Raw genomic sequence first — 460305 nt, 5'->3', positions numbered from 1 at the left:
GAGGACGGGCTGGACTACAACCTGACGGGCATCCGCACCGGCAACACCGTGGACGCACACCAGCTGGTGCACCTGGGCGCGCGGGAAGGCTTGGCGGACAAGGTGATCGAGCGGCTGTACCGGGCGCACTTCACCGAGCAGCGGTCCCTGTTCGACCACGACTCGCTGGTCGCGCTGGCCGAGGAGGCGGGGCTGGACTCGCGGGAGGCCCGCCGGGTGCTCACCGAGGGCACCTACGCCCAGGCCGTGGCCGAGGACGGGCGGCAGGCCCAGCAGCTGGGTGCCACCGCCGTGCCGTTCTTCGTGATCGACGAGCGCTACGGGGTCTCCGGCGCGCAGCCCGCCGAGCTGTTCGGCAAGGCGCTGACCCAGGCCTGGCAGGAAACCCGAGGCTAGTGCGGTGTCCGGCAACCCTCGGACACCGCACTAGATCCAGCGCTCCTCGACGGCCTTCAACGCGAGCTGGAAGCGGCTCGTCGCTCCGGTGACCGCCATCAGCCGCTCGATCCTGCGGGTGACGGTCCGCCTGCTGATGCCGAGGTTGCGCGCGGCGATCTCGTCGGTGGCCCCGGCGGCGAGCAGCCTCAGCAGCTGCCGCTCGCCGGAGTGGATCCCGTGCGTCGAGCCGCCGGTTCCGGTCAGCGGGGTGGCCACCCGCCAGCACGCCTCGAACAGGGCGGCCAGCGCGGGCAGCAGGCTGCACCGGCGGACTAGCAGGGCGGTGCGGTTGTAGTCGGAATCGGCTGAGCTGAAGGAGACCAGCGCCACCCGGTCGTCGACGATCATCAGCTTCACCGGGACCGAGGCGACCACCCGCGCCTGCTCCCCGGCGGCGATGCACGGCTGGATGTTCTGCCGGTACCGCTGCGCGTCCTCCACCGAGGCCTGGGCGTAGACGACCCGGTGCACCACCCCGCGGGCCAGGTTGGCGATCTCGGCGGGGTTGTCGTAGCTGGGGGCCCCGTACGGCGCGGTGTCCAGCGCGCGCACCCGGTGCACGGCGCTCTGCTGCAACTCGATCACCGCGCGCTGCACGGTGTCGTCGGTGAGGACCTCGACCACCTCGGGTCCGGCCACCACCCCGGTGCCGCGGCGGTAGGTCTCGTAGCGGGCGATGGCGCTGTGCGCGGCGACGGCGAACTCGGCCTCGCGGCGACGGGCCAGCAACGCGAGCGCGGAGGCCGGGTCGAGCGGGGACACGGCCTGCTCCGGCGCGGGCAGGGTCGCCATGCCGAGTTCGGCCAGGTCCAGCACGGCCCCGCGGACCCCGTCGACCGGCCGGTCCAGCTCGGCGGCCAGCGCCTCCGGTGTGCGGGCCCCGCTGTGCAGCAGGTGGGCGTAGACCTCGGCGGCGAACTCGCCCAGCCCGAGGCTGTGCAACTGAAGCGGCAGGGGCTCCAGGGCGACCACGTCCCTTCGACATCCGTGGCGTGTCAGCGCCAGTGGCGCACAAGCGCCACCACCCGCCTCGCGCCGAGCGTATAACCATCACAGCGCACACATTCCCTGATTGCCAAGACGCATTCCCTGCACGACAGATTCCGATTCAGTGGGCCACCGTGCGCAGCCCTTCCCTGCACTGAAGGATGATCAATGTTCAAAACTGTTGTGGGCAAGGCCGTGCTCGCGGCCGCCATTTCGACAAGCCTCGTCGCCCTCGCTCCCACCGCATCCGCGGCTCCCGCGCCGCTGCACGGAATGGGGGCCAAGACCGGCCACTCGCATTCCCACCGGACGGCGCCCGCGGCCGCCCCGGCGCGCGCGGCGGCGCTGGCCGCCGCCTCGGCACCGGCCAGCTGGACCCTGGCGGACTACGCGCTGACCCCCGGCGACCAGGGCCAGGTCAACTCCTGTGTGTCCTGGGCCATCGCGCACAGCGCCATGGGCCTGCTGGAGAACGAGCAGGGCATCACGGGTGGCCCCAACGCGCCGATGTACAGCTACGCCCAGCTGGTGCGCGGCCAGAACGTCGGGACCTGGCCGGAGGACACCCTGGACATCGCCTACAACCAGGGCATCGACTCCGAGTCCGACTACTGGCAGGGCGACTACGACTACACGACCCAGCCAACGAGAGCTCAACGCGCGAACGCGTGGAACTGGCACATCTCCGGCTACAGCAACCTGCGTACCGGGAGCGGATTACGGACCGATGTCCAGAATGCCATTTCCCAGGGGAACCCGGTCATCTTCTCCTTCGACGTGTACCCCTCGTTCGACAAGCTGAAGGGCCAGGCCGCGCGGGATTACAGCTACCGGCCCGGCGCCAGCGAGAAATCGGTGGGCAGCCACGAGGTGACGATCATCGGCTACAACTCCCAGGGGGTTCGCGTGGAGAACTCCTGGGGCACCGGCTGGGGTGACGGCGGGTTCGTCAACCTGTCCTGGAGCTACCTCACCAGCGCAGTGCTGGACGCGCACAGCGTGGGCGCCCTCGTGACCTCCTGAGGCCGTGGCCGGTGGTGGGCCCGCCCGCCACCGGCCGACCGGGCTCAGTCGGTCCAGATCGGGGCGTGCCGGTCGGCCCAGCCGCACTGGGCCTCCAACTGGGCGCTGAGCGAGATCAGCGTGGCCTCGTCGGCGGGCCGCCCGGCGAGCATCACGCCGATGGGCAGGCCGTCCTCGGTCCAGTGCACCGGCAGCGAGATCGCGGGCTGACCGGTGACGTTCTGCGCCGGGGTGAAGGGCACGAACTGCTCGGCGCGGGCGAACTCCTCCGCGGGGTCGCCGGTCTCGGTGAACCAGCCAGCGGGCCGGGGTGGCAGGGCCAGGGTCGGGCAGAGCACCACGTCGTACTGCGCGGTCTGGTCGAGGATGGTCCGCGCGGCGGTCTGCACGGCACCGAGCGCGGCGGCGAACTGGGCAGCGGTCACGGACTTGCCGTGCTCGCGCAGGGTCCTGGTCACCGGCCGCAGCGCCTGCTCCGACTCGGGCGGCACCGGGACGCCGACGGCGAGCACCGCCCACAGCGTGAGGAACAGCCCGCTGAACTCCGGGCCCACCGGGTAGGTGATGTCCTCCACCACGTGCCCGGAGTCCGTGAGCAGGTCGGTGGCGATCTCGCAGGCCCGCACGCACTCGGGGTCGACCGGCACCCCGGTCGGCGCCGCGGTGAACCGGCCGATGCGCAGCCTGCCCGGCTCGCGCTCGGCGTAGGAGGCGAAGCTGTCGGCGGGCCGCGAGATCGGCACCAGCGCGCCGGGCGCGTAGTCGGCCAGCACGTCGAGCGTGGCAGCGGCGTCGCGCACGGTCCTGGTCAGCATGCCGCGCACCGACAACCGGCCCGCGTCGCCGGGCATCGGCCCGCCCGAGACCCGTCCCCAGGAGGGTTTCAGGCCGACCAGCCCGCACACGCTGGCCGGGATGCGGATCGAGCCGCCGCCGTCGCTGCCCTGGGCCACCGGCACGAACCCGGCCGCGACCGCCGCACCCGCTCCCCCGCTGGAGCCGCCCGCCGAGTGGTCCAGGTTCCACGGGGTGCGCGTTTCGATGCCCAGGTCCGTGGCGCTGTGCGGGGTGAGCCCGAACTCCGGGGTAGCCGTCTTGCCCAGGCTGATCATGCCCGCCCCGGCCAGCGCTTCCACCACGTGCGCGTCCACCGGGGGCACGAACTGGGCCATCGGCGCGCTGCCGAAGGCCGTGGGCACGCCCGCGGTGATGTCCAGGTCCTTGATCGCCGTGGGCACGCCGTGCAGCGGGGGCAGCTGCTCGGCGGGCGTGTCCAGCACCGCCTGCTCGGCCGCGCGGGCCTGCTCGCGCGCGGACTCGGCGGTGACCGTGACGAACGCGCCCACCTTGGCGTCCAGGCGGGCGATCCGGTCCAGGTGGTGCTCGACCAGCTCCACCGGGCTCACCTCGCGGGAACGCACCCGCGCGGCCTGCTCCAGTGCGGTCAACTCGTGCAGCTCTGCCATCAGCACATGTAAGCCGATGCACACACCGCGTGCAATAGTGCGTGCACAGATGCTCGCAATAGACTGCCCACATGCGGCACCGGTGGAGCAGGCAGACCATCCTCGACGCGGCCGTGGAGCTGGTGTCCAACGCGGGCGGCGTCGACTCGTTCAGCATGCGCAAGCTGGCCGCCGAGCTGGGCACCGACTCCTCCAGCCTGTACCGGCACTTCCGCAACCGCACCGAGCTGCTGCTCGCGGTCATCGACCACGTGCTGATCCAGGCCATGGCGGGCTACCAGCGGCGCGGGGACTGGCGCGAGCGGATCACCGAGGTGGCGCTGCGCGTGTGGGACGCACACGCCGCACTGCCCCAGCTCGCCGCGGACTTCAGCCGCTACCCCGCCAGCGGGCCGGGCACCCGGCTGGTGATCGAGGAGCTGTTGCAGGCCCTGCACGACGCCGGGGTGCCCGAGGAGCGCGTCCCCGAGTGGTACCAGCGGCTGGCGACGATGGCCGTGTCGCTGATCTCCGCGCACGCCGCCGCCCGCACCCGTGGCCCGCGCGAGGTCGAGCAGGGCCTGGAGACCTTCCGCGTGATCACCCTGGGCGCCGACCCGGTCGGTTTCCCCGCGCTGGCCCGCTACGGCCCGCGCATCGCCCCCGTCGGCTTCGACCGGGACGGTTTCCGCGCCACCGTCGAGGTGCTGCTGGACTCGGTGCCCGCGGGCCGTGGGTAGGCTCGGTGGCATGAGCATCCTGGACGTGGAGCTGCGCACCCTCGACGGGCAGACCACCACCCTGTCCGCGCTGGGCGGCAAGGCCCTGCTGATCGTCAACGTGGCCTCGAAGTGCGGGCTCACCCCGCAGTACGCCGGACTGGAGCGGTTGCAGGAGCGCTACGCCGAGCGCGGGCTGACCGTGGTCGGCTTCCCGTGCAACCAGTTCATGGGCCAGGAACCGGGCAGTTCCGAGGAGATCGCCACGTTCTGCTCCACCACCTACGGGGTCACCTTCCCGATGATGGAGAAGATCGAGGTCAACGGGACGGACCGGCACCCGCTCTACGCCGAGCTGACCGCCAGCGCCGACGCCGAGGGCACCGCCGGTGACGTGCAGTGGAACTTCGAGAAGTTCCTCGTCACCGCCGAGGGCTCGGTGGCCGCCCGCATCCGCCCCCGCACCGAGCCCGAGGACCCCGCCGTCATCGAGGCCATCGAGAAGGCCCTGGCGGGCTGAGGCCGTATGTCATGAAGGTGCCGTTCGCGGCGTTGAACGCCGCGAACGGCACCTTCATGACATGTCAGTACGGGTCGGTGCGGCTCAGCTCTCCGGGGTGGCGGCGCCGACCTTCGTCTCGTTGTTGACGAAGATCTGCTTGCCGTCCCAGCGGATCGAGAACAGCATCGGCTGCTTGACCTTGGAGTTGTCCTTCTTGGTGATGTGCGCGTCGGCCACCACCACGTAGACATCGCCACCCTTGGACTGCACATTGCTCAGGCTGATCGACTGCATCGAGCTGGCCAGGGTGGACTTCCAGGCGCTCTCGCTCCCCAGCTTGGCCTGGTAGTCCGGTGTGTACATGGCCCACGCAGCGGCCAGGTCACCCGAGGGGAGCTGCGAGTACAGGTCGCGCACGAGCTGCACGCTCTGCTCAGCCGTCGGATCGCTGGTCACCGGCTGGCGAGAGGGCAGCGTCGATGCGGTCGTGGACGGCCCGCTGGTGGCCGAGGTGCCGCCGCCCTGGGAACCGCCACCGGTACCGCCGTTGTTCTGCTGCTTCGAGTTGAGCATCTGCACCACGAGCACGCCGACCACGGCGGCGGCGACCACGGCCAGGGCCACGCCGATGGCGGCGCCGCGGTTGAGCTTCGAGGGCTCGGGCTCGCCCACCGGGCGCTGCTGCGGGGGACGCACCGGGGGCAGCGCGGCGGTGCTGGTGGCCCGCGAGGGCGGCTGCTGGCGCGGCGGCGGGGGCTGGTGCGGGCGCTGCTGGGCGGCGACCGTGGCGGGCGCGGGCTGGTGGGCGACGAAGCTGGGGGCGTGCTGGCCGCTGGCGACCGCGCCCATGGCCTCGCGCACGGCGTTCATGTCCACCCGCTCGGTGGGCTCGGCGGCGAGCAGCTCCATCAGCGGGGTGGTCAGCAGGCCGGCCTGCTGCGGCGGGGTGATCTGCCCGGAGGCCACCTTGTGCAGCAGCGCCAACGGGTTGTCGCTCAGGCCGAACGGCGGGACGCCCTCCACGGCGGCGTAGACCGTGGCGGCGAGGGAGAACACGTCGGAGGCCGGGGTCGGGTCGTGTCCCTTGGCGATCTCCGGCGCGAGGTAGGCCGGGGTGCCCGCGAGCATGCCGGTCGCGGTGACCGTGCCATCGCCAGCGGCGCGCGAGATGCCGAAGTCGGTGATCTTCACCGTGCCGTCCTCGCCCAGCAACACGTTGCCCGGCTTGACATCCCGGTGCACGATGCCCGCGGCGTGCGCGGCTGCCAGCGCGGAGGCCACGTGCATGCCGATGCGGGCGGCCTCCTGCGGTGGCAGGCTGCCGCGCTCGTCGAGCACCGCGGACAGGCTCTTGGAGGGCACGTACTCCATGACCAGCCACGGCATGCCGTCGCCCTCGTCGACCACGTCGAACACCGACACGGCGTTGGGGTGCTGGAGCCGCGCGGCGATCCGGCCCTCCCGCATGGCCCTGCGCTTGGCCTCGTCGGCCTCGGCCTCGCTCTGCCCCGGCTGGAGCAGCAACTGCTTGACCGCGACGGTCCGGTACAGCAGCTCGTCGTGCGCCTGCCACACCACACCCATCGCCCCACTGCCGATCCGTCGGCCCAAGCGGTAACGCCCAGCGACTACCCGGCCATCGACGGTCACGCCATCTCCTCGTTCCTGGTTGCGTGCTCCCCGAAAGGGCACCGCGGCAAGCGGCTGCGACGGCGCGAAGCCGGCAAGGGGCAGCCGCCGTAGAGGATACCCACGCCCGTGCGGGCGGAGGCATTGACACGGCGCGAACCGGGGGTCACCGTTGCGCGCACCGCGGAATACCCGCGAATGCACGAGGTGGGTTCGATGAGACGAAGATCTGTGCGCGCCCTGGCCGCACTGTCCCTGCTGGGCCTTTCGGCCTGTTCGGTCAGCGCCGCTGAGCCATCCGCACCAGCGGGCGCGCTGACCGTGTGGTTGATGGCCGACAGCGCCCCGCCCGGCGTGGTCGCCGAGGTGAACAAGCAGTTCCAGACCCTGCACCCCGGGGTGCGGGTCACCGTGCAGACCATCGCCTGGTCCGGCAGGGCCACCCGGTGGGAGGCGGGCATGGCCAGTGCCACCCCGCCGGACGTGGTGGAGATGGGCAACAGCGACGTGGTCGCCTACGCGGTGGGCGGCAAGCTGACCGACCTGAGCGGCCGGGACTTCGAGAACTCCGAGACCTGGCTGGCCGGCCTGCGCGAGGCGGGCACCTCCAGCGGCAAGCTCTACGGCGTGCCCTACTACGGCGGCGCCCGCGTGGTCATCTACCGCAAGGACCTCTGGCAGCGCGCCGGCCTCGGTCAGCCACCCGGCACCGTGGCCGAGCTGCGCGCCGACGCGCTCAGGCTGATGGCCGCCAACCCGGCCCCCGACTTCTCCGGGCTGTCGCTGCCCGGCCGCTACCAGTACGCCGGTCTGTCCTTCGTGTTCGACGCGGGCGGCTCCATCGCCACCCAGCGGGACGGCAAGTGGGTGGGAGCGCTCTCCACGGCCAAGTCCGTCACCGGGTTGCAGAACTGGCTGTCGCTGGCCACCGCCGTGTCCCGGGTGCCCGCCGACGCCGACGAGACCACCAACGTGGACCAGCTGGGCACCGGCAGGGCCGCCATGGTCATCGGCCAGGGCTCCACCGCGGCGCAGGTCGCGCAGAAGTACCCGCAGCTGGGCGAGCAGCTCGGCGTGTTCCCGCTGCCGGGTGTGAGCGGACCGGCCCCGGTGTTCCTCGGCGGCTCGAACCTGGTGGTGCCCAAGACGACCCAGCGCACCGCGCTGGCCGCCGAATGGATCAAGCTGATCACCGGGACGCAGTACGAGGGGCTGCTGGGGCAGAGCGGGCTGGTGCCCAACAGCAGCGCGCTGTCGACCATGGTTGGTGGCATCACCGCGGTGGAGCTGGCCGCGGCCCAGCACAGCTGGTTCACCCCGGCCTCACCCCGCTGGTCGGCGGTGGACAACGCGAACATCGTGCAGAACATGTTCCAGTCCATCCGCAGCGGCTGGGTCACTCCCGCCGCCGCTGCGGCCACCGCGGACGAGAAGATCACTCAGTTGCTGAACTCCACCGGGTGAGCCACCTTCACGCCCACTTGTTGAGGTGCAGCACCTCGTCCAGGGGTTGCCGGGGTGCGGGCTTGAAGCCGGTGCCGGTGTGGTGGGCGGTGGGGATCAGGGCGCCCTGGTGCACGTCGGCGGGCAGCCCGAGGATCTCGGCGACCTCGCGCTCGTGGGCCAGGTGCAGCGTGGTCCACGCGGTGGCCAGCCCGCGAGCGCGGGCGGCGAGCATGTAGCTCCAGGCGGCGGGCAGCAGCGAACCCCACAGGCCCGCCTGGTTGCCCTCGGGCAGCCCGCCGCCGGGCACCCGCAGGCACGGGATCACCAGCACGGGCACCCGGCCCATCACCTCGGCCAGGTGCGCCACGCTGGAGTGCACCCGCTGCTGCACGGCGCTGCGCTCGGGGTCCTGCTCGTGCAGCCGCCCGGCGGCCCCCGGTGAGTCCAGGTACTCCAGGCAGGCCCGCCGGTACACCTGGCCCACGGCGGCGCGCTGGTCCGGGTCGGTGAGCACGAGCCAGTGCCAGCGCTGGGCGTTGGACCCGCTGGGCGCCTGCAGGGCCACCTCCAGGCAGTCGCGCACCACGGCCAGGTCCACCGGCCGGTCCAGGTCCAGCCTGCGCCGCACGGATCGGGTTGTGGTCAGGACGGCCCGCGCCGACATCTCGCTCATACACCTAGGACTACCAGCGGAAATGCCACCGCGTCCAGGTACCTGAACTGCGTTCACCGTGAAGCGCCACTACACGTGTTCGTGGTTGAATACCCGCACCGCCGCGTCCTGTCGTGCACCGAGGAGGACGCATGAAGCTCGCAGCCGCGCTCACCGCGCTGGTCATGAGCAGCACGATCCTGGTGGGTACCGCCTCGGCGGAGCCGCACCAGTGCCCGGTGGTCGCGCCGATGCAGGCCGCCGACGCCTACTGGGTGGCCAACGGCCCCGACCAGGCGAGCAACTCCTGGCAGAACGCCACCTTCCATGTGGGCAACCTGGCGTTGGTGCGCACCAGCGGGGAGTCCAACCACAAGACCCTGCCCTGGGCCCAGGCCAACAAGTTCGGGTTGCAGACCGACCCGAAGCGGCCGTTCTTCCCCGACTTCGAGGCGGCCGGCGAGGCCTACCTGGACCTGTACACCTACTTCCACCCGGACCCGCCGAGCCTGGCCGCGCTGCGCCAGCGGGTCGCCGAGGAGGTGGCCAGCGTGAACCAGGGCCACACCTCGTACTGGAACTACGTGGACGCGTTGAACATGGCGATGCCCTCCTTCGCACGGCTTGGCGTGCTGGACAACAGTGAGGCCGACCTGGCCGCGATGCAGAAGCTGTTCCACTACACCGAGAAGCAGGCTGGCGGGCACGGCCTGTTCGACGAGCGCACCGGGTTCTGGTGGCGGGACGCGGGCTTCGTGGGCACCAACACGTACTGGTCGCGGGGCAACGGCTGGGCGATCTCCGCGCTGACCAAGGTGCTGCAGGCACTGCCCGCCACCGACCCGCGCCGCCCGGAGTACGTGCGGGTGTTCACCAAGATGGCGGCGGCGCTGAAGTCGGTGCAGCGCGCGGACGGGTTCTGGAACGTCAACCTGGGCAACCCGCAGGACCACCCGGGTCCGGAGACCAGCGGCACCGCCTTCTTCACCTACGGCCTGGCCTGGGGTGTGAACGCGGGCCTGCTGCCGGCGGCCACCTACAAGCCGGTGGTGGACAAGGCGTGGACCGCGCTGACCACCAAGGCGTTGCAGCCCAGCGGTCTGCTGGGCTACGTGCAGGGCGTGGGCGCCAAGCCCTCGGACCACCAGCCGGTGAGGGCCACCGACACCGCCGCCTACGGGGTGGGCGCGTTCCTGCTGGCGGGGCAACAGGTCGCGAAGTCGACCACGGGCTGCTGATCAACCTCTACCATGCGCGCCATGACCCGCCGCGCGCTGATCATCGCCGTCGACACCTACGACCACAGCGGTCTGCGGCAGCTCGGCTCCCCGGTGCACGACGTGCAGGCGCTCACCGGGGTGCTGGGCGATCCTCAGCTCGGCGCGTTCGAGGTGACCGTCAGCCACAACCAGCCCGCGCACGTCATCCGGGGTGAGGTGGCCGACTTCTTCGCCACGGCCGAGCGGGACGACGTGCTGCTGCTGCACTTCGCCTGCCACGGCCTCAAGAGCGCCAACGGCGAGTTGTACCTGGCCGGTGCGGACACCGAGCCGCACCGGCTCACCGCCACCGGGCTGCCCGCCCGGTTCGTCAACGAGGAGATGACCGGCAGCCGGGCGAACCGGATCGCGCTGCTGCTGGACTGCTGCTACGGCGGGGCCTTCGCCAAGGGCACGGTGGTGCGCGCCGCCGCGGACGCCGTGGACGTGCAGGAGTCCTTCCCACAGCCGCAGGACCGCGGCCGAGTGGTGATCACCTCCACCACGGCGACCCAGTACGCCTTCGAGGGCGAGGCACTGGCCGGGTCCGGGCAGCAGCCCTCGGTGTTCACCAGCGCCGTCGTGCGAGGCCTGGCCACCGGTGAGGCGGACGCCAACGGGGACGGCGAGGTCGACCTCACCGAACTGTTCGACTACGTGCTCTCCCAGGTGCGGCAACGGACTTCGGCGCAGACCCCGAGCAAGTGGGAGTCCGGGGTGCAGGGCCGGATCCGGGTGGCGTGGACCCCCGCGGCCAGTCGGATCACGGCGCGGCCCGTGCCCGAGCAGTTGGCCGCGCAGTCGGCCGCCCCGCTGGTGGACGACCGGCTCGGCGCCGTGTCGCAGCTGCGCGCGATCCTGTTGGGCGAGGACGTGTCCGCGGCGGCCGGGGCGCTGGAGGTGTTGCAGCGCATGACCTCCGACGACAGCATCAGCGTGCAGACCAGTGCCGCCAACGCGATCGCCGAGGCCCAGCTGCGGCCAACCGTGCCGGGGGTGGACCTCACCGAGGAGCCGCAGCAGGTGGTGCAGCTGGTCGGATCCGCGCTGTCAAGGCACTTCCGGGCAACGACCACCGATCCTTGGCTGCGCATCGAGCAGTCCGGCACGGCGTTGCGGGTCACCGTGGACCCCGGCGCGCTGCCCGAGGGGTACGGGGAGCTGCGCGGGTCGATCTCGATCACGACGAAGATCGGGCAGTTCAGCGTGCCGGTGCTGTGCCGCCCCGCGGCCCGCTGGTGGCCACGTGCCACGGTCGGCATGCCGGACCTGGGCTTCGCGCGGCGCTGGCAGGCCCTCGCCGCGATCTCGGTGGTGCTGTGCGCGACCACGCTGGGCATCACCGGGGACATGCTGCACGCCTCCAGCCTGCTCGGTCTGCTCTACAACGTGCTGCTGTTCGGCCTGCTCGCCACCGGGCTGGTGCTGATGGAGCGCGAGGGCTCCCAGCGGGTCGTCGGCCACGGGATCGTCACCGCGTACGCCGCGTTCTTCCTCGCCGACGGGGTGATCTCCCTGCACGGCAGGTCCTCCGCGGTGGCCTGGCTGGAGTTTCTCGCCGTGGTGGCGTTCCTGGCCGCGCTGGGCATCCGGCTCTGGCCGTTGCGCGAGGTGCCGCGCAGGTTGGACCTGGTGCCGCCCACGGTCCGCCCGCTGGCCTGGGTGCCCATCGGGGCCGCCGCTCTGCAACTGTTCCTGCTGTTCGTGGCGATCCCCTCGCAGGAGTACGGCAGCACGCTGGCCGACGCGACCGGGGTGCTCGGCGGGCTGCTGGCGGTGCTGCCGACCGCGGGGCTGTGCCTGTACGCCGTGCTGAGCCGTCGGCTGACCGCGGACCAGAACCTGTTCGTGCGCGCCGCGCTGGTCACGCTCGTGGCGCCCGAGTTGTTCCTCATGCTCAGCTCGCTGCTGATGGGTCCGGCGTTCACCTACCTGGGCAACGACGTGTGGGGCGCGGGGCTGTCCGCGGGCTGGTGGGTGCTGCTGCGGGCGATCGTGCTGGCCGCGCAGGCCGGGACGACCTGGGTGGTGCTGCGCGGCAGGCTACGGTGATCGAATGCGCGCGGTGGTGTACGAGCAGTTCGGGGCGATGCCCGAGGTGCGCGAGGTGGCCGATCCGGCGCCCGCGCGCGACGGGGTGGTGATCGGCGTGGAGGCCACCGGCCTGTGCCGCAGCGACTGGCACGGCTGGCAGGGCCACGACTCGGACATCCGCGTGCTGCCGCACGTGCCGGGGCACGAACTGGCCGGGGTGGTGCAGGCCGTGGGCGCCGAGGTCACGCAGTGGCGTGCCGGGGACCGGGTCACCGTGCCGTTCATCAGCGCCTGCGGGCGGTGTGCCTCGTGCGCGGCCGGTGACCAGCAGGTGTGCCAGCGGCAGACCCAGCCGGGCTTCACGCACTGGGGCTCGTTCGCCGAGTTCGTGGCAGTGGACCACGCCGAGGTCAACCTGGTGCGGCTGCCCGAGGACATGCGCTACTCCACCGCGGCGGCACTGGGGTGCCGGTTCGCCACGGCGTTCCGGGCCGTCGTCGCGCACGGCCGGGTGGAACCGGGTCAGTGGGTGGCCGTGCACGGCTGCGGCGGGGTGGGCCTGTCCGCGGTGATGATCGCGGCGGCGGCCGGGGCACGGGTGGTGGCGGTGGACCTCTCGCCGGGTGCGCTCGCGCTGGCCGCCGAGTTCGGCGCCGAGGTGTGCGTGGACGGCGGCGCCGTCGCGGACGTGCCCGCGGCGATCGTCTCGGCCACCGACGGCGGGGCGCACGTCTCGCTGGACGCGCTGGGCAGCCCGGCCACCTGTGCCGCCTCGATCCTGGGCCTGCGCAGGCGCGGGCGGCACGTGCAGGTCGGCCTGCTGCCCCCGGCCGCGGGCCCCGCCGTGCTGCCCATGGAGCGGGTCATCGGCTGGGAGTTGCAGGTGCTGGGCAGTCACGGCATGGCCGCGCACGCCTACCCGTCAATGATCGGCATGGTCGGCGCCGGCACGCTGCGCCCGGACCGGCTCATCGCGCGCACCATCGGCCTGGCCGAGGCGGGACCGGCGCTGGCCACCATGCACACGGCCCCGCCGACCGGCATGACGATGATCAGCCCGAGGGGTGCGGCGTGACCGGGGTGCTGGTCATCGGTGGCGGCATCGCGGGTACGGCCGCGGCGCTGGCCCTGCACAAGGCCGGGGCCGAGGTCACCGTGTTCGAGGCCCAGCCGGTGGCCGACGAGGACATCGGCGCGTTCCTGACCCTGGCCAGCAACGGCACCTGGGCGCTCACGCAGATCGACTGCGCCGAGCCGGTGCACCGGGTCGGCTTCCCGCTCACCGCGATGCGGCTGACCGGCCAGGACGGCGCCCAGTTGGCCGCGGCGCCCATGGGTGACCCCGCGAACCCCGTGCGCTGCCTGCGGCGTGCCGAGCTGGGTGCCGCGCTGCGCGAGGAGGCGGGCCGCCGCGGCATCGACCTGCGGCACGGCAAGCGGCTCACCGGGATCAGCCAGGACGAGCACGGGGTCACCGCGAGCTTCGCGGACGGCAGCACGGCCACCGGCTCGCTGCTCGTCGGCGCGGACGGGCTGAACTCCGTGGTGCGGGCCGGTGCGGGCCGTCCCCGCTACGCGGGCCAGCGGGTCTACTACGGCTACACCACCGAGGCCGCGCCGCCGCACGAGCCCGCACGGATCGAGATGATCCGCGGCAGCAGGTCCTCGATGGGCTACGCCGTGTCCCCCGCCGGGCAGACCTACTGGTTCCTCCGCGTGCCCGCCGAGCAGCTCTCCGGTGCCGAGATCGCCGCTGCCACGCCCGCGAGCCTGCGCGAGCACCTGCTGCCCCTGGTGAGCCTGGACCAGACCCCGGCCGCGGACATCGTCGCGGCCACCGGGGAGCAGTTGATGGTCACCAACGCCCGTGACCTGCCCGAGGGCCTGCGCTGGCGGGACGGCCGCGTGCTGCTGATCGGCGACGCCGCGCACGCCGCCTCCCCCGCCACCGGCCAGGGCGCCTCGATGGCCCTGGAGGACGCCGTGGTGCTCGGCAAGTCAATTCGAGACTTGGGTCTCAGTTCGGCGGCGCTGGCGGCCTACGAGCGGATCCGCCGCCCCCGCGTGGAGCAGAACATCGCCACCAGTGCCCGCATCACCGCCGCCCCGACCAACTCCCCCGCCACACCCGCCAGGCGCCCGCCCGTCGACCCCGAGGTGCTCGCCATGCTGGACTGGAACGCCCCGGTCAGCCCGTGAGCGGCACGCCGAACTCCGCGCGGCACGCGGCGTCCACGGCGGCGTGGAACTCGGCGATGTGCTTGCGCAGCCACGGGGTGCTGACCTCGCGAGTCCACGAGTCCGGGGCGAACACCGAGCCGAGCCGCCAGCCCTGACCACTGCGGCGGATACGGACGGCACCGTGCTCGATCATGCTGTCGTCGAGGTAGCCGAACTCCCCCTTGCCGTCCCAGGCGAGCAGCTGGCGGGCCAGCTCGGCCACCGTGAAGTAGGACTCGGCGTAGAGCACCCGCTCGCCGTCGGTCAGGGCGAAGTCGGCCTCGGCGTTGTAGTACAGGTCGGTCCGGTTCGCGATCGGGTGCCCGCCGCCGTTGTGCAGTCCGGTGAAGCTGAGCATCAGGGCTTGAACTCGCTGGCCCCGCCCAAGGCGTGCAGCTTGTTCAACTCCTCGGCGATCTTCTTGTACTCGGCGGCCCTGCGGGCGCTGTAGGCATCGTCCCCGCTTGGCTTGGTGCCCAGCGGCAGGATCGGGTCGGTGACCTCGTGCTCCACCCGGAACGCCAGCACCAGGTGCGCGGCCTTCACCCAGGGCTCGGGGTCGGGTCGCGGCATGGAGCCCACGGCGGCCTGCAACCACGGCGGCAGCGACTCCCCCGCGCCCACGTGCGCGGCCAGCCGCTGCTTGGTCACCAGGCTGATCCTGCCCCGGGCGGCGGTGATCTCGTCCTTGCTGGGCCCGGACGCCTGCTCGGCCTCCTCCAGCTTCTGCAGGTCGGCCTCGACCAGGCGCTGGGCCGCCTCCACGGTGGCCCACTTGGGCTGCACCTGCTTGGGGGTCAGGTTCACGTAGGACTCACCGCCGGGCCGCCGCGAACGGCCCTTGCCCAGCTGGCCCTGCACCTCCATGACGCGCCTGCGCAGCACCATGGCCTGCTCGGCGGTCAGCTGGCGGAGTTCGGCCTCGCGGGCCGCGGCCAGCACCTGCACGGCACCGGCCAGCTCCTCGTCCACCTCGTCCAGCGCGCGCTTGCGGTGCCCGCCCCGCTGCACCAGCGCGGTCAGCGCACTGACCTGCTCGCGCAGCTCGGCGATGCCCTCCTGCAACTCGGCGATGCTGGCCTCGGACACGGCCACCTCCTTCGGCTCCTGCTGCTGATCTTGCCGGAACCCGGCGGGCCGTGGGGCGTCAGTGAGCCGCCCATTCGGGGGAACGGGGTGTCGTGCGGGATGATGTGCGGGTCATGAGCAGGGACGCGACCGGGCTGCGGCGCGGCTGGACCACCGGGGCGTGCGCCACCGCCGCCACCAAGGCCGCCTACACGGCACTGCTGACCGGCTCGTTCCCCGACCCGGTCGGCATCGTGCTGCCCAAGGGCCACACCCCGGCCTTCGCGCTGGCCGTGGAGGAGCTCGGCGCGGACCACGCCACCGCGGGCGTGGTCAAGGACGCGGGCGACGACCCGGACGTCACGCACGGGGCGCTGATCCGGTCCACGGTGCGGCTGGGCGAGCCGGGGACCGGGGTGGTGTTCCGCGCCGGGCCGGGGGTGGGCACGGTGACCAAGCCGGGGCTGCCGCTCGCGGTCGGCGAGCCCGCGATCAACCCGGTGCCGCGGCAGCTGATGTGCGGGGTGGTGGCCGAGGTGGCCGCCGCCCACGGCGCCGCGGGCGACGTGGTCGTCGAGGTGTCGGTGGACGGCGGCGAGGAGATCGCCAGGCACACCTGGAACCCCCGGCTTGGCATCCTCGGCGGGCTGTCCATCCTGGGCACGACCGGGGTGGTGGTGCCCTACTCCTGCTCGGCCTGGATCGACAGCATCCGGCGCGGCATCGACGTGGCGCGCGCGGCCGGGCACCGGCACGTGGCGGGCTGCACCGGCAGCACCTCGGAGCGGGTGGTCACCGAGCTGTACGGGCTGCCCGAGGACGCGCTGCTGGACATGGGCGACTTCGTCGGGGCCATGCTCAAGCACCTGCGCGGCCACCCCGTGCCCGCGCTGAGCATCGCCGGCGGCATCGGCAAGCTGGCCAAGCTCGCCGACGGCCACCTGGACCTGCACTCCGGCCGCTCGCAGGTCAACCACGAGATGCTGGCCCAGGTGGTGCACGAGGCGGGCGGCACACCCGAACTGGTCACCGCCGTGCGGGCGGCCAACACCGCGCTCGGCGCGCTGACCCTGTGCCAGCGCGAGGGCCTGCCCCTGGGCGACCTCGTCGCGGCTCGCGCCAGGGACACCGCCCTCGGTGTGCTGCGCGGTGCCGACATCTCCGTGGAGGTGATCGTCATCGACCGCGCTGGCACGATCGTCGGCCGCCACGGCGAGTCCCGCTGACCCGCACGCGAATCCCGACCCTCAGCCGGTGGGTGCGCGCTCTGTCGCCAAAGGCTCGACCAGGCTGGTGAACAGCGCCCACAGCAGCCCGGCGATGATCAGGCCGCTGATCACGAAGACCGGGAACACCAGGTCGAACACGTCGGCACCGGTCGGCGCCGGCCCGGACGAGTCCACGGTCACCGCCACCCCCGCCATGCCGGTGTAGTGCATGCCGGTCACGGCCACGGCCAGCAACAGCCCCGACCCCGTCCTGGCCGCGGTCGACCGGACGCGCACGGTGCACCACAACGCCGCCGTCGCCGCGGCCACCGCGAGCACGACGGACACCGCCGCGAGCACCGGGTCGTAGGAGATCTCGCCCTGGAACTCGAGCGCGGCCATGCCGAGGTAGTGCATGAACGCGACCCCCACCCCGGCGATGACGCCCGCGAGGACCAGCCGCGGCACCCCGAACCGCCCGAACGTGATCATCGACAGTCCGATGCCGACGACCAGGACGGCGACCACCGCGGACAACGCGGTCAGCGGCACCGAGTACCGGACCGGGCTGTCGGTCACCGCGAACCCGAGCATCGCGATGAAGTGCATCAGCCAGATCGCCACGCCCCCGATGGCCAACGCGCCGAGCACCGTCCAGAGCACCTTCTTGCGCGGCGCCGGCTCCCGCCGGGCCCGGGACGCGCAGGACAGGCCCATCAGCGAACCGATGACCGAGGTGGCGTAGGCGACCGCGAGGGTCCACACGCCCATCGAGAAGTGCTGCATGTCGGTTTGGTTCACAGCGGCACCGATTCCTCGCTGGTGGTCTCGGCCCTGCGCTGCATCGCGTGCTGGACCAGTTCGACGAGTGCCTCACGCGCGGAGGCTCGGTCACGGGCGTCGCAGTCGACCACGGGTACCGACTGCGGGATGCGTAGCGCCTCGCGCACCTGGTCGTGGCTGTGCAGGCGTTTCCCGTCGAAGTGGTTGACCGCGATCACGAACGGCAGCCCGAGCCGTTCGAAGTAGTCGACGGCGGCGAAGCAGTCCCGCAGCCGCCTGGTGTCGACGAGCACGACCGCGCCGATCGCCCCGCGTGTGAGGTCGTTCCACATGAACCAGAACCTGTTCTGGCCAGGGGTCCCGAACAGGTAGAGCACCAGCGAGTCGTCCACGGTGATGCGGCCGAAGTCCATCGCCACGGTGGTGGTGTGCTTGTCCGGGGTCCCGGACAGGTCGTCGATCACCGCGCTCCGCTCGGTCATCACGGCCTCCGTCCGCAGCGGGGCCACCTCGGAGACGGTGCCGACGAAGGTCGTCTTGCCCACCCCGAAGCCACCGGCGATCACGATCTTGGCCGAGCCCATCGGCACCGGGCCACCGGTCATCTGTCCCTGGCTCACAGCACCGACTTCAGGCTGGCTCTGAGCTCGGGGGTCAGCAGCTTGCCGACCTTGCCCTGCAACGCGGCCATCTCGTAGGCCAGCACGCCGATATCGCTGTCAGGCGATGCGAGCACCGCGAGGCAGGAGCCCTCGCTGACCGTCATCAGCAGCAACAGACCCCGGCGCATCTCCACCACCGTCTGGTCCACCTCACCCCCCTCGAAGATCGTCGCCGCGCCCTTGGTCAGGCTCTGCAACCCCGACACGACGGCGGCCAACTGCTCGGCCCGATCCCGCGGGATCGAGTCCGAGGCGCTGAGCAGCAAGCCGTCACTGGACACCACCACGGTGTGCGCCGCTCCCGGGGTTTTCCTGGTGAACGAGGTGATGAGCCAGTCGAACTCGTCGGCCTTGGCCAGATCGGTCGATGTCACGAACCGTTCCTCCTGCTTGCGTTGTCCTGCGACGGGTGCTCGCCCCGCACACGTCTCATCCCCGATTGGTAGCTGGCCATCCGCCGCTTGAGCTCGGCGCCGTTGGGTGGCGGTGGCTGCGGCCGGTCCTCGTCCTCGGCGGCTCGCACGCTGCCCCGCACCAGCAGCGCGCCGCGAACCCGGCGCGGCAGCCCGGCCGCGGTGAACCCGTCGGCCACCGGGTCGTCCAGGCGGTCGCCCGCGTGCCAGATCTCGTCCATCGCCGGGGACCAGCCCGCGTCCTCGGCGCTCGCGCCCTGCGGCGGTTCGCGGAACCAGGCGGGAAAGATCCTGTCGAAGATCGGCGTGAGTTCAGCGGGCTCCTCGCGCGGCCAGAGCGGTTCGGGCGCCGTGGCGCTGGGCTCCTCGGGTTCCGGGCGACTGGGTGGCGCGGACTCCGGCGCCGGTTCGACCAGCGTCTGGGCCGGTGCGGTCGTGCCCCCGAGGCGCCAGCTCGCGCGCGGCGCGTCGGGCGGTCGTTGCGGCAGCTCCACCTTGTCCTCGGCGGCGGCCGCCTCCACCTGGTACCGCTTGCGGGCCGTCACGGCGGAGGCGCCGGTCAGGGCCCGCTGCGGCGACACGGCCGGTGGCGTGGACTCCGCGGGCCGCAGCACGTCACCGGGCAGCGTGACGTCGGCGATGATGCCCGAGCCGATGTTGTTGCGCAGTCGCACGGTGATGCCCCTGCGCGCGGCGAGCCTGCTCACCACGAACAGCCCCATCTTCTGCGACACGGCCGCCTCGATCGGCGCCGAGGTCGCCAGTTGCCGGTTCAGCTCCTCCAACTCGGCGGTGGACAGGCCCACTCCCTCGTCCGCAACGGCGATGCGCAGGTCGCCGCGGCGGTACTGGGTGCACACCACGGTGACCTGGGTCTGGGGCGGGGAGAACGTCGTGGCGTTGTCCAGCAGTTCGGCGAGCAGGTGAACGGCGTCGCTGACGGCGTCGCCCACCAGGACGAGTTCGGGCGCCGGTTTGAGCACGATCCGGGTGTACTGCTCGATCTCGGACACCGCGGCCTGCAACATCCCGGTGAGCGGGACCGGTCGGCGGGTGGACCTGCGCAGCGAGGCACCGGCCAGCACCAACAGGTTCTCGCTGTTGCGCCGCATCCGCGTCGCCAGGTGGTCCAGCTTGAACAGCCTGTCGAGCTGGTCGGGATCCAGCTCCTCGGCCTCCATGTCCTCGATCATCCGGAGCTGGTTGTCCACCAGTGACTGGGTGCGCCGGGACAGGCTCACGAAGATCTCGTTGACGCTGTGCCGCAACGCCGCCTGCTCGGCGGCCAGCCGCACCGCGGAGGTGTGCACCTCGTCGAAGGCGCGGGCCAGCTGGCCGATCTCCTCGGTGGTCGACACCTCGACCTGGGCGGGCAGGACCTGCGCCGAGACCTCGGGCGAGCGCGCGAAGTTCTCGATGACCTCCGGCAGCTCCCGCTTGGCCACGTCCAGCGCACGCCGCCGCAATATCCACAATGGACGGAGCAGGGTGGTGGCGAAGTACAGCGCCAGCACGAGACCGAGCAGCAGGGCGCCGATGACCAGCGCCGCGTCCTGCAACGAGCTGGCCTTCGAGGAGGTGCTGAGCTGGCTCACCGCCTGGCTGAGCGAGCCGGACAGCGCCGTCTCGAAGCGGGCCAACTGGTCGGCGACGGGCTGCGAGGCCTGTTGCCAGGCAACGATCTGCGCGGCGGGCCGGACCGCGGGCTGGTCCGGCGCGAGGATCTGGTCCGCGGCCTGCTCGCGCCGGTCGAGGGCCTTGCCCTCGACCGCGGCGCCGAACTCCTGCCCATCGGACAGGGTGGCGCGCAGGTCGGACAGTGCGTCGTCGAGGCGGGCCTCGGCCACGCGCAGCACGGCGAGAGCCTCGGCGGACAGCGCGCCGTTCGCCGTGGTGCCAGCCAGAACCGCCTGCTGGGACTGGATCTGCTCGATCGCCCGGCCGACGTCGACGAGCGCGCCCGCGGTGCGCCGCAGGTCCCCGTCGTCGGCCTGGCCCTCGATCGCCACCGCGAGCGCGAGCAGCGGGCTGATGATCGTGGAGTAGCTGCCGAACACGGTGAGCCGGCTGGTCGCGGGCCGGTCCGAGGCCGTTCGCGCCGAGGGCAGGTCGCGCAGTTGTGCCTGCGCCTGGGCGATCCGCGCGTCCTGGGCGGTGAGATCGGGGTGGCCGGCGAGCTCGGCGTTGAACGCCGCCACCGCCGCGTCGACCTGCTTGCGCTGCTCGGCGAGCCCGGCACCGCCGTTGCCGAGCGACAGATCCCGTTCGCGTTGCAGGCCGTGCGCCACGAGGACGGCCCGGTTCATGGCGGCCGCCTCGTCCTGCAACATCGCGGTCTGGCGGGCGAGCACGAGCTCCGCGTACACCCGGTCGGCGCCGAACACGACCGCGGCCAGCGCGGGGATCAGCAGCACCATCGCCAGCTTGGTGCGCAGCGGCCAGCCTTCGACCCGCCGCATCCGCAGCCAGGCAGCCCGGTTGGCCACTCTGTCATGACGTCCACTCGTGGTGGTCAGCCTGCTCACTCCTTGACGGGTGACAACGTTCCCTCTCGCGCAGCAGGTCCTTGACACGACCGTGGCAGCGAGCACCCCCGAGCGGCATTTCTAACCTAGCGTCACCAAATCCACTACCGATCCTCGTGACACACCACACTTATAGGTGACACTCCCGGCTGAACGTGTAACGAAAATCCTCGCCCTGGCCACCCGAACGGCACTGACCAACGGCAAACCCGATGTGACGCTGGGTAGCCGTCAGCGCGGTGTCAATCCGGCCTTCGTGGCACCGGCTCAGAAGGCCAACCGCAACTGCTCGCGCAGCCGCGGCACGGCCTCGGCCAGCGAGGGCCCGTACCAGGTGAGCAGCCGCCCGCTGACCAGCCGGACCTGCTGACCGGGGAAGGCCTCCGGCCCGTCCTCGGCGCCGAACACGTAGGGCTCGTCGGGCAGCACCACCAGGTCGGCGCCGGTGATCTCGGCGAGGTCCAGCTTCGGGTACCGGTCGGCGTGCTCGCCGAACACGTTGCGCACGCCCACCCTGGCGAGCAGGTCGGTGGCGAAGTTGCGGCTGCCCACGACCATCCACGGGTCACGCCACACGCAGACCACCCCGCTGGCCACCGGCTCGGGCACCGGCCCGCCGAGCTGCCCGCGGGCCCGCACCAGCCAGTCCGGTTCGGGCCTGCCCAGGGCCGCGGTGAACAGGCGGGTCAGCGACCGCAGGGCGCTGGGCACGTCCTCGACCAGGGTGACCCACACCGGGACCCCCGCGGCGGTGAGCCGCTCCACGTCGAGCTTGCGGTTCTCCTCCTTGTTGGTCACGACCAGATCCGGCGCCAGCTCGGCGATCCGCCGCACGTCGGGGTTCTTGGTGCCCCGCAGGCGTTCCACGTCCAGGTCGGCGGGGTGCGTGCACCAGTCGGTCGCGCCGACGAGCAGTCCGGGCGCGCTGTGCGCGATGGCCTCGGTCAGCGACGGGACCAGTGACACGACGCGGGTCACGCGCTCGGGCAGGACCAGTTCGCGGTCGAGGTCGTCACGTTCGATGCGGGGCACCGGCCCAGGCTATCGTCAGCCACCGTGAGGTCCACGGTGCTCGTGCTGGGCGGTACCGCCGAGGGCAGGCGGCTGGCCGACACCCTGGCCGCCCGCCCCGAACTGCGCGTGGTGTCGGCACTGGCGGGCCGGGTGAGCCAGCCGCGACTGCCCGCCGGCGAGGTGCGGATCGGCGGCTTCGACGGCCCGGACGGGCTCGCGGCCTGGCTGCGGGCCGAACGGGTGAGCGCCGTCGTGGACGCCACACACCCGTTCGCGGCCCGCATCACCGCCTCCGCCGTGCGCGCCGCGCGGGCCGTGGGCGTGCCGCTGCTGGTGCTGCACCGGCCCGGTTGGCGCGAGGTGGCCGGGGATCGCTGGCACTGGGCCGGTTCGCTGTCGGAGGCGGCCGAGCTCGTGCCGCCACTGGGCCGACGGGTGCTGCTGACGACGGGTCGCCAGGACCTGGGGCAGTTCGCGCAGGTGCGCGACGTGTGGTTCCTGGTGAGGTCCATCGAGCCGCCGACCGGGCCGTTGCCCGCGCGGCACGAGGTGCTGCTCGACCGAGGTCCGTTCACTGTGGACGGTGAGTGTGAGCTGTTGCGGCGCAACGGGATCGACCTGATCGTCAGCAAGGACAGCGGCGGGGATGACGCCAAGCTGGTGGCAGCGCGGCAACTCGGCGTCCCGGTTTTGCTCGTGCGCAGGCCCGCGCTGCCCACCGCCCATGTCGTGTCCACAGTGGAGGAAGCGGCCGACTGGGTCAGTCTGTCCACATCAGAGTGATCAGGTCCCGGCAGCGCCGCACCACGTCCACCCCGACCGGGACCGCGACCCCCAACAGCGCCAGGGCCATCTCGGTGTGCCGCAGGGCCAGTTCCTCCAGGGTCAGCGGGCCGTCCGGGGTGTACCAGTGCGCGACCCCGTTGCACATCTCCAGCAGCGCGAGCCGGGCCACCCTGGGGTGCGCGGGGCGGAACAGGCCGCTGCGGCAGCCCTCGTCGATCGCCTCCTGCCAGAGCAACTCGTACTCGTCCCGCAGCGCCACGATCTCGGCGGCGTGCTCGGTGGACAGCGAGCGCATCTCCCAGTCCACGACCCGGGTCTGCTCCGGCCGCACGGCGTGGGTCAGCACGTGCAGCTGCACCAGCGCACTGAGCCGCTCCTCGGTGCCCTGCGCGGGCTTGACCGCCGCCCTGGCCAGCTCCAGCAGCCGCAGCAGGCCGTCACGCATGATCGCCGCGAGCAGGTCCTCCTTGGTGCCCATGTAGTGGTACAGCGTGGCCGAGGACACCCCGGCCGCCTCGGCCAGCTCGCGGATGCCGCTGCCGTGGAAGCCGCGCTCCGCCCACAACCGGATCGCCGCCGCGCGGATCCGGGCCTCGGTGTCCGCCACGGCACCTCCCCCTCTGCGAAGCAACGACCCTATCGCCCCTTGACGAGCGGCTCGCACCGATCCTAGCGTGTCGATCGATCGATCGATCGGAACTGGGAGGCGCTGTGGCTGTCGAGTACGAGCTCCGGGACGGGGTGGCCCTGATCCACCTCAACCGGCCGCACCGGCTCAACGCCGTGGTGCCGGAGCTGACCGAGGGGCTGGTCGGCGCGCTGGAGCGGGCCACGGCCGAGTCCGCGCGGGTGGCGGTGCTGGCCGGGCGCGGGCGCGCGTTCTGCTCCGGGCACGACCTCAAGGAGCAACTGCCCGCACAGGACGTGTCGGGGCTGCACCGGCGGGTGGACCGGATCCAGGACGTCACCCGGCGCGTCCGCGCGTTCCCCGGCCCGGTGATCGCCGCCGTGCACGGCTACGCGCTGGGCGCGGGCTGCGAGTTCGCCCTGGGCTGCGACCTGGTCGTGGCCGCCGAGGACACCCAGTTCGGCTTTCCCGAGGTCGCCGTGGGCCTGAGTGTCACCGGGGGCATCTCCCGGCTGCTGCCGCTGCTGGTCGGCCCGATGCGCGCCAAGGAGTTGCTGCTGCTGGGCGAGCGGCTCGGCGCCGCGGAGGCGGCCCGGTTCGGGCTGGTCAACCGGGTCACGCCCGCCGAGGGGCACGAGCAGCTCGCCTGGGAACTGGCCTGCCAGCTGCGGGAGCGCCCCAGGGCCGCGCTGGCACTGGCCAAGCAGGCGCTGGACCGCGGGCTGGACCGCACGCTGGAGGAGTCCATGGCGGCCGAGGTGGACCACGCCGTGCTGACCTGCTTCACGGGGGAGTCGTGACCACCGACCTGGTCAGCATCCTGGACAGCGCCGCCGAGCGCTGGCCCGAGCGCGTGGCCTGGACCTTCGACCCCGGTGAGCGGCTGACCTTCGGCGAGGTCGGCACGCGGACCCTGCGCTACGCCAACGCCTTGCGCGAGCGCGGGGTGCGGCCCGGCGACCGGGTGGCCGTGATGCTGCGCAACACCGCCGAGTTCCCGCTCACCTGGCTGGCGCTGGCCCGGCTCGGCGCGGTCATGGTGCCGCTGAACGTGAAGTACCGCAGCGCCGACGCCGAGCACGTACTGCGCGAGTCCGAGGCCGCCGCGATCGTGACCACGCCGGAGTTCGACGAGTTGCTGGCCGGGATCGGGCCGCGCGTGCTGCACGTGGCCGACCTGGAGTCCGGCCTGCCGGAAACACTGGACCACAAGGCCCGGCCCACCGACACCGTCAACATCCAGTTCACCTCGGGAACCACCGGCCGCCCCAAGGGATGCGTGCTGTCACACCGGTACTGGACCGTGCTCGGCGGCAGCATGGTCGAGGAGTTCCCGCGCCTGACCGGGTCCGACGTACTGCTGACGGCCCAACCGTTCCACTACATCGATCCACAGTGGAACGTCGTGGCCGGGCTGCTGGCCGGTGCCGAACTCGTGGTGCTGGACGGCTTCCACCCAGCCAGCTTCTGGGCGAAGGTCCGCGAGCACCGGGTGACCTACTTCTACTGCCTGGGCGCCATGCCCACCCTGTTGCTGCGCATGCCACCCGACGAACTGGACCGCGCGCACTCGGTGCGGGCCGTGCAGTGCTCGGCGATCCCGCCCAAGCTGCACGCCGAGCTGGAGCAGCGCTGGGGTGTCGGCTGGTACGAGGCGTTCGGCATGACCGAGACCGGTGGGGACCTGCGCGTCACCGAACTCGACCACGACGAACTGGTCGGCACCGGCTGCCTCGGCGGGCCGACCCGCAACCGCGAGGTGCGCATCGTGGACGGGGAGATCCTGCTGCGCGGTCCCGGCATGATGACCGGCTACCTCAACCACGAGGCGGTGTTCCGCGAGGGCTGGTTCCACACCGGGGACCTGGGCCGCATGGACGAGCGGGGCCGCGTCTACCACACCGGGCGGCTCAAGGACATGATCCGGCGTTCCGGGGAGAACATCGCCGCCCGCGAGGTCGAGGAGGTGCTGCTGACCCACCCCGAGGTGCGGTTGGCGGCCGTGGTCGGCGTGGCCGACGAGCTGCGCGGCGAGGAGGTCAAGGCATACCTGGTCAGCGAGGCCGATCCGACCGAGCTGGCCGAGTTCTGCCTGCAACGCCTCGCCTCGTTCAAGGTCCCCCGGTACTGGCAGCGGCACGAGGACCTGCCGCGTACCGCCTCGCAGCGCGTGGCCAAGGCGGAACTGGCCGCACTGCACGGCCCGGTGTTCGACCGCACCACAGGACAGTGGAGCGCCACGTGAGTTTCTCCTGGCACAGCGAGGTTTTCTTCGACGAGCTGGATCTGAACGGCAACCTGCACAACGCGCGCTACGCCGTGCACGTGGAGCGAGCGCAGTCGGCGTTGTTCGAGCAGCTGGGCAAGTCGTGGCGGTCCTTCGCCGACCGGGACGCCGACCTGCACTACGCCGTGCGTGAACTGCACGTCGAGTTCCTGGCCGCGATGACCGCGCCGGGTCCGATGCGCGTGGAGCTGGTCGGCCAGCGCATCGGCACCACCAGTGCCGTCTACGGGTTCACCTGTGCTGATCCCAAAGCGGGCACTGTGTTCGCCCGTGGCTACCGGGCAATCGTCAAGGTGGACCGGGAAACCGGCCGACCCGCGCCGTGGAGTGACTGGTACCGCGAGGTTTTCGCGTCGTTGAGCGAGGGGGACGAGCGTGTTTGACCTGAAGCTGGTCAACGCCAACGTGGTGACCGTGGACGGCAGGCGCCCGCGTGCCCGTTCGGTGGCGATCTCGGGCAACCGGATCGCCGCACTGGACGCGGACGGCCCCGCGCACCGGGTGATCGACCTGGACGGCGCCACCGTCACACCTGGCTTCCACGACGCGCACAACCACATGGCCTGGTACGGACTCACACTGTCCGAAGTGGACCTGCGCTCCCCCGGCATCGGTTCGCTGGAACAGCTCTACCGCGCCATCGCCGACCGGTCCGGCGGCCCTGGCTGGGTCCTCGGCAGCGGCTACGACCAGAACAAGATCGGCGGCCACCCCGACCGCGACGCCCTGGACCGGGCCGCCCCCGGCCAGCGCGTCTGGCTCAAGCACACCAGCGGCCACATGTGCGTGGTCAACTCCCTTGTGCTGCAAGACCTCGGCATGGCCGACCGCGCCGTGGACGTGCCCGGCGGGCTCGTCGTGACCGACGCCGCGGGCCGCCCCACCGGTCTGCTCCAGGAACAGGCCCAGCAGCTGGTCAACGAGCTCGTGCTGCCCTACCCCGTCAGCACGCTCGTGGACGCCATCGACCTGGCCGGGCAGCAGTACCTGCGTGAGGGCATCACCAGCTGCGTGGAGGCCGGTATCGGTGGCGGCTGGATCGGCAAGAGCCCCGTGGAGCTGGCCGCCTACCAGTCCGCCCGCGAACAGCGCAGGCTGCGCGTGCGGGTCGAGCTGATGATCGCCGCCGACGCACTGCACCCGCTGGCCGCTCACGCCGAGGATGACATCACCCTCGGCCTGGACCTCGGCTTGCGCACCGGGTTCGGCGACGACTGGCTGCGGATCGGCCCCGTGAAGGTGTTCTCCGACGGCTCGCTGATCGGGCACACCGCCGCCATGTGCCACGACTTCGCCGACTCCCCCGGCGAACGCGGTTACCTTCAGGACGACGCCGACCGCTTGCGCGCCACCATTCTCGCCGCGCACCGCTCCGGCTGGCGCGTGGCCACCCACGCCATCGGCGACGCCGCCATCGACCTCGTGCTCGAGGCCTACGCCGAGGCCCTGGACCGGTTCCCGCGCTACAACCACCGGCACCGTATCGAGCACTTCGGCGTGTCCCGGCCCGACCAGGTCGCCCGTGCCGCCGAACTCGGCGTGATCCCCGTGCCGCAGGGCCGGTTCGCCCACGAGATCGGCGACGGCATGCTGCGCGCCCTCGGCCCCGAGCGCGTGCCCTGGGCGTACCGGCAACGGTCCCTGCTCGACGCGGGCATCATCGTGCCCGGCAGTTCCGACCGCCCCGTGGTGCACGGCGCCCCGCTGCTCGGCATGCACGACATGGTCAACCAGCTCACCTCGGCCGGTCGCCCGTTCAACCCCACCGAGGCCGTCAGCGCCGCCGAAGCCCTGCGTGCCTTCACCTACGGCTCCGCGTACGCCTCCGGCGAGGAGGACCGCAAGGGCACCGTCACGCCCGGCAAGCTCGCCGACCTCACCGTGCTGTCCGAGGACCCCACCGCTGTCGATCCCGGGCGGATCCGCGACATCCAGGTGCTCGCCACCTTCGTCGACGGCCGCCGTGCCTTCGGACTGGACGGGTAGGCCGTGCTCTCCCCCATCACCCCCGACCAGCACGACCGTGTCCGCCGCTGCTACGAGGAGGGCTTCGCCGCCCACCTGCGTGCCCCGTTCGCCGATCTCCTCGACCCCGCCGACGGCCAGCAGGCCCTCGTGCTCGCCGAGCGGGAACGCCCGCTCGGCCTCGCCGTCGTGCGTCCGCTCGGCGACACCGGCTGGACCTTCCTGCGCTACTTCGTCGTCGACTCCCAGGTCCGCAACCGCGGCCTCGGCTCACGGCTGTGGACCGCCCTCACCCGGCACCTCGACTCCACCATGCTGATCTTCGACGTCGAGGACCCCCAGGAACCCCACTGCTCGCCCCAGGAGAAGGAGATCCGCCTGCGCCGCATCGCCTTCTACGAACGCAACGGGGCCCTGCTGCTGCCCGTCACCGGCTACCGCACCCCGCACGGCGATACCTGGGGCCCCATGCAGCTCATGGCCGCACCCCTCGACCCCACCCTGCCCTGGACCGTGTCCCAGGTCGTGCTCGCCGTCTACCAGCACCGCTGGGGCCTGTCCCCCGACCACCCCACCGTGCTCGGCACTCAGTACTGACGCGCCGCCGCCGGGTCCCTCCTGCCCACCGTGAACCACAAGATGCTGCCCAGGAACGGCGCGCAGAACGCGAACACCAGCCACACCGCCTTCATGCCCGTCTCCAGCCCCGAGCGCAGCACGCCGACCAGTGCCCCCACGAACAGCAGGACGTATCCCAGCACCGCCAGTGCGGCCACCCCCATGACACCCCAGGCCATCCACTGCTGCTGATCCGCGAGCATCATGTCACTCCGTCCCTTCAGGCTTGCTGTCACCCAAGCCTGAGCCACCGTGCCCTCGGCGCGCGTCATCCCCGACGCTCGAACCCGGCCTACCGAAAGTCAGGGGTCACCCCGCTCTTCGCCTGACGAAGGCCGGTGCCGTGAACTCCGGCCGCCCGTTGACCATTCGCACCGTCCAGCCGCTGTGGTGGATCAGCCTGTGGTGCATTCCGCAGAGCAGCACCAGGTTGGCCAGCGCCGTGTCTCCTCCGTTCGCCCAGTGGACGATGTGGTGTGCGTGGCAGGTGCTGGGCCTTCGCCTGCACCCCGGGAACGCACAATGCCTGTCCCGGACGATGAGTGCTCGTCGGAGGTGGGGTGGCACGGTGTAGCTGATCCGCCCGATGTCGAGTGGTTCTGAGTTGCTGCCCAGTACTACTGGGAGGACCTTCGCGTCGCAGGCCAATCGGCGGACCGCCGATGGGGCCAGTTCGGTGGTTCCGAGCCCGTTCTGGAGTGTTGTTAGCGGGATGGTCACTGCGATGTGGGGGCGTTCTCCGCCTTCCGTCGGGGTGGTGCTGGTCTCCAGCAGTTCCGCGAACGCGTCCCCTTGCCGTTCGCTGAGGCTGCGTGTGTCGTGGGCGTTGTGTGGTTTGGCCAGCGGGCTGAGGACAGCTCCCAGCAGGGCGCCGGTCTCCGCGTCCAGGCACCCGGTGAATCGTACTGATCCGTCCCGCCGTGTGTCGTAGCGGAACTCTCGTCGGGGATGGGCGAGTTCGTCCTCGCTCGGTAGCGCCCCGTCGGGGTCCAGCCGGTTGACGATCTCCCGGCCCAGCGGCACCAGGCTGGAGGCGTCCAGTTGCTGGGCCGCTGCTGCCAGGACCTCCACCGCGTGTCCGCGCTCGGTCTGATCCACGTGTGGCGGCAGTTCTCTCAGTACCCGGTTGATCACCGACAACTGCTCCGGCTCCAACGCCACCCCCACCGGAACCCCCGCATGCGCAATCCGCTGCCTAGCTTCCTTCCTACTCACACAGAGCACGCCGCGCAGCAATTCACTCAGGCTCGGATACCCCACCCGCTCCGCCACACCCCGCGCACCCGCCTCCGCGACCAACCCCAACACCCGCGCATAGGCTCGCCGCAGAACCACTTCCGCGTCCTGCAACTCACCCAATAGCTCCGCATCACCCAACTGCCACAACCCTGCGGCAGGCTGAGTCTCCACGAATGCTGTCATACCAATCATTCTACTCCACCATTCGCACCAAAACCGTTGCACACCAATGCCTACCCATGTGGGTGACCACACCCAAAACCCAACCCGAGCCAGTCAACGAGACCCGCCCACCGGAGCCCGAGACTCACCCACCCCAACCCTGGACTCGCGCTCCCCGCAACGGGACTCATCCTCCCCACAACGGGACTCGCGCTCCGGTCAGCGGGACTCGCACTCCTCAGAGCGGGACTCGCGCTCCGGTCAGCGGGACACGCCGCACCCCAACCGCCAACACACCACCCCGCAACCACCAACACATCGCACCGGAACGCCGAACACGCTGCACCGCGACGTCCGACACACCGCACCAGAACGCCGAACACGCGGCACGGGAAAGTCCGACACACCGCCCCGCAACGCCGAACACGCGGTACGGGAACGTCCGACACGCGGTACCGCAATGCCCAACACACCGCACTGGAACGCCCAACACGCGGCACCGCCACGCCCGACACACCACCCCGCAAGCGCCGACACGCGCCGCAACCCCCACGTGCCACCCCACCAACCACCGCACGCCCCTCACCAACCCGGGGTTGGTTTTGTGCGGGTAGCGGCGGCCTTACGCTCGTCGGCGAATCGGGGCATCCTTCCATGCCCCGGAAACCCCGATCACAGGCCGCCGCGAGGGACCCGCACCAAACCAACCCACGTCACCAGCCCGGCAACCCCCCGCACACCACCCACCAACGCCCCTCCCCCACAACGGGACTCACCCCTCACCGGAACTCGCGCCCCCACACCGGATCTCACCCAACCCAGAACGGTACTCGCGCCCCTCAGCCCGGGACTCGCGCTCTGGAGACCGGGACTCACCCACCCGAGAACGGGACTCGCCCCCTCCAAACGGAACACGCCCCCAACCCCCAACACACCACCCCGCCACGCCCCCCAACACACGCCGACCCGCACTCCACACCCTCACCTCACACCTTCGCCAGGTGTGAGAAGTTCACCGCCTCACAGCTCGGGTAGACCAGTCCGTCCTCGTCCGCGTCGTGTCCGACCACCGTCCCGTCGTCGTACACCAGCCAGGCCACGACCTCGCGCTTCTCCACGCAGCCGTCGTCCATCCGGTACGACACGGTCCAGCCGTTGCCGGGCAGGGCCGTCACGACTCGGGCGCGCCGCACGTACCCGGCGAACCCGGTGAGCGAGTCGGCCCGCACGACACGCGCGCCGTCGACCACGTAGCCGACGAGTTCCTCGCCGACGGACGTCCACTGCACGACGTCAAGCCGCCGACCGGACTGGAGCTGAGCCTGCCAGTGCTGCTGCGGGTCCACGGGGTTCCTCCTGGGGGCGTGGGGAGATGCGGGCGGCCGCCCAGCGGATGGCGGGCGGGACGAGCAGCACGACGACGAACAGGCGCAGGCCCTGTGTGGTGGAGATCAGCGGCACCTGCGCGTCGAGCGAGGCGGCGGTGGCGAGCACGGCGTTGATGCCGCCGGGGGTCGTGGCCAGGTACAGGTCGGCGAAGGGCATGGCCAGCGCCAGGGACATCAGGGCGGCGAGTCCGGCGCAGGCCAGGCAGACCAGCGTGGTGGCGGCCAGCACGTGGTGGAAGCTGCGCCCGATGCGCCGGATCACGGCGGGCGTGAAGCGCAGGCCCACCTCCAGCCCGACGGCGACGAACGCCATGTCCTGCAACAGCCCGATCGGGGTGAAGCCCTGCACGGCGCCGGTGAACTGGGCGATGGCGGCCAGCAGCATCGGGCCGAGCAGTGTGGGCGCGGGCAGGCCGACGCGTTTGCCCGCGCCGACGCCGAGCACGCACAGGCCGAGCAGTGCGAGCAGGCCGCCGTCGAGGCGTTGCGCGGACACGAGGTCCAGTGACGGCAGCAGCGGGCTGCCGCTGGTGCCGCCCGAGGTGGTGATCATCGTCATGATCAGCGGGGCGGTCAGCGCGACCAGAGCGACCCTCAGGTACTGCATGAAGGCGACGAGCCTGCCGTCCGCGTCGAGGTCCTCGGCGCAGGCGATGATCGCGGCCGATCCGCCGGGCACCAGGCCAAGCACGGCATCGGCCCTGGGCAATCCGGCCCACCTGGACAGCAGCAGTGCGACGCCCACGCAGATCGCGACGGTCAGCACGGTGACCAGCACCAACGGGATGATCAGGTCGGCGACGGCGGACATGGCGGCCGGGTCGAGGTAGCTGCCCATCAGGGCGCCGACCACGGCTTGGGCGGCCCGGTTCGCGGGCACGGGGAGCTGGCGGCGGACCAGGCCGGTCAGCGCGGCGACCGCGCCGATCAGCAGGGGCACCAGCAGGTGGGCGGCGGGTACGCCGACCACCCTGGCGAAGTGGCCGAGTGCGCAGCACCCGAGCAGCAGGGCGGTCCAGCCCGCCACTGGTAGGGCGCGCTGGGACAGCGAGAGCAGTTTCATCGAAACGAGCACCCCAGAATCGGCGACGGATTTTCTGTCCCGACGTCATTGTCGACGGCTACGTTCATGGGCCGACATTAAAAGAACATTAAAGCGCAGTTGCCGCAGCGTAATGATCACGCACCCCCGAGGTTAGCCCTGACAAAATCCCAGGTCAAGAACTAGTCATGTGCGAGCAGTCACAGGCTGGACACTGTGAGCAACCTCATCGGGCGACTACCGCAACAGGGGGATGGCCAACCAGAGCACTCATAGCGGGCACAAAAGCGGCGCACAGGTTGTGCACAGGAAACGCCTCGACGGTGAATGCATGAGCGGACGCGAACGAGGGCTGAGCACCGTCACAGTGGTCACCGCCGCACTGGTCGCGGCGGGGATCGCGGGTACCGCCGCGGTCGCCGTGGCGGTGGCCTCGCCGAGCAGCGGCACGACAACCCAGGACAACCAACAGAGCAGCGGCACCGACACCTGGTCCGGCGGGCAACTGGACAGCGGCGGCGGCCAGCCGCACGCGCGCACGGGCGGCTCGTGATGACCGCCAGCGTGCAGTGGCCGGTGTGGAGCGCCACGGCGCGGCTCCTCGTCACCGAGCCCGCGGCACTGCCCGAGGCCCGCGTCCTCACCGAGCGACTGCTGGCCGCGATCGACTTGGCGTGCAGCAGGTTCCGGCCCGACTCGGAGCTGGCGCGCCACCCCGCCGGGGCACCCGCGCCGGTCAGCCCGCTGCTGGCCGAACTGGTCCGCACCGCGCTCAGCGCCGCCGAGGCCAGCGACGGGGCCGTGGACCCGACGGTCGGTGGGGCGATGGCCGCGCTGGGCTACGACCGCGACATCGCCGAGATCCGCGTGGACGACCGGGATCTGCCGGTGACAGTCGTACCGGGCTGGCAGCACGTCATGCTGACCGGTACCACGCTGACGATCCCGCACGGCATCACCCTGGACCTCGGCGCCACCGCCAAGGCGTACGCGGCGCACCGCTGCGCCACCGACATCGCGGTGAAGCTGCGCACCGGGGTCCTGGTCAACCTCGGCGGGGACATCGCCACGGCCGGACCGGCACCGCACGGCGGCTGGCAGATCCTCGTGCAGGACAAGGAAAACGACGAACCCTGCACGATCTCCCTGCCCGCGGGCGCAGCCATCACCACGTCAAGCACCGTGCGCCGCACCTGGCGCCGGGGCGGGCGGCTGCTGCACCACGTGCTGGACCCGGCGACCGGCCTGCCCGCAGCACGGACCTGGCGCAGTGTCAGCGTTGTCGCCGATCGATGCGTGGACGCCAACACCCTGTCCACGGCAACCCTGGTGCGCGGCCCGGCAATGGTGCGCGCACACGGGGTTCCGGCCCGGCTGGTCGCGGCCAACGGGTCGATCAGCACCCTGGGAGGCTGGCCGTGACGACGGATGCGTTGTGGTACTTGGGACGTGGCAGCGGCGTGGTCGCGCTGGCACTGGTGACGATCTCGGTCGCACGGGCATCGTGAACGGCTCGGGCCGTCAACTCGCGGGCCTGCCCCGGTTCGCGGTGGCCGCCGTGCACCGCAACGCCAGCATGCTGGCGGTCAGCTTCCTGTTGGTGCACATCGCAACCCTGTTGTTCGACCCCTACGCCCAGCTGCGGCTGGTGGACCTGGTCGTACCGTTCTTCGGCCAGTACCAACCACTCTGGCTCGGGCTGGGCACGCTCACCCTCGACCTGCTGCTGGCGATCACCGTCACCAGCCTGCTGCGGCAACGGATCGGCCTGCGCGCCTGGCGGTTCGTGCACTGGGCTGCCTACGCCACCTGGCCGATCGCCCTGATGCACGCGATCGGCACGGGCAGCGACACCAGCCAACTGTGGCTGTGGGCGGTCTTCGCCCTGTCGGCCGCGACCGTGGCGGCGGCACTCATCTGGCGTTGCGCCCCAAGACCTGTGGAGGTCCGATGACAACCACGACCAGCGTGGTCCGGCTGCTCGACCAGACCGAACCGGACGCCCCGTGGCCGGGCCGCGCCACCGACCTGATCAGCGCCGTGCGCACCGCGGGGCTGACCGGCCGGGGTGGCGGCGGCTTCCCCACCTGGCGCAAGCTCGCCGCCGTGGCGCGGACCCGCCGACCAGTGGTGATCGGCAACGCGGCGGAGGGCGAACCGGCCAGCCGCAAGGACCTGACCTTGTTGCAGCGCAGGCCACATCTCGTGCTGGACGGGTTGCTGCTGGCCGCACGGGCGGTCAACGCGAGCCGGTGCTACCTGTACGCCTCACCCGCGGCGGCGGCACACGCCCGCCGCGCGCTGGCCCAGCGACCGGGTGACCGTGTGTCCATTGTGGAGGCCCCTGACACGTTCCTCGCGGGCGAGGAGACCGCGGTGCTCAACGCCATCGCCGGGCGGCGTGCCGTGCCACGGGACCGGCAACAACCCTTGCCACAGCTGGGGTTCCTGGTGCAGAACGTGGAGACGCTCGCCCACCTGGCGCAGATCGCGCGCTACGGTGCGGACTGGTTCCGCGACGTCGGGAGCCGGGAGGCCCCGGGCACCTACTTGGCCACCGTGAGCGGAGCCGTTGCCACGCCTGGGGTTTACGAGGTGCCGACGGGCACGGCCGTGGACACCTTGCTCGCCATGGCGGGCGGCGTGCGGGGTCACGTGCTGGTCGGCGGCTACCACGGCACCTGGGACAGCGACCAGTCCCGTGGCGCCGGGGTGGTGATGGCCCTGCCGACCGGGGCGTGCGGCCTGGTGGAGACCGCGCGCGTCATGTCCTACCTGGCAAGGCAGAGCGCCGGTCAGTGCGGTCCGTGCCGCAACGGGCTGCCGCGCATCGCCGACCTGCTCGGTGCGCTGGCCCGCCGCCAGGCTACGCCGGACACCGTGCGAGCGCTGCACACCCTCGCCGGGCTGGTGACCGGCCGCGGCGCGTGCCACCACCCGGACGCCAGCGTGCGACTGCTGCGCAGCACCCTGATCACCTTCGAGCGCGAGGTCGACGCGCACCTGAGGGGCGGGTGCACACGATGACTCGACTGCACATCGACTGGACCGCGTGCGACGGACGCGGGCTGTGCGCGGAGCTGCTGCCCGAGGTACTGGCCACCGACCCGTGGGGCTATCCACTGCCCCGGGACGGCTCGCGCGAACCGGAAGTGCCCGCCGCGGTGGAACACCACGCACGCCAGGCGGCCGCCCTGTGCCCGAAGCTGGCGTTGCGGCTGAAGTGATCAGCCGGTGCCGGTGTTGGGTTCCCGCATGGCCTGCACCAGGTCGTCGCGGGCCCTGGCCACGCGCGAGCGGACCGTGCCGATCGGGCAGCCGCTGACCTCGGCGGCCTCCGCGTAGGGCAGGCCGAGCACCTGGGTGAGCACCAGCGCCTCGCGCCGGTCGGGGTCCAGGCCCTCCAGCAGCAGGTTCAGCTCCACCACGTCCTCGAACCCGGTGGCGCGGGGCGAGCCGCCCTCGGCGGCCTGCACCCAGTCCACCCCGGCGGCGGTGCGCGGGCGGGCCACCGCGGACCGGACCTGGTCGACCACCACGCGCCGCGCGATGGACAGCAGCCAGGTCCGCGCCGAGGACCGTCCCGCGAAGCGCGGCAGGCTGCCGATCGCGCGCAGGTAGGTGTCCTGGGCCAGGTCGTCGGCGCTGCCCACGTCGGCCAGGTGCGCCACGAACCGCCACACGTCGCGCTGGGTGGCGCGGATGAACTGCTCCAGCGCGCCCGCCTCGCCCCGGCCCGCGGCCAGGGCGAACTCGGTGACCTGCGCGTCCTGCGCCTCTGACCAGCTCACGGTCCAGGAGGGTAATCCACCGCCCCACGGGAACTGAGAGGCACTCCCGTACGACAATCTGGACGTGGAGTGTGCAACCTGTCGCGAGGCGCTGTCGGCCCGGCTGGACGCCGAGCAGGAACCGGTGCCCGCAGCCTGGACCGACGAGCACCTGGCCCAGTGCCCGGCGTGCCAGCAGTGGCAGGCCCGCGCCACCGCGCTGACCAGGGCCCTGCGCGTGCGGCCCGCGACGGCGACCCCGGACCTGGTCGGGCCGGTGCTGGAGACCGCCGTGCTGCCCGCGCCGAGCCGGGGCTGGTGGGCGAGGGCCGCGCTGGGCGCGGTGGCGGTGGCCCAGCTCACCCTGGGCATGGCCGAGGTGCTGGGCGTGGACCAGGGCATGCCGGACATGGCGGGCAGCGCGCACCTGTTCAACGAGAGCACCGCCTGGAACCTCGCGCTGGGCCTGGGCATGTTGTGGGCCGCCCTGCGCACGCGGGCGGCCTCGGGCATGTTGCCGCTGCTGGGCGGCTTCCTGCTGGTGCTCGGCGCCTTCTCCGTGCACGACCTGCTGGACGGCACGGCCACGCTGGGCCGGGTCGCCTCACACGGGCTGCTGGTGGTGGGCATGGGCCTGCTGTACGCGGTGCACCGCGGACACGCCGATGACCGTTCACCCACCCCTGGGCGCGGCGATGCCCTACCCTCCTCAACTGCGGACACGGCGACCGCCGCCGACGACTCCACCATCCGGCCCAGCGGGCGCCCCTCCGGTGGACGACCTCCACTGCGGCCGGCGGGCCATCACAGGGCGGCATAAATCCCACAGCAACCACCTACGGCCGTCTCAGCGTCTTCACAGGCAAGTCCGTGATCCTGGTCGTAGCACGGTGGGCCAGTGCCACCGTCGGGTTCGGGGAGGGGATCGGCGTGAACGATCTCGTACAGGGCACCACCGCCTGGGACGCGGCCAGCGGTCAGGGGCAGCGCAGGACCAACGCGGACGCGGTGGCCTGCCGCAGGGACCCCGACAGCGGGCAGTTCGTGTTCGCCGTGGCCGACGGCATCGGGGACACCGCGGGCTCGGCCGAGGCCGCGCGCAAGGCGGTCAAGGCCGCGGTGGCCACGCCCAGCGGGCACGGGGCCATCCAGGCCGTGCTCGCCGCGCAGCAGGTACTGCGCAACAGCCGGGACGACTGCGTGATCGTGGTGGCCGTGCCGTTCACCGACCGGGTCAGCACCGGGTACCGCATCGCCTGGGTCGGCGACTGCCGCGCCTACCTGTGGGACGACAACTCGGTCACCCAGCTCACCGTGGACCAGACCGTGGCCGCCTACCTGCGCTCGCAGCTGCGGCCGACCACCCCGCACATGGAGCACATCGTCACCAACACGGTGCGCACCACGACCACCGACCAGATCGGCTGGACCCAGGTGCGCACCGCGGGCTCGGGCCTGCTGCTGTCCACCGACGGGGTGCACAAGATCGTGCCCGCGGCCACCATGCACCGCGAGCTGGCGCACGCCGACCAGCCCGCGCGGGCGCTGACCGCGGCGGCCGAGACGCTCGGTGGCCGGGACAACGCCAGCGCGATCGTGATCGACTGGACCGGTCGGCGCCCCTCGGGTCAGGGCACGATGACCGACTTGATCAGCACGCTGCCCCGGGTCGGGTCCAGCTCCGTGGCCTGATCGGTGCCGGTGGGCGTGAGCACGTCCACCGCCTTGGGCACCGAACCCGGATCGACCCGGCAGACCGGCGCGGTACCGCCCGCGGCGCAGACCCCGAACTGGTAGCCGCTGGGGGCCGCGGTGAAGCCGCGCGCAAGGTCGGCGCTGTAGCCGTCCTGGCCGGTGAGCACCACCGCGAAGGTCCAGCCCTTGGCGGGGTCGCCGAACTGGGCCTTGGGCAGGGCCACGGTGATCGTGTGGCCTTCCGCCGAGGCCACGGCCGCGGTCGGGGTGCCCACCTGGTTGCCCGCCGCGTCCACCCATACCGGGGCCGCGAAGCCCTGCAACTCGACGCGCTGGCTCCAGGGCCCCACCGAGTAGTTCCGCGAGGGGTGCGGCGCCGCCGTGGAGGTCGCCTTGCCCGGCTGGCCCACGTAGATGTCCAGCAGCTGCGCGCCCATCGTGGACCCGAAGGTGGGCACCAGGTTGGCCAGCGTGGTCCGCAGGTACACCGTGTCCCCGGAGCTGATCACCTGGAACCTGGTCAGGTCGAAGGAACCCGAGGCGAAGTCGGCCGCCGTCGGGTACTGGTAGGTGCCCGGACCGTGGTCGTCCCCGGCCGGGTCGGCCTGGTCCAGGACGGAGGTGCCGCCGACGAGGTCACCGGTCACCGAGACCCGCGCGAACCCGGTCCGGTTGGCGGAGGCCGAGACGCCCACACTCAGCGCCGTGGCCCCGAAGGACACCGGGACCGCCACGGTGAACGAGCCGTCCGCACCGGCCGTCGTGCTGACCGTGGCCGCGTGACTGCCCACGTCGGTGCCCGCCGACTGCACGGTGACCGCCGCCCCGGCAACCGTGTGGCCGGTGACCGAGGTCGTGCCGCCGGAGACGGTGCTGCCCGCGGCCGGTGAGCTGATCGTGACCTCGGCCTTGCCCGGAGCGGGATTGCTGACGTACCGGCTCGTGGTCAGCTCGGGACGGTCCAGCACCTTGTTGGCGTTCAGGTCCGCGCGCAGCCGCAGGCGCTGTGCCTGCGCCCAGGTCAGCGGTGCGGCCGATCCCGCGGCCTTGCCGTTGGCGAACCCGATCGAGGCCGTGGCCGGGTCCGTGCCGTACGGGGAGGCCGCCAGGTCCGGGGACTCCCACGCCTGCTCGGGGACGAGCCCGACCCCGGACGCCGAGTTCACCATGCTGTCCAGCAGTTCCCTGGCACCGGACTGGTCGCCCAGCAGCAGCTTGGACTCGGCCCGCTCCCCGGACAGCACCGGCCACAGGTGGCCCGTACCGGTGTTATCGGTCGGCCACGGCTGGCCCACGACCTTGCAGGAGCTCTGGCTGGGCTGGTAGCACTCGCCGTAGCCGTCCGCGCTGCCCTGCGCCGCCGAGGTCCCGTACCGGTAGTAGCCGGTGCCGGTGGCCGTCCGCACCGCGATCTGCTTGTCCAGCACCGCAAGGGAGGCCAGGTGGTCCGGGTCGTTCGGCGCGAGCTCGCCCAGCCGCACCAGTTCCTGGAAGCCACCGTCCACAACGGACCGCTGGTCCACGGTCGGCCCGCCGTTGCCCAGGTTGTAGCGGACCGCCGAGTTCGGGTCGCCGTTCTTGGTCAGGCGGGTGAAGTACCTCGGCGCGTACGGCCCGCTGCTGGTCACCGTCCAGGACTTCACCGAGCGCTGGAACTCGTCGGCCGCCGCCTGGTACACCCGTGCGTCCGCGCCGTCGCCCTGCCGCTGGGCGACGGCCGCGGCGGCCGTCAGCCCCGCGATCTCCGCCGCGATGGTCGATGGCGAGTAGCCCGACTGCTCCTCCCAGCGCTCCACTCCGTAGAAAGGCCCGTGCGACACCAGGTAGTCCGCGGCGGGCTTGACGTGGTCAGTCCACAACGGACGGTCGTCCTGGAGGTTCGCCAAGTACGCCATCAGGATCGGGTACGCCGTCTCGTCCAGCTGGTCCCCGCCGGTGTCCGGCGCGACCTTGCCGTTCAGCAGGGAGTTGCGCGGGATCTCCCCGGTCGGCAGCTGCTGCTTGGTGAGCAGGAACCTGGCCACCGCACGCGCCGTGGACCGGTCCCCCGCCGCCAGGAAGCCCGTGAACGCCTCGTACGCGTCCCGGGCGAACACCTCCCGGTACGAGCCGAAGTACACCGGCTTGCCGCCCACGAGCGCGCCCGCGTTCACCGCCTGCCCCCACGGGCTGGCCAGCGAGGCGGCCACCGCACCGGGGAAGGTCTTGTCCACGCTGGCCTTCAGCACGTTCGCGTCCAGTGTGGACGTTCCAGGGGCCAGGCCGCTGTCGTAGTCCCGCCAACCGTCCTCGTAGTCCCCGCGCAGCTCCTCGAAGGGCTTCGCCAGCGAGGCCCGGCCGGTGTCCACCGCCTGCTGCTGCGTGCGCCCGAACCCGAGCGTGAGCGTGAACTCCTTGCCGCGCACCGGAGTGACCTCCTGCGAGGCCACGATGTGCCCATTGGCCGCCGCGCTCGCACCGGGCTGGCTGCCCGCGTAGCCGACCTTCGGTGCCTTGCCCGAGCTCGCCTGCATCGCCAGGTACGTCGGCACCGCGTAGTCCCGGTTGGCCGCCTGGCTCACCGTGCCCGTGTCGTACACGACGGCGGCGTTGCCGTCCACGATCCCGCTGTCCGCGCCGCCGTTGTCCTTGCCGCCGCCACCGTTGCCGTTCACGTGCGCGTCCAGCTGCGCGTAGACCCGCAGGTTCGGCGGGCCGTCCACCCGCGTGCGCATGACCACCGAGTCCCGCGCCGGGTCGGTCACATACGTGGTCACCAGCTGGTAGCCGTGACTGCGGCTGGTGGCCGTCACGGTGCAGGCCATGCCGGTCTTGTCCGCCGCCACGGTGTAGGTCGTGTCGCGCGTCTGCACGTCGGTGAACGTCCCGTCCGTCACCACGTACTGCAAGGTCCCCACATTGGTGTTGTCGATCGTCGGCTCGTAGACGTCCGACAGCACGCCGTTCGCCACCGTGTACCAGATCTTCGAGGTGTTGTTGCGCGCCGTGCCCAGGCAGTCCTTGCGCCCCAGGTCGAAGTACGAGTTCGTCCCCGGTCCCCCGGGCGCCGTGTCCGCCAGCGCCGGTGCCCCCGTTGCCGCCAACGCCACGGCCGTGAGCAGGGTCAGACCCCAACGCGACATCGCGCCTCCCCAGGTGACTCGATTCAGCCGCGCCACACTACGCGCGCCGTTCGCACCAGGTCCACCACTGGGCACGCTGTCGATTCGTCAGTTTCGATCCTCACTGAAGTCACAGCGCACTGGAATGCCATGAAAGTGCCGTTCATGGCGTTCAACGCAGTGAACGGCACTTTCATGGCACGCGGGTCGGGTCTGGTCACTTGCAGACAGCATTTTGCGCACCAGTGAACTGGGTGAATGGTCACGCATCCCGAGTGCGATCAGGAATTTGACCAGCGACTCGGCCGGAAAGGGCGCGTTCGGCCCGGAACGGGTTGCTCCTCCATTCCGAAGCAGTACCCTTCTGTCTTCACGGCCAGTTGATGACGAGCGCCGCCGGGGTGGTTGCCGCGGATGAAGGCACGACCGTTCATGATCCTGTGCGGTTCCGCCGCGCTCGTACTCGCCGTCTGCGTCTACGCCGTGTACCCCGGGGTACTGCCCCACTCGGGCGCGGTGGCCGTTGACGACGTGTTGCAGCTGGTGTGCAGCTTCCTGGCGGTGTTCGGCTACGCGTGGACCGCCCGCCGCGCACGCGGCAACGACCGGCGCTGGCGCGGTTGGATGCTGTGCAGCGCGATCAGCCTGACCATCGGCCTGCTGGCGTGGATCTCCAGCCAGGTGCTGGCCGGGGTGGCGCTGCCGGCGACCACGCTCGCCCCGCTCGGCTTCATCATGACCGCGGTGTTCCTGCTGCCCGCGGTGCTGACCATGGCCCGCGGCGAGCCCGATGCCGAGGAACCCCCGGCCGTGCAGCGCAACCGAGCGTTGCTGCTGCTGGACGGGCTGATCCTGGCCGGGTCGCTGGCGATCCTGGTGTCCATCACGCTGTCCGAGCAGATCGCCCGGTCCTGGGCCTCCTCCGGCCCGGGCTTCGTCACCGTGGTGGCGCACCCGGCCGTGTACCTGGTGGTCATGCTGATCATGGTCGTGCTGGCCCGCACCCGGCCCGCCGCACGGCAGACCGCGATGTGGGTGCTGTTCGGTGCCGCGCTGACCCAGTCCGGGTCCGCCTGGCTGTTCGCCTACCTGGTGGCCAACGGGGCCAACGCCATCCCTCCGCTGGCCGACGCGGGCTTCATGGCGGCGCCCCTGCTGTACGCGCTGGCCCCGTGGGCCCCGCCGCCGCGGTCCCGCGCCGCGGTCAGCGACGACCGGCTGCGCACGGGGGCGTACCTGCACCTGCTGGTGCCCTTCCTGCCGCTGGTGGTCACCGGGGTGTTCATCGGCGTGGGCACGGCCACCGGCATCGACCTGGGCCCCACCGAGGTGTACCTGGGGCTGGCAGTGGTGGCCCTGATGGCGCTGCGCCAGCTGCTGACCTCGGCGGACAACGTGCGCCTGCTGCGCAGCCTGGTCGACAGCCGGGCCGAGCTGGAGTACCAGGCCACGCACGACCCGGTCACCGGCCTGGCCAACCGCGCAGCCTTCCAGGACCGGCTGGACCGGGCCGACCACCCGTTGTCGCTGCTGTTCATCGACGTGGACGACTTCAAGGGGGTCAACGACCGGTACGGGCACGCCACCGGGGACGCCGTGCTGCGCGCGGTGGGTCAGCGGCTGGCCGGTTGCGTGCGGGAGGGCGACCTGGTGGCGAGGCTGGGCGGGGACGAGTTCGGGGTGCTGATCGACGGGCCCACGAACGAGCCGCACGAACTGGGCCGCCGGGTGCTCGCCTCGCTGAGCCAGCCCTACGCGATCGGCGGCACCCTGCTCGGCGTGCGGGTCAGCATCGGGCTGGTCACCCGGGACGAGCTGTCCCCGGAGACCACCGGGGACAGCCTGCTCAGCCAGGCCGACATCGCGATGTACGCGGCCAAGCGGGCGGGCAAGGGCACGCTGGTCATCGGCTGACCGGCAGCGCCTCCGACCGGGTCACGGGTTCGCCCGCGCCGACCCCGTGCAGCACCTGCGCGAGGACCTCGGCACCGCGGACCACGCGCGGGCCCGGCCGGTTGAAGTAGGCGGGGCCGTCGAGCACCCAGACCCGGCCGTCCCGGACCGCGGGCAGGTCCGTCCACTCAGGACGGTCAGTCAGCAGGTGCAACTCGGACAGCGTGCGCTTGGGCGGGAACCCGCAGGGCAGCACGAGCAGCACCTCGGGGCGGGACCGCACCACCTCGGCCCAGGCCACGGCTGAGGTGTGCTCACCTGGCGCGGCCAGCAGCGGTTGGCCGCCCGCGCAGTCGATCTGCTCGGGAACCCAGTGCCCGGCGGGCCACACCGGGTCCAGCCACTCGATGGCGGCCACCCTCGGACGGGGTCTACCGGCCACGGCCGCGCGTACGGCGTCCAGCCTGCCGTGCAGGCCGTCGAGCACGGGCTGGGCGTCGACTCCCAGCACGGCGGCGAGTTCGCGCACGCAGCCCAGCACGTCGGACAGGGTCCTGGGTTCCAGGCTGATCACCGTCGTGCCCGTGTCCATGACCCGTACGGCATCGGAGACGCGCCGGTAGGACACCGCGCAGACCTCGCACAGGTCCTGGGTCAACACCAGGTCGGGGGCCAGCTCGGCGAGCAGGTCCACGTCCAGGTGGTACAGCGAGGAACCGCCGTGCGCGGCCCCGCCCACCGCGGCGGAGATCTCCCGGCTGCCCATCGCCTGGTCGATGCCGCTGGCGGTGACCACCGGCACGCCCGCGACCTGCTCGGCGGGCCAGTCGCACTCGTGCGTGCGGCCCACCAGGTCCACGCCGCGGCCCAGCACCGCGACGAGGTCGGTGGCCGCCGGCAGCAGCGAGACGATGCGCACCGGGCAAGCGTAGTGCGGATCCGTTACCGGGACAGGGCTCGGCCGTGCAGCGCGGTGACGGCCGCGCGGGCGGACAGGATCGCGCCGTGCTGCCAGGCATCCACGTACGACAGCCAGTCCCCGGCGAAGAGCACCCGGCCCGTGGGCCGGGCCACCGGTTTCAGCACGGCGGCGTCGGGAGTGTCCTCCGGCAGGTCGTGCCAGGCGCCCTCGATGTACGGAGTGGTCATCCAGGACTGGGAGAACGCGGAGACCAGTTCGGTCCGGTACTTCGGCCCGTAGATCCGTTCACCGAGCATGACCGCCCGATCGACACGCTGCTGCGGGGTCATCGCGTCGTACTTCGCCGCGTTGCGCGCGAAGTTGTAGTAGCCGATGAGCACGCCTCGGTCCCCGTGGAAGCCCGAGGCGGGGTGCCAGATCTGCCGCAGGTCCAGGTCGGTCCAGGTGATCCCGCCGTAGATCCGGTGTTCGGTCTCCCACCACCTGCTGCGGTACTCCAGCCCGAGCTTGCTCGCCGGAGCGGGACTGACCGAGGTGAGCGCCCGCTGCACCTCGGGGCCGAGGTTGTGCGGCAACTGGGCCAGGATGTGCGGCGGCATGGCGCAGACGCAGTAGTCGGCGCGCAGTTCTCGCTGCTGTGCGGAGCTGTCGGTGTAGGTGACCAGGACCCCGTTGGCCTCCTGGCGGACCGAGGTGGCCGCACACCTGGTCCGGATCCGGTCGGCGCCGATGGCCCCTGCCAACGCCTGGGGGATCCGGTCCATGCCGCCGACCGGCTGGAACATGACCATGGCCTGGTCGAACTCGGACTCGAAGGAGAGGTACCTGCCCACGGCCGAACTGAAGACCGCGGAGACATCGGGAACCGGGTGCAGCGGCCGCCCCGGATCCCCGGCAGCACCTGGGTAGGCGCTGTACCCGCGCTGGCTGCCGCCCGTGTAGTCGTACTCGCCACCGATGCTGCCCCACTCCTCCAGGAAGGCCAGCAGCTGCTCGCGGTCCTCCCCGCTCAACTCCATGTCGAGGGCACCGCGCGCGGACGCCTTGGCCAGCAACTCACTGACGTAGCCGTGCACGTCGGACCGCACCGTGCGGAACCGGACCGGCTTTCCCGGCTCCATCCCGTCCCGCTCGTTGTAGATGTAGGCGTCCGCGTTGGTGTTGGGGAAGATCTCGATCGGTACGCGCAGTTCCCGGCAGTAGTCCAGGGTGACCATCCACTGTGCGAGGCGGGCCGGTCCGCAGTTCATGTACTGCCCGTCGGCGAAGCTCGCGGTCTGGGTGGTCCCCGAGAGGTCGGTCTGGGTGGTACCGGCCCGCGCGGTGAAGTTCCTGCCACCCACCCGGTCCCGGGGTTCGAGCACCGTGCAGCGGTACCCCGCCTTGCCCAGTTCGTAGGCGGCCACCAGGCCCGCGACGCCGCCACCGAGGACCACCACCGAGGCGGGCACGCGCCCGGACAGGCGGAAGTCGGCGGCCCGCGGCGGCTGGAAAGCCGGGGCGGCCCCGGCGGTCGGTGCGAGGCCGAGTGCCCCCATGGCGGCGAACATCACCCCCGCGCCACCGGTCATGCCGACGGAACGCAGGAAGTCCCGCCTGCTCGGCGCGGATCGCCTCGATTCCACTGCTGCCTCCAACTCGTAGTCCCCTCGATCATTCACACGCCGGTACAAGTCACGGGGTTCACGGTGCAACCCCCGGGCCGGCTTCGGCGTCAGGGACCCGTGCACGCGATGAACAAGGCAAACCGGTTCTGGGTGGCGGGCGCGGTCGGCGTCCTGTTCGGGCTCACCGCGGCTCCCGCGCTGGCCGACCCGCCCGCGAACGAGGACCCGGTCGCCAAGCTCAAGGCGGCCGGGCAGCAGGCAGAGGAGTTGCACGAGAAGTACGTCCTCGCACAGCACGACCTGGAGGCCCGCCAGGCCGAGGTGGAGCGGGCCAAGGCCGATGTCGGCAAGGCGCAGCGGGCCGGGCAGGCCGCGCGCACGGAGCAGGAGCGCTTCCGGGGCCAGGTGGACCAGTTCGCCGCGGCCTCCTTCAGCGGCACGCAGTTCACCAGCATGTCCGCGCTGCTCAGCGGCCAGTCCGCGCAGGATTTCCTGGACCGCAGCTGGCTGCTGGACGAGGTGAGCAGGCAGAACGGGCAGGTCCTGGACGGCATGAACTCGGCCGTGGACAAGGCGAACTCCGCCGACCAGCAGGCGCAGCAGGCCCAGCAGCGGGCCAGTGAGGCGGCGGCCCAGGCGCAGCGGGTCAAGGACGACCTCGGGCGGCGCGAGGCCGAGGCCACCCGCGCCAAGAACGAGGCGCAGACCGCGCTCGACCAGCTGTCCAGCTCGCAGCGGACCACGTTGCGCGGGGACCGCGGGGTGTCCTACGGCCCGATCAACGCCCCCGGCGCGGCCGGTGCCGCCGTGCGCGCGGCCCTGTCCCAGGTGGGCACCCCGTACAACCTGGGCGCCGAGAGCCCGGGCGTGGCCTTCGACTGCTCCGGGCTGGTGCAGTGGGCGTACCGCCAGGCCGGGGTCTCGATCACCCGGATCACCACCACCCAGTACGCCGAGGGCGCCCCCGTGTCCCGCGGCGACCTGCGACCCGGTGACCTCGTGTTCTTCGGGACCGCGGCGGACATCCACCACGTGGGCATGTTCATCGGTGAGGGCAAGGTCGTGCACGCCCCCGACTTCGGCCAGGTGGTCAAGGTGGTGCCGCTGGAGCAGGCGGGCCGCGACTACTACGGGGCGCGGCGGATCGTGGCCTAGGGCTGTCGTAGCAGGCGTGCGGGAAGATGATCGGGACGGCGCTTGACCATGCCGTGGCGGCACAGTGTCCGCTTGGTGCCTCAGCAGGTCCGGATTGCGCAGGAGGGGCAGACCATGCCGTGGAGCACTCGCGAGCTGGCCGAACTCGCCGGCACCAGCCTGCGCACGGTGCGTCACTACCACGATGTCGGTCTGCTGCCCGAGCCCGAGCGCCGCGCGAACGGCTACAAGTCCTACGGCGTGGGGCACCTGGTGCGCCTGCTGCGGATCAAGCGGTTCGCCGACCTCGGATTCTCGCTGGCCCAGATCACCGAGATGGACGACACCGACCAGACCTCCGACGACGCGCTGCGCGAGCTCGACGCCAAACTCGCCGCGGACATCGAACGCCTACAGCGCGCCCGCGACGAGATCGGCACGCTACTGCGGGACAAGGCCGCGGCCATGCTGCCGCCGGAGCTCGCGGCAGTACCCGAGGGCGTCGAGGTCTCCGAGGCCGAACGCTCGCTGTTGGTGGTCATCTCGCAGCTGCTCGGCCCCGGCGGACGAGAGCCCTTCGCGGAATGGATGCGCGGCTACGAGCGCACGCCGGAGGACATCGAGTTCGACGCCCTGCCCGCTGACGCCGATGAGCAGACCCGCGCCGACCTGGCCGCGCGCATGCTGCCGTACAGCGTGCAGCTCCGCGAGCAGCACCAGGGACGACTGCTGCGAGGCGAGGACGTACGCGGCGGCCCCCACTACGTGCAGCGCACGATCGGGGAGGCGCTGCGCGATATCTACAACCCGGCGCAGCTCGATGTCCTGGTCCGGCTGTCCGCACTGCTGCCGGACGACACGCGCTGACCGGCACGTCACGCGTGGTGAGACCCCGCACGGGTTGCGGGGTCTCACCAACGATCGATCAGTGGGCTTCTGCCGCGCAGGCCAGGTCGTGCGGTGGGCGTTGGCCAGTGGTCAGGAACGTCGTCACCGCGTTGTTGGCGCACTTGTTCTTGCCGACCAGGTAGACGCCGTGGCCGCCCTGGTCGGCCGTGACCATCCGGGCCCGGTCCCCGAACGCCTGCCGCAGTTGCCGGGCGCCGGGCAGCGGTGTCGGCACGTCGCGGAGGTTCTGCACCATGAGCACGTCCGACTGGCCCTGGTCACCGATGCGCACCTGTGGCTCGATCGGGTCCGGCCAGAACGCGCACGGCTGGATGTTGGCCGAAGCCGCACCGAACATCGGGTACCGGATCCGGTCTACGGCGACGTTGTGCTGGTAGGTCTGGACCGACTTGGGCCAGCGCGAGTCACCGCAGATCATGTAGTAGCGGCCGGAGATCAGGTTGTCCGGGTCCTGCTGGGGGCCGTCCGACCCGGGGCCCAGCGGTGGCAGCGGCTGGTTCGTGTCCAGCGCCCGCCAGAACTCGGCCAGCTTGGGCAGGCCCGGGTTGCCGAAGAGGAGGCCGAAGGTGGACATCCGGAACGTCGCACCGTCGACCCCTTGCACCGGCGTCCTGTCCAGCCGCGCGGCGAGCTCGAAGTACTTCGCGGTCACCTGCTCCGGAGTGCTGCCCAGGCGGTATTCGGCGTTGTTGGCGGCGGCGAACTTCGCGAAGTCCGGGAACCGGTCCTGAACACCTTGGCCCCACAGGCGTTCACCCGCGGCGTCCCAGCCGCCTGGGCCCAGGTTGCTGTCGAGCACGATCCGGTCGCTGTGTTGCGGGAACAGCGTCGTGTACACCGCGCCGAGGTAGGTGCCCCAGGAGTAGCCGTCGTAGGAGAGCTTCGGCTCGCCCAGCGCGGCCCGGATCCGGTCCATGTCGCGTGCGGTGTTGGCAGTGGTGACGTACGGCAGCATCCACGCCGTCTTCGAGGTGGCGCACTGCCGGGCGACGGTCTTCACCTCCTCGGCCCGCTTCGCGACGTCAGCCGCGGTGTTCGCGTAGGGCGGGATGTTGCCGTTCACCTCCTGTTCCGGCTTCAGATCACAGGTCACCGGCGTGCTGTGGCCGATGCCGCGCGGGTCGAACCCGATCACGTCGTAGCTGTCCAGCACGCTCTGGGGCAGATGCGCGGACATGAGATCGACCGGGAATTTCAGCCCGGGGGCGGGACCGCCCGGGTTGGTCAGCAGCACGCCGCGGCGCTGCGACGGGTTCTTGCTCGCCAGGCGGGAGATCGCGATCTCGATCTTCCGCCCGTCCGGGTTCCGGTAGTCCAGCGGCACTTCCAGAGTCGAGCACTCCAGGCCGGGCGACGCGACATCCGCCGGGCAAGGGCCCCAGTTCACGGTGCTCGGCGTCGCCGCCGCCGACACCGCCGGAACCGCGGCCGTCGCCAGTGCGGCGACCGCGAGTGCAATGGGCAAGGTTCTCCGCACCTGAATTCCCTCCAGACGGCGCACTCGGGCGCCGGAATCAATTGAGGCACTTCAGCCCCAGGTTCCCCGTGACGCTGACGCGCCGACCCATGCAGTTGAAACCATGCCGCTACGGCACGGTCAAGCCGATCGAGCACATCGGCGGTGCGCTCGGGCCGCCAAGCGGCGATCATGGTCGGCGAACCGTCCAAGGAGGCCTCATGTCCGCAACCCCGCAGGAGATCTTCGGGCGCTACCTCCATGCCGGAGCGCTGACCCGCGACGCCGACGCGCTCGCCGAACTGTTCACCGAGGACGGGGTGTTCGAGGCGCCACTCGTCCCGGCCGGCCACGTGTTCCCCAGTCGCCTGGCCGGACGGGAAGCGATCCGCGCCGGAATGGCCGCGTACTACCAGCGCACGGCCGGCGCGCCGCGGGGCCCGGCCGCCGGGGGCACGGTCGACGTGGCGAAGTCCGGCTACGTGCTGCACCACACCGCCGACCCCGAGGTGTTCATCGCCGAGATCGACACCGTCTTCGACGTGGCCGGGGAGACCGTGACCATGTCGCTGGTGCAGATCTTCCGGCTGCGTGACGGGAGGATCGCGCTGCTACGCGACTACTTCGCGCCGGACACAGTGTCCTGACGTGCGCGGGCCCGGCCCGGATCGAACGATCCCGGGCCGGGCCGGATTCGGCTGCCGATCAGTTGACCGCGGCGGCGAACATGCCGGGCTCGTAGGAGCCTCCACGCTGGTGCACGATGACGGCGAGCCGGTTGGCCGCGTTGATCAGGGCGACCAGGCAGACCAGCGCGGCGATCTGGTCCTCGTCGTAGTGCTTGCGCACCTGGGCCCAGGTCTGGTCGGACACGCCCTGGTGGGCGTCAGCGAGCCGGGTGCCCTCCTCGGCGAGCGCCAGCGCGGCCTGCTCGGCCTCGGTGAACACCGTGGACTCGCGCCAGGCGGCGACCAGGTTGAGCCGGACCGGGGTCTCACCGGCGGCCGCGGCCTCCTTGGTGTGCATGTCGATGCACCAACCGCAGCCGTTGATCTGGCTGGCGCGCAACGACACCAGTTCCTGCGTGGACTTCGGCAGCGGGGACTGCTGGATCACCAGGCTGGCGTTGGCGAACCGCTTGGCGAACTTGGCAGTGATCTCGTTGTCGAACATGGCGAATCGGGTGTCCATGACCTCGTCCTCACTCGTGGTGTCGCACTGAACGACCACGAGATGCCGTCGGGCCGACCCCTGTGACAGCGTGGCCGCGTGACGCGCGCCACAACAAGGATTGGCTACCTTCTCGGTGTCACACAGCGGCGGGGCCCGGCGTCTGGTGGGTGACACAGTCGAGAGTGAACAGGAGCCCCCCATGGTCGGCACGTCGCAGACCGCACCCGAGGACCGCGGCGGGAGCAGGAGCCCGGACGACCGCCCGGATCCCGCCACCGAGGCGTTCCTCGCCCACCGCAACCTGCTGTTCACCGTGGCCTACGAGATGCTCGGCTCGGCCGCCGACGCGGAGGACGTCCTCCAGGAGACCTGGCTGCGGTGGGCGGGCGTCGAGCTCGGCACCATCGAGAACCAGCGTGCGTACCTGGTCCGGATCACCACCCGCCAGGCACTCACCCGGCTGCGCACGCTTGGCCGCCGCAGGGAGTCCTACGTCGGCCCCTGGCTGCCCGAGCCGCTGCTCACCGCGCCCGACGTGGCCGAGGACGTAGAGCTGGCCGACAGCGTCTCGATGGCGATGCTGCTGGTGCTGGAGACGCTCACGCCGACCGAGCGGGCGGTGTTCGTGCTGCGCGAGGTGTTCGACCTGGCCTACGAGGAGATCGCCGAGGCCGTGGACAAGAGCCCGGCCGCGGTCCGCCAGATCGCGCACCGGGCACGGGCACACGTCGCGGCGCGCCGGCCGCGCGGGGTCGTGTCCGCGGGCGAGACCCGCTACGCACTCGAAGCGTTCCAGCGGGCGGCCGAAACAGGCGATCTGCAAAGCCTGCTCGACATCCTCGCGCCGGACGTCGTCTTCCTGGGTGACGGTGGCGGGATCAGGCAGGCCGTCCCGCGGCCCGTCGTGGGGGCAGACAAGGTGGCCCGCCTGCTGGCCACCGGGCTGGGCAGGATCGCCGCCATGGGTTCACTGCGGCCGGCGCAGGTCAATGGCTACCCGGCGCTGGTACTCCGGCAGGGCGGGGAGATCGACACCGTCGTGGCGGTGCGCATCGACGACGGCCTGGTCACCGGGCTCTACGCCGTGCGCAATCCCGAGAAGCTGTCGCACATGGAGCGGGAGACCACCCTGCGCCGCTGAGTCCGAAAATGCCCTGACAGCCTCAGTATGGTCGGAACCATGCGCTATTCGATCAACGTTCCGAACTTCGGCGACTTCGCCGACGCGCGTGCGCTCGCCTCGCTGGCCGCCACCGCGGAGCAGGCGGGCTGGGACGCGTTGTTCGTCTGGGACCACGTGGTGCACGTCAAGAGCCGCCGACAGACCTTCGCCGACCCGTGGCTGCTGCTGACCGCGGCCGCGCTGGCCACGAGCCGGATCAGGCTGGGCACGCTCGTCACCCCGGTCGGCAGGCGCAGGCCGCACCAGCTGGCCCGCCAGGTGTCCACTTTGGACCAGATCAGCGCCGGGCGGACGATCTTCGGCGCGGGGCTGGGCGCACCGGTCGAGGACGAGTACGGCAGTTTCGGCGAGCCCACCGACCCCGTGGTCATCGCCGAACTGCTGGACGAGGGACTGGAACTGCTGGACCGGTACTGGGCAGGCGAGACGGTGACGCACCAGGGCCGTCACCACCAGGTGCACGAGGTGAGCCTGCTGCCCACCCCGGTGCAGCGCCCGCGGGTACCGGTCTGGATCGCTGGGTACTGGCCGAACCGCCGCCCGATGCGCCGGGCCGCCCGCTGGGACGGGGTGGTGCCGCTGTTCGCCTCCGCGGGGCACGGGTGGACCCCGCCGGTCGAGGAGGTCCGCGAGTTGGCCGGCTACGTGCACTCGCACCGCGCCGAACAGTCGGACCGCCCGTTCGACGTGGTCGTCGGCGGCATCAGCCCGACCGATCCCGCGCAGGCCCGCGACCTGATCGGCCCGCTGGCCGAGGCGGGCGCCACCTGGTGGGACGAGCGGCGCCCGATCGACGAGCACATCGGCGAACTGGCACCGGTGCTGCGCCGCGTCGAACAGGGTCCGCCGAAGCTGTGACCACCAAGAGCCATGCCATGAAAGTGCCGTTCCTGGCGTCAGGTGCCAGGAACGGCACTTTCATGGCACCGCAAGGGCGGCGCGGGCCGCTGCGGGCGTGGTGGTCTGGGGGCGGTCGGGCACGCCTCGGAACAGGTGCTGCTTGAGGACGTGCCGGGTGGCGGGCAGCGTGCCGGACAGTACGGCGAGCTTGGCGCGGGGTGAGCGCGCGACGCGCACGGCAGCGCGCACGGCGGGGCGGATGGCGCGGTCCAGGGCGAGGGGCTGGTCGAAGTTGCCGAGTTGGCGCATCCAACGGGGCAGGGTGGCGATGGTGGCGGGGGCCATGAGGCGGCTCATGGCCCACAGCCGGGACTTGCCCTGGGCACGCGGGGTGCGCAGCAGGTAGTGCATACCCTCGTTGGCGCGTTCGGAGGTGCACAGGTTGGGCCGGACGGCGGCGAAGTACTCGCGGACCTGTTCGCGGGAACTGGGGACGTCGGCGGGTTTGCAGGTCTGCAACTCGGCGGCGATGACGCACTCCGCCCAGTAGCGCCGCTCCTGGGCTGGTGTGAGTCGGCCGGGACCGTAGACCTCGTAGCACTTGAGCACGGAATGCCAGCCGGTGACGTGGATCCACAGCTGCGAGGCGGGGTTGTTGGCGCTGTAACGCTTGCCGGTGACGGGGTCGATACCGGTGGCCTTGGCGTGCACTTTCATCAGGAACTCGGCGGCGGCCACAGCGGTGGCACCGTCGGCGACAGCGATGGTGAGGAAGTAGGCGAGGGTACGGTCGAGGCGGCCGATCGGGTCGGTGTAGATGCCGCGCTGGTCGGCGACGGCGGCGGTGAGCAGGGGGTCGAAGTGTTCCAGTACAACGGATCGCTGGAAGCCGATCAGCGCGGTCGGGCTGGTCCAGACCTGCCAGGTGGGTGAGTCGGGGCCGAAGAAGCCGTAGTCCTGTGCCATGGCCGACCCCCTCAGGGCTTCATCTCGTAGGCGCCGGACAGGGCGAGCACCTGCTGCCACACCGCGTCGAAGGCGGCGGCGTCGGTGACGGGCTTGCGCAGGGCGGACACGGCCCACTGCTGCTGGGCGGGCGTGGAGCTGCGCTTGCCGTGCAGTTCCACGGCGTGCCGGGAGAAGTCGCGGACGAGCACGTCGAACACGGCACCAACGAGGTGGGAGTCCACGCCGAGGATCTCGGCCTGTTCGAGGATGAGCTGGCCGTAGACGATCAGCGTGAACAGCTCGCCGAGGGTCAGCGTGAAGTCCATGTCGCCCTGCTGGGCGGCATCGGGCGCGGCGGTGCTGAGCAGCTCGGCGAAGGCGTTGGCCTGCTCGGTGAACAGGGCGACGTTGGGCAGGTGCGCGTGCCGGGCGTAGACCTCACGCCAGTCGTGGAAGCGGACCTTGCCCAGGCCGCGGGCGGGCCCCTGGCGGAACAGGAACTCGTCGTCGGCGGGGTCGGTGCGGGTGCCGACGGGCGGGTAGGCCTGCGGCTGGAACAGGTAGGCGGGCATGAACTTGCCGATCAGGGCGAGGTTGACGGCGACCGTGCCCTCCAGCTTCGGCAGGCCGTTGACGTCCATCTTGGCCAGCGGCAGGTAGTTGTCGGCCTCGAAGCCCTTGGCGGCGACGATGTCCCCGATCAGGGCGAGCACGGCCTCGGCCTCGGTGGTGACCTTCATCTTGGTGATCGGGTTGAACAGCAGGTAGCGGCGGTCCTCGGGGTTGGCGCTGCGGAAGTAGTCCACGGCCCGGTCGGAGAACAGCCGCATGCCGGTCAGCCGGGCGCAGGCGTCGACGAACTGGCGGCGCACGTGCGGGAAGTCGGTGACCGGGTTGCCGTACAGAATCCTGTTGTGCGCGTGGGTGATCGCCTCGTACAGGGCGTGCGTGGTCAGGCCGATGCCGCCGAAGCACAGGTTGAACTTGCCGATGTTGACGGTGTTCAGCGCGGCGGAGAACGCGGCCTCGCCGGTGTGCAGGATGTCCTCGGCGCGCACCGGGTAGTCCCGCAACCGGAACTCGGCCACGTACATCTGCGAGGGCACCACGTTCTTGACCACGTGGTAGTTGGGGTGCGTGGAGTCGGCGTAGAAGAACACGTACTGGTCGGGGCCCTCGACCCCGTGGACGCAGCCGAACACCGAGACGGTGGTGGCGCAGTTGCCGTTGCCGATGTAGTACTTGCCGCCGGTGGCGGTGTAGCCCCCGGAGCCGTCCGGGGTGAGCACCATGTCGGAGGCGTAGATGTCGGCCCCGTGCTCCTTCTCGGACAGGCCGAAGGCGCCGACCCCGCCGGCGTCCAGTGCCTTGGCGGCGCGCTGGCGGGCGGCGGCGTTCTCGCTCTGCCACACCGGCCCCAGGCCCAGCACGGTGACCTGCCAGGGGTACCAGTAGTTCAGCCCGTAGAAGGCGAGCACCTCGGACAGGGCGGCGATGCGCGCGGTGTCCCAGCGCTTGTCCGCGTTGGGGCCCGCGTCGCGAGCGGGGGTCAGGAAGGTGGCGAACAGGCCCTCGGCGGCGGCGAAGTCCAGGAAGTCCTGGTAGAAGACCTTCTCGTGGTAGTCGCGCACCAGGCGCTGCTTGCCGCGGGCCTCGAACCAGTCGATGGTGGCCCGCAGCAGCCGACGGGTCTCCGGGTCGAAGTGCGCCGGGTCGTACCGGTTCGGGTCCAGCAGCAGCGACCTGATCTCCACCTGTGCCTCCTCGAAATACTACCGTCGAGTAGCAATATGCTACGGTGGAGTAGCTTTGTCCAGTGGGAGGCCGAGTGAGCAAGCGCCGCGCCTACGCGCCGAGGGTCCCCGCCGAGCAGCGCCGGACCCAGGTACTCGACGCCGCGCTGCACCTGGTGGTGACCTCGGGGCACCAGGCGGTGACGATGGAGGCCGTGGCCGAGCAGGCCGGGGTCACCAAGCCGGTGGTCTACGGGGTGTTCGCCAGCCGTGCCGACCTGCTCCAGGCGCTGCTGCACCGTGAGCAGGAGCAGGCGCTGGCCCAACTGCTGGCGATCCTGCCCGCGCGGGCCGAGGAGCAGGACCCGAGCGAACTGGCCGCCCGCGTGCTGGCCGAGTTCCTGCACGCGGTGCGCCAGTCGCCGGACCGCTGGCACTGCATCGTCATGCCGATGGCCGACATGCCCGCCCAGTTCCACGCCGCCCGCGAACGGGCCCGCGCGGTGACACTCGCCCGCGCCGAGCAGATGGCCCAGGGGCTGCTGCGCGCCGTGGGCGCCCCGCCGGAGCTGGCCGCCGACATCGTCGCGCACACCGTGGTGAGCCTGTTCGAGATGGCGGCCCGGCTGGTACTCACCGATCCGGAGCACTTCGTCCCCGAGCGGTTCGTGGCCGCGATCCGGGCCGCGATCGGGTTGTCGCTCAGGGCACGATGACCTGGCGCACGGCCTCTCCCCCGGCCAACTGGTCGAAGCCCGCGTTGACCTCGTCCAGCCGCAACCGCCCGGACACGAGTTCCTGCACGGGAAGCAGACCGGCCTGGTACAGCTCGATGAAGCGCGGGATGTCCCGGCGGGGCACGCTGGAACCGAGGTAGCTGCCGCGCAGGGTGCGCTCCTCGGCGACCAGGCTCAGCGCGGGCAGCACGAGTTGCCGGTCCGGGTGCGGCAGGCCGACCGTGACGGTGGTGCCGCCGATCCGCGTGGCCCGGTAGGCCTGCGCGAGCACGTGCTCGCTGCCGGTGGTGTCGATGACCTTGTCGGCCCCGCCGCCGGTCAGCTCGCGGACCTGCTCCACGGCGTCCTCGCCCCCGGCGACGGCGTGTGCCGCCCCCAGCCGCAGCGCGAGATCCCGCTTACCGGGCACCAGGTCCACCGCCACGATCGAGCTGGCGCCGGCGGCCCTGGCGGCCAGCAGGGCGGCGAGCCCGACCCCGCCGAGCCCGAACACCGCGACCCGCTCCCCCGGCTTGACCTCGGCGCTGTGGAAGGCGGCCCCGGCACCGGTCAGCACGGCGCAGCCGAACAGCGCGGCGATCTCGTGTGGCAGGGTCGGGTCGACGCGCACGGCGGATTTGCCCGACACGACAGCGTATTCGGCGAAGGCCGACACTCCGAGGTGGTGGTGCGGGCGCTCACCGTCGGCGGCCAGCCAGCGCCGCTGGCCGGTGAGCAGGGTGCCGTTGCGGTTGGCCACCGCGCCCGGCTCGCACAGCGCGGGCCGCCCGGCCAGGCACATCCGGCACGCACCGCAGGCGGGCACGAAGGCGAGCACCACGTGGTCCCCCACCGCGAACTCCGCGTCCGGGCCGACCTCGACCACCTCGCCAGCGGCCTCGTGCCCGAGCACCATCGGCAGCGGGCGGGGCCGCGAGCCGTTGATCACCGACAGGTCGGAGTGGCAGAGCCCGGCGGCGCCGATGCGCACCAGCAGTTCCCCGCGTCCCGGCGGGTCCAGCTCCAGCTCGGTGACCTCCAGCGGCCGGTCCTGCGCGTAGGGCGTGGGCCCCCCGGTGCGGCGCAGCACCGCGGCGTTGACCTTCATGCGTTCACCAGCTTCGCGAGCTCGCCGCGCATCGGCTCGGCGATCGGGGTGGGTTTGCGGGTCAGCCGGTCCACGAACACGTGCACGAAGTGGCCCTCTGCGACCAGCGTGGACCGGTCGTGGTTGTACAGCCCGATCTCGTACTTGACGCTGCTGGTGCCCAGGTGGCCGACGCGCAGTCCCACCGAGATCGTCTCCGGGAAGCTCAGCGAGGCCTTGTAGACGCAGTGCGACTCCACGCACAGGCCGATCGGGCCGTCCCCGTCCAGGTCGAGCCCGGCCTGCCCGATCAACCAGGTGTTGATCACGGTGTCCATCACCGAGTAGTGCACCGCGTTGTTGACGTGCCCGTAGTGGTCGTTGTCCTTCCACCGGGTCGGGACGTCCTGCCAGTAGCCGTACTCGGTCATGCGCTGCCCTCCACGCCGCGGTCGACACCGGGCCACAAGCACGCACCGGCACCGAACTGTTCTACCGCGACTGGGGCACCGGCGCGCCCGTGGCGTTCGTCTCCCGTTGGGCGCCGAACCGGTCGACGAGCCGACTCAACTCTCCGGCTCAGGCGGCAGGCCCACCCGCAGCAGGGCGTGCACGTACCCGTCCACGCCGAGCTGCTCGGCAAGGCCCGCGCGGACCTCGTCCAGACGGATCAGCCTGCTCACCGGGCGCACCCACAGCCCCAGCGCCGCGGCGGCCAGCCGGGCGTTCTGCACCGCGGCACCGGCCAGCACGTGGTCGCGCGGGGTGTCGCCCCTGGTGCAGACCAGCAGCACCGGACCGGACACCAGCCGGGCCGCGATCGCGCACACGGCGTCGGCGTAGGGCTCCACCAGGGTGGCGACCGGCCGCTGCTCGGTGGTCGGCACCGGGCTCAGCGCGCTGGGCTGCGGGGTCAGCCAGGGCCGCAACTCGTCGGCACACCAGCGGTCACCGTCCAGCCTGCGCCCCGCGTGCAGCACCAGGCGGGCCGCCGCGGCGACCTCGGACCGGTCGCTGAGCAGCCGCAGGTCCGTGCCGGGGCACCAGTTCGAGGCCAGCAGCCGGTCCAGGGCAGTGGCCTCACCCGGCCAGGGGCTCGGCTCGGCCCAGTACGGGTCCATGCGCTCGACACGCCGGTGCAGCCACAGCTCGGCGGCGGTCGGCTCGGCCCGTGCGACCGCGCGGACCACCGCGACCAGGTCGGGCTCCATGCCGTCACCGGCGATCTCCATGGTCGCCCGCCAGCCCAGGCTGCGCACCGCGAGGAACAGGTTGGCCAGCGCCGTGCCGCAGTACACCAGCCGGTTGATCCCGGCCCGCTCGTGCCGCTGCGCGGCCCCCAGCTGGTACAGCGAGGCGGTCCGCTCCCCCAGTTGCAGCACGTAGGGCCGCTCCGGATGCAGCACCGGTGCGTGTCGCACGGCGTTGAGCAAGGTGGTGGTCTCGGTTTTGCTCCACTGGTCACCGGATTGGCGGTTCGGGCGCCGGGTCAACACAACGGTGTCCTCCGTCCTCGACGTCGAGGGTGTGCTCCTCGGTGTTGACGCCGTACAGCCACCGGTCGTTCACCTGGGCCACTGATGACTTTTGACCCTGCCACGCCGTGTACGCCGCTGGCTAGGGTGACGCGTGCCCACAAGCGTGTTCCTGGTAGACGATCACGAGATCGTCCGGCGTGGACTGGCCGACCTGCTGGAGGACGAGTCCGATCTGGAGGTGGTCGGCGAGGCGGCCTCGGTGGCCGAGGCGCTGGCCCGCGTGCCCGCGGCCCGGCCGGACGTGGCGGTGCTGGACGTGCGCCTGCCCGACGGCAACGGGGTGGAGCTGTGCCGGGAGCTGCGCTCGCGCGACCCCGGGCTGCACTGCCTGATGCTGACGTCCTTCTCCGACGACGAGGCCCTGTTCGACGCCATCATGGCCGGGGCGGCCGGGTTCGTGCTCAAGCAGGTGCTGGGCCACGACCTGCTGGCCGCCGTGCGCACCGTGGCCGCGGGCCAGTCGCTGCTGGACGCGCGCACGACCTCGGCGCTGCTGGGCCGCCTGCGCCGCGAGCGCGAGCACACCGATCCGCTGCGGGAGCTGTCCGAGCAGGAGCGGGCGGTGCTGGACCTGGTCGGTGAGGGGCTGACCAACCGGCAGATCGCCGAGCGCATGTTCCTGGCGGAGAAGACGGTGAAGAACTACGTGTCGCACATGCTGGCCAAGCTCGGCATGCAGCGCCGCACCCAGGCCGCCGTGCTGGCGACCGAACTCCGCCGCCGCTGAGGGCGCGTACCGCAAGTGCGAACACACCGTACGGGAGCGTCCGACACGCGGTACCGGAAGCGCCGACACGCGGGGTTGACCCCGCGTGTCGGCGCTTCCGGTACCGCGTGTCGGCGCTTGCGGTACGCCGTGTTTGCGCTTGAGGTCAGTTCGTGGTGAGCAGCGAGCGCAGGAAGAACGTCACGTTGGCCGGGCGCTCGGCGAGGCGGCGCATGAAGTAGCCGTACCACTGGTCGCCGTAGGGCACGTAGACGCGCATCGTGGTGCCGTTGGCCGCGATCTCGCGCTGGGCGTCGGGCCGCACGCCGTAGAGCATCTGGTGCTCGTAGCTGTCGGCGGTGCGCCCCGCGGCGGCGGCGACCTGCGCCGCGATGCGGACCAGCCGCGGGTCGTGCGAGGCGACCATCGGGTAGCCCTGGCCGTTCATGAGCACCTTCAGGCAGCGCACGTAGGACAGGTCCACCTCGTCCTTGCCCTGGTAGGCAACGGATTCCGGCTCCTTGTACGCGCCCTTGCACAGCCGCACGCGGGAACCGGCCCCGGACAGGTCCCGGCAGTCCTGCTCGGTGCGATGCAGGTAGGCCTGGAGCACGGCGCCCACCCACGGGAAGTCCACCCGCAGGTCGGCGAGGATGCCCAGGGTCGAGTCGGTGGTGGTGTGGTCCTCCATGTCCAGGGTGACCGTGGTGCCCACCGCCGAGGCGGCCTCACAGATGCGCCTGGCGTTGTCCAGGGCCAGCTTCTCGCCGTCGCGGGGCAGCGACTGCCCGACCGCCGACAGCTTCACCGACACCTCGGCGCCCGAGGCCAGCCCGGTGCGGCCCAGCTCGGCCAGCAGCCGCTCGTAGGCGTGCACGGTGGCGGCGGCCTGGGCCAGCTCGGTGGTGTCCTCACCGAGGTGGTCGAGGGTGACCTTGCGCCCGTCGGCGAGCAGGTCGCCGGTGACGCGGACGGCCTCCTCCAGGGTGTCGCCCGCCACGTAGCGGGAGACGACCGGCTTGGTCAGCGGGGTGCGCTCGACGAACGAGCGAGCCTGCGGCGAACGGGCCGCGGCCAACAGGGCGGAGCGCATCATGCTTCCTCGCTTGGGAATCAGGGGTTCCGCCGCCCCGCGCGGATGGCACGGGGCGGCGGGAACCGGGTCACCCCTGGTGGGGGTGGCGGGAGGTGGTCGGCGGAACGAAGGTTTCCTTGATGGAGCGCGGGCTGACCCAGCGCAGCAGGTTGTGCACCGAACCGGCCTTGTCGTTGGTGCCCGAGGCCCGGCCGCCGCCGAAGGGCTGCTGGCCGACCACGGCGCCGGTGGGCTTGTCGTTGACGTAGAAGTTGCCCGCGGTGAAGCGCAGGGCCTGCTGCACCTTGGTGATCACGGCGCGGTCGTTGGCGATGATCGAGCCGGTCAACGCGTACGGGGAGGCGCTGTCGACCAGGCCGAGCACCTTGTCGAAGTCGGCGTCCTCGTAGACGTGCACCGCGAGCACCGGGCCGAAGTACTCGGTGCTGAACACCTCGTGTGTCGGGTCCTGGCCGACCAGCACGGTCGGGCGCACGAAGTAGCCCTCGGCATCGTCGGCGGTGCCACCGGCGAGGACCTCCAGCGCGGAGTCGGACTGCGCGCGCCGCAGGACACCGGCCAGCTTGTCGTAGGAGCGGCGGTCGATCACCGCGCCCATGAAGTTGTCCAGGTTGGTGACGTCCCCCATGGACAGCGCCTCGACCTCGGCCGCGAGCGGGTCGCGCAGCTTGGTCCACAGCGAGCGCGGCACGTAGGCGCGGGAGGCCGCCGAGCACTTCTGGCCCTGGTACTCGAAGGCGCCGCGGACCAGCGCGGTGCGCAGCACGTCCAGGTCGGCGGAGGGGTGGGCCAGCACGAAGTCCTTGCCGCCGGTCTCGCCCACCAGGCGCGGGTAGCCGCGGTAGGTGCCGATGTTGGCGCCGACCGAGGCCCACAGGTGCTGGAAGGTCTTGGTGGAGCCGGTGAAGTGGATCCCGGCCAGGTCCGGGTCGGCCAGCGCGATGTCGGAGACCGCGATGCCGTCGCCGGTGACCAGGTTGATCACACCGGCGGGCAGACCGGCCTGCTCCAGCAGCTGCATGGTCAGGTGCGCGGCGAAGGTCTGCGTCGGGGAGGGCTTCCACACCACGGTGTTGCCCATCAACGCCGGGGCGGTGGGCAGGTTGGCCGCGATGGCGGTGAAGTTGAACGGGGTGATCGCGTAGACGAAGCCCTCCAGCGGGCGGTGGTCGGTGCGGTTCCACACCCCCGCCGAGCTCGCGGGCTGCTTGGCAAGCAGCTCGCGGGCGAAGGACACGTTGAAGCGCCAGAAGTCGGCCAGCTCGCAGGCGGAGTCGATCTCGGCCTGGATGGCGGTCTTGGACTGGCCGAGCATGGTGGCCGCGTTCAGGGTGGCCCGCCACGGGCCGGTCAGCAGGTCGGCGGCGCGCAGCAGCACGGCGGCCCGCTCGTCGAAGGGCAGCTCGCGCCAGGCCGGGGCGGCCTGCTTGGCGGCGCTCACCGCGTCGCGGGCGTCCTCGTGGGTGGCACCGCCGAAGGTGCCCAGCACGGCGCGGTGGTTGTGCGGCTGCACCACGTCCACGCGCTCGCCGCCGCCCATCCGGCGCTGGCCGCCGATGGTCATGGGCAGCTCGATCTGCTCCTTGGCCAGCTCCGACAGCTTCGCCTCCAGCTGGGCCCGCTCCGGGCTGCCGGGTGCGTACTGCAGCACCGGCTCGTTCACGGGCGTCGGGACCTGCGTCACGGCATCCACTGGCACTCCTCATCAACGACGTCGTCGCCACGAACACTAAGCAGCGACGAGCTCCCGGATTTTGTCCGGACGGATAAGCTTCTCGACACCAGTTTGTCCGAACTGACAAGGAGCTGCCATCACCGCCACGCCATCGACCGGGGCCAGCCTGCGCCAACTGCTGATCGCGCTCGGAGATCCGCTGGTGGAGGTGCTCGCCGCCCCGCGCGGGCTGGACGCGGAGATCCTGGACGTGGTGATCACCGACCCCGAGGACGTGCCGGACACCCGGCCCGGCGATCTGGCCCTGCTGATCGGGGCACGCGGGCGGGCCGCTGCGCCCGCGGTGCGCGAGGCCGCACGGCGGGGCGCCACGGCGGTGGCCGTCAAGGAGGCCGAGCCGCTGCGCGAGGTGGCCGTCACGGCGGGCATCACCCTGCTGGCGGTCCGCCCCGAGGTGCGCTGGGAGCACCTGGAGTCCCTGGCGCGCAACGTGGTCGCCACGGCCCGGGGCAGCGCGGACCTGGAGGCGGGCGAGTCACTGGGCGACCTGTTCTCCCTGGCGCAGACCATCGCGGCGCTGACCGGGGGCAGCATCAGCATCGAGGACATGGCCAGCCGGGTGCTGGCCTACTCGCGGGCCGGGGACGAGGTGGACGAGCTGCGCAGGCTGTCGATCCTGGGGCGGGAGGGCCCCGAACCGTACCTGGCGCTGCTGCGGGAGTGGGGGGTCTACGAGCGGCTGCGCTCCGGCGAGGAGGTCGTGCACATCGACGAGCGCCCCGAACTGGGCATCCGCCGACGAATCGCGGTGGGCGTGCACGCGGGCAGCCGCCAGCTGGGCACGGTCTGGGTGCAGGAGGGCAGCCAGCCGCTGACCGAGCACGCCGACCGGGCTCTGCTGGGCGCGGCCCGCCTCGCGGCGCTGCACCTGGTGCGGCGCCGTGACAGCGCCAGCGCGGGCCTGCGACTGCGGGAGAACCTGCTGGCGGGGATGCTGGACGGGCGGATCGCGGCGAGCGCGGTGGCCGGGCAGATCGGCGCCGACCCGGCCAAGCCCGCGGCCGTGGTGGTGTTCGCCCTGCGGGCGGCCGACCGCAGCCGGTCCGAGCTGGAGCTGCACCGCGAGGAGATGATCGGCATCATCTCGGTGCACGCGGCGGCCTACCGGCGCAGCGCGCTGGCGACCGCGTTGGGCGGCCGGGTCTACGTGCTGCTGCCCGAGCTGACCGACCCCGCCTCGGTGCTGGCCCTGACCAGGGAGGCGTTGGCCGCGACCCGGCGACACCTGGGCGTGCCCGCACAGGCCGCGGTCGGCTCCGTGGTGGCGGGCCTGGACGAGGTGGCGGCCTCGCGCCAGGAAGCGGACCGCGTGCTGGCGGCGATCGCGGACCAGCCCGAGGTGGACGTGGCCGCACTGGCCGACGTGCGCACGCGGGTACTGATCGGCGAGACCCTGGCCCTGCTGGCCGAGCACCCGCGCATTCGCGATCCCCAGCTTGCGGCGCTGGTCGGCACCGAACTGGGCCGCTCGCTGCTGGCCTACCTGGAGGCGTTCGGGGACGTGCGCGCGGCGGCCCACCGGCTGCACGTGCACCCCAACACGTTGCGCTACCGCGTGCGGCGGGCGTGCGAGCTGGGCGATCTGGAACTGGACGACCCGGACCAGCGGCTGTTCGCCCAGCTCCAACTGCGGCTGGAGCACTGATCACCCGCAGATTTGCATGATCATACGGCGACGTGCATAATTTCCAGCATGTCCAAGGTGCTTACCTCCTTGCCCGCCGGAGAGCGCGTCGGCATCGCCTTCTCGGGCGGCCTCGACACTTCGGTCGCGGTCGCGTGGATGCGCGACAAGGGTGCTCTCCCGTGCACCTACACCGCCGACATCGGCCAGTACGACGAGCCCGACATCGCCTCGGTGCCCGGCCGCGCCTCGACCTACGGTGCCGAGATCGCGCGCCTGGTCGACTGCCGCGCGGCACTGGTCGAGGAGGGCCTGGCCGCGCTGGCCTGCGGCGCGTTCCACATCCGCTCGGCGGGGCGCACCTACTTCAACACCACACCGCTGGGCCGCGCCGTCACGGGGACCCTGCTGGTCCGGGCGATGCTCGAGGACGACGTGCAGATCTGGGGCGACGGCTCCACGTTCAAGGGCAACGACATCGAGCGGTTCTACCGGTACGGCCTGCTCGCGAACCCGCACCTGCGCATCTACAAGCCCTGGCTCGACGCGGACTTCGTGTCCGAACTCGGCGGGCGCAAGGAGATGTCGGAGTGGCTGCTCGCGCACGGCCTGCCCTACCGCGACAGCACCGAGAAGGCCTACTCGACCGACGCCAACATCTGGGGCGCCACCCACGAGGCCAAGACCCTGGAGCACCTCGACACCGGCATCGAGACCGTGGACCCGATCATGGGCGTGCGGTTCTGGGATCCCGCGGTCGAGATCGCGGCCGAGGACGTGACGATCGGCTTCGACCAGGGCCGCCCGGTGACCATCAACGGCAAGGAGTTCGCCACCCCGGTCGACCTGGTGATGGAGGCGAACGCGATCGGTGGACGGCATGGCATGGGCATGTCCGACCAGATCGAGAACCGGGTGATCGAGGCCAAGAGCCGCGGCATCTACGAGGCGCCCGGCATGGCGTTGCTGTACGCGGCCTACGAGCGGCTGGTCAACGCGATCCACAACGAGGACACCCTGGCCAGCTACCACGACCAGGGGCGGCGGCTCGGTCGGCTGATGTACGAGGGCCGCTGGCTCGACCCGCAGGCGCTGATGCTGAGGGAGTCGTTGCAGCGCTGGGTCGGCACGGCGGTCATCGGCGAGGTGACGCTGCGGCTGCGGCGTGGTGAGGACTACTCGGTCCTGGACACCACCGGCCCGGCTTTCAGCTACCACCCGGACAAGCTGTCGATGGAGCGCACCGAGGACTCGGCGTTCGGCCCGGTGGACCGGATCGGCCAGCTCACCATGCGCAACCTGGACATCGCCGACTCGCGCGCCAAGCTCGAGCAGTACGCGGGGCTCGGCATGGTCGGCACCAACCACCCCGCGCTCATCGGTGCCGCCCAGGCGGCCTCGACCGGGCTGATCGGCGCGATGCCGCAGGGTGGCGCCGAGGCGATCGCCTCACGCGGCGAGGTCACCGGCGGGGACGAGATTCTCGACCGCGCCGCGATGGAAGCCGGAACCGACTGACCAGCTCGTCGAGTTCGCGGTCGTGGCCGGTGAGCTGAGCCACGATACGCATAAGGCCAGCCTAATTTAGGTTAGGCTGGCCTTATGTTGAGCTCTGACCGTGCACTGCGCGTCGCCGTCGTCGGGTCCGGACCCGCCGGCATCTACGCGGCCGACATCCTGGCCAAGTCGGACACCCCCGTGCAGGTCGACGTGCTCGAACGCCTGCCAGCCCCGTACGGCCTGATCCGCTACGGGGTCGCGCCGGACCACCCGCGCATCAAGCAGATCATCTCCGCCCTGCACCGCGTGCTGGACCGGCCCGACATCCGCTTCTTCGGCAACGTCGAGTTCGGCGTGGACTGCAAGCTGGAGGACCTGCGCCGGTACTACGACGCGGTGATCTTCGCGACCGGGGCCGACCGGGACCGCTCGCTGGACATCCCCGGCGTGGGACTGCCCGGCAGCTTCGGCGCCGCCGACTTCGTGTCCTGGTACGACGGGCACCCCGACGTGCCGCGCGACTGGGACCTGTCCGCCAGCAACGTGGCCGTGATCGGCGCGGGCAACGTGGCGCTCGACGTGGCACGGGTACTCGCCCGCCCCGCCGAGGAACTGCTCTACACGGAGATCCCGGACAACGTGTACCAGGGCCTGCGCGCGAGCCAGGTCACCGACGTGCACGTCTTCGGCCGCCGTGGTCCGGCCCAGGCCAAGTTCACCCCACTGGAGCTGCGCGAACTGGACCACTGCCCCGGGGTCGAGGTGGTCGTGCACCCGGAGGACATCGAGTTCGATGAGGAGAGCCTGCGGCAGGTCCGCACGCACAACCAGACCAAGACCATCGTGAAGACCTTGCAGGACTGGGCTTTGCGGGAACCCCGCGAGCGGGGGCGCCGACTGCACCTGCACTTCCTGCACGCCCCGGTGGAGATCACCGGCGAGGGCCGGGTCGAGGGCCTGCGCACCGAACGCATGGCGCTGACCGGGGACGGCACCGTGCGCGGCACCGGCGAGTTCCACGACTTCCCGGTGCAGGCGGTCTACCGGGCCGTCGGCTACCTGAGCACGGCGCTGCCCGGCCTGCCCTTCGACGAGTCGACCGGAACCGTGCCGCACCAGGCGGGCCGCGTGCTGGACCTGGACGGCACGCCGATGCCCGGGGTCTACGTCACCGGCTGGATCAAGCGCGGACCGGTCGGCCTGATCGGCCACACCAAGGGCGACGCGCTGGAGACGGTCACCAGCCTGCTCGGCGACCTGTCGGCGCTGGAGCCCTGCGCCGAGCCGGACCCCGCGGCGGCCCAGGAGTGGCTCGGCGAGCAGGTCACGACCTGGGCGGGCTGGCAGCGGCTGGACGCCTACGAGCTGGCGCTGGGCGCCGCACAGGACCGCGAACGGATCAAGGTGGTGCCGCGCGAGGAGATGATCGACATCTCCCGCTGACCCCACCCCGGCGAGTCCCGCTCTGCCGCACGCGAGTCCCGCCCAGCGGAGCGGGACTCAGCTGCCCCTGAGCGGGACTCGCCGGGTTAGGCGTCCAGGACCGTGACCTTGCGCTGGACCACCGGCGGCTGGGTGGACCAGGGGAAGTTGATCCACTGGTCGGTGTGCCGCCACACGTACTCGCACTTCACCTCGGAGCGCGGCTTCTCGTAGATCACCGCGCAGCGCACCTCGGCCACGTGCTCGGCGCAGAAGTCGCGCACCAGCTTGAGCGTGGCCCCGGTGTCGGCCACGTCGTCGGCGACCAGCACCTTCGCCCCGGTCAGGTCCACGGCGTTGGGCACCGGCGGCAGCATGACGGGCAGGTCCAGGCGCTGGTCCACCCCGGTGTAGAACTCGACGTTCATGACGTGCAGGTTCTTCACGTCCAGCGCGTAGCCCAGGGCGCCGGCCACGAACAGGCCGCCGCGGGCGATGGACAGCAGCAGGTCGGGCTCGAACCCGTCGTCAGCCACCTGGTGGGCCAGTTCGCGGCTGGCCGTGCCGAACAGATCCCAGGTGAGAACCTCACGCTCCTCGGTCATGCTGACATCGTAGGAGTTGCCCACGATTGCCGATGGTTAGGCTAGGCTTACTTCATGAACGACAAACGGCGTCGCGTGAGCCGGCTCGTGGTGCGCCGCACCGAACGAGTCGCTCCGCACATGATCCGGGTCGTGTTCGGCGGCGAGGACCTCGCGGTGGACAACGGCTTCACCGACCGGTACGTCAAGCTACTGTTCCCGCTACCCGGCGTGGACTACCCGCAGCCACTGGACATCGAGTCCGTGCGCGCCACCATGCCCCGCGAGTCCTGGCCGAAGACCCGCACCTACACGATCCGCTACCACGACCAGGCCACCGGGGACCTGGCGATCGACTTCGTCAGCCACGGGGACACCGGACTGGCCGGTCCGTGGGCGGCCGGGGCCAAGCCCGGCGACGAGTTGCAGTTCCTCGGCCCCGGTGGCGCCTACTCCCCCGACCCCGACGCGGACTGGCACCTGCTGGTCGGCGACGAGGCCGCACTGCCCGCGATCGGCGCCGCCCTGGATGCGGTTCCCCAGGGCGCCAAGGTGATCGCGCTGATCGAGGTCGCCAACGCGAGCGAGCGCCAGCAGCTGTCCACCCCCGGTGACGCCTCGATCACCTGGCTGCACCGCGAGGACGGGGCCGAGGCGCTACTCAAGGCGTTGCAGGACCTGGAGTTCCCACCCGGCCGGGTGCACGCCTTCGTGCACGGCGAGGCGGGTGCCGTCCGCGACCTGCGCCGCCACCTGCTCGACGAGCGCGGGCTGGGCCGCGAGCAGCTCTCGGTCTCCGGCTACTGGCGACAGGGCCGCGACGAGGACGGGTTCCAGGCGGACAAGGCCGCCGAGCGGGCCGCCGCGTCCTGAGCGGAGGTGGTGCCTGCCGTGTCGCGGCAGGCACCACCCGCGCCCGCCCGCAAAAGTGGTAATCGACCTTGTCGGTTTCGCTCGGCCGTGGTTACCGTCGAGCGGTGACCGCACAGACGCGCCTCCCCCAGCCACCGGCGACCGTGGGCGAACTGGTCGACCGCGCCGCGCAGGCCTACGGCTCGGCAACGGCGATCCGCGCCAAGCGCGGGGGCCAGTGGCAGGAGCTGTCCTACGTGGACCTCGCGGCCAGGGTGCACGAGGTGGCGGCGGGCCTGCGCGCGGCGGGGATCCGCCCCGGCGACCGGGTGGGGCTGCTGTCCGAGACGCGTCCTGAGTGGACGGTCGTGGACCTGGCGATCGCCCACTGCGGCGCGGTCTGCGTGCCGATCTACCCGACCAACTCCGCGGCGGAGTGCGAGTGGGTGCTGTCGGACTCCGGTGCCCGCGCGGTGGTCTACGAGGACGCGGCCCACCTCGCGAAGATCACCGAGGTGCGCGCGAACCTGCCCGAACTCGCGCTCGTGGTGTGCATCGAGGAACTGGACGGGCTTGCCGTGCCGGGTGCCCGGCGCGCGCCGGAACCAGTGCGGGTCAGCGAGCCCGCGACGATCGTCTACACCTCGGGCACCACCGGGCCGCCGAAGGGCTGCCTGCTCACCCACGCTAACTGGCGCGCGGCGCTGGACTCGATCAGCGGGGCCACCACGATGGGCCCCGGCGACGCGGTGTACCTCTACCTGCCGCTGGCGCACCTGTTCGCGCGCATGGTGCAGCTGACGACCTTCGAGTGCGGCGCGACCCTGTGCTACTTCGGCGGGGACGTGCGGCAGGTGGTCACCGAGCTGACCGAGATCAGGCCGACGCACCTGCCCTCGGTGCCCAGGCTGTTCGAGAAGGTCTACCGCATCGCCAGCGCCCAGTCCCTGCCGCCGGAGCAGCTGGCCGAGGCGGTGCGGGCGGCATTCGGCGGCAGGCTGCGGGAAGCGCTGACCGGGGCGGCGCCGATCGCCGTGGAGATCCTGGAGTTCTTCCGCGACTGCGGGATCCCGGTCTACGAGGCGTACGGCATGACCGAGTCCACCGCGCTGATCTCCGCCAACGTGCCGGGCGGGGTCAGGCTGGGCACGGTGGGCAGGCCGCTGCCCGGCATCGAGGTGCGCATCGCCGAGGACGGGGAGGTGCTCGCCAAGGGCGCCAACGTGTTCCCCGGTTATCACCACAACGAGTCGGCCACGGCCGAGGCGCTGGACGGGGGCTGGCTGCACACCGGGGACCTCGGCGCGCTGGACGAGGACGGGTTCCTGAGCATCACCGGGCGCAAGAAGGACATCATCATCACCTCCGGGGGCAAGAACCTGACCCCGGCCAACATCGAGAACGACCTGCGCCGCAGTCCGTGGATCTCGCACGCGGTACTGCACGGGGACCGCAGGCCCTTTGCGGTCGCACTGATCACGCTGGACAGCGAGGCCGTGCTGCCCTGGGCCAGGCAGCGGGGTCTGCCCGAGCAGATCCCCCTGTTGGCGCAGCACCCCGAAGTGCGCGAACTGATCGAGCAGGCCGTGCGACGGGCCAACGCCAACTACGCGCCACCCGAACGGATCAGGGGTTTTGCCGTGCTGTCAGCCGACTTCAGCGTGGCGGCCGGCGAACTCACGCCAACGGCGAAGATGCGACGTTCAGTGATCAATCGACGCTACGCCGAAGTGATCGACGCGCTCTACGCCCAGATGTGCTGAACTAGAACGCATGCCGTCAGTCCCGACCGCACTGCCCAGCCGCGACTACGCGGGCCAGTCCGCCGAACAGCGCCGTGCCGACCGCAGGGAACGCCTGATGCAGGCCGGTCTGGAGTTGTTCGGAACAGAGGGTTACCCGGCGACATCCATCGAGAAGTTGTGCGCACGGGCAAGTGTGTCCACACGCAACTTCTACCAGGAGTTCCCCGGCCGCGAGGACCTGCTGCTCGCGCTGCACTCGCGGATCACCGGCCAGGCGTTCGAGGCCGCGAGCTCCGCCCTGGCCGAACTGGACGACAGGTCGCTCGCCGAGCGCATCCGGGGCACGGTCCGCGCCTACATCTCCACCACCTCCAGCGACCCGCGCTGGGCCCGCATCGCCTACGTGGAGGTGGTCGGGGTCAGCCCGGCCGTGGAGCAGCACCGGATGGGCTGGCGCAGCAAGGCCAGCGAACTGGTCACCGCCGTGGCCGCGCGGGCCGTGGAGCGCGGCGAGGCCAGGCCCCGCGACTTCAGCCTGACCGCCGTGGCGTTCATCGGGGCCGTCAACGAACTGGTGCACGAGTGGTCCCTGGGCGGGCGCAAGGTGCCGATCGAGGACGTCTGCGCCGAACTGACCCGCGTCGGCGTCGCCCTGCTGACGGTCGACTAGCCCCGGGCAGCGCGTGTCGGCGCTTCCTGGACGGTGTGTCGGCGCTTCCAGGACGAAATCCCACAAACTGGGAAGCTGCGCCCCAAACGCAGACACACCGTACGGGAGACGCCGACACGCGGGGTTGTGCGCGTCACAGCTTGCGCAGCCCGCTGAGGATGCGCTCCATCAGGCCCATGTTCGGCGGGGCGTCGGCGTCCCCGGAGCCGGTGGCGTGCACCTGCACCAGGCCCAGCCCGGCCATGTCGCCGACCAGCACCTTGGCCACGCCGAGCGGGATCACCAGCAGGGCGGCGACCTCGGCCACGGAGCGGGTCTGCCGGCACAACTGGGCGATGGCCCGGTACTCGGCCTGCACGGGGTCGCCACCGGCCATGCCCAGCTCGCTGGTGCACACCAGGGTCTCGATCTGCAACGGGACCTCGGACCGGGTACGCCCACCGGTCCAGGCGTAGGCGCGCACGATGGCCGCCGACTCGTCGGTCTCCGCCTCGGCCTGCGGGACGGGGTCGGCGGGCTGGGTGATCTCGGCCGCCTGCTCCCGGTCGCGCCGCCTGGCCTCGGGCTCGCCCCGGCGACCTCGGCCGCTGCTCAGGGTGAAGCCGTTGAGCACGTCCGCGAACGTGCTCTCGGTGGGGTCTTCCCACTGGTGTCCGGAGTTGTTCATCGATCGCCTCAGACGGGTTGACTGTCCAGCGCCTGTTTGGCGACCTTCAGCTCAGCGCGCAGCTCGGGTGTCAGCATCGGCCCGACCTGGTCCACCAGGACTGTCATCTCGTAGGCGACCTGGCCCACGTCGCAGGACGGTGCCGCGAGCACGGCGAGGCAGGACCCGTCCTTGATGGTCATCAACAACAGGATGCCGCCCTCCATCTCCACGACCGTGCGGCGGACCTCGCCGCCGTCGAAGCAGCGCGAGGCGCCCGTGGTCAGGCTCACCGCGCCCGCGGCGATCGCCGCCACCTGCTCGGCGCGCTCACCTGGCAGCCTCGCCGAGGAGGTGAGCAACACCCCGTCGACCGAGACGACCACCGCGTGGGCCACTCCCGGTACGTGCTCGGCGAAGTTGTTCACCAACCACCCGAACTGGTTGACCTGCCGGGATTGGGGTGCGGTGGTCATCGCTTCTGCTGCCCCCGTTCGTTGTCGTCGTGCGTCACTGGCTGATCAGTGTGGCCCTGACGGATACCAGACTGGTAGCTGGCGAGGAATCCACGCGTACGGTTCGGGTCACGGCTGGCTGCGGCGTTCGGCCGCTGCCCGCCCCGACCGCCATCATCCCCGAAAACCCCGGACTTGGGCACGCGTTTGGGCAGGACAACGGGGGTGTGTCCGGTCGGGGGGCCCTCGTCCACCGAGGCGGTCGGCCACTGCGGGGTGTCGGACCGCGGGTCCTGCCAGACGGGTTCTGGCTCCGCCGGGTTCACCTGATCGGCTGACTGGACCGGCCCCTGCTCCGTCACCGGAACGTGGCCCTCTGTGCAGTCTTCCGGGGTATTGGCGTGCGCTGCGTCGGAGCGGAACCACGTGGACCGCGAGGCGGCGGCCTGCTCGGCGGTCGGCCAGCTCACCTCCTCGGCGGGCGGCTTGGCGGGCGCCTCGGGTGCGATGCGCGGGGCGGGCGGCTCCGGCTGGGCGACCGGTTCCGGGGCGTCCGGCACCACCGGGATCACCTCGGTGACCGCGAACTTGCGGTCACGGCTGCCGCGCACCACCAGCTCGGCGGGCACCGTCACCTCGGCCAGCAGCCCGACGGCGTCCTCGCGCGGGGTGAAGCGCACCTGGAAGCCGTGCCTGCTGGCCAGCCGGCCCACCACGAACAGGCCCATCTGCCGGGACACCGGCACGTCCACCGCAGACCCGGCGGTGACCCGGCTGTTGGCCTCGGCCAGCTCCGCCTCGCCCATGCCGATGCCGTGGTCGAGCACCCGCACCACCACGGAGTCCTCCGGGCCGGGCCCGCTGTCGACCACCACCTGCGTGTCCGGGCGGGAGAAGGCGGTGGCGTTGTCCAGCAGCTCCGCGATCAGCCGCACGAGGTCACCGGCGGCGTAGCCGACCACGGTGACCTCGGGGGCCGAGCGCACCACGGCCCGCTGGTAGTGCTCGATCTCGGAGACGGCGGCGCGCAGCACGTCGCCAAGCGGCAGCGGCTTGGTGAACCGGCGGGCCAGGTCCAGGCCGGAGAGCACCATCAGGTTCTCGTTGTTGCGCCGCATGCGCGTGGCCAGGTGGTCCAGCTTGAACAGGTTGGCCAGCTGCTCGGGGTTCTCCTCGTGCCGCTCCAGCTGCTCCATCAGCCGCAGCTGGCGCTCCACCAGGCCCTGGCTGCGCCGGGACAGGTTGACGAAGATGTTGCCCAGGTTGCTGCGCAGGCTTGCCTGTTCGGCCGCCGAGCGCACCGCCTGCCCGTGCACCTTGTCGAAGGCCCGGGCCACCTGGCCGAACTCCTCGCTGGTGTGCACGGGCACCGGCTCGATGCTCACCTGGTCGGCGCGGCCGTCGCGGATGGCGGCCACCGCCTCGGGCAGCGTGCGGTCGGCCACGTCCAGCGCGCTGCGCCGCAGGGTGCTCAGCGAGCGCAGCAGGTAGCGGCCCACGACCAGGCCCACCGCCCCGGCCACCAGCAGGGTGAGCACCAGCAGCACCGACTCGACCCCGGCCAGGTCGCTGGTGTCCTCCTGCAACTGCCGTGCGGTACCGGCGATCTCATCGCCCAGCCCGATGCGCACCCTGGTCATCAGGGTGGCGGTCGCCTCGGAGGTGCGGTTCCACTCGTCGGCGGCGATGTTCAGCGTGGGCACCGGCTTGGGCTTGCCGGTACCCGTGGCGGGCGCTTCGGCGGGCGCGCTCAGCGCGAACTGGAGCAGCTGCTTGCGGGTGCCCACGTCCACCCCGGCCACGACCTGCTGGTACTGCTGCTGCCACTGCGGGGCGGCGACCGCGTGGAAGTTGGCGATCCGGTCCTGGAAACGGGTTTCTGCGGCGGCCAGCATGCGCAGTTCGGAGTCGAGCAGGTGGCCGCGCCCGATGCCGACCAGCACCAGGGCCTGTTGCAGGCGCAACTGTTCCAGCGCGCCGCCCAGGTCCAGCAGGGCGGTGGCGGGACCGGCGAGCTCCTGGTCACCCAGTTGGAGCAGCAGCGACTGGTTCAGGTTCAGCGCGCTGGTGATCACCTCGGTGTAGCTGTTGACCGCGTCGGTGCCGTCGTCCCTGCCCTCCAGCACCGGGCGCCGGTACGAGGGCAGCAGGCCGAGCAGCTTCGTCAGGTCCTGCACGGCGGCCTGCGAGGCCGCGGACAGGCCCGGGGTGCGCTTGGCCTGGTCGAGCAGTTCCGCGCCGAGCCGGTCCACGGTCTCGCCCTGCCGCTGGTAGGCGGGGGTCGGCCGGGTGGGCTGCTGCACCGCCAGCGTGCGCTCCTGCTGCAACTGGGTGGTCAGCGGGCCGATCCGCTGCCCGAGCGCGATCACCTTCTGCACGGCCGTGTAGGCGTCCGCCTTGCGGATCTCGCCGCGCACCTGGACCAGACCGAGCGAGACGGCCACCAGCACCGGCACCACGAGCACCGCGGCCAGCTTGACCAGCACGGGCCAGTTGCGCCAGCGGACGGCACGGCGCCACCACGGTCCCGGGCTGGGCTGAACCACGGATCGTCCTTCCTGGGCGGAATTCGGCGGTCGGGCGGTCAGCGTTGGGCTGAGCGGCGCAACGGCACAGGGGTGGGTGGGGTGTACTCCAGTCGTCAAAGAGGTGTCAAGGCCGACACGGCAGAGCAGACTGGATCCCGACCCAACAACGCGTGCTGCTGCATTGCACTACACAATGCCAGCGGTGGGATCATCCGGCTACGAACCCGGCGTTGACCCGTTCGCCAGCACCGTTACTCTTGGCGCCGCACACCAGTCACGGGGGACCGTCGTGGAGGAACAGTGACTCGAACGACGCACGCCCCGCAACGCTCGGCCCCGCCGGACTTCGCGGCGATCCAGGACTCCCCGGAGTTCGCCGTGCTGCGGCGCAGACTGCGGCTGTTCGTGTTCCCGATGAGCCTGCTGTTCCTGTGCTGGTACCTCACCTTCGTGCTGCTGGCCGCCTACGCGCACGAGTTCATGGCCACCAAGGTGTTCGGGCTGGTCACCGTCGGCATGCTGCTCGGGCTCGCCCAGTTCGTCAGCACGGTGGCGATCACCCTGGGGTACAACAGGTACGCGCGGCGCAGGCTGGACCCCCAGGTGGAGCTGGTCCGCGAGCTGGCGGGTGAGCGGCCGTGACCCCAGGCGCCGCCGACCAGGTGGCCACCGGCAACCCGGCGATCAACATCGGGGTGTTCGTGCTGTTCGCGGCGATCACCCTGTACGTGGTGTACCGGGTCAGCAGCGGCAACAAGACCACCGACGACTACTACGCCGCGGGCAGCGCGTTCACCGGGGCGCAGAACGGAATCGCCCTGTCGGGTGACTTCCTGTCCGCCGCCTCGTTCCTGGGCATCGCGGGCGGCATCGCGGTGCACGGCTACGACGGGTTCGTGTACTCGGTGGGCTGGGTGGTCGCCTGGCTGGTCGGGCTGCTGCTGATCTCGGAGATGCTGCGCAACACCGGCCGGTTCACCATGGGCGACGTGGTGGCCTACCGGATGCGCCAGCGCCCGGTGCGCGCCGCCGCGGCCAACTCCACGCTGGTGATCTCGTTCTTCTACATGCTCGCGCAGATGGCGGGCGCGGGCGGCCTGGTCGCCCTGCTGCTCAACATCACCGACCGCGCCGGCCAGTCGATCGTGATCGCCGTTGTCGGCATCATCATGATCTTCTACGTGCTGGTCGGCGGCATGAAGGGCACCACCTGGGTGCAGATCATCAAGGCCGTGCTCCTGCTGCTGTGCGTGACCCTGATCAGCGTGTTCATGCTGGGCAAGTTCGGCTTCAACTTCTCCGCGATCCTGGAGCGGGCCACCGAGCACAACCGGCTCGGGGAGCGGATCCTCTCCCCCGGCGCGCAGTACGGCCGCAACGAACTGGACTTCGTGTCCCTGGCGCTGGCACTGGTGCTGGGCATCTGCAGCCTGCCACACGTGCTGATGCGGTTCTACACGGTGCCCAACGCCAAGCAGGCCCGTCGCTCGGTGGTGTGGGCGATCTGGACGATGGTCGTGTTCTACCTGTGCACGCTGGTCGTCGGCTACGGGGCCACCGCGCTGGTCGGCTCGGACGTCATCCTGCGCGCCCCCGGCGGGGAGAACTCCGCGGCCCCGCTGCTGGCCTTCCGCATCGGCGGGGCGGTGCTGCTCGGCGTGGTCTCGGCGGTCGCCTTCGCCACGATCCTGGCCGTGGTGGCCGGGCTGACCCTGGCGGCCTCGGCCTCCTTCGCGCACGACGTGTACGCCAACATCATCAAGCGGGGCAAGGCCGAACCGCGGCGTGAGGTGCGGGTCGCCCGCATCACCGCGGTCACCATCGGCCTGCTGGCCATCGTGGGCGGCATCCTGGCCAACGGGCAGAACGTGGCCTTCCTGGTGGCGCTCGCCCTGGCGCTCGCGGCATCGGCGAACCTGTCCACCATCCTGTACTCGCTGTTCTGGAAGCGGTTCAACACCGCGGGCACGCTGGCCAGCATCTACGGCGGGCTGGGCTCCTGCCTGCTGCTGATCGTGCTGTCCCCGGTCATGTCCGGGAACCGGAACGCGATCTTCCCGGACCTGGACTTCGCGGTGTTCCCGCTGAGCAACCCGGGCATCGTGTCGATCCCGTTCTCCTTCCTGTGCGGCTTCGTGGCCACGTTCCTGGGCAGGCGCGGAGAGGATCCCGGCAAGCAGGCGGAGATGGAGGTCCGCGCGCTCACCGGGATCGGCACGAACCTGCGCTGACGCAATTCCCGCACCGGCTTGACCAATCCTCGCCAGGGCGCGGTCGCTGGACGTCGCTCCGCCAATCGAACGGTGACGCGGCAAACACCCATCGGGTAGCTTGGCCATGATCGTCGGGCGTCACCGGCGGTCACGGAACGGCTCCGGGGGGCGACATGTCGGGTGTGAACAGGCGCGGGTTCCTGGCGGGCGTGGTGGGGGCGGTGGCCCTGACCGGCGTGGAACTGGGCCCGCTGGGGGCGACAGCCCAGGCACAGGAGTCCCGCTCAGGTGTGCCGGTGTCCCTGCGGCAGGGCACCAACATCGCGGGGCAGCTCTCCCCGGACGGCCACACCATCGCGATGGACCTGGTCGGCGTGCTGTGGCTGGTCCCGGCGGGCGGCGGCCCCGCGAAGCGGTTGACCGACGACCTGTTCGACATCGCGCAGCCCGACTGGTCCCCCGACTCCACCACGCTGGCGTTCCAGTCCTACCGTGACGGCAACTTCAACATCTGGACGATCCGGGCGGACGGCAGCCAGTTGCGCCAGCTCACGCACGGGCCGTTCGACCACCGCGAGCCCCGCTGGTCCCCCGACGGCACAAAAATCGCGTACTCCTCGGATTCCGGTGGCAGCTACGGCATCCACGTGCTGGACCTGGCAACCGGGGCGAGCACCCCGCTGACCGACACCGCGGCGGAGGAGTACGAGCCCGCCTGGTCCCCGGACGGCAGGCGGATCGCCTTCGTCACGGCCAACACCCGCATCGACGTGGTGACGGTGGCCGATGGCAGCCGCACCACGCTGGTCACCGGCGCGCCCACGGACGTGCTGCACGGCCCCACCTGGCTGCCGGACGGTTCGGACGTGGTCTACAGCAGGCTGACCGGCGGCGCGCCCACGGCCGCCGCGGGCACGGCCCAACTGGTGCTGGCGGGCAAGGCGCTGGTCACCGGCGAGGACGTGTACCCGTTCCGGGTCTCCTGGCAGGGCAGCGACTACCTCTACGCCGCCGACGGGGCGCTGCGCAGGCGCACGCTGGGCGGCTCGCAGCGGCAGGACATCCCGTTCACCGCGCCGATCGAGGTCAACCGGCCGGACTACGTCAAGCGCAGGCGGGACTTCGACTCCACCGGGCCCAAGCCGGTGGTCGGCATCGGCAGCCCCGTGCTGTCCCCGGACGGCGAGTCGGTGGCCTTCCGCGCGCTCAACGACATCTACACGATGCGCGTCGGGCAGCCCGCCCGGCCGCTGACCCGGGACCAGTGGTGGAAGTCCGACCCGGCCTGGTCCCCGGACGGCCGCTACCTGTCCTACTCCACCGACCGCGGCGGCAAGCTGGACATCTGGCTGCGCGAGCTGGCCACCGGCCAGGACCGGCAGCTCACCAACCTGCCCGAGGCCGCGGCCCTGTCCGGGTCCTGGTCGCGGGACGGCAGCCACCTGGCCTTCCTGGACCAGACCGGCGCCCTGTACACGGTGGAGGTCGCCAGCGGGGCCGTGCGCAAGGTGTTCGCGGCGACCTTCGAGCCCGGACGGCCCACCTGGTCCGCGGACGGCTCGGTCATCGCGCTGGCCGCGATCAAGCCGTACTCGGCGCGCTACCGCGAGGGCCTGAGCGAGATCCTGCTCGTCGACCGGGCGACCGGCAAGGGCACCTACGTGGCCCCGCTGCCCGACCGCGGCCTGCAGACCCGCGGCGACGACGGCCCGGTGTGGTCCCCGGACGGCAGGAAGATGGCGTTCGTGGTGGCCAGCACGCTGTGGGTGGTCGAGGTGCACCCGGACGGCACCTTCGCGGGCGAGCCAAGGCAGGTCACCACCGAGGTCACCGACGCGCCGAGCTGGCACGGGGACTCGCGGCACCTGCTGTACCTGAACAACGGGCGGCTGCGGCTGGTCCCCGTGGACGGCGGCCGGGCGCGGACCATCCCCACCGGGTTGAGCTGGACCAACCTGCGCAACCGCGGTCGGCTGGTGATCCGGGCGGGCCGCATGTGGGACGGCACGAGCCAGACGCTGCGGTCCACTGTGGACATCGTGGTGGAGGGCCACCGGGTGCGCTCGGTGGAGCCGAGCCACGACGGGCACGACGGCGAACTGGTGGACGCGCGCGAGGGCGTGGTGATGCCCGGCCTGGTGGACATGCACAACCACCGCGAGATGCAGGGCTACGCCTACGGGGCGCGCCAGGGCAGGCTGTGGCTCGCACTGGGTTTCACGACCACGCGGTCACCGGGCAGCCCGGCGTACCACATGGTGGAGGAGCGCGAGTCCATCCAGTCCGGGGCGCGGGTGGGGCCGCGCTACTTCGCGACCGGTGAGGCGATCGACGGCTCGCGGGTGTTCTACAACTTCATGCGGCCCACCTTCGACGACGAGCAGTTGCGGCTGGAGCTGGAACGGGCCGAGGCCCTGGACTACGACCTGATGAAGTGCTACGTGCGGCTCAAGCCGGAGTGGCAGCGCCAGGTCGTGCGGTGGGCGCACCGGCGTGGTGTGCTGACCACCTCGCACTACCACCACCCGGCCTTCGCCTTCGGCGGGGACGGCATGGAGCACATCGGGGCCACCAGCCGGTTCGGCTACTCCCGAACGGTGAGCGCGCTGGGCGTGGGCTACCAGGACGTCATCGACATCTTCAACGCCTCGGGAGCCGCGCGCACGCCCACGCTGTTCGTGTCCTCCGCACTGTTCCGCGAGGACACCAGCCTGGTCACCGACCACCGGGTGAGGACCCTCTACCCGCAGTGGGAGTACGCCAGCCTGCTGACGGCCGTCAAGACCGCGCAGAGCACCGACCAGAGCGCCAGCCTGGCCAACCTGCGCCACCAGGTGGGGCAGGTGGCCGCGATGATCCGCAGCGGCGGCACCGTGGTCACCGGCACCGACTCACCGATCGACCACACCGCCGTGAGCACGCACATGAACCTGCGCGCCATGGTGCTCAACGGCCTTACCCCGCACGAGGCGCTGACCACCGCCACGCGCAACGCCGGTCAGGTGCTGGGCGAGCCGCTGGGCCGGATCGAGCCGGGCATGTACGCCGACCTGCTCGTGCTCGGCGGGGACCCGCTGGCCGACATCAGGCAGGCGGCCAACGTGCGCAAGGTGGTGAGCAACGGCCGACTGTTCACTGTGGACGATCTGGTCAAGCCGTTCGAGTCCACCGGCGCGACCGTGGCGGCCAACCCGGTGCTGGCCGCCGTGCCCGAGCACCCGGCCAACCGGGACTTCTGGTGGCACGACCCGCACTATGTGGCGCACAGCAGGAACTCCTGCTGCCAGGGCTGATACGCGCGCCGGAGAAGGCGGGCCGAAGTCGAGGACCCCGCGCACACGAACCGCGCGGGGTCCTCGACTTCGGTGCCCGGTAAGGCTCAGCGCTCCAGCAGCCCGGCGGCCAGCCACAGCCGACGGCCCGGACCGTCGATCAGGTCCAGCTCCTCGAACAGGGCCACGGCCTTGCGCACCCACTGGATCTTGGTGGCCTGCCAGTGCGGGTTGTCCTTGGCCACCTGCCAGGCCACCCTCGGGTCCAGGCCGACCGTGGCGTAGGTCTTGGGGTGGATGAACTCCTGGGTCGCGGTGTAGGCCATCGCGGCCAGCCACAGCTTGAGGTTGGCCCGCTGGAACCGGCTCAGGCCAGCGCAGGCGCGGACCAGCTCGTCCTTGGCGTAGCTGATGTGCCGCGCCTCCTCGGTGACGTGGATGCGGGACACCATGCGGCTCAACGGTTGCAGCGTGTCGTCGCGCATGATCTCGCGCTGCATGCCGTCGGCCAACTCCTCCACGAACAGCGCGCCCGCGAAGATCAGCGTGGGTCCGGCCAGCGCGCCGAACACCCGGCCCGCACGGCGGGAGACGCGGCTCGGGCCGATGGGCTTGCCGTACATCTTGGCGATGGCCTTGCCGAACATGGTGGAGTGGCGGCACTCGTCGGCGATCTCGGTCAGCGCGTACTGGGCGTGCTCGCTGGTGGGGTCGCTGTTGTAGACGTGCCGGACCAGGCCCTGCATGAGGATCAGCTCGAACCAGATGCCCGAGGAGACCGAGGACACGACCTCCTGCTGGCTGAGCCGGATGCGCTCGGGCTCGGTGAGCTCCTCCCACATGCGCGTGCCGTAGAGCGAGCAGCGCTGCGGGGGCTTGGCGTAGCGGTCGGCCGGGATCGGGGCGGACCAGTCGATGTCCACCTCGGGGTCGTAGGAGTTGCGGGCCGAGGACCGCTGAAGCCGTTGGGCCACTCGTTCCCGGTCGGGTGCGGTGGTCATCGTGGTGCTCCGTTCGAGTGCGTGGTACGTGAGCCGTAGTCGGCGAACGGGTCGTCCCTGCGCCGCACAGCCTGGCGGAACCCGACGCTGGCCGCGGTGGCCACGAAGTCGCGTCCCTCCTGGGTGTGCCTGGCCACGCCGTCCAGCAGCGTGCCCAAGGTCCTTGTCGAGGACAGCCCCATGTTCTCGGCTGTCTGGTTGCACAACAGCTTGAGCATCTCCAGCTGGTTGCCTGGCAGCAGCGCCATCCGGCGGGCCAGCGCGGTGGCGTGGTCCAGCAACCGGTCGTCGGGGACGCACTCCAGGATCAGCCCGATCTCGGCGGCCTTGCGCGCCGGGATCTCGTCCCCGGTGAGCAGGTACCGCTTGGCCTGCTCGAAACCCAGGCGGTACACCCACATCGCGGTGGTCGGCGTGCCCCAGACCCGTGCGGGCGGGTAGCCGAAGGTCGCGCTCTCCCCCGCCACCACGATGTCAGCGCACAGCACCATGTCGGTGCCGCCCGCGATGCACCAGCCGTGCACGGCGGCGATCGTGGGTTTGGCCGCGTACCAGAGCTTCATGTAGACGTCCACGAAGCTGGACATCACCCGGTAGTCCGCGGCCGAATCCCAGACCCGCTCGGAGCTGTCCTCGGCCGCCTGCGACCGCGTGGACCAGTCCAGGCCGTAGCCCGCGCAGAACGCCGGTCCGTCGGCGCGCAGCAGGATCACCCGCACCTCGGGGTCGGCGTCGGCCTCCTCGATGGCCCGGCCCAGGGCGTCGCGCAGCTCGGGCGTGATCGTGTTGTACCGCTCCGGCCTGGCCAGCACGATGGAGCGCACGCCCGCCTCGGTCTCGGTGCGGATCATCGCGGTACCCCGGCGCGGGCGATGATCGCCGCGGTGTCCACGCCGGTGGGCAGCGTGCCGAAGGCCACGCCCCAGTCCTCCCCCAGCCGGGAGGCGCAGAACGCGTCGGCCACGGCGGGGTGGCCGTGGCGGACCAGCACGGCTCCCTGCAGCACCATGGCCATGCGCTCCACCAGCCGCCGCGCCCGGTACTCGATACCGTCCAGATCGGACAGTTCCTTGCGCACCAACGAGACCGCGCGGTCCAGCCGGGGATCGGCCCCGGCCGCCTCCTCGATCTCGGCGAAGAAGGCCGCCACCGAGCCGGGCTGGCGGGCCATCGCGCGCAGGGTGTCCAGCGCGGCCACGTTGCCCGAGCCCTCCCAGATCGAGGGCAGTGGGGCCTCCCGGTACAGCAGCGGCATGCCCGACTCCTCGACGTACCCGTTGCCGCCCAGGCACTCCAGCGCCTCGGCGGCGTGCGCGGGAGCCCGCTTGCACACCCAGTACTTGGTGACCGCCAGCGCGAGCCTGCGGAACTCGTGCTCGCCCCGGTCCGAGGCCCCGGCAAGGCGCATCGCCACGGCGGTCGCGGCCTCGGACTCCACGGCCAGGTCGGCCAGCACGTTGGTCATCAGCGGCTGGTCGATCAGCTTGGCGCCGAAGGCGGACCGGTGCTGGGCGTGGTGCACCGCCTGGCGCAGCCCGGCCTGCATGCCCGCGGCACTGCCCAGCACGCAGTCCAGCCGGGTGTTGTTGACCATCTCGATGATGGTCGGCACCCCGCGGCCCTCCTCGCCGACCAGCCAGCCCACCGCCCCGTCGTACTCCAGCTCGGCCGAGGCGTTGGACCTGTTGCCCAGCTTGTCCTTGAGCCGCTGGATGTGCAGCCGGTTGCGGGTGCCGTCGGGCAGCACCCTGGGCAGCAGGAAGCAGGACAGCCCGCCGGGGGCCTGCGCCAGCGTGAGGAACACGTCGGACATCGGCGCGGAGGTGAACCACTTGTGGCCGGTGATCGAGTAGGTGCCGTCCCCGGCGGGCGCGGCGCGCGTGGTGTTGGCGCGCACGTCGGAGCCGCCCTGCTTCTCGGTCATCGACATGCCCGCGATCAGGCCGCGCTTGGTGCTGGGCTCGCGCAGCCCGAAGTCGTACTCCGGCGAGGTGAGCAGCGGTTCGTAGCGCGCCGCCAGCTCCGCGTTGTGCCGCAGGGCGGGCACCGCCGCGTAGGTCATGGAGATCGGGCAGATGTGCCCGGCCTCCACCTGCCCCCACACGATCATCTTCGCGGCGCGGGCCACGTGCGCGCCCGGCCGGTCCTGCCGCCAGGGCGCGGCGTGCACCCCGTTGCGCACGGCCACGGTCATCAGCTCGTGCCAGTACGGATGGAACTCGACCTCGTCCACGCGGTGCCCGTACCGGTCGTGCGTGCGCAGCACCGGCGGGTGGGAGTTGACCACCCGCCCCCACTCCTGGGCCTGCTCGGTGCCGCCGAGCAGGCCCAGCTCGTGCAGTTCGGGCTCGGCCCACCCGGCACCCTGCTCGTGCAGGCCCTCCAACAGGACCGGGTGCTCGGCGAGGTCGTGACCGGCCAGCGGCGGGACCTGGTTGGTGACCTCATGCGTCGGTGGCATGGCGTTCTCCCAGTGCGCGCAACGTGAACTTGACCAGTGAGGGGATCGTGTCCGGGTGCGCCGCCCCCTCCGACAGCGGGCCGACGAGCACCTCGGCCACCGCGCCGACCAGTGCGGCGGCGGTGACCTGCGGGTCCTGCGGGGGCAGCTGGCCAGCCTCGACGGCCTCGGCCACGCGGACCGCGAAGGCGTCGCGGAACACCCGCCGGAACACCAGTCGCTCGGCCTCCACCAGCGCGTCCACCGGTTCGGCCAGCAGGGCGTAGGCCAGGCGCGGGGCCTTCATCGCCCGCCCGGCGAAGGTCTCCACCACGGCGACGGTCCGCTGCACGAGATCACCCGGCTGACCGGCGGCCTCCTCAACGGCGTCCACCTCGCGGCTGACCACCCGCCGGAAGAGCTCGGCCACCAGTTCGGCCTTGCCGGGGAAGTGCCGGTACACGCTGCCGGTGGCCACTCCCGCCCGCGCGGCGACCGCGGCCACCGAGCAGCCCGCGTAGCCCTGTTCGGCCAGCAGTTGCACGGCGGCCTCGAGCAGCGCCTCGCGCTGGGCGTCCAGGCGGGCCTGGACTTTCGGGGTGCGTCGGTAGGGCACACAAGAAGTGAACCAGTGATTCATGGCTTCAGCAAGACCCGGCCGTAGGCCGTTCGGCCGATGCGGCATGCTGGTGATCATCCGACTGGGAGGACCGTCCTTCATGCGCTCGGCGCTGATCGCCTGCCTTGCCACCTGCCTGACCGCCGTGCACGCCCAGGCCGCCCCGACCGGCCCGGCCCCGGTGCCCGCCGACTTCCTCTGGGGCGTGTCGACCTCCGGGTTCCAGTCCGAGGGTTCGGCCCCGGACAGCAACTGGCGCCGCTACGCCGCCCAGCAGGGCAACGAGCCGTACCAGAACGCGATCGACTTCCGGCACCGCTACGCCGAGGACATCCAGCGCGCGGCGGCCCTGGGCGTCAAGGTGTTCCGGTTCAGCGTGGAGTGGGCCAGGGTCCAGCCCGCGCCGGACCGCTGGGACGAGACCGAACTGGCCTACTACGACGACGTGCTGCGCAAGATCAAGGCGGCGGGTATGCGGCCGATGATCACCCTGGACCACTGGGTCTACCCCGGCTGGATCGCCGACCGGCACGGCTGGTCCGACCCGGGCACGGTCACCGCCTGGCTCGCCAACGCGCGCAAGGTGATCCAGCGCTACCGGGGCCAGGGCGCACTGTGGATCACCATCAACGAGCCGACGGTGTACCTCGCACAGGAGGTGGAGCACACCAAGGCGGACAAGTCGGTGGCCGCCGACCACCTCGTTCAGGCCCACCGCGGCGCCTACGACCTGGTGCACGAACTGGACCCGGGCGCGCTGGTGTCCAGCAACGTCGCGTTCATCGTCGGCGTCAACGAGATGGTGGACAAGGACTTCCTGGACCGGGTCGCCGACAAGCTGGACTACGTCGGGCTGGACTACTACTACGGGCTGAGTGTGGACAACACCAGCATCCTCGGCGCCGACCTCGTGCACGCGCCGTGGAAGGTCGACCCGCAGCCCGACGGCATCTACTACGCGCTGCGCCAGTACGCGCGGCGCTTCCCGAAGCTGCCGCTGTACGTGGTGGAGAACGGCATGGCGGGCCCGGACGGCTCCGCGCGGCCCGACGGCTACACCCGGGCCCAGCACCTGCGCGACCACGTGTACTGGGTGCAGCGGGCGATCGCCGACGGCATGCACGTGATCGGCTACAACTACTGGAGCCTGACCGACAACTACGAGTGGGGCAGCTACAAGCCGCGGTTCGGTCTGTACACAGTGGACAGCGGGGCGGACGGGACACTGAGCCGCAGGCCCACCGACGCCGTCACGGCGTACCGGGAGATCACCGCACGGCACGGGGTGCCCGCCGGGTACCGGCCCGCGCACCGGGATTCGACCTGTTCGCTGGTGGACGGCCTGACCAGTTGCCTGCGGCCGCACGGCTGAGCGCACCGGGCCCCCGCGAGGGCGGCGCTAGGATCGGCCGGTGCCGAGACTGACCCGCGCCGAGAGCCAGGCCCGCACGCGCGAACTGCTGCTGGAGACCGCGCGGCGCCTCTTCCTGGACGAGGGCTACAGCGCCACCTCGATCGCCAAGGTGGCCGACACCGCGGGGTTCTCCAGCGGGGCGGTCTACTCCAACTTCGAGAGCAAGGCCGAACTCGCGCTGGCCGTGTTGGAGCAGATCCAGGACGAGGTGGTCGGCCAGGTCACCACGATCATGGCGGGGACCGACGGCTTCGAGGACACGCTGGTGGCCATCGAGGTCTGGGGCGACGAGGTGATGGCCAGCGGTTGGCCGCGACTGGAACTGGAGTTCGCACTGGAGGCACGGCGCGACCCCGCGCTGGTGCGCGCGCTGGCCGACCGCGAGCGCTCCGTGGCCGACCTGATCGCCACCGCGCTGCACCGCCACCTCGTCACGCTGGGCCTGGCCGAGGTACTGCCCGCCAAGGCCCTGGCCCGTGCCGCGATCAGCCTGGCGATCGGCCTGGCCATCCAGCACCTGGTCGACCCGAGCGTCACCGCCCAGGGCCTCACCGAGCCGCTGCGCCGCCTGCTGGGGGTCACGGCAGCACGGTGACCGAGCGCACGGGGAAACCACGCCTGAACTGCGCTTTTTCAGCCAAACACGCCAGGTGGTGCCACACAACACCCGCTGGTGAGCCAACATGACTTGCCCATGTGCCATCGATGTGCCAAAGTGGTGCCATGGACTTGACCTCGTATGTGAACAACCTCGGACGTGAGTTCGCCACGCTTGCCGAAGCCGGTGGTGACGAGGCGCGTGCGTTGGTCGAGCGCCTGACCGGGTCGCTCGAGTCGGCGATCCGGATGACGCTGCTGGACGCGCTGTCGGCCGCCGCCGACGAGATCACCCGGGACCTGGCCCCGGGTTCGGTGGAGCTGCGCCTGCGCGGACGCGATCCGAAGTTCGTCGTGACCTCGCACCCCGACGAGCCGTTCGAGCTCGCGGCCAGGGACACCGCGACGACGGTCGACGGCGCGTCGGACGGCGGCCTGCTGTTCGCCGAGGACGGCCCCGCCGCGCGGATCAACGTGCGCCTGCCCGAGCAGCTCAAGGCCGCGATCGAGGAGGTCGCCGCCAAGGAGGGGCGCTCGGTCAACGCCTGGCTGGTCCGGGCGGCGGCCACCGCCTTGCAGCGGTCCGATCGCGAGCAGCGCCCCGAGCCACGCAGCGGCGGCAAACGAACCAAGCAGCACCTGACCGGCTGGGTGCGTTAACCGCACCGCTTTCCACACACACCACGTCCCCGACCTGCGGGGATTGCTCACCTACCCATGTTGAGGGGACAGCCATGCCACATTACGAGACGCCCGAACCGATTTCCGTCACGCTCGAACTCGGTGTCGGCGATGTGCGGATCACCGCGAGCGACCGGACCGACACCGTCGTCGAGGTCCGCCCGAGCGACGCGGCCGACGAGTCCGACGTGCAGGCCGCACAGCGGGTCCGCGTCGACTACACCAACGGCGTGCTCCAGGTCACCGGTCCGAAGGCGCGCGTTTTCGACTTCTCCCGCAAGACCAGGTCGGTCGACGTGGCCATCGAACTGCCCAGCGGTTCCCAGGTGTCCGCGGAGATGCAGGTGGGCGACTTCCACTGTGCGGGCCGGCTCGGGGAGTGCAGGTTCAAGACCTCCACCGGGAACGTCCGGGTCGAACGAACCGGCCCGCTGCGCCTGGACACCTCGACCGGTCACGTCACCGCCGAGGGCATCGCGGGCAACGCCGAGATCTACACCGGCTCCGGCAAGGTCCAGATCGGCGAGGTCGATGGCGCCGCGGTGGTGAAGAACTCCAACGGCGACACCACGATCGAGGCGGTCACCGGCGACGTGCGGGTGCGCGCGGCCAACGGCGACATCTCCGTGGACCGGGCCGGCGCTGGTGTCGAGGCGAAGACGTCCAACGGCAGCATCCGCATCGGCGAGGTGGTCCGCGGTTCGGTCACGCTCGGGACCGCGATGGGTGACCTGGAGGTCGGCATCGCCGAAGGTACCGCCGCGTGGCTACAGGTGAACACCGGATTCGGGCACGTGCACAACCTCCTGGAGGCCGCCAGCAGCCCCGGGGAGCCCGACGAGACCGTCGAGGTGCGCGGGCGCACCTCCTACGGCGACATCACGATCCGCCGTTCCTGAAGACCTTCCGGAGGGGAAAACCATGACCACCAGGCAATCGTCGGCGATCGCGGTGACCGGGCTACGCAAGTCCTTCGGTGACCAGGTCGTGCTCGACGGTCTCGATCTCACCGTGCGACGGGGAACGGTCTTCTCGCTGCTCGGCGCGAACGGCGCCGGGAAGACCACCACGGTCAAGATTCTGTCCACTTTGCTCAGTGCGGACGCCGGTGAGGTCCAGGTCGCCGGGCACGACCTCGCCCGCGAACCCGACGCGGTGCGCGCCGCGATCGGTGTCACCGGCCAGTTCTCGGCGGTGGACAACCTGCTCACCGGCGAGGAGAACCTGCTGCTGATGGCGGATCTGCACCACCTCGCCCGGGGCGAGGGCCGGCGCCGCGCAGCCCAGCTGCTCGAACAGTTCGACCTGGTCGAGGCGAGCAGGAAGCCGGCATCGACCTACTCCGGGGGCATGCGGCGGCGGCTCGACCTGGCGATGACCCTGGTCGGCAGCCCGCAGGTGATCTTCCTCGACGAGCCGACCACCGGACTGGACCCGCGCAGCCGCCGGAACATGTGGCAGATCATCCGGGACCTGGTGGCCGGCGGCGTCACCATCTTCCTGACCACGCAGTACCTGGAGGAAGCCGACGAGCTGGCCGACCGGATCGCGGTCCTCGACCACGGCCGGGTGGTCGCCGAGGGAACCGCGGAGGAACTGAAGCGCCGCATCCCCGGCGGGCACGTTCGGCTGCGGTTCGCCGCCCCGCAGGGCCTCGACGCGGCCATGGGCCTGCTGGGGCAGGCCTCGCGCGACAACGACGCGCTCGCGCTGCGGGTGCCCAGCGACGGCAGTCTGCGCTCGCTGAAGACCCTGATCGACCGGCTCGACGACCGGGCCATCGAGGTCGACGAACTGTCCGTGCACACCCCCGATCTCGACGACGTCTTCCTCGCCCTCACCGGCGACTCCACCAACGAGAAGGTGACCACTCGATGAGCACCCACACCCTCACCGGCCCGGCTCCGGCGGGCCTGCGTTTCCATCCGCTGCGCGACTCGGCGACGATGCTGCGCCGCAACCTCAAGCGCATGCTGCGGTACCCGTCGATGACCGTGATGCTCGTCGGGATGCCCGTCGTCTTCCTGCTGCTGTTCGTCTACGTGTTCGGCGGCACGTTGGGCGCCGGGCTCGGCGGGCCGGTGCACAGCGGGACGGTCGGCGGGCGCGCCGAGTACGCCAACTACGTGGCGCCCGCGATCATCCTGATGACCGTGACGTCCACGGTCCAGGGGACCGCGATCTCGATCGCCATGGACATGACCGAGGGCATCATCGCCCGGTTCCGCACCATGCACATCGCCCGCGTCTCGGTGCTGACCGGACACGTCCTTGGCAGCGTGATCCAGGCGGTGTTCAGCCTGGTGATCGTGATCGGCGTGGCCTTGCTGGTCGGTTTCCGGCCCGCCGCCGGGCTGGGCGGGTGGCTGGCCGCGGCCGGTTTCCTGGTGCTGGTGACCTTCGCGCTCGTGTGGCTCGCCGTCGCGCTCGGCCAGGTGAGCAAGAGCGTCGAGACCGCGAGCAACCTGCCCATGCCGCTGGTTCTGCTGCCCTTCCTCGGCAGCGGGTTCGTCCCCACCGACTCCATGCCGGCCGGGCTGCGCTGGTTCGCCGAGTACCAGCCGTTCACGCCGATCATCGAAACCCTGCGCGGCCTGCTGATGGACAAGCCGATCGGGAACAACGGGTGGATCGCGCTCGTCTGGTGCGCCGTCATCGCGCTGGGCGGCTACCTCTGGTCGAAGCGACTGTTCAACCGCGTGGGCTCTCGATAACGGCCCAAAACCCAACGAGACAAGCAAATCCCGCTAGCAGCCAACGACTTCCCCGAGTAGTCCGACCACACCGTCCCGGTCCGCGCCTGATCTCTGACCGCCTGGTCGGCCCCCGCCTCACCCCGCTCGCGAGTCAGCCCTCGCTTGAGCTTGTATCGCGCGGCCCCGCGCGCCCCTGATCACCTGCGCCGTGATGGCGAACCCGTGGCATCGCCATGCCCAAAACCGTTACTGAGAAAGGACAAAACGAATGAGCACCACTCAGGACTACCAGGCCGCGGAGCAGCTCCTCCGCCGACCCGCCCGCCCTGGTGAGCTCGTCATCGGCGACAAGATCAAGCCGCAGTGGCTCGACGGAGGAGCCCGCTTCTGGTACGGGGTGAGCAATGGGACCGGTAAGCGGTTCGTGCTGGTCGACCCGGCGGCGGGCACCCGCGAGCCGGCCTTCGACCACGCCCGGCTCGCCGCCGCGCTGGCCGCGGCCTCCGGGCAGCAGGTCGCCCCTGAGGCGTTACCGTTCCGGGCCATCGAGCTGGCCGGGAACGCCGTGGAGTTCTTCGCGTTCGACGAGTACTGGCGCTGCCACCTGGACAGCTACGCCTGCGAGCGGGCCAAGTTCACGCCGCCGGGCAACCCGCTGGACGTGCCGTCACCGGACAGGAGGTTCGCGGTGTCCCAGCGGGGGCACGACCTGTGGGCGCGCTCGCTGTCCGAGGGCCGCGAGTGGGCGCTGACCACCGACGGCGCGCCCGACTACCAGTACGGCTCCAGCCCGGAGTGCCTCGGCAACGGCACTCTGCTGCGCAAGTTCGGCCTGCCGCACCTGCCGCCCGCGGTGGCCTGGTCGCCCGACTCGACGAAGGTGCTGACGCATCGGACCGACGAGCGCGGTGTCCGGCAGACCCACCTGACGGAGGCCAGGCCCGCCGACGGCGGCGCCCCGCAGCCGCACACCCAGCGCTACCCCTACGCCGGGGACGAGACCATGCCGCTGGCCGAGCTCGTCGTGCTGGACCTCGCCGCGGGCACGGTGGTCCGCGCGCAGGTCGAGCCGCTGCCCATGCCGATGGTGTCGCCGATCATGCTCAAGTGGGCGTGGTGGGCGGCAGACGGCTCGGCGGTGTACTACCTCAGCCAGCCCCGCGACCGACGCACGCTCACCCTGCACCGGCTGGACCCGGCCACCGGCGAGGTCACCACCGTGCTCAGCGAGACCGGGGCCACCCGCGTGGAGCCCAACCAGTGGACGTACCAGCCGCCGATCGTGCGGGTGCTGGCCGACGAGGTGCTGTGGTACTCGCAGCGGGACGGCTGGGGCCACCTGTACCGCTACGACCTGCGCACCGGCGCGCTGCTCGGGCAGGTCACCTCCGGGCAGTGGGCGGTACGGCAGATCCTGTACGTCGACGAGACCGAGCAGGTGGTGTACTTCACCGCCTCCGGGCTGGTTGACGAGGATCCGTACCGGCGCACGGTGTGCCGGGTCGGTCTGGACGGCTCCGGCTTCGCCAGGGTCACCGACGACGAGCTGGACCACATCGTCACAATGCCGGACAGCATGGAGTACTTCATCGACTCCGCGTCCACAGTGGACACCCCACCGGTGTCCCGCGTCCGTGCCTGGACCGGTCGGGTGCTGGTCGAGCTGGAGCGCGCCGACATCAGCAAGCTCACCGCCACCGGCTGGACGCCGCCGGAACGGTTCCGCGTCAAGGCGGCCGACGGTGTGACGGACATCTACGGGGTGCTGTACCGGCCGCGCGGGTTCGACCCCGCCCTGCGCTACCCGGTGGTGGACACCATCTACCCCGGCCCGCAGGTCACCAGGGTCGACCCGTGCTTCGACCCCGGCGGGATGGGCTTCGACGCGGAACCCCTCGCGGCGCTGGGTTTTGTGGTGGTCGCGGTGGACGGGCGGGGCACCCCGGGGCGCGGCAAGGCCTTCCACGACGCCTCCTACGGCCACCTGGCCGACGCGGGCGGCCTGGACGACCACGTCGCGGCGCTGCGGCAGCTGGCCCAGACCCGGCCGTGGATGGACCTGGACCGGGTGGGTGCGTTCGGCCACTCCGGCGGCGGGTTCGCCACCGTCCGGGCGATGCTGGACTTCCCCGAGGTGTACCGGGCTGGCGTCGCCCTGTCCGGCTACCACGACGCCCGCTACTTCAGCCTGGACTTCGTGGAGGCCTACGACGGCGCGGACAACCCAGGGGCCTGGGCCCGCTCGTCCAATGTGGACATCGCGGACCGGTTGGCGGGCAAGCTGTTGCTCATCCACGGCGAGATGGACGACCGGGTCCACCCGGACCACACGCTGCGGCTGGCCGACCGGCTCATCGCCGCCGACAAGGACTTCGAGCTGCTCATCGTGCCTGGGGCCGAGCACGTGTTCATCGACTGCCTGGCCTACGTCCGCAAGCGCTGCTGGGACTTCCTGGTGCGCGAGCTGATGGGCACGCAGCCGCCGGCCTACCGCCCCGCTCCCATCCCCATCGACCCCGAGTTGCTCGGCGAACTCTTCGCCTGAACGCGACCACGCCGACGCGCGAAGATCAGGGCCACCGTTGCCGCGGCAGGTCCGGGATCTTCGCGCGTTCGGCCGTTTCCTGTTCGCGATCGTCCTTCTCAGCCTGGTGATCTCGGCGCGTAGCCGGGCTTCGACGCCTGGGGGCGCGCCGCCGGGAGCCGGCGCACGCCGCGCGGCAGGGTGTCCGCGTCGGCGAGGTGGCTGAGCAGGGTGTCCTGGAACGCGCGTGCCGCCGCCGTCGGAGCCGCGTCGGTGCGGTGCGCCAACGCGATCGTGCGGCTCAATCCGGGGCGCGCCAGCGGGGTCGCGCGCAGCAGCGGACGGGCCGCCAGCACCGTGCTCGGCACGATCGCCACCCCCAACCCGGCCTCCACGAACCGCAGCACCGCGTCCATCTCGCCGCCCTCCACCGCGAACCTCGGCTGGAACCCGGCGCGGTGGCAGGCCGCCAGCGTCACCTCCCGCAGGTCGTAGCCCTCCCGGAACATCACCACCGGGTGGTGTCGCAGCTCGCCGATCGGCAGCTCGGTGCGGTCGGCGAGCGGGTCGGCGGCCACCGGCGAGGCCACCACCAGGCTCTCCCGCAGGATCGGGGTCGTGGTCAGCGCGCTGTCCGCGTCCGCGGGCGACTCGATCACCAGCGCCAGGTCCAGCGCGCCGCGCACCAGCTCGCGCACCAGGTCGCGCGAGCCGCCCTCGGTCACCAGCAGCTGGATGCCCGGGTACCGGCGGTGGAACCGGGCCAGCACATCCGCGAACACGCTGCCGCACAGGCTCGGCGGCGCGCCCACCCGCACCCGACCACGCCGCAGCCCCGCCAGTTCCTGCACCTCCAGCCGCGCGGTGTCCACATCGGACATGATCCGGCGGGCCACCGGCAGCAGCGCCTCCCCGGCCGGGGACAGCGCGATGTTGCCGCGCGCCCGGGTGAACAGCTCCGCCCCCAGCTCCCGCTCCAGCACCCGGATCTGCTTGCTCAGCGAGGGCTGCGCCACGTGCACCAGCTCGGCGGCGCGGGTGAAATGCCGGGTGTCGGCCACCGCCAGGAAGTACAGCAGCTGCTGCAAGGTCATAGCCCCAGACTATCGACACGAGCGTGACGATGTATTGGACGACTGGTTCCGCTGGCTCCTAGCGTTGTTGTCGTGGTTGTCCTCAGTACCTCGAAACCGTTGCGGCTGTGGCGATCCACGGTCGGCAAGAAGGCCGTCATGGCGATCACCGGCGCGCTGCTGTTCCTGTACGTGGTGGCGCACGCGCTGGCCAACCTCAAGATCTTCTTCGGCCCCGACGCGCTGGACGGGTACGGCCACTGGCTGCGTACCCTCGCCCAACCCGCGTTCGGCTACGGCGGCCTGCTCTGGGTGGCGCGCGCCGTGCTGCTGGCCGCGCTCGTCCTGCACGTCACCGCCGCCGCGCAGCTCGCCCGCCGCGCGCGGAAGGCCCGCCCGGTCGGCTACGCGCACCGTGCCGCCGTGCAGGGCAGCTACCCGGCACGCACCATGCGGTGGGGCGGCGTGCTGCTGTTCCTGTTCGTCGTCTACCACGTCCTGGACATCACCACCGGCACGCTCAACCCGCACGGCGTACCCGGCGAGGACTACCGCAACGTCGTCGCCGACTTCCAGCGCTGGCCGGTCGTGGTCGCCTACACCGCCGCGATCCTCGCGCTCGGCCTGCACCTGTGGCACGGGGTGTGGAGCGCGCTCCAGTCGCTGGGCAGCACGCTCGCCGCGCGCCGCGCCGCCCGGATCGCGGCGCTGGCCGCCTCGGTGTCGATCTGCGCCGCGTTCCTGTCCGTTCCGTTCGCCGTGCTCACGGGGGTGCTGAGGTGACCGATTTCGTCGAGGGCGCGCCGATCCGGGACGAACGCGACCCAGGCGGCCCGATCCAGACGCGCTGGGACCGCCGCCGGTTCGCCGCGCGCCTGGTCAACCCGGCCAACCGGCGCAAGCTCACCGTCATCGTCCTCGGCACCGGGCTGGCCGGCGCGTCCGCCGCCGCCACCCTCGGCGAACTGGGCTACCGGGTGCGCGCGTTCTGCTACCAGGACAGCGCCCGCCGCGCGCACAGCATCGCCGCGCAGGGCGGGATCAACGCCGCCAAGAACTACCGCAACGACGGCGACAGCGTGCACCGGCTGTTCCACGACACCGTCAAGGGCGGCGACTTCCGCTCCCGCGAGGCCAACGTGCACCGGCTGGCGCAGATCAGCACCCAGATCATCGACCAGTGCGTCGCCCAGGGCGTGCCGTTCGCACGCGAGTACGGCGGTCTGCTGGACACCCGGTCCTTCGGTGGCGCACAGGTGTCCCGCACGTTCTACGCGCGCGGCCAGACCGGACAGCAACTGCTGCTCGGCGCGTACCAGGCGCTGTCCCGGCAGGTCGCCGCAGGCACGGTCGAACTGCACACCCGGCACGAGATGCTGGACCTGCTGGTCGTCGACGGGCGGGCGCGCGGTGTCGTGGTGCGCGACCTGGTCACCGGCACGGTCACCAGCCACGTCGCGGACGCCGTGGTGCTCGCCACCGGCGGCTACTCGAACGTCTTCCACCTGTCCACCAACGCCCTGGGCTGCAACGCCACCGCCATCTGGCGCGCGCACCGGCGCGGCGCGCTGTTCGCCAACCCCTGCTACACCCAGATCCACCCCACCTGCATCCCGGTCAGCGGCGACCACCAGTCGAAGCTGACCCTGATGAGCGAGTCGCTGCGCAACGACGGCCGGGTGTGGGCGCCGGTCCGCACCGGCGACACCCGCGCCCCCGGCGACATCCCGGAAGCCGAACGCGACTACTACCTGGAGCGCCGCTACCCCGCGTTCGGCAACCTGGTGCCGCGCGACATCGCGTCCCGTGCCGCCAAGGAGGTGTGCGACGAGGGCCGCGGCGTCGGCCCCGGCGGCCGCGGCGTGTACCTCGACTTCGCCGACGCGCTGCGCCGGCTCGGCCGGGACCTCGTGGCCGCCCGCTACGGCAACCTGTTCGAGATGTACCAGCGCATCACCGGCGAGGACCCGTACCGCCAGCCGATGCGCATCTACCCGGCCGTGCACTACACCATGGGCGGCCTGTGGGTGGACTACGACCTGCGCGCCACCATCCCCGGACTGTTCGTCATCGGCGAGGCCAACTTCTCCGATCACGGCGCGAACCGGCTTGGTGCCAGCGCACTCATGCAGGGCCTCGCCGACGGCTACTTCGTGCTGCCCGCCACGATCGGCGACTACCTCGCCGACGGCCCGTTCGACCCGGTGCCCGCCGACCACCACGTCCTCGCCGAGGCCGAATCCGAGGTACGCGGCCGGATCACCACCCTGCTGACGGCGCGCGGCGACCGCACCGCCGACCACTTCCACCGCGAACTCGGACGGCTGATGTGGCAGCACTGCGGCATGGCCCGCAACGAGACCGGACTGCGCACCGCGCTCGCCGCGATCCCCGCGCTGCGCGAGCAGTTCTGGCAGCGCGTCGCCGTGCGCGGCACCGGCGCGCACCTCAACCAGGCGCTGGAGCGCGCCGGCCGGGTCGCGGACTTCCTGGAACTCGCCGAGCTCATCGTCCGGGACGCGTTGCACCGCACCGAGTCCTGCGGCGGCCACTTTCGCGAGGAGAGCCAAACCCCGGACGGCCAGGCCCTGCGTGACGACCCGGACTTCAGCTACGTCGCCGCATGGGAGTTCACCGGCGTCGGCCAACCCCCGGTGCTGCACCGGGAAGCCCTGACCTTCGAGCACATCACCCCCAGCCAGCGGAGCTACGCGTGAAACTCACCCTGAAGGTGTGGCGCCAGCCCGGCCCCGACGCGCCCGGGCGGCTCGTCGGCTACCCGGTGGACGACCTCACCCCGGACATGTCGTTCCTGGAACTGCTCGACGTCCTCAACCAGCGCCTCATCCTCGCCGGTGAGGACCCGGTCGCGTTCGACCACGACTGCCGCGAGGGCATCTGCGGCGCCTGCGGCGTGGTCGTCAACGGCCGCCCGCACGGACCGCAACGCGCCACCACCGCCTGCCAACTGCACCTGCGCGCGTTCCGCGACGGCGACACCATCACCGTCGAACCGTGGCGGGCGGGCGCGTTCCCGATCGTGCGCGACCTCGTCGTGGACCGCGGCGCGCTGGACCGCATCGTGCAGGCCGGCGGCTACGTCACCGCCCCCACCGGCAGCGCACCTGACGCCCACGCCGTGCCGGTGCCCAAGGCCGACGCCGACACCGCGTTCGAGGCGGCGGCCTGCATCGGTTGCGGCGCCTGCGTGGCCGCCTGCCCGAACGGATCCGCCATGCTGTTCACGGCGGCGAAAGCCACCCACCTCGGCGTGCTGCCGCAGGGCCAACCGGAACGCGCCACCCGCGCGGAGTCCATGCTCGCCGCGCACGACGAGCTCGGTTTCGGCGGCTGCACCAACACCGGCGAGTGCACCGCCGCCTGCCCCAAGGGCATCCCGCTCACCACCATCGCCCGCCTCAACCACGACATCCTCCGCGCCTGAACGCGGCGCCGTTGGTGCGGTGGCGGTTTTGGGCAGCGGGCGCCGAGGTCAGGCCGCGAACCCCGAGCGCCGCCACAGCCTGCGCGAGGTCGGCGTGAGCAGACCCAGTTCCTCGTAGAACGGGCTGAGCCTGCGCACCGAGTCGCGCCTGCTGGCCAGCACGTGCTCGTTGCGCACCGCCTGGCGGACGGCCTCGCGCGGGTCCAGTCCGGCCTGGGCGTACATCCGGGGGTTGCGCAGTGCGCGGGCGATCAACCCCAGGCCCAGGCCGACCGAGATCGCCAGCGCCTCGCGCTCGGCCCTGCTCAGCCGGGGCACGACCCGGACCAGTTCCTCGCGGGCGAAGCGCATGTGCCGGGCTTCCTCGATGACGTGGATGCGGAACACCTGGCGGCTCAACGGCTGCACCGAATCGTCCTTGAGCCCCTCGCGCTGGAACATGTCGAAGATCTCCTCGACGAACAGCACCGCGACCCAGGCCAGCGGCTTGGTCGAGTAGCCGCGCAGCAGCGTGGTGAGCAGGTGGTCGAACCGGTTGGGCGGGTACGGGCCGCGCTCCAGCTTCGCCACGACCTGGCTGAACATCGTGGAGTGGCGGCACTCGTCGGCGATCTCGGTCAGCGCGTAGCGCAGGTGCGCCGAGGCGGGGTCGAAGGAGAACGAGTGGCGGATCAGCATCTGGATGAAGCTGGACTCCACCCACATGCCGAAGGACAGCGAGTTGGCCAGCTCGCAACGGGACAGTTCCACCCGCTGCCCGTGGCTCATGCCCTGCCACAGTTCGGTGCGGTACAGGCTCAGTTGGGGTGCGGGCAGGAACAGGGCGTCCGGCAGCAGCGGGGCCTGCCAGTCGATGTCGACGGCCGGGTCGTAGCTGTGCTGCACGGACGCCCTGAGCAGTCGCTGCGCGGTCACCTCACGGGACGGGATCGAGTCGGAACGTGCCATGAGCCACCTCCGCGACTATGACACCAGCCACTGTTACATCCGTCAATGACACATTCAGCGCTGCCGGTCCAACTGGCGCAGGGCCGTGTCCTGACCGATCCGCGCCAGCAGCCGCATCACCGGCGGCGCGAGGTGGGACAGCACGTAGGTGGCCCAGGCCCCGACGGTCACCGGCACCACCGGCCGGTTGCGCTGTACCGCGCGCAGGATCTGCCTGGCCACCACCTCCGGCCCCGGCGCGATGCGGCGGAACATGGCCGCGGCCTGGTCCCCGCGCTTGCGCTGTTCCTGCTCGTCCAGCCCGACGAACCGGGACGCCTGGTAGATGCCGGTGGAGATGAAGCCGGGGCAGATCGCGCTGACCCCGATGCGCTGACTGGCCAGGTCGGCGCGCAGGCACTCGCTGAGCATGACCACCGCGGCCTTGGTGGTGCAGTACGCGGGCAGCCCCCGACTGGGGGTGAAGCCCGCGGCCGAGGCGATGTTGACCAGGTGCCCGCCCCGGCCCCGCTCGGCCATCTGCGCGCCGAACAGGCGACAGCCGTGCACCACGCCGAGCAGGTTGATGTCGATGATCCGCCGCCAGTCCTCGGCGGAGTGCGCCAGGAACGGGCCGCCCATGCCGATGCCCGCGTTGTTCACCACCACGTCCGGCACGCCGTGCTCGGCGCGCACCCACTCCGCGAAGCGCTCCATCGCCGTCACGTCGGCCACGTCCAGTTGGTAGGCGACCCCGGTGCTGCCCGCGGTGGCCTGTGCCGTCTCCAGGTTGAGGTCCGCGCACACCACGGTCGCCCCGTGTGCCGCGAACGCCCGGGCCGTGGCCCGGCCGATCCCGGAGCCAGCCCCGGTCACCACCACGAGCCGCTTCGCCATGCCGAACCTCCTGGTTGCTCCTCACCCAATCGCGCCAGCCTAAAATGTCACATCGACGACTGTCACCATCCACACCGGTACACTCCGCAGCGATGACCGACTACCGGATCGACGAGCTGGCCAGGATCGCCGGGACCACGACCCGCAACGTGCGGGCCTACCAGGACCGCGGCCTGCTGCCGCCGCCCCGTCGACAGGGCAGGGTCGGCATCTACACCGACGCGCACCTGGCCCGGCTCAAGCTGGTCGGCTCGCTGCTGGAGCGCGGCTACGCCACCGCCCAGATCAGCGAGCTGCTCACCGCCTGGGAGACCGGCAAGGACATCGCCGACGTGCTGGGCCTGGAGCAGGCGCTGGGCAGCCGGTGGACCGACGAGATCCCGGCCCATCTCGCCGCCGAGGAGGTCGCCGACCTGTTCGCGGACGCGCCGGAGGATCTGGTGGGCAGGCTGGTGGCACTGGGGGTGCTGCGCCGCGAGGGCGAGCAGTACCGGGTGCCCAGCCCCCAACTGCTCAACGCGGTGCTGGAGCTGCTCGGCTACGGCTTTCCGCTGGGCAAGCTGGTCGACCTGTACGAGAACGTGCTGCCCGCGCTGGACGAGGTGGCCCGGCTGATGGCGGAGACCGGGGCCGCGCACATCATCGACACGCACGGCAGCGCCTGGCTGCCTGACGGCGCGGAGCTGAACGAATTCACGGGAATGCTGCAACGGCTGCGCCAGCTGGCCACTTCCTCGGTGCAGGGCATCCTCGGGCACGCCCTGGAACGCAACGTGCAGGCCCTGCTCGGCGAACACATCGCACGGGTCATCGCGAGCGATTCCGGCGGGGAGAGCGCTCCCGCGAACGCGGACCGGCCCTGACACCCAGTCGGGCGCCAGGGCCGGGGCAGGGGAATCGCGCCGACCGGGCTCAGGCCCCCGGTGGCATCACCTTGTGACCACCCACGGTTTCCAGAGAATCGGAATCGAGGATTCCGATTCGATACGCAATCGAGACCGCCTCGGCCCGGCCGTTGGCATCCAGCTTCCGGATGATGTTCTTGGCGTGAGTGCGCACGGTTTCCACAGAGACGAACAATCGCTCCGCCATCGCCCGGCTGCTCAACCCGTCCGCGATGAGCTCCAGGATTTCCGTCTCCCGGCTGGACAGCGGCCGCACCGGTCGTTCGACCTCACCGGCCCGCACCGCACCCTGGTAGGCGCCGCCGAACAGTTGCACCAAATAGGCCGCGGAGGCGGTGTTCAGCGCGACCTCGGAGGCGCCAGCGGCGAAGGCCGCCCGAGCCCGGTCCTGGGCGTCGGGCGTGCTCGCGATGAGCACCACCACCGGACAGGACAACCTGGTTTCCGTAAGGTTCCTTACCAGTTCGAATTCGGGGTCGACCGCCTGGTCGAGCACGACCAACCCGGTGGGGTTGCTGGTGGTGAAGCGAAGCGCGGCGGTCGGCGAGGAGGCAGCACGGACCGAGCCGACCTCAGGCACCTGGGCAGCGACCCGGGCGATTCCTATGCGAGTCAGCGGGGAGAATCCGACGATCAACACCTGACGCGCGTGGTTCGACATAAGCGGCTCCCCAGGGTGGAACAACAACTAGGCGGGACCCGTGCAAGGATGTCACACGAACTGCGAAATGCGCTAACAGACGTGACCCACCAGGCAAACCGGTAACACCTGGTAGCGGAACGCATTGTTCCGCATCACCTGATCAGATCATCGGGTCGTGACATTTCTACTGTCCGTACCGTTGGAATGGAAAACCTTTTCCAACCTCGGCCTCCGGCCCCTCGGACTCACCCCGATGACAAGGCCCTCGACAGCCCTGTCGGCACGGGTGCGCAACCGCCCACACTGAGCCGAGCAAACCTCGGATTCCGTGACCACCCAATTACGGCACGTACACGTCTCGGTAATACGCCCCGCGTTGACTGGGCGCTGCCCCGATCAGGGGCACTCCCTACACCGGAAGAAGGCACGTCATGGGGATCGTCGCCCAGCTGGACGCACTCGTCGCCTACCTGACCCACATCCTGCTCGGCGGGCTGTAGGCGCGAGGGGCGAGGGGGCCGCCAGCACCGGTCCCCTCGCCCGCTCACCGTCCGGTCCAGAACGCCCTCGTCACGACCTCCGCGCGCGGCAACCCCGGCCCGCGCCTGCCCCGCAGATACCGCCTCGCCCGGCGCACCGTCCTGACGTGGCCCGCCAGGTGGGCCACCGCCCCCACGGGCACGCGCTCCTCGCGCAGCCTCGCCAGCAGCGCCTCCCCCGGGCGGCCCGCGCTGGCCACCACCGTCACACCGGGCACCAGCAGGCTCGCGCCGTCCAGGTCCTCGGCGGGCACCTCGATCACCCCGCACACCTCGGCCGAGGCGGGCACCGACTCCGCCAGCGACTGGAACAGGCCCACCGCGCTCGCGTCGCCGACCAGGAAGTACGCCAGGCCACGGCGGCACCTGGACAGCCGGCGCGGTCCCAGCAGCGCCACCCGGTCCCCCGCCGCCAGCGAGCGCGCCCACCGGGTCCCCGGACCGTCGCCCCGGTGCAACTGGAACACGATGCCCAGCCTGGACCCGCCCCCAGCCACCTCAGCGACCGTGTAGTGCCGGGTCACCCGCCGACCGACGCGGATGCCGACCGCGCAGCCGGGGGTCCACGGCGTCCCGGACAGCGGTTCACCGGTGAAGGTGACCAGGCGCAGGCCGGGTGAGAGTTCCTCGACGGAGTCCACGGTGACCGGGCGGGCTCGCCGCCTTGCGAGCAGTGCGGGCGCTGAAGGCATTGGGCCACCAGCCTTTCCGAGCGAACCTCCACTGAACTACAGCCGAGGGGCGGCAGGCAAGCCCGGTGTCCGCAACCTTTGCCGCAATGCGCAACATCTGTGTCCGATGTGTACTGAGGAGGCGAAAACCCGGCCCTGCGGGCCTACCGTGGGCGTGCGGGCGGTCTTCCGGCACGGACTGGGGGTGCCGGAAGGCCGTCTGGCGGCCAGGGTCGACCGGCTCAGCCCGCAGACCAGGCGGGCGGCCATCGAGGTGATCACTCAGGCGGTGCGGCCCGGCGCCGACCTGCGGTGGGTGTTGCGCGGTGACCGGGCGGCACGGGGTGCGAGGCCAGCTGCGCCGCAGGGAGCGCCAGCGCAGGGCGAGGGCGACCGGGCGCGACCCACGAGCAGGCCGCGCGACGGTGCGGGAGTTCGGCGCCGGTGGCCGATCTGCTTGAGCAGTGCGGGTTCCGCCGACCGGCCGGTCACCAGATCGTCCACATCGGACAGTGCGGCCTCACTTCCAGCTGGGCAGCCAGAGTTCGGCCTGCCACTGCGCGGCACTGATCGGCACCCCGTTGAGCACCGGCCACAGCCAGACGAAGTTGGCCACCACCAGTCCCACGTAGATGGCGACCACGAGCAGGCCGGTGTTGCGCCGCTCGCTGCCCGCCCTGGCCCTGCCGATGATGTCCCCGCAGGCGAGCACAAGCCCGAGCACGAGGAAGGGGGCCATCGGCGTGGTGTAGAAGAAGAACATCTGCCGCGACATCGTGGTGAACCAGGGCAGCAGCCCGGCCATGTAGCCGACCATGACTGCGGCGTGCCGCCAGTCCAGGCGGGCGAAGGCGCGCCACAGCGACCAGCCGATCATCGGCAACGCCAGCCACCACATGGCCGGGGTGCCGATCAGCATCTGCGCGCTGACGCACTGGCTGGAGCCGCAGCCCGCCGCGTACGGGCTTGGGCTCTGCTCGATGTAGTAGAGCATCGGGCGCAGGCCCATCGGCCAGGTCCAGGGCTTGGACTCCCAGGGGTGTGTTCCGTAGTTCGCATTGGTGAGCGACTCGTGGAACGCCAGCACGTCCTGCTGGTAGACCAGCAGCGAGCTCAACGCGTTCGCGGCCACATGCCGGTCGAACCCGGTCTCGCTGCCGAACCAGGCCCACCACGAGCCGAAGTACACCAGCAGGGCGATGCCGACGATCGCCCACAACGCGAGCGCCACGTCCCGGACGGCCGTGCCGAGCCACGGTCGTTCCACCCCGGCGGCACGCCGTGCGGTGGCGTCCCACACCACGCTGAGCAGGCCGAACGCGGCGATGAAGTACAGGCCGTTCCACTTGACCGCGCACATCAGCCCCAGTGACACGCCCGCGGCCAGCCGCCACCAGCGAAAGCCCAGCCTCGGGCCCCACTGGGACTCCCCGCCCCAGCCCTCACTGGCCGCGGTGGCCAGGCGGGACCGGACCACGTCCCGGTCGACCAGCAGGCAGCCGAAGGCCGCGATGACGAACAGCTCGCCGAAGATGTCGAGCATGCCCATGCGGGCCTGCACGTGGCTGACCCCGTCGCAGATCAGCAGCACCCCGGCCAGCGCGCCGAGCATGGTGGAGCGGGTCAGCCGCCGCCCGATCCGCACGATCAGGAACACGCACAGGGTGCCCGCGACCGCGGGGGCGAACCGCCAGCCCCAGCCGTCGTAGCCGAACAGCCACTCCCCCGTGGCGATCAGGTACTTCCCGAGTGGCGGGTGCACCACGAGTTTGTAGCCCGGATCGTCCTCGTAGCCGCCGTTGCGCAGCATCTGCCAGGCCTGCGGCACGTAGTGCTTCTCGTCGAAGACCGGGGTGCCCTTGTCCGTGGGCCAGCCCAGGTTCCAGAACCGCACCAGGCCGCCGAGCACCGTGAGCGATAGGGTCACCAACCAGCCCCGCAGCCGGTCGGTCGGCGGGAACGGCCCCAGCCGCCGCACCGGGTCGGCCGAGGGCGGGGGCTCGGCCGGGGGCACCTCGCCCACGTCCACGACCAGGTCGGAGTCGGCCGGGGCGGCGGTCTGCACGGCGGTCACGGGAGCCGATGGTAAAGCAGGGCTTGGGGCGTTCAGGTGAAGAGCAGGGCGCGAGCCACCGCGCCGAGCCGCCCGGCGACGGCCGGGCCGCGCACCAGGTGCGGGGTCCGCGCCACGTCGGCGATCACGATCAGCGCGCCGCGTACCCGCAGGTGGGCGTCGCGCTGGGACAGCTCGGGCCGGTGCGCCCGCAGCAGCGAGACCCACTCGGTGATCAGCTCGCGTTGCGCCATGCGCACCTGGTTGCGCTCCGCGAGAGGCAGGTTGCCGATTTCGGTGACCAGGGCGCCCATGAGTTGCCGATGACGCAACGCGAAGCGCACGTGCCCGTCGACCAGCAGGTCCAGCGCGTGCCCGTGGCTGGTGGCCACCCGCAGGACCTCGTGCAGGTCGAGCCAGAGCGCCTCGGTGCCCCGGTTCAGCGCGGCGAGCAGGATCTCGGTCTTGCTGGCGAAGTGGTTGTAGACGCTGGGCCCGGCGATGGCCGCGGCGGCGCCGATCTCGGCCATGCTCACCGACTGGTAGCCGTGCTCACCGAACAGCCGGGTCGCCGCCGCGAGCAGCGCCTCCCGCCTGCTCACCGGGGCCAGCCCGGCCGTGTCTCCCGGGGGTGTAGCCGCCTCACCGGCGTCCGGCAGCCGCACCGCGCAGATCGCGCTGGTCATCGCCACCAGCACTGGGACGTCCAGCTCGACCGTGTGGTGCGCGGTGCTGCCCAGTGCGCAGAGCACGGCCCAGCCGAGCAAGTCGGCGTCGGCGGCCGAGAGCTCCGCGCGGTGCTCGCCGATCCCCTCGGCCAGCCGCTGGTTGACCTCGCGGAACCGCCTGCGCAGCACCTGCTGGTTGGCGGCGGGCAGGTGCCGGGCCTCCCGCTCCCAGAGCAGGCCCAGCTCGCGGCCGTGCACGGTGCCCTCGGCCAGCCGGGTCAGCATCGCGTCCAGCCCGCCACCGGCCGAGGTGACCGCGTACAGCCGCTCGAAGGAATCACTGACCGCACTGTCCAGAAGGGACTGCTTGTCCCGGAAGTGCCGGTACAGCGCGCCCGCCGTGATGCCGACCGCGCCAGCGATGTCGGCCATGCTCACGTTGTGGTAGCCCACCTCGTGGAAGCACACCGAGGCCGCGGACAGGATCTGCTGCTTGCGGTCCTTGGGGCGGCGGGCCCGGGTCAGTGCACCGATCGTTCCGCCTCGTTCCAGTAGACCTTGCGCAGTTCCCGCTTGAGGATCTTGCCCGCCCCGGACACCGGCAGCGCCTCGACGAACTCCACGCTGCGCGGTGCCTTGTACCCGGCGATGAACTGCTTGCAGTGCTCGCGCAGCTCCTCCTCGCCCGCCGAGGCCCCGGGCAGCAGCACGACCACGGCGTGCACCCGCTCGCCCCACTCCTTGTCGGGCACGCCGATCACCGCGCAGGAGGCCACCGAGGGGTGCTTGGCCAGCGCGTTCTCCACCTCGGCCGAGTACACGTTCTCCCCACCGGAGACGATCATGTCCTTGATCCGGTCCACGATGTACAGGTAGCCGCGCTCGTCCAGGTAACCGCCGTCCCCGGTGTGCATCCAGCCCCCGCGCAGCGCCTGCTCGGTCTCCTCTGGCTTGTTCCAGTAGCCCAGCATGACGTGCCCGCCGCGCACCACGACCTCGCCGACGGTGCCGGTGGGCACCTCGTTGTCCTCGGCGTCGACCACCCGCACCTGGGCGTGTGGCCCGGCGCGCCCCGCCGACCGGCGCAGCTGCGGGTCCTCGTGGTCCTCGGCCATCAGCATGGTGGCCACCGGCGACAGCTCGGTCATGCCGTACGCCTGGGTGAGCCGCACCTCGGGCAGCAGGGCGGCGGTCCGTTGCAGTACCGCGTCGGAGATGACCGAGGCCCCGTAGAGCAGTTGGCGCAGGCTGGACAGGTCCGCCTCGCGTGCGGCCGGGTGGTCCACCAGCAGCTGGATCATCGTCGGCACCAGCAGCACGTCGGTGACCCGGTGCCGCTGCACCGCCTCGATCACCTTGACCGGGTCGAACATCGGGATGATCACGTGTGTGCCGCCGAGCAGGTTGCGGCCCACCCAGGAGGCGAGGTCGGCCAGGTGGAACATGGGCGCGGCGTGCAGCAGCCGCCCGCCCGGCTGCACGAACCCGCAGGCCGCGCTGCCCAGTGCGGACACCATCAGGTTGGCGTGGCTGAGCATGACGCCCTTGGGGTGGCCGGTGGTGCCGCCGGTGTAGAAGACCCCGGCGAGATCGTCCCCGCTGCGGTAGGCGTCGGGCACCGGCTCGTGCGCCGCGACCAGTTCCTCGTAGGACAGGGCGCCCTCCGGGGTCGGCCCCTCGCCGCAGTGGATCACCGTGCGCAGCTGCGGGCACTGCTGGCGCAGCGCGGGCAGCATCGCGCTGAACACGTCGTCGACCAGCAGCACCTCGGTGCCCGAGTCCACCAGCGAGTAGGCGATCTCCGCCGGGCTCCAGCGGATGTTCACCGGGTTGACCACCGCCCCGGCCCAGGGCACCGCGAGGAGGTACTCGTGGTAGCGGTCGGAGTTCAGCGCCAGGATCGCCACCCGGTCGCCCACGCCGACGCCAAGCCCGTGCAGCGCACCCGCCAGCCGGGCCACCCGGTCCGCGCACTCCGCCCAGGTCCTGGTGCGCTCACCGAAGATCGTCGCGGGCAGGTCGGGATTGTGCTGGCAGGCCCTGTGCAGCGGCTGGGTCAGGTACACGGCTGTCCGCCTCCTCGCCATCGAGTGCAGATCAGGCTATTCCTCGTTCACTTAACACCACAAGACCGCGTCATGACGCGAGTGGCGGGCAGGATGACCGGAATGGCGGTTCACTTAGTGCGAGTTGTGACGAACCTGTTCGGGCCTGGTGACGGTCCCGTTCCCGCCGGGCCGCCGCGCCGCGAGCTGTCCATAATGGTCACGAGGAGGGGAGCCGCCCTTGTGCGCACAGGTCCTGGTCGCCGACGACGACACCAAGCAGGCCGAGCTGGTCCGCCGCTACCTGGAGCGGGAGGGCCACCGGGTGCTCGTGGTGCACGACGGGCGTGCGGCGTTGGAGCGCACTCGTGAGCTGCGGCCCGACCTGCTGGTGCTGGACGTGATGATGCCCAGGGTGGACGGGCTGGACGTCTGCCGGGTGCTGCGCGCCGAGCACAACCACGTGCCGGTGCTCATGCTGACGGCCCGCTCCACCGAGGACGACCTGCTGCTGGGCCTGGACCTGGGCGCCGACGACTACCTGACCAAGCCGTACAGCCCGCGCGAGCTGATGGCCAGGGTGCGTGCGCTGCTGCGCCGGGTGACCCGTGCCGAGGCCCGCGCCGAACGACCGCTGGTGGTCGGCGACCTGGTGGTGGACCCGGTGCGGCACGAACTGACCGTGGGCGGGCGGCTGATCGAGTGCACGCCCTCGGAGTTCCAGATCATGCTGGTGCTGGCCTCGCAGCCGGAGCGGGTCTTCACCCGCAGGCAGCTGCTGGAGCAGGCGCACGGGGTGGACGGCTACATCTCCGAGCGGACCATCGACGTGCGGGTGATGAACCTGCGCAAGAAGATCGAGCGCGATCCGCGCAACCCGGTCTACCTGACCACGGTGTACGGAGTGGGGTACCGGCTCAGTGACCGCCCGGCCTGACCTGCGGCGCAGGCTGCTGGTCCGCCTGCTGGCCAGCTCCGTGCTGATCGCCGTGTGCTCGATCGCCGCGACGGCCTGGCTCGCCGTGCGGTCCACCTCCGGGGCGATCCGCACCGAGCAGGGCAAGGCCCTGGCCACCGACGCGCACATCTACGACGTGCTGCTGGGTTACGCCGCCACGCACCCGCGCTGGGACGGCGTGTCCACTGTGGTCGATGACCTGGCCAGGCAGACCGGCCGGGTCGTCGTGCTGACCACGCCCGCGCGCACTCCCATCGCCCAGTCCGCGGCCGGGGTGAGCCTGCCGCAGACCGCGTCGGCGGCGCTCGACCCGCTGGCCGTGGACCCCGTGCTGATGCCCAACGCGCCCGCCGACCGCATCGACACCAGGGCGGTCGGCCCGTTCGCGCTGACCGACCAGGAACGGGCCAGGCTGCGCGGTGCCGCCGACGCGGAGGTCCAGTGCCTGCGCGGAGCGGGGTTCTCGGCGTTCGTCGCCGAGCAGCCCAACGGGCGCGCCAAGGTCGTCACGCCCGGCATTGACCAGCTCAAACCCACTGTGTCCTGTGTGGACACGCCGGTGGATTCGCCGATGCCCAGCGAGCAGAAGGCGCTGGGTGAGCTCAACCAGCTCGTCAACGACTGCCTGGCGCACAAGGGATACGCCCCGATCCGGCTGCGGCTGGACCTGACCTGGACGGCGAGCGAGCCGAGGGTGAACCCCAGTTCGGACCAGGAACCGGTCACCGAGTGCGTCACCAGCGGCCGTCGCCAGCAGCTGACGCCCTTCGTGAGCCCGGCCGCCCTGCTGTTCCTCAGCGACCCGCAGGGAAACCCCGCGCCGACAACAGGTCTGTCCACGGCGAACACGGTGGGCATCGGGGGCACGGTGGCCGTGGTGCTGCTGCTGACCGTGGGCGTCACGGTGCTGGTCGCGACCCGGCTGACCCGTCCGATCAGGGCGCTGACCGAGGCGGCACAACGGATGCGTGACGGGGACACCTCGGCACGGGTCCGGGTGCGCGGCAAGGACGAGATCGGGCAGTTGGCGGCGGCGTTCAACGAGCTGTCCGAGCACCGGGAATCCCTGGAACGCCAGCGCAAGAACATGGTCAGCGACGTCTCGCACGAGCTGCGCGCCCCACTGGGCAACATCCGCGGCTGGCTGGAGGCCGCACAGGACGGGGTCGCCGAGTTCGATCCCGCGCTGGTGGCCTCGCTGCTGGAGGAGAGCATCCTGCTGCAACGCCTCGTGGACGACCTACAGGACCTGGCCCTGGCCGACGCGGGCAAGCTGCGGCTGCACCCCGAGCCGGTGGCCGTGGCCGAGCTGGTGGAGCAGGTGATCACCGCGCACCGGGGGCAGGCCGAGGGCCGACAGGTCACCGCCGAGGTGATCGACTCGCCCGAGGTGGTGGCGGACCCGGTGCGGCTGCGGCAGGTCCTGGGCAACCTGGTCGGCAACGCCGTGCGCCATGGGGACGTCACCGTGCGGGCCGAGCAGGTCGGCGAGCAGGTCGTGATCAGCGTGCGGGACACCGGTCCCGGCATCGCGCCGGAGGACCTGCCGCACGTGTTCGACCGGTTCTGGCGCGCGGACCGCTCGCGCAGCAGGCAGACCGGCGGCAGCGGGCTCGGCCTGGCGATCGTGCGCAACCTGGTGCGGCTACACGGGGGAACCGTGACGGCCGAGAGCACCTTGGGCGAGGGCGCCACCTTCACCCTGCGGCTGCCCGCATCCAGCGGTCACTGAGCCCGAACAGGTTCATCACAAGCACCGATCACCCTGGACGACATGAGAATCGTCCTTGGCGCGGCAGTGCTCGCGGTCGCCGCGGTGACCGCCTGCGGCACACAACCAGCTCCCGACAAAAACGTCGCATCACTGTCCACAACGGACTCGACCAGTGCGGCGACGACCACGACCACGACCGCGCCCACCGAGGGCAGGCCGCAGCTACGTCTGGACATGACCGAGGACGAGTCGAACAAGGTCTGGCAGCCCTACTACCGGTGCTACGAACAGCACGGCGTGGCGCTCAGCCGGATGGGGCCCAACGGAGAGCTCCAGGTGCCGAGCAAACCCGATCCGGCGAAGGAGAAGGAGGCCGCACAGGCGTGCAAGGGCAAGCTGCCGTTGCAACCGCCCGAGCTGGACACGAAGGGCCCCAAGTACCGGGACAACTTCCACAAGTGGGTGCAGTGCATGAACGACAGGGGCTTGAAGATCGTCGAGGTGCCGGACACCAGCGTGGACCCGGACGGCATCGGCTGGACCTACGGTGAGGGCAACACGATCGGCGGCGAACAGGGCGCGAAGATCGAGCGCGAGTGCAAGCTGGCGGCCTTCAAGTGAGCAGGAAGTGGGTACTGACCGGGGTCGCGGTGCTCGCCGTCACGGCCACCGCGGGCGTGCTGGCCTACACCTGGACCGCGACCGGACCGCCCAGCGCCGGAGCGGGTCCGGCACCGGCGCAGACCGTGGCGATCGTGCGCGCCGACCTGTCCGACACCCGCGAGGTGGCCGGAACCCTGGGCTACGGGGCGGAAACCCCGCTCAAAGGGCACAAGGCGGGCACCATCACCTGGCTGCCCCAGGTGGGCGGCGAGATCGACCGGGGCAAGGTTCTGTACAAAGTGGACGAACAGCCGGTGCTCGCCCTGTTCGGCGACACACCGCTGTACCGCAAGCTCGACACGCCGGGCACCAAGGGCAAGGACGTCAAGGTGCTGGAGGCCAACCTCGCCGCGCTGGGCTACTCCCCCGGCACGGTGGACGAGGAGTTCACCGCGGCCACCAGCGCCGCGGTGAAGAAGTGGCAGCGCGCCAACGGGGTCAAGGAGACCGGCGCGGTCGACCCGGGCGATGTTGTCGTGCTCCAGGCGAAGTCCCGGATCTCGGCGGTCAAGGCCCAGCTCGGCGACCCCGCCGAGGGCGAACTGCTGTCGGTCACCGGCACGAGCACCGCGGTGACCGTGCCGCTGGACCCCGGCCAGGTCTCGCTGGCCGCCAAGGATGCCAAGGTCGGCGTCACCCTGCCGACCGGCAAGCAGGTGCTGGGCACGGTCGCGCAGGTCGGTACGAGCGTGCAGTCCGGCAAGGGCAGCGACCCGAACTCCAGCCCCAAGGTGACCGTGACGATCACCTTGGATGAGCCTGGGAACTTCGAGTCGGCGCCCGTGCGGGTGCAGTTCACCACCGAGACGCACAAGGGCGTGCTCGCCGTGCCGATCACCGCACTGGTGGCCCTGCGCGAGGGCGGCTACGCGGTGCAGGTCAGGGGCGGCGGCCTGGTCGCCGTCAAGACCGGGCTGTTCTCCCAGGGACGAGTGGAGATCACCGGCAGCGGGCTGGTCGAGGGCACGCAGGTGGTGATCGCGACGTGAGCCCGGTGCTGGCACTGCACGAGGTGAGCAGGCACTACCCCGGCGGGGTGCGCGCGCTGGACGGGGTGTCGCTGCGGATCGAGCGGGGTGAGCTGCTGGCGATCGTGGGCCCCTCCGGCTCGGGCAAGTCCACGCTGCTGCACCTGATGGGCACGCTCGACCGGCCCAGCGGCGGCACCGTCGAACTGTCCGGTCAGGACGTGGCCGGGCTGTCCGACCGCAGGCTGTCGACCCTGCGCGGGCGGTCGATCGGCTTCGTGTTCCAGCAGTTCCACCTCACCGAGGGGCTGACCGCGACCGAGAACGTGGCCACCGGCCTGCTCTACGCCGGGGTGCCGCGCAAGCTGCGCACCGGGCAGGCCCGTGAGGCGCTGGCACGCGTGGGGCTGGGCCACCGCACCGGGCACCGGCCGCACGAGCTGTCCGGCGGCGAGAAGCAGCGGGTGGCCATCGCACGCGCGCTGGTCAACCGCCCGGCGCTGGTGCTGGCCGACGAGCCGACCGGAGCGCTGGACAGCGCGAACGGACAGGCGGTGCTGGAGTTGTTGCGGCAGTTGAACTCCGAGGGCACGACCATCGCGATCATCACCCATGACCGGGAGATCGCGGCGAGCTGCCCGCGCCGGGTGGAGCTGCGCGACGGCCACGTGGTGTCCGATACCGGCACGGCGATCGGAGTCCGGCATGACGCTGACCGACCTGCTGCGCCTGGGACTGCTCAGGGTGCGCACCAAACCGCTGCGGGCCGCGCTGTCCGCGCTGGGCATCTCGATCGGCATCGCGACGATGATCGTGGTCGTCGGCATACCCGCGTCCAGCCAGCGCGCGCTGATGACCAGGCTGGAGGCCTTGGGCACCAACCTGTTGCGGGCCGAGGCGGGCAAGGACCCCAGCACGCAGCAGCTGGTCTCGCTGCCGACCGAGGCGGTGTCCATGGTGCGCCGGATCGGCCCGGTGAGCACCGCCACCGCGGTGGCCAACACGCACAGCACGATCAACCGCAGCAACCTGGTCACCCCGGAGCAGTCCTCCGGGCTCCCGGTGCTGGCGGCCGACCCGCGGTTGCTGGCCTCGGTCGGCGGCAGGGTGCACAGCGGGCGGTTCCTCGACCAGGTCAGCCAGGCCTTCCCCACCGTCGTGCTCGGCAGTGCCGCCGCCAGCCAGCTGGGCATCACCGAGGCGCACGGCGACCAGCAGGTGTGGATCGGCGACGGCTGGTTCACCGTGATCGGTGTGCTGGACCAGATCCCGCTGGCCCCCGACCTGGACCGCGTCGCGCTGGTGGGCTGGCAGGCCGCCCGCGAGCGGCTGGGCTTCGACGGGCACCCGACCGTGCTGTACCTGCGGGCCGAGCAGTCACGGGTGGAACAGGTCCGCGGGGTGCTCGCCGAGACGATCCTGCCTGGCCAGTCTGGGCTGGTGACGGTGGGCCGGCCCTCGGACGCGCTGGCCGCCAAGCAGGCCACCGAGAGCGCGTTCTCCGCCCTGCTGCTGGGTTTGGCCGCGGTGGCACTGTTGGTCGGCGGGGTGGGCGTGGCCAACACGATGATCGTGTCGGTGCTGGAGCGGCGCGGCGAGATCGGGCTGCGCCGGGCACTTGGCGCGCACCGGGGCCAGATCCGTGTCCAGTTCCTGACGGAATCGGTCGTACTGTGCGGATTGGGCGGTACTGTCGGAACTATACTGGGAGTAGCCGCCACGGCGTGTTACTCGGCCGGTCAGGGATGGCCCGCGGTGATTCCGCCGGCGGCCGTGGCGGGCGGGTTCGGGGCTGCGTTGCTGGTCGGCGCGGTGGCCGGGGTCTACCCGGCGGTAAGGGCAGCCCGGTTGCCCCCGACGGCAGCGCTGTCCGCCACGTAGACTGGTAACGGCGCCATCCATCTGGTCTACAGCAGGCAAAGGCGAAGATCTTCTACGTTCCAGCCATGCGGAGAAAACCCTTGTCCCACTGGGCCACCCTGGTTCTCGTCCGCGACACCACCCAGGCGCACACCTGGCACAGACCGCTGTCGCTGCGCAGGTCCGACGGCCGAGTGGACCAGTTCCGTTGCGCCGCAATGCCCTTCGAGGTGCAGAGGGACGCCGAGTTCGCCTGGCACCGGGCCCAGGAGGAACCGGGCGGGCGGTACAGCCCGTGGCAGCCGATCTGCCCGGTGCCGGTCGGGCCGCGCACCTGCGTGTTGTGCGCGGCCGAGGACGCGGCGGGCCGGCTGGAGGTCTTCCTGCCCTCGTTCGGGACGGTGCACCGGGTGACCCAGTGCGGGCAGGAATGGTCCAGTGCCAGCGACTTCGGCCTGGCGCCCGGCCCATACGGGGGCGGCGTGGCGGTGTTCACCACCCGTGACGGCCGACTCGCCGCCTTCGCCTCCAGCAAACGCCCAACGTCCTCAATGGACATGCGTGTGCAGCGGGAACCCGGCGGGGCCTGGGGTCCGGTGATCGGACTGGGCCGTGTGCCCTGGCCGAACAGCTACCTCGGAGAGCCACACTCCGTGACCGAGTTCGCCGACGGCAGACTGCGCGTGCTGGCCACGGAGTGGAACCGGGACCGGACCTGGGAGATCCGCCAACTGACCCCCGCTGGCGAATGGTCCACCTGGCGCCGCGCCTGACCCCACCCCCGGCGAGTCCCGCCCTGCGGAGCCCGAGTCCCGCCCTCAGGCGTGCGAGTCCCGCCCAGCGGTCAGCCTGGCGCTGACCCAGTCGTGGAATGCGCCGATGTGGTGCTCGCTGGGCACGAGCACCCCACCGCGCCGGTAGGCCCGCGAGCTCATCGTCGGCTGGCAGCGCTCGCACGCCGCGAAGTCCTGCTCGTTGACCCGGTGGAACAGCTCCACCGAGCGGGACACGTCCTTGCCCTCAGCCACCACCTCGGGCAGGTACAGCCAGTCGCACTCCACGACCGTGCGGTCCGGGGCGAGCGGGTACATCCTGTGCCAGATCACGTGGTCGGGCACCAGGTTGATGAACACCTGCGGCTTGACGGTGATCGCGTAGTAGCGGCGGTCCTGATCCTCGGTCACCGAGGGGATCCGGTCCAGACCAGTGCCGCCGTCCACGGTGAAGCCCTCGATGCCCTCGCCGAACTCCGCGCCGTGCCCCACGTAGTACTGGGCGGCGAAGCCCTCGGCGAACTCCGGCAGCACCTCGGTCAACTCGGGGTGGATCGTCGCGCAGTGGTAGCACTCCATGAAGTTCTCGATGATCAGCTTCCAGTTGGCCGCCACCTCGTAGGTGATGCGGCGGCCCACCTGGAGCTGGTCGATCTCGTAGTGCCCGATCGCCTCGGGGTCGCCCAGGCGCTCGGTGCACGCCGCGATCACGTCCTGCTCGAAGGACGGCGGCTGCTCGGCCAGGCACACCCACACGTAGCCCAGCCACTCGCGCACGTGCACGGTGACCAGCCCGAACTCGACCCGGTCGACGTCGGGCATCCTGGTCAGGTTCGGGGCCGCGATCAGCTTGCCGTCCAGGCCGTAGGTCCAGGCGTGGTACGGGCACTGGAAGGCGCGCTTGACCTCACCACTGTCCTCAGTGCACAGTTTCGCGCCGCGGTGGCGGCAGATGTTGAGGTAGGCGCGGACCGCCCCGTCGCGGGCACGGGTGACGATCACGCTCTCGCGTCCGATCTGGACGGTTCTGTACCGGCCCGGCCGACCCACCTCGGCGGATCTGGCCGTGCAGAACCACATCCGCTCGAAGATGCGCTCCTGCTCCAACTCGAACACATGCGGATCGGTGTAGCTGGCCCCGGGCAGGGTGGGGATCAGGCTGTCGGGCAGACCCGGTGCGGTTGTCATCGCGGTCACCTCGTCCTGGGTCAACGGCGGATGCGGGCCATCTCGGGGTCGAACAGCGGCTCTTCGCGGACCGTGGCCGGGATCTTCTCCCCGAAGTACTCGATGGCCACGGCGGTGCCCGGCACGGCGACCGCCGCGGGCAGCCACGCGTAGGCCACGGTGCGGCCGAGGCTGTACCCGTAGGCCGCGCTGGTGACGTAGCCGACCGCGGACCCGTTGGCGTGCACGGGTTCCTTGCCCAGCACCACCGAGTTCGGGTCGTCCACGGTGAGGCAGGTCAGCTTGCGCGCGGGCGTCTCGCGGCCCGCAAGCGCTTGCTTGCCCAGGAAGTCGTCCTTGTCCATGCGCACGGCGAACCCCAACCCCGCCTCGTACGGGTCGTGCTCGGGCGTCATGTCGGTGCCCCAGGCCCGGTAGCCCTTCTCCAGGCGCAGGCTGGTGAAGGCGCTGCGCCCGGCGGCCACCAGGCCGAGGTCGCGCCCTGCCGCCCAGAGCGTGTCCCACAGCTTGAGGCCCTGGTCCGCGCTGGTGTAGAGCTCCCAGCCGAGTTCGCCCACATAGGACAGTCGCATGGCGGTGACCGGCACGGTGCCCAGGTGTGCGCGCTTGGCCCGGAAGTAGCCGAACCCCTTGTGCGAGAAGTCCTGATCCACCAGGGGTTGCACGAGGTCGCGGGCCAGCGGCCCCCACACGCCAAGGCAGCAGGTGCCCGCGGTGATGTCGCGGACCGAGACCTCTGCGGGCGCGTGTCGCAGGAGCCAGTCCAGGTCCAGGTTGCCGTTGGCGCCGACCTGGAAGTGCTGCTCACCGAGCCGGGCCACGGTCAGGTCGCTGCGCACTCCCCCGAACTCGTCCAGCAGCAGCGTGTACGTCACCGCGCCGACTGACTTGGCCAGGTTGTTGGTGGTCATGCGTTGCAGGAACTCCAACGTCCCAGGGCCGCTGATCTCCAGCCGCTTCAACGCGGTCATGTCGTACAGGGCGACTCGCTCGCGAGTGGCTCGCGCCTCGGCGGCGGCGATCGGCGACCAGTAGCGGGCCGCCCACTCGTCGCGCGGTGGCAAGTCGATCCCTTTGCACAGCGGGGAGTTCGCCTCGTACCAGTGCGGGCGCTCCCAGCCGCTGGCCTCCAGGAAGACCGCGCCGAGCTCCTGCTGCCGTTGGTAGAACGGCGACACCCGCAGCGGGCGCGGGGACTCCATGGGCTGCAAGGGATGGATGATGTCGTAGACCTCGACGAAGTTCTGCTTGCCGCGCTCCAGCACGTACTGCGGGGCCAGCTGGAACTGCTCGAACCGGTTCAGGTCGCACTCGTGCACGTCGGTGCGCGGGCGGCCCTCCACCAGCCACTCGGCCATCGCCCTGGCGACTCCCGCGGAGTGCGTCACCCACACCGCCTCGGCCACCCAGAACCCGGCGGCCTCCCGGGACTCGCCCATGAGCGGGAACCCGTCCTGGGTAAAAGAGAAAACCCCGTTGAAGCCCTCGGTGACCTCGGTCTGGCCCAGTGCGGGCAGTAGCCGCACCGAGTGCTGCCACGCGGGCGCGAAGTCTTCCGGCGTGAACTCCAGCATGGACGGCATGACCGCCGCTTGACCGGGTAGCGGCAGGCCATCCACCGCCACCGGCATGGGGTCGTGCCCGTAGTAGCCGATGCCGATCCGGTCCCCGTGCTCGCGGTAGTACAGGTCGCGGTCCTGGTGGCGCAGGATCGGCGCCACGGCCTCCGCCTCGGCACCGGCCAGCGCGGGCACGGGACCGGTCTTGGCGTACTGGTGTGCCAGCGGGGTGAGCGGCACGGTGAGCCCGACCAGCCTGCCCACGGCCGGACCCCAGAAGCCCGCGCAGGACACGAGGATGTCGGCCGCGAAGGCGTCCTGCTCGGTGCGCACCCCGGTGACCCGCCCGCCGGACTGCGTGATCTCCACGACCCGCTGCCCGCCGAGGAAGCGTGCGCCACGCGCCATCGCCCGCCGGGCCTGCGCCTCACCGGCGCGCAGTGCGCTGGCGAGCCCGTCGCTGGGCACGTGGAACCCGCCGAGGATCTGCTCCGGGTCGAGTAGTGCGCACAGCGCAACACATTCCGCAGGGCTCAACAGCGACCCGGGCACGCCCCAGGAGGTGGCCAGCCCCTGCTTGCGTGCCAGGTCCGCCCAGCGCTGCGGGGTGGTGGCCACCTCAAGGCCGCCGACCTGGGTGAAGCAGGGACGGCCAGCCAACTCCAGGGAGCTGTACTTGTCCACGGTGTAGCGCGCGAACTCGGTCATCGTCTTGGAGGGGTTGGTCTGGAACACCAGGCCGGGCGCGTGCGAACTGGACCCGCCCGTGGCGAACAGGGGTCCCTGGTCCAGCACAGTCACGTCGGTCCAACCGCGCTCGGTCAACTCGTCGGCCAGCGCGCAGCCGACGATGCCTGCACCGATGAGCACCACCCGGGGCTGCGCAGACATGGCACCCTCCTCGACCCGTGTTCCGCGATGTGCAACGAGTTGTGCTACACGCAACAGAGTCCCGGTCGGTTCAGACCGGTGTCAAGAGCCATCAGCGGCATGCTCGGCGAGCACGCCTGTCTTGTGCCGCAACACGAACCAGTAGTAGGCGAAGCCACCGAGACCCACCACACCGACCACCAGGAAGGCACCCCACTGGAGGTACCAGTGGTAGGGCGGCGTGGGGTTGTAGACCTCCGACCTGGGCCACGCGAGGTTGAGCGCCATGCCCGCACCCCACAGCACGCCCAGGATGTTGACCGGCAACCCGAAGCGCCCCAGGGAGAACCCGCCGCTGGGCGCGCCCTCCCCCGGCCACCGGCCCCGCAGCCGGGCGATGAGCATGGGCACGGTCACCAGCAGGTACGCCACGTAGATCAGGATCACGCCGATGCTGGTCACCATCTGGAAGATCTGCGGCTGGCCGATGTTGACCACCAGCAGCAGCACCGCGATGAGGCCGACCACCACGGCGGGCACCACCGGGGTCTTCTGCTTGCCGTGCACCTTCGCCAGCAGCGAGCCCGCGGGCAGGTTGTTGTCCCGGGCCATCGCGAACATCATGCGGATCGCCGCGGTGTGCACCGCGAGGATGCACACGGTCACCGCGATCGCCACGGCCACCAGGAAAATCTTGCCCACCACGGGTCCCAGCACGTCCAGCACCACGTACTGCAGGCCGACCGAACTCAGCTCCGGGGCGTTGATGTTGCGCACGGACATCAGCGCGAACAGCAGGATCAGCCCACCGAGCACGAAGGAGGCGACCAGTGCGCGCAGGATCGCCTTGGGCGCGTTGCGCCGGGGATCCACGGTCTCCTCACCGAGCGAACTGGCCGTGTCGAAGCCGTACATGACGTAGGCCGAGGCCAGCGAGCCGACCAGGAACGCCCCGAAGTAGCCCAGGTCGTGCCCGCTGCCCTTGCCCGCGGTGTCCAGGACCACGCTGGGGCCCCGCACCGCGCTGACCGCGAGCAGCACGACCAGCAGCACGGCGGCGACCAGTTCGATGAACACGCCCGCACTGTTGATGCGCGCCATCAGCTTGGTGCTCCACGCGTTGACCAGCGTGCTGAACAGGATCAGCACGCTGCCCAGGATCACGGCGTTCACCGGGGCGTCGTACTCCCCGGTGCCATCACCGACGAACTGGAACACCGAGGAGATCTGCGGCAGGGTGATCTGGTACGCCAGGGCCACCGAGCCGACGGTGACGATCGAGGCGACCAGCATCATCCAGCCCGCTAGCCAGGCCACGTGTGGATTGCCCAGCCGCTTGGACCAGTTGTAGATCGAACCTGCGACCGGGTAGCGCGCGGACAGTTCGGCGAAGCTCAGTGCGACCATCAGCTGGCCGACGAACACCATCGGCCAGCTCCACCAGTTGGCCGGTCCGCCCATGCCGAAGCCGAAGTAGAACATCTGGAAGGTGCCGGTGAGGATGGAGATGTAGCTGATGCCCGCGGCGAAGGTGTGGAAGGTGCCGAGCGTGCGCTCGAACTCCTGCTTGTAGCCCAGTTCCCTTAAGCCGTGCCCGTCTTCACTCATGACCGCTCCTGCGCGCCGTGTCGGTAGAACGGAACCTGCTGCGCGGGCAGCGGGGTGCGTCCCAGGATCAGGTCGGCCGCCTTCTCGGCCATCATCATCACCGGGGCGTAGATGTTGCCGTTGGTGACGTAACGCATCGCCGAGGCGTCCACCACGCGCAGTCCCCGCAGGCCGTGCACCCGCATGTTCTGCGGGTCCACAACGGACAGTTCGTCCACACCCATGCGGCAGGTGCAGGACGGGTGCAGTGCGGTCTCGGCGTCCTTGGCCACCCAGTCCAGGATCTGCTGGTCGGTCCGCACCGAGGGGCCCGGGGAGATCTCGCCCCCGTTGTACGGGTCCATGGCGGGCTGGTCCAGGATGTTCCTGGCCACCCGCACGGCCTCCACCCACTCGCGGCGGTCCTGCTCGGTGGACAGGTAGTTGAACCGGATCGCCGGGTGCACCGAGGGGTCCTTGGAGGTGATCTTCACGTTGCCGCGCGCGTCGGAGTACATCGGGCCGACGTGCACCTGGTAGCCGTGGTCACCGGCGGGCAGCGAGCCGTCGTACCGGATGGCGATCGGCAGGAAGTGGAACATCAGGTTGGGGTAGGCCACGTCCTCGTTGCTGCGCACGAAGCCGCCGCCCTCGAAGTGGTTCGTGGCACCGGGTCCCTTGCGGAACAACCACTGCAAACCGACCCACGGCCGGTTGTACCACTTCAGCCAGGGCGCCATGGACACCGGCTGGGTGCAGGCGTACTGGATGTAGACCTCCAGGTGGTCCTGGAGGTTCTGGCCGACACCGGGCAGGTCGTGCACCACGTCCACGCCCAGCGCGGACAGTTCCGCCGCGTTGCCCACCCCGGACAGCTGCAACAGCTGCGGGGTGTTGATCGCGCCACCGCACAGCACGACCTCGCCCGCACGCACCGTACGCGTCGTGCCACCGCTGCGGTACTCGACGCAGACGGCCTGCTTGCCCTCGAAGAGGATTCGCGTCACGAAGGCACGACATCGCACCGTGAGGTTGGGCCGCTTGCGCACCGGGTGCAGGTAGGCGCGGGCAGCGCTGAGCCTGCGTCCACGGTGGACGTTGCGGTCGAAGGGGGCGAAGCCCTCCTGTTGGTAGCCGTTGACGTCCTTGGTCAGCGGGTAGCCCGCCTGTTCGGTGGCCGCGAAGAAGGCCTTGAACAGTGGCCCGTCGGCCGGGCCCCGCTCCAGCACCAGCGGGCCGTCACCGCCGCGGTACTCGTCGGCACCGGCCAGGCAGTTCTCCATCTTCTTGAAGTAAGGCAGGCAGTGTGCGTAGTCCCAAGTGGACATTCCATCGTCGGCGGCCCAGCGCTGGTAGTCCATCGGGTTGCCGCGCTGGAAGATCATCCCGTTGATGCTGCTGGACCCGCCGAGCAGCTTGCCGCGCGCGTGGTAGACCCTGCGGCCGCGCAGCTCCGGTTCCGGCTCGGACTCGTACTTCCAGTCGTAGAAGCGGTTGCCGATGGGGATGGTCAGCGCCGCGGGCATGTGCACGAACACGTCCCACGGGTAGTCCGAGCGGCCCGCCTCCAGCACCAGCACCCGGTTGCCGGGATCGGCCGAGAGCCGGTTGGCCAGCGCGCTGCCCGCGGACCCGCCACCGACGATGACGAAGTCGTACTGCTCCTGCGTCACGACGTCCTCCTTCAGCCAGCGAACAGCCCGAGCGGGCGGGGATCGGTGTTCTGGTAGACGTGCTTGGCCTCGCGGTACTCGTCCAGTCCGGCGGGCCCGAGCTCGCGCCCGATGCCCGACTGCTTGAAGCCGCCCCACTCCGCCTGCGGCAGGTACGGGTGGTAGTCGTTGATCCACACGGTGCCGTGCCGCAGCGCCGCGGCCACTCGCTGGGCCCGGTCCCCGTCACTGGTCCAGACCGCACCGGCCAGCCCGTAGTCGGTGTCGTTGCCCAGTTCCACGGCCTCCCGCTCGGTGTGGAAGCACTCCGCGGTCAGGATCGGGCCGAAGGTCTCCTCGCGCACGACTCGCATCGAGCGCCGGCAGTCGGCGAAAACCGTTGGGCGGTAGAAGAAGCCGTCGGCGAGTTCGGGCTCGGCCGGGCGACGCCCGCCCGCGAGCAGTCGCGCGCCCTCCGCCAGCGCGGAGGACACGTAGCCCTCGATCTTCTCCCGGTGCGCGGCGGAGATCAGCGGCCCGCTCTCGGTGCCCGCCACCAGCCCACTGCCCAGCCGGATCCGGTCGGCGCGCTCGGCGACGGCCGCCACGAACCCGTCGTACACCGTGTCCTGCACCAGCAGCCGGGCGCCGGCCGAGCAGACCTGCCCCGCGTGCAGGAACACCGCGTTGAGCGCCTGGTCCACCGCGGTCTCCAGGTCGGCGTCGGCGAAGACGATGTTGGGGTTCTTGCCGCCCAGTTCCAGCGCGACCTTCTTCACGTTGCCCGCGGCGGCGATCATGATCTGCCTGCCGGTGACCAGTCCGCCGGTGAAGGACACCAGGTCCACCAGCGGGCTGTCGGCCAGCGGCGCCCCGGCGACCGGACCGGCGCCCAGCACCAGGTTGACCACCCCCTCGGGCACGCCCGCCTCGGCGAGCAGGCCGACCAGCGCGATCGTGGTCAACGGGGTGAGCTCGCTGGGCTTGATCACCATGGTGTTGCCCGCGGCCAGTGCGGGTGCGAGCTTCCAGGAGGCCTGCAACAGCGGGTAGTTCCACGGGGTGATCAGCCCGCAGACCCCGACCGGCTCGTACACGATCCGGCTCACCGCCGTGGGCGAGCCGGTGTCCACGATGCGGCCCGGGTTCTTGTCGGCCAGTGCCGCGTAGTAGCGGAAGACTCGGATCACGTCGTCCACGTCCGCGCGGCTCTCGCCCAGCGTCTTGCCGGTGTCCAGTGTTTCGCTGTGCGCAAGCGTTTCCTTGTCGCGCAACAACAAGTCGGCCACCCGGTCGAGCAGGGCGCCGCGCTCGGCCGCCGGGGTCCTCGGCCAGGTCCCGTGGTCGAAGGCCCGCCGCGCCGCCTCGATCGCGCGCCGGGAGTCGGCCTCAGCGGCCTCCGCGACCTGGGCCAGCTCGCTGCCGTCGAACGGGTTGATCACCGCTCTGGTCTGGCCGTCCTCTGCTGACTCCCACTTGCCATCAATGAACAGCTGCGACACCGGCACCTCGCTTCGACCACTGTTGCTCTATCCGCAACACTGCGCTGATGCCGCAACAGCATCGTGTGTGCGGCGAACTGCGTCAAGTCGTGGGTAAGTGCCTGACCAGCTGACGCCGCCAGCGCCCGAACGCCTTCGCCCGGTTCATCGCCACCACCGCAACGGGTTCGCCCGCCCGCTCGTAGACAGCGAGGAAGGACCGCTCCTCGGGGTCCCCCTCCACCACGCGCACAGCGTCCCCAGGGGCGCGGTGCCCGGCGAACTGGATCCGCACCCCGTACTGGTCAGACCAGAAATAGGGCGCCGCGGTGTGCACGTGCCTGCCGCGCTCCCCGTCCAACAGGGTCGCCGCGGCGACGGTGGGCTGTTCCAGGGCGTTGGTCCAGTGCTCGACCCGCTCCCCGTGCACGGCCGCGCAGTCCCCGACCGCGACGACGTGGCCGAGGTTGGTCGCGCAGGAGGTGTCGGTGATCACCCCGTTGCCGAGTACGAGCCCCGAGCCGGCCAGCCACTCGGTGTTGGGCACGGCGCCGATGCCCACGACCACGACGTCCGCGGGCAGGACAGTGCCATCGACCAGGCGCACACCCTCCACCTTGCTGGCTCCCACGAGCTCGCGCACGCCGACACCGGTCAGCAGGCGCACACCGTTCTCCCCGTGCAGACGAGCGCACAACTGGCCCATCTCGAGGCCGAACTGGCGGGCCAGCGGTACCGGATCGGCCTCCACCACCGTCACGTCCAGACCGAGAAGCCTTGCCGTGGAAGCGACTTCGGCCCCGATGAAGCCCGCCCCGATGATCACCAGCCGAGCGCCTGGCAGCAGGTCCGCGCGCAGTGCCACGGCGTCGTCCAGGGTGCGCAGGCAGTGCACCCGATCGAGTCCCCCACCACCGGGCAGCGCACGTGCCCTCGCGCCGGTGGCCAGGACCACGCCGTCACAGCGGAGCGAGTCCTCAGTGGACAGCAGCACCGACCGGTCCGCCGCGTTGATCCGCACGGCGCGGGTGCCCAGCCGCCACTGGACCTCCAGCGCCTCGTCCTGGTCGCCGAGCAGGTCCAGTGAGCCCGCGGTTGCCTTGCCCGCCAGGAAGTCCTTGGACAGTGGCGGCCGGTCGTAGGGCTGGTGCCGCTCCTCGCCGACCACCACCAGGTGACCGTCGTAGCCCTGCGCGCGCAGCGCCCGCACCGCCGAGAGCCCGGCCAGCGAGGCGCCGACGACGACCACGGTGCGCACTACGCGACCTCGGCCGGGGCGTCCACCACCACGTAGAGGGTTCCGTCCTGCACTACCACCGGATAGGTCCGCACGGGTCTGGTCGCGGGTGGACCGCTGGGCAGGCCGGTGCGCAGGTCGAAGCAGGCCGCGTGCAGCGGGCACTCCACCGCGCAGCCCTCCAGCCAGCCCTCGGCCAGCGAGGCGTCCTGGTGTGTGCAGGTGTCGTCGATGGCGTAGTAGCCGCCGCCCGCGTCCTGCTCGACGTGGAACACCGCGATCGGGATGTCGGTGTGGACGATGCGGACGGACTCCCCGTGGGGGAGGTCGTCGACGTTGCACACGGGGACCATCGACGCCTCCGTTGCGTAATGCACAACAGGTTGTGTTACACGCAACAGAGTGGACACCGGCCGCGCCCGCCGTCAAGAGGGCAGCGACTCAACTAGAGTCTGCTCATGGTTAGCAGCGGTGACGCTCGTGCCGTCAATGGTCCGGCCGCACTCGTGCAATCCGTCGATCGGGCGGTGTCGGTGCTGGAACTGCTGGCCCAGCACGGCGAACTCGGCATCACCGAGCTGGCCGCCGAACTGGGTGTGCACAAGTCCACCGCCTTCCGCCTGGTCGCCGTCCTGGACGGCCGGGGCCTGGTCGAACAGACCACCGACCGGGGCAAGTACCGCCTCGGCTTCGGCATCGTGCGACTCGCCGGGGCGACAACCGCCCAGATGGACCTGTCCCGGGAGAGCCGCCCGGTGTGCGAGCAGCTGGCCGCGGCCGTCGGCGAGACGGTGAACGTGGCCATCCTCGACGGCGGGTTCGTGATCAACGTCAGCCAGAGCCGGGGCACCGCCGCGGTGGCCAGCCAGAACTGGATCGGGCAGCGCACCCCGTTGCACGCCACCTCCAGCGGCAAGGTGCTGCTGGCCTACCAGCCGCGCGAGGTGCGCGAGAACCTGCTCGCCCAGCCGCTGGCCGCCTACACCGACCTCACCATCACCGACCCGGCCCAGTTGCGGGTGGCGCTCAAGGACATCCAGCGGTCCGGCTGGGGCTACACCTCCGGCGAACTGGAGGTCGGGCTCAACGCGGTCGCGGCCCCGGTCCGCAGCGCGGACGGCGAGGTGGTCGCCGCGCTGAGCGTGTCCGGCCCGGCCTACCGGCTGGTGGACGACCGGTTCGCCGAGGTCGCCGCGGCCGCCGTGCGGGGCGCCGCGGAGGTCAGCGCCCGCCTGGGCTTCACCGGCTGAGCGGGACTCGGCCCCGGCTGAGCGGGACTCGCGCGCCGGAGAGCGGGACTCGCGGGGCTCAGCCGGTTGGGTGTTGTGCAGTGCGCAACACGGCGCTTAATCTGCAACAACCTGGCTGGCTCCGCCGAGAGGGGGCGCTGTGTCCGCCGTGCTGCCCGAGCACCCCGAGTTCCTGTGGCGCAACCCCGATCCCCGGCGCTCCTACGAGGTCGTGATCGTCGGCGGTGGCGGGCACGGTCTGGCCACCGCGTACTACCTGGCCCGCAACCACGGCATCACCAACGTGGCCGTGCTGGAGCGCGGGTGGCTCGCGGGCGGCAACATGGCCCGCAACACCACGATCATCCGCTCCAACTACCTGTGGGACGAGAGCGCGGCGATCTACGAGCATGCCCTCAAGCAGTGGGAGGCCCTGCCCGAGGAGCTGGACTACGACTTCCTGTTCAGCCAACGGGGAGTCCTCAACCTGGCGCACACCCCGCAGGACGTCCGCGAGGGCGTGCGCCGGGTGAACGCCAACCAGCTCAACGGGGTGGACGCCGAGTGGCTGAACCCCGACCAGGTCAAGGAGTTCTGCCCGATCGTCGACATCTCACCCGGGGTCCGCTACCCGGTGCTGGGCGCGACCCTGCAACCGCGCGCGGGCATCGCCAAGCACGACCACGTGGCCTGGGCCTTCGCCCGCACGGCCGACGAGCACGGCATCGACCTGATCCAGGACTGCGAGGTCACCGGCTTCCTGCGCGACGGGGACAAGATCCTCGGCGTGCAGACCACGCGCGGGCCGATCATGGCGGACCGGATCGGGCTCGCCGCCGCCGGGCACACCAGCGTGCTGGCCGGGCTCGCCGGGTTACGTCTTCCCCTACAGAGCCACCCCTTGCAGGCGCTGGTGTCCGAACTGCTGGAACCGGTGCACCCGTGCGTGGTCATGTCCAACCACGTGCACGTCTACGTCAGCCAGGCACACAAGGGCGAACTGGTGATGGGCGCCGGGGTGGACCCGTACAACTCCTACGCCCAGCGGGGTTCGGTGCACGTCATCGAGCGCCAGATGGCCGCCGCGCTGGAACTGTTCCCGATCTTCGCGCGGGCGCACGTGATCCGCACCTGGGGCGGCATCGTGGACGTCACCCCGGACGCCTCGCCGATCATCGGCGCGACCCCGCTGGCCAACCTGTTCGTCAACTGCGGCTGGGGAACCGGCGGGTTCAAGGCCACCCCGGCCTCGGGCTGGGTGTACGCGCACACCCTGGCCACCGGGCGAGCGCACCCGCTCAACGAGCCCTTCGCCCTGGAGCGGTTCACCACCGGCGCGCTGATCGACGAGCACGGCGCCGCCGCCGTCGCGCACTGAAGGAGGATCACCGGCGATGCTGCTCATCCCGTGCCCGTGGTGCGGCGACCGCGACGAGACCGAGTTCCACTACGGCGGCCAGGCGCACGTCGCGTACCCGCAGTCCCCGGACGCCCTGTCCGACGCCCAGTGGGCCGAGTACCTGTTCGTGCGGGACAACCCGAAGGGCGAGTTCGCCGAGCGCTGGTGCCACAACGCGGGCTGCCGACGGTGGTTCAACCTCGTGCGCGACACCGCCACGCACCAGATCGTGGTGCAGCGGTGACCGCGCACCGGCTGCCCAACGGGGGCCGGGTGGACCGAGCAGCACCGGTCCGGTTCACCTATGACGGCAAGCGGTACACCGGCTTGCGGGGTGACACCCTCGCCTCGGCGCTGATCGCCAACGGGGTGCTCGAAGTGGCGCCGAGCAGCTACCGCGGGCGGCCACGGGGCATCGTCACCGCAGGTGTGGACGAACCCAACGCGCTGGTGCTGGTGGACGGCTCGCTACTACCCGCGACCACACTCGAACTGCACGACGGACTGAGTGCCACCGGACGCAGCGGCGTGGGTCGGCTGACCGACTCGACCGACTCGACCGACTCGGTCCGCCACGACAAGCGATACGTGCACTGCGACGTGCTCGTGGTGGGCGGCGGACCGGCCGGGCTGGCGGCTGCGCAGGCGGCCGGACGGACCGGTGCGCGCACGATCCTCGCCGACGAGCGGACCGAACTCGGCGGCACCCTGTTGGCGACCAAGGGGTTCGACCTGTCCTGGCCCGGGCTCGCCGAGTTCCCGGAGACCCGGGTGCTGTCGCGGACCACCGCGGTGGGGTACTACGACCAGAACTACGTGGTGTTGGCGCAGCGGAACACGTTGTGGCACGTCCGGGCGAAACGTGTCGTGCTGGCAACGGGTGCGCACGAACGACCGCTGGTGTTCGCCGACAACGACCGCCCCGGGGTGATGCTGGCCTCCGCGGTCCGCGAGTACGTCAACCGGTACGCGGTGGCCCCCGGACAGAACATCGTGCTCGCCACCACCAACGACAGCGCCTACCAGGTCGCGCTGGACCTGATCGCGGCGGGCATCACCGTATCGGCCATTGTGGACAGTCGGCCGGAACCACCTGCGGCACTGGTGAACCAGGTCGGCGTCGAGGTGATCACCGGGTCAGCGGTCACCGGCACCGAGGGACGACACCGGGTCAGTGCCGTCCACATCGGACCTGACCGCAGCATCCCGTGCGATCTGCTCGCGGTGTCCGGGGGCTGGAACCCCGCCGTGCACCTGTTCTCCCAGGCACAGGGCAGGGTCCGCTACGAGGAGCGGATCGCCGCCTTCGTGCCGGACACCTGTCCGCAGGACCTGGAGGTCGTCGGCGCCGCGAACGCCACCTACGAGCTGGCCGCCTGCCTGGCCGAGGGGGCGGCGGCCGGTGCGCGTGCCGCACACCTCGCGGGGTTCGGCGGCGGGACCGCCCCGGAGCTGCCGCCAGTACCGACCGAGTCGGATTCGGCGCACCGTCCGGTGTGGATGGTGGAGGGCGACGAGACCTTACAGTTCATTGACCTGCAAAGGGACTCGACAGTCGCCGACATCCGGCGCGCCACCGGGGCAGGCCTGCGGTCGGTGGAGCACGTCAAGCGCTACACGACCGTCGGCACCGGTCTGGACCAGGGCCGTACGGGCGGGGTCCCAGCGATCGGGGTCATCGCCGAACTGCTCGGTGCGAGCAGCCCGGGCGAGGTCGGCACCACCACGTATCGCCCGCCGTACACGCCGGTTTCCTTCGCACTGCTGGCAGGCCGGGATCGGGGCGAGCTGCACGACCCGATCCGGCGCACGGCGATGCACTCCTGGCACGTGGCGCACGGCGCGGTGTTCGAGGACGTTGGGCAGTGGAAGCGCCCGCACCACTACCCCCGCGCCGGGGAGGACGCGCAGGCCGCGGTGCTGCGCGAGTGCACAGCCGCCCGCACCGGCGTGGCCATGATGGACGCCTCCACCCTGGGCAAGATCGAAGTGCAGGGGCCGGACGCGGGCGAGTTCCTGAACCGCATGTACACCAACGCCTTCGCGAAGCTGGCGATCGGCTCGTGCCGGTATGGCATGCTCTGCCGCGCGGACGGCATGGTGTTCGACGACGGCGTGGTGCTGCGGCTGGCTGAGGACCGGTACCTGACCACCACGACCACCGGCAACGCCGCCGCCGTGCTGGACTGGTTCGAGGAGTGGCAGCAGACCGAGTGGCCCGAACTGCGCGTGCGGTTCACCTCGGTCACCGAGCAGTGGGCGACGATCGCCGTGGTGGGGCCGGGATCCCGCGCGGCGTTGACCCCGCTGCTGCCGGACCTGGACCTGTCCGCGGCGGCGTTCGGGTTCATGACCTTCCGCGACACCGTGCTGTGCAACGGAGTCCCGGCCCGGGTCGCGCGCGTCTCGTTCTCCGGCGAGCTCGCGTTCGAGATCAACGTGGCCACCTGGCACGGCCTGAGCACCTGGGAACTGGTCGCCAACACGGGCGCCACGCCGTACGGCACCGAGACGATGCACGTGCTGCGCGCGGAGAAGGGCTTCGTGATCGTCGGGCAGGACACCGACGGCACGGTGACCCCACAGGACCTCGGCATGGACTGGATCGTGTCCAAGCGCAAGGACTTCGTTGGCAGGCGGTCGTTCTCCCGTCCCGACACGGCCCGTCCCGACCGCAGGCAACTGGTCGGCCTGCTGCCGGTGGACCCGGACGATCTGCTGCCCGAGGGCGCGCAACTGGTGGCCGGTGGCGTGCCGCTGACCCCGCCCGTGCCGATGCTGGGCCACGTGACCTCCAGCTACCGCAGCGCCGCCCTGGGCCGGACCTTCGCACTGGCGCTGGTCGCGGGCGGTCGTGACCTGATCGGCCGGGAACTGCTTGCCCCGCTTGGGAATCGCGTCATCACCGCCACCGTGACCGAGCCGATCTTCTACGACCCGGAGGGGACTCGCCGTGACGGTTGAGCCGCGCCGCAGCCCGCTCGACGGGCTGGACGTGCACCGCGAGGGCGTGCGGCTGCGCGAACTGCCGTTCCCGAGTCAGGTCGACCTGCGCCTGGATCCCGTTGGCACCGCGGCGAACCGGGTCGCGCAGTCGCTGGGCACCCCACTGCCGGTGGTGCCGAACACCGTGGTCGTGTCCGGCGACCGGCACACCTTGTGGCTCGGGCCCGACGAGTGGCTGGTGGTCGGCCCGGACGGGGACGCGCCGGTGGTCGTGCGGGCGCTGCGCGAGGCGTTGGGCACCGAACCTGGCTCCGTGGTCGACGTGTCCGCCAACCGGGTCGTGCTGGAGCTGTCCGGCGCGCGGGCTCGGGACGTGCTCGAACAGGGCTGCTCGATCGACCTGCACCCGCGTGCGTTCGGGCCCGAACGATGTGCGCAGACCCTGCTCGCCCGGGCCAATGTCCTGCTGTATCAGGTGAACGAAATGCCGACCTACTGGGTCATGGTCCGCCCCTCGTTCGCCGAGTACCTGGTCAGCTGGCTGCTCGACGCGGCACGGTGTCCGCGTGTGGGAGCTGACCGGTCAGGGCGTGGCACCGATCCGAGCTCGTAGCCCTTCGGCGAAGGTGCGCGCCGCCTCCAGATCGGTGGCGTTGGGCCGTCCCTTGTTGATACCGCCGACAAGCCTGAACGGGAGCCAGGTGTCGAACCCGCGACACGAGAAGGTGTCGTCCACTTCGAAGCCCTTGCGCTTGAGCAGCCGCGCCAGGGGCCGTGTGAAGGGCCGGATCCGCGATTCGGGCAATCCACTGGTGGCGAACACGAACGCCCTGCCTCGTTCCCCCTCCGGGAGCGACTGGGCGAACCGGCGCAGTCGTGGGTGGAACTTCCGCAAGAAGATCCCTGAACCGAATCCCACGAGGTCGTAGGTGGCGAGCTCGGCCGCATCGATCTGCTCCGGGGCGACAACGGCGGCCTCCAGGACCTGGGCCATGGCCTCGGCGATCCGCTTGGTGTTGCCATGGGATGCGGAGGCGCACACGATGACGGTCTTCATGGCGAAACTCCTTTCACATCGGGCTTCGTGGGCCGGTCGAGGGGGCGCGGCACCTCGGCGGTGCGCAGCTTGTCTGGGTTGCGGACCGCGTACAGCCCGGTGATGCGGTCCCCGGTCAGCTCGACCATGAGGACGGAGTCGAGGCGCCCTTCACCACCGGACCGGAACAGCACCGCGGGCAGCGCGTTGAAGCTGCCGAACTCGGCGTGCATGTCCGCCATGCTGCGCTGGGCGAGCCCGACCACGTACTTGGCGACCTGCTCGGCGCCGAAGATCGGGCGGCGAGCGGCGGCGACGTGCCCGCCGCCGTCGGAGATCTGGACGACGTCAGGAGCGAGCACGTCCATCAGGGCGTGGACGTCCCCGGTGCGGGCGGCCAGCAGGAACCGGTCGACCACCGCCCGGCTGGCGCCGGTGTCGGGCTGGAAGCGTTTGCGGCGGGCCTGAACGTGTTGGCGGGCCCGGTGCGCGATCTGGCGCACGCTGGTGTCGGTCTTGCCGATCATGTCGGCGATCTCGACGAGGCTGTGGCCGAACACCTCGGACAGTACGAACACGGCTCGCTCGGTCGGGCCGAGTGTTTCCAGCACGAGCAGCATGGCCATCGACACCGACTCGGCCAGGAGGATGTCGTGACTGGCGTCGTGCTCGGTGCGGATCGGTTCGGGCAGCCAGTTGCCCACGTAGTCCTCACGGCGGCGGCGTGCGGACCGCAACTGGTTGAGTGCCTGCCGCGTGACGATCTGCACCAGGTAGGCGCGCGGGTGCGTCACCGCGTCCGGGTGGATGTCGCGCCAGCGAAGATAGCTGTCCTGCACCACGTCTTCGGCGTCGGCCGCACTGCCCAGGATCTCGTAGGCGATCGTGAACAGCAGTGGCCGCAACTGGTCGAACGCGTCCCGCTCGCTCATCGGGCTGCGGTTGGGATCGGAGTGGGAAGCCACCGGTAGGCACGCGGGAACCGCATCGAGGTGACGGTGCAACGGCGAACTCGTTCTTCGACCACCGCCGCCACCCGCGGTCGCACGCCAGGACGCGGCAGACCACTCAACGTCCGCACCACGCCGACAACCAGCACCCGCGCCAACAGAACCACCTCCGGTCAGCTCGACCTCACACCTCGAGGACACCACTCGCACGGCGACCGTGACATCAGAGCAATGTGCTTGCGGTCACAGTAACTGTGCGACTGGCCGACGTGGTGATGAGCTCGGCGGGTTAGGGCGCTGGCAGTCCGAGGACGATGTGCCCGAAGCCAGCATCGATCGCCTCGCCGATCGGGTGGCTGGGTCGTGAGCCTGCGCCGATACCGAAGTCGAGCCGTCCCCCGGGGGACGATGTCGACGGTCGCGGCGAACTGGAGGACGGTCAGCGGCGCCGCAGTGACGGGTCGAGCAGGGCGGGCGGGGTGTCGTGCTTCTCGTGTGCGGCAAGGTCGACACCGGGAGCGACGATGGCGTCGATCGCGTCGAGTACGTCGGCGGAGAGCACCGTGTCGGCGGCGGCGAGTTGCGAGTGCAGGTGGTCCAGCGTGCGGGGGCCGATGATCGCGCTGGTCACGGCGGGATGCGCGGTCACGAATCCGAGCGCGAGCTGGATCATGGTCAGGTCGGCCTCGGCGGCGACCTTGGCCAACTGCTCGACGGCGTCGAGCCTGGCCCGGTTGGCGGGGATGGTGGTGTCGAAGCGTTGCGGCATGAACGTCGAGCGGCTGGTGGTGATCTCCCGGCCCTCGCGGATCGCGCCCGACAACCAGCCCGAGGCCAGCGGGCTCCACACCAACACACCGAGCCCGTACTGCTCGGTCACGGGCAGCACATGGGATTCGATGCCGCGTTGCAGGATCGAGTAGCTGGGCTGTTCGGTGACGTAGCGGCTCAGGTGGTGCTCGCGGGCGGCCCACTGGGCTTGCACGAGGCGGTACGCGGGGAAGGTCGAGGAGCCGAAATAGCGGATCTTTCCCGCGCGCTGGAGATCGGTCAGGGCCGACAGCGTCTCCTCGTCGCTGGTGGCCGGGTCCCACCGGTGGATCTGGTAGAGATCGACGTGGTCGACACCGAGGCGGCGCAGGCTGTCGTCCAACTCGGTGACCAACCAGCGGCGCGAGCTGCCCTGGTGGTTGCGCTCCTCGCCCATGGGCATGCCCGCCTTCGTGGCCAGCACGACCTCGTCGCGACGGCCGGCGATGGCTTTGCCGACCATCACTTCCGACTCGCCGCCGCTGTACATGTCGGCGGTGTCGATGACGTTGATCCCGCCCTCGAGAGCGGCGTGGACGACAGCTGTGGCCTCGTCCTGGGTGGTGCGCCCGAGCTTGCCGAAGTTCATCGCGCCGAGCGCGAGGGAGCTGACCTGCACACCGGTGCGGCCCAAGGTGCGGTACTGCATGACCGTGTTCCTCCATTGCGGGTGAGGCGTGGCGACGGCGCGCGGGTTGGCTGCCGGGCCCGCGCTCTGACATCATGAGCAAGCGGAACCTTGCTCCGGTAACAATACGGAACGCGGTTCCGCTTAGCAAGCTCGGCAGCGGAGGGAGCGCGGTGAACGGCAGCGACGAGGGCGCGGGGCACGCGGCCCGGTCCAAGCGGGCGGACGCCCGGCGTAACGAGGAGACCCTGCTCGACGCGGCCGCCGCGGTCTTCGTCACCTCAGGCGTGGAGGCGCCGGTGCGCGACATCGCGGCCAAGGCCGGGGTCGGGATGGGCACGATCTACCGCCACTTCCCGACTCGGGCGGATCTGATCATCGCCGTCTACCGGCACCAGGTCGAGGCCTGCGCCGAGGCCGGTCCCGCCCTGCTGGAGACCAGCGCGACCCCGCACGCCGCGCTCGGGCAATGGATCAACCTCTTCGTTGACTTCCTGGTCACCAAGCACGGACTCGCCGCCGTGCTCCAGTCCGACAACGCCGGCTTCGACACGCTGCACGCCTACTTCCTCGACCGCCTCGTGCCCGTGTGCACCCAACTGCTCGACGCCGCAGCCAGTTCCGGCGAGATTCGCTCCGACCTGGATGCCTACGAGCTCATGCGCGGCGTCGGGAACCTCTGCATAGGCGCCGAACACGATTCCCGCTACGACGCACGCCGACTGGTCGAGCTCCTCATCGCCGGACTACGCCGACCACACTGACTCGTTGGCTGGGCACAAGGCATTGTGCCTTGAGCACGGCGGTGCAGGACCGTATCGCGCTCGACCTCGGTGGGGCTGTGGGGTTCCAGCACCGAGGGCTCAGCGCCAACTGGGGAGCCAGAGCTCGGCTTGCCACTGGGCGGCGCTGATCGGTACCCCGTTGAGCACCGGCCACAGCCACACGAAGTTGGCCACCACCAGGCCGACGTAGCTGGCCACCACCAACAAGCCGGTACCGCGGCGTTCCGCGCCGGCCCGAGCGCGGCCGAGGATGTCACCGCAGGCCAACACCAGGCCGAGCACCAGGAACGGGGCCATCGGCGTGGTGTAGAAGAAGAACATCTGCCGGTCGATCTCGACGAACCAGGGCAGCAGGTCGGCCAGGTAGGCCACCAGCACGGCCGTGTACCGCCAGTCCAGGCGGGCGAAGGCACGCCACAGCGACCAGCCGATCATCGGCAACGCCAGCCACCACATGGCCGGGGTGCCGATCAGCATCTGCGCGCTGACGCACTGGCTGGAGCCGCAGCCCGCCGCGTACGGGCTGGGGGTCTGCTCGATGTAGTAGAGCATCGGCCGTAGACCCATCGGCCAGGTCCACGGCTTGGACTCCCACGGGTGGGTGCCGATCCCCTGCGCGCCGGTGATCAGCGTTTCGTGGAAGTGCAGCACGTTGCCCTCGTAGAACAGGAACGAGCGCAGTGCGTCGGGGATCCAGCTGATCGCCTGGACCTGGTTGCCGACCGCGTGCCGGTCCACCCCGCTCTCGCTGCCGAACCAGGCCCACCACGATCCGAGGTAGACCAGCACGGCGACGCCGACGATCGCCCACAACGCGGGCAGCACGTCCCGCACCAGCGCGCCGACCCAGGGCCGCTCGACCCCCGCCGCCCGGCGCGAGGTGGCGTCCCAGATCACCGTGAGCAGGCCGAACGCGGCGATGTAGTAGAGGCCGTTCCACTTCACCGCGCACATCAGGCCGAGCGAGACCCCGGCGGCGAACCGCCACCAGCGGAACCCGAGCCGAGGGCCGAAGACCGACTCGGCGACCCAGCCCTCGTGCAGCGCGGTGGCCAACCGGCCGCGCACCTGGTCCCGGTCGACCAGCAGGCAGCCGAAGGCGACCACCACGAACAGCGCGCCGAAGATGTCCAGCATGCCCATGCGCGACTGCACGTGGCTGACCCCGTCGCAGATCAGCAGCACCCCCGCCAGCGCGCCAAGCAGGGTGGACCGGGTCAGCCGACGGCCGATCCACACGACCAGGAAGACGCAGATCGTGCCAGCCAGCGCTGAGGCGAACCGCCAGCCGATCGCGTCGTAGCCGAACAGCCACTCGCCGATCGCGATCAGGTACTTGCCCAGCGGCGGGTGCACCACCACCTCGTAGCCGGGATTGTTCTCGTAGCCGCCGTTGCGCAGCATCTCCCACGCCTGCACCACGTAGTACTTCTCGTCGAACACCGGGGTGCCCCGGTCGGTCGGCCAGCCGAGGTTCCAGAACCGCACGATGGCGCCGAGCAGACTCACCGACAGGGTGACCAGCCAGCCGCGCAGCCGATCGGTCGGCATCGGCGGCCCCAACCGCAGCGCCGGGGCGACTGTGAGTGGCGGATCGATCGGTGGCGCTTCGCCGACATCGACCACACTGTCCCTGCGTTCGCTGGCCATCACCACCCGGCCGATCCTAGGAGTCGGGCGGGCAAGCTGTTGTCCATTCGCGGTGATCTTGTCGGGGTGGCCACGGCCTGCCCGTGAGACTTCGAGGCCCCACAGCGCAGGCGCGGGCACAGGTCATCCGCTCACGGCCTCGGTGAGCCGAAGACCTCGTGCAGGCTGAGCGGGACGGGCGGCGGCAAGGGCTTGGCCGGAACGGCGTGGACGGCTCGCAAACCGTCGAGCAGGTACGCGACGAGTCGTCGGGACGCGGCCGGGGCCGTTTCGGCGGTCGCGGCGATGATTCCGCAGTTGGCCATGAGCAGCAGCGTGAGGTCGTCCTGCGCGAAGTCGGCGCGCAGCCGCCCGTTCTCCTTGGCGCGCCTGGTCAACTCGGCGAAACCACGCAGGGCGCGGTCGCGTTCCTGTTCGACGTCGAACGCCCCGGGGAACGCGGCGACGACCGCCGCGCTGAAGCCCCGGTCGACGGCCTGCATGGCGCACACCCTCTCGATGACGGTGCAGAACCCTCGCCACGGGTCCGGATCGGCCAGCGCGTCGTCCACGACCGACACGCATGCCGCGAACTGGTCGGCGAACACCTCGGTGATCAGCGACTCCCTCGTGGGAAAGCGGCGGTAGAGGGTCGCGACGCCCACTCCGGCGTGCCGGGCGACAGCGGCCATCGGCACGTCGAGCCCGCGTTCGGCGAACAGCTTCCGGGCGACCTCGAGGATGCGGTTGCGGTTGCGCACCGCGTCGGCGCGCAATCCCGCCGCTTCATCGGGCTCGACTCCCGACCTGGTCCGCATGTGAGGTGCCTCAGCGCTCATCTCTCTCACTTTAGGTCAAACGGACGGGGTACTCCACTTGGGCTGCTACCGTCGATCATCACTGGAAATCCTGCCGCGATGGAGGTCTTGTGGGATATCGAGGACCGCTTCCCCAGCGGGCGGTCAGCCGTGTCAACGGCTGCGTGAGCGCTCTGCGCACCTCGCCCCGGTGGGGCCGACTGGTGAGCAGGCACATCACGATCGTCACCTACACGGGACGACGCTCGGGGCGCACCTTCAGCACGCCGGTGGCCTACCGGCACGCGGCCGACACCGTCACGATCGGCGTTCAACTCCCCGAGGCCAAGACATGGTGGCGCAACTTCGTGGGCGAGGGTGGCCCGATTTCGTTGCAGCTGAACGGAACCGACCGCACGGGACATGCGACCACCCGACGTGACGAGAAAGGCCGCGTCACCGTCACCGTGCACTTGAGCGACTGACCCGGTTCCGCACCGGTTCCGGCGCACTCTCGGCCGTTCAGCCGATGTGCCCCGGCCGCTCGGCTGATGTGATCAGTTCTCGCCCAACCGCACTCTGGCGCCATGCACAGCGCGAGACCTCGAGATCAGGTGTACCGGCTGGTCACGGTGTTGCTGGCGGTCCTGTTCCTGCCCGCGGCACTCGTGGTGACCAGGGGCAGGCGGGCGCACGAGCGGGCATCGGAGTGGGCGCTGGGGATCCGCTACCCAGCGGAGGACCTGACCGGACTGACGCCCGCGACGGGTGCGGCGTTCGCCAGGGCACGGTGCGCCGCGTTGTGGCAGAACGGTGTCCTCATCGGACTCACCTCGGGCCACCGGCCGCACGCCGAGCAGCTGGCGCTGTTCGAGCAGGCGGTCACCCGGCACGGGTCGGTGGCGGCGGCCCGCGCCTGGGTACTGCCGCCCGGGGAGTCGGCGCACGTGGCGGGCACGGCCCTGGACATCCGCCCCAGCGAGGGCGCGAAGTGGTTGGAGCGCAACGGAGACCGGTTCGGGCTGTACCGCACCTACGCCAACGAGTGGTGGCACTTCGAGCACTTCGGTGCGGGCCGTCGGCCGCGGCTGCGCGCGAATCCCGGCAGCACCGGGACCGAGTCGGCCCAGCAGGCTGGCGTGTAGTTCCGGCGGACCGCCCATTGTGTCCCGATAGGACAGTGGTGTGCCGCCATCCACCTCGCTGACCGGCAGCACGGTGCGAGCCGCCGGTCAGCGAGGCGAGAACACCTACACCGCGGTGAGCTTGAACGACTGGGCCGCGCCCCCGTCGCAGGCCAACTGGACCAGTTGCACGCTGTCCGCCGCCGAGGCGCCGGGCACGGCGAGACACTTGCCGCCGTTGCGGTTCACCAGGTGGTAGTAGCCGCCGCTCTCGGCGACGGGCTGCCACTGCTGGTTGGCCCCACCGGTGTGGGACCAGAGCTGGATCGGCGCGTTGTCCGCGGTGGACACGCCGGTCACGTCCAGGGACTGGGCGCTGTTGAGCCTGGTGTTGACCCGGTAGTAGCCGCCGCTGGTGGTCTGCAACTGGAACTGCTGGGCGTTGCTGGAGTTGCAGCCGTACTGCTGGATGGCCGTGCCGTTGGCGGAGGCCGCCGAGCGCGCGTCAACGCACTTGCCGTTGCCCTTGTTGGCCAGGCCGTACCAGGAGCCGGTGTTGATCGGGTCGGTCGGCGGGGTGGGGTTGCCGCTCGCCCCGCCCAGCCAGAGCAGGCCGTCGATGACGAACCGGTTCTGCACCTCGCTGGAGAAGGTGTGCGAGAGCGTGGTGTCGGTGGGGTAGTCCATGGCGTTGTGGCCGAAGTTGGCGTACAGCATCTTGTAGTTCTTGTTGGTCCACAGGATCGGGTAGTAGCCGCTGTACCAGGACTGGTTGGGGTCGGTGCCCAGCGGGAAGCTGGACGGGTCCACCGAGGCCAGGATCCTGATGTTCGGGTTGGTGCGCAGGTCGTTGCTCCAGCTGTACCACTCGCTGACCGCCGAGGTGAAGGTGCCGGGCAGGCGCTTGGTGGCCGGATGGGTCTGGTCCTCGACCCTGAGCACGGCCGTGGTCGGGCCCCAGGTGTTGGAGTGGAACAGGCCGCTGCCCAGGAACTGGTTGTGGTACCAGGGCCAGTCGTTGGCGTTGTCCGCGTAGGCGGCGACGTGGAAGCCGAACCAGCCGCCGCCGTTGCTCACGTAGCGCTGGAAGCCCGCCTGCTGGGCTGCGCCGTGCGGGGAGTCGTCCAGGAACAGCACCACCTGGTACTGGGCGGGGTCGATCGAGTTGAGCCGATCCCAGTTGTTGGTGGACTCGTAGGAGAAGTTGTACTGGGCCGCAGTCTGCGGGAACCACTGGTTGGCTTCCTTGACGAAGCTGATGTGTGCCTGGTCGTAGGTGCCGTTGTAGAAGGCCAGCACCTTGAACAACGGGGCAGCCTGGGTGCCGCCGACGGCAGAGGTCGCCGCCAGCAGCAGACAGGCGCACAGCAGGGTGAACAGCCGGGCGAGCCGCATCGCCACCGCCTCATTTCTCACCGGGGAGCATCACGGGTGGGCTCGCCGGGCGGCGGTGCGGTGGGCCCGTGGTGACGGAACCACGGGTCCACGACTTAGTTCAAGACGCTAATTAGGTGAACCGGCCAGCGGTTTGCGCCCCCAGGCGGAGATCATCGGCGAGGTGGCCAGGTCCAGTCCCCCACCGCGCACCGCGGCCAGGTGGCGGTCGATCTCGGCATCGGTGGCCAGCCCGGCGCCGACCAGGTGGACCCGGACCTGCTCCACGGTGGCGGCCTCCAGCACGGCACAGGCCGGGGAGGTGATCGGGAAGTACGCGTCGGCCTGGACCTGCTCCAGCCCGGCCTCACGCAGCAGCCTGGGCAGCTTGCGCCCGTAGGACAGGTCCGCGCCGCGACCGCTGAGCAGCTCGCGGAACCCGGCCCGCAGCCGGTTCGCCAGCCGCTGCGGCTCGCCGTGCTCGTCCGGGCAGATCAGCGGCTGCAACGCAGGGTCGGCGTCCTCCAGCAGCAGCCAGCCGCCCGGCCGCAGCGCGCGGACCATCGACCGCAGCGCCCGCGCGCGGTCCGGCACGTGCACCAGCACCAGTCGGGCGTGCACCAGGTCGAAGCCCTCCCCCGGCGGCTCCTCCGCGCCCACGTCGTGCCGCAGCACGCGCACCGCGGGGTCGGCCAGTCCCTCGGTCCAGGACAGGTCAAGATCGGTGACCAGCACCTGCCCGCCGGGGCCGACCCGCGCCGCCAGCCAGCGCGGCAGCACCGGTCCGCCCGCGCCGACCTCCCAACAGCGCCAGCCCTCGGCCAGCCCCAGGGCCTCCAGGTGCCGGTGCGTGCCGGGGTCGAACAGCTCCGCCAGTGCCTCGAACCGGGTGCCCGCCTGGACCTGCCGGTTGTCCAGCAAGTAACCGTCCTGGGTCATTCGCCCTGCCCTCCCGGGTGGTGGTCACGCGCCGATGCGCGCCGCATCGCGCAGCCTGTTCGTGCATTTCAGCAGGTCGAGGGCCATGTGACGAGGGCGGGGGAAAGTCAGTGACACGCAAAACCAAGTCTGTTCGAGACGTTTGGCCCCGGTAATGGCAGGATGGACGTCAGAGACCGGGGCTTCTCGGTGTGAGGGCCTGGCTCGGCTACAGGGAGTTAGTGGTATGGCGCAGGGCAACGTTAAGTGGTTCAACAGCGAAAAGGGCTTCGGGTTCATCGCCCAGGACGGTGGCGGTCCCGACGTCTTCGTGCACTACTCGGAGATCCAGGGCAACGGCTTCAAGACCCTGGACGAGGGGCAGCGCGTGGAGTTCGAGATCGGCCAGGGCCAGAAGGGCCCGCAGGCCCAGCAGGTCCGCGCCATCTGAGCCGGTAATGCGATCGAGGCCCGCACCCCCTCCCGGGGTGCGGGCCTCTTGCTGTTCGCGGGGCCGGCGCTACTCGGCCTTCGCGCGGTCGTAGCGCTCCTGCGCGGCGACCACCTCGGGCATGGCGCCCTCGACGAACTGGATCAGGTCGAACAGCTTGGCCGCGGTCTGCTCCCCCAGCGGGGTGAGCGTGTAGTCCACGCGGGGCGGGATCGTGGCCTGGGCCTCGCGGTGCACGAAGCCGTCGCGCTCCAGCGCGTGCAGGGTCTGGGCGAGCATCTTCTCGCTGACCCCGTCCACCCGCCGCCGCAGCGCGTTGAACCGCAGTGAACCGTCGCGCAGCGCCGTCAACGCCAGGATCCCCCAGCGCCCCGTCACGTGCTCCAGCGTGGCGCGCGAGGTGCACGCCCTGGCGAAGACGTCGAACGCGATGCGCCCGTGCTCGTCCACCCACTCGGCCGTTTCGGTCATGCCCTCAGCGTACTCCTCAGGGGTTGCACTATCAAAAAGTTAGTGCAATCTTGTAGGTAGTACGAGCTACGAACGAGGAGCGAGTGAGATGATCGTTGTCACCGGTGCCACCGGACAGCTGGGCCGCCTGGTCGTGGACGGCCTGCTGAAGCAGGTCCCGGCCGAGCAGGTCACCGTGGCCGTGCGGGACGAGGCCAAGGCCGCCGACCTGGCCGAGCGCGGGGTGCGGGTACGGGTCGCCGACTACAACGACCCGCAGTCCCTGGAGCGGGCGTTCCAGGGCGCGGACAAGCTGCTGCTGATCTCCGGCAGCGAGGTCGGCAAGCGTGTCGCGCAGCACACCGCGGCCGCGCAGGCCGCCAAGACCGCCGGGGTGCGGCACGTGGTCTACACCAGCGTCCTGCAGGCCGACACCAGCTCCGTGGGCCTTGCCGCCGAGCACCTGGCCAGCGAGCAGGCCATCCGCGGCACCGGCCTGCCGTTCACCTTCCTGCGCAACGGCTGGTACACCGAGAACTACGCGCAGACCATCGCGCAGGGTGCGGAGAGCGGCGCGTTCATCGGCAGCGCGGGCAAGGGCCGGGTGGCCTCGGCCGCCCGCGCCGACTACGCCGAGGCCGCCGTGGCCGTGCTGACCGGCACGGGCCACGAGGGCAAGGTGTACGAACTGTCCGGTGACACCACCTGGGACTTCGACGAACTGGCCACCGTGCTGACCGGGCTGACCGGGCGCGAGGTCGTCTACCAGGACCTGAGCCCCGAGCAGCACCGCGCCGCCCTGATCGGGGCCGGGCTGCCCGAGCAGATCGCCGACCTGCTGCTGGACTTCGACCGGACGGTGTCGGTTGGCGATCTGGGGGCCACCCCCGGCCACCTGCGCGAGCTGATCGGCCACGCCACCACCCCGCTGGACGAGACCGTGGCGGCCATCCTCAAGGGCTGAACCAGCCGCGGAGCGGGCGCCCGTCCCAACTGGCCCCGGGCCCACCCGGGGCCAGTTGTGCGAACAGCGGCGATCGGCTTCCCTTAGGCGCCGGGTTCCCGCCGCAGGGCCGTGTCCACCTGGGACCGCGCCATAGCGTGACCGCATGCACCCACCTGCCCACCTTCCCTGCTGAGGAGCCTGCCCGATGACCGCTGTGGACAAGATCACCATCACCGTCGGCAGGCACGTGCACGACGCGCTGGCCGCCGGGCCGGTCGACGGGGAGTTCGTGCTGCTGCTGCACGGCTGGCCGGAGTTCGCCGACTGCTGGACCGAACAGCTGCACGCCCTGGCCGAGGCGGGCTACCGCGCGGTCGCGGTGGACCAGCGGGGCTACTCGCCGGGCGCTCGCCCCGGCAAGATCACCGACTACGCGGTGCAGCACCTGGTGGACGACGCGCTGGCGTTCGCCGAATCCCAGGGCGCACACCGGTTCCACCTGATCGCGCACGACTGGGGCGGCATGGTGGCCTGGGCCCTGGCCTCCGCGCACCCGCAGCGGCTGCGCTCGCTCGCCGTGCTGGCGACCCCGCACCCCGTTGCGCTGCAACAGGCCTCGGCCGCCGACCAGGAGCAGTACCACCGCCTGGACTACGTGCGCTTCTTCCGCCAGCCCGGGGGTGTGGCGGAGGCATCGCTGCTCGGTGAGGGCGCCGCCCGGCTGCGCGCGGCCTACGGCGGCAAGGTGCCCGCCGAACTGGTCGAGCACAACGTGCGGCGCCTGTCGCAACCGGGTGCGCTGTCCGCAACGCTGAACTGGTACCGCGCCGTGGACGAGGACTTCACCGTACCCGCCGGTCAGATCACCGTTCCCACGCTGTACATCTGGGGTAGCGGGGACATGGCGCTGGGCCGGGACGCCGCGCACCGCACCGCCGGTTTCGTGGACGCCCCCTACCGGTTCGAGATCCTCGACGGCGCCAGCCACTGGCTGCCCGAGGAGGTGCCCGACCAGGTCATCCCGATGCTGCTGGAGCACCTGAAGTCGGTGTAGGCGCCCACCTCGCGGTGTCATGAAGGTGCCGTTCAGAACGTTGAACGTCCGCAACGGCACCTTCATGACAGGGCCGGTTCAGCGGGGCACGCCGTTCTCGCCCCGCCCGAACAACATGTGCACCACCGGGCGGGCGGCGGCCACGGGGTCCTCGCCCACCCGGGAGGGCAGGGCGCCGCTGATCCAGAGCGAGGCGAAGCCGTGCACCAGTGACCACGCGGCGATCCCCGCCATCTCGGTGTCCTGCCCGGCACCGACGGCCGCGCGGGCGCCGTGGTCGAGCACCTCCGAGGCGCGGGCGCTGGCGGCCAGCACCTCAGGGGCCTCGGCCCGGTACAACTCGGGCCGGAACATGACCTCGAAGTGCGCGCGGTGGTCCACGGCGAAGCGCAGGTAGGCCAGCCCCGCCTCGTGGAAGTCCTCGCCCGCCTCAGTCAGTGCCTGGCCGAGCAGCTCGAAGCCCTGGACCACCAGCGCGGTGAGCAGTCCCTGCTTGTCCCCGAAGTGGTGTGCGGGCGCGGCGTGCGAGACGCCTGCGCGCCGGGCGAGTTCGCGCAGGCTCAGCGCGGCGGGCCCGGACTCCTCGATCATCTCGACCGCCGCGTCCAGCAGCGCCCTGCGCAGGTCCCCGTGGTGGTAGGCCATGCACCCTCCCGCTCGGATCTAGTCATTGACAAGTTTACATCCGTCCCCCAATCTTGTCGGCGACAAGATGAGAGAGGGGACCCCGATGGCACCCGTGATCGCACTGGTCGGCGGCTTCGTGCTGCTCAGACTGACCGGCCTACTCGGCGTGGCCGCACTGGACGCCTGGCCACCGGCACTGCGCGGCGGCGTCGCGCTGATGTTCCTGCTCACCGGGGTCGCGCACTTCGTGCCCAAGATGCGCGCGGACATGATCGCGATGGTGCCGCCGCGACTGCCCAGTCCGGCCCTGCTGGTCACCGTGACCGGCGTGCTGGAACTGGCCGGGGCCCTGGGCGTGCTCGTCCCGGCGACCGCGGGGCTCGCGGCCTGGTGCCTGACCCTGTTGCTGCTGGTCATGTTCCCGGCCAACGTCTCGGCCGCGCGCCGCGGCCTGGAGTTCGGCGGGCGCCCGGCCACCCCGTTGGTGCCCCGCACACTGGAGCAGGCGCTGTTCCTCGCGGCGACGATCGCCGCCGCCGTCACCGCCCCGTGAGGACCTGCCGAGAGTGGGATGCACCAGGGCGGGATTCGCGGGCCAGTGGACGGGACTGGCACGCGCCAGAGCGGGACTCGCACACCAGTAGACGGGACTCGTGCACGCCAGAGCGGGACTCGCGCGCCGGTGGGCGGGACTCGCGGGGTTAGGCGCGGGCGAGGCAGGTGTGCAGGAGGCGTAGGCCCTCGGGGATCTGGTCCACCTCGATCGCGCCGTAGCCGAGGACGAGCCCGCGCTGGGCGGGCTGCTCACCGCAGTAGGCGGCGAGGTCCTCGGCGGCGACCCCGCGGCGCCGGGCCAGCTCGAAGTCCAGGCTCACCCCCTGGCGCAGGCGGGCGCACAGGTGCAGGCCGGCGGCCGAGGGCGTGAGGTCGAGCAGGTCGGCGAACTCGGTGTGCAGGGTGGTGACGATCAGCTCGTGTCGTGCCGCGTAGATCCGGCTCGCCCTGCGCACCTGCCTGCCGAGCAATCCGTCCGCGATGAACCTGGCCAGGGCGGCCTGGGCGGGCAGCTCACCGTGCCAGTCGGAGAGCTGTTTCGCAGTGCGCAACGCGGTGCGCAACGAGGCTGGTGCGATGACGAAGCCCAGCCGCAGCATCGGCAGCAGCGTCTTGGAGAAGGACCCGACGTAGAGCACCCGCCCCGCGGTGTCCAGGCTCTGCAACGGTTCCAGCGGGCGGTCGCCGAACCGGAACTCGCTGTCGTAGTCGTCCTCGACGATCACCGCGTCCCGCCTGCGCGCCCAGTCCAGCAGCGCCGTGCGCCGGGCCAGCGACATCGCGGTCCCAGTCGGGAACTGGTGCGACGGCGTGGTGTAGACCAGCCGGGCCGCGTCCGGGATCGCCGACACGTCAAGGCCTTCGCCGTCCACCGGCACACCGGCCACACGCGCGCCCAGCGACTGGAACAGCAGGCGGGCGGGCCAGTAGCCGGGTTCCTCCACCGCGACCACCTCACCGGGCTCGACCAGGACGCGGCCGATCAGGTCCAGTGCCTGCTGGGCGCCCTGGGTGACCAACACGTCCTCGGCACCGGACCGCACCGACCGCGAGACGCCGACGTGCCGGGCGATGGCCGCGCGCAGACCGGCATGTCCGGCCGGGTCCCCGTAGTTGAAGGCGTCCAGGGTGGTGTGCCGTAGCTCGCGGGCGAGCAGCCTGCGCCACACCTGCAACGGGAACAGCCGCGCGTCGGGTGTGCCCACGCGGAAGTCGTACCGGGGCGGTGCGTCCGAAGTGGACGACGGGGTGCGCAGGGTGCGCCACAGCTCGCGCGGGCGGATCCCGGTGCCGCTGGGCGCGGCGCGGGCCTCGGCCTGGCCGGGCGCGACGTCACCAACGAACGTGCCAGCGCCCACCCGTCCGACCAGGAAGCCCTCCGCGGTGAGCCGGTCGTAGGCCACGGTCACGGTGTTGCGCGACACCGCGAGGCGCTGGGCCAGCTCCCTGCTGGGCGGCAGGCGCTCGCCCGCGCGCAGCCGACCGTCCAGGATCGCCGCCAGCAGCTGGCGGTAGATCCGGTCCGCCAGGTCGCCGCGGCCGTCCAGGCTCACGTGGAAGTCGGTCACCGGACCTGGAGCCTACTCGACGGCCAGCTCGGCGCGGGCCCCCGCCAGCCATTCCAGATCGCCCTCGGCGCGCCGGATGGCGAACCGGACGGTGAGCGCGCGGCCGAGGTTGTCGGCCTCCTTGGCCAGCAGCGCCTGGCAGAAGGCCAGCCTCCGCTGGACCTCGCGCTCCCAGCTGTCCAATCGTCGGCTTCTTCGGTGCCGAGCAAGAGATGTGTGCCGCCTAACAGACGAAAGTACAACTGCCGCACGCCACCGCCGGTGTTAGTTTCCAAAAGTTCTTTTACTCACTGGTGGAGGTTTGTCACGCGTGCACTTCTTCTCACGACTGAGACACATTTCCTTGATATTCGGTCAAGTCCTGCTGCTGGCCGCGTGCTCGGGCGAGGTTGCGACCACCCCGGCCGAGCACCCGGCCAGCACACCGCCGGCGAGCACGACTCCCCCGGCGCCGAGCTCGACGACACGAACCGAGCAATCCTCACTTCCTTCTCCCCCACAACCCGTGGCCACGGCCGAGCACGCACGGGTCGAGCAGGCCCCCGGCGGCGCACGGCGGCTGGTGCTGGACGGCCCGTTCGAGCCGCGCGGTGAGCGGCTGCACGTGCTGCTCGGTGACCGCCTGGTCGGCTACGGCGAACTGGCCGAGGACCTGGCCACCGCCTCGGTGGAGCTGACCATTCAGGTGCCGCCGGGCACGGCGGTGGCCTACCGGTACGGCGAGACCGGGCGGATCGCGGGCAGGGGAACACTTCAGGAGGTCGGCAAGTGATCAGGTACAGACTGCTCGGCGCCGCGCTGGCCGCCGCCGTGATCGGGACCGCGCTCGCGGTGCCCGCCACGGCCGCCCCGCGCAACACCACCGCGCACGAGGTCGAGTCCGCGGACTACACGTTGGGCGACAACGCGTTCACCGTGCCGGGCTTCCGCAAGAAGATCGAGCTCACCGGGCGCGTGCACCACCCCAAGGATCTGGGCAACGGGCCGTACCCGCTGGTGCTGTTCCTGCACGGCCAGCACGCGACCTGCGAGGTCAACGGGCGCGCCAGCATGCACTGGCCCTGTCCTGGCAAACCGATCCCCAGCTACCAGGGTTACGACTACCTGGGCGAGGAGTTGGCCAGCCGGGGCTACGTGGTCGTCTCGATCAGCGCCAACGGGGTGAACAGCGGGGACAGCGGTCGCGAGGACAGCGGTATGCGGGCGCGCGGCGAGCTCGTGGACAGGCACGTGCAGCTGTGGCGGGAGCGGACCTCGCGGGAAGCCAAGTGGCACAACACAATCGACTTCACCAGTGTCGGCACCATGGGGCATTCGCGTGGCGGCGAGGGCGTGATCTACCACGCGCTCGGCAAACACGAGGGCTACCAGCTCAGGGCGGCGCTGCCGCTGGCGCCGGTGGACTTCAACCGGCGCGTGCTCACCGACGTGCCGACCGCGACCGTGCTTCCCTACTGTGACGGGGATGTCGCCGACCTACAGGGCGCGCACTACTACGACGACGCCCGCTACGCCCGAGCAGGGGACCAGGCGGGCAAGCACCTGGTGTCGGTGATGGGCGCGAACCACAACTTCTTCAACACGGTGTGGTCGCCCGGTTCCGGCAAGGTCGGCAGCAGGGACGACTGGGACGGCGACCCCAAGGCCGCGTGCTCCGACCCCGCGAACCGGCTCACCGAGCAGCAGCAGCGGCAGGCCGGGATCACCTACGTGGCCGGGTTCTTCCGCTACTACCTGGGCGGCGAACAGGCACTGAAGGGCCTGTGGCAGGGCGAGTCCAGTGACGCCAAGGCAATGGTGAGCTACCACGCGCCCGCCGCGCGGCGCCAGGACGTGAACCGGCTGGACGGCAAGGCGCGCAACAAGGTCAGCGGCCTGTCCTCAGCGACGGCCTGCTCCACCAGCTGCGTGCTGCGAAGGGGCGGCTGGGCACAGGAACCGCACGCGGGCCTGCACATGGTGAAGGCGAAGTGGACCAAGCCCGGTGGGCGGATCGACACCGAGCTGGACTCCCACGACCTCAACGGGTTTTCCACGCTACGACTGCGCGTGGCCCAGGACTTCACCGACGCCGCCAACAAGGCCGGTGCGGCGCAGGACCTCAGCGTGCGGTTCACCGACGGGGCCGGTCACGAGGCGAGCGTGCCGCTGACCAGGCAGTCCCACGCCCTGGCCTACCCGCCCCAAGGAGTCGGCGGCGACCTGTCCAGCGCGCACTTCCTGTTGCAGCAGGTGCGAATCCCGCTCGACGAGGTCTCGGGCATCGACCGGGCGGACGTCCGCACGGTGTCGCTGGTGTTCGACCGCACCGGCTCCGGCTCGGTCGGCCTGAGCGACCTGACCCTGACGAACTGAGCCGTGGCGGGGCGGCTGCACGGCCCGCCCCGCCACCTCACCTCAGGAGGTGCCGCAGAGGGCGTGCTCGATCAGGTCGAGGCTCACGTCGTGCTGCGGTGCGGGCGTGCCCTGCTTGGGCACCAGCGAGTCGCTGTTGATCGTGACCACCACGCTGCGCTTGCCGTCGGCGCTGACCCCGTTGCGGGTCTTGAAGCCGTGGATGTCCCCGCCGTGCGACCAGTAGCCGCCGCAGGAGGTGGGGATCCACATGATGCCCAGCCCGTACTGGACCCCGGGCCAGCCCTTGTCGAACAGGTGCGCTGGCACGGTCCTGCGCATCTCCGCGAGTTGCGCGGGACGCAACACCTTGCCGCTGGCCAGCGCGCGCAGGAACTTGTTGGCGTCGGCGGTGTCGCTGATGATCGCACCGGCCGCGTCGCCCCAGGACGGGTTGAGCACGGTCGCGTCGATGTCCTGGCCGTCCGGGCTGAACCGCTGGTAGCCCACCGCGTGCGGCTGCGGCACCCGGGGGTCGTTGTGCGGAGCCGAGGTGTTGTCCAGGTCGAGTGGCTCGATGATCCGCTCGCGCACCTCGTGCTGCCAGTCCTGCCCGGTGATCCGCTTGATGATCATCCCGGCCAGCACGAAGTTGGTGTTGGAGTAGGCCCAGCTGCTGCCCGGCGTGAAGTCCGGCGGGTAACGCAGGGCCATCGCCACCAGTTGCCGGTCGGTGAACCCGCGCAGCCGGTTGGCCTCGAAGCCCTCCTTGTTACCCAGGAAGTCCATCGCCCGGGTGTACTCCGGCAGGCCACTGGTGTGCTGCAACAGCTGCCGCACGGTGATCTTCGTGCCGTCGTTGCCGTTGCCGGTCACCAGGCCGGGCAGCCAGCGGTCGACGGTGTCCTCCAGGGACAACCTCCCCTCGCCGACCAGTTGCAGCACCACCGTGGCGGTGAACATCTTGGTGTAGCTGCCGATCCGGAAGTGCGTGTCCCAGGGCACCGGGGTCTTCGCCGCGGTGTTGCCGTACCCGCTGCGCACCTTGACGTTGCCGTTGGGCGTGTCCAGCTCCACCAGCGCGCCGGGTGCCCCGTAGTCCAGCAGCTTGTCGGTGTCGCGCTGCAACACGCTGGTGTCCGGCCGGTGCTGCGGTGCGGCCGCTGCCACCCCCGTCGACAGCGCGACCCCGGACAGCGCCACCAGCGCGATCCACGTTCGTCTCATCACTCCCCCATCTCCAGGTGTTCGAGTGCTGTCGAGGTTAGGCAGGTTGGCGGGTGCGGGGCATCCTCCGCAGTGGTCGATCGCGGCTACCCCGCTGGGGGTAGCCGCGGCTACGCCCACGGGTTGGTGACCGCGCACCACCGCTGCGGCTACCGTGGGCAGGTGCGGGTGATCCTCAGGTCGGTGCTGGCCGACGTGGTGCTGGCGGTGGTGCTGACCGGCCTGTCCCTGGCCACGCTCGGCACGATGTCCACCGCCCGCGCCGACTGGCTGGGCTACCTGCTGGCCGCGCTGAGCATCGCACCGGTCGCCCTGCGCCAGCGCGCCCCGCTGACGATCACGCTGGTGATGTGCGGCGCGCTGGTCGCCTACCTGGTGCTGGGCTACGGGGACTTCCCCAGCGGCGGGGTGGGCCTGCTGATCGGCCTGTTCTCGGTGGCCGTGGTCCGGCCGTGGCCGATGACCCTGCTCGCGCTGCTGTCCGGGCTGAGCGTGGTGGTGGTCAGCTACTCCTCGGCGGGCGGCCACGTCGTGTGGCCGCAGGTCTGCACGGCCGTGGTGCACTGCCTGGCCGCCTGCGTGCTCGGTGAGAGCACCAAGCGCTGGTCACGGCGGGTGGAGGGGCTCGCGGAGCAGGCGGCTCGGGCCGTGGTCGAGGAACGGGGGCGCATCGCCCACGAACTGCACGACGTGGTGGCCCACCACATGTCGGTGATCTCTTTGCAGGCCGGGCTCGCCGAGTACGTGATCGACTCCGACCCGCGCGTGGCCCGCGAGGCCCTGGCCACGGTGGGCACCACCAGCCGCGAGGCCCTGGCCGAGATGCGCCGCCTGCTCGACGTGCTGCGCGTGGACCAGGCGGGTACCCTCAGCCCGCAGCCCGGACTGTCCGAACTGGACGGTCTGCTGGATCGCCTGCGCGGCACCGGGTTGCGGGTGGACCTCGCGGTCACCGGCACGCGGCGCCCGCTGCCACCGGGACCGGACCTGTGCGCGTACCGGGTCGCGCAGGAGTCGCTGACCAACGTGCTCAAGCACGCCGGACCGGCCACCGCCCGGCTGGACCTCGACTACGGGGAGCACACGCTGACCGTGAAGATCACCGACGACGGGCGGGGCGATGCCGCGGCCCACTCCGCGACAGCGCCCCGCGGCATCGCCGGGATGCGCGAGCGCACCGAGTTGTACGGCGGGGTGCTCACCGCGGGCCCGCGCCCCGAGGGCGGGTTCGCCGTGGTGCTGCGGCTGCCCTACGCGGAGGTGTCGTGACCACCCGGGTGCTCGTGGCCGACGACCAGGTCCTCATCCGCACCGGCCTGATCGCGCTGTTCGGGGCCGCGCCCGGGATCGAGGTGGTCGGCGAGGCCGAGAACGGCGCCCGCGCCGTGGAACTGGCCGCCGCCACCCGCCCCGAGGTGATCGTCATGGACATCCGCATGCCGGTGCTGGACGGCATCGCGGCCACCCAGCAGATCCTGGCCGCGCCCACCGAGCCACCCCCGCGCATCCTCGTGCTGACCACCTTCGACCTGGACGAGTACGTGTACCGCGCGCTGGGCGCCGGTGCGGCCGGGTTTCTGCTCAAGGAGACCCCGCCGGACCGGATCGTGGCCGCCGTGCACGCCGTGGCCGCGGGCGACGTGCTGATCACCCCGTCCATCACCCACCGCCTGGTGGAGACCTACTCCTTGCACCACAAGGTGAACGCCGTGGACCGCACCGTGCTGTCCGCGCTGACCGCGCGCGAGACCGAGGTGCTGCGGCTGGTCGCCAACGGGCTGAGCAACGCGCAGATCGCCCAGCGGCTGGTGCTCAGCGAGTCCACGGTGAAGACGCACGTCAAGAACCTGATGGGCAAGCTGGGGCTGAGCAGCCGGGCGCAGGCCGTGGTCGCGGCCTACGAGAGCGGGCTGGTCGTGCCCGGCTCCACCGTGTCGAACAGCGGGTCCACCCGGTAGGCGATCTGCTCGGTCATCACGATCGCGGTGTTACTGCGCAGCACGCCGGGGCAGGCCAGCACGGCGTCGAGCACCTCGTGCAGGTGGCCCGTGCTGCGCGCGACCACCCGCACCAGCAGGTCACCGGCACCGGCGATGCCGTGCGCCTCCAGCACGAACGGCACGGTCTTGAGCCCGGCCACCGCGCTGTGCAGCCGCCCCTGGGCCACCTCCAGCGTGACGAAGGCGGTGACCTCGAAGCCCATGGCCGACACGTCCACCGCCCGGCCCCGGTGGCCCACCACCTGCTCGCGTTCCAGCCGGTTCGCGCGGGCGTGCGCGGTGTTGCGCGCGATGCCCAGCAGGCTGGCCAGTTCGGTGACGCCGATCCGGGGGCGGCGCACCAGTTCGCGCAGGACCCGCAGGTCCAGGGTGTTCAAGGTCACCGTTCTGCTCACTTCCGCGCCGCGTTGATCCGTGATCCTGAGCATAACGCTCAATCTGATCACCAGGATATTGCGCATCGAGTGCCTTCGGGGTTGAACTCTGACCAAGATGCTCAAGCTCTGGAGGTCCAGGTGTCCACCACCACCCCCCTCACGGCCCGCGAGGGCCGGGTCATGCTCAGCGGGGTCCAGGCGCTGGGCCGCCTGCTGCTCGACCAGCACCGCGCCGACACCGAACGCGGCTGGCGCACCGCCGGGCTGGTCTCCGGCTACCGGGGCTCCCCGCTGGGCGGCCTGGACCAGCTGCTGGCCCGCAACGCGAAGCTGCTGGCCGAGCACGACATCAAGTTCATCCCCGGGGTGAACGAGGAGCTGGGCGCGACCGTGGTCTACGGCTCGCAGCTGGCCCAGCAGCTGCCCGATCCGAGCTACGAGGGCGTGTTCGGCCTCTGGTACGGCAAGGCCCCCGGGGTGGACCGCTCCGCCGACGCCTTCAAGCACGGCAGCTGGATGGGCACCACCCGGCGCGGCGGGGTGCTGGTGGTCGCCGGGGACGACCCCGCCTGCAAGTCCTCCACCCTGCCCTCGAACTCCACGATGGCGCTGGCCGAGTCGTTCATGCCCGTGCTCGCACCGTCCACCGTGGCCGAGGTGCTGCGGCTGGGCAGGCTGGGCGTGGAGATGTCACGCTACTGCGGCTCGTGGGTCGGCTTCACCGTGCTGACCAGCGTGGCCGACGCCTACGAGGCGGTCGACCTGGGGCAGGTGCCCACCGTGCGCGAGCCCGAGTTCAGCTGGCAGGGCCGCCCGTGGCAGCCCACGCACAAGCCCGGGGTCACCATCCCCGACGCCATCGCGATGGAACGCGAGGTGCTGGACGGCAGGCTGGCCGCCGCCGTGGCCTTCGCCAGGGCCAACGGGGTCAACGAGGTGTCCGGCGCGACTGGGCCGGCCAGGCTGGGGTTGCTCGCGGTCGGCCGCGCCTGGGTCGAGCTGCGCGAGGCGCTGGACCGGCTGGGCCTGGACGAGGACTCCTTGCCACGGCACGGGATCCGCGTGATGAAGCTGGCGCTGGTGCACCCACTGGACACCGAGGGCGTGCGCGAGTTCGCCGAGGGCCTGGACGAGCTTGTCGTCGTGGAGGACAAGCGCGCGTTCGTCGAGACCCAGGTGCGCGACGCCCTGTACGACCTGCCTCGGCGCCCGCGCGTGCTCGGCAAGACCGACACCTCGGGCCGCGAGCTGATCCCGGTGCACGGCGAACTCGACGCCGACCGGCTGGTCAAGGCCCTGTCGGACCTGCTGGTGGACCGGATCGGCGCGGAGCACCTGGACCTGTCGCACCGCTCGCTGCGGCCCAAGCGGCTGGCGCTGTCGCTGAGCCCGGTCAGCCGCACCCCGTTCTTCTGCTCGGGCTGCCCGCACAACCGGTCCACCGTGGTGCCCGAGGGCTCGCTCGCGGGCGCGGGCATCGGCTGCCACGCGATGACCACCTTCATGGACCGCAGCCTTGGCATGACGCAGATGGGCGGGGAGGGCGTGACCTGGGTCGGCGCCGCCCCGTTCAGCGGCACCGGCCACATGTTCCAGAACCTCGGTGACGGCACGTTCTTCCACTCCGGCAGCCTGGCGATCCGGCAGGCCGTGGCGGCGGGCACGAACATCACCTTCAAGTTGCTCTACAACAGCGCGGTCGCGATGACCGGCGGCCAGGACGCCGACGGGGCCGTGGACCCGATCGGGGTCACGCACATGCTGCACGCCGAGGGCGTGGCGGGCATCGTCGTGGTGACCGACGAACCGGGCAAGTACCCGCGCGCGACCGCTTGGGCACCAGGGGTTCGCGTGCGGCACCGGGACGATCTCGAAGCGGTGCAACGGGAACTGCGCGAGCGGCCGGGCACCACGGTCATCCTGTACGACCAGGCGTGCGCGGCGGAGACCCGGCGCAAGCGCAAGCGGGGCAAGGCACCCGAGCCCGCCAAGCGCGTGCTGATCAACGAGGCGGTGTGCGAGGGCTGCGGGGACTGCGGGCGCAAGTCGAACTGCCTGAGCGTGGAGCCGGTGGACACCGAGTTCGGCCGCAAGACCCGCATCGACCAGACCTCCTGCAACAAGGACTTCTCCTGCCTGCTCGGCGACTGCCCGTCGTTCCTGACGGTGCTGCCGGGTGAGGTGGCGCGGGCCAGGGTCCGGGCGCCCCAGCTGCCCGCGGACCAGCCCGAGCCGACGGCCCGTCCAGTGGCGGCCAACGTGGTGCTGGTCGGCGTCGGTGGCACCGGGGTTGTCACCGCGAACCAGGTGCTGGCCACCGCGGCGCTGCTGGACGGGCTGGACGCCCGCTCGCTGGACCAGACCGGGCTGAGCCAGAAGGCCGGTGCCGTGGTCTCGCACCTGCGGGTCGGGCCCTCGCTGGGTGAGCGGCCCGGGTTCGTCGGCGAGGGCGGCGCCGACGCCTACCTCGCATTCGACGCGCTGGCCGCCACGGCACCGGCCAACCTGGCGCGGTGCTCGCCCGTGCGCAGCACCGCCGTGGTGTCCACCAGCGAGGTGCCCACCGGCCGCACCGTGACCGATCCGCACGCGGTGTTCCCCGAGGGCGGGTCGCTGCTGGCGGCGATCACCGAGCGGACCAGGGCCGAGCGCCTGCTCAGCTTCGACGCGCTGGCACTGGCCGAGCAGCTGTTCGGCGCCACCACCGCGGCCAACTTCCTGGTCATCGGCGCGGCCTACCAGGCCGGGCTGCTGCCCATCAGCGCCGCCGCCATCGAGCGAGCCATCGAGATCAACGGGGTGGGCGTGGCCACCACCACGCAGGCCTTCCGCGCGGGCCGCCAGCTCGTGATCGACCCGAGCTGGCCGTCCTCAGTGGACGAACAGCCCGCCGAGGTCACCGAGCTGGCCCGCGCCCAGCGCCACCTTGGCGCGGCAAGGGAACTGCTCGCCGCGCACGCCCTGCGCGGTGAGCTGCTGCGGATCACCGAGCTGCGGGTGGCCGACCTGATCGGCTACCAGGACGAGCGCTACGCCAGGCGGTACCTGGAAGTGGTGGCCTCGGTGGCCGCCGACTCCGTGCCGCTGGCCGAGGCGGTGGCCCGCAACCTGTACAAGCTGATGGCCTACAAGGACGAGTACGAGGTGGCCCGCCTGCACCTGGACCCGGAGCTGCACCGGCAGACCGAGCAGCGCTTCGGTCGCGGCGCACGGGCCAAGTACCTGCTGCACCCGCCGATCCTGCGCGCGCTGGGCATGCGGCGCAAGATCGCGCTGGGGCGCACCGCCCGCCCGGTGTTCACGGCGCTGCGGTCGATGCGCCGCCTGCGCGGCACCAGGCTCGACGTGTTCGGCTACGCGCACCTGCGCAGGGTGGAGCGCGAGCTGGTCGAGGAGTACCTCGGGGTGGTGCGGCGGCTGCGTGGTGCGGACGAGGCGCTGGCGTTGCGCATCGCGGAACTGCCGGACCTGGTCCGCGGCTACGAGGAGATCAAGCTGGACTCGGTGCGCCGCTACCGGTCCGAGCTGGCCGGGCTGCTGGCCGAGCTGGACCGCGCCCCGGTCGGCGCCAGGGGCTGATAGTCCTTGAGCCGCACCATGTTCGCCGTCTTGTCCATGCCACCGATGATCGCGTTGCGCCAGGGCATGTACGGCAGGGCCCGCATGAACAGCTCGCGGGCCGCGATGCCGAATCTGCTCGCGGGCAGGAAGGCCTTGGTGCCGCCCGGCATCGGCTTCTGCGCCTCGCGCACATAGTCGCGCATGATCTCGTCGTAGGCGGGGAACGCCACTCGGTGGTCCCCGCCCGCGGCGGCCAGCTCACCGGCGAGCACGTACGCCCCGACCATGGCCAGGCTGGTGCCCATGCCGATCGACCCGGCCGACGCGGCGTCGCCCAGCAGCGCGACCCGGCCCCGGCTGAAGCCGTCCAGCCGGACCCGTGCGGCGCGGGCGAAGTAGAAGTCCGGGTCGGCGTGCATGGCCCGCAGCATCGCGGGCACCTGCCAGCCCTCACCGGCGAACCGCTCGGCGATGATGCGCTTGCCCGCCGTCTCGTCACGGCGGTCGTAGCTGAGGTCGGGCTCGCTGAAGAAGAACATCGCGCGGGCGTCCCCGTTGTCCCCCACCGGGTACAGGGCGGCGGACCGGCCCAACTCGCCCTTGCGCCGCGCGGGCATGGCGTGGAACTGGTGCCAGCCGCCCAGGTCGATCTCCGAGCGCATGGCGAAGATCGCCACGTAGTGGCCGTCGTTGTCCAGGTAGCGCTCGTGCGGGCCGAACGCCAGCGAGCGCACGTTCGAGCGCACCCCGTCCGCGCCGACGACCAGGTCGAACACCCGAGGGGCCGCGTGCCGGAACTCCACGCGCACCCCGTCGGGCCGCTCGGTCAGCGCCGTGATCGTGTCGTCGAACAGGTACTCGGTGCGGTCCTTGCCCGCCCGGTACAGGATGTCCACCAGGTCGCTGCGCAGGATCTCGATCTCGGCGATGGGGCCACCGGAGTCGCCGTGCAGTTCGGTGCCCATCTCGGCCCGCCTGCGGCCGTCCCGGTCCACGTAGCACATGCCCCGCACCCCGGTGTGCCGCCCGCGGACCTCGGGCAGCACCCCCATGCGCTCGGCCACCTCGCGGGCGGTGCCGCGCAGGTCGATGGCCTGTCCCCCGGCACGCGGGGCGGGCGCCCGCTCGACCACGGTCGGTTCGAAGCCGTACTGGGCCAGCCAGTAGGCGAGCGCGGGTCCGGCGATGCTCGCCCCGGAGATCAACACTGTCTTCCGCATGAGGTCCTCCCCCGTCGGGTCTGTACGGTGTACATACTGCGCAATACACTGTTGAGCAGCAAGGAATTGGTGCCATGCACTAGTGCACCAAGATGCCACCTGCGCCGATGGACGGCGCCAGGCCAGTGCACTAGTGCACCGAGGGAGGACTCAGTGCCCGCAGCGGACTCGCCCTACGCCCGCATCGTCGCCGAACTGCGCCAGCGCATCGCCTCGGGCGAGCTGCGCCCCGGCGACCGGGTGCCCTCCACCCGGCAGATCACCCAGCGCTGGGGGGTCGCGATGGCCACCGCCAGCAAGGTGCTCGCCGAACTGCGCCAGCGCGGGCTCGTCCGGGTCGAGCCGGGCGTGGGCACCGTGGTCCTCGGCAGGCCCGGCCAGCGCGACCGCGCCCCCGGCCAGGAGGTGACCACCGAGCTCGTGGTGCACACCGCCATCCGCATCGCCGACGAGGAGGGGCTGGCCGCCCTGTCCATGCGCCGGATCGCCACCGAGCTGGGCGTGGCCACCATGTCGCTGTACCGCCACGTGCCCAGCAAGGACGAACTGGTCGTGCTGATGGTGAACACGGTCTTCGGCGAGATCGAGTACCCGAGGGTGCCGCCGCGCGGCTGGCGCCCCCGCCTCGAACTGGCCGCACGCGAGCAGTGGGCCGTGTACCGGCGGCACCCGTGGCTGGCCCCGGTCATGTCGATGAGCAGGCCGCTGGTCGCGCCGAACGCGATCGCGCAGACCGAGTGGGTCCTGGGCGCCCTGCGCAACCTGGGGCTGGGCACCGAGGACACCATGTACGTGACGATCATGCTGTTCAGCCACGTGCGGGGCACCGCGATCAACCTGGAGTTCGAGTCCGAGGCCGTGCGCGAGACCGGCATGACGGTGGACGACTACATCGACACCAAGCTGCCCGCCATGGGGGAACTGGCCGGTTCCGGGCGGTTCCCGCTGTTCGCCGAGCTGACCGGCAACGAGTTCGACTACGACCTGACCAGGCTGTTCGAGTTCGGCCTCACCCGGATGCTCGACGGGCTCGCCACCTGGCTGGACCAGCTGTGAGCCTCCCTCAGGCCGCTACCTTTGGCGGCTGGATTTTCAATCACGTTCGCGATTGACTGAGGGGCATGTCCTCGCGCCACGCCGTGCCCGTCGCCGTGCTCGTGACCGGTCTGCTGCTCACCGCCTGTGGCACCAGCACACCAGCCGCCGCACCCAGGACAGCCTCCGACCCCATGGTCACCGACGAGGTCGCGCACATCAGCCGCCAGGACCTGCGCCAGCGCATGGCCGACCACTCCATCACCGTGATCGACACGCTGCCCGCCGACATGCACCGCGGCTCGCACCTGCCCGGTTCGATCAACATCCCCGGCTTCCCGTACAACATCGCGGCCAAGTCCACCGACGACCTCGCCCCGAAGCTGGTGCCCGACAAGTCCACGCCGGTCGCCCTGTACTGCATCAACCCGCCCTGCCGCAACAGCGAGTTCGTCGGGCGGGAGATGGTGAAACTGGGCTATACCAAGGTCACCAAGTACGCCGAGGGCATCGACGACTGGGTCAAGGCCGGTCTCCCGCTGGAGGGCGAGTCCGCGGGGCACTGACCGGGGCCCTCACGGCAGCAGGTAACCGAGCACGCCTTCCTTGACGTTCTTGGGGCCCTCGCAGTCGGCACTGAGCGAGTCGAAGTGGTTGCCGCCCTGGTTGCACCGGTACAGCGGCACGCTGTGGGTGTCGGCGGGCGGCTGGGCGAAGGCGTAACCGAGCAGGCCGACCACCTGCTGGCCCTCGCACTTGCCGGTCTGGTCCACGGAGGTGAACCGCTCACCGGCGCCGACCTTGCAGGAGTAGACGGCCCTGGTGCCGGGCTCGGCGGTGGCGAGCAGCGCACCGAGCGGGCCTTCCGCGCTGAACCCGGCGGGGGTCGGCACGCGGCTCGTCCCGCTGAAGTGCCAGCCGCTGGCTTGGCTGCGGTACCGGGTCAGCACCGCCCGGGTGTGGGTCGGGGTCGTGCTGGGCGGGGCGACCACGGCCGAGGACCTCACCGTGCTGGTGGTCGTGGTAACGGCTGACGAGCTGGTTGGCGTTACCGGGCTGGCACTCGACGCCGAGGTGGTGGACACGACCTCACCCGCGGAGGCGATGCCCTGCTGGGGACTGGGCTGGAACAGGAACACCGCGGCCACGGCCACGCCGACGACCAGCGCGGCGGCACCACCGACGAGCAGCAGACGGCGGGGCGGGCGAGCGGGCGCGGGCTCGTCCTCGAACTGCCAGGGCGCACTGGGCCGGGTCGTGCCACCGGGCAACGCGAGCACCTGAACGGTCTGCTCACCGGCAGCGGACAGCAGCTGCCGCACCTGCGTGGCGGTGAGCCGCTGCTCGGGCGACTGGGTGAGCAGCCCCATGACCACGCTGGCCATCGGCCCGGAGCAGCGCTCCAGCCGGGGCTCCTCGTACATGATGGCGTGCATGGTGGCGGCGGTGGTGTCGCGCTGGAACGGCGCGCGCCCCTCCACGGCGTGGAACAGGGTGGCGCCCAGGGCCCACAGGTCGGCGGCGGGCGAGGGACCGGCCCCTCGGAACAGCTCGGGCGCCATGTAGCCGGGCGAGCCCATGATCGCGCCGCTGGCGGTCTGGTTCGGGTCGTCCAGCGCGCGGGCGATGCCGAAGTCGGCCAGCTTGACCCGGCCGTCCCCCAGCACCATCACGTTGCTGGGCTTGACATCGCGGTGCACGATCCCCGCGTTGTGCGCGGTCTGCAACGCGGCGAGCAGGCGCAGGCCGATGGCGGCCACCCGGTCCGCCGACAGCGCGCCCTCGGCGGCCATCACCTCGGCCAGGGTCGGCGCCCGCACCAGCTCCATCACCACGTAGGTGACGCCCTGGTCGACCAGCACGTCGTACACGGTGACCACGCCGGGGTCGTTCAGCCTGCCCGCGGTCCGCGCCTCGCGCAGCACCCGCTCGCTGCCACCGGAGGGCACGGCCAGCTCCTTGAGCGCGACCTCCCGGTCGATGACCTGGTCGTGCGCCCGCCACACCACGCCCATGCCGCCGCGGCCCAGCTCACCGAGCACCCGGTACCTGCCGGCAACCAGCCGTGTTGACCCGTGCACCGAGCGTCCCCCCATCCGGCGTACCCCAATCGCCGGGGCATCGTAGCGGGCTGTGACCGGCCTACCTGCGGGGATCTCCACAAGACCTTCACAGGTTCCGCCCGGCTCCTCCACGACCGCTGCCTAGAGTCGGCGTCATGCACGAGGGACAACGGCGGGTGTTGGTGGTCGAGGACGAGCTGACCATCGCCGAATCAGTGGCCGCCCGGCTGCGCGCCGAGGGCTTCGCCGTGGACCTGGCGCACGACGGCCCCGCGGCCGTGGCCGCCGCCGCGCGGCTGAGCCCGGACCTGGTCGTGCTCGACGTGATGCTGCCCGGGTTCGACGGGCTGGAGGTGTGCCGCCGCATCCAGGCCGAGCGCCCGGTGCCGGTGCTCATGCTGACCGCCCGCGACGACGAGATGGACCTGCTGGTCGGCCTGGCCGTCGGCGCCGACGACTACCTGACCAAGCCCTTCTCCATCCGCGAGCTGGCGGCCAGGGTGCACGCGCTGCTGCGCAGGGTGAGCCGGGCGGCGCCGCCCCCGCAGCGCATCGTGCTGGGCGAGCTGGAGATCGACCCGGTGGAGCGGCGGGTGACCCGCGCGGGCACCGAGGCGCACCTGACGCCGACCGAGTTCGAGCTGCTGGTGCACCTGGCGGGCAGGCCGCGCGCGGTGCAGGCCCGCGAGCGGCTGCTCACCGAGGTGTGGGGCTGGGCCGAGTCCTCCGGCACGCGCACGGTGGACAGCCACATCAAGGCGTTGCGGCGCAAGCTCGGCGCGGACCTGATCCGCACCGTGCACGGGGTCGGCTACGCCCTGGAGGTGCCCAGGTGACGCGGTTCGCCGACTGGCTGTCCGAGTGGCTGCCGCGCCCGCTGGACCCGGTGCGCTCGATCAAGATGAAGCTGGGCCTGACGGTGGTCGGCTCCGGCCTGGCGGCGCTGGCGTTCTTCTGGTGGCAGATCGGCTGGCTGCCGCCGACCACCTCGGTGATCGCCATCGCCATCGCGCTGGCCACCTCGCAGGTGCTGGCGCACGGCATGACCCGGCCGCTGCGCGCGATGACCACGGCCGCCCGCGCGCTGGCGCAGGGCGACTACCGGCGCCGGGTCCGGGCGACCGCACGGGACGAGGTGGGCGTGTTGGCCAAGGCGTTCAACCAGATGGCCGCCGACCTCGGCGACGCCGACCAGCAGCGGCGGGAGCTGATCGCCAACGTCTCGCACGAGCTGCGCACGCCGATCAGCGCGTTGCGGGCCGTGCTGGAGAACGTGGTCGACGGGGTGACCCCGGCCGACCCGGCGACCATGCGCACCGCGCTCGCCCAGACCGAACGGCTGGGCAGGCTGGTCACCGAACTGCTCGACCTGTCCCGGATGGAGGCGGGCGTGCTGCCGCTGCGGCGCGAGGAGTTCGCGCTGCGCCCGCTGCTGGACGAGGTGGTGGCCGAGGCGCGGGTGGCCGCACCCGCCTGCCGGTTCACCGTGCGGGTGGATCCGCCGCAGGCCACCGTGCACGCCGACCGGGGCAGGCTGCACCAGGTCGTGGTGAACCTGCTGGACAACGCCGCCCGGCACGGCCCGGCGGGCGGTGAGGTGCGGGTCCGCGCCGAGCAGGCCGAGGGCGGGCTGTCCATCGAGGTGCTCGACGAGGGGCCGGGCATCGCCCCGGCCGACCGGGCCCTGGTGTTCGAGCGGTTCACCCGCGGCGAGCGGGCCCAGGGCGGCGGCACCGGCCTGGGGCTGGCGATCGCGCGCTGGGCGGTGGACCTGCACGGGGGCACGATCGCCGTGGTGGAGCCCGAGAACTCCGGCTGCCGCATCCGGGTCACGCTCCCGAACTGACATTCACGTTCCTGCCACCGTCCCCGCCATTGGCGCGGATGGCGATGACGCACACCCTGGAGAGAGAAGTGACGATGGTGCACGTCCCCCGCTGGCAGCTCGTCCGGGCCAGACCCGAGGTGCTCGCCGCCGCGGCGCTCGCCGGAGTCGTGGCGGCGACCGCCCTGCGGCTGGACCGGCCCGGCATCGGCTGGCTGATCGCGATGACCGGCGTGGTGATCGCCGTGGCAGCGGTGGCCGTGCGGCAGGACCGGCCGCTGGACTGGCCCTGGGCGCTGGCCGCGGTGGCGCTGATGGGTGTCGGCACGGTCCGTGCGGCGGAGTGGCTGTTCGTGTTGTGCGCGCTGGCCTCCTGCGGATCGCTCTCGCTTGCGGTCACCCGGGTCCGCACCCTGCACGGGATCCTGCTCGGCGGCATGGCGATCCCGTTCGCCTCGCTGTCCGGCCTTGGCTGGGTCGGGCGGGGACTGGCCGCGCTCGGCAGGCGGTCGGGACATCGGGTGAACCCACGGCTGGTGGCCTCGGTGGCGGTGAGCCTCGGACTGCTGGTGGTGTTCGGCGCGCTGTTCGCCGGGGCCGACGCCGCGTTCGCCGAGTTGCTGCTCAGCGCCGTGCCGAAGGTCGACGGGGGCAACACCTTCCTGTGGCTGTTCCTGTTCCTGGCGGTCGGCCTGTCCACGGTCGGCGCCTGCTACCTGCTGGCCGTGCCGCTGCCTGCGGTCAACCAGTCCTCACCGGCGCGTAGTTCCCTGCGCCGCCTGGAGTGGGCGCTGCCGGTCGGCGCGCTGGTCCTGCTGTTCGCCGCCTTCGTCGCGGTGCAGATCGTCACCTTGTTCGGCGGCAGCCAGTACGTGCTGCGCACCGCGAACCTGTCCTATGCCGACTACGCGCGAGGCGGCTTCTGGCAGCTGGCCGCGATCACCGTGCTGACCCTGGTGGTGATCGCGGTCGTGGCCCGGCTGGCGCCTCGTGAGACCGAGAGGGACCGCCTGTGGCTGCGAATCCTGCCCGGTGCGCTCGCCGTGCTGACCCTCGTGGTCGTCGCCTCGGCGCTGACCCGCATGTGGGCCTACCAGGAGGCGTACGGCTTCACCGTGATGCGGCTGCTCGTGCAGACCTGCGAGCTGTGGCTGGGCGCGGTCTACCTGCTCGTGCTGGCGGCCGGGGTCCGGCTGCGTGGCCAGTGGCTCGCGCAGGCGGTTGTCGGCACGGCGGTCGCCGCCCTGCTCGGACTTGCCGCGATCAACCCGGAACGGCTCATCGCCGAGCAGAACATCGCGCGCTCAGTGCACAACCACGTGCTGGACTCGTACTACCTCGGCGGCCTGTCCACCGACGCCGCGCCCGCACTGGCCACTGTGGACGCCCCCTGGGCGCGGTGCCGCCTGCACGGCATGGCGCGCGACGTGCTGGAGGAGGACTGGCGCAGCTGGAACCTCAGCCGCTCGGCGGCCCGCGAGCAGGTGCTGGACGCGCGGTGCTGACTCAGAGGTAGCGGATCAGCAGCCCGCCCGCCAGCACGAAGAACACCAGGATCACCAGCGTGCTGCTGGACTCCCCGGAGGAGCTGGTGATCACCTGGTCCACCACCCCGGTCAGCCGCACCCCGCAGTCGGCGGTGATCGTGTGCCGTCCCGCCTGGATGCGGCTGAACTCCACGGGCGCGGTGAACCGGCCCGCGTCGTCGGCCACGGCGTTGCCGACCTGCTCGCCCTCGGCGGTCAGGATCACCGCATGCCCTGGCGTGCAACCGGTTCCGCTGGCCGACAGCGGCTGGCCGGGCTGCACGCTGCCGTGGTCGAGCACGAGCCCGCCGCCGGTCGGCTCGGGCACGTCGGTGATGGACGGTGGGGTCGAAGTGGACGGTGTCGTGCTGCTCGTCGTCGGCGGGGTCGTGATCGTTACGGGTGTTGTCGTGGTCGTCGCGGGCGGTTTCGTGGTGAGGACCGCGGTGGTGGTCGGCGGCGGGGTCGTCGTGGTCGTCGTCGGCGGCGGGGTGGTGCTGGTCGGCGTGCTGCCGGTGACGACGAAGCGCGAGCCGCTGGTTTCCTTGCCGCACACCGCACCCACCTCGTAGACCCCCGGCTTGGCATCCGCGGGCACGGTGGCGCCGACCGAACCGGCGGTACCCGGGCTGCCGTTCACCAGCGGTGCGCCCGCCCAGGTGAAGCTGATGACCCGGCACTGGGTGAACCCGCTCCAGCTGATGGTGAAAGCACTTCCCGCCGGGCCACTGGAAGGTTTCAGCCCCATCGTCGGCGCGGCCCAGGCCAGCGGTGCGGCACCGAGCCCGATGCCCACGCAGAGCAGTGCGACCGTCACCGTCCGGCGAACCATGCCCATCACCACATCCGTCGATCGAAGGAGACCGCGACTGGTTGTAGCATTCCCGACCAGTCGCGCCTGCCCAACCGGGGGTTTCCCATGGGACGTCTCATCGCCGCAGTGGTTGCCCTCGTCACGGTCCTCGGCCTGGCGGGTGCCGCACCCGCGCTCGCGGACGGCTCCGAGGAGCCGCCGCGACTGGGCGTCACGATCAACGGCCAGGACATCGCGGGCCGCACCGTGGCGATCAACCCCACGCAGTCCGCCGAGCTGATGATCACCGTGTCCAACGGCTCGGACGTGCCGCGCAAGGTGCGCAGCGTACGGCTGTCGGGAACGGCGCTGGCGCTGACCTTCTTCGCCTACGACACCCTGGTCCCCTTCGACGTGCCCGCGCACGGCCGGGTCACCAGGACCTTCAGCCTGGACATGGCCGACCTGGACGGGCAGGCGATCGGCCTGCTGCCCGGCACGGTGGAGGTGTTCGACGCCCAGCGCACCCTGCTGGCCAGCACCAGCACCACCACCGACGTGCAGGGCTCGATCCGTTCGGTGTACGGGGTTTTCGGCATCGCCGTGCTGGTGCTGACCATCGTCGCCTGGCTGACCGCACTGCTCGCGCTGGCCAGGCACCGGCTGCCCGCCAACCGCTGGCGGCGCGCGCTGCGCTTCCTGCCCGCCGGGGTCGGCACCGGGCTGGTCGCCGTGATCACCTTGTCGGTGCTGCGAATCGTGCCGCCCGCACCCCTGATCGAGCTGCCGGTGATCGGCGGTACCACCGCCGTGGGCCTGCTGCTCGGCTACCTGACCCCGCACCCCGTCGCCGATCCCGAGAGGCTGCCCGCATGACGGCTCCGGCCAACCTGATCGCAGCGCTGCCCCAGTACGCGCTGGGCGGCAAGATCGGCTCCGGCGGCATGGGCGTGGTCTACGCCGGGGTGCACCGCTCGCTGGGCCGCCAGGTCGCGGTCAAGCAGCTGCCCGGCGAGCTGGTGGACAAGCCGGGCATGGACGAGCGCTTCGACCGCGAGGCCAAGGTGCTGGCCAGCCTGGACCACCCGCACATCGTGCCGGTCTACGACTACGTGCGCACCGGGCACGACCGCCTGCTGGTGATGGAGAAGCTCGACGGGGCAACGGTGTTCGAGCGCTACCACGGCGGGGGCTTCACCCCGGAGCAGTCCTGCGCCATCGCGCTGGCCACCCTCGCCGGGCTGCACGCCGCGCACACCGCGGGGGTGCTGCACCTGGACGTGAAGCCGAAGAACCTGTTGTTCACCAGGCAGGGCGTGCTCAAGGTGGCCGACTTCGGCATCGCGCAGGTGATCAGCGAGGGCGCCACCCTGGTCACCCACGGCGGCGAGGTGCTCGGCACCCCGGCCTACATCTCCCCGGAGCAGGCCTCGGGCAACCCGCTGACCCCGGCCGCCGACGTGTACTCCACGGGCACGGTGCTGTACGAACTGCTGTCCGGCACGCTGCCCTTCGACAGCTCGCGCGGGGCGCTGAGCATGATGCGCCAGCACATCTTCGGCGAGCCGCAGCAGATCACCGGTGTGCCGGAACCGATCGCGCGCGTGGTGATGCGCAGCATCGCCCGCGAGACCCAGGACCGCTACCGCGACGCCGAGGCGTTCGCCGCCGACCTCGCGAGCGCGGCCACCACGGCGTTCGGGCCTGGCTGGCTGGAGCGCTCCGGTGTGCCCGTGCACCTGTCCGCCCGCGTGCTCGGCGGCCAGCGCAGCCCGGCACCGCCCAAGACCCTCGCCGGACCTCCGGTGCGGCTGGCCCGGCGCCGCCGCGCGCTGGTCCCGGCGTTGATCTCCGCCGCCGCACTGCTCGTGCTGGCCGTTGTCGCTTTCGCAGCGCCGAAGTCCTTGCCGCACAACGAGAGCAGCACGCTTTTGGTCAACGGCGCACCGGTGGGCCAGGGCGTCACCATCGACCTGAGCAGCCCGGTGGTGATCGACGGGGCGTTCACCCCGGGTGCGCCGGTGGAGGTGCGGCTGGCCCTGTCGGCCGCCGGGATCACCTTGAGCACGGCCGAGCCCCGCACCGTCACGCTGAGCCCGGACGGGCTGTTCGAGGCGAGCATCGAGCTCTCCCCCGCCGCCCGGTGGATCATCGGCGGCACGGTCACCGGGCAGATCTCCGTTGCCCGCCTTGGCGAACCGACCGTCACCCGCGCGTTCACCGCCACCGCCAAGCAGACCCCGATCGCCAGCGCGATGGGCGGCGGGGCCGTGCTGTTCGGCCTGTTCGCCCTGGCCTACGTGGAGTCCCTGCTGCGCGGGGTGCGCCGGGGCCGCCGCAGTGCGTCCACTGTGGTCGGTGCCGTGCCGCTGGGCGCGGTGTTCGGCGCGGCCGTGTGGCTGGTAGTCACCGTGCTGACCCAGCGCGAGCCCGCCGAGCTGTTCGGGCTCGGCTGCGCGGCGGCCGGGGTCCTCGCCGCCGTGTCCCTGGTGATCGCCACCCAGCGGGCGTCCAGTTAGGACAGCGGGAGCAGGAACTCCACCGTGCTGACCTGGACCGGGCTGAAGCCCAGGCTGGTCAGCGCCCGCGCGAGCTGCTCGTCCTCGGTGGCCGCGAAGGTCTCCGCGAACTGCACCTCGGAGTGCTCGGCCTTCAGCTTGGTCAGCACGGCGGAGACCAGCGCCGCCAGTTCCTCGGTCGTGCCCTCGCCATCGCGGTTGTGCACCAGGCTGGCGGTGTCGCCCTCGACCTCGACCCCGTACTCGGCGTACAGCTCGCCCTCGGCGTCGTTGAGCCCCAGGAAGAAGCTGAACTCCCCGCTGTCCTCGGGGATCGGCAGCTCCACCACGGCGCCGGAACCCTGCGGGGTCCACTCCGCGAGCAGGTCGGCCTGCCAGGTGCGGCCCAACTCCTCGCCCTGGGTGGCGCCCAGCTCGGCGAGCGCCTGCGCCGTGCCCTCGTCCTGCTCGGCGATCCAGCGCAGCACCGTGCCGCCCGCCTCCCGCGCCAGCCCCGCGGCCTCGCGCATCAGCGGCACCAGGTTGTCGGTCGTCACGTCCGGCACCGCGATGATCTTCAGCGCCGGGTCCTCGGCGCCCAGGTCGATCAGGATCACCGAGCCGGTGATCTGCTCCCCCTCGGTCTCCAGCACGGTCGCGACCGCGCCGTTGGGCCAGAGGTCCAGTTCGATGAGTTCTTCGGTGGACTCGCGGTGGATCTCGATGCTGGTGCTCACTGTCGCGATTGTGTCACACCCCGAGCACCAGACCGCTCGTCGGCACGCCGGTGCCCGCCGTCACCAGCACGTGCCGAACCCCGTTCACCTGATTGACCGAGTCACCGCGCACCTGTCGCACCGCCTCGGCGATGCCGTTCATGCCGTGGATGTAGGCCTCGCCGAGCTGCCCGCCGTGCGGGTTGACCGGCAGCCGCCCGTCCAGCCCGATGCCCTGCTCGGCGAGGAAGTGCCGCGCCTCACCCCGGCCGCAGAAGCCCAGTTCCTCCAACTGGATCAGCACGTACGGCGTGAAGTGGTCGTACAGCACGGCCACGTCCACATCGGACGGTTCGAGCCCGGACTGGCGCCACAGCTGCCTGCCGACCAGGTTCATCTCCGGCAGCGCGGCCAGGTCCTCGCGGTAGTAGCTGGCCATCACGTACTGGTCCGGACCGCTGCCCTGCGCGGCGGCGCGGACCAGCACGGGTGGCCGCGGCAGGTCGCGCGCACGGGAAGTGCTTGTCACCACAAGGGCCACGGCCCCGTCGCTCTCCTGGCAGCAGTCGAGCAGGTGCAGCGGCTCGGTGATCCAGCGCGAGTTCTGGTGCTCGGCCAGGGTGATCGGCCGCCCGTGGAACCAGGCGCGCGGGTTGCTCGCGGCGTGGGCGCGCATCGTGACCGCCACCCGGCCGAAGTCCTCGCTGGTGGCCCCGTACTCATGCATGTACCTGCGCGCGACCATCGCCACCGTGCCCGCGGGCGTGCCCAGCCCCATCGGGTAGGACCAGCTGTTCTCCACGGTCAGCGCGGCGGCGGTGGACACCCGGCCGAAGCGGTGCCCGGACCGCTCGTTGAAGGCCCGGTAGCAGAGCACCACCTCGGCGGCCCCGGTGGCCACGGCCATCGCCGCGTGCTGCACGGTCGCACAGGCCGCGCCGCCGCCGTAGTTGACCCGGCCGAAGAAGCGCAGCTCAGGCACGCCCAGTTCGCGGGCCAACGCGATCTCCGAGTTCGTGTCCATGGTGAAGGACACCATGCCGTCCACATCGGACGGTTTCAGTCCGGCGTCGGCCAGCGCGGACAACGCCGCCTCGGCCGCGAGCCGGAGTTCGCTGCGACCCGAGTCCTTGGAGAACTCGGTCGCGCCGATCCCGGCGATCGCCGCGCCCTTCACGGCAGCACCACCCGGACCGTGCCCGTGACGTGGTCGCCCATGCTGTTGCGGCCCACGACCTCCACTGTCGTCACACCGTCCGAAGTGGACACGGCGCGCCCGCTGAACACCAGCGTGTCGTAGGCGTAGCAGGGCACCCCGAGCCGAATGGACACGCCGCGCACCAGCGCGCCCGGCCCCGCCCAGTCGGTGACGAACCGCTGCACGAGTCCGGTCGTGGTCAGGATGTTCAGGAAGATGTCCTTGGAGCCGCGGGCGATCGCCCGGTCACGGTCGTGGTGCACGTCCTGGAAGTCCCTGGTGGCCAAGGCAGTGCTCACGATGAACGTCGGCGTCACCTCGACGCGCAGCTCGGGCAGCACGGTCATCGCGCCTCCCACACCGGCAGCACGAACTCGCCGACGGGCCGGAACCCGACCCGCACCGGCAACCCGACCCGCACCTCGTCCGGCGGCACACCAACGAGTTCGCCCAGCATGCGCACCCCTTCCGACAGTTCGACCAGCGCCACCACGTACGGCAGCTCGCGCCCCGGTACCGGCGGGTGGTGGTGCACGACGTAGCTGAACACCTCGCCGAGGCCGGTCGCCACGACGTAGCCCGGGTCCAGCGCGTTGCAGCGCGGGCACATCGGGCCGGGCGGGTGCCGCACTACACCGCAGGCCGAGCACCGCTGGACGCGCAGCTCACCGAGTTTCGTGCCCTGCCAGAAGAACTCCGTGTCCCGGCTCACGGTGGGCTGGAGGGCCGAAGCCGTGCTCTTGTTGCCCGGCTTGAACTTCAGGATGCGGAACAGCATCTCGGCGACCGGCTCGTCACCGACGAACCAGGTGCTGCGCGTGGTCACGAACCAGCCCTCACCCAGCGCCGTGCGCTTCGGGCCGACCACCGCGTCCAGGACGCTGCTGACCGACACGTGCTCGCCGGGACGCAGGTACCGGTGGTAGGTCTGCTCGCAGTTGGTGGCGACCACGGAGGTGTACCCGGCCTCGTCCAGGACCGCGCTCATCGCGGCGAGCGGGTCGTGCTCCTCGGCGGCGGGGTGCAGTCCGCGCATCGTCCACACCTGCACCATCGCGGGCGGGGCCAGCTCGGGGTAGGCGGAGTTGCCGTCCCCCAGCGCCTCCGTCCAGTTGTTGATCATGGCCGGGTTGACGGCGTCCCGCGCTGGCCGGCGCGGACTCGGCCCCAGCGCGGCGATGCGCTCCGCCTCGTCGGTGATCATCGGGGCACCCTGGGCAGGCCCAGACCGGCACTGGCGATCAGCTCGCGCTGGACCTCGTCCACCCCGCCGCCGAAGGTCAGCACCAGGTTGCGCTTGGCCTGCACGTCCAGCCAGTGCGCCAGCTCCGCGGTGTCCGGCTCACCGGGGTCGCCGTGCCTGCCGACCAGCTCCTCCAGCGCGGCGGTGATCACCTGCACCCGGTTGGCCGCGAACACCTTGGTGGCCGAGGCGTCGGCGATCCGCACGGTGTCGGTGGCGGCGACCTGCCAGTTCAGCAACTCGTTGACGTGCAGGCACGCGGCGGTCCTGGCCAGGGTGCGGCGCACGTCCGGCTCGGACAGCAGCTCGCGCTTGGCGGCCCAGTCGCGGACCCGGTCGTACAGCGCGGCGATGCGCCCGGCGGGCCCGAGCATGACCCGCTCGTGGTTGAGCTGCGTGGTGATCAGCCGCCAGCCCGCGTTCTCCTCGCCGACCAGGCGGCTCACCGGCACCCGCACGTCGCGGTAGTAGCTGGCGTTGACGTGGTGCGCCCCGTCGCAGGTGATGATCGGGGTCCACGCGTAACCGGGATCGGTCGTGTCCACGATCAGGATCGAGATGCCCTTGTGCTTGGCGGCGGCCGGATCGGTGCGGCAGGCCAGCCACACGAAGTCGGCGTCGTGCGCCCCCGTCGTGAAGACCTTCTGCCCGTTGACCACGTACTCCTCGCCCTGGCGCACCGCGCTGGTGCGCAGCGAGGCGAGGTCGGTGCCCGCCTCGGGCTCGGTGTAGCCGATCGCGAAGTGGATCTCACCGGCCAGGATCCCCGGCAGGAAGCGGGCCTTCTGCTCCTCGGTGCCGAACCGCTGCAACGTCGGGCCGACGGTCTGCAGGGTGACGTAGGGCAGCGGCACGTCGGCGCGGGCCGCCTCGTTGACGAAGAGCTGCTGCTCGACCTGGCCCAGCCCGCGACCGCCGTACTCCACCGGCCAGCCCACGCCGAGCCAGCCGTCCCGGCCCATCCTGGCCACGACCTCGCGGTACACCTCGCCGTGCCGTTGGGTCAGCAGGGCGGCCCGCTCCGCCGGGGAGAGCAGCCCGGCGAAGTAGGCCCGCAGCTCCTCGCGCAGGGCTCGCTGGGCACTGGTCAACTCGATGTGCACGACAGCACCTCCGCAAGGTGGTCGATCCGCTGGGCCGCGCCGCCGACGAACCGGGTGAGGTCCTTGGCCAGGGCGTAGTAGCGGTGCAGCGGGTAGGTGACGTCCAGCCCGAGGCCGCCGTGCAGGTGGTGACAGGTGCGCACGGCGGGCAGCAACTCCTCGGCGAGCCAGTGCGCGGCGACGGCGACCTGCACGCTGGCGTCCAGCCCCTCGTGCAGCCGCCAGCAGGCCGACCACGTGGCCAGGTGCAGGGTTCGCCAGGCGATGTACACATCGGCGATCTGCTGGGCCACGGCTTGAAAGGCGGCGAGCGGTCTGCCGAACTGGTGGCGGGTCGCCACGTGTCGCTTGGTGAGGTCCAGCGCACCGGCCAGCGCCCCGCTCGCCACCGCGCAGGCTCCCGCGAGTGCGAGCTCACCGAGTGCTGGTGCGCCCTGGTACACCGTATCCGGGCGGACTCGCTCCAGGTGCAGGCTGAACTCCGGCGCACCGGTCGAGGTGTGGCTCGGGCGCAGGGTCACACCGGGTGCGGCCGGGTCGACCAGGGCAACGGTGGTGTCGCCCGCTGGAACGAGGATGCGGTGTGCGGTGGCCGCGTAGGGCACGCCGACCGCGTGGCCGGTGAGCACACCACCGGTGAGGGTGACCGAGGTTTCGTGCGGGACGGCGGTCAGCACGACTCGGTCCGGGACCGGGATCCCGCTGTGCGCCAACGGGAGCACGCCCAGGGCGATCGTGGCCAGCGCGGGAACCCGCACAGCGGCGCGCCCGACTTCGGACAGCACCGCCATGCCGCTGAGCACGTCCAGTTCGGACGAGCACAGCCCGGCGGACAGAAGTCCGGGCCACACCTGGTCTTCGGGCCGCCGGAGCACGGTGGCCGCGAGCTCGGCGACGGCCTGCCGCTCGCGGTCGAGTGTGAAGTCCACGCCGACTCCTCACGTAGAACGTGTTTCAGTTTTAGCGCAGCGGCTACTGTCGGGGCAAGCCCAGCAGCTGTTCGGCGGCCAGGGTGAGCAGCACCTGGGTGGTGCCGCCCGCGATGCTCAGGCACCGAGTGAGCAGGAACTCGCGACTACACTCCCCCGCCACCGCACCAGCGGGCCCGAGCAGGTCCAATGCCGCTTCCGCAACGGATTGCCGATGCCGCACGCCGACCAGCTTGCGCACACTGGACCCGGCGCCGGGGTCGTGGCCGCCGAGCCGGTTCAGCGTGCCGCGCAGGTCCAGCAGGGAGACCGCCAGGCCCTGGGCCACGAGTGCGCCGATCCGCTCGGCATGTTCAGCGCCCGGCTCATGAGCCAGAACGCGTTCCACCTCCTCCCCCAAGGAACTCCCGCCGCCCATGGCGACCCGCTCGTTGGCCAGCGTGGTGCGGGCCAGCCGCCAGCCGCCGTTGACCTCGCCGACCACGCAGTCATCGGGCACGAAGACCTCGTCCAGGAAGACCTCGTTGAACACCGCGTCCCCGGTGATCTCCCGCAGCGGGCGCACCTGGATCCCCGGCGAACGCATGTCCACCAGGAAGTACGTGATGCCCTTGTGCTTGGCGACCCGCTCGTCGGTGCGAGCCAGGCAGATCGCCCAGTCGGCCTCGCGAGCCAGCGAGGTCCACACCTTCTGGCCGGTCAGCCGCCAGCCGCCAGGCGCCCGCACCGCCCGAGTGCGCAGCGAGGCCAGGTCCGAACCCGCCTCTGGCTCGCTGAACAGCTGGCACCACACCAGGTCCCCGCGCAGAGTCGGCCCGGCGAAGCGCTCGCGCTGGGCCTCGGTGCCGTGCGCGAGGATCGTGGGCACCGCCCACCAGCCGATGACCAGGTCCGGGCGGCCGATCCCGGCAGCTCGCAGCTCCTCCTCGATCACGAGCTGCTCGGCGGGCGCGGCGTCCAGCCCGTACGGCTTGGGCCAGTGCGGTGCCAGGTAGCCCGACTCGGCCAGCGCCACGCGCTGGTCGGCGGCCCCGGCGATCGAGGCCACCACGGCGCGGACCGGCTCGCGGTCGGCGGCGAGGTCGACGTGCAACGTCCTGCGCTGCCCCTGCCCGGCGAGCGAGGCGACCCGCCGCCGCCACCTCGCGCTGCCGCCCAGCAGTTGGCGCGAGGCCACCGCCCGCCGCAGGTAGCGGTGTGCGTCGTGCTCCCAGGTGAAGCCGATACCACCCAGCACCTGGATGCAGTCCTTGGCGTTGTCCACGGCGGCGTCCAGCGCGATCGCCGCGGCCACGGCGGCGGCCAGCGGCAGTTCTCCCGGCGACTGGTCGGCGGCGCAGGCGGCGTCCCAGGCCACGGCGGCGGCCTGCTCGGCACGGCAGAGCATCTCCACGCACAGGTGCTTGACCGCCTGGAAGGACCCGATCGGGCGGCCGAACTGGGTGCGCACCCGCGCGTACTCGACGGCGGTGCGCAGGCACCACTCGGCGATGCCGACGCCTTCGGCGGCCGCCAGCGTGGCGAGCAGGTCGGTGACGGGCGCGGTGCCGATCACCCGCTCGGCGGGGACCAGCTCCTCGTCCAGGTCCACTTCGGTCAGCGGGCGGCTGGGGTCCAGGGGCTCGCCACCGACCGGCGATCCGCCCTCGGCCAGCACCCACGTGCCCCCGGCCGACAGCAGCAGCGCACCGGGCTCGCCCAGCGCCAGGGCCCGCCCGCTGATCAGCAGGCCGCCGTCGGCGCGGGGCCTCGCGACCAGTTCGGACGGTCCACAGTGGACCGCGCACGGCCCGTCGTGGCGGCGGAGCACGAGCCCGGCCAGCGCGGTGGGCAGCACCGGGCCGGGCGCCAGCCGCTCGGCCGCGGCGGACAGGGCCACGGCCAGGTCCACGACCGGCCCGCCCAGCCCACCGGCCGGTTCGGGCAGGCACAGGGAGAACAGGCCCAGTTCGGTCAGCTCCGGCCAGCCGCTCCCGCAGGCGCGCACGGCTTCGGCGAGGTCGCGCTGGGTGTCCGTGATGGCGATCGGCATCAGCCAAGAGTAGAACGTGTTTCACTTCACGTCACGGCCCCCTGACGTACAATGCAATATGAAAATGAAACACGTTTCGATCGTGTAACGTACGCGGTCGACACGCGACACCACCGCAGGGGGATCGATGCCCGCGACGCCACGAGCGCGCTCCGGCCAGCTCACCGAGGAGGAACTGGGCTCGGCGGCTCAGCGCGACCGCCGCAAGCGCATCATCGAGGCGACGATCGCGCTGGCCTCCAAGGGCGGCTTCGACGCGGTGCAGATGCGCGCCGTTGCCGAGCGGGCCGACGTCGCCCTCGGCACCCTGTACCGCTACTTCCCGTCCAAGATCCACCTGCTGGTGTCCGGGCTGGCCACCCAGCTGGAGCACTCCCTGGAGCGGGCCGAGCGCGGGCCGATCCCCGGGGACAACGCGGCCGAACGGGTGCTGTCGGTGCTGGGCCGGATCACCAAGGGCATGCAGCGCGAGCCGCACCTGACCGAGGCGATGACCCGGGCCTTCATGTTCGCCGACACCTCCGCGGCGACCGAGGTGGACCAGGTGGCGCTGCTGATCGAGACCCTGTTCATCCGGGCCATGGGCCACACCGAGCCCACCGAGGAGGACAAGGCCATCGCCAGGGTGATCGGCGACGTGTGGCTGTCCAACCTGGTCGCCTGGGTCACCCGGCGCGCCTCGGCCAGCGACGTGACCAACCGCCTGGAACTGACCGTGCGCCTGCTGCTGCGCTGACCCTGATTCGCGCGCGGCCCCCGGTACAGGGCACGATCAGTGCCATCATGACGCTCACCGACCTGCTCCCCGACGCCGCCGATCCCGACACCCTGTTCGAGACCTTCTCGGCCTGGGCCGAGGACCAGGGCACGGCGCTGTACCCGCACCAGCAGGAAGCCCTGATCGAGGTGGTGTCCGGGGCGAACCTGATCCTGAGCACCCCGACCGGCTCCGGCAAGAGCCTGGTCGCCGCGGGGGCGCACTTCACCGCGCTGGCCCAGGGCGTGCGCAGCTTCTACACCGCGCCGATCAAGGCCCTGGTGTCGGAGAAGTTCTTCGCGCTGTGCGAGACCTTCGGCGCGGACAAGGTCGGCATGCTAACCGGGGACGCCAGCGTCAACGCCGAGGCGCCGATCATCTGCTGCACCGCGGAGATCCTGGCCAACCTGGCGCTGCGCGACGGGGCCGAGGCCGACGTGGGCCAGGTCGTCATGGACGAGTTCCACTTCTACTCCGAGCCCGACCGCGGCTGGGCCTGGCAGGTGCCGCTGCTGGAGCTGCCCAGAGCCCAGTTCGTGCTGATGTCGGCGACCCTCGGTGACGTCACCCGCTTCGAGACCGACCTCACCCGGCGCACCGGACGGCCCACCGCCGTGGTGCGCAACGCCGAACGGCCCGTGCCGCTGCTGTTCAACTACGTGCTGACCCCGCTGCACGAGACCCTGGAGGAACTGCTCTACACCAAGCAGGCCCCGGTCTACGTCGTGCACTTCACCCAGGCCGCGGCGATCGAGCGCGCGCAGTCGCTGATGAGCATCAACGTCAGCACCCGCGCGGAGAAGGACGCCATCGCGGAGATGATCGGCCGGTTCCGGTTCTCCTCCGGGTTCGGCAAGACCCTGTCCCGGCTGGTGCGCCACGGCATCGGCGTGCACCACGCTGGCATGCTGCCCAAGTACCGGCGGCTGGTGGAGCGGCTGGCCCAGGCCGGGCTGCTGAAGATCATCTGCGGTACGGACACGCTCGGCGTCGGCATCAACGTGCCGATCCGCACCGTGCTGTTCACCGCGCTGAGCAAGTACGACGGCACGCGCACCCGGCTGCTCAAGGCCCGCGAGTTCCACCAGATCGCCGGGCGGGCGGGCCGCGCGGGCTACGACACCGTGGGCATGGTCGTAGTGCAGGCCCCCGAGCACACCGTGGAGAACGAGAAGGCACTGGCCAAGGCCGGGGACGACCCGAAGAAGCGGCGCAAGGTGGTCCGCAAGAAGCCGCCGGAGGGCTTCGTGTCCTGGGGCGAGCCCACCTTCCAGCGGCTGGTCGAGGCCGAACCGGAGCCGCTGACCTCCAGCTTCGGGGTCAGCCACTCCATGCTGCTCAACGTGATCGGCAGGCCGGGCGACGCCTTCGCCGCGATGCGCCACCTGCTGGAGGACAACCACGAGGACCGCAAGTCCCAGCTGCGGCTGATCCGCCGCTCCATCGCGATCTACCGCGCACTGCTCGCGGCCGGGGTCGTGGAGAAGCTGCCCGAGCCCGACGAGCAGGGCCGCACCGTGCGCATCACCGGCGACCTGCAACTGGACTTCGCGCTCAACCAGCCGCTGTCCCCGTTCGCGCTGGCCGCCGTGGAACTGCTCGACCGGGACGCCCCCGGCTACGCGCTGGACGTGCTCTCGGTGATCGAGTCCATTCTGGACGATCCGCGCCAGGTGCTGTCCGCACAGGAGCACAAGGCCCGCGGCGAGGCCATCGGCGCGATGAAGTCCGAGGGCATCGAGTACGAGGAGCGCATGGCGCTGCTCGAGGACGTGACCTACCCCAAGCCGCTGGAGGAGTTGCTCACCGGGGCGTACGACACCTACCGGCGCGGGCATCCCTGGGTGGCCGACCACCGGCTGTCGCCCAAGTCCGTGGTGCGCGACATGTTCGAGCGGGCCATGACCTTCGGCGAGTACGTGCAGTACTACTCGCTGGCCCGGTCGGAGGGGCTCGTGCTGCGCTACCTGGCCGACGCGTACAAGGCGCTGCGGCAGACCGTGCCCGCCGAGGCCCGCACCGAGGAGCTGTCCGATCTCACCGAGTGGCTCGGCGAGCTGGTACGCCAGGTCGACTCCAGCCTGATCGACGAGTGGGAGAAGCTCACCAACCCCGAGGACGAGCCCACCACCCCCATCGACGACGGGCCGCCCGCCGTCACCCTGAACCTGCGGGCCTTCCGCGTGCTCGTGCGCAACGCCCTGTTCCGCCGCGTGGAGCTGGCCGCGCTGCGCAACTACTACGAACTCGGCGAGCTCGACGGCGAGTACGGCTGGGACGCCCAGGCCTGGCAGGAGGCGCTGTCGGGCTACTACGAGGAGTACGACCGGATCGGCACCGGCCCCGACGCGCGCGGGCCCGCCTTCCTGACCATCACCACCGAGCCCGAGCGCTGGCTCGTGCGCCAGGTGTTCGACGACCCCGAGGGCGACCACGACTGGGGGATCAGCGCCGAGGTCGACCTCGCCGGTTCCGACGAGTCCGGCACCGCCGCACTGGTCATCACCGACGTGGGCCCGCTCTGACCCGAATGTCGTGAAGGTGCCGTTCGCGGCGTTCAACGTCGTGAACGGCACCTTCCTGACACCGCCACGGCGCGCTGCGAAAGGACCGTTCGCTGCGTCCAGCGCAGTGAAAGCCACCTTCGCGGCGGTCGTGGCAGGCGCCCAGCGTCGCCAACGGCACGCGACACGCAGCCGGGCGGGACTCACGCTCCCCAGACCGGGACTCGCGCACCCCAGAGCGGGACTCGCCGTACCGGAACGTCCGACACGCCGTACCGGGAGCGCCGACACGCGCGGGCCCGGCGCGCAGCACGACGTCGCGGGCCCCCGCACGGTGGGGACCCACGACGTCGGTGCGGTCAGGAACCGGCCAGTGCCGTGTCGACCCGGCGTTCGATCAGCGCCGCGACCTGCTGGGGATCAAGTCCCGGCTGGATCGCGGCCAGTGCCTTGACCGCTTCGAGGGCGGCGGCGGCCATGGCCTCCGCGCGCCCGGCCCGCATCGACGCGCTGACCAGCCACTGCGGCAGCGAGTAGGTCTCCTGGCTGGTGGGATCGTCCGGGTCGTGCTCCGGGTTGACCAGCCGCCAACCGTTGAGCGCGCTGACAACGGTCGCCGGGACCGCCTGCACGGCGCGGTCCAGTCTCTCGACTGCGTGCGCCAGCTCCTCGTCCATCTCGCCCCTCCAGCGCACCCGCGTGTGTGACGGTCCCGGCCCGTCGTCCTTCCCCCGGGCAAGGATCATGCTCCTGGCCTGGCCATACACCGGACATCCGGGAAACCCCGTACATCGGTGAAAACAAAGTACGGAGGTAGGCTCACTTCTTGCTAGGCTGGGCGGCATGGACCACCCAGGGGGATACCGCGCGCCACGTGCGCGCATCAACCCGGACAGCAACCGCTCCTGGCTGCGCCGCGCGCTGCCGGTGGTGCTGGCACACCGCTGGATGTTCGGCTCGGCGCTGGCGCTGGCCTTCGTCGGGCTGGTGATCAGCGTGCAGATACCCAGCCTGCTGCAGGGCGCGATCGACAACGCCATCGTCACGCACCGGGACCAGCTGGGCCACTACCTCTGGTGGATCGGCGGCCTGGCCGCGGCCACCCTGGTCACCGGCTACCTGTCCCGGCTGCTGCTGTTCCGCACCGCGTACGAGATCGAGTACGACCTGCGCAACATCATGTACGAGCACCTGACCGGACTGTCCTTCCCGTTCTTCGACCGGGCGCAGACCGGCCAGCTGATCTCCCGGGCCAACTCCGACATCCGCTCGGTGCAGATGTACCTGACCTTCGCCCCGTTCATCCTGGTGCAGTGCGGCATCGCCGTGGTGGCATTCGGCTACATGCTGGCGATCAACGTGCCGCTGGCACTGGTGTCCATGCTGCCCATGCCGCTGGTGTTCCTGGCGGGCCGCCGCATGCAGAACACGATGTTCCCGGTGTCCTGGCTGATCCAGTCCCGGCTGGCCGAGGTCGCCACGGTGGTGGACGAGAACGTCAACGGGGTCCGCGTGGTGAAGTCCTTCGCCGCCGAGGGCCGCCAGTTGCAGGCCGCCCAGCGCGCGGCGAACAGGCTGCGCTGGGCCTACGTCAAGGACGCCGACCTGCGGGCCCACTGGACGCCCGCGGTGCAGAACCTGCCCAGGGTGGGCCTGGTGATCGTGCTGCTGCTGGGCGGCTACCTGGCCGTACAGGGTGAACTGGGGGTCGGCGCCATCCTGGCGTTCAACTCCTACCTGATGCTGATGCAGATGCCGTTCCAGATGGTCGGCATGCTGATCATGATGGGCCAGCGGGCCGCCGCCTCGGCGCAGCGGCTCTACGAGGTGCTCGACGAACAGCCCGAGATCGTGGACGCCCCGGACGCCCGCGAGCTGACCGGCTGCGCGGGCGAGGTGGAGTTCGACTCGGTGCGCTTCGGCTACGCCGAGGGCCCCGACGTGCTCCAGGACTTCTCCCTGCGCGTGCACCAGGGCGAGACGGTGGCGCTGGTGGGCCGCACCGCCAGCGGCAAGTCCACGGTGGCCAGGCTGCTCCCCCGCTTCTACGACGTGCGCTCCGGCGCGGTCCGGGTGGACGGGATCGACGTGCGCGCGCTGACCACGCACAGCCTGCGCGAGGCCGTGGGTGTGGTGCTGGACGAGCCCTTCCTGTTCAGCGAGTCGATCAGGGACAACATCGCCTACGGGCGGCCGGACGCCGACATCACCGACATCGAGCGGGCCGCGCGGGTGGCCGGGGCGCACGAGTTCATCACCGAACTGCCCGAGGGCTACGACACGGTGATCGGCGAGCGCGGCTACACCCTCTCCGGCGGCCAGCGCCAGCGCATCGCGATCGCGCGAACCCTGCTGGTGAACCCGCCGGTACTGGTGCTCGACGACGCCACCAGCGCCGTGGACGTGCAGACCGAGCAGCGGATCCACGCCGGGCTGGGTGAACTGCTGGCCGGGCGCACCACGCTGGTGATCGCGCACCGGCTGTCCACCATCAGCCTGGCCGACCGCGTGGTGCTGGTCGAGGGCGGCCGGGTGGTCGCCGAGGGCACGCACACCGAACTGCTGGCAACCACTCCGCTCTACTCCGAGGTGCTGGCCACCGCGGCGGACGACGACATGACAGGGGCGACGGCATGACCTGGCCAGGTGGTGGGGGCAACGCCTTCGCGGCGACCAGGGCGGGGGCCGGCGGCCTGCCCTTCGCGGGCATCCCCCCGGAGTTGCAGGACGGGGTGGACAAGCTGCTGGCCACCGAGCCGGAGCACCCCGAGCCGACGGCGCGGTTCGCGCACGCCCGCAAGGACCCGGACGGGGCGCGGCTGAGCCTGCGCAGGCTGGTGCGGCCGTACTGGGCGCTGGCCGCGCTGGCGGGCCTGCTCGTGGTGCTGGAGACGGCGGCTTACCAGGCGGGGCCCGCGCTGACCCAGATCGGCATCGACCAGGGCATCACCGGGCACAGCATGACCGCGCTGGTGGTGGTCGCCGTGCTGTACCTGCTGAGCGTGCTGGTCACCGGGCTGGCCTCGGCCGCGCGGGTGATGGTCACCGGCCGCATCGCCGCCTCGGTGATGAACGACCTGCGCGTGCGGGTGTTCACCCAGTTGCAGCGGCTGTCGCTGGACTTCTTCACCGAGGAGAAGGCCGGGGTGATCATGACCCGGATGACCAGCGACATCGAGAACCTGCAACAGCTCGTGCAGGACGGGCTGGTGCAGTTCGCCATCCAGGGCCTGACGATGGCCGTGGTGACCGTGGTGCTGTTCGCCTACGACGTGAAGCTGGCGCTGATCACCCTGCTGCTCGTGGTGCCCGCGCTGACCGCCGCCTCGCTGTGGTTCCACTCGGCCTCCAGCAAGGGCTACCTCAGGGTTCGCGACACCATCGCCGAGGTGCTGGCCAACCTGTCGGAGAGCCTTCAGGGCGTGCGGATCGTCACCGCGCACAACCGGCAGGGGCTCAACATCCGGCGGCACCGCCAGGTGACCGGCCGCTACCTGACGGCCAACGTCTACACCGCGCAGGTCAACTCGACCTACGGCCCCTCGACACAGGTGGTGGGCGTGGTCGGCCAGCTGGTGCTGCTCGTGTTGGGCGCTGGCATGGTCGCCGACGGCGAGCTGACCATCGGCGAGCTGATCGCGTTCCTGCTCTACCTGGGCGCGTTCTTCCAGCCGATCCAGCAGCTGGTGCAGCTCTACAACACCTACCAGCAGGGCCAGTCCTCCGTGGTCAAGCTGCGCGGCCTGCTGGGCACCGAGCCCAGCGTGCCGGAGGCCGCCGACGCGGTGGACCTGCCCCCGGTGCAGGGCGAGATCACCTTCGAGCGGGTGGGTTTCGGCTACCAGCCCGACCTGCCGGTGATCCGCGAGCTGGACCTGGAGATCGCCCGCGGGGAGACGGTGGCCTTCGTGGGACCGACCGGGGCGGGCAAGTCCACCCTGGCCAAGCTGGTGACCCGGTTCTACGACCCGACCCAGGGCCGGGTGCTGATCGACGGGCACGACCTGCGCGGGGTGGGCATCGAGTCGCTGCGCCGCCAGCTGGGCGTGGTGCCGCAGGAGCCGTTCCTGTTCGCGGGCACCCTGCGCGACAACGTGCGCTTCGCCCTGCCCGAGGCCGAGGAGGAGCAGGTCTGGCAGGCGCTGCGCGCGGTGGGCCTGGCCGAGGTCGTGGAGCGCATGCCCAACGGCCTGGACACCGTGGTGCAGGAGCGCGGGCAGTCGCTGTCCTCGGGCGAGCGGCAGCTGGTGGCCCTGGCGCGGGCGTTCCTGGCGCAGCCCCGCGTGCTGGTGCTGGACGAGGCCACGTCCAACCTCGACCGCAGCTCGGAGACCCGGATCGAGGCGGCGCTGGACGTGCTGTTGCAGGGCCGCACGGCACTGCTGATCGCGCACCGGCTGTCCACCGCGATGAAGGCCGACCGGATCGTGGTGGTGGACGGCGGACGGGTGGTCGAAACCGGTTCGCATGGCGAGTTGGTGGCCGCCGGAGGACGCTATGCGGAGATGTTCCAAACGTGGACTGACCAGTCAGAATCCACGAAAATGTGAGGCAGGTCACACATTTGCTCGGGCTTTGTGTGTCACCTGACACAGAGCCGCGCGCACTTCCCGGATAACTAACTCCTGGACGGGTGGCCATCGGGCGCCCCCGCGGGAGCGAGTCGAGAGGGCGATGACCGAACCGGTGCGCAAGGGCATCTCGGCGGCCGCCGCACGCCCGGGTGGCACCGCGGCCAAACTCGAACGGCGCAGCGAGGGGCTGGACAGCCTCGGCGTGGGCACCGTCGAGATCATCCCCGTACAGCGCGGCACCGCGCCGCAACGGCCCGCACCGCACACCTACCGGGTCAGCCCGCCGAAGATGGCCGGGTGGAGCTACCGGCTCGACGAACGCTCCCGCGAGGAGGTACGCGCCGTCTTCGTGCCCCCGGACGACTTCGAGGACACGGTGGCCTTCGCCAGACAGCACCCGCTGGTGGTGGTCCGGGTACCCACCGGGCACGGCAAGCACGTCACGGGATTCCGGCTGCTGGACCGCACCGGGGCCGAGGAGCTGCACTGCCTGAGCCACCCGCGGGACCTGCGCAGGCTCACCCGCGAACGGCTCGGCATGGGTGACGGCTACCTGCTCGTCGGCGGCGGGGCCAACCTGGCCCGGCTGCTGGACCGGCACGAGATCGCCCGGCTGGACACCGAACTGCGGCACGCCCGCGCCCGGCTGGTGGTCGTCGTGGACACCGACCTCGGCATCACCGACGGCGGCCTTGGCGAGCACCTCACCGAGATCCACGGCAGGCCGCGCGCGGAGACCGTGGTGCACCGGCACCTGCGGTGGCGGATGGCCGCGACGCCCAAGGCCGCCGAGGCCCTGCTGGCCCGCCAGGACGTGGCCGCGCTGATCGAGCAGGAGACCAGTCCGGACTCCTCGCCGCGGCGCGCGGCCGTGCTCGCCGGGCTGCTGGCCGACAGCGCCCGCGAGCCGGACTGCGCGGTGGACTCGGTGCGCACCAAGCTGTCCCAGCAGGCCATCGGCGAACTGGGCACCTGGTTCGCCGGGCTGCCCGATCAGCGGGCGCGCAGCCTGGCGATCGCGTTGGCCGTGCTCAACGGCCTGCCCTCGGACACCGTGGCCGAGGTGGGCAGGCTGCTCAACCGCAAGCTGGGCGCTCCGCACGGCCCGGTCGGCGGCACCGTGCTGACCGGGCTGCGCGCCCGCACCGGCAAGGCCACCGTGCGCACCGACCAGGGGCTCACCCCCGTGGAGGTCGTGGAGTACAGCGAGCCCGCGTACCCGAACCTGGTGCTGCGGCACGTCTGGCAGGAGCACCCGGAGGCGCACTGGGAGATCGTGGACTGGCTGCACGACCTGGGCGGCCACCCGATCGAGGAGGTGCGGGTCCGCGCGGGCACCGCGGCGGGCGCGCTGACCGCCGTGGACTTCGACTACCTGCAGCAACAGGTCTTGCTGCCCTGGGGATGCAGCAAGGACGCCCGCCACCGTGAGGCGGCAGCCATCGCGCTGGACGCCTCACACGCCGCGCCTTCGACGCGGGCCGCGGTGTGCGATCTGGTGGAGCGGTGGAGCTACGCCGACACCGCCGAACAGGTCGCCACCGCGGTGCGGGCGTACGGCGGCGGGGTCGGGGCCGACCGAGGGGACGCGGCGTTCCAGGCGTTCGACCGGCTCGCCGAGTGCGGGGACCCGGCCGTGGTCGAGGCGATCTGCGCGAGCCTGACCGAGCTGGTGGAGGCCGGTACCGGCAAGCTGGCGGGCCGGGTGCTGGCCACGCTCGCGCAGTGGACGGCCAGCCCGTCGGCGGCGCGCTCGGGCACGGGCACGCTGGCGTTCCTGCTGATGGCCGCCGACCTGGTGTGGGCCCCGCAGGAGCTGCCTGCCACCCGCTGGCCGCTGCTGCTGCGGCTGGCGGAACCGGAGCGGCACCGCGCGGTGATCACCGAGCTGTGGCGGACCGTGCTCGACTCGCCCGAGCACGCGTGCCTGTCCACCCAGGTGCTCGACGGCTGGGCGCACCTTGCCGAGCGCGACGAGCTGGCGCGGCGGGCCTTCGCGGCGCTGCTGCGTGAGGCGGCGACCACGCCCAGGGCCGAGGAGCGGGTACGCGCGCAGGCCCAGCGCTGGTCGCAGGAGCAGGACACCGTGCACGCCCCGCTGACGGCCCAGGCCGTGCTGGCCGCGACCGAGCTGGTCTGAGCGGTGCCGGAGGAGGTGTCGTTGATCCTGGCCGAGGAGCCGGTGCGCCGCATCCAGTTCAGCGGCCGTCCGGACACGCCGCGGGGTGTCGCAGTGGTCTGCGCCACCAAGGAGGGTCGGCTGGAGGAGGTCGGCAGGCTGGGCATCCTGGCCCGCTACCACCGCCGCTACGAGGTCGACCTCAGCGAGCACCACACCCGGCTGGCGGCCTTCGTGCCCGCCCAGCGCGACGGCCGCTTCGACTGCCGTGCCGAGCTGCGGTGGCAGGTCTGCGCCCCGGTGGAGGTGGTCCGCCACCGCGTGAGCGACGGCCGTGCGCTGTGCCACGACCGCCTGCTGGCCAAGCTGAGCCGGATCACCGAGCAGTTCCCCGCGGCCGAGTCGGCAGCCGCGGAGCGAGAGGTCAACAGCCGACTTGGTGCCGGTCCACTCGTCATGGACGAAGGCATCACCGTTCACCACTTTGCGGCGCGGCTGACCCCGGACGCCGGCTTGGACCAGCCGGCGTTCGGGGTCACACACCCCCGCGAGTCCCGCTGACCCGCACACGAGTCCCGCCCAGCGGAGCACGAGTCCCGCCCAGGACCGCGCGTGTCGGACGTTCCGGTGCCGCGTGTCGGCGCTTGCGGTACCGCGTGTCGGACGTTCCGGTACGCGGTGCGGGCGCCCCGGCCCAACCCGAGGCACCCTCGCGCGGCTCACTTCTTGGCGAACACCCCTGCGGGGAAGGCCCCGGCCTTCAGCGCGGTGACCGTGATCGGGTGGGCGAGTTCGCCCAGGCGGGCACACCTTTCCGCACCGAGGTGCGCCCACGGGGCCAGGTCCAGCCGGTCCGTGTGGTCCTCGACCTCGGCGCGCAGCGCGGTCCCGCGCTCGGTGGGCGCACCGTCCGCGTCCAGCAAGCCCTTGGCGCGCAACGACTCCTCGCCCGCGGCCCACTGCTCGTCGGACCAGCCGCGGGTGGACTTGGCCGCCTCGGGCAGGAAGCCGGTACCGGCCGCGGTGTGCGCGATCAGCGCCTCGATCCCGCTCAGCCCGGCCTGCACCAGCGCGGCGATGTGCCCGTCGCCGCGGAACTCGCGCAGCAGGGTGATGGCGTGCCAGTACACCAGGTGCGGCTCCTCGGGCCACTCCAGGTCGGCGTGCCCGGCGTAGAGCGCGCGGCCATCCGGGGTGCAGGCCTCGCTGGCGACGCGGGCCAGTTGCGCGGCCTCGGCCATCTCGGCGGAGGCGACCAGCTCGTCGCCCAGCAGCCTGCGCAGCGAGGCGTCAGCGGCCTTCCAGCGAGCCTCGACCACGGCCTTGGGTGTGGTCAGTGTCCACGCCCTGGGGATGTACTTGGCCACCGTCTCGGGGTTGAAGTTGTAGAACGTCGCGGCGACCGCACCCGGTCCGACCTCGCCCATCGGGGCGGCCCTGCCCGCGAAGTAGCACATGCGGCCCGGTCGCAGCCCCGCCGCGACGAAGTTCTCCTCGGCCTCCGGTGCGAAGTAGATCTGGGAGTGGATCGGCTCCAGCAGCTTGGCGAGCTTGTGGGTCGCTTTCAGGTCCATGGCGTTCACGCTAGCCCGATCACTGCCAAGGTGGACACATGGATGATCTGTTGGTCGAACTGGCCGCCGCGCACGGGGTCGCGACCTGGTACGAGGGCAGCCAACGGCGCAGGGTGGAGGTGGATGCCGAGGTCGTGGTGGCCGTGCTGGCCCAACTCGGAGTGACGGCCGACACACCGGAACAGGTTCGCGCCGAACTGGCGCGGGTGCGGGCCGAGGCCGCGGGCGAGGCGCTGCCGCCGACCGTCGTGCTGCGCGCGGGCGACACCCGCGCGCTGCCCGGCGACGGCCAGGTCCGCACCGAGGACGGTCAACTGTTGACAGTTGGCAGCGAGCTGCCCGCGGACCTGCCGCTGGGCTGGCACACCCTGCACGTCGGCGAGCAGACCGCCACGCTGGTGGTGGCGCCCGCGAAGCTGCCCGAGCCGCCGCGGGCGTGGGGCTGGATGGTGCAGCTCTACGCACTGCACTCCGCGCGCTCCTGGGGTGTCGGTGACCTGGCCGACCTGCGCGAGCTCGTCGGCTGGGCGGGCGGCACCGGGGCGGGTGTGGTGCTGCTCAACCCGCTGCACGCCGTGGCGCCGGTGCACCCGATCCAGCCCTCCCCGTACTCCCCGTCCAGCAGGCGGTTCACCAACCCGATCTACCTGCGGGTGGACGAGGTGCCGGAGTACGCGCTGGCCGATGAGTCCACGCGGGCCCGGGTCGACGCGCTGGCGGTGAGCCCGGACTGGGCGCGGATCGACTACGACGCGGTGTGGCGCGCGAAGATAGGCGCGCTGGAACTGCTCTGGCCGTACGCGGAGAAGTCCACTGAGGACAGTGACTTCGCGGTGTACTCGGCGCTGGCGGAACGGCACGGCGCCGACTGGCGCGACTGGCCGGAACCCTTGCGGCACCCCGAAAACCCCGCCGTCGCGGCGGCCAGGACCGAGCTGGCGGACCGGATCGCGTTCCACGGCTGGCTGCAACGGCTGTGCGACCGCCAACTGGCACAGGCGCAGCAGGCCGCCCGCGACAGCGGCATGGCCGTGGGCATCGTGCACGACCTGCCGGTGGGCGTGGACCCGGGCGGGGCCGACGCGTGGGCCCTGCAGGACGTGCTGGCCACCGGCGTCACCGTGGGCGCCCCGCCGGACGCGTTCAACCAGCAGGGCCAGAACTGGTCGCTGCCGCCGTGGCACCCGCGCGAGCTCGCCCGCGCCGGGTACCGGCCGTACCGGGACCTGGTCCGCGCGGTGTTCCGGCACTCCGACGGCATGCGCATCGACCACATCGCGGGGTTGTGGCGGCTGTGGTGGATCCCGCCGGGCGGGGACGCGCGCCGCGGCACGTACGTGCACTACGACGCCGAGGCCATGCTCGGCATCCTCGCGCTGGAGGCGCACCGCGCGGGCGCCGTGGTCGTCGGTGAGGACCTGGGCACGGTGGAGCCGGTGGTCACGCGGAGCCTGCACGAGCGGAACATGCTGTCCTCGGCGGTGTTGTGGTTCGAGCGGGACGTGGACGCGCCCGGCGAGCCGTTGCTGGAGCCGCAGCGGTGGCCGGAGTTGGCGACCGCCAGCGTGTCCACCCACGACCTGCCCACCGCGGCCGGGTTCCTGCGCGGGGAGCACGTGCGGGTCCGCGCCGAACTCGGTGTGCTGGCCGGGGACGTCGAGTCCGAACAGGACAACGCCGCCCGCGAACGCGAGGAGTTGCTCGCGCTGATGCGCCGTGCGGGCGTGCTCACCGAGGACGCCAGCGAGCAGGACACGATCGTGGCCATGCACGCCCTGCTGGCCCGCACCCCGTGCCGGTTCGTGCTCGCCTCGCCCTACGACGTGATCGGCGAGCCCCGCCAGCCCAACCTGCCCGGCACCGTGTCGGAGTACCCCAACTGGAAGATCCCGTTCCCGGTGCACCTGGCCGAGTTCACCGCCGACCCGCGCGTCCGGCGCGCGATCGAGGCCCTGCGGGCGCCCTGAATGTCATGAAAGTGCCTTGGGTTCAGGGGGTGGTTGCAACACCGCTTGTGATCGAGTGGAGTTGTGATGACTGGACGGGCCCAGCTACCCCGCGCTGTGCGGGTGAGGTTTTGGGAGGTGGTCCGGGCTGGTCATGCGGTCCGGCCCGCGTCGGGGATGGTCGGGGTCAGTCATGAGACCGGGCGGCGGTGGTTCCGGCAGGCTGGCGGGGTGATCGGTAACGCGCCCCGCCCACTGTCGAACCGGTTCCTGTCGTTGGTCGAGCGGGAGGCGATCTCCCGCGGGATCGCCGCGGGTGACTCGTTCGCCCGGATCGCGGCGGGTCTGGGGCGTCCGGCCTGCACGGTCAGTCGTGAGGTCGGCCGTAACGGTGGGCGGCGGGGGTATCGGGCGGTGGCCGCGGAGCGGGCCGCGAGGGCGCGGGCCCGGCGGCCCAAGGTCGCGCGGCTGGCCTCCGACCCGGTCCTGCGGGGCTGGGTCCAGGCCGGGCTGGAGCGGGGTTGGTCACCGGAGCAGGTCGCTGCCACGCTGGAGACGACCTTTCCCGACCGGCCGGAGATGCGGGTGTCGCACGAGACGATCTACCAGTCGATCTACGTCCAGGGCCGGGGCGCGTTGCGCCGTGAGCTGGCGGCGTGTCTGCGGACCGGGCGGGCGCTACGCCGCCCCCGCCGGGCCAGCGGTGCGCCCGTCTCGGGGGCGGGCCGGATCCCGGGCATGGTCAGTATCTCCGAACGTCCCGCCGAGGCCGCCGACCGGGCGGTGCCCGGGCATTGGGAGGGTGACCTGATCCTGGGGCGGGGTAACAGGTCCGCGATCGGGACCCTGGTCGAGCGTTCCACCCGGTACTGCCTGCTGCTGCACCTGCCCGACGGGCATGACGCGGCGCGGGTGCGGGACCGGATGATCGAGACCATCCGGTCCCTGCCCACGCACCTGTGGCGGTCGTTGACCTGGGACCAGGGCAAGGAGATGGCCCGGCATGCCGAGATCAGTCTGGCCACCGACCTGGCGATCTACTTCTGTGACCCGCACTCACCCTGGCAACGTGGCTCGAATGAGAACACCAACGGGCTGCTGCGCCAGTACTTCCCCAAGGGCACCGACCTGTCCGCGCACTCCGCGGAGGACCTCGCACGCGTCGCGGTCCTGCTCAACGGCAGGCCCCGCAAGACCCTGGGCTGGATCACCCCCGCCGAAGCACTCCAGCGGGTACTGTCCGGCAAACCCCCCATTGCAACCACCACATGAACCCACCTGCCGTATGAGACATCTGATGTCTCATACGGCACTTTCGAGTCACTTCACGCAGGGCACGTCCCCGCCCTGCATGGCCTCCATGGGCCCGCTGGGCGCGGTGGCCGGCGCGGGTGCGGCAGCGGCGGCGGGGCGCGAGGTGGTCGGCGCGGCGCTGGTGGTCGGGGTCAGCACGGCGGGCAGGGTGAAGTCGGTGCCCGCAACCACCCGAACGTGGTTGGCGGTGGTGTCGGGGTCGAGTTCGGCGCTCAGGCCCAGCAGGTCGGCCACCGCCCTGGCGGCCTCGTCGGCGCCCTTGCCGTAGTACAGCGCGGACTCGCCGAGCTGGTGCGGGTGGGTGTGGGTGCTGCCCTTGGTCATTCCCTTGCCCACCAACCCGTTCTGCACCTGCCCGGCGACGCCCTCGATGCCCGCGGCGTTGACCACGTCGACGATCGCGGGCGGCAGGGTGGTCGGTGCGGGCTTGCGGTCACCGATCAGCTCGCGCACCGTGGCGCGGACCAGCGCGAGGTCCACCAGGTTGACGTCCTCGCCGTTGATCCGGCCGAACCCCTTGATGGGCAGGGTGGTGAAGGTGATGCCGCCACCGGTCAGCCCCTGCGAGCGCTGCACGAAGTCCATCAGGTCCAGGCCCTCGTCGATGACGATGTTCTTCTTGGCGGCCTGCACGAGCCCGGCGAGCTTGCCGGGGTCGGCGAAGGTGCCCGCGCTCTTGAGCTGGTGCGAGGCGGAGGCGAGGAACGCCTGCTGACGGCGTTCCCGGTCCAGGTCGGTGAAGTTCAGCTCGGGGTGCACGTAGTCCCGCCGCTGCCGCACGAAGGCCAGCGCCTGGCCCGCGTCGAGCTGCTGCTGCCCCTTGACGAACCTCGCGCCGGAGTAGCTGTCCTGGGTGGGGCCCTGCAGGCACACGGTGATCGAGCCCAGCGCCTGGGCCAGGTCGTAGAAGCCGACCAGGGTGACCTCGACGAAGTGGTCGATCGGGATGCCGCCGAGGAAGGCTCGCACGCTGTCCACCGTCTGCTTGCGACCGGCCTCCCTGCCTTGGGCCTCAAGGGTTTTCCGGTCGGTGACGCCCTGGGCCGCCAACTGCTGCTCGCGGGCGTACTTGGCCAGCCCGTAGCCCTGCTTGATCTTGCCCTTGGCGTGGCCCGCCGGGCTGCCCGGCAGGGCGACGTAGTCGTCGCGCGGCACGGAGACCAGCGTGGCCCTGCTGCCGTCCTCGGGCACGTGCAGCACCATCAGCACGTTGGTGTTGTAGCCGCCGTTGGAGCTGTCCCCCGCGTGCAACTGGTCGTAGACGGCCTGCGGCAGCGGGTTGCCGTTCTGGTCCAGCCTGCTGTCCAAGCCCATGATCAGGATGTTGGTCGCACCGTCGGTGGACCGGGGTGTGCCGGAGCCCAGCGCCTGTGAGCGGGTCAGCCCCTCGGTGAACTCGGCGTAGTAGACCCACGCGTAGCCGGTGGCACCGAACACCAACAGTGCGGTGACGCCGAGTGCGACCTTGCCGACCAGCCAGGCCCAGCGCCCGGTACTCCCTTGTTCCACCAGGCAGACGGTACCGCTGGGCCAATGTGGGGCTTGATCGGGATCGTTGTTGACAGCTTCTCGCGCCACTTCTAGCGTAAATCGGCAGAAAGGCTTTTCTACACCCCCTGGGAGAGGCCGTGACACGCAGGACCGTGGGCATCGCCATGAACGGCGTCACCGGCCGGATGGGACACCGCCAGCACCTGCTCCGCTCCGTTCTCGCGCTGCGCGAGCAGGGCGGCATCCCGTTGGGAGACGGCACGGCGGTCCTGCCCGAACCCGTGCTGGTCGGTCGGTCGGAGCACAAACTGCGCCACCTGGCCGAGCAGCACGGCATCGCGCGCTGGACCACCCGGCTGGACGAGGCCCTGAACGAGCCCGACGTGCAGGTGTACTTCGACGCGCAGGTGACCCCCGCCCGCTACGACGCCGTGGTCGCCGCGATCAAGGCGGGCAAGCACGTCTACTGCGAGAAGCCCACCGCGAACAGCCTGCCCGAGGCGCTGGAACTGGCCAGGATGGCCGCCGAGCGGGGCGTGAAGACCGGCGTGGTGCAGGACAAGCTGTTCCTGCCGGGGCTGCGCAAGCTCAAGCGGCTGCTGGACGGTGGCTTCTTCGGCCGGGTGCTCTCGGTGCGCGGGGAGTTCGGCTACTGGGTGTTCGAGGGCGACTGGCAGCCCGCGCAGCGCCCGTCCTGGAACTACCGGGCGCAGGACGGCGGCGGCATCGTGCTGGACATGTTCTGCCACTGGCAGTACGTGCTGCGCGAGCTGTTCGGTCCGATCAGGACGGTGCAGGCGGTGACGGCCACGCACATCCCCGAGCGGGTGGACGAGCAGGGCCGCACCTACCCCGCCACCGCCGACGACGCCGCGTACGGGATCTTCGAACTGGACGGCGGGGTCGTCGCGCAGATCAACTCCTCCTGGGCAACCCGGGTGAACCGGGACGAGCTGGTGGAGTTCCAGGTGGACGGCACCGAGGGCAGCGCCGTCGCCGGGCTGCGGCGCTGCCGGGTGCAACACCGCTCCGTGACGCCGAAACCGGTGTGGGACCCGGACGTTCCCTCCACTGTGGACTTTCGCGCGCAGTGGCAGGAGGTGCCCGACAACCACGAGTTCGACAACGGGTTCAAGCACCAGTGGGAGCTGTTCCTGCGGCACGTCGTGCTGGACGAGCCCTGGCACTGGGACCTGCTCGCCGGGGCCCGCGGTGTGCAACTGGCCGAGCTGGGGCTGCGCTCGGCCGCCGAGGGCCGTCGGCTGGCGGTCCCGGAGCTGCGGCTGTGAACCGGGTCGTGTTCGCCGCGGCCCACGTGGCCGCGCACTCGCACACCGCCGTGGACTGGGAGAACACGTTGCGGTTCCGGCACTACCTGTGGTCGCTGGGGCTCGGCGTCGCGGAGGCGATGGACACCGCGCAGCGCGGCATGGGCCTGGACTGGGTGGGTGCCGCCGAGCTGATCCACCGCAGCGCCAAGGAAGCCGCCTCGGTGGGCGGGCGCATCGCGTGCGGGGTCGGCACCGACCAGCTCCACGCCGCCGACTCGGTGCAGACCGTGCTCGACGCGTACCGCGAGCAGCTCGACGTGGTGGAAGACGTTGGCGCGCAACCGGTCCTGATGGCCAGCAGGCAGCTCGCCGGGCTGGCCGCCCGCGCCGAGGACTACCACCACGTGTACGGCACGCTGCTGGGCCAGGTCAGCAGGCCCGCGATCCTGCACTGGCTCGGGCCGATGTTCGACCCCGCGCTGAGCGGCTACTGGGGCAGCACCGACCTGGACGCGGCGACCGCGGTGTTCCTGGACGTGGTGCGGGCCAACGCCGATCGCGTGGACGGGGTGAAGATCTCGCTGCTGGACGCGGACCGCGAGGTGGCGCTGCGGCGTGCCCTGCCGGCGGGCGTGCGCTGCTACACCGGTGACGACTTCCACTACCCGGAGCTGATCGCGGGCGACGAGCACGGGTACAGCGACGCGCTGCTCGGCGTGTTCGACCCGCTGGCGGCCGTGGCGGCCAGGGCGCTGACCGCGAGCAGCGCCGCGGAGTTCCGACAGGTCCTGGACCCGACCGTGGAGCTGGCCCGGCACGTGTTCGAGGCGCCGACCCGGTACTACAAGACCGGGGTGGTGTTCCTGGCCTGGCTGGCCGGGCACCAGGACCGCTTCGTGTTGCTGGAAGGCCTGGAGCGGGCCCGCACCCGCGAGCACCTGTTGCGCTGCCACGAACTGGCCGAGCAACTGGACCTGTTCGACGACCCGGACCTGGCCGCGGCGCGGGCGCGGACGCTGTGAACCGGCTCAGCGTCAACCAGCAGACGATCCGCCAGTGGTCGTTGGCGGAACTGGTTGCCGGCTGTTCGGACGCCGGAGTGGCCAATGTGGGTCTGTGGCGCGAACCCGTCACCGAGCACGGCCTGGCGAGGACCGCGAGGCTCGTGCGGTCGGCGGGCCTGTCGGTGACGAGCCTGTGCCGGGGCGGCTTCTTCACCGCCGCCGAGCCGGCCGCGCGGACCGCCGCGCTGGCGGACAACCGGGCCGCGATCGAGCAGGCCGCCGAGCTGGGCGCCCCGGTGCTGGTGCTGGTCAGCGGTGGTCTGGCGGACCGCCCGCACGACCTGGCCGGGGCACGACTGCGGGTGGCCGAGGCGCTGGCCGAGCTCGGGCCGTACGCGGGCGAGCGGGGCGTGCGGCTGGCGGTCGAGCCGCTGCACCCGATGTTCTGCTCGGACCGCTGCGTGGTGAACACCCTGCGGCAGGCCCGCGAACTGGTCGCGCCGCTGCCCGCCGAGCAGGTCGGCGTCGTGGTGGACACCTACCACTGCTGGTGGGACCCCCAGGTGTACGAGGAGATCGCCCTGCTGGGCGCGGCGGGCCGCATCGCGCTGTTCCAGGCCGCGGACTGGGTGACCCCGCTGCCCGAGGGCGTGCTGGTGGGGCGCGGGCAACTCGGCGACGGGCACGTGCCGCTGCGCGAGCTGCTGGCCGCGACCGACGCGGCGGGCTACCGCGGCCCGGTCGAGGTGGAGATCTTCAGCGAGGACCTGTGGCGCCGCCCGGGGGGTGAGGTTCTCCGCGAGCTGCTCGGCCGATACCGTGACCACCTGCTGGAAAGGCCGGAAAGGGATGGAACGGGGTAGTCGATGCCGGTGACGCTGGTCGAGGTAGCCGCACGGGCCGGGGTGTCGCCCGCGACGGTGTCCCGCGTGCTCAACGGCAACTATCCGGTGGCCGAGGCCACCCGGCAGCGCGTGGAGCAGGCGGTCCGCGAGCTGGACTACGTTGTCAACGCGCACGCCCGCGCCCTGTTGCACTCCACGAGCGGCATCGTGGGCGTGGTGCTCAACGACGCGGCCGACCCGTTCTTCGCGGGCATCGCGCGCGGCATCCAGACCGCGGCCGCGGGCACCCGGCGGCTGTCGATCATCTGCAACTCCGAGGGTGAGCCCAGCCAGGAGTTCGCCTTCCTCGACCTGCTGCGCGGGCACCGGGCCGATGCCGTGGTGCTGGTCGGCGCGGCCCCGGAGGACGAGGAGTTCCGCACCGAGTCCGCCGCGCGCGCCAAGGGCCTGCAGACCAACGGCACGCGGCTGGTGCTGTGCGGTCGGCCCGCGCCCAGTCCGTCCGCACCCGGTGACGTGGTCGCCATCGACAACGAGGGCGGGGCGCGGGCGATCACCCAGCACCTGCTCGACCTGGGCCACCGGGAGATCGCCTACCTGACCGGTCCCGCGGGCCGGACCACGACCACCGCGCGGTTCGTCGGGTTCCGCACCGCGCTGGAGCAGGCCGGGGTGCCGCTGGACCAGGGCCTGGTGCTCGGCGGGGACTTCAGCCGCCGGTCCGGGCAGCTGGCCGTGCAGAACCTGCTCGCCGCGGGCAAGCGGTTCACCGCCGTGGCCGCCGCCAACGACCTGATGGCCGCCGGTGCGGTCAGCGCCCTGCGCGAGGCCGGGCTGCGGGTGCCGCAGGACGTGTCGGTGGTCGGCTACGACGACCTGCCCACCGCCGTGGACGTGTGGCCCGCGCTGACCACCGTGCACGTGCCGCTGGAGGAGATCGGGCGGCTCGCCGTGGAGCTGGCCTTCGGCGGTTCGGGCATGCAGACCACCGTCACCGCCCCGACCCACCTCGTCGTGCGCGACTCCACCGCCGCGCGCTGACCCCTCAGCGAGTCCCGGCCGTCACGCACACCGCCGTGCGCCAAAACGGGACTCGTGTGCGCCAGCGCGGGAATCGCGCGCGGGAGAGCGGGACTCGTGCAACTCAGAGCGGGACTCGGCGTGGGGTCAGCGGCCCAGGGCGCTGCTGGCGGCCACCAGCGCGGCGAGCACCAGGCCGGTCGCGGGCACGGCCCAGCCGGTGAACGGGGTGAGCAGCACCAGTGGCACGGCCACCAGGTAGGCGGCGTTCATCAGCGGGGTCGAACAGGGCCGCACGTGCAGGGCCCACACCCCGGCCAGGTAGACCGCCACCGGCAGGGCGACGACCATGCCCGCGGCGAAACCGGACAGGTGCGCCTCGTGGGTCTGGTAGGCCAGGGCCACCTCGATGCCCGCGCCAACGGCCGCGGCCGAACCGAAGACGACCAGGTGGCTGTAGCCCCAGATGATCGAGGTGCGCAGGGTCGTCAGCAGGTGGTGGGCGGGCCGCTCGAAGTAGATCCACCACATCGAGAACACGATCAGCAGTCCGCCACCGGCCAGCACCAGCACCTCGGGCCCACCGTGCCCGGAGGCCAGCGCGGACTGGGTCGCGGTGGTCGCCGCGAGCACCGACTCACCCAGCACGATCAGGGTGAACAGCCCGTAGCGCTCGGCGATGTGGTGCGGGTGCCAGGTGGTCGGCGCGGCCCGCTCGGCCCAGATCGGCACCGACACCTCGGCGATGGCGAACACCACGAAGGCCACCGGCACCCAGCTCACGGGCAGCACCAGCCACAGCACCCACAGGAGCTGCACGGCCACGATGCCCCCGGCGTAGCGCAGCGCGCACCGCCTGCGCGGACCGTCGGCCCGTGCCGCGCGCAGCCACTGGCTGACCATCGCCAGCCGCATCACCAGGTAGCCGACCACCGCGATGCCGAAGTCGCCCTCGTCGAAGGCGCGCGGCACGCCCGCGGCGAAGATCAGCACACCGGCGATCTGCACCAGGGTGGTCAGCCGGTACACCCCGTCGTCGGTGTCGTAGGCCGAGGCGAACCAGGTGAAGTTCATCCACGCCCACCAGATGGCGAAGAACACCATGGCGTAGCGCAGCAGGGCCAGCCCGAAGTGCGCCTCGGCCAGCATGTGGTGCAGGCTGGACGCGGCCAGCGAGACGGCGACCACGAAGCACAGGTCGAAGAACAACTCCAACGGGGTCGCGACCCGGTGCTGCTCGTCCATGGACCGCGCGGACATGGGCCGGTACCAGGGCCTGGCGAAGCTCTTCACGCAGGCACCCTAGCCAAGCACCGGTCCCCCGGCCCGGTCGCCGCTCACCCGTGCGGGGGAAGTCCTACTCGATCTCCCGTGCGATGCGCCGGTCGATCTCCGCCTCGTCCGGGCACGGGTTGCCGTCCACCGGGCAGCGCAGCTCGGGGCCGCTCAACCAGTCGGGGCGCATGGCCGCGGCCTCCTCCATGCACATCGCGCAGACCTCCCGCGCGGCCGGGTTGATCTCCAGCCCCTCCTCGCCGCAGAACGTCCTGCGCCAGGACACGTCGCGGCAGCACACCAGGTGCGTGATCTCCTCGGGCCGGGCGACAAGCCGGAACCCCGCCTCAGTCCGCTGTTCCTGCCTGGTCTCGTTCACAGTCCTCCCCGGGCCACCAGCTGGCGGGCGATCACCGAGCGCTGGATCTCGTTGGTGCCCTCACCGACGATCATCAGCGGGGCGTCGCGGAAGTAGCGCTCCACATCGAACTCGGTGGAGTAGCCGTGTCCGCCGTGCACCCGGATCGCGTCCAGCGCGATCTGCACCGCGGCCTCGGAGGCGAACAGCTTGGCCATGCCCGCCTCCAGGTCGGCGCGCCGCCCGCTGTCGTAGGTCCGGGCGGCGTGCAGCACCAACTGGCGCGCCGCGGTCAGCTTGGTCGCCATGTCGGCGAGCAGGTTGCCCACCGACTGGTGCTGCCAGATCGGCTTGCCGAAGCTCTCCCGCTGCTGGGCGTAGCGCAGGGCGTCCTCGAAGGCGGCCCGCCCGACGCCGACCGCCCGCGCGGCCACCTGGATGCGGCCGATCTCCAGCCCGGACATCATCTGCGCGAACCCCGCGCCCTCCCGGTCGCCGAGCAGGGCCTCGGCGGGCACCCGGCAGTCGGTGAAGGACAGCTCGCAGCTCTCCACACCCCGGTAGCCCAGCCTGGGCAGGTCACGGGACACGGTCAGCCCCGGGCCGTGCTCCACCAGCAGCACGCTGATCCCGGTGTGCGCGGGCTCGGCGCGCGGGTCGGTGCGGCACAGCAGCGCGATCAGCCCCGCGCGGCGCGCGTTGGTGATCCAGGTCTTCGTGCCGTTGACCAGGTAGCCCCGCTCGTCCCGGACCGCCGTGGTGCGCAGCGCCTGGAGGTCCGAGCCGCCGTCGGGCTCGGTCAGCGCCATGGCGGCCCGCAGCTCGCCGGTGGCCATCCGGGGCAGGTAGCGCTCCCGTTGCCGCTCGGTGCCGAACCGGCCGATGAGTGTGGCCACCACGGTGTGCCCGCCCATGGCACCGGCCAGGCTCATCCAGCCGCGGGCCAGTTCCTCGGTGACCAGCGCGAAGCAGGGCGCCGACACCGGCACGCCGCCGTAGCGCTCCGCGATGGCCAGCCCGTACACCCCGAGCTGCTTCATGCGCTCGATCAGCGCCTCGGGGTAGCTGTCCGCGTGCTCCAACTCCCTGGCCACCGGCTGGACCTCGCGCCGCACGAAGTCCGCCACCGTGTCCAGGACCGCCTGCTCCTCGGTGCCGAGTTCGTGCACCGACGGCCCCCCTTCAGTTGTCGGCCAGCACCTTCACCAACCGCCGCACCCCCTCCCGCCAGTGTGCCCCCTGCTCCCCCTCCGACCACAGCTCCGCCAGCTCGGACTCGGCGGCCAGCACCCGCCGCAGGGCCCGCACCGCCAGCGGGCGCAGGTCCACCGGCAGGTCGGGCAGCGGCTCCTTGGGCCCGTAGATCGGGTCGGCCGGGTCACCCTGCGGGCACTGCGCGGCCACCAGCGCCGCGGCCGCCACCGCCCGCGCACCCTCGTCCCCGTCCAGGTGCTCCCGCTCCCCCGCCGCCGAGGACAGCGTCTCGCGCACGGCCTCGACCCGGTCGTCGGGGCCCAGCTCGTCCAGGTCCCCGCTGAAGTCGGCCGCCGCGTCGTTGTCGAACGCCCCGGTGTCCCACGCGCCCACTCGTGCTCCTTCCACCACGTGTCGACATCATGGCAGCGGGCACCGACAAGATCACCCGCACGCGGCGGGCGTCACCGCGACGGCCGACCCTCGTTCTCCCCAGTGGAGCCGAGATGGTCGATCACCTCATCCCCGCGCCCTACGTCGGCGCGATCACCAGGGGCGCGGTGCACGGCGGGCTGGAACTGGGGCCGCTGCTGCGCCGCGCGGGCGTGCCCGCCGACCCCGAGTCGGGGTTGAGCGCCGCTCAGTTCAGTGAGCTGGTGCTGGAACTGCGGCGGGTCACCGGCGACGAGTTCCTCGGCCTGCTGCCCGCGCGCGGCGCACCCGGCGCGTTCGGGCGGATGTGCGTGCAGGCGCTGCGCGAACAGGACCTCGGCCGGGCACTGCACCGGGCCTTCGCCCGTACCGAGGTCTTCCCCACCAGGGCGGTGCAGTGCGTGAGCGGGGACCATGCCGCCTCGGTGTCGATCCGGGCGGGCACGGTGCCGGACCCCGGCAACTTCGTAGCCGGGATCGTGCTGCTCGTCTGGCACCGCACCGCGTGCTGGGCGGTGGACCGGTACATCCCGTTGCGGCGCATCACCTTCCCTGGTGAGGCACCGCCGGGCAGCGGGGCGCTGTTCGGCTGCCCGGTGACGACCGGCCCCGAGGCGAGCGCCCAGTTCCCCGCGCACTACCTGCGCTGCCCGGTCCGCCGCGGCGGCACCGACCTGCGCGCGTTCCTGCACAGGGCGCCGCTGGTCTTCCTGGACCGGCCCGACCTCGGCGGCGCGATCAGCGCCCGGGTGCGGCACGCCCTGGCCCGTGGACTGCGCCGGGGCGTGCCGAGCCTGGAACAGGTGGCCACGCGGCTGGCGATGAGCGTGGCCACCCTGCGCCGCAGGCTGAGCGAGGACGGCGTGTCCTTCCGCGCGCTGCGTGAGGAGGTGCTGCGCGAGGAGGCCGTGGCCAGCCTGCGCGAGGGTCGCGAGCCGGTGCACGAACTGGCGCGGCGGCTGGGCTTCTCCGAGAGCAGCGCGTTCCGGCGTGCGTTCAAGCGCTGGACGGGGCTGTCCCCAGGCCAGGCTCAGACCTTGGCCGGGGCCAGTTCCTCGTTGTCCACACTGGGGATCTCCCTGCCGCGCAGCGAGGCCCCGTTGGTCTCCGGCACGAACCACAGCGCCACCGCGCCGACCACGCAGGCGCCCATCATGTAGTAGGCGGGCACCAGGCTGTCCCCGGTGGCACCGATCAGGCCCTGGTTGACGGCCGGGGCGGTGCCACCGAACAGCGAGGTGGACACGTTGTAGGCGATGGCGAAACCGGCGTAGCGCACGTGGGCCGGGAACATCGCCGGGAACATGGCCGAGATCGTGCTCAGCTGGGGGATGTAGAGCAGGCCAAGCAGCGCGAAGGCGATGATGGCCTGCGGATAGCCCTGGGCCATCAGCTTGTAGAGCGGGATCGCCAGCACGAACAGCCCGATGATGGACACCCACCACAGCGGCTTGCGGCCGACGCGGTCGGACAGGGAGCCGGAGAACGGCAGCAGCACCATCATGACCAACTGCCCGATGATGACCAGCTTGAGCGAATCCCCCGAGGACAGACCGAGTTCCGACTCCACATAGGTCGGCATGTAGGCCAGCAGCGTGTAGTTGGCCACGTTGAGCGTGACGACCAGGGCCATCAGCAGCACCAGCGGGCGCCAGTAGCTGAACAGGTCGCGGAACTGCGTACCGGTCTGCTCCTCCACCTGACCGGACTTGGACAGCTCGCGGAAGACCGGGGTGTCCTTGAGCTTGCTGCGCAGGTAGAGACCGACCAGTCCGAGCGGTGCCGCCACCAGGAACGGCAGGCGCCAACCCCAGGACTGCATCGCCTCGGTGCCCAGGACCGTCTCGGCGACCAGCACCAGCAGGGCACCGGAGGTCAGGCCGGCGAGCGTGCCGAACTCCAGGAAGCTGCCGCACAGCCCGCGCTTGCGATCGGGGGCGTACTCGGCCATGAACGTGGCCGCGCCGCCGTACTCCCCGCCGGTGGAGAAGCCCTGGACCATGCGCAGCAGGACGAGCCCGATCGGGGCGAGGATGCCCAGCGTGCCGTAGCCGGGCAGCAGTCCGACGCAGAACGTGGACGCGGCCATCAGCAGGATGGTCAGGGCGAGCACCTTCTGCCGTCCGGCGCGATCGCCCAGCGGTCCCCAGACCAGGCCGCCCAGCGGCCGGATCAGGAAGGAGGCCGCGAACACCAGCAGACTGCCCAAAGTGGACGCAGTCGGATCAGCACTGGGGAAGAACGCCTTGCCGATGTAGACGGCGGTGTAGGCGTAGACGCCGTAGTCGAACCACTCGGTGGCGTTGCCGATCGCGGAGGCCGCGATCGCGCGACGCAACGTGCGGCGTTCTTGTTGGCTGGACATCAGGGCTTTCCCTCACACTCGGCTGACCGGGCCGCCCCGATGCAGGCGAATCTCCCCCGTCAGGTCACAGAACTCTCCACTGTCCACAGTGGACTTACAAACTCCTCACACCCCCTCGGTTCGGGAGTTGCCAGAGCTTCACCCGTTTACACCAGATGTGACGGGGCTCACACTCTCAGCGGTAACGGGGCGCCTCGGCCCCGCGCGCGCCCGGCCCCGCGCCGCCGCGCGCGCCAGGGTTCCCACAGGTCAGTGCGGATATTTCCACCGATTCGCGCGCCCGCCGTTATCGAATAAACCAGAAAAGCTCAACTTCTCGTGAGCGATACCACACCCGGCGTCAAGACCGCGTCGGGAGCGACTGTCGACCCAGGGGCCGACCTGCTACGTTTCGGCAGCATGCTCGACATCCGGACGAAACACGTCGGTGGCATTCCAAACCCCGCCGGGACGGCGGTGATCGACCGACCCGAACTGAGCGACGGGCGCCTGTTGTGGCGGATCGCACGCGATTCTCAAGTACTCGACGTTAATTCACCCTACGCCTATCTGCTGTGGACCCGCGATTTCGCGGACACCACCGTGGTGGCCAGGGTCGGCACCGAGGTCGTGGGATTCGTCTCGGGCTACCTGCGCCCGGACGCTCCGGACACGCTGGTGGTCTGGCAGGTGGCCGTGGACTCCGCCCACCGGGGGCGCGGCCTGGCCCGCCAGATGCTGGATGAGCTGGTCACACGGGTGCGGCCGAAGGGAGCTCGATTCCTGGAGACGACGATCACGGCTGACAACGACGCCTCGAACCGGTTGTTCTCGGCATTCGCCCGTGCGCAGGGCGCGCACCACGCGCGCAGCACGCTCTTCACCTCCGACCTGTTTCCCGACGGTCACGACGCGGAGGAACTGCACCGCATCGGACCGTGGCCCGCCACCACAACCCAGTAGGGAACTGACCATGACCGTCTTCGAGACGCTGGAATCCGAAGTCCGCAGCTACTGCCGGTCGTGGCCGGTGGTTTTCGACAAGGCCGTCGGGAGCTGGCTGTACGACGAGAAGCAGAAACCGTACCTCGATTTCTTCGCGGGTGCGGGAGCGCTCAACTACGGGCACAACAACCCGTTGCTCAAGCAGCCACTGATCGACTACCTGTCCAGTGACCGCGTGGTGCACTCCCTGGACATGAGCACCGCCGCCAAGGGCGCCTTCCTGGAGACCTTCGCCGAGTTGGTGCTCAATCCACGCGAACTGGACTACAAGGTGCAGTTCCCCGGACCGACCGGCACCAACTCGGTGGAGTCTGCGCTCAAGCTGGCCCGCAAGATCACCGGTCGCGAGTCGGTGGTCAACTTCACCAACGCCTTCCACGGCATGACCCTGGGCGCGCTCTCGGTCAGCGGGGACTCGATGAAGCGCGGCGGCGCGGGCATTCCACTGGTGCACGCCACCCCGATGCCCTACGACAACTACTTCGACCGCCAGTACCCGGACTTCCTGTACTTCGAGCGCCTGCTCGAGGACGGCGGCAGCGGGCTGAACAAGCCCGCCGCGGTGATCGTGGAGACGGTGCAGGGCGAGGGCGGCATCAACGTGGCCCGGTTCGAGTGGCTGAAGGGCCTGGCCGAACTGTGCCGCAAGCACGAGATCCTGCTGATCGTGGACGACGTGCAGATGGGCTGCGGCCGCACCGGCCCGTTCTTCAGCTTCGAGCCCGCGGGCATCACCCCGGACATCGTGTGCCTGTCCAAGTCCATCGGCGGCTACGGTCTGCCCATGGCGCTCACGCTGTTGCGCCCGCACCTGGACGTGTGGAACCCCGGCGAGCACAACGGCACCTTCCGCGGCAACAACCCCGCCTTCGTCACCGCCAAGGCGGCCCTGGACAACTACTGGGCCGACGACGCGCTGGAGAAGGGCGTGCTGGCCAAGGGCGAGCAGATCGGCCGCGCCCTCCAGGAGATCACCGAGGTGGTGCCGGGCACCACCGCCAAGGGGCGTGGCCTGGCGCGCGGTCTGTCCTTTGCGGACAGCAAGCGGGCCGGTGCAGTGGCACGCGCCGCCTTCCACCGCGGCCTGCTGGTGGAGACCTCCGGCCCGGACAACGAGGTGGTCAAGCTCATGCCACCGCTGACCATCCGCGAGGAAGACCTGGCCCACGGGCTGCAACTGTTCGCCGACGCCGTGCGCGCCTGAGAGAGGACCTGACCATGATCGTGCGCTCCCTGGACGAGATCGACGGCACCGAGCGCGACGTCGTCACACCCAACTGGCGCAGCAAGCGCATCATCCTGGCCGGTGACGGTGTGGGCTTCTCGGTGCACGAGACCCTGCTCAAAGCGGGCACCGTCAACGACTTCTGGTACGCCAACCACGTCGAGGCGGTGTTCTGCGTCGAGGGCGAGGGCGAGCTGACCGACAAGGAGACGGGCCAGACCTACCAGCTGCGGCCCGGAACCCTGTACCTGCTCAACGGCCACGAGCGGCACCAGGTGCGCCCGAGGACCGACATCCGCACGGTGTGCGTGTTCAACCCGCCGGTCACCGGCCGCGAGGTGCACGACGAGAACGGCGTGTACCCGCTGATCGCAGAAGTCACCGGCAAGTGAGGAGTGGCAGCAGATGACCATCGCGGTTGAGGACCGCTACCCGACCCGCACCGCGGCACCGACCGCGCCGATTCCCCGCGCCGAGCCCGCGGTCTGGTCCGGATCGCCGCGCGGGCCGATCGACGACACGACGCTGGACTCCTACGACGCCAAGGGATTCCTCACCGTCGACCAACTGCTCGGCCCCAAGGAGGTGGCCGCCTTCCAGTCGGAGCTGGCCCGGCTGCGCTCCGACGAGTCCGTGCGGGCCGACGAGCGGACCGTGGTGGAGAAGCAGTCCCAGGACGTGCGCTCGATCTTCGACGTGCACCGCATCAGCGGGCTCATCGCGGAGCTGGCCGCCGACCCGCGCGTGCTGGACCGGGCCAGGCAGATCCTCGGGTCGGAGGTGTACGTACACCAGAGCCGGGTGAACTTCATGCCCGGCTTCACCGGCAAGGGCTTCTACTGGCACTCCGACTTCGAGACCTGGCACGCCGAGGACGGCATGCCGCTGATGCGCGCGGTGAGCATCTCCATCGCGCTGACCGACAACTACCCGTTCAACGGCGGGCTGATGCTGATGCCCGGGGCGCACCGCACCTTCGTACCCTGCACCGGGGCAACGCCGAGCGACCACTACAAGGAGTCGCTCAAGGAGCAGGAGATCGGCGTGCCCGCACAGGCCGCGCTGACCGATCTGGCCACCAGGCACGGCATCGAGCAGTTCACCGGCGAGGCCGGCTCGGCGCTGATGTTCGACAGCAACAGCATGCACGGCTCGGGCAGCAACATCACCCCGTTCCCGCGGTCGAACATCTTCATGGTGTTCAACAGCGTGGACAACGCGCTGACCGACCCGTTCGCCGCGGACAGCCCCCGCCCGGAGTTCATTGCCAGCAGGGACTTCACCCCGCTGGGCTGAACGCCCCGGCCGCAGTCAACTGTGAAGATCGTGTCGCGGACCACTACGCGGCATGATGATCCGGAGGCTGCGACTGGGGGTCGTGCATGGGGGCACTCGGGGAACTCGTGCGTGCCGGACGGCTGCGCGCGGGGTTGACCCAGCAGGAACTCGCGGACCGGGCCGGGGTCAGCGTGCGCTCGGTCCGTGCGATCGAGCGCGGGCAGGCCAGCCGCCCGCAACCCGACTCGCTGCACCGGATAGCGGTGGTGCTGGGCGTGCGCCTGCCCGACCAGCACCGCCCGTCCGGCGACGTGGAAATCCTGGTGCTCGGGCCGCTGGCACTGCGCAGGCACGGGGTGCAACTCCCGCTGGGCCCTCCGGCGCAACGCGCGTTGCTCGGTCTGCTCGCCTTGCGCCCCAACGAGGTCCTCAGCCGGGACGAGGTCGTGGACGTGCTGTGGGGGCATCGCCCGCCGACCTCCTGGGCCAACCTGGTGCACACCTACCTCGCCCGCATCCGCAAGCTGATCAGCGAGACCGAGCCGGTGATCCTGTCCCGGGGCACCGGGTACAGCCTGATCGCCGAGGAGCGGCACCTGGACCTGCTGCGCTTCGAGGTGCTGGCCACCAAGCACACCCGGCTGGGCGAGGCACTGGACTGCTGGCGCGGCCCGGTGCTCGCCGACCTGCCCGGGGTGCTGCGCAACCACCCGGCCGCGATCAGCGCGGGCAACCGGCGGCTCGACCTGGTGCTGGAACACTCCGAGGACCTGATCGGCTCCGGGCGTGGCGCCGAGGCCGTGCGGTACCTGGAGGCCCTGCTGCCCGAACAGCCGCTGCACGAGGGCGTGCACGCCCGCCTGGTGACGGCGCTGGCCGCCGCGGGCAAGCAGGCCGCCGCCCACCTGCTCTACACCACGATCCGCGAACGGCTCAGCGAAAACCTCGGTGTGGAGCCGGGTTCCGAGCTGCGCAGGGCGCACAGCCGACTGGTCACCGGCTCCGGGCACCTGCCGCCGGACGAGCTGCCACCGGACGCCGAGCACTTCACCGGACGGGCCGACCCCCTGCACCGGCTGGACATCGGCAGCGGGCTCACCGTGATCACCGGGCCCGGCGGGGTCGGCAAGAGCGCGCTGGCCGCGCACTGGGGGCACCGCGCGAGGGAGTCCTTCCCCGACGGCACGGTGTACCTGGACCTGCACGGGGACGGGCCGCAGTCCCCGCTGCCCGCCGCCGCGGCGCTCACCCAGCTGCTGCGCTCGCTCGGGGTCAGCGGCGAGCGGGTGCCCGGTTCGCCGACGCGACGGGCCGCCCGGTTCCAGTCCCTTGTGGACGGTCGGCGGCTGCTGCTCGTCCTGGACAACGCGAGCACCTCCGAGCAGATCCGCCCGCTACTGCCCGCGTCCCCGACCTGCCGGGTGATCGTCACCAGCCGGGAGCGCCTGCCGGAACTGACCGGAGCCGACCGGATCGAGCTGGACCTGTTGTCCGAGCAGGAATCCGTCCTGCTGCTCGGACGTGACCGCGCGGAGCTGGCGAGCCGCTGCCCCCGGCTCCCACTCACCCTGCGGCTGGCCGCCGTCACCCCGTTGCCCGGCTCGCGGCCGCTGTCCACGGCCGCCGTGCTCTCCCGCGCGTACCAGAACCTGACCCCGTTGCCCGCCAGGGCGTTCCGGCTGCTCGGCGCACACCGCGGACCGTCCTTCGACGTGCACGCCATCGCGGCACTGGCCGACACGGACCTGGACTCGGCCCACCAGCTGCTGTCCACATTGGTCAGTTCGCGACTCGTCGAGCCGTTCGGCGACAACCGTTTCCGCATGCACGACCTGGTGCGCCGCTTCGCGGGCGACCTGTCCGACGGCGAGGCCGGTGCCGCGCGACTGCGGTTGGCCGCCCACTACCGGCAGACCGCCATCGCGGCCACCGCCGAGTTCCCCTGGCGGGTGACGACCTCCGGCTCGCCTCGGTTCGCGGACAAGGAGGCGGCGCTGGCCTGGTTGGAGGCAGAGCGGGCCAACCTGGTGCTCACCCCGCAGCCTGACCCCGCCGAGTGGGCCACCGTGCTGTGGCGGTACCTGGCGGGCAGCGGCCACCACGAGGACGCCCGCGCCCTGTACAGCCAGGCGCTGAGCACCGCGCGCAACACCGGCGACCGGCTCGGCGAGGCCACCGTGCTGGGCAACCTCGGCCTGGACCACTGGCGGCTGGGCCGCTACCGCGAGGCACTGGAGGTCCTGCAACAGACCCTGGCCGTGTACCGGGAACTCGGCGAGCCCGCGCGGGAAGCCCGGACGCGGTGGGGCATCGGGCTGCTCATGACGCACCTCGGCCAGTACCGGGAAGCCCTTGCCCAGTCGCGGATCGCCCTGCAACTCGCCCGGCGGACAGGCAACAGGCCGGTCGCCGGGCTGGTGCTGTGCGCCATCAGCTCGCTGTGCCGCGCGCTGGACCGCGGCGCGGACTCGCTGAGCGCCGCCCGCGAGGCCGTCATCGCCGCGCAAGCCGCGGGCGACCGCATCGTCGAGGTGTACGCCCTGCGCTGCCTCGGGCTCGCCCAGTGGCAGTCCGGTCACCGCCAGGCCGCGGGCTCGGCACTGCGCCAGTCGCTCGCGCTGGCCGTGCGGGCCGGTGACCGGATCGCCGAGGGGTACGTCCGCTGGGCACTCGGGCTCGTACACTGGCTGGCGGGCCGGTTCACCGATGCGAGAGCGCACGCCCGCCGAGCGCTCGACCTCGCCGAACAGCTTGGCGTGCAAGCGCTTGCCGCCCACAGCCTGTGGGCGCTCGGCCTGATCGAGACCGATCCCAGTCTGGTCGCCCGCGCCCTGGACCGCGCACGGCGGACCGGGGACCGCGACGTGGAGGGCCACGCCCTGTGGGCCGCGGGCAAGGTCAGCTGGCGCCTGGGTCGCACCCGCGAGGCCACCGGCCGACTGGGTGAGGCCCTGGCCTTCGCGCGCTCAGCCGGAGCGGTCCGCCTGGAAGGCCAGGTGCTGGAGGCGCTGGCGGAGATCGGCTAGGGCCTTGCGTGGTGCTGCGCGGCGCAGCGTGTGGTGGGGGTTGGGGGGTGTGTCGGCGGTTGGCGTGCGGTGTGTCGGCGGTTCGAGGGTGGTGTGTTTGCGGTTGGTGTGCGGCGTGTCCCGGTCACCGGTTGGCGAGTCCCGGTCTCGGGAGGGCGAGTCCCGGGCTGGGGAGGATGAGTCCCGGTGTGGGGCGTGCGGGGTGCTGCCGGGTTGGTGACGCGGGTTGGTTTGGTGCGGGTCCCTCGCGGCGGCCTGTGATCGGGGTCCGGGGCATGGGGGGATGCCCCGATTCGCCGACGAGCGTAAGGCCGCCGCTACCCACACAAAACCAACCCCGGGTTGGTGGGCGTTGTGCGGGGGTTGCGGTGCGTGTCGGACGTTGCGAGGTGGTGTGTCGGCACTTGCGGTGCGGTGTGTTGGTGGTTGGGGTGCGGTGTGTCGGACGTTGGGGTGTCGCGTGTTCGGTGTTCTGGGGTGGTGTGTCGGACGTTGCGGTGCGGCGTGTTCGGCCTTCCGGTGCGGTGTGTCGGACGTTGCGGGATGGCGTGTCGGCGTGTCCGGGGCAGCGTGTTCGGCGTTCCGGTGCGGCGTGTTGGCGGTTGGGGTGCGGCATGTCCCGCTGACCGGAACGCGAGTCCGGGCTGAGGGGCGCGAGCCTCGGTCTGGGGTAGGTGAGTCCCGGTCTCTGGTGGGTGAGTCCCGCTGCCTGGAGGGTGAGTCCCGTTGTGGGGAGCGTGAGTCCCGCTCTGAGGAGGGCGAGTCCCGGGCTGGGGTGGGTGGGTCTCGAGGCCTGGCCGGGGTTGGGCTTTGGGCGTGGTAACCCACATGGGTAGTCGTTGGTGGGCAAAGGTTTTGTGGTGGATTTGGGAGTAGAATTGTTGGTATGAACGCATTCGTGGAGACTCCGCCCGCCGAAGGGTTGTGGCGGTTGGGGGATGCGGAGCTGTTGGGTGAGTTGCAGGACGCGGAAGTGGTTCTGCGGCAAGCGTATGCGCGGGTGTTGGGGTTGGTCGCGGAGGCGGGTGCGCGGGGTGTGGCGGAGCGGGTGGGGTATCCGAGCCTGGCAGAGTTGCTGCGCGGTGTGCTCTGCGTGAGTAAGAAGGAAGCCAGGCAGCGGATTGCGCACGCGGGCGTTCCGGTCGCAGTTCCACTGGAGCCGGAGCAGTTGTCGGTGATCAACCGGGTGCTGAGAGAGCTACCGCCACACATCGGTACAACCGACCGGGAGCAGGCTGTCGAGTTCCTGGCAGCGGCGGCCCAGTCGCTGGATGCCTCCAACCTGGTGCCGCTGGGCCGGGAGATCGTCAACCGGTTGGATCCCGACGGGGCGCTACCGGGTGAGGACGAACTCGCCCATCCGCGACGTGAGTTCCGGTACGACACACGGCGGGACGGGTCAGTGCGGTTCCATGGGTGCCTGGACGCGGAGACCGGCGCCCTGCTGGGGGCAGTGCTCAGTCCGCTGGCGAAACCACACGACGCAGGCGACACACGCACCCTGCCCGAACGGCAAGGGGACGCGTTCGCGGAACTACTGGAAACCAGCACCACGCCGACGGAGGGTGGGGAACGCCCCCACATCGCAGTGACCGTCTCCTACCAGACCCTGCGAACAGGGCTCGGCACCACCGAACTCGCCCCGTCAGCGATCCGCAGGCTCGCCTGTGATGCGAAGGTCCTCCCAGTGATACTGGGAAGCAACTCCGAACCGCTCGACGTCGGGCGGATCAGCTACACCGTGCCACCCCACCTCCGACGAGCACTCATCGTCCGGGACCAGCACTGTGCCTTCCCGGGATGCAGGCGAAGGCCAAGCAGCTGCCACGCGCACCACGTGATCCACTGGGCCAACGGCGGAGACACCGCACTGTCCAACCTGGTGCTGCTCTGCGGGATGCACCACCGACTCATCCACCACAGCGGCTGGACAGTGCGGATCACCAACGGGCGGCCGGAATTCACGCCGCCGAGCTTCGTCAGGCGAAGATCACCCGCACCAGGGAGTACTGCTGCAGGGTGAGGTCGAAGGTCGCGGCCGAACCGCTGGTCGTCCACGGCACGGGCTGCGGGGCGGGGGTGGGGTTGTCGGGCGAGCTGACGGTCACGGTGCCGATCTGCTTGCCGGTGGGCAGGTCGACGCGCACGGTGCAGGTGGTGGGCGCGGCCTTGAACTCGGTGGGCTTGTCGCCGAACTGGGTGAAGTTGACCAGTTGCAGGACGAGGTCGGAGCCGAGGCGGTTGACCTCGAGGTGGATGCGAGGGTCACCGGCGGCGAGGCCGACGGTGGGCGGGGTGGCGCGCAGGACGGGGCCGAGCAGGAGGTCGGCGCTGGCCTGGTCGGTCTTGGTGAGGTAGTTCAGGCCGAGCAGGTCCTTGTGGTACCAGCAGGTTCCGTTCTGCTTGCTGGCGGGCAGGGGGTCGGCGCGGCGCAGGCCGAGCACGTCGGACAGGGCGAACTCGGTGCGGGTGGTGCCGAACTGGTCGAGGCCGGTGGGGTTGGGGCCGGTGACGACGAGGGTACCGCCGCCCGCGACGAAGCCGCGCAGCACGGCGGCCTCCTCATCGGACACGGCCTGGAGGTTGGGCAGCAGCAGGGCCTTGAGGCCGACGAGGTCGGCGGGGGCGAGGCCGGGGCTGGTGACGGTGCGGAAGGGCACATGGGCGTACACGAGAGCCTTGACGACACCGCGGAAGTCGCCGAGCCAGGAGTGGTGGTCGGCGCCCTCCTCGCGGCTGCCGGTGGCCCACCAGTCCTTGACACCCTTGGGGGCGACGGTGTTGAGGTACATGCCGGTGCCCGCGCTGGGGTCGACGTAGTCGCGGGAGGCACTGGAGTGGTAGACGCCGACCTCGGCGGTGTTCACGCTGTCGTACAGGGCGTTCTGGTTGGCCGCGATGAAGCCGTACATGCGGGTGCGCATGGCGAGGTCGGTGCTGTCGGACTTGTACGGGCTTTTGACCTCGAACGGGTTGCAGCCCGCGGCGAGCAGTTCGGCCATGACCAGGGAGGCGTCGTCGGCCTTCCACCCGTAGCTGAAGGCCCAGGCGGGTTTGGCCCCGCTGGCGGCACGGGCGTACTTGTACATGGAGATCAGGCAGGTCCAGTCGGTGGCGGTGGCGTGCCGCATCCCGTCGTAGTTGCCGAGGATGTCGACCTCCCACACGTGGCTGACGCCCGGGGAGGTGCGCAGGTAGGCGCCGTCGAGGCCGACGAGGGTGCCGTACTGGTAGTCCATGCTGACGGTCTCGACGAAGGTCACCAGCTGGGGGTTCACCGACTGACCGGCGGCGGCGATGTCGCGCTGCCAGCCGAGCAGGGTGTGGTGCCGCCACTCCACGTACCGGCGGAACACGGGGCTGGTGAAGTCGGGCTTGGCGGGCAGGGCGAGCCCGGTGTCGGCGCGGAAGGCCGAGGCGGCCCAGGAGGATGCGTCACACCAGCTGAGGGCGCCGTCGAAGTAGATGGGCACATCGGGCCAGATGGCGTCGACCCCGGTGCCGGCCAGTTGCCTGATGCGGGCGAGGTAGAAGTCGCGGTAGGGCGAGTTGGGGCTGACCCAGCAGCTCTCGTCGTCGGGGTCGACCCACACGACAAGATCCCCGTAGAACACGTTGGGCTTGCCCTCGGGTGAACGCTGCACCCAGTCCTTGCCCGGGCCGTTCTTGTAGAACGACTGCCCGATGCGGCCACCGATGCTGATGACCTCCAGCGAGGGGTAGTACATGACCACCCGCATGCCCGCGGCGTGCGCGAGCTCGCAGAACTGCCTGACCTTGCCCATGTGCTCGGTGAACTGCTGGTCGGTGATCCAGTTGGACAGGATGGTGTCCAGCTCGATCACGCTGACGTTCTGCTTGCGCAGGGCGTCGATCTTCGGCTTCATGTCGCGGACCGGGTCGGCGTCCTCGTCGAAGGTGGTGTCGGCGATACGCGCGAACCGGCTCCACTCGGGGAAGACCTCGGTCAGCCGTGCCGTGCCGCCGTACGCGGGCAGGAACTGGGCGGCGACCGCCACCCCGCCCACGGCCAGACCGGCCCTGAGCAGTCCGCGTCTGCTGATCCGTGCAGGTGTTCGAGCCACAGCGATCCCCCAACAAGTCCTTGGCTGGTAAGCGTTTCCAGCCTATTGGGGTTCACAGCGGGTGTCAGCCGTACACCTTGAGGTTGCCCAGTTTGGTCGTACCGGTGACCCTGATGAGCGGACCGTCCGAACTGCCACCGCCATTCATCAGCGCCCGTTTGCCCAGCACCGCCGCTCCCTCGTCGATGACCTGGGCGCCCGGCGGCACCAGCAGCACCACCTTGCCGCAGAACGAGGATGCCTCGACCTCGATGCGTTCCCCCGGCCGGGCGGCGGCCAGGTTGAGCACCACGGCCCCGAACACGGCGCGCACGGTGATGCGCCTGCTCAGGTCGGGCACGCGCACGATCTTGCTGAACAGGGCGGCCACCTCGTGCTCGCCCTGATCGGGCAGCGCGGGCACCCCGCTCTGCCCGAGGTCGGACAGCACCGGGGCCAGTTCCTCGGCCATCCGGGCCGCGTAGACGGTCTCCACCCGCTCGGCGTGCTCGGTCCAGGTCAGCCGCCCGTCGGCGACCGCCCGGTTGAGCAGCTCCACGCAGCGTTCCCGGTCCTCGTTCGACAGCCGGACCACAACTCCCCCTCAGCCAAGCATCTTATTTGCCGAGATTCTCATCCATTCACTGGCTCGCGGTCAAGCACTACGCTGGAAGCCCAGGGAGGGAGCGGTCATGGGTGACAGGCGGTTGGCGGCGACGTTGTTCGCGAGCAGGGTGGTCGCCGGGATCTTCGGGGCGCTGGGCGATCCACTGGCCCGGCTGGTGCGGGACACGGGCAGCGCGGACCCGTACCCCATCTACGAGTCGATCAGGGCCAGGGGCGTGCTGGTGCCCAGCAGGCTCGGCCCGCTGATGACGGCCTCGCACCCGCTGGCCAACTCCGTGCTGCGCGACGCGCGCTTCGGGGTGATGCCCAACAGCGAGATGACCGGGCTGGACCTGGACCTTCGCGGGCACGGCCCGCTGCCCGTGGTGGACCCGATCGAGGGCTCGTTCCTCATGCGCAACCCACCGGACCACACCCGGCTGCGGCGGCTGGCCGCACCCTCGTTCAGCCCCAGGGCGCTGCGTGAGCAGACCGAGATCGTGGAGTCGGTGGTGGCGGGCTTCCTGGACGAACTGGCCGAGCGGCCCAGTTTCGACCTGGTGACCGACTTCGCCGCCCGGGTACCGATCAAGGTCATCTGCGGGCTGCTGGGCGCCTCGGACGCCGAGCACGCGCGCATGATGGACTGGGGCACCACCCTGGCCGGGGCCATCGACGGGGTGCGCACGATGCGGCAGGTGCACACGTTGCGGCGGACCCTCGTGGAGCTCAACGAGTTCCTGACCGAGGTCGCCGAGGACCACCGCGCGCGACCGCGGGAGGACGTGGTGAGCCATCTGCTGGCGGACCCGGACCTGTCCCGGGAGGACCTGCTGGCGACCTCGGGGCTGCTGCTGGCCGCCGGGTTCGAGACCACGGTCAACCTGATCGGCAACGGGGTGCTGGCCCTGCTGGCCAACCCCGAGGCGAAGCGGCGGCTGATCGAGGACCCGGACTGCGCGCCGAACGTGGTCGAGGAGGTGCTGCGGCTGGACCCGCCGGCGCAGTTCAGCGGGCGCACCGCGCTGGAGCCGGTGGAGCTGGCGGGCCGGGTGGTGCCCAAGGGCACGCCGGTGATCCTGTTACTGGCGGCGGCGAACCGGGATCCGGAGGTGTTCGCCGACCCACACCGGTTCGACATCGACCGGCCCAACGCCAAGGACCACCTGGCCTTCTCCTCGGGCATCCACTACTGCCTTGGCGCGAGCCTGGCCAGGATGGAGGGGGCCATCGCACTGCGGGCGCTGTTCACCCGGCTGCCGGGGCTGCGGCTGGTGGGCCCGGTGCGGCGCAGGCCATCCCGGGCGATCCGCGGCCCGCTGCGCATGCCGGTGACGGCCCGCACCCGGTCCACTGTGGCCTGAGCACAGAGACGGGGCTCACTTACCCGATCGGGTCACATCCCCACCACGGGCCGGCGGTGTGCGGCACTCTGGAGGTGGGTGTCCCGCCACACCGCCGCCGTGGCGGGACACCGTCACTCCTAGTCGATGCCCTGCATCTTGCGCTTGATGTACGGGGACAGGAAGAACAGCGCCACACCGACCAGCACGGTGATCCCGCCGATGATGCCGAAGTAGGGGATCTCGCTTTCCGGGCTGACCTTGTCCACGATCTGGCCGGAGATCGCCTGCGCCGCGGCGTCGGCGAGGAACCACAGGCTCATCATCTGCGAGCCGAAGGCCACCGGCGCCAGGCGGGTGGTCGCGGCCAGGCCCACCGGGGACAGGCACAGCTCGCCGAGGATCACGATCAGGAAGCTGCCCGCCAGCCACAGCGGGTGCACCGCCTTGAGCGACTGACCGTAGATCAGCGCGGGCAGGATCATCCACAGGTAGGACGCACCGGAGAACACCACGCCCAGCGCGAACTTCACCGGGGTGCTCGGCGCGCGGCGGCCCAGCTTGGTCCACAACAGGGCGAACAGCGGGGCCAGCACCACGATGAAGCCGGGGTTGAGTGACTGGAACCAGGAGGAGGGCATGGTGAAGCCGAACGCGCCGAGGTCCACCCGCGTGTCGGCGTAGGTGGCCAGCACGTTGGAGCCCTGCTCCTCGATCATCCAGAAGAACACCGTGCCGATGAACAGCGGGATGTAGGCGATCACCCTGGACCGCTCCACGGCGGAGACCTTCTTGCTGCGCAACATCATCACGAAGTACGAGGTGGGCAGCACGATGCCGAGCACGGTGATCACGTCGATCACCCGGTCCACGCTGAGCACCCCGGCCAACCCGGAGATCACGAAGGCCGCGGCAACCACCACCGCGCCGATCACGATGCGGGTGATCACCTTGCCGCGCTCGTCGGCGCCCACCGGGTTGACCGGCTTGTCCCCGACCAGCGCGAGCTTGCCCTTGCCCAGGATGTAGAACACCAGGGCCAGCGCCATGCCGAAGGCCGCCACGCTGAAGCCCAGGTGGTAGCTGATCTTCTGACCGATGGTGCCGACCACCAGCGGGGCCAGCAGGGCGCCGATGTTCACACTCATCACGAAGATGGTGAACCCGGCGTCGCGGCGGCGGTCCTCGGGCTCGTACAGGCCGCCGACCATGGTGGAGATGTTCGGCTTCAACAGACCGGTGCCCAGGGTGATGAACAGCATCGAGACGTACAGCGCCGCGACACCGCCCGGGAAGGACAGCGCGATGTGCCCGATCATGATCAGCACGCCGCCGTAGAGCACGGCGCGCCGGGCACCGAAGATCCGGTCGGCAAGCCAGCCGCCGATGACGCCGGACATGAAGACCGCGGCACCGTAGGAGGAGGCCAGCGAGTTGGCCAACCCCTTGTCCAGGCCCAGCCCGCCCTCGCTGAGCTGGCTGTACATGAAGTAGACCAGGATCGCCTTCATGCCGTAGTACGACAGGCGTTCCCAGAACTCGGTGAAGAAGAGCGGGCCGAGGCCTGCCGGCTGGCCGAAGAAACCCTTTTGGGGTGGCTTCACGCCCTCCGTCTCGGTGGCGGTCGCAGTCACGCGATCCTCCTGTGCATTCACGATTAACTCACGGGTAACCAGATATGTGGTGGAGCGCACCCTAGCGGTACGTTCGTTACGGGTTACATCCGTACCAGTGAGTTCGTGAGCTAGGACACCTCCACAAGTCTGCTGCTGTCCTGCCGACCGGGGGGAGTCCTGCGACGTCCCGTCAGCGCGGTGAGCCCCACCCCGACCAGCACAACACCCGCGCCCACCACGCGCAACACCGTCAGCTGCTCACCGAGTACCAGTGCGGTGGAGCTCATGCCGAACACCGGCACGAGCAGGGAGTACGGGGCGACGGCGGTCGCGCCGTAGCGGCGGATCAGGGTGGTCCAGACCCCGAAGCCGAACACGGTTGAGACCCAGGCCACATAGCCCAGCGCCACCAGCGAGGAAGGCTCGGGCGCGTGCAGAGCCGACAGGTCCTCGGTGAGCGCGGACAGGGCGAGCAGCGGCAGCGGCGGCACCACGCTGACCCACACCAGGAAGCGGAACGAGTCGGGCGGGGCGGCCTTGCGGGTCAGCACGTTGCCCATGGCCCAGCTCGCCGCGCTGGCCAGCACCAGCAGGAAGGCGGGCAGCGGGCCGGAGGCGCCGAAGTCGGTGGCCACGAGCACGATCCCGGCCAGCGCCACGCCCATGCCCAGCAGCTGGCCGCGGGTCGGCCGCTCGCCAAGCAGCACGGCCGAGAACAACGCGGTGAACAGGGCCTGGCTCTGCAACACCAGCGAGGACAGCCCGGCGGGCACCCCGGCCTTGATCGCCACGAAGAGCAGGCCGAACTGCAGGGCGCCGAGCACGAGGCCGACCGCGACCACCCAGCGCCAGGCCACCTGCGGGCGGCCCACGAACAACACCGCGGGCACGGCGGCCACCGCGAAGCGCAGTGCGGTGAACAGCAGCGGCGGGAAGCTGTCCAGGCCGTAGTCGATGGCCACGAAGTTGATGCCCCAGGCGGCGGCCACGGACACGGCGAGCAGCAGGTGCGCGGGTTTCACCAGGGCAGTCTCGGCGCACGGCTGGATTTAGCACCAGCACAATGTCCTTCATCGTACGGTTTAGCATCGCTACATGATTGATCTCGGTCGGCTGCGTGCGCTGCACGCCGTCGCGGTGCACGGCTCGATCAACGCCGCGGCGGCGGCGCTGGGCTACACCCCCTCGGCGGTCTCCCAGCAGATCGCCAAGCTGGAGCGGGAGACCCGCACCACGCTGCTGGAGCGCCGCGGCCGGGGCGTGGTGCTGACCGACGCCGCGCGGTCGCTGGCCGGGACCGCGCACAGCGTGCTGGCACTGGTGGAGCAGGCCGAGATCCGGCTGGAGCAGCTGCGGGGCGCGGCGGTCGGCCGGGTGCGGCTGGGCGCGTTCGCCACCGCCTGCCGGGGACTGCTGCCCCCGGCCGTCGCCGCGCTGGCCGCCGAGCAGGCGGAGCTGGACCTGCGCGTGCTGGAGGTGGACCCGCCCTCGGCGGTGGAGATGGTCTCGCGCGGGGAGCTGGACGTGGCGGTGGTGCACGACTGGACCAACACCCCGCTGGCCGTGGACGAGTCGCTGGCCCGTCACCCGCTGGGCGAGGACCACGCCGACGTGCTCGTGCCCGCCGGGCACCGGCTTGCTGAGCAAAGCTCGGTTCAGCCGGAGGACCTCGTGGGCGAGCGGTGGATCTGCCAGCCCGCGGGCTCGATCTGCCACGACTGGCTCGTGCGCACGATGCGCGAGGCCCGAGTGGAGCCGATCGTGGCGCACGAGATCACCGAGTACCAGACGCAGCTGGAGTTCCTGGCCCTCGGGCAGGGCATCGCGCTGCTGCCGAGGCTGGGCCGCGCCGCGCTGCCGCCGACCGTGCGCGCGCTGCGGCTGCGGCCGGTGCCGACCCGGCGACTGTTCGCGGTGTGGCGCGAGCGCGCCAGCAGGCGGCCCGCGATCGCCGTCACCGTCCAGGCGCTCGTCCGAACGTGGGACAAAGTGGTCCAGACCACTTGAGGAAACGGTTTCTTTCATCGTTGTTGTTGCCCTGTCTGCGTTACGCCGTCAGAGCGGATTTGTCACGACAACCACGAATGCGACCGTTGACCGATCACAGTGTCCGAATTTTTGCACGTCAGCTCGCTACTCTCCCCCGAACGCCAGATCGTGGAAGGGGTAACCGGGTGGCAGCACGACAGATCACGCTGGCCGAGGTCGCTCAGCACGCCGGGGTCTCGTTGGCCACCGCGTCCAGAGTCCTCAATGGAAGCAACCGCCAGGTGAGCGAGGAGCTGCGGGACCGGGTCATGGTCAGCGCGGAGTCACTGGGCTACCTGCCCAACGCCTCGGCACAGGCGTTGGCGCGCAACAGCAGTTCACTCGTCGGTCTGGTCGTGCACGACATCTCCGACCCGTACTTCTCCAGCATCGCCGCCGGGGTCACGCGGGTGGCCGAGGACGCGGGGCTGGTGGTGGTGCTGGGCACGACGGCACGGCACACCGAGCGCGAGCGCGAACTGCTGTGCGTGCTGCGGGCGCACCGGGCCAAGGCGGTGGTCATCATCGGCAGCCGCACCACCGACAAGGCGGCGACCGCGCGGCTGGCCGAGGAGATCGGGACCTTCATCGCCCAGGGCGGGCGGGTGGCCTGCGTGTCCCAGGCCAGGCTGCCCGCGGACACCGTGGTGCCCGCGAACAAGGCGGGTGCCCGCGCGCTGGCCCGGGAACTGGTCCGCTTGGGGCACCGGCGTTTCGCCGTGCTCGGCGGCCCCGAGGAGCTGCTGACCAGCCGGGACCGCATCGCCGGGTTCCGCGCCGGGCTGGCGGAGTCCGGAGTGGACCTGCCCGAGTCCTCGGTGCGGCACGGGGAGTTCGGCAGGGACGGCGGCTACCGCAGCGCCGCCGAACTGGTGGCCGATGGCTCCACGGCGACCTGCGTGTTCGCGGTGAACGACGTCATGGCCCTGGGCGCGATGGCGGCGCTGCGGGCCGCCGGGCGCCGAGTGCCCGAGGACGTGTCGGTGGCCGGGTTCGGGGACATCCCGACCCTGCGCGACGTGACGCCCACGCTGACCACGGTCCGCCTGCCGCTGGAGGAGATGGGCGTGCGCGCGGCGCACATGGCGCTGGGCGAGTACACCGGCCCGCAGCCGCGCACCGTGAAAATGGCCGCGGAGGTGGTGCTGCGGGAGAGCACACTGGGCGTGTGATCGTCTTTCGCAACGGCTCCGTCTGGGGCACCGGCAGCACCGCGCTGGCCGTGTCGGGCGGGCGCATCGTGGCCCTCGGCGAGCAGGCGCTCGCCCTGCGTGCGACCGAGGTCGTGGACCTGGCGGGCGGCGCGCTGCTGCCCGCCTTCGGCGACGCCCACGCGCACCCCCTGTTCGCCGGGCTGGAGTCACGCGGGCCGCGCGTCACCGAGCAGTCCACTGTGGACGGCATCGTGGCCGAGGTGCGCCGCTGGGCACTGGCCAACCCCGGGGCGGACTGGGTGGTCGGCGCGAGCTACGACCCCTCGCTGGCCGCCAACGGGGAGTTCGACGCGCGCTGGCTGGACGCGGCCGTGCCGGACCGCCCGGTGGTGCTGCGCTCGCGCGACTACCACGCGGTGTGGTGCAACACCGAGGCACTGCGCCGCGCCGGGGTCGACTCGCGCACCCCCGATCCGAGACTGGGCTGGATCACCCGCCGGGCCGACGGCAGCCCGCTGGGCACCCTGCTGGAGTGGCACGCCTGCGACCTGGTGCTCGACCTGGTGCCGCGCACGCCGCTGGCGGACCTGGTGGCCGCGCTGGAACACGCGGGCCGCCGCTACGCCCAGGTCGGTGTCACCTGGGCGCAGGACGCCTGGGTGGAACCGGAACTGGTGGCCCCGTACCTGGAGGCGGTGCGCCGCGGCGTGCTGGGCTTCCGCGCCGACCTGGCCCAGCGCGCCGACCCGGACCGCTGGCGGGCGCAGCGCGCGGAGTTCGCCGAGCAGCGCGAACTGGTCCGGCGGCACGGCGGCGGGCTGGTCACGGCGCGCACCGTGAAGTTCTTCGCCGACGGGGTGATCGAGGGCGGCACTGGTGCCCTGCTGGAGCCCTACGTTGACGCGCCACACTCGCACGGCATGGCGGTGTGGCCGCCCGAGGAACTGGCGCGTGCGGTGACGGCCTTCGACGCCGACGGGTTCCAGGTACACGTGCACGCCATCGGGGACGCCGCGGTGCGGTCCGCCCTGGACGCGGTGGCCGCCGCACGGGCCGCCAACCCCGCGTGGGACCGGCGGCCGGTGATCGCGCACGTGCAGCTCGTGCACCCCGCCGACCTGCCCCGCTTCGCCGAACTCGGGGTGATCGCCAACTTCGAGGCGCAGTGGGCCTGCCGGGACGCCACCATGACCGAGCTGACCATCCCCCGGCTGGGCGAGCAACGCGCGGCCAGGCAGTACCCGATGGGCACCCTGCACCGGCTGGGCACCCGGCTGTCCCTGGGCAGCGACTGGCCGGTGAGCCCGCCCGACCCGCTGCTGGGCATCGGCACGGCGGTCGCGCGGGACTGGCTGCCCACCGAACGGCTGGATCTGACCACCGCGCTCACGGCGCAGACCGCGGGCGCCGCCTGGCAGGCCGGGGCCGAGCACGAGTGGGGCCGCCTGGCCGTGGGGCACAGCGCCGACCTGGTGGCCCTGGACCGCGATCCCACGGCGGTCGAGGCGTGTGATTTGGGCACGATCCGGGTAACAGGTACGTGGCTTGCCGGCCGAAGGCTCCCGGACGCCTCTACACTGGACTGACCCATTTGAGCTGTTGAAGTTTCGAGGAGTGACACCTTCCGTGCCCGATGCGCGGTCACCTGGCAGGAGTAGTGGGCCGGGGGAAAGCCCCGGCTGCCATACCAACCCGGACACCCGCCTCACCGGAGGCCCGAGGTGACCGGACCCCTGATAGATGTGCTCGGCCTGCTCGCCGTGCTCGCGCTCACCGCGGGTACCGCGATCTTCGTGGCCGCCGAGTTCTCCCTGACCACCCTGGAACGCAGCCAGGTCGACAACCACGTCCGCCAGGTCGCCGACGCCCGCGCCAAGCGGGTGCAGCAGGCTCACCGGACCCTGTCGTTCCAGCTCTCCGGCGCCCAGCTGGGCATCACGCTGACCACCCTGGTCACCGGCTACCTGGCCGAACCGGCCATCGCCGGGCTGCTGTCCGGGCCGCTGACCGCGCTGGGCCTGCCGCAACCGGCGGCCGGGGCCGTCGCCGCGGCCGTGGCCCTGCTGCTGGCCACCAGCCTGTCGATGGTCTTCGGCGAGCTGGTGCCCAAGAACCTGGCCATCGCCAAGCCGCTGCCCACCGCACGCGCGGTCGCCGGCATCCAGTACCGGTTCTCCACCGCGCTGCGCTGGCTGATCACCGTGCTCAACGGCTCCGCGAACTGGGTGGTGCGCCGGTTCGGCGTGGAACCCGCCGAGGAGCTGCGCTCGGCGCGGTCCCCGCAGGAACTGGGCTCGCTGGTCCGCTCCAGTGCCGCGCACGGCACCCTGGACCAGGGCATGGCCACCCTGCTGGACCGCTCGCTGCGCTTCGGCGAACTGACCGCCGAGGAGCTGATGACCCCGCGCGTGCAGATCGAGGCGCTGCGCGGCGAGGCCACCGTGCTGGACCTGATCGACGTGGCGCGGCGCACCGGGTTCTCCCGGTTCCTGGTGCACGACGGGGACCTGGACGACGTGCGCGGGGTCGTGCACGTCAAGCAGTCCTTCGCGGTTCCGGCCGCGCAGCGGGCCAGCACCCCGGTGTCCGCGCTGACCCGGCCGGTGCAGACCGTGCCGGAGAGCCTGGAGGCCGACGCGCTGCTGGAACGGCTGCGCGGATCGGGACTACAGATCGCCATCGTGGTGGACGAGTACGGCGGCACGGCGGGCATGGTGACCCTGGAGGACCTGGTCGAGGAGATCGTCGGTGACGTGCGCGACGAGCACGACCGGCGGGAGCCCGCCCCGGTGCGCACCCTGGGCACCGCCAGCTGGATGGTCTCCGGCCTGCTGCGCGAGGACGAGGTGGCCGAGGCCACCGGGTTCCGCATGCCCGACGGGGACTACGAGACCCTGGCGGGCATGGTGCTCAGCAGCCTGGGCTACATCCCCGAGGTGGGCGACGAGGTCCGCCTGGACGGCTGGCGGGTCACCGTGATGGCCATGGACCGGCACCGGGTGGCCGAGTTGCGGGTCTCCAAGGCCGAACCGGCCCAGCCGCAGGAGGTGTCGGCATGAACGATGTGCTGCTGATCCTGCTGACGTTCGTGTTGCTGCTGTGCAACGGGTTCTTCGTGGGCGCCGAGTTCGCGATCATCACGGCCCGGCCGGACCGGCTGGAGCCGATGGCCCGCGCCGGGGTGGGCCGCGCGCGCACCGTGCTGCGCGCCGGGCAGGAACTGCCGCTGCTGATCGCCGGTGCCCAGCTGGGTGTCACGGTCTGCTCGCTGGTGCTGGGCGCGCTGGCCGAGCCGGTGGTGGCCGGGCTGTTGGAGCGCCCGCTCGCCCCGCTGGCCCTGCCCGCCGCGCTGGTGCACGGCATCGCGTTCACGATCGCGCTGGTCGTGGTGTCCTTCCTGCACACGGTGATCGGCGAGATGGTGCCGAAGAACCTGACCATCGCCGGTCCCGAACAGGCCGCGCTGTGGCTGGTGCCGGTGCACTTCGCCTTCTGCCGACTGGTCCGCCCGCTGCTCAGCGCGTTCACGGTGATCGCGCAGGGCGTGCTCAAGCTGATCAAGGTCACGCCCAAGGACGAGCTGGAGGGGGCCTACACCCCCGACGAGCTGGGTTCGCTGCTGGCCGAGTCCCGGCAGGAGGGCCTGCTGGAGGACTCCGAGCACCGCAGGCTGGCCAAGACCCTGTCCTCGGTGGCACGCACCGTCTCCGACGTGCTGGTCCCGCTGGAGCGGGTGACCGCCGTGCCCGCGGAGCCCACCGTGGGCGATGTGGAGGCGGCGGTGGCGGCCACCGGCTTCTCCCGGTTCCCGGTCCGCTCCGCCGAGGGCAAGCTGGTCGGCTACGTGCACATCAAGGACGTGCTGGGCCTGGCCGCCGAGCCACCGGCCACCCCGCTGCCGCGCACGCTGGTCCGCGGGCTGCCCGAGCTGCCCGCCGACGCGCGGCTGGACGAGGCCCTGTCGGCGCTGCGCCGCGCGCAGAGCCACCTGGCCAAGGCGGTCGGCACCGACGGGCAGCAGCTGGGCGTGGTCGCGCTGGAGGACCTGGTCGAGGAGTACGTGGGCACCGTGCGCGACGGAACCCACGTCGGCCGCGTCGGCTGAGCCGGATAGCCTGGAGCACATGGGTTTCACGGTGCTGGCCGAGCCGGAGTGGCGGGCCCGCCAGCAGGCTCACCTGGACCGGGTGAGCCGCTGGACGGGCCCGCACGCCCGGCGCAGGTCGCGCGGCGAGAAGCACCCGGTGGTCGACTTCCTGTTCACCTACTACAGCCACCGGCCCGCGCACCTGGAGCGCTGGCACCCCGGCCCCGGCGTGCTGCTGGCCGGGCCCGGTGCGCGGGAGCGGCTGTCCTGGCGGGGCTACCACGAGGTGGACGGCGGGGTGGCGCTGGACGTGGCGGAGTTCGGCGAACCCCGTCGGCGCAACGCCGCGTTCTCCCGCTCGCTGCTGACCGCCACGGCCGCCCGGCGGGCCCGGCTGGGCTGCTTCGGCCTGCACGAGTGGGCAATGGTGTACCGCACCCAGCCCGCACAGATCCGGCACGTGGGCTGGCCGCTGCGGCTGGGCCACGGCGGCACCGACCGCGTGGTGGAGTCCCAGCGCGTGCAGTGCAGCCACTACGACGCGTACCGGTTCTTCACCGAGCCCGCGCGCCCGCTCAACGCCGTGCGGCCCACCCGGCAGCGGCAGCTCGAGCTGGAACAGCCTGGTTGTCTGCACAACAACATGGATCTGTACCGGGCCGCGTACAAGCTGGACCCGTTCCTGCCCTCCGAACTGGTCGCGGACTGCTTCGAGCTGGCGGTGGACATCCGCGAGCTGGACATGCGGGCCAGCCCGTACGACCTGTCCGAGCTGGGCTACCAGCCGGTGCGCATCGAGACCGAGGAGGGCAGGGCCGAGTACGTCCGCGCCCAGGCGAGCTTCGCCGAGCGCGCCCGCCCGCTGCGGCAGGCCCTCATCGAGCACTGCGTCACACTGTTGGACTGGTCGGCATCCTGAGCAACTCACCTTGACCGAACCGTTTCACCTGTTAGGTTGACAAACCTCGATTCCTCCCCCATTCGGGGGACGGGTACTCGCCGTGCGGGGAAGGGACAGGATGGCTCGCCATCGCGCGCTCGTGACCAGGGTCCGACGCGGGGTCGCACGCTGGCCGCTCGCGATCGTCGCCCTGGTCGTGCTGCTCGGACTGGGCTGGCTGGGCTGGACCTGGCTGGGCGGGGTGCTGGAGCGCAGAGCCACCGCCGAGGCGGCGGGCTGCCCCAGCGGTGAGGTCAGCCTGCGGGTGGCCGTCACGCCCAGCGTGGCCGACCCGGTCCGGGACGGGGCACAGCGCTGGACCGACCAGCACCCGGTGGTCAACGACCACTGCGTGCGGGTCGAGGTGCAGTCGGTGGACTCCAAGACCATCCTCACCGGCCTGACCCAGAGCTGGGACGAGAGCAAGCTCGGCCCCAAGCCGGTGGCCTGGCTGCCCGACTCCACGCTGTGGGCCAACCGGCTGTCCGCGCAGAACACCGCGCTGGTCGGGGCCGCGGGCCAGTCCGTGGCCAGCAGCCCGGTGGTGCTGGCCACCCAGTCCCCCGCCTACGACGCGCTGACCACCGGCAACCTGCTGCGCTGGACCGACCTGCCCGAGCTGACCGCCGACCCGGCGGGCTGGGCGCGGTTCGGCAAGCCGCAGTGGGGCAAGTTCCGCATCGCCGTGCCGGACCCGGCCTACAGCCCGGCCAGCGCCATGGCCATCCAGTCCGCCCTGGCCGGTGCCACCGGGCAGGGGCTCGGGCCGGTCACCACCGACATGCTCGCCCAGCAGCCGGTGAAGGACCTGATCGGCAAGCTGGCCGCCGCGCGGGCGGCCAACGCGCCCGCCAGCGCCCAGGACGCGCTCGACGGGCTGTCCAGGGCCGGGGACATCGCCACCGCGAGCTACAGCGCGGTGCCGATCACCGAGGTGGACCTCTACCGGCGCAACCTGGGCCGGGACGGCGCGCCCGCACCGGGTACCCCGCTCTACGAGGTGCCGGTCGGCGGCGCGAGCCCGCAGGCGGACTTCCCGTTCGTGACCCTGGCGGGCAACTGGGTGAACACCGTGCAGGGCAAGGCGGCACAGCAGTTCCGCGAGTTCCTGCGCCAGCCCGCGCAGCAGAAGCTGTTCGCCGCGGCCGGTCTGCGCGTGGACGCCACCTCGGATCGGCCCAAGCAGGCGCCCGGCATGCGCTGGCCCGCCACCACCCAGCGCCTGGTCCCCGCCGACGCCACCACCACGCAGCAGATCTCCGCGGGCTGGGCGGCGGCGGCCTCCGGCGACCTGATCTCGGTGCTGGTGGACGGTTCGGCCGCGATGGGCCAGGACGGCGGGGACGGCCGCACCCGGTTGGACTGGGTCCGCGACGCGCTGGTCGGCCAGGTCGACCGGTCCGTGGCCGGGGCCTCGCTGGGGCTGTGGCAGTACTCGGCAAACCTGGACGGGGACAAGCCGTACCGGCAGCTCTCCCCCGTGGTGCAGACCGACCAGCACGCCGACCAGCTGCACTCCGCGCTGGGCAAGCTCGGCACCGGCCAGGGTGCGCAGCTCTACAGTTCGGTGCTCGGGGTGTACCAGTCGGTGCTGGCCAACTACCAGGCGGGCAAGCACAACCGGATCGTGGTCATCGTGGGCAGTGCCAACGAAGGCGGCACGGACCTGGCTCAGCTGCGCAGCCAGCTCGGTCAGCTCCGCGACGCCAAGCGACCGGTGCCGATCAGCTTCATCGCCCTGGGCGACGGCCCGCAGCGGGACCAGTTGGCGGGCATCGCCCAGGACGCCGGCGGCACGGTTTCCGCTGTGCAGAACGCCAAGGACGTCGCGGCGGCCCTGGGACAGCTGCTGTCGGTCGCGAGCTGATCGCGCATAGGGGTCCCGCTCGCACCGCGGACGCTCTAAGCTGAGTGCCGCCACGTCGCCAATCCCCCCTGGCGACCGGCACGCTGGAGCCCTTGCCTACCCCCCGGACGAGGGCTCCAGTCCCCCAACCACCGCGAGTCCCGCTCTGGGCAGCGCGAATCCCGCCCACCAGCAGGCGAATCCCGCTCTGCCGGTCGTCACTTCCGTGCCGTGTCAAGGAATTCGACGGCCAGCGACGCCAGCTCGACGGGCTGCTCGAAGACCATGCCGTGGTTGGCGTCGACCTCGACCACGGTCAGCAGCGGGTTGGCGGCGCGGGCCGCGTCGAGGTCGCGCAGCAACCCGCGTCGGTGTGCGGCCGTCAGCTCGGCGAAGGGCGCGGCCTGCGGCAGGGCCTTTCCCGCCAGCACAAGCAAAGCCGGGCATCGCAGCGCGGCGAGCACGGCCACGGTGTCGTCCTGGCGGAACGAGTCGGCGACCTGGGCGAGCAGGTCCGCGCCGGGCCGGGTGAGCGTGGCGGTCTGCGCGTCGAAAGCGGCCCGCAGGCGCGCCAGGTCGGCGAGGACCCGTTCGCGGGGCAGGCCCGCGTAGTGCTCCGGCGCGGTGGCCGCCGCCCGGTGCCCGTCGAAGCTGATCACGCCGGGGCACTCGGGGTGCCGCGCCGCCCAGTGGGCCGCGATCATGCCGCCCAGGGACATGCCCACCACCGCGGGGTTGTCCAGGCCGAGCAGCTCGATGTCGTCCAGCACGGCCCGCCAGCTCCACGGGCCGTCAGCGGAGCGCCCGTGGCCGCGCAGGTCGATCGCCACCACCCGGTGGGCGCGGGTCAGCTCGGCGGCGAACCGGTCCCAGTCCCGCGCCTGCCCGCCCAGGCCGTGCAGCAGCAGCACGTCCGGGCCGGTTCCGCCGTACTCCACCCGGTTGGTCATCGCGTCCCCCGCAGCCTGTCGCGCACCGAGTCGGTGCTCACCCCGCCCCCGGCGTGCCGGGTCAGCTTGCCCCTGTTGACCAGGTCGAACACCCCCTGCCTGGTGACCCCCAACATCGCCCCGGCCACCGGGAAGGAGACGTGCTCCCGGCCCGGGTAGCCGAAGCGCCGGGCCACCAGCCGTCCCAACGGGGTCTGCCACCACCGCACGGGCGGGTCGAACTCGTCCGCGGGGTGCAGGGCCGCCAGCAGGGTGGACAGCCGCTGCCAGGCCACGGCGTCCGTGCCGTCGAGCAGCTGGGCCGCCCACATCTCGGCCTCGTAGGACAGCCGCTCGGCCAGGGCGTCCACCGAGGCGGCGGGCCCGAGCAGGATCGACAGCGGGTCGAGCACGCGGATCCGCACCGCCTCGACCAGGTCGGCGACCAGCGCCACATGGTCCTCGCTGGTGGTCATGCCGGGCTCCCCTCTACTTGACGCTGAACGTAAAGTACTTGACGAAGTGCGTCAAGCGGTCCTGATCCGTAGGCTGTCGGCCAGCATCGATCCAGTTCTGGGGAGCAACGCCGTGGCCACCACCACCGAGCCGAAACGACCGGCACCGCACCGCCTGGGGCAGTGGCTGTTGCAGGGCCAGCACCCGCAGGTGCACAAGCGCCAGGGCAGCACCGAGGAGCCGGCCGCCACCCAGCACACCGAGCCCTGGTGGAAGGTCATGTGCCTGACCGGTGTGGACTACTACTCCACGCTGGGCTACCAGCCGGGCATCGCGGCGCTGGCCGCGGGCGTGCTCTCCCCCGTGGCCACCCTCGTGCTCGTGCTGCTCACCCTGGCCGGGGCGCTGCCGATCTACCGCAGGGTGGCCCGGGAGAGCCCGAACGGGCAGGGCTCCATCGCGATGCTGGAGAAGCTGCTGCCGCAGTGGAAGGGCAAGCTGCTCGTCCTGGTGCTGCTGGGCTTCGTGGCCACCGACTTCGTGATCACCATGACCCTGTCGGCCGCGGACGCCTCGGCGCACGCGCTGGAGAACCCGTTCATGCCGGAGTTCCTGCGCGACCACCAGGTGCTGCTCACCCTGGTGCTGCTCGCGGCGCTGGGCGCGGTGTTCCTCAAGGGCTTCACCGAGGCGATCGGCATCGCGGTGACCCTGGTCGGGGTGTACCTGGCGCTCAACGTGGTCGTGGTCGTGACGGCGATCCTGCACGTGGTCGGCAACCCCGAGGTCGTGCTCACCTGGCAGAACCTGTTGACCAGCCAGTACGGCAATCCCTGGCTGATGATCGGCGTTGCCCTGCTGGTGTTCCCCAAGCTGGCGCTTGGCCTGTCCGGGTTCGAGACCGGGGTGGCCGTCATGCCGCAGGTGCGCGGGGCGGCCGGGGACACCGCCACCAGGCCGGAGGGCCGCATCCGCAACACCCGCAGGCTGCTCACCACCGCGGCGCTGATCATGAGCGTGTTCCTGATCTGCTCCAGCTTCGTGACCACCGTGCTGATCCCGCAGAAGGAGTTCCAGTCGGGCGGTTCGGCCAGCGGGCGCGCACTGGCCTACCTCGCGCACTCCTACCTCGGCGACGCCTTCGGCACCGTGTACGACCTGAGCACGATCGGCATCCTGTGGTTCGCGGGCGCCTCGGCCATGGCCGGGCTGCTCAACATCGTGCCGCGCTACCTGCCCGGCTACGGCATGGCCCCGGACTGGGTGCGCTCCAGCCGCCCGCTGGTGCTGGTCTTCATGGTGATCGCCTTCGCCATCACGATCATCTTCGAGGCCAACGTGGACGCGCAGGGCGGGGCGTACGCCACGGGTGTGCTGGTGCTGATCTCCTCGGCGGCCCTGGCGGTGACCCTGTCGGCGGTACGCAGGCGGCAACGGCCCGCCACCATCGCCTTCGCCGTGATCACCGCGGTGTTCGCCTACACCACGGTGATGAACATCGTGGAGCGCCCGGACGGCGTGAAGATCGCCTCCTTCTTCATCCTGGCGATCATCGTGACCTCCTTCGTCTCCCGGGCGACCCGCTCGCTGGAACTGCGCTTCAGCGAGGTGCAGTTCGACGAGACGGCGCGGCGGCTGATCGCCGAGCACGCGGCCGAGGGCGAGATCCGGATCATCGCCAACGAGCCGGACGCCCGCGACGAGGCCGAGTACGTGGACAAGGAGCGCGAGCAGCGCGAGGACAACCACATCCCGGCCGGGGACCCGGTGCTGTTCCTGGAGATCACCATCGGCGACTCCTCGGACTTTACCGACGAACTGGACGTGTGCGGCGAGGAGCGGTTCGGCTACAAGATCCTGAAGGTGAACAGCCCCACGGTGCCCAACGCCATCGCCGCGATCCTGATGCGGATCCGCGAGGACACCGGCAAGGTGCCGCACGTGTACTTCGCCTGGGCGGAGGGCAATCCCTTCCAGTTCCTCTTCAAGTACATGTTCTCCGGCTCAGGTGACGTGCCGCCGGTGACCCGCGAGGTGCTGCGGCGCGCGGAACCCGACCCCGAGCGCAGGCCGATGGTGCACGTCGGCTGACCACAGTGGACGGTGAACGCCGCGAGGTCCCGGCCCTGCTACCGGGGCCTCGCGGCGCGTCTCCCTCTGCCGCGGTTCGGGACCTTCACGAACCGGGGCGTGCGAGTCGATGCGCCAGGATCGCGCCGCCCGCGATCACGGCCGCGACACCGGCGAGCCAGACCCACGGCGGCACACTGGCCTCGTCGGCGGAGGAGGCCCGAGCGACCGGCGCCGCGTGCTCCAGCGCCGCCACGGGGGTGCCCCGACCTGCCGTGGTCAACTGGAACCCGATCCGGCCGGACACCGGGTGCCCGTCGGCGGAGATGATGCGGTAGTCGACGGTGTAGCGCCCGGCAGGCCCCAGGGGCGACAACGGTGCCGAGACCACCCCTCCGCTGACCGTCGGCGGACCACCCTCCCAGTGCGAGCCGCCGTCGGGGCCGGTCACGACTAGCGTGGTCAGCCCGTGTTCGACCGGCAGGTCAAAACTGAGCTGCACTCGGTTTGGTCCGGCACTGATCGAGGCCCCGTCAGGCGGGTCGGAGGAAACGAGCACGTTGTGCGCGCTCGCGGGCGCGACACCGAGCACGAGGTTCAGGCCGATGAGTGCCGCGACGAGGCCGGTGCACGTGGTGACGCGGAATTCCCAGGGAAGTGACATGACACCCTCAGATCCTGGTGGAAGCCGGAGTCGCTGCTCCCCGCAGGTTAGGGCCGCGGGGATTGCGGCGGGTTTTCCGGAGATCACCTGATGCTTCCTCCTCGTTAACAGGCCCGCACAACGCAAATCCGGCACACCGCGACCAGAATGTTCACTCGAACGGTCCAGCAGGTGCACCCGACAACCGGCCCAACGCCTCAGAACAGGGGTTTCTGAACTGGCGACGTTGCCCTCACCACCCCGAAACCCGCACGGTGAGATCAGGTTTACCGCGTCGGCACGGTTCGGTCATCCTCGGCAATCGGGTTTGTGGTCGACTCCGTCACAGATCGATCGGAACGTGTTTTCCCCTCATATCGCGTATCCACAGACTCCTTTCTGTCGACGAAGTGGACGGAAGCGACACATGCCGGTACGACGTGAACAGGTGGTCGCCGCGAGCCTGGTCGGCTCAGTGGTGGTGGTCCTGGGTTTCGCATCCGGGCTCGGCGTGCACAACGCGGCCGATGGCGGTGGCACCAGCGCCCAGGCAGGTGGCCTGTCGACACCGTCATCAGCCAGCCCGCCGATGACCAGCGAGCCCGCACAGCCTGGCGGCACGCAGTCCTCTGACAGTCAGTACCCCGGTGACGCCCGTGGCCAGGCGAGCACCGGGCAACCGATCATGACCGAACTGCCGCTGCCACCGACCGGGCCCGTGGCCACCTGGCCCGCGCAGCCGCCGACCACAACACCGACGCCTTCGGTTACGCCGCAACCGGAAACCCCATGCCACCCCGGGCTGCTCGGCCCCTTGCTGGCCCCCGTGGTGCAGCCAGGGCTCCCCCTGGTCGGTGGACTGGTGGTCGGGGTGACCACGGCGCTGCCGCTCAACGGCCTGCTGTCACCACTTGTCGGCGCCTGCCCGACCACGTCGACCACCGTCCCCACAACGACTCCGACTCCGGGGCCGTGATGGCCATGGGCGAACTCCTTGCACAGCAAGCGTTTGCGGTTCCAGAGGCCCGGGCCTGGTACGTGATCGCCCGCGTCCTCGACTACACCGCGACCGCGTTGTTCCTGGGTGGCTCGGCGTTCGTGACACTGCTGTGGCCCGCCGGAGCCGGCGAGCGCCGAACACGGCGGCTGCTCACCGTCGGCTGGCTGTTCGGATTGCTGAGCACGGTGGCCGGAATCGGGTTGGAGGGCGTCTGGGCGACTCAGCGGCCGATCATCGACGCGGTGGACTGGCAACTCCTGCAACAGGTCCTGCACCTGGACTTCGGACGGGTGTGGGTGGCCAAGGCCCTGCTGTGGGTCCTCGCCGGAGTCGTCCTCGCCGATCTGCTGCACCGCGGTGAGGACGCGGCCCGATCGGTGGCCTGGCGCGTGGGGGCGCTGGCCATCGGCGTGGGCTTGCTGCGCACGACCGGGATGACAGGACACGCCTCCGATGCCGCCGAGGCCGGGATCACCCAGATCGCCGACCTGGTGCACCTGGCCGGGATGTGCCTGTGGGTGGGCGGTCTCGCGGTGCTGTTGATCGGTGTACTGCCGCGCCGCCGGGCCCAGGAACTCGCGGTCGTCGTGCCGCGCTACTCCACGCTGGCCCTGATCTCGGTGCTGGCGGTCCTCGCCGCCGGAGCAGTGCTGGCCTGGCAACTGGTCGGATCGGTGGACGCCGTGCTGCACAGCGGGTACGGCCAGATCCTGCTGACCAAGCTGGCGATCCTGCTCGTGCTCCTCGCTGCCGCTCAAGCCAGCAAGTCCTGGGTCAAGCGCCGACTGGACCTCGCCGTGGTGCTGCGCGGCGACGCGGCCACGGTCCGCCCGTTCGTCTACTCCGTGGCCGCCGAGACGGTCCTGGTCCTGATCGTCCTGCTCGCAGCGGCCTTCCTCGTCACGGCCAGTCCCGGCCGCTGAACTCCCGACCCAGAAAGGAACTCCACCATGCACAGCCCTGCACCCGCCGATGCCGAGAAGATCGCACCACCGACACGGCGCGGCCGTGGCGGCGTGCTGCTGCCCGCGATCGCACTGCTGGCCGTGGCCGGCTCGATCCTCGCGCTGACCACGATGCGCGGCAACGACCAGCAGACCACGGCACTGTCCGGTGTGGACTTGGCAGCACAGAGTGCGGCGCTGCCTGAGTCCGTGCTGAGCCAGCAGAAGGTGGCGGCGGTCCAGTACTCGCCGGAGCTGGAGGCGAAGTCCGCGGCCTCCGCCCCGATCGCGGTGGACATCAAGAACTACGCCTACGCCCCGACGGCGGTGACCGTGGCGGTGGGCGACACGGTCGTCTGGACCAACCGGGACACCGCCCCGCACACCGTGACCGTCAGCAGCGGTCCGGAGATGGTCAACTCACCCACCCTGCAACAGGGTCAGAGCTTCACCTTCACCTTCACCAAGCCGGGCAGCTACTCCTACTACTGCGCGGTGCACCCGGACATGAAGGCCACCCTCACCGTCACCGGCTCCACCCCGCCGCCGACCACCACGACCGCACCGCCCACGACGACCACGGGCACCACCACGACCTCGATGCCGATGCCTCCCCCGTCCTCCGGTGGCTGCGCGGTGAAGGCGGCGCTGGCGCCGTTCATCGCCCACCTCAAGGCAGCCCACCTGGAGGAGGGGGTGGGTCAGCAGGTCACCGACCTGCTCAACCTCGACCAGTACGTCAAGACGCACACCGTGCTGATCGAGAACATGCTCACCCCCGTCCTCAACGGCGATGCCGACCAGGCGGTCAAGGACGTGCTGACGCCGTTGCTGGCCCACCTCAAGGCAGCGCACCTGGAGGAGGGCCTTGGCCAGCAGGTCACCGACCTGCTCAACGTGGACCAGTACGTCAAGACCCACACCGTGTTGATCGAGAACATGCTCACCCCGGTGTTCAACCAGCTGACCTGCTGATCGGCCCACCACGCCCCGCTGGCACGGCAGCACCACCGTGCCAGCGGGCGGGTCGCATCGTCCGCCGGATCACCGCCGAGGAGACCGACCGATGACCCGTCGTACCGCCGGGCGAGCGCCCGCCCTGCTGCTCTTGCTGGCCCCCTGGTTCCTCGTGGGGCCAGCACACCCTGCTTTCGCCGCCGCACAACAGGTCTCGATGGCCCAGTACGCCTTCGGGCCCGCGGCACTGACGGTGCACGCCGGGGACACCATCACCTGGACCAACCAGGACAAGGCGCCCCACGACGTGACCACCACCAGCGCGCCCATCGCCCTCCACTCGCCCATGCTCTCCACCGGGCAGTCGTTCAGCTACACCTTCCGTCAGCCGGGCACGTACGCCTACTACTGCTCGATCCACCCGGACATGCGCGCACAGATCACCGTCCTGGCCGCACCGACCACCGCACCGCCCGTGGCCTCCAGGGCGCACCAGCCCGCCAGCACCGCAGCGCCCAGGTCTTCCTCCGCACCACCGATGGCCAGCACCGACAGCACACCGTCCGCGCAGCCGGAACCGCAGCACGCCGCCGGCGATCAGCCGCAGGCCGTCGCCGCCTCGACCCACGCCACCCTGGACCCGATGCTGCTCGTCGCGGGCCTGGTCGCCGGGGTGGCCACCCTGTGCCTGCTGCTGATCAGCTCACGAGCACAGGGCCAGGCGTGACAGCGAGACATGACAACGATGTCATCCGTGGCGGCGCAACCATCCTGCCGGGCACGCCGTCTCAGGAACAACAGCCATGCGGAGGGTTTCGCCGGATATCCTGGCGACCGAGCGTCGACGAGGACGTCGGCCCCACCCCGGACCAGCACGAGGACGAACCAGCCGATGACCACCGTCGCCCCGCGCCGCACGCGCGCCGCGCTCCTGCTCGCCCTCGCCGCGGTCGCGGTGCTGGGGGCGTGCGCGCAGCCCGGGCAGGTGGCGACGGCGATCGGTGCGCCGCCCACGCCGACCCCACAGGCGGGCGGCCTGCCCGCCACGCAGGGCGGCCCCTGCCCGACCTCCGAGGTGCCGACCGGGTTGAGCAGCCAGGGCGTGCTCTCCGGCGGGCAGCGCAGGCCGGTGCTGGTGTACCTGCCGCGCGGCCGCCGCGCGGGCAAGCCGATCCCGCTGGTGCTCGACCTGCACGGCAGCGGCAGCACCCCCAAGCAGCAGTTGGAGTCCACCGGCATCACCAGGACCGCCGACCGCAACGGATTCGCCGTGGTCGCGCCGCAGGGCGGGGTGCCGTTCACGCTCGGGCGCACCCACGGCTTCGCCTGGAACGTGCCGGGGGTGCCGCTGGTGGACGGCAAGCCGGTGCCGCGGGGCGCGCCCGACGACGTGCAGTACCTGCGCGACACCGTGGAGACAGTGACGAAGCTGGTGTGCGGGGACAGCCAGCGGGTCTACGTCACCGGCTTCTCCGGTGGCGCGCGCATGACCTCACAGCTGGGCTGTGAGCTGTCCACCCGCGTGGCGGCGATCGCCCCGGTGTCCGGGCTGCGGCTGCCCACCGGCTGCCGCCCCACCCGGCCGGTGCCGGTGGTGGCCTTCCACGGCACCGCCGACACGGTCAACCAGTACAACGGGGGCAAGTCCCCGACCTGGGACTACAGCGTGCCGGTCGCCGCGCAGCGCTGGGCCGGGGCCGACGGCTGCGCGCCGACCCCGGGCGCCCAGCAGGTGGAACCGCTGGTCACCGCGACCACGTACCAGGGCTGCGGTGGCGGGGCACAGGTGCGGCTCTACACGATCAGCGGGGGCAAGCACGCCTGGCCGGGCACCCCGGGCTCGATGGCCAAGGGCCTGACCCCGCCCAGGATCGACCCCAACGAGCTGATGTGGACCTTCTTCGCCGCGCACCCGCTGGGCTCAACCGCCTGAGCGGGGCCCGGGCAGTGCCATGAAAGTGCCGTTCACTGCGCTCAGCGCAGTGAACGGCACTTTCATGGCGGTAGGGCGCGGCCTCAGCCGCGCAGCTCCACGCAGCAGCCCCCGGCCCCCGGCACCAGCTCGGCGCGGACCGTACCGGCCGCCAGCCCCGCCAGCACCCCGCTCAGCAGCGCCTGGTTGAGCCCGCACACCAGCTCGGGTGCCCTGGCCACCACCGGGTGGAACGGGCAGCTGCGCAGCCGCACACAGGTGGGCGCGCTGCGCTCGGGCTCGAATCCGCAGCCCGCCAGCACCGACTCAGCCAGGGTCAGCGCGCGCTCGGTACCCAGCCTGCCCGGCCTGCTGCGCTCGCGCTCGGCGGCGCCCAGGGCATGTCCGCGCTCCGCGGCCACCCGCAGTCCGGCCTCGCGCGCGGTCTCCCCCGGTCGCTCGGCAAGCGCGGCGTCGACCAGCAACTCGGCGAGCAGGTCGTGGCGGCGCTGCGGGATGGACACGCACACGTCCTGAGCTGCGGGCTCGTAGACTGTGGGGCGCCGCCCGACGCGTCGCGCCCCGGCAGTGTCGGCGGGCCGCGCGCTCAGCAGGCCCGCGTCGACCAGCTTGTCCAGGTGGAAGGCGGCCAGCTTGCGCGAGATGCCCACCGAGCTCGCGGCCTCGTCCCTGGTCACGGGCCTGCCCGCGCGCCGGATGTACTCGTACATGCCGTGCCGCAGGTCGTCGTCCAGCGCGGCCACCGCCGCGATGCCAGGACGTACCGTCATGGGTCCATGATATCGCTCACAGCAATGGGTGATAATTGGGTACCCGCTGGCTGTTGACGGTGAGATGTCAATAAGTCCAAGCTTTGTTGGAGAAAGTACGAGGAGGCTGGCCGTGAGTCTGCATGTGGCGCCCGAGGTGGGTCAGCCCGATCTGGCCGCCGCCGAGCTGGCCGCCGGGCAGTTCCTGCGCGCACTGGGCATCAGCACCGAGTCGGAGAGCCTGCGCGACACCCCGCGCCGCATGGCCAAGGCCTACGCGGAGCTGTTCAGCCCGCGGCCCTTCGACCTGACGACCTTCCCCAACGACGAGGGCTACGACGAGCTGGTGCTGGCCCGCAGCATCCCGCTGCGCTCGGTGTGCGAGCACCACCTGCTGCCCTTCGTGGGCGTGGCGCACGTGGGCTACCTGCCGGGCAGCCGCATCCTGGGCCTGTCCAAGCTGGCCAGAGTGGTCGAGCACTTCGCGTGCCGACCCCAGGTCCAGGAGCGGCTGACCAAGCAGGTCGCCGACTGGCTGCACGCGCAGTTGCAGCCCAAGGGCGTGGGCGTGGTGATCGCGGCCGAGCACACCTGCATGACCCTGCGCGGGGTGCAGGCGGTTGGCTCCTCCACCGTCACCTCCACCCTGCTGGGCACGCTGCGCTCGGACGCCCGGTCCCGCCAGGAGTTCTTCGCCCTGACGGGCATCAACCCCTGAGCTACAGCCCGGCCAGCAGCACCAGTGGGCGCTCCACGCAGTCGGCCACGAAGCGCAGGAAGCCGCCAGCGGTGCCGCCGTCGCACACCCGGTGGTCGAAGGTGAAGGACAACTGGGTCACCTTGCGCACCGCGAGCTGCCCGTCCACCGCCCAGGGCTTGTCCACGATGCGCCCCACGCCCAGCAGGGCCGCCTCCGGGTGGTTGATGATCGGCGTGGAGCCGTCCACCCCGAACACCCCGTAGTTGTTCAGGGTGAACGTGCCGCCCGTCAGCTCCTCGGTGCGCAGCGAGCCCGCGCGCGCCGCCTCGGTCAACCTGGTCAGCTCGGCGGCCAGCTCGGTCGTGGTGAGCTGGTCGGCACCCCGCACCACCGGGACCACCAGCCCGCGGTCGGACTGCACCGCGAAGCCCAGGTTGATCCCCCGCAGGCGGAGGATCTCCTGCCGCTCGGTGTCCACTGTGGAGTTCAGCTCGGGGAACTTCCGCAGCCCCGCGACACAGATGCGGGCCATCAGCGGCAGCACCCCGACGCCCAGCACCTTCTTGGCGTCCATCAGCCCGGTGGCGTCCACGTCCACCCAGGTCGTGGCGTCCGGGATCTCGTGGCGGCTGCGGGAAAGCTTGTCGGCGATGGCCTTGCGCACGCCCTTGAGCGGCACGCGCTCGGCATCGGCCTGCGCCGCAACGGGTTGGGGCGCGGGCTTGGCGATCGCGGCTTCCACGTCCTTGCGCAGCACCACACCGGCCGGTCCGCTGGGCGTGAGCGTGGCGATGTCGATCCCGTTGTCCTTGGCCAGCTTGCGGACCACCGGCGAGAGGACCCTCGGCGCCACGGCCTGCGCGCTCGGCGCGATCTTCGGGCCGCGCCGCCGTCGGGACACCACTTCTTCCTTGGTGCCGTAGCCGATCAGCACGTTGCCCGAACCGGCCTTCTCCTCCTCGCGGTACCGCTCCGCGGCGGCGTCCCCGCCGGACACGGAGATCAGCGGGGCGCCGACCTCCACCACGGCGCCCGCGTCGGCGTGCAGGGTCAGCACGGTTCCCGCGTAGGGCACCGGCACCTCGACCGCGGCCTTGGCCGTCTCCACCTCGACCACCACCTGGTCGATGCTGACCGTGTCACCCACGGCGACCCGCCAGGTGAGCACCTCGGCCTCGGTCAGGCCCTCACCGAGGTCGGGCAGGCGGAAGAGCTGCTCCACGGTCATGCCCTCACCCCGGTCAGGTAGCGGCCGTCGGGCTCGTCACTGAACTGCAGGCGGTCCACCGCGTCCAGCACCCGGTCCACCCCGGGCAGGTGCGAGTGCTCCAGCATCGGCGGCGGGTAGGGGATGTCGAAGCCGCCGACGCGGATCACCGGCGCCGACAGCGAGTGGAAGCAGCGCTCCTGCACGCGGGCGGCGACCTCGGCCCCGAACCCTGCGAAGCCCTGTGCCTCCTGCACCACCACGCACCGGCCCGTGCGCCGCACCGAGGCGGTGACGGTCTCGTCGTCGAAGGGCACCAGCGAGCGCAGGTCCACGACCTCCAGGTCGAGCCCGTCCTCCGCGGCGACCTTGGCCGCCTGCATGGCAACCGGCACCGACGGACCGTACGCGATCAGCGTGGCGTCCTTGCCGCTGCGCCGGATCGCCGCGCGCCCCAACGGTTCCGAGTCGTAGCGCAGCTCTGTGTCCTCTTTGGACCAGTACAGCTTCTTCGGCTCCATGAACACGACCGGGTCCGGGTCGTCGATCGCCGCGCGCAGCAGGGTGTAGGCGTCCGCGGGCGTCGCGGGCGTGACGACCTTGAGCCCCGGCGTGGCCACGTAGTACGCCTCGCTGGAGTCACAGTGGTGCTCCACCCCGCCGATGCCGCCCGCGTAGGGCACGCGGATGACCATCGGGATGGACAGGGCGCCGCGCGTGCGGTTGCGGATCTTGGCCACGTGCGAGGCGATCTGCTCGAACGCCGGGTAGGCGAAGGCGTCGAACTGCATCTCGACCACCGGCAGGAAGCCGCCCATGGCCAGCCCCACCGCGTAGCCGACGATGCCCGCCTCGGCCAGCGGCGTGTCGAAGCAGCGCTGCTCCCCGAACTGCGCGGTCAGCCCGTCGGTGATGCGGAAGACCCCGCCGAGCTGGCCCACGTCCTCACCGAAGACCAGCACCCGCTCGTTCTCGCTCAGTGCGTCGCGCAGGGCGGCGTTGAGCGCCTGCGCCATGCTTGTCGCGGCCATGTCAGCCCTCCTGCGCCTTCAGCTCGGTGGCCAGCAGATCGCGCTGCTCGGCCAGTTGCGGGGTCGGCACCGCGTAGACGTGGTCGAACAGGCTCATCGGGTCCAGGTGCGGGTCGGCGTTCATCCGCTGCCGCAGGTCCGCCGCCAGCCGCTCGCCCTCCTCCTGGGCCGCCAGCACGTCCTCATCGGTCAGGGCGCCGACATCGCGCAGGTGCTTCTCCAGGCGCGGCAACGGGTCCGCCGCCAGCCAGCCCCGCACCTCCTCCTGGTCGCGGTACCGGGTCGCGTCGTCGGCGTTGGTGTGCGCCTCCAGCCGGTAGGTGTGCGCCTCCACCAGGAACGGGCCGCCACCGGAGCGCGCCCGGTCCATCGCCGTGCCCAGCACCGCGAGCATGGCGGCGGTGTCGTTGCCGTCGACCTGCTCGGAGCGAACCCCGTAGCCGATGCCCTTGTACGCAAGGGAGGGCGCCGCGCTCTGCTTGGACAGCGGCACCGAGATCGCGTACCCGTTGTTCTGCACCAGGAACACGACCGGGGCGTTGAAGACCGCCGCGAAGTTCAGCGCCTCGTGGAAGTCGCCCTCGCTGGTGGCCCCGTCGCCGATCAGCGCCAGCACGGCGGTGTTCTCGCCCTTGCGGCGCATCGCGCTGGCCAGGCCCGTGGCGTGCAGCACCTGCGTCGCCAGCGGGGTGCACTGCGGCGCCACGCGCACCGCCTTCGGGTCGTAGCCGCAGTGCCAGTCCCCGCGCAGCAGGGTCAGCACCTCGACCGGGTCCACTCCCCTGGCCACCAGCGCCACCGAGTCCCGGTAGGTCGGGAACAGCCAGTCGCCCGGGCCCAGCACCTCGGCCGCCGCGATCTGGCACGCCTCCTGGCCGTGGCTGGACGGGTACACCGCCAGCCTGCCCTGCTTGGTCAGGGCCGTGGCCTGGGCGTCGAACCGCCTGCCGATCACCATCTTGCGGTGTGCCGCGAGCAGTTGCGGCACGGTTGGCCGCTCGTAGCCGGTGGGGCAGCCCTCGACGGTCGTGCCGTCCTCGGCCAGCAGCCGCACCGGTGTCGGGGAGGGCAACAAGTCCTGGACGACGCTGTCGGACATGACGAACCCCTTCCGCTGACGTTTGACACGTGATACTCGACATTTTGAGCTACATGTTCAACACTGCGACCGAAGTAGCGATGGATTGTTGGAAATACGCGGACGGGAAGACAACATGTCCTTCGAGACCCACGCCACACCGACGGCCGGTGGACGATCGGCCGCCCAGTTGGACGAGATCGACCGGGCGATCCTGTCGGAACTGCACAAGGACGGCCGGGTCTCGATCCGCGTACTGGCCGAACGCGTGCACATCTCGCGCACGAACGCCTACGCACGGTTGGACCGGCTGCTGTCCGAGCATGTGATCACCGGGTTCACCGCCGAGGTGTCCCCGCACCGCGCCGGGCTCGGCACCAGCGCGTACGTGCTGCTGACCATCGAGCAGAACTCCTGGCGGACCGTGGCCGGGGCGCTGCGCAAGATCCGCTACATCGAGCACCTGGCCATGGTCGGCGGCGACTTCGACGTGCTCGCACTCGTGCGCGCCCCGGACAACGCCGCGCTGCGCGAGGTGGTGCTGGAGCAGATCCAGAGCGTGAAGGGCGTTCGCGGGACCCGGACCTGGCTGGTCTTCGACGAGGCCGAGGGCCGGGGCCCGGAGTGGGTCCCGGCCGGGAAGTAGCTCAGGCGTACCGCACAACACCGTCCACAGTGGATGAACGCAGCCTGCCAAGCCGCACCAGCACGTCCAGGTGCGCGGCCGTCTCACCGACGGCCAGGAACTTGTTGAACAGGTCCATGTCGGCGAGCTTGCGGTTGTGCCGGGTCCAGCCGATCCGCCCCGCGACCTCCAGCGCCGTGCTGGCGGTCTCGCCCACCGCGGCGCAGGTGAGGTCCAACCGCCGCTCGTGGTGGGCGAGCAACTCGTCCACCCGGGCGTGCGCGCTGGCGGTCACTGGCCCGTGCGCGGGCAGCAGCCGCATGTCCGGATAGGACCGCACGAGCCGCAGGGACTCCAGGTAGTCCGAGAGCGGGGATCCGGCACGGGCCAGTTCGAAGCCGATCGACGGGGTGATGTGCGGCAGCACGTGGTCGCCCGCGAACAGCAGTTCGGCCTCGGGGTCGAGGAACACGAGGTGCCCGTTGGTGTGGCCGGGGGTGGGCACGGCGCGCAGGATCCGCTCCGCCAGCGGCACGTCCACCGCGCCGGGGATCCAGTCGTCCGGGGGCTCGTACCCGTCGACGCCCTCGCGGTCGCCCGACCTGGCCTGCCGCAACGGTTCCACGAGTTCGCCCGCGCCCCAGCGGACCAGGTCCCGATACTGGCCCTCCACCCGGCCCGCGAGGATCGCCGCCATCGAGGGCTGCTCCCCCGCGCCGAGGCTGATCCTCGTGCCGAAGGTCCTGCGCAGGGTGACGCCGAGCGTGTAGTGGTCGCGATGCAGGTGGGTGACCAGGAACCGGTGCACGTCCTCGAACCCGTGGCCGAGTTGGTCCAGAGCCCGTTCCAACTGCTGGCGGGCCTCCGCCAGGGCCCAGCCGGAGTCGATCAGCACGAGCCCGTCGCCGTCACGCACCGCGTACACGTTGACCGCACGCAGCCCGTCGTTGGGCAGCGGCAGCGGGATCCGGTGCACCCCGGGCGCCACCTCGAACGCGCCGGGCTCCATCCACGCGGTGCGGGCGTCCGCCACATCAGTTGTCAAAGCCAACCTCCTGACCGGAGTCTGTCACGGCCAGGCCGAACTCACCTGTGGTCTGCGCCACTCAGCGCAGGACTCGCCCCTTCAGGACGACCCGGCTCGGGTGCGCCAGCACCGCGAGGTCCTCGGTCGGATCGGTGTCGTAGGCGAGCAGGTCCGCGAGCCCGCCGTCGACCAGTCCGGGCAGTCCCAGCCAGCAGCGGGCCGTCCACGAGGCGGCACCCAGCGCCTGCTCGGCGGGCACACCGGCCTGGGCCAGCCAGTTCACCTCGCCGGCGACCGTGCCGCAGGGGAAGCTGTCGGTACCGGCGAGCACCGTGACCCCGGCTTCGTGCGCCGCGCGGACGTTGGTCAGGAGCCCTTCCCAACCACTGAGCCACCAGTCCTTGCGCGGGCCGGGCTCCGAGGCGCGCTTGCGGTCCACGCTCGCCCCGAACACGCTCAGCGTGGGCACGAGCGCGGTGCCCTGGGCCGCCATCCGGTCGATCAGCTCAGGGTCCAGGTGCATGCCGTGCTCCAGGCTGTCCGCCCCGGCGAGCACGGCGTTGCGGCTGCCCTCGGCGGTCTGGCAGTGCACCGCGACCCGGCCGCCGACCGCGTGCACGGCCTCGACCGCGGCGGTGAGGATCTCCAGCGGCAGCGCGGGTTTGTCGTACCGCCAGTCGCCGATGACCTTGCACCAGCCCGATCCGGCCTGCGCCTCCTCGACGGCGGCCCGCACCACCTCGTCCTCGCCGATGTGCCGCCCGAGGCCCTCGATGAACCGCCCCGGGGTGGCCAGCCAGCGCCCCGCCGACCGCACCCTGGGCAGCTCGGGGTCCTCGTCCACCCAGCCCGGGATGCGCTGGTCGGAGCCCGGGGTCCGCACCAGCAGCACGCCCGCGTCCCGGTGGTCGACCAGGTGCTGGCGCAGCACGTCCTCACTGAAGGGCTGGTCGAGGTCCGCACGCCCGGGGTGGGTGTGCACGTCGACCAGTCCGGGCAGCAGCCAGCCGCCGTCCACGACGAACTCCCCGCCCGGCACGGGATCGGCACGCAGCAGCTCCCCGTCGATCCAGAAGGACCGCTCCTCGCGCTCCGGCAGCACGATTCCCCGCACCCGCAACACCATCAGGCCACGTTAGTCTCAGAACCGCTGGGCACGCAGTCGAATCACCTCGGCAGTCCGACGTCCTCCACGGTCAGCGGGCCGTAGACCGGACTGCCGATCACGGAGTCGAAGCTGACCGACAGTGAGGTGGCTCCGGCGGTGAGCGGCATGTCGAGCTTGATCGTGCCCTTGGCGGTCTGTCCGGACTGCACCAGGTACGGCCAGCCGGTCAGGATCGCCGCGGCGTGGTAGGTCGTGCCCCGGTCGTCCGTGGCGGTGAAGTTGCCCGGTGCGATCAGCATGACGGTGACCGGGCTGTTGTTGACCGCCTCCAGGTGCAGGGTCACCAAGCCGTTGGCGGCGTCCACCTGCGTCACGGCGAGCTTCACCGCCCCGAGGGAGCCCTCCCACCTGCCCCGCACCGACCTCGCGCCACCCGGGGAGACCGCCGAGGTGCGTGGCGGCGAGGAGGCTGCGGGCGGGGCGGCCTCCGGCGTCCCGGGCACCGAGCCCGTTGTCATGGCGGCAGGCAGGAATCCCGTGACCACAACGGCCATCCCGATCACGGTGAGCAGAACGCCAACGGCCACAGCACTTCTGGGCGTGCGAGCGGGCCGGTTCCCGTGGATCACCACGGAAACCGGCCCCCAGCCGAGCTTGCGCAGCACCCCGCCCTGCATGACGGCACCGCCGATCAGGACCAGTGCGGCACCGATGACGATCCGGACCAGCTGCGCATCCACGAGCCCAACATCGAGCCCTGCCGCGCCCGCGTTACGGGCTCAGATGTTGCGCCGGTACTGGCCGCCCACCTCGAAGAACGCCTCGGTGATCTGACCAAGGGTGCAGACCCTGGCCGCGTCCATCAGCACCGCGAACACGTTCTCGTCGGTGGCCGCGGCGGCGCGCAGGCGGGCCAGCGCCTGCTGGGCCTGCTCCCGGTGCTCCTGCTGGAACTGCCTGGTCCGCTCCACCTGGGAGGCCTTCTCCTGCTCGGTGGCGCGGGCCAGCTCGATCTCGAAGGCCTCGTCCTCCGCGTGCTCGGGCAGGAAGGTGTTCACGCCGACCAGCGGCAGCGAGCCGTCGTGCTTGCGCTGCTCGTAGAGCATCGACTCGTCCTGGATGCGGCCGCGCTGGTAGCCGGTTTCCATCGCACCCAGCACGCCACCGCGCTCGGAGAGCCGGTCGAACTCGGCCAGCACGGCCTCCTCGACCAGGTCGGTCAGCTCCTCGATCACGAACGAACCCTGCAACGGGTTCTCGTTCGCGGACAGGCCCCACTCCTTGTTGATGATCAGCTGGATGGCCATCGCGCGGCGCACCGAGCTCTCGGTCGGCGTGGTGATCGCCTCGTCGTAGGCGTTGGTGTGCAAGCTGTTGCAGTTGTCGTACAGCGCGCACAGCGCCTGCAAGGTGGTGCGGATGTCGTTGAAGTTCATCTCCTGCGCGTGCAGGGAACGGCCTGAGGTCTGCACGTGGTACTTGAACTTCTGCGAGCGCTCGTTGGCCCCGTAGCGCTCGCGCATGGCCACCGCCCAGATCCGCCGCGCCACCCGGCCGATCACGCTGTACTCGGCGTCCATGCCGTTGGAGAAGAAGAAGGACAGGTTGGCCGCGAAGTCGTCGATGTCCATGCCACGGGCCAGGTAGGACTCCACGTAGGTGAAGCCGTTGGCCAGCGTGAAGGCCAGCTGGCTGATCGGGTTCGCCCCGGCCTCGGCGATGTGGTAGCCCGAGATCGACACCGAGTAGAAGTTGCGCACCTTGTTGGCGATGAACCACTCCTGCACGTCGGCCATCATGCGCAGGCTGAACTCGGTGGAGAAGATGCAGGTGTTCTGGCCCTGGTCCTCCTTGAGGATGTCGGCCTGCACCGTGCCCCGCACGTTGGCCAGCGCCCATGCGCTCAGCTCGGCGTGCTCCTCGGCGCTGGGCTCGCGGCCGTGCTCGGCGCGGAAGGCGTCCACCCGCTGGTCGATCGCGGTGTTCAGGAAGTACGCCAGGATCGTGGGCGCCGGGCCGTTGATCGTCATCGACACCGAGGTGGTCGGCGAGGTCAGGTCGAACCCGTCGTAGAGGGCCTTCATGTCCGCCAGCGAGGCGATGGACACCCCGGAGGTGCCGATCTTGCCGTACACGTCCGGCGGGGTGTCGGGGTCGCGACCGTAGAGCGTCACCGAGTCGAAGGCCGTGGACAGCCGGGTGGCCGCCGACCCGCTGGACAGGTACTTGAAGCGCTTGTTGGTGCGGAACGCGTCGCCCTCACCGGCGAACATGCGGGCCGGGTCCTCGCCCTCCCGCTTGAACGGGAACACGCCCGCCGTGAACGGGAAGGCCCCGGGCAGGTTCTCCTTGCGCAGGAAGCGCAGCAGCGTGCCCTCGTCCTCGTAGCGCGGCAGCGAGACCCGGCGGACCTTGTTACCGGACAAGGTCTCCCGCGTCAGCTGGGTGCGGATCTCCTTGTCCCGCACCTTGAACACCAGTTCGTCACCGGAGTACTGCTCCACCGTGGCGGGCCACTGCGCGAGCAGGTCCTCGGTGTCCCGGTCCACCTTGCGCGCGGCACCGGCGACCAGTTCGTCCAAGTCCACAGTGGACTTTTCGGCCGCCTCGAGCGCCTTGGCCGCACCGGCGAGCTGACCGTGCCTGCGCACCGCGGCGACCTGCTCGTCGGTGTGGCGGTGGTAGCCGCGCACGGTGTCGGCGATGTCGGACAGGTAGCGGGCCCGCGCGGCGGGCACGATCGTCGCGGCCGAGGTGGACACCTTGCCCTGCACCGCGGGCAGCACGCCCTCGGCAAGGTCCAGGCCCTTCTCCGCCAGCTCGGACACCAGGTGCTGGTAGAGGGCGGTGACCCCGTCGTCGTTGAAGGTCGCCGCGCTGGTGCCGAACACCGGCATGTCCTGCCAGGTGGAGCCGAAGGCCTCGCGGTTGCGCACCAGCTGCCGCGCCACGTCGCGGCGGGCGTCCTCGGCCCCGCGCCGCTCGAACTTGTTGATCGCCACGGCGTCGGCGAAGTCCAGCATGTCGATCTTCTCGAGCTGGGAGGCCGCGCCGAACTCGGGGGTCATCACGTACAGCGAGATGTCCACGAACGGCACGATCGCCGCGTCGCCCTGGCCGATGCCGGGCGTCTCCACCACGACCAGGTCCGCGCCGGAGGCCTTGCAGGCGGCGATCGCCTCGGCCAGGCCGTCGGGCACCTCGGCCCCGGCCCGCCGGGTGGCCAGCGAGCGGAAGAACACGTGCTCGCCGTCCAGGCAGTTCATCCGGATCCGGTCGCCCAGCAGCGCCCCGCCGCCGCGGCGGCGGGTCGGGTCGATGGCCAGCACTGCGATGCGCAGCTTGTCCTGCTGGTCCTGGCGGAAGCGGCGGACCAGTTCGTCGGTCAGCGAGGACTTGCCGGAGCCACCGGTACCGGTGATGCCCAGCACGGGCACGTGGCGGCGGTCGGCGGCCTCGGTGATGCCCGCGCTCACGGCCGAGGGCAGCCTGCCCGCCTCGATCAGCGTGATCGCCCTGGCCAGCGCGTCCTGCGCCCCGGTGAACAGGCCGTCCCAGCTGGCGGGCACCTGCTCGGTGAGGTCGGTGTCGCAGGCCCGCACCATGGTGTTGATCATCTCGGCGAGGCCCATGTGCTGGCCGTCGGCGGGCGAGAAGATCCGCGCCACCCCACGGGAGTGCAGCAGTTCGATCTCCTGCGGCACGATCACGCCGCCACCGCCGCCGAACACCTGGATGTGCCCGGCGCCGCGCTCGCGCAGCAGCTCGACCAGGTAGCTGAAGTACTCGACGTGCCCGCCCTGGTAGGCGCTGATGGCCACGCCCTGGGCGTCCTCCTGGATCGCGGCGTTGACCACCTCGTTGACCGAGCGGTTGTGCCCGAGGTGGATCACCTCCGCGCCCTGGGACTGCAGGATGCGGCGCATGATGTTGATCGCCGCGTCGTGCCCGTCGAACAGGCTCGCGGCCGTGACGAAGCGAACCGGGTTCACCGGCCGGTGCAATGCGGCGCTCATGCGAACTCCTTGTGGGGGTAGGCCTGACCTAATAGTAGGCCTTCCTACTATCGGACGGACAAGTAACGTGGCGTGGGCCACGTCGCTGTAGAGTCCCGCCTGGTGCCGCCACACCGCATCGCATTGCTTGGGGACTCTAAGTGCCCGTTTCTGATCTACAGGGTCTGTGTCAATCGGCGGCTGGTGATGCGGATCATGGCCCAGCGGACCATCGCTTCGTGGTGGTGTGGAAGTCGTTCGTAGTCACGGACACAGCGGCGGTGACCGGTGATCCACGCCAGGCTCCGCTCCACCACCCAGCGGCGGGGCAGCACCGTGAAGTGGGGCAGGTCGGGGCGTTTGACGATCTCCACCACCACGCCGAGCGCTTGTCGCGCCCAGTCCAGCAAGGTGCCGGTGTAGCCGCCGTCGGCCCATACCAACCGGATCCGGTCGCCGACCGTGGCACCCAGTCGCAGCAGCAGTGCGCGGGCGGCGACCCGGTCCTGGATCGAGGCCGGGGTCACCAGCACCGCCAGCACGAACCCGACGGTGTCCACCACGATATGGCGCTTGCGGCCGTTGACCTTCTTGCCCGCGTCCCACCCGCGAGTGGCCCGTCCCACGGTCTCGGCCGCGCGGACCGACTGCGAGTCGATCACCGCCGCTGACGGCGCCGCCACCCGGCCCTCCGCCAGCCGGGCACGGTCCCGCAGCCCGTCCAGGATCCGCTGCGTCGCACCGGATTTCTCCCACAGGGCGAACCGTTTGTAGACCGTCGGCCAGGGCGGGAAGTCCGCCGGCAGCGCACGCCACTTGATGCCGTTGTCCACCAGGTACAAGATCGCGTCCACGATCACCCGGCGGCAGTGCCGCTCTCGACGGCCACCCCGGCCACCCAGCCAGGCCGGATCCGGCAGCAGTGGGTCCAACACCGCCCACTGCGCGTCGGTGACATCCGAGGGATACCGGTTGGCACGCCGTGTGGGCTGGTGGGTTGCGGCCAGCCGGCAGCACGAGGCACCCGCGGTGGCATCGCCCGCGGGCATCGGGCACGATAGCAATGGAACTCCTGGCGGAACGGCGCTTCGACAACGTCCGATCTACCAGGAGTTCCCCTGTCTCGTCACCCACCTTCACACCCGGCCCTCAGTTCGAAAACGGGCACTAAGGAGAGTGCTATGCGGGTGAGCGCAGTAGCGGTCGCGCTGCTTGCCGTGACCGGCCTGGGTCTGTCCACCGGTACGGCCGGGGCGGACACCGGATCGCTGCGGCTGTCCGAGGCCACGACCGTCGGCGTGCACAACACCTACGACAAGGGCGCCTACACCTACCTCGCCGACGCGCTGGACGCGGGCGCGGGCATGATCGAACTGGACGCCTGGTTCAACATCTTCACCAGGAAGTGGAACGTCAGCCACAGCAACCCGCTGGGCAGCGACAACAACTGCGTGCAGGCCAAGTCGCCCACCGCGAACCTGCACACCGGCAACCGCGACCAGAACCTCAACGACTGCCTGGACGACGTCAACGTCTGGCTGGCGCAGCACCCCGGTGCCGGACCGCTGACCGTCAAGCTGGAGCTCAAGGCCGGGTTCGACGCCACCATCGGCATGGGGCCCGCGCACCTGGACGACTACGTGCGCACCAGCCTGGGCTCACGGGTGTTCAAGCCCGCCGACCTGATGGGCGGCAAGTACGCCACCCTGGACGACGCCGCCAGGGCCAACAACTGGCCGTCCCGCTCGGCGCTGGCCGGCAAGGTCATCGTGGAGGTCATCCCCGGCACCGTCGAGGAGGGCAACCCCACCGACCACCTGTGGACCGACGTGGAGTACGCCCGCTACCTGCGCGACCTGGCCGCCGCCGGGCACGCCGACCAGGCGCAGATCTTCCCTGCGGTGCACAACTCCGCCGCGGGCGACCCGCGGACCCGCTACTCCGAGACGAACCTGCGGCCCTGGTTCGTGGTCTTCGACGGGGACGCGAGCTCGTACGTCGACGGCGGCATCGACACCTCGTTCTACGTCAACAACCACTACTACCTGGTCATGACTGACGCCCACAACGTCAAGCCGGCGATCGACGACACGAACCCGACCGAGCAGCAGGCCAAGGACCGGGTCGCCCTGCTGGCCGCCAAGGGCGCGAGCGTGGTCGGCACCGACTGGCGCAAGCTCACCGCCGTCCTGCCCGAGGTCCTCCCCCGCACCTGACCCGCCTCACCCCGCGTGTCGGCGCTTGCGGGCACGCGTGTCGGCGGTTCCAGGGCGGTGTGTCGGCGCTTCGCGGGCGGCGTGTCGGCGGTTGCGGACACGCGTGTCGGCGCTTCGCGGGCGGCGTGTCCCGCTCTCCGGAGCGCGAGTCCCGCTCTGGGGAGCACGAATCCCGGTGTGAGGCGCGCGAGTCCCGCCCTGGGGCAAGCGAGTCCCGCTGAGCGGTCGGCCCTGGGCCACTGCTCGGCGGGACTCGCCGGTTCAACGGGCGTGGCGGGCTCCGGCCCTGCGCACCGTGCGCCGCAACTGGAGGATGCGCGCCCCACCCGGTACGGCCACCAGCAGCACCCCGCAGATCGCCGCCAACAGCAGCGCGACCCCCAGCGGGAACTGTCCGCTCATGCCGAAGAACGCGATGTCCACCGGCTGGTTGTTCTGCAGGATGAACACCAGCAGGAGCAGCAGCACGACAGCCGCCAGGATCATGCCGATCCACAGCCCGCTGATCCGCGTCCTGCGCACTTTCACTGTCGGTGCTGGTGGTGGGGTCGTCTCCGGCTCGACCGTGGTGGCCGGTTCCTGCCTTGCACTGTCATGATCGATCATGACGTTCACCCTCTTCCACCGAGGAGCAGCTACTGGACGGATGCGCCAACCCGGTGAACCTCCACGGTAGACCCGGGGCCGCGACCTGGCAGAGTGACGTCACGTGGTCGGATCAGCGGCATGACACCAGGCGCGTCGTCTGTGAAGGTGCTCGGTTGACGGCGCGGGAGAAGTGATGCAGGTTTGCGGCGGGCTGTCGCATCGCCGCAGGTCAGGAAGCGTCCTCCCCGCGCGAGCGGGGGTGTTCCCTTCACCTATGTGTACGGCGGTGGTGCAAAGGCGTCGTCCCCGCGCGAGCGGGGTTCCGCACCAAATCCGACCTGTCACCGACCCGACCGCCGCCAGCGCGGGACTCGCCCACCGGCGAGCGGGACTCACACGCTCCAGAGCGGGACTCGCCGTACTGGAAGCGCCGACACACCATGCGCGAACCGCCGACACGCCGTACCGGAGGCGCCGACACGCGGGGCAGGAAGCGCCGACACGCGGTGGGGCTGGGTCAGGCGACGAGGGTGAGGGCGTTCGGGACACAGTCCAGGTGCAGGGGCAGTTCGCGCTGGCGTTCGCCGTCGGCGTAACCGACCCAGTCGTTGCCCTCGATCGTCAGCGACCTGGCCCGCAGCGTGGTGACGGCCGGGTGATCGGTGTGCCGGCCCGCCCGCAACTGGGGCAGGATGCGGACCAGTTGGCCGCGGCCGACCCGGCGGGCGATCGTCACGTCGAGCAGGCCGTCGGCGGGGTCGGCGTCGGGGCAGACGGGGATGCCGCCGCCGTAGTACGGGGTGTTGCCGACGGCGATCAACGTGGCGTCCAGTTCGAGCGACTCGTGCTCGGTGCGGACCACGAGCTGGTCCGCCCGCAGCTGGGCGATCTCGGCGAGCACGGCGAGGTCGTAGCGCCGCGGCCCACGGGGCCAGCGCAGCTGGTTGGCGCGTTCGTTGACGCGGGAGTCGAACCCGGCGCAGAGCACGGTGCCGAACCACGCCCCGCCGCGGACCCGGCCCAGGTCGACCTGGCGGCGACTGCCCTGGCGCAGCGCCTCGTCCACCCCGTCCAGGCTCAGCGAGAAGGCGCGGGCGAAGTCGTTGCCGGTACCGGCGGGGATGATCGCCAGCGCGGTCTGGGACCCGGCGCAGGCCTGCACGGCGGCGTGGGCGGCGCCGTCCCCACCGAGCACGGCCAGCACGTCGGCGCCGCCGGTCACCGCCTCGTGGGCGAAACGTGCGGTGCCCTCGGCGTCACGGGCCACGAAGGGCTGCACGTCGGGGCTGATCTGCCGCAGGCGCGCGGCCACGGTTCCCGCGACGCGCCCGGCGGCGCCCAGCCCCGAGGCCGGACAGACCAGTAGGGCGATCCTCATGTGGCGTCGTCGTAGCGCTGCTTGGCCTCGGCGGCCAGCTGCGACTCGGGCGTGGGCTGCTCGGGATGCGTGGACAGGTCCAGCGGGGAGGCCTCGTCGTCGGACAGCTCCGACCAGTCGTCCTCGGTCTTCTTCCTGCGGTCGTTGAGCCGGGAGAGCTGCACGGCCAGCTCGAACAGCACGGTCAGCGCACCGGCCAGCACGCACATGGAGATCGGGTCCTGGCCGGGGGTCGCCACCGCGGCGAAGCAGAACAGGCCGAAGATGATGCCGCGGCGCCACTTCTTGAGCTTGACGTAGGGCAGGATGCCGACCCGGTTGAGCATGACCACCAGCAGCGGCAGCTCGAAACTCACGCCGAACACCAGGATCAGCGCCAGCAGGAAGGACAGGTACTTGTCAGCGGTGAAGGCGTTGACGAACTCACCGGAACCGATACTGGCCAGCACCAGCAACGCCTCGGGCACCACGTAGTAGGCCAGCGCCGCGCCCGCGAGGAACAGCAGGGCGCCCGCGCCGACGAACACCCGCGCGAACTTCTTCTCCTTGGCGTACAGACCGGGCGTGATGAACGCCCACAGCTGGTACAGCCACATCGGGCTGAACACCACGGTGCCCGCGACCAGACCGACCTGCAACCGCACCATGAACTGCTCGAACGGCGCGGTGGCCAGCAGCTTGTCCTCGGTGCCCGGCAGCTTCAGGTTGTTCGGCAGGCTCGTGTACGGGGCGAGCAGCAGCCTGCCCAGCGAGGGCACCGGCCCGAGGCTGACCCCGAACCACACGAAGCCGAAGATCGCGCCGATACCGATGCCGATCAGTGCGAGGCCGAGCCGGTAGCGCAGCTCGTACAGGTGCTCGACGAGCGTCATGGTGCCGTCGGGGTTGTGCCGACGGCTGCGGCGACGCCGCTTGGCCTTGCGCTCCGTGCCCTTGCCTGACGGCTGCTCCGTCACCGTGTCGCCCCTGCCCGCTCGCCGCCGTCACGGCGACCCCAATGATTCCGCCTGCGTTCCGCGATCGCCACGCCCAGTGCGGCCACCCGCGCGCGCAACAAGCCGGAGCGGTCGCTGAACCTGGCACGTGCAAGCCTGCTTGCCGAGGACAGTCCGCGCAAGGACCTGAACACACGCAACAGGGCGAGCACCAGCAGGACAAGGCCCAGGATGATCAGCAACGCACTTGGCAGGTACGGCACGGGTACACGGTAACCGGATCACCCGTCGAGCTGGTCACCTGCCCTGCGCAACGCGTCCTGGGCCCGGTGCAGCACCCGCTCGGCCAACTCGGGCGGGCTGAGCACGACCGCCTGGCCACCGGTGCCCAGCACCAGCCGCACCACCCAGTCCGGGTCGGTGTAGCGCATCGTGATCCGGCAGCGGCCGCCGTCCAGCTCGGTGACCCGCTCCACCGCGTAGTACTCGGCGATCCACCGCCCGTCCGGCTCCAGCACCAGCTCGACGTTGCGGTGCCCCTCCTGGGGCCGGAACAGGCCCTCGGACACGTCGGTGGGCTCGGCGTAGGGCGGCGGGGCGGCGGGCTCGTCCAGCACCTCGATGGCGTCGATCCGGTCCAGCCGGAACAGCCGCACGCCCTGCGCGCTGCGGCACCACGCCTCCAGGTAGCTGCGGCCCTCCACCAGCAGCACGCGCATCGGGTCCACGGTGCGCTCGGTGATCTCGTCCCGGGAGGCGGTGTAGTACCGGATGTGCACGGCCCTGCGCCCCTGCACTGCCTGGGTGACGGCCGACCGCACCTCGGGCGTGGCCTCCGGCTCGCGGGTGGCCAGCCCGACCACGACCCCGGCGGGACGTGCCTCCCCGCCGGCGGCCTCCACCTTGGCCAGTGCGCGCTGCACGGCGTCGGCGTCGGCCACGCCGGGGGTCTCGGCCAGTGCGCGCAGGGCGACGACCAGTGCGGTGGCCTCGGCCCCGGTCAGCCGCAGCGGGCGGCGCATGCCCGCGTCAAAGCCCACCGTGATCGTCTCACCCTCGAAGGACAGGTCGATCAGGTCGCCGGGGCCGTAGCCGGGCAGCCCGCACATCCACAGCAGTTCCAGGTCGCGGCGCAACTGCCTGGGCGACACGCCGAAGTCGGCGGCGGCCTCGTCCACGCGGATGCCCGGCCGGGCGATCAGGTAGGGCACCAGCGCCAGCAACCTGGCCAGGCGCTCCGTCGCCGCCGTACTCATCCGCCGCACCTCGCTCCGCTCGGCGCGTGCATTCGCACTGGCCCTGCGCTGAATGGTTCGCTCGCAAGCTCGCTCACCCGGTCACCACCTTCCGCGCCGCCGCGACCGCACCGAGCAGCCGTTCGTACACGGCCTTGCGCAGCACCTCGGGTTCGAGCACCGCCACGTCCGCGCCGAACCCCGCGATCCAGCCCGCGGCCGATTCGGGCAGCCGCAGCTCGATCTCCAGCAGGTCGCCCGCCACCCCGTCCACGGTGCGCGTGCCGACCACCTTCGCGCGCCTGCGCAGGCCCTGGGCCTGGCCCCGGGCCACCCACAGCAGGGCGGTGGTGCCGGTGACCGGCTCGTCCCCGCTGCCGCGCACGAACTGCATCAGGTCCACCTCGCCCGGCGGCTGCACCACCCCCGGCCTGCCGACCGCCCGCGCGGTGCCGACGATGCGGGACAGCCGGAAGCAGCGCACGGCCTCGCGGTCCCGGTCGTGGCCGACCAGGTACCAGCGACCGCGCCAGGACACCACGCCCCAGGGCTCCACGGTCCTGGTCAGCACCTCAACCGGCGCGGGCTTGCGGTAGTCGAACCGCACCACACTGCCGGTCTGCACGGCGGCCAGCAGCGGGGCGAACGCGGGCTCGGAGGTGCGCACCCTCGGTTCGATCACGGCGGGGGTGGACTGGTCCACGTCGACCCCCGCGGCGCGCAGCTTGAGCAGCGCTCCCTCGGCGGCCCCGGTCAGCTCCGGGGAGTCCCACAGCCGCACCGCGAGCGCCACCGCGGCGGCCTCGTCCGGCTCCAGGTCGATGTCGCCCAGCTCGTAGTCCCGGCGCGCGATCCGGTAGCCCTCGGCCTGGTCGAAGGCGGTGTTGCGGCCGGTCTCCAGCGGGATGCCCAGGTCGCGCAGCTCGGCCTTGTCCCGCTCGAACATCCGGTAGAACGCCTCGGGTGTGGCGGCGTCGGTGTAGCCGGGCACGATCGTCCTGACGCGCTCAGCGGACAGGTACTGGCGCGTGGACAGCAGGCACAACACGAGGTTGACCAGACGCTCGGCACGGACTATGGACACGGTGGCACCCTAACGCCGTGCGGCCCCGGTGCGTCCGCGCGACCTCCCGGTGCTCGGGTGAAAGGCACATCTGGTCGGTTCTCGTAAGGTTGCTCCCCGTGGAGGGGCGAGCGGACAACAGCGTGTCCGGCACGGTGCACGGCACTGTCGTGCAGGGCAACCAGGTGCACATCACGCAGGTCACGCACACCGTGCCGGTGCCCTGCCAGCTGCCACCCGAACTGCCCGACTTCACCGGACGCGCGAGCGACCTGGCCGCGCTGGACGCGCTGCCCGCCGACCGGGGCACGGTGCTGATCACCGCGATCCACGGCATGGGCGGCGTTGGCAAGACCGCGCTGGCGGTGCACTGGGCGCACCGGGTCCGCGACCGGTTCCCGGACGGCCAACTGCACGTGAACCTGCGCGGCTACGACCCGGGACAGCCCGCCCGCCCCGACGAGGTGCTGGACGGCTTCCTGCGGGCGCTGGGCGTACCGGCCGAGCAGATCCCGGCCGGGCTGGACGCGCGCACCGCGCAGTTCCGCGCGCTGTGCCAGGGCCGCAGGCTGCTCGTGCTGCTGGACAACGCCAACAACGCCGAGCAGGTACGCCCGCTGCTGCCCGGCTCACCGGGCTGCCTGGTGCTGGTGACCTCGCGGGACAGCCTGCACGGGCTGGCCACCACCGAGGGCGCCGGTCGGCTGGCGGTGGACCTGCTGCCCGAGGCCGAGGCGCTGGCCCTGGTGCGGGGGATCATCGGCGAGCGCCGGGCCGAGGCCGAGCCGGCGGCGGTCGCCGAGATCGTGCGGCTGTGCGCCGGGCTGCCGCTGGCGCTGCGCATCGTGGCGCACCGGGTGGGCGGCCCGCTGGCGGTCGTCGCCGAGGAGTTGGCCGACGAGCGGGAGCGACTGGACGCGCTGAGCGCGGGCAGTGACGAGCGCAGCGCGGTGCGGGCGGTGTTCTCCTGGTCCTACCGGGCGCTGAGCGCCGAGCAGGCCGCCGCGTTCGACCTGCTCGGACTGGTACCGGCGCCCGAGGTGAGTGTGCACGCCATGGCCGCGCTCGCGAACACCTCGGTGGCCAGGGCACGGCGCACGCTGACCGCGCTGGCCGAGGCGCACCTGGTCGACCAGGTGGCGCCCGACCGGTACGGCTGCCACGACCTGCTGCGCTCCTACGCCCGCGAGCTGGCCGCCGAGCGCGATCACGACGTGGCACCGCACCGGCTGCTCGGCTTCGCCCTGCACACCGCCTCGGCCGCCGACCACCTGCTGTTCCCGGCCGCCAACGCCTGGTCCAGCGACGGGGCGCCGCCACCTGCCCACCCGCTGCCGCTGGCCGACCACGCCGCCGCGCTGGCCTGGTTCACCGCCGAGCGCCCCCTGCTGATCGCCCTGGTGCGGCAGGTCACCGGCATGGACCGGGCGGTGTGGCAGCTGACCGCCGCCATGTGGTCGTACTTCAAGCGGCAGATGGTGTTCGACGCGGTGTGGGTGGAGGTCTTCGAGCTGGGCCTGGCGGCGGCGCGGCGCTGCGGCGACCGGCTCGGGCAGGCACACCTGCACAACTGCCTGGCCGACGCGTACCGGATGGCCAGGCGGGCCGAGGACGCGGCGGCGGCGGCCAACCGCGCGCTGGCCCTGTGCCGGGACCTGGGTGATCGCAACGGCGAGGCCGCCGCGCTGAACAACCTCGGCACCTCCAGCCGGGACGCAGGCGAGCACGAGCAAGCGCTTGAGCATTACCGCAGGGCCCTGCGGCTACGGGAGCGCACCAAGGACCGGTACCGGCAGGCGATCACCCTGAACAACCTCGGCAGCACCTGCATCACCCTGCGCCGCTACGACCTGGCCCTGGAGTACCTGACCGAGGCGCTGGCGCTGCGTGAACGGCTGGATGACCCGAACGGGCTCAGCGTCTCGCTGAACAACCTGGGCAACCTGCACCGCTACGAGCGCCGCTACGAGCAGGCCATCGACTACTACCGGCGTGTGCTGGCCCTGCGCGTGGAGCTGGGCGACACCTTCGGGCTGGCGCTGACCACGAACTGCCTGGGCATGACCTACGCCTCGATGGGCCGCCCGCAGGAGGCGATCGAACAGTTCGAGCACGCGCTGCGGCTGCGCCGCGAGGCCGGGGACCGCGACGGCGAGGCGTTCACCCTGAGCAAGATCGGCTATGCCCTTGAGGTGCTCGGCCGGAGCGGGGAGCGGTCGCGCACTGGCGGGCCGCCCTGGCCGTCTTCGAGGAGACCGGCAACGCCCGCCGGGCCGAGGAGATGCGGGGGCTGCTGGCCAGGGGCGGCCCGGACCGGGCCGCCCCCTAGGTCACAGCGAGGCGATCAGCCGTTCCACCCGCTCGTCCACGGCACGGAACGGGTCCTTGCACAGCACGGTGCGCTGTGCCTGGTCGTTCAGCTTCAGGTGCACCCAGTCGACCGTGAAGTCCCGGCCCGCGGCCTGTGCCGCGGCGATGAAGTCACCGCGCAGCTTGGCCCTGGTCGTCTGCGGCGGGGTGTCCTTGGCGGCCTCGATCTCGCCGTCGTCGGTCACCCGGTGCACCAGGTCCTTGCGCTGCAACAGGTCGAAGATGCCCCGGCCACGGCGGATGTCGTGGTAGGCCAGGTCCAACTGGGCGATGCGCGGGCTGGACAGCTCCAGCCCGTGCTTGGACTGGTAGCGCTCGATCAGCCGGTGCTTGACCGCCCAGTCGATCTCCCGATCGATCTTGGACAGGTCCTGGGCCTCCACCGCGTCCAGGGTCTTGCCCCACAGCTCGACCACCCGCTGCGCGGTCGGGTCCGGCGCGCGCTGCGCGACGTGCTCCACCGCCTTGGCGTGGTACTCGCGCTGGATGTCCAGCGCGCTGGCCTCCCGGCCACCGGCCAGCCGCACCAGCCTGCGCCCGGTCAGGTCGTGGCTGATCTCGCGGATGGCCCGGATCGGGTTGTCCAGGCTGAAGTCGCGGAACTGCACGCCCTGCTCGATCATCTCCAGCACGAGGTTGGCGCTGCCCACCTTGAGCAGGGTCGTCACCTCGGACATGTTCGAGTCGCCCACGATCACGTGCAGCCTGCGGTAGCGCTCGGCGTCCGCGTGCGGCTCGTCCCGGGTGTTGATGATCGGCCTCGACCGGGTGGTGGCGCTGGACACGCCCTCCCAGATGTGCTCGGCCCGCTGGGACAGGCAGTACACGGCCCCGCGCGGGGTCTGCAACACCTTGCCCGCCCCGCAGATCAGCTGCCTGGTCACCAGGAACGGCAGCAGCACGTCGGCGATGCGGGAGAACTCCCCCGCCCTCGCGACCAGGTAGTTCTCGTGGCAGCCGTAGGAGTTGCCCGCCGAGTCCGTGTTGTTCTTGAACAGGAAGATGTCGCCGCCGATGCCCTCGTCGGCCAGCCTCCGCTCGGCGTCGACGAGCAGGTCCTCCAGGATCCGCTCACCGGCCTTGTCGTGGGTGACCAGCTGTGTGAGGTCGTCGCACTCCGCTGTCGCGTACTCGGGGTGCGAGCCGACGTCGAGATACAGGCGCGAACCGTTGCGCAGGAACACGTTCGAAGATCGTCCCCACGACACGACGCGCCGGAACAGGTACCGCGCCACCTCGTCGGGGGACAACCGACGCTGCCCGTGAAAGGTGCAGGTCACCCCGAACTCGGTCTCGATGCCGAAGATCCGCCGCTGCATCTCTCCACAGTAGGCGGTTGTCGGCCAACTGACCGTGCGCCGTTCGGGGAAGCGTGCGGATTTTCCACTACCTTCCCATAACGGTAGGTGTCGCCGACCCCCGATTGGACGCCTGTGAGCCCCCGGTTTCGCCCGGTCAACCGCCTGGACCACGCACTGATGCAACGCAGCGCCGCACTGCCCCGCTCGCGCGCCGACACCGTGCTCAAGGTCATCTCCGCGGCCGCCAACCACAGCCTGCTGTGGGGTGCGGTGGCCGCCGTGCTCGCCGCGCGCAAGGGGCCAACCCGGCGGGCCGCCCTGCGCGGCATCGCGGCGATCGCGGGCGCCAGCTTCACCGCGAACGCGGTCGGCAAGACCCTGCTGCCCCGCCGCCGCCCGGCCGCCGAACTGGTCGCCGAGCACCGCCGCCTGGTCAAGCGGCCGACCTCCTCCTCGTTCCCCTCCGGGCACGCCGCCTCCGCCGCCGCGTTCACCACCGCCGTGGCGCTGGAATCGCCCAAGGCGGCGGCCGTGGTCGCCCCGCTGGCGGCCGCGGTGGCGTACTCGCGGGTGCACACCGGGGTGCACTGGGGCTCCGACGTGGCCTGCGGGGCGCTGGTCGGGGTGGCCGCCGGGCTGCTCACGCGGCGCTGGTGGCCGGTGGTGGACGAGCAGGCGCCGCCGACCCGGCGCCGGGTCGAGGTCCCGGCCTTCGAGCAGGGCGAGGGCCTGCTGTTCGTGGTCAACCCCAACTCCGGTCCCGGTGAGGGCGACTTCTCCGAGCAGGTCCGCGAGAACTGGCCCTCGGCGACCGTCGTGCTGCTGGACCAGGACACCGACCTGGACGCCCTGGTCGGCGAGCACGGCCCCAAGGCGCTGGGTGTGGCCGGGGGCGACGGCACCGTGGCCGCCATGGCCGCACTGGCCACCGAACACGACCTGCCGCTGGTCGTGCTGCCCGCGGGCACCCTCAACCACTTCGCCCGCGACCTTGGCGTGGACGCCGTGCAGACCGCACGCGCCGCCGTGCGCGCCGGGGACGGGGCCGCCGTGGACCTGGGTGCGGTGACCGTGGGCGGGTCCGAGCCGCGGCTGTTCCTCAACACCGCGAGCCTGGGCGGCTACCCCGACCTGGTCCGGCTGCGCGACAAGCACGCCGACCGCTGGGGCAAGTGGCCCGCCGGGGCGTACGCGCTGATCCGCGTCCTGCACGAGGCCCGGCCACTGGACGTCACGATCAACGGTGAGCGGCTGCGGGTGTGGATGCTGTTCGTCGGCAACAACGTGTACCTGCCACGCGGTTTCGCCCCGCTGACCCGCGCGCGCCTGGACACCGGCCTGCTCGACGTGCGCTACCTGCGTGCCGACCTGCCCCTCTCGCGGACCCGGTTCATCCTCGCCGCCGTGCTGGGCGCCCTGCACCGCAGCCACGTGTACCGCCAGGCCGACCTGCCCCGGCTGCGCGTCACGGTGCACAGCGCCCCCGTGGCCATCGCCACCGACGGGGAGGTCGGCGAGCAGGCCACCCGGTTCGAGTTCACCGCCCGCAGGGCCGCGCTGGTGACCTACCTGCCCCAGCTGTCATGAAAGTGCCGTTCCTGGCGTTGAACGCCAGGAACGGCACTTTCATGACATCGGTGTCAGCGCAGGGCGAGGAACTGCTTGCCCGACTTGTCGGCCCCGCCGGCCCACAGGCCGCCACCGGGGACGGCGGTCAGCACGCCCACCCGCCGGGTCGGGGCCGTCGGGCCGGTGGCCGTCTGCCAGCCGGAACCGGTCCAGCTCAGCAGCCCGTTGGTGGTGTCGCCAGTGCCGCCGATCCCGGCGTACAGGGTGCCGCCGTCCTCGGCGAAGCCGGTGAGCCGGGTGTCACCGGTGTCCGGCACCGGCACGAGGCCGAAGCCCTGCGCGGTCCCGCGCAGCACGATCGCCTTGCCCGGGACGTACTTCGACTGGTAGCCGCCGGCCCACACCTCACCGTTGGCGCGCACCAGCACCGAGGTCAGCCTGACGTCCTCGGTGAACCCGGGCAGGGCGGCCCTGGTCCAGCTGGTGCCGTCCCAGTGCACCAGGTAGGGCTCCGACTTGGCGTTGGCCACGTCCGCGTTGATCGACCCCGCGGCCCACACGTCGGTGGCCGACACGGCGTGGACGGCGGTCAGCGAACCCGAGTAACCGGCGGGCACCGGGGTCCGGGTGACCGACCAGCTGCTGCCGTTCCAGTGGCCGACCTGCGGGTGGAAGTAGCCGTCGCCGCGATCGGAACCTGCCGCCCACAGGTCGCTGGCCGACCTGGACTGCGCGGCGAGCACCTCGAAGTCCTTCGAGCCCTGCTCGGTCCACCGCCCGCCGTTCCACCGGTATCCCGGGAACCTGGTGCTGCCACCGCTGTCATCGCGGCCGAAGACCCACTCGTCGGTGGCCGACACCCCGGTGACCGCGCTGGGCACGAGGGACTCGCTGGGCAGTGTCAGGGTGGTCCACTGCTGACGCCCCACTGCCAGACGCGCTTGTACGTGCGGTGGTTGCCGATGATCCAGTACTCGGTGCCGAGCGCGATGGCCGAGTCGTGGTTGAACGCGGTGATCTGGTCGGTGTACCAGCCGTCCATCGTGGTCGGCGGATTGTGCACCTGCCAACCGGGCTCGGCCGCGCCGGCCTGGGCACCGGTGCCGAGCACCAGCATCATTCCCGCTGCCGCGGCAGCCAAGAGTCTTCGCATGGGCGGGATGCTAAGGAACTCGTATATCGGGCGATTATCGCGTTGTGGCAAGAAAAGCTAGGCTCCGCCCGTGACGCGGTGGCGGGCACTGGGCTGGACCGCCCGCGGCGTCCTGACCGTATGCCAGCGGCGTGTGGACCGCCCTCGCCGTGATGACGAATTGGTTGCCGCAGAACGTCTTCGCCCTGTTCGTGTTCGTCACCGCCGTGCCGCTGAGCCGGGTACTGGCGCAGCACGGGCAGCGGCGAGTGCGGTGAACGCGCGGCGGCGCCACCCGCGACGAGCACGGGTGGCGCCGCGTGGGACCTCAGGTCACTGCTCGGGCTTGGGCTCCTCGGCCGCGGGCTCCGCCGCGGGCGCGGTGCTGGCCAGCAGGGTCTCCAGGGCAGCGCCCTGGATGCGCCGGAACGCCCTGCGCGGGCGCGAGCGGTCCAGCACGGCGACCTCCAGCGGGCGGGCCGCGCCGTTGGTGGCGGCGGAGCTGCCCGCGTCGAAGGCGGAGACCGCCACGCGCAGCGCGTCGGCGAGCTCGGCGCCCTCCTGGTAGGAGTTCTTCAGCGCGGTGGAGATCGCCTCGGCCTGCCCGCCCATCACCACGTACTGCGGCTCGTCGAAGATCGAGCCGTCGTAGGTGAGGCGGTAGAGCTGGTCCTGCCCGTACTCGGTGCCGACCTCGGCGACGCAGACCTCCACCTCGAACGGCTTGAGCTGCTCGGTGAAGATGCTGCCCAGCAGACCGGCGAAGGCGTTGGCCAGCGCGCGGGCGTTGACGTCCCGCCGGTCGTACTGGTAGCCGCGCAGGTCGGCGTGCCGCACACCGGCCACCCGCAGGCTCTCGAACTCGCTGTAGCGGCCCACGGCGGCGAAGCCGATGCGGTCGTAGATCTCCGACACCTTGTGCAGGGTGGAGGAGGGGTTCTCGGCGACGAACAGCACGCCGCCGGTGTAGGTCAGCACGACGACGCTGCGCCCCTTGGCTATGCCCTTGCGGGCGAGCTCGGAGCGGTCCCGCATCACCTGCTCGGCCGAGGCGTACAACGGCATGGTCACGATGCGGCTCCCAGGAGTGAGGTGGTCAACGAAAGGCTCCGGCTCAGCGCGCAGCGCGGGTTCGGTCGGCGACGACGGCCTCGGCCACGGCGGCGGTCCGCTCCTCGGGCAGCCGCACCGCGCCCTCGGCGGTCACCGTGATGACCACCGGGAAGATGCGGCGCACCAGGTCGGGACCGCTGGTTGCGGAGTCGTCGTCGGCGGCGTCGTAGAGCGCCTCGACGGCGGCCCGCACCGCGGCGTCGGCGTCCCCGTCCGGGTCGTGCAGCTTCTTGAGCGAGGACTTGGCGAACACCGAGCCCGAGCCGATCGAGTGGTACCCGGAGTGCTCGTCGAACCGGCCGCCGGTGACGTCGTAGGTGACGATGCGCCCGGCCCGGTCGGGGTCGGCCGCCTCCACGTCGTAGCCCACGAACAGCGGCAGCACGACCAGGCCGGCCATGGCCGCTTCCAGGTTGCCCTTGAGCATCGTGCCCAGCCGGTTGGCCTTGCCGTCCAGGGTGAGCGAGACACCCTCGATCTTCTCGTAGTGCTCCAGCTCCAGGGCGTAGAGCCGCACCATCTCCACGGCCAGGCCCGCGGTACCCGCGATGCCGACCGCCGAGTACTCGTCGGTGACGTAGACCTTCTCCATGTCCCGGTGGGCGATCACGTTGCCCTGGGTGGCCCTGCGGTCGCCCGCGATCAGCACACCGCCCTTGTAGGTCACCGCGACGATGGTGGTGCCGTGGGTGAACTCCACCGGGTGCGCGCCCGGTGCGACCCGGCTGACCGGGAGCAGTTCGGGGGCCTGCACACGCAGGAAGTCGACGAAGGAGGACGTGCCCGCGCTGAGATAAGCCGCGGGCAGCGCCGCACCCGAAGAGGACCTGTGGTTCACCGTGCTGTCTCTCCTCCCGTAGTGAAACCGGGCGCGGCCTTGTACCGCGAACGGCAACACACTCGACCGTTCACCGAAGAACTGCGCTGGCGGCTACTCGCCGCCCTTCTGCACGTAGGCCCGGACGAAGTCCTCGGCGTTCTCCTCGAGGACGTCGTCGATCTCGTCCAGGATCGCGTCAACGTCCTCGCCGAGCTTCTCGCGACGTTCCTGGCCTGCCGGGGCCGCGCCCTCGGCGGACTCGTCGCCGTCACCGCCGCCGTGCTTCTGGACCTGCTCCTGGGACATCTCGCCTCCCTGAACTCCTGGTGGCCCACCCGCAACGCGATGTGCCTGACAAGAACACTACCCAGCGACACCGACATTCGGTGCCAGCCACTCGGGTCGTGATCAACCTCTTACCCGGTTACGCCCTGGGCTTAACCCCGGGTCAGGGCGTCCACCAGCTCCTCGGCGGTGTTCGCGGCCTCCAGCAGCGCGCCCACGTGTGCCTTGGTGCCCCGCAGCGGCTCCAGGGTGGGGATGCGCACCAGGGAGTCCCTGCCGATGTCGAAGATGACCGAGTCCCAGGAGGCGGCGGCCACCGCGGCCGGGTAGCGCTCCAGGCAGCGGCCCCGGAAGTAGGCCCTGGTGTCCTCCGGCGGGGTCGTGACCGCCGCGCGGACCTCCTCCTCGCTGACCAGCCGCTTCATCGAGCCTCGGGTCACCAGCCGGTTGTACAGGCCCTTGTCCAGGCGCACGTCGGAGTACTGGAGGTCGACCAGCTGCAACCGCGGCGAGGCCCAGTTCAGGCCGTCCCGGGAGCGGTAGGCCTCCAGCAGCCGCAGCTTGGCGGGCCAGTCCAGCCGGTCCGCGCACTCCTGCGGGTCGCGGGACAGCGCGTCGAGGACCTCGCCCCAGGTGCTCAGCACGTGCTGGGACACCCGGTCCGCGCCCTCGTGCTCCAGGAACTCCCCCGCCCGCTCGTGGTAGGCGTACTGGAGGTCCAGGCCGGTGAACTTGCGCCCGCCGGTGACCTCCACGGTGGCCTTGAGCGTGGGGTCGTGGCTGATCGTGTGCACCGCGCGCACCGGGTCGGTCAGCCGCAGGTCGTCGAACCGTCGCCCGGCCTCGATCATGTCCAGCACCAGCGCGGTCGTGCCCACCTTGAGGTAGGTGGAGTACTCGGCGAGGTTGGCGTCACCGATGATCACGTGCAGCCTGCGGTACTTGTCCGCGTCGGCGTGCGGCTCGTCGCGGGTGTTGATGATGCCGCGCTTGAGCGTGGTCTCCAGGCCGACCTCGACCTCGATGTAGTCGGCGCGCTGGGAGAGCTGGAAACCCGCGTGGTCACCGGAGGGCCCCACGCCGACCCGGCCCGAGCCGCAGATCACCTGGCGGGAGGTGAAGAACGGGGTCAGGCCGCTGATCACCGAGGTGAACGGGGTGCTGCGGGACATCAGGTAGTTCTCGTGCGTGCCGTAGCTGGCGCCCTTGCCGTCCACGTTGTTCTTGTACAGCTGCAACCGGGGCTGGCCGGGCACGGTGGCCGCGCGCATCGCGGCCTCCTCCATGACCCGCTCCCCCGCCTTGTCCCAGATCACCGCGTCCCGCGCGTTGGTGACCTCGGGTGCGGAGTACTCGGGGTGCGCGTGGTCCACGTAGAGCCGGGCGCCGTTGGTCAGGATGACGTTGGCGGCGCCCAGGTCCTCCACGTCGGGGTCGGTGGGCGGCACGCCGGGGGCGCCCAGGTCGAAGCCGCGCGCGTCGCGCAGCGGGGACTCCACCTCGTAGTCCCAGCGGGCACGCCGGGCCCTGGGGATCTCGGCAGCCGCCGCGTAGGCCAGCACCACCTGGGTGGAGGTCAACACCGGGTTGGCCGTCGCATCGCCGGGCACGGCGATGCCGTACTCGACCTCGGTTCCCATGATCCGCCGCATGAGGGCAGCCTACGACCTCCGGGCGAGGGGGCCACCAGAAGTGGCCCCCGTGACCCAGCTCACCCGCTGGCCAGTCCCGCCGCCGGGCGTACCCTCGCCGCCAACCGGGCGGGGAACACCGAGGTCAACACGGCCAGCGCCACTACGACAGCACCGCCGACCAGCAGCGGGGCCAGTTGCGCCGAGGGCAGCACGTAGACGCCGACCCCGGCCATCAGCAGCTCCCCGTACTCCAGACCGAGCACCCCGCCGCCGACCAGACCGACCAGTGAGAGCAGCACCGCCTCCGCGATGATGCCCAGGAGTACACCCCCACGGGTGACACCAAGGGCACGGCGCAGCGCCAGTTCCTTGCGGCGCTCGCGGACCGAGATGGTCAGCGCGGTGCCGATGCCGGTGACCGCCACGGCCACGCTCAGGCTCAGCAGCACCATGAGCGCCACGGTGGCCAGGTCCATGTTGCGCTGCAACTCCGCGGAGTGGTCGGCGGCCGTCTTGACCTGCACGGTGGGCGCACCGGCCAGTGCGGCGGTCACCGCGTCCCGGTAGGCCGCCGGATCGGCATCGGGCCTGAGCGCGACGAGCACGGAGCTGGCCGGGGCCAGGTTCGGGTCGCCGAGCACCACCCCGTTGCCGCCGAGCAACTCGTTCGGCACGAGGGCGGCGACCGTCACCGTGCGGGAGCCGCCGGGCAGGCCGTCCAAGGTGATCCGGTCGCCCTCAGCGACGGGCAGCCAACTGGACACCAGCGCGCTGTCGGCGCCCGGTACGGGCTTGCCGAGGTAGTCCGCCAGCGCCGCCGGGTCGCCGCCCGCGACCGTCACCCGGTTCGGACCGCGCCGGCCACCGGGCATCGTGACCTCCTGCGTGACCTGCCCCAGCACCGCGCTGGCCCGGACCTGCGGCTGCCGCACGGCGTTGAGGACCTGTCCCGGCAGCGGGCGGTCCCCCGTGTCGCTGACCACCACGTCCGGCCGGGGGCGTGAGTCGGTCTTGATGGCGAAGTCGCGCATCGAACTGGTCGTCACCACGGTGAAGGCCACGATGGCGCTGGCCAGTACCAGCGGCATGGCCACGGCGGCGGCGCGGGCGGGCACCCTGCCCAGTTCGGCGCTGGCCAGCCGAGCGTGGGTGCCGAACAGCCTGCCCGCGACCGAACCGAAGACCCGTCCGAGCGCGGGCACCACGGTGGGGCCGAGGGAGCCGAACAACCCTGCGGTGCAGGCGATCGCGGAGAACAGGGCGAAGAACGGCGAGGCGACGGACCTTGTGGTGGCCAGCGCCCCGAGCGCGAGCACCCCGGCCACGCCCAGCAGCAGCAGACCGCGCACGACCCGGCGGCGGGCCAGCTTGGTGTCCGGGGTGGCGTGCTCGGCGGTGCGCAGGGCGGCCAGCGGGGAGACGCGGGCGGCGGCGATCGCGGGCCGCAGCGCGGCGGCCCCGCTGAGCACGCAGGCGACGATCACGCCCACGATGACATGGCCGGGGCTGGGCAGCAGGGCGGGCTCCAGCTGTACCGCGCCCATCATCGGGGACACTCCCGTGACGTCCAGGACCCAGCCCAGCAGCTGGGCGAACGGCCCGCCGAGCAGTGCGCCCGCCACACCCGCGAGCGCGCCGGTGAGCAACGCCTCGACCAGGTTGGCGGCCACCAGCGGGCCGCGGTCGGCGCCGACGCAGCGCAGCAGCGCGGTCTGCCGCTGGCGTTGCAGGTAGACGGCGCGGAAGGTGGCGCCCGCGACGAACACCGAGGTCGCCAGCGCGAGCAGGCTGAACAGCATCAGCAGGGTGCCCAGGGTGCCCGCGCCGCTGCGGTCCGCCTTGTGGTCGGCGCTGAACACGCGCAGCCCCGCGCCGACCACCGGCTGCACGGCGGCGGCCGTGGTGCCCGGGTCCACCTGGAGGTCCACCTCGGTGGTGGTGGCCTTCGGGTTCAGCTTGCCCGCCAGTTGCGGCCCGACGATCAGGAAGGACTCGCCGCCCATGGAACCGCGCTGGGTGATCCCGCTGACCGTGACCTCGAAGGGGTGCCCCGCGGCGTCGGCCATCGCGACCGTCGAACCCGGGTGCAGTCCGCGCTGGTACGCGGTGACCCGGTCGACCGCGATCTCCCCGTCAGCCGCGGGCGCCTTGCCCTGCGCCAGTGTGTAGCGGCGCAGCGAGTCGTCTCCGGGATCGATGGCCGCCTCGCTCCGCTGCTGCCCCGCGCGACCGTTCGCGTCGAGCAGGTCCACCTCCGTGGTGCGGACCGGCACCACGCGCCGCACGCCGGGGGTACCGCCCAGCTTCGCCGCCGCGGCGCCGAGATCGCCGGGCTGGTCGGCCCTCGTGTCGCGCTCCACGGTCAGCCCGATGAGCGCGGGTGTGCGCTCGGAGCCGTCGCTGACCGCGCGCACCATGGCGTCGCCGAGCACGAGGGAGGCCACCAGGCAGGCCACGCCGACCAGCAGCGCCAGCCCCGGCAGCAGCGCGCGGCCGGGGTGGCTGCGGTACTCGGACAGGCCGAGCCGGAGCACAGTCACAGGATTCACGGGGCAAAGCTATGGAGGTGGGCCGTCAGCCTGCGTCGGTCCGCAGGCTGACGGCCCAGTGATACCCCAGTCGCAGGCGACTACGACAGCAGTGCGGCCACCAGCTTCACGGCGTCGTAGCTGCCGAGCCCGGTCACCTGGTCGTAGCCGGGCACGGCCTGGAACGCGCCGTTGCTGCCGCCGACGATGTCGTGCAGGCCGCTGGAAGCCTTGGCGTACAGGGCGGGATTGGCGAAGCCCAGCGCGGGCTTGCCCTTCGAGGCCGCGATCTGGTTGTACAGCAAGACGAATCCCGCCCACTCCGGCGCCGCCGCGCTGGTGCCGCCGACCACGCCGAACTTGCCCTGGCTGAACACGGTCAGCCCGGAGGCCGGGTCGGCGTCGGCCGCGATGTCGGGCACCATGCGCTGCCCCTTGCCCTTGCCCGCCTGGTAGTCCGGCACGGTGAACAGCGCCGAGTTGCCGCCGCCCGCGCCGCTCCAGCCGGTCTCGCCCGCCCGGGTGTTGTCCGGGTTGACCGTCAGATGCGTGCCGCCGGTCCCGGTCACGAACGGGTCGCTGGCCGGGTAGTCCACCGCGAGGCCGCCGTTCTTCTCGTCGTCCGAGCCGTTGTCCCCGGAGGCCGCGAACAGGCTCTGCCCCTGGGCCGCCGCCTGCTTGTACAGGTTGTGCAGGGTGGTCACGTCGGACGGGGCCAGCTGCGGCTCGGGCAGGCCCCAGCTGATCGAGACCACCGGGATGCCGCTGTTCACGATCGCCGCGTAGGTGTCGATCAGGCCCTGACTGGTGTTGGGCCCCTCGAACACGACCTGCCGCGCGTTGGGCGCGATCGCGCGGATCGCCTCGATGTCCAGTTCCACCTCGACCTGGCCCTCGCCCAGCTTCGGCACCCCGCCGTCGACCTTGCGCACGATCGGCGCGGGCGAGCTGAGCCCGAACTGGCGGTCGTAGGCGTCGATGTTGGACTGCTCGAAGCCGTCGAACTCCAGCAGGGCGACCTGTTGGCCGTCACCGCGCACGCCGAGCCCGTTGACGTTGTAGGCGCCCTTGAGCTGAGCCGGGCTCATGCCGGGCACGTCGGCGCGCGGTCGCACCGGCGGGTGGTTCACCCGCGGGCGGTTGTCCAGCCCTGCCACGCCGGTGACCACCGTCGCGAGGGCGGTCGGCAGGGTGGGCGCGGAGTCGTTGGCGTAGTACTCACGGCCGGTGCCCGCCTCGCGCCGAGTGGACAGGTTCGTGGCGAAGGCCTGCTCCACGGCGGAGGCCGGCCCCGAGGCGTTGACCAGCAACCCGTTGGGGTTGACCGAGTCCACGGTCAGGCCCTGGCCACGCAGGTAGCCGGTGAGCTGGTCGATCTGCTCGGCGGTGGCACCGAACCGGTCGGCGAACTGGGCCGGGGACAGGTAGCGGCCGTGCTGTGCCGAGCGCGGGTCGCTGACCTGGGCGATGAAGCCGTCCAGTGCGGCGCCGTCACGCGGGGCGAGGCTGATCGACACGGCGGTGCGCTGCCCGGCGGGCACCGCACCGGTGCGCGGGGCGGCGGCGAGGTCGGCCACCCGGGAACCGGCCACGGCGGCACGGGGCTGGGGCTGGAGGGGGTCGGCGCTGGCGGACTGCCGGATCGCGGCGAGTCCGGCGAGGACGGCGAGCGGGGTGGCGACTGCGGCCACGACGCGGAGGCTCTTGGGCAACCTAAGCTCCTTGCAGGGGGTGGTGCTGTGCGCCAGGTCACTACGCCATCCGGGTGACATGGGTTCAGGGAGGATGAGCGGCGTGCTGGCTGGCGAGGAACTGGTCGCGGTCTACGACGCGGACGGGCAGGTGGTGGGCAGCGCCCCGCGCCGGCGCGTGCGGGCCGAGGGCCTGTGGCACGCCGCGACGATGGTGCTGGTGCGCTCGGTGGACGGCAGCCGCGTGTACGTGCACCGGCGCAGCCTGGTCAAGGACATCTACCCGGGCATGACCGACTGCTTCGCGGGCGGGGTCGTGGACGCCGGGGAGCACCCCGACGACGGGGCGGTACGCGAGGTGGCCGAGGAGCTGGGCATCACCGGGGCCCCGTTGACGGAGCTGTTCACGTTCCGGTTCGAGCAGCCCCCGTTGCGCTGCCACTACTTCGTGTACGAGGTGCGCTGGGACGGCCCGCTGGTGCACCAGCCGGAGGAGATCATCGACGGGGCGTGGGTGGAGCTGCCGGACCTGATCGCCGCGCTGGCCGACCCCGATTCGGACTACGTGCCCGACGGCAGGCAGATCGCCATCGAGTGGCTGAACCGCCTCACCCCCCACGGCGAGTCCCGCTGAGCCGCACACGAGTCCCGCCCTGGGGCGCGCGAATCCCGCTCAGCCGGGGCCGAGACCCGCGCAAGTGCAGCGCGTGTCGGCGCTTCCGGTACCGCGTGTTCGCCCTTGCGGCACGAATTCCCACGAGTTGGGAAATCGCCCGCCCAGCGCCAACACACCGCACGCGAAGCGCCGACACGCGAGGACCTTCTGGCGCTGGACGGATCCGCACAGCGCCATCACGGGTTCGTCACAGGTCTTGGCCAGCATCGACCCATGCGGATCACACGAGTTACCGGCCTCGCCCTCGCGCTGGCCCTGCTGGGCGGCGCACCCGCCGTGGCGTCCACCGGGCCCTCGGTACACGGCGGGGCGACCACTGCCGAGCAGCAGCAGGCCGTGGACGCGTACTGGACCCCGGACCGGATGCGGCTCGCGGGCGCGCTGGTCCCGGAGATCACGCCCATCCCGCCGGACGACACCACCCCGGACATGGACACCCCGCCAGCACCGAACACCGCGACCACCGGCGAGGTCTGGCGCTTCAAGGGCGCCGTGGACGGCACAGTCGGGCGGCTGTTCTTCACCTTCAGCGACGGCTACGACGGCAGCTGCACCGCCACGGTCGTCGGCCGCGACACGGTGGTCACCGCGGCGCACTGCCTGCGCGCGACCGGCGCGGACGAGTGGCGGCACAACGTCTACTTCGTGCCGGGCTACCGCAACGGCGGCAAGCCGCACGGCGGGTTCAGCGCGCGGACGATGATCACCTCCACCGACTGGGACACCGGCAGCTCCTCGCAGGACGTGGCGGCGGCCGGGCACGACGCGGCGTTCGCCGTGCTCAACCGGGCGGGCGGCAGGCCGGTGGCCGAGGTGGTGGGCAGCCAGCGGATCGGTTTCACCCCTCCGGCCAGCGGTCGGTTCGAGCACGCCTTCGGCTACCCGCACGTGCAGTCCGGGACGAAGTGGCTGGGCGCCCGCATGGTGCACTGCGCCGGTCCGGTCCAGCAGGCGCCGAAGACGCCCGCGCTGTGGGGGATGCGCTGCGACATGGCGCACGGCGCCAGCGGCGGACCGCACTTCGCCGAGTTCGACCCGGCCACCGGCCGGGGCCGGGTCGTGGGCGTCACGACCACCGGCACCGAGTTGGGCGGCGGCGCCGGCGAGTACTCGTACGCCACGCCGCTGGGGCCCGAGGCGGCTCTGCTCTACGCGTACGCGCTGACCCGCTGAGCGGAACTCGCGCTCCCCAGGCCGGGACTCGCCGGCAACTCGGCGTGTCCCGCTCAGCCGCGCGCGAGTCCCGCTCAGCCGTTGAGCTTGGCGGCGGCGATGGGCGTGACCTGGCCGAGCAGGTCACGGGCCTTGGCGTCACTGGTGGTGACGACCTGCACCCTGGCCACCAGCTCGCCCTTCGCCAGCAGCATCGAGCAGCTGTACGACTGGCCGTGCTCGCACCAGGAGGCGTGCGAGTCCACACCGGTGGGCTGCTTGGCCAGCTCGATCGGCGTGACCGTGCCGCCCGGGTAGGACCTGCACCCGTTCAGCGCCTGCTTGACCTTGGCCACGACCTGCGCGCCGGTGCTGCCCTGGTAGCTGCCCACGTACTCGGTCAGGGTCGTGACCGCGGAGGAGCCGACCAGCCCGATCTGGGCGCCGGACACCGGCTTGCCCAGCGGTACGGCACAGGTCTCCAACTGGGCCACGCTGGCCGCGTGTTCGGCTTCCTTCGGGTTGAACCCGATCTCGGCCACCGACTCGGCCGTCAGCACCGCGGCCACGGCCCTGAGCTGCGCTGCCTGCGGGTCCGCGGTGGGCTTGGCGCTGCTCGACGCCGCGGTCGTGCTCGCCGGGGCCTCGGCGGTCGTGGTCGGCTGCTCCTCGTCCTGGGCGTAGTGCCGCAGGTCGTTGGGCTTGCCGGAGCAGCCAGCCACCAGGACGGCGACTCCCACGCCGACCACCAACGCGCGACGCACCGCTGCACCTCCGGGATTGGTCTGATCTTCGCCCGAGGGTAGTGGTCGGCCTGGACGGGCCCGCGATCGGCTCAGTTCCAGGCCAGCGCGGACCGCTCCGCCCAGTAGCGCCGCGCGGGCACGGCCAGCGCCGCCAGCCGCTCGTACGGGGGCAACCGCACGTGCAGGGCGGCCAGGTTGGCCCGCACCTGGGCCGGGCTGGCGGCACCGAGCAGCACCGTGCCCGCCCAGGGCTGGGCCAGCGCGGCGGCCAGGGCCAGCGCGTCGCAGCCCACGCCCGCGTCCTCGGCCATGGCCAGCAGGTCGGCGGGCGGGTCCACCGCGAGCCGCCCGTTGGCCAGCGCCTCCTTGACCAGCACGTGCGCCCCGGCCTCGTAGGCCTCGGCCAGCGCGGGGCCCGCCGAGGGGTCGAGCAGGTTCCAGGTGGACTGCACCACGGAGAACAGCGGGCGGCCCTGCACGCGCAGCGCCATCGCCCGCCGGATCGTGTCGGCCTGCTGCGGGCCGCTGGTGCTGAACCCGACCCGCACGCCCTGCTCGATCAGCCCGGCCAGCGACTCCAGCAGCAGCGGGTCGTTGAACAGCGGACTGTCCAGGGTCAGCGAGTGCACCTGGTACACGGCCAGCCGGTCGCCGAGCAGTTCCTCGCTCTGCGCCCACTGCTGCTCGAACCGGTCCAGGCTGTGCTGCTTGACCTCGTGCACCTCGGCGTCGGGCCGCCAGTCGGCCACGTAGGCGTAGCCCCACTTGCTGGACACCACCACGTCCTCGTGGCCCCGGTCGGTCAGCCACCCGGCCAGGAACTCCTCGGCCCTGCCGTAGGAGCGGGCCGCGTCCACCCAGCGCACCCCCGCCGCGTAGGCCTCGTCCAGCACCTTCCAGCTGGCCGCCCGCATCGCGGGCACGGTGCGGACCTCGGGCAGCGCGCCCTGCCGCCCCAGGTTGATGTAGGCCGGTCTGCCCAGCGCCGCCAGCCCCAGTCCGATCCTGTCGAGCATCCCCGGTTCCTCCCCGTGCACTCCCCCAGCCGAACCTAATCGGCCGAGGACCCGCGCGCACGGCAAAACGGAGGCCCTGTCGCCACGACCTGGCGACAGGGCCTCCGCAGTGCTCACCTACAGGTACTGACCAGTGTTGTTGGCGGTGTCGATCGCGCGACCCGACTCCTGGTTCTTGCCGGTCACCAGGGTGCGGATGTAGACGATGCGCTCGCCCTTCTTGCCCGAGATCCTTGCCCAGTCGTCCGGGTTGGTCGTGTTGGGCAGGTCCTCGTTCTCGGCGAACTCGTCGATGATGGCGTCGACGAGGTGCTGCACGCGCAGGCCCGGCTCGCGGGTCTCCAGCACGGCCTTGATCGCGGCCTTCTTGGCCCGGTCCACGATGTTCTGGATCATCGCGCCGGAGTTGAAGTCCTTGAAGTACAGGACCTCCTTGTCACCGTTGGCGTAGGTGACCTCCAGGAACCGGTTGTCGTCGGACTCGTCGTACATCCGCTCGACGGTGTGCTGGATCATCGCCTCCATGCACCGCTTGGCATCGCCGGCGAACTCGGCGAGGTCGTCGGCGTGGATGGGCAGCGTCTCCGTGAGGTACTTGGAGAAGATGTCCTTGGCCGCCTCGGCGTCCGGACGCTCGATCTTGATCTTCACGTCCAGCCGGCCCGGGCGCAGGATGGCCGGGTCGATCATGTCCTCGCGGTTGGAGGCGCCGATGACGATGACGTTCTCCAGGCCCTCGACACCGTCGATCTCGGCCAGCAGCTGCGGCACGATCGTGGTCTCCACGTCGGAGGACACGCCGCTGCCACGGGTGCGGAAGATCGAGTCCATCTCGTCGAAGAACACGATCACCGGCGTGCCCTCGGAGGCCTTCTCCCTGGCCCGCTGGAAGATCAGCCGGATGTGCCGCTCGGTCTCGCCGACGAACTTGTTGAGCAGCTCGGGGCCCTTGATGTTGAGGAAGTAGGACTTGGCCTGCCCGTCGTCGTCACCACGGGCCGCCGCGACCTGCTTGGCCAGGGAGTTGGCCACCGCCTTGGCGATCAGCGTCTTGCCGCAGCCGGGAGGGCCGTAGAGCAGCACGCCCTTGGGCGGGCGCAGCTGGTACTCGTGGAACAGCTCGGCGTGCAGGAAGGGCATCTCCACGGCGTCGCGGATCTGCTCGATCTGCCGGAACAGGCCACCGATGTCGGCGTAGTCGACGTCGGGCACCTCCTCCAGCACGAGGTCCTCGACCTCCGCCTTGGGCACCCGCTCGTAGGCGTACCCCGCCTTGCTGTCCACCAGCAGGGAGTCGCCCGGCTTGAGCGGGGCGTCGACCAGCGGGTCGGCCAGCCAGACCACGCGCTCCTCGTCGGCGTGCCCGACCACCAGTGCCCTGGTCGCGCCCGACTCGAAGTCGGTGAGCAGCTCGCGCAGCGTGCACACCTCGCCGGTGCGCTCGAAGCCGCCGCCCTCGACCACGGTCAGCGCCTCGTTGAGCCGGACCGACTGGCCCAGGCGCAGCTCGGAGCCGTCGACCGCGGGCGAGACGGCCACCCTCATGCGCCGGCCCGCGGTGAACACGTCCACCGTGCCGTCCTCGTGGCCTGCCAGGTAGACGCCGTAGCCGCTGGGCGGCTGCGCGAGGCGGTCGACCTCCTCGCGCAGCGCGAGGAGCTGACTGCGTGCTTCCCGGAGGGTGTCCACCAGCTTCGTGTTGCGCTCGGTCAGCTGACTGACGCGCTCGGACGCCTCTGCCAGTCGCTGCTCGAGCAGCCGGACGTGTCGTGGGGATTCCGTCAGTTTGCGCCGCAACAGCGCGATCTCGTCCTCGAGGAACCTGACCTGCGCGGACAACTCAGCGGCCGTCATGCCACTGTTCAGCTCGCCACCCTCATCGGGCTGGCTGCCGGGACGGTCGGTCTGCATGTCGGCACCCTCCTCCCGTGTTACGTCTTCCCACGGTACCGGCGATCACCGACAACCGAGAGGCCCCCAGGCCGAGCCTGGGTTCCGAAACGGATACGAAACGCCCGCTCGGCCGGATGAACTACTCCAACTCGGTGTCAGGGGGAACCAGTCAGCCACTACGGTGCGTCTCAGGTGCTCGTCGTCCGAGGTCGTCCGGGCAGTGTCCCCAACGGCCACCGGCAGTGCTAGGAGAAAGTGATGACCGTCCCTTCACCCAATCGGCCCATAGCTGGCCGCGAGGGTGGTCATCCCCGGCAATCGGGTGGTTGCGCACAGCTACCCCGCCGGGCTCCGCAGACCTACCTGACCAGTGCAACACCCAGTTCGGGGGAGAGACTCCAGTGACCTACCCACCGCAGCAGCCCGGCCAGCCCGGACCCTACGGCCAGCCCGGCGGCTTCCCGCAACAGCCGCAGCAGCCCGGTGGGTACCCGCAGCAGCCCGCGGGCGGGTTCCCCCAGCAGCCCGGGTACCCGCAGCAGCCCACCGGCGGGTTCCCCCAGCAGCCGCAGCAGCCCAACCCGTACGGGCAGCCGCCCTCCGGCGGGTTCCCGCAGCAGCCCTCCGGTGGCTTCCCCCAGCAGCCCCAGTTCGGGCAGCAGTTCGGCCAGCCCGGCGGCTACCCCGGCGGGCCGGTGCCCGGCAAGAAGAGCCCGCTGCCGTGGATCCTCGGCGGGGTGGGCGTGCTCGTGGTCGTGGTCCTGATCGTGGTGTTCGTCTTCGTCAAGCCCTTCGGCGGCGGCACCAGCGGGTCCCCCGAGGACGCGGCCAAGTCGATCGTGGCGATGCTCAACAAGAAGGACAACGCGGGCATCCGCGACGTCACCTGCGCCAAGCTCAAGTCCGACGTGGACAACGCGATGAACAAGCTCGACCCGAGCAAGATGGGCGGCAGCCAGGCGGCCAGCGAGATGGCCGGGGTGACCGCGAGCTTCTCGGTGACCGGCACCTCCCAGACCAGCGACACCTCGGCGAAGGCACAGGTCACGATGCACTTCGAGAACGTGCCGAGCAAGTACCAGTCGTACATGAAGGACCTGAACGGGACGATGACCCTGGCCAAGGAGGACGGCAGCTGGAAGGTGTGCGGGTACAGCATGTCCAAGTCCTCCGGCGGTTCCACCAGCCCCAGCGGCTCCACCCGACCCAGTGGCTCGGGCGGCTACGGGGGTTACGGCAGCTCGGTGATCCCGACCTACCCGACCTATCCCAGCTACGGCAACTGAGGCACGGGCCGGCGCGGAGTCCAGCAACTCGCCGACAGAACGTGCACAGTCGGCTACTTTCAGAACACGGGATCAATCCGTGAGAGGGGACCAACTGTGCACCAGGTGATCAGGCTCGTGGCTGGACTGGCGGGAGCGGCAGCGTTCGCCGCCGTAGTACCGGTTGCAACCGTTGCCACAGCGCAGGCCAGCCCGACCCAGCCGATGGGTTTGTCGGCCTGCCTTCAGGAAGTGCACGACCGCGGCTACGACGTCGGCCCGAAGGTAACCGCGGCGTGCCACATCGCAGCCGACAACCCGCTTTCAGCGCCCCACCAAGCTGCTTGCACCCTCGCCCTGGTGGACATCGGAGTGGACAACGACACTGCGGGGGGCGCCTGCATCGCGGCCAGCTGGCCCGGAGTCAGCAAGCCGTAGTGAACGACGCACACCCGACGGCACGCCGATCCCCGCGATCGGCGTGCCGTCCGCGTTTCTCCCGCCCTTCCGGCACACGGCGGGGCGCGCGGGGCGCATAATCGACCGGCCGTGCGATCAGGAGGAGATGCAGCACCGTGACCTACCCACCGCAGCAGCCCGGCCAGCCCGACCCGTACGGGCAGCAGCCCCAGCAGTACGGGCAGCAGCCGTGGGGCCAGCAGCCCACCGGTTACCCGCAGTCCGGCGGCTTCCCGCAGCAGCAGCCCGGCGGTTACCCGCAACAGCCGGCGAACCCGCAGCAGCCCTACGGCCAGCCGCAGCCCCAGCAGTACGGCCAGCAGCCAGGCTGGGGTCAGCAGCCCGGTGAGCAGCAGCAGTTCGGGCAGCAGCCGTACGGCCAGCCGCAGCCGGGTGAGCAGCAGTTCGGGCAGAACCCGGGCTGGGCACAGCAGCAGCCGCAGTTCGGCCAGCCCTATGGCCAGCCGCCCGCCAAGCGCAAGCGCACCGGGCTGATCATCGGCGTGATCGCGGCGGTCGTGCTGGTACTCGGCGGCGGTGTGGGCGCCTACTTCCTGTTCTTCACCAAGAACGCACAGTCCGAACCGGAGCAGACCGGCCGCGCCGTCATCGACGCGCTCAACGCCAAGGACGAGCCCCGCGTGCTGGAGCTGACCTGCTCGTCCTACCAGGCCACGCTCAAGAAGCGGCTGGACCAGGCCGACTCGATCATCGGCTCGAACGCGCAGCTGAAGTTCAGCTTCCAGGGCATCAAGACCGAGGGCGACAAGTCCACCGTGTCCATGCACTACGAGGGCACCCTGGGCAACGACAAGGGCGCCAAGGACGACACCATCGCCCTGGTCCGCAGCGCGGACAGCGGCAAGTGGGAGATCTGCCCGTCCAAGAAGTAGTCAGGCACGAAGCAGCGAGCGGGAGCAACACGCGTGACCTACCAGCCCGGCGGCTACGGCCAGCCGCCGTTCGACTCCTCGACCGTCCGGTCCAGCAGCAAACGCAAGGACACCTGGGTGATCATCGGCACGATCGCCGGGGTGCTGGTGATGCTCGGGCTGGGCGCCGGGGCGATCTACCTGATCACCAAGAAGGACCCGGCCCCCACACCGCCCGCCGCGGCGCCGCAGACCGACCCGCTGGCGGCCGCCGCGGCCCAGCAGTTCGTGGACGCGGTGGCCGCCGACGACCCGCTACAGGCGATGCCCGCGATCTGCAGCTCGGAGAAGGCAAGCCTGCAAGGCACCAAGCCCAGCGGCAGCAAGCCGAGGACCAAGGTCAGCCAGCTTCAGGTCAACGGCGGCACCGGCACGTTCACCATGGAGCAGACGCCCGGCACCCCGACCAAGCTGACCCTGGTCAAGGAGGGCAACGACTGGAAGGTCTGCGGCTCAGGCGGCTGAGGTCGGCCTGCGCTGCGGACGGGGCGGCACCACGCCGTCGGCCAGCCTGCGCGTGGTGAGCAGGAAGGCGGTGTGCGCGATCATCCGGTGCTCGGGGCGCACCGCCAGGCCCACCACGTGCCAGGGGCGGATCAGCGACTCCCAGGACTCCGGCTCGGTCCAGCACTGCATCTCGCGCAGGGCCTCGGTGACCTTGGACAGCTGGGTCGTGGTCGCCACGTAGACCACCAGCACGCCGCCGGGGATCAGGCTGGCCTTCACCGTGTCCAGCACGTCCCAGGGCGCGAGCATGTCCAGCACGACCCGGTCCACCTCACCGCCCTCGGCGGCCGGGGGGTGCTGGGTGAGGTTGCCGACCGTCAGCGACCAGTTGTCCGGGGCCTTGCCGAAGAACTGCTCCACGTTGCGCACGGCGTGGTCGGCGTGGTCCTGGCGCACCTCGTAGGAGGTGACGCTGCCGTGCTCGCCGACGGCCCGCAGCAGCGAGCAGGTCAGCGCGCCGGACCCGGCACCGGCCTCCAGCACACGGGCGCCCGGGAAGATGTCGCCCCACATGACGATCTGCGCGGCGTCCTTGGGGTAGATGACCTGCGCCCCGCGCGGCATGGACAGCACGTAGTCCGGCAGCAGCGGGCGCAGCGCCAGGTAGGAGGTGTTGCCGGTGGAGGTCACCACCGAGCCCTCGGGCATGCCGATGAGCTGGTCGTGCTCCAGGGCGCCGCGGTGGGTGTGGTACTGCCGCCCGGGCTCCAGGACGATGGTGTAGTGCCGTCCCTTGGGATCGGTCAGCTGCACCCGGTCACCGGGCTGGAACGGGCCACTGGCGGTGCTCACCGCGAAGAACCTCCGTCGAAGATGGATCGGGAACGGCCCACGATCCTCGCAGAGGCCCTGCTCAGCCCTTGCGCCGCCCCGACAGAGCCGCCTTGAGGTCCTGCCTGCGCAGCACCGCGGCGGGACGGCCCTCGGCGTCCACGACCAGGAACTGCCACGCGGCGGTGGTGCGGACCCGCTCGATGATCTCCTCGCCGGGGTCGGAGTCCAGCAGCACGGTGTCCGGCCGGATCGGGTCGGCGGCCCGCTCGGCGGGGGTCAGCGGGGCGATCGCGGCCAGCCGCTGGGCCTCCTGCTCGTCGAGCAGGCCCGCGGCCACCCCGTCCGCGCGGACCAGCACCACTCCCCTGCCCTCGGCTGCGGCCAGCGCGTCGGCCACCGGGCTCTCCGCGGGCAGTTGCAGCACGGGACGGACCAGCTCGGCCAGGGTCAGGCCGGGCGGCCAGGTGCGCTGCTGCTCGGCGACCAGCTCCGCGCGCGCCCCCGCGATGACGAACCAGGCCGTCACCACGCACACGCCCAGCCAGAGCCAGCGGTCGGTGCTGCCCTGGACCTGGCGCAGCAGGGCCCACAGCAGCAGCAGGACCGCCACGACCCCGCCGCCGGCCACGGCGGTGCGGGTACCGGTGCTGCGCTGCCCGGTCAGCCCCCACACGGCGGCGCGCAGCATGCGGCCACCGTCCAGCGGCAGCCCGGGCAGCAGGTTGAACACGGCGACCGCGGCGTTGGCCAGCGTCACCTCCAGCAGCAACAGCCACAGCGCGCCGCCGTCGGGCACCAGGAACACCGCGGCGCCGAACACCGCGGCCAGCGCGATCGACACGATCGGGCCCGCCGCGGCGACCATGCCCTCCTGGGCGGGCTTGACCGGTGAGCGGCTGACCTCGGAGATGCCGCCGAGCAGGAACAGCCGCAGCCTGCGCACCGGCAGACCGTAGCGCAGCGCGACCACGCAGTGCCCCAGCTCGTGTAGCAGCACGGAGACGCCCAGCAGCAGGGCGAAACTCGCGGCCAGCGCGAACGCGCCCAGCCCGTCGACCCCGGGCAGCAGCTGGCCGACCATCGGCGTGTAGAGGACCGTGACCACGATGGAGCCGATCCACCAGGACGGGGCCAGCACCACGGGCACCGAGCGGATCCTGAACAGCAGCAGTCCGCCGTCAGGGTTGGTACGTCGCAGCCAGCTGGTGGTGGTCATCGCCGGCCAGCGTATTGCCTGGAGTGTTGTGCCGGGGTGACGAGGTGTCGATCACCAGCTTGTCAGGGGTCTGGCTTACTGTGCGTGGCATGTCCGAGCACGTAGTGCGCAGGCCGGCGCTGTCCCCCTCGCGGGCCAGCGACTTCAAGCAGTGCCCGCTGCTCTACCGGTTCCGCGCGGTCGACCGGCTGCCCGAGAAGCCGACCAGGGCGCAGGTGCGCGGCACCGTGGTGCACTCGGTGCTGGAACAGCTGTTCGCCCTGCCCGCGGACCAGCGGGTGCCCAGCACCGCACAGGACCTGCTGCACCCGTCCTGGAGCAGGCTGCTCGCCGAGCGCGCGGAGCTGGCCGAGCTGTTCAGCGGGGAGCAGGACCCGGAGTTCGGCCGGTGGCTCGAGGACGCGCAGAAGATGCTGACCGGCTACTTCGGCCTGGAGGACCCGCGCAGGCTGGAGCCGGAGGCCTGCGAGCTGCTGGTGGAGGCGGAGCTGCCCTCCGGGGTGCTGCTGCGCGGCTACATCGACCGGCTGGACGTGGCGCCGACCGGGGAGATCCGGGTGGTCGACTACAAGACCGGGGCGGCGCCGAGGGAGATCGGCGAGGCCAAGGCCATGTTCCAGATGAAGTTCTACGCGCTGGTGCTGTGGCGGCTGCGTGGGGTGGTGCCCCGGCAGCTGCGGCTGATGTACCTGGCCGACCGGCAGAACCTGGCCTACGCCCCGGACGAGGCCGAGCTGCGCCGGTTCGAGCGCACCCTGGAGGCGATCTGGGCCGCGATCCTGCGCGCGGGCCGGACCGGGGACTTCCGGCCCAACCCGAGCAGGCTGTGCGACTGGTGCGACCACAAGGCGCTGTGCCCGGAGTTCGGCGGCACCCCGCCGCCCTACCCTGGCTGGCCGGAGCCGGACCCGGGGGTGGAGACCGCACTGGACCGGTCCGACTAGGGTGGGGGTACCCGACCCGCACGCCGGTGCGCACGGAGTGCCCGGCGGAACGGAGCCCCTCATGCCCGCTGCCCCCTTCGACCACGGCGAGCTGATCGCACTGGACAGCGAATCGGTCGGTGACGCCGTGGTGGTGCACGTGACCGGTGAGCTCGACCTGCCGACGGCCGCGGCCGCCGACGCCGAGCTGGCCAGGGCGGTCGACAGCGGGGCGCGCGCCGTGGTGGTGGACCTGGACAAGGTGCACTTCCTGGGGTCCAGCGGGCTGCGCGTGCTGCTCACCGTGCGTGACAAGGCCGAGCAGGGCGGGGTGGACCTGCGGCTGGTCTGCCAGGAGCGGGTGGTGGTGCGCCCGCTGGAGGTCACCGGGCTGCTCTCGGCGTTCCAGATCCACCCCTCGGTGCGCGAGGCGGTCGACGCGGCGGCTCAGCGAGCGCGCTGAGCGTGCACAATGGCCCCCGTGGGGGAGCACAAGCAACGCATGCTGGCCGGGGAGCTCTACCGGGACAACGATCCCGAGCTGCTCGCCGAGCGCAAGCACTGCCAGCGCCTGCTGGACCGGTTCAACGCAACGACCGCCGACCAGGACGAGGAACGGTCGGCTCTGCTGGCCGAGTTGCTCGGCGGCATCGGCGAGGGCTCCTGGGTGATGCCCCGCTTCCAGTGCGACTACGGGTACCTGATCACCTTGGGCCGCAACAGTTTCCTCAACTACGACGCGATTCTCATGGACTGCGCGCCGATCACCATCGGCGATGACGTGTCCATCGGGCCGCGCGCGCAACTGCTCACGGCGCTGCACCCGGTCGCCGAGCACGACCTGCGCCGCGAGCGCTGGGAGTCGGCGGCACCGATCAGCATCGGCGACAACGTGTGGCTGGGTGGCGGCGTGATCGTCTGCCCGGGGGTGCGCATCGGCGCCGACACCGTGGTCGGCGCGGGCAGCGTGGTGACCAGGGACCTGCCCGAGCGGGTGCTGGCCGCGGGCAATCCGTGCCGCGTGATCCGACCCCTGTAGTGCGCTCCTACCTGGTGCTGCTCCGCCTGCCGGGCGCGGCGGGCTTCGTCGGCGCGGGCCTGGTCGCGCGGCTGCCGATCGCGATGCGCTCGGTGGGCTGCGTGCTGATGGTCTCCGCGCTGACCGGGTCCTACGCGCTGGCGGGCGCGGTGGCGGCCACGCTGGTGCTGTCCCAGGCGGCCGTCGCACCCGTGGTGGGCAGGCTGGTGGACCGCCGCGGACAGGCACCGATCATCTACGGGGCGCTGGCCGTCAACGTGGTGGGCACCCCGCTGCTCGTGGGCCTGGCCGTGGCGGGCGCCCCGCTGTGGACCTTGCCGCCCGCGGCGGTGCTGGCCGGGGTCTCGGCGCTGCCGATGGGCTCGCTGGCCCGCGCGCGGTGGAGTGCCGCCGCCGCGGGCACACCGCACGTGGCCAGCGCCTACGCCCTGGAGTCGGTGCTCGACGAGGTCATCTACGTGACGGGGCCGGTGCTGGTGACCGCGCTGGCCGTGGGGGTGTTCCCGGGCGCGGGCCTGCTCGGCGCGCTGGTGCTGTACGTGCTGGGCGGGATCGCGCTGGCGCTGCAACGCGGCACCGAGCCGCCCCGGCACGAGCCCGCGCGCAGTAGTGGCCGGATCGCCTCGCCCGGCCTGCTGCTGGTGCTCGTCCTGGGCCTGCTCACCGGGACGTACTTCGGCGACCTGGACGTGTCGATGATCGCCTTCGCCGGGGAACACGGTGGGCTGGGTCCCGCTGGTCTGCTGATGGCGATGATCGCCGCGGGCAGTCTCGTGTCCGGCCTGGTGTACGGGGCCGTGCGCTGGCGGGCGAGCACTGGCCGCCGCACGGTGATCGCGGCGCTGGGCCTGGCGGTGGGCACCGTGCCGCTGCTGCTGGCGGGCTCGGTCCCGGTGATGGCGGCCTGCGCGGCCCTGGCCGGGCTGGCGGCCTCCCCGTTGTTGATCTGCTCCTACACGCTGGTGCAGGAGCTGGTCCCCGCGCGGTCGCGCACCGAGGGCTTCGCCTGGCTGTCCAGTGCGATCACGCTGGGCATGGCACTGGGCTCGGCGGTCGCGGGCGGCCTGGTCGACCTCGACGGCAGCCCTGCCGCGCTGCTACTGGGCGTGGGCTGCACGGCGGCGGGCTTCCTCACCGCGCTGGCCCGTTCCGCGGGCCGTCATGAAGGTGCCCTTTGAGACGTTGGGCGTCTCGAAGGGCACCTTCATGACACGGGGCTCACAGGCGGCAGGAGCGGATGTCGGAGGCCAGGATCGCCTTGGCGCCCAGCGCGGACAGCTTGTCCATCACCGGGTTGGCCTCGCGCCGGGACACCATCGCGCGCACCGCGACCCAGTTCTCGTCGGCCAGCGGGGCCACCGTGGGCGACTCCAGGCCGGGGGTGGTCTTCAGCGCCACGTCCAGCAGGGCCTTGGGGCAGTCGTAGTCCAGCATCAGGTACTGCTGGGCCAGCACCACGCCCTTGAGTCGGTTGGTCAGCTGGGCCTTGGCCGCGCACTCCTCGGCGCCCTTGCGCTGCACCAGGATCGCCTCGGACCGGCAGATGACCTCGCCGAAGGCGACCAGGTTGTGCTGGCGCAGGGTGCGGCCGGAGCCCACCACGTCGGCGATGGCGTCGGCGACCCCGAGCTGCACCGAGATCTCCACCGCCCCGTCCAGGCGGATCACCTCGGCCTCGATGCCGTGCTTGGCCAGGTCCTCGCGGACCAGCCGGGGATAGGCGGTGGCCAGCCGCTTGCCGTGCAGGTCCTTGACCTCCCAGGTCTGACCCGCGGGCGCGGCGTAGCGGAACTGCGAGCCGCCGAAGCCCAGCTCCAGCCGCTCGTCCACGGTGGCCCCGGAGTCCCTGGCCAGGTCGCGGCCGGTGATGCCCAGGTCCAGTTCCCCGGAGCCCACGTAGATCGCGATGTCCTTGGGGCGCAGGAAGAAGAACTCGACCTCGTTGGGCTGGTCGAGCACCGTGAGGTCGCGCTGCTCATGGCGTCCCCGGTACCCCGCCTCGGCCAGCATCGCGGCGGCGGTCTCGGCAAGCGCGCCCTTGTTGGGCACGGCAACGCGCAGCATCTGTGCACTCCCGGTGGTGGTCATAGGTGGCGGTAGACGTCGTCCAGGCCCAGCCCCCGGCCCAGCATCAACACCTGAAGCCGGTACAGCAGCTGGGAGATCTCCTCGGCCAGCCGCTCGTCGGACTCGTGCTCGGCGGCGATCCACACCTCGCCGGCCTCCTCCAGGACCTTCTTGCCCTGGGCGTGCACCCCGGCGTCCAGCGCCGCCACGGTGCCCGAGCCCTCGGGCCTGCTCCGCTGGCGGTCGCTGAGCTCCGCGAACAGCTCGTCGAACGTCTTCACGGGACGTGATCCTCCCATCCTCCGTTCGGCGGCTTCCGCTCCGGGGTCCCTGCCTGTGACCAACGTGACTCCGCCAGGGGAAGCACCTGGCAGTCCGGGCCGTTGCACGGGTCGTGATCGGCACTCGTGAGGTGGACGCGCTGGTGGTCGGGGCCGGGCAGGCGGGCCTGTCCACCAGTTACCACCTGCGCAGGCTCGGCGTGCGCCACCTCGTGCTCGACGGCAACGACGGTCCCGGCGGGGCGTGGCGGCACAGGTGGCCCTCGCTGCGACTGGGCAAGGTGCACGGCATCCACGACCTGCCGGGACTCGCGCTGGGGCACGCCGATGACGACCGGCCCGCCTCGGAGGTCGTGGCCGACTACTTCGCCACCTACGAGCGGAGGTTCGACCTGCCGGTGCTGCGCCCGGTGCGGGTCCGCGCCGTGCGCGAGGGCGAGGGCGGCCGCCTGCTGGTGCGGACCGACCACGGGGACTGGGCGGCCCGCGCGCTGGTCAACGCCACCGGCACCTGGGACCGGCCGTTCTGGCCGCGCTACCCGGGCCAGGACACGTTCACCGGGCGCCAGCTGCACACCGCCGACTACCTGGGGCCCGAGGAGTTCGCGGGCAGGCACGTGGTGGTGGTCGGCGGCGGCGCGTCGGCCGTGCAGCAGCTGGCGGAGATCTCCGAGGTCACCAGCACGACCTGGGTGACGCGCCGGCCGCCGGTGTGGCACGAGCGGTTCGACCAGGAGGCGGGTCGTGCCGCCGTGGCACTGGTGGACCAGCGCGTGCGCGCCGGGCTGCCCCCGGCCAGCGTGGTGAGCGTGACCGGGCTGGGCCTGACCCCGCAGGTGCTGGCCGCGAGGGAGCGCGGGGTGCTGACCCGGCTGCCCGTCTTCGACCGGATCACCCCGGAGGGCGTCGCCTGGGACGACGGGCGGTTCGTGCGCGCGGAGGTGATCCTGTGGGCCACCGGCTTCCGCGCGGCCATCGACCACCTCGCCCCGCTGCACCTGCGCGGCCCCGGCGGCGGCATCGTCATGGACGGCACGCGGGTGGTGGCCGACGCCCGGCTGCACCTGGTCGGTTACGGCCCGTCAGCGAGCACGATCGGCGCGACGCGGGCCGGCCGGGAAGCGGCGCGCGCGATTGCGGCCCTTCTTCGGGACGAATCGGGTATACGAACGCCCGCATAACGATCCGCACGAGGGCGAAGATTCCAGGATTTGTGCCCGGATACAACTGGTCACGGGTGATCCCGCTCTCGCTCGAACGCCATTTTCGCAGCTCAGCGGGGTCATGAACCAAACGGAGCAGTTGCCATCGCGGGGTAGCGTCAACGCAGCGTGCCACTCTGCCAGGCCGCACTGGGAATTCTTCTCACCAACTGAGTCAGCCGGGGTTGCTTTGTGCCCTCGGCCGGTTTTGCGCGCCTAGGAGGAAGAGTGGACGCGGTTTTCCGCCGTGCCCGGCTCGAGGACATCGACCAGCTGTTGACGCTGTACCGCCACGTCTACGGCAAGGACTACAAGCTGCCACTGGGCACCGACCCGGTGGTGATGGCGGCCGAGATCACCCGCCCGACCACGACCTGGCTGGTGGCGGAGCAGCCGGGCAGCGGCCGGATCGTCGCCTCGATCATGGCCACGGTGGAGCCCGCCGACCGGCTGGGCAAGCTGCAGGGCCTGGTGGTGCACCGGGACTGCCGGGGCACCGGCATCGCGCACGAGGCGGTCCGCCAGCTCAGTGAGACCCTGCTCAGCGAGCAGCGGCACCAGGTGGACTCGGTGTACGCCACCGCGCGCACCACGGCCACCGCCCCGCAGCGGATCTGCCTGCGCAACGGCTTCCGGCCACTGGGCATGCTGCCGAACCTGCGCAAGGCGGCCCGTCAGGAGACGATGGTGCTGCTGGCCAAGCACCGCGAGGGGGTGCTGGAGCGGCGGCACCCCGTGCCCCGCATCCCCGCCGCACTGGCCAACCTGGTCAGTGCGCTGGACGGCCCGGACCGCCTGCCCGAACTGGTCGACGCCGTGCCCGCCCCGGCGCCGGGCCGTTCGGTGCCCGCCGAACTGGTCGACGCCCCGCAGTTCGTGCTGCGGCGGTTCCGCGAGGTGGTCACCGACCCGACGCGGCGGTTCTACCCGTTCCACTCCCCCAACGTGCTGGTGGCCGCCGAGGACGGGTCCTACGAGCTGTACGCGCACCTGAGCCGCTGCGACGGCTACTGCACGCTGATCGGGGCCGCGCCCAGCGCGCTGGCGCTGGCCGACCACCTGGAGAGCCTGATCGAGCAGTTGGCCGGGCTCGGCGCGGGCTACGTGGAGACCCTGCTGCCGCTGGACTGCCTTGAGGAGCTGAACCTGTTGCTGGCGCACGGGTTCCTGCCCGCGGCGGCCTATCCGGCGATGCGCCGTGACGGGGAGGGCTTCCGCGACTACGTGGTGATGGCCAGGACCATGCAGCCGCTGGACTTCCGCGGCCTGGCCATCGACGAGACGTTCCGGCCGTTCACCGAGCAGTACGTGGACCTGTGGAAGCGGCGGTACCTGGACACGGGGGCGGTGTACCGGTGAGCCGCTACCTCGACCCGGTGAGCGTGCCGGATCCTGTTGCGCTGTCCCAGGTCCAGGCATTGCTGGACGTGCCCGACCCGTACTGGTGGGGCGCCGGGGCCGATGAGCTGTTCCTGGCGGCCATGGCCCAGTCCAACGCCTGGCACGCACAGCGCTCGGAGTTCTTCGGCTCGCTGTGGCGGGCCAGCGGGGAACCGACCGAGTTGGCCGCTTTCCCTTACGTGCACGCCAACTTCTTCAAGCAGCACGAGGTCACCTCGCTGCCCGCCGAGCAGATCGCGCTGCACGTGACCTCCTCTGGCACGACCGGTCAGAAGTCTCAGATGTTCTTCGACGACTGGACCCTGCGCAGCGGTCAGCGCATGGTCGCCAGGACCTTCGACCACCACGGCTGGCTGGGTTCCGCGGAGCCGGTGAACTACCTGCTCTACAGCTACCAGCCGCGTCCCGGGCTGAACCTGGGCACCTCCTTCACCGACGACTACCTGTGCGACTTCGCCCCGGTGCGCTCGGTGGAGTACGGGCTGCCCAACACCGGTTCCGGGCACGAGTTCGACGTGTTCGGCTGCGTGCGCGCGCTGCTGCGCTTCGCCGAGGAGGGCGCCCCGGTGCGGATCTTCGGCTTCCCCGCGTTCCTGTCGTTCACCCTGGACCGGATGCGGGCGCTGGGCCTGCCCCCGGTGCGGCTGCACCCCGATTCGCTGGTGGTCTTCGGCGGCGGCTGGAAGGGCAACGCGGACAAGCAGGTGGCCAAGTCCGAGCTGTACCGGCGGATCCACGAGCAGCTGGGCATCCCCGACGCGCGCATCCGGGACGGGTTCGGCGCGGTGGAGCACGCCGTGCTGTACCTGGAGTGCGAGCGGCACAACCTGCACGTGCCCACCTGGGCCCGGGTGTTGATCCGCTCGGTGCGCGACCTGGAGCCGGTGCCGATGGGCGAACCCGGCTTCCTGCAACTGGTCTCGCCCTACATCACCTCGGTGCCCGCGCAGAGCGTGCTCATGGGCGACCTCGCCTCCCTGCACTCCCCGCAGGAGTGCGGCTGCGGGCTGCCCACCCCGTGGTTCACCGTGCACGGCAGGGCCGGGGTCAGCCGCAACCGCAGTTGCGCCGTGGCCGCGGCCGAACTCCTCAAGGGACGGTCATGACCGAGTCGCAGCAGCACTTCTGGCAGGGCGAGTGGATCGACGACGCCGAGGCCGACCGCAGGCTGGACCGGCTCGACGAGCTCGTGCAGCCCGCGCTGGCCCAGCGGCTGAGCCCGCTGGTGGTGGTCTCCGCCTGTGCGCTGCTCGCCGAGCTGCTGTCCGATGTGGACAGCCCGGTACGCGGTGAGCTGGCGGCACGGCTGCGCCGCACCGGCGTGTCCGAGGCCGAGGTGGAGCGCACCTTCGCCGACCTGGTTGAGGCCATGGGCCGGGAGTCCTTGGAGCGCAAGCTCACCCGCGAGCTGGGTGGGACCGATCCCGGCCGCCTGGCCAGGGCCGACTTCCGCGCCGAGGTCTTCGAGGCCTGGGTCCCGGTGGGCGTGCTGGCGCACGTGGCCCCGGGCAACGCTCCGGCGGCTGGGGCGATGAGCGTGGTGGAGGGCCTGCTCGCGGGCAACGTCAACGTGGTCAAGACCAGTGGTGAGGACCCACTGTTCACCCACCACCTGCTGGCGGCCCTCGCCGACCAGGACCCGACCGGGCGCATCGCGCGGCGGCTGGTGGTGCTGCGCTTCTCCTCGGCGCGGACCGACTGGCTGGCGCGGATGTGCGCGCCCGCCGACGCGGTGGCGGCCTGGGGCGGTGAGGAGGCGCTGGCCGGTGTCGCCGAGCACGTGCGGCCCGGCTGCCGGCTCGTGGACTGGGGGCCGAAGCTGTCGTTCGCCTACCTGACGGCCGACAGCTGGAGCCAGGACGAGCAGCTGCGGGGTGTGGCCGAGGACATCTGCCGCCTGGACCAGCAGGCCTGCTCCAGTCCGCAGGTGATCTACCTGGACACCGAGTCCCCGGAGGACCTGTTCGCGTTCAGCGAGCGGTTCGCCCGCGTGCTGGCGGCCACCGTCGTAGAGCCCGGCGAGCCGGGTGCCGCGGAGCGGGCGGAGATCACCAGCACCGTCCTGCTCGCCCGGCTGGAGGAGCACCTGGGGCTGACCCGGGTGCATGCCGCGCCGGACGGCAGCTGGCACGTGCTGGCCGACACCAGGCCCGCGCTGCGCGCCTCACCGCTGTACCGGACCGTGTGGGTCAAGCCCTTGCCCCGCAAGGACATCGTCCGCGTGCTGCGCCCGATGCGCCGCTACCTCCAGACGGTCGGCATCGGGGCGAGCCGCCCGGACCTCGCCGAGCTGACCCGCGCCGTGCTCACCGCGGGGGCCCAGCGCGTCACCGCGCTCGGCGGCATGCTGGGCAGCTACGACGGTGAGCCGCACGACGGCGTGTACGCCCTACAGCGCTACAGCCGCCGCGTGGACGTGCAACTGGACGAGCGGTTCGCCGAGGACGCGAGCCTGGACGACCTGCTGGCCGCCGAGCAGTTGCCCGCGCCGCGCGTGCCGATCACGCCGAAGGACCGGTTCGAGCAGCTGCAACGGGGTTCGGACCGCGCCGAGGTGTTCTTCCGCAGCGGGGGCAGTTCCGGTGCGCCCAAACTCTCGGCGTTCAGCTGGGACGACTACCACGAGCACATGCGCTTCGGCGCGGAGGGCCTGCTGGCGGCCGGGTTGCGGCCCGGTGCGGACCGCACGATGAACCTGTTCTTCGGCGGGCAGCTCTACGGCGGGTTCACCAGCTTCTTCTCGGTGTTGGAGACGATGGGCGCGGTGCAGCTGCCGATGGCCGCGCACGAGGACCACGCCGCCGTCGCCAAGTCCATTGTGGACAATCGAGTGAACACCCTGCTGGGTATGCCGAACTACCTGCTGCGCGTGTTCGCGGAAGGCGCCGAGCCGCTGCGCGCTTACCGGGGCGTGCGCAAGGTCTTCTTCGGCGGGGAGCAGATGCCCCGGCGGCAGCGGGACTGGCTGCGCGAGGAGTTCGGGGTCGAGGTGATCCGCTCGGCGGCCTACGGCAGCGCCGACGCCGGGCCGCTGGGCTACCAGTGCCCGCACTGCCCGGAGCGGGTGCACCACCTGTTCACCGGCATCCAGACGCTGGAGATCCTCGACGTGGCCGAGGACCGACCGGTGGCGGTGGGCCAGACGGGGCGGCTGGTGTTCACCGCGCACACCCGGCGCGGGCAGCGGCTGGACCGCTACGAGATCGGCGACCTGGGCCGCTGGGTGGACGGCGCCTGCGGCTGCGGGCGGCGCAGCCCCCGGTTCGAGCTGCTGGGCCGGTTCGGCGACGTGTTCCGCAGCGGCACGTACTTCCTCAACTACCGCCGGTTCACGAGCATCGCCGAGGACGCGCTGGACTACAGCGGGGCGGTGCAGGTCGTGCTGGAGGGCTCGCACGACGGGGAGACGCTGCGGGTGCGGCTGGAACGCGGCAAGGTCGACCCGGACGCCGCGACCGAGGCCCTGCTGGCGGGCTACCCCGACCTGAACGCGGCGGTGACCCAGGACCGCACGCTGGCACTGCGCGTGGAGCCGACCGAGCCGGAGGCGTTCGACCGGACCCCGGGCAGCGGCAAGCTGCTCGCCGTGATCGACAACCGCTGAACGGGACTCACACGCCCGTGAGCGGGACACGCCGAGAACCCGGCGTGTCCCGCTCTGAGGAGCGCGAGTCCCGCCCACACGAGCGCGAGTCCCGCTCAGCCGATGGCCCAGCCGGGTTGGTTGGCGGCGGGATTGGCCGTGCGGATCACGGTGCGGCGCAACACCGGCACGGTGGCCGCGAACCCGGCGGCGGCCAGCAGCACCGAGACCAGTGCCGCGACGGGCAGCGGCACGGTGAGCAGGCGCACGGCCCCGAGCCAGCCCGCCGACAGGAGCAGTTCCGTGCCCGCGGCGGGGATCAGCGCGGGCAGCAGCAGGTACAGGCCGCGCACCCCGTAGCGGTAGAAGCAGGCGCCGATCAGCATGCCGCTGCTGACGTGTCCCAGCAGCAGCACCGCGGTTTCCAGCAACACCAACGGGATCTGCCCGGTGGAGCTGAAGGTGTGCGGGGCGTCCAGCTTCATCCGGGCGCCCTGCACGGCGAAGACCAGGTGCTCCGCGCCGTAGCCGAGGGTGGCGACCGCGGCGAAGCCGAGCGCGGTCAGCACCAGGCCGCCGATGGCCCCGAGCGTGAAGGCCCGCCGGGTGCTGTCGTTGGTCACGTACACGCGCAGTTGCACCGGCACGGTCATGATCGCCAGGGCGAGCGGGAAGTACAGCGCCGCACCGACGGCGATCTTCTCCCAGATGCTGTGGTTGAGCGCCGCGGAAACGGTCGCGAGCACACCAACCAGTACCGCCACGGCCGCGGCCAGCGTCAGGAACCAGAACGGGAACCGTTGGCAGGAAAGGTAGACCAGCTTCGCGATGAGGCGGGCCTGTGCGTTCTGGGTCATCGCGGGCTCCCCTGCTCGCGGGTGAGGTGCACGAAGAGGTCCTGCACGGAGACCGGCCCCAGGTCCAGCCCCTCGGCGCGGGCCTGCCTGCGCCTGTCCTCGGCCAACTCGCCGTAGACGGTGACCGCCTTCGTACCGCCCAACCGCTTCTCCCCCACCACGGTCAGGCTCGCGACGAACCGGTCCACCGCCTCGGCCGGCCCGGTGACGGTCTGCCCGCGTGCGCGCAGCACGTCGGTGTCCTCGTGCAGCAGCAGCCGTCCCCCGTCGAGGATCAGCACCTGCTCGAACAGGGCGTCGACCTCCTCGATCAGGTGCGAGGAGAGCAGGACCGTGCGCGGGTGGCGGCCGTAGTCGGCGATCAGCTCCTCGTAGAAGGTGTACCGGGCGGGCGCGTCCATGCCGAGGTAGGACTCGTCGAAGATGGTCAGCGGCGCACGCGAGGCCGGGCCGATGGTCACGCCCAGCGCGGACTTCATGCCCCGCGACAGGGCGCCGACCCGCTTGTCCGGCGACAGACCGAAGCGAGCGGCCAGGGCTTGGGCGTAGGTGTGGTCCCAGGTGGGGCGAAACCGCCCCGCGAAGCGCAGGACCCGGTCCACTGTGGACGGAACCAGGTCGGGCTCGTCGCGGATGAAGCAGGTGCCCGCCGCGGTCCTCGGGTTCTCGAACGGGTCCTCGCCGTCCACGAGCACCGTGCCCGCCGAGGCCGGGCGGTAGGCCGCCAGAGTGGACAGCAGGCTCGTCTTACCCGAGCCGTTGCGGCCGATCAGCCCGTGGATCCTTCCCCCGGCCAGGGTGCAGGACAGGCCGTCCCACGGCGGTGGTGCCGCCGTGGCGCACCGTCAGCCCGGACAGCGTGATCTCGTAGGTCATCGCGGCTGCTCCCCCTCGGCGCGCCGCAGCCGATCGATGATCTCGCCGAGCGGGATGCCGATCATCCGCGCCTCGGCCACCATCGCGTCGACCACCTCGACGTAGAACAGTTCCTGGCGGCGCTCCCGCAGCCGCTGCCTCGCGTCCTGGCTGACGAACATGCCAATCCCCCGCTTTTTGTACAGCACACCTTCCTCGATCAACAGCGCGAAACCCTTGGCGGCCGTGGCCGGGTTGATCCGGTAGAAGGCCGCGTACTGGTTGGTGGACATGACCTGCTCGTCCGCGTGCAGCGTGCCGCGCAGGATCTCGGCTTTGATCTGGTCGGCGATCTGTTGGTAGATCGGGCTCCGGTCGTCGAACACGAAGAGCCCCCTCACTTCGTTGGTTCGTTACTCGACTAGTGAACCACAGAGGGCATGGGGTGTCCACGTACAGGTGAGCGGGAGTCGCGCGCGCCAGAGCGGGACTGGCGCGCGCCAGGACGAGACTCGCGGGTCAGGGCAGGGTGACGACCTGGCCCGCGAAGCTCAGGCCGGCACCGAAGCCGAGCAGCAGGGCCAGGTCCCCGGACTTGGCACGGCCCGAGTCGAGCAGGCTGTCCATGGCCAGCGGGATCGAGGCCGCCGAGGTGTTGCCCTGCTCCACGATGTCGCGGGCGACCACCACCGAGTCGGGCAGCCTGAGTGAGCGCACCAGCGCGTCGGTGATCCGGTCGTTGGCCTGGTGCGGGATGAACACGTCCAGGTCCTCGGGCGAGAGCCCGCTGGTCCGCAGGGTCCGCCTGGCCACCGCGCCCATGCTGACCGAGGCCCAGCGGAACACCGCCTGCCCCTTCATGCTCAGCACCGGGAACGGCGCGTCGGGGTCCTTGTCCAGCTCGTCGCGCCACTCCAGCCAGCTGCGGTCCTGGGTGATCGTGTCGGCCTGCTCCCCGTCGCTGCCCCACACCACCGGGCCGATGCCGGGCTCCGCCGAGGCGCCGACCACGGCGGCGCCCGCCCCGTCGGCGAACAGGAACGCGGTGCCTCGGTCCCTGGGGTCGATCATGTCGGTCATCCGCTCCACGCCGACGACCAGCACGGTGGAGGCGCTGCCGCCGCGCACGAAGTCCTTGGCCACGGCCAGCCCGTAGCAGAAGCCCGCGCAGGCGGCGGACACGTCGAAGGAGCCCGCGTTCACCGCGCCGATCCGGTGCGCGAGCACGCTGGCCGCGGCCGGGGTCTGCCGGAAGTGCGAGATGGTCGCCAGCACCACGCAGCCGATCTGCTCGGCGGGCACCCCACTGCGCTCCAGCGCCTGGCGGGCGGCGGCCTCGGCCATCTCCAGCACGCCCTCGTCAGCGCTGGCCCAGCGCCGGGACCGGATGCCCGAGCGGGTGCGGATCCACTCGTCGGTGGAGTCGATCAGCCCGGCGATCTCCTCGTTGCCCACGCCCATCCGGGGCCGGTAGGCGCCGATGCCGAGAATGCGAGCGTGGCGGGGCTCCGAACCCTGCTGGATGGACGCCCTCACCAGGTAACTCCCGAAAGACGTGAATTCCGGTCACGTCGCCGCCGGCGTCCCGCACCGCGGAACGAACACCATCACACTGCTTACCGGCGGGTAAATCAAACAGCGGCCCGCCGATAAACTACCCACGACCGTTCCGGAAATACCCAGGTCAGCTCACTGTGAGGTTGTGACCGACCTCACTATCGAAAGATACATCCCTGCCTCGGAATGTGCACCCACAACCAGAAAAGCGCCAGTTCATTACATGGTGCGACACGCGGATCGGCGTGGCGGGCTTGCGATTGACGTCGAAGCGCCCTACTCCAAAAAGCGGAGGATCAATGCAGGGCATTCGTCGCACCGCATTCCTCGCCGCCCCCACCGACCACGGCAGCATCGGTACCGGCCTGCCCTGCCTGTGCACAGCGGCGGGGGCGCCACGCCCGGCGCCCCCGCTCGCGTTCAGCGCTGGTCGACCAACCGCACCAGCTTGCCGGTGCGGGGGTTGACCTCCAGCTCACCGGTGGCCACCCGCTCCACCGCCAACGGGTGGATCAGCCCGGCGGCCACGTGCTCGGCGAACATCGGCCGCGTGTCGTCCAGCCGGGCGGCCAGCGCCTCCCGGTCCACCGGGTCACCGGCCAGCCGCAGCACCAGCTCGTCCTTGGCCTGCCTACGCCGCAGCACCACCTGCATACCGGTGACGCGCAGCCCCTCCGTGGCCGATTCCACGATCGTGCGCAGGTCCTCCAGGTACAGCGTGACCGGGCCGACCCTGGCGCCCTCCTCGGCGCGGCCCAGCAGCCGGAACGTGCGCTGCCGCACGTCCACCCACTCGGCCATGTCGCCCACCGGGTAGCGCAGCACCGGCATCAGCCGCCGGGTCAGGTCGGTGGCCACCACCCGGCCCGCCCGCCCCGGCACCTCGATCGGCTGGCCGGTCTCCTGGTCGAGGAGCTCCACCACCTTGTCCTCGGTGAACACCCGGTGCACCCGCACGTCGGGCTCACCGGCCACCGGGGCGCCCAGGATCCCGGCGTCCACGCTGGCGTACCCGATCGAGCGCACCTCGGCGTTGGGGAAGGCCGAGGCCAGCAGGGCGCGCTGGTCGGCGTAGAACGCCTCGCCGCTGAACAGCACCAGGTGCACGTCCGGCAGCTGCTGGCCGGTGTCGGACAGGTGCACCGCGAGGCGGCACAGCGAGGTCGGCGGCGCGGTGACCACGGTGGCCGAGAAGTCGCGCAGGGTCAGCGCCACGAAGTCCAGTGGGGCGCTGCCCGCGATCGGCAGCTGCACGTTGGGCACCGGGGTGTCCTGCAGGGTGTTCAGGGTGAACACGAAGCTGGAGTACAGCTCACCGGCGTAGAACAGGTTGGCGACCCGGTCCCCGGGCAGCAGTCCCGCCGCGGCCAGGCCGGTGCCGAAGGTGCGGCTCATCCGCGCCCACTCGGGCCGGGTGTAGACCGACACCTTGGGCGCGCTGGTCGTGCCCCCGGTCTTGAACACGATGCCGTCGGTGTGCGGCCCGGTGAGCACCCGGCTGTCCGGGAAGGAGTTGGCCGCCCAGAACGCGGTGTGCTCGACCAGCGGCAGCTCGGTCAGCGCGAGGGGGCCGTCGGGCAGACCGGCGTACAGCTCGCGGTAGAACGGCGAGTGCTCACGGGCGTGGGCGACGAGTTCGGCCAGGTCGTGGACCTGCACCACCGGGTACCTCCATCGGTGTCGTGGGCGCAAACCGTCCCACAGTAGCCGCCGAGGGCACCACGACCTGGCGCGAAGGTCCCCGAAACCCCGCCGGTCGTGGTGCCCGTTCCCGTCCCCGGTAGTACCGGCCAGCCTGGCAGCAGGCGCGGTGTTTTTCCACCCGAACTCTCAGGTGCTGAGCGAACTCTCAGGAGAGCAGGGAGCCGAGCAGGGCCACGTCCACCCCGACCAGGGACTCGCGCAGCACCCTGCGCTCCCCGCCGGGCACGTCCACGTCGCAGGGCACGACCAGCACCGTGCAGCCCGCGGCGACCGCGGCCTTGGTCCCGGTCGGCGAGTCCTCCACGGCCACGCAGGCCGCCGGGTCCACGCCCAGCAGGCGCGCCGCCTTCAGGTAAGGCTCGGGCAGCGGCTTGTTCAGGCCGTCCACCTCGTCACCGCACACCGTCACGTCGAAGAACTCGCGGCCGATGGTGTCCAGCGCCACCTCGGTGAGCGCGCGCTCGGTGGAGGTGACCAGCGCGGTGGGCACGCCAGCCTCGCGCACCGCGCGCAGCAGCTCGGCGGCGCCGGGCCGCCAGGGCAGACCCTCGTGGAACAGCTCCTCGGTGCGCTTGGCCAGGTACCGGCAGCCCTCCTCCATCGCGCAGACGTCCAGTTCCAGCCCCAGATCGGTGAACATCATCCGCATGGTGTTGTCCATGTTCGACCCGATCATGAGGTCCCGGGTCCTCGGGCTGAGCACGCCGCCGAGGCGGGTGGCCAGGTCGGCCAGGGACACGTCCCAGACCTTCTCGGAGTCGATCAAGGTGCCGTCCATGTCGAACAACACCGCCGCCGGCCTGGTCACGGATCTCCCTGGAGGTGGTGGGGACACTCGCGACCCACGGTAGCCCAGCGGCACCGGCTGCCGGGGGTCCTCGGCGCCCGGTGCGGCCAGCGCCACATCGGGCACGTTCGCCACGCGCACAACCCCATAGGGGTGCGCCGCACGTACTCCGCGGTGGACGGGCCGTAGGCTGACCCGGTGACCGATCCGGACTACAGCCCCGAGGACGCCTTGGCCGACCAGCGACAGCTGACCGACCCCGTGATGGTGGCTGCCTTCGAGGGGTGGAACGACGCTGGCGACGCCGCCAGCACCGCGATCGAGCACCTGGAACTCACCTGGGACGCCACCCCGCTGGCGGAACTGGACCCCGACGACTACTACGACTTCCAGGTGACCCGGCCGACCGTGAAGCGGGTCGACGGGATCACCAGGCGGATCGAGTGGCCGACCACTCGACTGTCGGTGTGTCGCCCGCCGGGTTCTTCGGTGGACGTGGTGCTCGTGCACGGCATCGAGCCGAACATGCGCTGGCGAAAATTCTGCGCGGAACTCATCGAGCACGTGGACCGGCTGGGGGTGACCACCGTGGTGACGCTCGGCGCGCTGCTCATGGACACCCCGCACACCCGGCCCGTGCCCGTCAACGGCATGGCCTACGACGCGGCCTCCGCGGCCAAGTTCGGGCTGGAGAACTCCCGTTACGAGGGGCCCACCGGCATCGTCGGGGTCTTCCAGGACGCCTGCGTGCAGGCCGGGGTCCCCGCGATCTCGTTCTGGGCCGCCGTGCCGCACTACGTCTCGCAGCCGCCCGCGCCCAAGGCCACGCTGGCCCTGCTGCACCGGGTCGAGGAGGCCCTGGACGTGGAGGTGCCGCTCGGCGCGCTGCCCGAGCAGGCCGAGGAGTGGGAGCAGACCGTCACGGAGATGGCGGAGGAGGACGAGGACGTCCGCAACTACGTGCGAGCCCTGGAGGAGCGCGGGGACGCCACCACGCAGCTCACCGAGACCAGCGGGGACGCCATCGCCGCGGAGTTCGAGCGCTACCTGCGCCGCCGCGGTCGCGGTGGCCCAGGCGGCCCGCGTGGTGAGGGCCCGCTGGGGCGCTGAGCTCACGCCGTGAAGGTGGCTTTCACTGCGCCCAACGCAGTGAAAGCCACCTTCATGGCATTCGGGTCAGAGCGCGATGCCCAGCAGGGCGTCCACGGCGGTGCGCACCAGGCCGGGGGCCGAGGTGTCCGAGCCGCCGTGGGTCAGTGCCTGCTCGGCCCACGCGTCCACGGCGGCCAGCGCGGCCGGGGTGTCCAGGTCGTCGGCGAGGTGGTCGCGCAGCCGCGCCACGGTGTCGGTGGCCTCGGGACCCGAGACCAGCGCGACGGCCTGCCGCCAGCGGGCCAGCCGGGCCTTGGCCTGCTCCAGCAGCGCGTCGGTCCACGCCCGGTCGCTGCGGTAGTGCCCGGCGAACAGGGCGAGCCGGATCGCGGCCGGGTCCACCTGGTCGGCACGCAGGCGCGAGACGAACACCAGGTTGCCCCGCGACTTGGACATCTTCTCGCCGTCCAGGCCGATCATGCCCGCGTGCGCGTAGTGCCGGGCGAAGGGGTGCCGCCCGGTCAGCGCCTCGGCGTGCGCCGCGCTGAACTCGTGGTGCGGGAACACCAGGTCCGAGCCGCCGCCCTGCAGGTCGAAGGCGTCGCCCAGCCGGTTGAGCGCGATGGCCGAGCACTCGATGTGCCAGCCGGGACGGCCCGCGCCCAGCTCGCTGTCCCAGGAGGGCTCGCCGGGCCGGGCCATCCGCCACAGCAGCGCGTCCAGCGGATGGCGCTTGCCCACCCGCTCCGGATCCCCGCCGCGCTCGGCGAAGAACCGGGTCATGGTCTGCTCGTCGTAGTTGGACTCGTAGCCGAAGTGGCCGGTCACCGAGCGGTCGAAGTACACGTCCGGGTACTCGGGGTCCTCGGCCCGGTAGGCGGCCCCGCTGGCCAGCAGCTTGCCGATGGCCTCCACGATCTCCGGGATGGCCTCGACCGCGCCCACGAACTCGCGCGGCGGAAGCACCCGCAGCGCCTCCATGTCCTCGCGGAACAGGGCCGTCTCGCGCATACCAAGGACCACCCAGTCGTCCTGGTCGCGCGCGGCCCGCTCCAGCAACGGGTCGTCGATGTCGGTGACGTTCTGCACGTAGTGCACCTCGTGGCCGTTGTCCAGCCACAGCCGGTGCACCAGGTCGAAGGCCAGGTAGGTGGCGGCGTGCCCGAGGTGGGTCGCGTCGTACGGGGTGATGCCGCACACGTACATGGTGGCCGTCGCGCCCGGCGCGGTGGGGCGGACCTCGCCGGCGGCGGTGTCGTGCAGCCGCAGGGGCCGGGGGGTGCCGGGAACCCGGGGTACCGGGGTGGATGACCAGGTCTGCATGAGTCCGACCCTAATCGGGTGATGCCGGGGTGGGCAGCCGGACCCAGCCAACTGGGTCAACCAGCCGCCCACGATGTGGTCGGCACGCCCCTGCGGGAATACTTCCGGCATGACCAGTCGCGTCGAAGAGGTGGGCGGTTTCGAGCTCCCGGTGTGGCTGCCCGCGGCGGGCCGCGGGCCGGGGCTCGTGCTGGTGCAGGAGATCTTCGGGCTGGACGCGTATCTGCGGTCGGTGGCTTCGGAACTGGCCGCGATGGGCTACGTGGTCGGGGTGCCGGACCTGTTCTGGCGCACCGATCCCGGCTGGAGCAGCGGGCACGACGAGCAGGGCGTGGCGGCGGCGATGGCCGTGGCGGGCCGGTTCGACCACGCCGACGGGGTCGCCGACCTGACCGCCGCGGTGGCCCACCTGCGCGCGCTGCCCGAGGTCACCGGCAAGGTCGGCGCGCTGGGCTTCTGCCTGGGCGGCTCGCTGGCCTTCGCACTGGCCGCGCACGCCGATCCGGACGTCGTGGTGTCCTGCTACGGCTCGACCGTGCCCGACCAGGTCGACCTGCTCGACCGGGTGCGCTGCCCGGTGCAGTTCCAGTTCGGCGGCAGCGACCCGTACATCCCGCGCGAGGCCGTGGCCCGCGTGGAGCGGGCCGTGGCTGGCCGGGAGGGCGTCGAGATCCACGTGGAGGAGCAGGCCGGGCACGCGTTCCTCAACCACGGTGCGCCACAGTTCTTCCAGCCCGAGCCCGCCGCACGCGCCTGGCCGCGCGCCGTGGACTTCCTCGCGCGGCACCTGGGCTAGAACGCCACCACGCCCTGCGAACTCGGTTGCAGAGAACCGATCTGCGCGGACTTGGCCACCAACTGGTAGTTCGTGGCCGGTTTGCCGTCCGTGCCGACCAGCGTCACCGGCAGGGTCGCCGCCCCACTGGGCGTGGTCAGTTGCAGACCGGTGGCCACGTAGGCGCTGGCGTCGGCCTTGTCGCCGACCTCCCATTTGACCCCGGCGAACGCCGTGGTGCCCGGCTTGAGCGGGATCGCGGGCCCCTCGCCGGGGATCTTCACGTTGCGCGAGGGCACCTGCAACGCCTTGCCGTTCGCACTGAGCCACGTCAGCCGCACCCAGCCCTGCACGGTCACCGGCTCGGTACCTGAGTTGGTCAGCGTCAGCAGGCCGAGCCCGGCTTGCTGGATGGTCAGTTCCGCCTTGTAGGACGGTTTCACGGCGGGCGCGCTGCTGCTGGTCGGCGCGGCCGAGCTCGTCGTGGTGCTGCTGGTCGGCGGAGTGGTGGTGCTCGTGCCGCTCGTGGCCGTGGCACCGCCGCCACCGCAGCCGCTGAGCAGGACCACCAGCGCCAGTGCCGTGACAGTCTTCACCCGCATGTGGGCCATCGTCGGGGCCGTACCGGGCCGCCGCCAGCCGAGCGGGGGTCTCGTTGGGGTGAACTACCGGCGGGACCTCCGGTTGCGCAGGTAGTCGCCGACCACGGCCGCGCCCAGCCCGTCCTCGTCCGGGGCGATCACCCGGCCGCCGCCACGGCGGGCGACCAGGTCCACGAAGGAGGCCAGCCTCGGGTCATCGCCGAGCCGGAACACCGTGATCGAGGCGCCCAGCTTGGCCAGCCCGTCCACCTCGGCCACGGTCTTGGCCAGGGTCCTGGGCAGCGGCGGGTAGTTGAACTCCGCTGAGCCGTCGGACTCCAGGTGCGCGGTCGGTTCCCCGTCGGTGACCACCAGCACCACCGGTTGGGCGTCGGGGTGCCTGCGCACGTGCCGCCCGGCCAGCAGCAGCGCGTGGTGCAGGTTCGTACCCTGCTCCCACACACCCTCCAGCGCGGTCAGCTCACCAATGTCCACAGTGGACGCATGTCGACCGAAGGTGATCAGCTCCAGCGCGTCGGTGCGGAACCGGGTGCGGATCAGCTGGTGCAGCGCCAGCGCCGTGCGCTTCATCGGCACCCAGCGCCCGTCCTGCACCATCGACCAGGACGTATCCACGCACAGCGCCACGGCCGCGCGCGCCCGCTGCTCGGTCTCCACCACCTCCACGTCCTCGACCTCCAGGCGCACCCGCCCGCCACCGGCCGAGGCGGTCCGCAGCACGGCGTTGCGCACCGTGCGCGAGACCTCCCACGGCTCGGTGTCGCCGAACTGCCAAGGCTTGCTCGCACCCGTGGGCTCGCCCGCCGCGCCGGACCGGTCGCTGTCGCGCTCACCACGTCCGCGCAACTGGTCCACGACCTGGCGCAGCGCCGTCTCCCCCAGGCGCCGCAAGGCCTTCGGCGTCAGCCGCAGTCCCCCGTCGGGCGCCCGCTCCAGCAGACCCTGTTGGCGCAGTTCGCGTTCCAGCTCCGCCAGCCTGCGGGCGTCCACACCGGACTCGTCACCGAGTTGGCGCACCAGCGACTCGATGTCGATGTCCTCCAGGCGCGCACCGGGGTAGGACTGCGCGAGTTGCTCGGCGAGCCCGTCCAACTCGGCCAGATCGGCCATGGCCTGCGCGCCCTCGCCCAGCCCCAACGGGTTCTTGCCCCGGAACCGCCCCGAGGAGGTCCAGTCCTCCCCCGGCCGCATGCCGCGCAGGTGCGCGTCGAGCAGATCCAGTTGCGCGGCCAGGTTCGGGTCGCCCAGCGCCTGCTGGGTGAGCTGCGCCAGCTCCGCGCGCTGCTCGGCGGTCATCGAGTTCAGCATGCGCTGGGCCGCGGCCGACCGTGCCGCGAGCGCGTCCACGAGTTCGTCGGTGTTCCGCGGGTTCTCCGGGAAGTACTGCCCGTGCTGGCGCATGAACTCCGCGAACCGCTCGCCGGTGTCCTCCCTCGCGGCGTGCGCCGACAACAGGGAGTTGAGGTCGGACAGCATCTGCTTGATCTGCTCGACGTCCTGCGGGGTGGCGTTCTGCAGCGCCTGCTTCATGCCCTGGAACCGTTGCTCCAGCAGCTCACCGCCGAGCAGGTCCTGGATCTGCCGGTAGGACTCGCGCCCCTGCTCGGACCGCCAGTCGTACTCAGCCAGCTCGGTCACCGCGGCGGCCGTGCCCGGCGGCAGCGCGTCCAGCTGCGCCTCACGGAACCGCGCGTCGTCGCTGGGGTCGGGGAACAGCTCGCGCCGCTCGGCCTCCAGTGCCTGGTCCAGTAGCCGCCGGACCTCCTGCAGGGTGCCGTCGAGCCGGTGCCGCCGTTGGATCTGCGAGCGCCGCTCCCACACGCGCCGGGTCAGCTCGTCCAGGCCACGGGTGCCCGGCATGCCCCTGCGCAGCAGTTCGCGCAGCGCCGACTGCGGTGAGGCGCCCTCCATGACCTCACGGCCCAGCTCGTCCAGCGCGGCGCGCAGGTCCGCGGGCGGCGCCAACGGGTCGGCGCCGCCGGACCAGCGGCCGTAGCGGTAGCGGGCCATCAGCCGTAGACCGCCCTGTCGTCCTCCTCGTCCTTGCCCAGCTGTCGGCTCAGATAGAGGAACTCCAGCGCGAACTCCACGGCCGAGGCGATCCAGCCCGCGGGCTGCCCGGGGCTGACGTCCAGCCGCTTGGCCACCTCGTGCAGCACCGGCAGTTCGGGCAGCGCGGCCAGCACCTCGGCCGCGGGCACCCGCTCGCCGGTGGCCACCGGGTGTCCGTCCACCACGGCCTCGGCCAGCGAGCGCAGGTCCAGACCGGCCAGCCTGCCGCGTGCCGTGTCGGCCACCGAACGGCGCAGCAGGTGGTGCAGGACCTCCTGCTCCCGCCCCTCCTCGCCGGACTCGAACTCCAGCTTGCCGCGCAGCACGGCCGGGATGGACTCCAGGTCCACCGGGCGGGCCACCGCGGGCGACTCCCCGGTCAGCGCGGAGCGGCGCAGCGCCGCGGCGGCCACGGTCTCGGCGGCGGCCACGGCGAACCGGGCGGACACACCGGAGCGCTGGTCGATGGAGTTGGACTCGCGCAGGTACCGCACGAAGCGCGCCACCACCTCCAGCAGGTGCTCACCCACCTCGGCGACGAGCTGGGCCTCCTGCTCGACCAGCGCGATCTCCTGGTCCAGCTCCAGCGGGTAGTGCGTGCGGATCTCCGCGCCGAACCGGTCCTTGAGCGGGGTGATGATCCGGCCGCGGTTGGTGTAGTCCTCGGGGTTGGCGGTGGCCACCAGCAGCACGTCCAGCGGCAGCCGCAGGGTGTAGCCGCGGACCTGGATGTCGCGCTCCTCCATGACGTTGAGCAGCGACACCTGGATGCGCTCGGCGAGGTCGGGCAGCTCGTTGATGGCGACCAGGCCGCGGTGCGCGCGGGGCACGAGTCCGAAGTGGATGGTCTCCGGGTCGCCCAGCGCGCGGCCCTCGGCCACCTTGACCGGGTCCACGTCCCCGATCAGGTCGCCGACGGAGGTGTCGGGGGTGGCCAGCTTCTCGGTGTAGCGCTGGGAGCGGTGCAGCCAGGTCACCGGCAGTTCGTCGCCCAGTTCGGCGGCGCGGCGCAGCGAGGCGGGCGTGATCGGCTCCAGCGGGTGCTCGGCCAGCTCGGCGCCCTCGATGACGGGGGTCCACTCGTCGAGCAGTCCGACCAGGGTGCGCAGCAGGCGGGTCTTGCCCTGTCCGCGCTCGCCGAGCAGGACCACGTCGTGCCCGGCCAGCAGCGCGCGCTCCAACTGGGGCAGCACGGTGCGGTCGAAGCCGACGATGCCCGGCCACGGGTCGGCGCCCGCGCGCAGGGCGGCGACGAGGTTGTCGCGCAGTTCGGCCTTGACCGGGCGGGGCAGGTGGCCCGCGGCCCGGAGCTCACCCGCGGTGCGCGGCAACGACGGTGCAGGTGTGGGGACGGCGTTCACCACCTCGACGCTAGTCAACAACGGGCCGCCGGTCGATGTGGAGCTGCTCCACCCGCGATACTCGTCAGCATGATCGATCTGGACGTACTGGCCGCGCGGATCGGCGGCGTGCGCGGCGTGATCGGCGTGGTGCTGGGCGGATCCCGAGCTCGGGGCACCGCCGACGAGCACTCCGACGCCGACCTCGGGGTGTACCGCCGAGGGGCCGAACTGGACCTGTCCGCTCTGCGCGAACTCGCCGCGGAGCACCCCGGTTCGGTGGTCGCCGAGCCCGGTGAGTGGGGGCCCTGGGTGGACGGCGGGGCCTGGCTGGCCACCCCCGGCGCCAAGACCGACCTGTTGTGGCGGGACCTGGACCGGGTCGAGCAGGTGCTCGCCGAGGTGCGGTCCGGGGTGGTGCGCTGCGAGCAGCAGAACGGCCACCCGCTCGGCTACTTCTCGCACGGCTACCTCGCCGAGCTGGCGACCGCGCAGGTGCTGCACGACCCCAGCGGCCAGCTCGCCGCCGTGCAGGCCCAGCTGAGGCCCTACCCCGTGGAGCTGGCCGAGGCCATTGAGCGGGTCTACGGCTGGGAGGCGGGGTTCAGCCTGGCCAACGCCGAGACCCCGGCCAAACGCGGGGACTGGTTGTTCGTCAGCGGCTGCGTGTTCCGTGCCCTCGGCTGCCTGGTGCAGGTCCTGCACGCCCGCGAACACGTGTGGCTGGCCACCGAGAAGGGCGCCGTGGCCTCAGCGGCCCGCCTGGCGCGGGCCCCACGGGGTTTCGCCGCACGCGTCGCCGAGGCCCTGCACCCCTCCGCCGCCGGCCTGGCCACCGCCCACGCCCTGCTCGCCGACTGCGCCCTGGCCTGACGTCGGCGAGTCCCGGCCGGGGGCGCGAGTCCCGCTCCGGGGTGCGCGAATCCCGCTCTGACGTCGGCGAATCCCGCCCTGGTGCACGCGAGTCCCGCCCTGGCGTCGGCGAATCCCTGCCACTGGCAAGCGAATCCCGCTCAGGCGAGCGTCGCGGCCAGCCGCTCGCGGACCTGGTCGGCGCGGGGGTCGTCCACCTCGTCCAGGATCTTCAGCGCGGCGCGCCACTGCTCACGGGCCTGCACCAGGTGGCCGCCGTTGTGCAGGGCGTCGGCGAGTTCGTGCAGCGACCAGCCCTCACCCGCGCGCCCGCCGAAGCGTCGGAACAGGCCCGCAGCCCTGCGGAAGCAGTCGGCGGCCGCGTCGTAGTGGTGGAACCGCACGTGCGCACGGCCCAGTTCCCGGTACGCCTTGAGCTGCGAGGCCTGGTCGGTCAGTTGCTCGAACAGCTCCAGCGCACGCTCGTAGTTGGCCACGGCCTGTTCGTGGTTCCCGCGTTCCCGCGCGTACCCGCCGAGGTTGCACAGGGCCATGCCCTCACCCCAGCGGTCGCCGCGAGCCCGGTACCCGGCCAGCGCGCGGGTGGTGTGGTCCAGGGCCTCGTCGATGCGGCCCATGCCGAAGTAGGCGGCGCCGAGCGCACCGAGCATGACGTCCTCGGCGGGCCGGTCGGGCAGCTGGTCGTGCGCGGACTTGGCCCGCAGCAGGCAGTCCAGCGCCTGCTGCGGACGGTGCAGCTCCTGGTAGGCGAAGCCCAGACCGATCAGCAGGACGGCTTCGCCGTAGTGGTCGCCACCGGCAGAGGCGGCGGCGATTCCCGTGCGGTGACTGGACATCCACTCCACCCACGGCGTACGGATGGCGAGGAACGCCCACATGGCACCGGGAATGCGGGTGGCGTGGAAAGTGTCGCCCAGCTGTGCGGCCTGTTCGACGGCGGCGACCAGGTTGGCCAGCTCCAGCTCACCCCAGGCCAGGGCCGCACCGGGGTTGTCGAACCGCTCGGGCACGCAGTCGGCGGGCACCTCGGGCAGCGGTGGGCGCCGCCGGAACGGGGCCAGCACGCGGTCCACGGCGTCCGCGCTGTGCAGGTAGTACTGGAGCATGCGGGTGGCGGACTCGGCGCGGGCCTGGTCGCCGTCGTGCTCCACGGCGACCTCGGCCGAGTACACCTTGAGCAGGTCGTGCAGCCGGTACCGGTCGCGGCCGACCTCCTCGATGAGGTGGCCCGCGGCCAGCACGTCGAGCAGTCGCCGGGTCCTGGCCAGCGGGGCGCCCGCGAGCGCCGCGGCGACCGGGGCGCTGAACTCGCCGCCCGCGTGCAGTCCGAGCTGGCGGAACAGTTGTGCCGCATCGGGTTTGAGGGCGTGGTAGGACCAGGACAGCACGGCGCGCACGGCAGTGGTCTCGTCGTCCACCGCGAGCACGTCCAGGCGGGCGCGCTCGTCCGCCAGCTCCTCGCGCAGGTCGGCGAGGGTCAGGTGCGGGCGGTCGGTCAGCTGTGCCGCCGCCACGCGCAGCGCCAGCGGCAGGTGCCCGCACAGCGCGGCGAGTTCGGCGGCGGCCTCGCGCTGGGCCCGCACCTGCGCGTCGCCGACCAGCCCGGCGAGCATGCACACCGATTCGGCCGGGCTGAGCACGTCCAGGGTGATCCGGTGCGCCCCGTCCCTGGCGACCAGCCCGCCCAGCCGGTTGCGGCTGGTCACCAGTACCGAGCAGGTCGGGCTGCCGGGCAGCAGCGGGCGCACCTGGTCGGTGCTCGCGGCGTTGTCCAGCAGCACCAGCATGCGCTTGCCCGCCAGCTGACTGCGGTAGAGCGCGGCCAACTCGTCGGCCTCGCCGGGGATCGTCGCGGCGTCCACGCCCAGCCCGCGCAGCAACTGCCCCAGCGCGGACGCGGGCTGCAACGGCGGCTGGCGCGGGTCGAAGCCGCGCAGGTTGACGTAGAGCTGGCCGTCCGGGAACCGCTCGGCGATGCGGTGCGCCGCGTGCACGGCGAGCGCGGTCTTGCCGATGCCCCCGGAGCCGTCGATCGCGGAGATCACCGCGACCGGGCGGTCGGTGGCCGCGAGCAGTTCGGTCAGCGCGGCCAGTTCCCGCTCGCGCCCGGTGAACCCCGGCACGTCGTGCGGCAGTTGGGCGGGCACGGGGGTCCTGGGCCTGACCGAGGGCGGAGCCGCCGAGGGCGCGTCGGACACCATCGAGGCGTGCAGGGTGCGCAGCTGCGGTCCCGGCTCGATGCCCAACTGCTCCACCGTGACGCGGCGGCCCTCCTCGTACAGCTCGAGCGCTTCGGCTTTGCGCCCGGAACGGTACAAAGCGGTCATCAACAGCGCACGCGGCCGTTCCCGCAACGGTTGCCTGCGGACGATCGGGTCCAATTCCGCAACAGCGTCATCAAATCGTTCGGCGGCCGACAGGGATTCGGACAGGGATTCCGTGGTGGCCAGCCGCAGTTCGTCGATCCGCGCGCGTTCACCGACCACGAACGGGCAACTGATCCCGTCGAAGGGCTGGCCGCGCCACAGCGCGAGGGCCTCGCGCCAGTGCTCGGCGGCGAGGTCGAACCCGCCCGCGTCGTGGGCCTGCCTGGCCCGCTCGCGGTGCGCCTCGGCACGGTGCAGGTCCACCGCGTCCTCGGGCAGTCGCAGCAGGTAGCCGGCCCCGGAACCGGCCGAGACCAGCACGCTGCCCGGCGCGCGGCTGGGCCGGTCGGGTTCCAGCACGCGGCGCAGCGCCGACAGATATGTGGACAGGCTGCCCTGAGCCGTGGCGGGCGGGTCCTCACCCCAGACGGCGTCAACCAGCTCGGCGCGCGAGGCGGCACGGTTGGGGCGCAGCGCCAGCAGCGCCACGACGGCGCGTTGCAACGGCGGCCCGAGCGGGAGTTCGTCACCGTCGAGCAGAACCCTGACGGGTCCGAGGATTTCCACCCGAATCGGTACGGGAACGCCCACGCCCACGTTCACCACCTGACTCCGCGGCACCGGCCCGTGAGCATACAGCGCGATCAAGAATGCGAATTCTGATCGCGTCTGACGGATCGGAGTAGGTCACGAATCGGCGCGGCGGGGTGGCTAACGATCACTCGGTTGGAGCAGACTGTCGCATCCTGTGTGTGACGCAGCTAACGGAGGACCCGTGTACGTCGAGTTCAGTTGGGAGCCGGAACCGGCGGATCGGCGGGACGCCCTGCGCGCCGTCGCGCCGGTCGTGCGGTGGGCTCCGTGGTTCGCAGCGGCGCTGGCCGCGATGTCCGCTGTGCTGCTGGTGGCGGGCAACGCGTCCTCCGGCGCGCTCGGCATGATCGCCGCGGCCGCCGTGCTGGTGATCGTGCCGTGGCAGGCGCGGCTGCTCTACCGCGACAACCTGCCCGCCAACCAGTTGGTGCTGGCCAGCGCCGACGAGTTCGCGCTGCGCATGAGCGGTCCCGCGAGCGCACCCAGCGAGCTGGCCTGGACGGCCCTGCGCGGCTGGCAGGAGACCGAGCACGGTATCGTCCTGCGCACCGGTTCCCGGCCCTACAGCCCGGTCTACTCGGTGCCGCACCGCGCCTTCGCCGCGCCCTCCGACGAGCACGGCTTCCGGGAGCTGCTGATCCGCCGCGTCGGACCTGTTGGCTGACAGCACCGCGACGGTGCTCCGGCCACCACAACTGTGGTGTCAGCACCGAAACCCGCGTGCCCCGCGTGTGCATCCGCCGCTGGGCCACGTAATGTCATCCGACGTGTCTTGTCCGAGCGCGACGCTGGTCGTCTGGACCTCAGCCTGGCTGCACGGCGCAGCCGCGGCCGACGACGTCCTGGACGCCCTGCAGGTCTGGGCCGAGTTGCACGAGGTCGTCGCTGATGACGACGGCACCGCAACCGCCCTCGACCTCCCTGGCCCCGATGAGTCCCCCGCCGCACCGGCGCTGCTGCTGGCCGCGCTGCGCAGGACACAGGCCGGTGACGGCCGCCTCGTCCTGCCGGTACCCGGCGACGTGCGAGGACTGGGTGGCAACGGCCCGCTCAACGCCTGCGCCCTGCGCGCGGGGCAGGCCGTGGTGCTGCCCGACGCCGGTGTGGGCATCGTGCCCCGGCTCGTGGCCGACCAGGTGATCCGCTGGACCGTGTTCGACCTGCCCTCGGCGACCCCGCCCGAGCACGTGCCGATCGGCGAGGCCGAGCACGGGCTGGCCGGGGCGATGCGGCAGGCCGCGACCACCCTGGTGGACCTGGACGTGGCCCGGCACCGGCCGAACGTGCGCAAGGAGATCGAGAACGCGGTCGCCGCCCAGCCGAGGCTGGCCTGGCCCACGGGCATGCCGCCCCGGTCGCTGCGCGTGCTCCAGCGGGCCACCGAGGTCGCCGCGATCCTGGAGGTCGCCGCCGGGGACGCACCCGGTGGCGCGGTCTCCGCCTCCGCCACCCGTGCCAGGGCCGAGGCGCTGCGCCCGCTGTCCGACGCCGTGCGCCGTGCCCGGTGTGCCGCCATCGACGAGGCGGTGCGTGTGCTGTCCGACCACGCCGGGAGGCACTGACCGTGCGGCCGTGGGTCTTCACCCTGCTGGGCGTGCTCGCCGTGCTGCTCGGCGGGCTGTGGACCCTGCAGGGGCTGGGGTACGTCACCGGCAGCTTCATGACCGGGTCCAAGCTGTGGCTGACCATCGGCCTGCTGCTGGCCCTGGCCGGGATCTGGTCGCTGGTCACCGGCATCCGGCGTTCCAGGGGCTGAGGGTGTGAACTCCGCTCGGGACGACATCGTCGAGACCTCCGACTACGTCTGGCAGCGGCTGAGTTCCCGGCTGGCCGGGCTCACCGAGGCGGAGTTCCACTGGCAGCCCGAGGTCACCACGTTGAAGTGGCGGCTCCGCCACATCGTCGACTTCCTCTCCATGGAGCGGAACTGGACCTGGCTCGGCCTGGAGCCCTCGGGCGTCACCATCGCCGAGCCGACCACCGCGGCCGGTGCCCTGTCCGCGCTCGATCAGGCTTACGCCGCCTGGAGTTCCGTGCTGGCCGCCAGCACCGACTCCTCGCTCCAGGAACTCATCGGCCCGCTCGGCGGTCCCTACGCCACCGCCACCCGCCGCGCGTTCGTCCTGCACATCCTGGACGAGCTGGTGCACCACGGCGCCGAAGCCGCCCTCATGCGCGACCTGTACGCGGCGCGACAGCGCGGCTAGCGAGCTGTCCCGCACCGGACTGGTCGAGTTGGCTGACCGGGGTGCGCCAGCCGGGTTGGTGGTCCCAGGTGGTGGTGTGCCCGCTGGGGTGGGTCTGTTCGGCGACCTGGTTGTCAGGGGTCAGGCGTAGCTTCGAGACACGACGACCGAGGGGGTCGTAGGTGTAGCGCCAGGAGATGTTGTCAGGGGTGGTGGTGCCGATAAGTCGATCATCACAATTCCATAGGTAGCGCCAGATCCGGGTCTGGCCGGACAAGGTCCGCACGTGCCGGGCGGCCAAGGTCGCGGCCGAAGTCCGCGAGCTGCCGCCCGAGCCGCGCAGGTGCCCAGGATTGGTGTGGATCTTGCTCGTGGGGCACGACCTCACAAACCGAGCGGTTCTCTCACGCCGGGCGCCGTCGGGCGGGCGGCTCGCAGCAGGCGGTGGCGCAGAACGTGCCGTTGGCGGTGCACCCGGCGGAGGGCAGCGCGGACAGCTTGCGCGCGGGCGCGTCGGCGACGTGTTCGCGGATCAGCTCGACGACGAGCTGGGCGAAGCGCGGGTCGGGGCCGGGGGTGGCGGCGCGGGCGAAGGCCATGCCGTGTTCCTCGGCGCGCTCACGGGCCTCGGTGTCCAGGTCCCAGACGACCTCGAGGTGGTCGCTGACGAAGCCGACCGGGCACACGAGGACCGCGCGGACCCCGTCGGCGTGCAGGGCGTCGATGTGGTCGACGATGTCGGGCTCCAGCCACGGCACCTGCGGCGGGCCGGAGCGGGACTGCCACACCACGTCGTACTCGGCGACACCGGCCGCGGCGGCGACGAGCCTGGCGGCCTCGGCGATCTGCCGTGAGTAGCGGTGCCCGCCCTCCTCGCGGGGACCGGCCGTGGCGTCGAAGGACACGGGGATGGAGTGCGCGGTGAACACGAGCCGGAACGGCACGTCCCGCGGCAGCTGCTCGCGGGCGGCGAGCACGGCGTCGGCGAAGGGCTCGACGAACAGCGGGTGGTCGAAGAACTGGCGCAGCTTCACCAGGTCCGGGGCGTTGTCGCCGACGCTGGCGCGGGCACGGGTGATGTCCTCGTCGTACTGGCGGCAGGCCGAGTAGCCACCATAGGCGCTGGTCGGGAACACCAACGCGGTCCGGACCCCGTCGGCGACCATCTTGCCCACGGTGTCCTCGACCATCGGGTGCCAGTTGCGGTTGCCGAAGTACACCGGCAGGTCGATGCCCTGCGCGGCCAGCTCGGCACGCACCGCCTCGATGATGTCCCGGTTGAGCTGGTTGATCGGCGACACACCACCGAAGTGCAGGTAGTGCTGGGCGACCTCGTCCAGTCGCTCCGGCGGCACACCTCGCCCCCGGGTGACGTTCTCCAGGAACGGACGGACGTCCGCCTCACCTTCCGGTCCGCCGAAGGACAGCAGCAACAACGCGTCGACACTCACCGCACCATCTTCACCCCACGCCGCGGGCAACGCCCGACGGGGTCGTCACTCGGGGATGATCGAGGGCTTCTTCTTGGGGCGCAGCCGCCGCACGAACGGCACGGCGATCGCGCCCGCGGCCATCACCGCGGCGATCACGAACACCCCCAGCGAGGTGTTGTTGCTCGAGGTGACCTGCGCGGCGGTGGGCACGGGCACCGGGGGCGGTGCCGTCGGCGAGGGCAGCGCCTCGTAGTTCACCAGCCCGGTGCGCTCCATCATGGTGATGTGGTCGAGCACGACCACCATGCAGCGGTTGGCGAAGTCCCTGATCATCGAGTTGCGGGTGCCCGCGCGAACCTGGGCCAGCAGCTGGTAGACCGCGCCGTGCTGGTCGCGCAGCACCCCGGCGAAGAACTTGTCGAAGGCCGTGCCGCTGGCGTTGGTCATCTCGGTGAGGAAGCCCTGCTGCTCGGGCAGCGGGGTGGTGGGGATCGGCACGTTCAGCTCGGCCGCGATCTTGGTGTCGGTGGCGTTGAGCTCGGTGTGCCCGTCGATGAGGTGGGTTCCGGCGTCGCGCACCGCCTGCGAGACGCCCTTCTTCAGCGCCATCTCCCCGGAGGGCAGCTCCCAGGCACCGGCCAGCCGCACCTTGACCAGCATCAGCCGGTCGGCGGGCCCGAGCGGGCCCCACTGGGTCTGCGTGACCTCGGTTCCCACGTCCAGCGGGTTGCCGGTGTTGGCGGTGTTGCTCACCTGAGTCGTGCCACTGGCACACCCGGCCAGGGGCGCGGACAGCACGCCCAGACCCACCACCAGCATCGCGGCCCTTCTCCGCATCGCCGCTGTGATCACCGGTCACCCACCTCTCGTCCAACGCAAACGCTGTCCTGGACTACGGGTGGGCACCGGTGATCCGCTCAGCCCCGAGTGGCCGCGTTATCCAATCGTTACCTGACTACTTCGGTGAAGGCCGCGGCCAGCACGTCCAGGCCCTCGGTGAGCACCGCGTGCGGGATCACCAGCGGCGGCAGCAGGCGCAGCACGTTGCCGTAGGTGCCCGCGGTGAGCACGACGACTCCCCTGGCGTGGCAGGCCTTCGCGATGCGGGCGGTCAGGTCGGCGTCCGGCTCGGTGGTGCCGGGCCGGACCAGTTCCGCGGCGATCATCGCGCCGCGGCCCCGCACCTCGCCGATCACCGGGAACCGCCCGGCCAGGTCGCGCAGCCGGGCCAGCGCGATCCGCTCGATCTCGGCGGCCTTGGCGCACAGGTCCTGTTCGCGCATCACCTCGATCGTGGCCAGCGCGGCGGCGCACGCGATCGGGTTGCCGCCGTAGGTGCCGCCCAGCCCGCCGCCGTGCACCGCGTCCATGATCTCGGCGCGGCCGGTGACGGCGGCCAGCGGCAGACCGCCCGCGATGCCCTTGGCGGTGGTGATCAGATCGGGCACCACGCCCTCGTGGCCGCAGGCGAACCAGGTGCCGGTGCGGCAGAAGCCGGTCTGGATCTCGTCGGCCACCAGCAGCACCCCGCGCTCGGCGCACCAGCGGGCGATCTCCGGCAGGAAACCGGGCGCGGGCACCACGAAGCCGCCCTCACCCTGGATCGGCTCGATCAGCACGCAGGCCAGGTTGTCCGCGCCGACCTGCTTGTCGATCATGTCGATGGCGCGCGCGGCGGCCTGCTGCCCGGTCAGGCCCTGCGGGTCCCGCAGCGGGTAGGACATCGGCACCCGGTAGACCTCCGGCGCGAACGGCCCGAACCGGTGCTTGTACGGCATGTTCTTGGCGGTCAACGCCATCGTGAGGTTGGTGCGCCCGTGATAGGCGTGGTCGAACACCACGACCGCCTGCCGCCCGGTGGCGTGCCGGGCGATCTTCACCGCGTTCTCCACCGCCTCGGCGCCGGAGTTGAACAGGGCGGAGCGCTTGGCGTGCGTGCCCGGGGTCAGCTCGGCCAGTTCCTCGCACACCCGCACGTAGCCCTCGTAGGGCGTGACCATGAAGCAGGTGTGCGTGAAGCGGGATGCCTGCTCCTGCACGGCGGAGACCACGGCGGGCGCGGCGGCGCCCACGCTGGTGACCGCGATTCCCGAGCCGAGGTCGATCAGGGTGTTGCCGTCCACGTCGTGCAGCAGGCCGGGACTGGCCGACTCCACGAACACGGGCAGCACGCTGCCCACGCCCTTGGCCACGGTATCGAGCCTGCGGCGCTGGGCGTCCAGCGAACGCGGTCCGGGGATCTCGGTGACGAGTCGGCGGGCGGTGGGCGCGGTGGGCGTTGCCACTACTGGTCCTTTCCTGGGGAGGTGGCGGTGAAAGCGGGCACTCGGGAACTCGTGCGGTGGCGCCACAGGCCGACGGCCACCACCACGGCGGCCACGACCAGGCTGAGGGCCATCTGCGGCCGGGCGTCGGCGTCGAAGAGCATGCCGACCAGCAGCGCCACCATCGCCAGAATGGCGATCCAGGTCAGGTAGGGGAAACCCCACATCTTCAGGGTCAACCGCTCGGGGGCCTCACGTTCCAGGCGGCGGCGCATCCGCAGCTGGGAGACGGCGATCGCCAGCCAGACGAACACCGCGATCGCACCGGAAGCGTTGGTGAGGAACAGGAACACCGTGTCCGGCGAGACGTAGTTGAAGAACACGGCGATGAAACCGACCACAGTGGACACCAGCACGGCCGCGACCGGCACACCGGAACGGGAGATGCGACCGAGCAGCGCGGGCGCGTCCCTGCGACCGGCCAGCGAGAACGCCATGCGCGAGGAGGTGTAGAGCCCGGAGTTCAGGCAGGACAGCACCGAGGTCAGCACGATCACGTCCATCACCGCGCCCGCACCGGGCAGGCCGATGCGCTCCAGCACCGCCACGTACGGGCTCTTGGCGATGCCCGCGTCGTCCCAGGGCAGCAGGGTCAGCACGATCGCGATGGAACCCAGGTAGAACACCAGGATCCGCCACACCACCGAGCGCACGGCCGAGCGGACCGCGTGCACCGGGTCGGCCGACTCGCCCGCGGCGACGGTGGCGATCTCCGCGCCGAAGAAGGAGAACACCACGACGAACATCGCGGCCACCACGGGCGGGAAGCCGTTGGGCAGGAAGCCGCCGTGCCCGGTGAGGTTGTGCAGGCCAGGTGAGGCGAAGCCCGGAACCAGTCCGAGCAGCGCGGCCACACCGACGAGCAGGAACACGGTGATCGCGGCGACCTTGATCGCGGCGAACCAGAACTCGAACTCACCATAGGAGCGGACCGAGAACAGGTTGGTGGCGGTCAGCAGGGCCATCAGCACCAGGGCCCAGGTCCACTGTGGCACGCCGGGCACCCAGCGGTGCACGATCGCCGCACCGGCCGAGGCCTCCACCGCGAGCACGATCACCCAGAAGAACCAGTACAGCCAGCCGATGGCGAAGCCCGCCCACGGGCCGATCGCGCGGTCGGCGTAGGCGGAGAACGAGCCGGTCTCCGGGGTGGCCGCCGACATCTCGCCGAGCATGCGCATCACCAGCACGACGAGCACGCCCGCGACCGCGTAGGAGATCAGCACGCCGGGACCGGCCTGCTTGATCGCCGCCCCGCTGCCGACGAACAACCCGGCCCCGATCACGCCCGCGATGGCGATCATGCTCAGGTGCCGTTTGGCCAGCGTGGCGGCGAGCTTGGGCGGTGGTGCGCTCATCAACCAGTCCTCCTGTCGGGTGCAGCCAGCGTGGTCGGCGTCACTGCCACCGGCCAAGTAGCCTGTTTGGACAAGTTGTCCTCCAGTCTTGGCCGGATTGTCCAGAGGTGCCGGGTGACCACCACGCTTGCCGCCCTGCTGCGGCGCCCCGAGCTGGGGCTCGTGGTGCGGGCCGGTGCGCGTGGGCTGGACCGGCCGGTGCACTGGGTGCACACCAGCGAGCTGATCGACCCGGTGGACTTCCTGGAGGGCGGCGAACTGCTGCTGACCACCGGGATCGGCGCGGGCAGGACCAGGTCCGCGCAGGTGGAGTACGTGCGGCGGCTACACGCGGCTGGGGTCGCGGGTCTCGGCGTGGGCACCGGGCTGACCTGGTCGCGGGTGCCCGCCGCGCTGGCCACCGAGGCGGAGGACCTGGGCCTGCCGGTGCTCGAGGTGCCCCGCGAGGTGCCGTTCATCGCGATCAGCAAGGCCGTGGCCGCGGCAGTGGCCGCCGAGCAGTACGCCGAGGTAACCCGTGCATACCAAGCACAGCGTGCGCTGACCTCGGCCGCGGTGCGTACCGATGGCGCGAACGCGGTCGTGCGTCAGCTCGCGAGGCGGCTGTCGGCCTGGGTGCTGTTGCTGGACCACCGAGGTGCCGTCCGCACCGGACGTGCCGAGCACGCCGAGGCCCTGCGCCCCGAACTGGCCAGACTACGTGCGGCGGCACCACCGTCCAGTTCGACCTTTTCCTTGGGCGGCAACGAGATCACCGTGCAGGCTTTGGGCGCGGGCCGCCGGGTGCGAGGCTTCCTCGCCGTCGGCAGGCAGCACCGCCTGTCGCCGACCGAGCAGCACGTGCTCACCACCGCGGCCGCCCTGTTGACCGTCGGCTTCGAACGGTCCAACGCCCTGGACGCCGCGCAGCGCACGCTGCGCACCGGCCTGCTCCGGCTCGCGCTCGGCGGGCAGCACGAGCTCGCGCTGTCCGTGGCGGGCGAGTTGTGGGGGGATCCGCCCGCGGCGCCGCTGCACGTGGCGGTGCTCGGCGGCACGGGCCGTGGCGCGGCGATCGACCTGCTCGAAGATCGGGGCGACGCCCTGTTCCACGCCGACCTGGACGGGGAGCTGGTCCTGCTGCTCGCCGAGGTCACGCCCCTGGCCGAGCTGCGTGAGGTGCACGTCGGTGTGTCGGAACCGACCGACTACGCGGATCTGGGCCGTGCCCACGAGCAGGCTCGTCGCGCGCTGGGCGCGGCACGGCGATCCGGCGCCGCGCTGGTGCACTTCGCCGAGTTGGCCGCGGGCGGGGTGCTGCACCTGGTGGACGAGTCCGCGGCGCGAGCCTTCGCGGAGTCACTGCTCGCGCCGCTGCTGGCGCACGACGCCACCGGCCGGGGTGAGCTGGTGACCTCGCTGCGCGCCTGGCTTGGGCAGCACGGGCAGTGGGACCCCGCGGCGGCCCGGTTGGGCGTGCACCGACACACGCTGCGGCACCGGATCGGGCGGGTGGAGCAGCTGCTCGGGCGCAGCCTGGACTCCGCAGACCTGCGTGCCGAGCTCTGGCTCGCCCTCCGCGCCCTGCCCTGAGGCCGATCCAAACGCGAGTCCCGTCCTGAGTAGCGCGAGTCCCGCCCAGCCGCGCACGAATCCCGGTCACAGGCGCGCGAGTCCCGTGCTGAGCCGCACGCCCCAAACCGGAGAGCGGGACTCACGCGCCACAGAGCGGGACTCGCGCGCCGCAGAACGGGACTCGCCGGGGGCGGGTCAGTGCCCGGCCATGTGTAGCGCCAGCTGGGTGCGGTCGCGCAGGCCTAGTTTGCGCAGGGTGCTGGACACGTGGTTCTTCACCGTGCCCTCGGTGATGAACAACCGTGCCGCGATCTCGCGGTTGGACGAGCCCCCGGCGACCAGCCTGGCCACCTCGGCCTCACGGGTGGACAGCACGGTGTGCGACACCGGCCCGGGTCCCTTGAGCTGGGCCACGACCCGGGCGGCGACCTGGCCGTCCAGCACGGTTTCCCCGGCTGCGGCCTTGGCGATCGCGGCGACCAGTTCCTCCGGGGAGGCGTCCTTGAGCAGGAAGCCGCGCGCCCCGGCACGCAGCGCGCCGAACACGTACTCGTCCTCGTCGAAGGTGGTGAGCACGATCGCGGCGACCTCGGGGTGGTCCCTGCTCAGCCGGGTGATCAGCTCCACCCCGTCCATCCTGGGCATCCGGGCGTCGACCAGCGCCACCTGCGGCCGGTGCCGGGCCACCTCGGCCAGGGCCTGCACCCCGTCGGCGGCCTCGGCGACGACCTCGACCCCGTCCTCGATCTCCAACAGCTTGCGCAGCCCGCTGCGCATCAGCACCTGGTCGTCCACCAGCAGCACGCGCACCGCGGTCATGCCCGGGCCACCGGCAGCTCGACCCGCAGCAGGAAGCCGCCCCGATCGGCGTTGTGCGCCACCAGGCCGCCGCCGAGGGACTCGGCGCGCTCGGCCAGCGAGGACAGGCCGAACCCGCGCTCGCAGTCCCCGGGGCCCGTGCCGCCACCGTCGTCGCTCACGGCCAGGCTCACCCGGTCCTCGGTGAAGTGCAGCACGGCCTCGGCCCGGCTCGCACCGGCATGGCGCAGCACGTTGGTCAGTCCTTCCTGCAACACCCGGTACAGCACCAGCTCAGTGTCGCCCAGTAGCGGCAGTTCGCGTCCCCGCACGGAGAATTCGACCCGGACCCCGGTGCCGTCGAAGGAGCGGGCCAGTTCGGCGAGCGCGGCGCTGCCCGAGGCGCCCTCCAGCCCCAGCGGGCGCATCGCGCGCACCCAGCGCCGGGTGTCGGCCAGCGCGAAGCCGGTCAGCTCCTTGGCCTGGCGCACCTCATCCCACGCCTGCTCGGGGCGCAGGGTGCGGAAGCGCTCCGCGTTGGTCAGCCCGACCTTGATCACGGTCAGGTAGTGCCCGATCGAGTCGTGCATCTCGCGGGACATCCTGGCCCGTTCCTCGGCGACGGCCAGGTCCCGCATCTGCTCGGCGTGCGCGCGCAGCTCGGCATGTGCCGCGGCGAGCTCCCCGAGCAGTCGCTGGCTCTCCTCGCGCCGGGCCCGCGCCTCGGTGACGGCGTGCACCAGGCCCACCACGAACACCGCCAGCGCGGGCACGACCAGCGCCTGGACCAGTGCGAAGACCAGGCTGTGCCCCGGGTAGACCAGCGAGCCGCCGAAGGAGACCAGCATGAGCGCCGTGCACAACGCCACGGCACCGCGCACCCCGAACAGGAACGTGCAGTTGGCCAGCGCCAGCAGCAACCACACCACGATCGTGTTGTAGGAGGTGACGAAGTTGAGCAGCAGCGCAACGGCGACGAACAGCGGGTGCATCGCCTTGCGCCACAGCGGGGCGGTCGGTTCCCACGGCAGCACCAACCACAGCGCCACGAGCGCGCACGAGCAGGCGAGCACGGGCCACAGGCCGTAGGGCTGCTCCAGGTTGAGGTAGTTCGCCGACACCGCAACGGGAAGCACCAGCACGGTGATCCAGAAGACCAGGCCGCAGAACAACGGCCGGGCAGGATCGATGGCCCGGTCGGCGAGCCACCGGACCCGACCGGGCCATGGAGACTCCGCTGGCGCTGGAGAGGTGGAGTCCACGCGACAGACAGTAACGGCCGGGCGCGCGGTGGGCATCGAGCCCGGGACACATGACTTTGGTCATGGCCGGGGCGGGCACACTGGTGCGCTGCGCCCGCCCCGGCCGGACGCGACTACATGCCGACGGCGTGCAGACCGCCGTCGACCCACACCATCGAGCCGGTGGTGGCCGGGAGCCAGTCCGACAGCAGGACGCACACGGACTTGGCCACCGGCTCGGGGTCGGTCGGGTCCCAGCCCAGCGGGGCGCGCTCGGCCCACATCTTGTCCAGGTCGGTGAACCCGGGGATGGACTTGGCGGCCATCGTGCGCACCGGGCCCGCCGCGACCAGGTTCACCCGGACCTTGCGCGGGCCCAGGTCGCGGGCCAGGTAGCGGGTCACCGACTCCAGCGCGGCCTTGGACACGCCCATCCAGTTGTAGGCGGGCCACGCGACGCGCGCGTCGAAGTCCATGCCCACCACGGAGCCGCCCTCGCTCATCAGCGGCAGCAGCGCGACGGCCAGCGACTTCAGCGAGTACGCCGAGACCTGCACCGCGGTGGCCACGTCCTCCCAGGGCGCGTCCAGGAAGTCCGCGCCCAGCGTGGAGGGCGGGCCGTAGGCGATGGAGTGCAGGACCCCGTCCACCCCGTCGAGGTGCTCGCGCACCTTGCCGGGCAGGGCCTCCAGGTGTTCCGGGTTGGTGACGTCCAGCTCGATCACCGGGGCCGGGTTGGGCAGCCGCTTGGCGATGCGCTCGACCAGGCTCATCCGGCCGAAGCCGGTCAGCACGACCTGGGCCCCCTGCTCCTGCGCCACCTTGGCGACGTGGAAGCCGAGCGAGGCATCAGTGATCACCCCCGTGATCACCAGCCGCTTTCCCTGGAGCAGTCCGCTCACATCCGGTCCTTTCGTACGTGTGGTGGAGGTCAGTGGCCCATGCCGAGGCCGCCGTCGACCGGCAGCACCGCGCCGGTGACGTAGCCCGCGGCGTCGGAGGCCAGGTAGGTGACCGCGGCGGCGACCTCGTCGGGCTCGGCGTAGCGCCCGGCCGGGATCGTGCCGAGGATCTGCTGCTTGCGCTCCTCGGGCAGCGCGTCGGTCATGTCGGTGCGCACGAAGCCGGGCGCGACCACGTTGGCGGTGATGTTGCGGGTGCCCAGCTCACGGCTGATCGAGCGGGCCATGCCGACCAGCCCGGCCTTGCTGGCCGCGTAGTTGACCTGACCGGGTGAACCGAGCAGGCCCACCACCGAGGAGATGTAGATGATCCGGCCCCAGCGGGCGCGCAGCATGGCGCGGGAGGCGCGCTTGGTGACCCGGTAGGCCCCGGTCAGGTTGGCGTCGAGCACCCGGGTGAACTGGTCCTCGGACATGCGCATGAGCAGCGTGTCGTCGGTGATGCCCGCGTTGGCCACGAGCACCTCGACCGCGCCCTGGTGCGCCTCGACCTCGGCGAAGGCCGTGTCGATCTGCTCGGCGTCGGTGACGTCGCACTTCACCCCGAACAGGCCCTCCGGAGCACCGGAGCCCCGGTGGGTGATCGCGACCTTGTCGCCCTGGGCCGCGAAGGCCCTGGCGATGGCCAGTCCGATGCCGCGGTTGCCGCCGGTGACCAGTACCGACCGTGCCACAGATGCTCCTCGACTCGCTGGGGGGTGTCTGCAGGGCAGGCTATCTGCACGGGCCTGCGGCCGACGCATCGGCGTGGCCAGAGAAGACGCGCGGATTTGGTAGGGATTGCACATGGCGACCGGGTTGATCTCGCGGCTACGTGCCGAGGTGGACGGGGACGTGCTGGCCGATGCCACCGCACGGGCGGTGTACGCCGCCGACGCCTCCAACTACCGGCACGTCCCGCAGGTGGTGGTGTGCCCGCGCACCCCGCAGGCCGTGCTGGCCGCGGTGGGTGTGGCGGCCGAGTTGGGCGTGCCGATCACCAACCGGGGTGCGGGCACCAGCATCGCGGGCAACTCCTGCGGCACGGGGCTCGTACTCGACTTCTCTCGACACTTGAACCAAGTGCTGAATGTTGATCCGGAGCGGCGCCTGGCCACCGTGCGGCCAGGTGTGGTGCTGGACACGCTCAACGCCGAAGCCGGTCGGCACGGGCTGACCTTCGGCCCCGACCCGTCCACGCACAGCCGCTGCACGCTCGGCGGCATGATCGGCAACAACGCGTGCGGGGCGCACTCGGTGGCCTTCGGCAGGACCGTGGACAACGTCGAGTCCCTGGACGTGCTGCTGCCGGACGGCACCCGGTTCACCGCGGGCACCGACGAGTCCCCCGTGCACGGGGCGCTGCGCGAGGTGATGAGCACCTCGGCGGAGGCGGTGCGGGCCGGGTTCCCGCGGCTCACCCGCCGGGTCTCCGGCTACAACCTGGACCAGCTGCTGCCCGAGAACGGCTTCCACCTTGGCCGTGCGCTGGTCGGCAGCGAGGGCACCTGCGTGACGTTGCTCGGCGCGACCCTGCGGCTGGTCGAACTGCCCCGCGAGCGCACCCTGGTCGTGCTGGGCTTCCCCGACGCCTACGCCGCCGCCGACCAGGTCGTGGCGCTGCTGTCCCTGGACGCGCTGGCCATCGAGGGCATCAACGGCGAACTGGTCGACGTGGTGCGTATGCGCAAACCGCACACCCCGGGCCTGGCCGCGCTGCCCGCGGGCCAGAGCTGGCTGTTCGTGGAGACCGCCAGCGCCGAGGCGGCACACCGCGTGGTGGCGGCGATGCCGGGTGCCACCGGCTCGGTGATCGTGTCCGATCCCGCTCGGGCCCGGGCCCTGTGGCGCATCCGCGAGGACGGCGCCGGGCTGGTCACCCGCACCGCCGACGGGGCCGAGGCGTGGTCGGGCTGGGAGGACGCGGCGGTGCCGCCCGAGCGGCTGGGCGCCTACCTGCGCGAGTTCGACGCCCTGCTGGGCAGGCACGGCAGGCGCGGCCCCACCTACGGGCACTACGGGGACGGCTGCCTGCACGTGCGCATCGACTTCGACCTGCGCGGACCGGGCTTTCGCCAGTTCATGGAAGAAGCCGCCGACCTGGTGGTCTCGCACGGCGGCTCGCTGTCGGGCGAGCACGGTGACGGGCAGGCCAGGTCGGAGCTGCTGCCGAGGATGTACCCGCCGGAGGTGATGGCGGCCTTCGCCCGGTTCAAGTCGGTGTTCGACCCGCGCGGGCTGATGAACCCGGGCCGCATCGTGGACCCGCTGCCGCTGGACGCCGACCTGCGCGTGGTCATCGCCCCGGCCAAGCTGCCGACCAGGACCTCGCTCGCACTGCACGCCGACGGCGGCGACCTGGCCGCCGCCACGCGGCGCTGCGTGGGCGTTGGCAAGTGCCTGGCCGCCGGCGGCGGGGTGATGTGCCCGAGCTACCGCGTGACGCGGCAGGAGCAGCACTCCACCCGTGGCCGTGCCCGGTTGTTGTTCGAGATGCTCGCGGGCGAGGTCGTGCCCGGCGGGTGGCGCTCGCGCGAGGTCCGTGACGCGCTGGACCTGTGCCTGTCCTGCAAGGGCTGCAAGCGGGACTGCCCGGTGGACGTGGACATGGCCGCGTACAAGGCGGAGTTCCTGCACCGGCACTACCGGGGCAGGCCGCGGCCCGCATCCCACTACTCCATGGGCTGGCTCCCGCTCTGGCTCGCGATCACGCCCGCGCGGCTGATCAACGCCGTCCGCGGCTCCGCACTGGTCAAGCGCCTCGGCGGCATCGCACCCGAACGCACCGTGCCCGCCGTCGCCCCGCGCAGCTTCCAGGCCCAAGTCGTGAACAAAGCCGTGTCCCAAGGGGTTGTGCTGTTCCCCGACACCTTCACCAACCGCTTCTCCCCCGAGGTCGGCGCCGACGCGCTCGCCGTGCTGGAACACCTCGGCTTCGCCGTCACCGTGCCCCGCCAGCGAGTGTGCTGCGGGCTGACCTGGATGTCCACCGGGCAGCTCGGCACGGCTCGCCGGGTGCTGCGCCGCACCGCCCGCCTGCTGGACGGCACCGATCCCGTGGTGGGTCTGGAACCCAGTTGCACGGCGTTCCTCCGCAACGACGCGCTGGAGCTGTTGCCCGAGGACCCCGCCGTGCGCCGCCTCGCCCGGCGGACCCGCACGCTCGCCGAGCAGCTCGCGCCCACTGTGGACGATTGGCCCGCACCCTCGTTGCCCCGCAAGGCTTTGATGCAGCCACATTGCCATCAGTACGCCGAACTCGGCGTGGACGCCGACCGCACGGTGCTGGCCGCCGCCGGGGTCGACGCCCAGGTGCTCGACGCCGGGTGCTGCGGGCTCGCGGGCAACTTCGGCTTCGAGCGCGGCCACTACGAGGTGTCCGTCGGCGCCGCCGAACTCGCCCTCGCCCCCGCCGTGCGCGCCGCCGCCCCCGACACCGCGATCCTCGCCGACGGCTTCAGCTGCCGCACCCAGCTCGCCCACACCACCGACCGCCCCGGCACCCACCTCGCCACCCTGCTCGCCGAGGCGTTCGACCTGCGCCGCTGAGCGGGTGGCGTGAGCGGCTCACGCCACCGCCCGAACGTCATGAAGGTGCCCTTTGAGACGTTGAACGTCCTGAACGGCACCTTCATGACAGGAACGACCTACGCTCCGCAAGATTTGATCGTCACTGAAGCCATAGCGGCCCACAACATCATGAAGGTGCCCTTCACGACACTGGGCGTCCCAAGGGGCCCCTTCATGGCGGTGGGGCGAGCGAGCCTCCGTGCCACCTTCACGGCGCGAGGAGCCGGGGCACCCGAGGCTTGACACCCGCGTATCGTTGACTCAGTCAATGGATCTGTTGAGGTGGTCAACGATGGGTGATCGGGTCAGCGAGGTGCGGGCCTTCAACCGCTTCTACACCGGCGTGGTCGGCGCCCTGGGCGAGGTGCACCTGGACACGCCCTACTCGCTGACCGAGTCACGGCTGATCTTCGAACTGGCGCAGCGGGAGTCGGTGCCGGTGCCGGAACTGCGGCGCGGGCTGGACCTGGACGCGGGCTACCTGAGCAGGCTGCTGGCCAGGTTCGAGGCGGACGGGCTGGTGGCCCGGCAGCGCGACGAGCAGGACGCGCGGCGGCAGGTGGTGCGGCTGCTGGGGCCGGGGCACGAGGCGCACGACCTGTTGGAGGAGCGCACGGTGGACCGGGTCGGCGCGCTGCTGGCGGACCTGTCGGAGGAGGAGCAGCGCGAACTGCTGGGCGCGATGGCCAGGATCCAGCGGCTGCTGGGCGGAGGCCACCGGGCAGCGGGCTACGTGCTGCGGGCGCCGAGGCCGGGGGACCTGGGCTGGGTGGTGCACCGGCACGGGGTGCGCTACGCGGAGGAGTACGGCTGGGACGAGCGGTTCGAGGCGATGGTCGCGCGGATCGCGGCGGACTACCTCACCGGGTTCGACCCGCGCAGGGACGCCGGGTGGATCGCGGAGGTGGACGGGCAGCGCGCGGGCTGCGTGTTCTGCGTGCACAAGGACGACATGACGGCGCAGCTGCGCATGTTGCTGGTGGAACCGGCGGCGCGGGGCATGGGGCTGGGGTCGCGCCTGGTCGAGGAGTGCGTCAGGTTCGCGAGGACGGCCGGGTACCGGGACATGGTGCTGTACACGGACAACTCGCTGTCGACGGCGCGGCACATCTACCAGCGCGCGGGTTTCACGCTGGTGGACGAGTACGAGCACGCGGACTACGGCAGCGGCCAGGTGGCTCAGAACTGGGCGATGACCTTGTGATCGGCCGCGTCGGGTTCGAGGAACCGTGACAGGCCAAGGGCTTCGCGCTCGACCTCGGCGGGTACCTTGGCGGTGAACGGGGTGAGGATGACGGTGGAGACCGGCCCCTCGCGCACGGCGGTCCAGGTGCCAGCGACGAGCCCGTCGACGAGGTAGCTGGCGAGGAACTGGCCGTTGACCTTGACGATCACGCGGCTGGCGTGCTCGGCGGGCAGGATGCGCGAGCGGTCCCTGTAGGACAGGATCGCGGCGTCCCACTTGGGCAGGAACCGAACGGGCACAACGATGTCCTCGGCCGGACGCGGGGCGCGGGGCAGGTCGAGCAGCTCGCGGCCGTCGGGATCGGTCAGCCGCACCAGGTCCGTGCCCAGCGCGGGGTCGAGTTGCTTGTAGCGCAGGTAGGTGAAGGCGGCGAGGTCCTCGCGGCTGGCCGGGCCGAACGCGGCGAGGTAGCGGCGCACCAGCAGGGCGGTGGCCGCGGGCTCGGGCGGCAGGGTGTGCTCGGGCCAGGCCACCAGGGAGAACTTGCCGTGCTGGCGCCAAGCTCCGGACGGGTACACGTGCCGCATCGGCACCAGTGCCCGCGCGCAGTTGAGCAGGTCGTTGGCGGCGATGACGTCCCCGCACAGCTCCCCCACCCGCTCGCGGATCTCGTCGGTGCTGCGGGGCACGGCGGTGAACTCGACCAGCGCGCGGTGCACCGCCTGCTCGTCCCACACGGCGTTGCGGTACTTGCCACGGAACTCGGCCCGAGCCTGCTGGTGGTAGGCCACGGCGAAGGACGGGTAGTCCGCGGCGGACACCAGGTGCAGGGTGCCGCGCATCAGCGTGGACTTGACCACGCTGCCCCGGCGCAGCGCACCCTCCAACTGTGCGGGCGAGAAGCCCGCGAGTCGTGAGAACAGTGCCACGTAAGGGGATGGCGAGTACTGGGCCTGTAGGGCGGCCAGCCTGCGCACCGCCGTGGCCACCGGCACCGACTGCCGCTCCAGCAGCATCTGCCTGGCCAGGGAGGCGACCGCCAACTCGCGGTGCGACACGCGCTTCACCGCCGCATCCTAGACCGGCCAGTACAGTGACGGCGTGTCCCGACCCCGCACCCTCAACCGCGAGCTCGGCGTCAGCCACAACCTGATCCACCAGCGCTTCGGCAGCAAGCAACAACTGTGGCGGGCCACGTGGACTGGGCCTTCGGCAGGCTGGCCGCCGAGGTGGGCTTCGAGGTGGACGAGTCTGCCGATCCGCTGGACCAGCTCCGCGAGGCGGTGCGCGGGTTCCTGCTGTTCTCCGCACGGCACCCCGACCTGTTGCGGCTGATGAACACCGAGGCCGGGCTGGACAGCGGGCGGCTGGACTACCTCTTCGAGACCTACGTGCGCGAGATCCCCGCCAGCACACTGTTCTTCCTGCTGGCGCACGGGGCCGCCGCCCCGTTCAGCAACGAGCCGCTGGCCAGGCGGTTCGGCGACACCGTGGACGCACAGCGGCACGCGGACCTGGTCGCCGACCTGCTGGTGGCGGGCCTGCGCACGTGAGACGTGCCGGTCGTCCCCTCCCCACGTGGACGACCGGCACGCATGAGCGGACTCAGTCCTTCGTGTCGAGCACCGAGTCCTTCGAGGTCTCCCGCATCGTCAGGTAGACGATCAGCGACACCAGGATGCAGCCCGCGACGTAGTAGAAGAAGACCGTCTCGTGCCCGGCCTGCTTGAGCCACAGCGCGATGTACTCCGCCGTACCGCCGAAGATCGCGACGGTCAGCGCGTAGGGCAGGCCGACCCCCAGTGCGCGGATCTTGGTCGGGAACAGCTCAGCCTTCACGATGGCGTTGATCGAGGTGTAGCCGGTGACGATCACCAGCGAGCCCAGCATGATCAGGAAGGCGATCACGGGCTGCTGGGTGCCGGAGAGCACGGTCAGCAGCGGCACGGTGAGCAGGGTGCCCGCGACACCGAAGAACAGCAGCAGCGGGCGTCGGCCGACGCGGTCGGAGAACCGGCCCGCGATGGGCTGGAGCACCACGAAGACCAGCAGGGCGAAGAAGTTGATCCAGCTCGCCGTGACCTCGTTGATCTTGCTGGTGTTCACCATGAACTTCTGCAGGTAGGTGGTGTAGGTGTAGAAGGCCACCGTGCCGCCCAGGGTCAGCCCGCAGACCAGCAGGCACTCCTTGGGGTACTGCAACAGGGTGCGCAGCGTACCCCGGTTGCCGCGTGCCGCGTCTTTGTTCAACTCGCGAAGATAGTTCTCCGACTCGTCCATGGTGGCCCGCAGGTACATCACCACGGCCGCGCCCAGCGCACCGATGACGAAGGCGATGCGCCAGCCCCAGGAGCCCATCTCCTCTTTGCTCAGGAGTTGTTGCAAGACGATCTGCACGCCGAGCGCGAGGAGCTGGCCGCCGGTCAGCGTCACGTACTGGAAGCTGGAGTAGTAACCGCGCTTGCCCTCGGTGGCCACCTCGGACAGGTACGTGGCGGAGGTGGCGTACTCACCGCCGACCGAGATGCCCTGCAACAGGCGGGCCAGCACCAGCACGACCGGGGCGGCCACGCCGATCGTGGCGTAGCCGGGCGTGAAGGCGATGATCAGCGAGCCCGCCGCCATCAGCGTGACCGAGAGGGTCAGCGCGGCGCGGCGGCCGAACCGGTCGGCGTAGCGGCCCATGAGCCAGCCGCCGATGGGGCGCATCAGGAAGCCGACCGCGAACACGCCCGCGGTGTTGAGCAACTGCGCGGTCTGGTCGCCAGCGGGGAAGAACACCTTGGCGAAGTAGATGGTGAACGCGGTGTAGGCGTACCAGTCGTACCACTCGATCAGGTTGCCCATCGACCCGCGCAGCACGTTGCCGATGACCCGGCGCTCCGACCGTTTGCCGCTCACGTCCGCGTTGACGTCCAGACTCATTGCCCTGCCCTCCCTGGTGACCGGGCTCACGATCACCGCTCACCGGCGGACGGGGCAAGGCGCGGGCTGGTTTGTTTACAGCCGCTTAGGGTTGGGCCACCCGGCTAGGCCGAACGGGGTCCCGTCCAGGTAGCCGCGGATGCCGCCCGCCGAGTACTCGATCAGCGGGGTGGGCAGCTCGCGCAGCTCGAACCAGCCCAGTTCCGAGCACTTCGCGGGCTCCCGGTTGACCGGCTCGCCCGCCCACCGGGTCGTGGCGAAGAACAGGCCCAGGCGCGGTTCCAGGCCGCTGGCGGTGACGTGCCGGGTGTGCACCAGGCTCAGGTCGGCCTGGTCGATGCGCACGCCGACCTCCTCCAGCGCCTCACGTGCCGCGGCGGCCAGCACCGACTCGCCCGCGTCGAGCTTGCCGGAGGGCAGGTGCCACTGGCCGTCGAAGGCCGGGATCGGGTCGCGGCGCCTGCTCAGCAGCACCTGCTCACCGCGGATCAGCAGCAGGTGCACGTCGATCAGGTGGCGGTCGGGCACGTGCCGGATGGTAGCGGCGGGGTGCCCGCCCGGCCGGGCGGGCACCCCCGGGTTCAGCCGCTGTTGCGGGGCAGGCCGAAGCAGTTGACCGGCACGGCGTGCGCCGGGTCCAGCGCGTTGAGGATGTCCTGGCCGACGACCGGGTCCACGGCCTCCAGGACGTGCTCGCTGAGGTCGGTCGGGCACTGGTCCTGCAACACCAGGTTGGTGATGTTCGGACCGGCCGGGGCGATGCCGCTGGTGTAGGGCACCACGGCCTCGTCGTACCTGGTGACGATGGTGGTGAAGTGCACCTGGTGCGGGAACGCCTCGCCGGAGTTGACCGAGTTGAGGAAGTCCGAGCCGGTCAGGAACTGCGGGCCGGACTCGGAGACCGCGCCGATGAGCGGGTCGACCACCGGGCGCAGCCCCAGCTTCTCCGCCAGCTGGTACAGGTTGGCCAGGCCCAGCACGTTGCTGCCCTGGTAGAGCGGGGTCATCGCCACGTACTTGTCCACCTTCTCCGCCCCGCCCAGGTAGCGCAGGTAGTAGCGCGGCATGACGGTGCCCTCGGAGTGGCCGACCAGGTCGACCTTGGCGGCCCCGGTGGCCGCGAGCACCTTGTCGATGAACGGGGCGAGGTCCTTGCTGGCACTGGTCTGCATGGCCGCCATGCCGCCGACCGGCACGCGCCCGTTGAGCCCGTAGGTCAGCGAGAACACGCAGTACCCGTTGTTGGCCAGCATCGGCGCGAACACGTGCCAGTTCAGCGCCTGGTTCGCGCCCGCGCCGTGCACCAGCACGACCGGGTTGGGGTGTTGGCTGCCCGGCTTGCAGGAGAAGTCGTTGCCGCCAGGAGGGGAGCTGGTCAGGTCCAGCGTGTGCTGGATGGCGCCGAGGCCACCGGCAAGTCCGTAGGTGACCTTGAACCGGACCTGGCTGGTCGCCGCGGCGGCGGGACCGGCCAGCAGGGAGACGAGCGCCGCGACCATGATCACGACGGGTCCAGCCCATCGCAGAGCGCGCATGGGTCGTTGTCCTCTCGACGGTGAGAAGGAGCCGATCACATAGGAAGTGATCGTTTCCTTACTGGACCACGCCCCGGCGGACACCGTCAATGACCATTTCGCTCGTTCGTCGGCGAGAATCCACAGCCATGACCCGACGCACCCAGCAGGAGCGCCGCGAGGCCACCGTGGCCAAGCTGGTGGACGCCACGATCAGCGCCATCGTGGAGCTGGGCTACCACCGCACCTCGGTGCAGGCGATCTGCGGGCGGGCCGGGCTCTCGGTCGGCGCGATGTTCCGCCAGTTCGACAGCAGGCTGGACCTGGTCGTGGCCGCCGTGGAGGAGGTCGTCGCGCGGCACCTGGCGCACTTCCGCGAACACCTGGCCGCGCTGGCCGCCGAGGAGGACGTGATCACGGCCTCGCTGCGCTTCCTGCGCCAGGCCACCGGGTCCCCGCTGACCCACGTGCTGCGCGAGGTGCTGATCGCCGCACGCACCGAGCAGGAACTGCGTTCCCGTGTCAGGCCGACGATCCACCGCTACTATTCGGCGATCTTCGCCGACGCGGAGCACGCCGGGGTGCTCGCGCCGCTACCGCCGGAGCACAGGGAGAACGTGGTGCACATGATGGTCCACCTGTTCTCCGGCGAGGCCCTGATCACCGGGGTGGACCCGCGCCCCGAGCAGGCCGAGGCACAGTTGCAGCTGGCCCGGCGCATGCTGCTGACCCTGGCGGGGACCGACTGATGCGGGTGCTGCTGGTCGAGGACGACGACGGGGTCGCGGGCGCGCTGGTCGACGCACTGGGTGCGGCGGGCCACCAGCCGACGCGGCTGCACCGGGGCGCCGACGCGCTGACCCGGCACCACAACGCCGACATCGTGCTGCTCGACCTCGGGCTGCCCGACGGGGACGGCCTGGACGTGCTGCGCAAGCTGCGCAAGGTCACCGACCTGCCGGTGCTGGTGCTGACCGCGCGCAGCGACGAGCGCTCGGTGGTGCGCGGACTCCGCCTGGGCGCCGACGACTACCTGGTCAAGCCGGTACGGCTGGCCGAGCTGCTGGCCAGGATCGAGGCCGTCACCCGGCGGGCCACCGCCCGGGGCGGTGCCGATCAGGGCACCGTGCAGGTCGGCGACGTGCGGATCGACCTGCACGCCAGGCAGGTGCACGTGGGCAGCGAGCTGATCGCGTTGACCTCCAAGGAGTTCGACGTGCTCGCCGCGCTGGCCAGCAGGCGCGGCACCGCGGTCAGCCGCCAGCAGCTGATGGACGAGGTGTGGGGCGATGCCTACCTGGCGATCTCCCGTTCCCTGGACGTGCACGTGGCCCAGTTGCGCGGCAAGCTGCGCCGCCCGGGGCTGCTCACCACCATCCGAGGCTTCGGCTACCGGTTGGACGGCTAGCGGTGCGCACCCGGCTGCTCGTGGTGCTGCTGGCCTTCTCCGCGACGGCCGTGGCCGCGTTCGCCTGGCCGCTGCTGATGGTGACCGCCAGCGAGCGCACCCAGCAGTTGCTGATCAGCCGCAACGCCGACCTGGACCGGTTCGCCGTGCTCGCCCAACAGGCCGACACCACGGGTGATTCGGGACAGCTGGTCGCGGAGGTGCTGCGCTACTCCTCCCTGTACGGCGAGCCGGTCGTGGTCGCCAATGCGGCGCGTAAGGCCGTGGTGGAATCCGGCGGCATGCACCTCGACGACCCCGCCGTCACCAACCTGATCGACGGCGCCCTGCGCAACGAGCCCGCGCCCCCGGTGCCGACCGTGCAGCCCTGGTCCACCGAGGACGTGCTGCTCGCCCGCCCCGTGGGCACCGGCACCCGGGTCGCGGGCGCCGTGGTGCTGCGCGCCTCCGTGCGGGCCGCCGCCGAGGACGTGGCCAAGGGCTGGTCGACCATCGTGGCCGGTGCGCTGACCGCCGCCGCGGGCTGCGTGCTGCTGGTGCTCGCGCTGTCCCGGTGGGTGCTGCGGCCGATGGCCGAGCTCGCCCGCGGTATGCGCGCCATGACCGAGGGCGAGCGCTGGGCGCACGTCACCGGCAAGGCCGGTCCTCGGGAGATGCGCTCGCTGGCCGAGCAGTTCAACCGGATGTCCGACGCCGTCAGTGAAGCCGCCGAGCAGCAGCGCAGGTTGATCAGCGACGCCTCGCACCAGCTGCGCAACCCCATGGCAGCACTGCGGTTGCGGGTGGACTCGCTGGCCCCGCGCGTGGACGAGCAGGGGCAGCGGTCCTACCGCAGTGCCGTGGCCGAGGTGGAACGCCTGGAGTCCCTTTTGGACGGTCTGCTGGCGATGGCCTCCGCGGAGAGCACGGCCACCAGGCTGGCCGCCGACGGGGACAGCGAGTCCTGCCTGGCCGACGAGGTCGTCGAGGCCGGGGTCTACGCGTGGACCCCCGCCGCGGAACAGGCCGGGGTCGAGCTGGTGACCGCGGAGATCACCGCCGACCTGGCCGTGCAGTGCTCGGAGAGCGATCTCGGTCAGGTGCTGGACGTGGCCGTGGACAACGCGATCAAGTACTCGGGGCGCGGCGCACGGATCGAGGTGTCCTGTGTGGACATAGACGGTTCGGTACGGATCACCGTGTCGGACAACGGTCCTGGTCTTCCCGCCGAGGAACTGGCCATGGCCACCGAGCGGTTCTGGCGCTCCACCAGCACCGCAGGGGCCCGCGGCACCGGGCTCGGCCTGCCGATCGCCCAGGCGCTGGTGACCGCGCGCGGGGGCACCCTGCGGCTGGAGAACCGCCAGCCGCAGGGGTTCGCCGTGGTCGTGGAGCTGCCGGAGGCGCGCGAATGAGACAGGTCGGCAGACGAACTGCCTTGGCAGCACTGGGAATCGGCCTGCTCAGCGCATGTACCACCGAGGGCTACCAGGGGTCGGAGCGCACCGTGGGCATCGCCGCCGGCGAACAAGGCGGGTTCTACCTCGCGTTCGGGCAGTTGCTGGCCCAGCAGTTGTCCGCAGCCCAGCCGCTGCTGCACGGCAAGGCGCTGGAGACCCCCGCCAGCCTGGCCAACATCGACCTGTTGCGCAGCGGCAAGGCCGACATGGCCCTGGCGCTCACCGACACCGCTCGTGCCGCCGTCAACGGGCAGGATCCGTTCCGGGGCAAGGTGGAGCTGTGCGCGCTGGGCCGCGTGTACGAGAACTACCTGCAACTGGTCGTGCGCAACGACTCCCCCGTGCGGACCGTGGCCGATCTCGCCGGGCGCACGATTTCGCTGGGCGCCAACGGTTCCGGCGCCTCACTCACCGGCGAGCGGATCCTGGACGTCGCCGGGATCCGGCTCGCCGTGCGCCACCTCGCGCTGGCCGATGCCGTTGCCGCGCTGGAATCGCGCGCCGTGGACGCCGTGCTGTGGTCCGGCGGTGTGCCCACGCCGAAACTGGCCGAACTGGACACCCGCGTCGGGATCCGCCTGCTGGCGCTGGACGGGGTGCTGCCCGGCATGCGTGCCCGCTTCGGCGCCGTGTACGAGCAGGTGCCCGTGCCCAGCGGCGGCTACCAGTTCGTCCACGAGGTGCCCACCATCGGCGTCGCGAACCTGTTGGTGTGCCTGCCATCCCTGCCCGACGAGGTCGCCGCCGCCGTGGTCGGCGTGCTGGTCAACCGCGCCGACCAGCTCGTGCCCCAGCAGGCGCTCGGCACCCAGTTCCTCGACGTGCGCACCCTCATCGGCACCGTGGACGTGCCACTGCACCCCGGAGCCGCGGCGGCGTACCGCGCCCTGCACGGCTGACCCCACCCCCGCGAGTCCCGCCCAGCCGCACGCGAGTCCCGCCCAGCCGCGGCCGAGTCCCGCTGAACCGTCAGCCGAGTCCCGCCGAGCCGGATACGCTGCCCGCATGGAGATCCTGGTGGACCGGGTCAGCGTGCACGCCGGTGACGACACGCACAGCCACGTGTGGACCCTCACCCTGCCCGATGACGCCACGCTCGGCGAGGCCGTGCGGCACGTGTGGGACGCCAGCTACCTGCCCCACTTCGTGAGCGGCCGCGGCGACTGGACCGTCCGCCCGTCGCGTGCGAGCGAACAGCGCTACGCCGAGGTCAACGAGCAGCGCGTCGAGTACCTGGTGGACCCGAACACCCGTTTGACCGAGCTGAGCAGCACGTTGTTCTGGGGCTGAGGGCCTCGCGTCTCGGCGCCGCGGGACCTGAGCGGGCGCCGAGCTTGGGCCGGTGTCACGAAGGTGCCCCTCATGACGCTGGGTGTCCCAAAAGGCACCTTCGTGGCATGTGGGGCGGGGCGAGGCGTGCGCCCCGTGCTGTCACGAAGGTGCCCTTCATGACGAAGCGGTGCGGATTCAGGGAAGTCGCTGGGTGAGCAGGAGGGCGGCGGCGACGGAGGCCAGGGCGGTGAGGGCGCCGAGAACGAGCCAGGAGCGGCTGGCGTCGGCCTGCTTGGTCTCGTAGCCGATCTGCTCGGCGAGCGTGCCGTAGACCTGCTGCAACTGACCGGCGTCCTGGGCGCGGTAGAAATCGCCGCCGGACAGGGCGGCGATCTGGCGCATGGACACCTCGTCGACGGGCACGGGGGTGGACTGGCCGTCCTGGGTGATGCTGCCGCCACTGGTGCCGAAGGAGATGGCGGACACGGGCATCTGCGCGGCCTTGGCGGCACGGGCCTGGGTGAACGCCCCGCGCTCGGCGTTGAGGTCGGCGGGGGTGTTCTCCTTGCCGTCACTCATCAGCACGATCCGGGCGGGCGGCGGGCCGTCGACCCCGCTGATCAGCTTGCCGAAGGACTGCACGGCCTGCACGGCGGCGGCGATGGCCTCGCCGGTGGCGGTGCCCTGGGAGAGCTTGAGCGCGTCGATGCCCTGGCGTACCTGCTCGCGGTCGTTGGTGGGCGAGACGAGCACGGTGGCGGACCCGGCGAAGGAGACGAGTCCGAGGTTGACCCCGGGCGTCAACTTGTCCACAAAGGACTTGGCGGCCTGCTGGGCGGCGGCCAGCCGCGAGGGCGCGACGTCCGTGGCGGCCATGGACTCGGACACGTCCACGGTGAGCATGACGGTCGCCCGGTTGCGCGGCACCTTGAGTTCAGCGGTGGGACCTGCCAGTGCGACGGTGAGCAACACCAGTGCCACCAACAACAACGCGGGCGGCACGTGCCGCTGCCAGCCGGGGCGCACGGGGGCGACACGGTCCAACATGGACAGATCGGTGTAGCGGGCCGTGTCGCGGCGACGGCGCCGCAGCATCCACAGGTAGCCAAGGCCCAGCGCGGCGACGAGGATCAGCAACAGGAACCAAAGCGGGTCGGCGAACCCGGTAAGACTCATGCTGCCGCCTCGCTGACGCTCGGCGGCGGCATTCGCCGAAGCCCTGTGCTCAATGGTGAGCTCGCAAGCTCGCTCACGCCACCCCTCCGGACCACCTGCGCTTGCGAGCGACCACGAACCGCACCACGTCGGCGATCCAGTCGGAGTCGGTGCGCAGCACCAGGTGCGCGCACCCGGCCTGGCGCAGCCCGGCGGCCACCGAGGAGCGGTGGTGGGCCGCGGCGGCGGCGAACTCCCTGCGCAGCAACGGGGAGACGTGCACCTCGCGCTGCCTGCCGCTCTCCGGGTCGGCGAGCACGACCGTGCCCACCTCGGGCAGGTCCACGTCGCGCGGGTCGACCACCTCGACGGCGACCAGGTCGTGCCGGGCGGACAGCCCGCGCAGCGGTCGCTGCCAGTCCAGCTCGCCGAGGAAGTCGGAGACGACAACGACCAGGCCCCGGCGGCGCGGCGGCCGACGCAGTTGCTCCAGCAGCACGGCCAGATCGCCACGAACGCCCTCGGGGGCGCGCGGGGTCTGCGCGACGCGGCGCACCAGGCCCCTGGCGTGGGCGAGACCGCCCCGCGCGGGGACGCGGTCGATCCGCTCCCCGGTGGACAGCACGGCGCCGATCCGGTTGCCGCCGCCCCCGGTCAGGTGGGTGAAGGCGGCCACGGCGGCCACGGCCAGGTCGCGCTTCTCGCAGGCGGCCGTGCCGAAGTCCAGGCTCGCCGACAGGTCGACGGCGAGCCAGGTCTCCAGCTCACGATCGGCCACGGTCTCGCGGATGTGCGGCACCGTCGTGCGTGCGGTGACGGCCCAGTCCATCCGGCGCACGTCGTCACCGGGCTGGTAGGTGCGCGCCTCACCCGGTTCGGTACCCGGACCGGGCACCAGGCCGAGGTGGTTGCCCTGCAACAGCCCGTCCAGGCGGCGGCGCACGTCCATCTCCAACGTGCGCAGCGCCGGTTCGAGCCGGTTCTCGTCCAGTGCGGGCGGGGCCCAACGGGGACGCGGGTCGGTCATGGCCTGCCGATCACACCGGCGGGCGGCGGGGGCAGCGGGGCGCCGGGCACGGGCTGCTGCGGGGCGGCCTGGCCGTTGCCGGGCCGGGCGGTGACCTGCGGCAGCGGCACGGTCTGCAGCACGCGGGCCACGATGTGGTCCAGCGGCACGCCGTCGGCCAGGGCGTCGTAGGACAGCACCAGGCGGTGGCGCAGCACGTCGGGCACCACGTCGACCACGTCCTGGGGCAGCACGTAGTCCCGGCCGCGCACCAGGGCCAGCGCCCGCGCGGCGGCGACGATGCCCAGGCTGGCGCGCGGGGAGGCGCCGTAGGCGACCCACCCGGCGACGTCGGTCAGCCCGTGGTCGGCGGGCGAGCGGGTGGCCACCACCAGGCGCACCACGTAGTCCACCAGCGCGTGGTGCACGAACACCCGGGAGGCCACGTCCTGGAGGCGGACCAGCTCGTCGGGGCCGAGCACCTGCTGCGGCTCCGGCGCGGTCACGCCCATCCGGTAGACGATCTCCCGCTCCTCCTCGGCCGTGGGGTACTCCACGACGATCTTGAACAGGAAGCGGTCACGCTGGGCCTCGGGCAGCGGGTAGACGCCCTCGTTCTCGATCGGGTTCTGCGTGGCCAGCACCAGGAACGGGCTGGGCATGGGGAAGGTCTGGCCGCCGATGGACACGTGCCGCTCGGCCATCACCTCCAGCATCGCCGACTGGACCTTGGCGGGCGCCCGGTTGATCTCGTCGGCGAGCACGAAGTTGGCCACGACCGGGCCCAGCTCCACGTCGAAGGTCTCGGTGCCCTGGCGGTAGATGCGGGTGCCGAGGATGTCGGCGGGCACCAGGTCGGGGGTGAACTGCACGCGGCTGAAGGTGCCGCCGACCACCTTGGCGAAGGTCTCCACCGCGAGGGTCTTGGCCACACCGGGCACGCCCTCCAGCAGCAGGTGCCCCTTGGACAGCAGACCCACCAGCATGCGCTCGACCAGCCGGTCCTGACCGACGATCACGCGCTTGACCTCGAACACGGTGCGTTCGAGCAGCTGAGCGTCGCGCGCCGGGGTGCTCGGCGCCGTGGCGCCCTCGGCGTTCTCAGCTTCGGCCACTGGCGATCCTCCTACTAAGGCAGGGCAGGTGACGGCGTGATCCGCCAACGCTAGGTAACCCGACCGGCGGTAGGAACACTGTAAAGCCCGTCACGGCGCGTCGCGGTGCCGCTCCAGGTCCTCGATCGTGTCCACATCGGAGGACTCGCCCGGTTCGGCGGCGACCCGCGCCAGCGCGAGCCCGCCGAGCACCGAACGCAGCGGGCGGCCGGCCGGGTCGGCGGGCAGTGCGGCGCGCAGGGAGCCGGTCCGCCAGCAGCCGATGAGCCACTGGGGGTGCCCCTGCTCGTCGACCAGCACGGCGCCGTCCACCTGCGGGGACAGGGCGGCGCGCAGTCGCGCCACGGTGTTGGGGCGGATCCCGGCCAGGTCGGCGGCCAGCACCGCGACGAACTCGGCGGCACCGACCAGCGCCAGCCCGGCGGCCAACCCGGCCACCGGCCCGCCACCGGGTGGGTCCTCCCTGGCCCAGGTCACCGGCATGCCGGTGGGCGTGCGCGGGCCGACGACCACGAGCGGGTCGGCCCCGGGCACGGCGTGCAGCGCGCGGTCGAGCAGGGTCCGGCCGCCGACCAGCAGCCCGGGCTTGTGCACCCCGCCGAGACGACGGCCGCCACCACCGGCGAGCACCACGGCGGCGAGGGTCATGTCGCTTCGAGGTACTTCTTGACCAGGGTCTTCGGCGCGCGGCACAGCCAGGCCTCGGTGATCAGCTCGGTCAGCTCGGCCTCGCCGATCCGCTCCAGCAGCACCAGTACGGCCGGGTAACCCTCGAAGTGCGGGATGGTGAAGTAGACCGCCGGGTCGTCGGCGATCAGCGCCTCCTTGACGCCGAGGTCGGCGACGCGGGCACCGAGGATGGGGCCTTGCGGCGCGTCCTCGCCGAGGGCCTTCAGGTCCGACTGGCGCAGCGGACGTTCCCACACGACGCCCTTGTCGCGCACGCGCCAGTGCGCCTGACCTCGTGAGGTCGTCTCGCTCGTCTCGGGCAGCGCCGAGACGATCCGGCGCACGTCCGCCCAGGTGGCCACGGCCGGAGCCTAGAGCATGCGGGTGGCGTACGGCATGATCTCGCCCCAGCGCACCGGCACGACCCGCACCACCCCGCCGGAGTACGGGGCCTCGATCATCTGCCCGCCGCCCACGTACATGGTCACGTGGTGGATGTTGCTGGGGTTGCCGTAGAACAGCATGTCCCCCGGGGCCATCTGGGACAGCGGCACGTGCTGCCCGGCGTAGTACTGGTAGCCGCTGTAGTGCGGCAGGTAGATGCCGACCCCGGCGAAGGCGTAGACCATCAGGCCCGAGCAGTCGAACCCGATCCGGTTGTAGTCACCGAAGTAGTCGGCATCGCCGCCCCCGTCGGAGATGCCGCGACTGGGGCCGCTCGGCGTGCCACCGCCCCACGCGTAGGTGATGCCGAGCTGGGCCATCGCCCGCTGCACCACGATGTTCGCCCGGCTGCCGGACGGGGCGGCCACCGGCCTCGGCGCCGGGGCGCCACCACCGCCGCCCCCGCTCGGGCGCGCGGCGGCGGCCTGCGCGGCGGCCTGTGCCGCAGCCTCGTCCTCGCGGCGCTTCTGCTCCTGCCAGTCCTGGTAGCGCTGGCGCTGCGCCTGCAGGTCGCTGACCTTGTCCTGGGCGGCGGCGAGCTGGTTCTCCACCTCGGTCTTGGCTGACTGCAACTGCTTGGTCTGCTCGGCCTGGCTCTGCCGCGCGGCTACGGCGGCGGCCATCGCGGAGTCGACCCGCTTCTTGGCGATGGCCGCCTCGTCCTGCTTCTGCTTGGCCAGGTCCAGGGCCTTGCGGCTGGCCGACTCCTTGTTGGCCTTGTCCACGTTGGCGCGCTGCATGACGTCCATGGCGCGCAGCTGGGACCGGCTGATGTCGCTGAGCAGCTGGGCCCGGTCGATCAGGTCCTTCGGGTCGTTGGCGTCGATCAGCGCGGAGACCGAGCCGACCGCGGAGCCCTGCTGGAGACTGGCCGCCGCGAACTCGTCGAGCTGGTGCCGGGCCAGGTCCACGGCGTCCCCGGCGGCGGTGGCCTCCACCTTGGCGGCGCTGGCCGCGTCCTGGGCCTTGCGCGCGGCCTCCTGGGCGGCCTGGAGGTCGACCAGCGCCTTGTTGACCTCTTCCATCTTCTGCTCGACCTGGCTCTGCAACTGGGTGAGCCGGGCGTCGGCGGCGGCGAGCTGGTTGGTCAGGTCCCCGACCTGCGCGGCCTTGTCCTTGACCTGGGACTGGCCCGCGCTGATGTCGGAGTCGGAGGGGTTGCCCGGCGGGGGCGGCACGGCCAGGCCCATGCCCACCGTGCTCAGCGCGAGTACCAGCGCCAACCCGCTCGCCACCAGCCCGCGAAGCACCGTTGCTCGGTTCATCTCCAGCCACCTCCGGGCCCGCGCGCGCTAGACCGTTCGGCTCAATCAGTCGTAATCCGAACGGCGTCAACCGGGCGTGGTTCGACTGTGCCACTCCCGTCCCGTTGCCGCCAGGCGTCACGGGAAAAACTCACCCACCGTCAACCACATGTGTCACAAATGCCACTCCGAGTAGCAGGAGTCCCGCCCAGCCACTGCGGCCGAGCGGGACTCGTGGTCCTGCGAGCGGGACTCGCGGGTCAGTTGACCTGGCGGTCGCGGCCCTCCCAGTAGGTCTGGCGCAGCTTGTACTTCTGGATCTTGCCGGTGGCCGTGCGCGGGATCGCCTCCCGGAACTCCACGCTGGTCGGCGCCTTGTACCCGGCCAGCCGCGCCTTGCAGTGCGCGATCAACTCGGCCTCCCCGGCCCGCGCGCCCTCAGCCAGCACGACCAGGGCCTTGATCGTCTCGCCCCACTTCTCGTGTGGCACGCCGATCACCGCGACCTCGGCCACCGCGGGATGGCTGAACAGGCAGTCCTCCACCTCGATCGAGGACACGTTCTCCCCGCCGGTGATGATCACGTCCTTCTTCCGGTCGGAGATCACCAGGTGGCCCTCGGAGTCCAGCCAGCCGCCGTCCCCGGTGTGGAACCAGCCCTCGGCCAGCGCCTCCCCACTGGCCTCCGGATTGGTCCAGTACCCGTCCATGACCACGTTGGAGCGGGCCAGCACCTCCCCCGACTCCGCGATGCGCAGCCGCGCGCCCAGCGCTGGTCCGCCCGCCCGCGACAGCTTGCGGGCCCGCTCCTCGGCGGGCAGGTCCACGTCCTGCGGGCGGGTCCGGTTGAACGTCAGCAGCGGGGAGGTCTCGGTCAGGCCGTAGATCTGCTGGAACTCCCAGCCCAGCTCGTCCTGCATGCGGGCGATCGTCCTGGTCGGCGGCGGGGCGCCCGCGCACACGACCCGGACCCGGTCGCGGCCGGGGATCTCCCCGGTCCAGGACTGGGCGGCGTCCAGCACGGCGTTCCACACCGCGGGCGCCCCGCACATCAGCGTCACCCCGTGCTGCTCGACCCGGCGCAGGATCTCGGTGCCGTCCACCTTGCGCAGCACCACGTGCTTGACGCCCAGGCCCGCCAACCCGAAGGGCATGCCCCAGCCGTTGCAGTGGAACATCGGCAGGGTGTGCATATAGACGTCGCGCTCCCAGGCCCTGGTGTGCATGGCGAAGGTGACGGCGTTGATCCAGATGTTGCGGTGGGTCAACTGCACGCCCTTGGGCCGCGCGGTGGTGCCCGAGGTGTAGTTGATGGTCGCCGTGGCGTCCTCGTCGGGCTCGCGCCAGGGCCTGGGCTCGGTGTCGAAGCGCAGCAGCGCCTCGCTGTCCGCGCCGAGCACGACCCGGTGCCGCGCGCCGATCCCGGCCAGGGCCTCGTCCAGCTCCGGGTCCACCAGCAGCAGGGAGGCCCCGCTGTGCTCGACGATGTAGCGGACCTCCTCGGGCTTGAGCCGGAAGTTGACCGGCACGCAGACCCGCCCGCTGGCGGGCACGGCGTGCAGCAGCTCCATCAGCCGGGCCGAGTTGTGACTGACCACGGCCACCCGCTCGCCCTCGGCGAGGCCCAGTTCGTCCAGTCCGGCCTGCCAGGCGCGGACCCGGCGGCCGAACTCGCGGTAGGTGGTGGTCTGGACGGGCGCTGCCGGTTGCACCGGCTCGTCGACGACGGCGGTGCCGTCCGGGAAGACCGTCTCGGCACGGTCCAGGAAATCCGCAACGGTGAGGGGTACCCGCATCCCCAGACCCTAGCCGCGTTCACCAGGTTGAGGGATCGCCCCAAGTGCTGAATCGTCCCAGTGGGCGGGTCGAGCGGGCCGCGACCAGTTCCGGCAGCGCCTCGCCAAGCGGCTCGCGGACCACCGCGTCGGCCACCTCGTCGTACGGGGTGGGCTCGGCGTTGCAGATGACCACGGCGGCGCCCGCCTTCGCCGCGAGCCCCACCAGCCCCGCCGCCGGCTCCACACTCAGCGAGGACCCGGCCGCCAGCAGCAGGTCGCAGTCCAGGGCCGCCTGCCTGGCCCTGCGCAGCACCACCGGGTCCAGCGCCTGTCCGAACGAGATGGTCGCCGCCTTGAGGATGCCGCCGCAGACCAGGCACGGCGGATCGGGTTCACCCGCACGGACCCGGTCCAGCGCCTCGGCCATCGACCCGCGCGCGTCGCAGTCCATGCACTGCGTGCCGTACAGGGATCCGTGCAGTTCCACCACGAGCCCGGGATCCGAGCCCGCCCGCTGGTGCAGCCCGTCGATGTTCTGGGTCAGCAACGCGCGCAGCCGCTCGGACCGCTCCAACTCGACCAGCGCGCGGTGCGCCGCGTTGGGCTGGGCGGCCCACGCCGGGTTCTCCGCACGGTTGAGCCAGCTCCGCCTGCGCACGTCCGGATCGGACAGGTAGGCGCTGAGCGTGAACATCCGCTCGGCCTCCGGGTCCCTGGTCCACACCCCGTTGGGCCCCCGGAAGTCGGGGATGCCCGAATCGGTGGAGACCCCGGCGCCGGTCAGCACGCACACCCGCCGCGCGGCACCGACCAGCTCCAGGGCCTGTTGGCTCGTCATCCCCCTTGGCTACGCCACCCGCGCCGTCGTGTCCAGTTCAGACCGCGACGCCGACGGATCGCTCCGCCGGCGTCGTGGCCCCCTCCCCCTGCACACCTGGCCGACCGGCACCCCGACACCGGTGGCCAGGTGGTCGTGTGCGGTCAGACAGCTACCTCGTCACGGCCCGGGATCCGCTTGCGCACCGGGAAGATCTGCTCGATCGTGTGGTCCCTCGTCCACTCGACCGGCTCGGTGGGGCGCTGCTCCTCGCTCGCGGCGAGCCTGCTGTGCTCGCGCACCTCCTGCCAGCCCGACAGCGCGGCGAGCACGGCGCCGCTGATCACCGCGGCGAGCGCGACGGCCACCACCCCGTCCACGTGGAGCTGGGTCAGCAGTACCACGATGGCCCACAGTTGCACTGCGGAGAACAGCGCGGTCCACACGACCCTGGCGAAGACCCGGCCGTAGGACTTCGACGCCGGGCGGAAGTTCTGGCTGCTCATCTTCGGTCCCCTCCTCGTACCGCCTTGTGTTGGCGGTACTGAAGTTGTATCCCCGACGCGGTTGTGCTACTGCGTCAGGTGACACACCTCGGGGAACTCAGCGCCCCATGGCGCGCAGATCAGCCAATCGGTGGATGACGATCCACCTGCGCCCGGTCGTGATCAGGCCCTTCGCGCGCAGCGAACGCAGCACCCTGGCCATGGACTCCCGCGAGGTGGACGCGGTCTCCGCCAACTTCTGTTGTGTGGCAGGGGTGTCGATGCGGACGCCGTCGGCAACCTGCTGCCCCCAGCGCTCGGCAAGGTCCAGCAGCAGCGCGACAACCCGTTGGGTGGAAGTACCTCCGCTGTACTCGGCGCGCTGCTGGTCGGTGTCGCGCAGGCGGCGCACCACCACCTGGAGCAGTGACCAGGCGATGCGCGGGTAGGCGTCGCACAGGCTCGGCAGCCGCGCGTCCGGGATGAGCAGCACGTCCACGGTGTCCACGGCCTGCAGGGTGGCGGAGCGGGGCCGGCCGTCGATGGCGGAGAGCTCACCGAGGATCTCGCCCGGTCCGCACACCGCGAGCACCACCTCGCGGCCGTGCGCGGACCCCGCCATGACCCGGATCTGCCCGTGCAGCACCACGTAGAACTGCTTGGAATCCTCGCCCTGGCCCGTGATCATCGCGTTGGGCGCGAACTGCCGTCTGGTCGCGGCGGCCCGCACCGCCGCCTGCTCGGTAGGCGACAGTCGTGCCCAGAACGTGCTCGATGCGGCGCTCAGCTCGATCTCCTCCCCGAAGTTGACCGATGCCGGCCGCAGTCGACAATACGGAGCGGCGCAAGGACGAATCCACGGAAGTGGTGAAGAATGGGGCACGATCACGCGGCGCACCGGGGCATCCTGGTGGTGGACGTGGAGGGGTTCAGCGGTCCGGATCGCAGCGAGGACCACCGGAAAGTGGTACGGGACCGGTTGCGGGCCATCCTGCGCGAGTCGCTGTCCGAGATCGGTGTGGACCTGGATCGGTGCTTCGTCAACGACACCGGGGACGGCACGCTGGTGCTGCTGGGCCCCGAGGTGCCCGAGCAGTCGCTGGTGCACCCGCTGCCCACGGCGATGGAGGCCAGGCTGCGCCTGCACAACAGCAGGCACGCCGACGGGGCCCGGATCCGGTTGCGGGTGGCGCTGCACCACGGGCAGGTGCACTTCGACGGGGCCGGGGCCACCAGCGCCGCCGTGATCCACGCGTTCCGGCTGTTGGACTGCGCGCCGCTCAAGCAGGGGCTGCGCCAGGCCAGCGGCCCCCTGGCACTGGTCACCTCCGAGCAGTTCTACGCCGAGGTGGTGCTCGGTGTGCCCGCCGCCGCGCCGGAGAACTACCTGCGCGTGTCGGTGTCGGAGAAGGAGACCACCGGCACGGCGTGGATGTTCGTGCCCGGTGGGCTGCCCAGTGGGGCGCTCACGCCCTCGCTGCCGGTGTGGCTGGGCGAGGACGTGCCCGTGCCCGGTGGTGAGCGCCTCGCCGGGCAGCTGGTGCTCGCGATCCGCCAGTCCCCCGCCCTGCTCGACGCCGCGCGCGAGCACTGGTCCCCCGGCGGGCGGATCGCCGTTGCCGACGCCGTGCACGCCCTCACCGACGCGCTGCTGCTCGTCCCCGCGATGGGCGAGGACGCCAGCCGCCGTGTGGTCCTCGCGGAACTGCCCGTGCAGATCCGCACCTCGATCGCCCGCAGCCCCGTGCCGCGCCGTGACGTGCTGGAGATCGTCCGCACCTGCCTGAACCGCAACGGCGGCCTGGGCGCCCTGCTGGCCGCGGTCGCCCGCACCGAGGGCGACACCCTGGACCTGGCCGACCTGCACGTGGCCGTGGTGCGCGTGCTCGGGGCGCTGGTCGGCGACTGACCGGCTCCGCCGACGTGTCATGAAGGTGCCGTTCGGGACGTTGGGTGTCGCGAACGGCACCTTCATGGCGTCTCGGCGCGCAGGAACCGCACCACCTCGCGGTAGAACTGGCGCTTGACGTTCACGCTGTGGCCGATCCTCGGGTACAGGACGAGGCGGCCACGGGGCAGGAGCCGAGCGGTCTCGGCGAACATGTCGGGGGTCCAGAAGTAGTCGCGGGCACCGGCGATGACCAGCGTGGGGGTCGTGACGGTGGGCAGGCGGTCGTGGACGTCGAACGCGTCCTCAGCGAGCAGCATGCGGATGAGGTCGGTGGCGTCACGGGGCTTGGTGAGCGAGCCGACGGCCCACATCGCGGCGGTGAGCAGTGGGCGCAGCACGGGGTTGCGGGTGATGCCGGGGGCGAGCAGGTGGTAGCCGGGCCGGTTGGCGCGCAGGCGGTGTGCCCAGCCCAGTTGGGCCCGCTTGGCGACGGGTCCGAGCCGGTAGGCGGCGCTGGCGACGACGGCGCGGTCGATGACCTCGGGGTGGTCGGCCAGCAGTTGCAGCACAAGGGATCCGCCGCTGGAGTGGCCGAGCACGTGCACGGGACGCCCGAACCGCTCGCGGATGGCGGTGGCGTAGTCGGTGGCGGCGTCGGCCATGGCGTAGCCCTCGGGTACCCCGGGTCGGCGGTTGACCAGGTGCACGGCGAACCCGGCGTCAGCGAAGGGCTTGAGGGTGCTGATGGCGATGCGGCGGGCGAGTCCGGTGGGGTTGCGGTGTTCGACCGCGGTGCCGGGCACGTACACCAGCGGGGTACCGGAGCCAACGGTCAGGCAGGGCAGGCCGCCGGGCAACGAGTCCTCGCGGATCATGCCTGGAGCACCAGTACACCGGTGGCGGCGACCAGGCAGGCCAGCGCCGTGACGGCTCCGGTGCCGAGGAAGCGTCGCCAGTTGACCGACACCCCGGCGGACTGGCAGCGCTCGTACCAGAGCAGGGTGGCCAGCGAGGCCCAGGGCACCACGATCGGGCCCACGTTGGTGCCGATGAGCAGCCCGAGCAGCTGCTCGTGGTTGGCCAAGGGCACGACGGCCTCGCCGGCGGCGTAGGCGGGCAGGTTGTTGAGCAGGTTCGACAGGCCCGCACCGGCACCGGCGGCGCGGAAGACCCCGGGCCCGCCGGGGTCCGAGCCGATCACGGCGTGCACGATCCCGGCGAGCCCGTGGTCGCTGATGGTCTGCACGACCAGGAACAGCCCGGTGACGAACACCAGCAGCCGCCAGGGCAGCAGGCCCCAGCGCAGCGAGGACCGGGACCGCAGCAGGAACACCAGTGCGACCACGGCGGCGCAGACCGGGGAGACGATCTCCAGCGGCACTCCGGTGACCACACCGCCGACGAACACCACGCAGGCCGCCGAGCACACCCCGAACAGCACGCGGTCCCGCGGCCGGGCGGGCGCGGGTGGCTCGTAGCGGTCCATGCCGCGGCGCTTGCGGCGCCAGTAGAACAGCCACAGGCACCCGGCGGTGGCGGCGACCGAGGCCAGTTCCGGCAGCGCCATCCGGGCGGCGAACTCCGGGGCGCTCAGCGCGACCCGGTTCATGGCAAGCAGGTTGGTCAGGTTGGACACCGGCAGCAGCAGGCTCGCGGTGTTGGCCAGCCACACCGTGGTCATCGCCAGCGGCATACCGGGGATCGCCAGCTTACGGGCCACCGCGAGCATGACGGGGGTCAGCAGCACGGCGGTGGTGTCCAGGTTGAGCGTGGCGGTGGTGATCGCCGCGAACAGCACGCACAACACGAACAGGGCGCCGAAGCTGCCGCCCGCCAGGATGGTCAGCCGCACCGCGATGACGTCGAACACCCCGGCCTCGGCGGTCAGCTCGGCCAGCACGATCACCGCGCCGAGGAACACCAGGATCGGCGCGATCCTGGCCACGGTGGCCTGCGCCTGCCCGACCGGCAGCAGCCCGGTGGCCAGGAACACCAGTCCCAGCAGGAAAAGCCCGATCGCGATCCAGTCGAGCACTGACAGACGCCGCACTTCTCACCTGACCGTCATCCGGGACACGGGGTCCCACAACAGGAAGTCGCCGTCATCACTGGCACTGGCCACCATCGGCTGGCCGTCCACCAGCACCCCGGTCAACGCGCGAACAGTACCCGCGTGCGCGTGGAAGGATCCGGCCAACCTGCCCTCCCGCACGTCCCAGAACTGCACCACACCACCGAAGCCCCCGCTGGCCAGCAGCAGCCTGCCGCCCACGCGGACCGGGGCCATCGCCCCGACGTACCCGGTCCCGCCGTCGAGCAGGCGGACCGAGCCGTCCGGGTCGCACAGCGCGATCGTGCCGTCCTGGCAGCCCGCGGCGAGCCGCTCCTGCACCACGGTCAGCGCCACCACACCCGCCAGTTCGGACCCGAGCCTGCGGTGCACCTCACCGCTGACCGGGTCCCACATCAGCACCCGGCCGTCGCTGTCCGCGCTGACCAGCAGCGCACCGGCCAGCCCCTCGAAGGCCACCAGCGAGGCGATCTCGGCGTTGGGCCCGCGCAGCACGGTGGTCGGCCCAGAGCGGTCCACCGGCCAGACCCGGATCGTGCCGTCGGCGCTGCCGCTGGACAGGTGCCGCTCCCCCGCGATCAGCAGCGGGGCGACCGTCCACACCTCGCCGGTGTGCTCGGCCCTGGTGGACAGGTGCTCACCGGTGTCGGCGTCCCACACCCGCACGGTGCCGTCCGCGGAGCCGGTGGCCAGCAGCACCGGGCCGGGGCCGGGCACGGCCGCCAGCGCGCGGATCGTGCTGCGGTGCCCGGTGAGCGTGCGCTCCTCGGCGTAGCTGGACAGCTCGTGCAGGTGCACCGCCCCGTCCAGCGCGCCGCTGGCCAGCAGGGTGCGGTCGGGCAGTTGCACCGAGGCCAGCGCCCACACCGCGCTGGAGCGCACCGACTGGAGCTCGTCGGTCTGGAAGGTCACCGGGTCGGCCAGCCGGATCGTGCCGTCCACGCCCCCGCTGGCCAGGTGCACCCGGCCACCGACCTCGACCGGGGCCATCGCCCAGACCTCGCCGGTGTGGTGGCCGAACCGGTGCTGCACCCCGTCGTTGCCGGTGTGCGGGTTCCACAGCCGCACGGTGCTGTCCGCGCTGCCGCTGGCCAGCAGCTCGCCCTCGGGGGTGGGCACGACCGCCAGCGTGCGGATCGTGCTGACGTGGCCGACGAAGGAGTTCACCAGCGCCCCGGAGCGCGGGTTCCACAGGTGGATCATGCCGTCGGCCCCGCCGCTTGCCAGCAGGGTCTGCCCGGCCACGGTGATCGTGGCCAGCGCCCAGACCGTGCTGCGGTGTGCCTGGATGGTGCGCAGCACGACACTGGTGTCGGTGTCCCACAACCGGATCGTGCCGTCCGCGCTGCCGCTGGCCAGCAGCTCGCGCTCGCCGAAGGGCACCGCCGCCAGTGCCCAGACCCGGCCGCCCCGCCGGGTCAGCGTGCGCAGCCGCTGCCCGGACTCGGGGTCCCACAACTGGATCGTGCTGCCCGCGCCCGTGCCCGCCAGGTAGGTGCGGTCCCCGGAGCGCACGGCGACCAGCGCCCACACCTCGCCCTCCAGGAACCGGGTCTCCTTGAGCAGCACGCCAGTGGCCAGTTCCCAGGTGCGCACGATGCCGTCCACGCCACCGCTGGCGATCAGCGTGTGCTCCTCGCCCGGCCGCGCCGCGATGGTCGCCAGCACGCGCACCGGCCCGGTGTGCCCCGCCAGGGTGCGCACGGTCTGCCCGGTGGGCACGTCGATCAGCCGCACGGCCCCGTCCGCCCCGCCGCGCGCCAGCAGGGCCCGCTCCGCGGAGCGCACCTCGGCCAGCACCCACACCGGGCCCTGCGCCCCGGGTCCGGCCAGGTGCGTGTCGTCACCGGGGTAGGGCGGAGGGGGCAGCCGCAGCAGTTCCGGCGGTCCCTGGTGGGCGGGTCGCGCACCGGCCCGACGCAGACAGTCCACAATGGACGACAGCGCGGTGCGGGCGTCGCGGTCCTCGAAGGTGGCCCCGTCGATGCGCTCCACCATCTCCTGCAACAACAAGCCCGCGTGCACGGTGCAGGCCAGCACGCGCAGCCCGCTGCCCGGGGAGTCCAACAGGGCCTGCAACCAGGCCTCGCCGGCATAGGGCAGCGCCACGGTCCCCGCCGAGATCACCGACACGACGAAACGCCCGTGCTCCAAGGCTTCCGCGGCGAGCCTGCGCAGACCGTCCGGACTGGACACCTCGGCCAGCGGGCGGATCACCACGGCGTAGCCGAGCCGGTCCAGCTCCCAGCGCAGCCACTCGGCCCAGGGCAGGTCCCTGGGGTGGTAGCTCAGGCAGACCTCGGTGGGCACCGGCACGGTGGCGGGTGCCTCCTCCAGTGGCTCCTCGCCCTCCACCGCGTCCAACGGGGTCAGCTCCACCGAGGGACTGTGCTCCGCACCGTCCTCGGCGGGCAGCAGTTCGCTCCACCGCCGGGCGGCCTGCGCGTAGGGCGGCCCGAGCGCCTCCAGCACGCTGTGCACGACACTGGCGAAGGGCCGGCTGCCCGCGCCGATCAGCGGCCCGCCATGGCCGAACGGGTCGGCCAGCATCGCCGCGAAGTCCAGTGGCTGCCCCATTCTGGCGGCCACGTACTCGGAGACCATGCCGAACACGCGCAGCGCCTCGGTGCGGCGCAGGGTGCCCAGCAGGGTCTCCCGCACCCCGGGGTGGAAGTCGTACTCCACCTCGTCGGGGTGCTCACCGGCCCGCTCGGGACCGATGCGCTGCAACAGTTGTCCCAGGAAGACCTCGGCCAGGTGCGCGGGCCGCGAGTCGGGCAGCATCGTCTGCTGCACCAGGCGCATCACGGGCAGGCTCAGCGGGGCGGCGGACAGGTAGGCGGCCAGCGAGAAGGCCACCGGCGATGCCGAGGAACGGAACGCCTGCACGCGTTCCAGCGGGGTCGAGGGCGCGACATCGGGCTGCCGCAAGGGTTCCTCGGTGTGACGGTCCCCGGCGAGCATGACGACCCCGTTGACCCAGCCCCGGTTGTCCCCGGACACGAGGCCGGCCCACTGGGAGATCCAGCGCGCGTCCAGCTCCATCACCGGCACCGGGGTACCGGACAGCTCCTCGGCACCGAAGCCCTGGTTGCGCGCCTGGTACCGCAGCTTCGGGTACGCCAGCCCGGACTGGACCGCCTGCAACCGCACCGGGACCGGCACGATTCCCGTGCGGTGCCACAGCCGCTGTGGCAGCGGCTGCACGATCGCCACCGGCCCGTGGGCGCTCCAGGTGGTCAGCAGCTCACTCATCGCCCCGGACCGCCAGCCCGCGGCCACGCAGTCGCTGAACAGCAGCACCAGTCGGCGCCCGCCGGGGTCGAGCAGTTCGCGCGGGCTGCGCGCGGGCGCACCGGACGGGGCGCTCGCCTTGCGCAGCACCGGTTGCGCCGCACCGGTGTCCATCTCCCACACCCGCACGTCGCGGAACGCGCCCATGCGCTCCAGCAGCACGCGCAGTTCCCCGGCGGCACGGCGCCAGATCCGCATCGAGGCGCCGGCGTCCACCACCAGTGCCACGTCCAGCCAGCGCGTCATCTCCGGTGTGCGCTCGGGCAGCCACACCCCGTGTCGGCGATGCGCGCGGCGGTGGCGTCCTCGTCCACGACCAGCGACCGCGCGTCGGGCACCCGGCGCTTGAGCGGTCGCAGCGCCCTGGACAGCCCCAGCTTCTCCGGTACGGCCGGGGCGGCCGGGCTGAGCAGCCGAAGGCCGCTGACCCGGTCACCGGCTTCCCTGCCGGGCAGGTGCACGGCGGCCGATGAGCCGGGGACCTGCGAGGCGCCCGGCGCGGGACGGCCCGCACCACTGCCGGTGGGCTCGCGCCGACCGGCACCGGTACCCGGTTCGGCCTCGGACTCGGCGGGCTGCTCGGGCCGCGGCTCCTGCTGCCGCGCCGGAGGCTCGCCGGGGCCGGCGGGCTCGGACCGGTCGAGGTGACCGGCCAGCCACAGCGCGTCGGCCAGTTCCTCACCGCTGAGCTGCACGCGGGCGGCGGCCAGTGCGGCGACCAGCTCGCCGAGCATCACGAGCCTTGCTGGTTGAGCGGCCGCAGCAGCGCGTCGAGCAGACGGCCGCGGGTCTCCTCCTGCGGGCGGCCCCCGGAGGTGGCCAGGTAGATGGCGTTGAGCAGCTGGTCGTTGGCCAGGTCCCCGGTGCGCCGGTCGTCCAGGAAGCGGTCGATCACCTCGGCGCACTCGGCGACGGTGTGCTCGCCAAGGTGTGCGGCCACGATCTCGGTGAGCTGCTCGCGGTTGGGCGTGCGGATGTCGATGCGCAGACAACGGCGCAGGAAGGCCGGTGGGAAGTCGCGCTCGCCGTTGCTGGTGAGCACCACCACCGGGAAGGCGTTGCAGCGGACCCGGCCGCGGTGCACCGCGACCTGGTCGGTGCCGTCGGCGATCATCACCTCGACCACCGACTGGTCGTCGGGCAGGCGGGTCAGCTCGGGGATCTCGAACTCGCCCTCCTCGAACACGTTCAGCAGATCGTTGGGCAGGTCCACATCGGACTTGTCGATCTCGTCGATGAGCAGCACCCTGGGCCTGCGCTGGGGCAGCATCGCGGTGCCCAGCTTGCCCAGCCGCACGTAGCGCCCGATCGAGGGCGGGCTGGCGTCCCCGCCGCCGACCTGGCGCAGGATCGTGCGCGCCCCGTTCTGCCGCAGGCTGGCGTCCTGCAACCTGCCGATCGCGTCGTAGCGGTACAGTCCCTGCTCCAGGGTGGACCGGCTGGTGATCGGCCAGCGCAGCACGGGACCCAGGCCCAGTTCGTGCGCGATGCTGTAGGCCAGCGTGGACTTCCCGGTGCCGGGCTTGCCCGTCACCAGCAGCGGCCTGCGCAGGTACAGCGCCGCGTTGACGATCTCCACCACCTCGGGGTCGGCCCGGTAGCTGGCGGCCCGCTCCCGCTCGCCCAGCCGGCGACCGCCCGAGCTGTCCGCGCCCAGCACCGGGTCCACCAGCGGGCCGCCGCCGAACTCCCGCCAGCGCGGTGGGGGCGGCAGCCGCTTGATCCCGTCGTGCGGCTCGCCGGTACCCCGGTAGATGAGCCAGTCCTGGTCCCCAGTCACGGCGTGGATCCTCCGCTCGCGGTCGGTGCGGACAGCCCGAGGTCGGGCTCGGGCAGACGGGACGGGTCGTCCCAGAGCAGGCTCAGGTGGTGGCCGCAGTGGTCCGCGCCGCCGAGACCCGCTTCCTGGCGGGCGCGCAGCGCGTGGTCGGGCAGCCGCAGCAGGGAGCCGCCGGTGAGCAGCTCCACCGCCTGCTCGTGGCCGCCCGCGCCGTGGTCCTCGCGGCACCACAGCGCCACCGGGGTGCCCGCGAAGATCGCGGCGCCGAGCACCGAGTCGGCGCTCTGGTGCTCCGGTGTCGGGGTCCGGTCCCAGGCCAGGCAGACCGGCTGTTCCCCGGCCAGTTCGCGGAACAAGCGCGCTGGGTCGGCGCCTTCCTCTTCGCCGACCCAGCGCACGCCTTCCCCCGGTCGCTGCCCGCTCTGCTCCTGCAACCAGCGCCACTTCGCCCGCCACTGGGCGCGCAGCGAGAGCGAGCGGTTGCGCAGCCGCTCCAGGCTGCGCACCACGACCGGGAAGTCCACACCGACCTCGCGGCGGAACGGGCTGTCCGAACTGATCAACCAGTTGTCCACCGGGGCCACCAGCAGCCGGTGCGGCAGGATGAACTCCACGGTGAGGTCCGCCTCGGCGGCGGGCAGCCGCTCCCCGCAGTCCAGCAGCAGGCGGTCGATCACGTCCGGGATCTCGGACAGCTCGTAGGTGCGGTCCTCGCGGAACAGGCTCTCGCAGGCGGTGTGGTCGAACCACAGCCAGACCGAGAGCTGGTACCGGTCGGGGTCCAGGCCGTCCTCCTCGACCTGCACCAGCAGCGCGGGACGGCCCGGCGGCTTCTCCACCCGCGAGTGGGCGCCCTCACGGGCCACCGCGAGCAGTTGCGGGGGCAGTTCGCAGCGGTGTGCCACGTCGGAGTTCCACTGGCGCAGGGCGGCCGCGGTGTAGCCGCCACCGTCCACGGCGCAGGCCACGTGCTCGACGAACACGAACAGCGGCGGCAGCTGACCCGGCGGGCACATGGTGTTGGCCAGCTCGTCGAGCACGGCCAGCAGGTCGGTGGGCGGCACGGTCAGCGGCGGTCCGATCGGGCCGACCGCGGCGCGGTGCAGCGCCAGCACGTCCACCTCGACGGTCAGCCCGGTGAGCAGGCGGCGCAATGCGGTGCGCTCGGCGGGCAGCAGCAGTTCCAGCGGCACGTGCAGCGCGATCAGGTCGGCGATCTCGTCCAGCAGATAGTGGCCGGGGCTCAGCGCGCGCACGGCCTCCAGCAGCTTGCGCAGCCCGCCGGGGTGCTCCTGGCACTGGTCGAGCAGCGCCAGCACGTAGCGGCGCACCGCGCTGTGGCTGGGCACGTAGAACTCCGGGCTGAGCCGTTCGCGCAGGTCGGACTCCAGCAGCGCGCGGACGTTGTCCTCCCACAACTCGTCCACACCCAACAGCAGATCGACCAGTTCGTCGCGCACCGGGATCGGCAGCCTCGGACGGCCGGCTCCGGTCACGCCCCCTCCTCCCCGCGCGCCCCCGTTGCGGCCAATGGCCACGCGCGCGTGCATGTCGCAAAAGGCTAACCGCAAGGCTTCCATTCGTGTGTGTCATATGACACATACGCCGGGGTCGTGCTGCGAACTTCGGGTGACAAATCGGGAATTGCGTGGACAGCCACGCTACGTTCCCAACCCGGCACAACGCGTTAACAGCGCCGCCCGAGCCGGCGCGCGGGTCACCTGGTGAAGGGGAAGCGGTGACCCGCGCGCCAACCAGCGGTTCACAGGCCGCGTGCGGTCGACCAATCCGCGTAGAACAGACCGAGGCCGAACAGGCAGCAGGTCGCCGACAACAACCAGAAGCGGATGATGACCGTGGTTTCCGGCCAGCCGCCGAGTTCGAAGTGGTGGTGGAATGGCGCCATTCGGAACAATCGTCGCCGACTCGTGCGGAACACCACGACCTGCAGGCCAACCGACAGGACCTCGACCACGAACAGGCCGCCGATGATGACCATCAGCAGCTCGGTGCGGCTGACCACGGACAACCCGGCGACCAGTCCGCCCAGCGCCAGCGAGCCCGTGTCGCCCATGAAGATCTTGGCCGGGGCCGCGTTCCACCACAGGAAGCCGACGCACCCCGCCATGGCCGCCGCGGCCACCACCGCCACGTCCAGCGGGTCGCGCACCTCGTAGCAGCCCGGCACCGACTTCAGGCAGGTGTTGTGGAACTGCCAGAACGAGATGATCACGTACGTGGCCAGCACCATCGCCGAGGTGCCCCCGGCCAGCCCGTCCAGGCCGTCGGTCAGGTTCACCGCGTTCGACCAGGCGCCGACCACGAGGTAGCAGAAGACCACGAAGCCGACCAGGCCGAAGGAGATCGTGCCCAGGTCGCGGATGAACGACAGGTCCAGCGAGGCCGGGGTCAGCCCGCGGTCGTCGGCGAAGCGCACCGCCAGCACCGCGAAGACCACCGCCGAGAGCAGCTGCCCGACCAGCTTCGCCGTCTTGTTCAGGCCCAGGTTGCGCTGCTTGCGGATCTTGATGAAGTCGTCCAGGAAGCCGACCAGCCCCAGCGAGGTGGTCAGCAGCAACAGCAGCAGCCCGGAGACCGTCGGCGGCTCGGCCGAGTCCGCCAGCAGCATCACCAGGTGCGCCGCCAGGTAGCCCGCCCACATCGCCACCAGGATCGCCACGCCGCCCATCGTGGGCGTGCCACGCTTGGACTTGTGGCTGCTCGGGCCCTCCTCGCGGATCTCCTGGCCAAAGCCCTGCCGCGAGAAGACCCTGATCAGGTAGGGCGTCAGCAGCACCGACACCACCAGTGCCACGACCGCGGCCACAGAAGCCAGCCCCGCCGCCACGAAGACGTTGTTCATCGCCGGTGATCGTACTGAGCGGGCTCGGGCGACGGTGCGGTGTCGTGAAAGTGCCGTTTGCGACACTAGATGTCTTGAACGGCACTTTCACGACACCGCCCAGCGCCTGGGCAGGGGCCGGGCGCTGGGCGATCAGCCCGCCAGGACCAGCGGCCTGCGGGGGTACGGAATGGGCAGATCGGGTTCCTGCGGGCACGGACGTGGGTCGTGCTTCGACCTGGTCACGGGTGCCTCCCCTGTCGTGGACGACTGACCTCTTCCCCTACTCGTAATGTCGGAATCCCACGGGGCCACCTTGTGCGCGTGTACGCGAAGGGAGCAGCACGATCACCCGTCTCCAGCAACCCACCCGCCTGGCGGCCTCCTTCGGGTGGGCCGAACGGCGGCACGGCCCGTCGCGGCGGCGGCCAATCAGGTAGTCCGTGACCGGTCACGGACGGGTTCGGTCACCCGCGCCGGCGGCCCAGCCAGTGGCAGGCGCCCAGCGCGAGGAGCAGGACCGCCAGCGCGACGGCGCCCTGGCCAAGCAGGAACAGCGTGGCCGGGGGCCGGGTGGGGTCGAACAGCAGCTTGGCGGTGGGCCCGACGGGCGGCACGTCGTTGCTGACGATCAGCACCAGGCAGGCGCCCAGCACGGCGAGCAGGGACCAGCCGGTGGTGGGGATCAGCGGCCGGGAGCAGACCAGGCCCAGCGCCAGCCCGACGCACAGGCTGATCAGGTGCGCGACCAGGGCGACGGCCAGGTCCTCGAGCTGGTACGGGTGGTGGAAGTTGATCAGCGGTGGTACGGCGACGGCGAGCAGCACGAGCACGCCACCGCTCACGGCGCCCGCGCCGAGCAGGCCACCGAGCATGCGTGGCCAACCGCCCACGGCGGCGACGGTGATGCGCCGCTGCACGGGGTCCTCGTTGTTGGCCACGATCACGGTGAGCCAGGCGCACAGCGGGAACACCAGCAGCGTGGATACCCCATACACCGGCCGGGCGTTGCCGGGGTCCCCGCCGTAGAGCACCCCGATACACGCCGCGAACAGCACGAACGGCGGCACGAAGCGCTGGGAGCGCAGCAGGTCGGCAAGCAGGTAGCGGATCACGGCGTCACCGGCCGCACCGCGTGTACCCCGGGCAGCCTGCCCAACCGGTCGGCGGCCTCGGGTGTGCAGCGCACCAGCAGTTCCACCAGGTCCGCACCGTCCTCGGGCCACAGCAGGCCCGCACGCATCCGCAGCACGTGTGCCCCGGGCAGGGCGGCGGCCAGCCCGGTGTGGTCGGTCACCAGCGCGGTCGCCCCGTCGGCCACCGCCTCGGTCACCAGCTCGCCCAGCACCGCGCGGGCCGCCACGTCCAACCCGGCCCAGGGTTCGTCCAGCACGAGCAGTGAGCCGCGGACGAGCAGGGCGGTGGCGATGCCGAGCTTCTGGGCGTTGCCCTTGGACAGCTCCGAGGCGGGCGCGTCCAGGTCGCCGACGAATCCCAGGCGGTCCAGGACCTGCTCCTGGCCGCCGTGTGGCGCGCCTCTCATCCGCGCGAAGTGGCGCAGGTAGGCCCTTGGCGAGAGGCGGAGCTGATCGGGGAAGCGCTCGGGCAGGAAGGCCACCGAACGGGGCCGCCCGCGCACGGTCCCCCGGGTGGGCGACACGATGCCCGCGACCACCCTCAACAGGGTGGACTTGCCGCAGCCGTTCTCGCCGAGCAGCACCGTGAGCCGTCCCGGCGGCAGTTCGAGATCGATACCGCGCAGCACCTCTGGACCGCGCCCGTAGCGCTGGACCAGCCCGCTCACCGTGATCAAGGACACCCCTCCCCCGCGACCCATACTGCCAGAGCGCGGGACCCCACTTGAACCCGTATACAGGACAAGCGTACTGTTAAAGCAGCACGGGGCCCCGGCGGCGCACCCCACCAAGGTGCGCGACACTCGGACCCTGACATCCCGAACTGACCAGCGCCGTCGCACGATGGAGTTTGACGTGACTGCACCTGCGAGCAAGGACAGCTTCGGCGCCCGTGGCACGCTCACCGTTGGGGACGCCTCGTACGAGGTGTTCCGGCTGAGCGCAGTCGAGGGCGCGGAGCGCCTGCCGTACAGCCTGAAGATCCTGCTGGAGAACCTGCTGCGCACCGAGGACGGTGCGAACATCACCGCCGACCACGTGCGCGCACTGGCCAACTGGGACCCCTCGGCGGACCCGTCCACCGAGATCCAGTTCACCCCGGCCCGCGTGATCATGCAGGACTTCACCGGGGTGCCCTGCGTGGTCGACCTGGCCACCATGCGCGAGGCCGTCACCAGCCTCGGTGGCGACCCGTCCAAGGTCAACCCGCTGGCCCCCGCCGAGCTGGTCATCGACCACTCGGTGATCGCCGACATCTTCGGCCGCCCCGACGCCTTCGAGCGCAACGTGGACCTGGAGTACGAGCGCAACAAGGAGCGCTACCAGTTCCTGCGCTGGGGCCAGACCGCCTTCGACGAGTTCAAGGTGGTGCCGCCCGGCACCGGCATCGTGCACCAGGTCAACATCGAGCACCTGGCCCGCGTGGTGATGGTCCGCAACGGCCAGGCCTACCCGGACACCGTGGTCGGCACCGACAGCCACACCACGATGGTCAACGGCATCGGCGTGCTGGGCTGGGGCGTGGGCGGCATCGAGGCCGAGGCCGCCATGCTGGGCCAGCCGGTGTCCATGCTCATCCCGCGCGTGGTCGGCTTCAAGCTGCACGGCGAACTGCCCGCCGGGGCCACCGCCACCGACCTGGTGCTGACCATCACCGAGATGCTGCGCAAGCACGGCGTGGTCGGCAAGTTCGTGGAGTTCTACGGCTCGGGCGTGTCCGCGGTGCCGCTGGCCAACCGCGCCACCATCGGCAACATGAGCCCGGAGTTCGGCTCCACGGTCGGCATCTTCCCGATCGACGGCGAGACCGTCGACTACCTGAAGCTGACCGGCCGCAGCGCCGAGCAGGTCGCACTGGTCGAGGCGTACGCCAAGGAGCAGGGCCTGTGGCACGACCCCTCCGCCGAGGCGGTCTACTCCGAGAACCTGGAGCTGGACCTGTCCACGGTGGTGCCCTCCATCGCCGGGCCCAAGCGCCCGCAGGACCGCATCTCGCTGTCGGAGGCCAAGGAGCGCTTCCACCTCAACGTGCGTGACTACGTCAAGTACGACGAGGTGGACGAGGAGCTCAAGGAGTCCTTCCCGGCCAGCGACGCGCCCTCGCACAACTCCCGCGCCAACGGGGCCCGCCCGCACAAGCTCGTGCCGGTGACCCTGGAGGACGGCACGGAGACGACGCTGGACCACGGCCACGTGGGCATCGCGGCGATCACCTCCTGCACCAACACCTCCAACCCGTCCGTGATGATCGGCGCGGCCCTGCTGGCCAAGAACGCAGTGGAGCGCGGCCTGAACCGCAAGCCCTGGGTGAAGACCACCATGGCGCCCGGTTCCAAGGTCGTCATGGACTACTACGAGAAGGCCGGGCTGATCCCGTACCTGGAGAAGCTGGGCTTCCACCTGGTCGGCTACGGCTGCACCACCTGCATCGGCAACTCCGGCCCGCTGCCCGAGGAGATCTCGGCCGCGGTGCAGGACAACGACCTGACCATCGTGTCGGTGCTGTCGGGCAACCGGAACTTCGAGGGCCGGATCAACCCCGACGTCAAGATGAACTACCTGGCCAGCCCGCCGCTGGTGGTGGCCTACGCCCTCGCCGGCACGATGGACCTGGACCTGACCACCGAGCCCATCGGCACCGACACCGAGGGCAAGGACGTCTACCTGGCCGACATCTGGCCGTCCCCGCAGGACGTGGCCGAGGTCATCGCCACCGCGGTGACCGCCGAGATGTTCACCAAGGACTACGCCGACGTGTTCGCCGGTGACGAGCGCTGGCAGTCGCTGCCCACCCCCACCGGCAAGACCTTCGAGTGGGCCGCCGACTCCACCTATGTGCGCAAGCCCCCGTACTTCGAGGGCATGGGCCTGCGGCCGGAGCCGGTCACCGAGATCAGCGGTGCCCGCGTGCTGGCCCTGCTTGGCGACTCGGTCACCACCGACCACATCTCCCCGGCGGGCTCCATCAAGGCCGACTCGCCCGCGGGCAAGTACCTCACCGAGCACGGCATCGAGCGCAGGGACTTCAACTCCTACGGCTCGCGCCGCGGCAACCACGAGGTCATGATCCGCGGCACCTTCGCCAACATCCGGCTGAAGAACCTGCTGCTGGACGGCGTGGAGGGCGGGTTCACCCGCAACTTCCTGGCCGATGGCGAGCAGACCACCATCTTCGACGCCTCGGCGGCCTACCTCGCCGCCGGTGTGCCGCTGGTGGTGCTGGCGGGCAAGGAGTACGGCTCGGGTTCCTCCCGGGACTGGGCGGCCAAGGGCACCAGCCTGCTGGGCGTGCGCGCGGTGATCGCCGAGTCCTTCGAGCGCATCCACCGCTCCAACCTGATCGGCATGGGCGTGCTGCCGCTGCAGTTCCCGGCCGGTGAGAGCGCCAAGTCCCTGGGCCTGACCGGCACCGAGACCTTCGACTTCAGCGGCGTCACCGAGCTGAACGAGGGCCGCACCCCCGGCACCGTGAAGGTGACCGCCACCGGCACCGACGGCAAGGTCGTCGAGTTCGACGCCGTGGTGCGCATCGACACCCCCGGCGAGGCGGACTACTACCGCAACGGCGGCATCATGCAGTACGTGCTGCGCAAGATGGTCAACGGCTGAGTTCCACCAGGCCGCGTGAGCGGGGCCGTCCCGGCAGTGCCGGGGCGGCCCCGCCGTCTTTTCCAGGGACCTAGGTCACAACAACGGGATGAGTGCGTTGCTCCATTGTGAGCACTGTGAAAACAAGTCCGGGAAGTCACCGCTTCGGCGCACGCAAGGACTTGACCGGGCTCGATAGGCTGGCAATACGCAACACGAATCCCACAAACATGTCCTAGGAGTCTCTCGTGCAGTCCACGATCTCGGAGTTGATCGTCCACCTGCGGACCGAACACGGCCTGACACAGTACGAGCTGGCTGTTCAGTTGGCCGGTGTGTCAGACAACGACGCGATCACCCGCGAGGAGGTGTCGCGCTGGGAGCGGGGAAAGCGAATTCCCGGCCCGTACTGGCGGGGCTGGCTCAGCGAGGTGCTGGGCTACCCGAAGGACAAGTGGGAGTCGGCCGCCGTGAACGCACGTCGTTCTCGTCACATCGTGCCAAGGCAGCGTTCACACGACAGCGGGGCATGATTCGCGAAACAATTCAGAAACATAGCTCGAACGAATTGTCACCCAGCACACAGGTCCGGGCGTAACACAACGCCCCGCCACTCCGAACAGTCCCGGTGGCTGTGAGGAGTCGACATGAGACGTGCCGTTCTCGTCGGTATCGACGAGTACGAGATGGCGGCGCTGCGCCCAGTGACCAGGACGCTGGTGCGGGCCAAGCTGACCCAACTGTTCGCCAACGCACGGGACGCCGACCACCTTGGCAAGGTCACCGCGCCGAGCCTGTACCGCGAGGCGCCCCTGACCCCGCTCGGCCGCTACTTCTGGTCGCTGGCAAGCAAAAGGGCGCTGTGAGGGCCCGCTGGATCTCGTTCGGCCTCGTGCTCGCGGTGCTGGCCGCCCTCTCCTGGGTCAGCATGGCGGCGGCACCCCCGGTCGACCGGGACAACGCGATCGCCCCTGCCGCCCTGCTGGCCACCGACCAGGACGTGGCCGGTCTGCTGCCGGTGGCCGACCAGCCCGCACCGCACAGCCCGGACCAGTTGGGCAGCGACCCCGCGCGCGGCTACCGCTGCGAGGACGCCATGCGCACCTGGAACGACGGCAACCCGGACCACCGCTTCACGGTCCGCGTCGAGCGCTGCAACCCCTTCGGGCTGGCGGCACTGCACCAGCTCAACGTCAGCAACGAGTTCGCGGCACGGCACTTCAGGGTCGAACAACTGCCCGGCATCCCGTACGGGGTGGTCGGCAGCGGTCAGGTCAACGGCACCTGGCTGTCCCAGATCCTGTTCCGCAGGGGCGAGTTCACGGTCCAGGTCACCGTGGCCTCCTCGCAGCGAGCGGGCGCACCGCCCTCGCCCACCCTGCGCAGCCTGGCGCTGCTCCAGTGGCAGCGCACGCCGGGAACCCCTGGCAGGCCGGTGAAACCGGTCGACTCCACCGCCCAGCTCACCGAGTTCAGCACCGCCAGCTCGCTGCTGGCCTTCGGGCTGATCCTGTTCGTGCAACTGGTCGGCGTGCTGCGCAACCGCCGCCGAGGGCTGCGGGCCACCTCGGCCGCCCCGGCTGATCGCGAGGAGCTGGTCTGGCAGGACACCGGGCCGCGCGCGCGAAAACTGGCCCGTGACGCCAGGATCCGCTTCTGGACAACGATGATCGCGTTCCTGGTGGTGTTCGCGGTGCCGCTGGACCCGGTGGTCAAGGGGCTCGCCTTCGCCTTCCTGGCCTACCGGCTGGTGCTCGGCCGCCGGTACCAGCCGGGCAGCAGGCGGCTCTGGGGCAGGCACGCCGCCTCGCAGGTGAGCACCGGGCGCAACCGGCGGGCCGCCGCGCTCTGGTACTGCGCCGCCGTCGGGCTGCTCGTGCTGGCGATCATGGACGTGTTCTGTGTCGGGGTCGTGCTCCGGCTCATCGGCACCGACGCCATCGGCCCGGACCTGCGCTGGGACCCCACCGTGGTCGCCGACTCCACGGTGCTGCGCCCGCTGCGGCTCATGTCGGTTCCCGTGCTGGTCGCGGACCTGACCGTGGCCGCCGTGCTGCTCGCGCTGGCGATGAGCGCCTGCTACCGCCACGCACGACGGCTCGCGGCCCTGGACACCCGCGAGCGGCTGCGCACCGACAGCCGCGCGCCGATCATCTACCTGCGCAACTTCGCCGACGACGAGGTGACGGTCCGCACCAGCCCGCTGACCCGCAAGTCCGCGCTGGACAAGGTCGGCCTCCAGCAGTTCGAGCCCTTCGAGGAGGTGCTGGTCCGCTACCTGACCAGCTTCGGGCCGGTCACCGCGGTGAACAACCCCGAGCAGTCCCGGTCGCCGCTGGGCGCGGCACGGGAGTCGCTGTCACACGAGGACTGGCAGGACACGGTCAAGGAGCGGATCAGGGCCAGCGCCCTGATCGTGGTCAGCGCCGCACCGGCCACGATCACCGAGGGCCTGTCCTGGGAGTTGGAGACGATCGTCTCCTGCGCGGCGCTGGACCGCACGGTCTTCGTGCTGCCACCGCACCCCGGTGCCGAACTCCCCGCCCGGTGGGCGAACTTCCGCGCGATGGCCGCCCACCTGGACGTGCCGGAGGCGGCCGAGGAACACGTGGACCGACTCCTGCTGCTGCGCACCGACGGCAGCGGCCGGTGGACCGCCTGGCACGCCGACACCCGCGGCGACTGGGCCTACGCCGTGGGGCTCAGCGCCGCCGCCGAGCAGATCATGGCTTGACCGCCTGCAGGGTGTAGCTGGCGGCCAGCCGCTCTGGCCGGTCGGTCAGCCGCCACTCCCCCGCCTCGTCCACGCTCATCTGCCCGGGCAGGGCCTGCCAGGGCACGCTGTCGTGCTCCACCAAGCCCGTCAGCCGCAGGCCCGCCGCCAGCAGCGCGGTGATGATCTCGCCGAGCCCGTGGTTCCAGCTGTGCGTCACGGAGTTCGCCAGCGGCCGCTCGGTGTCCACATAGGTCTGCGGCTCGTCGAAGACCAGCGGCTCGGCGTGCTCGTAGTACGGGTAGCCCAGGGTCGGCTGCGGCTGGGTCTCGTCGATCGCCCACAGCACGGGGTGCCCCTCACGCAGGAACAACCGCCCGCCCGGTCGCAGCAGGTCGGCCACCACCCGCGCCCAGGGGTTGATCTCCGGCAACCAGCACAGCGCCCCGATGCCGGTGTAGACCAGGTCGAACCCGCCCGCCCCGAGGACCTCGACCGCCTGGTACAGCTCGCCTTCCCGGTAGTCGATCTCCGTGCCGGTGGCCGCGGCCAGCTCGCGCGCCCTGGCCAGGGCCGCACCGGAGCAGTCCAGGCCGCTCATGTGCGCGCCCAGCCTCGCCAGCGAGAGCGTGTCCGTGCCGATGTGGCACTGCAGGTGCACGCCCCGCAGGCCGCGCAGCTCACCGAGCCGGGGCCGGTCGAAGCGGACCACGTCGCTCAGGTGGTGCGGATCGGCCACGAAACGGGCGAACCCGTACCCCGCCGAGGCCGCGTGCAGGTCCGCCCGCTCGTCCCAGTTCGCCCTGTTGACAGCCACGTAGTCGCCCACCCGCACAGCCTCGCACGCCCCCGCCACCGATTTTCCCCGCGAGTCCCGCCCACGTGCACGCGAGTCCCGGCCTGGGGAGGGCGAGTCCCGGCCTGGGGAGGGCGAGTCCCGGCCCGGCGAACGCGAGTCCCGGTCTGGGGCCAGCGAGTCCCGCCCTCAGAAGCACGAGTCCCGCCCTGGGGGAGCACGAGTCCCGGCCTCAGAAGCGCGAGTCCCGGTCTGGGGCCTGCGAGTCCCGCTCTGGGAAGCGCGAACCCCGCCCTGGAACCAGCGAGTTCCGCCCTCAGACCTGCGAGCCCCGCCCCGGTGGAGGCGCTGCCCCCGCCACGCGCCAATGGGCGGGGTTCCTGGGATCGGTAGGCGGTTCGGCGGCCCCAGTCTGGTCGCGCGATGACCGAGACGCAGCGAGGAGCGAGCCGTGTACCGAACGCAGAAACCGTCCATCCGCCGCCGCGCCGGGCTGTCGCTGCTACTCCTCCCGCCACTGCTGTTCTGCTTCCTGTTCTTCGGCCTGTCCTACCTCGTCGCGCCCGAGCCTGACATCACCGTCCAGACCGGCATCGGATCAGCCACAGTGGACGGACGCGATCTCGTGCTGGTGCCCTACGAGCGGCATGGCCCGCGCGGCATGTTCCAGTTGATGACCGAGGACATGTTCCAGGTAAGGCTGGCCGCCACGGATCCGGCCACCGGCAAGGTGCGCTGGGACACCCAGTTGTCCGACCGACTGGTCTGGGAGGCGACGGTGTTGGCCGCGGGACAGCGCTACGCCTACCTCGCCACCGACTCCGGACTGGCCATTGTGGACATTCGTGACGGGTCGATCGCCGCCAGGGGCGACGGGGTGGCGGGCCTGGGCGGTTCCTTCGTTGCCAAGCGCTCGGCCTACGGGTACGACGCGCGGCGCCACCGGGTGGTGGCGATGAACGCCGACGGCACCATCCTGGCCATCCCGCTGGACACCTTGGTGGCGAAGCCGACCGAGGAGGACGCCACCACCTGGGCGAGCGCCCTGGCCCCCGACCGTGCGCGGATCACCTCGCCGGGGGCCACGGCCTCGCAGGCAACCCTGGGCTCCGGCGAACGCGTCGAGGTGCGGGCACGGCCAGCAGGCGCGCCCGGGCGCGTGCTGGTCCGCGTCACGGCTGACGGCCGGGCGATCCCGATCGGTGGCGCCGTGTTCCAGCAGGCGGCTGTCGTGGTCGACGGGCCGCGGGCGGTCGGAGACGGCGCCGGGAGCGTGCTGGTCGCGCACAACCGTTCCGTGAACGACACCGGTGCCGCGCTCAGCGCCGTCTCACTCGCGACCGGGGCGGTGACCGGCTCGCTCACCGTGGATTCCGCGCCCGCCAAGGCAATCGCGCTGCCCGGGGGAGGAACAGTGTTGGCAACGCGGGAAACCCTGGTCGTGCTCGGCGCTGACGGCCACCTCACGGCCTCGCGCATCGGGGCGACGGACTTCTTCGGCAACCCCACCTGAGGCTCGGGGTCTTGGCACCGGCGTGTGCACCCCAGGTCCGGGCTGACCGCTGGCACGAGTTCGTGTTGACCTTCGCGGGCTGATCAGCCTGCCAGCGCGGCCCGTACCCGCTCGACCGTATTGAAATCCCCGGCCCCGAACCGGTTCTTGGTGACGGCGAAGGTCCGGCCCGTCGCGGGGTCGAACTCGGCGTGGCTGCCGTTGGCGCCCGACCAGCCCAGGGCGCCGCCGATCACCGCGTAGCCGAGCGCGAGCCGCGCCGGGTTGCCGAAGACCTGGTCGGTGCCCTCGATGGCGACGGCACTGACCAGGTCCAGGGTCTCCGGCGTGAGTAGCCGCACGCCGTCCACCTCGCCCAGCAGCGCGGCGTACATGCGCGCGATGCCCCGCGCGGTGACGGTGCCGCCCGCGGGCACGTTGGCGGAGAGGAAGTCGGTGCGGTTGTACAGTTCCGCGCTCGGTTGCAGCGCGGGCGGCGCCGCCTTGAACAGCAGCGGCATGGCCTCGGTCAGCTGCCGGATCGTCGCCTCGTCCATCGGCGGACCGCCCGGCACCAGCCTGGCCAGGCGGGCCTGCTCGGCCGGTGGCACGGCGAAGTACAGCTCCTGGGACAGCCCGAGCGGGGCGGCGACCTCCTCCAGCAGCACCTGGTCGATCGGCTTGCCCGTGCCGCGCCGCACCAGCTCGCCCGCCAGGTAGCCGAAGGTGATGGCGTGGTAGCCCGTCCGGGTGCCGGGCTCCCACCACGGCTCCGCGTCGGCGAGGACCTCGCACATTCGCGCCCAGTCGGCCAGGTCCTCGGGCGTGGTGTCCGCGGGCAGCCCGGGAACGCCCACCGCGTGGGTGAGCACGTGCCGCACGGTCGCGGCCTGCTTGCCGTGCGCGCCGAACTCCGGCCACAGCTCGGTGACCGGCGTGTCGTAGCCGAAGACCCCGCGCTGCACCAGGATGTGCAGCACGGTGGCGGTCATGCCCTTGCCCGTCGAGGTGCTGAAGATCGGGGTGTCCGGGGTCATCGCCCGCCCGGTGGCCGGGTCGGCCAGACCGGCCACCGCGTCGACCACCAGCTCGCCGTGCTCGTAGACGGCCACCTGCACGCCGGTCTCCACGCCCTCGGCGACCAACTCGTCGATCGTGTCCTGAACGCTCATGTCAGGTCAGACCCGCGCGGCCACCGGAACTCATCGTTCAGGCCGTGGCGTTGGAGGTGCGCAGGAAGCGGACCAGGTCCTCGGTGCCGTAGCCGAGCAGCCGCGCGCGGTAGGAGGCCATCAGCAGGAGCTGGCCGACTATGGTGGCGCCGAACCCGTCCCGTCCGTCGGTGGACCACTCCCAGAGCTTCTCGATGCCCAGGTCGGTCATGGTGATGCCGTGCTCGTCGAGCACCTCCTTGCAGACCTCGGCCACGGCGTCCAGCAGGGTGTCGGCGGTCCGGGTGCAGCGCAGCCCGAACAGGCCGTCGCAGTCGAAGGGCTCGCAACCCGGCGGGGGCGCGGCCTTGATCGGTTCGAAGCGTGGGTCGGTGAACCTGGGCTCCGGCCGGTCGTAGGTGACCGCCAGCACCATGAACTCGTGTTGTCCCGCCACGGCCTGCTCCCTGCTGTCTGCCAGCGAGCATGGCACAAGCGGCGCGGAGGCGCGGGACGGTGGCGCCTCCGCGCCAGAGCGGGACTCGCGGCCCCCTGGGCGGGACTCACGGGCCCCAGAGCGGGACTCGCGGGTGGGTTAGCGGGGTTCGAGCAGGAAGACGCGGATCGTGCGGTGGCTGGCCCGGTCGGCGTAGGCGTCGTAGGCGGGCCAGTACTCGGCCACCTGCTGCCAGACCCGCTCACGCTCGGCTCCTGCCAGCAGCCGCCCGCGCACCGGCACCGCCCGGCCGCCGACCGAGGCCTCCGCCTCCGGCTTGGCCAGCAGGTTCGCCGACCACGCCGGGTGCTTCTCCCCGCCCCAGTTGGAGCCGATCACCACGTAGCCCCCGCCGTGCTCCACGTAGAGCAGCGGGACCTGGCGCGGCTGGCCGCTGCTGCGACCGGTGGTGGTCAGCAGCAGGGTGCGCAGACCCACGGCGTTGCCCACGCCGAACCGGCCACCGCTCAGCCGCAGCAGCGCGCGGTCCAGCGGCACCACGACCTTGCCGAACACGGCGAAGCCCTTGGTCTTGCCCACACCCGAGAACAGTCCTCGCAAGCCAGCCATGCCCGCAGCCTACCGAGCAGTAGCCAGGGACACGGCGAAGCGCCCCTCGGTGTCGGTCCACCAGTGCGCGAGCTCGAAACCGGCCTCGGCCAGCTCCTGCTCCACCCGCTCGCGGCGGAACTTCGCGGAGACCTCGGTGCGCAGCTCCTCACCGGCGGCGAACCGCACCTCCACCCCGGCACCGGGCAGCCCGACCGTCATGGCGCGGGTGGCCCGCAGCCGCATCTCGATCCACTCCTGCTCGGCGTCCCACACCGCCACGTGCTCGAACGCCTCGGGCTCGAAGTCGGCGTCCAGCTCGCGGTTGACCACCCGCAGCACGTTGCGGTTGAACTCCGCGGTCACGCCCTGCGCGTCGTCGTAGGCCTCGACCAGCACCTGCCGGTCCTTGACCAGGTCGGTGCCCAGCAGCAGCCACTCCCCCGGCCCCAGCAGCTCACGCACCGCGCCGAAGAACTTGCCGCGCTCGCCGGGCAGCAGGTTGCCGATCGTGCCGCCGAGGAAGGCCACCAGCCGGGGCTCGTCCCCGGGCAGCAGCGAGAGGTGCTCGGTGAAGTCCCCGGCCACCCCGTGCACCAGCAGCCCGGGGTACTGCTCGACGATGGACCGCGCGGCGGCGCTCAGCGCGCTGATCGACACGTCCATGGGCACGAACTTCTTCAGCGTGCCGCCCGCGAGCAGCGCGTCCAGCAGCGCGCGGGTCTTCTCCGAGGAGCCCGAGCCCAGTTCCACCAGGGTCGCCGCCCCGGTGACCGCGGCGATCTCCGGGGCCCTGGCCAGCAGCACCTCGCGCTCGGCCCGCGTCGGGTAGTACTCGGGCAGCTCCGTGATGCGCTCGAACAGCTCGCTGCCGGTGGCGTCGTAGAACCACTTGGGCGGCAGGGTCTTGCGGGGCCCCGACAGCCCGGCCCTGACGTCGGCGCGCAGGGCACGCGCCATGTGGTCGGCGCTGAGGTGGTTGTCCAGCACGGGATTGGTCATCAGTCCTGCCGTCCTGTGTCCGGTGCGTCCAGTGGCCTTATGTCCACAGTGGACGTCGTGGCGATCACGATGCTGCGGTCGGGAACGGCGACCCAGGTGGGGTCGTCATCGGTGGGTTCGGAGGCGACGGTGACCGCCCCCGCCGAAGGCCGCACCGACAGCGCGTGCGACCAGGTCGTGGCGACGAGCAGTTCCTCGTTGCCCAGCAACAGGTTCAGCCGTGATCCGGGGGCGGCTGCGGCCACCTCCAGCAGCACGGCGGCAATGGCGTCCACCGGGCCCTGCCCGGCGCGCAGCCGGTGGCGCACCAGCGCCCAGAGCAGGGCCGCGTCGGTGGGCGCGTCCAGGGTGAGCAGGTCGGCCACCGGCAGCCGCTGCGCGAGCAGCTCCACCGAGGTCGGCCAGCCGCGGACCACCCCGTTGTGGCTGAACAGCCAGCGGCCCTCGGTGAACGGGGCGCAGGCCGTCTCCACCACCGGCATGCCGACGGTGGCCGAGCGCACGGCGGCGACCACGGCGGTGGCCGACACCGCCCCCGCCAGGCTGGCGAAGGCCGTGTCGGACCACATCGTGGCCGCGGACCGGTAGCGGACCGGCTCACCACTGTCCCCGGTGAACCAGCCCGCCCCGAACCCGTCGGCGTTGATCGTCCCGCCGCGGCGCATGTCCCGAGGAGCCCACGACTGGCGCAGCAGCGAGTGCGGCGGGTCGAGCAGCAGCTCGGACAAGGGCACGGCGGGGCCCAGGTAACCCAGGTGGCGGCACACCGGGACTAGTGCCCCAGCCCCGGGTCGGCGTCACGGGCACACCGGAACCCGGCGAAGATCTGCCGCCGGATCGGGTGGTCCCAGTTGCGGAAGGTGCCGCGCACCGCCGCCTCGTCGGTGCCGAAGGAGCCACCGCGCAGCATCTTGTAGTCCCCGCCGAAGAACACCTCCGAGTACTCCCGGTACGGGAACGCCCGGAAACCCGGGTACGGCCGGAAGTCGGAGCTGGTCCACTCCCAGACGTCCCCGATCAGCTGGCGCACCCCCAGCGGGGAGGCGCCCAGCGGGTACGCGCCGACCGGGGCCGGGCGCAGGTGGCGCTGGCCGAGGTTGGCGTGCTCCGGGGTCGGGTCCTCGTCACCCCACGGGAAGCGCCGGGACCGGCCGGTGGCCGGGTCGAAGCGGGCCGCCTTCTCCCACTCCGCCTCGGTGGGCAGCCGCTTGCCCGCCCAGGCCGCGAACGCCGCCGCCTCGTGGTAGCAGACGTGCACCACCGGCTCGTCCACCGGGACCGGCTCCACCACCCCGAACCGGGTGCGCAGCCAGCCGCCGTCGCTGTCGCGGTGCCAGAAGCGCGGCGCGACCAGGCCCGCGCCCTGCCGGTGGGACCAGCCGATCTCGCTCCACAGCTCCGGGCGCTCGTAGCCGCCGTCGGCGATGAACGCCAGGTACGCCCCGTTGCTGACCGGGGTCGTGTCGATGTGGAACGCCTCGACCAGCACCTGGTGGGAGGGCCGCTCGTTGTCCAGCGCCCAGGGCTCGGCGTCGGTGCCCATGGTGAACGGGCCGCCGGGCACCAGCACCTCGGCGGGCAGCCGGTCACCGGGCGCGGCCGGTGGCGGTGGTGCGTGCAGCACCGGCGAGCCCACCCGCAGCTGGTGGGTGGCCAGCATCGTCTCGTCGTGCTGCTGCTCGTGCTGGGCGATCATGCCGAAGGCGAACCCGTTGTCCAGCAACGGCCTGCCCTCCAGCGGGGTGCGCTCCAGCACGTCGAGCACCTTGTCGCGGACCTCGCGCACGTAGCCGCGGGCCTGCGCCGGGTCGAGCAGCGGCAGTGCGGGGCGGTCGGCCCTGGCGTGTTGGAAGGCGTCGTAGAGCTCGTCGATGTCGCAGCGCACCGGCTCCCGGCCGCCGACGTCGCGCACCAGCCAGAGCTCCTCCTGGTTGCCGATGTGGGCCAGGTCCCACACCAGCGGGGACATCAGCTTGGAGTGCTGGCGCACCAGGTCCTCGTCGTCCACCGAGTCGGTCAGCAGCACGCTGCGGGCCCGGGAGCGTTCCAGCGCCTGCGCGATGTGCTCGCGCAGCTTCTCCTCGGTGGTCAGGTCGAACGTCGTCACCGCAGGTCACCTCCGTGCGGGGCAGGGACGGCAGCCAGTCGCCGGTCCAGGCTGCGGGTCACCTCGTCGTGCAAGTCAGTGGGCAGGCCGAGCCGGGGCAACGACCGCAGCCCCAGGTCCAGCACCGCACGGGCGGCCCCGGCGACCCTCGGGTCGGCCGTGCCGACCCGGGCCGCGTGCAGCCAGCGCCCGACGGCGGGCTGCGCGGCGGCCAGCGCCTCGTCCACCACCCGCTCGTCCTCGAACAGGGCGATGAGCAGCGCCACCGGGGCCATCCAGTCCTGGGGCGGCTGCGAGTCCAGGTAGCGGACCTCGAAGTAGCCCCGTGGCCGGATCGGGGTGAACATCGTGCTCAGGTGGTAGTCCATGTCCTCGGTGGTCGGCACGCCCGGCAGCGCGCCGCCGATCCACTCCGCGAAGGTCACCCTGGGCGGGGCGGTCCAGTCCGGGCCGCCGTGGCGCCAGCAGATCAGCGGGGTGTCCAGCACCCTGGCGGCCCACTCGGCCGCCGGGTCCCCGCTGACCGCCCCGCGCCGGGTGCGCGCGGGCTCGGTGCCCAGGACCGCACGCGTGCGCGCGGACACCCACGGGGTGGACCGCCCGCCCAGTCGCGCGGAGTTGGCGAACACCGCCAGCAGCACCGGCCCCAGTGCGTGCAGCGCCGCCCACCGGGTGGCCACCCGGTCGCGCTCGCCCATGTCCAGGCAGACCTGGAGCCCGGCGGTGCTGCACATCATGGTGATGCCGTCGCTGCCGAACCGGTCGAACCTGGCCTGCATCGCCGCGTAGCGCGGGGTGTTCAGCACCCTGCGCGGCGGGCGGTGCGCGTCGGTGCCGCCCGGGCCCAGTTCCAGGCCGGCGGCGGTGAGCAGTTCGGTGAGGTGGGAGATGTCGGAGGAGGTGGAGACGAGCAGGTCGGTCGCGTTGGACCGCGGTGGACTGGAGATCTCCACCTGGCCACCTGGCTCAACGGTGACAGGGGAACCACCGCGAAGCGGCAGGTTCGGGCTGTCTTGTCGGAGCGTGGCCGGGGCGTGTGGCCCCAATGCAGTTGTCAGGATCTCGGCCGTGATGGGCCGACATCGGTCATCACTGTGGTGCACCGTCCACTCGATCTCGGTGCCGACAGCTCTCGGTGGCCCGTGCTTGAAGCACACCGAGGCCACGTACGCCTCGGCGCTGGCACGGTCCCGGAGTAAGTCGGGAGCCGGATCGGTGGCGGTCGCCTCACTCAGTGTGGTCACTTTCGCCACCCCTTGTAGTCGAATCGCCGTGCGACCGACGCTACACGCGGGGTCTGACAAGTGCACCGCGAAGAACGGGTGACGAACCGCTTACGAACGCTTCCCTGACGACTCGACGGCGTACCGCAGCAGGACGACGCCGTTGCCGAAGACCCGGGTGCCGAGCAGCCGGAGGTCCGTCCTGTCCGCACCTGGTCGGAACAGCGGCCTGCCGCGGCCGAGCAGGACGGGGTGCACGTAGACCCGGTACTCGTCGACCAGGCCGTGCGCGCGGAAGGACGCACCGAGATCCGCCCCGCCGACCACCATGTCACCGCCCGGCAGCGCCTTGAGTTCCTGGACCTGTGCCACGTCGAGCTCGCGCAGGATCGTGGTGTTCCAGTCGGCGTGCCGCAGGGTCCGCGAGTACACGTACTTGGGCATGTTCCGCCAGATGCGCGCGAACTCCGCCTCCGGAGCGCTTGCCGCCGGGTCCTCGTCGGCGGTCGGCCAGTACGCGGCCATCAGCTCGTGGGTGACCCGCCCGTCCAGGAAGGCGCTCATCGCGGCGAGTTCCTCGTTGAAGTGGCCGTGCAGCTCCTCGTCGACCAGGTGCCAGTCCAGTTCGCGGTCCGGCCCCTCGAAGAAGCCGTCCAGCGAGACCGAGCTCATCACGATGACGCGCCGCATCCCCGCAGGCTAGCCCTAACCGACCCCGAGCACCCGTTCGAAGGCCGCGATCGCCTCCTCGGAGGTGCCGACGAACTGCGCCTTCATCGAACGGCCACCGATGTTGACGATCAGCTCACCGGTCCCGTCCTGACCGGGGGGCAACAGGTAGGCGCTGTCGGTGCCGGGGATCTGCGTCTGCTGGATGCCCGGGATGTCCGAACCGATGTCGACCGCCGGGATGACGCCCACCAGCAACTGCCACTGCCCCTTCAGGTAGACGCACACCACCGAGCCCGGCATCTTCTTCTCCAGCAACGGTTCTCTGCCGTCGAAGGTGCCGAAGAACGGGTCGGTGGGGCAGTCTGCCGGGAGCACGCCCTTGCGCTGGCCAGCGGTTGTGGTGGCGGTTGTGCTGGCGGTCTGCGGGGTTGTCGTCGACCGCGTCGGCAGCGCCCCGGACTGGCTCGCGGGCTTGAGGCTGGTGACGGCGAAGAACCCGCCGAGCAGCACACCCGCCGCGACCAGGCCCGCGACGGCGAGCTTGGCGCCGAGCCCGAACCCCGCCTTGGCCGCCGTCGTGGCGGGAACGGCGGGGGTACCCGTGACGGGCGCCTGGCTCGCGGCGCTGGCCGTGCCGCTGACCTGGACCGTGCCGAGGTGGCCGAGCAGCGAGGCGGTCTGCTGGGCCAGCGCGGCCTGCGCGGTGTTGCCCAGCTCGGTCCAGAGCGCGACCGCCGTCGCGATGGCCGCCGCCGCGACGACCCGCTTGCCGGTGACCAGCGCGTGCACCCCGCCCTCGTGGGTCAGGTAGGCCAGGGTCGCGCGGTCCCCGGCCAGCTCCGCGGCGGCCCGGCCCCGGTCGAGGATCTGCTCCCAGGCGCCCAGCCGCGCGGAGCAGGCCGCGACCGGGGCGAGGGCCCTGGCCAGCAGCGCGCCGAGATCGGGGCGGCCCAGCCGGACCGAGGCGTCGATGCAGCCGGTGATCAGCGTGGCGTTCGCGGCGATCAGCGCGGGCGGCAGTTGGCGGCAGCACTCGCGCAGCCGCCCGACGATCCACTCCAGCTGGCCGATGCCGCCCACCAGGTCCGCACGCACACCGGGCGCGAGCCCCCAGCCCCGCTCGGACACGAGGACCACGCCGTGCGCGGTCACCTCGCCGAGCGTGGCGTTGAGCAGACCCGGGTCGCTGACGAGCCAGGGCACCAGCGCCTCCGACACAGGCGCGTCGGCCAGTGCCAGCACCGACACGAGTTCGCGGGCCGGTGCGGTCAACCCAGCGAGCACTCGCGGCAGGAGCTCCGCCAACTCGGCGGCCAGGGGCAGCACGAGTGCGCCGTCCGGACCTGGTCGGGCGCTCGCGGCGGCGCGGAGCAGCAGCAACGGCGAGCCGTCCGCGGCACGCCACAACTGAGCGAGGTCAAGCAGTTCGTGCTCGGCGAGCGAGCGGTTCAGCACGGCGCCCAGCAGTGCGCAGGCCGGTTCCCAAGCCAGGCCGGACAGTTCCTGCGCGTACCCGTCCGTCCACAGTGCACGCCGTACCGAGGTGAAGGCCACTGCCGCGTCGGGGATCCCGTCGAGCAGTTCCTCGCGCTGCTCGGCCGTCAGCTCCAGGTCGTCGACCAGCACCAGGACGTCCACACCGGACATGAGCCGCCGCAACTCCACAGTGGACGGTTGGTAGCCCGCGGTGTCGTAGCACGCCTCGAACACGTCCTGGAGCAGGTCCGGCACACCCCGGTGGGCCGCCGACAGGAACACCACGGACCGGCCTAATCCAGCGATGTCCCCTGCGGCGTAACGGAAAAGCGTGCTCTTGCCCACGCCGGGCGGGCCGTGCAACTGCACCAGCCGAGCTGCCTGCAACGCCCCGCGCAGCGCATCCAGGTCCTGTTCCCGGCCGATCGGCCGCGCGGGATGGCGTGGCAGCAAGCTGATCGCCGGGCGGCGCACCGGCTGTGGGCGCTGCGCGGGCAGTGTCAGGCTGACCACCGACTGCTCCGCCCACACCGTGATGTTGTGGTCCCCCACCACGAGTTGGCCGACCACGTCCCCGCCGACGTGCACGTCCACCGGGATCAGCCGAGCCTGCGGGTGAACTCGGCGGCCAACTGCTCCCCGCCCGCCGCGACCAGCTTGGCCACCACCGGCCCCAGCACGACCTTGTTCAGCGCGCCGAGGAACTGCGGGAGCCTGCGCCGGAACCAGCCCTGCACGTGTTCCACGGTGGGCAGGTCCACCTCGCCCCCGGTGAGGGCCTCGTCGAGTTCGTCGATCTTCTGCGCGGCCGCGGGGACCAGTGCCCGCAGCTCGGCCAGTTCGGTACGCAGCCGGGCGAGGTCCTGCTCGGTCACCGGCTCCGAGGAGCGGACCTGGACGTTGTTGTCACCAACGCTGACCTGACCGCTCACGTCCCCGCCGATGTGCACGTGGTACCCGCCGTGCCCGTGGGTCATCTTCGCTCCTGTGGCAGCACAGCCGGAGATTTGTCCCCCACAGGTTCGGGGCCGCATTTGTCCCCGTTAGCCGGGTGCGTCGAGGTCCACCCGTCCGGACCAGTGCGGGGCGGCCGATCGGGCCCGGCCGCCCCGCGTTCCGGTCAGCCCGCCGAGGCGTTGGACTTGGCGGTCAGCCTGGTGCTGGTGGTGGACGCGCCCTTGATGGCGCTCTCGATCTGCGCCATGGTCGAGCTCGCGCTCAGACCGGGCACCGTGGCGGTGTTCAGCGCGTACAGGGTGAAGCTGTACGGGTGCGAGGAACCGCCGGGACACGGGCCGAAGAACTTCTGCGCGTCGGCCCCGCTGCCCATGGCCTTCTGCTTGGCCCCGCCGCCACCGGGCACGGAGTAGCCCGCGCCGAGCCCCTCGGGCAGCGAGCCGGTGGCCGCCGGGATGTCCCAGATCGCCCAGTGCAGCTTGTTGCCGTTGTTCGCGGTGTCGGCGAACACGATGGCGTAGCCCTTGGCACCGGCCGAGGCGCCCCAGGTCAGCGGCGGCGAGGTGTCCTGCCCGGCCTTGCCGTCACCGGCGCAGGTGTACTTGGCGGGCACGGTGGCCCCCTCGCCGAACGCGGGGCTGCTCAGCTTGAACGCACCGGGCGTGTTGCCGCCGGGGAACTTCAGCCGCACGATCACGTTGTCCAGGGTGCTCGGGCTGCCGCCGTTCTTGTCGTCGTTGGTGGAGGACAGCCACAGGCCGCCGTCCGGGGTCCTCACCACCGTGCGCAGGCGGCCCCACTTGCCCGCGAACACCGACTTGGGCGTGTCCGTGCCGGTACCCGAGGAGTTGATCTTCGCCACGTACAGCCGCTCACCGGTCACCGCGGCCACGTAGATCCAGTCGTTGACGATCTCGATGGCGCTGGGCCCGCCCTGCGAGGTGGACCAGGTCTGCTTGGGCGCCACGTAGCCAGCGCAGTTGCCCTGCGTGCCCTCGCAGCTGGGCCAGCCGAAGTTGCCGCCCTTCTGGATCAGGTTCAGCTCGTCCTGGCTGTTCTCGCCGAACTCGGTCTCCCACAGCTGGCCCCGGGAGTCCCAGGCCAGTCCCTGCGGGTTGCGGTGGCCCATGCTCCACACGTACCGGGCGTTGCCCCCGCTGGAGTAGAACGGGTTGTCGGTGGGCGCGGAGCCGTCCGGGTTGAGCCGCAGCACCTTGCCGTTGAGCGAGTTCTTGTTCTGCGCGTTGGCGCTGTTCTTGGCGTCACCTGCGGTGGCGTAGAGCTTGCCGTCCGGCCCGAAGCGCAGCCGCCCGCCGTTGTGGTACCGGTTCTTGGCGATGCCGGTGAGCACCGGCGTGCTGGTGGTGGACAGCTTGCCGTTGTCGTAGGTCATCTTCACGATGCGGTTGTCATCGGCGGCGGTGTGGTCGACGTAGATGGTGTGGTCGGTGGCGAAGTGCGGGGAGACCGCCAGCCCCATCACGCCGCCCTCGCCGTTGGTGGTCACCGCCCCGGGCACCTTGCCCAGCACGGTCTTCTGCCCGTCCGCGGTGACCCGCACGATCTCGAACCGGTCCCGCTCGGCCACCAGCGCCGAGCCGTCCGGCAGGAAGTCGATGCCCCAGGGCAGGTCCAGCTTGGTGATGTCCCTGTCGTACTCGGGAATGCCGCCCGCGCCGGTGCCGCCGCCGGTGGTCTTCACCGTGACCGCGTTGCTGGCGGCGGAGTTGTTGCCGTTGGGGTCGCGGGCCTTGACCGTGAAGGTGTAGTCGGTGCTGGGCGCCAGGTCGGTCACGGTGGTGTCGGTGGAGCTGGTCGACGCCACCTTGCCGCTGCCCTGGTACACGTCGTAGCCCGCGATCACGCCGCCGTCGTCGGTGGAGGCGTTCCACGCCAACGACACGCTGTTGGCCGTGACCCCGGTGCTGCGCAGGTCGCCCGGGGCGCTGGGCGGGGTCTTGTCGTTGCTGGGCGGGGTGGTGAACTGCACGACGTTGCTCTGCTGCGAGGCGTTGCCCGCGGCGTCGAAGGCGCCCACCGAGATGTCGTAGGCGGTGTTGGGCGTCAGCGTGGTGACGGTGGTGGTCAGCGTGGCGCCGTCCACGGTCTTGAGCACGTTGCCGCCGCGGTTGACCTCGTAGCGCACGACCCCGGTGTCGTCGGTGGCCGCCTGCCAGGTGAAGGTCGCGGAGTTGGGGCCGATGTCACTGACGACGAGGTTGCGCGGGGCGGTCGGCGGGGTGCTGTCCCCGGAGCCGGTGGTGACGGTGAGCTTGTCCAGGTTCGGCCCGCCCTCGGCCCCGGTGGCCGCGGCACGCACCTTGTTGGCGCCCGCCTTGAGGTTGACGGTGGTGGTGGCGACCTGCCAGTTCGTCCAGTCACCCGTTCCGGGGAAGGCCAGGTTGCTGGTGGCGGTGGTGCCGTTCACGGTGACGTCCACCGGGCGGTTGGCCCCGGTGCCGTTGGCGAAGCGGAAGTCCAGCCGGGCGCTGCCGGCCTGCGCGGAGTTCACGGTGAACTCGACGTAGCTACCGGCCACGTTGTCGTAGTTGACGAACCCGGTCCCGGAGTAGCCGGCGTGGTTGGACTCCACCACTCCCTTCGAGATCGTCGCGTTCTCTGCCTCGTACTCGGCACTGGCCGCGTGTGCGGCGGGCGCCACGGCGAAGGCCGTCGCCGCGCTGATCGCGCAGGCCAGGGCCACTCGCCATCGGGGTGGTACGGGGGATGCCACGATGCCTCCCAGCTGGGTCGCAGGGTGCGGCGGCGGAGGGATTAGGGAACTTTCCTAACCGTACGAGGAATCAGAGCATTGCCCTGGTTGCGCCGTCAAGCCCGGAAAGGCCTTGCTTTCAGTCGTCACTGAAGTCACAGTATATGATGTCCACCACGTGAGGTATGCAATCCGTACGTACGGATTGCCAGTCCACGCCCTGAGCTGCGAGGATTGTCTGATGCCCCGCGTCAGCCAGGACCACCTCGACGCCCGCCGCAGACAGATCCTCGACGGCGCGCGTTCGTGCTTCGCACGCCACGGCTACGAGGGTGCCACGGTGCGGCGACTGGAAGAAGCCACGGGCCTGTCCCGGGGCGCGATCTTCCACCACTTCCGCGACAAGGAGTCGCTGTTCCTCGCGCTGGCCGAGGACGACGCGGTGCGCATGGCCGAGGTGGTCGCCGAGCAGGGCCTGGTGCAGGTCATGCGCGACCTGCTCGGCGGACGGGGCGAGGGCGAGGAGCACCCCGCCGACTGGCTGGGCACCCGGCTGGAGGTCTCCCGGCGGCTGCGCACCGACCCGGACTTCCGGGCCCGCTGGGCCGAGCGCTCCCAGCAGCTGACCGAGGCCACCAAGGAGCGGCTGCGCCGCCAGCGGGAGGCTGGCAAGCTGCGCGACGACGTCGAGGTGGAGGTCCTGGCCGACTTCCTGGAACTGGTCCTGGAGGGCCTGGTGTCCCACCTGGCCATGGGCCTGCCCGCCGACGACCTGGAGCCGGTGCTGGACCTGGTCGAGGAGACCGTGCGCCGCCACCGCAGGACGAGCTGATCGGTCACGGCGGTCAGGCCGTGACCCCGAAGGCGCCCAGCAAGGACCTGTTGCCCTCGTCCGGGTTCCTGATCTCGCACTGGCCGGGCTCCTGGCCGAGGAGGCCGGGCTGGCGGCCAGCGACCCCGAACTCAGGATCGCGGCCGCGCAGCTCGTGCTGGACCACCTGCGGTCCCGCCCCAAGTCCAGGCAGCTCGCTGCGCATGGTCGACGAGGGAATCGGCGACTACGCGCGCCGCCAGCTGTGATCAGCACATCGTCGTGAAGGAATCATGCCACGTCACGTACTGCTGGCTGCTCCAGCCACTCACACCGGTGCTGTTGTCCGTGAGGTACACCCACAGGTCGCCACCACCCGGGCGGCTGTAGCAGTGCACCGTGACTGAGTGGTTCTGCTAGCCAAGCCCCAGCGAGGCGCACGAGGTCGAGTCCCCACTGCGAATGTTCACGCCATCACCCTGGAACCAGGCGCTGAGGCGCGCGTCGTTGGCGGGCTGCCAGCCACAGTTCGCGGGCGTGGCCGTACCGTGCGGCTGGGCAGCGGTGGCCAAGGCCTGACCACCCAGAACAGTCAGTACCGCGGTCATGATGACAAGAACTGAGAAACGCTTGGCGCGCATCAGGATCTCCCCCACTGAAGTCGAACCTCTCGTTCGTGACCTCGTGAGGAGCAAGCGCCGCAGATGGCGCGGTGGTACCACAAAAAGGTTTCTCGCACGGTGCTGTGCCCCCCTGGAGGGCACAGTCCACACCTAACGCGGTTCCATGCGCAGCACGGCGGTGGTGTCGGCGTGCTGGGCGATGACCTCCACCGGGGAGCCGGAGGGGAACGGCCAGTGCGCCGACTCGCGGCCAAGCTTGGCCAGGTAGGTGGCGATGACCCGGGCGCCCTCCTGGGCACCGGCCAGTTCCGTGCGGTACTCGCCCTCCCCCTCCACGGTGCAGCCGCCCGCGGCGAGCACGTTGCGCACCCAGTCGCGGGTCCGCACCGGGGCGCACAGGTAGCGGGCCCCGTCCAACTGGGTGATCGCGAGCGGGAAGGGCCGGGGCTCGCCGGTGACCCGGCCGGGCACGCTGAGCACCCGCAGCACGTAGGTGCCCTCGGTGTAGGGGGCCAGGTCCGCACCGCGGATCTTCGCCATCATCATGGTGTTGATCTCCTGCGGTGACATGCTCGCCAGCACACTCGGATCCGGCCTGGTCATGACGCTCCCCTCTACCAGAGTCGCCACCTGCCCGCATCGCTAACGGGAACAAAGTGCAGACCCTGGGCGTGACTTGGTGAGACCCTGTTCGACAGACACTAGCGTGGACCGGGTGACGGTGCTGTGGGGAATCTCCTTCGACGCGACGCCGATCTCCGGCCTGGTCGTGGAGTTCATCAAGACCGCCAAGGTGTTCCACGAGCGCGGCCACCAGGTGCACCTGGACCTCGGCTACGAGGTCAAGGCCGACAAGGGCGCCTTCTTCCGCCCCTACCGCGACGAGGCCGACCTGCTGCCGGACTGGGTGCACCTGGACCGGATCGAGGGCGTGGACCGGATCCCCGGCTACACGCCCGAGTTCGTCACCGAGGTGCTCGCCCAGGTGGTCCAACGCGGGGACGAACGGCTGCTCCCCGCCGTGCAAGCGCTTTCCAGCCGGTTGGCCGCTTGCATCCTGCGCACCTGGCAGCGGCTCGGCGTGACCGCGGTGCTGGTGGAGAACGGCACGCTGCCGGAGAACATCACCTACACCAAGGCGCTCTACCAGGCGATCGAGCAGTACGGGCGGTGGGCCGGGCTGGGCAGGTTCGTGCTGTGGCGCGACCACGACCTGATGTGGCAGAGCGAGCCGGGTACCGGCAAGTACGGCGAGTTCCCGTACCCGCACACCGTCACACCGATCAACTCCCCGCACATCCAGTACGTGGCGCTGCACGAGCAGGCCCGTCGGCGGACCGAGCAGTGGGCCGGGCCGCTGGACAACATCGTGGTGGCGCCCAACACCTTCAGCCACAGCGCGGACGCCCGGCCCGGGTTCCGGCGGCACTACGGCATTCCCGAGCACGTGCCGCTGATCGCGCGCTGCACGAGGGTGATCCAGCAGAAGCGGATCGACCGGGACCTGCACCTGGTGGCCGCACTGGCCGACCGCTGCGAGGCGCACCTGTTCGTCGCGGGCGACACGGCCGAGTCCCCCGTGGAGCGCGACCGACTCACCGCGCTGGCCCAGGAACTGGGTGTGGCCGACCGGGTGGTGTTCGGCGGCTGGCTCGCCCCGCACGAGGTGCGGGCGCAGGGCTACTCGGTGCGCGACCTGCTGGCCACGGCCGACCTCGTGTCCTTCCTGACCTCCTACGACTACGAGAGCTACGGCAACCCGATCGGCGAGGCCATCGCGGCGCGGGTGCCGTACCTGGCCACGCGCTACGAGCTGTACGAGACGGTGTACGGGCACAGGGGTTTCCAGGCGGTGCTGATGGACCTGGCGCACGGGGACCTGCCCACACCGTCCTTTGTGGACGAAGTGGCCGAACTGCTGCTGGACGAAGGGAAGCGGGCGAGCATGGCGGAGTTCAACCACCGGCTGGGGACCGAGCACTTCGGCCGGGGCAGGGCCGAGGAACTGGCCAGGGCGGTGCTACCCGCGCGCACCCGCATGAGCGTGGTGCTGCCGGTCTACAACGAGGCGGAGAACCTGCCCACCGTGCTGCGCTCGCTCTACGAGCAGCACGGGGAGAACGGGCCGCTGGACCACGGGCTGTACGAGGTGGTGTTGGTGGACAACAACTCCACCGACGACACGGTGGCCATCGCGCGCGATTTCGCCGAGCGCAACCCGGATCTGGCCATCCACGTGGTGTCCGAGCCGGAGCAGGGCGTGGCCTGCGCGCGCAAGGCGGGCATGGACTTCGCCGCGGCCCGCGCGCCGGTCGACCCGGGCCGCCGGTTCTACCTGGTGTCGGCCGACGCGGACTGCCAGGTGGACCGCAAGTGGCTGTGGGAACTGTTCAGCACGATGGAGGCGAACAAGGCCGCCATCGGGGTGTGCGACTACTACTACGAGGCCGCGCACTTCACCAAGCGCCCCAGGCTGTGGGAAATGATCCAGCGCACGTTGCGCTGCCGGGCGGTGACCTTCGCCCTGTTCGGCGGTTTCCCCGACGGCAAGGGTTTCGCCGTGGACCGGGAGGCCTACCAGAAGGTCGGCGGGGTGGAGATCTTCTACCAGTTGCAGGGCGGGCGGTTCGTCAACCACCTGTCCGACGACTGGGACTTCGGCATCCGGGTGCGCGGCAGCGGGGAGGACATCGTGTACTCACCGCGCTCCCGGGTGGAGATCAACCCCAGGCGGGTGGACCACGCCATCGAGGAGGTGATCACCGGCCGGGCCTACGGCAGCGACGGCATCATCGTGATGCGCGACATCCGGCCGCGGGCCGCCGCGGGGCGGGACGTGGACCTGACCCCGGAACAGGCCCAGCAGGCCTGGGAGTTCTCCATCAAGGACTTCACGCCCAAGAACACGATCCTGCCGGTGCTGCTGACCCCCTCGCTGCTCGACGACGCGGCGGTGATCGAGTTCTTCACACCCTCGCTGGCGCAGCGGCTGGGCGCGCGCATCGCGGAGATCAAGGAGGAGATGCGGGTCCTGGACTTCACCCCGATCCACTCCTACAAGACCCCGTCCTACCGGCTGTACTTCGAGTTCGCCGAGGAGATCTTCGCCCGGCTGCGGGCCACCGTTGGCGAGGACATCGGCTACCCGCCCCCGCTGCCGCCCGCCTTCGACGAGGTGCCAGCGGAGCGGTTCACCGAGTTCGTCCGCTACTACTGCGAGGACCGCGAGTCCGGCGAGGCGCACAACTACTTCGGCAACGGGGGAGTGTTCTGATGCTCGAACTCGATCCGGCCCACCCGGAACCGGCAGTGCTGGCCGCACTGTCCAATCCGGACAACAAGCACCTGCTGGACTACGTCACCGAGGACCCGTTCGGCGCACACGTGTTCCCCGGCAACATCCCGGGCTACTCCGGTGAGCAGTTCCTGTCCGATCTGGACGACCAACTCGCCGACACCGCCCCGATCCACCTGTGGTCCTACATCCCGACCTGCGCCTACCGCTGCCGGTTCTGCCAGTACCCGGTGGTGCTCACCCGCGAGGACAAGGCGGGTTCGTGGGTGGACTGGAACATCCGCGAGGCCAAGCTGTGGCTGGAGCGGGTGCCGAACCTGCGCACCGCGCCGATCGGGGAGTTCAACGTGTTCGGCGGCACGCCCTCGCTGCTGCCACCGGACGCGATCCGCCAGCTGATCGAGTTCTACCGGGAGAACTTCGCCTTCGGCCCGGACACGGCGATCCGCTTCGAGGGCGACCCGAGCACGTTCACCCCCGAGAAGCTGGAACTGTTGGCGTCACTGGGCTGCACGAAGCTGTCCTGCGGGGTGCAGTCCTTCGAGGACCCGGTGCTGGAGCAGTGCGGGCGCCAGCACACGGCGCAGATGTGCACCGCGTTCGTGCGCAACGCGCAGGCCACCGGGTTCGAGTGGATCAGCATCGACCTGATGTACGGGCTGCTGGACCAGACGGTGGACAGCGTGCGCCGCGACCTGGACGTGGTGCTGGAGCACGAGTTGACGGCGGTGGTGTGTACCAAGCTGCACCTGAAGTCCTACGCGGAGACGCGGACCGGTGTGGCCGGAGAGAAGCCCGCGGCCTGGCAGGTGCCCGCGTACCGGGACCGCATGGTGCGCGACGGGCACCGCTGGCCGACCCTGGGCGAGCAGTACCAGATGCGCGAGGTGCTCACGGAGGGCCTGCGCGGCAACGGGTACACCGAGCACCCCACGATGTACTTCGCCCGCGAGGGGCACGGGCCTGAGGTGTGGAAGTCCATCATGGTGGACCAGCACCGGCAGGAGGCGGAGGTAGCCATCGGACTGGGCGGCAGTTCCAGTTGCCGCCGCTCCGAGGCGATCACCGACGTGAACTGGAAGCTGTACGTCGAGGCCGTCGAAGCGGGCCGCGTGCCGCTGGGCTCGGCGACCAGGTTCTCCGCGCAGGCCCAGGAGTCGCGGGCCGTGAAGATGGCGCTGTCCACCTTGCAGCCGCTGCGCGATGACCTGCACCGGGCGCGCTTTGCCGGACGGTCCCTGTTCGACCCGCACTGGCTGGCGAAGTTCGAGTCCCTGCAACAACGGGAACTCCTCGTTGTCAACAGGGAAGGCGGAACGGTCACGCTGACCCCGAACGGCGAGGTGCTGGTGGAGGCGATCATCAACACCGAGTTGTAGCCGCTATCATCCGCCACCATGACCGAGCAGGACTTACGCACCAAGGAGATCGCGGCCAAACGGCCCAGCTACCTCGCCGATCTGGCGCAGGGCACGGACCGGTTCTTCGAGCCGCGGGCGGACATGTGCCCGTGGTGCGGGTCCACGCTGCTGCGGGTCCGGCTGCGCACGACGGATCTGATCCAGCACAAGCCGGGCCGGTTCGTGCTGGAGCAGTGCCGGGACTGCCGCCACGTCTTCCAGAACCCCCGGTTGACCCCGGCGGGGCTGGAGTTCTACTACCGGGACTGCTACGACGGGCTCGGCGAGCAGGGCATGAGTTCCACCTTCGAGGGCCGTGCCGGGTCGTACCGCAAGCGGGCGGACATGGTGGCGGCGCTGACCGAGCCCAAACGCTGGCTGGACGTGGGCACCGGGCACGGGCACTTCTGCCGTGACGCCGCACAAGCGCTGCCGGGCACCGAGTTCGACGGGCTGGACCTCAGCGAGGGCGTGCACCTGGCTCGCGAGCAGGGCTGGATCGACACCGCGCACCAGGGCGAATTCGTGGCGCTGGCGCCGGAACTGGCCGGGCGCTACGACGTGATCAGCATGTACCACTACCTGGAGCACACCACCGACCCGAAGGCGGAGCTGGCCGCGGCGGCCGAGGCGTTGCCCGGGGGCGGCTACCTGGCGATCGAGCTGCCCGACCCGGAGTGCCGCTGGAACCGGGTGCTGGGCCGCTGGTGGCTGCCCTGGCTGCAACCGCAGCACCTGAACCTGATGCCGATCGGCAATCTGCGCGCCGCGCTGTCCGAGGCGGGTTTCACCGTCGTGGCCGAGCAGCGGGCGCAGGCGCACGAGGCGATCGACGCGCGGGTCGCCGGTGTGCTGCTGGTCAACGCGCTGACCATCGAGGGCGAGGACATGCCCTGGCGCGCGCGGAAGCCGAGCCAGGCCAAGGCCGTGCTGCGCAAACTGGCGTTCCTCGCGGCGCTGCCGATGCTGGTGCTGGGTGTGCTCGCCGACAAGCTCGGCAACGCGCTGGGGCCGCGCCCCGGTTGGTCCAACGCGTACCGGGTGGTGGCGCGCAAGTCACTCTGAACGGCACTTGTGAAGTTCCCTCCCCTTTGTTTAGGTTAGCCTTACTTAGGTCAGGCTAACCAAAGGGGCCGCTGTGCACCGGATCGCCGCACTCGGGGTGTCGGCGCTGGTGCTCGTGGCAGGCTGCTCGGTGGGCGCTTCGGGGTCGCCCACCGAGCCAGCCGCGACCGCGGACCGCCCACCGCTGAGCCAGGTGCGGGCCGAGGCCGATCCCCGTGCGCACGAGGGGCCGTCCACCGCGCTGCTGGCCGAGGACATCACCCCGGCGGCCCACCCCTCCCCCGCACTGCCCGTGACGCGCTGGCCCGCGCGCCGTACGCGCCGGGCACCTCGTGAACGCCCGCGTGCCGGTCCTGTTCGGCGGGCTGGCGGTGGCGGTGGTCGGCGTGGGCCTGCTGTCAGCTTCCCTTGGCCAGTACGGGATCCCGGTGAACGAGGTGTTCGGCACGCTGTGGAACGTGCGCTTCCCACGGGTCGCACTGTCCTTTGTAGTCGGTGCTGTACTTGGGGTCGCCGGGGCGGTGATGCAGGGGATCTTCGGCAACCCGTTGGCGGAGCCCGGGGTCGTGGGCGTGTCCCCGGCGGCCGCGGTCGGCGCCGCCGCCTGCGTCCTCGGCTGACGGGCCACGACGTCCCGGTCAGCTGGGCCGACTGAGACCACACTGGTAACACCCGGTAGGGGTCAGTCCGCCGACGGCCCCTACCGGTCGCCGGGCGCTATCATGGGGCCCGGTGCCCACCTCACGCGAACTGATGATCCAGAGCGCCGCGGTGCTGTTCCGCGAGCGCGGTGTCGCCGCGACCGCCCTGTCCGAGGTGATCGAGCACAGCGGGGCGCCGCGCGGCTCGATCTACCACCACTTCCCCGGCGGCAAGGCGCAACTGGTCGAGGAGACCACCCGGTACGCCGGTGAGGTGGTCAGCGCCGCGATGACGGACTTCGCCCGGCAGCACGATCCGCTGGCTGCGGTGGCGGCGTTCGTCGCGCTGTGGCAGGAGATCCTGGAGTCCAACGACTGCCGGGCCGGGTGCCCGGTGCTGGCCGCCGCGCTGGACGGGGACGGGGAGCAGGCCGCCGCGAAGGTCTTCGCGCAGTGGGAATCCCTGTGCGCGGGCATGTTCCGCACACACGGGGTACCCGCCCGCAGGGCCAGGTCCCTCGCCACCACGGTGGTCGCCGCCATCGAGGGCGCCGTGGTGCTCAGCCGCGCCCAGCGCAGCACCCTGCCCCTGCAGCGCGTGGGCCGCGAACTGGGCGTGCTGCTGCGCGGGGCGAGCGGCGGGCGCGTGCGGTCTAGCCCTTCTTCTGGTTGAACCGCAACAGGTTGCCCGAGGGGTCGCGGAACGCGCAGTCGCGCACCCCGTAGGGCTGGTCGATCGGCTCCTGCAACACCTCGGCCCCGGCCGCGCGCAGCCGCTCGAAGGTCGCGTCGCAGTCGGCGGTGGCGAACACGACCCCGCGCATCATGCCCTTGGCCATCAGCTCGGCGATGGCCTGCCGGTCGGCGGGCGAGGCGTTCGGGTTGGCGCACGGCGGTTCCAGCACGATGTCCACGTCGGGCTGCTCCGGCGAGCCCACCGTCAGCCAGCGCATGTTCTCGAACTTGACGTCGTTGCGCACTTCCAGGCCGAGCACCTCGTGGTAGAAGGCGTAGGCCTCCTCGTGGTTGTCCACCTGGATGAAGCAGTGCGAGAGCGTGATGTCCATGCCGCTCACACTATGACCGGGCGGCCGATCCCGCTTCTCCGTTCCTGACCGGCCTGGTCATGATCTTGGCGAAGCAGGCCGGGATGGCCGCGCCCGGCTCGTGGTCGCGGGCCCGGTAGGCGCTCGGGCTCTCCCCGACCAGCTCGGTGAACCGCGAACTGAACGAGCCCAGCGAGGTGCAGCCCACCGCGAAGCAGACCTCGGTCACCGACAGGTCCCCGCGCCGCAGCAGCGCCTTGGCCCGCTCGATCCGGCGCGTCATCAGGTAGCTGTACGGGGTCTCCCCGAAGGCCGCCCGGAAGCTCCGCGCGAAGTGGCCCGTGGACATCAGCGCCGTCCGGGCCAGCGCGGGCACGTCCAGCGGCTGCGCGTAGTCCCGGTCCATCTGGTCACGCGCTTTGCGCAGCCGCACGAGGTCGGACAGGTCCACCTGGCCAGTGTCCCACACGGCGCGCCCCGTACGGCCGCCGCGAAGGTGGCTTTCACTGCGCCCAGCGCAGCGAAAGCCACCTTCACGCCACGTCTCGGCGGCGCGGCCAGGTGTGCACCCCGTGCACATTCCTCGGCGAACGTCGGCCCGGAATTTGTCTGATTCACGGCTTGTCGGCAGATCCGAAGGAGCGGGACGATCCAGACACGGGGAATTTAACGGACAGTGACGGGGAGGGCCAAGTGAGTGTCCACCAGCGCGAGAGCAGCACCTGGCGATTGATGCTGCGAACAGACCTGCCCGCGTCGTTCGTGGTGTTCCTGGTGGCGCTCCCGCTGTCGCTGGGCATCGCGGCGGCCTCGAACGCCCCGCTGATCGCCGGGCTGATCGCGGCGGTCGTCGGCGGCATCGTGGGCGGCGCACTGGGCGGAGCGCCGTTGCAGGTGAGCGGTCCCGCCGCGGGCCTGACGGTGATCGTGGCCGGGCTGGTGGGCCAGTTCGGCTGGCCGGCCACCGCGGCCATCACCGCGGCGGCCGGAGTGGTGCAGTTGCTGCTGGGGGCGAGCAAGGTCGGCAGGCTCGCGCTGTCCCTGTCGCCCGCGGTGGTGCACGGCATGCTCGCCGGAATCGGCGTGGTCATCGCGGTGGGGCAGCTGAACGTGGTGCTGGGCGGACGGAGCCTGAGCTCCGCGCTGGCGAACCTCGCCGCGCTGCCGGCGCAGTTGTTCGCCGGGCACTGGGCCTCGCTGCTGGTCGGCGCCGTGACCCTGGCGGTCCTGCTGCTGTGGCCCAAGCTGCCCAAGGTCCCCGCGGTGCTCGCCTCGCTGGTGGCGGTCGCGGTGGGCACGGCGGTGGCCGCCGTGTTCCGGCTGGAGGTCGCCAGGGTCGACCTGCCCGCCGACCTGGTCCGGGAACTGGCACTGCCCCAACTGCCCACGGGTTCGGTGCTCGCGGTGCTCGGTGCGGTGCTGACCGTCGCGCTGGTGGCCGGCGTCGAGTCGCTGCTGTCCGCGGTGGCGGTGGACAAGCTGCACGACGGCCCGCGGGCGGACTTCGACCGCGAGCTGATCGCCCAGGGTGCGGCGAACCTGCTGTCCGGCGCGTGCGGGGGCCTGCCGGTGACCGGGGTGATCGTGCGCAGCTCGACCAACGTCAGCGCGGGCGCCCGGAGCAGGGCCTCCACGGTGCTGCACGGGGTGTGGATCCTGCTCGCGGTGCTGACCATCGGCGGTGTGCTGGAGATGATCCCGCTGGCCGCGCTCGCCGCCGTGCTGGTGGTCATCGGGGTGCGGCTGGTCAGCGTCGGGCACGTGCGCCGACTGTGGCGGCACCGCGAGGTCCTCGTCTACGCGGCCACGCTCGGCGGCGTGATCGTGGTGGGCCTGGTGGAAGGGGTGCTGATCGGTCTGGCCGCCGCCGTGCTCAGCGCGCTCTACCGGTTGGTGCACAGCAGGGTGCGGGTGGTCGAGCGGGACGGGGAGTGGCTGGTCGGCGTGCAGGGCTCGCTGATCTTCCTCAGCGTGGGCCGCCTGGTGCGCGAACTGCGGGCGATCCCGGCGGGCAGCCCGGTCGTGCTGGACCTGCACGTGGACTTCATGGACCACGCGGTGTTCGAGGCGATCAACGACTGGAAGACCGGCCACGAGCGCACCGGTGGACGGGTGCGGGTGGACGAGACGCCGGACAGCTGGTTCCACCAGTCGATCAGGTCCCGGCCGAGGCTGCGCAGGACCCTGCACGCCCCTCGGGGTTAGTTTAGGGTGCAGGCGAGGAAAGGGCGTGGTCATGGGCACCATCGCGGTTCACGAGTTCATCACCCTGGACGGGGTGTTCGAGGACCCGAAGTGGACCTTCGAGTACGGCTTCGACCCGAGGATGGGCGAAACCCTCGCGGCGATCACTGGAGCGTCCCGGGCGATCCTGCTGGGGCGCACGACCTTCGAGATGTTCGCACCGGCCTGGTCCACCCGCACGGTGGCGGACGACCCGGGCGCACCGTTCTTCAACGACACGCCGAAGTACGTCGTCGGCTCGCAGGAGCCCGCGGTGCGGTGGGCCAACTCGACACGCCTGGGCCCCTACGACCCCGGCACGATCGGCAAGCTCAGGGACGAGACCGAGGGCACCATCTACATCTCGGGCAGCGGCACGCTCGTGCGCGCGCTGCTCCGCGACGGCCTGGTCGACGACCTGCACCTGTTCGTCTACCCGGTCGCGCTCGGCAGCGGCAAGCGGTTCTGGGCCGAGGGCGTCGACCCGACCAAGCTCGTGCTCAAGGAGCAGCAGGCCTACGACAACGGGGTCCTCCACCTGGGCTACGGCCCGGCCAGGCCCTAGCCCTCGATCAGCCCGCTGCGCACGGCGTGCAGGGCCGCCTGGGTGCGGTCCTGCACGCCGAGCTTGGCGAGAATGGCGCTGACGTGGGTCTTCACCGTCTTCTCCGCGAGCAGCAGCGCCTTGGCGATCTCGCGGTTGGAGCGGCCGTGTGCCAGCTCGGCGAGCACCTCGCGCTCGCGGGGCGTGAGGTGCACGCCCTGGGGCGCGGGATCCCCCGCGGCGAGCAGGCTGGCCACGTCGGGGTTGAGCAGGACGTGCCCGGCGTGCACGGCGCGGATCGCGGCGGCCAGCGCGGGCGGGTCCACGTCCTTGTAGACGAACCCGGCGGCACCGGCCCGGACCGCGGGCAGCACGGCGGCGGGGTCGGCGAAACTGGTGATCACCAGCACCCTCGTGGTGCTGCCCGCGGCACGAAGTCCCCGCAGGGCCTCGACTCCTCCCCCGCCGGGCATCTTCAGGTCGAGCAGCACCACGTCGGGGGCCAGCTCGGCGGCCAGGTCCACACAGGACTGCCCGTCCGGGGCCTCGCCGACCACGGTGATGTCCTCCTGCACGTCGAGGAACGTGCGAAGTCCTTGGCGCACAACGGGATGGTCGTCCACGACCAGCACCCGGATCGGCTCAGCCACCGGTGGGCACCTCCAGCCTGACCAGCGTGCCGCCTCCGGGCTCGGAGCGCACGGTGAGCCGACCGCCCACCGACCGGGCCCGTTCCCGCATGGAGCTCAGGCCGAGCTTGCGCGCGGCGGAGGCGGAGTGGTCCGGGTCGAACCCGGTGCCGTCGTCGGACACCTGGAGCACGGCGGTGCCCGAGGCCGCCGACAGGCTGATCTCGATGCGACGCGGGCTGGCGTGCCGCAGCGCGTTGTGCAGCGCCTCCTGGGCCACGCGGTAGGCGGCCTCCTGGCGGCTCGCGCTGAGCACCGGCACCTGCTCGGCGCGGAACACCACCTCGGCCTCGTGCACGCGGTCGAGCAACTCGGCCTGCTTGCGCAGCGCCAGGTCCAGGCCGTCGCCGTCCAGGTCGGCGGGGCGCAGGCCGACCACCACGGCACGCAGTTCGGCGGCGGCCTCGCTGGCCAGTCGGCGCACGGTGCCCAGTTCGGCTGCGGCACGGGCCGGGTCGCGCTCGATCAGGGCCGCGGCGGCGTCGGCGGTCAGCCGCAGGGAGAACAGCTTCTGCGTGACCGCGTCGTGCAGCTCGCGGGCGATCCGGTTGCGTTCGGCCACAATGGACAGCTCCCGGCTGCGCTCGTACAGGCGGGCGTTGACGATGGCGATGGCCGCGTGTCCGGCGAGCAGCCGCAGCAGCTCCTCGTCGGAGGAGGTGAAGCCGCCGGGGGTGTTCTTGTTGGCCAGGAACAGCTCGCCCAGGATCTCCTCACCGTCGGTGATCGGCATGCCGAGGAAGTCGGTGAGCACCGGGTGCGCCTTGGGCCACCAGCCGAACTGCGGGTGCTCGCGGATGTCGTGCAGTCGCACGGGGTTGGGGTCGCGCAACATCACGCCGAGCAGCCCGTGCTGGCGCGGCACCGGGCCGATGTCGCGCCACTGCTGCTCGCTGATGCCGTCGGCAAGGAACTCGGCGAAGGACCCGGCCTCGTCGGGCACGCCGAGCGCGGCGTAGCGGGCGTCGAGCAGCTTGCGGGCCGAGGTGAGGATCGTCTGCAACACCTCGCGCACCGACAGCCGCGAGGTGACCGCCAGCACCGCGGCACTGACCTCGCGCAGTTCCTCACGATCGCAACCCGACACGCCAGCACCGTACCCCGTCGCGGGTGCGGGCGGATCGGGCCGAGGTCCTAGGTCCAAGGACCGAGACCCCGCGGACCGGCGGCCCGATGGCCCGCGTGGCGCGCGCTCCTAGCGTCGAGGGCACAGGAGATCGACGAGGACGGAGGTGGCGGCATGGCCGTCGCGATCATCACGGGGGCCTCGCGGGGTCTGGGCCTGGCGCTGGCACGCGGGCTGTCCGAGGCGGGGTGGGAGCTGGTCGTCGACGCCAGGGGGGCCGACGAACTGCGCACCGCCCGCGAACAGCTGCCGGGACCGGTCACGGCGCTGCCCGGGGACGTCACCGACCCGGCGCACCGCGCGGAACTGGTGGCCGCGGCCGACCGGCTGGGCGGGGTGGACCTGCTGGTGAACAACGCCGGGGTGCTGGGGCCCAGCCCGCAGCCCGTGCTGGCCCGCTACCCGCTCGAGGTGCTGCGCCAGGTGTACGAGGTCAACGTGCTGGCGCCGCTTGCGCTGACCCAGCTCGCGCTGACCTCCTTGCGGCGCAACGGGGGCGCGGTCGCGAACATCACCTCGGACGCGGCGGTGCGGCCATACGAGGGCTGGGGCGGCTACGGCTCGGCCAAGGCGGCGGTGGAGCAGCTGAGCCGGATCCTGGCCGCGGAGGAGCCGGGGCTGCGGGTCTGGGCGGTGGATCCCGGTGACCTGCGCACGCGCATGCACCAGGAGGCGTTCCCCGGTGAGGACATCAGCGACCGGCCGCTGCCGGAGACGGTGCTGCCCGCGTTCCTGCGGCTGCTGGCGGACAGGCCGGAGTCGGGCCGGGTGAAGCTGTGAGGGCCAGCGCGCTGTGGCTGCCGTGGCAGGTCGAGGACCTGGACGCGGCGACGGAGTACTACACCGACCACATAGGACTGTCCGAAGTAGACCGCTTTGAGGACGGGGTCGTGCTGCGCGCGGCCGAGGTGACCTACCTGGAGCTGACCACACCGGGACCCGCACGCCCCGCGCCGATGGCCTTCGAGCTGGCCAGTCCGCACGCGGTGGACGAGGAGTTCCGCCTGTGGCAGCCCGATCCCGCCGACCTGCTGCGCCCGCCGGGGCACTACCCGCGCGGCCACTACGGCTTCGAGCTGCGCGGCCCCGGCGGTGCGACGATCATGATCTGGAGCGAGCGATGACGAGCACTGTGGAGTTCACCCTGCCCGCCGAACTGGAGGCGCACGAGCCGCCGGAGGCCAGGGGGCTGGACCGGGACGGGGTGCGGCTGCTCGTCAGCCGTTGCGGCTCCGGGGAGCAGAGCCACCACCGGTTCACCGAGCTGCCGGACCTGCTGGCGCCCGGGGACGTGCTGGTGGTGAACAACTCCGGCACGATGCCCGCGGCGGTGCCGGTGGCCGGGACCGAGGCCGCCGTGCACTTCTCCACCGAACAGTCCGACGGCACCTGGCTGGTGGAGGTGCGCCGGTCCATCGGGCGGACCGGGCAGCGGCTGCCGCTGGTCGGCGGGGGCTCGGTGCGGCTGCTGGAACCGTACTCACAGGGGCGGTTGTGGGTGTCCGATGTGGACACCGCGGGACTGCCGACGGTCAGCGCGTACCTGATGCGGCACGGGCAGCCGATCCGCTACGACTACGTGCCGCGCCCCTGGGCCCTGCCCTACTACCAGACGGTGTTCGCCACGCACCCCGGCAGCGCGGAGATGCCCAGCGCGGCAAGGCCGTTCACCGACCACCTGGTGACCCGGCTGGTGTCCGCCGGCGTGCTGGTGGTGCCGATCACCCTGCACACCGGCGTGGCCTCGGCCGAGGCGCACGAGCGGCCCTACCCGGAGCGGTACCAGGTCGGGGCGAGCACGGCGCGGGTCGTCAACGCGGCCAAGGAATCGGGCAACTGGGTGATCGGCGTGGGCACCACGGCGGTGCGGGCGCTGGAGAGCGCGGTGGGGTCCTGCGGGCTGGTGCACCCGGCCCGGGGCTGGACGGACCTGGTGATCACGCCGGAACGCGGGGTGCGGGTGGTGGACGGCCTGCTCACCGGGTTCCACGAGCCCAGGGCCTCGCACCTGGACCTGCTGGCGGCGGTCGCGGGCCGGGAGTCGCTGGCGGCCGGTTACGCCGAGGCGGTGCGCGAGCGCTACCTGTGGCACGAGTTCGGGGACGTCAACCTGCTGCTGCCCTGACCCGTCGTGCCGGGCCGGTGATCGGGCCGCAGACTGGGGACATGGCGAAGTTCGTGGCCACCAGTGCCCTGCCCCAGCCGGTGGCCGAGGTGTTCGACTGGCACACCCGGCCGGGCGCGATGCGGCGGCTGACCCCGCCCTGGGAGCCGGTGCGGATCCGGCAGGAGGCCGCCGACCTCACCGAGGGCTCGCGGGCGGTGCTGGAACTGGACGTGCCCGGCCCGCTGGCGCCGCGCTGGGTGGCCAGGCACACGGGCTACCGGCCGCCGTACGAGTTCGTGGACGTGCAGGAGCACGGGCCGTTCCGCAGGTGGGAGCACCACCACAGGTTCGAGCCCGGACCGGGCGGCGGCACCACGATGATCGACGAGGTGGAGTACGACCTGCCGCTGCTCGGCCTGGTCAAGCCGCTGGTGGAGGCCCGCCTGCACCGGATGTTCCGCTACCGGCACGAGCAGGTGCGCGCCGACCTGGCCGCGCACGACAGGCTGGGGCCGTACTCCCCGCTGCGGGTGGCCGTCACCGGGCCCGAGGAACCGATCGGCCTGGCGCTCAAGGCGTTGCTGAGCACCGCGGGCCACCAGGTCGTCACGGACCGGGCCGATGCGGTGATCGACCTGGACGCGTGCACCGTGACCCGCGGCGAGCGGACCGTGCGCCTGCGGTACCCGCGCGGCGAACCCGTCCGGCGCAGGCTCGCCGTGTTCGCCGCGGGCACCGACCCGGTCGAGTGGGTCACGCTGGAGGACCTGATCGGGCTCTACCACTTCGCGCTGATCCGCTCGGAGGTCAGCGGCGAGGTGCGGGCCACCGCGCCGCAGACCGTGCCGCTGCGCGAGTTCACCCGGCTCGCGGGCGCCCCGCGCGCGACCCCGCCCTGCGGTGGACCCGCGCCCCGCGGCGACTACGTGTTCCGGTACAACGCGCTGGTTCCGGCCCTGCACCAGCTCACCGGCCACCAGTAGGCTGGCCGGGTGCAGATCACCAGCGAGGGCACGGGCGCGGTGCGGATCGCCGTGCGGGGCGAGGTCGACCTGGGCACGGCTCCCGAACTGGAACGGGCCGTGCAGGCGGTGCTGGACCGGCCCGGGGTGGGCTCGGTGGTGGTGGACCTGTCCGGGGTGGACTTCATGGACTCCACGGGCCTGCGCGTGCTGATCTCCGGCCTGCAGGCCGCCCAGCGGCGCGACATCGCCTACACCGTGGCCAATCCCAGCCCGCACCTGCTCAAGGTCATCCGGGTGACCGGCATCGAGGAACTGCTCGGGCTGGCCTAGCGCACCTGCTCGGGGATGTGGTCGAGCGCGTCGAGCACCAGGGCCGCGAGTTCGGCCATGGTCCCGCCCTTGGCTGGACGCGCCTTGGCCTCGGTGAGAGCTGTCTGCACGGTGGTGCGGCGCTGTTCGTAGTTCTGACTCATCGCACGTCCTCGGCTGGACCGGGCGGCACGAAACTCCCGGTACGTCGAACCCTACGCCGAATCCATCACCGCAGGACGGTCCGCGGCGGACGAAGGTGGCGTAACGTTGCCGGTACCGAGCGCGCTCCCCGTGGGGGCTGCCGGGCCACCGCCGCTCTCGGCGATCGGCCACACCGGTCGCCAGGCGACCGGGGACGAGAGCTGCGCCATGACGTCTTTCCCGCCCGTGCAGGCCGTGCCCGACCAGGACGCGACCCACCCGCTGCGCCTGCGGCTGCGGTCGGCGGACTCGCACACAGGGCCGCTGGACGGCGCGTGGTGGCCGCGCAGCAGGGAGCTGACCGTGGAGCTGCCCGCACTGGGTGCGGCGCTGGCGGAGCGGCTGGGCCAGTTGCGGCGGGTGTCCTACTCGCTGGCGGGCTGGGACAGCACCACGCGGAGCGCGCTGGTCTCCGGCCACATCGTGCGACTGGAGGGGTTCCCCACCCAGGACAGCGCGGTCGTGCACCTGCTGGGCGCGGACCGGCTGCGGGTGAGCCTGCTCGTGGTGCCCGTGCACGCGGGCAAGACGGCGGGCCGGCTCGCGCTGGACAGAGCCTGCGCGCCGGACAACACCGACAGCCCGCAGCGGATACTGGCCGCCGCGGGCATCCTGTCGGGTGGGCCGGTGCTGCGCGGCAAGGACTGAGCTACAGCAGCGGTTCCCCGGCGAACACGCCCAGGTCCTCGCGGTAGAACTCCAGGCCGATCCCGTTGGGGTCGCGCACGTACAGGCTGTCCTCCACCCCACGGTCCGGCCCGAGGTAGTCCACGCCCTCGGCGTCCAGCTTCGCCTTGATCTCGGCGAAGTGCTCGGCCGACACCGACAGCGCCAGGTGCTGCACCCCGCCGATCGTCTCGGTGAAGTCCGGGTGGTCGTGCCCGGGGAAGTCGAAGAACCCCAACAGGTTGCGGTTGCCGAGGTCGAAGAAGAAGTGGCTCGACCCGGCGTAGTCGCGGTTCTCCACCAGCTCCACCAGCGGGAAGCCGAGGAACTCCTGGTAGAAGCGCACGGTCTGCTCCACGTCCCGGCAGATCAGCGCGAGGTGGTGCACACCGGCGGTGGGCGTGGCCGGGCGCTGCCCGGGGGCACGCAGGTACTTGTCCTTGATCTGCTCGCGACGGGCCCGCACGGCCTCCAGCGCGGCACCTTCAGGCTGCGGCATGTCCTTGTCCTCTCAGACGTCGAGTCGAGCGTGCATCTCCCAGACCAGGACCTCGGCGGGCTCGGTCGCGGTGACCCGCTGCCCCTGCGCCCCGGTGATCCTGGCCGCGTCCCCGGTGCCGAGCGCACCGGCCCCCTCCAGCTCCACCGAGCCCTGCGCCACGTACAGGTGCACGTAGGGCGCGGTCGGCAGGCTCACCACCTCGCCCGCCGCCATCCTGGCCGCGTGCAGTGCCGCGTCGGACTGCTTGATGCGGATCGCGGCGTGGTCGGCGTGCCGGGCCATGCCCGATGCCACCGGCACCAGCCCGCCGCGCAGCAGTTCGTCCCCGATCTCCAGCTGCTCGTAGCCGGGGTCAATCCCGGCCTCGTCCGGCACCACCCACATCTGCACGAAGTGCACGGGCTCGCTGTGCTCGGGCTGCCCGGTGAGCCGCCAGGAGTCGTTCTTCTCCGAGTGCAGGATGCCGGTGCCGGCGCTCATCCGCTGCGCGAGCCCGGGGTAGATCACCCCGCTGTGCCCCTCGGAGTCCTGGTGCACCAGGTTGCCGCGCAGCACCCAGGTGACGATCTCCATGTCCTGGTGCGGGTGGGTGTCGAACCCGGTGCCCGGCTTGACCACGTCGTCGTTGGACACCAGCAGCAGTCCGAAGTGGGTGTTGCGCGGGTCGTAGTGGTGGCCGAAGGAGAAGGAGTGCCTGGAATCCAGCCAGGACGCCCTGCTGCGGTACCGGTCACCCGCTCGGTGGATCCGCACTCCCGGCGTGAGCAACGCCGGAGGACTGGTCACTGCGAAGGCCATCGTCTCGCTCCTGTCGGCTCGGGGTGCTGAATCCAGCATAGTTGAGCGCTCAACAAAATGCCACTCGGTACGCTCCTCCGGTGGATCCGCTGCGCGTGTTGCTCGTCGAGGACGACGAGGGCGACGCCGTTCTGGTCGGTGCCCTGCTCGACGAGGTGAACGCCCCGGTGCGGCTCACCCACGTGCGGACGGTGTCCCAGGCGGTACAGGCCCTGTCGCAGGCCGACTGCGTGCTGCTCGACCTCGGCCTGCCCGACGCGAGCGGCCTGGACGGGCTGCGCAGGGTGCTCGACCACGCCGGGCAGGCGGCCGTGCTGGTGCTCACCGGGCACAGCGACGAGGACCGGGGCACCGAGGCCGTCGCCGTGGGCGCGCAGGACTACCTGGTCAAGGGGCAGGTGGACGGATCGCTGCTGCTGCGCGGGATCCGCTACGCGGTGGAGCGCCGCAGGGCCGAGGACGCCCACCGGCAGCTGCGCGAGGAGCGGCTGCTGTCCCAGGAAAGCGCCCGCCTGGAGCGCGGGCTGCTGCCGACCCCGCTGCTGGCCGACTGCTCGCCAGCACTGGCCGCGCGGTACAGACCGGGGCGCCAGCGCATGCAGCTGGGTGGGGACTTCTACGACGCGGTGGCCACCGCCGACGGCTCGCTGCACGTGGTGATCGGGGACGTGTGCGGGCACGGCCCGGACGAGGCGGCGCTGGGCGTGTGCCTGCGCATCGCCTGGCGTGCGCTGATCCTGTCCGGGCAGGCCGAGGAGCAGGTGCTGGACACCCTCCAGCAGCTGCTGATCCACGAGCGGCACCGCGAGGGCATCTTCACCACCTTGTGCATGGCCAGCATCGCCGCCGACCAGAGCGCGGCCCAGGTGTACCTGGCCGGGCACCCCTCCCCCATCCTGATCGAGGACGGCGGTCCGCGCCCCGTGCCGCGCGAGCGCGCCGGGCTGCCCCTGGGTGTGCTGCCCGACGCCAAGTGGACCGCGCTCACCCTGCCGCTGCGGCCCGGCTGGGCGATGCTGCTCTACACCGACGGCCTGATCGAGGGGCGCATCGGCGCGGGCGCCGAACGGCTGGGCACCGAGCGGCTGGTCGACCTGATCGCCGCGCACCGCGCCCAGGACTCGCTGCTGGACCACCTGGTGTCCACGGTGGTCGGGCTCAACGAAGGCGATCTGGAGGACGACTTGGCCCTGCTCCTGCTGACGGAGCGCCGATGACCCGCGGCTGGTCCCTGCGCCGCTGGTACCTCGTCGTGGTCGGTGTGATGGTGGCCGCCGTGCTGGGCGCGGTGGTGGTCGGGGCCCTGGCGCTCAACCGGCTCGGCGAGGCCCGCGCGCTGGTGGTCGACCAGCTCGACCCGGCCTCCCGGCAGGCGCTGGTGCTGTCCAACGCGCTGGTCAACGAGGAGACCGGGATCCGCGGCTACGTGCTCGCGCGCGACCAGGACTTCCTCCAGCCCTACCTGGACGGCAAGCGGCAGGAGGCCGCCGCGGCCGACAGCCTGCGCACGCTGTTCGTGGGCGAGCTGGCCGGTTCGGCGACCGGGCTGGCGGAGGTCGAGGACAGCGCCCAGGCCTGGCGTTCCCAGTACGCGCAGCCCGTGGTGGAGGGCACCGGTTCCGGCGCGCCCGAACTGGGCAAGGCGCTGTTCGACCAGGTGCGCGCGAAACTTGCCATGCAGGAGGCCGACCTCGCCGGGGCGCGCACCTCGGCGCGGGCGGAACTCGCCACGGCCGGGGACCAGATCGTGACGGTCGGGCTGGTGCTGGCCGGGGTGCTGATCGCGCTGGTGGTGCTGCTGGCCGTGCTCTCGCACCTGGGCGTGATCCGGCCGGTGTCCCGGCTGGTCACCGAGGTGCGCCAGGTGGCCGACGGCCGGTTCAAGCACCAGGTCCTTGGCTCGGGGCCGCGCGAGATCGTGCGGCTGGCCTCGGACGTGGACGCGATGCGCCTGCGCATCCTGGACGAGTTGGACGCCTACCAGCAGCTGCACCAGGAACTGACCCGGTCCAACTCCGAGCTGGAGCAGTTCGCCTACGTGGCCTCGCACGACCTCCAGGAGCCGCTGCGCAAGGTGGCCAGCTTCTGCCAACTGCTGGAGCGGCGCTACAAGGGGCAGCTGGACGAGCGCGCCGACCAGTACATCGGCTTCGCCGTGGACGGGGCCAAGCGCATGCAGGGCCTGATCAACGACCTGCTCGCGTTCTCCCGGGTCGGCCGGGTCACCAGGGAACAGGTCGTCATCGAGGCCGAGGCCGTGCTGGCCGCCGCCAAGGCCAACCTGGAGACCGCCATCGAGGAGTCCGGGGCCGAGATCACCGCGGGCCCGCTGCCGCGGGTGCGCGGTGAGGTCTCGCTGCTGACCGCGGTGTTCCAGAACCTGATCGGCAACGCCATCAAGTTCCGCGGCCAGGACCCGCCCCGCGTCAGCCTCACCGCCGAGCGCACCGGGGAGTTCTGGACCTTCACCTGTGCGGACTCGGGAATGGGCATCGAGGCGGAGTACGCTGAGCGGATCTTTGTGATCTTCCAGCGGTTGCACCCCAAGGACGCCTACCCGGGAACCGGGATCGGACTGGCCATGTGCCGCAAGATCGTCGAATACCACGGCGGCCGGATCTGGCTGGACGCCACCGAGGGGCCGGGCAGCACGTTCCGGTTCACCCTGCCCGCGATCGAGGAGAACAGTGAACCAGAGGCTTGACGTGATCGACGTGCTGCTCGTCGAGGACGACCCGGGCGACGCGCTGATGACCCGCGAGGCGTTCGAGCACCACAAGATCCGCAACACCCTGCACGTGGTCGCCGACGGGGTGCAGGCGTTGCAGTTCCTGCGCCGCGAGGAGCCCTACGCCGACGCCCCACGCCCCGGCATGGTGCTGCTGGACCTGAACCTGCCGCGCAAGGACGGCCGCGAGGTGCTCGCCGAGATCAAGTCCGACGAGACCCTGCGCAGCATCCCCGTGGTCGTGCTGACCACCTCCGAGGCGGAGGAGGACATCCTGCGCAGCTACAACCTGCACGCCAACGCCTACGTCACCAAGCCGGTGGACTTCGACCGGTTCATCGAGGTGATCCGGCAGATCGACGACTTCTTCGTGACCGTGGTCAAGCTGCCGCACTGAGGCACGATCGGGCTAATCGACCGGCGTACCGGTCCTGGTCTCAGTAGGTTTGGCCAGGACACCGGCACTGCCTGTTGAGGAACCTTCATGCCCAGTGCGGATCGGCGCTTCCACCTCGCCCCCACCTCCGACCTCGAGGCGCTGGAGGCCGCCGCCTCGGCCTCCTGCGGGACACAGCGCGTGGTGCCCGGCGAGCCGAGCCGGACACTGTGCGAGTTGCGGGCCGTCACCGTGGGCGGCCTCCAGGTGGTCAACGTGGTGGCGCCCCCGCTGCTGGTCCAGCGCACCCGCCGGTTCATCGACCAGGACGACCGCGACACGTACAAGGTGGTGCTGATGGTCGGCGGGGAGGTGACCCTGGACCAGCAGCGCCGCTGGGGCGCGGTGGCTCCCGGGCAGTTCGTGCTCTACGACACCTCGACCCCGTACGAGATCAACTTCCGGACCGCGCTGCGCCAGGTCATCGTGGCCATCCCCAAGTCCCGGCTGTGCCTGCCCGCCGAGGCGCTGCGCGACCGGCTGGCCGTGCCGATCACGGCCACCAGCGGGCTGCGGCGGCTGGTCGGCGGCTTCCTCAACGGGCTGGCCGAGGAACTGGACGACGCCGAGCAGGACGGCGGCCAGCACCTGGCCGACGCGCTGATCGGCATGCTGGGCATGACGGTGGCCAGCGCCCAGGTGGACAGTCCCAGCGGCAGCACGATGCTGGAGCGGGTGCTGGCCTACCTGGAGATGAACCTGGGCGACCCGGAACTGTCGGTGGAGTCGGTGGCCCGCGCGCACCACGTGTCCGTGCGCCACCTGCACCGGCTGTTCGCCGAGCGCGAGGACACCCCCAGCGCCTACATCCGGCAGCGGCGGCTGGAGCGGATGCGCTCCGACCTGGCCAACCCCCAGCTCAACGAGCACACCGTGCTGGCCATCGCGGCCCGGTGGGGCCTGACCGACCCGGCGCACGTGAGCCGGCTCTTCCGTGCCGCGTACGGGATTCCGCCGAAGGTCTACCGCAAGCTGGTGCAGTCCCAGCAGGTGCGCACCATCGCCTGATCAGCCCAGCGCCGCGGCCTCGGCGGCGATCGTGGTGGACGGCCCGTGGCCGGTGTGCACCACGGTCTCCCCGGGCAGGGTGAGCAGCCTGGTGCGGATCGAGGCCAGGATCGTGTCGTGGTCGCTGAAGGAGCGGCCGGTGGCCCCGGGCCCGCCCTGGAACAGCGTGTCCCCGGTGAACACCACGCCCAGCGCGGGCACGTGGAAGCAGCACGCCCCCGGCGCGTGGCCCGGGGTGTGCAGCACGTGCACGGCAAGCCCCGCGATCTCCAGCACCTGACCGTCGCGCAGCTCCCCGTCCGGCTCGCGCTCGGGGTGGGTCAGCCGCCACACGGGCAGGTCGTCCGGGTGCAGCAGCACGGGCGCGTCGGTGGCGGCGGCCAGCTCCGGGGCCACCCGCACGTGGTCGTCGTGGGCGTGCGTGGCCAGCACGGCGACGACCCGCCTGCCGCCGATCAGCTTGGTGATCACGTCGACGTCGTGCGGTGCGTCGATGACAGCGCACTCCGCGTCGTCACCGAGCAGCCACACGTTGTTGTCCACGTCGAAGGTCTGGCCGTCCAGCGAGAAGGTGCCGGAGGTGGTGGTGTGCTCGATGCGTACGGTCACCGATCCACCGTACCCGGACGGCGGTCCCGCACGCCGTGCGCGGCGTCTGTCATGGACGCCATGAACACCGTGAAACTCCTGCTGCTGCGCGACACCAAGCACGGCGGCGAGGCCGACCAACCGCACCGCGTGGCCAAGGCGCTGGCCGAGTTCATCTCGGCGGCGAAGACCAGCGTGGCACTGGCCATCTACGACTTCCGGCTCGGCGAGGCGCTGGCCAAACCCGTGGTGGACGCGCTGGTGCACGCCGCGAGCACCGGGGTGTCCGTGCGAATCGCCTACGACGCCAGCAAACCCGAGGACGGCACGCTCGCCTTCGCCGCGCTGGGTGCCGACCCCGCCCCGGTGGGCACGGCGGCCTGGCTGCGCGAGCAGCTCGGCGACAGCGAGGTGGTGCTCAAGCCGATCACCACCCCGTCCGGCAAGCTCATGCACGACAAGTACGTCGTGGTGGACGGCAAGTCCGTGTGGACCGGGTCGACGAACTTCACCGACGACGCGTGGACCCGCCAGGAGAACAACGTCTTACAGGTCAACGACTCCCAGGTTGCCGCCGCGTTCCTCACCGACTTCGAGCAGCTGTGGCTGGCCGGGGACATCCGCGGCACCGGGCACGGCGACCGCGGCGCGCACAAGGGCATCGCCTGGTCCTTCGCACCGGGCGAGGGCAAGGCCATCGACGCGGACCTGGTCTCGTTGATCGGCAGCGCGCGGCAGCGGCTGCTGATCGCCTCCATGGTGATCACCTCGCACACCGTGCTCGCGGCACTGGTGGCCGCCATCGACCGGGGCGTGCACCTGACCGGGATCTACGACAGCGGCCAGATGGGGCCGATCTCGCGGGCCTGGGCCAAGAGCGAGCACAGCGCGGACACCCTGCGCGACTGGAAGACCGTGTCCGGGCAGCTGGCCGACAAGCGGTCCGAGCCCTACTCCCCCACCGGCGTGCACAACTTCATGCACCTCAAGGTGCTGGTCAGCGACGACACCGTGGCCACCGGCAGCTACAACTTCAGCGCCAACGCCGAGGGCAACGCGGAGAACCAGCTGCGCATCACCTCGCCCGCGATCGCCGACCAGTACGCCCAGTTCGTCCAGGAGCTGGTGGCCACGTACAAATAGCGGATGGATCAGCTCGTCCGCGCGGCCGGGGTGTTCGTCGGCACCAACCTCGACGACCTCGTGCTGCTCACCGCGCTGTGGCTGGGCCTACGCGGACGGGTCATCTGGCTCGGCCAGTACCTGGGCTTCACGGCGCTGGTGGCGGTCAGCCTGGTCGCCGCCGCCGGGCTGGTGGTCGTGCCGGAGGACTACCTCGGCCTGCTCGGGCTCGTCCCACTCGGACTGGGCCTGTACGGCCTGGTGCGGGCCTGGCGGGACACCGAGCGGACCCCGGTCGCCGCCTCCGGGGTGCTGTCGGTGGCCGGGCTGACCATCGCCAACGGGGCCGACAACATCGGGGTCTACACCCCGTTGTTCCGCGCCAGCCCGCCCGCGCAGACCGCCGGCACGATCGCGGTGTTCCTGGTGCTGGTCGCCGTGTGGGTGTACGGCGCCCGCCTGCTCGGCAGGCACCCCACCGTGGTCAGGCTGCTGGAACGGGTCGCACACTGGCTGGTACCCGCGGTGTTCGTCGTGATCGGTCTGGTGATCCTGCTCGGGTAGCGCCGGTGTCGCGGCCATGCTTCGTGTCACGAAGGTGCCGTTCGAGACGTTGAATGTCCGCAACGGCACCTTCATGGCGTGTGGCCGCGGGCCCGGCACGGCGCCGCGCCCCGCTGGCCCCGCCCCGTGCCCCGTGTCCCGAAGGTGCCGTTCACGGCATTGGGTGTCCGCAATGGCACCTTCGCGACGCCGCTGGTGGGCTCACGCCGCTGGTGGGCTCGGCAGCCGCACCACCGCCACCACCGGGTTCGGCGACACCGCCACGACCCGCGTCCCCGGCTCCTCGCTCAGCAGCGCCACGTCGAAGGGCCCCAGCCGCTCGCCGCCCACCGACACCTCGCCGTCCAGCACCACCACTGCCACCGTGCCGCCGCCCAGTTCGGCCGGGACGCCCACCGACACCGCCGCCCCGTCCCGGCTCATCACGTTCAGGTTCACCACCGGCCCCGCCAGCAGCCTGCACCCCGTCCGGCTCCCGCCCGCGAACCGGAACGGCTCGTGCGGCCGCACCACGTGCCGCTGCCCGTCGACCGTCAACTCCATGCCGGCCCCGCGCACCACCGTGATGATCCGCTCGTGGCCCTCGAACACCGAGAACGGCCCGTCCCGTTCGACCTCGGCCAGGCTCAGCCGCCAGTCGAAGTCCGTGCCCGCACCCCGCACCGCGATCTCGCGCGTCCTGCCGCCCCCGTTGCGCCACGGCACGCTCCGGTGCTCACCCGCCCGCATCACGATCACCCGCCCGATCCTGCCACGACCGGAAGGTGGCTTTCACTGCGCTCAACGCGGCGAACGGCACTTTCGCAGCACGTCCCGGCGGTGCCAGGAAGGTGCCGTTCACGACGTTCAACGTCCGCAACGGCACCTTCGTGGCGCGGCTGCGGGCCCGGCGACCGCTCCCGTGACGTCATGAAGGTGCCCTTTGGGACACCCAGCGTCCCAAAGGGCACCTTCATGACCGTCGTGGTCTGATCGGGCGAAGTTCGGCGCGGGGTCGGCGGGCGGCGCGGCAACCCGATATGACGTAGCGGTGGCGCAACACCGGGGGTTCCGCGCGATGGTGACGGTCCAGGACTGGGACCGCCTGCTGGCGGCCGGGCAGGTGCGCCGGTTCGGCCAGGGTGAGGAACTGCTGCGGCAGGGCGCGGTGGGCGATCACGTGCTGGTGCTGACGGTGGGCCGGGTGAAGGTGTTGCGGGCGCACGAGAACGGGTCGCAGTTGCTGGTGGCGTTGCGGGCGGCGGGCGACCTGGTGGGCGAGATGGCCTCGCGGGGCAGGGGGGTGCGCTCGGCGACGGTGGTGGCGCTGGAGCCGTGCACGGCGCACGTGGTGCCCGCAGCGGAGTTCACCCCGCTGCTGACCAGGCACAACCTGTACAGCCCGTTCACCGACTACCTGACGAGCAAGTTGTACGAGTCGGTGCCCTACGGCGTACACCTGGTGCACTTCCGGCCCGCGCAGCAGCTGGCGAGGCTGCTCAGCGAGGTGGTGGCGCTGGCGGGCAACGAGGTGGCGGACCCGCTGCGCATCCCGTTCTCCCAGGAGGCACTGGCCTCGGCGCTGGGCATGGCGCGCAGCACGGTGAGCGAGGCGATCGCGGCGTTGCGCAGGGACGGGGTGCTGACGCCGGGGCCCGCGCTGTCGGTGGCGGACCCGGACCGGCTCGCGGAGCACACCAGTCACACAATGTGACCCAGATCACTCTCAGGTTGTCCGGCGGCGGACAGTGCGGGTCCCCCGCGCACGCGAGGCTCGGGCCATGACCAGGAAGCACACGACCGAGCGGGCGATGATCCTCACCGCCCCGGAGCACCCGGTGCTGCTGCACGACGCGTTGCAGCGCATCGGGTGCGGGGAGCTGTGGTCGACCGGGCCAGGCGTGGACCTGCGCCCGGAGCTGCTGCCCGCGCTGCTGAGCCCACTGCTGCACGGCCTGCAGCAGGAACTGGCCTACAAGCACCGGCTCGGCCGGGGACCCGCCGTCCGGCTGAGGGTGGGCGTGCACGTGGGACCGCCCGCTAGCCGTGCGGCGGTGCACCGGCTGCTGGAGGCCGAACCGGTGCGCGAACTGCTGGACCGGTCCAACCCCGAGGTGACCTTCGTGGTCGCGGCGATCACGCCCAGCGCCCGCGCCCTGCTGGGCGAGCGGGCGCCCGAGCTGGTGACCGCCGAGACCGGCAAGGGCCTGGTGCACCTGCACGTGCCGCAGCCCTCCGGGCGCCTGCTGGCGCTCAGAGCGGGGAGGTGAGGGGCATGCCCACGTAGTTCTCGGCGAGGCTGGTCGCCGCGGCCGTGCTGCTGGCGGTGTAGCGCAGCTGGGCCAGTTGCAGCTGCCGCTCGAACGGGGTGGCGCCGGGCTGGCGGTGCAGCATCGAGGTCATCGTCCAGGAGAAGTGCTCGGCACGCCACACCCGGCGCAACGCGGTGTCCGAATAGGACTCGACCAGCGCACTGTTGTTGTGCAGCAACAGCTCCGACAGCGCGGAGGCGAGCAGCCACACATCGGCGACCGCGAGGTTCATGCCCTTGGCACCGGTCGGCGGCACGATGTGGGCGGCATCTCCGGCCAGGAACAGTCTGCCGTGGCGCAGCGGGGAGGCCACGAAGCTGCGCATGGCGGTGATGCCCTTCTCCAGCACCGGCCCCTCGGCGAGCGCGGGCAGCCGGGTGTGCAGCTCGGACCAGATCCGCTCGTCGGGCCACTGCTCGATGCGCTCCTCGGGGTCCACCTGGAGGTAGAGCCGGGTGATCTCGGGCGATCGCATGCTGTACAGCGCGAAGCCGCGCTCGTGGTTGGCGTACACCAGTTCGTCGCGCACGGGCGCCGCCTTGGCGAGGATTCCCAACCAGGCGAAGGGATAGGTGTGGTCGTACACGGTGAGTTCGTTCTGGGGCAGGGACTTGCGGCTCACCCCGTGGAAGCCGTCGCAGCCCGCGACCACCTCGCAGACCAGCTCCTGGGGACGGCCCTCGGCGTCGGTGAAGGTGATCCGGGGCCGGTCGGAGCCGGTCTCGTGCACGGCGGTGTCGCGCACCTCGAACAGCAGCTGCCCGTGGGCGCGCCTGCGGGCGTCGATGAGGTCCTTGACCACTTCCTGCTGGCCGTACACGGTGATCGTCCTGCCGACCAGCCGCTCGAAGTCCACGTAGTGGTCCTCGCCGTCGAAGTGCAGGGAGATCCCCTTGTGCACCAAGCCTTCGCGGTCCATGCGCGCGCCGAGACCGACCTCGCGCAGCAGGTCCGCGGTGGTGCTCTCCAGCACGCCCGCGCGCACCCTGCGCCGCACGTACTGCTCCTCGCGCTCCTCCAGCACCACCGAGTCGATGCCGCGCAGGTGCAGCAGGTGCGACAGCAGCAGGCCAGCCGGCCCCGCCCCGATGATCCCGACCTGTGTGCGCACCGACCGCCTCCGCTCGCTCGCTGGTTGCCGGTGCCCAGGATGACGTCCATACTCGGCGACGGGAGCCGGTCTTCCGTTGAACGGAAGAGGAGGTGGGCACGGTGCCACGCAGGACCGCGCCGATCGTCAGCGTTGGCGCGCGGCTCCAGGCGATCCTGGAGGCGTTCACCGAGACCAGCCCGCTGCTGACCCTGTCGGAGCTCAGCAGGCGCACGGGCCTGCCGCTGACCACCACGCACCGGCTGGTGGGCGAGCTGCTCGCCGGTGGGCTGCTGGAGCGCGACGAGCTGGGCCGCTACCGGGTCGGCCTGCGGATGTGGGAGATCGGTTCGCTGGCCCCGCGCGGGCTGGGGCTGCGGGCCAGCGCGCTGCCCTTCCTCGGCGACCTGTTCGACGCGACCCGCAACCACGTGCAGTTGGCGGTGCGCGAGGGGAACGAGGTGGTCTACCTGGAGCGGATCTCCGCGCGGGACGCGGTGCACGTGGTGTCGCGGGTCGGCGGGCGGCTGCCGTTGCACGCCACGGCCGTCGGGCTGGTGCTGCTGGCGCACGCCGAACACGAGGTGCGCGAACAGGTGCTGGCGGCTCCGCTGCGCCGGTTCACCGAGCGCACGCTAGGCACGGCGGCGCAGCTGCGCAGGGCGCTGGCTGACGTGCGCAGGGACGGGTACGCGGTGTGCAACGGGGCGGTGGAGCTGGTGTCCCTGTCGGTGGCGGCCCCGGTACGGGACCAGGAGGACAACGTGGTGGCGGCGCTGTCGGTGGTGGTGCCGGCCAAGGGGGCCAACCCGAGGGCGCTGATCCCGGTGGTGCGGGCCGCGGCGCGCGGCATCTCGCGGGCGCTGGGCGCACCGAGCGGGCTGCGGCTGCCGGTGGCGGCACGGCACGAGACGCACGTGCTGCCCGAGCACGGCTGAACCGGGATTTGCCGGACTCCAGTGGTTCTGCCACCATCCAGCCACATCCAGTCGGCTTTCGGGAGTCCCGCTCGCATGTCCAGTGCCTACCTGCTGCCGATCAAGACAGCGGTGTTCGTGTTCCCACTGCTCGCCCTGTTCCTGCTCGTGCCGGTGGCGATCGTGCTGTACCGGCGGCACGGGATCATGTCGAGCTGGCGGACCCTGTCCTTCTACAGCTTCCTGTTCTACGCGCTGACGGCGTTCTGCATGACGATCGTGCCGCTGCCCGGACCCTCGGTGGACGTCTGCGCGAAGTACCCGGAGCTGGCGCACCCGCAGCTGACGCTGGGCAACACCTTCAACGACATCTGGAAGGAGGCCAAGGGCGAGGCCAGCCTGAACGCGCTGGTGCTGCACAACCCGGCGGTGATCGAGACCGGGCTGAACCTGTTGCTGCTGCTGCCGTTGGGCGTGTACCTGCGCTACCACTTCCGCCGTGGCTTCCTGGCCAGCTCGCTGATCGGCTTCGGCACCGCCGCGTTCTTCGAGCTGACCCAGCTGACCGGAGTGTGGGGCCTGTACGAGTGCCCGTACCGACTGTTCGATGTGGACGACCTGGCCGTGAACACCGCGGGCGCCATGCTGGGCTGGGCGGTGGCCGGTCCGCTGACCCGCTGGCTGCCCACCCTGGACACCCTCGACGACGCGGCGCTGGCCCGCCGTCCGGTGCCGGTGGGCAGGCGGTTGCTCGCCCTGCTGCTGGACTTCACCGGGCTGCCGTTCCTGATGGGCTTCCTGTCGTTGGTCTGCGCGGTACTGCTGGGCAAGAACTGGTTCCTGTTCGGCCCCGTGTTGGCCGTCGCGGTGTGGTTCGTGCTGCTGCCCTGGTGGACCGGTGCCACCCCGGGCAAGTGGGTCCTGCTGCTGCGCCTGGTCGGACCGGACGGCGGTCGGCCCGCCCCCTGGCGGCTGGCGGTGCGCGTGCTGGTGCTGTCGGTGCCGTTCCTGCCGATCCCGATCGGGCTGGGCGTGGTGCTCGCCGCGGCCATCTCGATCTCCTACGCGGCGGCGGGCGGCCTGCTGGACCGGATCGCGGACAATCCGGGTGTGCTGCTCGAACTGGTCGGCGAGCACCTGCCCAGTGTGCTCGCGGTGCTCGCCCTGCTGGGGGTGACCTTCGGCCTGTTCGTGGCCTTCGCGGTGGCCCTGCTGTGGCACCCGCGACGACTCGGACTGCACGAACTGATCTCCGGCGTGCACAACGTGGCTCTGCCCCACAAGCGTGCGCGCCGACCGGAGGCCACCCCCGAACCGGCCACCGAACCGGTCGCGGTGGCCGACTGAGTCCCGCTCAGGGCAGGGACCGGGTGGCGAAGAAGTCCCACATGATCGAGGAGATGTTCGGGCCCATCGGGTCGGCGTAGCGGCCCTTGCCGCCGCCGGGCCACTTGTGGGCCAGCCCCGCCACCAGGTACTTCTCGATCAGCGGGGCGCCGCCGCCGCGCGCGGTGAAACTGGTGTGCGTGTACGGGTGCTCCCCCGGGTTGGCCACGTGCTCGGTCGCGTCGGGCACGTCGTCCACGTCACCGTTGAGCTGACCGTCCACGGCCAGGTCGTCGAGGGCAGCCCACTGGGAGACCAGGCGGTCGGCCATGACCGGCGGCACCGTCGTGTCGGCGTCACCCTGCTCGACCAGCATCGGCACCTGGCGGGCGCGCGGCCCCATCTCGGCGTAGGCCAGCTTCGCGGTGTCCACCGGGGTCACCCTGTCCGGGTCCTTCGGATCGACCTTGTCGAAGGCGTACTCCCCGCCGGCCAGCGAGGCCGCCGAGGCGTACACGTCGGGGTAGGTCACCGCCATGATCACCGCCATCCCGGCCCCCGAGGAGGCGCCGACAACGTGCACCCGCTTGGGGTCGGCGTGGTAGTCGCACACCACGTCCTGGGTGGCCCCGGCCACCAGTGAGGGCTCCCCGCTGCCCCGGTGCTCGTGCTCCGGCTTGGTCGCGTTCCAGCAGCCCGCCAGATTGCGCAGCGGGTCCTGGGTCGGGTAGACGACGATGAACCCCTTGGCGTCGGCCACCTCGTTGAACCGGCTGGTGTCCCGCATCGAGTTGGACAGGTAGCCGCTCATCAGGCAGCCGTGCAGGGCCACCACCACCGGCAGCTGCCGCCCCGGCTGGTAGGCCGGCGGCAGGTGCACCTCGTACTTCACGTGCCCTGAGGCGTTGACGAACTCGCCGTGCTCGTCACGGCCCTGGGCCGCGGTGGCCGTGCCGGCCAGCAGCGGCAGCGCGACCCCCACGGCAGCGGCCACGGCCAGCGCACGCTTGGTCTTGTTCCCCATCACAGGTCCCCTCGCCGGAGTGAACTCCCCTCACACATCCTGGGCAATCAACCTCGTTGCTGACTATCGGCACGGGTCCAAGGCTGGTAGACGGTTCTTGTGACCGATCACAAGGCACACCTGACGATCAACGGGACCGTGCTGTACCGCTGGCTGCTCACCGAGCGGCGCAGGCTCGCCCAGCGGCTGGTGCGCCAGTTCGGCAGGGAGATCCCGGCCTACCAGCGACTCCCCGATTCCGAGCTGATCAACATCTCCCGCGCGACCGAGACGAACCTCCAGGTGTTCGCGCAGTCCCTGCGGGACCGGACCAGCCCGGACCTCGCCGACCTGGCGGGGCCGATCACCACCTCGGCCGCCCAGCGCGCGGGTGAGGGCTTCCCGCTGGACGCCGTGATGGCCGCGTACAGCACGGGCATGCTGGAGACCTGGCGCGCGATGGTCACCGACGCGCGGCCCGAGGACTTCGCGGATGTGCTGGCCTGCACCGAACTCGTGCTGGGCTACATCCAGCGGGCCTGCACCGCGGTGGCGGCGGCCTACCTGGAGGAGCGCCGCCGCATGGACAGCGACGAGCAGCACCGCCGGTACACCCTGTTCTCCGCGCTGGTGCGGGGTGAACCGCCCGAGGGACCGGCCGCCCGCGCCGGGATCCAACTACCCGAGCGCTACCTGGTGCTGAGCCTGACCTTCGAGCAGCACACCGACGAGCGGGTCGCCGGGGTGGGCGCCGCGATGGCCGCGCAGCGCAAGGTGTACCGGGCCACCGAGGTGCTGCGCCGGTCGGCGGGCGACGGGGTGCTGTCCCTGCTCGACCCCACCGGCGGCACGGTGCTGCTGCCGGTGACCGGCACGGACTGGTCGGCGCTGGTGGCCGAGGTGGGCGCGGCCACCGGGGTACCGGTCCGCGCCGCCGGGGTCCTGGCCGAACCGGCCCAGGTCGCCCCGGCCACCCAGCAGACCGCCGAGATGCTGGAACTCGTTGTGGCGCTGGGCAGACCGCCCGGCCTGTACCAGCTCGCCGACGTGCTGCTGGAGTACCAGCTGACCAGACCGAGCGCGGCCCGTGACGAGCTGGGCAGGCTGCTGGCCCCGCTGGAGCAGCACCCGGACCTGCTGTCCACAGTGGAGACCTACCTGCGACTGGGCCTGGACCGGCGGCGCACCGCGACAACCCTGCACCTGCACCCGAACACGATCGACTACCGGGTGCGCCGCGCCGTGGCGCTGACCGGGCTCGACCCGGCCGATCCCCAGCAGCTGCAACAGATCGGCGCCGCGCTGGTGATCCGCAGGCTCGGTCAGCGGGCGCGGGCCGCGCGCAGGTAGCCCAGCACCAGCGCCTCCAGGGTCGGCTGCTCCCCCGCCCAGCCCTCGGGCACCGATTCCCCGCGCACCAACAGGGTTGCCTGCCGCTCGGTGCTGCTGGCCTGCACGACCCCGTCCACCGAGGCTGCCCGTGAGGCAGGACCCACCAGCACACGGTGTTCGGCGAGCAGGTCCTCGATCGGCCCGGTGAGCCGGACCGCCCCGCCGATCAGCAGCACCAGGTGGTCGCAGACGTCGTGCAGGTCGCTGAGCAGGTGCGAGGACATCACCAGGGTCATGCCCCGGTCGGCGACCTCGCCCATCAGCAGCCGCAGCGTCTCGTCGCGGGCCAGCGGGTCCAGGGCCGAGAGCGGCTCGTCCAGCAGCAGCAGATCCGGCTCGCGGCCCAGCGCGAGCGCGATGCCCACCTGGGTGCGCGCCCCCTCGGACAACGTGTGCACGCGGGCGTCCAGTGGGACCTCGGCCTGGTCCAGCACCTGCACGGCACGCCGCTGGGCCCAGCGCTGGTTGAACGCGCGCCCCAGCCGCAGGGTCTCGGCCACGGTGAGCCTGCCGTACAGCGGCCGGTTCTGCGCGAGGTAGCCGACCCGCGGGTGGGTGCGCCCGGTGGGCGGCTCGCCGAACACGCGCAGCTCGCCGCCGCTCGGCTTGAGCAGCCCGGCCGCCAGCGCGAGCAGGGTGGACTTGCCCGCACCGTTCGGCCCGACCAGGGCCGTCACCGCCCCCTCCGGCACGGCGAACTCGCAGCCGTCCAGGGCCCGTTTGCCCCGGTAGGACTTGACCAGCCGGTGTGCGCTCAGCGCACTGTCCATCAGAACTGCCCTTCGCCGGTGGGATAGCGCTCCTCGCGCACGTCCCCGTACAGCGCGTCCACGTCCTCGCGGCTCAGCCCCGCGTGGTGCGCGCGGTCCATCCACGCCGCCAGCTCCAGGCGCAGCGGTGAGCCGGGCGCGGTCTGCGCGGTCGCCAGCGACCTGCGCACGAACGTGCCCAGCCCGCGCTTGGCCTCCACCAGGCCCTCCCGCTCCAGCTCCCGGTACGCCTTGAGCACGGTGTTGGGGTTGACCGCCGTGGCCTCCACCACCTCGCGGGCGGTGGGCAGCCGGTCACCCGGCACCAGCAGGCCGAGCCGGAGCGCCTGCCTGGTCTGCTGGATGATCTGCATGTAGGTGGCCACCCCGGACCGTTTGTCGATCCGGTACTCGATCACCCACCCAGCATAGGCATTCACTAGGGATTTGACACAAGTCAGCGCACCCGCTCGCGCAGCCACCACACCGCGGCCGCCAGCAGGGCCGCGGCCAGGCAGAGGTAGAGCGCCGACTCCAGCCCCTGCAACGGCCAGAAATCCCCCGCCACGCGGTACTCCGCCCACTGTCCGGCGACCCCGGCCTTCTGGTAGCAGGCCTCCAGCGCGGTACCGGTCTCCGTGCAGTCGCGGATCTTCAGCGAGTCCACGGTGATGGGCTGGCCCGCCGAGTTGAGGAAGCCGGCGCCGGCCACCCGTTCGCCCGCGGCGAGCTGCTGCCCCACGCCGCCGGTGACCCGGTGGAACGGCACGAGGACCGGTCGCAGCGCGGCCAGCACGAGGCGGACCACCAGGAAGAGGCCGAGGGCCAGCGCCATGGCGGGCACGGTGCGCCGCACGAGCAGTCCGACCAGCACGCCCAGGGTCACCGCGAACACGGCGTAGGCCACCGAGACGAACCCGCTGGTGTCGTAGTTGAGCCACTGGAAGGCGCCCTGCCCGTCCACACCGAGCTGACCGGCCGAGCCGATCCAGCCCCGCAGCAGCCCCAGCAGCGCCGCCACCAGGACGATCATCGGCAGCAGGCTGACCGCGACCTTGGTCAGCAGCCAGCGGGTCCGTCCGACGGACTGGGTGAAGGCCAGCACGTAGGTGCCCTGCTCCAGTTCGCGGGCCACCAGCGGGGCGCCCATGAAGGCCCCGGCCAGCGCGGGCAGCACCAGGCAGGCCACCTGCGCGCACTTCATCAGGTCGTAGTAGCGCCCCTGGTAGTCCTGCACCCCCTTGCGGCACTGCGCCTGGTGCGCGTCGGCCACGCAGGGCCCGAGCCCGTTCTGCTCGATCACGCCCTGGCTGCCCGTCCACAGCCAGGCCAGCACCGCGCCGCCGACCACCAGCGTCACCGCCATCACCAGCAGCTGCGCCCGCTGCTGCCGCCACGCCGCCCAGATCACGCCGCCACTCCCTCGCCGTTGGACCTCATGTACGCCAGCACCACGTCCTCCAGACTCGGCGCGCTCGCCCGCCAGCCCTCCGGCACCTGGGACACGGCGGCCCGGACCAGCGCGGCCGTACCCCGTGCGGAGCTCTGCACGTCGACAACCGGTGCCGGGCCGCGCGGCTGCTGCCCCGGCGGGCCGACCAGCCAGCGGTGGGCGGCCAGCAGGTGGGCGACCTCCCCGTCGAGCTGGACGCTGCCGCGGTTGAGCAGCACCAGGTGGTCGCACACCCCCTGCAACTCCGCCAGCACGTGCGAGGACAGCACCACCGTGATCCCCGTCTGCCCCGCCTCCTGCACCAGGGTGTGCAGGGTCTGCTGACGCGCCAACGGGTCCAGGTCCGCCAGCGGCTCGTCCAGCAGCACCAGCTCGGGCCGCTTGCCCAGGGCCAGCGCGAGCGCCACGCGGGTGCGTTGGCCGCCGGAGAGCGTGCCGACCTTCGCCGTCAGCGGCACCTGCGCGCGCTCCACCAGCGACCGCGCGTAGTGCTGGTCCCAGGTCGGGTTCATCCGCCCGCCCAGGTGCAGGGTCTCCGCCACCGTCAGCTGCGGGTAGAGCGGCTTGTGCTGACCGAGGAACGCCAGCTTCGGGTGCACGCCACGCCCACCCGGCCGTTCACCGAACACCTCGATCGAGCCCGCCGTGGCACTGGTCATGCCGGTGGCCAGGCCCATCAGCGTGCTCTTGCCCGCACCGTTCGGCCCGACCAGCGCGACCACCCGGTGAGCCGGAACGCTCAGCGTGCAGTCGCGCAGCGCCCACCCACGCAGGTACTTCTTGCCCAACCCCGCCGCCGCCAGCGGCACAGACTGGTCCACCCGACACCTCCCTGACTACCCCGTACGAACCAACCTTACCAGATATCACTACTTAAGTAGTGAAAGAGTGGTTGAGGGGCGTGAGGGGGCAGACGGGGTGCTGCGGGGTTCGGGCGTGGGGGCGGTGGGCGAGGTTGGCGGGCGGCCCGCGGAGATGCGGCGCGTGTCGGCGGTTGCGGGGCGGCGTGTCGGCGCTAGCGGGACGGTGTGTCGGCGCTAGCGGGGCGGTGTGTCGGCGCTTGCGGGGCGGTGTGTTGGTGGTTCGCGTACGGCGTGTTGGTGATTGCGGGGTGGCGTGTTGGGCGGTCGTGGGCGGCGTGTCCCGCTGTCCGGAGCGCGAGTCCCGTTCAGAGGGGCGCGAGTCCCGGTGTCCGGAGGGCGAGTCCCGGTCTGGGGAGGGCGAGTCCCGGCGTGAGGGGTGCGAGTCCCGTTGTGGGGAGGGTGAGTCCCGTTGCCTGGTGCGCGTGTCCCGTTGTGGGTGTGAGTCCCGGCTTCTGGTGGGTGTTGGCGTTTGCGGGGTGTACACGGGGTGTGTCGGGGTTGGGGGTGTGGGGTTGGTTTGGTGTGGGTCCCTCGCGGCGGCCTGTGATCGGGGTTTCCGGGGCATGGGGGATGCCCCGATTCGCCGACGAGCGTAAGGCCGCCGCTACCCGCACAAAACCAACCCCGGGTTGGTGGGGGGTGTGTGGGGGTTGGTGCGGTGCGTGTCGGACGTTGCGGGGTGGTGTGTCGGCGGTTGGGGTGCGGTGTGCCGGACGTTGGGGTGTCGCGTGTTCGGTGTTCTGGGGTGGTGTGTCGGACGTTCCGGTGCGGCGTGTTCGGTGTTCTGGTGTGGTGTGTCGGTGGTTGGGGTGCGGCGTGTCCGGCTGGCCGGAGCGCGAGTCCCGGGCTGGGGGGCGAGTCCCATTCTCGGGCAAGCGAGTCCCGGGCTGGGGGGCGCGAGTCCCGTTCTGGGGTAGGTGAGTCCCGGGCTCCGGTGGGTGAGTCTCGCTGACTGGAGGGTGAGTTCCGTTGTGGGGTGGGCGGGTCTCGCTGACTGGCCCGGCTTGGGTTGTGGTGTGGTCACCCACATGGGTAGTCGTTGGTGGGCAACGGTTTTGTGGTGGATTGGGGAGTAGAATTGTTGGTATGACAGCATTCGTGGAGACTCGGCCTGCCGCAGGGTTGTGGCGGTTGGGGGATGCGGAGCTGTTGGGTGAGTTGCAGGACGCGGAAGTGGTTCTGCGGCAAGCGTATGCGAAGGTTCTTGGGTTGGTTGCGGAAGCGGATGCGCGGGGTGTGGCGGAGCGGGTGGGGTATCCGAGCCTGGCGGAGTTGCTGCGCGGTGTGCTCTGCGTGAGCAAGAAGGAAGCCAGGCAGCGGATCGCGCACGCGGGGGTTCCGGTCGCAACTCCGCTTGAGCCTGAACAACTTTCAGTGATCAACCGGGTGCTACGGGAGCTGCCGCCACACGTCGGTGCCGCCGACCGGGAGCAGGCTGTCGAGGTCCTGGCAGCAGCGGCCCAGTCGCTGGACGCCTCCAACCTGGTGCCGCTGGGCCGGGAGATCGTCAACCGGCTGGATCCCGACGGGGCGCTACCCAGCGAGGACGAACTCGCCCATCCGCGACGTGAGTTCCGTTACGACACACGGCGGGACGGGTCAGTGCGGTTCCAGGGGTGCCTGGACGCGGAGACCGGCGCCCTGCTGGAGGCCGTGCTCAGCCCGCTGGCGAAACCACACGACGCCCACGACACACGCAGCCTCACGGAACGGCAAGGAGACGCGTTCGCGGAACTACTGGAAACCAGCACCACCCCCACCGAAGGCGGAGAACGCCCCCACATCGCAGTAACAGTGCCATACCAGACCCTGCGAACAGGGCTCGGCACCACCGAACTCGCCCCATCAGCGATCCGCCGACTCGCCTGCGACGCGAAGGTCCTCCCAGTAGTACTGGGCAGCAACTCCGAACCACTCGACATCGGGCGCATCAGCTACACCGTGCCACCCCACCTCCGACGAGCACTCATCGTCAGGGACAAACACTGCGCCTTCCCAGGATGCAAAAGACGCCCCAGCACCTGCCACGCACACCACATCGTCCACTGGGCGAACGGAGGAGACACCGCACTGTCCAATCTGGTGCTGCTGTGCGGAATGCACCACCGACTCATCCACCACAGCGGCTGGACAGCGCGAATGGCCAACGGGCGGCCGGAGTTCACGCCGCCGAGCTGGCTCAGCAGGAGACGGCAGTAGGCTGCGGTCCATGTTGAGCCTGCATCATGAAGCGCGGACGCCAGTGCACGCGGTGCCGGCGGGGCTCAAGTTGTTGGTGCTGTTCGTGGTGGGCACCGGCAGCTTCTTCGTGCGGTCGATCCCGGTGCTGGGCGGGGCGCTGGTCGCGGTGGCGGGGTGCTACGCGCTGGCGAGGATCCCGTGGCGGATGGCGGTGCGGCAGTGGTTGGTGGTGCTGCCGTTCGTGGCGGTGATCTTCGTGGTGCAGGGGCTGCTGGTGGACTGGGGCAGCGCGGTGCTGGTGGCGGAGCGCATCGTGGTGCTGGTGGCGCTGGCCGCGCTGGTGACGTTGACCACGAGGACGGCGGCGATGGTGGCGGCGGTGGAGAGGTTGCTGGGGCCGTTGCGGCGGCTGGGGGTGCGGCCGGAGCGGGTGGGGCTGGTGGTGGCGATGACGATCAGGTTCGTCCCGGTACTCAAGGAGCAGGCGGACCAGGTGCGGGCGGCGCAGCGGGCACGGGGCGTGGAGTACAGCGCGAGGTTCCTGACCCCGCTGCTGGTGAAGACCCTGCGGCTGGCGGACGGGCTCGGGGAGGCCCTGGAGGCGCGTGGCGTGGACGAGGACGACAGCCGCCTATGATGTGGCGGTGCGGACCAAGGATCTCGCCCATGTGGCGCTGTTCGCGGCAATCATGGTGGTGCTGGGCCTCTTCCCGCTCATCGAACTGCCGCTGGTGCCCGCCCCGGTCACCGCGCAGACACTGGGAGTGATGCTGGCGGGCTCGATCGTCGGGGCACGCCGGGGCAGCCTGGCGATCCTGGTGTTCGTGGTGATGGTGGCGGTCGGTCTGCCGGTGCTGCCGGGCGGACGGGGCGGCCTGGGCGTGATACTGGGGCCGACAGGCGGTTTCATCCTGGCCTACCCGGTGGGGGCGCTGGTGGTGGGCCTGCTCACGGAGCGGCTGTGGCGGCGCTACAACCTGGGCTGGGCGCTGCTGTGCAACGCGGTGGGCGGGGCGCTGGTGATCTACCTGATCGGCATCCCCTACATGGCGGTGGCGGCGGGCCTGCCCCTGGACAAGGCGGTGCTGGGCTCGGTGGTGTTCCTGCCGGGCGACCTGGTCAAGACCGTGATCGGCTCGCTGGCAGCGGTGGCCGTGCGCAAGTCGTACCCGATGATCGAGGTGCCGCGTGATCGAGCTTGACGGGGTCAGCCACTGGTACGGCCAGCGGCAGGTGCTCGCGGACCTCACGCTGAGCCTGGGCGAGCGGCGGGTCGGCGTGGTCGGCTCGAACGGCTCGGGCAAGAGCACCTTCGCGAGGCTGCTCAACGGGCTGCTGGTGCCCGGTGAGGGCCAGGTCAGGGTGGACGGGCTGGACACCCGCAAGCAGGGCAAGGCGGTGCGCCGCAAGGTCGGCTTCGTGTTCCAGGACCCGGACGTGCAGATCGTGATGCCCACGGTGGGCGAGGACCTGGCGTTCGGGCTCAAGCACCGGGGCCAGGACAAGGCGGAGATCGCACGGCGAGTGGACGCCGCGCTGGCCCAGTACGGGCTGGCGGAGCTGCGCGAGCACCCGGCGCACCTGCTCAGCGGGGGCCAGAAGCAGCTGCTGGCGATCGCGGCGGTGCTGATCACCGAGCCGACACACGTGATCTTCGACGAGCCGACGACCCTGCTGGACCTGGGCAACCGGCGGCGCATCGCGCGGCTGATCCGGGACATGGACCAGCAGGTGGTGGTGGTCTCGCACGACCTGGACCTGCTGGCGGACTTCGACCGGGTGCTGGTGTTCGACAGGGGACGGGTGGTCGCGGACGGCAAGCCGGACGGGTGCATCGCCACCTACCAGGCAATGCACCCGCCGCTGTAGCTACCGCAGGTCGTAGACGGTGCTGCCGCCGACGGTTTTCGCGGTGTAGTGGGCGGCGACCCAGCTGGCGATCTCGCTGGAGCCCCGGTCCCGGCCGCCGGACACGTAGTAGCTGATCTTGTCCTCGGCCACCCACCGCTGGAACTGGGCGAGGGTCGGCGCGGGGTCGCTGCCGTCCCAGCCGCCGATGGCGATGACGGCCTTGCCGCTGCTGAGCTCCAGTTCGGCGGCCGAGTTGTCACCGGTGGTGGCGGCGGCCCAGGTGCTGGTGGTGGCCTTGAGCACGGCGGTCAGCTCCGCGCTGCTGCGCATGCCCATGCCGCCGGAGCTACTGGGGCCGGAGGTGGGGATGGACCCGCTGTGCGGCACCGCGGCGGTGGCGATGCCGAACCCGGAGGTCCCGGCGAGTGCGCAGGCCAGCACCACGGCGATGGCGGCCCGCCTGAGCAGGTCGGCGCGCAGGGCGATCAGCGCGGCGGCGATCACGCAGGTCACCAGCACGGCCCAGCGCAGCGCGGGCAGCCAGGACAAATCCCTTGCCAGCAGGGCGAAGTCCCAGAGCCCGGTGACCAGAACCGTTGCGGCCAAGGTGATCCGGACCGGGGTGTGCGCGCGGCCCCGCCACAGGGCACGGCCGCCGATCGCGACCAGCGCGGCGATCGAGGGCGCCAGGGCCACCGTGTAGTACGGGTGGATGGTGCCGCTCATGAAGCTGAACACCAGCCCGGTGACGAGCAGCCAGCCGCCCCACAGCAGCAGCGCGGCACGCGTGGGGTCGGTGCGCGGCGCACGGCGGCTGAACCACAGTCCGGCCACCAGCACGATCAGCGCGGCGGGCAGCAGCCAGGACACCTCGGTGCCCATGCTGGCGCCGAACAACCGGGTGATGCCGGTGGCGCCGCCGAACGCGGTGTTGCCGCCACCGCCCGGGCCCGCACCGCCGAAGATCCGGCCCAACCCGTTGTAGCCCAAGGCGAGCTGCCACAGGCTGTTGTTCGTGGAGCCGCCGATGTAGGGCCGCGAGGAGGCGGGCCACAGCTCCACCAGCAGCACGAACCAGCCGATCGAGACGACCAGCGCGGCTACGGCACCGGCGAGGTGGATCAGCCTGCGGCGCAAGGAGGTGGGCGCGGCGAGGAGGTAAGCAAGGCCGAAACCGGGCAGCACCAGGAAGGCCTGCATCATCTTGGTGAGGAAGGCGAAGCCGATGGCGACCCCGGCCAGCGCGAGCCATCGGCCGCTGGCGGTCTCCGTGGCGCGCTGCACGCAGTACGCGCCCGCCACGAGCAGCAGCACGAGCAGCGCGTCGGGGTTGTCGAAGCGGAACATCAGCACCGCCACCGGAGTCAGCGCCAGCACGGCCCCGGCGACCAGTCCGGCACCGGCACCGAACCGGCGCCGCACCGTGGCGTACAACAGGGCGACCGCGGCCACTCCCTCCAGGGCCTGTGGCACGAGCAAACTCCAACTGGACAGGCCGAACAACCGCACGGACAGGCCCATAACCCACAGCGAGGCCGGTGGCTTGTCCACGGTGATCGCGTTGCCCGAGTCCAGGGAGCCGAACAGCCAGGCCGTCCAGTCCTGGCTGCCCGCCTGCGCGGCGGCGGCGTAGAAGCTGTTGGCGTAGCCCGAGGAACCCAGGTCCCACAGGTACAGCACGGCGGTGCCCAGTAGCAGCGCGAGCAGGGCCGGTCTCGCCCACCGCGGGTGGTCAGCTGTGCGTGTGTCGTTCAGTACCGCCGTCATGGCAACCAGCCTCGGGCGGGCCGCTGTGCCGACCTTGTGGCGATGCTATACGTGAGCTGTGAGGCGGACGGTGAACACCGTGCGGCCCGGCTCGCTGTCGACCGAAACCGTGCCGTGGTGCGCGGACACGATCGCCGAGACGATCGCCAACCCCAGTCCGGTACTGCCCGCGGTGCGCGAACGCGAGGTGTCCCCACGCGCGAACCGCTCGAACACCTCGGCCTGCAACGGTTCGGGGATGCCCGGCCCGTCGTCGGCCACGGTGATCACGACCTCGCCGCCGGTCCGCGCGATGCCCGCGGTCACGGTGCTGCCCGGCGGGGTGTGCGTGCGCGCGTTGCCGAGCAGGTTGGCCACCACCTGGTGCAGGGCGGCCTGGTCCCCGGTGACCGTCACGGGCTCGGCGGGCACCTCCAGCCGCCAGGTGTGGTCGGGGCTGGCCACGTGGGCGTCGCTGACGGCGTCCACGAGCAGCCGGGACAGATCCACCTCGGCGGTGCTCAGCGGACGGCCCGAGTCCAGCCTGGCCAGCAGCAGCAGGTCCTCGACCAGCGTGGTCATCCGGGCCGACTCGGACTGGATGCGGCTCATCGCGTGCGAGACGTCCGGGGGCACCGACTCGCGGTGGCGGGCGGCCAGCTCGGCGTAGCCCCGGATGGCGGCCAGCGGGGTGCGCAGCTCGTGGCTGGCGTCGGCCACGAACTGGCGGACCCGGGTCTCGCTCTCGTGCCGGGCGGCCAGCGCGTCGGCCACGTGCCCCAGCAGGCGGTTGAGCGCGGTGCCGACCTGGCCGACCTCGGTGCGCCGGTCCGTGCCGGGCACCCGCTCGGACAGCGCCACCTCGCCGCGGTCCAGGCGCAGCTCGGCCACCCGGGTTGCGGTGGCCGCCACGCGCCGCAGCGGGCGCAGCGCGACGCCGACGATCAGCGCCCCGCCGAGCCCGGTGGCCACCAGCCCGAGCACGGCCACCACGGTCATGACGATCGCGACGTTGGCCAGCGTGTCCTGCACCTCGCGCAGCGGCACCCCGATCAGCTGCACCTGTCCGTCCGGGGACTGCGCGGTGACGAAGCGGTAGTCGCCCAGCCCGGGCAGGTCGGTGGTGTGCCCGTGACCGTCGACCTGCACGGTGACCAGCTTGCGCTGGGCGGCACCGGTGAGCGGCACCCCGCAGCCGCTGCTGTCCTGGATCTGCGCGCTGACCCCGTTGGAGCTGAGCTGGGCGATGATCGTGCCGGTGCCCTGCCCCGGGGGGAACGCCGCGCAGGAGGAGCCGGGCGGGTGCCGGTCCGCTGGCGGCCGGTCGTGCGCCTTCTGGTTGACCTGCGTCAACTGGTCGTCGACCCGGCCGATCAGGTAGCCGCGCAGCGCCAGCTCGGCGGTCACGCCGATGCCCACGCAGACCACGGCGAGCAGCAGCACGAGTTCCACCAGGAGCCTGGTGCGCAGCGTCCACGGGCGGGTCACGGCTGGTATCCAACCACCGATCGCTGTGCCCCCGCTGTGCGAGCGCTTGACCTCCACCTAGCTCGAAGTCCTAACCTCGGTGACGCGGTACCTACTGGAGGGAGCAGCACGATGGCAGTCGAGCTCAACCACACGATCGTCGCGGCGCGCGACAAGGTGGCCTCGGCCGAGTTCCTGACCGGGATCCTGGGACTGCCCGCGCCCACCACGTTCGGCCCCTTCTCGGTGGTGCGGGTGAGCAACGCGGTGAGCCTGGACTACCTGCAGACCGAGGACGAGATCCCCCCGCAGCACCTGGCGTTCAAGGTGGGCGACGAGGAGTTCGGGCCGATCTTCGACCGGATCCGCGCCAGCGGCGTGCAGTACTGGGCCGACCCGCACCACCAGCGGCCCGGCGAGATCAACACCGCGGACGGGGGCCAGGGCGTCTACTTCACCGACGCCGACGGCCACAACCTGGAAGTGCTGACCCGCGACTACGGCAGCGGCAGCTGAGATGAACTCGGGGATTCACCCTGCGCCCTCAGGGTGAATCCCCGTCCCGTCACCAAATCGCAATCCACACGGGGCGAAACGTTCTCCCCCTCCTGGCGACGTGTCTGGTCGACAACAACAGGAGGGTCGTGGCTCGTGCAACCAGTCCTAGCGGTGGACTTCGGCACGTCGACGTCCTCGGCGGCCCTGGTCGCCGGTGCGGACGTGTGGCTGGTCCAGGAACCCGGGCAGAACTCGTGGACCTGGCCCTCAGCGGTGTACCTCAACGGGGAACGGCTGCTGGTTGGCCGCGAGGCCGAGCACATGAAGCGCCTGCAACCGATGAACTTCCGCACCGAGTTCAAGCGGGTGCTTGGCCAGTCCACACCGGTCTGGCTGGGACAGCGCGCCTTCGCCCCGCGCGACCTGGTGGCCGCCGTGCTCAGTGCACTGCGGGCACAGGCCCTGCGCGAGCTGCGCGGTGCCGCGCTGGACCGGCTCGTGCTGACGGTGCCCGCCAGCTACGGGGAGGTGGACCCGCGGCGCACGCTGATGATCGAGGCGGGCGAGCAGGCCGGGTTCGCCGACGTGGAGCTGCTGCCCGAGCCGGTGGCGGCGGCCTTCGCGCCGATCGCGGGCGCCCCGCTCGCCTCGGGGGCGCTGGTGCTCGTGTACGACTTCGGTGGCGGCACCTTCGACACGGCCGTGCTGCGCGTGCTGCCGGACGGCACGTACGAGGTGCTGGGCTGCGCGGCACTGGAGGACTGCGGCGGCAGCGACATCGACGCCGCGATGTACCAGTGGCTGCGCGAGCGGTTCCGGTCGAAGCTGGGCGGGCAGCCCGCCGACGCGGACGCGATCTCGTTGGCGATGGACCTCAACGAGCTGCTGCGCGAGGCCAAGCACCAGCTCACCGAGGTGCCGACCGCGCCGACCTACTTCGAGCCGCTGCACGAGCAGCTGACCCTGGACCGGGCCCAGCTGGAGCAGATCATCACGCCGATGCTGCGCGACACGGTGCGGTGCTGCCGCGACCTGCTCGCGAGCACCGGCGTGCTGGTGGAGCAGATCGCCGCGGTGTTGTTGGTCGGCGGCAGTTCGCGCATCCCGCTGGTGTCCCAGGTGTTGCGCGCCGAACTGCGGCGTCCGCTGCGGCTGACGCAGGACCCGTCGGTGGCCGTGGTGCACGGGGCGGCCCGCTGGGCGGCGGCCGGGGTGCGGACCGTGCCGCCGCGCGGGCTGGCCGACGGGGCCCGGGCGCTGCGCTGGAAGCTGCCCGGGGACACCGCGACGATCGTGCGCTGGCTGGTGGCCCCGGGCCAGAACTTCGAGCCCGGTGCGCCGTTGGCGGTGCTGCGGCTGGGCAACGGCTCGCTGTGGCGCATGTTGGCCGGGCACGACTCGGGGCAACTGGTCAGCGTGCACGCCGATCCCGGGGACGAGGTCACCTCGGCGGACTGGCTGGTGACGGTGCGCCCGGCGGTGGGAGGCCGGGCGTGAGCGAACGACCGGAGCTGGTGGTCGATCTCGGCACCGCGACCAGCTCGGCCGCGCTGGTGGTCGGGGACTCGGCGCGGCTGCTCCAGGAGGGCGCGAGCGACTCGTGGGCCTGGCCCTCGGCGGTGTGCGCGGGCGAGGACGGGCTGCTGGTCGGCACGGCGGCGGTCATCCTGGGGCGGGGCAACGCCGAGGCGTTCCGCTCGGGGCTGACCCAGGACCTGGGCGAGCCGCGGGTGCTGCTGGCGGGCGAACCGCACGCCCCGCAGGACCTGATCGCCCACCTGCTGCGCGCACTGCGGACGCGGGCACAGCAGGTGCTGGGGTCGGCCGACCTGGACCGCCTGGTGCTGGTCTCCCCCACCGAGTTCCGGCCGGGGGACCCGAGGCTGCGGCTGCTGGTCGACGCCGGGGAGCTGGCCGGGTTCGAGGAGGTCGAACTGCTGGACGAGGCGGTGGCCGCCGCCTCGGCGAAGTACGAGGGCGAGGAGCTCGTACCCGGGGACCTGGTGCTGGTGCACGACATCGGCGCGGGGTTCACCGCGAGCCTGGTGCGGCTGAGCGCCGACGGGGGGCACGAGGTGCTGGCCGTGGCGCACCGCCCGGACCTCGGCGGGGACCAGGTGGACCGGCTGCTGTTCGCGCACCTGGCGGCCGGGCTGGGCGACACCCACGAGGTGGGCCGGGAGCTGATGGAGTTCACCCGCGGCCTCAAGCACCGGGTGGCGGGGGCGGACAGCCCGCAGGACTACTTCCGGCCGCTCAAGCGATTGGTTGGTCTGGACCGGGCGGAACTGGAGCGGTTGACCGCGCCGTTGCAGGAGAAGATGGCCGCCGTGGTGGGCGAGCTGCTCGCGGCACACGTGTCGCGCAGTTCCCCGTTGCGGGCGGCCCTGGTGGTCGGCGGTGGCCACCGCCTGCCGTGGTTCGCCGAGCGGCTGCGGGCGAAGCTGCGCGTGCCGGTGCTGGCCACCGCCGACCCCGCCAGCGCGGTCGTGCTGGGTGCCGCCCGCTCGGTGGCCACCGCGAGCGAGCGGGGCGGCGGTCCGCGCGAGGAGTCCGGGCAGCTGCCGGTGGGCTGGCAACTGCCCGGCGAGGTGGCCACGGTGACCCGGCTGGCGGTGCGGGCCGGTCAGGACTACGCCCCCGACCAGGTGTTGCTGGTGGCCCGGCTGCCCCGCGGTGGGCTGCGCTACCTGCGGGCCGGTGACCAGCCCGGTTCGGTGGCGGCCTGGCACGTGCGGCCGGGCGACACGATCGTCAGCGACCAGTGGCTGCTCACCAGCGGCCCGCTGCTGGGCAACCCGCCCGAGACCGGCGAGCAGCCGACCGCGCCCGGCGGCTTCGCGGCACACGCGCCCGAGGAACCGAGCAGGCGCCGGTTCCCGCCGGTGGTGGCGACGGCGCTGGCGGTGGCCGCGATCGCGGTGCCGATCGCGCTGTTCGTGCACTTCCGCGACAACACCGGCTCGGGCGGCTCCTCGAGCTCCAGCTCCTCGCCGACCACGAGCGACAGCAGTTCCAGTGCCAGCTCCAGTTCCAGCTACAGCTCGAGCTACAACTACAGCTATTCGCCGACGTACACCTCCACGACGACCACGACCACGACGTCCAGCAGCAGTCCCAGTTCCTCCGCGCGGAGTTCGCTGTTCGGCTCGCTCAGCAACGACTCCGGGGTGCAGTGGAGCACCTGCTACCAGTTCAGCCTGCTCAACGCCTCCGCCGCCGACTACTCGATCGCCTGCGGCAGCCAGTCCCCCTCGCTGGGCACGCAGATCGGCTTCGCCAAGTTCTCCTCCAGCTCGGAGTTCAGCGACTACTTCACCGCCCACAAAGGACACGTCGGCAGTTCCGCGGACAGCTGCACGGGGCAGGACTTCTCCGGCACCTGGAACCACAGCAACGCCACCATCGGCCCCAAGGTCTGCTACTCGACCGGCAGCACCTACCGGATCACCTGGGGCAACACCAGCACGAGGACCATCGCGGTGATCGAGGGCAGCAGCAACAACGCGGTGGACTGGTGGAAGTCCCACGCCGCGGTGGTCATCCCGTGATGAGCCGCTCGTAGCTGCGTACCAGCACCTGCGCGGCCTGCCGGGTGGCCCGGGAGTAGGCGGGGTCGACCGCCCGCGCCGACCAGTGCGCGATGCGGTCGGCGGCGCGGGTCCGCACCAGCTGCGGCGGCGATCCCTCGGGCAGGCCGAGCCGGGCCGCCGTGCTGGTGCCGTGTTCGCCGGTGACCCGGGCCAGCTCGGCGCTGTCGGCGGGGTCGAAGCGCAGTTCCCCGTTGTAGTGCTGGCGCAGCACCCGCAGCTCGGCGAACCCGTGCTCGTCCAACTCCGCCTGGCGCAGGTGCGCGACGGCCTGTTCCACGGTGAACCGCTGCACCGGGCCGAGGTCCAGCCGTGCGGGCAGGGCCAGGGCCTGGTCCACGGCCTGCCGCAACTTGATCAGGTCCGCGCGGTTGCCGAAGTGCCCGGTGAGCAGCCGCCGGAACTCCGTCATGCCGCTGCGGTCCAGCAGCAGCTTCCGCAACTGTGGCAAGCGATCCACGCCCTCAGCACGGATCAGCCCGCAGGCCAGGTGCACCCCGTAGCGGTCCAGCCTGCGCAACAGTTGTGCCCGCCGCCGCGCCGGTACCGGCAGGTCCTCGTACGGCCTGCTGGCGAAGAACGGGCCTCGGGCAAGCCTGCGGTCCAGCAGCGCGGGATCGCCCGCGGCCAGCGCGAGCAGGTCGGCGAACTCCTGCTCGGTCAGGGTCGCCGCGCCCTCGGCCACCTTGCTGGCCACAGGCCGCAGGTCGTACACCATGCGCCGCGCGCCGGAGACGGTCATCATGCGCTCGGCGATGCGATAGCCCTCGCCCAGTGGGTCGGGGTACTGCGGCCACAGCAGTTCCACCTTGGTCAGCGCGCCGACGGCCGTGACCGGGGTCGCCGCGCCGAAGGCCGCGCCCTGGAACTCGGCCATCAGCTCCTCGTCGCCCGCGGCCAGCCCACGGCAGAAGACCAGCACCACGGCGTGCGCCCGCGCGGCGTGCGAGATCGTCGCCCTGCGCACGTCGGAGGCGGTCAACCGCAAGGTGCGCAAGGTGTTCTCCTGATCGGCGCCCAGGTGCGAGTCCAGCCCCGGGGTGTCCACCAGGTCGTACGCGGCGAGTTCGGCGTTGTCCAGCAACACCTCCAGGTAGTCGATGCTGGTGAGCACCTCGTTGTTCCCGCTGAGCACCGCCAGCTCCGCCAGCGGCCACTCCTGGCTGCCGCCACCCCGCAGGTGCACCACCAGCCGCTCCCGCCCGCCCCGCTCGACCTGCCGCAGCCAGCTCACGTTGTAGGTCAGCTCGCGGGCCCCGGTCGCCACGACCTCGTTGCCCAGCAAGGCATTGGCGAGTGTGGACTTGCCGGAACTGATCCGCCCCACCAGGGCAAGGCGCATCGGCTGGGTCACCTGCCTGGCGGCGTCGCGCACGCTCAGCCGTGCGTCCTCCAGTGCGGGCGAGCCGCCGAGCTGGCGCAGCGCCCGCTCGAAGGCCTCGGCGGTGCGCCGCCGTAACGCCTCGTCACTCACCGGTCCGCCCGTACTCGGCGGCCCGGTCGGCGATCGTGGCGCGGCGGTGCAGCAACGGCGCGAGTTCCTGCTCCAGCACGGCAAGTCGCTCGGCCGCCTCGCGCTGACTGGCCCGCTCGGCGTTGCGGACCCGCTCGGACTCCTCCTGCGCGCTCTGCTGTGCGGCCCTGACCCGGCTGTGCAGTTCCGCGGTCAGCGCTTGGCCGAACTCCGCGAGCACGGCGTCGACCACCTCCTGCACGTGCCGGTACTGGCTGCGCCGCAACGGTTCCAGCTCGTGGCGCAACGCCAGGGCGCGCTGCCTGCGCTGCTGCTCGCGGCTGGCCTCCATCGAGGTCCGGTACCCGTTGCGGGCGCCGAACAGCGTGCCCAGCGCGCTGCCCAGCACCCCGCCGATGGCCGCGCCGATGCCGGGCAGCAGGGAACCCAGTGCCGCGCCGAGCACCCCGCCCAGCGCGCCGCCCGCACTGGTGCCCGCGATCATGCTCTCGGTGGCACGGATGCCCTCGGCGCCGCGGTCCGTTCGCTGCTGGCCGCCGGTGACCTCCAGGCTGGGCACCGGCGGCGGGGGCAGGCCACCCAGCCGCTGCTGGGCCAGCGGCAGCTCGCTGGCCAGCACCAGCTCGCGCTGCACCGCCGCGGTGCGCCGCACGGCCAACTCGTTGACCGTGCCGATGACGGCCGCCGCGTCGGAGACCAGCTTGTCCACCAGCTGCTGCGGGTGGTCCAGGTAGCGGTCCAGCAGCAGGTGGTACGAGTCCACGTCACCCCACAGGCCGTCCAGCTCCTCGCCCGCCCTGGCCAGCAGCTCGCGGCGCACGCCGGTCAGCGCGGTGGTCAGCCGGTCGTGCCAGCTGCCCGCCTCGGCCAGCCGGTCCAGTTCCCGCCTGCGGGCCCGCAACTGCTCGCGCAGGTCCTGCTGGGCCTGTTCGGCCGAGCCGCGCAGTGCGGCCCGCTCGCCCTGCAACGGGGTGATCAGCGCGGTCACCGCGGTGTCCAGTTCGGACAGTGCGTCGCCGAGCAGCACCGTGGTGCGCCTGCGCGACAGCGCCGACCAGATGACCCGCTCCAGCTCCTCGAAGTTGCTCAGCTCCAGGTCCTCGGGATCACCGTGGGCCAGGTACGCGAGCTTGGCGTGCGCGGACACCGCCACCACGCGCAGCCGCTCCCGAGGGCGGCCGGTGACCTCCGCCAACTTGGTCCGCGCGTCCTCGGCCAGCTCGGTGCAGTCGCCGACATCGGCCTTGGTCAGCACGAACAGCAGGCCGTCCTCGTCCCCGGTGACCCGGGCCGAACGGCTGGCCCTACGCAGGAACTCCAGCTCGCTCTCGGTCAGCGGCTGGGTCAGGTCCACCACGAACAGCAGCGCGTCGGCCCCGGGCAGGAACCCGGTGGTCACGGTGGTGTGCTCGGCGTGCACCCCGCCGACCCCGGGAGTGTCCACCAGGGTCAGTCCCGAGCGCAGCCGGGGATTGGGCGTGCGCACGGTGATCATGCGGGCCCGCTTGGTGTTGTGCGGGTTGCCGCTCTCGGTGGCGTAGCCCGCGATCTCGGCGCGGTCGATCCGCCTGCGCAGCACCGAGCCGTCGGCCTGCTCCAGGGTCACCTCCACCTCCTCGCGCTCGGCGTAGGAGGCGGCGATGACCAGGCTGGTCGCGTACACGGTGTCCACCGGGAACAGGTCCGGCTCGGCGAGCAGGGCATTGAGCAATGTGGACTTGCCCCGCTTGAACTCACCACAGATCACCGCCGTGAGCCTGCCCGCGGACAGCCGGTGCCGGGCCGCGGCCAGTCGGCGCCGGGACTCCACCGCCCGCCTGCGGGCCAGCAGCGGGTCCAGCTCGTCCACCCAGTCCAGCAGTTCGAGGCGCTGTTGCTCGAACCCGCTCACCGCCGCACCTCGCTGGCGCTCGGCGCAGCGCTTCGCGCAGGCACTGTGCCTGATGATTCGCTCGCAAGCTCGCTCATGGGGCCTCCGCTCGGTAGGCTTCCCCCCACTCATCGCCGCGCGAGCCGATTCGTAACCCCGGTCTTCTCGATCTTGACCAGCCCTGTGACGAGCGGCCGGACGGGGGTTGGCAAGATACCCGTCTTGGCGGAAGGTTTTACAGCTCGTACAGGCCGCGCACGCGGGAAGGATCTCGGTGAACGCCCAGACCGCTCAGATGGACGACCTACAGCTCATCGCGCTGCCCACCGCGGTGAGCTGCACCGAGATGTTCGTCCGGTTCGCACTGTCCGAGTGGAACCTCCGCGCGATGCTGGAGCCCGCCGTCTACGTGGGCAGGGAACTGGTCGGGTCCATGGTGGCCACCGCGGCCCTGCACACCCCCGGGCTGATCACGGTGCGGCTGCGGCTGCGCGGGGACAGCCTGGTGGTCGAGGTGGAGGACATGCTGGTCGCCTTCCCGCCCACCGTTCCGGTGACCCTGTCCGGCTACCACGCCGGGGTGGTCTCGCTGGCGGGGCGCGGCAACCTGCTGTGGTGCGAGCTCGCGCTGCCCACCGGCCTGGACGCCGCCTCGGTACGCCTGCCCCGCCGGGAGCAGCGCCGCTCACCAGCGGCGGAACAGCTCGGCGAGGAGCGCAGCGAGGTGGACCCGCAGGTGATCCAGCGCATCTTCACCGCGCTGAGCCAGCCCCCGCAGGGCGGTTCTGAGTGGCATCGCTAGACAATTGTCAATAGCTTTGCGAATTCTCACACAGCACTTGACATCGCACTGCGTCATCGCAGTTGAACGTTTGATCACCGGGTAGGCGGTACCGCTCACGGAGTAACGACTTGTAGCGTCCGGACGAACTTTTCCCACGGCATTCCGGAGCTGGCATGACGTCGACCGAACCTTCGTTGCGCCGACTCGCGAACGACCAGGTGCGCGCCCTGGCCTCGGCGGTCGGGCTGGGGACTCCGCAGGTCGCGGAAGAACTGGTCACGGAATTACTCGGCGTGGCGGGCACCCATCCGCTGTGCACGCCACCGCATTGGCAGTCGGACATCTCCGACGACCAAACTCCAGTGGAATTCTCCATAGCTTTCGACACCGCTGGCAATCCGACGCTGAGAATGCTCGGCGCCCCGGTGGCCAGACCGGGCGACGGACAGGTGGCCGCCGCGCTGCGCCTGCTCGCGACCTGGGCCGACCGGTACCAGCTGTCCCTGGACCGGTTCGAGGCCGTGCGGGAACTGTTCCTGCCCCCGAACGCCCAGGGCTTCGGTCTGTGGTTCTCGGTGATCTTCCGCCCGGAGCCCGAGTTCAAGGTCTACCTCGACCCCAACGCGCGCGGCGGGGCCCAGGCACCCGCGCTGGTCGCCCACGCGCTGCGCGTGCTCGGCCTCGCGCCGGCCCACCCGGTGATCGCCCACCACGCGCTGGCCCGCCCGCAGGACCGGTTCGCCTTCTTCGCGCTGGACCTGCACGCCGGGGCGCAGGCCCGGGTCAAGGTCTACGTGGCACACCACGAGGCGGGGGCCGAGGTCGCCGAGCGCGCCTGCCTGGCGGTACCCGGTGTGGACCCGGAGCAGGTCAGCGCGTTCTGCCGGACAGTGGGCGGCCCGCTGCCGTTCACCACCCGCCCGTTGATCTCCAGCTACTCGTTCAGCGACCCCGGATCGGCGGTACCGGACAACTACTCGCTCTACGTGCCCGTGCGCGAGGCGGTGGCCGACGACGAGGTGACCCTGAACCGCCTGCGCACCGTGCTGCGCGAGCAGGGCCTGCGCCCCGACGTGCTCGAACAGGCCCTGCGCGGCATCGCCCGCCGCCCGCTCGCCGAGGGTGTCGGCATGATCCCGCACGTCTCCCTGCGCACCGGCAGCACCCGCCAGGGCCTCACCGTGTACCTGTCCACCGAGGCCTTCCACACCACCCCCGCCCGCTCCCGAACCGGCCACCACAGCCACGCCTGACCCCGCGAGTCCCGCCCACAGCGCGACCGCCCACCCCGTACCGGAAGCGCCGACCCCCGCAGCCCCGACCCTAGGGAGCACCCCATGCCGCTGATGGAGCCGTACCGGATCAAGGTCGTCGAGCCGATCCCGATCCTGACCGCACAGCAGCGGGCCGAGGCGCTCGCGCGGGCCGGGTACAACCCGTTCAACCTGCGCGCCGACGAGGTCACGATCGACCTGCTGTCGGACTCGGGCACCGGCGCGTTCTCCGCCGCCCAGCAGGCCGCCGCAGCGCTGGGTGACGAGTCCTACGCCGGCGCCCGCTCCTGGTTCCGGTTCCACGAGGTGGTCAGCGACCTGACGGGCTTCCCGCACATCTACCCCGTGCACCAGGGACGTGGGGCGGAGCGGATCCTGTTCGGCGCGCTGCTCAGGCCGGGGCAGGTCTCGCTGAGCAACACGCACTTCGACACGACCCGCGCCAACGTGGAGCTGCTCGGCTGCCAGGCGCGCGACCTGCCGTGCCCGCAGGCCAAGGACCTGGACAGCCAGTACCCGTTCAAGGGGGATCTGGACCTGGACGCGGCGCGCGCCGCACTGGCCGAGGAGCCCGGCCGGGTCGGCATGGTGATCGTGACGATCACCAACAACGGGGGCGGCGGGCAGCCGGTGTCCATGGCGAACCTCCGCGCGGCCCGCGAGCTGTGCCGGGAGTTCGGGGTGCCGCTGGTGCTCGACGCCGCGCGCTTCGCGGAGAACGCGTGGCTGGTGACCCAGCGCGAACCGGGCTACGAGTCGCACAGCCCCACCGAGGTCGCCAAGGAAGCGTTCGGCCTGGCCGACGCGGCCGTGGCGAGCCTGAAGAAGGACGGCATCTCGCCGATGGGCGCGTTCCTCGCCGTGCGCGACCGGGAGCTGGCCGACCGCTGTGAGCTGGTGCTGATCGCCACGGAGGGGTTCCGCACCTACGGCGGGCTGGCCGGGCACGAGCTGGACCGGCTCGCGCAGGGCCTGCGCGAGGTGCTGGAGCCGGACTACCTGCGCTCGCGCGCGGCCACCACCGCGTACCTGGCCCAGTTGGCCAACGACGGCGGGGTGGACGTGGTGCAACCGCCCGGCATCCACGCCCTGTACCTCAACGCGGGCAGGCTGCTGCCGCACATCCCGCCGGGCCGGTTCCCCGGTCACGCGCTGGCCAGCCAGCTCTACCTGGAGGGCGGGATCCGCTGCGCCGAACTGGGTTCGCTCTACCTGGGCACCCTGGACGAGCACCACGAGCTGGTGACCCCCGCCCCGTACGAGCTCGTGCGGCTCGCGCTACCGCGCCGGGTCTACACCCAGAGCCACTACGAGTACGTGGCCGAGGTGCTCGCCGGGATCGCCAAGCGCCCCGAGAGCGTCCCCGGCTACCGCCTCACCCACTCCCCCGCCCTGCTGCGCCACTTCAACTGCCGACTGGAACCGGTGTCATGACACCTTCGGCTCGGCGGCGGGCAGCCGGCTCATCGCGTGCTCCAGCAGCTTGATCAACGCGAGCTTGCTGGAGTCCTTCTTGCGCGCGTCGCACGCCACGACCGGGATGGAGTCGTTGATCGCCAGCGCCTTGCGCACCTCGTCGGCCTCGTAGTCGTAGGAGCCCTCGAAGTGGTTGACCGCGACCACGAACGGGATGCGCCTGCGCTCGAAGAAGTCGATGGCGGCGAAGCTGGCCTCCAGCCGCCGGGTGTCGATCAGCACGATCGCCCCGGCGGCCCCGTAGGCCAGTTCGTCCCACATGAACCAGAACCGGTCCTGGCCAGGCGTGCCGAACAGGTACAGCACGATGCGCGGACTGACCGTGATGCGGCCGAAGTCCAGCGCCACCGTGGTGGTGGTCTTGCCCTCGACCCCGGCCAGGTCGTCCACCCCGGAGCTGGCTTCGGTGAGCAGCTCCTCGGTGCTCAGCGGGGGTATCTCGCTGACCGAGCCGACCAGCGTGGTCTTGCCCACGCCGAAACCGCCCGCCACCAGTACCTTCACCGAGGCCGGGATGATCTGCTCAGAGTGCACGGACACCATCGAGTACCGCCTGGAGGAGATCCCGGCCGGGCGCGCTGGCGACCTGCTCGGGGGCACGGACAACAACATCACCGCGTTCGATCAGGTCGCTGAGCAGCACCTTGGCCACCACCAGCGGCAGGTCCACGTACGCGGCCAGCTCGGCGATCGACAGCGGTTGGCGGCACAACCGCAGGATCGCCTGGTGCTCGGGACCCAGCCCGAGCGGGTCGCCGCCGGAGTCGACGGCCATCACCTGGGTGGCCACGTCCAGCCAGCCGGTGGCCGGTCTGGTGCGCCCCCGCGTCATGGCATAGGGACGGACCAGCGGCCCGGCCTCCTCGTCGAACCAGTGGTCCGGCGGCTGCGCCACGTTCAGGCTCCCTGCTCCGCCGCACTGCGCGGGGCGGCGGTCAGATAGGCACCGACCTGCTTGACCAGCAGGTTCATCTCGTACGCGATCTGGCCCACGTCGGCGGTCTCCTCGGCGAGCACCGCCAGGCAGGCGCCCCGGCCCGCCGCGGTGACGAACAGGAACGCGTGCTCCATCTCCACGATCGTCTGACGCACCTGGCCGCCGCCGAAGTGCCGCCCGGTGCCCTTGGCCAGGCTCTGGAAGGCCGAGGCCATCGCCGAGAGCTGGTCGGAGTCGTCCCGGGACAGCCCCCGCGACTTGCCGATCAACAGGCCGTCCGCGGAGAGCACCACCGCGTGCCTGGCGTCCACCACCCGCTCCACCAGGTTGTCCAGCAACCAGTTGAGGTCGGTCTCGGAGTGCGCCTTGTCGTTCATCAGTCCTGACTTTCCCTATTCCCACGTGTTGTCCGCGCCGACCACGGGAACGCCCTGGTCCGCGCGCCCCAGCCGGGTGCCGCGCTGGAAGGCCGCCATCGTGTCGCGGACCTCCTCCGGTGAGCGCTCAGCGGGCTCACCGTCCACTTCGGACTCGTCGTTGAGGTCCCCGCGCAGCTGCGGGGCGAGGCTGGACTGCGGTTGGCGCTGCGGCAGCTGGGGCTTGGCGCCCTCGGGCCGTCCCTGCGGTATGGCCAGCGAGTCGGTGTGCGGGCCCTCGTCGCGGGCGGGCTCGTGCTCGGGCCACTGCGGGGCGAGTACCGGTTCCACCACCGGCGGCGGGGTGGTGCGCACCGACTCGGCCAGCCGCGAGCGGGACAGCGCCCAGAACTCGTCCAGTTCGGTGCCCGACAGCGAGTCGGCCACCTGCTCCTGCTCGGGCTGGGCGGGCACCTCGCGCTCGTGCACGGACTCGAGATCCTGCCTGCGCGCCAGCACCTGCGTGGGGATCAGCACGATGGCACGGGTCCCGCCGTACGGGGACACCCGGAACTCGACGTTGATCTCCAGCTTGTGCGCCAGCCGCGCGATCACGAACAGGCCCAGCCGGGAGTCGGCCTTGAGCGCCATGGCGTCGAACTCGGGCGGGTCGGCCATCATCGCGTTGGCCCGGTCCCGGTCCCCCTCGCTCATACCCAGGCCCTGGTCCTCCACCTCCACCACCACGCCCTTGGCCACCAGCACGCTGCTGACCAGCACCTGGGAACGCGGCGGGGAGAAGGTGGTGGCGTTGTCCACCAGCTCGGCGATCAGGTGGATCGTGTCGGCCACGGCGGCGCCGACCACGGCCACGTCCGGCCCGTGCTGGACCTGGACCCGGTGGTACAGCTCGGTTTCCGAGACCGCGGCGCGCAGCACGTCGACCAGCTGCACGGCCTTGCGCCAGCGCCTGCCCGGCTGCTCGCCACCGAGGATGATCAGGTTCTCCGCGTTGCGGCGGGCACGGGTGGCCAGGTGGTCGAGCTGGAACAGCCGCTCCAGGCGCTGCGGGTCCTCCTCGCCGCGCTCCATCGCGTCCAGGATCTTCAGCTGGCGGTGTACCAGGCCCTGGTTGCGGTGGGCGATGCCGAGGAACACGTTGTGCACGCCGTCGCGGGCCTGCGCCTCGGTGACGGCCGCGGACACCGCGGTGTACTGGGCGGCGTTGAAGGCCACGGCCAACTGGCCGATCTCGTCGCGGCCGTAGTTCAGGTCGGGCATCTCCTCGCGCACGTCGACCGTCTCACCGGCGCGCAGGCGGCGCACGATGTCGGGCAGCCGGTGGGTGGCCAGCTCCAGTGCCTCGGCGCGCAGCCGCGCCAGGCGGGTGACCAGCGCCTTGTCCACCAGAGTGCTGGAGACCCGCATGGCCACGATGATCGCCACGATGGCGGCCAGCAGGGCCAGGATGCTGCCGACCAGCACGCCGACCAGCTTGCCGTTGCCGTCGGACAGCGCCTGGGCGGAGACCTCGTCGGCCTGCGTGACGGTCATCGCGATCAGGTCGTTGGAGACCTGGTTGGTGATCCGGTCCCAGTCCGACTCGGAGATCGGCAGCCCGCTGGTGGTGCCCTTGGGCCAGGCCCCGCGCTCGATCAGCCCGTTCTCCGCGTCGACCAGCTTGTGCCAGGAGTCGGTCGCGGTCAGCTTGCGGTACTTCTCGGCCACCGCCTCGCGCAGGAAGGGGGCGGTCTTGTCCAGCTCGGCGTGGTAGGAGCCGACCAGGGAGGTGAAGTCCAGGTGGTCGGCGGTGCTGAGCTGGCTGGTGCTGAAGGCCCCGGAGATCACCGAACTGGCCCGGGACATCAGGTCGGAGGCGCGGAAGACCGAGGTGGCCGCGATGCCGCCCTGGGTGGCGGTCACGTCGGGCACGATGCGGGCCTGGGTGTCGAACAGGCTGGTCGCCGCGTCCAACAGGGTGTTGTAGAAGGCGTACACCTGGGTGCGGTCGATGCCGCCGGTGTCCACCGCGGAGCGAATCCTGGGCAGCTGGTCGAGGCTGGTGTTCAGCGTGCGGACCCGCTGCACGACCTCGTCGGGCGCGTTGTCCAGGATCGCGGTGATCGCGGTCTTCATCGAGGTCAGCGCCTGGTCGGTCTGCTGCTGCTGGTCGTGCAGTGCGCGCAGGCCGATCGCGGGCCGCCCCAGGTAGGCGACGCTGAGCTGGCGCTCCTTCTGCGCCGAACCCAGGGCGGTGACGGCCGGGATCGACACGTCGCGCACGCCGGAGGCGACCTGACGTGCGTAGAAACCGTCGAAAACCAGGTACGACGCGGCGGCCACCCACATCACGATGAGCGTGATGCTGGGGATCAGAACAACACCGGCCAGCCGCGTTCTGATCGAACCGTGCTCGGCGGTGGTTTCACTCTTGTTCTTCACGGCTCTCCACGAAGTGCGGAATCAACGCTGCGATTCGGGCGACCACCGCTGGCGTGTTGATCTTCCGATTGCGGTGGCGAATCTAGCACGCGGCACTTTGCCTGCAAACGGGTGATCAGGCGAACACCAGGTGCCGTAGATCACTGCCGCGATGAACGCGCAGCGTACAGCGACGAACGGTCGCAACCGACCGTCCGACTGTTCACATTCACAGTTGATCAAGTGGTGTGAACGCCCGTTCCGGGGCCTTCACCCTTTTGGCGGTTCGTTCGGCGTGATCTGTCTGAGATAGGTCTCGGGTGCCCGGTTCCAGTGCGTTCCACCAGTTGCGCCGACTCGCCGCTGACCACCGCGCCGCCGAACGACTGGGCATGCCCGTCACGGAGTTCCGCGAGACCCGGCGGGCGGGCGCACTCAGCCGCCGCGAACTGCTGCGCCTGGGTGCTGCCGCCGGCGGCGGCCTGCTGCTCGCGAGCTCCGCGCCCGCCGCCGCGGCACCCCTGCGCGACAGCGCCCCGCGGGTCGCCGTGATCGGCGCGGGCATCTCCGGCCTGAGCACGGCGCTCACCCTGCGCGACGCCGGACTGCCCTGCACCGTGTACGAGGCCGGGGACCGCGTCGGCGGGCGCATGTACAGCGAGCGCCGCTACTGGGCGGGCGGGCAGACCTCCGAGTACGGCGGGGAGCTGATCGACTCCGAGCACAAGTCGATCCGGGCGCTGTGCGAGCGGTTCGGGCTGCCGCTGGTCGACGTCGCGGCGGCTCGTCCCGCGGGCAGCCGCGACGTGCTGCACTTCGGCGGCGCGTACTACGGCCAGGACCAGTTGGTCGCCGATTTCGGCCCGGTCTACCGGGCGGTCCGGGCCGACCTGCGCGCCGCGGGCGAGATGCCCACCTGGCGCGGGGCCACCGCGGCCGGGGTCGAGCTGAGCACGATGAGCGTGGCGGAGTGGATCGAGACCCGGGTCCCCGGCGGGCGCAACTCGGTGATCGGCCGGTTCATCGACGACGCCTATGACGTGGAGTACGGGGCGGAGACCGTGGACCAGACCGCGGTCAACCTCGTCTACCTGCTGTCCGGGCAGGACGACCTGAACGACCCCTCGGTCTGGGGTCAGTCCGACGAGCGCTTCCACATCGCGGGCGGCAACCAGCGCCTGCCCGAGGTGATCGCGGGCAGCCTGCCCCCGGGCACCGTGGAGTTGGGCTGGCGGCTGACCGCGCTGGCCGCCAACCCCGACGGCACGCAGACCCTGACCTTCAGCTGTGACGGCCGCACCCGCACCGTGCGGGCCGACCACACGGTGCTGACCGTGCCGCTGGCCGTGCTCAAGCGGCTGGACCTGGGCCGTGCCGGGTTCGACCCGCGCATGCGTGGCGCCATCGCCGCGATGCGCATGGGGTACTGCACCAAGTTGAACGTGCAGCTGCGGTCGCGCGTGTACGAGGGCCGCGGCCCGTGGCCGGGGGTCGCGAGCGGGCGGGCCTTCTCCGACCTGGGTTTCCAGCAGACCTGGGACGCCACCTGGGGTCAGCCGGGGCAGCAGGGCATCCTCATCCAGTACGGCGGGGGCAACGGCGCGTGGCGCTTCCAGCCCGCCGGGCCGTTCCTGCGGGCCGAGGACCGCACCGTGCGGCAGGCCGCCGAGCAGGTCCTGGACAACGTGGACCTGGCCCTGCCCGGGGTGCGTCGCGCCTGGACGGGCCGCGCCACGCTGTCCGCCTGGCACCTGGACCCCAACACGCTCGGCGCCTACAGCTGCTACCCGATCGGGTACTGCCACCGCTACGCGGGTTACGAGGGCACCCGGCAGGGCAACGTGCACCTGGCCGGTGAGCACACCAGCTTCGAGTCCCAGGGCTTCATGAACGGCGGGGTCGAGTCCGGCCAGCGCGCCGCCCGGGAGATCATCGGCTCGGTGTGAGCACGGCTGAGCGGGACTCGCGGGCTTCAGGAGCAGTGCTGGGCCTTGGCGAACGCGCTGTCCAGGGCCTTGTTCTTGCGCAGTTGGGCGGTCGGGTCACCGGCGTCGCCCAGCTGCGCCATGCTGTCGCGCATCGCGGCCACGGCCTTCTCGTAGCTGGCGGTGTCGGTGATCGAGGCGCCGCTCAGCGTGGTCTTGGCCTTGGCGAGGCTCTGTTGGGCCGAGGTCAGTGCGCCCAGCGCCTTGTCCACGGCCTCCTGCCCGCCCTCCACCGGGGCGGGACCGGCCTTCTTGATGCCCTCGGCCAGGGACTGCACGGCGCCGGACACGGTGTCCAGGTAGCCGACCAGGCTGGCTCTGGCCTGCTGCGGGTTGGCCGGGTCCACCGTCGGGGCCTGCGCCAGCTTGGGCGACTCCGACTTGGCCGACTGGCAGATCTGGTCCACCCAGGCCACCGCGGGCGCGTCCGGGTCGGGTGGGGGCGCCGCCGCGGTGCCACAGCCGCCGAGGGCCAGCACGGCGAGCACGGCACCGGCGAGGAGGCGAGGATTCATGGCAGCAAGGTATGACCCGCAACACGGTGGAACAAGAGCCGTAACACCGATTGTCATCAACGCTCCGAGACCGCTCGGCGTTTTTGTGGGATGAGCACAGTTATCAGGATCGCACAAAACTGTCGTACGGTTTCATCACATACAACAAACACGAGAAACTGTCACGAAAAATTCGCCTTTGACAGCTGACGTAGATCGAACTTATGATCGCGGTCACAAATTACCGACCAGTAGCCAAGAGCGCGGCAGCCCGTTTTGTGCGAGCGACTAGGGGATGATCATGCCGACGGAATTGGGCACTCGAGTCCCGACGGCGCGTCGTAGCGCCGAGGTCCTCGGGGAGGGCAACGCACGCGGCAGAGCGATCCAGCTCTGGATCTCGCTGCCCCCTGACCTGGTGCAACGGTTCCGGCCACACGTGCAGCCGCTGGCCAGGGACATGATCCGCGAGATCCAACTGGCGGTGCCCGCCTATGCGCTGCCACTGCGCGGTGAGTTCGGCAAGGTGATGACCAGCAGTATCGAACAGGCGATTCTGCGCTGTATGGACACCGCCGAGACCCAGGCCCGGCATGACGAGCAGTGGGCGGGTGTGTTCCGCCATCTGGGACGAATCGAATTCACCGAGGGCCGCAACCTGGACCACCTACAGACCGCGTACCGGGTCGGCGGGCGGGTGGCCTGGCGGCACGTGGCCGCGTTCGGCCAGCAGCAGCGGCTGCCCGCCGAGGTGTTCAGCGTGGCCGCCGAGGCCATCTTCGCCTACGTGGACGAGTTGTCCGCGCTGTCCATCGAGGGCTACACCGCGGCACAGGCCGAGGCGGTGGGCTCCACCGAGCGCCGCCGCCGCAGGTTGCTGGAGCTGATCCTGTCCGAGCCGCCCGCCTCCCCGCAGGCCATCGCCGAGGCGGCCAAGCTGGCCCGCTGGCGGCTGCCCGAGCGGGTCACGGTGATCGCCCTGGAGCAGCGCGCCGACCAGCACCGCATCCCCGCGCCCGCGTTGCAGGTCGACGGGCTGGTGGACCTGGAGGGCGACCGGCCCTGCGTGCTGACCGCCGCCCCGCCGCGCGCCCTGCACCAGCTCGCCAGGTCCCTGCAGGGCTGGCGGGCCTGCGTGGGCCCGACGGTGTCCCTGGGCGAGGCGGCCGTCTCACTGCGACTGGCCCGGCGGGCGATCACCCTGGTGCAGCGCGGGATCATCCCGGACCGTCCGGTGACCTGGTGCGAGGAGAACCTGTCCCAGCTGTGGTTGCTGGCCGACGAGTTCCTGGTGTCCAAGCTGGTGGAGCGCACGCTGGCCCCGCTGGCCGGGCTGACCACCAAGCAGCGCGACCGGATCGCGGAAACCCTGTTGGCCTGGCTGGAAACCCGGGGCGGCGCCCCGGAGGTGGCCGAGCGCCTGCGCATCCACCCGCAGACCGTGCGCTACCGCATGCGGCAGGTGGAGAAGCTGTTCGGCCCCAGCCTCGCCGACCCCGACGCCCGGCTGGACCTGGAGATCGCGCTGCGCGCCCAGCACCTGCTGTGGTCGGCTCGGTGACCCGAGCGACCGCGTCGGCGCTGCCCGGGCTGTGGTCGGCGCTGCCCCCGCAGTTGGCCGCGCTGCTGGGGCCCCGCGTGCGCGAGGTGGCCGTGCAGATCGAGGCCGAGGTGCAGCACTGCGTCCCGGAGCTGTACCGGCCGGGCAACCCGCAGTTCGGCGCCGACCTGACCGCGGCCATCGAGTCGGCCGTGGCGCAGTTCGTGGACCGGCTGGCCGACCCGGACGCCCCGCAGGCCGACCGGGCCAAGGTGTTCCGCGACCTGGGCCTGGTCGGTCCGAGCCTGGACGCGCTGCAGACCGCCTACCGGGTCGGCGCCCGCGCCGCGTGGCGGGAGGTGTCGCGGCTGTGCCGGGACGCCCGGGTGCCGATCCGCACCCAGTGCCTGATCGCCGAGGCGATCTTCGCCTACATCGACGAGCTGTCCGCGCTGTCGGTGGAGGGGCACGCACTGGCGAGGGCGGCCCAGGCAGGTTCGGTGGAACGCAGGCGCCGACAGCTGCTGGAGCTGATCCTGTCCGGAGTGGACAGTGCGTCCCCCGCGCTGACCGGGCTGGCCGAGGCGGTGCACTGGCCGGTGCCCGAGCGGGTGCTGGTCGTGGCGCTGGAGGGCACCGAGCCCGCGCTGAACCAGCAGGTGGACCCGCGGGTGCTGGTCGACCTGGAGGGCGAGCAGCCGTGCATGGTGGTGTCCGATCAGGACCGTGACCTGGTGGCGCGGGTGGCCGAGGGCCTGCCGCGCAGCTGGCGTGCGGCGGCCGGACCCGGAGTGCCGCTTGGCGAGGCGCAGCGTTCACTGGTCTGGGCGCACCGCACGCTGGGACTTCTCCGCCGCGGGCTGCTCGCCGAGCAGCGGCTGACCTGGTTCGACAACCACATGTCCCAGCTGTGGCTGCTGCTGGACCCGTTCATGGTGCGGCAGATGTCCGAGCGGGCGCTGGCCCCGCTGGCCGAGCTGACCGGCAAGCAGCACACCAAGTTGAGCGAAACCCTGTTGGCCTGGCTGGAAACCCGGGGCAGCGCCGAGGAGCTGGCCCAGCGGCTGGACATCCACCCGCAGACCGTGCGCTATCGCATGCGGCAGTTGGAGAAGCTGTTCGGTGACCAGTTGGCCGCGCCCGGCGCGCGGTTCGACCTGGAGGTCTCCCTGCGGGCCAGGCGCAGCCTGGAGCTGGTGGGCGAACTGGACCGGTGACGGCTCACCGTCACCGGTCCCCAGCTCAGCCCCGTGCCCGGCGCCGCTGCACCAGCAGCAGCCCGATGCCCGTCAACAGCAACAGCGCGCCGAGGCCGATCGGCCACGCCACCGAGGCCCCGGTGTAGGCCAACCCGGTCGGCGTGGTCGGCGTGCTGCCGTCCACCGGCGGCACCACGGGCGCGGTGCTCGTCGTGGTCGGCAGCGGCTCGCTGGTCGGCGTGCCGATCGTGGACGTGGCCGAACCCGAGGTCGTTGACGTCGTGGTCGGTGCCGTGGTTGTCGTGGTCGGCGGCGCGGTCGTCGTGGTGGTCGGCTTGGTCGTCGTGGTGGTGGTCGGTGCCGTGGTCGTGGTGGGCGCCGTCGTGGTGGTGGTCGGTGCCGTGGTGGTCGTGGTCGGCGGCGCGGTGGTCGTCGTGGTCGTGGTGGGCGCCGTCGTGGTCGTGGTCGTGGTCGTGGTCGTCGTGGTGGGCGCCGTGGTTGTCGTGGTCGTGGTCGTGGTCGGCGGCACCGTGGTTGTTGTCGTGGTCGGCGCCGTGGTGGTCGTGGTCGGCGGGGTGGTCGTGGTGGTGGTCGTCGGCGCCGTGGTCGTGGTGGTCGGCACGGTCGTGGTGGTGGTGCTGGTCGGCGGGGCGTCGGCCACGGTGAAGCTGATCAGCTGGGCGTCCTGCCCGGCGTCCAGGGTGCAGGCCGAGGTGAAGGTGCCCAGCCCGGTCGCGGTGCCGTCGGGGCGCTTGGGGGTCAGCGTGGTGGCGAAGTTGCCCACCGTCACCGTGGAGGTGCCCGGCTTCGGGATGACCGCGGTCGGCACCGAGCCGGAGGCCACCGTCTCGAAGGACCCGGAGGCGGGCACCGGGGTCTTCGGAATGGACAGCCCCGGAATCTTGATGTCCAGCGGGGAACCGGCCACGGAGAGCGTCACCCCGGCCTCGGCGGTGCCTTCCACCGTGCTCGCGCCGACCAGGCTCAGCCCCTGGGTCGCGGTCGGCGGCACGGTGGCCGTCGCGGAGAAATCAGTGGTCCTCAACTCCCCGCCCACGGTGGCCGGGGTGTCGATGGTCGCCCTGATCCGCACGGACAGCACCTGGTTGCCGATCAGCGGGAACGGGCAGGTGAAGGTCAGGGTCTTGTCCACCTTGACCGGGGCCGCGCTGCTCAGCCCGGCACCGACTCCGACACCGAGCAACACCACCCCCGCCGCTGTCCCGGCTAACAGTCGAGCATTCCGCACACGCATTCTCATATCTCCCTAATCGAGGAGGGGAGAGCCCAGGTTACCCATCAGTAAAAATGCGCAGAAAACTACAGGAATGCGCGCGAGAAATTAGAGGACAGCATAGTTGTCAGCTATCGTCAAAACTCCGATCGCGAACTGTCGACAGGGAACAAGAACCGATTCAGCGCCGGGGGTGGTGTTACTGTGCCAGCCCGGAGCGGAACCGGAGGTGGCGAGCATGACGGCTGACCTCAGCACAGCGCCGAGCAGCGCACCGGCCGAGCTGTGGGCGCAGCTGCCCAGGGGCCTGGTCGGGCAGTTGGCGCCCTGCGCGGGTCGACTGGCCAAGGAGATCCTCAGTGAGATCCAACAGCAGGTACCGGTCTACGCGGTACCGCTGAGCGGCCGCTTCGGGCAGTACCTGGTGCAGATCGTGGAGCGGGCGATCCGGCGCTGCTTCGAGAGCGTGGCCGACCCGCGGGCCTCGGGCGAGGACTGGAACGCCATGCTGCGCGAGGCGGGGCGGCTGGAGTACCTGGCCGGGCGCAACATGGACGCGTTGCAGACCGCGGTGCGGGTGGGCGCGCGGGTGGCGTGGCGGCGGGTGGCCGAGGTGGGCCGCACCGAGCACATACCCACGCAGACCCTGCTGGTACTGGCCGAGGCGATCTTCGCCTACGTGGACGAACTGTCCACTGTGGCCATCGAGGGCTACACCCAGGCGCAGACCCAGGCCAGCGGGGCCGTGGAGCGCAGGCGCCGGGAACTGCTCAAGCTGCTGCTGGCCCAGCCGCAGGCCCCGCGCAGGGCCATCGAGGAGCTGGCGCTGGCCGCGAACTGGACGCTGCCCGAGCAGATCAGCGTGCTGGTGCTGGAGTACCGCGAGGAGTACTTCGAACCGCCGATCTCCGTGCTGGGCAACGACGTGCTGGTCGACTTCGAGAGCGAGGAGCCCTGCCTGCTCGCGCCCGGCACCGGGGAGCGGCTGATCGCGCTGAGCGAGTGGCTGGGCGACCGGCGGGCCGCGGTGGGGCCCACCGTGCCGGTGGCCGAAGCGGCGGCCGCACTGGACTGCGCGCGGCGCACGCTGGCCCTGTGCCAGCGCGGGATCATCGACTCGGCCGGGCTGGTGTTCAGCGAGCAGCACCTGTCCACCCTGGTGCTGCTGTCCGACGAGTTCCTCGCCGAGCACCTGGCCCAGCGCGGGCTCGCCGCGTTCGCCGGGCTGACCGACAAGCAGCGCTCGCGGCTGACCGCCACCCTGCTCGCCTGGCTGGAGACCCGGGGCGGCATCAACGAGATCGCGGCCCGGCTGGAGATCCACCCGCAGACCGTGCGGTACCGCATGCACCAGATCGAGGACCTGGTCGGCGACAAGCTGGCCGACCCGCACCAGCGGCTGGAACTGGAGCTGGGCCTGCGCGCGCTGCGGCTGACCCGGCCGGAGGTCACCGGGGACGAGCCCGAGGATCACCAGTTCGAGTAGCGCGCTGGGACGGCGGTCGCCGCTGACCGCTGTCAGGATGGCGCCATGTCGATCGCCACCGCCGCCACCACCGACCGCGCCTGGGCCGAACGGCTGCGGTCGTGGATACCCGAGGACTCGGCCGACGTGCTGGCGCTGGGCGGCTCGCTGTCCGCGGCGCTGACCGCGCGCGGGCACCGGGTCAGCGACATCCCCGTGCAGCGCGGCGGTTACGACGTGGTGCTGAGCAGGCACGTGCTCACCGCGCAGCCGGACCCGCTGCTCGCGCTGCGCCGGTGGATCCGCCTGCTGCGGCCCGGCGGGCGGCTCGTACTGGTGGAGATGATCCCACCCGCCGCGCTGGAGGCCGCGGTGCGCCCGCTGGTCAGCGGGGTGCTGCTGGAGCCGCTGACCGACCCCGCCCTGCACGAGCCCTACGCCCTGCTGGCCCACGTCTGACCCCGGGCGGTCTGCGCGATGGCCTCGTCCACCGACCGCGGGCTCGTCGGCTCGATGAACAGCTCGTCCAGCAGCAGGCCGTCCAGGTGCTTCATGGCCAGGCCCGGCTCGTTGCCCGCGAGGCGGTTCACCGCGCCGCCGAGCCGCAGCAGTGCCCGGACCACACCTGCGGGCGCCCTGCGGACCACTCGCGGCCTGCCCACTGCCTCGGCGATGCGGCCGAACATGTCGTGCCAGGTCAGGTTCTCCTGCACCACGGGAAGGTCCTCGCCGCTGGCACGCTCCAGCGCCTCGGCCGCGGCGGCACCGACCGCCGCCGCGCTGGTGGCCGGGCTGCCCCCGGGCGGGGCGTACAGCGGGGACCGCGAGCGCGCCCACTTGAACAGCGGCACCGACCACATCGGCACCCGGCCCGGCGCGCTGCCGAACACGTACGGCACCTCCAGCACCGCCACGGGCAGGTCCGGACCCGCGGCGGCACGCCCCAAGCGCGCCTGCTCGATGCGGCTGCGGACGTACGGGTGCTTCGCGGCCAGCTGCCAGTCGGGGCGGGTCCGCGCGAAGTAGGTGTAGTACGAGCCGAGCACGACCGCCCGCGTGCAGCCCACCTCACCGGCCGCGCGCAGCAACGCCACCGCCGGCACCACGTTGCCCGCGTGCAGTGCCGGGGCCACGGGACGCTTGTGGCCGACGCGGTCGTCCATGCCCCCGGCGAACACCAGCCCGTCATGGCCCGCCAGCAGGTCGCGCAGCCGCTCGGCACCGGCCGAGGACACGTCCACAGCGCGGTCGATGCCGTCACGAGCTGTGCGGGCCACGGCCGTGACCTCGTGCCCGCGCTGGAGGAGTTGCGCACGGACGTGGTGCCCGAGCAGGCCGCTCGCGCCCACCACCAAGATCCTCATACCGCCGATCCTCGCCGAAGTGGCAAGTGGGGTCCAGCAGGTGGGCCACGTCGACGCACCCGGCCACAAGTGGTTGCATCGGGCCATGGCCACCCTTCCCGTGATCGACCTGACCCGCCCGCACAGCGGTGAGCTGCTGGAAGCCGCGCACGACATCGGGTTCTTCTACGTCGCGGGCCACGGCGTACCCGAGGAACTGGTCACCGGGATCTTCGAGCAGTCCCGGCGGTTGTTCGCCCTGCCGCCCGATCGGTTGCGGGCCATCGAGAACCTGCGCTCCGCCCAGTTCCGCGGCTACACCCGGGTGGGCACCGAGCACACCGGCGGCAGCGCGGACTGGCGCGAGCAGCTCGACGTGGGCCCTGAGCGCGAAGCGCTGCGGCTGGGCCCGCAGGACCCGCGGTACCTCGGGCTGATCGGCCCGAACCAGTGGCCCACCGAACTGCCCGAGCTGCGCACGACCACCCTGGCCTGGCAGGCCGAGGCGCAGCGGGTGAGCCTGGCCGTGCTGCGCTCACTGGCCCTCGCGCTCGGGCAGTCCCCGGACTACTTCGACGGCTGGTTCGACGAGGAGGCCGCCGTGCACCTGAAGCTGGTGCACTACCCCGGTCGGCAGTCCACCGAGGGCGAACAGGGCGTCGGCGCGCACAAGGACTACGGCTACCTCGCGCTGTTGCAGCAGGACGAGGTCGGCGGCCTCCAGGTGCAGACCCCGGACGGACGGTGGATCGACGCGACCCCGCTGCCCGGCACGTTCGTGGTGAACATCGGCGAGATGCTGGAGATCGCCACCGAGGGCTACCTCAAGGCCACCAACCACCGGGTGGTCAGCCCGCCCGCGGGCGTGGACCGCTACTCGGCGGCGTTCTTCCTGGCCCCGCGCCTGGACGCCGTGGTCCGGCCGCTGAACCTGCCGCCCGAACTGGCCGCCCAGTCCACCGGGGTCACCGAGGACCCGGACAACCCGCTGCTCGCCGCGTACGGGGAGAACGCGCTGCTGGGCTGGCTGCGCTCGCACCCCGCGGTGGCCCAGCGCTGGTGGCGTTAGCTCGCGGGCCAGCGCTGCACGATCAGCGCGGCCTGCACGCGGTTGCGCACCCCGAGCTTGGTCAACAACGTGGACACGTAGCTCTTCACGGTGGCCTCGGTCAGGCCCAGCTCGCGGGCGATCGCGCTGTTGGACCGGCCGTCGGCCAGCAGGTCCAGCACCTGCCGCTCCCGCACGCTCAGCGCGCGCAGCGCCCGGGTCTCGGCCAGCTGGGCGCCCGCGGAACGCAGGCGGGGCATGATGCGCGCGGCCACCCTCGGGTCCAGCACCACCCCGCCCGCCGCCAGGTCCAGCACCGCGCGCACCAGGCTCTCCGGCTCGGCGTCGGACAGCAGGAAGCCGTGCGCCCCCGCCTCCAGCGCGGCGGCCACCACCTCGTCCACGTCGGCGTCGCCGAGCACCGCGACCACCGGCGGCTCGGGCAGCCCGCGCAGCGACCGCACGGAGATCAGGCCCTCGGTGCTCAGCAGCACCACCGCGGGCCGGTGCGCGCGGACGGCGGGCAGCAGGTCGGCGCCGGTACCGGACTCGGCGACCACCTCGATCCGGCCACCGGCCTCCAGCAGTACGCGCAGGCCCAGGCGCAGCGGCACCTCGTCCGCGGCGAGCACCAGGCGGACCGCATCACCCGAGCTGTCGACCACTGCGCCCCCAGTCAGTTCTTGCGCGGCTTCTTCTCCCTGACCCGCACCGACACCTGGATCGGCGTGCCCACGAACCCGAACTGCTCACGCAGCTTGCGCTCGATGAACCGGCGGTACCCGGCCTCCAGGAAGCCGCTGGTGAACAGCACGATCGTCGGCGGCCGGGTCTGCGCCTGGGTGGCGAACAGGACCTTGGGCTGCTTGCCACCGCGCACCGGCGGCGGGGTCGCCGCGATCAGGTCGGACAGCCAGGAGTTGAGGATGCCGGTGGGGATGCGCGAGTCCCAGGAGGTCAGCGCGGTGCGCAGGGCCGGGGCCAGCTTGCGCACGGCACGCCCGGTGAGCGCGGAGATGTTCACCCGCTCCGCCCAGGGCACCCGCACCAGCCCGCGCTCCAGCTCCTTCTCCAGCTGGCCGCGCCGGTCCTCGTCGACCAGGTCCCACTTGTTCATCGCCAGCACGCAGGCCTTGCCCGCGTCCACCACCATGGACAGCACGCGCAGGTCCTGCTCGCTGATCGGCTCGCTGGCGTCCAGCAGCACGATGGCCACCTCGGCCGCCTCGATCGCCGCCTTGGTGCGCAGCGAGGCGTAGTACTCCATGCCGCTGGCGAAGTTGACCCGCTTGCGCAGCCCCGCGGTGTCCACGAAGCGCCACACCTCGTCGTCCAGCTCGACCAGCGAGTCGACCGGGTCCACCGTGGTGCCCGCCACCGAGTCGACCACCGAGCGCTGCTCGCCGGTCAGCTTGTTGAGCAGGCTCGACTTGCCCACGTTGGGCCGCCCCACCAGCGCCACCCGGCGCGGGCCGCCCACCGGCTCGCCGATCAGGTCGCGCGGGGTCTCCGGCAGCGCGGCGAGGATCGCGTCCAGCAGGTCGCCCGAGCCACGCCCGTGCAGACCGCTGACCGGGTGCGGTTCGCCCAGCCCCAGCGACCACAGCGCGGCCGTGTCGGCCAGCAGCCGGTCGTCGTCCACCTTGTTGGCCACCAGCAGCACCGGCCGCTTGGACCGGCGCAGCACCTTGGCAACGGCCTCGTCGGTGCTGGTGGCGCCCACCGTGGCGTCCACCACGACCAGCACGGCGTCGGCGCTGTTCATGGCCACCTCGGCCTGCGCGGCCACCGAGGCCTGCAACCCCGTCGCGTCGGGCTCCCAGCCGCCGGTGTCCACCACGGTGAACCGGCGGCCGTTCCACAGCGCGTCGTAGCTGATCCGGTCCCGGGTCACGCCCGGCACGTCCTGCACGACCGCCTCGCGGCGGCCCAGGATGCGGTTCACCAGGGTGGACTTGCCCACGTTGGGCCGCCCGACCACGGCGAGCACCGGCTGCGGCGTGACCGCCTCACCGGACTCACCGTCCAGGGCACCCTCGTCGAGGACCGCCCACTCGGCCTCGTCGCTCCAGGTGCCGTCCAACTCAGTCACGAGATCTCCTTGCTAGCGCCGATGCCGGGACCACTGTCCCGCCGGCGGTCGAGTTCGGCGACCAGAGCCGCCAGTTCGCCGCGGACCCGCTCGGTGGCGGCGGTCAACGCGGCGCGGCCCTTGTCGGCCGGAAGTTCGAAGGGGTCGCCGACCAGCACGTCCACCACGGGGCGGAAGCGCCGCTTGGCGCCGTCGGGGCGCAGCGTGCCGCGGCAGGCCACCGGCACGACCACCGCGCCGGAGCTGCGCGCCAGCCAGGCCGCGCCGTTGTGCGCGCTGTCCACGTCACCGGCACCGCGCGTGCCCTCGGGGAAGATGCCCACCAGTCCGCCCGAGCGCAGCACGCGCACGGCCGTCATCAGCGGTCCGCGGTCCGGGGCGTCCCGGCGCAGTGCGATCTGGCCGATCCGGCGCAGGCCCTTGCCGAGCAGGCCCTTGAACATCTCCTGCTTGATCAGGAAGACCGGCCGCCTCGGCAGCACCGCGAACAGGATCGGGCCCTCCAGCATCGTGCTGTGGTTGGCCACCACCAGGACCGGGCCGGTGCGCGGCACGTTCTCCGCGCCCCGCACGCGCAGCCGGTAGAACGGGGTGAAGATCCAGGTGCCCAGCCAGCGGGCGAGGCCGTGCAGCCGGGGCCAGGAGCCCTCGGGCAGCTCACCGCTCACGGCCGCTCCCGGTCGGCACCTTGAGCATGTCGCGCTCGGACACCATCGCCAGCAGCTCGGCCTGCACCCCGGCCAGGTCCAACTCGGTGGTGTCCAGCTCCACCGCGTCCTCGGCGGGCCGCAGCGGTGAGGTGGCCCGGGACGAGTCGTAGGCGTCGCGGCGCTGCACGGAGGCCAGCGTGGCGCTCAGGTCCGTGCTGTCCTGGCGACTGCGCCGCTGGGCCCTGGCCTCGGCGGAGGCGGTGAGGTAGACCTTCAGCGCCGCGTCGGGCGCCACGGTGGTGCCGATGTCGCGGCCCTCGACCACGATGCCGCCCACGGTGTCCAGAGCCTCGGTGATGATCCGCCGCTGCTCGGCGACCAACTGGGCCCGCACCTGCGGCACCGCCGACACCGGGGACACGGCCGTGGTGACCTCCTGGCCGCGGATCTCCGCCGACACGTCCGCACCGTCCACTGTGGTGGCCTGCGCCCCCGGGTCGGTGGACAGCCCGATCCGCGCCCGCTGGACGACCTCGGTCACCGCCGCGGCGTCGGTCGGGTCCACCTGGGCGCGCAGCACCGCCAGCGTGGCCGCCCGGTACATCGCGCCCGTGTCCAGGTAGGCCGCGCCCAGCGAGCCGGCCAGCCGACGTGCGACGGTGGACTTGCCGGTGCCCGACGGCCCGTCCAGGGCCACCACACCCAGCAACTCTCCGTGTTCCACCGCGCGCCTCCCAGGCAGTGCAGGACCGTGTCCCCACCATTCTGCCTGGTGACCACCTGACCGGCCGAATCCGGTTCCCGGGTCAGTGTGGCAGGTCGGTGCGCAGGGCCGCCGCGCCCCGCAGGTAGGCGTGCTTGATCTCGGCGCGGGTCAGGTCCGTCTCCACGTGCGCCAGCAGCCGGATCACCCTCGGCATCGCCCCCGGCACGTCGATCTCCGTCGCGGAGAGCAGCGGCACGTCCGCCAGCCCCGCCATGCGCGCGGCGTAGGCCGGGAACTCACTGGTCACGTCCGGTGTGGCGGTCAGCACAACGCTGATCAGGTCATCGGCCGTCAGCCCGTTGCGGCCGAGCACCTCGGCCACCAGCTCGGCCGTCGCCGCCAGCACCTGCTCCCGCTCGTCGGCCTCGATCTGGGTCGCGCCGCGCACCGCTCGCACTGCCATGCCCCGACCCTAGCCCGTGCAACCTCGCCGCGTACTTCGGCGTAGAGCAGGCAGTACCACTTTGGTTGTTGGGGAGTTGACGTGGCAGGACGCTCGGTCGCCGCTCTGGTCGGCAAGATCGCGCTGGCAATGGTCTCCGTGCTCGTGCTCGGCGCCACCGGGCTGGCCTGGGGCACCTTCCGGGAGTTGCAGGGGCTCGGCACCTCGCAGGCGATCTCCGGGGAGAGCAGCCCGCCCGGCAGCACGCAGAACATCCTCGTGCTGGGGCTGACCACCCGGAAGGGCATGAACGGGGAGGACCTGCCCAAGGAGGTGCTCGACAACCTGCACGCCGGGGACTCCAGCGTCGGGGGCTACAACACCAACACCATGATCGTGCTGCACGTGCCCGGCGACGGCAGCAAGGCTCAGGCTGTGTCCGTGCCCCGTGACGACTACGTCACCTTCGTGGACGGCCCGCTGCTCGGCAGCACCAAGGGCAAGCTCAAGGAGGCGTACGGCAAGGCCAAGGAACAGGAGCAGGAGCGGATCTACGCCCAGGGCGAGCGCGACCCCGCCACCCTCGAGCAGAAGGCCCGCGAGGCCGGGCGGGTGTCCGTGCGCAAGAACGTGGAGGCCCTGCTCAACATCCACATCGACCACCTCGCCGAGATCAGCCTCGCCGGGTTCTACGACCTCGCCACCCAACTCGACGGCATCGACGTCTGCCTCAAGCACGCCACCAGCGACACCAACGCCGGGGCCAACTTCAAGCAGGGCCGCCAACACCTCAACGGCGCCCAGGCGCTGGCCTTCGTGCGGCAGCGCGACAACCTGCCCAACAACGACCTCGACCGCACCCACCGGCAGCAGGCCTTCCTCGCTTCCATCACCACCAAGCTCAAGGAGCAGGGCGTCTTCGGCAACCTCGGCAAGCTCCAGGGCATGATCGACGTCGCCACCAAGGACGTGGTCATCGACAAGGGCTGGGACCTGCTGTCCTTCGCCCAGCAGGCGCAGAACCTGACCGGCGGCAACATCGAGTTCCACACCCTGCCGATCAAGGGCTACGCCAAGGACCCCAACGACCCCAGCTCCGACATCAACCTCATCGACATCCCCTACGTCCAGGCCCTCGTGCAGACCCTGTTCAACCCCGCGCCCGCCGCCGCGCCGACCGCCCCCACGACCACGACCCCCGCCCCTCCTCCCATCAAGGGCGGCGGCTCCACTGTGGACGTGCGCAACGGCATCGGCGAGGACGGTCTCGCCGCCAAACTCGCCAACGCCCTGTCCGGCTACGGCTTCACCAAGGGCGAGGCCACCTCCGTCGCCCCCCAGGCCTCCTCGCAGATCTTCTACGGCACCGGCGCCAAGGAGGACGCCCTCAAGCTCGCCCAGTTCTTCGGCGGCATCAAGGCCACCGCCAGCACCTCCGCCGCCCCCGGCCACGTCGCACTCTGGATCGGCAAGGGCTTCACCACCCCCACCGCCCTCGCCGGTGCCACCGCTGCCGCGCCCACCACCACCGTGCCGGTGCCCACCGAGGGTCCGCAGGGCGGCGCCGTGGACGGCGGCGGAATCCCTTGCGTGGACTAGTCTCTTCGCTTGACGAAGCTCGGCGGGGTGAATTCCGGCTGCCCGTTGGTGATTCGTACTGTCCAGCCGCTGTGGTGGATGAGTCGATGGTGCATTCCGCAGAGCAGCACCAGGTTGGTCAGTGCGGTGTCTCCTCCGTTGGCCCAGTGGGTGATGTGGTGTGCGTGGCAGGTGCTGGGTCGTCTTCTGCATCCTGGGAAGGCGCAGTGTTTGTCCCTGACGATGAGTGCTCGTCGGAGGTGGGGCGGCACGGTGTAGCTGATCCGCCCGATGTCGAGTGGTTCGGAGTTGCTGCCCAGTACTACTGGGATCACCTTCGCGTCGCAGGCGAGTCGGCGGATCGCTGATGGGGCGAGTTCGGCGGTACCGAGCCCGTTCTGGAGTGTTGTCAGCGGGATTGTCACCGCGATGTGCGGGCGTTCCCCACCCTCCGTCGGCGTGGTGCTGGTTTCCAGTAGTTCCGCGAACGCGTCCCCTTGCCGTTCGGGCAGGGTGCGTGTGTCGTGGGCGTCGTGTGGCTTCGCCAGCGGGCTGAGCACGGCCCCCAGCAGGGCGCCGGTCTCCGCGTCCAGGCACCCCTGGAACCGTACTGACCCGTCCCGCCGTGTGTCGTACCGGAACTCGCGTCGCGGATGGGCAAGTTCGTCCTCACCCGGTAGCGCCCCGTCGGGGTCCAACCGGTTGACGATCTCCCGGCCCAGCGGCACCAGGCTGGAGGCGTCCAGTTGCTGGGCCGCTGCTGCCAGGACCTCCACGGCGTGTCCGCGCTCGGTCTGATCCACGTGTGGCGGCAGTTCTCTCAGTACCCGGTTGATCACCGACAACTGCTCCGGCTCCAACGCCACCCCCACCGGAACCCCCGCGTGCGCGATCCGCTGCCTGGCTTCCTTCTTGCTCACGCAGAGCACACCACGCAGCAGTTCACTCAGGCTCGGATACCCCACCCGCTCCGCCACACCCCGCGCATCCGCCTCCGCAACCAACCCAAGAACCTTCGCATACGCTTGCCGCAGAACCACTTCCGCGTCCTGCAACTCACCCAACAGCTCCGCATCCCCCAACCGCCACAACCCTGCGGCAGGCGGTGTTTCCGCGAATGCTGTCATACCAACAATTCTACTCCCCAATCCACCACAAAACCGTTGCCCACCAACGACTACCCATGTGGGTGACCAACCCGGGGTTGGTTTTGTGCGGGTAGCGGCGGCCTTACGCTGGCTGGCGAAATCGGGGCTGCCTGCACGCCCCGACTACCCCGATTAGGGCCGCCGCGAGGGACCCACACCAAACCAACCCCACACCCCCAACCCCGACACACCCCGTGTACACCCCGCAAACACCAACACCCACCAGATAACGGGACCACCCACCCCGGAACGGGACACGCGCACCAGGCAACGGGACTCACCCTCCCCACAACGGGACTCGCACCCCTCACGCCGGGACACGCCGCCCGCAACCGCCAACACACCACACCAGAACACCGAACACGCCGCACCGGAACGTCCGACACACCATCCCGGAACGTCCAACACGCACCGCACCAACCCCCACACACCGCCCACCAACTCCCACGTGCCCCCACCAACCAACGACACAACCGCACAGCCACACCCCGCACGCCCCACACCGGAACTCGCCCTCCCCAGAGCGGGACTCGCCCTCCCCACAACGGGACTCGCACTGAGCTGGTGTGCGCGGACCCAGCCGCCAGCCACTACCCGCTCACAGGTCGGCCAGCAACAGTCCGCTGTGCGGCTTCGGGGTGAAGTAGGTGGCCTTCCTGGGCATGCGCTGGCCCTCGGCGTGCACGGCGAGCACGTCGGCGTACGGCACCGGCGCGAGCAGCAGCACGGCGTCCACCCCGGGGCCCGGCAGGCGGCCAGCGGGTAACGGGCGCAGGGCGGGCCCGTCCGGGTCCACCCCGAGTGCCTCGCGGACCAGCAACTGCTCGACCAGCCCGTGGTCGATGCGCGGTTCCGGCTCCAGGGCACCGAGATCGGGCAGGGTGACGCGCAACACGGTGTCCCCGGCGAGCACCACGACCACGCCGGGCACCAGCGGTGGCGCGGGGTCGGACACCTGGCTGACGGCCAGTCCGGCGGCGCGCCACCGGCGGGCCAGTTCCGCGGCGTCGAGCCCGGTGCCGACCAGCGCGCGGTGAATCGCGCCGACCCGCAGCCTCGGTCCGCCGGTGATCAGCGCGAGCAGGGCGCCCCGTCCCGCAGCGGTGGCGGCGGCGACCCGGTGGTTGCCGTCGGCCACCAGCAGGGACTGGTCCTGCGCCCAGGCGATCAACTCGTCCTGGCGCGGGCCGGGTCCCTGCAACCACAGCTGGTGGCGCCGCCCGCCGGAGTCCACGATGGACACAGCGGGGTCGCCGAGGTCCGCGCAGGTCTGGTCGACCAGCTGGGTCAGCACCGGACCGCCCTCGACCGGCACGAGCAGCGCGGCACTGGTGGCGCAGCCCAGCCCGGCGAGCATGGCGGCGCGCTCGGCTACCACGTTCGGGTAGACCTCCTCGGTGTGCCGCACCCGGCTGAGCCCGTCCGGGCCCACCGCCTCCGGGTCGACCACGCACAGCAGGCCGTGCGCCGTGCCGTCCGGACCGTCCACTCGGTACGGCGCGACCACCTGGTGCACGCGCCGGTAGTGGTTGGCGCGCAGGTGCGCCAGTGCGGTGCGGGCGATCGGCAGCGCATCGGCCAGGCCGAAACCGCTGGCCAGCGCGGTGGGCGTGCGGTGCGGGTGCTGCACGGCCAGCAGGGAGCCGCGCTCGGCCCCCGCCGCGGCCAGTGCGGCGATCACCCGGTCCGGCTCGGCGAACTCGTCAACGTCGGGCCCGGGGACCCCGCCCCGCGCCACCCATCCGTCCCGCACGGGACGCACCCAGCCGCTCATCCCCACATCATGAGCCCCCTTGCTATCGGACGGGCATCAGTGAAGCGCTCCAGTTAGGGTGTGGGCGTGAACGTCGAGGTGACCCCGCTGCCAGGTATCGGCACTCGTCAGGATTTCCAGACCAGATCAGGCAAGCGGGTGGGCGTGATCACACACCGGGACGGCCGGTTCGAGCTGATCGTCTCCCGCAACGACGACCCGGACGCCTGCTCCGCGTCGATCCCACTGACCGCTGAGGAGACGGCCACGCTGTCCAGCCTGCTCGGCGCCCCGCAGCTGGTCTCACACCTGGGCCGCAACACCGGCATCGAGACCCGGCAGCTGCCCATCGCGCCCGGCTCGCCCTTCGCGGCGGCGACACTGGGCGACACCGCCCTGCGCACCAGGACCGGTGCCTCGGTGGTGGCGGTGGTGCGCGCGGGCACGGTGCACCCCTCCCCCGGACCCGAGTTCGGTTTCGCCGCGGGCGACCTGGTGGTCGTGGTCGGCACCGAGGACGGGCTGACAGCCGCCGCCGCGATCCTCGCCGAGGGCTGAGCGGCATGCACGACACCGCGGTCTCCCTGGTCGAGCTCGGCGCCGTGTTCTTCGGACTGGGCATCCTCGGGCGGTTCGCCTGGCGGATCGGGGTCTCCCCGATCCCGCTCTACCTGATCGGTGGGCTGGCCTTCGGGCAGGGTGGGCTGATCCCCTTGCAGGGCATCGGGGACTTCACCGAGCTGGCCGGCGAGATCGGGGTCGTGCTGCTGTTGTTGCTGCTGGGCCTGGAGTACTCGGCCCAGGAGCTGGTCACCGGGCTGCGCCGGTCCTGGCTGGCCGGGCTGGTGGACCTGGCGCTCAACGCGACCCCGGGCGCGCTGGTGGCGGTGTTGCTGGGCTGGGGCCCGATCGGCGCGCTGGCCATGGCCGGGGTCACCTACATCTCCTCCTCCGGCATCGTCGCCAAGGTCCTCGGCGACCTGGGCCGCCTGGGCAACCGGGAAACCCCGGTGATCCTCGCGATCCTGGTGTTCGAGGACCTGGCGATGGCCGTCTACCTACCGATCCTGACCGCGGTGCTGGCCGGGGTGACCCTGCTGGGCGGGCTGTCCGCGGTGGGCGTCTCGCTGCTGGCGATCACCGTGGTGCTGGTCATCGCGCTGAAGTTCGGCCGCTACGTCTCGGCGGTGGTGGACAGCCCCGATCCCGAGGTGTTCCTGCTGCGCGTGCTGGGCGCCGCACTGCTCGTCGCCGGGCTGGCCTCGCAGTTGCAGGTCTCCGCCGCGGTCGGCGCCTTCCTGCTGGGCATCGCGATCTCCGGCTCCACCGCGGAGAACGCCACCAAGCTGCTGGAGCCGCTGCGGGATCTGTTCGCCGCGCTGTTCTTCGTGGTGTTCGGCCTGAACACCGACCCCAAGTCGATCCCGCCGGTGCTCGGCGCCGCGATCGGGCTCGCCCTGGTCACCACACTGACCAAGGTGGCCACCGGTTGGTTCGCCGCGTCCCGGGTGGGCGTGGCCAGGATGGGTCGGCTGCGCGCCGGGGCGGCGCTGGTGGCCCGCGGCGAGTTCTCGATCGTGATCGCCGGGCTGGCGGTGGCCTCCGGCGCGGTCGACGGTGAGCTGGCCGCGCTGGCCACGGCCTACGTGCTGTTGATGGCGGTGATCGGTCCGGTGGCGGCACGTGTCGTGGAGCCGCTCACCCGGCTCGCGCAGCGCAAGCTGTCCCCGCGGTAACACGGCGACAGCGGACGCAAGTTCTTGCAAGAATTTTGCGTACGTTGTCGTATGCTTGCGGCCATGACCCGACGACTTGCCGAAGTCGCCCAGAAGGTCGGCGTGAGCGAGGCCACCGTGAGCCGCGTGCTCAACGGCAAGCCCGGCGTGTCCGACGCGACCAGGGCCGCCGTGCTGACCGCGCTGGACGTGCTGGGCTACGAGCGGCCCACCCAGTTGCGCGGCCAGCGCTCCCGGCTGGTCGGCCTGGTGCTGCCCGAGCTGCAGAACCCGATCTTCCCGGCCTTCGCCGACGTGGTGGGCAACGGGCTGGCCCAGCGCGGTTTCACCCCGGTGCTGTGCACCAGGACCGCGGGCGGGGTCAGCGAGGCCGACTACGTGGAACTGCTGCTGCAACAGCACGTGTCCGGGGTGGTGTTCGCGGGCGGCCTGTTCGCCCAGGCCGACGCCTCGCACGAGCACTACCGGCGGCTGACCGAGCGCGGGCTGCCCGCGGTGCTGGTCAACGCCGCCGTGTCCGACCTGCGCTTCCCCAAGGTCTCCTGCGACGACGCGGTGGCCGCCGAGCAGGCGCTGGGCCACCTGCTCTCGCTGGGCCACGAGCGGGTGGGCATGGTGCTGGGCCCGCACGACCACGTGCCCTCCCAGCGCAAGCTCGCCGCGTTCCTGACCGGGGCGGCGCGGGCCGGGGTGGTGGTGCCCGAGCACGCCGTGGAGCACGTGATGTTCTCCCTGGAGGGCGGGCAGGCCGCGGCGACCAGGCTGCTGCGCAACGAGATCACCGGCATCGTCTGCGCGAGCGACCCGCTGGCGCTTGGCGCCATCCGCGCGGTGCGCAGGGCCGGGCTGCGCGTGCCCGAGGACGTGTCGGTGGTCGGCTTCGACGACTCGGCCTTCATGAACTGCACCGACCCGCCGCTGACCACGGTGCGTCAGCCCATCGAGGCGATGGGCCGCGCGGCGGTCGACCTGCTGGTGAGCCAGATCGACGGCGGACCGGCCTCCACCGAGGAGCTGCTGTTCGAGCCGGAGCTGGTGGTGCGCGGGTCCACGGCGCCCGCTTCCCGCCTCTAGTCGAAAAGTTGCGAAATCCCGTCGACATCTTGCGGCAATTCGTTCGTCGTGTTTATGGTGTGCGCCACACTCCACCCTCGCAGTCGGAGAGCGCCCATGAGAACGAAGTCCTTGACAGTCGCCGGGTCCTCGGTGCTGGTGGCCGCGCTCGGCCTCAGCCTGGCCGCCTGCCGCGGCTCGTCCGATGACGGGGCCGCGGGCGGCACCGTGACGATCTCGATCAACGGCCAGCCCCCGCAGACCCAGGCGTTCGAGCGCAAGAACTTCGACGCCGACGTGGCCGAGTTCCAGAAGTCGCACCCGAACATCAGGCTGGAGACGCACGAGGGCTTCATGGACCCGAAGACGTTCTCCGCCAAGCTGGCCGGCGGCCAGCTGGAGGACGTGTTCTACACCTACTTCACCGACCCGGCGCAGCTGATCGCCAGGCACCAGGCCGCCGACATCACCGACTACGTCAAGGACGTGCCGCACGTCTCGGAGCTGCAACCACAACTGCTCGACGTGTACCGGGACGACAAGGGCAGGCTCTACGGGCTGCCCACGGCCAACTACACGATGGGCCTGCTCTACAACCGGGACCTGTTCACCAAGGCGGGGCTGAACCCCAACCAGCCTCCGAAGACCTGGGACGAGGTCCGCGAGGACGCCAAGAAGATCAGCGCGCTGGGCAACGGCGTGGTCGGCTACGCCGACTACAGCGCCAACAACCAGGGCGGCTGGCACCTGACCAGCTGGCTGTACTCCGAGGGCGGCCAGGTCGCCCGCAAGGACGGCGCCACCTGGAAGGCCGACTTCAACAACGACAAGGGCAAGGCCGCACTGCGAACCCTGCACGACATGCGCTGGACCGACAACACCATGGGCAGCAAGCAGTTGCTGCAAATCGAGGACGTGCAGCGGCTGATGGGCGGCGGGCAGTTGGGCATGTACCTGGCGGCCCCGGACAACGTGCCCACGGTGGTCAACCTGTTCAAGGGCGACTACGCCACCTACGGCCTCGCTCCGATGCCCGGCGGTAAGGGCACGCTGATCGGCGGTGAGGGGTACATGATCAATCCCAAGGCCACCCCCGCCAAGATCAAGGCCGCGCTGACCTGGTTGCAGTGGAAGTACCTCAACCCCGAGCGCATCGACGCCAAGCTGGCCAGCTACAAGGAACAGGCGCAGCCGATCGGCCTGCCGGTGCCGCCGGTGCCCGACATCTGGACCGGGGCGGCGCGCACCCAGCAGGAGCAGGTCAAGGCCAAGTACGCCACCGTGCCGCTGAAGAACTTCCAGCCCTACGTGGACGGGGCGAGCAGCCTCAAGGGCCACCTGGAACCGCCCAACGCCCAGCAGGTCTACACGGTTCTCGACGGGGTCATGCAGGCGGTGCTGACCGACCGCGACGCCGACGCCGCCAAGCTGCTCGCCGACGCCGAGCAGAAGGTCAACTCCGTGCTGGCGACCATCCGGTGAGCACCGCGGCGCTGCGGCGCAGGATCACCGAGAACCTGACCGCGTACGGGATGTTGTGCGCCGCGCTGGTGTGCTTCGCGGTCTTCTCCTGGTACCCGATCGTGCGGGGCGTGCTGCTCAGCTTCCAGCAGGTCAACTTCGTGACCGCGCCGGACTGGGTGGGCCTGGAGAACTTCCGGCGGCTGCTGGCCGACCCGCTGTTCTGGACGGCCTGGCGCAACACGGCGCTGTTCACCGGGCTCGCCCTGGTGTTCGGCTTCGCCCTGCCCTTCGCCGTCGCGGTGCTGCTCAACGAACTCCGGCACGGCAGGGCGTACTTCCGCCTGGTCGTCTACCTCCCGGTGATGCTGCCGCCCGTGGTCGTCGCGCTGCTGTGGAAGTGGTTCTACGACCCGGGTCCCGGCCTGTTCAACACCGCGCTGCACGCGGTCGGGCTGCCGGGGCTGAGCTGGCTGGACTCCTCGGGCACCGCGATGATCTCGCTGGTGCTGGTGTCCACCTGGGCCAACATGGGCTCGGCCACCCTGATCTACCTGGCCGCGTTGCAGACCATTCCCGGTGACCTGTACGAGGCCGCGGAGCTGGACGGGGCCGGGCTGTGGCGGCGGCTGTGGCACGTCACCGTGCCGCGGACCCGGTTCGCCCTGCTGGTGATGCTGCTGCTCCAGATCGTGGCCACGATGCAGGTGTTCACCGAGCCGTACGTCATGACCGGCGGCGGCCCCGAGGACTCGACGGTGACCGTGTTGCTGCTGCTCTACAAGTACGCCTTCGTGTACAACGACTTCGGCACGGCCAGCGCGCTGAGCCTGCTGCTGTTCGCGGTGCTGGGCGTCTTCTCCTTCCTGTACATGCGAGCCACGCGCAGGGCGGAGTCATGAGGACGCTGGTCTCCACCTCGCAGCTGCACAGCAGGCGCGGCAAGTCCTTGTACTGGCTGGTGTTCGGCCTCGTGGCGGTCGTGTTCACCGTCGGGTTCGTGTTCCCGCTGCTGTGGCTGTTCCTCGGGGCCATGAAGTCCCCGGCCGAGCTGGCACACGTGCCGCCGCCGGTCCTGCCCGGGCAGTTCGGCGTGCGGACCTTCACCCAGGCCTGGGACTTCATGGACCTGGGCCGGTACTTCCTCAACACCGTGCTGGTGGTCGCCGGGGCCTGGCTGGTGCAGCTGGCCTTCGACGTGCCCGCCGCGTACGCCCTGTCCAAGCTGCGGCCCAAGTGGGGCAACGTGGTGCTGGGGCTGATGCTGGCCACGTTGATGCTGCCCGCCTCGGCGGTGCTGGTGCCGACCTACCTGACGATCACCGATGTGCCGCTGCTGCACGTGAATCTGGTCAACAACCCGTTGGCGATCTGGCTGCCCGCGGCGGCGAACGCGGTCAACATCTACCTGCTCAAACGGTTCTTCGACCAGATACCGAACGAGCTGCTCGAAGCGTCCACACTGGACGGTGCTGGGCCGGTGACCACGCTGTGGCGCGTGGTGCTGCCGCTGTCCCGGCCGGTGCTGGGCGTGGTCTCCATCACCTCCGTGGTGGCCGCGTGGAAGGACTTCATCTGGCCACTGCTGGTGTTCCCGGATCCGGCGAAGCAGACGCTGAGCGTGGCGTTGCAGCGCTTCGCCCCGGACACCCCGATCAACCTGCTGCTGGCCGGGCTGGTGCTGGCCAGCCTGCCGACGATCGCGGTTTTCCTGATCTTCCAGCGCAACATCCTGGCCGGCCTGACCGCCGGCGGCGTCAAGGGCTGAACGCCCTGGGGAGGGACGAGGCGTGTCCGAACAGTGGTGGCGCGGAGCCGCGATCTACCAGGTCTACGTGCGCAGTTTCGCCGACGGCAACGGGGACGGCACCGGGGACCTCGCCGGGCTTCGGGCCCGGTTGCCGCACATCGCGGAACTGGGGGTCGACGCGATCTGGCTCAACCCCTGGTATCCCTCGCCGATGGCCGACTCCGGCTACGACGTCTCGGACTACCGGGACATCGAGCCCGCGTTCGGCACGCTGGCCGAGGCGGAGAAGTTCATCGAGGAGGCGCACGCCCTGGGGCTGCGCGTGATCATCGACATCGTGCCGAACCACTGCTCGGACGCGCACCGCTGGTTCGCCGAGGCGGTGGCCGCCGGGCCGGGTTCCCCGCAGCGGGACAAGTTCTGGTTCCGCCCGGCCAGCCAGCGGCCGCCCAACGACTGGCAGTCCCGCTTCGGCGGACCGGCCTGGAGCCGGGTGCCCGACGGCGAGTGGTACCTGCACCTGTACAGCCCCGAGCAGCCGGACCTGAACTGGCGCAACGCCGAGGTGCGCGCGGAGTTCGAGGACGTGCTGCGCTTCTGGTTCGACCGGGGCGTGGACGGGTTCCGCATCGACGTGGCCGACGGGCTGGTCAAGGACCCGCTGCTGCCCGACGTGCACGGCCGCACCGAGGGGCAGCTGCCCTTCTCCGATATGGACGGGGTGCACGAGATCTACCGCGACTGGCGGCGGATCGCCGACAGCTACCAGGACCCGCGCGTGTTCGTCGGTGAGATGTGGCTGCCCGACCCCGAGCGCTTCGCCCGCTACCTGCGCCCCGACGAGCTGCACTCGGCGTTCAACTTCGACTTCCTGGCCTGTCCCTGGCGGGCCGACCGGCTGCGCGCGGTGATCAATTCCACAATGGACGCACACGCACTGGTTGGTGCGCCCGCGACCTGGGTGCTGTCCAACCACGACGTGACCAGGCACGTGACGCGGTACGGCCGCGCGGACACCTCCTTCGAGTTCGCCGACCGGCAACAGGGTGCGCCCACCGACCCGGTGCTGGGCCTGCGGCGGGCCCGGGCCGCCGCGCTGCTGACCATGGCCCTGCCCGGCGGGGTCTACGTGTACCAGGGCGAGGAACTGGGTCTGCCCGAGGTGGAGGACCTGCCCGACGAGGTGCGCCAGGACCCGGTGTTCGCCAGGACCCAGGGCCGCGACCCCGGCCGGGACGGCTGCCGGGTGCCGATCCCCTGGGGCGGCACGCAACCGCCCTACGAGTTCGGCACCTCGGCGCGGACCTGGTTGCCGCAACCGGGGAACTGGTCCGGGCTGACGGTGGCCGCGCAGGTCGGCGACTCCGAGTCGGTGCTCAGCCTGTACCGGGGCGCGCTGGCCCTGCGGCGCGCGCTGCCCGCGCTGGGCGACGGGTCCCTGCGCTGGCTGGACTCGGCCGCCGGGGTGCTGGCCTTCACCCGCGACGAGACGTTCACCTGCGTGGTGAACCTCTCCGAGGCCAGCATCGCCCTACCGGCACACGAGGAGGTCCTGCTGACCAGCGGTGCCCTGCGTGAGGGCCAACTGCCGCCGGACACGACGGCGTGGCTGCGCACCGCCTGACCGTCAGGTCATCGGGATGCCGAAGCGCTCCACGAGGTAGCCCGCGAGCTGGTGCAGCACCGCGATCGGGTCCCCCTCGCTCTGCACGGCCAGCACGAACCTCGGGTGGTCGGCGGGCAGCACCGCGACACCGCAGTGCCTGCCCGCCCCACAGGCCCCGGCCAGGCCGCTGACCGAAAATCCAGTCAGGACAGGTAACCGCAGCTGGTCCCGGGTCGCCCGCGCCGTGTCCGGGCTGACCGCCCGCACCCCGTCGGGCCGGGGCTGGGCCACCGCCGAGCCGTCCGGGGTGGTCTCGGCGGCCACCACCCTCGGCGGCACGCGGATTCCGTCGTTGGCGATCGCCTGGTACATCCCGGCAAGCTGCACCAGCGTGGTGGTCAGCCCACTGCCCCTGGCCACCTGCCCCGCGGTCGCCGCCGACCACTGCTCACGCGGCAGCACCGCACCGGCCTGCTCACCGGGCAGCCCGATCCCGGTGTGCTGACCGGCACCGAAGTGGTCGACCAGCTCCGCCATCCGGTCCGAGGTGACCGTGCCGTACTCCACGGCGCCCGCGGTCGGCACCACGCCCAGCACCGGTCCCGGCTCGATCGCGGTGAGCCCGCCGGTCAGCGCGTAGACCTCGGCCGAGCGCGCGTCCAGCACCACCACCCCGGCGGCCGCCGCCTGCTCGGCCTGGAACTGCACGTCGGTGTCCAGGGTGAGCCGCAGGCCCGAGCCGGGCACCGCGACCTTGTCGTCCCGGTCGGTACCGGGCAGTTCCAGCGAGTCGCTGCCGGAGGCGGTGTCGACCACCCGCTTGCCATCCGACCCGCGCAACTGGTTGTCCCAGGCCGTCTCGATCCCGGACAGCCCGTGCATGGCCCCGGACTGCCAGATCGCGGTGCCCACCACCCCGGCGGCCAGCCGCCCGTTGGGGTAGACCCGCTCCAGGCGCGGTTCCGCCCGCACCACCGGGTAGCGCTTGGCGATCAGGATCGCGCTGCCGGGGTCGGCGGTCTCGGCCAGTACCTGGTAGCCGAGCTCGGCGCGCACGGCGCCCAGCAGCCCCTCCCCGCCGACCATCTGGTGCACGTAGTCGGCGAGCCGCTGCGTGTACTCCTCATACGTGCGGCCCAGTCCCAGCGCGGCCAGCCCCTCGGGGTCGGCCTGCCAGTCGGCGCGCAGCTGGCGCGGGTTCATCGACAGGGTTCTGGCCTCACGGGTGTAGGCCAGCGGGTGGCCGTCCCGGTCGGTGATCTGCCCGCGCTGGGCGAACACCGTCATCGGGGTGGCCCGCTGCTTCTGCGCGGCCTGCGAGAGCGTGGCCGCGTCCACCACCTGCACCTGGACCAGTCTGGCCGCCACCACGACCAGTACGAACACCAGCAGCAACCGGCTGCGTGCGATCCTCGGCGCCAAACCGACCCTCGCCGCCACCCTCTGCGCCTCCGTCACCAAGATCAGCACGACCTGAGCAGGGTCCCATCAACCGTTCGGGTGAGGAAAGGGCCGGAACGGGGGTTTCGAGATGCCGGATCGGCGGGAATGTAGGGGAATTAGGGGTTGGCCAATGGCCGCCCAGACGGAATGGTAACGATTCAGCGAGGTCCGGAGCGAGCAGGGTCACACCTATGGAACGCCCTGGTCTCGCTTACCATCGGGCGTCATGACATCGCCGTCGGGAGTGCGAACAGCATGACAACGCAGGTGCCGCAACAGCCAGAACACCTCACGCTGGCCGGGGAATTCCCGGCGGTCGAGCGCGAGCAGTGGCGACGCTCGGTGGAGGCTGTGCTGCGCAAGTCCGGCGCACTCGGCGAGGACGGGCACCCGAGGGCAGAGGACCTGCTGGCGACCACCACCTACGAGGGCATCGCCATCCAGCCGCTCTACACGGCCGAGGACCCCGTGCCGCCCGCCGGGCTACCCGGCCTGGCGCCGTTCGTGCGGGGCAGCCAGCCCGCGGGCTCCGCCCTGTCCGGGTGGGACGTGCGCCAGCGGCACGCCGACCCCGACCCCGCGGTGACCAACCGCGAGGTACTCGCCGACCTGGAGCACGGTGCGGCCTCGGTGTGGCTGGTCACCGGCGAGTCCGGGCTGCCCGTCGCGAGCCTCGGTGACGCCCTCAACGGCGTGTACCTGGAGCTGGCCGGGGTCGTGCTCGAACCCGGCGCGCAGTTCGCCGAGTCCACCAGGGCGTACCTGGAACTGTTGCGGGACAACGAGGTCACCCCGAGCGAGGCCACCGGCAACCTGGGGCTGGACCCGCTGGGCTGGCAGGCCCGCACCGGCTCGGCCCTGGACCTGGACCAGGCCGTGCGGCTGGCGGCGGACTGCGCGCGCAGCCACCCCAAGCTGCGGGCGCTGGTCGCCGACGCGCTGCCCTACCACGACGCGGGCGGCAGCGACGCGGAGGAACTGGGCTGCTCCATCGCGGCCGGTACCGCCTACCTGCGCGCGCTGACCGAGGCCGGGCTGGACGTGGACACCGCCTGCCGCCTGGTCGAGTTCCGCTACGCGGCCACCGCCGACCAGTTCCTGACCATCGCCAAGCTGCGTGCGGCGCGGCGGCTGTGGGACCGGGTCAGCCAGGTCGCGGGCGCCTCCCCCGCGCACCGCGCGCAGCACCAGCACGCGGTGACCTCCTCGGCGATGCTGACCCGCCGCGACCCGTGGGTGAACATGCTGCGCACCACCCTGGCCTGCTTCGCCGCGGGCACCGGTGGGGCCGACGCGGTGACCGTGCTGCCCTTCGACGCGGCGATCGGCCTGCCCGACGGCTTCGCCCGGCGCATCGCGCGCAACACCCAGGCGCTGCTGCTGGAGGAGTCGCACCTGGCGCAGGTCATCGACCCCGCGGGCGGCTCCTGGTACGTGGAGAGCCTGACCGAGCAGCTGGCCCGCACCGCGTGGAGCTGGTTCCAGGAGATCGAACGCGCCGGCGGTCTGGCCGCGGCGCAGTCCAGTGGGCTGGTCGCCGACCGGCTCGCGGCCACCTGGCAGCGCCGCCGCGACAACATCGCGCACCGCCGCGACGCCATCACCGGGGTCAGCGAGTTCCCCCACCTTGCGGAGAAACCCGTGCAGCGCAAGCCGGTCCCGCAGGCGCCCGGCGGCGGCCTGCCGGTGCTGCGCTACGCCCAGGACTTCGAGGAGCTCCGGGACCGCTCCGACGCGGTACTGGCCGAGACCGGCCACCGCCCCCAGTTGTTCCTCGCGACGCTGGGGCCGGTGGCCGTCCACACCGGACGGTCCACCTTCACCGCCAACCTGTTCAACGCGGGCGGCATCGAGACCCCCGCCGCGGGCGCCACGGCCGGGGCCGAGGAGGTGGTCGCGGCGTTCACCGCCAGCGGGGCCACCATCGCCTGCCTGTGCTCGGCGGACAAGGTCTACGCCGAGCGCGCCGCCGAGACCATCGCCGCGCTCAAGGCTGCGGGCGCGCGCAGGGTGCTGCTCGCGGGCAGCCCCAAGGCCTGGGCCGAGGTGGGCGCCGACGGCTTCGTGTTCGCCGGGTGCGACGCGCTGCGGACCCTGACCGACACCTACCGCGAGTTGGGGGTTTCCCGATGATCCCGAGTTTCGCCGACGTGCCCCTGGGCGAGCCGGAGGTCCAGGGCGGCCCGGACGACTGGCGCAAGGCCGTGCTGGCCGCCACCGGCAAGGACAGCGACGCGCTGGTGTGGGAGGCGCCCGAGGGCATCGGGGTCAAGCCGCTCTACACCGCCGAGGACCTGGCCGGCGTGGACTTCCTGGGCACCTACCCGGGCATCGCCCCGTACCTGCGCGGCCCGTACCCGACGATGTACGTCAACCAGCCGTGGACCATCCGCCAGTACGCGGGCTTCTCCACCGCCGAGGAGTCCAACGCCTTCTACCGGCGCAACCTGGCCGCCGGGCAGAAGGGCCTGTCGGTGGCCTTCGACCTGGCCACCCACCGCGGCTACGACAGCGACCACCCGAGGGTCTCCGGCGACGTGGGCATGGCCGGGGTGGCCATCGACTCGATCTACGACATGCGCCAGCTGTTCGACGGCATCCCGCTGGACCGGATGAGCGTGTCGATGACCATGAACGGCGCGGTGCTGCCGGTGCTGGCGCTGTACATCGTGGCCGCCGAGGAGCAGGGGGTGGCCCCGGAGCAGCTGGCCGGGACCATCCAGAACGACATCCTCAAGGAGTTCATGGTCCGCAACACCTACATCTACCCGCCGCAGCCCTCGATGCGGATCATCTCCGACATCTTCGCGTTCACCTCGCAGCGGATGCCGAAGTACAACTCGATCTCCATCTCCGGCTACCACATCCAGGAGGCCGGGGCCACCGCCGACCTGGAGCTGGCCTACACCCTGGCCGACGGGGTGGAGTACCTGCGGGCGGGCATCGGCGCCGGGCTGAGCGTGGACACCTTCGCGCCGAGGCTGTCGTTCTTCTGGGCCATCGGCATGAACTTCTTCATGGAGGTGGCCAAGCTGCGCGCGGCCCGCCTGCTGTGGGCCAAGCTGGTCAAGGGTTTCGACCCGAAGAACCCCAAGTCGCTGTCCCTGCGCACGCACTCGCAGACCTCCGGCTGGTCGCTGACCGCGCAGGACGTGTTCAACAACGTGGCCCGCACCTGCGTGGAGGCCATGGCCGCCACCCAGGGGCACACCCAGTCCCTGCACACCAACGCGCTGGACGAGGCACTTGCCCTGCCCACCGACTTCTCCGCCCGCATCGCGCGCAACACGCAGTTGTTGCTGCAACAGGAATCCGGCACCACGCGGGTGATCGACCCGTGGGGCGGCAGCGCCTTCGTGGAGCGGCTGACCTACGACCTGGCGCGGCGGGCCTGGGCGCACATCACCGAGGTCGAGCAGGCCGGTGGCATGGCCAAGGCCATCGACGCGGGCATCCCCAAGCTGCGCGTGGAGGAGGCAGCGGCCCGCACCCAGGCACGCATCGACTCGGGCCGTCAGCCGGTGATCGGGGTGAACAAGTACCGGGTCGAGGAGGACGAGCAGATCGAGGTCCTCAAGGTGGACAACGCCGGGGTGCGCGCCCAGCAGCTGGACAAGCTGCGCAGGCTGCGCGAGGAGCGCGACGAACAGTCCACACAGGACGCACTGCGCGCGCTGACCGAGGCGGCCGGCGGCGGGGGCAACCTGTTGGAGCTGGCCGTGAACGCCGCCCGCGCCAAGGCCACCGTCGGCGAGATCTCCGACGCGCTGGAGAAGGTCTACGGGCGGCACGCCAGCCAGATCCGTACCATCTCCGGTGTGTACCGCGACGAGGCAGGCAAGACCGGCAACGTCGCCGCCGTGCAGGAGCGGGTCGCCCACTTCGAGCAGGAGGAGGGCCGCCGCCCGCGCATCCTGGTCGCCAAGATGGGCCAGGACGGGCACGACCGCGGCCAGAAGGTGATCGCCACGGCCTTCGCCGACCTGGGCTTCGACGTGGACGTGGGCCCGCTGTTCCAGACCCCGGCCGAGGTGGCCCGCCAGGCGATCGAGGCCGACGTGCACATCGTCGGCGTGTCCTCGCTGGCGGCCGGTCACCTCACGCTGGTGCCCGCGCTGCGTACCGAACTGGACGAGCTGGACCGCGCGGACATCATGATCGTGGTGGGCGGCGTGATCCCGCCCGCGGACTTCCCCGCGCTGCGCGAGGCGGGGGCCGCGGCGATCTTCCCGCCGGGCACGGTCATCGCCGAGGCCGCGCTGGACCTGTTGGAGCAGCTCGGCACCCAGCTGGACCACGCGAGCTGATGGCGCGCAGGCCCATCGACGTCCGCGAGTACGCCAAGGGAGTGCTCGACGGTTCGCGCACCATGCTGGCCAGGGCGATCACCCTGGTGGAGTCGACCCGCCCCGACCACCGCGAGCTGGCCCAGCAGTTGCTGGTCGAACTGCTGCCGCACGCGGGCGGCGCGCACCGGGTCGGCATCACCGGTGTGCCCGGCGCGGGCAAGTCCACGTTCATCGAGGCGCTGGGCACCAACCTGACCGGCGCCGGACACCGGGTCGCCGTGCTCGCGGTCGACCCCTCGTCCAGCCGTACCGGGGGCAGCATCCTCGGCGACAAGACCCGCATGGCGCGGTTGGCCGTGGACGACAACGCCTTCGTGCGGCCCTCGCCGACCTCCGGCACGCTCGGCGGGGTCGCCCGCGCCACGCGGGAGACGGTGGTGCTGGTGGAGGCCGCCGGCTACGACGTGGTGCTGATCGAGACGGTCGGCGTCGGGCAGTCGGAGATCACGGTCGCCAACATGGTGGACTGCTTCCTGCTGCTCGCGCTGGCCCGCACCGGGGACCAGTTGCAGGGCATCAAGAAGGGCGTGCTGGAGCTGGCCGACCTGGTGGCGGTGAACAAGGCGGACGGCCCGCACGAGCCCGACGCGCGCAAGGCCGCCCGCGAGCTGAGCGGTGCGCTTCGCTTGCTGCACACCGGGAACACCTCCTCGTGGGCGCCGAAGGTCGTGACGTGCAGCGGGCTGACCAACGTCGGTCTGGACACGATCTGGGAGACCGTGGAGCAGCACCGCGCCGTGTTGCAGGACAGCGGGGAGCTGGACGCGCGGCGGCGCAAGCAGCAGGTGGACTGGACCTGGTCCATGGTGCACGACCAGTTGCTGTCCCAGCTGCACGGCAACCCCGCCGTCCGCGCGCTGGCGCCCGAACTGGAACGGGCCGTGCGCGAGGGCGAGCTGACCGCCACCCTCGCCGCCGACCAACTCCTCGCCGCCTTCCGCGACCAGGCCTGACTCGGCGAGTCCCAGCGCGCGACCACCCCGTGCCGCGCGTGTCGGCGCTTCGTGTGCGGTGTGTCGGCGCTTGGCGCGCGGTTTCCCAGATCGCGGGAGCCCGTACCGCAAGTGCGAACTCGCCGTACCGCAAGCGCCGACACGCGGTACCGGAAACGCCGACACGCGCGGGTTTCCCCAGGCCGGGACTCAGGGGTGTAGGGCGCGGCGGAGTGAGTCGAGCTTTTCGGCGACCATGCGCTTGCTCACCGCGGCGGCACGGACCATGCCGCTGCCGTGGAAGGTCCCCGGGAAGTGGTGGACCTCGGTCGGCACCCCGGCCTGGATCAGCCGGTGGGC

The 460305-nt window shown here is 71.5% G+C and carries 416 protein-coding genes and 5 pseudogenes (2 of these 421 running past the window's edge); 207 read left to right on the top strand and 214 right to left on the bottom strand.

Translation table 11 applies throughout. The features are described 5' to 3' along the window. On the top strand, positions 1-396 hold the 3' portion of the coding sequence (locus tag KALB_RS16240; protein WP_025356767.1) for a DsbA family oxidoreductase. 246 nt of this gene lie to the left of the window's left edge; 396 of the gene's 642 nt are visible here — the last part of the coding sequence; the start codon falls outside the window, past its left edge; it ends in the stop codon at positions 394-396. 30 nt (positions 397-426) lie between these two features. On the opposite strand, the gene KALB_RS16235 is transcribed toward KALB_RS16240, so the two are convergent. Next, positions 427-1410, bottom strand: coding sequence for a helix-turn-helix transcriptional regulator (locus KALB_RS16235; protein WP_025356766.1), 984 nt, complete (start codon positions 1408-1410; stop codon positions 427-429). A 183-nt stretch (positions 1411-1593) separates the two neighbouring features. Here KALB_RS16235 and KALB_RS16230 point away from each other — a divergent pair, with 183 nt between their 5' ends. Then, entirely contained in the window at positions 1594-2448 is an 855-nt protein-coding gene (locus KALB_RS16230; protein WP_042220398.1) for a C1 family peptidase, read from the top strand. A 44-nt stretch (positions 2449-2492) separates the two neighbouring features. Here KALB_RS16230 and KALB_RS16225 read toward each other — a convergent pair whose 3' ends face one another. Then, positions 2493-3914 (bottom strand): amidase, encoded by a 1422-nt coding sequence (locus KALB_RS16225; RefSeq protein WP_025356764.1) that lies wholly within the window; start codon positions 3912-3914, stop codon positions 2493-2495. Positions 3915-3985: 71 nt separating this feature from the next. Here KALB_RS16225 and KALB_RS16220 point away from each other — a divergent pair, with 71 nt between their 5' ends. Both KALB_RS16220 and KALB_RS16215 read left to right on the top strand, forming a co-directional pair. Then, positions 3986-4633, top strand: coding sequence for a TetR/AcrR family transcriptional regulator (locus tag KALB_RS16220; protein WP_025356763.1), 648 nt, complete (start codon positions 3986-3988; stop codon positions 4631-4633). 10 nt (positions 4634-4643) lie between these two features. Next, positions 4644-5132, top strand: a complete 489-nt coding sequence (locus KALB_RS16215; protein WP_025356762.1) for a glutathione peroxidase — start codon at positions 4644-4646, stop codon at positions 5130-5132. A gap of 84 nt (positions 5133-5216) precedes the next feature. Here KALB_RS16215 and KALB_RS16210 read toward each other — a convergent pair whose 3' ends face one another. Further along, positions 5217-6764, bottom strand: a complete 1548-nt coding sequence (locus tag KALB_RS16210) for a serine/threonine-protein kinase (RefSeq protein ID WP_025356761.1) — start codon at positions 6762-6764, stop codon at positions 5217-5219. Positions 6765-6959: 195 nt separating this feature from the next. On the opposite strand from KALB_RS16210, the gene KALB_RS43945 reads away from it, so the two are divergent. Next, the gene (locus tag KALB_RS43945; protein ID WP_158510751.1) at positions 6960-8207 is read left to right on the top strand and encodes an extracellular solute-binding protein; all 1248 of its coding nucleotides are present in this window, start codon (positions 6960-6962) and stop codon (positions 8205-8207) included. 7 nt (positions 8208-8214) lie between these two features. Here the strand turns inward: KALB_RS43945 and KALB_RS16200 are convergent, their stop codons facing one another. Next, positions 8215-8853 carry a nitroreductase family protein gene (locus KALB_RS16200; RefSeq protein ID WP_025356759.1) on the bottom strand — a complete coding sequence of 213 codons (639 nt, stop codon included), beginning with the start codon at positions 8851-8853 and terminating at the stop codon, positions 8215-8217. Between the two features lie 140 nt (positions 8854-8993). On the opposite strand from KALB_RS16200, the gene KALB_RS16195 reads away from it, so the two are divergent. Genes KALB_RS16195 through KALB_RS16180 form a run of 4 tightly spaced genes read left to right on the top strand, consistent with a single transcriptional unit; the run spans position 8994 to position 14333 of the window. Further along, positions 8994-10079, top strand: a complete 1086-nt coding sequence (locus tag KALB_RS16195) for a glycoside hydrolase family 88 protein (protein ID WP_025356758.1) — start codon at positions 8994-8996, stop codon at positions 10077-10079. Between the two features lie 21 nt (positions 10080-10100). After that, positions 10101-12152 carry a caspase family protein gene (locus KALB_RS43940; RefSeq protein ID WP_051913028.1) on the top strand — a complete coding sequence of 684 codons (2052 nt, stop codon included), beginning with the start codon at positions 10101-10103 and terminating at the stop codon, positions 12150-12152. Between the two features lie 4 nt (positions 12153-12156). Then, positions 12157-13209: a zinc-dependent alcohol dehydrogenase family protein gene (locus KALB_RS16185; RefSeq protein ID WP_025356756.1), complete on the top strand. Its 1053-nt coding sequence runs from the start codon at positions 12157-12159 to the stop codon at positions 13207-13209. Then, a complete protein-coding gene (locus KALB_RS16180; RefSeq protein ID WP_025356755.1) occupies positions 13206-14333 on the top strand; it encodes an FAD-dependent oxidoreductase in 1128 nt (375 codons plus the stop codon). Before KALB_RS16185 ends, KALB_RS16180 begins: the two co-directional genes overlap by 4 nt. On the opposite strand, the gene KALB_RS16175 is transcribed toward KALB_RS16180, so the two are convergent. Next, the gene (locus KALB_RS16175) at positions 14323-14712 is read right to left on the bottom strand and encodes a DUF7878 domain-containing protein (RefSeq protein ID WP_025356754.1); all 390 of its coding nucleotides are present in this window, start codon (positions 14710-14712) and stop codon (positions 14323-14325) included. The genes KALB_RS16180 and KALB_RS16175 overlap by 11 nt on opposite strands. Next, a complete protein-coding gene (locus KALB_RS16170; RefSeq protein WP_148309487.1) occupies positions 14712-15443 on the bottom strand; it encodes a hypothetical protein in 732 nt (243 codons plus the stop codon). The genes KALB_RS16175 and KALB_RS16170 overlap by 1 nt, the downstream gene beginning before the upstream one ends. 113 nt (positions 15444-15556) lie before the next feature. Here KALB_RS16170 and KALB_RS16165 point away from each other — a divergent pair, with 113 nt between their 5' ends. Continuing rightward, positions 15557-16648 (top strand): cobalt-precorrin-5B (C(1))-methyltransferase, encoded by a 1092-nt coding sequence (locus KALB_RS16165; RefSeq protein WP_025356752.1) that lies wholly within the window; start codon positions 15557-15559, stop codon positions 16646-16648. 21 nt (positions 16649-16669) lie between these two features. On the opposite strand, the gene KALB_RS16160 is transcribed toward KALB_RS16165, so the two are convergent. From KALB_RS16160 to KALB_RS16140, 5 genes are all read right to left on the bottom strand, one after another. After that, positions 16670-17431 carry an MHYT domain-containing protein gene (locus KALB_RS16160; protein WP_236650268.1) on the bottom strand — a complete coding sequence of 254 codons (762 nt, stop codon included), beginning with the start codon at positions 17429-17431 and terminating at the stop codon, positions 16670-16672. Further along, entirely contained in the window at positions 17428-18018 is a 591-nt protein-coding gene (locus KALB_RS16155) for a GTP-binding protein (protein WP_025356750.1), read from the bottom strand. Before KALB_RS16155 ends, KALB_RS16160 begins: the two co-directional genes overlap by 4 nt. Positions 18019-18029: 11 nt before the next feature. Further along, complete coding sequence (locus tag KALB_RS16150) at positions 18030-18449, bottom strand: roadblock/LC7 domain-containing protein (protein ID WP_025356749.1); 420 nt, start codon at positions 18447-18449, stop codon at positions 18030-18032. Continuing rightward, positions 18446-20974, bottom strand: a complete 2529-nt coding sequence (locus tag KALB_RS16145) for a sensor histidine kinase (RefSeq protein ID WP_025356748.1) — start codon at positions 20972-20974, stop codon at positions 18446-18448. The genes KALB_RS16150 and KALB_RS16145 overlap by 4 nt, the downstream gene beginning before the upstream one ends. Positions 20975-21280: 306 nt before the next feature. Further along, positions 21281-22045, bottom strand: coding sequence for a helical backbone metal receptor (locus KALB_RS16140; protein WP_025356747.1), 765 nt, complete (start codon positions 22043-22045; stop codon positions 21281-21283). Positions 22046-22069: 24 nt separating this feature from the next. Between KALB_RS16140 and KALB_RS16135 the strand changes: the two genes are divergently transcribed. Further along, positions 22070-22810, top strand: a complete 741-nt coding sequence (locus KALB_RS16135) for a cobalt-precorrin-6A reductase (RefSeq protein WP_148309486.1) — start codon at positions 22070-22072, stop codon at positions 22808-22810. On the opposite strand, the gene KALB_RS16130 is transcribed toward KALB_RS16135, so the two are convergent. After that, positions 22788-23420: a TetR/AcrR family transcriptional regulator gene (locus tag KALB_RS16130; protein ID WP_025356745.1), complete on the bottom strand. Its 633-nt coding sequence runs from the start codon at positions 23418-23420 to the stop codon at positions 22788-22790. The genes KALB_RS16135 and KALB_RS16130 overlap by 23 nt on opposite strands. A 104-nt stretch (positions 23421-23524) precedes the next feature. Here KALB_RS16130 and KALB_RS16125 point away from each other — a divergent pair, with 104 nt between their 5' ends. From KALB_RS16125 to KALB_RS43935, 5 genes are read left to right on the top strand one after another with little or no spacing between them, the layout of a single operon-like run. Then, entirely contained in the window at positions 23525-24241 is a 717-nt protein-coding gene (locus KALB_RS16125) for an enoyl-CoA hydratase/isomerase family protein (RefSeq protein WP_236650267.1), read from the top strand. Continuing rightward, on the top strand, positions 24238-25686 hold the full coding sequence (locus KALB_RS16120; RefSeq protein WP_025356743.1) for an AMP-binding protein: 1449 nt from the start codon (positions 24238-24240) through the stop codon (positions 25684-25686). The genes KALB_RS16125 and KALB_RS16120 overlap by 4 nt, the downstream gene beginning before the upstream one ends. Beyond that, entirely contained in the window at positions 25683-26111 is a 429-nt protein-coding gene (locus tag KALB_RS16115) for an acyl-CoA thioesterase (RefSeq protein ID WP_025356742.1), read from the top strand. The genes KALB_RS16120 and KALB_RS16115 overlap by 4 nt, the downstream gene beginning before the upstream one ends. After that, entirely contained in the window at positions 26104-27714 is a 1611-nt protein-coding gene (locus KALB_RS16110; protein ID WP_025356741.1) for an amidohydrolase, read from the top strand. Before KALB_RS16115 ends, KALB_RS16110 begins: the two co-directional genes overlap by 8 nt. 3 nt (positions 27715-27717) lie before the next feature. Beyond that, positions 27718-28290 carry a GNAT family N-acetyltransferase gene (locus KALB_RS43935; RefSeq protein ID WP_025356740.1) on the top strand — a complete coding sequence of 191 codons (573 nt, stop codon included), beginning with the start codon at positions 27718-27720 and terminating at the stop codon, positions 28288-28290. Here the strand turns inward: KALB_RS43935 and KALB_RS16100 are convergent. From KALB_RS16100 to KALB_RS16085, 4 genes are all read right to left on the bottom strand, one after another. Further along, the gene (locus KALB_RS16100; protein WP_051913092.1) at positions 28281-28517 is read right to left on the bottom strand and encodes a PLD nuclease N-terminal domain-containing protein; all 237 of its coding nucleotides are present in this window, start codon (positions 28515-28517) and stop codon (positions 28281-28283) included. The two genes, KALB_RS43935 and KALB_RS16100, sit on opposite strands and share 10 nt — an antisense overlap. A 103-nt stretch (positions 28518-28620) precedes the next feature. Further along, positions 28621-29478, bottom strand: a complete 858-nt coding sequence (locus tag KALB_RS16095; RefSeq protein WP_025356738.1) for an HNH endonuclease signature motif containing protein — start codon at positions 29476-29478, stop codon at positions 28621-28623. A 1220-nt stretch (positions 29479-30698) separates the two neighbouring features. Next, positions 30699-31058 (bottom strand): hypothetical protein, encoded by a 360-nt coding sequence (locus KALB_RS16090; RefSeq protein WP_025356737.1) that lies wholly within the window; start codon positions 31056-31058, stop codon positions 30699-30701. Continuing rightward, a complete protein-coding gene (locus tag KALB_RS16085; RefSeq protein ID WP_042220393.1) occupies positions 31006-32163 on the bottom strand; it encodes an AbrB family transcriptional regulator in 1158 nt (385 codons plus the stop codon). The genes KALB_RS16090 and KALB_RS16085 overlap by 53 nt, the downstream gene beginning before the upstream one ends. A 310-nt stretch (positions 32164-32473) precedes the next feature. On the opposite strand from KALB_RS16085, the gene KALB_RS46530 reads away from it, so the two are divergent. The 5 genes from KALB_RS46530 to KALB_RS16060 all read left to right on the top strand — a co-directional run bounded on the left by KALB_RS46530 (position 32474) and on the right by KALB_RS16060 (position 35369). Continuing rightward, a complete protein-coding gene (locus KALB_RS46530; RefSeq protein WP_148309485.1) occupies positions 32474-32695 on the top strand; it encodes a hypothetical protein in 222 nt (73 codons plus the stop codon). Beyond that, positions 32695-33564: an FAD:protein FMN transferase gene (locus KALB_RS16075; protein WP_025356734.1), complete on the top strand. Its 870-nt coding sequence runs from the start codon at positions 32695-32697 to the stop codon at positions 33562-33564. The genes KALB_RS46530 and KALB_RS16075 overlap by 1 nt, the downstream gene beginning before the upstream one ends. A gap of 82 nt (positions 33565-33646) precedes the next feature. Next, positions 33647-34096 carry a ferric reductase-like transmembrane domain-containing protein gene (locus tag KALB_RS16070; protein ID WP_201771926.1) on the top strand — a complete coding sequence of 150 codons (450 nt, stop codon included), beginning with the start codon at positions 33647-33649 and terminating at the stop codon, positions 34094-34096. Then, a complete protein-coding gene (locus tag KALB_RS16065; RefSeq protein WP_051913134.1) occupies positions 34093-35169 on the top strand; it encodes an NADH-ubiquinone oxidoreductase-F iron-sulfur binding region domain-containing protein in 1077 nt (358 codons plus the stop codon). Before KALB_RS16070 ends, KALB_RS16065 begins: the two co-directional genes overlap by 4 nt. Beyond that, entirely contained in the window at positions 35166-35369 is a 204-nt protein-coding gene (locus KALB_RS16060) for a ferredoxin (protein ID WP_025356732.1), read from the top strand. The genes KALB_RS16065 and KALB_RS16060 overlap by 4 nt, the downstream gene beginning before the upstream one ends. Here the strand turns inward: KALB_RS16060 and sigC are convergent, their stop codons facing one another. Continuing rightward, the gene (gene sigC, locus KALB_RS16055) at positions 35370-35933 is read right to left on the bottom strand and encodes an RNA polymerase sigma factor SigC (protein WP_025356731.1); all 564 of its coding nucleotides are present in this window, start codon (positions 35931-35933) and stop codon (positions 35370-35372) included. Between the two features lie 64 nt (positions 35934-35997). On the opposite strand from sigC, the gene KALB_RS16050 reads away from it, so the two are divergent. Both KALB_RS16050 and KALB_RS16045 read left to right on the top strand, forming a co-directional pair. After that, positions 35998-36732, top strand: coding sequence for a zf-HC2 domain-containing protein (locus tag KALB_RS16050; RefSeq protein WP_025356730.1), 735 nt, complete (start codon positions 35998-36000; stop codon positions 36730-36732). 110 nt (positions 36733-36842) lie between these two features. Then, positions 36843-37604, top strand: coding sequence for a PP2C family protein-serine/threonine phosphatase (locus KALB_RS16045; protein ID WP_148309484.1), 762 nt, complete (start codon positions 36843-36845; stop codon positions 37602-37604). Here the strand turns inward: KALB_RS16045 and KALB_RS16040 are convergent. Continuing rightward, the gene (locus tag KALB_RS16040) at positions 37541-40729 is read right to left on the bottom strand and encodes a glucodextranase DOMON-like domain-containing protein (protein ID WP_025356728.1); all 3189 of its coding nucleotides are present in this window, start codon (positions 40727-40729) and stop codon (positions 37541-37543) included. The genes KALB_RS16045 and KALB_RS16040 overlap by 64 nt on opposite strands. A gap of 393 nt (positions 40730-41122) precedes the next feature. Here KALB_RS16040 and KALB_RS50040 point away from each other — a divergent pair, with 393 nt between their 5' ends. After that, positions 41123-42622, top strand: coding sequence for a GGDEF domain-containing protein (locus tag KALB_RS50040; RefSeq protein ID WP_025356727.1), 1500 nt, complete (start codon positions 41123-41125; stop codon positions 42620-42622). Here the strand turns inward: KALB_RS50040 and KALB_RS16030 are convergent. Then, the gene (locus tag KALB_RS16030; protein ID WP_025356726.1) at positions 42612-43520 is read right to left on the bottom strand and encodes a cobalamin-binding protein; all 909 of its coding nucleotides are present in this window, start codon (positions 43518-43520) and stop codon (positions 42612-42614) included. The two genes, KALB_RS50040 and KALB_RS16030, sit on opposite strands and share 11 nt — an antisense overlap. A 23-nt stretch (positions 43521-43543) precedes the next feature. Further along, positions 43544-45148, bottom strand: a complete 1605-nt coding sequence (locus KALB_RS16025) for a flavin monoamine oxidase family protein (RefSeq protein WP_035976583.1) — start codon at positions 45146-45148, stop codon at positions 43544-43546. Positions 45149-45256: 108 nt separating this feature from the next. Between KALB_RS16025 and KALB_RS16020 the strand changes: the two genes are divergently transcribed. Both KALB_RS16020 and KALB_RS16015 read left to right on the top strand, forming a co-directional pair. Next, entirely contained in the window at positions 45257-46285 is a 1029-nt protein-coding gene (locus KALB_RS16020) for a C40 family peptidase (RefSeq protein WP_030111276.1), read from the top strand. A gap of 114 nt (positions 46286-46399) precedes the next feature. Further along, positions 46400-47131, top strand: coding sequence for a helix-turn-helix domain-containing protein (locus tag KALB_RS16015; protein ID WP_025356723.1), 732 nt, complete (start codon positions 46400-46402; stop codon positions 47129-47131). Between the two features lie 58 nt (positions 47132-47189). On the opposite strand, the gene KALB_RS16010 is transcribed toward KALB_RS16015, so the two are convergent. Further along, complete coding sequence (locus KALB_RS16010; RefSeq protein ID WP_025356722.1) at positions 47190-48650, bottom strand: alpha/beta hydrolase; 1461 nt, start codon at positions 48648-48650, stop codon at positions 47190-47192. 200 nt (positions 48651-48850) lie between these two features. Between KALB_RS16010 and KALB_RS16005 the strand changes: the two genes are divergently transcribed. Next, the gene (locus tag KALB_RS16005; protein ID WP_025356721.1) at positions 48851-49276 is read left to right on the top strand and encodes a nuclear transport factor 2 family protein; all 426 of its coding nucleotides are present in this window, start codon (positions 48851-48853) and stop codon (positions 49274-49276) included. A 58-nt stretch (positions 49277-49334) separates the two neighbouring features. Here the strand turns inward: KALB_RS16005 and KALB_RS16000 are convergent, their stop codons facing one another. Next, positions 49335-49820, bottom strand: a complete 486-nt coding sequence (locus tag KALB_RS16000; protein WP_025356720.1) for a carboxymuconolactone decarboxylase family protein — start codon at positions 49818-49820, stop codon at positions 49335-49337. A 181-nt stretch (positions 49821-50001) separates the two neighbouring features. Between KALB_RS16000 and KALB_RS15995 the strand changes: the two genes are divergently transcribed. Further along, a complete protein-coding gene (locus KALB_RS15995) occupies positions 50002-50943 on the top strand; it encodes an RNA polymerase sigma-70 factor (RefSeq protein ID WP_025356719.1) in 942 nt (313 codons plus the stop codon). Between the two features lie 39 nt (positions 50944-50982). Further along, entirely contained in the window at positions 50983-51843 is an 861-nt protein-coding gene (locus KALB_RS15990) for an LLM class flavin-dependent oxidoreductase (RefSeq protein ID WP_025356718.1), read from the top strand. A gap of 60 nt (positions 51844-51903) precedes the next feature. Here the strand turns inward: KALB_RS15990 and KALB_RS15985 are convergent, their stop codons facing one another. Further along, on the bottom strand, positions 51904-52791 hold the full coding sequence (locus KALB_RS15985) for an oxygenase MpaB family protein (protein WP_025356717.1): 888 nt from the start codon (positions 52789-52791) through the stop codon (positions 51904-51906). Between the two features lie 11 nt (positions 52792-52802). Beyond that, on the bottom strand, positions 52803-54512 hold the full coding sequence (locus KALB_RS15980) for an acyl-CoA dehydrogenase family protein (protein WP_025356716.1): 1710 nt from the start codon (positions 54510-54512) through the stop codon (positions 52803-52805). 89 nt (positions 54513-54601) lie between these two features. On the opposite strand from KALB_RS15980, the gene KALB_RS15975 reads away from it, so the two are divergent. Continuing rightward, positions 54602-55222, top strand: coding sequence for a TetR/AcrR family transcriptional regulator (locus tag KALB_RS15975; protein ID WP_025356715.1), 621 nt, complete (start codon positions 54602-54604; stop codon positions 55220-55222). Here the strand turns inward: KALB_RS15975 and KALB_RS15970 are convergent. From KALB_RS15970 to KALB_RS15960, 3 genes are all read right to left on the bottom strand, one after another. Further along, complete coding sequence (locus KALB_RS15970) at positions 55209-56330, bottom strand: zinc-binding dehydrogenase (protein ID WP_025356714.1); 1122 nt, start codon at positions 56328-56330, stop codon at positions 55209-55211. The two genes, KALB_RS15975 and KALB_RS15970, sit on opposite strands and share 14 nt — an antisense overlap. After that, positions 56327-56740 (bottom strand): acyl-CoA thioesterase, encoded by a 414-nt coding sequence (locus tag KALB_RS15965; protein ID WP_025356713.1) that lies wholly within the window; start codon positions 56738-56740, stop codon positions 56327-56329. The genes KALB_RS15970 and KALB_RS15965 overlap by 4 nt, the downstream gene beginning before the upstream one ends. Positions 56741-56875: 135 nt before the next feature. After that, positions 56876-57805, bottom strand: coding sequence for a hypothetical protein (locus tag KALB_RS15960; protein ID WP_025356712.1), 930 nt, complete (start codon positions 57803-57805; stop codon positions 56876-56878). Positions 57806-57938: 133 nt separating this feature from the next. Between KALB_RS15960 and KALB_RS15955 the strand changes: the two genes are divergently transcribed. Continuing rightward, positions 57939-58574, top strand: a complete 636-nt coding sequence (locus tag KALB_RS15955) for a response regulator (protein ID WP_042220382.1) — start codon at positions 57939-57941, stop codon at positions 58572-58574. Between the two features lie 145 nt (positions 58575-58719). On the opposite strand, the gene KALB_RS15950 is transcribed toward KALB_RS15955, so the two are convergent. Beyond that, positions 58720-59649, bottom strand: a complete 930-nt coding sequence (locus tag KALB_RS15950; RefSeq protein WP_025356711.1) for a proline dehydrogenase family protein — start codon at positions 59647-59649, stop codon at positions 58720-58722. A gap of 67 nt (positions 59650-59716) precedes the next feature. Continuing rightward, entirely contained in the window at positions 59717-61342 is a 1626-nt protein-coding gene (pruA, locus tag KALB_RS15945) for an L-glutamate gamma-semialdehyde dehydrogenase (protein WP_025356710.1), read from the bottom strand. 184 nt (positions 61343-61526) lie between these two features. Between pruA and KALB_RS15940 the strand changes: the two genes are divergently transcribed. The 3 genes from KALB_RS15940 to KALB_RS15930 all read left to right on the top strand — a co-directional run bounded on the left by KALB_RS15940 (position 61527) and on the right by KALB_RS15930 (position 65951). After that, a complete protein-coding gene (locus KALB_RS15940) occupies positions 61527-63029 on the top strand; it encodes a PucR family transcriptional regulator (RefSeq protein ID WP_420811825.1) in 1503 nt (500 codons plus the stop codon). Between the two features lie 48 nt (positions 63030-63077). Next, positions 63078-64526, top strand: coding sequence for an argininosuccinate synthase (gene argG, locus KALB_RS15935; RefSeq protein ID WP_025356708.1), 1449 nt, complete (start codon positions 63078-63080; stop codon positions 64524-64526). An 84-nt stretch (positions 64527-64610) separates the two neighbouring features. Next, complete coding sequence (locus KALB_RS15930) at positions 64611-65951, top strand: FAD-dependent oxidoreductase (protein WP_025356707.1); 1341 nt, start codon at positions 64611-64613, stop codon at positions 65949-65951. A gap of 86 nt (positions 65952-66037) precedes the next feature. On the opposite strand, the gene KALB_RS15925 is transcribed toward KALB_RS15930, so the two are convergent. Beyond that, positions 66038-66535, bottom strand: coding sequence for a phosphoribosyltransferase (locus KALB_RS15925; protein ID WP_025356706.1), 498 nt, complete (start codon positions 66533-66535; stop codon positions 66038-66040). A 54-nt stretch (positions 66536-66589) separates the two neighbouring features. On the opposite strand from KALB_RS15925, the gene KALB_RS15920 reads away from it, so the two are divergent. The 3 genes from KALB_RS15920 to KALB_RS15910 all read left to right on the top strand — a co-directional run bounded on the left by KALB_RS15920 (position 66590) and on the right by KALB_RS15910 (position 69781). Continuing rightward, the gene (locus KALB_RS15920) at positions 66590-67387 is read left to right on the top strand and encodes a siderophore-interacting protein (protein ID WP_025356705.1); all 798 of its coding nucleotides are present in this window, start codon (positions 66590-66592) and stop codon (positions 67385-67387) included. A gap of 104 nt (positions 67388-67491) precedes the next feature. Beyond that, positions 67492-69129 (top strand): AMP-dependent synthetase/ligase, encoded by a 1638-nt coding sequence (locus KALB_RS15915; RefSeq protein WP_025356704.1) that lies wholly within the window; start codon positions 67492-67494, stop codon positions 69127-69129. Between the two features lie 10 nt (positions 69130-69139). After that, complete coding sequence (locus tag KALB_RS15910; RefSeq protein WP_025356703.1) at positions 69140-69781, top strand: TetR/AcrR family transcriptional regulator; 642 nt, start codon at positions 69140-69142, stop codon at positions 69779-69781. A 133-nt stretch (positions 69782-69914) separates the two neighbouring features. Here KALB_RS15910 and KALB_RS15905 read toward each other — a convergent pair whose 3' ends face one another. From KALB_RS15905 to KALB_RS15895, 3 genes are read right to left on the bottom strand one after another with little or no spacing between them, the layout of a single operon-like run. Beyond that, a complete protein-coding gene (locus tag KALB_RS15905; protein WP_025356702.1) occupies positions 69915-70448 on the bottom strand; it encodes a DUF742 domain-containing protein in 534 nt (177 codons plus the stop codon). An 8-nt stretch (positions 70449-70456) separates the two neighbouring features. Then, positions 70457-70903 carry a roadblock/LC7 domain-containing protein gene (locus tag KALB_RS15900; protein WP_025356701.1) on the bottom strand — a complete coding sequence of 149 codons (447 nt, stop codon included), beginning with the start codon at positions 70901-70903 and terminating at the stop codon, positions 70457-70459. Next, on the bottom strand, positions 70900-73428 hold the full coding sequence (locus tag KALB_RS15895) for a sensor histidine kinase (RefSeq protein ID WP_025356700.1): 2529 nt from the start codon (positions 73426-73428) through the stop codon (positions 70900-70902). Before KALB_RS15895 ends, KALB_RS15900 begins: the two co-directional genes overlap by 4 nt. Before the next feature lie 282 nt (positions 73429-73710). Between KALB_RS15895 and KALB_RS15890 the strand changes: the two genes are divergently transcribed. From KALB_RS15890 to KALB_RS15880, 3 genes are all read left to right on the top strand, one after another. Continuing rightward, a complete protein-coding gene (locus KALB_RS15890) occupies positions 73711-74052 on the top strand; it encodes a DUF485 domain-containing protein (RefSeq protein ID WP_025356699.1) in 342 nt (113 codons plus the stop codon). Then, a complete protein-coding gene (locus KALB_RS15885) occupies positions 74049-75641 on the top strand; it encodes a solute symporter family protein (protein ID WP_025356698.1) in 1593 nt (530 codons plus the stop codon). The genes KALB_RS15890 and KALB_RS15885 overlap by 4 nt, the downstream gene beginning before the upstream one ends. Before the next feature lie 164 nt (positions 75642-75805). Beyond that, positions 75806-78916 carry an amidohydrolase family protein gene (locus KALB_RS15880; RefSeq protein ID WP_236650266.1) on the top strand — a complete coding sequence of 1037 codons (3111 nt, stop codon included), beginning with the start codon at positions 75806-75808 and terminating at the stop codon, positions 78914-78916. A gap of 86 nt (positions 78917-79002) precedes the next feature. On the opposite strand, the gene KALB_RS15875 is transcribed toward KALB_RS15880, so the two are convergent. Genes KALB_RS15875 through KALB_RS15860 form a run of 4 tightly spaced genes read right to left on the bottom strand, consistent with a single transcriptional unit; the run spans position 79003 to position 82952 of the window. Next, positions 79003-79896: an AurF N-oxygenase family protein gene (locus KALB_RS15875; RefSeq protein WP_025356696.1), complete on the bottom strand. Its 894-nt coding sequence runs from the start codon at positions 79894-79896 to the stop codon at positions 79003-79005. After that, positions 79893-80747 (bottom strand): crotonase/enoyl-CoA hydratase family protein, encoded by an 855-nt coding sequence (locus tag KALB_RS15870; protein WP_025356695.1) that lies wholly within the window; start codon positions 80745-80747, stop codon positions 79893-79895. The genes KALB_RS15875 and KALB_RS15870 overlap by 4 nt, the downstream gene beginning before the upstream one ends. Continuing rightward, positions 80744-82357, bottom strand: coding sequence for an acyl-CoA dehydrogenase family protein (locus KALB_RS15865; protein WP_025356694.1), 1614 nt, complete (start codon positions 82355-82357; stop codon positions 80744-80746). Before KALB_RS15865 ends, KALB_RS15870 begins: the two co-directional genes overlap by 4 nt. After that, positions 82341-82952: a TetR/AcrR family transcriptional regulator gene (locus KALB_RS15860; RefSeq protein WP_025356693.1), complete on the bottom strand. Its 612-nt coding sequence runs from the start codon at positions 82950-82952 to the stop codon at positions 82341-82343. The genes KALB_RS15865 and KALB_RS15860 overlap by 17 nt, the downstream gene beginning before the upstream one ends. Before the next feature lie 67 nt (positions 82953-83019). On the opposite strand from KALB_RS15860, the gene KALB_RS15855 reads away from it, so the two are divergent. From KALB_RS15855 to KALB_RS15825, 7 genes are all read left to right on the top strand, one after another. After that, the gene (locus KALB_RS15855) at positions 83020-84327 is read left to right on the top strand and encodes a glycoside hydrolase family 1 protein (protein ID WP_236650265.1); all 1308 of its coding nucleotides are present in this window, start codon (positions 83020-83022) and stop codon (positions 84325-84327) included. Positions 84328-84367: 40 nt separating this feature from the next. Then, positions 84368-84964 carry a TetR/AcrR family transcriptional regulator gene (locus tag KALB_RS15850; protein ID WP_025356691.1) on the top strand — a complete coding sequence of 199 codons (597 nt, stop codon included), beginning with the start codon at positions 84368-84370 and terminating at the stop codon, positions 84962-84964. Between the two features lie 128 nt (positions 84965-85092). Beyond that, the gene (locus KALB_RS15845; protein WP_025356690.1) at positions 85093-85626 is read left to right on the top strand and encodes a ribbon-helix-helix protein, CopG family; all 534 of its coding nucleotides are present in this window, start codon (positions 85093-85095) and stop codon (positions 85624-85626) included. 74 nt (positions 85627-85700) lie between these two features. Next, the gene (locus KALB_RS15840; RefSeq protein ID WP_025356689.1) at positions 85701-86546 is read left to right on the top strand and encodes a DUF4097 family beta strand repeat-containing protein; all 846 of its coding nucleotides are present in this window, start codon (positions 85701-85703) and stop codon (positions 86544-86546) included. Between the two features lie 22 nt (positions 86547-86568). Next, positions 86569-87525 carry a daunorubicin resistance protein DrrA family ABC transporter ATP-binding protein gene (locus tag KALB_RS15835; RefSeq protein WP_025356688.1) on the top strand — a complete coding sequence of 319 codons (957 nt, stop codon included), beginning with the start codon at positions 86569-86571 and terminating at the stop codon, positions 87523-87525. After that, complete coding sequence (locus KALB_RS15830; RefSeq protein ID WP_025356687.1) at positions 87522-88361, top strand: ABC transporter permease; 840 nt, start codon at positions 87522-87524, stop codon at positions 88359-88361. The genes KALB_RS15835 and KALB_RS15830 overlap by 4 nt, the downstream gene beginning before the upstream one ends. Before the next feature lie 250 nt (positions 88362-88611). After that, positions 88612-90888 carry a S9 family peptidase gene (locus KALB_RS15825; protein ID WP_025356686.1) on the top strand — a complete coding sequence of 759 codons (2277 nt, stop codon included), beginning with the start codon at positions 88612-88614 and terminating at the stop codon, positions 90886-90888. A gap of 98 nt (positions 90889-90986) precedes the next feature. Here the strand turns inward: KALB_RS15825 and KALB_RS15820 are convergent, their stop codons facing one another. After that, positions 90987-91961: a LysR family transcriptional regulator gene (locus KALB_RS15820; protein WP_025356685.1), complete on the bottom strand. Its 975-nt coding sequence runs from the start codon at positions 91959-91961 to the stop codon at positions 90987-90989. A 72-nt stretch (positions 91962-92033) separates the two neighbouring features. Between KALB_RS15820 and KALB_RS15815 the strand changes: the two genes are divergently transcribed. From KALB_RS15815 to KALB_RS15805, 3 genes are read left to right on the top strand one after another with little or no spacing between them, the layout of a single operon-like run. Further along, the gene (locus tag KALB_RS15815; RefSeq protein ID WP_236650264.1) at positions 92034-92723 is read left to right on the top strand and encodes a succinate dehydrogenase cytochrome b subunit; all 690 of its coding nucleotides are present in this window, start codon (positions 92034-92036) and stop codon (positions 92721-92723) included. Further along, positions 92720-94657, top strand: coding sequence for a fumarate reductase/succinate dehydrogenase flavoprotein subunit (locus tag KALB_RS15810; RefSeq protein ID WP_025356683.1), 1938 nt, complete (start codon positions 92720-92722; stop codon positions 94655-94657). Before KALB_RS15815 ends, KALB_RS15810 begins: the two co-directional genes overlap by 4 nt. Then, positions 94654-95385 carry a succinate dehydrogenase/fumarate reductase iron-sulfur subunit gene (locus tag KALB_RS15805; RefSeq protein ID WP_030108538.1) on the top strand — a complete coding sequence of 244 codons (732 nt, stop codon included), beginning with the start codon at positions 94654-94656 and terminating at the stop codon, positions 95383-95385. Before KALB_RS15810 ends, KALB_RS15805 begins: the two co-directional genes overlap by 4 nt. Before the next feature lie 48 nt (positions 95386-95433). Here the strand turns inward: KALB_RS15805 and KALB_RS15800 are convergent, their stop codons facing one another. Together KALB_RS15800 and KALB_RS15795 are read right to left on the bottom strand one after the other, a co-directional pair. Next, positions 95434-96333 carry an AurF N-oxygenase family protein gene (locus KALB_RS15800; protein ID WP_025356682.1) on the bottom strand — a complete coding sequence of 300 codons (900 nt, stop codon included), beginning with the start codon at positions 96331-96333 and terminating at the stop codon, positions 95434-95436. A 54-nt stretch (positions 96334-96387) separates the two neighbouring features. Then, on the bottom strand, positions 96388-97209 hold the full coding sequence (locus KALB_RS15795) for an SDR family NAD(P)-dependent oxidoreductase (RefSeq protein ID WP_025356681.1): 822 nt from the start codon (positions 97207-97209) through the stop codon (positions 96388-96390). Positions 97210-97301: 92 nt separating this feature from the next. On the opposite strand from KALB_RS15795, the gene KALB_RS15790 reads away from it, so the two are divergent. Next, positions 97302-98072 carry a MerR family transcriptional regulator gene (locus KALB_RS15790; RefSeq protein ID WP_025356680.1) on the top strand — a complete coding sequence of 257 codons (771 nt, stop codon included), beginning with the start codon at positions 97302-97304 and terminating at the stop codon, positions 98070-98072. A gap of 49 nt (positions 98073-98121) precedes the next feature. Here the strand turns inward: KALB_RS15790 and KALB_RS48520 are convergent, their stop codons facing one another. From KALB_RS48520 to KALB_RS15765, 5 genes are all read right to left on the bottom strand, one after another. Next, the gene (locus tag KALB_RS48520) at positions 98122-98775 is read right to left on the bottom strand and encodes a helix-turn-helix transcriptional regulator (RefSeq protein WP_025356679.1); all 654 of its coding nucleotides are present in this window, start codon (positions 98773-98775) and stop codon (positions 98122-98124) included. A 526-nt stretch (positions 98776-99301) separates the two neighbouring features. Continuing rightward, complete coding sequence (locus KALB_RS43930; protein ID WP_081789351.1) at positions 99302-99988, bottom strand: siderophore-interacting protein; 687 nt, start codon at positions 99986-99988, stop codon at positions 99302-99304. 499 nt (positions 99989-100487) lie between these two features. Then, on the bottom strand, positions 100488-102041 hold the full coding sequence (locus KALB_RS15775; protein WP_025356677.1) for a dolichyl-phosphate-mannose--protein mannosyltransferase: 1554 nt from the start codon (positions 102039-102041) through the stop codon (positions 100488-100490). 32 nt (positions 102042-102073) lie between these two features. Next, a complete protein-coding gene (locus KALB_RS15770; RefSeq protein ID WP_268872271.1) occupies positions 102074-103171 on the bottom strand; it encodes a TetR/AcrR family transcriptional regulator in 1098 nt (365 codons plus the stop codon). Between the two features lie 38 nt (positions 103172-103209). Next, positions 103210-104754 carry an acyl-CoA synthetase gene (locus tag KALB_RS15765; protein ID WP_025356675.1) on the bottom strand — a complete coding sequence of 515 codons (1545 nt, stop codon included), beginning with the start codon at positions 104752-104754 and terminating at the stop codon, positions 103210-103212. A 220-nt stretch (positions 104755-104974) separates the two neighbouring features. On the opposite strand from KALB_RS15765, the gene KALB_RS15760 reads away from it, so the two are divergent. The 7 genes and pseudogenes from KALB_RS15760 to KALB_RS15730 all read left to right on the top strand — a co-directional run bounded on the left by KALB_RS15760 (position 104975) and on the right by KALB_RS15730 (position 111669). Beyond that, a complete protein-coding gene (locus tag KALB_RS15760) occupies positions 104975-105670 on the top strand; it encodes a response regulator transcription factor (RefSeq protein ID WP_025356674.1) in 696 nt (231 codons plus the stop codon). Next, positions 105654-107423, top strand: a complete 1770-nt coding sequence (locus KALB_RS15755) for a sensor histidine kinase (RefSeq protein ID WP_025356673.1) — start codon at positions 105654-105656, stop codon at positions 107421-107423. Before KALB_RS15760 ends, KALB_RS15755 begins: the two co-directional genes overlap by 17 nt. 42 nt (positions 107424-107465) lie before the next feature. After that, the gene (locus KALB_RS43925) at positions 107466-108026 is read left to right on the top strand and encodes a hypothetical protein (protein WP_148309482.1); all 561 of its coding nucleotides are present in this window, start codon (positions 107466-107468) and stop codon (positions 108024-108026) included. Next, positions 108023-109057 (top strand): peptidoglycan-binding protein, encoded by a 1035-nt coding sequence (locus tag KALB_RS15745; protein WP_025356671.1) that lies wholly within the window; start codon positions 108023-108025, stop codon positions 109055-109057. Before KALB_RS43925 ends, KALB_RS15745 begins: the two co-directional genes overlap by 4 nt. Next, positions 109054-109731: pseudogene (locus KALB_RS49195) on the top strand (ABC transporter ATP-binding protein); the annotation flags it as partial. The gene KALB_RS15745 and the pseudogene KALB_RS49195, both read left to right, overlap by 4 nt. Positions 109732-109741: 10 nt before the next feature. After that, entirely contained in the window at positions 109742-110917 is a 1176-nt protein-coding gene (locus KALB_RS49190) for an ABC transporter permease (protein WP_025356670.1), read from the top strand. 65 nt (positions 110918-110982) lie between these two features. Beyond that, positions 110983-111669: a PLL family lectin gene (locus tag KALB_RS15730; protein WP_148309481.1), complete on the top strand. Its 687-nt coding sequence runs from the start codon at positions 110983-110985 to the stop codon at positions 111667-111669. A gap of 45 nt (positions 111670-111714) precedes the next feature. On the opposite strand, the gene KALB_RS15725 is transcribed toward KALB_RS15730, so the two are convergent. The 7 genes from KALB_RS15725 to KALB_RS15695 form a co-directional block, all read right to left on the bottom strand. Further along, on the bottom strand, positions 111715-112857 hold the full coding sequence (locus tag KALB_RS15725) for an aromatic ring-hydroxylating oxygenase subunit alpha (protein ID WP_025356668.1): 1143 nt from the start codon (positions 112855-112857) through the stop codon (positions 111715-111717). A 20-nt stretch (positions 112858-112877) separates the two neighbouring features. Continuing rightward, positions 112878-115307 (bottom strand): GcvT family protein, encoded by a 2430-nt coding sequence (locus KALB_RS15720; protein WP_025356667.1) that lies wholly within the window; start codon positions 115305-115307, stop codon positions 112878-112880. Positions 115308-115388: 81 nt separating this feature from the next. Further along, positions 115389-116894: an APC family permease gene (locus KALB_RS15715; RefSeq protein ID WP_025356666.1), complete on the bottom strand. Its 1506-nt coding sequence runs from the start codon at positions 116892-116894 to the stop codon at positions 115389-115391. Continuing rightward, positions 116891-118546: a choline dehydrogenase gene (betA, locus tag KALB_RS15710; RefSeq protein WP_025356665.1), complete on the bottom strand. Its 1656-nt coding sequence runs from the start codon at positions 118544-118546 to the stop codon at positions 116891-116893. The genes KALB_RS15715 and betA overlap by 4 nt, the downstream gene beginning before the upstream one ends. An 11-nt stretch (positions 118547-118557) precedes the next feature. Further along, positions 118558-120027 (bottom strand): aldehyde dehydrogenase family protein, encoded by a 1470-nt coding sequence (locus KALB_RS15705; protein ID WP_025356664.1) that lies wholly within the window; start codon positions 120025-120027, stop codon positions 118558-118560. An 82-nt stretch (positions 120028-120109) separates the two neighbouring features. After that, positions 120110-121264, bottom strand: coding sequence for an NAD(P)/FAD-dependent oxidoreductase (locus KALB_RS15700; RefSeq protein ID WP_025356663.1), 1155 nt, complete (start codon positions 121262-121264; stop codon positions 120110-120112). Next, positions 121264-121596, bottom strand: coding sequence for a bifunctional 3-phenylpropionate/cinnamic acid dioxygenase ferredoxin subunit (locus tag KALB_RS15695; protein WP_025356662.1), 333 nt, complete (start codon positions 121594-121596; stop codon positions 121264-121266). The genes KALB_RS15700 and KALB_RS15695 overlap by 1 nt, the downstream gene beginning before the upstream one ends. A 105-nt stretch (positions 121597-121701) precedes the next feature. On the opposite strand from KALB_RS15695, the gene KALB_RS15690 reads away from it, so the two are divergent. From KALB_RS15690 to KALB_RS15670, 5 genes are all read left to right on the top strand, one after another. Next, the gene (locus tag KALB_RS15690) at positions 121702-122493 is read left to right on the top strand and encodes an IclR family transcriptional regulator (protein ID WP_081789350.1); all 792 of its coding nucleotides are present in this window, start codon (positions 121702-121704) and stop codon (positions 122491-122493) included. A gap of 139 nt (positions 122494-122632) precedes the next feature. Next, on the top strand, positions 122633-123850 hold the full coding sequence (locus KALB_RS15685; RefSeq protein ID WP_025356660.1) for a sarcosine oxidase subunit beta family protein: 1218 nt from the start codon (positions 122633-122635) through the stop codon (positions 123848-123850). A 16-nt stretch (positions 123851-123866) separates the two neighbouring features. Continuing rightward, complete coding sequence (locus tag KALB_RS15680) at positions 123867-124115, top strand: sarcosine oxidase subunit delta (protein WP_030111435.1); 249 nt, start codon at positions 123867-123869, stop codon at positions 124113-124115. Beyond that, positions 124112-126835: a 2Fe-2S iron-sulfur cluster-binding protein gene (locus KALB_RS15675; RefSeq protein WP_030111436.1), complete on the top strand. Its 2724-nt coding sequence runs from the start codon at positions 124112-124114 to the stop codon at positions 126833-126835. Before KALB_RS15680 ends, KALB_RS15675 begins: the two co-directional genes overlap by 4 nt. Beyond that, a complete protein-coding gene (locus KALB_RS15670) occupies positions 126825-127430 on the top strand; it encodes a sarcosine oxidase subunit gamma (protein ID WP_025356658.1) in 606 nt (201 codons plus the stop codon). Before KALB_RS15675 ends, KALB_RS15670 begins: the two co-directional genes overlap by 11 nt. Here the strand turns inward: KALB_RS15670 and KALB_RS15665 are convergent. The 4 genes and pseudogenes from KALB_RS15665 to KALB_RS15655 form a co-directional block, all read right to left on the bottom strand. Next, positions 127401-127874, bottom strand: coding sequence for a flavodoxin family protein (locus tag KALB_RS15665; protein ID WP_025356657.1), 474 nt, complete (start codon positions 127872-127874; stop codon positions 127401-127403). The genes KALB_RS15670 and KALB_RS15665 overlap by 30 nt on opposite strands. Further along, complete coding sequence (locus KALB_RS15660; protein WP_025356656.1) at positions 127871-128785, bottom strand: RNA polymerase sigma-70 factor; 915 nt, start codon at positions 128783-128785, stop codon at positions 127871-127873. Before KALB_RS15660 ends, KALB_RS15665 begins: the two co-directional genes overlap by 4 nt. Before the next feature lie 364 nt (positions 128786-129149). After that, positions 129150-129228: pseudogene (locus KALB_RS50185) on the bottom strand (LLM class flavin-dependent oxidoreductase); the annotation flags it as partial. 14 nt (positions 129229-129242) lie between these two features. Next, positions 129243-130262, bottom strand: a complete 1020-nt coding sequence (locus tag KALB_RS15655; protein WP_025356655.1) for an aldo/keto reductase — start codon at positions 130260-130262, stop codon at positions 129243-129245. A gap of 152 nt (positions 130263-130414) precedes the next feature. On the opposite strand from KALB_RS15655, the gene KALB_RS15650 reads away from it, so the two are divergent. After that, positions 130415-131005 (top strand): TetR/AcrR family transcriptional regulator, encoded by a 591-nt coding sequence (locus KALB_RS15650; protein ID WP_025356654.1) that lies wholly within the window; start codon positions 130415-130417, stop codon positions 131003-131005. 99 nt (positions 131006-131104) lie between these two features. Here the strand turns inward: KALB_RS15650 and KALB_RS15645 are convergent, their stop codons facing one another. Beyond that, entirely contained in the window at positions 131105-132676 is a 1572-nt protein-coding gene (locus tag KALB_RS15645; RefSeq protein ID WP_052360541.1) for a dolichyl-phosphate-mannose--protein mannosyltransferase, read from the bottom strand. A gap of 131 nt (positions 132677-132807) precedes the next feature. After that, positions 132808-133494: a TetR/AcrR family transcriptional regulator gene (locus tag KALB_RS15640; protein WP_025356652.1), complete on the bottom strand. Its 687-nt coding sequence runs from the start codon at positions 133492-133494 to the stop codon at positions 132808-132810. Positions 133495-133583: 89 nt separating this feature from the next. On the opposite strand from KALB_RS15640, the gene KALB_RS15635 reads away from it, so the two are divergent. Both KALB_RS15635 and KALB_RS15630 read left to right on the top strand, forming a co-directional pair. Then, positions 133584-133937 (top strand): hypothetical protein, encoded by a 354-nt coding sequence (locus KALB_RS15635; protein WP_025356651.1) that lies wholly within the window; start codon positions 133584-133586, stop codon positions 133935-133937. A 102-nt stretch (positions 133938-134039) separates the two neighbouring features. Continuing rightward, the gene (locus tag KALB_RS15630) at positions 134040-134597 is read left to right on the top strand and encodes a D-alanyl-D-alanine carboxypeptidase family protein (RefSeq protein WP_035976775.1); all 558 of its coding nucleotides are present in this window, start codon (positions 134040-134042) and stop codon (positions 134595-134597) included. A 105-nt stretch (positions 134598-134702) separates the two neighbouring features. Here KALB_RS15630 and KALB_RS15625 read toward each other — a convergent pair whose 3' ends face one another. Next, the gene (locus KALB_RS15625) at positions 134703-135992 is read right to left on the bottom strand and encodes a ThuA domain-containing protein (RefSeq protein WP_025356649.1); all 1290 of its coding nucleotides are present in this window, start codon (positions 135990-135992) and stop codon (positions 134703-134705) included. Positions 135993-136079: 87 nt separating this feature from the next. After that, entirely contained in the window at positions 136080-136889 is an 810-nt protein-coding gene (locus KALB_RS15620; protein WP_025356648.1) for a class I SAM-dependent methyltransferase, read from the bottom strand. 226 nt (positions 136890-137115) lie between these two features. On the opposite strand from KALB_RS15620, the gene KALB_RS15615 reads away from it, so the two are divergent. Further along, positions 137116-137319, top strand: a complete 204-nt coding sequence (locus tag KALB_RS15615) for a cold-shock protein (protein WP_025356647.1) — start codon at positions 137116-137118, stop codon at positions 137317-137319. 69 nt (positions 137320-137388) lie between these two features. Here the strand turns inward: KALB_RS15615 and KALB_RS15610 are convergent, their stop codons facing one another. Next, complete coding sequence (locus tag KALB_RS15610; RefSeq protein ID WP_025356646.1) at positions 137389-137790, bottom strand: winged helix-turn-helix transcriptional regulator; 402 nt, start codon at positions 137788-137790, stop codon at positions 137389-137391. Between the two features lie 88 nt (positions 137791-137878). On the opposite strand from KALB_RS15610, the gene KALB_RS15605 reads away from it, so the two are divergent. Both KALB_RS15605 and KALB_RS15600 read left to right on the top strand, forming a co-directional pair. After that, positions 137879-138733, top strand: a complete 855-nt coding sequence (locus tag KALB_RS15605; RefSeq protein ID WP_025356645.1) for an SDR family oxidoreductase — start codon at positions 137879-137881, stop codon at positions 138731-138733. 187 nt (positions 138734-138920) lie between these two features. Continuing rightward, positions 138921-139769, top strand: coding sequence for an alpha/beta fold hydrolase (locus tag KALB_RS15600; RefSeq protein WP_030109257.1), 849 nt, complete (start codon positions 138921-138923; stop codon positions 139767-139769). 78 nt (positions 139770-139847) lie between these two features. Here the strand turns inward: KALB_RS15600 and KALB_RS15595 are convergent, their stop codons facing one another. Beyond that, positions 139848-140414, bottom strand: coding sequence for a TetR/AcrR family transcriptional regulator (locus KALB_RS15595; protein WP_025356644.1), 567 nt, complete (start codon positions 140412-140414; stop codon positions 139848-139850). An 85-nt stretch (positions 140415-140499) separates the two neighbouring features. On the opposite strand from KALB_RS15595, the gene KALB_RS15590 reads away from it, so the two are divergent. Continuing rightward, complete coding sequence (locus KALB_RS15590; RefSeq protein WP_025356643.1) at positions 140500-140949, top strand: DoxX family protein; 450 nt, start codon at positions 140500-140502, stop codon at positions 140947-140949. A gap of 148 nt (positions 140950-141097) precedes the next feature. Here KALB_RS15590 and pdxR read toward each other — a convergent pair whose 3' ends face one another. Beyond that, positions 141098-142519, bottom strand: a complete 1422-nt coding sequence (pdxR, locus tag KALB_RS15585) for a MocR-like pyridoxine biosynthesis transcription factor PdxR (protein WP_025356642.1) — start codon at positions 142517-142519, stop codon at positions 141098-141100. Between the two features lie 12 nt (positions 142520-142531). Beyond that, positions 142532-142717 (bottom strand): annotated as a pseudogene (locus KALB_RS45350) (hypothetical protein); the annotation flags it as partial. Positions 142718-143024: 307 nt separating this feature from the next. Between KALB_RS45350 and KALB_RS15580 the strand changes: the two are divergent. Then, positions 143025-143291, top strand: coding sequence for a hypothetical protein (locus KALB_RS15580; RefSeq protein WP_025356641.1), 267 nt, complete (start codon positions 143025-143027; stop codon positions 143289-143291). After that, positions 143288-144874: a poly(ethylene terephthalate) hydrolase family protein gene (locus KALB_RS15575; protein ID WP_025356640.1), complete on the top strand. Its 1587-nt coding sequence runs from the start codon at positions 143288-143290 to the stop codon at positions 144872-144874. The genes KALB_RS15580 and KALB_RS15575 overlap by 4 nt, the downstream gene beginning before the upstream one ends. 42 nt (positions 144875-144916) lie before the next feature. Here KALB_RS15575 and KALB_RS15570 read toward each other — a convergent pair whose 3' ends face one another. Beyond that, positions 144917-146080 (bottom strand): serine hydrolase domain-containing protein, encoded by a 1164-nt coding sequence (locus tag KALB_RS15570; protein ID WP_025356639.1) that lies wholly within the window; start codon positions 146078-146080, stop codon positions 144917-144919. A 162-nt stretch (positions 146081-146242) separates the two neighbouring features. Between KALB_RS15570 and KALB_RS15565 the strand changes: the two genes are divergently transcribed. After that, positions 146243-147349: a sensor histidine kinase gene (locus KALB_RS15565; protein ID WP_051912977.1), complete on the top strand. Its 1107-nt coding sequence runs from the start codon at positions 146243-146245 to the stop codon at positions 147347-147349. Next, complete coding sequence (locus KALB_RS15560) at positions 147346-148038, top strand: response regulator (protein WP_025356637.1); 693 nt, start codon at positions 147346-147348, stop codon at positions 148036-148038. The genes KALB_RS15565 and KALB_RS15560 overlap by 4 nt, the downstream gene beginning before the upstream one ends. On the opposite strand, the gene KALB_RS15555 is transcribed toward KALB_RS15560, so the two are convergent. After that, positions 147978-148463 carry an Lrp/AsnC family transcriptional regulator gene (locus KALB_RS15555; RefSeq protein WP_025356636.1) on the bottom strand — a complete coding sequence of 162 codons (486 nt, stop codon included), beginning with the start codon at positions 148461-148463 and terminating at the stop codon, positions 147978-147980. The genes KALB_RS15560 and KALB_RS15555 overlap by 61 nt on opposite strands. Positions 148464-148595: 132 nt before the next feature. Between KALB_RS15555 and KALB_RS15550 the strand changes: the two genes are divergently transcribed. Then, positions 148596-152036, top strand: coding sequence for an indolepyruvate ferredoxin oxidoreductase family protein (locus KALB_RS15550; protein WP_025356635.1), 3441 nt, complete (start codon positions 148596-148598; stop codon positions 152034-152036). On the opposite strand, the gene KALB_RS15545 is transcribed toward KALB_RS15550, so the two are convergent. Continuing rightward, a complete protein-coding gene (locus KALB_RS15545; protein ID WP_025356634.1) occupies positions 151970-153238 on the bottom strand; it encodes an FAD-dependent monooxygenase in 1269 nt (422 codons plus the stop codon). The two genes, KALB_RS15550 and KALB_RS15545, sit on opposite strands and share 67 nt — an antisense overlap. Before the next feature lie 153 nt (positions 153239-153391). On the opposite strand from KALB_RS15545, the gene KALB_RS15540 reads away from it, so the two are divergent. Beyond that, on the top strand, positions 153392-154294 hold the full coding sequence (locus KALB_RS15540) for a TetR/AcrR family transcriptional regulator C-terminal domain-containing protein (RefSeq protein ID WP_025356633.1): 903 nt from the start codon (positions 153392-153394) through the stop codon (positions 154292-154294). Between the two features lie 65 nt (positions 154295-154359). Further along, a complete protein-coding gene (locus KALB_RS15535; RefSeq protein WP_025356632.1) occupies positions 154360-154839 on the top strand; it encodes a rhodanese-like domain-containing protein in 480 nt (159 codons plus the stop codon). A gap of 9 nt (positions 154840-154848) precedes the next feature. Here the strand turns inward: KALB_RS15535 and KALB_RS15530 are convergent, their stop codons facing one another. Then, a complete protein-coding gene (locus KALB_RS15530) occupies positions 154849-156354 on the bottom strand; it encodes a serine/threonine-protein kinase (RefSeq protein ID WP_268872255.1) in 1506 nt (501 codons plus the stop codon). Positions 156355-156491: 137 nt separating this feature from the next. On the opposite strand from KALB_RS15530, the gene KALB_RS15525 reads away from it, so the two are divergent. The 3 genes from KALB_RS15525 to KALB_RS15515 all read left to right on the top strand — a co-directional run bounded on the left by KALB_RS15525 (position 156492) and on the right by KALB_RS15515 (position 159666). Continuing rightward, on the top strand, positions 156492-157172 hold the full coding sequence (locus KALB_RS15525; RefSeq protein WP_063751900.1) for a response regulator transcription factor: 681 nt from the start codon (positions 156492-156494) through the stop codon (positions 157170-157172). A 65-nt stretch (positions 157173-157237) separates the two neighbouring features. Continuing rightward, positions 157238-158182: a HAMP domain-containing sensor histidine kinase gene (locus tag KALB_RS15520; RefSeq protein ID WP_042222134.1), complete on the top strand. Its 945-nt coding sequence runs from the start codon at positions 157238-157240 to the stop codon at positions 158180-158182. Positions 158183-158256: 74 nt separating this feature from the next. Further along, positions 158257-159666 (top strand): DUF4153 domain-containing protein, encoded by a 1410-nt coding sequence (locus KALB_RS15515; RefSeq protein WP_148309479.1) that lies wholly within the window; start codon positions 158257-158259, stop codon positions 159664-159666. Between the two features lies 1 nt (position 159667). On the opposite strand, the gene KALB_RS49185 is transcribed toward KALB_RS15515, so the two are convergent. Further along, the gene (locus tag KALB_RS49185; RefSeq protein ID WP_236650262.1) at positions 159668-160519 is read right to left on the bottom strand and encodes a hypothetical protein; all 852 of its coding nucleotides are present in this window, start codon (positions 160517-160519) and stop codon (positions 159668-159670) included. Positions 160520-160606: 87 nt separating this feature from the next. Between KALB_RS49185 and KALB_RS15505 the strand changes: the two genes are divergently transcribed. Next, positions 160607-161356, top strand: coding sequence for a hypothetical protein (locus KALB_RS15505; RefSeq protein ID WP_025356626.1), 750 nt, complete (start codon positions 160607-160609; stop codon positions 161354-161356). After that, positions 161353-162999 (top strand): serine/threonine-protein kinase, encoded by a 1647-nt coding sequence (locus KALB_RS15500; protein WP_025356625.1) that lies wholly within the window; start codon positions 161353-161355, stop codon positions 162997-162999. The genes KALB_RS15505 and KALB_RS15500 overlap by 4 nt, the downstream gene beginning before the upstream one ends. On the opposite strand, the gene KALB_RS15495 is transcribed toward KALB_RS15500, so the two are convergent. Genes KALB_RS15495 through KALB_RS15465 form a run of 7 tightly spaced genes read right to left on the bottom strand, consistent with a single transcriptional unit; the run spans position 162996 to position 170199 of the window. Next, a complete protein-coding gene (locus KALB_RS15495; protein WP_025356624.1) occupies positions 162996-163715 on the bottom strand; it encodes a hypothetical protein in 720 nt (239 codons plus the stop codon). The genes KALB_RS15500 and KALB_RS15495 overlap by 4 nt on opposite strands. 13 nt (positions 163716-163728) lie before the next feature. Continuing rightward, positions 163729-164871, bottom strand: a complete 1143-nt coding sequence (locus tag KALB_RS15490; protein ID WP_025356623.1) for a lipid-transfer protein — start codon at positions 164869-164871, stop codon at positions 163729-163731. Beyond that, entirely contained in the window at positions 164868-165239 is a 372-nt protein-coding gene (locus tag KALB_RS15485) for a MaoC family dehydratase (RefSeq protein ID WP_025356622.1), read from the bottom strand. The genes KALB_RS15490 and KALB_RS15485 overlap by 4 nt, the downstream gene beginning before the upstream one ends. Then, positions 165236-166096: a Zn-ribbon domain-containing OB-fold protein gene (locus tag KALB_RS15480; RefSeq protein ID WP_025356621.1), complete on the bottom strand. Its 861-nt coding sequence runs from the start codon at positions 166094-166096 to the stop codon at positions 165236-165238. The genes KALB_RS15485 and KALB_RS15480 overlap by 4 nt, the downstream gene beginning before the upstream one ends. Beyond that, complete coding sequence (locus KALB_RS15475; RefSeq protein ID WP_025356620.1) at positions 166093-167238, bottom strand: acyl-CoA dehydrogenase family protein; 1146 nt, start codon at positions 167236-167238, stop codon at positions 166093-166095. The genes KALB_RS15480 and KALB_RS15475 overlap by 4 nt, the downstream gene beginning before the upstream one ends. Further along, the gene (locus KALB_RS15470) at positions 167223-168167 is read right to left on the bottom strand and encodes an acyl-CoA dehydrogenase family protein (protein WP_025356619.1); all 945 of its coding nucleotides are present in this window, start codon (positions 168165-168167) and stop codon (positions 167223-167225) included. Before KALB_RS15470 ends, KALB_RS15475 begins: the two co-directional genes overlap by 16 nt. Positions 168168-168210: 43 nt before the next feature. Beyond that, positions 168211-170199: an acyl-CoA dehydrogenase family protein gene (locus tag KALB_RS15465; protein ID WP_025356618.1), complete on the bottom strand. Its 1989-nt coding sequence runs from the start codon at positions 170197-170199 to the stop codon at positions 168211-168213. A 127-nt stretch (positions 170200-170326) separates the two neighbouring features. Between KALB_RS15465 and kstR the strand changes: the two genes are divergently transcribed. Both kstR and KALB_RS15455 read left to right on the top strand, forming a co-directional pair. Further along, positions 170327-170935 (top strand): cholesterol catabolism transcriptional regulator KstR, encoded by a 609-nt coding sequence (kstR, locus tag KALB_RS15460; RefSeq protein ID WP_025356617.1) that lies wholly within the window; start codon positions 170327-170329, stop codon positions 170933-170935. Positions 170936-170982: 47 nt separating this feature from the next. Next, positions 170983-173481, top strand: a complete 2499-nt coding sequence (locus KALB_RS15455; RefSeq protein ID WP_025356616.1) for a DEAD/DEAH box helicase — start codon at positions 170983-170985, stop codon at positions 173479-173481. Positions 173482-173819: 338 nt separating this feature from the next. On the opposite strand, the gene KALB_RS15450 is transcribed toward KALB_RS15455, so the two are convergent. Continuing rightward, on the bottom strand, positions 173820-174137 hold the full coding sequence (locus KALB_RS15450; protein WP_025356615.1) for a hypothetical protein: 318 nt from the start codon (positions 174135-174137) through the stop codon (positions 173820-173822). A gap of 166 nt (positions 174138-174303) precedes the next feature. Between KALB_RS15450 and KALB_RS15445 the strand changes: the two genes are divergently transcribed. From KALB_RS15445 to KALB_RS15430, 4 genes are all read left to right on the top strand, one after another. Continuing rightward, positions 174304-176097 (top strand): ABC transporter ATP-binding protein, encoded by a 1794-nt coding sequence (locus tag KALB_RS15445; protein ID WP_025356614.1) that lies wholly within the window; start codon positions 174304-174306, stop codon positions 176095-176097. After that, positions 176094-178010, top strand: coding sequence for an ABC transporter ATP-binding protein (locus KALB_RS15440; RefSeq protein WP_025356613.1), 1917 nt, complete (start codon positions 176094-176096; stop codon positions 178008-178010). Before KALB_RS15445 ends, KALB_RS15440 begins: the two co-directional genes overlap by 4 nt. A gap of 124 nt (positions 178011-178134) precedes the next feature. Next, on the top strand, positions 178135-180174 hold the full coding sequence (locus tag KALB_RS15435) for a hypothetical protein (protein WP_025356612.1): 2040 nt from the start codon (positions 178135-178137) through the stop codon (positions 180172-180174). Positions 180175-180177: 3 nt separating this feature from the next. Further along, positions 180178-180714, top strand: a complete 537-nt coding sequence (locus KALB_RS15430) for a hypothetical protein (protein WP_025356611.1) — start codon at positions 180178-180180, stop codon at positions 180712-180714. Between the two features lie 158 nt (positions 180715-180872). Here the strand turns inward: KALB_RS15430 and KALB_RS15425 are convergent, their stop codons facing one another. Beyond that, positions 180873-181727 carry an SCO6745 family protein gene (locus KALB_RS15425; protein WP_025356610.1) on the bottom strand — a complete coding sequence of 285 codons (855 nt, stop codon included), beginning with the start codon at positions 181725-181727 and terminating at the stop codon, positions 180873-180875. Between the two features lie 38 nt (positions 181728-181765). On the opposite strand from KALB_RS15425, the gene malQ reads away from it, so the two are divergent. After that, positions 181766-183694: a 4-alpha-glucanotransferase gene (gene malQ / locus KALB_RS15420; protein WP_025356609.1), complete on the top strand. Its 1929-nt coding sequence runs from the start codon at positions 181766-181768 to the stop codon at positions 183692-183694. 66 nt (positions 183695-183760) lie between these two features. Then, a complete protein-coding gene (locus KALB_RS15415) occupies positions 183761-184945 on the top strand; it encodes an IS30 family transposase (protein WP_030111998.1) in 1185 nt (394 codons plus the stop codon). A 48-nt stretch (positions 184946-184993) separates the two neighbouring features. Here the strand turns inward: KALB_RS15415 and KALB_RS15410 are convergent, their stop codons facing one another. Continuing rightward, positions 184994-186496 carry an LCP family protein gene (locus KALB_RS15410; RefSeq protein WP_025356608.1) on the bottom strand — a complete coding sequence of 501 codons (1503 nt, stop codon included), beginning with the start codon at positions 186494-186496 and terminating at the stop codon, positions 184994-184996. 146 nt (positions 186497-186642) lie between these two features. Between KALB_RS15410 and KALB_RS15405 the strand changes: the two genes are divergently transcribed. From KALB_RS15405 to KALB_RS15390, 4 genes are read left to right on the top strand one after another with little or no spacing between them, the layout of a single operon-like run. Next, positions 186643-187767: a Gfo/Idh/MocA family protein gene (locus tag KALB_RS15405; RefSeq protein ID WP_411931170.1), complete on the top strand. Its 1125-nt coding sequence runs from the start codon at positions 186643-186645 to the stop codon at positions 187765-187767. Beyond that, positions 187764-188771 carry a DUF993 family protein gene (locus tag KALB_RS15400; protein WP_025356606.1) on the top strand — a complete coding sequence of 336 codons (1008 nt, stop codon included), beginning with the start codon at positions 187764-187766 and terminating at the stop codon, positions 188769-188771. The genes KALB_RS15405 and KALB_RS15400 overlap by 4 nt, the downstream gene beginning before the upstream one ends. Beyond that, positions 188768-189616, top strand: a complete 849-nt coding sequence (locus KALB_RS15395) for a sugar phosphate isomerase/epimerase family protein (RefSeq protein ID WP_025356605.1) — start codon at positions 188768-188770, stop codon at positions 189614-189616. Before KALB_RS15400 ends, KALB_RS15395 begins: the two co-directional genes overlap by 4 nt. A 3-nt stretch (positions 189617-189619) precedes the next feature. Beyond that, positions 189620-190639 (top strand): LacI family DNA-binding transcriptional regulator, encoded by a 1020-nt coding sequence (locus KALB_RS15390; protein ID WP_025356604.1) that lies wholly within the window; start codon positions 189620-189622, stop codon positions 190637-190639. Positions 190640-190765: 126 nt separating this feature from the next. On the opposite strand, the gene KALB_RS15385 is transcribed toward KALB_RS15390, so the two are convergent. The 4 genes from KALB_RS15385 to KALB_RS15370 form a co-directional block, all read right to left on the bottom strand. Then, positions 190766-191911: a low temperature requirement protein A gene (locus KALB_RS15385; RefSeq protein WP_025356603.1), complete on the bottom strand. Its 1146-nt coding sequence runs from the start codon at positions 191909-191911 to the stop codon at positions 190766-190768. Positions 191912-191975: 64 nt separating this feature from the next. Then, the gene (locus tag KALB_RS15380; protein ID WP_025356602.1) at positions 191976-192272 is read right to left on the bottom strand and encodes a hypothetical protein; all 297 of its coding nucleotides are present in this window, start codon (positions 192270-192272) and stop codon (positions 191976-191978) included. Beyond that, positions 192269-193420 (bottom strand): acyl-CoA dehydrogenase family protein, encoded by a 1152-nt coding sequence (locus tag KALB_RS15375; protein ID WP_025356601.1) that lies wholly within the window; start codon positions 193418-193420, stop codon positions 192269-192271. The genes KALB_RS15380 and KALB_RS15375 overlap by 4 nt, the downstream gene beginning before the upstream one ends. Before the next feature lie 13 nt (positions 193421-193433). Continuing rightward, positions 193434-193838 (bottom strand): DUF4259 domain-containing protein, encoded by a 405-nt coding sequence (locus KALB_RS15370; protein ID WP_025356600.1) that lies wholly within the window; start codon positions 193836-193838, stop codon positions 193434-193436. Between the two features lie 29 nt (positions 193839-193867). Between KALB_RS15370 and KALB_RS45340 the strand changes: the two are divergent. Then, positions 193868-194896 (top strand): annotated as a pseudogene (locus KALB_RS45340) (AraC family transcriptional regulator); the annotation flags it as partial. A gap of 11 nt (positions 194897-194907) precedes the next feature. Here KALB_RS45340 and KALB_RS49180 read toward each other — a convergent pair. Beyond that, positions 194908-196242: an MFS transporter gene (locus KALB_RS49180; RefSeq protein ID WP_025356597.1), complete on the bottom strand. Its 1335-nt coding sequence runs from the start codon at positions 196240-196242 to the stop codon at positions 194908-194910. Between the two features lie 399 nt (positions 196243-196641). Here KALB_RS49180 and ectA point away from each other — a divergent pair, with 399 nt between their 5' ends. From ectA to KALB_RS15325, 6 genes are all read left to right on the top strand, one after another. Continuing rightward, complete coding sequence (gene ectA, locus KALB_RS15350) at positions 196642-197184, top strand: diaminobutyrate acetyltransferase (protein ID WP_042220360.1); 543 nt, start codon at positions 196642-196644, stop codon at positions 197182-197184. 10 nt (positions 197185-197194) lie between these two features. Then, on the top strand, positions 197195-198430 hold the full coding sequence (gene ectB, locus KALB_RS15345) for a diaminobutyrate--2-oxoglutarate transaminase (RefSeq protein ID WP_025356595.1): 1236 nt from the start codon (positions 197195-197197) through the stop codon (positions 198428-198430). Positions 198431-198444: 14 nt separating this feature from the next. Then, positions 198445-198843 carry an ectoine synthase gene (locus tag KALB_RS15340; protein ID WP_025356594.1) on the top strand — a complete coding sequence of 133 codons (399 nt, stop codon included), beginning with the start codon at positions 198445-198447 and terminating at the stop codon, positions 198841-198843. 13 nt (positions 198844-198856) lie between these two features. Next, a complete protein-coding gene (gene thpD, locus KALB_RS15335; RefSeq protein ID WP_025356593.1) occupies positions 198857-199747 on the top strand; it encodes an ectoine hydroxylase in 891 nt (296 codons plus the stop codon). An 86-nt stretch (positions 199748-199833) separates the two neighbouring features. Beyond that, positions 199834-202755: a tetratricopeptide repeat protein gene (locus KALB_RS15330; protein ID WP_035968117.1), complete on the top strand. Its 2922-nt coding sequence runs from the start codon at positions 199834-199836 to the stop codon at positions 202753-202755. 886 nt (positions 202756-203641) lie between these two features. Beyond that, positions 203642-204778 (top strand): HNH endonuclease signature motif containing protein, encoded by a 1137-nt coding sequence (locus tag KALB_RS15325; RefSeq protein ID WP_025356592.1) that lies wholly within the window; start codon positions 203642-203644, stop codon positions 204776-204778. Here KALB_RS15325 and KALB_RS15320 read toward each other — a convergent pair. Together KALB_RS15320 and KALB_RS15315 are read right to left on the bottom strand one after the other, a co-directional pair. Next, positions 204735-206840 (bottom strand): type 1 glutamine amidotransferase family protein, encoded by a 2106-nt coding sequence (locus tag KALB_RS15320; RefSeq protein ID WP_201771925.1) that lies wholly within the window; start codon positions 206838-206840, stop codon positions 204735-204737. The genes KALB_RS15325 and KALB_RS15320 overlap by 44 nt on opposite strands. A gap of 64 nt (positions 206841-206904) precedes the next feature. Next, on the bottom strand, positions 206905-207414 hold the full coding sequence (locus tag KALB_RS15315; protein ID WP_025356590.1) for a DUF1707 SHOCT-like domain-containing protein: 510 nt from the start codon (positions 207412-207414) through the stop codon (positions 206905-206907). 97 nt (positions 207415-207511) lie between these two features. Between KALB_RS15315 and KALB_RS15310 the strand changes: the two genes are divergently transcribed. Continuing rightward, positions 207512-208789: a cytochrome P450 gene (locus KALB_RS15310; RefSeq protein WP_025356589.1), complete on the top strand. Its 1278-nt coding sequence runs from the start codon at positions 207512-207514 to the stop codon at positions 208787-208789. Between the two features lie 119 nt (positions 208790-208908). Here the strand turns inward: KALB_RS15310 and KALB_RS15305 are convergent, their stop codons facing one another. Continuing rightward, entirely contained in the window at positions 208909-210402 is a 1494-nt protein-coding gene (locus KALB_RS15305) for a peptide MFS transporter (protein ID WP_025356588.1), read from the bottom strand. Positions 210403-210512: 110 nt separating this feature from the next. Beyond that, the gene (locus tag KALB_RS15300; protein WP_025356587.1) at positions 210513-211406 is read right to left on the bottom strand and encodes an EamA family transporter; all 894 of its coding nucleotides are present in this window, start codon (positions 211404-211406) and stop codon (positions 210513-210515) included. Positions 211407-211479: 73 nt separating this feature from the next. On the opposite strand from KALB_RS15300, the gene KALB_RS15295 reads away from it, so the two are divergent. The 7 genes from KALB_RS15295 (at position 211480) to KALB_RS15265 (ending at position 220460) form a co-directional block, all read left to right on the top strand. Next, positions 211480-212391 carry a LysR family transcriptional regulator gene (locus tag KALB_RS15295; RefSeq protein WP_025356586.1) on the top strand — a complete coding sequence of 304 codons (912 nt, stop codon included), beginning with the start codon at positions 211480-211482 and terminating at the stop codon, positions 212389-212391. A 167-nt stretch (positions 212392-212558) separates the two neighbouring features. Then, positions 212559-213584 carry a LacI family DNA-binding transcriptional regulator gene (locus KALB_RS15290; protein WP_025356585.1) on the top strand — a complete coding sequence of 342 codons (1026 nt, stop codon included), beginning with the start codon at positions 212559-212561 and terminating at the stop codon, positions 213582-213584. Then, positions 213581-215152 (top strand): amidohydrolase, encoded by a 1572-nt coding sequence (locus KALB_RS15285; RefSeq protein ID WP_025356584.1) that lies wholly within the window; start codon positions 213581-213583, stop codon positions 215150-215152. The genes KALB_RS15290 and KALB_RS15285 overlap by 4 nt, the downstream gene beginning before the upstream one ends. A 135-nt stretch (positions 215153-215287) precedes the next feature. Beyond that, entirely contained in the window at positions 215288-216625 is a 1338-nt protein-coding gene (locus tag KALB_RS15280) for a hemolysin family protein (RefSeq protein ID WP_025356583.1), read from the top strand. After that, positions 216622-217671, top strand: coding sequence for a hemolysin family protein (locus KALB_RS15275; protein WP_025356582.1), 1050 nt, complete (start codon positions 216622-216624; stop codon positions 217669-217671). Before KALB_RS15280 ends, KALB_RS15275 begins: the two co-directional genes overlap by 4 nt. Before the next feature lie 19 nt (positions 217672-217690). Next, positions 217691-218572, top strand: coding sequence for a hypothetical protein (locus tag KALB_RS15270; protein ID WP_025356581.1), 882 nt, complete (start codon positions 217691-217693; stop codon positions 218570-218572). Positions 218573-218693: 121 nt separating this feature from the next. Further along, positions 218694-220460 (top strand): substrate-binding domain-containing protein, encoded by a 1767-nt coding sequence (locus KALB_RS15265; protein ID WP_236650261.1) that lies wholly within the window; start codon positions 218694-218696, stop codon positions 220458-220460. A gap of 197 nt (positions 220461-220657) precedes the next feature. Here the strand turns inward: KALB_RS15265 and KALB_RS15260 are convergent, their stop codons facing one another. After that, positions 220658-221389, bottom strand: a complete 732-nt coding sequence (locus KALB_RS15260; RefSeq protein WP_025356579.1) for an alpha/beta fold hydrolase — start codon at positions 221387-221389, stop codon at positions 220658-220660. Then, the gene (locus tag KALB_RS15255; RefSeq protein ID WP_025356578.1) at positions 221386-221844 is read right to left on the bottom strand and encodes a hypothetical protein; all 459 of its coding nucleotides are present in this window, start codon (positions 221842-221844) and stop codon (positions 221386-221388) included. The genes KALB_RS15260 and KALB_RS15255 overlap by 4 nt, the downstream gene beginning before the upstream one ends. A gap of 112 nt (positions 221845-221956) precedes the next feature. Here KALB_RS15255 and KALB_RS15250 point away from each other — a divergent pair, with 112 nt between their 5' ends. Further along, the gene (locus KALB_RS15250) at positions 221957-223915 is read left to right on the top strand and encodes an APC family permease (RefSeq protein ID WP_025356577.1); all 1959 of its coding nucleotides are present in this window, start codon (positions 221957-221959) and stop codon (positions 223913-223915) included. An 85-nt stretch (positions 223916-224000) separates the two neighbouring features. On the opposite strand, the gene KALB_RS15245 is transcribed toward KALB_RS15250, so the two are convergent. Continuing rightward, the gene (locus tag KALB_RS15245) at positions 224001-224558 is read right to left on the bottom strand and encodes a copper resistance CopC family protein (protein ID WP_025356576.1); all 558 of its coding nucleotides are present in this window, start codon (positions 224556-224558) and stop codon (positions 224001-224003) included. A gap of 406 nt (positions 224559-224964) precedes the next feature. Here KALB_RS15245 and KALB_RS15240 point away from each other — a divergent pair, with 406 nt between their 5' ends. The 5 genes from KALB_RS15240 (at position 224965) to KALB_RS15220 (ending at position 229371) form a co-directional block, all read left to right on the top strand. After that, positions 224965-225513 (top strand): hypothetical protein, encoded by a 549-nt coding sequence (locus tag KALB_RS15240; RefSeq protein WP_025356575.1) that lies wholly within the window; start codon positions 224965-224967, stop codon positions 225511-225513. 5 nt (positions 225514-225518) lie between these two features. Next, on the top strand, positions 225519-226460 hold the full coding sequence (locus tag KALB_RS15235) for a copper resistance D family protein (protein WP_042222123.1): 942 nt from the start codon (positions 225519-225521) through the stop codon (positions 226458-226460). Positions 226461-226487: 27 nt separating this feature from the next. Beyond that, entirely contained in the window at positions 226488-227456 is a 969-nt protein-coding gene (locus KALB_RS15230; RefSeq protein ID WP_025356573.1) for a cupredoxin domain-containing protein, read from the top strand. Positions 227457-227547: 91 nt separating this feature from the next. After that, positions 227548-228165 (top strand): cupredoxin domain-containing protein, encoded by a 618-nt coding sequence (locus KALB_RS15225; protein WP_025356572.1) that lies wholly within the window; start codon positions 227548-227550, stop codon positions 228163-228165. 165 nt (positions 228166-228330) lie between these two features. Then, positions 228331-229371 (top strand): CE1 family esterase, encoded by a 1041-nt coding sequence (locus KALB_RS15220; protein ID WP_025356571.1) that lies wholly within the window; start codon positions 228331-228333, stop codon positions 229369-229371. Positions 229372-229454: 83 nt separating this feature from the next. On the opposite strand, the gene KALB_RS15215 is transcribed toward KALB_RS15220, so the two are convergent. Beyond that, positions 229455-230141 (bottom strand): helix-turn-helix transcriptional regulator, encoded by a 687-nt coding sequence (locus KALB_RS15215; RefSeq protein WP_025356570.1) that lies wholly within the window; start codon positions 230139-230141, stop codon positions 229455-229457. Between the two features lie 64 nt (positions 230142-230205). Between KALB_RS15215 and folE the strand changes: the two genes are divergently transcribed. After that, positions 230206-230838 (top strand): GTP cyclohydrolase I FolE, encoded by a 633-nt coding sequence (gene folE, locus KALB_RS15210; RefSeq protein ID WP_042220359.1) that lies wholly within the window; start codon positions 230206-230208, stop codon positions 230836-230838. A gap of 1 nt (position 230839) precedes the next feature. Here the strand turns inward: folE and KALB_RS15205 are convergent, their stop codons facing one another. From KALB_RS15205 to pdhA, 3 genes are read right to left on the bottom strand one after another with little or no spacing between them, the layout of a single operon-like run. After that, a complete protein-coding gene (locus KALB_RS15205; RefSeq protein ID WP_025356568.1) occupies positions 230840-232048 on the bottom strand; it encodes a dihydrolipoamide acetyltransferase family protein in 1209 nt (402 codons plus the stop codon). After that, a complete protein-coding gene (locus KALB_RS15200) occupies positions 232045-233058 on the bottom strand; it encodes an alpha-ketoacid dehydrogenase subunit beta (protein WP_025356567.1) in 1014 nt (337 codons plus the stop codon). Before KALB_RS15200 ends, KALB_RS15205 begins: the two co-directional genes overlap by 4 nt. Before the next feature lies 1 nt (position 233059). Continuing rightward, positions 233060-234157: a pyruvate dehydrogenase (acetyl-transferring) E1 component subunit alpha gene (pdhA, locus tag KALB_RS15195; protein ID WP_025356566.1), complete on the bottom strand. Its 1098-nt coding sequence runs from the start codon at positions 234155-234157 to the stop codon at positions 233060-233062. Positions 234158-234272: 115 nt separating this feature from the next. Here pdhA and KALB_RS15190 point away from each other — a divergent pair, with 115 nt between their 5' ends. Then, positions 234273-234782, top strand: a complete 510-nt coding sequence (locus KALB_RS15190) for an Lrp/AsnC family transcriptional regulator (protein WP_025356565.1) — start codon at positions 234273-234275, stop codon at positions 234780-234782. Position 234783: 1 nt separating this feature from the next. Here the strand turns inward: KALB_RS15190 and KALB_RS15185 are convergent, their stop codons facing one another. The 5 genes from KALB_RS15185 to KALB_RS15165 all read right to left on the bottom strand — a co-directional run bounded on the left by KALB_RS15185 (position 234784) and on the right by KALB_RS15165 (position 241940). Next, positions 234784-235770 carry an MBL fold metallo-hydrolase gene (locus KALB_RS15185; RefSeq protein ID WP_042222121.1) on the bottom strand — a complete coding sequence of 329 codons (987 nt, stop codon included), beginning with the start codon at positions 235768-235770 and terminating at the stop codon, positions 234784-234786. A gap of 97 nt (positions 235771-235867) precedes the next feature. Continuing rightward, a complete protein-coding gene (locus tag KALB_RS15180; RefSeq protein WP_025356563.1) occupies positions 235868-236914 on the bottom strand; it encodes an amidohydrolase family protein in 1047 nt (348 codons plus the stop codon). Between the two features lie 41 nt (positions 236915-236955). Further along, positions 236956-237636, bottom strand: coding sequence for a hypothetical protein (locus KALB_RS15175; RefSeq protein WP_025356562.1), 681 nt, complete (start codon positions 237634-237636; stop codon positions 236956-236958). Positions 237637-237675: 39 nt separating this feature from the next. Beyond that, on the bottom strand, positions 237676-240912 hold the full coding sequence (gene icmF, locus KALB_RS15170; RefSeq protein ID WP_025356561.1) for a fused isobutyryl-CoA mutase/GTPase IcmF: 3237 nt from the start codon (positions 240910-240912) through the stop codon (positions 237676-237678). A gap of 155 nt (positions 240913-241067) precedes the next feature. Beyond that, positions 241068-241940, bottom strand: coding sequence for an IS5 family transposase (locus tag KALB_RS15165; RefSeq protein WP_025355155.1), 873 nt, complete (start codon positions 241938-241940; stop codon positions 241068-241070). Positions 241941-242072: 132 nt separating this feature from the next. On the opposite strand from KALB_RS15165, the gene KALB_RS15160 reads away from it, so the two are divergent. Next, entirely contained in the window at positions 242073-243107 is a 1035-nt protein-coding gene (locus tag KALB_RS15160; RefSeq protein WP_025356560.1) for a phosphatidylinositol-specific phospholipase C domain-containing protein, read from the top strand. 261 nt (positions 243108-243368) lie between these two features. Here the strand turns inward: KALB_RS15160 and KALB_RS15155 are convergent, their stop codons facing one another. The 6 genes from KALB_RS15155 to KALB_RS15130 all read right to left on the bottom strand — a co-directional run bounded on the left by KALB_RS15155 (position 243369) and on the right by KALB_RS15130 (position 248327). Next, on the bottom strand, positions 243369-243713 hold the full coding sequence (locus tag KALB_RS15155) for a LapA family protein (protein ID WP_030110080.1): 345 nt from the start codon (positions 243711-243713) through the stop codon (positions 243369-243371). A gap of 499 nt (positions 243714-244212) precedes the next feature. Continuing rightward, positions 244213-245073, bottom strand: coding sequence for a diacylglycerol/lipid kinase family protein (locus tag KALB_RS15150; protein ID WP_025356558.1), 861 nt, complete (start codon positions 245071-245073; stop codon positions 244213-244215). Further along, on the bottom strand, positions 245070-246029 hold the full coding sequence (gene tatC / locus KALB_RS15145) for a twin-arginine translocase subunit TatC (RefSeq protein ID WP_025356557.1): 960 nt from the start codon (positions 246027-246029) through the stop codon (positions 245070-245072). Before tatC ends, KALB_RS15150 begins: the two co-directional genes overlap by 4 nt. Continuing rightward, positions 246026-246271: a bacteriophage holin gene (locus tag KALB_RS15140; RefSeq protein ID WP_025356556.1), complete on the bottom strand. Its 246-nt coding sequence runs from the start codon at positions 246269-246271 to the stop codon at positions 246026-246028. The genes tatC and KALB_RS15140 overlap by 4 nt, the downstream gene beginning before the upstream one ends. An 18-nt stretch (positions 246272-246289) precedes the next feature. Continuing rightward, complete coding sequence (locus KALB_RS15135; RefSeq protein WP_025356555.1) at positions 246290-247264, bottom strand: helix-turn-helix transcriptional regulator; 975 nt, start codon at positions 247262-247264, stop codon at positions 246290-246292. Between the two features lie 73 nt (positions 247265-247337). After that, positions 247338-248327, bottom strand: coding sequence for a helix-turn-helix transcriptional regulator (locus tag KALB_RS15130; protein ID WP_025356554.1), 990 nt, complete (start codon positions 248325-248327; stop codon positions 247338-247340). 17 nt (positions 248328-248344) lie between these two features. On the opposite strand from KALB_RS15130, the pseudogene KALB_RS49175 reads away from it, so the two are divergent. Continuing rightward, positions 248345-250498, top strand: a pseudogene (locus KALB_RS49175) (ATP-binding protein); the annotation flags it as partial. Positions 250499-250636: 138 nt separating this feature from the next. Here KALB_RS49175 and pafA read toward each other — a convergent pair. Further along, on the bottom strand, positions 250637-251995 hold the full coding sequence (gene pafA, locus KALB_RS49170) for a Pup--protein ligase (protein ID WP_025356551.1): 1359 nt from the start codon (positions 251993-251995) through the stop codon (positions 250637-250639). A gap of 159 nt (positions 251996-252154) precedes the next feature. Between pafA and KALB_RS15110 the strand changes: the two genes are divergently transcribed. Next, positions 252155-253564: a bifunctional phosphatase PAP2/diacylglycerol kinase family protein gene (locus tag KALB_RS15110; RefSeq protein ID WP_042222118.1), complete on the top strand. Its 1410-nt coding sequence runs from the start codon at positions 252155-252157 to the stop codon at positions 253562-253564. Positions 253565-253617: 53 nt separating this feature from the next. Here KALB_RS15110 and KALB_RS15105 read toward each other — a convergent pair whose 3' ends face one another. From KALB_RS15105 to KALB_RS15070, 8 genes are all read right to left on the bottom strand, one after another. After that, positions 253618-254427: a hypothetical protein gene (locus KALB_RS15105; protein ID WP_148309476.1), complete on the bottom strand. Its 810-nt coding sequence runs from the start codon at positions 254425-254427 to the stop codon at positions 253618-253620. Between the two features lie 20 nt (positions 254428-254447). Next, the gene (locus tag KALB_RS15100) at positions 254448-254699 is read right to left on the bottom strand and encodes a hypothetical protein (protein WP_148309475.1); all 252 of its coding nucleotides are present in this window, start codon (positions 254697-254699) and stop codon (positions 254448-254450) included. 312 nt (positions 254700-255011) lie between these two features. Further along, positions 255012-255749, bottom strand: coding sequence for a proteasome subunit alpha (prcA, locus tag KALB_RS15095; protein WP_025356547.1), 738 nt, complete (start codon positions 255747-255749; stop codon positions 255012-255014). Positions 255750-255792: 43 nt separating this feature from the next. After that, on the bottom strand, positions 255793-256629 hold the full coding sequence (gene prcB / locus KALB_RS15090; protein ID WP_025356546.1) for a proteasome subunit beta: 837 nt from the start codon (positions 256627-256629) through the stop codon (positions 255793-255795). A 93-nt stretch (positions 256630-256722) separates the two neighbouring features. Continuing rightward, positions 256723-256917, bottom strand: coding sequence for a ubiquitin-like protein Pup (locus KALB_RS15085; protein ID WP_025356545.1), 195 nt, complete (start codon positions 256915-256917; stop codon positions 256723-256725). A gap of 131 nt (positions 256918-257048) precedes the next feature. Further along, positions 257049-258548, bottom strand: a complete 1500-nt coding sequence (gene dop, locus KALB_RS15080; protein WP_025356544.1) for a depupylase/deamidase Dop — start codon at positions 258546-258548, stop codon at positions 257049-257051. Between the two features lie 59 nt (positions 258549-258607). Beyond that, on the bottom strand, positions 258608-261079 hold the full coding sequence (locus KALB_RS15075) for an FtsX-like permease family protein (protein ID WP_236650259.1): 2472 nt from the start codon (positions 261077-261079) through the stop codon (positions 258608-258610). 80 nt (positions 261080-261159) lie between these two features. After that, a complete protein-coding gene (locus KALB_RS15070; protein WP_042220358.1) occupies positions 261160-262770 on the bottom strand; it encodes a S53 family peptidase in 1611 nt (536 codons plus the stop codon). A gap of 73 nt (positions 262771-262843) precedes the next feature. Here KALB_RS15070 and KALB_RS15065 point away from each other — a divergent pair, with 73 nt between their 5' ends. Both KALB_RS15065 and KALB_RS15060 read left to right on the top strand, forming a co-directional pair. Next, positions 262844-263383 (top strand): NUDIX hydrolase, encoded by a 540-nt coding sequence (locus KALB_RS15065; protein ID WP_025356541.1) that lies wholly within the window; start codon positions 262844-262846, stop codon positions 263381-263383. A gap of 255 nt (positions 263384-263638) precedes the next feature. Continuing rightward, complete coding sequence (locus KALB_RS15060; RefSeq protein ID WP_051913152.1) at positions 263639-264598, top strand: trypsin-like serine peptidase; 960 nt, start codon at positions 263639-263641, stop codon at positions 264596-264598. Between the two features lie 74 nt (positions 264599-264672). Here KALB_RS15060 and KALB_RS15055 read toward each other — a convergent pair whose 3' ends face one another. From KALB_RS15055 to arc, 3 genes are all read right to left on the bottom strand, one after another. Next, a complete protein-coding gene (locus tag KALB_RS15055) occupies positions 264673-265341 on the bottom strand; it encodes a hypothetical protein (protein WP_025356540.1) in 669 nt (222 codons plus the stop codon). 71 nt (positions 265342-265412) lie between these two features. Then, complete coding sequence (locus KALB_RS15050; RefSeq protein ID WP_025356539.1) at positions 265413-266339, bottom strand: aldo/keto reductase; 927 nt, start codon at positions 266337-266339, stop codon at positions 265413-265415. A 117-nt stretch (positions 266340-266456) separates the two neighbouring features. Then, complete coding sequence (gene arc / locus KALB_RS15045) at positions 266457-268250, bottom strand: proteasome ATPase (RefSeq protein WP_025356538.1); 1794 nt, start codon at positions 268248-268250, stop codon at positions 266457-266459. Between the two features lie 383 nt (positions 268251-268633). Between arc and KALB_RS48515 the strand changes: the two genes are divergently transcribed. From KALB_RS48515 to KALB_RS15025, 3 genes are all read left to right on the top strand, one after another. Continuing rightward, positions 268634-269518 (top strand): Rv0361 family membrane protein, encoded by an 885-nt coding sequence (locus KALB_RS48515; RefSeq protein ID WP_025356537.1) that lies wholly within the window; start codon positions 268634-268636, stop codon positions 269516-269518. A gap of 554 nt (positions 269519-270072) precedes the next feature. Beyond that, positions 270073-270849, top strand: a complete 777-nt coding sequence (locus KALB_RS48510; RefSeq protein WP_025356536.1) for an Rv0361 family membrane protein — start codon at positions 270073-270075, stop codon at positions 270847-270849. Between the two features lie 33 nt (positions 270850-270882). Then, the gene (locus tag KALB_RS15025; RefSeq protein ID WP_025356535.1) at positions 270883-271353 is read left to right on the top strand and encodes a hypothetical protein; all 471 of its coding nucleotides are present in this window, start codon (positions 270883-270885) and stop codon (positions 271351-271353) included. On the opposite strand, the gene KALB_RS15020 is transcribed toward KALB_RS15025, so the two are convergent. Together KALB_RS15020 and KALB_RS15015 are read right to left on the bottom strand one after the other, a co-directional pair. Then, positions 271342-272187, bottom strand: a complete 846-nt coding sequence (locus KALB_RS15020; RefSeq protein ID WP_025356534.1) for a tRNA (adenine-N1)-methyltransferase — start codon at positions 272185-272187, stop codon at positions 271342-271344. The genes KALB_RS15025 and KALB_RS15020 overlap by 12 nt on opposite strands. A 61-nt stretch (positions 272188-272248) precedes the next feature. Further along, entirely contained in the window at positions 272249-273385 is a 1137-nt protein-coding gene (locus KALB_RS15015; protein ID WP_025356533.1) for a site-2 protease family protein, read from the bottom strand. Positions 273386-273474: 89 nt separating this feature from the next. Between KALB_RS15015 and KALB_RS15010 the strand changes: the two genes are divergently transcribed. The 4 genes from KALB_RS15010 to KALB_RS14995 all read left to right on the top strand — a co-directional run bounded on the left by KALB_RS15010 (position 273475) and on the right by KALB_RS14995 (position 276525). Then, a complete protein-coding gene (locus tag KALB_RS15010) occupies positions 273475-274329 on the top strand; it encodes a RecB family exonuclease (RefSeq protein WP_030108350.1) in 855 nt (284 codons plus the stop codon). 61 nt (positions 274330-274390) lie between these two features. Further along, positions 274391-274771: an STAS domain-containing protein gene (locus KALB_RS15005; RefSeq protein ID WP_030108349.1), complete on the top strand. Its 381-nt coding sequence runs from the start codon at positions 274391-274393 to the stop codon at positions 274769-274771. Between the two features lie 18 nt (positions 274772-274789). Further along, entirely contained in the window at positions 274790-275347 is a 558-nt protein-coding gene (locus KALB_RS15000) for a sugar O-acetyltransferase (RefSeq protein WP_025356530.1), read from the top strand. Next, the gene (locus KALB_RS14995; protein ID WP_148309474.1) at positions 275323-276525 is read left to right on the top strand and encodes an MFS transporter; all 1203 of its coding nucleotides are present in this window, start codon (positions 275323-275325) and stop codon (positions 276523-276525) included. The genes KALB_RS15000 and KALB_RS14995 overlap by 25 nt, the downstream gene beginning before the upstream one ends. Before the next feature lie 40 nt (positions 276526-276565). Here KALB_RS14995 and hisG read toward each other — a convergent pair whose 3' ends face one another. Together hisG and KALB_RS14985 are read right to left on the bottom strand one after the other, a co-directional pair. Further along, positions 276566-277411 (bottom strand): ATP phosphoribosyltransferase, encoded by an 846-nt coding sequence (gene hisG / locus KALB_RS14990; protein ID WP_025356528.1) that lies wholly within the window; start codon positions 277409-277411, stop codon positions 276566-276568. Positions 277412-277431: 20 nt separating this feature from the next. Next, positions 277432-277695 carry a phosphoribosyl-ATP diphosphatase gene (locus KALB_RS14985; protein WP_025356527.1) on the bottom strand — a complete coding sequence of 88 codons (264 nt, stop codon included), beginning with the start codon at positions 277693-277695 and terminating at the stop codon, positions 277432-277434. A 113-nt stretch (positions 277696-277808) separates the two neighbouring features. Here KALB_RS14985 and KALB_RS14980 point away from each other — a divergent pair, with 113 nt between their 5' ends. The 4 genes from KALB_RS14980 to KALB_RS14965 all read left to right on the top strand — a co-directional run bounded on the left by KALB_RS14980 (position 277809) and on the right by KALB_RS14965 (position 283902). Then, on the top strand, positions 277809-278876 hold the full coding sequence (locus tag KALB_RS14980; RefSeq protein WP_025356526.1) for an NAD(P)-binding domain-containing protein: 1068 nt from the start codon (positions 277809-277811) through the stop codon (positions 278874-278876). A 249-nt stretch (positions 278877-279125) separates the two neighbouring features. Further along, positions 279126-280256 (top strand): GNAT family N-acetyltransferase, encoded by a 1131-nt coding sequence (locus KALB_RS14975; RefSeq protein ID WP_025356525.1) that lies wholly within the window; start codon positions 279126-279128, stop codon positions 280254-280256. Continuing rightward, entirely contained in the window at positions 280253-281404 is a 1152-nt protein-coding gene (locus KALB_RS14970; protein WP_025356524.1) for a LuxE/PaaK family acyltransferase, read from the top strand. The genes KALB_RS14975 and KALB_RS14970 overlap by 4 nt, the downstream gene beginning before the upstream one ends. After that, complete coding sequence (locus KALB_RS14965) at positions 281401-283902, top strand: acyl-CoA reductase (protein ID WP_025356523.1); 2502 nt, start codon at positions 281401-281403, stop codon at positions 283900-283902. The genes KALB_RS14970 and KALB_RS14965 overlap by 4 nt, the downstream gene beginning before the upstream one ends. 95 nt (positions 283903-283997) lie before the next feature. Here the strand turns inward: KALB_RS14965 and KALB_RS43915 are convergent, their stop codons facing one another. The 6 genes from KALB_RS43915 to KALB_RS14935 all read right to left on the bottom strand — a co-directional run bounded on the left by KALB_RS43915 (position 283998) and on the right by KALB_RS14935 (position 289662). Beyond that, a complete protein-coding gene (locus KALB_RS43915; RefSeq protein ID WP_025356522.1) occupies positions 283998-284738 on the bottom strand; it encodes a hypothetical protein in 741 nt (246 codons plus the stop codon). After that, on the bottom strand, positions 284735-285508 hold the full coding sequence (locus KALB_RS14955) for an ATP-binding cassette domain-containing protein (protein WP_236650352.1): 774 nt from the start codon (positions 285506-285508) through the stop codon (positions 284735-284737). The genes KALB_RS43915 and KALB_RS14955 overlap by 4 nt, the downstream gene beginning before the upstream one ends. Positions 285509-285610: 102 nt before the next feature. Continuing rightward, positions 285611-285979 (bottom strand): GntR family transcriptional regulator, encoded by a 369-nt coding sequence (locus tag KALB_RS14950; protein WP_025356521.1) that lies wholly within the window; start codon positions 285977-285979, stop codon positions 285611-285613. Positions 285980-286112: 133 nt separating this feature from the next. Further along, positions 286113-287129 carry a beta-ketoacyl-ACP synthase III gene (locus tag KALB_RS14945; RefSeq protein WP_025356520.1) on the bottom strand — a complete coding sequence of 339 codons (1017 nt, stop codon included), beginning with the start codon at positions 287127-287129 and terminating at the stop codon, positions 286113-286115. A gap of 441 nt (positions 287130-287570) precedes the next feature. After that, positions 287571-288812, bottom strand: a complete 1242-nt coding sequence (locus KALB_RS14940) for a phenylacetate--CoA ligase family protein (RefSeq protein WP_182838873.1) — start codon at positions 288810-288812, stop codon at positions 287571-287573. A 187-nt stretch (positions 288813-288999) separates the two neighbouring features. After that, the gene (locus KALB_RS14935) at positions 289000-289662 is read right to left on the bottom strand and encodes an HAD family hydrolase (RefSeq protein WP_025356519.1); all 663 of its coding nucleotides are present in this window, start codon (positions 289660-289662) and stop codon (positions 289000-289002) included. A gap of 177 nt (positions 289663-289839) precedes the next feature. Between KALB_RS14935 and KALB_RS14930 the strand changes: the two genes are divergently transcribed. Further along, a complete protein-coding gene (locus tag KALB_RS14930) occupies positions 289840-290751 on the top strand; it encodes a PAC2 family protein (RefSeq protein ID WP_025356518.1) in 912 nt (303 codons plus the stop codon). 66 nt (positions 290752-290817) lie between these two features. Here the strand turns inward: KALB_RS14930 and mshC are convergent, their stop codons facing one another. After that, entirely contained in the window at positions 290818-292056 is a 1239-nt protein-coding gene (mshC, locus tag KALB_RS14925; protein WP_025356517.1) for a cysteine--1-D-myo-inosityl 2-amino-2-deoxy-alpha-D-glucopyranoside ligase, read from the bottom strand. A 109-nt stretch (positions 292057-292165) separates the two neighbouring features. On the opposite strand from mshC, the gene KALB_RS14920 reads away from it, so the two are divergent. After that, positions 292166-292852, top strand: a complete 687-nt coding sequence (locus KALB_RS14920; protein WP_025356516.1) for a dienelactone hydrolase family protein — start codon at positions 292166-292168, stop codon at positions 292850-292852. Here KALB_RS14920 and KALB_RS14915 read toward each other — a convergent pair. The 3 genes from KALB_RS14915 to KALB_RS14905 all read right to left on the bottom strand — a co-directional run bounded on the left by KALB_RS14915 (position 292849) and on the right by KALB_RS14905 (position 296846). Beyond that, positions 292849-293433 (bottom strand): DUF4232 domain-containing protein, encoded by a 585-nt coding sequence (locus KALB_RS14915; protein WP_025356515.1) that lies wholly within the window; start codon positions 293431-293433, stop codon positions 292849-292851. The genes KALB_RS14920 and KALB_RS14915 overlap by 4 nt on opposite strands. Before the next feature lie 63 nt (positions 293434-293496). Further along, positions 293497-295443, bottom strand: coding sequence for a vWA domain-containing protein (locus KALB_RS14910; protein ID WP_025356514.1), 1947 nt, complete (start codon positions 295441-295443; stop codon positions 293497-293499). Further along, on the bottom strand, positions 295443-296846 hold the full coding sequence (locus KALB_RS14905; protein ID WP_025356513.1) for a sigma 54-interacting transcriptional regulator: 1404 nt from the start codon (positions 296844-296846) through the stop codon (positions 295443-295445). The genes KALB_RS14910 and KALB_RS14905 overlap by 1 nt, the downstream gene beginning before the upstream one ends. A gap of 69 nt (positions 296847-296915) precedes the next feature. Between KALB_RS14905 and KALB_RS14900 the strand changes: the two genes are divergently transcribed. Beyond that, on the top strand, positions 296916-297698 hold the full coding sequence (locus KALB_RS14900) for a nucleotidyltransferase domain-containing protein (RefSeq protein ID WP_025356512.1): 783 nt from the start codon (positions 296916-296918) through the stop codon (positions 297696-297698). Between the two features lie 140 nt (positions 297699-297838). Here KALB_RS14900 and KALB_RS14895 read toward each other — a convergent pair whose 3' ends face one another. Beyond that, positions 297839-300685: an AfsR/SARP family transcriptional regulator gene (locus tag KALB_RS14895; RefSeq protein WP_148309473.1), complete on the bottom strand. Its 2847-nt coding sequence runs from the start codon at positions 300683-300685 to the stop codon at positions 297839-297841. Positions 300686-300839: 154 nt separating this feature from the next. On the opposite strand from KALB_RS14895, the gene KALB_RS14890 reads away from it, so the two are divergent. The 4 genes from KALB_RS14890 to KALB_RS14875 all read left to right on the top strand — a co-directional run bounded on the left by KALB_RS14890 (position 300840) and on the right by KALB_RS14875 (position 302865). Continuing rightward, positions 300840-301322: a YcxB family protein gene (locus KALB_RS14890; RefSeq protein WP_025356510.1), complete on the top strand. Its 483-nt coding sequence runs from the start codon at positions 300840-300842 to the stop codon at positions 301320-301322. Positions 301323-301425: 103 nt separating this feature from the next. Next, positions 301426-302220 carry an Rv1486c family protein gene (locus KALB_RS14885; RefSeq protein ID WP_025356509.1) on the top strand — a complete coding sequence of 265 codons (795 nt, stop codon included), beginning with the start codon at positions 301426-301428 and terminating at the stop codon, positions 302218-302220. A 2-nt stretch (positions 302221-302222) separates the two neighbouring features. After that, positions 302223-302414: a hypothetical protein gene (locus KALB_RS14880; protein ID WP_025356508.1), complete on the top strand. Its 192-nt coding sequence runs from the start codon at positions 302223-302225 to the stop codon at positions 302412-302414. Between the two features lie 4 nt (positions 302415-302418). Then, positions 302419-302865, top strand: a complete 447-nt coding sequence (locus KALB_RS14875; RefSeq protein ID WP_025356507.1) for a DinB family protein — start codon at positions 302419-302421, stop codon at positions 302863-302865. A 383-nt stretch (positions 302866-303248) separates the two neighbouring features. Here KALB_RS14875 and KALB_RS14870 read toward each other — a convergent pair whose 3' ends face one another. The 4 genes from KALB_RS14870 to KALB_RS14855 all read right to left on the bottom strand — a co-directional run bounded on the left by KALB_RS14870 (position 303249) and on the right by KALB_RS14855 (position 307959). Beyond that, positions 303249-304295 carry a ferrochelatase gene (locus KALB_RS14870; RefSeq protein WP_025356506.1) on the bottom strand — a complete coding sequence of 349 codons (1047 nt, stop codon included), beginning with the start codon at positions 304293-304295 and terminating at the stop codon, positions 303249-303251. Between the two features lie 45 nt (positions 304296-304340). Beyond that, positions 304341-305129 (bottom strand): DUF4142 domain-containing protein, encoded by a 789-nt coding sequence (locus tag KALB_RS14865; protein WP_081789339.1) that lies wholly within the window; start codon positions 305127-305129, stop codon positions 304341-304343. Between the two features lie 95 nt (positions 305130-305224). Then, on the bottom strand, positions 305225-306562 hold the full coding sequence (gabT, locus tag KALB_RS14860) for a 4-aminobutyrate--2-oxoglutarate transaminase (protein WP_025356504.1): 1338 nt from the start codon (positions 306560-306562) through the stop codon (positions 305225-305227). After that, the gene (locus tag KALB_RS14855) at positions 306562-307959 is read right to left on the bottom strand and encodes an amino acid permease (protein ID WP_030108554.1); all 1398 of its coding nucleotides are present in this window, start codon (positions 307957-307959) and stop codon (positions 306562-306564) included. The genes gabT and KALB_RS14855 overlap by 1 nt, the downstream gene beginning before the upstream one ends. A 114-nt stretch (positions 307960-308073) precedes the next feature. Here KALB_RS14855 and KALB_RS14850 point away from each other — a divergent pair, with 114 nt between their 5' ends. After that, entirely contained in the window at positions 308074-309531 is a 1458-nt protein-coding gene (locus tag KALB_RS14850; protein ID WP_025356502.1) for a PucR family transcriptional regulator, read from the top strand. Between the two features lie 177 nt (positions 309532-309708). Here KALB_RS14850 and KALB_RS14845 read toward each other — a convergent pair whose 3' ends face one another. The 4 genes from KALB_RS14845 to fabG form a co-directional block, all read right to left on the bottom strand. Continuing rightward, positions 309709-310332 (bottom strand): response regulator, encoded by a 624-nt coding sequence (locus KALB_RS14845; RefSeq protein ID WP_025356501.1) that lies wholly within the window; start codon positions 310330-310332, stop codon positions 309709-309711. Next, positions 310329-311573, bottom strand: a complete 1245-nt coding sequence (locus KALB_RS14840; protein ID WP_042220357.1) for a sensor histidine kinase — start codon at positions 311571-311573, stop codon at positions 310329-310331. The genes KALB_RS14845 and KALB_RS14840 overlap by 4 nt, the downstream gene beginning before the upstream one ends. Before the next feature lie 113 nt (positions 311574-311686). Beyond that, positions 311687-312454, bottom strand: a complete 768-nt coding sequence (gene fabI, locus KALB_RS14835; protein WP_025356499.1) for an enoyl-ACP reductase FabI — start codon at positions 312452-312454, stop codon at positions 311687-311689. Positions 312455-312483: 29 nt separating this feature from the next. Continuing rightward, positions 312484-313188: a 3-oxoacyl-[acyl-carrier-protein] reductase gene (gene fabG, locus KALB_RS14830; protein WP_025356498.1), complete on the bottom strand. Its 705-nt coding sequence runs from the start codon at positions 313186-313188 to the stop codon at positions 312484-312486. Between the two features lie 112 nt (positions 313189-313300). Here fabG and KALB_RS14825 point away from each other — a divergent pair, with 112 nt between their 5' ends. Then, a complete protein-coding gene (locus KALB_RS14825) occupies positions 313301-316042 on the top strand; it encodes an FAD-binding and (Fe-S)-binding domain-containing protein (protein WP_025356497.1) in 2742 nt (913 codons plus the stop codon). Between the two features lie 313 nt (positions 316043-316355). Beyond that, on the top strand, positions 316356-317267 hold the full coding sequence (locus KALB_RS14815; protein WP_025356495.1) for a bifunctional helix-turn-helix transcriptional regulator/GNAT family N-acetyltransferase: 912 nt from the start codon (positions 316356-316358) through the stop codon (positions 317265-317267). Here KALB_RS14815 and KALB_RS14810 read toward each other — a convergent pair. Continuing rightward, positions 317243-318316, bottom strand: a complete 1074-nt coding sequence (locus KALB_RS14810; RefSeq protein WP_025356494.1) for a winged helix DNA-binding domain-containing protein — start codon at positions 318314-318316, stop codon at positions 317243-317245. The two genes, KALB_RS14815 and KALB_RS14810, sit on opposite strands and share 25 nt — an antisense overlap. Positions 318317-318433: 117 nt before the next feature. Here KALB_RS14810 and KALB_RS14805 point away from each other — a divergent pair, with 117 nt between their 5' ends. Beyond that, positions 318434-318802 (top strand): hypothetical protein, encoded by a 369-nt coding sequence (locus tag KALB_RS14805; protein ID WP_052360457.1) that lies wholly within the window; start codon positions 318434-318436, stop codon positions 318800-318802. A gap of 52 nt (positions 318803-318854) precedes the next feature. On the opposite strand, the gene KALB_RS14800 is transcribed toward KALB_RS14805, so the two are convergent. The 3 genes from KALB_RS14800 to KALB_RS14790 all read right to left on the bottom strand — a co-directional run bounded on the left by KALB_RS14800 (position 318855) and on the right by KALB_RS14790 (position 321709). Beyond that, on the bottom strand, positions 318855-320174 hold the full coding sequence (locus tag KALB_RS14800) for an MFS transporter (RefSeq protein WP_025356493.1): 1320 nt from the start codon (positions 320172-320174) through the stop codon (positions 318855-318857). 75 nt (positions 320175-320249) lie between these two features. After that, positions 320250-320702, bottom strand: a complete 453-nt coding sequence (locus KALB_RS14795) for an NUDIX domain-containing protein (protein ID WP_025356492.1) — start codon at positions 320700-320702, stop codon at positions 320250-320252. 53 nt (positions 320703-320755) lie between these two features. Further along, a complete protein-coding gene (locus tag KALB_RS14790; protein ID WP_025356491.1) occupies positions 320756-321709 on the bottom strand; it encodes a lipase family alpha/beta hydrolase in 954 nt (317 codons plus the stop codon). 128 nt (positions 321710-321837) lie between these two features. On the opposite strand from KALB_RS14790, the gene KALB_RS14785 reads away from it, so the two are divergent. The 5 genes from KALB_RS14785 to KALB_RS14765 all read left to right on the top strand — a co-directional run bounded on the left by KALB_RS14785 (position 321838) and on the right by KALB_RS14765 (position 325825). After that, positions 321838-322437, top strand: coding sequence for a TetR/AcrR family transcriptional regulator (locus tag KALB_RS14785; protein ID WP_025356490.1), 600 nt, complete (start codon positions 321838-321840; stop codon positions 322435-322437). Beyond that, a complete protein-coding gene (locus tag KALB_RS14780; protein ID WP_025356489.1) occupies positions 322437-323096 on the top strand; it encodes a response regulator transcription factor in 660 nt (219 codons plus the stop codon). The genes KALB_RS14785 and KALB_RS14780 overlap by 1 nt, the downstream gene beginning before the upstream one ends. A gap of 2 nt (positions 323097-323098) precedes the next feature. Further along, a complete protein-coding gene (locus KALB_RS14775) occupies positions 323099-324490 on the top strand; it encodes a HAMP domain-containing sensor histidine kinase (RefSeq protein ID WP_025356488.1) in 1392 nt (463 codons plus the stop codon). After that, positions 324487-325434, top strand: coding sequence for a TAXI family TRAP transporter solute-binding subunit (locus KALB_RS14770; RefSeq protein WP_030111551.1), 948 nt, complete (start codon positions 324487-324489; stop codon positions 325432-325434). The genes KALB_RS14775 and KALB_RS14770 overlap by 4 nt, the downstream gene beginning before the upstream one ends. 106 nt (positions 325435-325540) lie before the next feature. Further along, positions 325541-325825, top strand: a complete 285-nt coding sequence (locus KALB_RS14765; RefSeq protein WP_025356486.1) for a hypothetical protein — start codon at positions 325541-325543, stop codon at positions 325823-325825. A gap of 177 nt (positions 325826-326002) precedes the next feature. Here KALB_RS14765 and KALB_RS14760 read toward each other — a convergent pair whose 3' ends face one another. The 10 genes from KALB_RS14760 to KALB_RS14715 all read right to left on the bottom strand — a co-directional run bounded on the left by KALB_RS14760 (position 326003) and on the right by KALB_RS14715 (position 335250). Then, a complete protein-coding gene (locus tag KALB_RS14760) occupies positions 326003-326983 on the bottom strand; it encodes a VWA domain-containing protein (protein WP_025356485.1) in 981 nt (326 codons plus the stop codon). Positions 326984-327056: 73 nt separating this feature from the next. Beyond that, the gene (locus tag KALB_RS14755; protein ID WP_025356484.1) at positions 327057-327989 is read right to left on the bottom strand and encodes a DUF58 domain-containing protein; all 933 of its coding nucleotides are present in this window, start codon (positions 327987-327989) and stop codon (positions 327057-327059) included. Continuing rightward, a complete protein-coding gene (locus KALB_RS14750) occupies positions 327986-329083 on the bottom strand; it encodes an AAA family ATPase (protein ID WP_025356483.1) in 1098 nt (365 codons plus the stop codon). The genes KALB_RS14755 and KALB_RS14750 overlap by 4 nt, the downstream gene beginning before the upstream one ends. A 90-nt stretch (positions 329084-329173) precedes the next feature. Next, on the bottom strand, positions 329174-329731 hold the full coding sequence (gene mobA, locus KALB_RS14745) for a molybdenum cofactor guanylyltransferase (protein ID WP_025356482.1): 558 nt from the start codon (positions 329729-329731) through the stop codon (positions 329174-329176). Further along, positions 329728-330114, bottom strand: a complete 387-nt coding sequence (locus tag KALB_RS14740; RefSeq protein WP_025356481.1) for an MmcQ/YjbR family DNA-binding protein — start codon at positions 330112-330114, stop codon at positions 329728-329730. Before KALB_RS14740 ends, mobA begins: the two co-directional genes overlap by 4 nt. A gap of 9 nt (positions 330115-330123) precedes the next feature. Continuing rightward, a complete protein-coding gene (locus KALB_RS14735; protein ID WP_025356480.1) occupies positions 330124-331461 on the bottom strand; it encodes an NlpC/P60 family protein in 1338 nt (445 codons plus the stop codon). 239 nt (positions 331462-331700) lie between these two features. After that, the gene (locus tag KALB_RS14730; RefSeq protein ID WP_025356479.1) at positions 331701-333236 is read right to left on the bottom strand and encodes an AMP-binding protein; all 1536 of its coding nucleotides are present in this window, start codon (positions 333234-333236) and stop codon (positions 331701-331703) included. Positions 333237-333255: 19 nt separating this feature from the next. After that, the gene (locus KALB_RS14725) at positions 333256-334056 is read right to left on the bottom strand and encodes an SIR2 family NAD-dependent protein deacylase (protein ID WP_030108519.1); all 801 of its coding nucleotides are present in this window, start codon (positions 334054-334056) and stop codon (positions 333256-333258) included. A 143-nt stretch (positions 334057-334199) separates the two neighbouring features. Then, a complete protein-coding gene (locus tag KALB_RS14720) occupies positions 334200-334541 on the bottom strand; it encodes a hypothetical protein (RefSeq protein WP_025356477.1) in 342 nt (113 codons plus the stop codon). 97 nt (positions 334542-334638) lie between these two features. Then, positions 334639-335250 (bottom strand): Crp/Fnr family transcriptional regulator, encoded by a 612-nt coding sequence (locus tag KALB_RS14715; protein WP_025356476.1) that lies wholly within the window; start codon positions 335248-335250, stop codon positions 334639-334641. A gap of 144 nt (positions 335251-335394) precedes the next feature. On the opposite strand from KALB_RS14715, the gene KALB_RS43910 reads away from it, so the two are divergent. Next, positions 335395-336429 (top strand): effector-associated domain 2-containing protein, encoded by a 1035-nt coding sequence (locus KALB_RS43910; RefSeq protein ID WP_025356475.1) that lies wholly within the window; start codon positions 335395-335397, stop codon positions 336427-336429. 62 nt (positions 336430-336491) lie between these two features. Here the strand turns inward: KALB_RS43910 and KALB_RS14705 are convergent, their stop codons facing one another. From KALB_RS14705 to KALB_RS14670, 9 genes are all read right to left on the bottom strand, one after another. Beyond that, positions 336492-337286, bottom strand: coding sequence for an alpha/beta fold hydrolase (locus KALB_RS14705; RefSeq protein WP_025356474.1), 795 nt, complete (start codon positions 337284-337286; stop codon positions 336492-336494). Continuing rightward, the gene (locus KALB_RS14700) at positions 337283-338461 is read right to left on the bottom strand and encodes an ArsB/NhaD family transporter (RefSeq protein WP_030108523.1); all 1179 of its coding nucleotides are present in this window, start codon (positions 338459-338461) and stop codon (positions 337283-337285) included. The genes KALB_RS14705 and KALB_RS14700 overlap by 4 nt, the downstream gene beginning before the upstream one ends. 3 nt (positions 338462-338464) lie before the next feature. Next, positions 338465-342022 (bottom strand): SAV_2336 N-terminal domain-related protein, encoded by a 3558-nt coding sequence (locus KALB_RS43905; protein ID WP_148309472.1) that lies wholly within the window; start codon positions 342020-342022, stop codon positions 338465-338467. After that, on the bottom strand, positions 342019-342510 hold the full coding sequence (locus KALB_RS43900) for a hypothetical protein (RefSeq protein WP_148309471.1): 492 nt from the start codon (positions 342508-342510) through the stop codon (positions 342019-342021). The genes KALB_RS43905 and KALB_RS43900 overlap by 4 nt, the downstream gene beginning before the upstream one ends. Next, complete coding sequence (locus tag KALB_RS14690) at positions 342510-343556, bottom strand: AAA family ATPase (RefSeq protein WP_025356472.1); 1047 nt, start codon at positions 343554-343556, stop codon at positions 342510-342512. Before KALB_RS14690 ends, KALB_RS43900 begins: the two co-directional genes overlap by 1 nt. Further along, on the bottom strand, positions 343553-345052 hold the full coding sequence (locus KALB_RS14685; RefSeq protein WP_025356471.1) for a VMAP-C domain-containing protein: 1500 nt from the start codon (positions 345050-345052) through the stop codon (positions 343553-343555). The genes KALB_RS14690 and KALB_RS14685 overlap by 4 nt, the downstream gene beginning before the upstream one ends. 266 nt (positions 345053-345318) lie before the next feature. Continuing rightward, positions 345319-346419, bottom strand: a complete 1101-nt coding sequence (gene mraY / locus KALB_RS14680) for a phospho-N-acetylmuramoyl-pentapeptide-transferase (protein ID WP_148309470.1) — start codon at positions 346417-346419, stop codon at positions 345319-345321. Between the two features lie 446 nt (positions 346420-346865). Continuing rightward, a complete protein-coding gene (locus KALB_RS14675; RefSeq protein WP_025356469.1) occupies positions 346866-347513 on the bottom strand; it encodes a hypothetical protein in 648 nt (215 codons plus the stop codon). Continuing rightward, positions 347510-348202 (bottom strand): ATP-binding cassette domain-containing protein, encoded by a 693-nt coding sequence (locus KALB_RS14670; protein WP_236650351.1) that lies wholly within the window; start codon positions 348200-348202, stop codon positions 347510-347512. The genes KALB_RS14675 and KALB_RS14670 overlap by 4 nt, the downstream gene beginning before the upstream one ends. A gap of 187 nt (positions 348203-348389) precedes the next feature. Between KALB_RS14670 and acnA the strand changes: the two genes are divergently transcribed. The 4 genes from acnA to KALB_RS14650 all read left to right on the top strand — a co-directional run bounded on the left by acnA (position 348390) and on the right by KALB_RS14650 (position 353856). Further along, positions 348390-351143: an aconitate hydratase AcnA gene (gene acnA / locus KALB_RS14665; protein ID WP_025356467.1), complete on the top strand. Its 2754-nt coding sequence runs from the start codon at positions 348390-348392 to the stop codon at positions 351141-351143. A gap of 227 nt (positions 351144-351370) precedes the next feature. Continuing rightward, complete coding sequence (locus tag KALB_RS14660; RefSeq protein WP_042220355.1) at positions 351371-351655, top strand: helix-turn-helix transcriptional regulator; 285 nt, start codon at positions 351371-351373, stop codon at positions 351653-351655. 114 nt (positions 351656-351769) lie between these two features. Then, entirely contained in the window at positions 351770-351988 is a 219-nt protein-coding gene (locus KALB_RS14655; RefSeq protein WP_025356466.1) for a hypothetical protein, read from the top strand. Further along, positions 351985-353856, top strand: coding sequence for a hypothetical protein (locus tag KALB_RS14650; protein WP_025356465.1), 1872 nt, complete (start codon positions 351985-351987; stop codon positions 353854-353856). The genes KALB_RS14655 and KALB_RS14650 overlap by 4 nt, the downstream gene beginning before the upstream one ends. On the opposite strand, the gene KALB_RS14645 is transcribed toward KALB_RS14650, so the two are convergent. Continuing rightward, positions 353846-354664: a class I SAM-dependent methyltransferase gene (locus KALB_RS14645; protein WP_025356464.1), complete on the bottom strand. Its 819-nt coding sequence runs from the start codon at positions 354662-354664 to the stop codon at positions 353846-353848. The genes KALB_RS14650 and KALB_RS14645 overlap by 11 nt on opposite strands. A gap of 418 nt (positions 354665-355082) precedes the next feature. Between KALB_RS14645 and KALB_RS14640 the strand changes: the two genes are divergently transcribed. After that, a complete protein-coding gene (locus KALB_RS14640) occupies positions 355083-356144 on the top strand; it encodes a PA2928 family protein (RefSeq protein WP_025356463.1) in 1062 nt (353 codons plus the stop codon). An 83-nt stretch (positions 356145-356227) separates the two neighbouring features. On the opposite strand, the gene KALB_RS14635 is transcribed toward KALB_RS14640, so the two are convergent. The 11 genes from KALB_RS14635 to KALB_RS14585 form a co-directional block, all read right to left on the bottom strand. Continuing rightward, positions 356228-357295 (bottom strand): EstA family serine hydrolase, encoded by a 1068-nt coding sequence (locus KALB_RS14635; RefSeq protein WP_025356462.1) that lies wholly within the window; start codon positions 357293-357295, stop codon positions 356228-356230. Positions 357296-357332: 37 nt separating this feature from the next. Then, positions 357333-357731: a hypothetical protein gene (locus KALB_RS14630; protein ID WP_025356461.1), complete on the bottom strand. Its 399-nt coding sequence runs from the start codon at positions 357729-357731 to the stop codon at positions 357333-357335. 138 nt (positions 357732-357869) lie between these two features. Then, positions 357870-358340 (bottom strand): nitroreductase family deazaflavin-dependent oxidoreductase, encoded by a 471-nt coding sequence (locus KALB_RS14625; protein ID WP_025356460.1) that lies wholly within the window; start codon positions 358338-358340, stop codon positions 357870-357872. A gap of 9 nt (positions 358341-358349) precedes the next feature. Then, complete coding sequence (gene egtD / locus KALB_RS14620; protein WP_025356459.1) at positions 358350-359321, bottom strand: L-histidine N(alpha)-methyltransferase; 972 nt, start codon at positions 359319-359321, stop codon at positions 358350-358352. Beyond that, positions 359321-360088 carry an ergothioneine biosynthesis protein EgtC gene (gene egtC, locus KALB_RS14615; protein ID WP_025356458.1) on the bottom strand — a complete coding sequence of 256 codons (768 nt, stop codon included), beginning with the start codon at positions 360086-360088 and terminating at the stop codon, positions 359321-359323. Before egtC ends, egtD begins: the two co-directional genes overlap by 1 nt. Positions 360089-360093: 5 nt before the next feature. Next, entirely contained in the window at positions 360094-361428 is a 1335-nt protein-coding gene (egtB, locus tag KALB_RS14610; protein ID WP_025356457.1) for an ergothioneine biosynthesis protein EgtB, read from the bottom strand. Next, entirely contained in the window at positions 361425-362585 is a 1161-nt protein-coding gene (locus KALB_RS14605; RefSeq protein ID WP_476703250.1) for a glutamate-cysteine ligase family protein, read from the bottom strand. Before KALB_RS14605 ends, egtB begins: the two co-directional genes overlap by 4 nt. A 177-nt stretch (positions 362586-362762) precedes the next feature. Next, positions 362763-363341 carry a dihydrofolate reductase family protein gene (locus tag KALB_RS14600; RefSeq protein WP_025356455.1) on the bottom strand — a complete coding sequence of 193 codons (579 nt, stop codon included), beginning with the start codon at positions 363339-363341 and terminating at the stop codon, positions 362763-362765. A gap of 15 nt (positions 363342-363356) precedes the next feature. Further along, positions 363357-365393 carry an ATP-binding protein gene (locus tag KALB_RS47590; protein ID WP_025356454.1) on the bottom strand — a complete coding sequence of 679 codons (2037 nt, stop codon included), beginning with the start codon at positions 365391-365393 and terminating at the stop codon, positions 363357-363359. A gap of 5 nt (positions 365394-365398) precedes the next feature. Beyond that, complete coding sequence (locus KALB_RS43895) at positions 365399-365776, bottom strand: hypothetical protein (protein ID WP_025356453.1); 378 nt, start codon at positions 365774-365776, stop codon at positions 365399-365401. 143 nt (positions 365777-365919) lie between these two features. Beyond that, positions 365920-368490: a PQQ-dependent sugar dehydrogenase gene (locus KALB_RS14585; protein WP_201771923.1), complete on the bottom strand. Its 2571-nt coding sequence runs from the start codon at positions 368488-368490 to the stop codon at positions 365920-365922. A gap of 220 nt (positions 368491-368710) precedes the next feature. On the opposite strand from KALB_RS14585, the gene KALB_RS14580 reads away from it, so the two are divergent. Beyond that, the gene (locus KALB_RS14580) at positions 368711-369301 is read left to right on the top strand and encodes a TetR/AcrR family transcriptional regulator (RefSeq protein ID WP_025356451.1); all 591 of its coding nucleotides are present in this window, start codon (positions 368711-368713) and stop codon (positions 369299-369301) included. 13 nt (positions 369302-369314) lie between these two features. Here the strand turns inward: KALB_RS14580 and KALB_RS46510 are convergent, their stop codons facing one another. From KALB_RS46510 to KALB_RS43890, 3 genes are all read right to left on the bottom strand, one after another. Then, positions 369315-369506, bottom strand: coding sequence for a hypothetical protein (locus KALB_RS46510; RefSeq protein WP_148309469.1), 192 nt, complete (start codon positions 369504-369506; stop codon positions 369315-369317). A gap of 190 nt (positions 369507-369696) precedes the next feature. Continuing rightward, on the bottom strand, positions 369697-369936 hold the full coding sequence (locus KALB_RS14575) for a hypothetical protein (RefSeq protein ID WP_025356450.1): 240 nt from the start codon (positions 369934-369936) through the stop codon (positions 369697-369699). Positions 369937-370053: 117 nt separating this feature from the next. After that, positions 370054-370506 (bottom strand): hypothetical protein, encoded by a 453-nt coding sequence (locus KALB_RS43890; RefSeq protein WP_025356449.1) that lies wholly within the window; start codon positions 370504-370506, stop codon positions 370054-370056. 112 nt (positions 370507-370618) lie between these two features. On the opposite strand from KALB_RS43890, the gene KALB_RS14565 reads away from it, so the two are divergent. The 5 genes from KALB_RS14565 to KALB_RS14545 all read left to right on the top strand — a co-directional run bounded on the left by KALB_RS14565 (position 370619) and on the right by KALB_RS14545 (position 376977). After that, positions 370619-373177 (top strand): glycosyltransferase, encoded by a 2559-nt coding sequence (locus tag KALB_RS14565; RefSeq protein ID WP_236650258.1) that lies wholly within the window; start codon positions 370619-370621, stop codon positions 373175-373177. Continuing rightward, positions 373177-374577 (top strand): radical SAM protein, encoded by a 1401-nt coding sequence (locus tag KALB_RS14560; RefSeq protein WP_025356447.1) that lies wholly within the window; start codon positions 373177-373179, stop codon positions 374575-374577. Before KALB_RS14565 ends, KALB_RS14560 begins: the two co-directional genes overlap by 1 nt. Positions 374578-374595: 18 nt before the next feature. Next, entirely contained in the window at positions 374596-375663 is a 1068-nt protein-coding gene (locus KALB_RS14555; protein WP_025356446.1) for a class I SAM-dependent methyltransferase, read from the top strand. Between the two features lie 332 nt (positions 375664-375995). Next, positions 375996-376283 carry an iron chelate uptake ABC transporter family permease subunit gene (locus tag KALB_RS14550; RefSeq protein ID WP_081789335.1) on the top strand — a complete coding sequence of 96 codons (288 nt, stop codon included), beginning with the start codon at positions 375996-375998 and terminating at the stop codon, positions 376281-376283. 112 nt (positions 376284-376395) lie between these two features. After that, positions 376396-376977, top strand: a complete 582-nt coding sequence (locus KALB_RS14545; protein WP_035977873.1) for a TetR/AcrR family transcriptional regulator — start codon at positions 376396-376398, stop codon at positions 376975-376977. On the opposite strand, the gene KALB_RS14540 is transcribed toward KALB_RS14545, so the two are convergent. Both KALB_RS14540 and KALB_RS14535 read right to left on the bottom strand, forming a co-directional pair. Further along, on the bottom strand, positions 376958-377371 hold the full coding sequence (locus tag KALB_RS14540) for a VOC family protein (protein ID WP_025356443.1): 414 nt from the start codon (positions 377369-377371) through the stop codon (positions 376958-376960). The genes KALB_RS14545 and KALB_RS14540 overlap by 20 nt on opposite strands. 10 nt (positions 377372-377381) lie before the next feature. Then, positions 377382-377801 carry a helix-turn-helix domain-containing protein gene (locus KALB_RS14535; RefSeq protein ID WP_025356442.1) on the bottom strand — a complete coding sequence of 140 codons (420 nt, stop codon included), beginning with the start codon at positions 377799-377801 and terminating at the stop codon, positions 377382-377384. Positions 377802-378043: 242 nt separating this feature from the next. On the opposite strand from KALB_RS14535, the gene KALB_RS14530 reads away from it, so the two are divergent. Together KALB_RS14530 and KALB_RS14525 are read left to right on the top strand one after the other, a co-directional pair. Continuing rightward, positions 378044-379555, top strand: a complete 1512-nt coding sequence (locus KALB_RS14530; RefSeq protein WP_052360454.1) for a SulP family inorganic anion transporter — start codon at positions 378044-378046, stop codon at positions 379553-379555. 31 nt (positions 379556-379586) lie between these two features. Continuing rightward, entirely contained in the window at positions 379587-380138 is a 552-nt protein-coding gene (locus KALB_RS14525; RefSeq protein WP_025356440.1) for a dihydrofolate reductase family protein, read from the top strand. Here KALB_RS14525 and KALB_RS14520 read toward each other — a convergent pair. Together KALB_RS14520 and KALB_RS14515 are read right to left on the bottom strand one after the other, a co-directional pair. Then, entirely contained in the window at positions 380135-380767 is a 633-nt protein-coding gene (locus KALB_RS14520; RefSeq protein ID WP_025356439.1) for a response regulator, read from the bottom strand. The genes KALB_RS14525 and KALB_RS14520 overlap by 4 nt on opposite strands. After that, on the bottom strand, positions 380760-381893 hold the full coding sequence (locus KALB_RS14515) for a GAF domain-containing sensor histidine kinase (RefSeq protein ID WP_025356438.1): 1134 nt from the start codon (positions 381891-381893) through the stop codon (positions 380760-380762). Before KALB_RS14515 ends, KALB_RS14520 begins: the two co-directional genes overlap by 8 nt. Before the next feature lie 153 nt (positions 381894-382046). Between KALB_RS14515 and KALB_RS14510 the strand changes: the two genes are divergently transcribed. The 5 genes from KALB_RS14510 to KALB_RS14490 are packed head-to-tail and all read left to right on the top strand — an operon-like array spanning position 382047 to position 385334. Next, complete coding sequence (locus tag KALB_RS14510; protein WP_025356437.1) at positions 382047-382712, top strand: SDR family NAD(P)-dependent oxidoreductase; 666 nt, start codon at positions 382047-382049, stop codon at positions 382710-382712. Continuing rightward, on the top strand, positions 382709-383056 hold the full coding sequence (locus tag KALB_RS14505) for a VOC family protein (RefSeq protein ID WP_025356436.1): 348 nt from the start codon (positions 382709-382711) through the stop codon (positions 383054-383056). The genes KALB_RS14510 and KALB_RS14505 overlap by 4 nt, the downstream gene beginning before the upstream one ends. Continuing rightward, complete coding sequence (locus KALB_RS14500; RefSeq protein ID WP_025356435.1) at positions 383053-384057, top strand: S-adenosylmethionine:tRNA ribosyltransferase-isomerase; 1005 nt, start codon at positions 383053-383055, stop codon at positions 384055-384057. The genes KALB_RS14505 and KALB_RS14500 overlap by 4 nt, the downstream gene beginning before the upstream one ends. Positions 384058-384098: 41 nt before the next feature. Further along, positions 384099-385022 carry an SRPBCC family protein gene (locus KALB_RS43885; RefSeq protein WP_025356434.1) on the top strand — a complete coding sequence of 308 codons (924 nt, stop codon included), beginning with the start codon at positions 384099-384101 and terminating at the stop codon, positions 385020-385022. A gap of 9 nt (positions 385023-385031) precedes the next feature. Further along, positions 385032-385334, top strand: a complete 303-nt coding sequence (locus KALB_RS14490) for an STAS domain-containing protein (RefSeq protein WP_025356433.1) — start codon at positions 385032-385034, stop codon at positions 385332-385334. Here the strand turns inward: KALB_RS14490 and KALB_RS47585 are convergent. Then, positions 385331-385477: a DUF6307 family protein gene (locus KALB_RS47585; protein ID WP_158510747.1), complete on the bottom strand. Its 147-nt coding sequence runs from the start codon at positions 385475-385477 to the stop codon at positions 385331-385333. The two genes, KALB_RS14490 and KALB_RS47585, sit on opposite strands and share 4 nt — an antisense overlap. Positions 385478-385685: 208 nt before the next feature. Between KALB_RS47585 and KALB_RS14485 the strand changes: the two genes are divergently transcribed. Beyond that, positions 385686-386165 (top strand): DUF5994 family protein, encoded by a 480-nt coding sequence (locus KALB_RS14485; RefSeq protein WP_025356432.1) that lies wholly within the window; start codon positions 385686-385688, stop codon positions 386163-386165. 1 nt (position 386166) lies between these two features. Here the strand turns inward: KALB_RS14485 and KALB_RS14480 are convergent, their stop codons facing one another. Both KALB_RS14480 and KALB_RS14475 read right to left on the bottom strand, forming a co-directional pair. Next, positions 386167-386682 (bottom strand): VOC family protein, encoded by a 516-nt coding sequence (locus KALB_RS14480; protein WP_025356431.1) that lies wholly within the window; start codon positions 386680-386682, stop codon positions 386167-386169. 12 nt (positions 386683-386694) lie between these two features. Then, on the bottom strand, positions 386695-387483 hold the full coding sequence (locus tag KALB_RS14475) for a pirin family protein (RefSeq protein WP_030111448.1): 789 nt from the start codon (positions 387481-387483) through the stop codon (positions 386695-386697). A gap of 80 nt (positions 387484-387563) precedes the next feature. Between KALB_RS14475 and KALB_RS14470 the strand changes: the two genes are divergently transcribed. The 4 genes from KALB_RS14470 to KALB_RS14455 all read left to right on the top strand — a co-directional run bounded on the left by KALB_RS14470 (position 387564) and on the right by KALB_RS14455 (position 391655). Further along, positions 387564-388700: a PP2C family protein-serine/threonine phosphatase gene (locus KALB_RS14470; RefSeq protein ID WP_148309468.1), complete on the top strand. Its 1137-nt coding sequence runs from the start codon at positions 387564-387566 to the stop codon at positions 388698-388700. Continuing rightward, positions 388697-390187 (top strand): sensor histidine kinase, encoded by a 1491-nt coding sequence (locus KALB_RS14465; RefSeq protein WP_025356428.1) that lies wholly within the window; start codon positions 388697-388699, stop codon positions 390185-390187. Before KALB_RS14470 ends, KALB_RS14465 begins: the two co-directional genes overlap by 4 nt. Beyond that, complete coding sequence (locus tag KALB_RS14460; RefSeq protein ID WP_025356427.1) at positions 390171-390608, top strand: response regulator; 438 nt, start codon at positions 390171-390173, stop codon at positions 390606-390608. The genes KALB_RS14465 and KALB_RS14460 overlap by 17 nt, the downstream gene beginning before the upstream one ends. Before the next feature lie 87 nt (positions 390609-390695). Further along, positions 390696-391655, top strand: coding sequence for a helix-turn-helix domain-containing protein (locus tag KALB_RS14455; RefSeq protein WP_025356426.1), 960 nt, complete (start codon positions 390696-390698; stop codon positions 391653-391655). Here KALB_RS14455 and KALB_RS14450 read toward each other — a convergent pair whose 3' ends face one another. Further along, positions 391656-392264, bottom strand: a complete 609-nt coding sequence (locus KALB_RS14450; RefSeq protein WP_025356425.1) for an MBL fold metallo-hydrolase — start codon at positions 392262-392264, stop codon at positions 391656-391658. A gap of 60 nt (positions 392265-392324) precedes the next feature. Between KALB_RS14450 and KALB_RS14445 the strand changes: the two genes are divergently transcribed. Next, a complete protein-coding gene (locus KALB_RS14445; RefSeq protein WP_025356424.1) occupies positions 392325-393386 on the top strand; it encodes a phospholipase D-like domain-containing protein in 1062 nt (353 codons plus the stop codon). Positions 393387-393389: 3 nt separating this feature from the next. Continuing rightward, a complete protein-coding gene (locus tag KALB_RS14440) occupies positions 393390-393929 on the top strand; it encodes a cadmium resistance transporter (RefSeq protein ID WP_025356423.1) in 540 nt (179 codons plus the stop codon). Between the two features lie 201 nt (positions 393930-394130). Here KALB_RS14440 and KALB_RS14435 read toward each other — a convergent pair whose 3' ends face one another. Beyond that, the gene (locus KALB_RS14435; protein WP_030111446.1) at positions 394131-394658 is read right to left on the bottom strand and encodes a HutD/Ves family protein; all 528 of its coding nucleotides are present in this window, start codon (positions 394656-394658) and stop codon (positions 394131-394133) included. Positions 394659-394959: 301 nt separating this feature from the next. On the opposite strand from KALB_RS14435, the gene KALB_RS14430 reads away from it, so the two are divergent. Next, the gene (locus KALB_RS14430; protein WP_236650257.1) at positions 394960-395622 is read left to right on the top strand and encodes a Crp/Fnr family transcriptional regulator; all 663 of its coding nucleotides are present in this window, start codon (positions 394960-394962) and stop codon (positions 395620-395622) included. Positions 395623-395689: 67 nt separating this feature from the next. Then, positions 395690-396178 (top strand): hypothetical protein, encoded by a 489-nt coding sequence (locus KALB_RS14425; protein WP_025356420.1) that lies wholly within the window; start codon positions 395690-395692, stop codon positions 396176-396178. On the opposite strand, the gene KALB_RS14420 is transcribed toward KALB_RS14425, so the two are convergent. Further along, complete coding sequence (locus KALB_RS14420; RefSeq protein ID WP_025356419.1) at positions 396162-397331, bottom strand: 4-hydroxybenzoate 3-monooxygenase; 1170 nt, start codon at positions 397329-397331, stop codon at positions 396162-396164. The two genes, KALB_RS14425 and KALB_RS14420, sit on opposite strands and share 17 nt — an antisense overlap. 101 nt (positions 397332-397432) lie before the next feature. On the opposite strand from KALB_RS14420, the gene KALB_RS14415 reads away from it, so the two are divergent. Beyond that, positions 397433-398248 carry an IclR family transcriptional regulator gene (locus KALB_RS14415; protein ID WP_035969173.1) on the top strand — a complete coding sequence of 272 codons (816 nt, stop codon included), beginning with the start codon at positions 397433-397435 and terminating at the stop codon, positions 398246-398248. A 75-nt stretch (positions 398249-398323) separates the two neighbouring features. Beyond that, the gene (locus KALB_RS14410; RefSeq protein WP_025356417.1) at positions 398324-399574 is read left to right on the top strand and encodes a VanZ family protein; all 1251 of its coding nucleotides are present in this window, start codon (positions 398324-398326) and stop codon (positions 399572-399574) included. A 7-nt stretch (positions 399575-399581) separates the two neighbouring features. Here the strand turns inward: KALB_RS14410 and KALB_RS14405 are convergent, their stop codons facing one another. Beyond that, positions 399582-400577, bottom strand: a complete 996-nt coding sequence (locus KALB_RS14405; protein WP_025356416.1) for an extracellular catalytic domain type 1 short-chain-length polyhydroxyalkanoate depolymerase — start codon at positions 400575-400577, stop codon at positions 399582-399584. Positions 400578-400676: 99 nt separating this feature from the next. On the opposite strand from KALB_RS14405, the gene KALB_RS14400 reads away from it, so the two are divergent. Further along, positions 400677-401906 carry a PucR family transcriptional regulator gene (locus KALB_RS14400; protein ID WP_025356415.1) on the top strand — a complete coding sequence of 410 codons (1230 nt, stop codon included), beginning with the start codon at positions 400677-400679 and terminating at the stop codon, positions 401904-401906. Here the strand turns inward: KALB_RS14400 and KALB_RS14395 are convergent. From KALB_RS14395 to KALB_RS14380, 4 genes are read right to left on the bottom strand one after another with little or no spacing between them, the layout of a single operon-like run. Continuing rightward, positions 401879-402718, bottom strand: a complete 840-nt coding sequence (locus tag KALB_RS14395) for an ATP-binding cassette domain-containing protein (RefSeq protein ID WP_042220353.1) — start codon at positions 402716-402718, stop codon at positions 401879-401881. The genes KALB_RS14400 and KALB_RS14395 overlap by 28 nt on opposite strands. Then, positions 402718-403116 (bottom strand): GntR family transcriptional regulator, encoded by a 399-nt coding sequence (locus KALB_RS14390; RefSeq protein WP_030110011.1) that lies wholly within the window; start codon positions 403114-403116, stop codon positions 402718-402720. Before KALB_RS14390 ends, KALB_RS14395 begins: the two co-directional genes overlap by 1 nt. A gap of 38 nt (positions 403117-403154) precedes the next feature. Continuing rightward, positions 403155-404108: an ABC transporter permease gene (locus KALB_RS14385; protein WP_025356414.1), complete on the bottom strand. Its 954-nt coding sequence runs from the start codon at positions 404106-404108 to the stop codon at positions 403155-403157. Continuing rightward, entirely contained in the window at positions 404105-404971 is an 867-nt protein-coding gene (locus KALB_RS14380; RefSeq protein ID WP_025356413.1) for an ABC transporter ATP-binding protein, read from the bottom strand. The genes KALB_RS14385 and KALB_RS14380 overlap by 4 nt, the downstream gene beginning before the upstream one ends. Positions 404972-406099: 1128 nt before the next feature. On the opposite strand from KALB_RS14380, the gene KALB_RS14375 reads away from it, so the two are divergent. From KALB_RS14375 to KALB_RS14360, 4 genes are read left to right on the top strand one after another with little or no spacing between them, the layout of a single operon-like run. Then, positions 406100-407212, top strand: coding sequence for an HNH endonuclease signature motif containing protein (locus KALB_RS14375; protein ID WP_081789334.1), 1113 nt, complete (start codon positions 406100-406102; stop codon positions 407210-407212). Positions 407213-407222: 10 nt separating this feature from the next. Further along, a complete protein-coding gene (locus tag KALB_RS14370) occupies positions 407223-407831 on the top strand; it encodes an energy-coupling factor transporter transmembrane component T family protein (protein WP_025356411.1) in 609 nt (202 codons plus the stop codon). A gap of 7 nt (positions 407832-407838) precedes the next feature. Next, positions 407839-408396: a biotin transporter BioY gene (locus tag KALB_RS14365; RefSeq protein ID WP_025356410.1), complete on the top strand. Its 558-nt coding sequence runs from the start codon at positions 407839-407841 to the stop codon at positions 408394-408396. Then, on the top strand, positions 408383-409063 hold the full coding sequence (locus tag KALB_RS14360) for an energy-coupling factor ABC transporter ATP-binding protein (protein ID WP_025356409.1): 681 nt from the start codon (positions 408383-408385) through the stop codon (positions 409061-409063). Before KALB_RS14365 ends, KALB_RS14360 begins: the two co-directional genes overlap by 14 nt. Here KALB_RS14360 and KALB_RS14355 read toward each other — a convergent pair whose 3' ends face one another. Continuing rightward, a complete protein-coding gene (locus KALB_RS14355; RefSeq protein WP_025356408.1) occupies positions 409064-410812 on the bottom strand; it encodes an ArnT family glycosyltransferase in 1749 nt (582 codons plus the stop codon). It lies immediately after the preceding gene. A gap of 45 nt (positions 410813-410857) precedes the next feature. Beyond that, the gene (locus KALB_RS14350) at positions 410858-412279 is read right to left on the bottom strand and encodes a sensor histidine kinase (protein WP_025356407.1); all 1422 of its coding nucleotides are present in this window, start codon (positions 412277-412279) and stop codon (positions 410858-410860) included. A gap of 111 nt (positions 412280-412390) precedes the next feature. On the opposite strand from KALB_RS14350, the gene KALB_RS14345 reads away from it, so the two are divergent. The 3 genes from KALB_RS14345 to KALB_RS14335 all read left to right on the top strand — a co-directional run bounded on the left by KALB_RS14345 (position 412391) and on the right by KALB_RS14335 (position 416307). Beyond that, entirely contained in the window at positions 412391-412774 is a 384-nt protein-coding gene (locus tag KALB_RS14345; protein ID WP_025356406.1) for a VOC family protein, read from the top strand. 135 nt (positions 412775-412909) lie between these two features. Beyond that, positions 412910-414253, top strand: coding sequence for an Hsp70 family protein (locus KALB_RS14340; protein ID WP_148309467.1), 1344 nt, complete (start codon positions 412910-412912; stop codon positions 414251-414253). Then, complete coding sequence (locus KALB_RS14335) at positions 414250-416307, top strand: Hsp70 family protein (RefSeq protein WP_025356404.1); 2058 nt, start codon at positions 414250-414252, stop codon at positions 416305-416307. Before KALB_RS14340 ends, KALB_RS14335 begins: the two co-directional genes overlap by 4 nt. Here the strand turns inward: KALB_RS14335 and KALB_RS14330 are convergent. Together KALB_RS14330 and KALB_RS14325 are read right to left on the bottom strand one after the other, a co-directional pair. After that, entirely contained in the window at positions 416297-417820 is a 1524-nt protein-coding gene (locus tag KALB_RS14330; protein ID WP_025356403.1) for a dynamin family protein, read from the bottom strand. The two genes, KALB_RS14335 and KALB_RS14330, sit on opposite strands and share 11 nt — an antisense overlap. Continuing rightward, positions 417813-419711, bottom strand: coding sequence for a dynamin family protein (locus tag KALB_RS14325; protein WP_025356402.1), 1899 nt, complete (start codon positions 419709-419711; stop codon positions 417813-417815). The genes KALB_RS14330 and KALB_RS14325 overlap by 8 nt, the downstream gene beginning before the upstream one ends. 253 nt (positions 419712-419964) lie before the next feature. On the opposite strand from KALB_RS14325, the gene KALB_RS14320 reads away from it, so the two are divergent. From KALB_RS14320 to KALB_RS46500, 3 genes are all read left to right on the top strand, one after another. Further along, positions 419965-420492 (top strand): hypothetical protein, encoded by a 528-nt coding sequence (locus KALB_RS14320; protein ID WP_025356401.1) that lies wholly within the window; start codon positions 419965-419967, stop codon positions 420490-420492. 155 nt (positions 420493-420647) lie between these two features. Further along, on the top strand, positions 420648-421727 hold the full coding sequence (locus KALB_RS46505; RefSeq protein ID WP_025356400.1) for a tryptophan dimethylallyltransferase family protein: 1080 nt from the start codon (positions 420648-420650) through the stop codon (positions 421725-421727). 84 nt (positions 421728-421811) lie between these two features. Beyond that, positions 421812-423182: a tryptophanase gene (locus KALB_RS46500; RefSeq protein WP_025356399.1), complete on the top strand. Its 1371-nt coding sequence runs from the start codon at positions 421812-421814 to the stop codon at positions 423180-423182. Here KALB_RS46500 and KALB_RS14305 read toward each other — a convergent pair. The 4 genes from KALB_RS14305 to KALB_RS14290 form a co-directional block, all read right to left on the bottom strand. Continuing rightward, complete coding sequence (locus tag KALB_RS14305) at positions 423177-423767, bottom strand: GTP-binding protein (RefSeq protein WP_025356398.1); 591 nt, start codon at positions 423765-423767, stop codon at positions 423177-423179. The genes KALB_RS46500 and KALB_RS14305 overlap by 6 nt on opposite strands. After that, the gene (locus tag KALB_RS14300; protein WP_042222089.1) at positions 423748-424056 is read right to left on the bottom strand and encodes a DUF742 domain-containing protein; all 309 of its coding nucleotides are present in this window, start codon (positions 424054-424056) and stop codon (positions 423748-423750) included. Before KALB_RS14300 ends, KALB_RS14305 begins: the two co-directional genes overlap by 20 nt. Positions 424057-424121: 65 nt before the next feature. After that, positions 424122-424538 (bottom strand): roadblock/LC7 domain-containing protein, encoded by a 417-nt coding sequence (locus KALB_RS14295; RefSeq protein ID WP_030108468.1) that lies wholly within the window; start codon positions 424536-424538, stop codon positions 424122-424124. Between the two features lie 15 nt (positions 424539-424553). Further along, entirely contained in the window at positions 424554-426959 is a 2406-nt protein-coding gene (locus KALB_RS14290) for a nitrate- and nitrite sensing domain-containing protein (RefSeq protein ID WP_025356396.1), read from the bottom strand. Positions 426960-427258: 299 nt separating this feature from the next. On the opposite strand from KALB_RS14290, the gene KALB_RS14285 reads away from it, so the two are divergent. Next, positions 427259-428884, top strand: a complete 1626-nt coding sequence (locus tag KALB_RS14285; protein WP_025356395.1) for a flavin monoamine oxidase family protein — start codon at positions 427259-427261, stop codon at positions 428882-428884. A gap of 26 nt (positions 428885-428910) precedes the next feature. Here the strand turns inward: KALB_RS14285 and KALB_RS14280 are convergent, their stop codons facing one another. After that, positions 428911-429438 (bottom strand): hypothetical protein, encoded by a 528-nt coding sequence (locus KALB_RS14280; protein ID WP_025356394.1) that lies wholly within the window; start codon positions 429436-429438, stop codon positions 428911-428913. A 280-nt stretch (positions 429439-429718) separates the two neighbouring features. Between KALB_RS14280 and KALB_RS14275 the strand changes: the two genes are divergently transcribed. Both KALB_RS14275 and KALB_RS14270 read left to right on the top strand, forming a co-directional pair. Continuing rightward, a complete protein-coding gene (locus tag KALB_RS14275) occupies positions 429719-430978 on the top strand; it encodes a PucR-like N-terminal domain-containing protein (protein ID WP_035968458.1) in 1260 nt (419 codons plus the stop codon). Then, complete coding sequence (locus tag KALB_RS14270; RefSeq protein WP_030108724.1) at positions 430975-432174, top strand: PucR family transcriptional regulator; 1200 nt, start codon at positions 430975-430977, stop codon at positions 432172-432174. The genes KALB_RS14275 and KALB_RS14270 overlap by 4 nt, the downstream gene beginning before the upstream one ends. A 25-nt stretch (positions 432175-432199) precedes the next feature. Here KALB_RS14270 and KALB_RS48505 read toward each other — a convergent pair whose 3' ends face one another. Beyond that, entirely contained in the window at positions 432200-433411 is a 1212-nt protein-coding gene (locus KALB_RS48505) for a DUF6801 domain-containing protein (protein ID WP_158510746.1), read from the bottom strand. Positions 433412-433628: 217 nt separating this feature from the next. Here KALB_RS48505 and KALB_RS14260 point away from each other — a divergent pair, with 217 nt between their 5' ends. Then, complete coding sequence (locus KALB_RS14260; protein WP_025356390.1) at positions 433629-434876, top strand: PucR-like N-terminal domain-containing protein; 1248 nt, start codon at positions 433629-433631, stop codon at positions 434874-434876. Positions 434877-434921: 45 nt separating this feature from the next. Further along, entirely contained in the window at positions 434922-435314 is a 393-nt protein-coding gene (locus KALB_RS14255; protein WP_025356389.1) for a class I SAM-dependent methyltransferase, read from the top strand. On the opposite strand, the gene KALB_RS14250 is transcribed toward KALB_RS14255, so the two are convergent. Next, the gene (locus tag KALB_RS14250) at positions 435290-436219 is read right to left on the bottom strand and encodes an NAD-dependent epimerase/dehydratase family protein (protein WP_025356388.1); all 930 of its coding nucleotides are present in this window, start codon (positions 436217-436219) and stop codon (positions 435290-435292) included. The genes KALB_RS14255 and KALB_RS14250 overlap by 25 nt on opposite strands. A gap of 85 nt (positions 436220-436304) precedes the next feature. Between KALB_RS14250 and KALB_RS14245 the strand changes: the two genes are divergently transcribed. Next, the gene (locus tag KALB_RS14245) at positions 436305-437267 is read left to right on the top strand and encodes an isopenicillin N synthase family dioxygenase (RefSeq protein WP_030109780.1); all 963 of its coding nucleotides are present in this window, start codon (positions 436305-436307) and stop codon (positions 437265-437267) included. Here KALB_RS14245 and KALB_RS14240 read toward each other — a convergent pair. From KALB_RS14240 to aroH, 5 genes are all read right to left on the bottom strand, one after another. Then, entirely contained in the window at positions 437264-437911 is a 648-nt protein-coding gene (locus KALB_RS14240) for a LuxR C-terminal-related transcriptional regulator (RefSeq protein ID WP_042220351.1), read from the bottom strand. The genes KALB_RS14245 and KALB_RS14240 overlap by 4 nt on opposite strands. Positions 437912-437922: 11 nt before the next feature. Continuing rightward, positions 437923-439338 (bottom strand): ribosome biogenesis GTPase Der, encoded by a 1416-nt coding sequence (der, locus tag KALB_RS14235; protein ID WP_025356387.1) that lies wholly within the window; start codon positions 439336-439338, stop codon positions 437923-437925. Then, entirely contained in the window at positions 439335-440006 is a 672-nt protein-coding gene (locus tag KALB_RS14230; RefSeq protein ID WP_025356386.1) for a lysophospholipid acyltransferase family protein, read from the bottom strand. Before KALB_RS14230 ends, der begins: the two co-directional genes overlap by 4 nt. After that, positions 439996-440712, bottom strand: coding sequence for a (d)CMP kinase (gene cmk, locus KALB_RS14225; protein ID WP_025356385.1), 717 nt, complete (start codon positions 440710-440712; stop codon positions 439996-439998). The genes KALB_RS14230 and cmk overlap by 11 nt, the downstream gene beginning before the upstream one ends. Before the next feature lie 82 nt (positions 440713-440794). Further along, positions 440795-441157, bottom strand: coding sequence for a chorismate mutase (gene aroH / locus KALB_RS14220; protein ID WP_025356384.1), 363 nt, complete (start codon positions 441155-441157; stop codon positions 440795-440797). An 81-nt stretch (positions 441158-441238) separates the two neighbouring features. Between aroH and KALB_RS14215 the strand changes: the two genes are divergently transcribed. Next, positions 441239-442735 (top strand): LCP family protein, encoded by a 1497-nt coding sequence (locus KALB_RS14215; RefSeq protein WP_025356383.1) that lies wholly within the window; start codon positions 441239-441241, stop codon positions 442733-442735. Here the strand turns inward: KALB_RS14215 and KALB_RS14210 are convergent. Both KALB_RS14210 and KALB_RS14205 read right to left on the bottom strand, forming a co-directional pair. After that, positions 442732-443841 (bottom strand): HNH endonuclease signature motif containing protein, encoded by a 1110-nt coding sequence (locus tag KALB_RS14210; RefSeq protein WP_042220350.1) that lies wholly within the window; start codon positions 443839-443841, stop codon positions 442732-442734. The genes KALB_RS14215 and KALB_RS14210 overlap by 4 nt on opposite strands. A gap of 619 nt (positions 443842-444460) precedes the next feature. Beyond that, on the bottom strand, positions 444461-445636 hold the full coding sequence (locus KALB_RS14205; protein WP_025356381.1) for a DUF1015 family protein: 1176 nt from the start codon (positions 445634-445636) through the stop codon (positions 444461-444463). A 66-nt stretch (positions 445637-445702) separates the two neighbouring features. Between KALB_RS14205 and KALB_RS14200 the strand changes: the two genes are divergently transcribed. The 7 genes from KALB_RS14200 (at position 445703) to KALB_RS14170 (ending at position 453239) form a co-directional block, all read left to right on the top strand. Then, a complete protein-coding gene (locus KALB_RS14200) occupies positions 445703-446173 on the top strand; it encodes a cation:proton antiporter regulatory subunit (protein ID WP_025356380.1) in 471 nt (156 codons plus the stop codon). A 5-nt stretch (positions 446174-446178) separates the two neighbouring features. Continuing rightward, the gene (locus KALB_RS14195) at positions 446179-447351 is read left to right on the top strand and encodes a cation:proton antiporter (RefSeq protein WP_025356379.1); all 1173 of its coding nucleotides are present in this window, start codon (positions 446179-446181) and stop codon (positions 447349-447351) included. A 63-nt stretch (positions 447352-447414) separates the two neighbouring features. Beyond that, on the top strand, positions 447415-448425 hold the full coding sequence (locus KALB_RS14190; protein ID WP_025356378.1) for a LacI family DNA-binding transcriptional regulator: 1011 nt from the start codon (positions 447415-447417) through the stop codon (positions 448423-448425). Positions 448426-448521: 96 nt separating this feature from the next. Beyond that, positions 448522-449886: an ABC transporter substrate-binding protein gene (locus KALB_RS14185; protein WP_025356377.1), complete on the top strand. Its 1365-nt coding sequence runs from the start codon at positions 448522-448524 to the stop codon at positions 449884-449886. Further along, positions 449883-450767 carry a carbohydrate ABC transporter permease gene (locus KALB_RS14180; RefSeq protein WP_025356376.1) on the top strand — a complete coding sequence of 295 codons (885 nt, stop codon included), beginning with the start codon at positions 449883-449885 and terminating at the stop codon, positions 450765-450767. Before KALB_RS14185 ends, KALB_RS14180 begins: the two co-directional genes overlap by 4 nt. Further along, positions 450764-451633 (top strand): carbohydrate ABC transporter permease, encoded by an 870-nt coding sequence (locus tag KALB_RS14175; protein ID WP_025356375.1) that lies wholly within the window; start codon positions 450764-450766, stop codon positions 451631-451633. The genes KALB_RS14180 and KALB_RS14175 overlap by 4 nt, the downstream gene beginning before the upstream one ends. Positions 451634-451655: 22 nt before the next feature. Continuing rightward, entirely contained in the window at positions 451656-453239 is a 1584-nt protein-coding gene (locus KALB_RS14170) for a glycoside hydrolase family 13 protein (protein ID WP_025356374.1), read from the top strand. A 3-nt stretch (positions 453240-453242) separates the two neighbouring features. On the opposite strand, the gene KALB_RS14165 is transcribed toward KALB_RS14170, so the two are convergent. Beyond that, on the bottom strand, positions 453243-454679 hold the full coding sequence (locus KALB_RS14165; protein WP_148309465.1) for a penicillin-binding transpeptidase domain-containing protein: 1437 nt from the start codon (positions 454677-454679) through the stop codon (positions 453243-453245). Positions 454680-454919: 240 nt separating this feature from the next. On the opposite strand from KALB_RS14165, the gene mutA reads away from it, so the two are divergent. Genes mutA through meaB form a run of 3 tightly spaced genes read left to right on the top strand, consistent with a single transcriptional unit; the run spans position 454920 to position 459966 of the window. Further along, positions 454920-456797: a methylmalonyl-CoA mutase small subunit gene (gene mutA, locus KALB_RS14160; protein ID WP_025356372.1), complete on the top strand. Its 1878-nt coding sequence runs from the start codon at positions 454920-454922 to the stop codon at positions 456795-456797. Further along, a complete protein-coding gene (gene scpA / locus KALB_RS14155; RefSeq protein WP_025356371.1) occupies positions 456794-458971 on the top strand; it encodes a methylmalonyl-CoA mutase in 2178 nt (725 codons plus the stop codon). The genes mutA and scpA overlap by 4 nt, the downstream gene beginning before the upstream one ends. Next, positions 458971-459966 carry a methylmalonyl Co-A mutase-associated GTPase MeaB gene (gene meaB / locus KALB_RS14150; protein ID WP_025356370.1) on the top strand — a complete coding sequence of 332 codons (996 nt, stop codon included), beginning with the start codon at positions 458971-458973 and terminating at the stop codon, positions 459964-459966. The genes scpA and meaB overlap by 1 nt, the downstream gene beginning before the upstream one ends. Before the next feature lie 189 nt (positions 459967-460155). Here the strand turns inward: meaB and KALB_RS14145 are convergent, their stop codons facing one another. Continuing rightward, positions 460156-460305: the final stretch of an alpha/beta hydrolase gene (locus KALB_RS14145; RefSeq protein ID WP_025356369.1), read on the bottom strand. Its footprint extends 774 nt past the window's final position; 150 of the gene's 924 nt are visible here — the last part of the coding sequence; its start codon lies off the right edge, out of view; it ends in the stop codon at positions 460156-460158.

It is taken from the genome of Kutzneria viridogrisea DSM 43870 (assembly GCF_000525635.1).
Lineage (GTDB): Bacteria > Actinomycetota > Actinomycetes > Mycobacteriales > Pseudonocardiaceae > Kutzneria > Kutzneria viridogrisea.
This window is presented reverse-complemented; position numbering and strand designations above follow the sequence as displayed.

What these genes read in the sequence shown, in the direction of transcription:
- KALB_RS15645 (WP_052360541.1), bottom strand. Translation starts at nt 132,676, where the DNA reads ATGGCCAGCGAACGCAGGGACAGTGTGGTCGATGTCGGCGAAGCGCCA.
- KALB_RS15500 (WP_025356625.1), top strand. Translation starts at nt 161,353, where the DNA reads ATGACGGCTCCGGCCAACCTGATCGCAGCGCTGCCCCAGTACGCGCTG.
- KALB_RS43915 (WP_025356522.1), bottom strand. Translation starts at nt 284,738, where the DNA reads ATGACCCAGAACGCACAGGCCCGCCTCATCGCGAAGCTGGTCTACCTT.
- KALB_RS43945 (WP_158510751.1), top strand. Translation starts at nt 6,960, where the DNA reads ATGAGACGAAGATCTGTGCGCGCCCTGGCCGCACTGTCCCTGCTGGGC.
- KALB_RS14780 (WP_025356489.1), top strand. Translation starts at nt 322,437, where the DNA reads ATGCGGGTGCTGCTGGTCGAGGACGACGACGGGGTCGCGGGCGCGCTG.
- KALB_RS15240 (WP_025356575.1), top strand. Translation starts at nt 224,965, where the DNA reads ATGCCGGTACGACGTGAACAGGTGGTCGCCGCGAGCCTGGTCGGCTCA.
- KALB_RS15480 (WP_025356621.1), bottom strand. Translation starts at nt 166,096, where the DNA reads ATGATCACCGACGAGGCGGAGCGCATCGCCGCGCTGGGGCCGAGTCCG.
- KALB_RS48520 (WP_025356679.1), bottom strand. Translation starts at nt 98,775, where the DNA reads ATGTCGAACCACGCGCGTCAGGTGTTGATCGTCGGATTCTCCCCGCTG.
- KALB_RS15620 (WP_025356648.1), bottom strand. Translation starts at nt 136,889, where the DNA reads ATGACCCAGGACGGTTACTTGCTGGACAACCGGCAGGTCCAGGCGGGC.
- KALB_RS14410 (WP_025356417.1), top strand. Translation starts at nt 398,324, where the DNA reads ATGTCCAGTGCCTACCTGCTGCCGATCAAGACAGCGGTGTTCGTGTTC.
- KALB_RS46530 (WP_148309485.1), top strand. Translation starts at nt 32,474, where the DNA reads ATGAGCGGACGCGAACGAGGGCTGAGCACCGTCACAGTGGTCACCGCC.
- KALB_RS15185 (WP_042222121.1), bottom strand. Translation starts at nt 235,770, where the DNA reads ATGGAGCCCGGCGCGTTCGAGGTGGCGCCCGGGGTGCACCGGATCCCG.
- KALB_RS15790 (WP_025356680.1), top strand. Translation starts at nt 97,302, where the DNA reads ATGACCGACTACCGGATCGACGAGCTGGCCAGGATCGCCGGGACCACG.
- KALB_RS15450 (WP_025356615.1), bottom strand. Translation starts at nt 174,137, where the DNA reads ATGGACGAGGAGCTGGCGCACGCAGTCGAGAGACTGGACCGCGCCGTG.
- pdhA (WP_025356566.1), bottom strand. Translation starts at nt 234,157, where the DNA reads ATGTCCGACAGCGTCGTCCAGGACTTGTTGCCCTCCCCGACACCGGTG.
- KALB_RS15535 (WP_025356632.1), top strand. Translation starts at nt 154,360, where the DNA reads ATGTCCTCGCGCCACGCCGTGCCCGTCGCCGTGCTCGTGACCGGTCTG.
- KALB_RS15505 (WP_025356626.1), top strand. Translation starts at nt 160,607, where the DNA reads ATGGGACGTCTCATCGCCGCAGTGGTTGCCCTCGTCACGGTCCTCGGC.
- KALB_RS14175 (WP_025356375.1), top strand. Translation starts at nt 450,764, where the DNA reads ATGAGGACGCTGGTCTCCACCTCGCAGCTGCACAGCAGGCGCGGCAAG.
- KALB_RS15730 (WP_148309481.1), top strand. Translation starts at nt 110,983, where the DNA reads ATGCGGAGAAAACCCTTGTCCCACTGGGCCACCCTGGTTCTCGTCCGC.
- KALB_RS14255 (WP_025356389.1), top strand. Translation starts at nt 434,922, where the DNA reads ATGTCGATCGCCACCGCCGCCACCACCGACCGCGCCTGGGCCGAACGG.
- KALB_RS14920 (WP_025356516.1), top strand. Translation starts at nt 292,166, where the DNA reads ATGACCAGTCGCGTCGAAGAGGTGGGCGGTTTCGAGCTCCCGGTGTGG.
- KALB_RS43910 (WP_025356475.1), top strand. Translation starts at nt 335,395, where the DNA reads ATGGGGCACGATCACGCGGCGCACCGGGGCATCCTGGTGGTGGACGTG.
- KALB_RS14915 (WP_025356515.1), bottom strand. Translation starts at nt 293,433, where the DNA reads ATGCGGGTGAAGACTGTCACGGCACTGGCGCTGGTGGTCCTGCTCAGC.
- KALB_RS14600 (WP_025356455.1), bottom strand. Translation starts at nt 363,341, where the DNA reads ATGCGGCGCGTCATCGTGATGAGCTCGGTCTCGCTGGACGGCTTCTTC.
- KALB_RS15950 (WP_025356711.1), bottom strand. Translation starts at nt 59,649, where the DNA reads ATGATGCGCTCCGCCCTGTTGGCCGCGGCCCGTTCGCCGCAGGCTCGC.
- KALB_RS15425 (WP_025356610.1), bottom strand. Translation starts at nt 181,727, where the DNA reads ATGGACCTGAAAGCGACCCACAAGCTCGCCAAGCTGCTGGAGCCGATC.
- KALB_RS15845 (WP_025356690.1), top strand. Translation starts at nt 85,093, where the DNA reads ATGGACTTGACCTCGTATGTGAACAACCTCGGACGTGAGTTCGCCACG.
- KALB_RS15615 (WP_025356647.1), top strand. Translation starts at nt 137,116, where the DNA reads ATGGCGCAGGGCAACGTTAAGTGGTTCAACAGCGAAAAGGGCTTCGGG.
- KALB_RS14510 (WP_025356437.1), top strand. Translation starts at nt 382,047, where the DNA reads ATGGCCGTCGCGATCATCACGGGGGCCTCGCGGGGTCTGGGCCTGGCG.
- scpA (WP_025356371.1), top strand. Translation starts at nt 456,794, where the DNA reads ATGATCCCGAGTTTCGCCGACGTGCCCCTGGGCGAGCCGGAGGTCCAG.
- argG (WP_025356708.1), top strand. Translation starts at nt 63,078, where the DNA reads ATGTCCAAGGTGCTTACCTCCTTGCCCGCCGGAGAGCGCGTCGGCATC.
- KALB_RS16040 (WP_025356728.1), bottom strand. Translation starts at nt 40,729, where the DNA reads ATGTCGCGTTGGGGTCTGACCCTGCTCACGGCCGTGGCGTTGGCGGCA.
- KALB_RS14475 (WP_030111448.1), bottom strand. Translation starts at nt 387,483, where the DNA reads ATGGCCTTCGCAGTGACCAGTCCTCCGGCGTTGCTCACGCCGGGAGTG.
- KALB_RS14725 (WP_030108519.1), bottom strand. Translation starts at nt 334,056, where the DNA reads ATGACGAGCCAACAGGCCCTGGAGCTGGTCGGTGCCGCGCGGCGGGTG.
- KALB_RS14195 (WP_025356379.1), top strand. Translation starts at nt 446,179, where the DNA reads ATGCACGACACCGCGGTCTCCCTGGTCGAGCTCGGCGCCGTGTTCTTC.
- KALB_RS14435 (WP_030111446.1), bottom strand. Translation starts at nt 394,658, where the DNA reads ATGCGGGCGGGTGAGCACCGGAGCGTGCCGTGGCGCAACGGGGGCGGC.
- KALB_RS43940 (WP_051913028.1), top strand. Translation starts at nt 10,101, where the DNA reads ATGACCCGCCGCGCGCTGATCATCGCCGTCGACACCTACGACCACAGC.
- KALB_RS15825 (WP_025356686.1), top strand. Translation starts at nt 88,612, where the DNA reads ATGAGCACCACTCAGGACTACCAGGCCGCGGAGCAGCTCCTCCGCCGA.
- KALB_RS15875 (WP_025356696.1), bottom strand. Translation starts at nt 79,896, where the DNA reads ATGACCACCGCACCCGACCGGGAACGAGTGGCCCAACGGCTTCAGCGG.
- KALB_RS14825 (WP_025356497.1), top strand. Translation starts at nt 313,301, where the DNA reads ATGGCGACCGGGTTGATCTCGCGGCTACGTGCCGAGGTGGACGGGGAC.
- KALB_RS15135 (WP_025356555.1), bottom strand. Translation starts at nt 247,264, where the DNA reads ATGAGTACGGCGGCGACGGAGCGCCTGGCCAGGTTGCTGGCGCTGGTG.
- KALB_RS15865 (WP_025356694.1), bottom strand. Translation starts at nt 82,357, where the DNA reads ATGCCACCGACGCATGAGGTCACCAACCAGGTCCCGCCGCTGGCCGGT.
- KALB_RS14305 (WP_025356398.1), bottom strand. Translation starts at nt 423,767, where the DNA reads ATGGTGTCCGTGCACTCTGAGCAGATCATCCCGGCCTCGGTGAAGGTA.
- KALB_RS14485 (WP_025356432.1), top strand. Translation starts at nt 385,686, where the DNA reads ATGACGTCTTTCCCGCCCGTGCAGGCCGTGCCCGACCAGGACGCGACC.
- KALB_RS15440 (WP_025356613.1), top strand. Translation starts at nt 176,094, where the DNA reads ATGACCTGGCCAGGTGGTGGGGGCAACGCCTTCGCGGCGACCAGGGCG.
- KALB_RS14760 (WP_025356485.1), bottom strand. Translation starts at nt 326,983, where the DNA reads ATGAGTCTTACCGGGTTCGCCGACCCGCTTTGGTTCCTGTTGCTGATC.
- KALB_RS14655 (WP_025356466.1), top strand. Translation starts at nt 351,770, where the DNA reads ATGAGACGTGCCGTTCTCGTCGGTATCGACGAGTACGAGATGGCGGCG.
- KALB_RS15970 (WP_025356714.1), bottom strand. Translation starts at nt 56,330, where the DNA reads ATGAAGGTCAACGCCGCGGTGCTGCGCCGCACCGGGGGGCCCACGCCC.
- ectA (WP_042220360.1), top strand. Translation starts at nt 196,642, where the DNA reads ATGCTCGACATCCGGACGAAACACGTCGGTGGCATTCCAAACCCCGCC.
- KALB_RS15820 (WP_025356685.1), bottom strand. Translation starts at nt 91,961, where the DNA reads ATGACCTTGCAGCAGCTGCTGTACTTCCTGGCGGTGGCCGACACCCGG.
- KALB_RS15015 (WP_025356533.1), bottom strand. Translation starts at nt 273,385, where the DNA reads ATGACCACCACCAGCTGGCTGCGACGTACCAACCCTGACGGCGGACTG.
- KALB_RS15485 (WP_025356622.1), bottom strand. Translation starts at nt 165,239, where the DNA reads ATGACCGTGCTGCCCGAGCTGCGCGTCGAGGTGACGCCGACGTTCATC.
- KALB_RS15920 (WP_025356705.1), top strand. Translation starts at nt 66,590, where the DNA reads ATGAACGACAAACGGCGTCGCGTGAGCCGGCTCGTGGTGCGCCGCACC.
- KALB_RS14580 (WP_025356451.1), top strand. Translation starts at nt 368,711, where the DNA reads ATGCCCCGCGTCAGCCAGGACCACCTCGACGCCCGCCGCAGACAGATC.
- KALB_RS16000 (WP_025356720.1), bottom strand. Translation starts at nt 49,820, where the DNA reads ATGGACACCCGATTCGCCATGTTCGACAACGAGATCACTGCCAAGTTC.
- folE (WP_042220359.1), top strand. Translation starts at nt 230,206, where the DNA reads ATGTCAATAAGTCCAAGCTTTGTTGGAGAAAGTACGAGGAGGCTGGCC.
- KALB_RS14785 (WP_025356490.1), top strand. Translation starts at nt 321,838, where the DNA reads ATGACCCGACGCACCCAGCAGGAGCGCCGCGAGGCCACCGTGGCCAAG.
- KALB_RS15925 (WP_025356706.1), bottom strand. Translation starts at nt 66,535, where the DNA reads ATGACCGAGGAGCGTGAGGTTCTCACCTGGGATCTGTTCGGCACGGCC.
- KALB_RS14445 (WP_025356424.1), top strand. Translation starts at nt 392,325, where the DNA reads ATGAACACCGTGAAACTCCTGCTGCTGCGCGACACCAAGCACGGCGGC.
- KALB_RS14965 (WP_025356523.1), top strand. Translation starts at nt 281,401, where the DNA reads ATGACCGAGTCGCAGCAGCACTTCTGGCAGGGCGAGTGGATCGACGAC.
- KALB_RS16195 (WP_025356758.1), top strand. Translation starts at nt 8,994, where the DNA reads ATGAAGCTCGCAGCCGCGCTCACCGCGCTGGTCATGAGCAGCACGATC.
- KALB_RS15900 (WP_025356701.1), bottom strand. Translation starts at nt 70,903, where the DNA reads ATGACCACCGCACCCCAATCCCGGCAGGTCAACCAGTTCGGGTGGTTG.
- KALB_RS15225 (WP_025356572.1), top strand. Translation starts at nt 227,548, where the DNA reads ATGACCCGTCGTACCGCCGGGCGAGCGCCCGCCCTGCTGCTCTTGCTG.
- KALB_RS16065 (WP_051913134.1), top strand. Translation starts at nt 34,093, where the DNA reads ATGACAACCACGACCAGCGTGGTCCGGCTGCTCGACCAGACCGAACCG.
- KALB_RS15655 (WP_025356655.1), bottom strand. Translation starts at nt 130,262, where the DNA reads ATGCAGTACCGCACCTTGGGCCGCACCGGTGTGCAGGTCAGCTCCCTC.
- KALB_RS15275 (WP_025356582.1), top strand. Translation starts at nt 216,622, where the DNA reads ATGAACGATGTGCTGCTGATCCTGCTGACGTTCGTGTTGCTGCTGTGC.
- KALB_RS15310 (WP_025356589.1), top strand. Translation starts at nt 207,512, where the DNA reads ATGGGTGACAGGCGGTTGGCGGCGACGTTGTTCGCGAGCAGGGTGGTC.
- KALB_RS50040 (WP_025356727.1), top strand. Translation starts at nt 41,123, where the DNA reads ATGAAGGCACGACCGTTCATGATCCTGTGCGGTTCCGCCGCGCTCGTA.
- KALB_RS15570 (WP_025356639.1), bottom strand. Translation starts at nt 146,080, where the DNA reads ATGAGACGAACGTGGATCGCGCTGGTGGCGCTGTCCGGGGTCGCGCTG.
- KALB_RS14525 (WP_025356440.1), top strand. Translation starts at nt 379,587, where the DNA reads ATGGGCACCATCGCGGTTCACGAGTTCATCACCCTGGACGGGGTGTTC.
- KALB_RS14910 (WP_025356514.1), bottom strand. Translation starts at nt 295,443, where the DNA reads ATGGCCCGCTACCGCTACGGCCGCTGGTCCGGCGGCGCCGACCCGTTG.
- KALB_RS15255 (WP_025356578.1), bottom strand. Translation starts at nt 221,844, where the DNA reads ATGACCACCAGCGAGGACCATGTGGCGCTGGTCGCCGACCTGGTCGAG.
- KALB_RS16225 (WP_025356764.1), bottom strand. Translation starts at nt 3,914, where the DNA reads ATGGCAGAGCTGCACGAGTTGACCGCACTGGAGCAGGCCGCGCGGGTG.
- icmF (WP_025356561.1), bottom strand. Translation starts at nt 240,912, where the DNA reads ATGAGCGCCGCATTGCACCGGCCGGTGAACCCGGTTCGCTTCGTCACG.
- KALB_RS14375 (WP_081789334.1), top strand. Translation starts at nt 406,100, where the DNA reads ATGACAGCATTCGTGGAGACTCGGCCTGCCGCAGGGTTGTGGCGGTTG.
- KALB_RS15545 (WP_025356634.1), bottom strand. Translation starts at nt 153,238, where the DNA reads ATGCGGAAGACAGTGTTGATCTCCGGGGCGAGCATCGCCGGACCCGCG.
- KALB_RS16005 (WP_025356721.1), top strand. Translation starts at nt 48,851, where the DNA reads ATGTCCGCAACCCCGCAGGAGATCTTCGGGCGCTACCTCCATGCCGGA.
- KALB_RS15110 (WP_042222118.1), top strand. Translation starts at nt 252,155, where the DNA reads ATGCAACGCAGCGCCGCACTGCCCCGCTCGCGCGCCGACACCGTGCTC.
- KALB_RS15215 (WP_025356570.1), bottom strand. Translation starts at nt 230,141, where the DNA reads ATGACGGTACGTCCTGGCATCGCGGCGGTGGCCGCGCTGGACGACGAC.
- KALB_RS16230 (WP_042220398.1), top strand. Translation starts at nt 1,594, where the DNA reads ATGTTCAAAACTGTTGTGGGCAAGGCCGTGCTCGCGGCCGCCATTTCG.
- KALB_RS15060 (WP_051913152.1), top strand. Translation starts at nt 263,639, where the DNA reads ATGCGGATCACACGAGTTACCGGCCTCGCCCTCGCGCTGGCCCTGCTG.
- KALB_RS15640 (WP_025356652.1), bottom strand. Translation starts at nt 133,494, where the DNA reads ATGAGCGCTGAGGCACCTCACATGCGGACCAGGTCGGGAGTCGAGCCC.
- KALB_RS15455 (WP_025356616.1), top strand. Translation starts at nt 170,983, where the DNA reads ATGACGCTCACCGACCTGCTCCCCGACGCCGCCGATCCCGACACCCTG.
- mobA (WP_025356482.1), bottom strand. Translation starts at nt 329,731, where the DNA reads ATGACCCTCGCCGCCGTGGTGCTCGCCGGTGGTGGCGGCCGTCGTCTC.
- KALB_RS15660 (WP_025356656.1), bottom strand. Translation starts at nt 128,785, where the DNA reads ATGAGCGAGCGGGACGCGTTCGACCAGTTGCGGCCACTGCTGTTCACG.
- KALB_RS14355 (WP_025356408.1), bottom strand. Translation starts at nt 410,812, where the DNA reads ATGACGGCGGTACTGAACGACACACGCACAGCTGACCACCCGCGGTGG.
- KALB_RS43905 (WP_148309472.1), bottom strand. Translation starts at nt 342,022, where the DNA reads ATGACGCGCTGGCTGGACGTGGCACTGGTGGTGGACGCCGGCGCCTCG.
- KALB_RS16175 (WP_025356754.1), bottom strand. Translation starts at nt 14,712, where the DNA reads ATGCTCAGCTTCACCGGACTGCACAACGGCGGCGGGCACCCGATCGCG.
- KALB_RS49180 (WP_025356597.1), bottom strand. Translation starts at nt 196,242, where the DNA reads ATGTCCAGCCAACAAGAACGCCGCACGTTGCGTCGCGCGATCGCGGCC.
- KALB_RS14555 (WP_025356446.1), top strand. Translation starts at nt 374,596, where the DNA reads ATGACCGAGCAGGACTTACGCACCAAGGAGATCGCGGCCAAACGGCCC.
- KALB_RS15720 (WP_025356667.1), bottom strand. Translation starts at nt 115,307, where the DNA reads ATGTCTGCGCAGCCCCGGGTGGTGCTCATCGGTGCAGGCATCGTCGGC.
- KALB_RS43930 (WP_081789351.1), bottom strand. Translation starts at nt 99,988, where the DNA reads ATGCCTTCAGCGCCCGCACTGCTCGCAAGGCGGCGAGCCCGCCCGGTC.
- KALB_RS16155 (WP_025356750.1), bottom strand. Translation starts at nt 18,018, where the DNA reads ATGACCGGTGGCCCGGTGCCGATGGGCTCGGCCAAGATCGTGATCGCC.
- KALB_RS14425 (WP_025356420.1), top strand. Translation starts at nt 395,690, where the DNA reads ATGACCAGGAAGCACACGACCGAGCGGGCGATGATCCTCACCGCCCCG.
- KALB_RS15840 (WP_025356689.1), top strand. Translation starts at nt 85,701, where the DNA reads ATGCCACATTACGAGACGCCCGAACCGATTTCCGTCACGCTCGAACTC.
- KALB_RS15065 (WP_025356541.1), top strand. Translation starts at nt 262,844, where the DNA reads ATGAGCGGCGTGCTGGCTGGCGAGGAACTGGTCGCGGTCTACGACGCG.
- KALB_RS14755 (WP_025356484.1), bottom strand. Translation starts at nt 327,989, where the DNA reads ATGACCGACCCGCGTCCCCGTTGGGCCCCGCCCGCACTGGACGAGAAC.
- KALB_RS15695 (WP_025356662.1), bottom strand. Translation starts at nt 121,596, where the DNA reads ATGGTCCCCGTGTGCAACGTCGACGACCTCCCCCACGGGGAGTCCGTC.
- KALB_RS48505 (WP_158510746.1), bottom strand. Translation starts at nt 433,411, where the DNA reads ATGCGTGTGCGGAATGCTCGACTGTTAGCCGGGACAGCGGCGGGGGTG.
- KALB_RS15795 (WP_025356681.1), bottom strand. Translation starts at nt 97,209, where the DNA reads ATGGCGAAGCGGCTCGTGGTGGTGACCGGGGCTGGCTCCGGGATCGGC.
- KALB_RS16165 (WP_025356752.1), top strand. Translation starts at nt 15,557, where the DNA reads ATGAGCAGGGACGCGACCGGGCTGCGGCGCGGCTGGACCACCGGGGCG.
- KALB_RS15100 (WP_148309475.1), bottom strand. Translation starts at nt 254,699, where the DNA reads ATGCGAAGACTCTTGGCTGCCGCGGCAGCGGGAATGATGCTGGTGCTC.
- KALB_RS14440 (WP_025356423.1), top strand. Translation starts at nt 393,390, where the DNA reads ATGGATCAGCTCGTCCGCGCGGCCGGGGTGTTCGTCGGCACCAACCTC.
- arc (WP_025356538.1), bottom strand. Translation starts at nt 268,250, where the DNA reads ATGCAGACCGACCGTCCCGGCAGCCAGCCCGATGAGGGTGGCGAGCTG.
- KALB_RS14635 (WP_025356462.1), bottom strand. Translation starts at nt 357,295, where the DNA reads ATGAGCGTTCAGGACACGATCGACGAGTTGGTCGCCGAGGGCGTGGAG.
- KALB_RS14395 (WP_042220353.1), bottom strand. Translation starts at nt 402,718, where the DNA reads ATGGACAGTGCGCTGAGCGCACACCGGCTGGTCAAGTCCTACCGGGGC.
- KALB_RS16185 (WP_025356756.1), top strand. Translation starts at nt 12,157, where the DNA reads ATGCGCGCGGTGGTGTACGAGCAGTTCGGGGCGATGCCCGAGGTGCGC.
- KALB_RS15245 (WP_025356576.1), bottom strand. Translation starts at nt 224,558, where the DNA reads ATGTCACTTCCCTGGGAATTCCGCGTCACCACGTGCACCGGCCTCGTC.
- KALB_RS14765 (WP_025356486.1), top strand. Translation starts at nt 325,541, where the DNA reads ATGGAGATCCTGGTGGACCGGGTCAGCGTGCACGCCGGTGACGACACG.
- malQ (WP_025356609.1), top strand. Translation starts at nt 181,766, where the DNA reads ATGGATGATCTGTTGGTCGAACTGGCCGCCGCGCACGGGGTCGCGACC.
- KALB_RS49190 (WP_025356670.1), top strand. Translation starts at nt 109,742, where the DNA reads ATGACGCTGACCGACCTGCTGCGCCTGGGACTGCTCAGGGTGCGCACC.
- KALB_RS15220 (WP_025356571.1), top strand. Translation starts at nt 228,331, where the DNA reads ATGACCACCGTCGCCCCGCGCCGCACGCGCGCCGCGCTCCTGCTCGCC.
- KALB_RS15005 (WP_030108349.1), top strand. Translation starts at nt 274,391, where the DNA reads ATGCCCGCTGCCCCCTTCGACCACGGCGAGCTGATCGCACTGGACAGC.
- aroH (WP_025356384.1), bottom strand. Translation starts at nt 441,157, where the DNA reads ATGGCAGTGCGAGCGGTGCGCGGCGCGACCCAGATCGAGGCCGACGAG.
- KALB_RS15690 (WP_081789350.1), top strand. Translation starts at nt 121,702, where the DNA reads ATGGTTAGCAGCGGTGACGCTCGTGCCGTCAATGGTCCGGCCGCACTC.
- KALB_RS14185 (WP_025356377.1), top strand. Translation starts at nt 448,522, where the DNA reads ATGAGAACGAAGTCCTTGACAGTCGCCGGGTCCTCGGTGCTGGTGGCC.
- KALB_RS14815 (WP_025356495.1), top strand. Translation starts at nt 316,356, where the DNA reads ATGGGTGATCGGGTCAGCGAGGTGCGGGCCTTCAACCGCTTCTACACC.
- KALB_RS14250 (WP_025356388.1), bottom strand. Translation starts at nt 436,219, where the DNA reads ATGAGGATCTTGGTGGTGGGCGCGAGCGGCCTGCTCGGGCACCACGTC.
- mutA (WP_025356372.1), top strand. Translation starts at nt 454,920, where the DNA reads ATGACAACGCAGGTGCCGCAACAGCCAGAACACCTCACGCTGGCCGGG.
- KALB_RS46505 (WP_025356400.1), top strand. Translation starts at nt 420,648, where the DNA reads ATGACGTCGACCGAACCTTCGTTGCGCCGACTCGCGAACGACCAGGTG.
- KALB_RS14275 (WP_035968458.1), top strand. Translation starts at nt 429,719, where the DNA reads ATGCCGACGGAATTGGGCACTCGAGTCCCGACGGCGCGTCGTAGCGCC.
- egtD (WP_025356459.1), bottom strand. Translation starts at nt 359,321, where the DNA reads ATGACCAATCCCGTGCTGGACAACCACCTCAGCGCCGACCACATGGCG.
- KALB_RS15520 (WP_042222134.1), top strand. Translation starts at nt 157,238, where the DNA reads ATGAAGCTGGGCCTGACGGTGGTCGGCTCCGGCCTGGCGGCGCTGGCG.
- KALB_RS16015 (WP_025356723.1), top strand. Translation starts at nt 46,400, where the DNA reads ATGCCGTGGAGCACTCGCGAGCTGGCCGAACTCGCCGGCACCAGCCTG.
- KALB_RS15715 (WP_025356666.1), bottom strand. Translation starts at nt 116,894, where the DNA reads ATGAGTGAAGACGGGCACGGCTTAAGGGAACTGGGCTACAAGCAGGAG.
- KALB_RS49185 (WP_236650262.1), bottom strand. Translation starts at nt 160,519, where the DNA reads ATGGTTCGCCGGACGGTGACGGTCGCACTGCTCTGCGTGGGCATCGGG.
- mshC (WP_025356517.1), bottom strand. Translation starts at nt 292,056, where the DNA reads ATGCAGACCTGGTCATCCACCCCGGTACCCCGGGTTCCCGGCACCCCC.
- KALB_RS15270 (WP_025356581.1), top strand. Translation starts at nt 217,691, where the DNA reads ATGGGTTTCACGGTGCTGGCCGAGCCGGAGTGGCGGGCCCGCCAGCAG.
- ectB (WP_025356595.1), top strand. Translation starts at nt 197,195, where the DNA reads ATGACCGTCTTCGAGACGCTGGAATCCGAAGTCCGCAGCTACTGCCGG.
- KALB_RS14705 (WP_025356474.1), bottom strand. Translation starts at nt 337,286, where the DNA reads ATGATCCGCGAGGACTCGTTGCCCGGCGGCCTGCCCTGCCTGACCGTT.
- KALB_RS14730 (WP_025356479.1), bottom strand. Translation starts at nt 333,236, where the DNA reads ATGCGGGTACCCCTCACCGTTGCGGATTTCCTGGACCGTGCCGAGACG.
- KALB_RS15855 (WP_236650265.1), top strand. Translation starts at nt 83,020, where the DNA reads ATGCTGGTGATCATCCGACTGGGAGGACCGTCCTTCATGCGCTCGGCG.
- KALB_RS15665 (WP_025356657.1), bottom strand. Translation starts at nt 127,874, where the DNA reads ATGAAGACCGTCATCGTGTGCGCCTCCGCATCCCATGGCAACACCAAG.
- KALB_RS15965 (WP_025356713.1), bottom strand. Translation starts at nt 56,740, where the DNA reads ATGACCGAGTACGGCTACTGGCAGGACGTCCCGACCCGGTGGAAGGAC.
- KALB_RS14625 (WP_025356460.1), bottom strand. Translation starts at nt 358,340, where the DNA reads ATGGCTGGCTTGCGAGGACTGTTCTCGGGTGTGGGCAAGACCAAGGGC.
- KALB_RS14280 (WP_025356394.1), bottom strand. Translation starts at nt 429,438, where the DNA reads ATGAATCCTCGCCTCCTCGCCGGTGCCGTGCTCGCCGTGCTGGCCCTC.
- KALB_RS14260 (WP_025356390.1), top strand. Translation starts at nt 433,629, where the DNA reads ATGACGGCTGACCTCAGCACAGCGCCGAGCAGCGCACCGGCCGAGCTG.
- KALB_RS46500 (WP_025356399.1), top strand. Translation starts at nt 421,812, where the DNA reads ATGCCGCTGATGGAGCCGTACCGGATCAAGGTCGTCGAGCCGATCCCG.
- KALB_RS14465 (WP_025356428.1), top strand. Translation starts at nt 388,697, where the DNA reads ATGACCCGCGGCTGGTCCCTGCGCCGCTGGTACCTCGTCGTGGTCGGT.
- KALB_RS15295 (WP_025356586.1), top strand. Translation starts at nt 211,480, where the DNA reads ATGATTGATCTCGGTCGGCTGCGTGCGCTGCACGCCGTCGCGGTGCAC.
- KALB_RS43900 (WP_148309471.1), bottom strand. Translation starts at nt 342,510, where the DNA reads ATGCTCGGCGAGCTGGTCGCCGCACTGGCCGCCGCCCGCGTGCAGCTC.
- KALB_RS15050 (WP_025356539.1), bottom strand. Translation starts at nt 266,339, where the DNA reads ATGCTCGACAGGATCGGACTGGGGCTGGCGGCGCTGGGCAGACCGGCC.
- kstR (WP_025356617.1), top strand. Translation starts at nt 170,327, where the DNA reads ATGCCCGCGACGCCACGAGCGCGCTCCGGCCAGCTCACCGAGGAGGAA.
- KALB_RS15190 (WP_025356565.1), top strand. Translation starts at nt 234,273, where the DNA reads ATGTCCTTCGAGACCCACGCCACACCGACGGCCGGTGGACGATCGGCC.
- KALB_RS14855 (WP_030108554.1), bottom strand. Translation starts at nt 307,959, where the DNA reads ATGAGCGCACCACCGCCCAAGCTCGCCGCCACGCTGGCCAAACGGCAC.
- KALB_RS15165 (WP_025355155.1), bottom strand. Translation starts at nt 241,940, where the DNA reads ATGCCCGCGGGCGATGCCACCGCGGGTGCCTCGTGCTGCCGGCTGGCC.
- KALB_RS14210 (WP_042220350.1), bottom strand. Translation starts at nt 443,841, where the DNA reads ATGACAGCATTCGCGGAAACACCGCCTGCCGCAGGGTTGTGGCGGTTG.
- KALB_RS15435 (WP_025356612.1), top strand. Translation starts at nt 178,135, where the DNA reads ATGACCGAACCGGTGCGCAAGGGCATCTCGGCGGCCGCCGCACGCCCG.
- KALB_RS15010 (WP_030108350.1), top strand. Translation starts at nt 273,475, where the DNA reads ATGTCCGAGCACGTAGTGCGCAGGCCGGCGCTGTCCCCCTCGCGGGCC.
- KALB_RS14800 (WP_025356493.1), bottom strand. Translation starts at nt 320,174, where the DNA reads ATGAGTCTGGACGTCAACGCGGACGTGAGCGGCAAACGGTCGGAGCGC.
- KALB_RS15445 (WP_025356614.1), top strand. Translation starts at nt 174,304, where the DNA reads ATGGACCACCCAGGGGGATACCGCGCGCCACGTGCGCGCATCAACCCG.
- KALB_RS14205 (WP_025356381.1), bottom strand. Translation starts at nt 445,636, where the DNA reads ATGAGCGGCTGGGTGCGTCCCGTGCGGGACGGATGGGTGGCGCGGGGC.
- KALB_RS15835 (WP_025356688.1), top strand. Translation starts at nt 86,569, where the DNA reads ATGACCACCAGGCAATCGTCGGCGATCGCGGTGACCGGGCTACGCAAG.
- KALB_RS15995 (WP_025356719.1), top strand. Translation starts at nt 50,002, where the DNA reads ATGGTCGGCACGTCGCAGACCGCACCCGAGGACCGCGGCGGGAGCAGG.
- KALB_RS15235 (WP_042222123.1), top strand. Translation starts at nt 225,519, where the DNA reads ATGGGCGAACTCCTTGCACAGCAAGCGTTTGCGGTTCCAGAGGCCCGG.
- KALB_RS14735 (WP_025356480.1), bottom strand. Translation starts at nt 331,461, where the DNA reads ATGAACCGAGCAACGGTGCTTCGCGGGCTGGTGGCGAGCGGGTTGGCG.
- KALB_RS16075 (WP_025356734.1), top strand. Translation starts at nt 32,695, where the DNA reads ATGACCGCCAGCGTGCAGTGGCCGGTGTGGAGCGCCACGGCGCGGCTC.
- KALB_RS16060 (WP_025356732.1), top strand. Translation starts at nt 35,166, where the DNA reads ATGACTCGACTGCACATCGACTGGACCGCGTGCGACGGACGCGGGCTG.
- KALB_RS14405 (WP_025356416.1), bottom strand. Translation starts at nt 400,577, where the DNA reads ATGGGGAACAAGACCAAGCGTGCGCTGGCCGTGGCCGCTGCCGTGGGG.
- KALB_RS15630 (WP_035976775.1), top strand. Translation starts at nt 134,040, where the DNA reads ATGCACAGCGCGAGACCTCGAGATCAGGTGTACCGGCTGGTCACGGTG.
- KALB_RS15200 (WP_025356567.1), bottom strand. Translation starts at nt 233,058, where the DNA reads ATGGCCGCGACAAGCATGGCGCAGGCGCTCAACGCCGCCCTGCGCGAC.
- KALB_RS14295 (WP_030108468.1), bottom strand. Translation starts at nt 424,538, where the DNA reads ATGAACGACAAGGCGCACTCCGAGACCGACCTCAACTGGTTGCTGGAC.
- KALB_RS15515 (WP_148309479.1), top strand. Translation starts at nt 158,257, where the DNA reads ATGGTGCACGTCCCCCGCTGGCAGCTCGTCCGGGCCAGACCCGAGGTG.
- KALB_RS43895 (WP_025356453.1), bottom strand. Translation starts at nt 365,776, where the DNA reads ATGACCCACGGGCACGGCGGGTACCACGTGCACATCGGCGGGGACGTG.
- mraY (WP_148309470.1), bottom strand. Translation starts at nt 346,419, where the DNA reads ATGAACAACGTCTTCGTGGCGGCGGGGCTGGCTTCTGTGGCCGCGGTC.
- KALB_RS15330 (WP_035968117.1), top strand. Translation starts at nt 199,834, where the DNA reads ATGGGGGCACTCGGGGAACTCGTGCGTGCCGGACGGCTGCGCGCGGGG.
- KALB_RS15180 (WP_025356563.1), bottom strand. Translation starts at nt 236,914, where the DNA reads ATGGTGTTGCGGGTGCGGGGAATCGTGCTGCCGGAGCGCGAGGAGCGG.
- KALB_RS16085 (WP_042220393.1), bottom strand. Translation starts at nt 32,163, where the DNA reads ATGAAACTGCTCTCGCTGTCCCAGCGCGCCCTACCAGTGGCGGGCTGG.
- KALB_RS15325 (WP_025356592.1), top strand. Translation starts at nt 203,642, where the DNA reads ATGAACGCATTCGTGGAGACTCCGCCCGCCGAAGGGTTGTGGCGGTTG.
- KALB_RS14790 (WP_025356491.1), bottom strand. Translation starts at nt 321,709, where the DNA reads ATGCGCGCTCTGCGATGGGCTGGACCCGTCGTGATCATGGTCGCGGCG.
- KALB_RS16215 (WP_025356762.1), top strand. Translation starts at nt 4,644, where the DNA reads ATGAGCATCCTGGACGTGGAGCTGCGCACCCTCGACGGGCAGACCACC.
- KALB_RS46510 (WP_148309469.1), bottom strand. Translation starts at nt 369,506, where the DNA reads ATGCGCAGCGAGCTGCCTGGACTTGGGGCGGGACCGCAGGTGGTCCAG.
- KALB_RS14480 (WP_025356431.1), bottom strand. Translation starts at nt 386,682, where the DNA reads ATGCCGCAGCCTGAAGGTGCCGCGCTGGAGGCCGTGCGGGCCCGTCGC.
- KALB_RS15525 (WP_063751900.1), top strand. Translation starts at nt 156,492, where the DNA reads ATGCACGAGGGACAACGGCGGGTGTTGGTGGTCGAGGACGAGCTGACC.
- KALB_RS14770 (WP_030111551.1), top strand. Translation starts at nt 324,487, where the DNA reads ATGAGACAGGTCGGCAGACGAACTGCCTTGGCAGCACTGGGAATCGGC.
- KALB_RS15605 (WP_025356645.1), top strand. Translation starts at nt 137,879, where the DNA reads ATGATCGTTGTCACCGGTGCCACCGGACAGCTGGGCCGCCTGGTCGTG.
- KALB_RS43885 (WP_025356434.1), top strand. Translation starts at nt 384,099, where the DNA reads ATGGCGAAGTTCGTGGCCACCAGTGCCCTGCCCCAGCCGGTGGCCGAG.
- KALB_RS14300 (WP_042222089.1), bottom strand. Translation starts at nt 424,056, where the DNA reads ATGACGCGGGGGCGCACCAGACCGGCCACCGGCTGGCTGGACGTGGCC.
- KALB_RS43925 (WP_148309482.1), top strand. Translation starts at nt 107,466, where the DNA reads ATGAGAATCGTCCTTGGCGCGGCAGTGCTCGCGGTCGCCGCGGTGACC.
- KALB_RS15800 (WP_025356682.1), bottom strand. Translation starts at nt 96,333, where the DNA reads ATGGCACGTTCCGACTCGATCCCGTCCCGTGAGGTGACCGCGCAGCGA.
- KALB_RS15340 (WP_025356594.1), top strand. Translation starts at nt 198,445, where the DNA reads ATGATCGTGCGCTCCCTGGACGAGATCGACGGCACCGAGCGCGACGTC.
- KALB_RS15870 (WP_025356695.1), bottom strand. Translation starts at nt 80,747, where the DNA reads ATGATCCGCACCGAGACCGAGGCGGGCGTGCGCTCCATCGTGCTGGCC.
- KALB_RS14540 (WP_025356443.1), bottom strand. Translation starts at nt 377,371, where the DNA reads ATGGACATCACGCTCTCGCACTGCTTCATCCAGGTGGACAACCACGAG.
- KALB_RS14500 (WP_025356435.1), top strand. Translation starts at nt 383,053, where the DNA reads ATGACGAGCACTGTGGAGTTCACCCTGCCCGCCGAACTGGAGGCGCAC.
- KALB_RS16220 (WP_025356763.1), top strand. Translation starts at nt 3,986, where the DNA reads ATGCGGCACCGGTGGAGCAGGCAGACCATCCTCGACGCGGCCGTGGAG.
- KALB_RS15230 (WP_025356573.1), top strand. Translation starts at nt 226,488, where the DNA reads ATGCACAGCCCTGCACCCGCCGATGCCGAGAAGATCGCACCACCGACA.
- KALB_RS14345 (WP_025356406.1), top strand. Translation starts at nt 412,391, where the DNA reads ATGGCAGTCGAGCTCAACCACACGATCGTCGCGGCGCGCGACAAGGTG.
- pafA (WP_025356551.1), bottom strand. Translation starts at nt 251,995, where the DNA reads ATGCAGCGGCGGATCTTCGGCATCGAGACCGAGTTCGGGGTGACCTGC.
- KALB_RS14720 (WP_025356477.1), bottom strand. Translation starts at nt 334,541, where the DNA reads ATGAGCAGCCAGAACTTCCGCCCGGCGTCGAAGTCCTACGGCCGGGTC.
- KALB_RS43890 (WP_025356449.1), bottom strand. Translation starts at nt 370,506, where the DNA reads ATGACCAGGCCGGATCCGAGTGTGCTGGCGAGCATGTCACCGCAGGAG.
- KALB_RS14190 (WP_025356378.1), top strand. Translation starts at nt 447,415, where the DNA reads ATGACCCGACGACTTGCCGAAGTCGCCCAGAAGGTCGGCGTGAGCGAG.
- KALB_RS15725 (WP_025356668.1), bottom strand. Translation starts at nt 112,857, where the DNA reads ATGACAACCGCACCGGGTCTGCCCGACAGCCTGATCCCCACCCTGCCC.
- KALB_RS15465 (WP_025356618.1), bottom strand. Translation starts at nt 170,199, where the DNA reads ATGCCGATCGCCATCACGGACACCCAGCGCGACCTCGCCGAAGCCGTG.
- KALB_RS14900 (WP_025356512.1), top strand. Translation starts at nt 296,916, where the DNA reads ATGATCGATCTGGACGTACTGGCCGCGCGGATCGGCGGCGTGCGCGGC.
- KALB_RS16020 (WP_030111276.1), top strand. Translation starts at nt 45,257, where the DNA reads ATGAACAAGGCAAACCGGTTCTGGGTGGCGGGCGCGGTCGGCGTCCTG.
- KALB_RS15985 (WP_025356717.1), bottom strand. Translation starts at nt 52,791, where the DNA reads ATGGCACAGGACTACGGCTTCTTCGGCCCCGACTCACCCACCTGGCAG.
- KALB_RS47585 (WP_158510747.1), bottom strand. Translation starts at nt 385,477, where the DNA reads ATGAGTCAGAACTACGAACAGCGCCGCACCACCGTGCAGACAGCTCTC.
- KALB_RS15680 (WP_030111435.1), top strand. Translation starts at nt 123,867, where the DNA reads ATGCTGCTCATCCCGTGCCCGTGGTGCGGCGACCGCGACGAGACCGAG.
- KALB_RS15260 (WP_025356579.1), bottom strand. Translation starts at nt 221,389, where the DNA reads ATGACCAACCGGGTGGAGTACGGCGGAACCGGCCCGGACGTGCTGCTG.
- KALB_RS15590 (WP_025356643.1), top strand. Translation starts at nt 140,500, where the DNA reads ATGGCACCCGTGATCGCACTGGTCGGCGGCTTCGTGCTGCTCAGACTG.
- KALB_RS15905 (WP_025356702.1), bottom strand. Translation starts at nt 70,448, where the DNA reads ATGAACAACTCCGGACACCAGTGGGAAGACCCCACCGAGAGCACGTTC.
- meaB (WP_025356370.1), top strand. Translation starts at nt 458,971, where the DNA reads ATGGCGCGCAGGCCCATCGACGTCCGCGAGTACGCCAAGGGAGTGCTC.
- KALB_RS15160 (WP_025356560.1), top strand. Translation starts at nt 242,073, where the DNA reads ATGCGGGTGAGCGCAGTAGCGGTCGCGCTGCTTGCCGTGACCGGCCTG.
- KALB_RS14560 (WP_025356447.1), top strand. Translation starts at nt 373,177, where the DNA reads ATGCTCGAACTCGATCCGGCCCACCCGGAACCGGCAGTGCTGGCCGCA.
- thpD (WP_025356593.1), top strand. Translation starts at nt 198,857, where the DNA reads ATGACCATCGCGGTTGAGGACCGCTACCCGACCCGCACCGCGGCACCG.
- KALB_RS15610 (WP_025356646.1), bottom strand. Translation starts at nt 137,790, where the DNA reads ATGACCGAAACGGCCGAGTGGGTGGACGAGCACGGGCGCATCGCGTTC.
- KALB_RS15930 (WP_025356707.1), top strand. Translation starts at nt 64,611, where the DNA reads ATGTTGAGCTCTGACCGTGCACTGCGCGTCGCCGTCGTCGGGTCCGGA.
- KALB_RS15600 (WP_030109257.1), top strand. Translation starts at nt 138,921, where the DNA reads ATGACCGCTGTGGACAAGATCACCATCACCGTCGGCAGGCACGTGCAC.
- KALB_RS14845 (WP_025356501.1), bottom strand. Translation starts at nt 310,332, where the DNA reads ATGACCGCGGTGCGCGTGCTGCTGGTGGACGACCAGGTGCTGATGCGC.
- hisG (WP_025356528.1), bottom strand. Translation starts at nt 277,411, where the DNA reads ATGCTGCGCGTTGCCGTGCCCAACAAGGGCGCGCTTGCCGAGACCGCC.
- KALB_RS15405 (WP_411931170.1), top strand. Translation starts at nt 186,643, where the DNA reads ATGAACGGCGTCACCGGCCGGATGGGACACCGCCAGCACCTGCTCCGC.
- KALB_RS15085 (WP_025356545.1), bottom strand. Translation starts at nt 256,917, where the DNA reads ATGTCCCAGGAGCAGGTCCAGAAGCACGGCGGCGGTGACGGCGACGAG.
- KALB_RS14455 (WP_025356426.1), top strand. Translation starts at nt 390,696, where the DNA reads ATGCCCAGTGCGGATCGGCGCTTCCACCTCGCCCCCACCTCCGACCTC.
- KALB_RS14245 (WP_030109780.1), top strand. Translation starts at nt 436,305, where the DNA reads ATGGCCACCCTTCCCGTGATCGACCTGACCCGCCCGCACAGCGGTGAG.
- KALB_RS16100 (WP_051913092.1), bottom strand. Translation starts at nt 28,517, where the DNA reads ATGATGCTCGCGGATCAGCAGCAGTGGATGGCCTGGGGTGTCATGGGG.
- KALB_RS16200 (WP_025356759.1), bottom strand. Translation starts at nt 8,853, where the DNA reads ATGTCGGCGCGGGCCGTCCTGACCACAACCCGATCCGTGCGGCGCAGG.
- KALB_RS15150 (WP_025356558.1), bottom strand. Translation starts at nt 245,073, where the DNA reads ATGAGGATCGCCCTACTGGTCTGTCCGGCCTCGGGGCTGGGCGCCGCC.
- KALB_RS15595 (WP_025356644.1), bottom strand. Translation starts at nt 140,414, where the DNA reads ATGGCCTACCACCACGGGGACCTGCGCAGGGCGCTGCTGGACGCGGCG.
- KALB_RS15205 (WP_025356568.1), bottom strand. Translation starts at nt 232,048, where the DNA reads ATGACCGTGGAGCAGCTCTTCCGCCTGCCCGACCTCGGTGAGGGCCTG.
- KALB_RS15910 (WP_025356703.1), top strand. Translation starts at nt 69,140, where the DNA reads ATGCCGTCAGTCCCGACCGCACTGCCCAGCCGCGACTACGCGGGCCAG.
- KALB_RS15155 (WP_030110080.1), bottom strand. Translation starts at nt 243,713, where the DNA reads ATGATCGATCATGACAGTGCAAGGCAGGAACCGGCCACCACGGTCGAG.
- dop (WP_025356544.1), bottom strand. Translation starts at nt 258,548, where the DNA reads ATGCGGCGGATCATGGGAACCGAGGTCGAGTACGGCATCGCCGTGCCC.
- KALB_RS15415 (WP_030111998.1), top strand. Translation starts at nt 183,761, where the DNA reads ATGACTGGACGGGCCCAGCTACCCCGCGCTGTGCGGGTGAGGTTTTGG.
- KALB_RS15830 (WP_025356687.1), top strand. Translation starts at nt 87,522, where the DNA reads ATGAGCACCCACACCCTCACCGGCCCGGCTCCGGCGGGCCTGCGTTTC.
- KALB_RS15990 (WP_025356718.1), top strand. Translation starts at nt 50,983, where the DNA reads ATGCGCTATTCGATCAACGTTCCGAACTTCGGCGACTTCGCCGACGCG.
- KALB_RS14370 (WP_025356411.1), top strand. Translation starts at nt 407,223, where the DNA reads ATGTTGAGCCTGCATCATGAAGCGCGGACGCCAGTGCACGCGGTGCCG.
- KALB_RS15390 (WP_025356604.1), top strand. Translation starts at nt 189,620, where the DNA reads ATGCCGGTGACGCTGGTCGAGGTAGCCGCACGGGCCGGGGTGTCGCCC.